This window comes from Pseudomonas sp. FP2300 (assembly GCF_030687595.1).
GTDB classification, from domain to species: Bacteria; Pseudomonadota; Gammaproteobacteria; order Pseudomonadales; family Pseudomonadaceae; genus Aquipseudomonas; species Aquipseudomonas bijieensis.
The window spans coordinates 3389271-3850643 of sequence record NZ_CP117440.1 but is presented as its reverse complement, the minus strand read 5'-3'; the positions used below and the strand labels follow the sequence as shown (position 1 = coordinate 3850643).

Sequence of the window (461373 nt, the reverse complement as noted above, 5' to 3'; positions counted from 1 at the left end):
CTGGCGTGCAGCTCCTTGACGCCCACCAGTTCGAATTCGAACTCGGGGGTGGCGTCGGCGTTGGTACTGCCGTAGAGAATGCCATCGGCAAAGCGCAGCTGACCGGTGGCGTTGCTGGGGTCGAAGGCGTTGCTGCCAATGAACGTGAAGGCATCGACCGTGGCGGTCAACGGGTTGGCGTCCAGACCGGTGAGGTCCAGTTTGTCGAACTCCGCACTCTTGAAACCGTTGATCACATCGCGCGAAGCGCCGACGCCCATGTCCGCCAGCGCACCAAAGGCGTAGGTGTCGGCGCCCGTGCCACCGGTGAGATTGTCGGTGCCTGCGCCGCCGATCAACCGGTCATCGCCCGAGCCACCTACCAACGTATCGTTGCCCGCACCGCCGTCCAGGACATTCGCCGTGCTGTTTCCCGAGAGCGTGTCGGCGTAGGCGCTTCCTTTCAGGCTCTCGATGAATTTCAAGGTGTCGAGCCCGGACCCCACGGTGTTCTGTTGCGCAGATGTCGAGAGGTTCACGGTCACACCGGAGAGGGCGCGCTCAAAACTCGCCGTATCAATGCCATCGCGGCCATCCAGGACATTGTTGCCGGCGCCGGCGAACAGCGTATTGTCCAGCGCGTTACCCGTGCCATTGGCGGCACCGGTGCTATCGACATACAGGTTTTCGACGTTGCTGCCCAAGGTATAGGCCGCCAGGCTGCTGTGCACGCCGTCGACCCCGCCGGTCACCGTATTGCTGTTGGTTTCGATCACGCTGTCATCGGCATTGTCGACAAAGTAAGTGTCGTTGCCATCGCCACCGCTCATGCTGTCGGCCCCTGCGGCGCCGTCGAGCACGTTGTTGGCGGCATTGCCGGTGATGAAATTGCGTCGTTCATTGCCAGTGCCGTCGATGTCCGATACACCGGTGAGTACCAGGTTCTCGAGGTTGGCCCCCAGCGTCCAACTGACCGAGGCCTGCACGGTATCGATCTGCGCGGTCGAGGTGTTGGTTTCCACCACGCTGTCGAAAGCATTGTCGACCACGTAGATGTCGTTGCCATCCCCCCCGGTCAGGGTGTCGGCGCCGAGATCGCCATCCAGGGTGTCGTTGCCCGAACTGCCCACCAGGGTGTCGTCCTGGTCGGTGCCAGAGATCATCCCTCCTTGGTTCTGGGCGTTGTCGAAGATGTCCTGCACGCTGTTGTTGTCGTTGGGGTTGCCCTGGAAGCCCAGGTCATCGGCAATGTAATCCGCCAGGCGCTGGCCGACGATTTCCGCCGATTCTTCGTGCAGGTGCCAGACGTCATCGGGATACACCAATGGATCGACTTCGTAGCGCAAGGGCAGGTCGGTGTAGTCCACCGCCAGCTTGACGTCGGCACGTTCGGCGGCCATGGCTTCCTGGGCGGCGCGGACATAGCCGACGCCCTCGACAATGGCGGCGATCTTCTCTTCCGAATAACCCCGGGCCCGGGCCGCGTCCTCTGAGTAATGACCGGTTTCCATCAGGTACACGCTGAAATTGCCGAACTGGGCATGCAGGTAATCGAACACTTTCAGGGTCGCGGCCTTGTACGCCGCAGCGGCCGCGACCTTGTCCGTGGCGCGGGCGATTTCCTGGGCGGCTTCCTCGCCCTGGCCCCAGATAATGCCCATGGTGACGTTATCGATCGACTGCAGTTCAGTGCGCTGGTCGCGCAGCAACGTCACCGCCCGCAACAGTGCGGGTCCAGGTTGGTTGGTGTCGGTCAACCACCAGCACAGCTTGAGTTCCTCGGCGCTGAGGGTGGACAGGCCGTTGACCGTGCTACCACCGACCGCGATGTCGATACCGTTGCCATCGGCATCGGTGAACTGGCTGCGCACGTCGTAGGTGGTGTAGCGGTCCAGGTCTTTGACCAGCATCGAGGTGCCGGATTGGTCGTCGTCCTCGGTCATGCGCAGCAGACGCGCGTTGGATTGACCGAGGGTTGGCAGGTAGAGAATGTCCTGCTGGGCACGCTCGCCGAAGACGAAGTCGTTGGCGGTGAGGGTGTTGAGGTAGTTGCCGTTGAGGGCGATCTCGAAGCGATTGCCATCGGCGTCGGCTTCGGCGGACTTGACGTAGGTCTTGTCGCCGGCCGAATTCAGGGTCATGTACAACGTGTGGTTGCTGCCATCGCCGAGGCCGAGAAAGCCCAGCCCCGAAACGTCGATTTTGTCGACGCCGACGGTGAAGTCATAAATCGTGTCGGTGGCCGTGACACCGCCGGTGTCGTAGTCGCGGTAGCTGTCGGACAGGTTGCTGTAGCGAAACGTGTCGGCGCCATCGCCACCGTACAACGAGTCCCGTCCGGCGCCGCCGTCGACGACGTCCGCGCCGGTGCCGGCCTTGATCGTGTCGTTGCCGCCGAGGCCGAGGATCAGGTCCGCGCCTGTCGTGCCGTTGAGGGTTTCGGCGTTGTTGGTGCCGGTAATGGTGTTGGCGGGCGCATCGGCCACCACCAGGGTGAAGTTGTCGCTGACCGAGGCGCCTGAGGGATCGGTGGCCTTGACCAGTACGTCGTAGTTGCCCGCCGCGGTGCTGGTTGGCGTGCCGCTGAAGGTCAGGCTGGTGGCATTGAAACTCAGCCAGGCGGGCAGGGCGTTGCCGTTGGCGAGGGTTGCGGTGTAGGTCAGTACATCCTGGTTGGCGTCGGTGAAGCTGTTGCTCGCCACGGTGTATTTGAATGGCGTGCTCTCACTGGCGTTCTGGTCCAGGAGCGGGGTCGTCACGACCGGCGCCGAGTTGGTGGGGTTGGTCTGGTCGGCGAAGACGAAATGATTGGCCGTCAGGCTGCTGACGAAGTTACCCGCCATCGAGATCTCGAACCGGTTGCCGTTGGCGTCGACCGTGAGGTCCTTGAGGTAGGTGCGGTTGGTCGACGAACTGTAAGTGACCTGCAGGGTGCCGTTGAGCCCGTTGCCCAGGCCGGTGTAGCCGAGGGCCGACACATCGATCTTGTCGGCGGCCACATCGAAGTCGAGGATCTGGTCACTGGCGCTGGTGGAACTGGTGCGGTAGCTGTCGAGTTTCGAGGTGTAGCGGAACACATCAGCCCCGGTGCCACCGGTGAGTTTGTCGACTCCGGTGCCGCCGACCAGGATGTCGTTGCCGGCGCCGCCATTGAGGGTGTCGTTGCCCGCGCCCCCGAACAATTGTTCGTTGGCTGCGGTGCCGGTCAGCGTGTCGTTGTTCGGCGTGCCATTGATCACGATGGCGGTGGGGGCGTCTTGCACGGCGAGGGTAAAGCTGTCGCTGACGGTGGCGTTGCTGCCGTCGGTCGCGGTGACCTGGATGGCGTAGGTGCCCGATGCGGTGTCGGGTGGCGTGCCGCTGAAGGTGCGCGTGGCGGCATCGAAGGTCAGCCAACTGGGCAAGGCGCTGCCATTGGCGAGCTTGGCGGTGTAGCTCAGGCTGTCGTTATCCGGATCGGTGAAACTGGTGGCCGGCACCACGTAGCTGAACGGGGTGTTTTCGCTGGCGTTCTGATCCACCAGCGGCGTGGCCAGCACGGGCGCCTGGTTGGTCGGCGACGTGGTGGCGAAGACGAAGTTAGCGCTGGTCAGGGTGTTGAGGTAATTGCCATCCAGCGCCACTTCGAAGCGGTTGCCATTGGCATCGGCCTCCAGGGACTTGATGTAGGTCTTGGTGCCGGCGCTGTTGAGCACCAGGTACACGGTGTTGTTCTTGCCGTCTCCCAGGCCGGTGAAGCCCATGGCCGACAGGTCGATCTTGTCGGCGCTGACGTTGAAATCGGTGATCAGGTCGCCCAGGTTGGCGCCGCCGGTGTTGTAGTTGCGGTAGCTGTCCAGGCGATTGGAAAACACAAAGGTGTCCGCCCCGGCGCCCCCGGTGAGGGTGTCCATCCCGGCTCCGCCGTCGAGCTTGTCGTCGCCGGCGCCGCCACTGAGGCTGTCGTTGCCCGCCAGGCCGAGCAGGGTGTCGGCCGCGTCGCTACCCAACAGCGAGTCGGCGCCGCTGGTGCCGGTGATCACGCGATTGAAGATGAAGTTACTGGCGGTCAGGGTACTGGCCAGGTTGCCCGTCAGAATCAGTTCGAAGCGGTTGCCACTGGCGTCGGCGTCGAAATCCTTGATGTAGGTGCGGTTGTTGCTGGCGCTGTAGCTGACCTGCAAGGTGCCACCGCGGCCATTGCCCAGGCCGGTGAAACCGAGGCCGGCGAGGTCGATCTTGTCCTGGGTGACGTCGAAGTCGGTGATGGTGTCATCGAAGCTGGTGGTGGCGTTGCGGTAACTGTCCGATTGCGCGACGAACCGGAAGGTATCGGCCCCGGTGCCGCCAGTGAGCTTGTCGATGCCGGCGCCACCGACGAGGATATCGCCGCCGGCCGCGCCATTGATGGTGTCGTTGCCGGCACCGCCGTAGAAAATTTCGCTGGCGGCGCTGCCGAGCAGGGTGTCGTTGCCCGCGGTACCTTGCACGGTGGTCATGGGCACGGTGGCGCTGACGTAGCTGCCGTCGCCATAGACCAGGGTGGCGCCCTTGCTCGTGTGGCTGATGGTGTTGGCGATGATGGCGTTGCGGTCGGTACCGTCTTCGTTGCGCTCGGCAACGCCGTAGGTCGATAGGTCACTGCCGCTGATGATGTTGCCCTGGATGAGGTTGTCGCTGCCGTTGAAGTACTTGCCGGACACGCCCAGGGTGTCGTCGTAGGACTGGATGATGATTTCCGGTACGGCACCGCCCAGGGAATTGTTGTTGAGGGTGTTGTCGATGATCTCGACGTGGTTGCTGCCGTAGATTCGAATTCCGGCGCTGCTGTTGTCATGGATGTCGACGCCGCTGACGGTCACCTCGCTGGAGAGCTTGACCAGCACCCCTTCGGCACCGTTGCCATACACCTCGCCGCCAGTGATGGTGATGTTGCTGGGCGAGGGGATGTCCTCGCTGCCGCGCTGGATCACGATGCCATTGCCGCCATTGTCGTAGGCAACGTTGTTGGTCATGGTGAAATCGTGGGTGCTGGTGACGACGTTGAAACCGTGGCGGTCGTTGTTGTAGGCGACGTTGTTTTCGAAGGTGCTGTCGCTGAGGAAGTCGGCGACGAAGCCGTCCAGGCCGTTGCCGTGGGACACGCTGTTCTTGATGACCATGTTGACGGTTTGCTCGTGGGGGTCGAAACCGTACCCGGAGCAATCCTTGATCTCGACGCTGTCGAGGGTGACGTTGGAGTCGTAGCCTTCTTCGCCGGGAATGTAGCCGTTGAACCAGCCGTCGACCTTGCCGGTGGTGCTGTCGCGGTTGCCGTCGATGGTGAGGTTGCTGACGCCGAAGTCGTGGGTTTCCTCGCCGTAGGCTGAACGGATGATCCCGGTGATCTTGGTGTCGGAGCCATCGACCAGCTTGACCGTGGTTTCGCCCATGCCGTCGCCGTACAGGTAGACATTGCTCTTGAGCATCAGGCAGCCATCGGAAGGTTCCTCTCCCCCCGAAACGATGTAGGTGCCGGCCGGCATGTACACCTGGCCTCCGCCCGCAGCGGCCGCCGCATCAATCGCACTCTGAATGGCTGCCGTGTCGTCGGTGATGCCATCTCCTTTGGCGCCAAAATTTTGTACGTTGAAAATCATGAGCTTATCTCCGTATCAGGCTTAAACCTCGGTAGACGCCAATATTCCATCGACGACCTCGGTGTTATGACCCAGCGGAGCGCAAAAGTTGTGACCGAATATCGGGGAAAGTGTCAAAAAGCCGGACTAACTGATCAGCGGTTGTTTGGAGGGGGCGCACGAGTAACGTTCCGTTGACGCTTTTGGGCGGTGAATCCTGTGAGAGCGAGCCTGCTCGCGATAGCGGCTGTTCTGTGGCGCTGATGTTGGCTGATACACCGCTATCGCGAGCAGGCTCGCTCCCACAGACGGTTTCCTTGATTGGCATCAACCCCACTTCGGGGGCCGGGCGATAACCTTGAATAAACCATCGCCCCGATGAAGAGGGCGACCGAGGAAGCTCATGAGTTATCCGCTGTTTCTGACCTTGCACCTGTTTGCCGCGCTGGTTTTCATCGGCACGGTTTTCTTCGAAGTCCTGTTCCTCGAGAGCATTCGCAAGCAACTGCCGGCCAAGGTCATGGTGTTGCTGGAGCAAGGCATCAGCCTGCGTGCCCGGCAATTGATGCCGTGGGTGCTGCTGGTGCTGTTCGGTGCAGGCATTGGCATGGTCTGGCTGCGGTATTGGCCGCTGCTGTCGTCACCGATGCAGTCATCCTTCGGTTTGCTGCTGGGGCTGAAAATCCTGTTGGCGGGCAGTGTGCTGGGGCATTTCCTCTGGGCCATGTGGCTGTTCAGGAGCGGGCGCATGAACGCCCGCTACGTGCACATCATCCATGCCAGTGTGTTCCTGCATATGGTCGCGATCGTGCTGCTGGCAAAAGCCATGTTCTACGTCACCTGGTAAGCGCTGGCGTGGTTCCAGGGCGCTTGATACAGGTCAAGGTGGCCCGGTGGGTTACCCCGCAAACTGCTTGCGTACAGCCACTCGGAGATTGTCATGTTCGACCCGTTCCATACCCTCGGTGAGCGACCCTCGGGACGTGCCCCTGTGGTGGCTGATTTCGATTGTCCGATCGGTACGCATAGATTCCACGCAGGCATCGGTTCACTCGACCTGCTTCGAGGGTTACGCAGCAGTCGCCAGAAACGACGGCCCTTGTCCCTGGCGGTGCACCTGCCTTCGCGCTTGCGGCTGGCGTCGTGTTCGCCCCTTGCCAGCGATTGCCGGTGTGGCGAGATCGAGGGTTATCTGCAACGCCTGAGCTATGAAATGGGCTTGGTCGGTTGCCACCTGGGCGCAGGGCGGCGCGTCGAACAGTTTTGCCTGACCGGTGGTACGCCGGTGATCGCCCATTTGCAGAAGCTGATGAGTGACCTGCGCAAGCGTTTCGATTTCAGTGAATACGATGGCGGCGATCACAGCATCGAGGTGGACCTGCACCACACGGACTGGTCGACCATGGGCCTGATCCGTGACCAGGGTTTCACCCACGTCAGCATTGGCGTGCCCGACATCGGCCTGGACAGCGATCTGTTGGTCGATTGCTACCAGAACCCGGCACCGATCCATTCGTTGATCGATGCGGCGCGCACGTTTGGTTTTCGCTCCATCAACATCGACTTGGGTTACGGTCACGCCTGGCAGACGCCCAACAGCTTCGCCCTGAAACTGGCGACCCTGATCGAACTGGAGCCGGACCGGCTGCACGTCTTCGACTATGCCCACGCGCCTTATCGTTATCGCTCGAAGAACGCCGGAGTGGCCGGTGCTTTTTGCAGTCCTGCCGACAAAGACGCCATGCGCCGCATCTGTTGCGAACAACTGATTGGTGCCGGTTATCACTACATTGGCCTGGGCCAGTTCGTCAGGGCCGACGATGACCTGGCGGTGGCCCAGGAACATGGACGCCTGCATCGCAATTGCCAGGGTTTCACCCGTCATGGTTGCTGTGATCACGTGGGCTTCGGCTTGGCCGCTATTACTCAGATCGAGCACCTGTACGTGCAGAACACCGACGACCTTCTTCACTATTGTCAGCAGTTGGATGCCGGGCAATTGCCGGTCTGTCGTGGCTGGCGCTGTGAAGCGCAGGATCAGGTCAAGGCGAGCGTGACCGAGCAACTGTCCTGTGACCTGGAGCTGGATATCCTGGCCATCGAGGCGCGTTTCGGCCTGGTGTTTCGCGAGCATTTCGCCTCCGTCTGGCCGCAGCTGGAAGCGTTGCATGACCAGGGATTGATCGAACTGTCGAGCCGGTTTATCGGCATCCTGCCCGCCGGGCGCTTGAACGTGGATGCGATCTGCAATCTGTTCGACTCAGGACCGGTTGACGCAAGCCCACACTCTTTTGAAAAGTTGAACCCATCATGAATGCTGCATCCGGTTTCAATCGTGCCCTGGTAGAGAAATACGACCGCCCGGGGCCGCGCTACACCTCCTATCCGACGGCCCCGCAGTTCCACCAGGCCTTTGCCATGGATGAGTACCGCCAGGCTGCCCAGCGCAGTAACCAGGCGCCATTACCCAAGCCGTTGTCGGTGTACATCCATATCCCGTTCTGCCAGAGCCTCTGCTACTACTGTGCGTGCAACAAAATCATCACGCGCAAGACTCATCGCGCCGCCGAATACCTGACCTACCTCAAGCGTGAAATCGCCCTGCAGGCGGCTTTGTTCGACCGCTCGCGCAAACTGACCCAGCTGCATCTGGGCGGGGGTACGCCGACTTACCTGACCCATGAGCAACTGGCCGACCTGATGGACTGCCTGCGCCAGTCGTTCGACATGGACGACAGTGACGCCCATGAGTTTTCCATCGAGGTCGATCCCCGGACCATCGATGCGCAACAGATCCAGGGCCTGCGCCAGTTGGGGTTCAACCGCCTGAGCTTCGGCGTCCAGGATTTCGATGCCCAGGTGCAAATCGCCGTCAATCGGGTGCAAAGCGAAGCCCAGGTCGTCGAGTTGGTGGAGGCGGCGCGCCTGGCGCGCTTCAAGTCGGTCAGTGTCGATCTGATCTATGGCCTGCCATTGCAGACCATCGCCAGTTTCGATGTCACCTTGAGCAAGATCATCGCCCTGCGTCCGGACCGGATCGCGGCCTACAGCTACGCCCACCTGCCGCAACGGGTGCGGGCGCAACGAATGATCCGGCCCGAAGACATGCCGCCGCCAGAGCGCAAGTTGGAGTTGTTGGAGCTGACCATCAATCGCCTGACCGAAGCTGGCTATGTCTACATTGGCATGGACCACTTCGCCTTGCCGGATGACGAATTGGTACGCGCCCGGGCCCAGGGCAGCCTGCAACGCAATTTCCAGGGTTATTCCACCCACGCCGACTGCGACCTGATTGGCCTGGGGGTGTCCTCGATCGGCAAGGTGGGAGACAGCTACAGCCAGAACGTCAAGGAGCTCTCCCAGTATTACGCCCGCCTGGATCAAGGCATGCTACCGGTGCAGCGCGGCTATCGGCTGAGCGACGATGATCGGCTGCGGCGCGAGGTCATCAGCGAACTGATGTGTCACGGGCGCATCGATTTCGGCGCCATCGAGAGCGCCCACGGCATTCGGTTCACCGAGTACTTCGGCGACACCCTGGACCGGCTCCAGGAGCTGGTGCGCGATAGCCTGCTGGACCTTCGCGACGACGAGTTGGTGTTGCTGCCCCAAGGGCAGTTGATGATGCGCAACGTGGCCATGGCCTTCGACGCATACCTGGGGGCGGACCAGACGGTTCAGTATTCGCGCACGGTCTGAGGTGGGCGCGGCGGGCTGATATACCTGTGGCGAGGGGATTTATCCCCGTCGGGCTGCGAAGCAGCCCCAAGAATGCTGATTGCATGAACCTGACACACTGCGACGTCAGGTCTCGGGACTGTTGCGCATCCCAGCGGGGCGGTGCGACGTTTCGCTAAATCCCCTCGCCACAAGTGACTCATTTCCTCTATCGAGAACGATTTCGTTTCGGTTCCCCGGGCTGCAGAGCCCTTTTCAGGAATGGCGCTGTCCGGCTTTCTCGACAGGCCGCGACTTTCCCTGGAGCCCCGCAGGCCACGACGCTCCCACCTTGGGATCCCGCGCCCGGGCCGATATCGATGACCCAGTCGCTCTGCGCCACGACGCGCATGTCGTGTTCCACGACCACCACCGTGTGGCCTTCATCCACCAGGCGATTCAACTGCACCAGCAAGCGATCCACGTCCTGGGGATGCAGCCCGTTGGTTGGCTCATCCAACACATACAAGGTCGCGCCCCGGGCCTTGCGCTGCAGTTCTGTCGCCAGCTTGATCCGCTGGGCCTCGCCGCCGGACAGTTCCGTGGCTGGTTGGCCCAGGCGCAGGTAGCCCAGCCCGATATCCTGCAACACTTGCAATGAGCGCCTGGCCGCTGCTTGCTCGGCAAATACTTCGAGTGCCTGATTTACAGTCAGCTGTAGTACCTGGGAAATGTCCAGGCCCTGCCAGCTCACCGCCAGGGTCTGCGGGTTGTAACGCGCGCCATGGCAGGTGGGGCAGGGGGCGTACACGCTGGGCATGAACAGCAATTCGACACTGACGAAGCCTTCACCTTCGCAGGTTTCGCAACGGCCCTTGGCGACGTTGAAGGAAAACCGTCCGGCATCGAATCCCAACTCCCGCGCCTGTTCTGTCGCTGCGAACAGTTTGCGCACGTGGTCGAACAAGCCGGTGTAGGTGGCGAGGTTGGAGCGCGGTGTGCGGCCGATGGGTTTCTGGTCCACCTGAACCAGCCGCTTGACCGTATCGAGCCCGGCGACAACGCGCCCGGTGCTGGTTTGTACCGGTTCGTCTTCCAGGCTTTGCTCATCGGCTTCGACGTTGGGGCCGGGCTGGCCCAGATGGGTGCCGACCAGGTCCAGCAGGGCCTGGCTGACGAGGCTGGATTTGCCCGAGCCAGAAATACCGGTCACGGCAGTGAAGCAGCCCAAGGGAAAGGCCGCGCTCAGGTTGTCGAGGTTGTTGCGGGTGATGCCTTCCAGGCGCAACCAATCCCTGGGTGTCCGTGGGCTACGCGCCGCCGCCTGCTCTTCGTCAAAGAGGTAGGCGCGGGTTCGTGATTCAGGCACTTGTCCAAGACCCGCCGGCGGACCGCTGTAGAGCACTTTCCCGCCTTGTTCGCCAGCGTCCGGGCCGACGTCGATGAGCCAGTCGGCGCGGCGCATGGTATCGAGGTCGTGCTCGACCACAAACACGGAGTTGCCAGCGGCCTTGAGGCGTTGCAGGGCGCCAAACAGCGCTTCGCTGTCGGCCGGGTGCAGGCCGGCGGAGGGTTCGTCCAGCACGTAGATCACGCCGAACAACTGGGAATTGAGCTGGGTTGCCAGGCGCAGGCGTTGCAGTTCGCCGGAGGACAACGTCGGTGTGCTGCGCTCCAGGGCCAGGTAACCCAGGCCCAGGTCGATCAGGGTGACGATGCGTTCCAGCAGCTCGGCGGCGATGCGTTGGGCGGCCAGGCGCTTCTCCAGGGAAAGGTTGGGGGTATGACGGGCGTCCGGCCCGCCCGCGTGCGGGTTGTCGCCTCTGGCAGCGCGTTGCTCACGGGCCTCTCGGGTTTGCCGGTGGCTGAGGACGTTCCCCGTTTCTTCGGCCTGTTCAAGGTAGTCGGGCGCCAAGACACCCTTGAGCACCTCGGCCAATTCCAGCAATGGCAGGTGCGAAAGTTCGGCGATGTCCAGGCCGGCAAAGGTCACGGTCAGTGCCTGGCGTTTGAGGCGCTTGCCCTCGCACACGGGGCAGGGGCTGGCGCGCATGTATTGCGCCACGCGTTTGCGCATCTGGGCGCTTTGCGAGTGCATGAACGTGTGCAGCAGATAGCGTCGGGCGCCGCTGAACGTGCCCTGGTAACTGGGTTCGAGCTTGCGCTTGAGGGCGGCGCGGGTCTGGGCCGGAGTGAGTCCGGCGTATACGGGAACGGTAGGGGTTTCTTCGGTGAAGAGAATCCAGTCCCTTTGTTTTTTCGGCAGGTCGCGCCAGGGTATGTCGACGTCATAACCGAGGGTCACCAGGATGTCCCGCAGGTTCTGGCCCTGCCAGGCCATGGGCCAGGCGGCCACGGCGCGCTCACGGATGGTCAGCGACGGGTCCGGCACCATGGACGCTTCAGTCACTTCATAGACTCGACCCAGGCCGTGGCATTCCTGGCAGGCACCCTGGGGCGTGTTGGGTGAAAAGTCCTCGGCGTAGAGCATCGGTTGGTTGGCAGGATAGCTGCCGGCGCGGGAGTAGAGCATGCGGATCAGGCTCGACAGGGTGGTGACGCTGCCCACCGATGAGCGCGCGCTGGGTGTGCCGCGCTGTTGCTGCAAGGCGACTGCCGGGGGCAGGCCCTCGATGCTGTCCACGTCCGGCACGCCCACCTGGTCGATCAGGCGCCGCGCGTAGGGCGCAACGGACTCGAAATAGCGACGCTGGGCTTCGGCATAGAGCGTGGAAAAGGCCAGCGACGATTTGCCAGAGCCCGACACGCCGGTGAACACCACCAAGGCATCGCGGGGGATGTCCACGTCGACATTCTTGAGGTTGTGTTCGCGGGCGCCACGTACCCGGACGAAGCCGGTGGTTTCAGGCAATGAAGCGATGGGGGCGGGGCCGGAGCGTGAGGGCATGGGGCGTTCCTTGTGGGCGTCTGCTTGGGGCGTCTTGGCGTTCAGGTGAAATGGCGTCACAGGGGAGAATGGAACCTGAGTCACAGCGTTGACAATTATGCGACCGGGTTCGTCCGTTCTCGTGCGATAAAAATTTACTCCGGACAAAAGAGATGAGAAAAGCTTTGCAGTTTTCCCATGGATACGGACCTCCCCATGCCTCGATCAAAACTGCTCACGACTCTGTTTGTCGCACTGCTGGCCGGCGCCGCGCTGTGGTACATGTGGATGATTGCCAGCGCCAAGCTGGAGTGGGGTGGCGACAGCCCGGACCAGCAGCAAGTGGGCGCGGTGAAGGATACTCGGTTGCGTGCAATGACCCAGTATTGCACGGGGGTAACGGTGACTGCGCAGGGAACCTGGCTGGTGGCGCGCCTGGAGAGCGACGCGCAAGCGCTCGAGCCGGCCGCTGATGTCGTGAACCTGGATGTGGTGGTCTATGGCAAGGCGGATGAGAACAAGGAATCGGAAGAGTCCGGGGCCTTTGCCGGTTTGTTCTCTCGCGGCGACAAGGAAACCTCTTTCATTTCCCGCCTGGATGCCCACGGGCAATTTCAACTGGTAGCGCATGTCAGCGGTGCCGCCTGCCTGGTGGCCAGTCCGGATGGGGGCAGCGTGTTTCTGCTCACGGGCCTTGATCGGCCTGAAACTGCGAACACCGATGAGATCCGCCAGACCGTGGTCCTTCGCAGCGATGACCAAGGCCGGCGCTGGACCTGGTTGACCAAAGGCTGGTTCCCCGAGGCCGATCAGTTGGCGTGGAACCTGGCCCCCTATTTCCATGGGTCGAATGAAGTCTGGGTCTTGGGGCGGCCGAGCGCACCGGACGAGGGGAGCATGCAAGGGACGCCAGGCGCGATCTCCACGGGTGTCTTTTACTCTGCCGATCGCGGTGCGAACAGCACCCCGATAATGGCCCCCGAGTCGCTGCTGGTATCGACCGAATACCTGCACAACAAACGTCCCGACGTCACTGAGTGGCAGACAAACGCAGGCGAACATGGGGAAACCCAGACCAATGTCCTGCAGTTGGACGCCCAGCACGCGTTTATCTGGGTGTCTCAACGCTTCTGGGGCAGCCATCCAGATGGCGTCAGCGACAACATTGCGTTCAACGTCACCACGCGAGCCCGGTTGCACGCCAAGGCAGGGCAGTGGCAGGTGGTGGACGTGCAGCGTGATGACAACCTGTTTGTGGGCAAGCTGATACAGAACGATGCCGGGCGGGTGATCGGGCTGATTGACCAGGGGGACCACGGGCAGGACGTCGTCGCCGAACTGGACACCACCGCGCTGACCTGGACACCCTTGAGCGACCTGCCCAGTGTGTTTGCGCCATTGGCATCGGACAGTAGATTGCGCGGTGGCAATTTTTGGGTGGGCCGTGACACCTTGTTGATCAACACCAGCAGCGAACACCACCCACCGCGCTGGCTCTACTGGTGGTCGGACGCGAACATCTCCGCCGACGGAGTGTTCTATTCCAGGGATTGGGGCCGCTCCTGGCAACGCCTCGACATCGATGGCTACCTGGGCATTCTGGGCTTTCAACCCGCGCAGGACCGCGTGATCTGGGCCAAAGGCAACTGGTACGACAGTAATGACGGGCGCATCTACTCCTATGGGTTGCGCTGAGGTTGGACCGAGCGCTGTTATTTGAATTGACATCAACTTGTGGCGAGGGGATTTATTCCCGCAGGGTTGCGAAGCAGCCCCTATGAGGCTGATCAGATTCAATCTGGCACACTGTGGGGAAGGACTTTGGGGCTGCTTCGCAGCCCAGCGGGGATAAATCCCCTCGCCACAGGTTATTTGTGAGTAGGGGTTAAGTTTTTCCCAAGTTGATTTCAATCAAGGGCCGATAAGGGGGGCGGACCCTACGATGATCGCCAAGATCCTGTCTTTAAGACCTGGCGTCCATGACCCCTCTTTTCGTGATGCAGCACCCATCCCGTTTCTGGCTCCGCGCACTGTTCACCCTCCTGTTTTTATTCGCGGGCCTGGCCCAGGCCAAGGACTACGGCGATATCCAGCAACAGCGCATCCACCATGTCCTGAAGCAGACCGACTCGATCTCCGAGCCCGAAGGGCGGTTCAAGGTGCGCAAGCTGTCCGCTGCCGGCAAGGTCCTGGGTTATGTGTTCCAAAGCCTGGACGTGGTGGACATTCCCGCCTATTCAGGCAAGCCAATCAATGTCCAGGTGATCCTCGATCCGGCCGGTGTGATTCTCGATGCCTATGTGCTCGAACACCATGAGCCGATTCTGCTGATTGGCATCGCCGAAGAAAAACTCCATGCATTCAGCGCGCGCTACAGCGGCATCAAGGTCAACCAGCGGGTGGTGGTGGGGCATTCCAGCGACCCGAATGCCGTGACGGTGGATGCCATTGCGGGGGCCACCGTCACGGCGATGGTGGTCAACGAGGTCATCATGCGTGCCGCCCATGATGTCGCGGTGTCCCTGGGCCTGGTCAAGGGCGATGCCGGGTTGGCCGTGGCGCCAGCCCGTGTGCGCGAGGATATCTACGAGCCTGCCGACTGGAAGACCCTGACCGGCAACGGCGCTGTACGGCGCCTGCACCTGACTCGCGGTCAAGTGGACGCCACCTTCAAAGGCACCGAGGCCGAACAGGTCGAAGTCGCCAGCGCCGAACAGGCTGACGATACCTTTATCGACCTTTACGTTACGCACCTGAACCCGCCCACCATCGGCCGCAATCTGTTGGGCGAGACGCAATACCGCGCGCTGATGAGCGAGCTCAAGCCGGGTGAACAAGCCATTGCCGTGATGGGCAGCGGGCGCTATTCCTTCAAGGGCTCGGGTTATGTGCGCGGCGGCATTTTCGACCGGGTGCTGTTGCGCCAGTTCGGCGATGTCATCAGCTTTCGCGACATGGACTTCCAGCGCCTGGATGACGTGGCCGTCGAGGACATGCCTGAGTTCGATGAAATGGCGATTTTCATCGTCCGCGCGTCCCACCGCTTCGATCCCGGCTCGCCCTGGAGCCTGGAGCTGCTGATACGCCGCCAGACCGGGCCGGTCAGTGGCATCTTCAGCAGCTTCGAGCTGGCCTACCAACTGCCCGAGCCGTACCTGGAGCGGCCATTGCCGACCGCTGAGCAACTGGCGGCCGCCGAAGAAGCCAGCCGGCCGATGTGGCTGACGCTCTGGTATCAGAAAGGTGTCGAAATCACTGTCCTTGGCATCGCCCTGCTGGTGCTGACGGCGGTCCTGTTTTTCCAGGATTCACTGGCCCGGCGGCCAACACTGTTGCATTGGGTGCGTCGCGGTTACCTGGTCTTCACCGTGGTGTTCCTTGGCGGCTACGTCTTGGCGCAACTGTCGGTGGTCAACGTGCTGACGTTCGTCCATGCCTTGTTCGAGGGCTTTCGCTGGGAGCTGTTCCTCACCGATCCGCTGATCTTCATTCTCTGGGTGTTCACCGCCGGCAGCATTCTGCTCTGGGGACGCGGAGTGTTCTGCGGCTGGCTGTGTCCGTTCGGCGCGTTGCAGGAGCTGATCAACGAGTTGGCGCGCAAGCTCAAGGTGCCGCAATACGAGTTGCCATTCGCCGTTCATGAGCGGCTGTGGGCGATCAAGTACATCATTTTGCTGGTGCTGTTTGGCGTTTCGCTGGAGTCCATGGCCACCGCCGAACGGCTGGCCGAAGTCGAGCCCTTCAAGACCGCCATCACCCTCAGGTTCGACCGCCAGTGGTGGTTCGTGGCTTACGCAGTGGGCCTGCTGGTGATCAACCTGTTTACCCGCAAGGTCTATTGCCGTTACGTCTGCCCACTGGGCGCAGCCCTGGCGATGCCGACCCGGCTACGGCTGTTCGACTGGCTCAAGCGTCGCAAGGAATGTGGCAATCCCTGCCAACTGTGCGCCAAGGAATGCGAGATCCAGGCGATTCATCCCGATGGCCGGATCAACGCCAACGAATGCCATTACTGCCTCGACTGCCAGATGACCTGGCACAACGAAAACAAATGCCCGCCGCTGATCAACAAGCGCAAGAAGCGCGGCAAGGCGACCGTGACCGATCCGCAACTGATTCCCGTGGTGCAGGTGAACCCGGCGCCTTGAGGCACCCCAATGGCCTGTCCCTTGACCGTTTCATTCTTCATGGAGCACACAGCATGAGCGATAAAAAAAACCAAACCCCTGGCGCGGCGGAAGAGCCCAGGGGGTTCAGTCGGCGCAGTTTTCTCGGCACCGGTGCGGTAACGGGTGCGGTACTGGCCGGCGCAACGGCGCTGGGGGCCGGGACGTTCACCCGTGAGTCCTGGGCTGCGGCGGCCAAGGAGGCCAAATCCAAGATCCACGTCGGGCCTGGGGAGCTGGACGAATACTACGGTTTCTGGAGCGGCGGCCACCAGGGCGAGGTGCGGGTGCTGGGTGTGCCATCGATGCGTGAGCTGATGCGCATCCCGGTGTTCAACGTCGACTCGGCCACCGGTTGGGGCCTGACCAACGAAAGCAAGCGCATCCTGGGCGACAGCGCCAAATACCAGAACGGCGATTGCCACCACCCGCACATCTCCATGACCGACGGCAAGTACGACGGCAAGTACCTGTTCATCAACGACAAGGCCAACTCCCGCGTCGCGCGCATCCGCCTGGACATCATGAAGTGCGACAAGATGCTCACGATCCCCAATGTGCAAGCCATCCATGGCCTGCGCCTGCAAAAGGTACCGTACACCAAGTACGTGTTCGCCAATGGCGAGTTCGTGATCCCGCACCCCAACGACGGCCATACCTTCGACCTGCAGGACAAGAACAGCTTCACGATGTTCAACGCCATCGACGCCGAGAAGATGGAGATGGCCTTCCAGGTGATCGTCGACGGCAACCTGGACAACACCGATGCCGACTACACCGGCAAATATGCCGCGAGCACCTGCTACAACTCCGAGAAGGCCTACGACCTGGGCGGCATGATGCGCAACGAGCGCGACTGGGTGGTGGTGTACAACATCCCGCGCATCGAGGCGGCGATCAAGGCCGGCAAGTTCATTACCCTGGACGGCTCCAAGGTCCCGGTGGTCGATGGTCGTAAAGTCGATGGCAAGGACTCCGAATTCACCCGCTACATCCCAGTGCCGAAGAACCCCCACGGTTGCAACACTTCGCCCGACGGCAAATATTTCATCGCCAACGGCAAGCTGTCGCCAACCGTCTCGATGATCGCCATCGATCGCCTCGACGATCTGTTCGCCGACCACCTCAAGGACCCTCGTGACGTCATCGTCGCCGAGCCGGAATTGGGCCTGGGGCCGTTGCACACCACGTTCGACGGACGCGGCAACGCCTACACCACCTTGTTTATCGACAGCCAGGTGGTGAAATGGAACATGGAGGAGGCCGTTCGCGCCTACAAGGGCGAGAAGGTCAATTACATCAAGCAGAAACTCGATGTGCAGTACCAACCGGGCCACAACCATGCCTCCTTGACCGAGTCCAGCGATGCAGACGGCAAGTGGCTGGTGGTGCTCTGCAAGTTTTCCAAGGATCGCTTCCTGCCCACCGGTCCGCTGCACCCGGAGAACGATCAACTGATCGATATTTCCGGTGAGGAAATGAAATTGGTGCACGACGGCCCGACTTTCGCCGAGCCCCATGACTGCATCCTCGCCCGGCGCGACCAGATCAAGACCCAGAAAATCTGGAACCGCAACGATCCATTCTTCGCTGACACGGTGGCCCGGGCGAAGAAGGACGGTATCAACCTGGAAACCGACAACAAAGTCATCCGCGACGGTAACAAGGTGCGGGTGTACATGACCTCGATGGCGCCGGCTTATGGCCTGACAGAGTTCACCGTCAAGCAGGGCAATGAGGTGACGGTGACCATCACCAACATCGACCAGATCGAGGACGTCACCCACGGCTTTGTCATGACCAACCATGGCGCGAGCATGGAGATCAGCCCGCAACAGACCTCGTCCATCACCTTCACCGCCGACAAGGCCGGCTTGCATTGGTACTACTGCAGCTGGTTCTGCCACGCCCTGCACATGGAAATGGTCGGGCGCATGTTGGTTGAAAGGGCCTGAGTCGGCTCGCCAAGGAGACAGATGCAATGACCGGGAACAAGCCGCAACCTGCGGGCCGAGCTCGCCAACCGGTCATTGCGCTGGTGCTTTGCCTGTTATCGGGCGGCGCGTTCGGAGCGCCGCAGCCGATCACCGATTTGCCTTTGCAGGCCGAGGGTGACCAACAATGGCGCCTGCCTGCGGGCCAGTACCGGGGCTCGTTCAGCATTGACCAGCCCATGACCCTCACGTGTGCGTCGGATGCGGTATTCCAAGGCCAGGGTGAGGGGAATGGGTTGATCATTCGCGCCCCGAACGTGCGAATCCAGGGATGTACGTTCCTGGACTGGGGCCACGACCTGACGGCCATGAATGCGGCTGTTTTCATCCAACCGGTCGCCCAAGGGACCGTGGTTCGTGGAAACCGGATGCAGGGCCAGGGCTTTGGTATCTGGGTCGATGGCACGCGGGACGTCAGCCTGATCGACAACCGTATCCAGGGCGACCCCAACCTGCGTTCCCAGGACCGTGGCAACGGCATCCATTTGTATGCGGTGCACGGTGCCCGGGTCATCGGTAACCAGGTGCGCGAAACCCGTGACGGCATCTACATCGACACCTCCAGCGGCAACCTGCTCCAGGGCAATACCCTGGAGGACTTGCGCTACGGCGTGCATTACATGTTTGCCAACGATAATCGCCTGCTGGACAACGTCACCCGGCGTACCCGCACTGGCTATGCGTTGATGCAAAGCCGCCAGCTGACGGTCATCGGCAATCGCTCCGAACAGGATCAGAACTACGGGATCCTGATGAACTACATCACTTATTCGACCCTGCGCGACAACTTCGTCACCGATGTGCGCGACGGGTCTACCGGCGACACCATGATCACTGGCGCCGAGGGCAAGGCCCTGTTCATTTACAACTCGTTGTTCAACCGCATCGAAGGCAATCATTTCGAGCGCAGCGCCGTGGGCATCCACCTCACGGCCGGCTCGGAGGACAACCGCATCGCCGGCAATGCCTTCGTCCACAACCAGCGCCAGGTCAAGTACGTTGCCACGCGGTTGCAGGAGTGGTCGGCGGATGGGCGCGGCAATTACTGGAGCGATTACCTGGGCTGGGATCGCAATAGCGACGGCCTGGGTGACGTGGCCTATGAACCCAACGACAACGTCGACCGCCTGCTGTGGCTGTATCCCCAGGTGCGGTTGTTGATGAACAGTCCGGGAATCGAACTGCTGCGCTGGGTGCAGCGAGCCTTCCCGGTGATGAAATCTCCCGGGGTGATGGACAGTCATCCGCTGATGGAAACGCCTGTCCAGCCCCCGCAACGCAACAGTGCTGAGGAGGACGCGTCTTGAACGTCGTCGAGATCGAAGGTGTCAGTCAGCGCTATGGCGATGTCACGGTGCTGCGCGGGCTGGACTTGAACCTGGCCCAGGGCGAGGTGCTCGGCCTGTTCGGGCACAACGGTGCGGGCAAGACCACGACCATGAAGTTGATCCTCGGTTTGCTGCGGGCCAGCGAGGGCGAGGTGCGTGTCTTCGGGCGCGCGCCCAGCGACCCGAGCGTGCGGCAGATGCTCGGTTATCTGCCCGAGAACGTCATGTTCTATCCGCAGTTGAGTGGGCTGGAAACCTTGCATCATTTTGCCCGGCTCAAAGGCGCCGCACCGGAGCAGGTGGCGCGTTTGCTCGAAGAAGTCGGCCTGGCGGACGCGGCCCGGCGGCGGGTGAGAACCTATTCCAAGGGCATGCGCCAACGCCTCGGCCTGGCCCAGGCACTGCTTGGCCAGCCGCGCCTGTTGCTGCTGGACGAGCCGACCGTGGGGCTGGACCCCATCGCCACCCAGGATCTCTATCAATTGCTCGACCGCCTGCGCTGGCAGGGCACCAGCATCATTCTGTGTTCTCACGTCTTGCCAGGCGTGGAAGCACACATCAATCGCGCCGCGATCCTCACCCGAGGACGCCTGTTGGCCCTGGGCAGCCTGGCCCGGTTGCGCGAGGACGCGGGGCTGCCGACGCTGATCCGCGCCTCGGGCCTGTCCCGGGCCGACTGGCTTCGCCAGCATTGGCGCAGCGAAGGGCATGCCACCCAAGGTTGGGGCGCCGAAGGGGTGCAGGTGTCGGCGCCGGATGGCAGCAAACTTAAATTGCTGCGCCAACTACTGGCCCAGGATGACCCGACGGACGTCGAGATCAAGCCGCCGTCCCTGGAGGATTTGTACCGGCATTACATGGTCCGTGCCGCAGCCGAGGAGGCCAGCCTATGAATCCGGTCTGGAACATGGCCCGCAAGGAATTCAGCGATGGCTTGCGCAATCGCTGGTTGTTGGCGATCAGCCTGTTGTTCGCGGTGCTGGCGATCGGCATCGCCTGGCTCGGTGCGGCGGCGTCCGGTCAACTGGGGTTTACCTCGGTGCCCGCCACGGTGGCCAGCCTGTCCAGCCTGGCGACCTTCCTGATGCCTTTGATTGCCTTGCTGCTGGCCTATGACGCGATTGTCGGCGAGGACGAGAGCGGCACCTTGCTGCTGTTGCTGACCTACCCGTTGGGGCGCGGCCAACTGTTGCTGGGCAAGTTTGTCGGTCACGGCCTGATCCTGGCCCTGGCCACCTTTATCGGATTCGGCTGCGCGATGCTCGCCATCGCCCTGTTGGTGGACGATGTCCAACTGAGCCTGCTGCTCTGGGCCTTCGGTCGATTCATGGTGTCCAGCACACTGCTGGGCTGGGTTTTCCTCGGGTTGGCCTACGTGCTGAGCAGCTTGTCGGCAGAAAAATCCACCGCGGCCGGATTGGCCCTGGGGGTCTGGTTTTTCTTCGTGCTGGTGTTCGACCTGGCCTTGCTGGCGTTGCTGGTGCTGAGCGAGGGGCGGTTCAGCCCGGAGCTGTTGCCATGGCTGCTGCTGTTCAACCCTACCGACGTGTATCGGCTGATCAACCTGTCCGGGTTCGATGCCGCGTCCAGTGGCGCCGCGGTGCTGACCCTGGGCAGCGACTTGCCGGTGTCGGGGCCTTTGCTCTGGCTGTGCCTGGGCCTGTGGATGGCGGTTCCGTTGTGGCTGGCCTATCGGTTGTTCAATCGCCGGTGCCCGTGAATTTCTAAACTTGATCAAGGGAGCATGCAACGATGAACAGGGTGTACTTCAAGACGGGCCGCCTCATGGCCGGATTATTGATGTGCCTGGCGCTGGCGGCTTGCGGCAAGGCCGAGCCACCGGCGACCAGTGAGGCGACGCTGGCGTTTCATCCCAGCGATGAGTGCCATGTGTGCGGCATGGTCATCACCGACTTTCCCGGCCCCAAGGGCGCGGCAGTCGGGACCGATGGCGTGAAGAAATTCTGCTCGCCGGCAGAGATGCTGGGCTGGTGGTTGCAACCGGAAAACCATCGGGCCGACGTCAAGCTGTATGTCCACGACATGGGCCGCAGCCATTGGAATACGCCGGGTGACGCTCACCTGATCGACGCCCGGACTGCCTACTTCGTCATCGGTAGCGGGCTCAAAGGCGCCATGGGCGTCGTACTGGCCTCGTTCTCCGACCCCCAGGCGGCACAGAAACTCGCTAGCGATACCGGCGGTCAGGTGTTGCGCCTGGAAGACATCGACCAGAAACTGTTGGGGCAGGCCACGGCCATGTCGCCGATGAGCCACTGATATTGTCTGCACACCGAACGGCTCTTGTGGCAAGGACGCTTGTGGGAGCAAAGCTTGCTCGCGATAGAGGCGCCTCGATTCTGCCAGACCGCATCGCCTCTATCGCGGGCAAGCCTTGCTCCCACATAGCGGGAGTAATCTCATCCCATGGAAGCGTCCACCCGCTACCCAAGTAGCATTCGTCGACCCGGCGCGGCTTCGTACACTCAGGGCTCCTATCACGCACCCGCCGGAGGCGAAGATGCAGCAGGCCCAGAGCGAAGGTGTGGTGAGCGCCATGTCCCAGGCCACGGACGTCCAGCAGGTGGCCCAGGAGTTGGCGCGGCAGTTGTTGCACCCGTACCTGGGTTTCGTGCTGTTTTTCTGTTCCGCCGAATACGACTTGCCGGCCCTCGGTCAGGCGCTGTCCCAGAGTTTCGGCGGGATTCGCCTGGTGGGCTGTACCAGCGCCGGTGAAATCACCTCCCAGGGTTACGGGCGCAATTGCGTGACGGCGGTGGGGTTCGATCATCGGCACTTTTCCATTGCCGCCGAGCTGATCGGCGAAATGGAGCACTTCAGCCTGATCGACGCCCAGCAAATGGTCGAGCGCCTGGCGAGCGGCTGCCGCAGCAACGCCTTGGCGCCGATCAAGGGCCACAGTTTCGCCTTGACCCTGCTCGATGGCCTGTCCAGTCGCGAGGAAATGGTACTGGCGGCGTTGAGCGCCGCGCTGGGCGACATCCCACATTTCGGTGGTTCGGCCGGTGATGACAACTACCTGACCCACACCCATGTGTACTTCGAAGGCCAGTTCCACAGCGGCGCGGCCGTGGTGTTGCTGATCAACACCTGGCTGGAGTTCGAAGTCTTCACCACCCATCACATCCTGCCCCGGCAAGAGAAGTTGGTGGTGACTGGCGCCGACAGTACCTCACGACGGGTCTATGAGCTCAACGCCGAACCCGCTGCCGAAGAATACGCCCGGCATATCGGCGTGCCAGTGAGCGCACTCGACTACCGGGTCTTCGCCGCCCATCCACTGGCGGTGCGCATCAACGACCAGTACTACGTACGGGCGATCCAGCAGGTGCACCCGGACCTGAGCCTGAGTTTCTACTGCGCGGTGGAGAACGGCATCGTCCTCACTGCGATGACCCCCGGCCCGTTGCTGCACAACCTGCAAAGCCTGTTCGACGGCTTGCAGGCGCGCCTCGGCGACTTGCTGCTGACCATCGGCTGCGATTGCTTCCTCCGGCGCCTGGAGCTGGAAGATCGCGGCGGCCTGGAGCAGATCGGCCAATTCCTGCGCGAACAACGGGTGATGGGGTTCAACACCTATGGAGAACAGTTCAATGGCATGCATATCAACCAGACGTTCACCGGAGTTGCCATTGCCCGACATCACGTCCCCGGACATCGCTGAGCTGCAGGCCCAACTCGCCAGCCTGCAGCACGAAAACCGCAAGCTGCGGCGCATCAACGAGGCGCTGATCGAGCGGGTGGAGTCCGGCGTAACCCGAGGCAACGACCCCTATGCGGCGTTCCAGCACTCGGTGGTGCTGGCCGAACAGGTGCGCGAGCGCACCGATGCCCTGAACCAGGCCATGGCCGAGCTCAAGGCGGGCAATCACTTGTTGGGCGAGGCGCGGCTGCGGGCGGAAACGGCTCATCGGCACTTGATCGATGCGATCGAAAGCATTTCCGATGCCTTTGTGCTGTTCGACGAGCAGCAACGCATTGTCCTGTTCAACAGCCGCTTCAAGGCCTTCTGGGCCAACAGCCGGGTGCGCATCATCGCTGGCATGCGTCTGTCCGAGGTCAAGCGCCTGATGACCGCCAACGGGCTGTTCAGCGAAGAACCCCGCGGCCAGGCCGATGAGCATGTGCTGTATCGCTTGCAAAATGGGCGATGGCTGCAAGTCAGCGAGCGGCCGACCCAGGAAGGTGGACGGGTGATCCTGTTCACCGACATCACCGACGTCAAGCTCAGTGAAACCGTGCGCCGCGAGCAGGCCATCGCGCAGAAGTCCCACTTGTTGCAGCGGGCGGTGGACAACCTGTCCCAAGGCGTGGCGATGGTCAACGCCCAAGGTGTGCTGGAGCTGTGGAACCGGCGCTTCCTCGAACTCAGCGGCCTGGCCCCGGTGGCGGCTCATCGGCCGTTCAACGAAGTGATCGCCGACAGCGAACTGCAATTGTTGACCCCGGCCAGCCGCGACAGTAACGGCCGGCTGATCCACGAATGTGAGCAGCGCCTGTCCGATGGCCGGGTCCTGGAGATCCGCACACATCCACTGCCTACCGGTGGCTACGTCAACACCTTTACCGACATCACCGAGCGCTACCAGCACGCCGAGGCCCTGAGCGAAAGCGAGCGCTGGATTCGCCTGATCACCGACCATGTGCCGGCGCTGATCGCCTACCTCAATGCCGACCTGGTCTACGAATTCACCAACAAGGTCTACGAGCAGTGGTATTGCTGGCCCCGTGGCGTGATGCTTGGCCAGAGCCTGCGCGAAGCCCACAGCGAACAGCATTACCAGCGCCTGGAGGCCTACGTGGCCCGGGCCTTGGCGGGCGAGAGCGTGACGTTCGAATTCGCCGAGACCAACATCAACAACCAGGAGCGCTACATGCTGCGCTCCTATGTACCGAATCGCTTGGCCAACGGCGAAGTGGTGGGGATCTTCGTGCTGATCCGCGATATCACCGAACGCCGCCGCACCGCCGAAGCGCTGCACCAGGCCTATCAGAACCTGGAACAGCGGGTCCAGGAGCGCACCGCCGAACTGACCACCCTCAACGACCAGTTGTTGCGCGAGATCGACGAGCGCAGCCGTGTGGAATTGCGCCTGCGCGAGGCCAAGCGCGAGGCCGAGCAGGCCAACCTGTCGAAGACCAAGTTCCTCGCCGCGGTCAGCCATGACCTGCTGCAACCGCTCAACGCCGCCCGGTTGTTCACCAGTGCGCTGCTGGAGCGCCGCGAGCCGGTGGCCAACACGCAGCTGGTGCGCAACGTCAGCAATTCGCTGCAGGACGTGGAGAATCTGTTGGGCACCCTGGTGGACATATCCAAGCTGGACGCCGGGGTGATCAAGGCCGATGTCGCACCGTTCGGCCTCAGCGAGTTGCTCGATAACCTCGCCGCCGAGTATGTCCAGGTCGCCCGTAGCGAAGGGCTGGCGCTGCACTATGTCGGCTGTTCAGTGTTGGTGCGCAGCGACATGCAATTGCTCGCGCGGATCCTGCGCAATTTGCTGACCAATGCCATTCGCTATACCCCCAGCGGCCGTGTCGTGCTGGGCTGCCGGCGGCATCGCCAGAGTGTTTCGATCCAGGTCTGGGACAGCGGCATCGGTATTGCCGAAGACCGTCTGGAGGAAATATTCCAGGAGTTCAAGCGCGGCGACGTACAGCGGCCGAATCAGGACCGTGGGTTGGGCCTGGGCCTGGCGATCGTCGAGAAGATCGCCGGGATCCTCGGGCACCGGATCCAGGTGCGCTCCTGGCCGGGCAAGGGCTCGATGTTCGCCGTCGAAGTACCTTTGAGCGCCACTGCGCCCAAGCCGTTGCCATGCCTGGACATGAGCGAGCCGATGCTCGAGCGACTGCGCGGAGCGCGGGTCTGGGTGCTGGATAACGATGCGGCGATCTGCGCCGGTATGCGCACCTTGCTGGAAGGTTGGGGGTGTCGGGTGGTGACCGCGCTGTCAGAGCAAGACCTGGCGCGGCAGGTGGACAACTACCATGCCGAGGTCGACCTGCTGATCGCCGATTATCATCTGGACCACGATCAGAACGGCGTTGACGCCGTGGCCCGGATCAACGCCCGCCGGGGTTCACCGATCCCGGCGATGATGATCACCGCCAACTACAGCAACGAGCTCAAGCAGCAGATCCGCGAGCGCGGGCACACCTTGATGCACAAGCCGGTGCGGCCGATGAAGCTGAAGATTGCGATGAGTCATCTGTTGGGCCAGATCCAGAGCCATTGAGCCGAACACTGTTGTGGCGAGGGAGCTTGCTCCCGCTGGGCTGCGAAGCAGCCCCCAGGGTCTGTCTGGCATATCGAGTTGTCAGGGTTTAGGGCCGCTTCGCGCCCCAGCGGGAGCAAGCTCCCTCGCCACAGGGTTGTGCGCCTCAACGCCGCAGATAAGCCCCGAAATCAATATCCCCGGCACTGAGGATCGCCTGCACCCGGTTGTGCACATTGAGCTTGCGCAGGATCGCCGAGACGTGGGCCTTGACCGTGGTTTCGGCGATGTCCAGGGTGTAGGCGATCTGTTTGTTCGACTCGCCCTTGGTCATGCGTTCGAGTACCAGCAGTTGCTTGCGGGTCAGGGCCTGGAGCAGTTCCGGCGGGAACGCCGGGGTTTCGTTCAGGCGCCGGCCCATCGGGCTTTTTTGCGTGCGAATGATGTCGGGCGGCAGGTACACGTTGCCGTTGAGGATCTGCTCGATGGCGTCGGTCATCTGCGAGCGTGGCGAGGATTTGGTGATGAAGCCCACCGCGCCATAGGTGATGGCCTGCAGCACCACCTGCTTGTCCTGCTCGGCGGAGACGATCACCACGGGAATGGTAGGTGCCTCGTTGCGCAGGTTGATCAGGCCATTGAGCCCGTGCATGCCGGGCATGTTCAGGTCCAGCAGGATCAGGTCCAGGTCGTCGTGCTCGGCAGTCAATGCCAGGGCACTGTCCAGGTCGGCGGTCTCCATGACCTCGCTGCCAGGAAAACCGTCGCTGATGACGTTGTGGATGGCTTCGCGAAACAGTGGGTGATCGTCGGCTATCAGGATTTTATACATGGCCATTCACCTCGTTATTGTCGTGTGGGGCAGGGCAGTTGCACGCACTTTTGCATGATCATGGAAAGGGTTCGGGCCGGGCCGCTTGCAAGGGCAGGTTGGCCGCCTCCCAGGCATCGAGGCCATCGCGGTACCAATACACATGGTTATAGCCCATGGCCGCGGCGCGTTTTACCGCGTTCCAGCTCAGCCAGCAATCGGCGCGGCAATAAAAGACCAGCGGTAGATCCAGCCGCCCGCCGGTGGCCGTGCGCAGGTGATGGCTGAAGTAGGCCTGCCAGGTGGGGTCGAGATCGCCGTCACCGGTATTGGCCAGCCACAGGCTGCCGGGGAGGTTGGCATGGGGTTCGCTGTCGATGAAACGTCCCTGGACCCAGGGGCGGCGATAGACGTCGATCAGGATCGGGGGTGAGGCTTGGCCAAGCAGGTGTTGCAGGGCCTGGGTGTCAAGGGTCTGGGCGCCGTCGACGGTGGCGGGCGTCGGGCTGCGGTATTGGGCGATGCGATAGCCCTGTGCTGAAAACAGCGCGGTATCGGCCTGCGCGACATTCAGCGCCAGGCCCAGCAGGAGGATCGCCAGCAAACGGGGCATAGGATTTATCCTTTTTGTTATGCGCCCATTACATGCCAGGGTCGAGGTCTTGTGAATGCGACCATAGACAGGAAAACCGGTACTAAAGTAGTAATTTGAGTGTTAAAGACCCGCGCGACATGGAGAACATGCACCGAACCCTGTGGGAGCAAAGCTTGCTCGCGATAACGGTGTGCCAGTCAACATCAATTCTGGATGAACCGCCGCCATCGCGAGCAAGCTTTGCTCCCACAGACTGTGCAACGAGGCGTTAGCTGCCGGCCTTGCGCAACGCCGCATGCTGCGGATTGAACGTCCACACCGCCAGCAGCGCGAACACCAGGGTCAGCCCCAGGCACACCACCATCGCCAGCAGGTTGAACTGCTCATACAGGGCAAAACGCACCAATTCCACGCCATGGGTGAACGGGCTGACTGCGCAGAGCCAGTACAGCCACGGGCTGGCTTCCTGCATTTTCCACAGCGGGTACAGCGCCGAAGACAGGAAGAACAGCGGGAAAATCACGAAATTCATCACCCCGGCAAAATTCTCCAGTTGCCGGATGGCATTGGACAGCAGCAAGCCCAGGGCGCTGAGCATCAGCGCCACCAGCAGCAAGGCCGGCAGGGCCAGCAGCAGGCCCATGGTCGGTGGCTGGATGCCGTACAACCAGGCGATGGCGAGGAAGGCATAGACCTGCAAGAGCGAGATCAACGAGGTCGCCAGTAACTTGCCTGCCAACAGGAAAGCCCGGGGCAGGGGGCTGGTGAGCAGGACGCGCATGCTGCCCATTTCCCGGTCATAGACCATCGACAGTGAACCCTGCATGCCGTTGAACAACAGGATCATGCAGGCCAGCCCCGGCACGATGTACACCTCGTAGGGGATGTAGGTGTCGTAGGGCGCGATGATGGCGATGCCCAGGGCCGCGCGAAAGCCGGCGGCGAACACCAGCAGCCACAGCAGTGGCCGCACCAGGGCGCTGAGCAGCCGTGTGCGTTGCAGCACGAAGCGCAGCCATTCGCGCGTCACGATGCCGCTGAAACAATACCAGTACGCGCTCATGGGTGGACTCCCTTGGCGGTCAAGAGTGTGAAGGCTGAGCCGAGGCTGCCGCCGTGTTCCAGGCTCACGGCATCGGCGCGGCCACTGGCGACCAGGCGGCCTTGATGCACGATCAACAGGTCGTCGCTGGGCTGCACTTCGTCCAGCAGGTGAGTGGTCCAGAGCACGCTGATGCCTTGCTCGCTGCACAGTTGCCGGATGTGCAGGCCCAGGGCGAGGCGGCTGGCCGGATCGAGGCCGACGCTGGGTTCGTCGAGCAGCAACAGGCGCGGTTCATGGAGCAGGGCGCGGGCGATTTCCACCCGGCGTCGATGGCCGCCGTTGAGGTCGCGCACCCGCTCGTGGCGCCGCTCGGTCAGGTGCTGGCGGGTCAGTTCGGCGTCGATGCGGACGGCGCCCTGGCGTCGCGAAAAGCCGTGCAGCGCCAGGTGATAGCGCAGGTTCTGTTCAATGCTCAGGTCCAGGTCCAGGGTGCTCTGTTGGAACACTACGCCCAGCTGGCGCAAGGCCGGTCGTGGTGACTTTTGCAAGGAGTGGCCGCCAACGCGGATGTCGCCGTGCTGTAAGTCATACAGCCGGGTGAGCAGGGCGATCAGCGTTGACTTGCCGGCCCCGTTGGGTCCCAGCAGCGCGGCGAAACGTCCGGCGGGCAGACTGAAACTCATCTGTTTGAGGGCTTCGCGTGCGCCATAGGCAAAGCTCAGGTCGCTGACTTCCAGGGCGTTCATGGCGTAACCACCACGCCCCAAGGGTAGCGCCCGACTTTCACCGACTTGAGGACCTTGCGGCTCTCCACATCGATGACCGAGACGTCACCGCTGACGCCGTTTGTCGCCAGCAGTTGCTTCTGGTCCGGGGTAAACGCCAGTTGCCAGACTCGGCGGCCCACCAGCAGGTAATCCAGCACTTCGAAGGTCTTGGCGTCGATCACCGCCACATGGTTGGCCGGGCCCAGCGCGACGAACGCCAGTTTGCCGTCGGCACTGAGCTTGATGCCCACCGGCTGGACCTTGTCCGGGTGCACGCCTTTGATCTGGAACGTCAGGGTCTTGAGGATTTTACGCGTAGCCACATCGAGCACGGTCAACGTGCCGCCGATCTCCGCCGAGGCCCAGAGCTGCGTACCGTCGCGATTGAATTCGACGAAGCGCGGCCGCTGGTCCACCAGGGTGTTGTCGGCCAGGGTCTGGGTGCTGGTGTCGATCCAGTGCAGCATGTTGGTGGTTTCACTGGTGTTGACCGCCCACTTGCCGTCAGGGCTCACGGCCATGCCTTCGGGCTCGACACCCACGCCGATCTGGCCCAGCACTTCGGAGGTCTGGGTGTCGATCACCGTCACCAGCGCATCGTCTTCGTTGGACACATACAGCCAACGGTCGTTGGGGTGCAGGGCGAATTGCTCCGGATCTTTGCCGGAGGGCAGTTCCTTGATGATTTTGCGGGTGGCGACGTCCATCACCTGGACCCGGTCCGAATCACTGGCGCAGATGTACAGTAGGCGATTGTCGTGGGACAGCAACAGGCCTCGGGGGCGCTGGCCCACCGGTAGGGTGTCGATGACTTGCAGGCTTTGCATGTCGATCAGGCTCAGGCTGTTGTCTTTCTCGTTGGAGACCCAGGCGATGCTGGCGGCGGCGGGGCCAGCGGCCAGCAGGGCAGCGCCCAGGGCGAGGGCTTGGCAGAGCCGGGCCGGGTAAATCAGGGAGCGACGCATGGCGGTTTCCTTATTGTTGTTATCGATCAGGGGTAACGGCAGCTCACCTCGGGCTGGTCATAGCCCAGGCTGTCCATTTCATTGGTAGGGTGGAGGAAACCGTCCTGGGGCGAGGTGCTGACCAATGCCCGGGGCTGGACCAGGGGAATCGGTTGGCGCAGTTGGCCGTTCCACGGCCGGTAGCTGAGCTTGCGGCCCTTGAAACCGTCCAGGGGCAACTGGTCGCTGAGGGCCAGTTGGCGGATGGCGAACGGGTCGTCCTGACGCAACTTGCTCACCGCGCTGGCGATGCTGCGCACGGCGATCCAGGCGGCGAAGTCGCGGTCGTTCATCCAGCGTCCGGCCAGGGCTTCGAAGCGTTTTTGCAACTGCGCCGCGCCGTAGGTTTCCACGGTCTTGTGCCAACCGGTGGGCGTCAGCCCTTGGGTGCCGGCCACCGGGCGTGGGTACCAGGTCTGGTAGGGCAAGTATTCGCCGAAGTCGCCGCGCTCGTCGGCCACCAGCACCACGTCGTACTCGGCGGTCTGGGTGAACAGCGGCATGTCGGCCTGGGCGCTGCGACGCTGGTCGTTGTCGAACTGCCAGGCCTTCTCGGCGACGATCTTCATGCCGAAGCGTTTCATCGCCCGGCGTAATGCGGCGGCATAGGCCTGGTCCTCGGGCGTCTGGCCCACGATCAGCAAGGCCCGCTGCCATTTACGCACGACGCTGAATTGCACCAGGGCATCGGCGAGCATGGCGCGGTCGGGCAGGCTGTGCAGCACGTTGCCCAGGCAGTCGGTGGTACGCAGGCTGTCGTCGGGGCTGCCGGCGTTGAACAGCAGGCTGTCGGGCAGGGCGGCGCTGAGCTGGCGCAGGCTGGCGACCGGTGCGTTGACCACGAACAGCCGCAGGCCCTGGTCGTGTTGGGCGCGGGCGGCCTGGAGCAGCGCTTCGGGAGTGTCGACGCTGGCGCTTTCCAGGCGGTAGTCGTGATTGAGAAAACGTCCGGTGCTGTTGCTGTCGATGATCGCCAGTTCAGCACCGCGCAAGCCGGCATCGGCCGGTTCGGCAATGACGTTGGACAGTAGCGGGCCGGGGTCGGGGCGATAGCCCAGGTAGCCGATGCGCACTTGCAGCGGTGTGGCATCGCCAGCGTGAGCGGTTGCCGCTGCCAGCAGAGAAACCAAGGCGTAACTGACGAGCCGGCGCATGACATCCTCCATTGCGGGTAGCGCCAGCATAGGAAGCCAGGGGGGCGGGGGAAATATGTAGAAAGTACCGCCGGTGCAGTACCAAGGTAGTAACTCGCCTTGGCGGCCGGGGTTTTAGCATGCAAGGCATCGTCATTGACCAGGAGGGACGACCATGCGGATTCTCAAAGCGCTGCTGCTGCCGTTTCTGCTGATCCTGAGCCTGGTCGGCGTTGACCGGCTGGCCGGTAAAAAAATCGGGTGCAATGGACATAAAAGCTGCGGCCACCCCGTAACCCCGGTGGGAGCGAGCCTGCTCGCGATAGCGGCCTCACATCCAACATTATTGTCGACTGACCCACCGCTTTCGCGAGCAGGCTCGCTCCCACAAGGGATTTGTGTCCGGCGCGGATGTGAGTTCATCCCGGCAATGGGCCGCTAACCATGTCAGCCTTCTGGCGCATCAACCTCTGGGTGTCAGCCTTTTTCGCCCTGGTCACCCTGGCCTGTGCCGTCCTGTTGTTGCACCAAGCCACGACCGATGTGAGACGAGAACTGCAATCGGCCGAGTCGGTGGTGCATTACCTGCGCGAAACCGCCGAGCGCGACCCGGCCAGTCTCCAGATGCGCTTGACCGGTAGCCTGCGTCATGTGCGGGTCCACTGGTTGGCCCTTGGGGAGCTGTTTCCGGCGGATGAGAAAGGGATAAAGGCCTGGTTCGGGCGTCGACTCCTGGAGGACGGGCCCGTCGCCCAGGTGGTGGATTTGCCTGATGGTCGGCGGGCCTGGATTGCCGTCGATCCTCGGGATGAAATCGACGAGATTCTCGATTCATTGGTGCAACTACTGGGCGTTTGCGCCCTGGCGCTGTTGCTCAGCCTGCTGGTGATCCGCTGGGCGGTGCGCCGGGGCATGCGTTTGCTCGATGAGTTGCTGCAGGCGCTGCGTCAGGTGTCTGCCGGAAACCTGCAGGTACGCCTGGGCACTGAGGGGCTCCCGGAAGCGCAGCAACTGGCGAGGTACTTCAACCGCATGACCGCCGCCCTGGCCGAGGCCCAGGCTGACAACGCCCGGCTCACCCAGGCCTTGCTGGCGGTGCAGGAACAGGAGCGTACCCGGCTGGCCCAGACCCTGCACGATGACCTGGGCCAATACGTGGCCGGCATTCGCGCTCATGCCTGCCTGCTGCGCCTGGTGACAAACCAGCCGCAAGCGCTGGAGCAGACCGTCAGCCAGCTCGAAGACCATTGCGAGCATTTGCAGCATGGCTTCCGGGCGCTGGTGCATGACTTGTACCCGGTGGTGTTGCAGCACTTGTCGTTGAGCGATGCCATAGGGGTGTTGGCGGGGCAATGGCAAAAGACCCAGGGCATTGCCTGTCGGGTGTCGATCGATGAGGCGTTGCCGCCGTTGTCCGGTGCCGACAAGACCCATCTGTATCGCTTGTTGCAGGAAGCCCTGACCAACGTCGCCCGCCATGCGGGCGCCAGCGAGGTGCGCATTCGCCTGCAACACCGTGCCGGACGCTTGCGCCTGCTGGTGCGTGACAATGGCCGTGGGGCCACGCAACCGGCACGAGCAGGCGTTGGCTTGCACTCGATGTCCGAGCGGGCCCGCAGCCTGGGGGGCGAGTTGCGCATCATCAGCCAGCCTGGCGCCGGTTGGGCGCTGGCCTTGAATATTGCCTTGGAGGCGTGATGAACATTTTGTTGGTGGATGACCACGCGGTGGTGCGGCAGGGCTATGCCAGCCTTCTGCGGGTGTTGATGCCGGACCTGCTGGTCCGCGAAGCGGCCACCGGAGAGGAGGCCTTGAGCCTGGTGCAGGAGCAGGTGCCGCACCTGGTGATCATGGACTTCGGCCTGCCCGGTATCAGCGGCCTGGAAACCACGCGGCGATTACGCCAGCGCCTGCCGCAACTGCGCGTGCTGTTCTTCAGCATGCACGATGAATTGCCGTTGGTACGCCAGGCGCTGGACGCCGGTGCTATGGGCTACCTGACCAAGAATTCGGCGCCCCAGGTGCTGGTGGAAGCGGTACGCCGGGTGCTGGCCGGCCATGCCTACATCGAACAGTCCCTGGCCACGCAACTGGCCTGCGCCAGCTCCAGGCACGATGTCGACCCACGCCTGCAATGCATGACCCAACGGGAGTTGGAGATCTTCGTCATGCTCGCCAAGGGCACCCCCGCACGCACCATCGCCGAACAGCTGTGCATCAGCGCCAAGACCGTGTCGAACCACCTGACGCTGCTCAAGAGCAAGTTGCAGGTCAGCTCCCATGCCGAGCTGGTGCACCTGGGGATTGATATGGGGGTGGTGCGGGTGGCGGGGTGAAAACCCTCATTCCCAGGCGATGACGATCCACTGTGGCGAGGGAGCTTGCTCCCGCTGGGGTGCGAAGCGCCCCCAAAAAACGGCACCTCGGTGCATCAGGTCCATTGAGTTGACCTTATTGAGGGCTGCTTCGCAGCCCAGCGGGAGCAAGCTCCCTCGCCACAGGGTTTATGTGCTCCAGAGCCTTCACTGATCCCAGGAAGTCGGGCACCCCGTACAACCCTGCATGTTCGCATCCTGAAAATTCCCGTAATGCTGACGAGAGCCACTGAGGTTGGCCTGTTCCAGGTTGCTTTCGCCGAGTTTGGCTTCTTGCAGGTTGGCGTCACGCAGATCGGCGCCCTTGAGGTCGGCCTTGCTCAGCCAGGCCATTTCCAGGTCAGCGGCTTGCAGGTTGGCCTCGTGCAGTCGCGCGCCGGACAAGCGAGCGAACTGAAGATAGGCTGCGGTCAGGTCGGCACGCTGGAACTGCGCACCCTGGGCGAACAAGCCCCAACCCTGGATCGCCTTGAGCGTCGCGCCAGTGAAATCCGCCAGGCGCAGGTTGCTTTGTTGCAGGCTGGCACGGGTCAGGTTGGCGCCCTGTAGCTGGGCTTTTTCAAGGTTGGCCAGGTCCAGTCGCGCATGGCGCAGGTCGGCGTTGCGCAGGTCGGCACCGCTGAGGTTCATTTTGCGCAGGTCCTGGTTCGCCAGTTTTGCGCCACGCAGGTTGGCGCCGGGGCATTGACTGGCTTCGGCGATGAGGCAGCCGTTGATGGTCAGAGGTGTTTCGGTGTCGTCAGCGTTGGCATGGGTAATGATCAGCAGGAGCACAACAGGCAAATATTTCATGGCTGGAACTCGGTAACTGTGGGAGCGAGCCTGCTCGCGATCGCGGTGGTTCAGCCTGCATTGATATTGACTGACACTCCGCGATCGCGAGCAGGCTCGTTCCCACAGGGGATTGTGGTGTGGCTCCGCCCCGTGATGCAGTCGGAGCCCAGGTTGGAGCAGTTATTTCTGCGCCGTCGCCTTATCCCAACTCGGAATTTTGAACACCCAGAACGACCCGCCCTGGGCAACCGGCTTGGTCAGTTCGGCCATGTCGCCGCCCCACAACGGCACGGCGCCGCCGTAGCCGACGGTCACGCCGATGTACTGCTCGCCGTCCTGCTCCCAGGTGATGGGCGGGGAGACGATGCCGCTGCCGGTCTGGAATTTCCACAGCTCCTGGCCGGTCTTGGCGTCGAAGGCCTTGAAGAAACCATCGCCGGTACCGGTGAACACCAGGTTGCCCTTGGTCGCCAGCACGCCGGCCCACAACGGCAGTGCTTCCTTGTGCTCCCAGACCACTTTGCCGGTGGTGGGGTTCATCGCCCGCAGGCTGCCGACGTGATCGTCGTACATGCGCTTGATGCGAAAGCCCATGCCCAGGTAGGCCGAACCCTTCTTGTAGTTCACTTCCTCGGTCCAGTATTCCTCTTTCCATTGGTTGCCAGGGACGTAGAACAGCCCGGTGTCCTGGCTGTAGGCCATGGGGTTCCAGTTCTTGCCGCCGAGGAAGGGCGGCGAGACTTCCACCGGTTTGCCCTTGGTTTCGCCGGGCAATGGCTTGGCCGGACGTTGGCCGGGATTTTCCACTGGGCGACCGGTCTTCAAGTCGATGTGGCTGGCCCAGGTGATGTTGTCGACGAAGGGGAAGGCGTTCTGCAGCTTGCCGTTGTTGCGGTCCACCACGTAGAAGAAACCGTTGCGGTCCGCGTGGGCGGTGGCCTTGACCACCTTGCCGTCCTTGTCCTTGTAGTCGAACAGCACCAACTCGTTGTTGCCGGAGAAGTCCCAGGCGTCGTTGGGCGTGTGTTGGTAGAACCACTTCACCTCGCCGGTGCTCGGGTCGACACCGACCTGGCCGGAGGTGTAGAGGCTGTCGTAATCGTGAGGGTTGCCATCCTTGGCCGTGCGCGCCCAGGTGTTCCACGGGCCGGGGTTGCCCGCGCCGACGATGATGGTGTTGGTCTCGGCGTCGAAACTGGCGCTCTGCCAAGGTGCGCCGCCGCCGTGGCTCCAGGCTTCGACCTTGCCGGTTTCAGTGGTCTTGTCGTCGGGCCAGGACGGCGCCTTGACGTCGCCGGTCGGCGTACTGTCCTTGCCGTTGAGGCGGCCCATGTGGCCTTCGACGAAGGGGCGCATCCAGACTTCTTCGCCGGTGTCCGGGTCGCGGGCAAACAGTTGCCCGACCACACCGAACTCGTCGCCGGAACTGCCGTGGATCAGCAGCACCTTGCCACTGGTCTTGTCCTTGATCAGCACCGGGGCGCCGGTCATGGTGTAGCCGCCGGCGTGGTCGCCGAACTTCTTGTTCCACACCACCTTGCCGGTGTTCTTGTCCAGGGCGACCACCCGCGCATCCAGGGTGCCGAAGTAGATCTTGTCGCCATAGATGGCCGCGCCGCGGTTGACCACGTCGCAGCACGGGCGAATGTTGTCCGGCAGCCGGTGGTTGTAGGTCCACAGGCGCTTGCCGGTCTTGGCGTCGAGGGCGAACACCCGCGAATACGAGCCGGTGACGTACACCACGCCGTCGCTGACGATGGCCTGGGACTCCTGGCCGCGCTGCTTCTCGTCGCCAAACGAGTAGGACCAGGCCGGGGTCAGTTTGAACACGTTCTTGTCGTTGACCTGGGCCAGCGGGCTCCAGCGCTGGGCGTTGGTGCCCATGCCGTATTGCAGCACGTCCTTGGTGGTCAGGTGATCGTTGGCGATGTCTTCCCAGGTGACGGCAGCGCTGGCCACGGGGCTCAGCGACAGACTACCGGCCAGCAGCAAGGCAACGGTCAAGGAAGAGAGGGCGGGTAGCGTTTTTATTCTCATGGTGGCAGTTCCCAGTGAAAGGTTTTGGCCTGACTAGGGTGAGTCGCGCCATGGCCTGGCCGATACGGAAAAAGTCCCGCCTTCGCCGGGAAGACTTCCCGAACCGCCTGTCTTTGCGACCTGCGTCGGATGGCTTGCTACCAAGGAACTAGAACGCGGCCACCAAAGCAGCATTCGGCTGGGGCAGAGGGGTTCCTAAGATGACGGCACGGCTTCTTCACAGAGGTCTTGCGTGCAATCCAGAGGGCATAACAATGACAACTAAACGCAACGCCATCATCGCTACCGCACTGCTGATGGGGCTGATCGGCGCAGGCTCCGCATGGGCCCATGGCAACGTAGTGCCCCAGGCAGTGGAAACCAAGGGTCTGACCCCGATCAAGGACGCCAACTTGCCGTTGGACGCTGATGGGTGGGCTTCCCAGAACCCGTATCGCAACTCCCCCGAGCGTGACAAAGCCGTGGAAATCGGCGCCTCGGCCTACAACCAGAACTGCGCGGCTTGCCATGGCCTGGAGGCCAAGTCCGGCGGGATCGCCCCGGACCTGCGCATGCTTGACGCCGCCGAAGCCGGCGATGAGTGGTTTGTCGAGCGCGTCCGCCACGGCGCGGTGCGCGACGGCCGGGTCTACATGCCGAAAATGGCCGATTACCTGAGTCAGGAAGCTTTGTGGGCGGTGCGCACCTATCTCGACAGCGTGCACGTCGAGGAGTGATCGCCATGCGCCTGTTCGCGTGGGTAATGTGCAGCTTGCTCTTGTGTGGCCAAGCGGTGCAGGCGCAGGTGCGCAGTTACGACCAGATGATCGCCGCCGGGGAGTTGAAGGTGGCGGTCTACAAGGACTTCGCGCCCTACAGTTTCGAAGACCACGGCCAACCCAGGGGTGTGGACGTGGAGCTGGCCCAGGCCTTGGCCAAGGCGCTTGGCGTGCGCTTGCAATTGATCTGGGCACCGCCTGGCGAAAAGCTCGACGACGATCTGCGTGATTACATCTGGCGCAGCAGCCCGCTGCACGATCGGCAATTGGCCGACTTGATGATGCGTGTGCCCTACGATCACGACTACGTGCAAAGGCGCAACGACATCGGTGAGCTGGAAAATGCCCAGGTGGTGATGTTCGGGCCTTATCAGCAAGAGTGCTGGCAGGTGGCATATGACCGCCGCCGACTGGATTCGGTGGGCAGCGTCGCGGTGTTCCAGCAACACCCCATTGGCGTTGAAGTCGACAGCGTGCCGTCGTTCTACCTGACGTCAGTGTTCAACGGCATGCTCAGCGCCAAGACCCACCATTATCCCGGTGTCGGCCAGGCCTTCAAGGCCATGCAGGCCGGGGAGGTGGACGCCGTCATGGCCATGCGTGGGGAAATCGACTGGCAGGTGCACGAGGCGGCCGATCCGCAACTGGCGCTGGCGGAAAATGCCTACCCGAACATGGGCAAGCAACGCTGGGAAATCGGCATGGCGGTGCACGAAAGCAACCGTCAGTTGGCCTATGCGGTGGAAGAGGCGCTGGAAGGCTTGATCCGCGACGGCAGCGTCAAGACGGTCTATGCCCATTACGGCCTGCGTTACGACGTGCCCGAGATGTACCAATAGGAGCGCAGGGATGAAATGGCTCGTGTGGTGCCTGCTGTGGTGCAGTCTGCCGATGATCGCGTGGGCGGCTGTCGAGCCAGGCAAGGATCCGGTGCCGTCGGTGATGTGGGCCTTTTATCACAAGCAACTGTTGGGCGACGCGCCGTTCGTGTTCGACGACCGGGTGCGGCTGCTGGCACCACCCTTTGCCGAAGACGCTCGCCAGGTTCCACTGGAAATCGATGCCCGGGCCTTTACCGGCGACGTCGTACGAGTGTTGGCCTGGGCCGAGCTGAACCCGTTGCCGAAAATCGTCGACTTCCAACCCGGAGCGCGGGTGCTGCCCTGGCTGTCGATCCGCATTCGTATCGAACAAGCCACCCCGCTGCGCGCGGCGGTGCAGACCCGCGATGGCCTGTGGCACGTCGGTTCGACCCTGATCGATGCCGCCGGTGGTGGCTGCACCGCACCCAGCGTAGTGCGCACCCAACCGGGTTGGGAGGAGCATTTGGGCGAGGTGCTGGGGGCCCGCTATCCCCGGGGCGAGTCGAGCCGCCTGCGCCTGCAGGTGGCCCATCCGATGGATAACGGCCTGGTGAGCGGCATCCCGGAATTCTTCCTCAACCAGGCGCAACTGCTGGACGCCGACGGCCAGGTCCTGGCGCGCCTGGAGTTGTTCCCGGCAGTCAGCGAAAACCCCAACCTGGGTTTCGACATCCAAGGCCCCGGGCAGACCCGCCTGTTGCTGCACGATAACAGCGGCAATGCGTTCGAAGCGGCGATTCCCTGACTACAAGGAGCGCGCCATGCGCTGGTTGTTGCTGATCTTCCTGAGTCTGTGTCTACCGACGTGGGCCGGAACAGACTATTCGCTCAAGCCTCGGCAGATCGCCGAAGGCACCTGGCTGCTGGAAGGCAGCACCGAGAATTTTGCCAAGGCCAACGGCGGCAACATCGTCAACACCGCGTTCATTGTCACCGATGCCGGCGTGGTGGTGATCGACACCGGGCCGTCGAAGCGCTACGGCGAGGCGCTGCGCCAGGCCATTGCCGCGACCACCGATAAGCCAATCATCCAGGTCTTGCTGACTCATCATCACCCCGACCATGTACTGGGCAATCAGGCTTTCAGTGACGCGCCCATCGGGGCCCTGGCGGGCACCACGGACCTGCTGCGGCAACAGGGCGATGCGCTGGCGGAAAACATGTACCGGCTGGTGGGCGACTGGATGCGCGGCACCGAGGTGGTGTTGCCAACCCAGGTGCTGGAGCCCGGTGTGTTGAAGGCGGGTAACCATACCTTGCGACTGCTGCAACTGGCCGGGCACACCGGGGCCGACCTGGCGATCTTCGACGAAACCACTGGCGTGCTGTTCGCCGGCGACCTGGTGTTCTACGAACGCGCTTTGACCACTCCCAACAGTCCGGGACTCGAAGTCTGGCTCAGGGATCTGGACACCTTGCAGGCCTTGCCCTGGAAGCAGATCGTGCCCGGCCACGGCCCGGTCGCGACCGATGCCCGGCCTTTCTTGCAGATGCGCGACTACCTGGGCTGGCTCGACCAACTGATGCGCGACGGCGCGGCCCGGGGCGACGACATGGCCGAGATGATCCGCAGCCCCATTCCTGAGCGCTTTGCCGGGATCAGCCTGAGTCGTTATGAGTTGATTCGCAGCGTCAGTCATCTCTATCCACGTTACGAGCGGGCGGGGATGAAGCGGGTGGACACCCAACCCGAATGATTCAGGCTGTCCCGTGGCGAGGGAGCTTGCTCCCGCTGGGCTGCGCAGCAGCCCCTGTTATCAGTCACTCTGGCCATCAATATTGGCTGGGCTATTTTCAGGGCCGCTGCGCGCCCCAGCGGGAGCAAGCTCCCTCGCCACGGGGGGGGGGGCGCTGCTCCTCCACATGTACCAAGGAACTAGAAAACTCAACACAGCGGGCAATTGTTGGCAGCGGCCCCGAGCCCAAGAATCTGTGGCAGACCGGGAAAAATTCCCGGGTATAACAATAACCGCAGAGGTAGCCGTCATGAGTCATCCCGCACGTCGCCAACCCTTCGCCGTGAGCCTGCTGCTCAGTGCCATGCTGCTGTCCGGTTCGGCCCTTGCAGCCGTGACCGATCAGGAAATTCTCCAGGACCCGAAAAACCCGCAACAGGTCGTGACCAACGGCCTGGGTGTCCAGGGCCAGCGCTACAGCCCGCTCGATACCCTCAATGTCAATAACGTCAAGGACCTGCGCCCGGTCTGGGCGTTCTCCTTCGGCGGCGAAAAGCAGCGTGGCCAGCAAGCCCAGCCGATGATCAAGGACGGGGTGATGTACCTCACCGGTTCTTACTCGCGGGTATTCGCGGTGGACGCGCGCACCGGCAAGAAACTGTGGCAGTACGATGCGCGCCTGCCCGATGACATCCGCCCTTGCTGCGACGTGATCAACCGTGGCGTGGCGCTGTATGGCGACCTGGTGTTCTTCGGCACTCTCGACGCCAAGCTGGTGGCCCTGAACAAGGACACCGGCAAAGTGGTGTGGAGCAAGAAAGTGGCCGACCACAAGGAAGGCTACTCCATCAGCGCCGCGCCGTTGATCGTCAACGGCAAGCTGATCACGGGCGTGGCCGGTGGCGAGTTCGGCGTGGTAGGCCAGATCAGCGCCTATGATCCGAAAAATGGCGAACTGCTCTGGACCCGTCCAACCGTGGAAGGCCACATGGGCTATGTCTACAAGGACGGCAAGGCGGTCGAGAACGGTATTTCCGGCGGCGAGGCCGGCAAGACCTGGCCGGGCGATCTCTGGAAAACCGGCGGTGCCGCGCCTTGGCTGGGTGGCTACTACGACCCGGAAACCAACCTGCTGCTGTTCGGCACCGGCAACCCGGCACCGTGGAACTCCCACCTGCGTCCTGGCGACAATCTCTATTCTTCGTCGCGCCTGGCCCTGAACCCGGACGACGGCACCATCAAGTGGCACTTCCAAAGCACGCCTCATGACGGCTGGGACTATGACGGCGTCAACGAACTGATCTCGTTCAACTACAAGGACGGTGGCAAGGACATCAAGGCAGCGGCCACCGCCGACCGTAACGGCTTCTTCTACGTGCTCGACCGCACCAACGGCAAGTTCATCCGTGGCTTCCCGTTTGTCGACAAGATCACCTGGGCCACTGGCCTGGACAAGGACGGTCGGCCGATCTACAACGAGGCCAGCCGTCCGGGCGCGCCGGGCAGCGAAGCGAAGGGCAGCTCGGTATTCGTGGCACCGGCCTTCCTCGGCGCGAAAAACTGGATGCCGATGGCCTATAACCAGGACACCGGGTTGTTCTACGTGCCATCCAACGAGTGGGGCATGGACATCTGGAACGAAGGCATCGCCTACAAGAAAGGCGCGGCGTTCCTTGGCGCCGGTTTCACCATCAAGCCGCTGAACGAAGATTACATCGGCGTGCTGCGGGCCATCGACCCCAAGACCGGCAAGGAAGTCTGGCGCCACAAGAACTTCGCGCCGCTGTGGGGCGGGGTGCTGACCACCAAGGGCAACCTGGTGTTCACCGGTACGCCTGAAGGCTTCCTGCAAGCGTTCAACGCCAAGACCGGGGAAAAGGTCTGGGAATTCCAGACTGGTTCCGGCGTGCTCGGCTCGCCCATCACCTGGGAAATGGACGGCGAGCAATACGTCTCCGTGGTCTCTGGCTGGGGCGGCGCGGTGCCGTTGTGGGGCGGCGAAGTGGCCAAGCGCGTGAAGGACTTCAACCAGGGCGGCATGCTTTGGACCTTCAAGTTGCCAAAGGACTTGGTGGCCAAGCGCTGAGCTGAATCTGGGGCGGGTGCAGCCCTTGTGGCGACTGCTCTGTGGGAGCAAAGCTTGCTCGCGATGCAGTCGCCTCGGTTACCTGAGAGACCGCATCGCCTTCATCGCGGGCAAGCCTTGCTCCCACAGGGGCGATGCGTCGTTTCACCAAAAAACCTCGTCCCAATGCTTGAAACCTACGACCAAATAACGAGAGTCCCCCCTGCCAACGACGCATTCGTCCGGCTGGCGGGGCTCTCTACCATCGGCCTATCGCCTGTCCCGTGACAGGCATCGACCAGGCAGAGGCCCATCATGATCTACGCACAACCCGGAACCCCAGGCGCCGTCGTTTCCTTCAAACCGCGTTATGGCAATTTCATCGGCGGCGAATTCGTCGCGCCGGTCAATGGCGAGTACTTCACCAACACGTCCCCGGTCAACGGCGAAGTCATCGCCGAGTTCCCACGCTCCAGCGCCGCCGACATCGACAAGGCCCTGGATGCCGCCCACGCCGCAGCCGACGCCTGGGGCAAGACCTCGGTGCAGGACCGTTCCCTGGTGCTGCTGAAAATCGCCGACCGTATCGAGCAGCACCTGGAAGTCCTCGCCATCAGCGAGACCTGGGACAACGGCAAGGCCGTGCGCGAAACCCTCAATGCCGACGTACCGCTGTCGGCTGACCATTTCCGTTACTTCGCCGGCTGCATTCGCGCCCAAGAGGGCGGGGCCGCCGAGATCAACGAACTGACCACGGCCTATCATTTCCATGAGCCGCTGGGTGTGGTCGGGCAGATCATCCCGTGGAACTTTCCGCTGCTGATGGCCGCCTGGAAACTCGCCCCGGCCCTGGCCGCAGGTAACTGCATCGTGCTCAAGCCGGCGGAGCAGACGCCGCTGTCGATCACGGTCTTCATCGAACTGATCGCCGACCTGCTGCCTCCCGGTGTGTTGAACATCGTCCATGGTTTCGGCCGCGAAGCCGGCGAAGCCCTGGCCACCAGCAAGCGCATTGCCAAGATCGCCTTCACCGGTTCCACCCCGGTCGGCTCGCACATCATGAAATGCGCCGCCGAGAACATCATCCCGTCCACCGTGGAGCTGGGCGGCAAGTCGCCGAACATCTTCTTCGAAGACATCATGCAGGCCGAGCCAGCCTTCATCGAAAAAGCCGCCGAAGGCCTGGTGCTGGCGTTCTTCAACCAGGGCGAAGTCTGCACCTGCCCATCCCGCGCCCTGGTGCAGGAGTCGATCTATGCGCCGTTCATGGCCGAGGTGATGAAGAAAATCGCCAAGATCAAGCGCGGCAACCCACTGGATACCGAGACCATGGTCGGTGCCCAGGCTTCCCAGCAGCAATACGACAAGATCCTCTCCTACCTGGAAATCGCCCGGGAAGAGGGCGCCGAACTGCTGACCGGCGGTGCGGCCGAGCATCTGGAGGGCGACTTGTCGAGTGGCTATTACATCCAGCCGACCCTGCTCAAGGGGCATAACAAGATGCGTGTGTTCCAGGAGGAGATCTTCGGCCCGGTGGTGGGCGTGACCACCTTCAAGGACGAAGCCGAAGCCCTGGCCATCGCCAACGACACCGAGTTCGGCCTGGGCGCCGGCCTGTGGACCCGCGACATCAACCGTGCCTACCGCATGGGCCGGGCGATCAAGGCCGGTCGCGTCTGGACCAACTGCTACCACCTGTACCCGGCGCACGCCGCGTTCGGTGGCTACAAGAAGTCCGGCGTGGGCCGTGAGACGCACAAGATGATGCTCGACCACTACCAGCAGACCAAGAACCTGCTGGTGAGCTACGACATCAATCCGTTGGGGTTCTTCTGATTCCCCGAAAACGTAACTGACCGAACCTGGTGGCGAGGGAGCTTGCTCCCGCTGGGGCGCGAAGCGCCCCCTTCTTCAAGGCATTGCGTTTGAGTGCTTAATGATTACTTTGGGGCTGCTGCGCAGCCCAGCGGGAGCAAGCTCCCTCGCCACAGGTGTTCGTTTTTCCAGTAGTACCAACGCACCCCACCCACCGCTTCGAAAGTAGCATTCGAACGCCGGGTACAGCGTGCATTAATGACTTGCCGGAATCGCCCGGTACAAGAAGAGGAAAGACCCATGTGGACTAAACCCGCGTACACCGACCTGCGTATTGGCTTTGAAGTGACGATGTACTTCGCCAACCGATGAGTGCCGGCCCGGCCTGGAGCGTTCAGGCCGGGCTACCCATTGGTCTGATTGCATTCACAGCGGGATGCTTTAGGCTCAAGGTATTCCCAGACAATAACAACAGGCTTACCGATGAGCCACGTACCTGAAAAAATGAGCCTCAGCCCGCTGCGCAAGTTCGTTTCCCCTGAAATCATGTTCGGTGCCGGTTGTCGGCACAATGTCGGCAATTACGCCAAGACCTTCGGTGCACGCAAGGTGCTGATCGTCACCGATCCCGGGGTCATCGCCGCCGGTTGGGTGGCTGACGTCGAAGCCAGTCTCCAGGCCCAAGGCATCGATTACTGTGTCTACAGCGCGGTCTCGCCCAATCCGCGGGTCGAGGAAGTGATGCTCGGTGCCGACCTTTACCGGGAAAACCATTGCGATGTCATCGTCGCGGTGGGTGGTGGCAGCCCGATGGATTGCGGTAAAGGCATCGGCATCGTCGTTGCCCATGGCCGCAACATTCTTGAGTTCGAAGGCGTCGATACCCTGCATGTACCCAGTCCGCCGCTGATCCTTATTCCCACCACGGCGGGGACGTCGGCTGACGTGTCGCAGTTCGTGATCATTTCCAACCAGCAAGAACGAATGAAGTTTTCCATCGTCAGCAAGGCGGCGGTACCGGATGTATCGCTGATCGACCCGGAAACCACCCTGAGCATGGACCCGTTCCTGTCCGCCTGTACCGGCATCGACGCCTTGGTACATGCCATCGAGGCCTTCGTGTCCACCGGCCACGGCCCGCTGACCGACCCCCATGCGCTGGAAGCGATGCGCCTGATCAACGGCAACCTGGTGCAAATGATCGCCAACCCGGCGGACATCGCCCTGCGGGAAAAGATTATGTTGGGCAGCATGCAGGCCGGGTTGGCGTTCTCCAACGCGATTCTCGGTGCAGTTCACGCGATGTCCCATAGCCTGGGCGGTTTCCTCGATTTACCCCATGGCTTGTGCAACGCGGTCCTGGTGGAGCATGTAGTGGCGTTCAACTACAACTCGGCGCCGGACCGTTTCAAGGTGATTGCCGAGACGCTGGGCATCGATTGCCGAGGGCTCAACCACCGGCAGATCCGCACCCGGTTGGTGGAGCACCTGATTGCCCTCAAGCACACCATCGGCTTTCACGAGACCCTGGGCCTGCATGGCGTGAGCACCTCGGACATTCCGTTCCTGTCGCAACATGCGATGGATGACCCGTGCATCCTTACCAATCCTCGGGAGTCGAGCCAGCGGGATGTCGAGGTCGTCTATGGCGAAGCCCTCTGACGAGCAGCAAAAAGCCCTGGCCGGGCTGCTGGGGCTGGGCAACCATTCAACGCGCAAGAGTCACTACCCGGAACTGGCGGCGCGCCTCGATGAGCTGGAACAGGCCCGGCAACACCTGCAACAGCTCAATGATCAGCTGGAGCAGCGAGTGGCCGAGCGCACCGATGCGTTGCTGGAGGCCAACCACAACCTGCAGCAGCAGATCGCCCAGCGCGAGTTGATCGAACAGCAGTTGCGCGATGCCCGGGACGCCGCCCAGGCCGCCAATCGCAGCAAGGACAAATACCTGGCCGCCGCCAGTCATGATCTGTTGCAGCCACTCAACGCGGCCCGCCTGCTGATCGCCACGTTGCGCGAACGCCAGTTGCCTACCGCCGAGCATGTGCTGGTGGAACGGACCCATCAGGCGCTCGAAGGGGCCGAAGATCTGCTCACCGACCTGCTGGACATCTCCCGGCTGGATCAAGCCGCCGTCAAGCCCGACCTGGCGCCGTATCGGCTGGATGAGTTGCTGGGGCCACTGGTTTCAGAGTTTCAATCGGTGGCCGGCGCCGCCGGATTGGACCTGCGGGCGCGGTTTGGCGACGAAGCGGTGCTGACCGATTTGCGCTTGATCAGCCGTATCCTGCGCAACCTGCTGAGCAACGCCTGCCGCTATACCGATCAGGGCGGTATTCTCCTGGCGGCCCGGCGCCGGGGAGGGCAATTGAGCATTGAAGTCTGGGATACCGGGCGTGGCATCGCTGCCGATTGCCTGGAGTCGATTTTCCTTGAATTCAACCAGCTCGACGTCGGCCGGGCGGCGGACCGCAAAGGCGTGGGCCTGGGGCTGGCGATTGTCGAACGCATCGCCCACATCCTCGGCTATCGGGTCCAGGTACGCTCTCGGCCGGGACGTGGTTCGGTGTTCAGCATCGAGGTGCCGCTGTCCAGCGAAAAGCCCCTGCCCGTGTCGCTGCTCCCCGTACAGGCGGTTGCCGGCAACCCGCTGCCAGGGCGGCGTTTGTTGGTAATCGACAACGAATTGAGCATTTTGCAAAGCATGGCTGCGCTGTTGGGGCAGTGGGGCTGCGAAGTGTTGACCGCCACCGACGAAGCGGGCGCCCTCGACGTGCTACAAGAACGCGCGCCGGAGTTGATCCTGGCGGATTTCCACCTGGATCATGGGGTCGTGGGCTGTGAAGTGGTCAAGCACCTGCGCGAGCATTTCCAGCAGGCGATCCCCGCAGTGATCATCACCGCCGACCGCAGCGACCAATGCCGCCGCGCCCTGCGCAAACTGGGTGCGCCGCTGCTCAACAAACCGGTCAAGCCTGGCAAGTTGCGGGCGGTGTTGAGCCAGATGCTCGGGTAGCGGCCCTCTTAAAGAGCACCGAAATCGCAACTACCACAAATCCTTGTGGGAGCGAGCCTGCTCGCGATAGTAGTTTCATGTTATGTTATCCGCTTTCGTTTGGCAGGGATTCTCATTCCTCGCCTTGCACGGACCAACGACCTTCCATCCGAGTAATGCCATGAGCCTACCTTCAAGCATGACGAGCCCGTCCGGCGTCATCGCGCCTTTACTTGTAACCAGCGCCGCCAAGACCCATGTGCGCATGCTTGCCATCGATGCCCTGCGCGGTTTCGTCATGTTGCTGATGCTGGTGGATCACGTTCGCGAGACATTCCTGCTGCATCGTCAGGTCACCGACCCCATCGATGCGCTCAGCGTGACCCCGGACCTGTATTTCACCCGTCTGCTCAGTACGCTCTGTGCCCCGGTCTTCATTTTCCTCACCGGTTTGTCGGCCTGGCTCTACAGCCAGAAACATACCGCCGGCCAGACCTCGTTGTTCCTGCTCAAGCGTGGCTTGTTCCTGGTCTTCCTGGAATTGACCTTCGTGTGTTTCGCCTGGAACGCCGAGTTCCCGCCCAAGACCCTGTGGCTGCAAGTGATCTGGTGCATTGGCATCTGCATGATCGTCCTGGCCGCGTTGCTGCACCTCAAGCGCAGTTGGCTGATCGTCCTCGGCGTTGCCATCGTCGCCGGGCACAATCTGTTGGACGGTGTGGTGCTGGGGCCAGACTCTCCGTTTTTCGTGCCGTGGTCGATTCTTCATCAACGGGCGTTCATCGATATCACCGAGTTCACCCGGGCCCGCACCACGTATCCGGTGCTGCCGTGGATTGGCGTGATCCTGCTGGGCTGGGCCATCGGGCCGTGGTTTGGCAAGGACGTTGAACCCGCCGTGCGCCTGCGGCGGTTGTTCAAGACGGGCCTGGGCCTGCTGCTGGCCTTTGTGCTCATCCGTTACCTGAACGTATACGGCGATAAACCCTGGGTCCAGACCGGCGATGCGCTGCGCACCTTCATGAGCTTCATGAGCGCGACGAAGTATCCGCCGTCGCTGATGTTCCTGATGCCGACCCTGGGAATAGGGCTGATGTTGCTGGCTCTCTTTGAAAAAGCCCAGGAGCGGGGTGTTATTGCGCTGTTGGCGATCTATGGCGGCGCACCGATGTTCTTTTACCTGCTGCACCTTTACGTGCTCAAGGCCCTGTACCTGATCGCAGTTGCCATCTGGGGCACCAACCAGGGTACTTATTTCGGGTTCGATGATTTACCCATGGTGTGGTTGTGGAGTGTGTTACTGGGTGTCGTGCTGTTTTTTCCGACCCGTTGGTTCGCCGGGTTCAAGCAACGGCGGCGTGATATCGCGATCCTCAAGTATCTTTGACCCACAGGGGCTCTGGACGCGCGAACGGTGCCGATCAGGGCTATTAAAATGCCGTCATTTGGTCGGCGTTTTTGCCATGAATGTAAAAAGACGCTTCGGTCTGTTTATTTCCTTATGTAAACTGCCCCCCGCTGCGACAATCGGGCACGGCCACGCCAGGCCCGATCAACACCGTTCGCAGCGTCCCTCACCCCAGCTGAAGCCAAGACCTACAAGAAGTCAGCGCCGGAGAGACATAAACGAGAGGCCGACGTATCGCTCGGCCCTGTAGGTCCATCCTCCAGTCCGTCTCGATACCCATCCTGCTGGCGTTGCCGGTGGCCGATGAGGTCTATCCTTGACCAGGGCAGGTGGACGGAATGGCGTTCATCCTAGGGATACACACATGTTGAAGAAAACACACACGGCGCTACTGGGCCTGGCGATGGCGATGGGTCTTGCGACCACGCACGCCGCCGAGCCAAAAAAAGTGGATGTCTTGCTCATTGGTGGGGGCATCATGAGCTCGACACTCGGCGTCTGGCTCAATGAGCTGGAGCCGGGCTGGACCATGGAAATGGTCGAGCGCCTGGACGGTGTTGCCGAAGAGAGCTCCAACGGCTGGAACAATGCCGGTACCGGTCACTCCGCGCTGGCCGAGCTGAACTACACGCCGGAAGACAAGAACGGCAAGGTCGATATCTCCAAGGCCATCGAAATCAACGAAGCCTTCCAGATCTCCCGTCAGTTCTGGTCCTGGCAGGTCAAGAACGGTGTGTTGAAGAACCCGCGTTCGTTCATCAACTCCACGCCGCACATGAGCTTTTTGTGGGGCGACGAGAACATCGCGTTCCTGAAGAAACGCTACGAAGCCCTCCAGGCCAGCCCGTTGTTCGCGGGCATGCAGTACTCCGAAGATCGCGAGCAGATCAGCAAGTGGGTTCCGCTGATGATGCAAGGGCGTGACCCGAGCCAGAAAGTCGCGGCCACCTGGAGTCCACTGGGCACCGACGTGAACTTCGGCGAAATCACGCGTCAATTCGCAGCTTATCTGCAAACCAAGCCGAACTTCTCCCTCAAGCTGTCCAGCGAAGTGGAAGACATCACCCGCAACGAAGACGGCACCTGGCGCGTTTCCTACAAGAACCTGAAAGACGGTACCGAAACCGAGACCGACGCCAAGTTCGTGTTCATTGGCGCTGGCGGCGGTGCCTTGCATCTGCTGCAGAAGTCCGACATCCCGGAAGCGCGTGAATACGCAGGTTTCCCGGTGGGTGGTTCGTTCCTGGTCACCGAAAATCCGACCGTTGCCCAGTTGCACCTGGCCAAGGCGTACGGCAAGGCTTCGGTCGGCGCACCGCCGATGTCGGTTCCACACCTGGACACCCGAGTGCTGGACGGCAAGCGCGTAATCCTGTTTGGCCCGTTCGCAACGTTCTCCACCAAGTTCCTGAAGAACGGTTCGTACTTCGACCTGCTGACCAGCACCACCACCCACAACGTGTGGCCGATGACCAAGGTCGGTATCGAACAGTACCCACTGGTCGAGTACCTGGCCGGTCAACTGATGCTGTCGGATGAAGACCGTTTTGCCGCCTTGAAGGAATACTTCCCGGAAGCCAAGCAGGAAGACTGGCGCCTGTGGCAGGCTGGCCAGCGCGTGCAGATCATCAAGCGTGACGAAGAGAAGGGCGGCGTGCTGAAACTCGGTACCGAAGTGGTCGCTTCCCAGGACGGCAGCATCGCCGGCCTGCTGGGTGCTTCGCCAGGCGCCTCGACCGCTGCGCCGATCATGCTGACCGTGCTTGAGAAGGTCTTCAAGGACAAGGTCGCCAGCCCGGCCTGGCAGGAAAAACTGCGCCAGATCGTGCCGAGCTACGGCACCAAGCTCAACGATAGCCCTGAGCGTGTTGCCCAGGAATGGGCCTACACCAGCGAGGTCCTGCAACTGGATCCGCCGCCAGCGATCGGCAAGCCAGGGACCCCTGCGGCACCGGCCAAGCCGGCTGCTGCCCGCGAAGCCAATCCAGCGGCTGACATGGCGCTGTAAACCGGACACTGTCTGGTGAGGTACAAGAACGCCGCTCATTGAGCGGCGTTTTTTTTGCTCCCATCACAAGCCGCTCGGGCGTATACCGACACCCACTGTGCGGGCTTGCTCGCGAAGACGGCAGCCCATTCAACATCCCCTCCAACTGACCCACCGCCTTCGCGAACAAGCCTGCTCCCACAGAACGCCTGAGGCGAGCATCAGATCTGAAAACACCCGAGAATCCCTGTGGGAGCGAGCCTGCTCGCGAAGACGGTAGCCCATTCAACATCCCGCCAACTGACCCAACGCCATCGTGATCGCGAGCAGGCTCGCTCCCACCAAACCTCACGCTCCATACCCTTCCAAATGAAGCTTTCATGACAAAAGTTCGGTAGCACATCGCCATTCCCGTCATGCCTGTGTGACGTGTTCGAGGGGACCTTTCAGGTCGTTTGGAGCCGGGGCGCGAAGCCGGGAGTGAGGCGATGGGGACTATGGAACGTTATTCGAAAGTAGGCATGCAGGAGCTTGACCAGCGGCTGTCGAAGATCGTCGAGGCGGCGCGCAAGCAGCCGGTCTCGGTGTATCGCTACGGCGCGCCGTGGGTCTGGATCGTTTCCCAGGATGACTGGCAGGGCGCGCTCAAGGAAGTGTCCAGCTACATCCCGCAGGGCCATTCACTGGTGTTGCTGCGGCCGCAGATCGATGACCTGCTGGATGAGCATCGCGAGGTGCTGCAAGGCCTCAACGCCAGCGCCCAGATGCTGATCGCGCCGCAAACCGCCATGCACATCCTCCTGCTGCAACTGCTCTATTCAGTGCCCAGCGAGCAGCAACTCTACGAACAACTCAACTACAACCTGCTGTTCCGCTGGTTCGTCGGCCTGGACCTGAACCAGAAGGTCTGGAGCTTCAACGTCCTGAGCAAAGACCTCGCCACGCTGCTGGGCGACGCGCGGGCGGTGCGGCTCATCCAGAAAATCATTGGTGAAGTGTTCTGTGGCGCCTTGCTGCAAATGCCGGAGTTCTCCTTGAATTTCGCGCTGCTGCATACCTGGCTGGCCCGGCATGCCACGACATCGACCGCTAGCAATTGAGCCGTACTTTGAATTCAGGGGGTGGTGTGGAGCATTTCTTCAAATCGCGGCCGGCGCTGTGGGGCTGGCTGCTGTTGGCGGTCGGGGGGCCGTCGGCATTCGCCGCAGAAGGAGGGCAGGGGGCCGAAGCGGCGCCGGTTCGCCTGGTGGACGTGAACGAGTATTTCGTGCGTGGCAACACCGTGCTCGATGCCCGGGCCATCGAAGAAGCGGTGTATCCGTTCCTCGGCCCGCAAAGGGCCTTGAGCGACATCGAAGGCGCCCGGGAAGCGCTGCAAAAGGCCTATCAGGCGCGCGGTTATCAATCGGTGTTCGTCGAGTTGCCAGAGCAGAAGGTCGAAGACGGCATCGTCTACCTGCAAGTCAGCGAAACCAAGGTCGGTCGGGTGCGCGTGGTGGGGGCCAAGCACTATTCGCCCGTGGAAATCCGTGACGACGTGCCGGCGCTCAAGGAAGGCGAGGTACCGGATTTCGCCCAGGTCCAGGCGGAACTGGCGCAGTTGAACAAGACCCCGGGGCGCCAGGTCATGCCGCTGGTACGCGAAGGCCAGCGCCCCGGAACCATGGACGTCGATTTGCAGGTCGAAGACCAGAACCCCTGGCAAGCCAGCCTGGGGCTGAACAACGACTACAGCGCCGACACCGAAAAACTGCGTACGGTCGCGAGCCTGGGCTACAACAACCTCTGGCAATTGGGCCACAGCGTTTCGCTGACTTTCTTTACCGCCCCCCAGGACACCGAAAACGCCAAGGTCTGGTCGGGTTCCTACACCGCGCCGCTGAGCGAACGCTGGAGCGTGCAGTTCTCGGGTTACCAATCCGACAGCAACGTGGCGACCGTCGGCGGCAGCAACGTGTTGGGCAAAGGGCATTCCTACGGGGTGTCGGCGATCTACAGCCTGCCGTCCAGCGGAGCATGGGCCAACAGCTTTTCGGTCGGGGTGGACTTCAAGGATTTCGACGAGGAGCTCAACCTCGGCGGCGCCAGCGACAAGGCACCGCTCAAGTACGCGCCATTCACCTTTGCCTACAACGGCTTTCGCTACACCGAAAACAGCCAGTTGGGCCTCGGCCTGAGCCTGGTGGCGGGTACGCGTAGCCTGCTGGGCTATGGCAGTACCGACGAAGAGTTCGACTACAAGCGCTATCGCGCCAGCCCCAGCTTCGCTGTGCTCAAGGGCGACGGCAATTACACCTTCACCTTCGCCAACGATTGGCAAACCGCCTCCAAGGCCGCTTTCCAACTGGCCTCCGGGCCGCTGGTTTCCAACGAACAATTCTCCGCCGGCGGCGCCACCTCGGTACGCGGCTATCTGGCTGCCGAGCGCACCGGGGACGACGGCTACTTGCTGTCCCAGGAGCTGCGCACTCCGTCGCTGGCCAAGTTTCTCGGCAGCTATGTCCAGGAGTGGCGCTTCTATGCCTTCGCCGAAGGCGCGCAGTTGTACCTGCGCGACGAACTGCCCGATCAGGAAGCCGATTACAGCCTCGCCAGCGTCGGCCTCGGCACCCGCGCGAGCCTGAGCAAATGGCTGTCCGGCAGCCTCGACTGGGGCTATCCGCTGCTCGAAGGGCCGAACACCTCGAAACAGGAATCGCGCCTGCACTTCAACCTGCAAGCGACGTTTTGAACCCAGGAGTCATGTCCATGCAACGCTTACTGTTATCCCTGTTTATCTGCCTGGGGCTGGTGCTTCCGGCGACCGCCAACGCCTGGTGGCAGGACGACTGGCACTATCGCAAACAGATTTCGGTGGACACCACGCCCCAGGGCGCCGCCATCGCCCAGGCCCTGGGACGCACCGCGTTGCTGGTGCGCCTGCACACCGGCAACTTCACCTTCGACGGCGTCAAGGACGACGGCTCGGACCTGCGCTTCGTCAGTGCCGACGACAAGACCGTGCTCAACCACCAGATTGAAAGCTTCGATCCGCTGATGGGTATGGCGCTGATCTGGGTCGATGTGCCGAGCGTGGAGGGCGGTCAGCGTCAGGACCTGTGGATGTATTACGGCAACCAGAAGGCGCCGGCCACAGGCAGCGGCCAGTTGACCTTCGACCCGGATTACACCGCGCTGTACCACTTCGACGGCGCCACCGGCGTACCGCCCAAGGACACCACGGCCTACGGCAACAACGCCCAGGGCGCGACCGGCACCAGCATTGACGGCGTGATCGGGCGTGCCTTGCAGTTCAACGGCCAGCCGCTGCTGTTGCCCGCCAGCCCTTCGTTGCAACACAGTGCCGGCGCGGCATTCACCTTCAGCACCTGGCTGCGCCAGGACCAGGCCAGCGGCGAGCAGATCGTCCTGGCCCGTCGCGAAGCCGCCACCAGTCTGTTGGTGGGCGTAAACCAGGGTGTGCCGTTCGTGGCGATCAATGACCAGCGCGCGGTCTCGACCCAACCGCTGAATCCCGGCCAATGGCAGCACTTGGCGTTGACCGCCTCGGGCGACCGGGTCGTGCTGTATGTCAATGGACGTGAAGCCGCCAGCCTGGCGCTGGCGATGCCGGCGTTCAATGCGCCGATTGCCTTGGGTGCTGACGTTTCCGCCGGTGCTTTCGCGCCTTTCAGCGGGGCCATGGACGAAGCGCGGTTGTCCAAGGTCGCCCGCCCGGCGCCGTTGCTATTGGCCGACGCCAATGCCCAGGGCGCCGAATCGAAACTGGTGGCCTACGGGGTCGATGAAGAACAGTCCGGCTTCGGTTTCGGCAGCCTGGGTTTCCTGCTCAAGGCCGTGCCGCTGGACGCTTGGGTGATCATTGGGGTGCTGGTGCTGATGATGTTCCAGTCGTGGATCATCATGATCCGCAAGAACCGCATGGTCAGCCGTCTCAGCGCGGCCAACGAAGCGTTTCGCGAGCAGTTCGCCAGGATCGGCACGCGCCTGGAAATGTTCGCCGACGACCAGGACCTCGCCCAGCGCCTGCAACACTCGTCGCTGTGGCGCCTGTACCTGGTGGCCGTCAAGGAAATCCGCACCCGTCGTGAGCAGGGCGCTGATACCTCGTCGGTGTCCGCCGCCACCATCGAGGCGATCCGCTGCTCCATGGACGGCGTGCGCACCCGGGAAAACCAGCAACTGAGTTCGAAGCTCTCGACCCTGTCCAACGCCATTGCCGGCGGCCCCTACATTGGTCTGCTCGGCACGGTATTGGGGATCATGGTGGTGTTCCTCGGCACGGCGATGGCCGGTGACGTCAACATCAACGCCATCGCCCCGGGCATGGCCGCAGCCTTGCTCGCTACCGCCATGGGCCTGTTCGTCGCGATTCCTGCGCTGTTTGGCTACAACCGCCTGATCACCCGCAACAAGGAAGTCAGCGCCGACATGCGGGTTTTCGTCGACGAGTTCATCACGCGCCTGGCGGAAATGCACGGCGAAGGCCAGTCCGGTGAAGCGGCGCAGCGCCGCAACCATCACGCCCAATCGTCCGTACCGGCCTGAGGAAATCGCCATGGCTAGCGTAAACGCTTCACACGATGACGACGATGACGCGGCGGTCGACAGCATCAACATCACGCCACTGGTGGATGTGCTCATGGTGGTGCTGGTGATGTTCATCCTTACCGCCACGGCCCAGGTGTCGGGGATCCAGATCAACCTGCCCAAGGCCAGCGCCTCGGTGTCGTTGTCCGAGGCCAAGACCAAGGCGATTTCGGTGAATGACGGTGGCCAGGTGTTCCTCGATGCCTATCCGGTGACCTTGGCCGAGCTGGAAGAGCGCCTGCGCATCGAGAAGGCGCAGAGCCCGGACTTCCCGGTGATCGTGCGCGGCGACGCCACGGTGCAGTACCAGAAAGTCATCGAAGTGCTGGATCTGTTGCGGCGTCTGGAACTGTCCCAGGTCGGTCTCGTCACCGGCAAACCGAGCCAGGGCTGATCATGACCGCCAGACTTCCCATCGATCCGCCTCCCGTGAAGCCCTCGCCGTTGGGCCTGCTCAAGTGGGCCGCCGGCCTGCTGCTCGGCGCCGTGGCGGCCTGGCTGCTGTGGCAGTGGGCCAACGACATGAGTGGCGTGCGCCGCGAAGCACCGAAGGTGCCGACCATCATCCCGCTGCCGCCTCCGCCCCCACCACCGCCGGAGAAACCCAAGGAGCCGGAGCCCCAGGTCGAGGAAAAGGTGGTCGAGCCAGAGCCGACCCCGGAACCCGAAGAGGTCAAGCCCGAGGAAGAGGCGCCGCCATCGCCGGTCGATGATCTGGCGAACCCGATGCAAATGGACGGCGATGCCCAGTCCGGCAACGACGCCTTCAACATCGGCGCCGGCAAGGGCGGCGGCATGGCCGGGGCAGGGGGCGGACGCCTGGGCAATGGCACCTACAGCCAGTTTTTGGCGTTCACCTTCCAGCGCTTGCTGCGAGAAAACCCCGACCTGCGCAGCCTGGCGTTCTCGCTGCAGGCCGATGTCTGGCTCAGTGCCGCGGGCGAAATCACCCGGGTCGAGCTGGTCAAGTCCAGCGGCAACCCGCAAGTCGATGAACAGGTGATTTCCGCGCTGCGTGCGGCGCCCCATTTGAGTGAACGGCCACCGGCCTCCCTGACTTTGCCCGTGCGCCTGTCCTTGCAAGGGCGCCGACCGGGTTAATCGAATTTTTAGAAAGTTTGCCAACAGGAGTTGTGTGCAGATGATTTCCAATGTGAATCGATTGTCGTGGGCGATCGGCCTGGTGGTCCTGAGCCTGGCCGGGCACGCGGTCGCCGCCCCGGCGCCTTCGGAAAACGCCACGATCAATCTGATCCGCCTGCTGGTGCAGCAGGGCGTGTTGAAGCAGGACCAGGCCGATGGCTTGATCGCCCAGGCCGAACGCGAAGCCGTGCAGGCCCGCCAGGCGGCCACGGCGGTTGCCACAGCTCCGGCCGGTGCGCCAGGGGACGTGCGGGTGCAATACGTGCCGAACATTGTGCGTGAGCAGATCCGCGACCAGGTCAAGGCCGAAGTCATGGCCACTGCCAAGCAGGAAAACTGGGCCCAGCCCAACACCTTCCCGGATTGGGTTTCGCGTATCAGCTTCGATGGCGATATTCGCCTGCGGGATGAGTCGCGCTATTACTCGGGTACCAACAGCAACGAAATCGTCGACTTCGCCCGGCTCAATGATAAAGGCCCCTACGACGTCAACCCCAACAGCAGCTCCAGCCTGCCGCCGTTGCTCAACACCCGCGAAGACCGGGAAAACCTGTTCCGCCTGCGCGCACGCCTGGGCATGAAGGCCGTGATCGCTCCGCAATGGACCGCGGGCATTCGCATCGGCACCGGCTCGGACAACAACCCGGTGTCCACCACCCAGACCCTCGGTGGCGGTTTCGGCAAGAAAGACATCTGGCTCGACCAGGGCTACCTGACCTGGAAGCCATCGGACGAACTGACCCTGACCGGCGGGCGTTTCGCCAACCCGTTTTTCTCCACCGACCTGTTGTATTCCGGTGACCTGAACTTCGATGGCGTGGCGGCGAATTTCAACCACAAGCTCAATCAGGACTGGGGCGTCTTCGGCACCGTCGGCGCGTTCCCGGTGGAGTACACCAACGACACCAGCACCAGCAACGGCAGCGACAAGGAAGAGAGCGATAACAAGTGGTTGTACGGTGCGCAACTGGGGGCCAACTGGGCGATCAACGACAGCAACCGGATCAAGGGGGCCTTGGCCTATTACCGCTTCGACGACATCGAAGGCCAGCGCTCTTCGCCGTGCCAGCCTTGGGCCGGTGATCCAGGCTGCGACAGCGACGGATCGCGGGTGGCGTTCATGCAGAAGGGCAACACCGTGTTCCTGCTACGCGACATCACGCCCAACCCCCTCAATCCTTCCACCACGCCGCAGCCGCAATACGTCGGCCTGGCCTCGGAATTCAACCTGCTGGACCTGAACCTTGCCTGGGACACCGATCTGCCCGAAGACCTGAAGTTGCGCAGCCAGGCCCACTACGTCCACAACCTGGGCTATGACGAGGGCGAGATGCGCAAGCGCTCCGCCGGGCAGTTCGCCAACAACCTGGACAGTGATGGCGAGGTGGAAAGCGGCGCCAACGCCTGGATGCTCCAGTTCACTCTCGGCAACTCGCTGGAACTCAAGCGCGAGGGCGACTGGAACCTGTTCGCTGGCTACAAGTACATCCAACCGGACGCCTTGCCGGACGGTTTCAACGATTCGTCATTCCATCTGGGTGGCACCAACGCCAAGGGTTATTTCCTGGGCGGCAACTATGGCCTGGCGAGCAACGTCTTCGCCACCGGTCGCTGGTTGAGTTCCGAAGCGGTGTACGGCGCGCCGTACGACATCGATGTCTTGCAGCTTGAAATCAACACGCGCTTCTAAGCGCAGGGAGGCCTCATGAAAAGGCGAGCCAAATACCCATGCCCGGCCGCGTTGCTGGTGCTGGGCCTACTGCTCGGCGGCGTGGCCCATGGCGAAGGCCTGGAAGAACGGCTGCGGGCACAACTGCGCAGCACTACCGCGCAGTTGCAGGCCCTGCAAAGCGAGCAGGCCCAAGCCAGCGCCGCTCGTCAGGCTGCGGAGGGGCAGGCCAGGGACGCCCAGGCGCAGATCAAGCAATTGACCGCGCAACTGGCCAAGGCCCAGGCCGTGATCGACCAACTGGCCGGGCAGCAGCAAAACCTGCAAAGCCAGGCCCAGGCCCAGGTGGCTGCCAGCAACGAACAGGTCGGCAAATTCAAGAAAGCCTATGAAGAACTGCTGGCCCTGGCCCGTGGCAAAGAGACCGAGCGGGCTCGCCTGGAGGGGCAATTGAGCGAGCGTGACACACAAGTGCAGCAATGTTCGGTCAAGAATCAGCAAATGTACGAAGTCGCCAAGACGCTGCTGCATGCCTACGAAACCATTGATGTGACCGACATCATGAAGATCCGCCAGCCGTTCGCGGCCAAGGCCCGGGTGCGTTTCGAGGAGCTGGCCCAAGGCTTTGGCGATGATCTCTACAAGAACCGTTTCGATGCGCCCCAGGCCTCGATCACTCACTGAACAGAACAAGGAAGAATCGCGCATGACCTCAATGATTGAATACGTCGGTGCCAAATCCCTGACCGAGTTGTTGCAGGCCGCTGGCTATCGGGTCAACGAAACCGAGCAGAACGGCATCGTGCAACTGCTCAGCGCCAGCCAGGGCATCGGCTTTGCCGTGCGCTTGGGCAATCCTGCGCCGACAGCAGGCGAATACCTGGACTTCACCTTCAGCTGTGCCTTGCGGGTACAGGGCGAGTTGCCGGCTGGATTGGCAGAGCAATGGAACGCCTCGCGCCGCTTTGCCCGGTTGTCGTTGCAGGGCGGATTCCTGGTGATGGAAATGGACGTGGTGGTGGCGGCAGGTGTGAGTGCCGATCATTTGCGCAGCCATCTGGAGCTGTGGGATCGCCTGTTGCAGGAGTTCATTGTCTACCTGCGTGAGTACAGCCAGAACGCGGCGCGCCTGCAAACCCCGGCCGAGCCCACCGAGGCGCCCTTGGAAGAGGCCGTCGCATCGTGAAAAAGCCGACTTTCGTCATCAGCGCCGCAGCGCTGGGGCTGATCGCCGTGGCGCTTGTGCTGGGCCTGCGGCCGGGCAGCGATCCGGTCGCCGCCGTGCAGACCGCCAGTGTTGTCTCGGTCGACTCGCCGAGTTTGGCCCGATTGGGCAACCAGCAGGTCAGCCCCGATGAACTCAAGGCGTTGCTGGCCGCACTGGCCCCCGAGGTTCGTCAGCAAATGCGTGGCAATCGGGCCGCGCTGGAAGGCTGGATCCGTGCCCGCCTGGCGGAAAAAGCCGTGTTGGAGCAAGCCGATGCCCAGGGCTGGCGCCAGCGTCCGGAGGTGGAGCGCCAGACGCGAGCGGTGGCCGAGCAGATTGTGTTTCGCGACTACTTGCAGTCGGTCAGCCAGGTACCGGCCGGCTATCCCAGTGAAGAAGAGTTGAAGCAGGCTTACGACGCCGGGAAAGCCAACTGGACTGCGCCGGCGTTGTACCGCGTCAGCCAGATTTTCCTGGCCGCGACCGAGCCGCAAACGGTGGAAGCGGTGCGCCGGCAAGCGTTGGAACTGAGTAAAAAGGCCCAGGCCTCGCCCGCCGAGTTCGCCGCCCTGGCCAGCCGTTTTTCCCAGGATCGCACCAGTGCCGAGCGGGGCGGCGACAGTGGTTTCCAGCCATTGCAGCAACTCGTCCCGCCGGTGCGTGAGGCGGTGGCGCGCTTGAAGGTCGGTGCGGTGTCGGATCCGGTGCAGAGCACGGCGGGCTTTCATGTCATCAAACTCACCGAACAACAACCGCCCCGGGAAGCGACCCTGGACGAAGTCCGCGAACGCCTGACCCAGGCCCTGCGCGCCCAACGCCGGGAGCAGATCGCCAAGGCGTACCTGGACGGCATGCTCGACACGGCTACGTTGAGCATCGATGGCGCGCAGTTGAGCAAGGTGCTGGAGGAAGGGCTCTGACCTCGACAATCTTTGGATGTGAACACCTTTGTGAGGTGAACATCTTTTGTGGCGAGGGGATTTATCTGTGGGAGCAAAGCTTGCTCGCGATGCAAACGCCTCGGTTCCAGGGAGACCGCGTCATCTTCATCGCGGGCAAGCCTTGCTCCCACAGATAACCCCCTCGCCACAGGGAGCCGCGCTGTATCTGGAACGTCGCGCAGCTCCACCGTATTCGTACAACCGACAGGGAGTCACCCATGACCTTCATCGAGCCCGCAGGACGCCAGGCTGTCACCGCATACCGCACACCGTTGCATGCCCCCGACCCCTGGTTGGCAATGGCCAGTGGTATCGAGCCGCAGGTGGCGCAGTGTTTCCTGGTCAGTGCCCGTTGCGGCTGCTTCATGCAAGCGGCCCGCAGTCTCAACGTCAAGGCGACCTGGCTGCGCAAGCAGTTGGCGCAGTTGGAGACGCGCTTGCAGCGCTCGTTGTTCAGCTTCCAGGGTAGCGCCTTGACCCTCAGCCGCGAAGGCCGGCAGTTGCAGGCGCGCTTGATCGCCCTGGCTCACGAAAGCGCGCCGCCACTGAACGATCAGCCCTTGATTCGCCTGGCCGTGGCCGAGTCGATTCTGCATGACATCCTGGGGCGCGACTTGATTTCGTTGCTGCGGCGCAACGCCAGCGTGCGATTGCAGATCATCACCCTGGACAGTGAACTGGCGCTGCAAGCCGTCAGCGCCGATCTGGTGCTCTGGTTGAGCGATACCCATGGGGCGGCGCCAGGGCCGAGCTTCGCCACGCTGCCAGCGGATCGACTGGCGCGGCTGGACTATGTGCCACACATCGCCAAGCGCTACTCACGAGCGGCCACGCGCCCGGATTGCCTGGACGACCTGAGTGACTACATGCTGGTGCAATGGCAGGCGGACCGCCACGTGGACGGCTTCGCCCCGTGGAACGCCTTGATAGAACAACGCCGTGCCGGTGTGGTGCAGGTGCAATCCTACGAACTGATGCTGGAAATGATTCGCTGCAGCGCCTGCATCGGCCTGTTGCCACAGTACATGAGCCGCTTCGACCGAGGCCTGGTGGCGTTGCCGGAAATATTCGGCCTGTCGATGCAGCGGCACTTGTGGATGGCCGTCAATACTCAGACCGAAGGCTCGCCGGAGGTGCAGATGCTGCGTGAATTGATCCAGCACACGCTGGATGAGCGTCGGGATTGGTTCCAGGCATAACCGAAACTGAGTGTAGCCCCCTGTGGGAGCTTGCCTCGCAACCACCCCAGGGCTTTTGTTGGGGGCAGGTTTCCCCACAGCTTGACGCGGCTTATAGTGCTCGGCCTTGTCGCGCCTCCAGGAAGGAGCCCCCATGTCCGAGTCTTCGATCACCCTCGAACGCTTCACCGAAGCCCACATCGCCGGAGTCACCGCGCTCTACAACGACCCGGCGGTGACGCGCCAGGTGCTGCAGATGCGACTATGCCGTGCGTGACGGGCGCTGGGTGGACACCCTGGCCATGGCGCGGCTGCGTTGAGGGATTGGCTACTCGGGCAAACGGGCTTTTGCGTACGCCGGCCTCTTGAACCTGTCATCATCCAGCTCCGCAGCATGCCTTGATAGAGGAACAGCCCATGGACGATATACGGCAATTGGGCGAGATGCTTCGTCACTACGCAGACAGCGAAGCGCACAAAAAACAACAGCACCAGGCCCAGTCATTGGTGTGGTCAGAACAGATCAAGGCTTTGTACGAACAAATCGGGCAATGGTTGGCGCCAGTCCTGGCACCCGACCTGTTGACGTTGAATCGTGAGAGCTATGTGGCTCACGGGCCGAGCGTTCCGGTAGAGACGTCCGGTTTCAAGACTGAAAAACTGACCTTGACCATTACCGGTAAACCGGTGGAGTTCGTGCCGGATGTGATGGGCGTGGGTGGGCTGGTTTCCTTGTCGATCATGGGGCTGGCCTCGACCCGCCATGGGAGCATTTCCTTGGTTTGCCAGCCACCATCGGTGCAATGGCAATGGCGGCGGACCAATGGATTGAAAGACCCCGACACGTTCGCTTTCGACGCAGACTTTCTCGCACAACAATTACAAAGCCTGATACCGCGCGATCGAGGCTGACGGTGTGTGGCGAGGAACCTCATCGTCATCGACCTTCTTCCAGGGCAGGCAAAAAATGGCTCATTGGCTATACCTGTAGTTCCGGCCCCGCCTCGTGTGGCTTACAGGAGTGACAGCATGAAGTTTTCGTCGATGATCGGCACTGTTTGCATTGCCTCGCTCGCTTTGGCGGGTTGCTCTAGCAAAGTTACCCAGCCGGATGAGTATTCCGGGTTCCTGGGCGATTACAGCCGGCTCAAGGAAGAAAAGTCGCCGTCGGGGGCCGAGGTCATGCGTTGGGTCGATCCGAAGATTGATCCGGGCAAGTACACCCACCTCTATATCGAGCCGACGCAGCTTTATCCCAAGCCGCAGCCGACCGTGAAGATCCCCGCGGCCACGCTGTACGGCATCACCGCCTATTACGATCAGGCCCTGAAGCGCGAAGCGGGGAAATCCTTGCCCCTGGCGACCAGTCCAGGGCCGGGTGTATTGGTGATGCGGGCGGCCATCACGGCTGTCGGCAGCAAGACCGAAGGCTTGAAACCTTATGAGGTGATCCCGATTGCGCTGGTGGCGGCCGCTGTCAGCACTGCCAGTGGCATTCGCGACCAGGAAACCACCCTGGGTACCGAAGCGGTTTTTATCGACGGTGGCAACAACGCGGTGGTCGCCCAGGTGGTGCGCAAAGGGACGGGCAAACCGTTGTCCAACGAGTCCCAGGTCATGAAGCCCGAGGACGTCAAAGGGGTCATCGATGGCTGGGCGTCGGATTTGCATCAGTCGTTCCTGAAGCTCAAGGCTAAATAGCCACGGATGTCTGCAGTGGGCGCTGGTGACGTCATGTCTTTTTATGTCCGGGCATAGGTCGCAGCTCCATTTCATGGTTAACTCCGGCCTTCACCTTTTTCAAACCTGTCAGAAGGAATCCGTTCATGGCTACAGTCACCCTCAAAGGCAACCCAGTCCAAGTCAACGGCCAATTGCCACAAGCCGGTTCCAAGGCACCAGCCTTTTCCCTGGTGGCCGGCAATCTGTCCGACGTTTCCCTGGCGAGCTTTGCCGGCAAGCGCAAAGTGCTGAACATTTTCCCTAGCGTCGACACCCCGACCTGCGCCACCTCCGTGCGCAAGTTCAACGCCCAGGCCAATGAGCTGAACAACACCGTGGTGCTGTGCATCTCTGCCGACCTGCCGTTCGCCCAGGCACGTTTCTGCGGCGCCGAAGGCCTGGAAAACGTCCAGAACCTGTCGACGCTGCGCGGTGCCGAATTCATCCGCAACTACGGCGTGGAAATTGCCGATGGCCCGCTCAAAGGCCTGACCGCCCGTGCCGTGGTGGTGCTGGACGAAAATGACACCGTGCTGCACAGCGAACTGGTCAAGGAAATCGCTGAAGAGCCGAACTATGACGCGGCCCTGGCTGTTCTGAAATAAGCGGAATGAAATAAGGTCTTTATTACAATTGTTAACGGCCTGGCCCTGTCCAGGCCGTTTTCTTTTGTGCTTCAAGGTCTTAGCCGACGATTCATCAGGTAAGCCCAACGTAAATTGCCGGTAAAGGCGCTTTGCTAAACACCCGCCAGTGCTTATCGTTCAGCCTCCTGTAAAAGAAGTCCACGCGCCCAATGGTTGATCACTCCATGCAATCCTCTGTATCCCGCAATTCCCGTCGCTGGCTGTTCGGCCTGTTCATCGTATTGGTCGTCGCGGCGCTGGCCTGGAAGTTCTGGCCCGGTGGCCCGGCCCAGAAACCAGGAGCAGGGGAGAAGGCCGCGGCGGGGCACGTGGGGCGCTCCGGTGGCATGCGGCCAGGGTTCGGTGGCGCGACGGGGCCGATCCCGGTTCGGGTGGCGCCGGTGGTGAGCGGGGATTTCCCGCTGTACTTCAAGGCGCTGGGCACGGTCACGGCCCTCAATACCATCAACGTGCGCAGCCGCGTGGGTGGCGAACTGGTCAAGATCGCCTTTGAAGAGGGACAAATGGTCAAGGCCGGGGACTTGCTGGCCGAGATCGACCCACGTCCGTACCAGAACGCCTTGCTCCAGGCCGAAGGCACGCTGTTGCAGAACCAGGCCCAGTTGAAAAATGCCCAGGTAGACCTTGAGCGGTATCGCGGCCTGTACGCCGAAGACAGTATCGCCAAGCAGACCCTCGACACCGCCGCGGCGCTGGTGGGCCAGTACCAGGGCACGGTCAAGACCAACCAGGCGGCGGTCAACGACGCCAAGCTCAACCTGGAATTCACCAGGATCCGCGCGCCGATCACCGGCCGCGTGGGCCTGCGCCAACTGGACATCGGCAACCTGGTGGCAGCCAACGACACCACGGCCCTGGCGGTCATCACCCAGACCCAACCCATCAGCGTCGTGTTCACCTTGCCGGAGAACAATCTCGACACGGTGCTCGCCCGTTACCGCAGCGGGGCGAAACTGCCCGTCGAAGCCTGGGACCGCGGCGACGTGAAGCTCCAGGCCAGCGGCGTGCTGCAAAGCCTGGACAACCAGATCGATGTCACCACCGGTACCTTGAAGTTCAAGGCTCGCTACGAGAACCGCGACCAGTCGCTGTTCCCCAACCAATTCGTCAATGTGCGCCTGCTGGCCGATACCCTCAAAGGCGTGACCCTGGCGCCGACGGCGGCCATCCAGTTCGGTACCAATGGCACCTTCGTCTATGCCCTGGAGGGCGACAAGAAGGTCACCATCAAGAAATTGAAGATTGGCGCCAGCGACGGTGCGAACACCGTGGTCACCGAAGGCCTGGCCGCCGGCGACCGGGTGGTGCTCGAAGGCACCGATCGCTTGAAGGAAGGCAGTGAAGTGGAAGTGGTCAGTGACAGCCAGGAAGTGCCCACCACGCCGACCGAGCACCTGCAGGGCAAGTCCGCAGCGGCACCCACTGAGCCGGCCACGGCCGACAAGGCGAAAAAGGGCGGCGCATGAATCTCTCGCGGCTGTTCATCCTTCGCCCGGTCGCCACCACCCTGAGCATGCTGGCGATCATCCTGGCCGGCCTGATCGCCTATCGCCTGCTACCGGTGTCGGCATTGCCCCAGGTCGATTATCCGACCATCCGTGTGATGACCTTGTACCCGGGCGCCAGTCCCGATGTGATGACCAGCGCGGTCACCGCGCCCCTGGAACGGCAGTTCGGGCAGATGCCGGGCCTGACGCAAATGGCCTCCACCAGTTCCGGTGGCGCGTCGGTGATTACCCTGCGCTTCAACCTCGACATCAACATGGACGTCGCCGAGCAGCAGGTGCAGGCTGCGATCAACGCCGCCACCAACCTGCTGCCCAAGGACCTGCCGGCACCGCCGGTGTACAACAAGGTCAACCCGGCCGATACCCCGGTGCTGACCCTGGCGATCACCTCCAAGACCATGCTGCTGCCCAAGCTCAATGACTTGGTGGACACCCGCATGGCGCAGAAAATCGCCCAGATCAGTGGGGTCGGCATGGTCACCATCGCCGGTGGCCAGCGCCAGGCCGTGCGAATCAAGGTCAATCCCGAGGCCCTGGCGGCCAACGGCCTGAACCTGGCGGATGTGCGCACGCTGATCGGTGCTTCCAACGTCAACCAGCCCAAGGGCAACTTCGACGGCCCGACCCGGGTCTCGATGCTCGACGCCAACGACCAGTTGACCTCGCCCAAGGACTACGCCGAACTGATCCTGGCCTACGCCAACGGCGCGCCGTTGCGGCTCAAGGATGTGGCACAGATCGTCGACGGCGCCGAAAACGAACGACTCGCCGCCTGGGCCAATGAAAACCAGGCCGTGCTGCTGAACATCCAGCGCCAGCCGGGGGCCAATGTCATCGAGGTCGTGGACCGGATCAAGGCCCTGCTGCCGAGCATCACCGACAACCTGCCGGCCGGCCTGGATGTCACCGTGCTGACCGACCGCACCCAGACCATCCGCGCTTCGGTCACCGACGTGCAGCATGAGTTGCTGATCGCCATCGCCCTGGTGGTCATGGTGACGTTCCTGTTCCTGCGCCGGGTCAGTGCCACGATCATTCCGTCGGTGGCTGTGCCGCTGTCGCTGATCGGCACCTTTGGCGTGATGTACCTGGCCGGTTTTTCCATCAACAACCTGACCCTGATGGCCCTGACCATCGCCACCGGTTTCGTGGTGGACGATGCCATCGTGATGCTGGAGAACATCGCCCGCTTCATCGAAGAGGGCGACAGCCCGTTGCAGGCCGCGCTCAAGGGCGCGAAGCAGATCGGTTTCACGCTGATTTCCCTGACCCTGTCGCTGATCGCCGTGCTGATCCCGCTGTTGTTCATGGCCGATGTGGTGGGGCGCTTGTTCCGCGAGTTTGCCATCACGCTGGCGGTGGCGATCCTGATTTCCCTGGTGGTGTCCCTGACCCTGACGCCGATGATGTGCGCCCGCTTGCTCAAGCGCGAGCCCAAGGCAGAAGAGCAGGGCCGCTTCTATCGCGCCAGCGGTGCCTGGATCGACTGGCTGATTGCCGCCTACGGCCGCAAGTTGCAGTGGGTGCTCAAGCATCAGCCACTGACCCTGCTGGTGGCGGTGGCTAGCCTGGTGCTGACGGTGGTGCTGTACCTGGCCGTGCCCAAGGGCTTCTTTCCGGTGCAGGACACCGGGGTGATCCAGGGCACTTCCGAGGCACCGCAATCGATATCCTTTGCCGCCATGAGCGAGCGCCAGCAGCAACTGGCGAAAGTGATCCTCGCCGACCCGGCGGTGGAGAGCCTGTCGTCCTATATCGGTGTGGACGGCGACAATGCCACGCTCAACAGCGGCCGCCTGCTGATCAACCTCAAGCCCCACAGTGAACGGGACGACAGCGCCAGCGAGATCATTGCCCGCTTGCAACCGCAATTGGATCGCCTGGTGGGCATCCGCCTGTTCATGCAACCGGTCCAGGACCTGACCATCGAGGATCGGGTCAGTCGTACCCAGTACCAGTTCAGCCTGTCATCGCCGGACGCCGAATTGCTCAGCCTCTGGAGCGGTCGGCTGGTCGAGGCCCTGGCCCAGCAGCCGGAACTGACCGATGTGGCCAGCGACCTGCAGGACAAGGGCTTGCAGGTTTACCTGGTGATCGACCGCGACGCGGCTTCACGCCTGGGCGTCTCGGTGTCGAACATCACCGATGCGTTGTATGACGCCTTCGGCCAGCGGCAGATTTCCACCATCTACACCCAGGCCAGCCAGTACCGAGTGGTGCTGCAAGCCCAGGCCGGAGAGCGGATCGGACCGCAGGCGCTGGACCAGATTCACGTCAAGACCACCGATGGCGGGCAGGTGCGGTTGTCGAGCCTGGCCCGGGTCGAAGAACGCCAGGCGCAACTGGCGATTGCCCACATTGGCCAGTTTCCGGCAGTGATGATGTCGTTCAACCTCGCGCCGGGCGTGGCCCTGGGGCACGCGGTGGATTTGATCGAGAAGGTCCAGCACGACATCGGCATGCCGTTGGGCGTGCAGACCGAGTTCCAGGGCGCGGCCCAGGCGTTCCAGGCGTCGTTGTCGAGTACCCTGCTGCTGATCCTGGCGGCGGTGGTGACCATGTACATCGTCCTGGGCGTGCTGTACGAAAGCTACATCCACCCGATCACCATTCTTTCCACGCTGCCCTCGGCGGCCATTGGCGCCTTGCTGGCGTTGATCCTCAGTGGCAATGACCTGGGCATGATCGCGATCATCGGCATCATCCTGTTGATCGGCATCGTCAAGAAGAACGCGATCATGATGATCGACTTCGCCCTCGACGCCGAGCGTAACCAGGGCATGGACCCGCAGACGGCGATCTACCAGGCGGCGTTGCTGCGCTTCCGTCCGATCCTGATGACCACTCTGGCGGCCCTGTTCGGTGCGATACCGCTGATGTTCGCCACCGGTTCCGGTGCCGAACTGCGCCAGCCCCTGGGTTTGGTGATGGTGGGTGGGTTGTTGGTGAGCCAGGTGTTGACGTTGTTCACCACGCCGGTGATCTACCTGTATTTCGACCGTTTGGGGCGGCGGTTTGCCCGACCGGAAGGGAAAGAGGTGCGGGTATGACGGCGGCGCCTGGCATCCTGGGGCATGAGCGCTTTCTGTGGCGAGGGAGCTTGCTCCCGCTGGGCTGTGGGAGCAAAGCTTGCTGCCTCGATTCTGCAAGACCGCATCGCGTCCATCGCGGGCAAGCCTTGCTCCCACATAGCGGGAGCAAGCTCCCTCGCCACAAAAGCTTTTATCGCTTGTCGTCTGAAGCCGGGGGCGGCCGTTCATGAACCTCTCCGGCCCCTTCATCCGTCGCCCGGTGGCGACCATGCTCCTGAGCTTCGCCATCATGCTCCTCGGTGGCGTGTGTTTCGGCCTGCTGCCGGTTTCGCCCTTGCCGCAAATGGATTTCCCGGTGATCGTGGTCCAGGCCAACCTGCCAGGGGCCAGTCCCGAGGTGATGGCTTCGACGGTGGCAACGCCCCTGGAGCGTTCCTTCGGCGCCATCGCCGGGGTCAATACCATGAGCAGCCGTTCCAGCCAGGGCTCGACCCGGGTGATCCTGCAATTCGACCTGGACCGTGACATCAACGGTGCTGCCCGGGAGGTACAGGCAGCGATCAATGCTTCGCGCAACCTGTTGCCCAGTGGCATGCGCAGTATGCCGACCTATAAGAAGGTCAACCCGTCCCAGGCACCGATCATGGTGCTGTCGCTGACCTCGGATGTATTGGAAAAAGGCCAGCTCTATGACCTGGCGTCCACCATCCTCTCCCAGAGCCTGTCCCAGGTGTCAGGTGTCGGCGAGGTGCAGATTGGCGGCAGCTCGTTGCCGGCGGTGCGCATCGAGCTGGAGCCCCAGTTGCTCAATCAGTACGGCGTGGCCCTGGACGATGTGCGCACCGCCATCGCCGACAGCAACGTACGCCGGCCCAAGGGCTCGGTGGAGGACGACCGGCGCATGTGGCAGGTCCAGGCCAACGACCAATTGGAAAAGGCCAAGGACTACGAAACGCTGGTCATCCGCTACCAGGATGGCTCGGTGCTGCGGCTCAAGGACGTGGCGAAAGTCACCGACAGCGTCGAGGATCGCTACAACAGCGGTTTCTTCAACAACGATGCCGCCGTGCTGCTGGTGATCAACCGCCAGGCCGGGGCCAACATCATCGAGACGGTCAACGAGATCAAGGCACAATTGCCGGCCTTGCAGGCCGTGCTGCCGGCCAGCGTCAAGCTGAACCTGGCCATGGACCGCTCGCCAGTGATCAAGGCCACCCTGCATGAAGCGGAAATGACCCTGCTGATCGCCGTCGCCCTGGTGGTGCTGGTGGTGTTCCTGTTCCTCGGCAACTTCCGCGCCTCACTGATCCCGACCCTGGCCGTGCCGGTGTCGCTGGTGGGCACGTTTGCGGTGATGTACCTGTACGGTTTCTCTCTGAACAACCTGTCGTTGATGGCGTTGATCCTGGCGACCGGGCTGGTGGTGGACGATGCCATCGTGGTGCTGGAGAACATTTCCCGGCACATCGACGAAGGCGTGCCGCCGATGAAGGCCGCCTATCGGGGCGCCGAGGAAGTGGGCTTTACCCTGTTGTCGATGAACGTCTCGCTGGTGGCGGTGTTCCTGTCGATCCTGTTCATGGGCGGGATCATCGAGAGCCTGTTCCGCGAATTCTCCATCACCCTGGCGGCGTCCATCGTGGTCTCGCTGGTGGTCTCGCTGACCCTCACGCCGATGCTCTGCGCCCGCTGGCTCAAGCCGCACGTGCCAGGGCAGGAAAACCGCTTGCAACGCTGGAGCCAGCGCCTCAATGAGCGGATGGTCCGTGGTTACGCCACCAGCCTGGACTGGGTGCTGCGCCATCGACGCCTGACCCTGCTGAGCCTGCTGGTGACCATCGGCGTGAACGTCGCGTTGTACGTGGTGGTTCCGAAAACTTTCATGCCACAGCAGGACACTGGGCAACTGATCGGTTTCGTGCGGGGCGACGATGGGCTGTCGTTCAACGTGATGCAGCCGAAGATGGAAATTTTCCGTCGCGCCGTGCTCAAGGACGAGGCGGTGCAGAGCGTCGCCGGTTTCATCGGTGGCAACAACGGCACCAACAACGCCTTCATGCTGGTGCGCCTCAAGCCGATCAAGGAACGCAATATTTCTGCACAAAAGGTCATCGAGCGCCTTCGTAAGGAAATGCCCAAGGTCCCCGGCGCTCAACTGATGTTGATGGCCGACCAAGACCTGCAGTTCGGTGGCGGTCGCGAGCAGACCACTTCGCAGTACTCCTATATCCTGCAAAGCGCCGACCTGGCGTCGCTGCGCACCTGGTACCCCAAGGTCGTGGCGGCCTTCAGGGCCTTGCCGGAACTAACCGCCATCGATGCCCGCGATGGCGGCGGGGCGCAGCAGGTCACACTGGTGGTGGACCGCGACCAGGCCAAGCGCCTGGGCATCGATATGGACATGGTCACCACGGTGCTCAACAACGCCTACAGCCAGCGGCAGATTTCCACCATCTACGACAGCCTCAACCAGTACCAGGTGGTGATGGAGGTCAATCCCAAGTATGCCCAGGACCCGAGTACCCTCGAGCAGGTCCAGGTGATCACCGCCGATGGCGCCCGCGTGCCGCTGTCGACCATTGCCCACTACGAGAACAGCCTGGAGGACGATCGGGTCAGCCATGAAGGCCAGTTTGCGTCCGAGGGCATTTCCTTCGACATGGCCGAAGGTGTCACGGTGGAGCAGGGCACCGCGGCCATCGAGCGGGCAATCGCCAAGCTGGGGATGCCCGAGGACGTCATTGCGAAAATGGCCGGAACCGCCGATGCGTTCGCCGCCACCCAGAAGAGCCAGCCGTTCATGATCCTCGGGGCGTTGCTGGCGGTGTATCTGGTGCTGGGGGTGCTGTATGAAAGCTACATCCATCCGTTGACCATCCTGTCCACCTTGCCATCGGCCGGGGTCGGTGCATTGCTGTCGATCTATGCACTGGGCAGCGAGTTCAGCCTTATTTCGCTGTTGGGGCTGTTCCTGCTGATCGGCGTGGTGAAGAAAAACGCCATCCTGATGATCGATCTGGCGTTGCAACTGGAACGTGCCGGGCAGACGCCGCTGGAGTCGATCCGCAGCGCCTGCCTGCTGCGGTTGCGGCCGATCCTGATGACCACGCTGGCGGCGATCCTGGGTGCCTTGCCGCTGCTGCTCGGCGCCGCCGAAGGCTCGGAAATGCGCCAGCCGCTAGGCCTGACCATCATCGGTGGGTTGGTGTTCAGCCAGGTACTGACGCTTTACACCACGCCGGTGGTTTACCTTTATCTCGACAAGTTGCGCCATCGCTTCAATCGCTGGCGCGGCGTGCGCACTGATGCTGCCCTGGAAACTCCGCTATGACCGACCGTTCGCCTTTCAATCTTGCCGCGGCGCTGGCGACCGCCCGTGGCTCGCGGGTGCTGAGCCTGGCGCTGTGTGTGGCGATGCTCAGCGCCTGCGCCATCGGCCCGGATTACCAACGTCCCCAGGCCGCCGCCCCGGTGCAATACAAGGAGGCCCAAGGTTGGCGCCAGGCCAACCCCAGCGATGCGCTGGCCCGCGGCGCCTGGTGGGAGCTCTACGGCGATGCGCAACTCAATGGCCTGGTGGACAAGCTCAATGCGTCCAACCAGACCGTGGCCCAGGCCGACGCCCAGTACCGGCAGGCCCGGGCACTGGTGCGCAACGCCCGTGGCGCATTTTTCCCGACCGTGGACTTGACCGTTGGCAAGACGCGCTCCAGCCAGGGCACTGGTAGCAGCAGTTCGAGCCTGAGCAGTTCGTCCAGCGGCATTCGCGACACCTACAGCGCCCAGGCGGGCGTCAGTTGGGAGGCGGACGTGTGGGGCAAGTTGCGCCGGACCCTGGAAGCCGACGAGGCGAGCGCGCAAGCCAGTTTCGCCGACCTGGCGGCGATGCGCCTGAGCCAGCAATCGGAACTGGTGCAGAATTACTTGCAGTTGCGGGTGATCGATGAGCAGAAGCGCTTGTTGCAGACCACCGTCGACAACTATCAGCGCTCGCTGAAAATGACCGAAAACCAGTACCGCGCCGGGGTGTCCGGCAAGGACGCGGTGGCCCAGGCGCAAAACCAGCTCAAGACCACCCAGGGCGACCTGATCGACCTGATCTGGCAGCGGGCCCAGTTCGAGAACGCCATCGCTGTGCTGATCGGCTTGCCGCCGGCCGAGTTCAGCCTGGCCGAAACCCAGGACATTCCGTCACTCCCGCAGATTCCGGTGGCATTGCCATCGCAACTGCTCGAACGCCGGCCGGACATCGCCTCGGCAGAACGCTCGGTGATGGCCGCCAACGCCAACATCGGTGTAGCGAAGGCAGCGTACTACCCGGACCTGACCCTGAGTCTCAGCGGTGGCTACAGCAGCAGTACCTACGACAATTGGGTGAGCGTGCCGAACCGCTTCTGGTCGGTAGGGCCGCAACTGGCGATGACGCTGTTCGATGGCGGCCAGCGTTCGGCAGAGGTCGACCGTACCGTCGCGGCCTACGACCAGACCGTCGCCACCTATCGCCAGACCGTGCTCGACGGCTTGCGCGAGGTGGAAAACTACATGATCCAGCTCAAGGTGCTGGAAGACGAAGCCCGCGTGCGCCAGGAAGCCCTGGACGCCGCCCGGGAATCCCTGCGCCTGACCCAGAACCAGTACAAGGCCGGGTTGATCGCCTACCTCGATGTGGTGACCGTCCAGGCCACCGCGCTGAGCAACGAACGCAGCATGCTGAGCCTGCAACAAAGTCGGCTGATTGCCAGCGTGCAGTTGATTGCGGCGTTGGGTGGTGGGTGGGATGGGCAGTTGCAGGCGGATGAATAAGCCAGGGTGCAAGTCCCTGTGGCGAGGGGATTTATCCCCGCTGGGCTGCGCAGCAGCCCAAATACTACTGCCACTGCGGTGTGTCAGGCCGGATAAGGGGGGCGCTTCGCACCCCAGCGGGGATAAATCCCCTCGCCACAGGTGAAGCCTTCACAGATAAATCCCCTTATACAGGTGCGCCTTTGCTTGGTCGCCGGTCAGTCCCGCTTTTGGCCGATGCACTGCCTACGTCCTGTCGCCATGGCTTGTTATAGTTCAGGCCTCTTTCAGTCGGTAAAGGATAACTGCCATGTCGCAATACCAAGCGTTCAACGTCGAACTTGCAGACAACATCGCCCATGTGCAGATCAATCGCCCGGAAAAGATCAATTCGATGAATGCCGCGTTCTGGAGCGAGATCATCGAGATTTTCCAATGGATCGACGACACCGACGCCGTGCGGGTAGTGGTGCTCAGCGGTGCCGGCAAGCATTTCTCCTCAGGGATCGACCTGATGATGTTGGCAGGCGTGGCCAACGAGCTGGGCAAGGACGTAGGACGCAATGCACGGTTGCTGCGGCGCAAGATCCTGCAACTGCAAGCCTCGTTCAACGCCGTGGACAATTGCCGCAAGCCGGTGCTCGCGGCCATCCAGGGTTATTGCCTGGGCGGTGCCATCGACCTGATTGCCGCGTGTGACATGCGTTATGCCGCCGAGGACGCGCAGTTTTCCATCAAGGAGATCGATATCGGCATGGCCGCCGATGTTGGCACATTGCAACGCTTGCCCCGGATCATCGGGGACGGCATGCTGCGTGAACTCGCTTATACGGGGCGCACCTTCGGTGCCGACGAAGCACGCAGCATCGGCCTGGTCAATCGTGTCTACAGTGACACCGCCAGCCTGCTCGACGGCGTGATGGGCATCGCCCGGGAAATCGCCGCCAAGTCGCCGATTGCCGTGACGGGCACCAAGGAAATGATCAGCTACATGCGCGACCATAGCATCGGCGACGGCCTGGAATACGTCGCTACCTGGAACGCCGCCATGTTGCAATCGACCGACCTGCGCGTGGCCATGGCTGCCCATATGAGCAAACAGAAACCCGAATTTCTGGATTGACTGACCATGATTTCACGCTGGACCACCGCAGTACTCGATACCGATCTTCCTGGCGGCTGGGCCGTGGCCCGTAGCCCGGAAGGCTTTCTGTTCGATGACAACGGCGCGCTGTTTCCCCGCGAATGGCTCAAGCGCCAAGACCTGTCGATCCTCGCCGAGCATGGCATTGGTCACCTGGATGGCGAGCCGGTCTACCTGTTGGAGTTGCACAGCCCGCTGGACATCCCCGGCTGCAGCTGGAAAGGCCTGCGGGCCTTCATGCTCGAGGATGACCACACGCTGTACAAAGTGCTGGGCTACGCGGCGCAGATCGGCACCTGGGCCCGGGAGCATCGTTTCTGTGGCAGTTGCGGCAAGCGCATGGGGCAGATTCCGTTGGAGCGGGCGATGTATTGCGATGTGTGTGATCTGCGGCATTACCCGCGGATCTCACCGAGCATGATCGTGTTGATCACCCGCGGCGATGAAGTCCTGCTGGCCCGTTCGCCGCGTTTCGTCACCGGCGTCTACAGCACCCTGGCCGGGTTTGCCGAGCCGGGCGAGTCGGCTGAGGATTGTCTGATTCGCGAGGTGCGCGAGGAGGTCAGCATCGAGGTGAAGAACATCCAGTACATGGGCAGCCAGTGCTGGCCGTTCCCCCATTCGATGATGCTGGGCTTTCATGCCGAATATGCCAGTGGCGACATCGTGCCCCAGGAAGATGAAATCGAGGACGCCCAGTGGTTCAACGTCCACGACCTGCCACCGTTGCCCGCCTCTCGTTCCATCGCTCGTTACTTGATCGACGTCTACGTGGCGCGGCGTCTAGGCCATGCTGAACCAGTGCTGCCAGGCTAGGCGCACGGTCAAGCCCAGCACCACGGTGATGAACACCGGCCGGATGAACTTCGCGCCGCCGCTGATGGCGGTGCGAGCCCCGAAGAATGCGCCGACCATCACCGACAGGCCCATGCTCAGGCCGATGACCCAGTCCACCTGCCCCGAGAAGATGAACACCGACAGCGCCGCGATGTTGCTGACGAAGTTCATGCTGCGAGCCACGCCACTCGCCTTGACCAGGTCGATGGGGTAGAGCAGCAGGCTGCTGACCGTCCAGAACGCCCCCGTGCCCGGTCCAGCCACGCCGTCATAGAAACCCAGGCTGAAGCCCTGGGGCGATTGCCACGTTTTCTTGATTGGCGCGTCGCTGTCCAGTGGCGCCTTGGGCGTGCCACCGAACAAAAGGTACAGGCCGCAGGCGAAGACGATCACCGGCAGCATCTTGTTCAGCCATTCGGCAGGCAGGTAATGGGCGACGATGGCGCCGGTCAAGGCGCCCACCAACGTGCCGACGAGGGCGTGGGTCCACTGGCGGGGATGGAACAGCTTGCGCTTGTAGAAGGTGAAACTGGCCGTGGCCGAGCCGAAGGTCGAACTGAGCTTGTTGGTGCCCAGGACCAGATGTGGCGGCAGGCCAGCGGTCAACAGCGCCGGCGTGGTCAACAGGCCACCGCCACCGGCGATGGCATCGATGAAACCGGCAATGAACGCGACAATGGCGAGGATAGCGAGGGTAGTGAGGTCAACACTGAGTTCGAAAGGCATGGAATGACTTATTTGGCAGGTCGCAGAAGGGCTGCGGGGAAGGCCGGTATGTTACCCATTATGGTGCACGGCTGCGACTGCCCGATCATGCCTAGCCCTTGCACGCCATGCAAAATCCCCTCGCCACAGAGTTCGGTTACAGCCTTCAAACCACATCATCGACAATGATATGCCGCTCACCCCGCGAGCAGCGCTCGATCCGCGCCTGGACCCGGTACACCGTGCGCAGCATCTGCTCGGTGATGACGTCGTCACTTGGACCACTGCCTTGCAGGGTGCCTTGAGCGATGACCAGCACCTGATCAGCAAAGCGCAATGCCTGGTTCAGGTCGTGGATGGCGATGAATACGATGATTCCATGTTGACGGGCGAGGGCGCGCATGAAGGTCAGGACCTGGACCTGACGGTGCATGTCCAGGGCACTGGTGGGTTCATCCATCAGCAATACCTCGGGTTCGCGTACCAGCGTCTGGGCGATGGACACCAGTTGCTGCTGCCCGCCGCTCAATTCACTGAGGTTGCGAAACGACAGCTCGCTGATGCCGAGGGATTCGAGGATGCGGTCCACCGCCGCCAGCTCATCGGTTTGTACGGCCCAGCCCGGGGCCTGTTGCTTGCGGGCCAGCAGCACCGATTCATAGACCGTCAGCCGCGCACTGACGTTGAGGTTCTGCGGCATGTAGCAGATGCCCGCCGGGCCTTTGCGCGAACCTTCCAACCTCACCTGGCCGGGGCCGTCGATCAGGCCGGCGATGCGTTTGAACAGCGTCGATTTTCCGGCCGCGTTGGGGCCAACCACCGCCACCACTTCGCCTCCGGAGAAAACCGGGGTATTGATGGCCTCGAGGATCGGCCGACCACCATAACGGGCGCCGAGGTCTGTCAGTTCAATCGTCACCATGACTGCTTCTTCCCGCCAAGAATGAGAGAGATGAAAAACGGCACGCCGATCAGTGACGTGACCACGCCGATGGGGAAGATCGCGCCTGGTATCAGGGTTTTGCTCACCACTGAGCTGGCCGACAGGATCAAGGCACCGGTCAGCAATGAGGCGGGCAGGAAAAAGCGCTGGTCTTCACCGATCAGCATCCGCGCAATGTGCGGCCCCACCAGACCGATGAAGCCGATGGTGCCGACAAATGCCACGGGAAATGAGGCCAGCAGACTGACCATGATCAGGGTCTGCAAACGCAACTTGCGCACATTGATGCCGAAGCTCGCGGCTTTCTCATCCCCCAGGCGCAGGGCGGTCATGGCCCAGGCGCGACGGGCGAAAATCGGCAAGGTGACAAGGATCACCAGGCAGATCACCCCCAGTTTCGGCCAGGTCGCCTTGGTCAGGCTGCCCATGGTCCAGAACACCACCGCAGCGACGGCTTGCTCAGTGGCGAAGAACTGCACCAGCGCCAGCAGGGCATTGAAGGTGAATACCAGGGCGATGCCCAGCAGAACGATGGTTTCGCTGGTCATGCCGCGACGCAGACTCAACACATGAATCAGCAGTGCCGAGAGCATCGCCATGACAAAGGCGTTGAGCGGCACCATGTATTGAGCGATCACCGGCACCAGTGCCACGCCGAACGCCAGCCCCAGGGCCGCGCCAAAACTGGCCGCAGCAGAGATGCCCAGGGTGAACGGGCTGGCCAATGGGTTGTTGAGGATGGTCTGCATCTGTGCGCCGGCCAGGGACAACGCCGCGCCAACCGCTACCGCCATCAGCGCTACCGGCAGGCGAATGTCCCACATCACCACCCGAACCTGGGGCGCGGCGGACTCAGGTGCGAACAGCGCCCCCAGTACTTCGTCCAAGCCATAACTGGCCGGGCCGAGGGCCAGGTCCAGCAGCACGCTGAACAGCAGCAACGCCCCCAGGCCGACCAGAATCAGCCGTTTACGCCAGACCTGCGCGCGGTAGATCGTGCCAAGGGCGAGGTGATCGATAGGGCCGTTCATGGCTGGGCCTGCGCGGGCTTGAGGCTGACGAAATAGCCCGGTTCGTAGGGCACCGGCAGAAATCGCTGGTGGAACTCACGAAACGTGGCGTCGGGGTCCAGTTCGGCGAACAGATCCGGGTGGAACCACTTGGCCAGTTGCTGGATGGCGATGAACTGGTAAGGACTGTTGTAGAACTGATGCCAGATGGCGTGAAACCCCTGGGTTTGCTGGGCCTTGATTCCGGCGTAGGCGGGGCGCTGGGTGAACCATTGCAGTTTGCGCCGTGCCTCGACCAGATCGGCACCGGGCCCGACACCAACCCAATGTCCGCCAGGGGCGAAGGCTTGCCAGTTTGCGCTGGTGACCACCACCTGATCCGGGTCGGCGACGATCACCTGTTCGGGGTTCAACTGGCCAAAGGTGTTGGGGATGATGGTGCCGGCGATGTTGTGACCGCCGGCCAGCTCGACGAAACGGCCGAAATTTTCATTGCCAAAACTCAGGCAGCAGTCGTCGGTGTAGCCGCCGATGCGTTCGATGAAGACCTTGGGCCTGGGCGGTTGGCGGGCCTCGATCACATCGGTGACACGGCGGATCTGTTGCTGGCTAAAGGCAATGAACGCCTCGGCGCGGGCTTCTTCGCCGAACAACTGGCCGAACAGGCGCATGGTCGGCTCGGTGTTCTGCATCGGGTTGTTGCGAAAATCCACATACACCACCGGGATACCAAGGGCGTCAAGCTTTTCGATGTAGCGGGCGTCCTCGGTGGCATGCTGGGCTTCGATGTTGAGGATGATGACGTCCGGCTGTTGGCTGATCGCTTGCTCGATGTCGAAGGTGCCGTCTTCGAAACCGCCGAAGGTCGGGATTTTGGCAATGTCCGGATAACGCTGCAGGTAGGCGCCGTAGGTGTCCGGGTCGGACTGGATCAAATCCTTGCGCCAGCCAACGATGCGCTGGATCGGGTTGGCGGTGTCGAGGGCCGCCACCAGATACAGTTGACGGCCTTCACCGAGGATCACCCGGCGTACGGGAATGCGCACTTGGACCTGGCGGCCCAGCAGATCGGTGACAGTGGTTCTTGGCGTGGTGTCCGGTGTGGTGCCTGAACAGGCGAAACCGCTCAGTAGCAGGGTCATGGCGCCCAGCAGCACAGCGATGAGCGACGGGCGTTTTCGAGGTCTGGATAACATCGTTTTAACCTTTGATGGCCCGGGCCGACAGCGCGGTGTACGCGCTGCCGGGCCCGGAAAGCTCAGAAGTCGACCGTGGCCGAGAGCAGCAAGGTGCGCGGTGCCCCTTGGGAGAACGCACCGTAGGAGGCCACACCGGACCAGTACTCGCGGTCGAAGACGTTCTGCACCGTGGCACGGAAAGTCGTTGGCCGGCCCTCGAGCACGGTGCTGTAGCGAGCGCCCGCGTCGAAGCGCGTCCAAGGATCGAGTTCGCGGGTGTTGGCCTGGTCGACGTACTGGCTGCCGGTGTAGATCGCGCCGCCGGTGAGGGTCACGCCCTGGACCCATGGCGTATCCCATTCGGCCCAGAGGTTGGCCTGCACTTCGGGTACGCCGACCGGCTTGTTGCCGCGATTGGCGGCGGTGCCGCTTTTGGTCAGTTCGCCGTCCAGCAATGTGACGCCACCCAACAGGCGAGTGCCTTCGCGCAGTTCACCGAACATGTTCAGTTCGATGCCACGGTTGCGTTGTTCGCCTTGGACCGAATACACACTGTTTGCTGCGTTGTTAGTCAGCTCGCCGGCGGGCTTCTTGACCTGGAACAGTGCCAGGGTCGAGGTGAAGGTGCCGTAGTCGACCTTGACCCCAACTTCCTGCTGGCGGGAGATATAGGGCTTAAATATTTCACCGGGGTTGCTTGCATTCGCAGGCGCGGTATCACCCTTGCTCAGGCCTTCGATGTAGTTGTAGTAGAACGATACATGTTCCCAAGGCTTGACCACCGCACCGAACAACGGTGTGGTTTCGCTTTCGTCATAGGCGGTGGTGACCGTCCCGCGGGCATCGTAGTTGTTTGATTCGATGCTTTGCTTGCGCAGCCCAAGAGTCACTTGGACACGGTCATCGAGGATCGACAGGGTATCGGCCAGAGCTACGCCGGACAGCTCAGTGTCGGAGATCTTCGCCACGTCAGGCGAGGCAATGGAGGGTTTGTCGCGCTCCACCGGGTGGTAGATGTTCGACAATAACGGGGTTCCGGAATTGATCCCCCTGCGCAATTCATCGCGGTAGCGACTGACCTGCAGCGTGGTGCTGTGGCTGACCGGACCGGTCTCGAAGCGGGCCCGGGCCCCCGCGTCCACGGTGTAGCGCTCCACTTCGAACTTGTAGTAACCAGGCGTCGAGCGGGTATCCCCGGCGCTATTGAGAATCGTGGGGGTCTGGTCCGACAGCCGTGCTACATCGGACTTGCCGCCCCCGGCGTGGCCAAATACCGTCAGGCTGTCGCTCAGGTCATATTCACCACTGAGCAACGCCGATTTATCGCGGGTCTTCGACCAGCCCCATTCCTGGGTCACGTTGCTGCGTCCGTTGGCGGCCGACGGTACCTCGACACCGTTCGCGATCTGAAACGGTCGGGACGGCGCGTCCCACTGTTCTTCCTGGCTGATCAGGTCCAGGCTGGTCCTGAATCGGTCGCCCTGGTAATCCAGGGAGATCGAGCCGATACCCACATCCCGCGACTGTTTGTCGATCGCCGTGTCGCCGCCCTGGAGACTGCCATTGACCCGCACGCCAAAGCGCCGTTCCTCGCCGAAGCGACGGCTGATATCGACGTGTCCACCCACTTGCGAGTCCATGGCGTAATTGGCGGTCACGCGGGTCAAGTCTTCGTCCAGTGAACGTTTGGGGACGATATTGATGACACCGCCGACACCGCTGTTGGGCGACATACCGTAGAGCAGGGCGGCGGGGCCCTTGATCACCTCAATGCGTTCGGCGTACTCGGTGAACACCCGATAGTTGGGGGCCACGCCGTATACACCGTCGAACGCCAGTTCCCCAAGGTTGCCTTCGCCCACGGGAAAACCGCGAATGAAAAACGAATCGACGATGCCGCCGGTCTGGCCAGTGGAACGCACCGAGGAATCACGCTCCAGCACGTCGGCGACGGTCACGGCTTGTTGGTCTTTCATCAGGGCCGAGGTGTAGTTGCTCACACTGAACGGCGTGTCCATCAGGTCCTTGTTGCCCAACAAGCCTACACGACCGCCACGGGCGACCTGACCGCCACTGTAGGCGGCCGGCAAATCATCGGGGCGGGCTTCGGTGGCGCTGACGGTGGTTGGCGCCAAGGTCAGTCCGCCGTCGGTGCTGCGTTTTTGCAAGGTGTAGCTGCTATCGTCGCGAGCCACAAGATCCATACCGCTGCCGGCCAGCAGCCGGGCAAACGCTTCGCGCGCGGTGAACTGGCCGGACAGGCCCGGGCTGTCCAGGCCCTGGGTCAGGGACGGTTCGAACGACAGGGCGATGCCGGCCTGCACGGCGAACGTCGAGAGGGTTGGCCCCAGGGGGCCGGGTTGAATGTTGTAGGACTGGCTGGCGATGCTGTCCAGCGGCGCGCCCGGTGCGGCCCAACTGCCTGGGCTTAAGGTCGAAAGTGCAAGGCCGAGCATTGCACTGCGAATCGCCAGATTCAGCGTGCGATCCGAGCGCAGGGGGCGGGCAACGGGCATGGCTTGATGATCCTGTTCAGAGGGGTTTTGTTCTCTAGCCAGCCAGGATCGAAAAAAGTATCACCCTCGCACGATTATTTTTTTGGGGTTCACGCCGGCGTCAACATGACCCAGTAGTCGCCCAGGCGCGAAGTGACGCGGATGGGGTAAGTCCGGGCGAGCATGTTCAGGGTTCGTTGAGTGTCGCTGACGGGGAAGGCACCGGAAATCCGCAGGTCGGCAATGGCCGGGTCGCAACGCAGGACGCCGTTGCGATAGCGGGCCAGTTCGCCAATGAAATCGGCCAGGTGCATGTTGTCGGCCATCAGCATGCCTTGGGTCCAGGCCAGCACCGATTTATCGACAGGTTTCAACCCGTCAATGGCGAACGCTGTAAAACCACTGCTCTGACCGGCCTCGACGACTTTCTCACCAATGCCTTTGAGGTGGATACTGACTGCGCCCTCGAGCACGGCGAGGCGGGTGTGCCCGCGCTCTTCGCGCACACTGAAACGCGTGCCGAGCGCCTGCATCCGGCCCTCGTGGGTTTCCACCCTGAATGGCCGGGCGACAGGCGACGGGTCCGGCGCGGTCTGGATCAGTATTTCGCCGCGGCGCAACAGCAACAGGCGCTGGCGCTGATCGAAATACACATCGATGGCGGTGTCGGTGTTCAACGTCACGCGAGTACCATCGGTCAATGTCAGGTCGCGACGCTCGCCCACGGCCGCGCGATAGTCGGCGGTCCAGTTCTGCCAGTCGTTGAGCTTCCAACTGCCCCAGGCCAGTGGCGCCAGCGCGAGCAAGGTCGCCAGTTTGCCCATGGCGGCACGGCGCTCGGGGTTGCTGGGACGGTCCAGCGCCGGCATGGCCAGGGCCGGTGGCAAGCCTTGCAGTTTGCTCAACAACAATTCCGCCCGCGCCCAGGCCTGGCGGTGCGCCGGGCTGCTGTTGCGCCAGCGTTCCCATTCCAGGCGCTCGGTGTCGTTGACACTGCCTTCGCTCAGGCGCATCAGCCAGTCGGCTGCTTCATTGAGGATGGCGGGATCGACGGCATGACTATCGCGAGCAGGCATTCAGTCTACCCACATCAGGCAGTGCAGGAAGGCCTGCTTCATGTAGCGCTTGACCGTAATCAGCGAGACTCCCAACTGATGGGCTATGTCGTTGTATTTCAAGCCGCTGATTTGCGATAACAGAAATGCGCGTTTGACCGGCCCGGGGAGGGTGTCGAGCATGGCATCGATTTCATGCAGGGTTTCCAGCACCAGCAGGCGGCGTTCCGGCGAGGGCGCTTCGGGTTCGGGCAGCAGCGCCAGCGCTTGCAGATAGGCGCGCTCCAAGGCCTTGCGCTGAAACCAGTTGACCAGGATGCCACCGGCCACGCAACTGAGGTACGCCCGCGGCTCTTCGATGACCGCGACCTTCGAGGCGAGGATACGGATGAAGGTGTCATGCGCCAGGTCTGCGGCATCCAGCGCATTGCCCAGTTTGCGATAGAGTCGGGCGTACAACCAGCCATGGTGTCCGCTGTAGAGGTCTGCGACGGTGCGCAGATGACAATCGTTGGTCGCTGAACCCGGATCGCTCATGGCTGTTTATATTTTTGATAGTGAGAATTATTCCCAATATTAGTGGAGGCGCTCGTCGGCACGCAAGATCGATCTTGAGGCAATGAGCAATTGTGCTGGGGCAGGGTTGTGCGAATCGCTATTCGCTTGCCTGGTCCGGCACCCCGACCGGCCTGTAGCGCAGCAGCACCAAGGGCAACAGCACCACGCCGTAGGCAATGCTGACATAGAGGTAGGTGTATTGAAGGCCATAGACCTGGCTGAGCAAGGCCCCCAGGGAAATGCCGATGATGGACGCCGTTTGCGAAACGCCCTGGGCGAGTCCCAGCACCTGCCCCTGGCGGCTATTGTCGGTGCTTTTGGAGATGAGTGCGGTCAGCACCGGTGTAGTTGCGCCCAAGAGGACGCCCCAGGCGAAGTAGACAATGGCGAAGACCAACGGCTGACGTGTCAGGCCGGCCATGGCGGTCAGGGTCATGCAAGCGATCACGATGGCGGTGATGGCTCGCAGCGTCTGTGTCGGGTTGCGCTGCTCGAAGTAGCGTGACCAGGTGGTTGCGCACAGGATGAAGCCCAGGGCCAGCAGGCCATAGCAAAGCCCCACCAGGGCATTGCTGACGTCGAAGGTCGAACTCACATACAGCGAAAACGAAGTCTGCGGGAGCATTCGCGCCAGCAACAGAAGCCCCATGATGCCCAGCAGCGATACTGTCAACGGGTTGTATAGCCCGGGACGCGAGGGTGCGGACGGAACGCTGCCGGCTGCGGTTGTCTTCCCGACAGGCGCTACGTCAGGCAGCGTCAACGCCGCGACCACGGTGCACACTGCGCACAGGCCCGAGGCCACGATGTTGATCCAGAAAAACGTTGCATGGTCCAGGATCAGCCCGCCCGCCACCGCCCCCAGCAGCGAGCCGACATTGGTGGAAATCTGCAGGATGGCAAACAGCCTGGCCCGCCGCGATGGCGCCTCGATGCTCACGCCGTAGGCCTGGGCGGGGGCGATATAACCGGCGAACGCACCTTGCAGGAAGCGCAGGACCAGGATCACCCAGATATCGCCGCATAGCGCCAGGCCAAGCTGGGTCAGGGATAACCCGGCCAGTGCCCGGATCATCATCAGCTTATGGCCGTAGCGATCACCGATACGGCCCCAGAAAGCACTGGTCAGGATGATGCCCAGCATCGGGCCGACATACACCGCCGTGCTGGCGAAGCTGAACAGCGCGTCGTTGCTGGTCAGTTGTCGCAGGTGAACAGGCCAGAACGGCCCGCTCATCTCCATCGCACCCATGGAAACCAGCTGGATCGCAAACAACAGATAAATCAGCAAGCGAACGCTTGAACCCTGGGGGATACCGGCACGGGGCATGGACAGACTCGCAGAGGCGGAAGGCTGTGTCTTATCCGACAGTGCGTGGATCTGAGCAAGAAAAAAATGCAGCAGGTTCCTCCGGAAGCCGAACAATCGACGATTTTTTTTTGAAATCAAGGGGTTGTCAGTCTAGGCAAATGAGTACATAATTGCGCCCATCGAACGCACTGAGATGTAAAAAATCTCAATGTTTTCAAGGAGATAGCGCTTCAAAGAGGTTCTGTTTCCAGATCAGGTTTGTACGCGGTTGATGTGGCTGCATTGCATCAAACGTCTTGAGGCCGAATAGCAAAATGGTTATGCAGTGGATTGCAAATCCACCTACGCCGGTTCGATTCCGACTTCGGCCTCCACTTTTAAAAAGCTCTGTAGATCTATGATTTACGGAGCTTTTTTATTTTCGAAGCATTGAAAGATTTTGTGTTGAAAAGGGCGCGAGCTACCTTGCTTCACAGGGGAGGGATGTATATATTCCCCCCTCTTGCTGCACCAGCCAGGGCTTCGGCGATTGGATTTTGCCGACGCTCCCATGGCTAACCGCGCTACCGCCCGAATGGCGAAACTGGTAGACGCATGGGACTTAAAATCCCCCGCTCGTAAGGGCGTGCCGGTTCGATTCCGGCTTCGGGCACCATCTAAAATCAAGGGTTTGCGAGCGAAAGCTAATGCAAACCCTTGTTCGTTTCGGCTTCTGAAAACTACCGAAGAAACGGAGTCCTGCCTCCGGAGCCTCTGCACTCGGCGTTGCGATTAGCAGTGAGTACTCAGGCGGTTATCTGCTGTCCAAGCCCTGCCTAATACGCGAATCCCTTGACCATGATATTTATCATGTAGCCTCTTCTGTATCAGCACGGCTTGTACCGACTCGTCACAATCGCCGGCGAAACGCCTCGAGGATATCCCGCGTGCCCTTTTTCATTTGCAGTTGGGTGATGGCATCCAGCGGGTGCCAGAGGCAATCGCTGATTTCGTTCTGTGGCTTGGCCGCCGTCGAATCGCTGACTGACGCTTCGAATACGTGATGCTCGGTTTGCCCGTCACTGATTCGCATCAGGTAGAGCAGGTTCTCGACGTCCAGGCCAGTTTCTTCGGCCAATTCTCGAATGGCTGCCCCAGCGTGGGTCTCGCCGCGTTCGACGGTACCGCCCGGCAGCATCCAGCGGCTATTGGCTTTGCGAACCAGCAAGATATGGCGATTTTCCTCGCAAATGACGGTCGCTCGAATTTTCATGGCCGTGCTCAATCAGTGACTGTCATTAAAGTGAAATATAACTGCAATATTTGAGCCTGGCATCAATTGGCTTTGCTCAAACTGTCGATTTTTTCAATGTCTTATCCAGTACGACCGCGACGGCGCGAGAAAGACTGGACTCATTTGAGGCAGTCATCGACCCATCCCATCTGTCCGACCACCAGCACTAGGCTTTCGACCGGTTATCGCCTCAAATGAATCAGCTTCAAAAAAATGAATCCATGTTGGGTGCATTGGCCGGCCCCTCCCGGGGAAGGAAGCGAGATATGACCAGCGTTGAAGACTTCAAGATCAAATCCCATGAGCTCCTGGTGGAGCTCGATGCGGCAACGTCGGAAATGATGAAGCTCATATGTATCCATCAAATGAGTGGATCGACCTGGGATGAAGCGGTCCGCCGTCAACATGAAGCCTATGAGCAATGGGTCGCTTATTTGAATGAGCGGGGATAGGTCCTTTGGGTGCACCAAGGGTAAAAATTCTTTGAACGGCGTCTCAACGGCTGTGCCTAATCCTTAAACCGACAAGAGGATTAGGCCATGACCGAATTAGCCAGATATTTTTGGATCGCTGTCGCGGTGCTTTTGCTCCTTGTCGATTTATGGGCGATCGTCAGTGTCTTTAGAAGCGACAAGTCGGCTGGCACCAAGGCTGGCTGGGCCCTGTTGCTGATCATTCTGCCGGTTGTGGGCCTGGTTATCTGGGGCGTAGCTGGGCCGCGCGGGATCAAGGAAGGGCCGTCATCGCCGGAGCACAGCAAGGGCTAGAAACGGCTCTCCGAGTCAGCTTTTCACTGGTTTATCCAGTTACCGCCGGTGCTTTCGCAGTCTTCCTGGGCTTGCTGCAACTGTTCGATGCCGTAGTAGTACCAGGTCACCTTGGCATTATCGGGAAGATTGGCCGACCCACCGTGCTTGTCCTTGCTGGTTGAGCGGGGGTTGGCCAACGCTTCCTGGGTCAGCCTCGCCTGGCATGTCGCTACGTAACCCTCTGCACAACGCTCGACCTTACGCTTTTGGGTCGTGAGCGTTCCCTTGTTTTCATTGCTGCAGGACCAGTCGAGGGTTTCGGCGGGCATGCCTTTGTATTCGTAGCAGCTGTGGCTTTCGATCACTGGAACTGCCTGGCTCTGAGACCGAGTGATGACGTCGCAGCCTTGAGCCATCACGGCGACGGGGCTTGCACATGCAATCAATAGCAGAAATCTGGCAATCATGAAGTTTCTCCCTTTGTGGCTTTTGCACCGGTGCCTATCAATTTCGAGGTGCAAAAAAAGCCCGTGTTCCATCGGTTTTCCAACCGGTAGAACTCAAGGGGGGGCACATGTCGGGCGCGGTGCGTCAGCGGAACTTGGGCAGAGGGCGCTCAGCGGGCTTCAGCGACGTCAGTGCGCTTTGGATCGATGGGGCGTCTTTCTCGATGTCGTTGAGCCGGTCACGGATGCGCACCGCAGTGGGATGCCCGCCTTGGTGGTCGACCCAGTCGGCGATTTCCTTGCAGGCTGCCGTAAGCCTGGCCTGACGCGATTCCAGCAAGGTGAGCAGGGTGGTGATGGACTCTTTTTCGGACATGTCACACCTCCATTCAGGGTTGCATTGAGCGTTGATGAGGCAGCACAAAACCCGCCAGGGGCGGGTCATGCTATCGCTTAAAGCGTAGTTGAGTTATCTCGGTTCTGTCGAAGAATCCGGCGCCCGGCTGGACAACCGGTGCACCGGAAACAGGGTTATTTAAATCAGCCGGACTCCTTGACCCAGGACGGCGCGACGCTCGCTCGCCAACGCACGTCGGTAATACCGTATTTCTCAGCAAGGGGTTTTGAAACCCGCTTGACCTTTTCCCGTCCGAATTTCGGAATGCGCCCGACCCCCGCGTCGCAACTGGCCCAATGCCAAGCTTCGGAGTTATTCATCACTTCGGCGCGAATGATGAATGACTTCGGCTCGCCATGGAGCATGTAGTCGATGATGTAAAGCGATGGCCCGCCCATAAATCCTCCCTAATTAGTTCTATACGGATGGATACGGAGGCGTGCGGAAAATTCCATCGGATTATCCAGACGGTCAAAAATCACACCAGGTAGTCACGCAGCCAAGTCGCTGCTCGCTGTCCGGAACCAAACCCGGTTAACCTTCTCCAAGGTGAGCTTCACACCATGTGCCAGGGATTAACAGGCAAGACAGTGCGGTATCAGATAAAGGCAGAACATGAAAAACATCGCCAGGGCGCTGGTTATCGCAGTCCTCGCCATCGGTGTGTCGGGATGCATCGGCCCGCCCATCGAACTGACTCCACAAACCGAGCAAAGCCTGCTGGCACAACCCCCGATCCGTTTTTTGCTGACCTTCGATGATGGGCCCAGTGCCTCGTCTTTCTGGAACCCGAGCCTGGAGGTGCTGGATGCCCTCGCGCACAACCCGGTGCAGCCGGGGATCAAGGCGGTATTTTTTGTCCAGACCCGTGCACTAAGAGCTGGCAACAGCGACATCGGACGCTCGGTGATGCACCGTGAACAGCGCGAAGGTCATATCCTGGGCTTCCATACGGCGACTTACTGGCATACCAACCATCGCTTTCTGAGTCCTGACGAACTGGAGCAGTCACTGGTCAAGGGCGGGGGTGATATCGCCGCCATCACAGGGGCAGCACCCACCCTGGTGAGGCCGCCGTTCTGGAGCTACGACAGGCGCACCTTCGCCGCTTATCAGCAGCACGGCTTGCACGTATTGCTGACCGACCTGAGCGCCAACGATGGTAAGGTCTGGGGAATCACCGCCAGCCCACGACGGCGAATCAACCTGACGCGCCAGCTCTCTGAAGTGCGCGAACGCATCGCCGCCGGGCAGTTGCCCGCGGTTGACGGGGTGATTCCGGTGGTGGTCACCTTTCATGACCTCAACCGCTATACCGCCCGACATGCCCGGGAATACTTGCAAATCCTGCTCGACGCTGCCCGAGCCACGGGCGTGAGGACCGACGCCAAGCCCTTCTATGATGACCGTCAGGCGCTGGAGCGGGCGGCGATGGCGCGCACGGTCAAGAACACTAGCGAGCCGGTGCACTTGCCGGGTTTGTGGGATTGGTTGTGGGATTCGGATTCCCATTGAGAGGCTCAGGCCTGCGTCGCTGCGCAAGGTTGCGACGCTCGGTTGGCACCCTTGCGCAAACTGAGTGTAAGGTAGGTGGCGTAACCCTGGTTTATCTCGAAAGGAGGTGACAATGAGTACTGCGATGCTGACCAAAATGCATATCAACGGGTATGACGTGCTCAGCGTAAACAGCGGCCCATGGCGGGTCTGCACTCAGGCCGACCGATTGGGCTCCTTTGCTTCCCGTGAGGAAGCACTGGCCTACGCCGCCGCATTGCCGGCCAGGAAAAAACACGACCGCCAGGCTACGACCGCCAAATAGCGCCGTCAAAGGCGAGGGGAGTTGGCTGCGAACCGAGCCGTATGGTTCGTTGCGCAGCCGATTCCTCCATCTCTGTCAGGTGGGTGCCAGTTCCAGCGGAATCTCCAGGGTGAACAGCGCTCCCTGTCCAGGGCCGTCGCTATGCACATGGAGGTGGCCATTCATTTCAACCGCTGCCAAGGCGCAGCTGTGCAAGCCGAAGCCATGGCCGTCCTTGCGGGTGGTGAACCCGTGGTTGAAGATGCGGGTCAGGTTCTCGGGCGTAATGCCTTCGCCTCGATCCTTGACGCTGACGCACAGCGTTTTCTGATCGACGACCCGGATTCCCAAAATCATTTCCCGAGGATGATCGCTGACGTGTGACATCGCGAATTTGGCGTTACTGATGAGGTTGATCAGGATCAACAGCAACCTGTGCTTGTCACCCATGATCATCGGGACGTCCTGATAGTCCTTGATGACGGTGACGTGGTGCCGGCTCAGCGCGCCCGAGTTCATGCGTAACGCATCTTCGAACAGATCACTGATGCTCAGTGCCTCGATCAGCCTGGCAGCTCCGGCGTAGGTTTGCTGGGTGGTGACGATTTCCTTGATGTGGTCGATGCTTTTGGTCAGTTGCGCCAGTTCTTCGATAAGCAGTGTTTGCTCGGCGGCGATGGAGTCGACCAGCTCATTGAAGTAGCGGGGCAACAATTTGCCCTTTTCATCGCTGGTGATGAACTGGCCCAGGTCGTCGGCATGTTCATTCATCATTTTTACGGCTTTTCCAAGGCCCAGTGTCTTGCTGCTGCGCAACTTGCGGGTTACCAGGTCCGCGGAAATATTCACGCTGTTGAGCACATTCCCGACGTTGTGCAACACGTTAGTGGCGATCTCGGCCATGCCTGCCATCCGTGCGGCGTCCACCAGTTCACGTTCAGCCTCTTTCAGTTCGCGAGTGCGTTCTTGCACGCGCTCCTCGAGCCGTTCATTGGACGATTGCAGTTCGTGGTTGATCTGGTTGATGACGGCGTAGCTGCGAACCAGCCGCACCGCCAGGTAGATCATCAATAGCGCCATGAGGCTGGCGCACACACCCAGGTAGACATGGTATTGACGGTCCGCAGCAGCCGTCCTGCGCTGCGTCTCGTTCAACAGTTCGTTGATGCTATCCAGTTCCTGGGCCACCGGAATCACGCTGATGCGGTCAAGAAGGTCATTGACGATCGGTTGTTCCTCGATAATAGCTCTGACGTGCTGCGCCAGGGTGATGAAGGGAGGTTGATAGGTCGCGGGTAACTGGCTGATGTATCGTTCCAGTTCATTGAGCTGGTTCTGCACCTCCTTGGCTTTGTCCGAGGTGACATACAATGCGTACTCCAGCGTCGTCAGTGACAGCTCAAGCACATTGGAAGCCACCGTAAGGCGTTCCGCAGGGCTTTTGACTGTCATCTCCTTGAGCAATGTCTGAATGTCGTCTTCGATGACCGGCAGAGCGTCCAGGGCAGTGCGCAGCTTGGCGTTGTGTTGCTGGAATTGATCGACCAGTACTGTCTTGTTCTTGACCGCATCCACATAACCTTGGCGCCTGGACGCCCAAAGAGTCGCCAGGGGACCTGCGTTATTGAGCTGCTCCAACTGCTCCCATCGGCTGCCCGCCTCGGGCGGTGGCGCCAGCGACAGATTGTTGTTGACGCCGATTTTTTTCCTCAGGATCTTGACGCTCCAGTTAGCGTCGGCCTGCTTGAGTTGGCGGATGAAGTCACGGGATTCGAAGTAGGTCGATGAGTCGTACGTATAGGACTTGATCAGAAAGAATATCAGGGCTGAAAACGCAATCAGCGCGACGGCCAGCAAGGCAGGCCATTTGTACTTCTTGATAATGTAGGTCACGCGATTCTCCTGTTCAGGGCGCCTGTCGAGGGTGTCGGTGAATGCCCGGGCGGGCGGGAAATGTCAGAGCGTGAGGCGAAGAGAGCGTTGAACTGTCGTAGCGATGTTTGCGTGGGTTTGCTTTTGCCTTGGTACACGTTGAGCTCCCTGCTAACGGTGAACGTCGGGGGTCGTCAGTGACGTGAGTGTAGCGTTAACGAGACAGCTCGATGGCATTGGCCGTGAAGGCTGAGACGGTGGACGAGCGCGGCCAGGACTGGCCGCGCTCGTGAGGGTTTACTGGTTCTTGATGTCAATGAAGGGCAGGGCGCCGTTTGGCAGCACGGTGGTGGGCAATACACCATTCCAGCGCTCGGCCTTGGTGAGCTCTACCAGATTCTGGTTGCTGGCCAAGGCCTGGGCACGTGCCTTGATCGCTTCGGCTTCGGCCTTTCCGCGCAATTCGGTGGCCAGTGCGTCTGCCTTGGCCTGGGCAACTTGAGAATCGGCTTCTGCCTGGGCCTGGGTGACACGAATCTGGGCTTGAACCTGCTCGGTCGCCAGTTGCTGCTCGCGGGTCTTGACCTGCACTTCGGCGGCCATGCGCGCTTCAATGGCTTTTTCATAAGCGTCACTGAAGTCGATGTTTTCGACCTGGACGCTGTCGATGATCACCGGCCCGGTAATCGTCGCCTTGATTGCGGTCGAAATATCGTTGACCAGTTGGACGCGATTCTGCACGGCAGCCACGGCGTTGAACTTGCCAAAGACGTTTTCCACCTGGGTCGGCACCTGACGGCTGATCATCCGGTCGCGGATGCCTTCAAGATCCTTGAACTGGGTATAGACCTTCGCGACATCGGAAGGCGCGATGTGCCAGGACACGGATACCTTGAGCTGGGCGGACTGTTGGTCCTTGCTGTAGGCCTGGAGGTCTTCATAAGCCGTCACTTGGCTCTGGACGCTGATCAGGCGCACAGACTCGATAAACGGCGTCTTGAAGGACAGTCCCGGTTCAACTACCCCGACCAGCGCCCCGTTGCGCAGAAGAACGCCGCGCTCGGTTTCGTCGACCGTGTACCAACTGCCAAAGAAGACGCACAACAGGACGATGCCTACGATTGCCGCAACGAGAGAACCGATGGTTTTACTGGTCACTTTTCTTTCCTTGAGTGGAGGGGTGGTTTTTGCCATGACGGTATGTCAATCCTGAAAGACCGAAGCAGGTATTCTGAATGCCAGACACGAAAAAGCCCTGAATAATCAGGGCTTTAACGTTAGAAGATGGCGGAGGCGATGGGATTCGAACTCATGGACCTGTTACAGTCGACGGTTTTCAAGACCGTTGCCTTAAACCACTCGGCCACACCTCCGTATTGCGTTGCGGGCGCCATAATACCCGAATGAAACACACTGTCAAACTCTCTACGTAGCTTGTTACAGAGCGTCTGTTATGATCCTTGCCACTGAATGTTTCAAAACCGGAGGAGTGTCGCCATGCGCGAACAGGATTACGCAGTGAACAACAGCGTGCAGGCTGAGCAGCTAGAGGTTAGCCGCGTCCTGCGCAACACTTATGGCCTGCTGGCACTTACGCTCGCTTTCAGCGGTGTGATGGCCTACGTCGCACAACAGATGCGGGTGGGTTACCCGAACATCTTCGTCGTGCTGATCGGTTTCTACGGCCTTTTCTTCCTTACCAACAAACTCCGTGATTCGGCCTGGGGCCTGGTGTCGGCTTTCGCCCTGACCGGTTTCATGGGCTTCCTGCTCGGCCCGATCCTCAATCGCTACCTGCAAATGCAGGGCGGCGCCGAAGTGGTCAGCTCGGCCTTTGCAATGACCGCACTGGTATTTGGTGGCCTGTCGGCCTACGTGCTGATTTCCCGCAAGGACATGAGTTTCCTCGGCGGTTTCATCACCGCAGGTTTCTTCGTCTTGCTGGGTGCGGTGCTGGCCAGCTTCTTCTTCCAGATCAGCGGCTTGCAACTGGCGATCAGCGCCGGCTTCGTGTTGTTCTCGTCGGTCTGCATCCTGTACCAGACCAGCGCTATCATCCACGGCGGCGAGCGTAACTACATCATGGCCACTGTCAGCCTGTATGTATCGATCTACAACCTGTTCGTCAGCCTGCTGCAACTGTTCGGCCTGATGGGTCGCGATGACTGATTGCATCCGCAATGAGTGAAAAGCCCGCTTCGGCGGGCTTTTTTTCGTCCGCGTTTTGAGGTCGTGGCCAATAGCCTTTAAAAAGCCTTAAGCGTGATGGCACCTTTGAATAAATGATCTACACCTATGGCTAGGAACTGCATTGCCAGGGGCGGCATGAAGTGGATCGATCAGCGACTGCGCGAAATCTCGCCACACCCTCCGGATACCGTTCGCATTTGGCTATCAAGCCTTGTCTGGTCGTGCCCGATTCTTGGGCCCAAGGAGGTGGGCAACATCAGTGACCGTGGACCGTGAGCAGGTATGGGCATGGTGCCCAAGCCTGATAACAGAAGGAGACCCTGCGCATCGTTCAATTGTTCGATGGGACGGCGGGCGTTCTCCCTATAAGGAGATATCGATGAACCACCCCCAAGGAAAGATCGCTGCATTGCTGACCCTGACAGGCGCGCTGACCATGGCGGGCGCCCACGCGGGGACCTTCCCTGATTTCGGCTACGGGCCACCCAAGAGCGTCTACTCCGGTCCATTATTCCGGCTCAGCCAAGACTATCCCACCGTGGCCCCGGGCCCTTCCTCGATGCCGGCATTCTTCAAGCATCTGCCCACCACGTTCAGCAATGATTTTGAAACCTGGCGTTCCTATATGAACGAGGTCAAGGCTTATTGCCTGGAAGGCAATACGGGGATCGGCTGGGATGTGCAGAAAAACAAGGTTCGCCAGTGGTATCACATGCCATGGCAACACTATGGCCCCAATGGTCGCGAAGGTATCCGAGGGCTTACCAAGGAGGCACCGATCAAGCCATTGCAATTGGCGAGCACTCAAAAAGGCAGTGGCCAGACCTACGCAGTAGGTATCTATAACGATATAGGGGGCTACACCATTGGCCAGGTCTGGAAAGACCCGCAGAACCCTGACCCGAGCTACACCTCACAACCTAAGGGCTTTCCCAACGGTACAGTCGTCTGCAAGGCGTTGTTTGCCGATATAGACGTCACCACGGTGCCATTCCTGGCCAATCCATTGCTCTGGAATGCGTACACCACCAAGACGTTCACCTCGACAGAGCGCGCGGTGACCCAAGTCGCGCTGATTCAGATGGACATCGCCGTGCGGGACACCCGCGTGAGCGACACCGGCTGGCTGTTCGGGACGTTCCAATACAACGGTGCCGTGACCGGTAAAGCGAACTGGAACAATCTGGTGCCCGTGGGGATTATGTGGGGCAACGATCCCAAAGAGACCGGCAACGCGTTCACCAACCCGACCCCTACCGAAACCAAGATCAACCCGGCGCTCAAGCAGACAGCCATCAACGCGAACACCAAAGAGCTGCCACCCACCCATCTGGGTTGGAACGGGCGCCTCAACGGTCCCGTGGACAATCCCCAGGCCTCCTGCCTGAGTTGCCACATGACCGCTGAGTACCAGCAATTGGCGCTGATGAACCCGACCTTCCAAGCCAACCCGCCACCCGTGGGCGGTGAGGAGTGGATGAAGTGGTTCCAGAATATTCCAGCCGGCCAACCCTTTACCCCTGGCACCCGAAGCACCGACTACAGCCTGCAATTGTCCGGTTCCCTGGCCAACTTCTATGACTGGAAATGCAACCACAGCGGAGTGTATGCCGACGGCCAGAATGCTTGCGCCAAAATACAGCCCCTTAATCTGATGAAGGCGAGCAATGCGCCTGAGCAAGAGGTGCACAAAGTCCAACGCAGCCCTGAACTGGAAGACCTTCAGTAGCGTGGCCTCCGGCCTCGGACACGAACCGAGGCCGGATCCGACTCACGCCATTGGCGGCAAGCGCCGTTTGACGGGCGTTTTCTTGACGATGGCCGTATTGGTCTCGGCCAGGACATTGAGCCTGTCCAGCAGCGTGTCCAGCTGTTCCATCGAGCGCACATGCAGTCGGGCAATGAAACAGTCTTCGCCGGTCACCTTGTCGCATTCGGTGAATTCAGCGATGGCCTGGATCTGCCGTTCAACTTCCTGCAACTGCCCCGGCAGCGGGCGGATACGCACGATGGCCTGGAGTTGATAGCCGAAGCACTTGGGGTCTACCTCGACGGTGTAGCTCCTGAGCACGCCGCGTTCTTCGAGCCGGCGAAGGCGCTCGGCGACGCTGGGAGAGGACAGGCCACTCAGGTTCGCCAGAGCCTTGAGGGAGCGTCGGGAATCTTCCATCAGGGCGCTGATGAGGATCTGGTCGATGTCGTCAGTCATTTTTCAGTTCCATTAGGCGAATGCTCGAAGTTGCCTTGATAAAAAAGGTCGAAAGCCAGTTTAGCCTTTTTCAGACCATGGAGAACCCAACCACTGGCTCGGCATACTGTGCCTCACTTGCTGAAGGAGCCTGAAGATGGACAAGACCCTACGCCGCGGTTCGCTCGAAATGACTGCCGCCATGCTGATCTCCGGAACCATAGGCTGGTTCGTGCTGGTCTCGGGCCTGCCGGTACTGGATGTGGTGTTCTGGCGTTGCGTGTTTGGCACCGCCACTTTACTGCTGATTTGCGCCGGTTTCGGCTTCTTGCGTCCAGGTATCCTGACACGCACCACCTTTCTGCTGGCGGTGCTCAGCGGGGTGGCGATTGTCGGCAACTGGGTGCTGTTGTTCGCCTCTTACTCCCGAGCCTCGATTGCCATCGGTACGGCGGTGTACAACGTCCAGCCGTTCATGTTGGTCGGGCTGGCGGCTCTGTTCCTGGGAGAAAGGATCACCGCGCAAAAACTGTTCTGGCTGGCGGTATCGTTTCTCGGAATGCTGGCAATCGTCAGTTCCCACGGCGAACAAGGGCAGGGCGGCGGTGCCTATCTGCTGGGCATCGCGCTGGCGCTGGGCGCAGCGTTGCTGTACGCCATCGCAGCGTTGATCATCAAACGCCTGACCGGCACGCCGCCGCATCTGATTGCACTGATCCAGGTCAGCACCGGCGTATTGCTCCTGGCACCCTGGGCGAACTTCTCAGCGTTGCCACAGCACGCCGGGGCGTGGGCCAGCCTGTTGACCCTGGGCATGGTGCATACCGGTGTGATGTACGTGTTGTTGTACAGCGCGATTCAACGATTGCCGACGGCGATCACCGGCGCGCTGTCGTTCATCTATCCGATTGCGGCGATCTTCGTCGATTGGTTCGCCTTCGGTCATCGCCTTGAACTCCTGCAATGGTTGGGTGTGGCGGCGATCCTGTTGGCGGCCGCAGGCATGCAGCAGGGCTGGGGCATCAAGTTGCGCCGCGCAGCCCTGTCTTGAGGCACCGTTCGGCGTGGCTCAGAAGATGTAGTCGGTGGTCAGGAAGTTGGAATCGCGTTCGCGAATGATGTCGCTGATCAGCGCTTTGTTGCTGTCCTGGAACTTGGTGGCCACCAGCGTACGAATAGAGAAGGTGCGTAGCGCATCGTGAACGGACAAGGTGCCTTCGGCTGAGTTTTTCCGGCCATTGAACGGGAAGGTATCCGGGCCGCGCTGGCACTGGGCATTGATGTTGATACGTCCGACCTGATTGGCGAAGGTGTCCACCAGCTTGCCGACTTCCGCCGGATTGGTACCGAAAATGCTCAGTTGCTGGCCGAAGTCGGACTCCAGCACATAGTCGATCACGGTATTGAGGTCACGGTACGGCACGATGGGCACGACCGGGCCGAACTGCTCTTCGTGGTAGACCCGCATCGCCGTATTCACCGGGTAGAGCACTGCCGGGTAGAAGAACGAGCTGCGTGATTCGCTCCCGTGGGCATTCTTCACTTCTGCCCCCTTGGCGAGCGCATCGGCGACCAGCGAGTGCAAGTAATCGACCTTGCCCGCCTCGGGCAACGGCGTCAGCGCCACACCGTCCTCCCATGGCATGCCGGGTTTCAGAGTGGCGAGCCTGGCGTTGAACTTCTCGATGAACGCTGGCGCCACGTCCTCATGGACAAACAGGATTTTCAACGCCGTGCAGCGTTGGCCGTTGAAGGAGAGCGAGCCGGTCAAGGCTTCGCTGACGGCGTTGTCCAAGTCTACGTCCGGCAGCACCAGCCCGGGGTTCTTCGCATCCAGCCCCAGGGCGGCCCGCAAGCGGTGCGGACGCGGGTGGAGCTTCTTCAGGTCACTGGCAGCCTTGTTGGTGCCGATGAAGGCGAAGATGTCGATCTTGCCGCTGGCCATCAGTGCGCTGACGGTTTCCCGGCCACTGCCGTAGATCACGTTGATCACGCCCGCCGGGAAACTGTCGCGAAAGGCCTCCAGCAATGGACGGATCAGCAACACGCCGAGCTTGGCTGGCTTGAACACCACGGTGTTGCCCATGATCAAGGCGGGAATCAACGTGGTGAAGGTTTCGTTCAGCGGATAGTTGTACGGGCCCATGCACAAGGCCACGCCCAAGGGGACGCGGCGGATCTGCCCGAGGGTGTCCTGTTCCAGCTCGAAGCGGCTGGAGCGTCGGTCCAGCTCCTTGAGGGCGTTGATGGTGTCGACGATGTAGTCGCAGGTGCGGTCGAATTCCTTCTGGGAATCCTTGAGGTTCTTGCCGATTTCCCACATCAGCAGCTTGACTACGGCCTCGCGTTGCTCGCGCATGCGCGCCAGGAAGGTTTCCACATGACGGATGCGCTCGGCGACGCGCATCGTCGGCCACTGGCCCTGGCCGCGGTCGTAAGCCCGGACGGCGGCGTCCAGGGCGGTGAGGGCGGTCTCGGCATCCAACAGCGGTGTGCTGCCTAGAATCACTTGCTCGTCGCCCAGCTCACCCGCCAGGTAAACGGGGCTGCGCACGACGGCCAGTGGTCCCTGCCAGGTTTTCAGGATGCCGTCGACCAGGTATTCGCGCTGTTCGATCCGGCCTTCGAGGCGGTAGGCGTCCGGGATGTCGGCGGCACTGGGAAACAGGTTGGCGAGAAAAGGGGCGGTGGTCATGTCGTTACTCCATCAATGAAATGAGCCATGGGCGGACGGCTTGCAGGTATAAATCGCTTTTAGCGTTATACGCCTTAATGGAGGTGTTTTTTAAGTGGCGGCAGATTGCTCGCGCCTGGCGATGTCGTAGGAGCTACCTCGCGAAGCGAGGCTGCGATCTTTCCCCAGGCACTTGAGTTCCAAGCGAAAGATCGCAGCCTCGTTGCACTCAACAGCTCCTACAAAGCTTTTGCTCACCAGCGCATCCGCACGCCCATGCTGGTGATGATGCCATTGAGGTCGTTGTCGTCGACGTCACTGCTGTAATCGGCGCTGACATACAGGCTTACCGCCGGCGTGACCCGTGCCACCAGGCCCAGGCCGACTTCGACGGTGGAGGATTTCCGGCTGCTGCTGATCTTGTCGACCTTGTCCAGGGACAACGTATCGGCGCTCTGCACCGTGTGCCACAGGTTGGTGCGCACATAGGGCTCCATGCCCAGGCCATTGACCTGGTAGTTACCTTTGAGTCGTGCACCGACGCGGCCGCTCCAACTGCTCAGTTCATTGCCGGTACCGCTCTCGGTATTCGGCGTATCGAGGGTGATGCGCTGGTTGATCAACTGCGCCTGGGGTTCGACTACCCAGTGTGTCCCGATGCCAATCGGAAAGCCACCTTCGACCGACAGCGTCACCGCATTACCTTCGGCGGCCTGGCGCTGGCCTTGTTCGGTGCGACTGTAGCCATTGACCCGGCCGCCACTGGCGCTCAGGTCCACGTGCCAGCCCGCAGGCCCGGTCAGGCTCCAGTAGGCGCCAAGGCTCGAGCCTTTGAGGTTGACGGCATCCTTGCCTGGATCGGCCATGACAGGCGTCACCAGCAGGCCATTGCCGGTTGAAATAATCTGGTTTTGTCCACTGATCAGCCCCATGCGCTGGGTATGGCCGCTGTCGTTTCGTAATGTGAACAGGGCGGGGCTCTTGCTGGAGGCGGGGTCACTGCCGATCGCTGCGGTACTGAGGTCGTGGGACTGTGTTCGGCCATACCAGGGCTGCGTTGTCTCCTCGCCAGGCCAGGCCTGTACCTCCATGGAGGAAAGCAGCAACAACGAAGTAGAGAGGGTGTGGAAGGTGATGGTGATCTCTTGTGGACGGAGGGAGGTTTTCATGGTGGCCTGCCTTGCAATCGCATGCATTTCTCGCTTTTTGGCGTCTCTCCTACCCCGAATGAGGGGCGACCGAATGGATTGAGGCAAGCCTCTGGCGGCCCGCGTTTGCGGGTTCCAGAGGCCTGCCCCTGACTGTATTTCCGGGGGTAGTACCGTGTAGTCAAGAAGACTGATGGCACTGCGTCAAGAAAATGGACGATGAATGGCAGGCTGAAATCAGCCTCAATAAGAGGCTGATTTCAATTGCTTATTTCAGATCATATTTGGGCGTCAAATCACCGTCGGGGTTCCTGTCTACCAACTGATCCGTAAGCCGATTCTGCCGGCCACGGCGCGTTGCTGGTTGCTGTCGAAGTTTTGGCTGTAGTCCGCGCCGGCATACATGGCGACTGTGGGCGCCAGGCTCACGGTGACGCCAATCCCGAGGTCACCGGTGGACGCGCGCTGTTGGGTCTCGACCCGTTCGGTGTCGTCGAACGTCACCGAGTCGGTGCCGGAAAACGTGTGCCAGAGGTTGGCGCGCAGGTAGGGTTCCACGGGCATGCCGCTGACCTGGTAGCGGCCCTTGAGGCGAGCCCCGAGACGGCCGGTCCAGGCACCGTCGGAATCGAACTCGACCTTGGAGACCCCATCGTTTTGCGTGTCCAGGGACACTTTCTGGTGGATGATCTGGGCCTGGGGTTCGACGACCCAGTTGGCGCTCACCGCGAAGGGATAGCCGGCCTCCGCCGAAACAGTCAGGGCGTGCCCACGATTGTCGATTTTCAAGCCGCGTTCGGAGCGGTTGTCACCGTTCAGTCGCGTGCCCATCACCACTGCATCGACGTAGCCGCCGGTAGGGTCGGTGAGCGTCCAGTACAGTCCATAGCTGTCGCCGTCGAGTTCTATCTTGCCGGCGTGTCGATCTTCGAAACCCAGGTTGAAGCCTTTGACATCGCCGTTCAGCTCCGTGTGGCCGACGAAGAAACCAATGCGTTGGGTCTGGCCGCCGGACAGCAGGGAGCTGTACAGATCGTTGCCCACCTGGAACCCCTTGATCGACCCATCGAACCGCGGCGTCACCGTACCGGCCCAGGTTTGCTCCAGATCCTTGCCGTAGACCCGGCCCCAACCCGCGCCGAAGGCGCCAGTTTCCGTGAGCAGGCGCTGGTCGCCCTGGCGATCATGGAACGTGCCCAGGGCCATCAGGGTCAGTTGCGCCGCCGCTGGAGGCAATACTGACCAGGTCGGCACTTCCGGGCGATATAACGGGATAGGTGCCGCACCGGGCACCGCAGTTGGCAACGGCGGTAGCGTCGGGACCGGTGGCGCACCTGGTGCGGGAGGCGCCGTTGGGATGGGAGCGGCTACCGGCCCTTCAATCAAGCTGGAGCGCAGGTACCAGTTGTTTGGATTACCGGTCGCGCCGCCCTTGAACAGGCGGTAATCGAACGCACCGGCCGAGATGGACTGCCCCTGTGAAAAGGCATTGATGTCACTGACCGCGCCCCCCTGGGCCTGGACCACTTCGATACCGTCCTGGGTCGTCCGCGCGCCCGTGCCGCCCAGGTTCGTGACTATGATGGTGGTAGTGCCGGTGAGCGTCCCGCCATTGACCACCAATTTGTCACTGGCAGAGCCATCGGCGCCGACTGCCGTTTGCACATGCAACTGGCCATTGTTGCCGACGTAGTTGCCCTGGACGGTAAGCGTGTCGTTGGTGCGGGTGTTGCCCTGGGTAAGGTCTATCGTCCCGGCGTTGTTGAGCGTCGCCAGTTGACCGGCGGTAAAAGGGGCGATGACGCCCTGGGTCGCCGTCAGCGTGCTGCCGCTTTCGATGTTGAGCGTCCCGGTGCCGGTGGCGCTGTCACCCAAGGTCAGCGTGTCGTTAAGGTCCAGTTGCGAACCTTGGGTGAGGTTGACCGTTTCCCAATTGAGGTAACGGGCGCCGGTGCTGGAGGTGCTGCCTTCGAAGGTCAAGACGTCCTGGCCCAATCCGCCATTCACGCTAGGGGTGATGCTCAGCCCGGCTTCATCTAGCGTGCTCAGCCGTGCCGTGTCGTTGCCTTCGCCCATCAGGATGGCCGAGTGAATGAGGCCGCCGCTCCATTGGAATTGGTCATCGCCGGCACTGGCCCGGACTTCGCCGAGGATTTCGCCACCGCTGACGGTAATGCTGTCGTTGCCGCCGCTGACACTGACATTACCGCCGATCCGTCCTGCGGAGAGGATGATGGTGTCCTGGCCGAAACCGGTCACCAGGTTGCCGATGATGTTTCCGCCGGACATATTGAAAACATTGTCATCGAGTTTCATGTCGACCCGGCCAATGGTGCCGCCGGTCATCTCGGCGTGGTCGCCGTCTTCGAACGCATCGACGATGGTCCCACCCGTCATCAGGAAGGTATCGAGGCCGTCGCCTTGGGCCAGAGACAGGATCCTGCCACCATTCATGACGAAATCATCGGCCTCCGAACCTTGCTCGACATCACCGTCAATCACGCCGTTGGCGTTAATCACGATGCGGTCGACCCCGGTGCCGAAGGTAACGTCGCCGGAAATGACGCCGCTGCCGTTGGCGGGCAGGGTCAGGCTGTTGTTACCTGCAAGGTCCGTCAGCCCGGGGCTGGTGCCGCTGTCGCAGACATAGGTGTCATCGCCGGCGGTTGGTGCCAGCGTGCAGGCTGCCATGGCGGCCGGTGCGGGGAACAGGAAAGGGGCCGATACCCATAAAGCGTTGAGCAGCCGATTGAGTCGTTTGTTGTGCCGAATCATGTGCTATCCCTCTGCATCGGCATTTCGCAAATGCCGGTTCCAGCATTGGTTGCACAACAGATGGCACACAGGGCCTGGCAACGCTCGCTGTATGGGATGGCACCCTAGCAACGAATAAAGGGCGTCGCTACTGTCAGAACTTACAGGTCACTGCGCAGAAACAGCGGCCAGGATCAGCCTTACAAATGCACTTCCACCGAAAGTGGCAGGTGATCGCTCAGGTGCGTCCAGGGTTTGCTCCCAAGTATTTGCGGGGCGTGGCTGCTGGCGTTACGCAGGTATATGCGGTCCAGGCGCAGCAGCGGGAAACGGGCCGGGTAGGTCCTGGCCGGGCGACCGTGGTGGTGCTCGAAGGCTTCATGCAGGGAGCCATGGCGGGCGAGGGTGAGGTTACCCCGCAATTGCCAGTCGTTGAAGTCGCCGGCGATGATCACAGGGGCGTCCTCGGGCAGCGAATCGAGCAGTTGGCAGAGCAGTTTGAGCTGTAGTTGACGATGGCTTTCCAGGAGACTCAGGTGCACGCAGATCCCGTGGACGGCGGCGTGGCCGGGCACATCCAGCACGCAATGCAACAATCCGCGCCGCTCCGGACCGGTGATGGACACATCGAGATTGCGGAACTGGCGGATCGGGTACTTGGAGAGCAGAGCGTTGCCATGATGGCCATCGGGGTAGACCGCATTACGGCCGTAGGCGAAATCGTTCCACATGCTGTCGGCGAGGAATTCGTACTGGGACGTCTGGGGCCAGTTGTCGTAGCGTGACGCGTGTCGGTCGTGTTCGCCCAGCACCTCTTGCAGGAACACCAGGTCGGCGCCGGTACTGCGCACCGCTTCGCGTAGTTCGGGCAGGATGAAACGACGATTGAGGGCGGTGAAACCCTTATGGGTGTTGACCGTCAGGATCCGCAGCCGATGAACCGCCGCGGGCGCGTCCGATGGCATTGGTTCGACGGCGCGCCAATCGGGATCTTGAGACACGTTCACTCCTGAATCAGACGTACTTGTTCATGCGACTGACCCAAGGTGCCGGCAGTTCCGGATTTTTCATATCCTTGCCGATCGCTATCGCGAGCAAGCTCGCTCCCACAGGGGGCGCAGGCGTGCGCAGATGTTGCAGTACCCCGCAAATCCAATGTGAGAGCGAGCCTGCTCGCGATTGGCGGTGTGTCTGAACCACCGCCCTCCGCGAACAAACCCAGCTTTACAGGTGCGTATTCAGATGAACACAATCTCATAGGGCAAGCCCATCCGGTCAAGGATGACCCTGGGTAACAGTGGGGCGATGCCGCTCGCCGGTTCGCCGGCAAGTTGGCTGACGTAGGCGTACATGGCGTGACGCTTGCGGGCGGTGGTCCAGACGTCGAGGCGCAGTTTACGGGCCCGGTGCCAGGGGATTTTATTTTGCTCGCGCACTGGCCAGTGCCAGGCCCACACCGGCAGTTCGTTGAACGCCACACCGACTTTGTCGGCGGCCAGCGCCCCGGCGCGGCCGACGGTGTCGTGATCGCTGTCGCCATCCTGGCGCCAGGTGCTGAATACCACGTCACCGGGCCGCAGGTGGCGAGCTATGAAGCTAGCCAGTTCGGCCTCGTGTTCGGCCAGGGCCTTTTCCGGGAAGCCGCCGCGCACCCATTGCAGGCCGTTGGCCGCAATGCCAAGGCGATGCAGGGCGTCCACGCTTTCCTGGGGGTGAGGGCGGTGTGTACGCAGGCGTTCGTCGGTCCACAACGGTGAGCCGGGGTGGGCCAAGTCTCCGTCGGTGACCGAGATCAGCAACATGGGTTGGTTCAGGTTGCTCAGCAATTGCAGCAATCCGCCACAGGCCCCGACCTCATCGCCTGGATGGGGGGCGAGGATGACCGCACGGGCGCCGGCGGGAATGAGCGTCTGGGTACTGATGATTGGAATATCGGCCAGTTGCGCAGCACTGTTCCAGATTTGCGGGTGCTGTCGGCCAGGCAAGCGAGAGGCAGGTTTCATAAGCGACATCCTTGTATGTGTTCAATCTTTCAGCCATGCACCGGGCCTACTGTCCGGTGGTTCCGATGTGGGCATGACTGCGATTCACAGCGCTCCGAATCCTGGAGACTACCGCATATGAAGTATTGACCATCTCGGCCGATTCGTCTCGTGACATGTGCATCTGCACTGCATTTTTTTCTTCAAACTGGCAGGTGTGCATCGAAAACCGCTTCCTTGCGGTCCTCATGGCAGCTTACAGCGGGTGTTTCATTCCTCGTCTTCGCGTTGCAGTTCGAACAGCAGCAGCGAGCGCCCGGTGACGGAGTATTCAGAATCGAACTCGAAGCGCTCCTGTCCTCGAACGGCCGGTTGATTGGTGTCGACCATGCAGGTCCAGAAACTGCCCTCGGGGACTTCCGGCAAGCTGAAATTGACGATGTCATGATGCGCATTGACCACCAGCAGCAGCGTCGCATCGCCGCCCTTGCGTCGAATACCGGTCTCCTGGGCTCGCCCGTCCATCAGCATCCCCAGGCAGCGACCATGGCCGTCCTGCCATTGTTCAGTGGTCATTTCGCTGCCGTCCGGGGCCAGCCAGGTCACGTCCTTGACGCCGATGTCCTCGTTGTAGTTACCCACCAGGAATCGCCCGCGCCGCAGGATCGGGTAGGTCAGGCGCAATTTGATCAGGCGCTTGACGAACTTGAGCAGCGCCGCGCCATCCTCGCTCAGGTCCCAATTGACCCAGCCGATCTCACTGTCCTGGCAATAGGCATTGTTATTGCCGTGCTGGGTACGGGCAAATTCGTCGCCGGCAACGAGCATCGGGGTGCCTTGGGCCAGCAGGAGGGTGGCGAAGAAGTTGCGCATCTGCCGATGGCGTAGCGCGTTGATCTCCGGATCGTCCGTCGGGCCTTCGACGCCATGGTTCCAGGACAGGTTGTTATTGCTGCCGTCCTGGTTGTTCTCGTCGTTGGCTTCGTTGTGCTTGTCGTTGTACGACACCAGGTCATTCAAGGTGAAACCGTCGTGGGCTGTGACGAAGTTCACCGAGGCGTATGGACGCCGGCCACGCTGGTTGAACATCTCGCCCGAGGCTGTCATGCGGCTGGCGAAATCGGCGAGCTGGCCATCATCCCCCTTCCAGAAGGCACGCACCGTGTCGCGGAACTTGTCGTTCCACTCGACCCAGCCCGGCGGGAAGTGCCCCACCTGATAACCTCCAGGACCACAGTCCCAAGGCTCGGCGATCATTTTCACCTGGCGCAGTACCGGGTCCTGGCGGCAGGCAACGAGGAAGCTGTGGCGTTCGTCGAAGCCGTCATGGTAGCGGCCGAGAATGGTCGCCAGGTCGAAGCGGAAGCCATCGACGTGCATCTCCGTGGCCCAGTAGCGCAGGGAATCGGTGACCATTTGCAGAACGCAAGGATGGCTCAGGTCCAAGGTGTTGCCGGTGCCGGAGTCGTTGATGTAGTAGCGCTTGTCATCGGGCATCAGCCGGTAGTACGAGGCGTTATCGATGCCGCGCATGGACAGGGTGGGGCCCTGTTCGTTGCCTTCGGCGGTGTGGTTGTAGACCACATCGAGGATGACTTCCAGGTTGGCCTCGTGCAGGTGGGCGACCATCTCCTTGAACTCGGCGATCTTGCCGCTGGCCAGGTAACGTGGGTCCGGGGCAAAGAAGGCGATACTGTTATAGCCCCAATAATTGGTCATGCCTTTGTGCAGCAGGTGCTGGTCATTGACGAAGGCATGGATGGGCAGCAGTTCCACCGAGGAAACCCCCAACTTGCGGATATGCTCCAGCACATCGTCGACCATCAGCCCGGCGAATGTACCGCGCAGGTTTTCGGGTACCGCAGGGTGGCGCATGGTGAGGCCGCGCACATGGGTTTCATACAGGATGGTCTTGTCCCAGGGCACGCTGACGCGATGGTCGTGGCCCCAGGTGTGCGCCGGATCGATGACTTTGCACTTGGGGACGAACGGGGCGCTGTCACGCTCATCGAAACTGAGGTCGCCGTCGGGATGGCCAATGGTGTAGCCGAACAGGGCTTCGGACCACTTCAATTGACCGACCAGCTGCTTGGCGTACGGATCGATCAGCAGCTTGTTCGGGTTGAAGCGATGACCGTTCGCCGGGTCGTATGGACCATAGACCCTATAGCCGTAGATCAATCCCGGGTGGGCATCAGGCAGATAACCGTGGTAAATCTCGTCGGTGTATTCCGGCAGTTCGATGCGTTCGAGTTCGACTTCGCCGGCATCATCGAAAATGCACAGTTCGACCTTGGTGGCATTGGCTGAAAACAGCGCGAAATTGACCCCGAGGCCATCCCAGGTTGCACCCAGTGGAAAAGGCAGCCCCTCACGAATCCGCGAAGCCTCGATAACGGGCGGCGGCGTGGTTTTGTTTGGACGGGTCATAGTTGCTCCTGCAAAAGACAGACAGATATAGCGATGCGGTTCACTTGAGAGGGGTGGTTTCCCCTTCACCCGTGGCGAGGAGAGTTATCCCCGCTGTGTGGGACAAGTTGCTCTCTGTGGGAGCAAAGGTTGCGGCGATGAAGCGATGCGCTTGTTTCGCGAGCAAGCTTTGCTCCCACCTGGCAAGGAGACCGATGGGAGATGAATCAAACCGCTGGTGGTTTGCGCGCCGCCCGGGGCTTTTTATCCGCAGGCTTTTGCGCCTCGGTGGTCGCGACCGGTTTGGTCGCCGGCTTGGCCTTGGGTGTCGCGCTTTTTGGAGCGCTCTTGGCAGCGGTGCTCTTGGTCGCCACGGGGGGCTTGGCGCCATCCGCTTTGCTGGCCGCTGATTTGCTCGCCGCCTTGGGAGGCTTGCTGGGCGCCAGGGCTTCGGCTTCGGCGAGTTTGCGCGCCATCTCCCAGTGGCGTTTTTCCTGCCCGCTGGGCTTACCCTCGGACTCCCAGATCTGATAGGCGAATTCGCGGATGCGTTTATCGTCGGTACTCATCGCAGTGCTCCTGATTCAACTCAAGATTGGATAAAGACATTGACCGGGAAATCCCCCAGTGCGGTGCTGATCAGCAGCTCCCTTTGGGGTGTGACTGTTGCACTTGAAAAAAGTCCCTTCAGTTTTTCCTCCTCGGCGGCGAACGGTAACGACACGCGGGTATCGCCCCAATCCGACGCAGCCACCAGCGGCACGGCACTGTTTTCCAGCAAGTGCGCCGCATGGATAGGCGCGACAATGATCGCCCGTTGTTGCCCGTCCTCACGCATGAAGGCCAGTACCCGTTGGGCCTGTTCGCCGAGCACTTCCAGCGGCTGGTAGCGGCCCTGGCGCCATAGCGACGGATACTCGGCTCGCACTGCCAGTGTCCTGGCGATCAATGCCTGTTTGACTCGCCCGTCACGCCAATCGCGTATCAGCGCGGCTGGAGAGTTGTCGGCCCGTAGCGCCTCGCGGCGGGCCTGGAAGTCCACAGGCCGGCGGTTGTCCGGATCAACCAGGCTGAAGTCCCAGAACTCGTTGCCTTGGTACAGGTCCGGTACGCCGGGTACGGTCATGCGCAGCAAAGTTTGCGCCAGACTATTGAGGGCACCCGCCGGGGCGATGGCCTGGACCGCCTCGGCGATGGCGCTGCGCAACGGCAGCCCCTCATCACCCAGCAGCAACCGTTCGAGAAACATCTGCGTCGCTTGCTCATAAGCGTCGTTGACGGCCGCCCAGCTGCTTTGCAGCTTGGCTTCACGCAAGGCCTTGCGTTGCCATTGCCACAGGCGTTCGTTGTAGTCGGCCAGGGCCTTGTGGTCCTGCAGGTTGAGGTCCAGCGGCCAGCTTCCGAGCAGCGCCTGGTACAGAATCAGCTCATCACCGGCCGAAGGCGCCGACGGGTCGCTGTGCAGCGAAGGCGCAAGGATGCGCCATTGCTCCACGCAGGCGGCATACCAGTCGGCGCGCTCGCTGAGTACGGCCAGCCTGGCACGGGTGTCTTCGCCGCGCTTGTGGTCGTGGGTGGCGGTGGTGATCAGGTTGTCGGGAAAGTGTTCGAGTCGCTCAAGGCAGGCGTGGTGGAACACCTCGGCCGGGGCGCTGAAGCGCTCGGTGTCATAGCCCACGTCATTGCGCGACAACAGCACTGCCGAGCGATAGAGCGCGGTGTCTTCCACGGCTTTGGCGGCGGCTGGCGAGGTCAGTTGCTGGAAACGCACGCAGGCATGGCGCAGGCGTTTACGCTGGCTGCCGCGCGGACGTTGCCGCCAGGGCATCCCACCGAGCCATCCGGCCAGGCAATCGAGCACCGGCCAGTCAGCTTCGCTGAGGGTTTGCCGGGCGCCTTCCAGGGCCTGGTTGAAGAACACTTCGTCTTCGGCCGACCGCCCCAGGGGCGTGATGTAGGTGCGATACACCGGGAAATGCACGATCAGCTCTTGCAAGGCCCGGCGGATCGCGCCCAGGGTCAGGTCGCGGGTCATCACATCGTCCCGGGCCACTTGCAGCAGGGCCTGGGCGACGCTTTCGAAGTCGCCGGCCAGGGAACCATTGAGAATCTGTTGGCGGGCCAGGCGCGCTTCTTCAATGAAGTGCGCCGGTCGCTCACTGTGCCGGCTCCAGAATTCGGCAAGGGGCTCGGCACCGGCCGGGTCATGCTGGAGCAGCGAAACCTGGTTCATGAACTCGTAACCGGTGCTGCCGTCGATGTTCCAGTCCCGTCGCAAGGTTTCGCCATCGCCAAGGATTTTCTCGACGAAAATCGGCAGGTGCCGCGACGGCGAAAGCGAATCGACGCGTCTGCGCAATTTGCGGCAGTAACCGCGAGGGTCGGCAAGGCCATCGATGTGATCGATCCGCAGCCCGTCCACCAATCCTTCACCGATCAATTCGAAAATCTTGGCATGGGTCGCCTCGAATACCGCCGGACGCTCGACCCGCAGCCCGCCCAGTTCGTTGACATCGAAAAAACGCCGCCAATTGATATCGTCCGCGGCTGTGCGCCAACTGGCCAGGCGATAGCTTTGGCGCTCCAGCAATTGATGCAGGCGTTCGAAGCCCTGGGGCTGGGTAGAGTCGTAGCCGCCCAGGTTGTCCTCGATGGCGCTCAGGATGCCGTTATCTGTCGCCAGGCTTTGCAATTCTGCTTGCAGTGGGCGGGCGAGGGTGTGGGCATCGGTCTGGTAATTGAGCGTGGTGAAGCGCTCGGCCAGGGATTTGAGCGACTCGGCTTGCCCGGCGGGCAGGGTTTCGGCGGGTTTGAGCAGTTCGCCGTAGTACATCGGGCAAATGGGGAAGTGGTGTTCGTAGTGCTCGACATAGAAGCGGCCATGGGCGGCATCGAAGCGCAGTTTCAAGGTGCCTTCCTGCAACGCCACGCCGTAGTCGCTGCCCAGGAACGGCAGCAACAACTGGCCCTCCATCAGCGGGTCCGGGGAGTGCCACTGGATGTCGAAGAATTCACCGTAAGGGCTCAGGCGGCCCCATTCGAGCAAATCCAGCCACCAGGGATTGTCATTGCCGCCAACGGCCATGTGATTGGAAACGATGTCGAGGATCAAGCCCATCCGGTGCTCGCGCAAGGCTGCGACCAGGCGCTTGAGCGCTGCTTCGCCGCCAAGCTCGGGGTTGACCAGGGTCGGGTCGACGACATCGTAGCCGTGCATCGAGCCGGCCCGGGCCTTGAGCAGTGGCGAGGCATAGATATGGCTGATGCCCAGCGCGGCGAAGTACGGCACCTGGGGGATGGCATCGTCCAGGGTGAAGCCTTTATGAAACTGCAGGCGCAATGTTGCCCGCAGGGGTTGGATCAATGTCTGCTTCATCGGTCACGCTCGTTCGCCTGAAGTCTGGCACAGGCGAGTATTTCCAGACGCCGGGCGGCGTCCGGGTCATCCAGTAACGCCTGGCTTTGCTGGGTCAGGCGGCGGCGCCAATTGGGGTGGGTGTCGATGGTGCCCGGCAGGTTCGCCTGTTCCTCGATGCCCAGGGCGTCTTCGAGAGGCAGCAACACCAGCGGCGCGCGGGTGTGGCCGAGGAAGCGCACGCTGGCATCCAGTACCTGGTCGGTTTCGCGGTGTTCCTCGCGAAAGTTCTGCGGATCCTGGTTCAGTACCTGGCGCAGGCCTTCACGTTCGCGCTCGCGGTGTTTGCGCCAGTCCATTTCGGTGTGGGAATCGATCAGGTCCAGCCGGGCGTTCCAGTCGATGTCGTGACCGTGCCACCAGCCATTGAGCGTTGGCAAGTCATGGGTGCTGGTGGTTGCCAGGGCATTGTCCGGCCAATCGAGGATTGGCTTGAAGTGGGTGTTGTCCTGTTCGAACAACAGCACGCGCATGCCCAGGATCGAGCGGGCGCTGAGTTTTTCCCGCAGGCCATCTGGCACGGTGCCAAGGTCTTCGCCGAGCACAATGGCTTGGTGACGATGGGATTCGAGTGCCAGCAGGCGCAGCAGGTCGTCTACCGGGTAATACAGGTAGGCGCCATCGGAGGGTGGGGCGTCGTTAGGAATCACCCAGAGCCGTTGCAAGCCCATGACATGATCGATGCGCAAGCCGCCGGCGTGGGCGAAGTTGGCCCGCAACATTTCAATGAATGCGCGAAAGCCGTTACGCACCAGGCCTTCCGGGGAAAACGCGGAGATCCCCCAGCCTTGGCCGGAGCGGTTGAGAATGTCGGGCGGTGCGCCCACGGTCAGCGAAGCGAGCAGTTCGTCCTGTCGGCTCCAGGCCTGGCTGCCACCGCCATCGGCACCCACCGCCAGGTCGGCGATCAGGCCAATGCCCATGCCGCTGGATTTGGCTGCGCTCTGGGCACGTTCCAGGCAGCGAGCGATCAACCATTGGCAAAAGGCGTGGAAGCCGATTTCATCGGCATTTTCTTCGGCAAAATGGCCCAAGGCCGTACTGCGCGGATCACGCCATTCTTCCGGCCACTGCCGCCAGTCGAGGCTTTCGCCGCGGGCGGCGCGTTCGGCCTGCAAGGCCTCGAAGCGGCAATGGTTCTCCAGGGCTTCGCCGCTGGTGTGACGGAAACTGCTGAAGTCTTCATGCAGCGGATGCTCGCCCTGGCTGAAGCCGTCGTAAAGGGCCCGCAGGATTTTCTGCTTGGCTTGGGCGGCGACCGGCCAGTCGATCAGTGGCTGCTCTTCCAGGGTACGCAGTTGATTGGTCAGGCCGGTGGCGTCGATGGCGGTGCGCAGGGCGCGTTCGCCGAGGATGGTCCCCGGCGCCGCGTACAGGCTGTTGAGAAACAGTCGGCTCGACGGTGAGTAGGGGCTGTAGCGCCCGGTGTCGCTACTGAACATGGCATGCATCGGGCTGATGGCAATGGCCTCGGCCCCGCGCTCGCCGGCCACCCGTGCCAGTTCCTCCAGGGCTTGGGTATCACCGAAGCCGCCGTCACCGGGACGCCTGAGGGCATACAGTTGTGCGCTCAGGCCCCAGGCCCGTGGTGTCGGGTCGTCCACCGCATCGGCCACGCTGTAGCAACGGGCCGGTGCGACGGCGAGGGTGAAATGCTGGTCCTGGATGCTGACGTGCTGATAACCCACTGGGACCATCCCCGGCAGCTTGGCGTCGGCATCGAGGTTCAGGTTCAGTGTCGCGCCATCTTCGAGTTTGATTTCGCAGGGCGTCCCCGCCTCGAAGTAGCGGCTCAAGTCCAGGCTGGCCCCGACGTCGGCGGTGATCAGCGGTGGCAATTGATGGTTCTGTTGAGCTTCCTGCAACTGCAGCAGGCTGGCGTCGATTTCCTGGGCGCTGCCGGCTGGGTGGCCCAGGCCGGTAAGGACCGAGCGCAAGACGGCCGGCGAGACTTTCTGGGCCCGGCCATTGGCATCGATCCAATCCACCGCCAGGCCCGCTCTTGCGGCGAGGATTTCCAGTTGCGCATCGCTCATAGGCGCTCTCCAGTGATGTTGGGCAAGGTTGTCGCCTGCGTCAGACTGACCAGCGCGCTGTAGGGCGCAAGAACGCCCTGTTGCAACAGACCCTCGAGCGGCTGTGGATGTTCGAAAAGAATGCGTACCTCTTCCGGGGCGCTGTGTGCGACGGGCTGATCACTCAGGTTCAGGTCGATGCGCAACACACTGCCATCGCCCAGCCGCCAGCGTGCGCTGACGGCGCCACGGCCCAGCACATCGGCGCCCAGCGCCTGGGCACCGGGCAGGCGCGGGACGATTTCTTCACGGCGAATTTTCAGCAGTTGTCGATATAGCGCCTCGTTGGCCTGTTGCTCCGGGCCTTGCGATTCCAGGCTCGGGCGTGAAGCCTCGAAGGTGCTGGCCGCGTTGGGGTCGGGAATCTGTTCGCGTTTCTGCGGATCGGCAAAGGCACTGAAGGCCTTGAACTCGCTGCGTCGGCCTTCGCGTACGAGTTCTGCCAGCTCGCCGTGGTGGCTGGTAAAGAACAGGAACGGTTGTTCGGCCGCCACCTCGTCGCCCATGAACAGCAGCGGGATCATCGGTGACAACAGCAACAAGGCTGTCGCCGCTTGCAGTGCCTGGGGCACGGCGAGCTGATGCAGGCGTTCGCCCAGGGCTCGGTTGCCGATCTGGTCATGGTTCTGCAGGAACAGTACGAACGCGCTCGGCGGCAGGTGCCCACTGGGTTCGCCCCGGGATTCGCCATGGCGATTGATGTGGCCCTGGAAGACGAACCCCTGGCTGAGGCAACGTGCCAGTTGTTCCGTCGGCTGTTCGGCATAGTCGGCGTAGTAAGCGTCGGTTTCACCGGTCAGCAGCACGTGCAAGGCATTGTGCCCGTCGTCGTTCCACTGGGCGTCGTAGCCGTGTTCCAACAGGCTGGCCTGGTTGTGTTCGTTTTCCACGGTCAGCCAGACATGCCGGACCGGGTCTACCTGCTCGCGCACCCTGGCCGCCAGCTCCTGGAGAAAGTCCGGGTCTTCAATGGCGTGTACCGCGTCCAGGCGCAAGCCGTCGAAACGGTATTCCAGGAGCCACATGAGCGCGTTGTCGATGAAAAAGTCCCGTACCTCACGGCGCCGGAAATCAATCGCCGCGCCCCAGGGCGTGTGCTTGTCTTCGCGAAAGAAGCCCTTGGCGTAGCGGTGCAGGTAGTTGCCGTCGGGGCCGAAGTGGTTGTAGACCACATCGAGGATGACCGACAACCCATGGCCGTGGGCGCTGTCGATCAGATGCTTGAGCTGTTCGGGTGTGCCGTAGGAGGCCTGGGGTGCGTAGGGCAGGACGCCGTCGTAGCCCCAATTGCGATCCCCAGGAAACTGCGCCAGCGGCATCAGCTCGATAGCGGTGACGCCCAGCCCGGCCAGGCGTGCCAAATGCTGCTCGACTCCGTTGAAACCACCCAGGGCGCCGACGTGCAATTCGTAAATCACGGCTTCGTGCCAGGGGCGGCCGGACCATTGAGTGTGCCGCCATGAATAGGCATGCGGGTCGACCACCACGCTGTGGCGATCGATATCGCCGGCCTGGGCGCGAGAGGCTGGGTCCGGCACTTCCAGCTCGCCATCGATGTTGTAGCGGTAGCCGGTGCCAGCGGGGCAACGGGTCTGGATCATGAACCAGCCGTCGGCTTGGGGCAGTAGCGGTATTGAATCTCCAGTGTCGAGCTCGACACTGACAAAAAAGGCATCCGGGGCCCAAAGGGCGAAGCGGGTGTGCTCCTCATCCAGCATGACCGCCCCGTGGGTCCATGTCTCAGGCGTCCTTGACGTCATTGTTACCTCATTGTCTGGCCGATTTTCCCAGTGACTTAGCCACCAGCTGTTCGTAGAGTTCGGCGTAGGGTTCGACGGCCTTGCACCAGTTGAACGGCGCCGACATGGCCCGGCAGCGCATGGCGTTGAGCAGGTCGGGGAACTCGAAGACCTTGAAGGCCCGGCTCAGGGCCTGTTTGTAGCTTTCCACGGTGGACTCATCGAACAGGAAGCCGGTGATGCCATCTTCGATAGTGTCTGCCAGGCCTCCGGTATTGCGCGCAACCGGCAGTGAGCCGAAGCGTTGGGCGTACATCTGGCTCAAGCCGCAGGGCTCGTAGCGCGACGGCATCAGCAGGAAATCGCTGCCGGCGAACATCCGCCGCGCATCGGTTTCGTTGAAGCCGATGCGCACGCCGATGCGCCCGGGAAAGCGCAGCGCGAGTTCGCGCATGGCCTGTTCTTCTTCCGGTTCGCCGCGGCCAATGATGGCGATCTGGCCGCCGGACTCGACGATGAACTCGGCGACCGCTTCGGTCAGGTCCAGGCCTTTCTGGTAGACCAGGCGCGAAACCACCGCGAATAGCGGGCCAGTGGAGTCATCGAGGCCAAAGAGTTCACGCACGTGGCTTGCGTTGACTCTCTTGCCTTCCCAGTCGCCCATGGCGAACTGGCGGAACAGATGCGTGTCGGTGGCCGAGTCCCAGCTTTCATCGATGCCGTTGGGGATGCCGCTGAGCAAGCCTTGTTGGGTCTTGGCCGCGAGGAAACCGTCGAGCCCGCAACCGAACGCCGGGGTGGTGATTTCCTGGGCGTAGGTGGCGCTGACGGTGGTGATATGGCTGGAGTAGGCCATCCCGGCCTTGAGGAACGACAGCTTGCCGTAGAACTCCATGCCTTCCTGTTGCAGGGCGTGCTCGGGGATGCCCAGTTCCGGGCAGGACGCCAGGCTGACGACGCCCTGATAGGCCAGGTTGTGGATGGTAAACAGCGTAGGGGTGCGTTGCCCACGCCAGTGCATGTAGGCCGGTGCCAGCCCGGCTGGCCAGTCGTGGGCGTGGACCAGGTCCGGGCACCAGTGGATCTGCGCGAGGTTGGCGGCGATGTCGGCGGCGGCCAGGCCCAGGCGGGCGAAGCGAATGTGGTTGTCGGGCCAGTCGCGACCGTTGTTGGCGCCGTAGGGGGAGCCTTCGCGGGCAAACAGTTCCGGGCAGATCAGTACGTAGATCACCAGGCCGTCGGCCATGTCCATGCGCCCGATCTTGCAGGGCGGCAGTGCTGCGTGGCCGCCCAGTTCGCCGATGATGTGGATCGGATTGCCGCTGTTCATCACTTGCGGATAACCGGGGATCAGCACCCGGACATCATGCAGCCCGGCCATGGCCCGGGGCAATGCGGAGGAGACGTCGCCCAGGCCGCCGGTCTTTACCAGGTCGGCGATTTCCGAAGTGACGAACAATACTTTCTTGCGGTTGGGATTCTGTCGAACGACGGGGAGCAGTGCCTTGCCGCCGGTGGCCAGCACCGGTGCCGTTGGCGATTCGGCCGCCGGCGGTAATTGAGAACGGACTTGTTGTGGTTCCAAGGCAGCACTGATCATAAATATCTCCCATTTTCTCGATCTGTTTCCGGCAAGCGCCAGAGCTGTTGTTTCATTGGCCGAATCCTGCGGCCAGGCGCACAAGCGCTACGCAAGGAAAGCGAACGGCTACCCAATGCGGCGAAGCGAATCAGCTGTGAAGGAGCTGTTGCAATGACCAGTGCAAGGACTGCACCAGTCGCTGTTGCCCTACCTCTAACCTGACCTGTCGCCGTTGCGAAAAGTTTCGACTTTTTTTCGTCCGGATGACCGGTCGGTTTTCTCCCCGGTTAGGCAGTCTAGGTCAGAACTTAGAGCGGTGCGGCTCGGTTCGTCGCATTGTCCGACAATCACGGTTTTTGTCGGCAATCTCCTACACGACAAAGAGGGATACGCACCGACGAAGTGCAGTTTCCTGAAAACAAAAAGGTGTAAAGGGGCAGCCTTGTGTCATCGGCGTGCGCGATGGAATGGCGTGATGCACCATTGGGGGGCGGGCGGAATGGAGGCGTTTTGATGGCTATTGTCTGCGCTGGAAGCACACTATCCTGTGGAAGCGGGCTTGCTCGCGAATGCGGTGTATCAGCCAGCAAATGTGTGGCTGACAAACAGCATTCGCGAGCAAGCCCGCTCCTACAGAGAGGTATCCAGGATATTTGGGGCCGGGGCTTAGCCCGTCGGCGTCAGCAACCGAATCGGCGTGCCCGCCGCCCATGCCAGCAGGTCTTCGATCATCAGGGAATAGAACCGCTGGTAATTCTGTCGGCTGACGTAACCCACATGAGGCGTGGCCAGTACGTTTTCCAGGGTTCGGAAGGGATGGGCGGCTGGCAAGGGCTCCTGGGCGAAGACGTCCAGGGCGGCGCCAGCCAGGCGCTGGTGCTGGAGGGCGTCGATCAGGGCGGCTTCATCGACGATCGGCCCGCGTGAGGTGTTGACCAGCAGCGCCTCGGGCTTCATCCAGGCCAGTGCCTGGGCATCCACCAGGCCGCGGGTGCGTTCACCGAGCACCAGGTGGATCGAAAGAATGTCGGCCTGTTCGAACAAGGCCTGCTTGCTGACGTAGGTCACGCCGACTTCGGCGGCTCGCTCGGCGCTGAGGTTCTGGCTCCAGGCGATCACCCGCATGCCGAATACCTGGCCGAACTGCGCCACCCGCGTACCGATGCTGCCCAGGCCGAGGATCGCCAGCGTCTTGCCGTGCAGGTCGCCGCCCAAGCCTTGCTGCCAGAGGCCGGCGCGCAGGGCATTGGCTTCCTGTACCAGGTTGCGGGTCAGGGCCATGATCAGCGCCCATGTCAGTTCGGGCGTGGCGTGCTTGTAGCTGTCGGTCCCGCACACCTGGATGCCCAGTTCGGCGGCAGCCTTGAGGTCCAGGGCGGCATTGCGCATACCACCGGTGAGCAACAGCTTGAGATTGGGTAGGCGGCGCAGCAGGCCTTCGTCGAACAAGGTGCGCTCACGCATCACGCAGATCACTTCGAAGCGCTGCAGGCGCTCGGCGAGGGTGTCGCGGTCGGCGGGATAGTCGTGGACAAACGTCACCTGGCCGATGCGGTCCAGCACCGACCAATCCACCACGCCACGTGCCACATCTTGCCAATCGTCTATGACTGCTATTTGCACCGCCATGGAACACCTCGTCAGGGAATGGGTTTGTCCAACCAGCCCAGCAGGGCCTTGTGGAACCGGTCCGGCTCTTCCATCTGCGGGGCATGCCCCAGATTGGGGAACTCCACCAGAGTCGAACGGGGAATCAGCTCGGCCACCTGTTTGCCCAGCACCTCGTAGTGACCCAGCCTGGCCTTGACCGCCGGCGGCGCGATGTCACTGCCGATGGCGGTGGTGTCGGAGGTGCCGATCAGCAGCAGGGTGGGTACGGTCAGGTCTTTGAACTCGTAATAGACCGGCTGAGTGAAGATCATGTCGTAGATCAGCGCCGAGTTCCACGCCACTTGGCGATGCCCCGGGCCTTTGTTCAAGCCGGCGAGCATGTCAACCCAACGCTCGAACTCAGGCTTCCAGCGGCCTGCGTAATAGGTCGTGCGCTCGTAGTTGCGAATGCCCTCGGCGGTGACTTTCAGTTCCCGCGCGTACCATTGATCCACAGTGCGATAGGGGACGCCCAAGGCTTTCCAGTCTTCCAGGCCGATGGGGTTGACCATCGCCAGGCGTTCGACCTGGTCGGGAAACTGCAAGGCGTAACGGGTGGCGAGCATGCCGCCGGTGGAATGACCGAGGATGATGGCTTTCTGCACACCGAGGGCCTTGAGCAAGGCTTGGGTGTTGCTTGCCAATTGCTGGAAGCTGTACTGGTAATGCTCGGGTTTGCTCGATGTGCAGAAGCCGACCTGGTCCGCCGCGATGACCCGGTATCCGGCCTCGCTGAGGGTCTTGATCGAATCGCCCCAGGTGGCGGCGCAGAAATTCTTGCCGTGCATCAGCACCACGGTGCGGCCATTGACCTTGCCTTGGGCTGGCACGTCCATGTAACCCATCTGTAACGACTGGCCCTGGGACTGTAAGGCGAAATGCTTGAGGGTGTAGGGGTATTCGAAGCCCTCCAACTGCGCACCGTAGGCCGGGCCTTCAGGCGGGTTGGCGGCCTGGGCGAGCAGGGGCAGGGCGGCGGTGAGGAACAGGCTGGGCAACCAGCGCGCGGTGATGCGGGACATGGTCAATCTCCTTATGGCCGCCGCCGATCCTGGTGCGGCCCGATTATGGCGACATTAACCACAGGCAATCGAACGACGCGAACGTTCAGTCCATCCAGCCCAGTGTCGCCAGGGCGAGAACGCCATAGCGCAGGCCCTTGGCAAGGGTCACGAGCAGCAGGAAGCGCCGCCACGGTTCGCCCATCACCCCGGCCACCAGGGTCAATGGGTCGCCGATGATCGGCAGCCAGCTGAGCAGCAGTGACCAGCGACCGAAGCGTTGGTAATGCCCACGAGCCTTGTCCAGGTGGGCGGGACTGACCGGAAACCAGCGCCGGTCCTTGAAGTGCTCCAGGCGCGTGCCCAGCCACCAGTTCACCAGTGAACCCAGGACATTGCCGAACGTGGCAACCCCCAGCAACAGCCAGGCTTCATGGCGCTGGCTGAGCAGCAGGCCGACCAACAACGCCTCGGATTGCAGCGGCAACAGGGTTGCCGCGCCGAAGGCCGCCAGGAACAAGCCGAGATAGGCTTCGCCCATCAGTGGGCCGGATAGTCCGCCACCACGGTTTGGGTCCCGTCTTTTTTCAGGCCGATCACTTGATAAGCGTCGCTCATGCCGTCCATTTCCATGCCGGGCGAGCCCATGGGCATGCCCGGTGCGGCCACGCCGAGCAAGTCATCGCGCTTGCTCAATGCCAGCACCTGGTCGGCCGGGACGTGGCCTTCGACGAATTTGCCGTTGATCTCGGCGGTGTGGCAGGAACGCAGGTTCGGCGCCACGCCCAGGCGCTGTTTGACCAGGCTCATGTCGGCTTCGACATGGTCGTTGACCTTGAAGCCGTTTTCTTGCAGATGCGAAATCCACTTTTTGCAGCAACCGCAATTGGCATCGCGGTGTACATCAATGGTGACCGGTTCGGCGGCCTGGGCCAGGGTGGAGACGAACAGGGCGCTCAAGGCGAGCAAGTGCAGGGGATGGGCCATGGAGGTGGTCTCGTGTCAAACGGTTTGGAGGGAGGATACCAGAGTAGCGAGCGTGAGCTGACAGGGGGCTGAGGCGGGGATTACACAATTGTCAGGTTGAGAGGGAGACAATTCGCAGAGGAATGGAAACCACTGAACCCTGTGGGAGCGAGCCTGCTCGCGATGATGGCAGCACAGGCGCCATCACCGCAGTTGACCCACCGCGATCGCGAGCAGGCTCACTTCCACAGGTTTTGTGGCGGGAGCAGATTCAGCGCACCTTGAACCGCCCCATGATCGCATTCACCCGAGCATTGGCTTCCAGCAGTTGCCGGGTGTTGGCCTCGCTGGCCAGGCCGCCTGCCACCAGTTCTTCCACCATGTGACGGATCTGCACCATGCTGCGATTGATCTCCTCGGTCACCGCGCTCTGTTGCTCGGCGGCGGTGGCGATCTGGGTGCTCAGGCTGTTGATCTGGCTGACCGAGCCTGCCATTTCGTCCAGCCCGGAGTTGACTCGGGATGTGGCATCGGCGGCCGACTGGCAACTGGCCTGGGTGTTTTCCATGGCTGAGACCGACGAGCTCACGCCTTGCGTCAGGCGGGTCAGCATTTCGTTGATTTCCGAGGTGCTGGCCTGGGTGCGGGCGGCGAGGGCACGTACTTCGTCGGCCACCACGGCAAACCCACGGCCTTGCTCACCGGCCCGGGCAGCTTCAATGGCGGCGTTGAGGGCCAGCAGGTTGGTCTGCCCGGCAATGGCGCCGATGACGCCGAGAATTTCGGTGATGCGCTGCGCGTCCTGTTGCATGCTCTCGACCTTGCGAGTGGCGCTGGCCACTTCATCGATCAGCGCCACCACACTGTTGGACGCCTCACCGACCACTACGCGGGAGCGGTCGGCATGCTCGTTGGCGCGCTGGGTGAACGCTGCGGTCTCGGCCGCATTTTGCGCGACGCTTTCGGCCGTGGAGCTCATCTGGGTGATGGCGGTCACGGTCTGGTCGGTTTCCGAAGCGTGGCGCATCAGGATTTCACTGGTGTGGGCGGAGGTCCGTTGCAGATCGCCCAGGCTCGATGCCATGGCGCCAGTGGCCTGGGTGACCTCGCCGATCATGCTTTGCAGGTAAGCGATGAAGCGGTTGACCGAATGACCGATCGCCCCCAGTTCATCCTCGGCCCGGATAGTGATACGTCGAGTCAGGTCGGCATCGCCCGTGGACAAGGCGTCGATGTTGCCCTTGAGGACCTTCATGCGGTGAGTCAATTGACGGATCGCGTAAAGCTGCATCAACACCAGCAGGATCACCATCGGAATCTGCAGCAGGCTCAGTGTGCTCAGTACATCGTCGCGCTGGGCGGTGATCAGCCGGGTTGGCAATGCGGTCGCAAGGAACCATGGCGAACCCTCGATAGGGCGCATGAAAAACGTGCTGGCCTCGCCCTTGTTGTCGAACTCGACCCGTTGCAGCGGCTGGTCGCGCTTGGCCAGGCCAGCCTGGACCTGGGCGGCGAATGGCGAGGTTGCCGCCAGTTCACTGATGTTCTTCAGTACGATCGGTCCGCTGATGCGCGAACTGTTGCTGATGATCTTGCCGTCGCCTTCGACGATCAGCATCTCGGCGCTCAGGTCGGCTTCCTTGCGTGCCACCAGGTCATTGAAGAAACCCAGGGTCACGTCGATGGTGGAAACGCCATAAGGCACGCCGTTCTTCTGGATGGCCATGGCGCAGTTGGTGCGTGGTTCGGCGCTGGCGTCGTCTTTATAGGCCGCGGCCCAGGCGCATTTGCCCGGCGGGGTGGCCATGCCGCCCTTGTGCCAGGGTTGTTCGTAATAATTGGGCGCGGCGTCACTGTTCCAGAAGGTATTGACCGCCAGTTTGCCGGACGCGTCGCGGTGCCAGAAGGTGCTGAATTTATTGCGTCCCTCGGCCCGCTGGTTGGGCAACGGCCAGATCCCGCCGCCAAAGACTTTCAACTCGCCGTACTGATCCACCAGTCCCGGCAACACTTTGTCGATGGCATCGCTGTCCAGCAGCGGGATGGTCTGGGTGATGCTGCGTTGCTGCGCCTGCACCTTGTTCAGTTCGCCCTGGATCTGCTCGGCGACCTCGGCGATGCGGTTCAAGGCCACTTGCTCTTCGGTCTGGCGCAACTTGGGCGCGACCAGATAACTGATGCCCACCACGGTCAGGATGGATAACACCAGCATGAATACAATCAGGAACAGCGTGTAGCGAGCCTGAATAGTTCGGAATGAGGGCATGTGGGGAGTCCTTGCACGAAGGCGACTTTCTGCAGCAGGCGGATGGGCAGTCCTGTATGTATCGGCCTGCGGTGACGCAGCTTTAGGAGAGGGCAAGGTGGGATGAGAGGTTGGCGAGGAAGCGGCTTCCTCGCCAAGGGGCATTAGCGGGGCATGTCGAAGCCCGGGCCGCCACGGTGGTCAGGTCGATCCCCATGACCGCGGTCGTGGGGGAAAAACAGGCAGCCACTCAGGGTCAGGGTGGACAATAAGGCAAGCAACAGGCTGATACGACGAAACATACATAATTCCTCATGATAAACCGCCGCGGTTGCGCGAATACGCTCCTTCGGCTGTACCATGGGACCCCGTTGGCAGCCCGTCATCCCCGCAATTCGGTAGGGACTTGGCAAGCCTTCGGATACAGAACTGATACATTCAGGAAATTGGTAATGACTCATTCACAACGTTTGAAATACTCGATTCTGATCGTCCTCGTCGTCCTGGCAATCATGCTGGGGCTGTCCTGGATGCAAGGCAAGGGCATGATCAGCGAGCAGCTGTTTCAATACATCGCCATCGCCGTGGCGGTCATCGTGGTGGTGATCAACGGCGTGATGCGGCGCAAGGTCAAGTCCTGAGCGCCGGCTTCAATCCTCGGCCTGGAGCACGGCCATCGCACTGGGGTGCAGGCAGTAGCTTTTATCCGGGTTGAGGGTGACGACTCCCTCGCTGCACAGGCGTTTCAACACCTCGCGCACACTGAGAAAGGACAATGGAATGTCCAGCCCCAACAACTGGCTGTGCACGCCGCGCACGCCCAGGCTGCGATTTTCGTTGGCGGCCTTGAGCAGCGCGTCGATGACTTTGAGGCGAATCAGGCTGGTCCTGAGCCCGAAACTCTTGAGCAAGCGCCTGATGTGGTCGTTGCCGCCTCGATCTGCCGGCTTGTCGAATACACGGTGGGGGGCGCTCAGCGAGACGCCGCTCGGCCTTGGCTTGCCCTCCATGGGCTGTTGCGCGTTACGCATGCAAAAACTCCTTACAAGCCTGATCAGAAAAGGTCACGGATACTCTCCTGTAATAGGACGAACGAGGATTCGCAATCATGAGGACCATGATGTGAAAAAATTGCCCGTGCTTCGTCAAACCCCCGTATTCAAACGGCTGCCAGCCATTAATTTTTTTTCATCCGGTTCGTTTTGAAGGTAGGCACATTCCGGTTCAGCACGCGGCGTGTGATTTCCCAGGCGGGCCGAGTGTTTGTCTACTTCGCTCCGGTAGCCGTCCTGGTTTCTGAAGTTTTTATCAGGAGTGAGCGTGATAATGTCCGGGCAGTTATCGAGGATTGGCCTCGCAGGCGCTTTTCTGGGGATCGCCCTCGGGCTCATTCCCGTGGTCAATGCGCAGGATGATGGGCAGCAGGCCAGTGCCGAGATCCGTCGCACTCGTTTTGGCGTGCCGCATATCCGGGCTCAGGATGAGCGCGGACTGGGTTATGGCATCGGCTATGCCTACGCCCAGGACAACCTGTGCCTGCTGGCCAATGAGATCGTCACGGTCAACGCCCAGCGCTCGCGCTATTTCGGGCCGCAGCAAGTCACGGTCGAGCAGCGGGAGAACCGCGTCAGCGATGTGTTTTTCAGTTGGCTCAACACACCGCAAGCGGTATCCGGTTTCTGGCAGGCCCAGACGCCTCAAGTGCAGCAACTGGTCGAAGGCTACGTGGCGGGCTACAACCGTGCGTTGGTCGAGCGCAAGGCCAAGGGCCTGCCGGAACAATGCGCCGGCGAGTGGGTGCGGCCGATCACGGCGCTGGACCTGGTCAAGTTGACCCGTCGACTGTTGGTGGAAGGCGGCGTCGGCCAATTCGCCGAGGCCCTGGCCGGTGCACAACCGCCCCAGGCGACGGCACTCACGGGTGTTCCAGCCAGCGGTTTCGCTGCCGCCGCAACCCGCCAGCAGCGTTTTGCCCTGGAGCGTGGCAGCAATGCGCTGGCCATCGGCAGTGAGCGCTCGTTCAACGGCCGCGGGATGTTGCTGGCGAATCCGCATTTTCCATGGTTGGGCGGCATGCGTTTCTATCAGATGCACCTGACCATTCCCGGCAAGCTGGATGTCATGGGGGCGGCCCTGCCGGGCCTGCCGATGATCAACATCGGCTTCAGCCAGCATCTGGCCTGGACCCACACTGTCGACAGTTCAAAACACTTCACCCTGTACCGCCTGCAACTCGACCCGAAGGATCCGACTCGCTACCTGCTCGACGACAAGTCTGTGCCGATGAGCCAGCAGACGGTCGCGGTCGACATCAAGCGACCTGACGGCCAGGTGCAGACGATTTCCCGAGTGGTCTATGGCTCGCAGTTCGGCCCGATCGTGCAATGGCCCGGCCGGCTGGACTGGGACAACCGATTCGCCTACAGCCTGCGGGATGCCAACCTGGAAAACGATCGTGTGCTGGCCCAGTGGTACGCCATGAACAAGGCGGTCACGCTCAAGGATTTGCAGGACGCCGTCCATGAGATCCAGGGCATTCCCTGGGTCAATACCCTGGCGGTGGACGATCAGGGGCAAAGCCTCTACATGAATGTGTCGGTGGTGCCGAACGTCGACGCCGATAAACTGGCCCGGTGCAGCGATCCCAGGGCCGGGCTGCAACTGATCGTGCTGGATGGGGCTCGCAGCGAATGTGCCTGGGGGATCGATGCCAAGGCCGTGCAAAAAGGCATCTATGCCGCCGACAGGCTTCCGCAGTTGCTACGCCGCGATTATGTGCAGAACTCCAACGATTCGGCCTGGATGGTCAACCCGTCGCAGCCGCTGTCCGGTTATTCCCCATTGATCAGCCAGCAAGGCCAGCCGCTGGGACTGCGGGCGCGTTTTGCGCTGGAACGGATGGACGCGCTGGCCAAGGATGGTCCGGTGAAGGTAGAGGATTTGCAGCGCATGGTCATGGACGATCAGGTTTACCTGGCCGACCAGGTGATGCCGGATCTACTCGGCGTTTGTGCCGGTGACCTGGGGCAGGACGCTTCGGCCCTGGTCGAGGTTTGTGCCAGCCTCAAGGCCTGGGATCGTAAGGCCGGCCTGAAGAGCGGCCTGGGGTTCGTGCATTTCCAGCACATCATGGAAGAGGTGCGGGCTGCCCCGGGGTCGTGGCGCGTCGCGTTCGATCCCAAAGACCCACAACACACACCGCGAGGCCTGGCGATCGAGCGACCGCCTGTACTCAAGGCCGTGCGCGAAGCCATGCTGGCCTCGGTGGAAGCGGTGAAGGTCGCCGGGTTGTCGAAGGACAGCCAATGGCAAGATATCCAGGTGTCCAGCAGCGGCGGTCGACTAACGCCGATCCATGGCGGCCCCGGGGAGCTGGGCATCTATAACGCGATCCAGAGCGTACCGGGGGCGAGCGGTAAGCGGGAGGTGGTCAGCGGTACCAGCTATCTGCAAGTGGTGACGTTCGACGGTAAAGGTCCGCAGGCCCAGGGCTTGTTGGCCTTTTCCATTTCCAGCGATCCGGCATCGCCTTACTCGGCAGATCAGACCCAGGCGTTTTCGCAGAAGCAGTGGAGTGTGCTGCCGTTTACCGAACAGCAGATCAAGGCCGACCCGCACTATCAGGCGCTTATTATCGGTGAGCACGATGAGGCGGGCAGGGTGGTAACGCAGTAACTTTTGTTGGGCTGTGGACGAGGGGGAGCTCACATCCCCGATGGATGCCGGCTGACCTACCGTTATCGCGAGCCTGTGGGAGCAAAGCTTGCTCGCGATGACGTCGTCACAGACATCACCTCTATAAGGCTGTAAAACCGCTATCGCGAGCAAGCTTCGCCCCCACCGGGGGAGGTTTCAGTTATTGGTTGGCCGTTGCCCGATGGAATTGAGGACCGGGTTGCCGTCCTTGTTCTGGGTCAGGTAGACCGGCAGTACTTTGGGCAGCGAAGGCACCAGGTTCTGTACTTCACTGATGTTGTAGACCCCCCCGATACGCAGGCCGCCGGTGCTGTTGTCGGCCAGCATGACGGGACGGTCGAGGTAGCGGTTAATCAGCGGCAGTGCGTCGCTCAGGGCGAGGTTATCCAGCACCAGCTTGCCATTGCGCCACGCCAGTGAGCTGTCGTTGGGGGCTATCTCACGGACTTGTGGCTGGTGGTCGCCCGCCTTGTAGCTGGCCTGCATGCCCGGGGAAAGCGGCAGGCCGTCACGGCTGAACGCCTGGTTGCTGGTCACCCTTACCGAGCCCTCCAGCAGGGTGACCCGTACCTGGTCCTGGTACATCCAGACGTTGAAACGAGTGCCGGTCACGCGTACCTGGCCTTGGCCAGCCCGAACGACAAATGGATGCTGCTTGTCATGGCTGACGTCAAAAAACGCCTCGCCCTTTTCCAGCGTTACCCGACGCTCGTTTTTGTAGTTGGCAAATACCAGCTCACTGCCCAGATTGAGTTCTACCTCGCTGCCGTCGCCCAGAGTAACGTGACGTACGCTTGCGCCGGCTTCGAAGCGCTGATAGGAGTTGGCAACCCAGCCCAGGTTCCAGCCGGTGTAGGCGGCGATGGGCAGACCCACGACGAATACCGCAGCGGCGACCGCCAGGCGGCTCCAGCGCGACCGTGGGCGGGGCGCTGGAGCTGCCGGCGCCGACTCGACGCGCGGCAGATGATCGGCAACCGCCCAGATCTCCAGCATGGCTTGGTATTCGAAAGCATGCAGGGGATCGGCATCGTGCCACTGCTTGAACGCTTGCCGTTCGGCATCGGTGCAATCGACGGCATGCAAACGCATGCACCAATGGGCAGCGGCATCGGTGATGGCGTCGTATTCGGCTTCCGAGAGGGTATGTTCGGTCATTGACTCTTCCTGGTTTGCCGCATTCTAACCTTCGGCATGAGCTGCCGAGAACAGCCGTCATGGCATTTACGCATCAATGAGCCCGTTTTTTACTCAAACATTCGTCGTAGCCTAGCGTCGCATACATTGCGTGAAAAAAAGATCAACAACTCAAACGCTTCACGGCACGGTAATCTGCCGGGACGGGCTTGGGTCGAGTTGGCGTCCCATTTCACAAATCAAGAGCGTGATCGAGTCGGCGTTACGAAGTATGACGTCGATGCGCTTGTCCGGCAAAATCGGATCGAGAAAATCATCGCGAGCGTTATCCATGGTTCTGGCGCCGGTTATCCTGAGGATTTCCCGGGTGGTTTCCTTGTACCCAGGCAACAGTTCCATCTTCTTGTAGGTGTTATCCGTGCTGTCCCATTGCGTAAACAGTTTTGACTTGGGTGTGGTCAATGACAGCCCGTTGAGTTGCAGGTCCTTTTGCTTGTCGTATTGCGACTTTCCTGAATAAGTCGCTGTTGAAATCAAGTCCAGAAAGGGCAGCGAGGCATCCAGGTAGATGAAATCGAACGTATTGAACAACTGGTGGGAAACTTCGTGGATGAAGGTCGCCCCCTGGGCATGGGCATCGACATTAAAGGACGACGGTACGACGGCCTTGTACCAATCCAGGCCCATGTCGAAGAAAAACTGCGTGATGTAGATTCTTCCGACGGCTGCGGGCTCAAGTACGAAGGCGGTCGCTCTATCTTCCAGGTGCTTGAGGTGGCCGACCACGATGCGCTCGGCATTTTTCAACTCCCAGGACGGATCGGCCAATGCCCGGCATATGGGCGAGATCGCCGCCTCTATTTTGCTGATAAGACGGGCGTCGATGCTGTCGACCCCAAAAAACAATCTGAGGAAACTATCCAGCCGAGAGCCCGTAAGCGGTCGTCGCTTGAATTGCTCAAAGTTGTGAAGGGCATTGAATGAATAGAACCTCGCGGTCTCCAGTGCCTGGACAATCATATTGGCGCGGTACGGATACTTCCTGCGTATCTCAGACATTCCCCGCGCTTCAATATTCAGTGAGCCCTTGGCCTTGAAGTCGCTGTAGGTGACGGCCATTTTCGACCCTGCTTTGCCGAAGCGTATGGTCTGGCGTTGTGGGTCGAGTTCCCATGTCCGGCCGTCAGACGATTTTTTCAGCAACGGCCCCTCTCCGTGCTCATGCACGATTCGCCAGGTTTGGTTGGCTCTCGCCACCTGGAAGACTTTGCCGGCGAGGGGGACATAACGCCTGCCATTTTCCAGTGCCTTGTAGGTTTTCTCGATCGGGTCTATTTGCAAGTTCGCCAGGCTGATACCCATGGCCTCAAAAACGTTCAGGTCGGTCCGAATCTGGGCGGTGGAAGCGATGTTCTTCCAGTCACCCGCCAGTGTCGCGCCTTGCGAGACCGGTTCTATGGGATCGAGAAGACCAAATGTATCCTCACGATTCAGCATGCCCAGCGACACCATTTCTGCGGCGCCGGCGATAAAATCGTGCAAGCCTGTTTTCCAGTCATGCTGCTGCAAGGCTTCGGCTGAGGTCTTGAAGTCCTGATAGCTTTCCCAGAGGGTTTCGATAAAAGTCAGTTTGCCCGCCAATTGCCCGCCCACCAGCTTGACGCCGGAGGTGAACAGGTGCAGGACTGTTCTCCAATCAAGCTGACGGTTTTCAATTGTCTGTGTGGTCAGCATGTCCAATAACAATGCCGTATTGTCGTTGAACAATGTGTCGAGCAGATTGGTCTGGATAGGATTGGAGGCCAGGGTCATTTCCGATCGCTGCCCGAGCGTGGCGGCGAGCAGGTTTCTGAAAATGGCCTGTTGGTTCTCGGGAAGCCGGCGAATCAGCAGGTCCTGAAGCGATCCTGAGGTATTGAGTGCGGCTATAACGCTTTTTTCGTCCTTGAACTCGCTGAAGCAATGACCCTCATGGTAAGGCGAGTACAGGACCTGGGGGCCTGCTGCATCGAGGCTCGATCCGATCAAGTAAAGCCCCAGCGCCTTGACCGGTACCGCGCCGCCGGTCTTGATCAATTCCAGGGGGCGAATAACCGCGCTGGCACCCTCAACCGCTTTGCGGGCGATGGCATCAGGCATGTCCATCACCTGACGGATCAGGTCGAAAGCCAGGGGGGAAAGGTGTTGTTGTAGATGACGAGCGTGAGCGTGTTGCAGCAACTGCCAGGGTAATTGTTGGCGGAAGGCTGTTTTTCTTTGCTGGACATCCGCGGTGGTGCCGGACAGTTTTTGCGCTACATGTTTTTTATAGTCGGTAGAGATATTCAATGAGGACAACATTTGCCGGACAGCGGTTTCGTTCAGGCCGTCCGGCAGCTTCTGCGTGGACGTCGAAGACACTTTGAAGCCTTTGCGGGTCACTTCGATGTGCTGCAAGGCAAAGTCGGTCAGCGAACTGGCCGGCCCGACAATGGCAAGGTTCGGCGTGATCTGGATGGTATCGGGGTCAAGGTTCTTTGCAGCGAAGCGTGCGTCCAACAGCATTTTGAGTTTATTACGTGCATAGGTTCGCAGCGGCTCGATACCGTCCAGGTAGTCCTTGCCGTCGGCCACGCTGTTTTTATATTGCTCAAGCAATTCAATGTGCAGGCGTTGGTCTTCAAGCACCGCTGCGCCGAGCCAGGCGGGAAGTTTCTGTTGCCGTCTGTTGGCCTGGGCGATGTGTGTGGCGCGCTTGAGGTTGGTGGGCGCGCCTTTGTTCAACATTGCCTGAAGGCTTTTTAGTAATGCATTGCCGGTCAGTTGCCAGCTTCCGGCTTTCAACGTGCTCAGATACCCTTGCTCGGCCTCGAAGTGTTTGATGAACGAACTCATTCGATTCACCAGCACGTTATCTTCGATCAGTTCGTACGCCTGGAGCTGATAACGCCCATGTGGCTTGCGTTGGTCGGGCGTGAGGTTGGTGAGCAAACCAAAGCGCTTTCGGGAGTCGAGCAGGTGCCGATTCAGTTGCTGGGTGGCCACTTCGACGGACGAAAAGGCCTGCAAGCCATCGGCGGGTGTCCAGAGGATTGCCATGCCCGAATAGGGTGTATCGAGTCCTCCGCGTTCAGTTAATAGAAAGCAGTTGGCGAGGGGCATATAAGCCGTTCGATCTCCTACGCTGCAGACCAGCGTCAACGAATAGACATCCGGTCGAAACCCCCTGACCCCGATACGTTGTGAGCGGTCCGGATATTCTGAATCGTAGGCAAAGACTGTTCTGATCAAGTCATTCGCAATCGCCGGCAGGCTCGCGTTGAGTTCCCTGAGTTCGGCTTCGGCGCGTATGCCTAAGGAAAAAACATTGATCAGTTCAGGCAGTAACTGCCTGAGCCCGTTGGGCAGCGAAACGCCATGGGATGCTGGCAACCGAATAAAGAGGCCATTGAAAGCCTTTTCAACATCGGTATAGCTCTTGACCTTTCTTTCCAGTTGATCGGCCATGAAGTTGGACGGGCGCAGACTTCCATGAAAGGCGGGATGAGTCCCCCAATGTCCGGCGGTTGGCTGGCTCAGCAGGCTTTTGTTGATGAAGCTGCGTATATCCAAGGCTTTGTCGATGAGCGGGTGAATGTCGACATCGCCCTGGCGAGACATTTCCAGCGCGTAATGAAGATTATCCTTCTGCTTTTTGATGATTGCGTTCGCCAGGGATTCGGACACGGGCAAGTCCAGTGGTTCGCCCGAGACCTGTGGCTCGTCAAAACGCAGGAAGCGGTTGCGCTCTTCCAGGCCCAGGAGGCTATAGAGTGCTTCCTTTTTTGCGGTGGTTGAGGGGTTACCGAACAACGCTTCCTTGAACCCCAGGTAGTTGTCTATCTTCTGAAAACCATGAATGGGGGTATAGAGGTAGTTTCCTTTGGCGCTGATCATCAGAGAGCCTGCAAGCTCTACATAGTGCGGCTCGTATTCCCAGAGGCGAATCGTTTCGATGAACAACAGCGCCTCGTCCCGGCGGGAAGGCCGGAACAGTCGCAGCAACTCGCGACTTTGTTCATCAGTCAGTTGCCTTTTTTCCCGTTCGACCAGGATCGCAGCCCAGAGCCCATCGTGGATGACTTGGGAAAGCAGTTTGCGCCGAGACATATAGACGCGCGCTGTTGTGTTTTCCCAGAAGGCATCGAGGCAGCCCTGAAGTGTCGGAATCAGTTTCCTGGCCGTGTCCTTTATGATGTTTTCCCATTGCAGCGGGGTGTAGGACGATGGGAGTGTGCCCGGGTGGGTCAGATCGATGTCATGCCCGGGCGGCCAGCCTTGGTTATGGAAGTAGCCCAGGATGGCGTCGCTCAGTGGAATGCTTTCGGTCACCTGGATTGCCTTTGGACCTGCCAGGTGCCCGCCCTTGCTGAATGCCACGCGGATCTGTCGATGATCCAGGTCCGGCAGTGCCTCGTTCAATATCTGGTCAAGCATCGATCGTAACGAGGGCAGTCTGATCAGCTCGTTCACCATGGCCAGGGCATTGAGGTTCTGGGCGTCCTCGATGGATTTGAGCTGAGCCTGGAACACATCTTCTTCGATGAGTTGCCGGGTCTGTCTGATGTCGGTCGTGCTGATCAATTCGCTGCGCTGGGAAATCGACAGGAGGCGAAACAGGTCGTCGCGTTGCACAGCGTCCTGGCGTATCCGATCGATCTTTTGTTCGAGGGATGCCAGGTTGTCGAGTTTTTCGATTCCACCACTGGGTGTGTAGAGGAACGCCGGTTGGGTGCTCGATGCGCTGCGGTCTGTCGAGGTGCTGAGGGCAAGGCAGCCGGCCAGTGCGATGGGCGGTTTGTTCTCGGCTTGCAACAGAATCGTTTCGGCGAACATCGGTGGCGTCTGCGCCGTGCGCCGGATGTGGTTGGGCAGGGCGATATGGTGTAACCAGTCGAGGTCTGCCTGGGTCAGCCCGTGGGTGGCGGTCAATTGGTCCAGGCGATGGGCGTTCAATACCTCGGGAAATAAAAGTGGTGTGGTTTCAGTGAGCATCGTTGCTTCTCGATCAAGGCGCCTCAAGGCGGCGCGAACGTGGAGGAAGCCGCCAGACTAGGCAACGATGAATGGGCAAAGGTGGTACATAGTTACCGCACGCTGGGTTTGAGGCCTGTCAGGCTGGAATATCGATGCAAGCGGACCTACCGCTATCGCGAGCAGGCTCGCCCCCACTGGAGAGCTGTGGCGGCTTTTGCGAGCAGGCTTTGCTCGCACCGCGAAGCGGTGTTTAATCACTCGGCGAGTCCTTTACGCTGTTGCTACCTCCAACAATCATTCTGGAGCTTCAGATGTCTGCGCCATCCGATCATGCCGCTTCTTGCACCTTGTCCTACGATGCTCTGGTGAACCTGCTGGAGAAGATTTTCCTGCGTCATGGCACGTCGACCGACGTTGCGCGGTGCCTGGCTGAAAACTGTGCCGGGGCCGAGCGCGACGGAGCCCATAGCCATGGGGTGTTTCGCATTCCCGGTTATGTCTCGACGCTCAACAGCGGTTGGGTCAACGGTCAGGCTGTGCCGACGGTCGAAGATGTCGCATCAGGGTTTGTCGCAGTGGACGCCGGTAACGGGTTTGCCCAGCCAGCCCTGGCCGCCGCGCGTCCATTGCTGGTGGCGAAGGCTCGCAGCGCCGGTATCGCTGTCCTGGCCATTCGCAACTCCCATCACTTCGCCGCGCTCTGGCCGGATGTCGAGCCGTTTGCCTATGAAGGCCTGGTGGCGTTGAGTGTGGTCAACAGCATGACGTGCGTGGTGCCCCATGGCGCCGACCGTCCATTGTTCGGCACCAATCCCATTGCCTTCGCCGCACCGCGGGCCGACGGCGAGCCGATTGTCTTCGACCTCGCCACCAGCGCCATCGCCCACGGCGACGTACAGATTGCCGCACGCAAGGGCGAGTTGTTGCCGCCGGGCATGGGAGTGGACAGCCTCGGCCAGCCGACCCGCGACCCCAAGGCGATTCTCGAAGGTGGTGCGCTCCTGCCATTTGGCGGGCACAAGGGCTCGGCGTTGTCGATGATGGTCGAGTTGCTGGCCGCCGCCCTGACTGGCGGTAATTTTTCCTTCGAATTCGACTGGCACAACCATCCGGGCGCCAAGACGCCGTGGACCGGCCAGTTGTTGATCGTGATCGACCCGAGCAAGACCGCCGGGCAGGATTTCGCCGAGCGCAGCCAGGAATTGGTCAGGCAGATGCATGGCGTCGGGTTGCGCCGGTTGCCGGGGGATCGTCGCCATCGCGAGCGCAGCAAATCCAATGAACATGGGATTACCTTGGACGAGCAGGCCTTGGCGCAGTTGCGCGAGTTGGCGGGGAGTTGAGCAACCTGGGAGCGACCCCATCGACCGGGGCCGGTGCCTTGCCGTGACACGCTGCGCCAAGCCTTTTACTATGACGGCTTCTTTTCTCTGGAATCGCCTGGATGAGTAAGCCCGGCCAAACGGTGCTGGTTGCGCTGCGCAAGATGATCGCCTCGGGCGAGCTGGCCGCTGGTGAGCGCTTGATGGAAGTCCCCACGGCTGAGCTGTTCGGTGTTTCGCGCATGCCGGTGCGCATGGCGTTCCGCACCCTGGAGCAGGAAGGGTTGCTGGTGCGCTTCGGCGGACGAGGTTTCCAGGTACGTTCGGTCAGCGCCGAGCAGATCGCCGGGGCCGTGGAGGTGCGTGGCGTGCTGGAGGGCCTGGCGGCACGGCAGACGGCCGAGCACGGTTTGTCTGAAGAGGCCCGCGCGATACTCGAGCAATGCCTGCTGCAGGGCGATGAACTGTTCGCCAAGGGCTATGTGACCGAGGACGACCTGGAGGTCTATCACGACCTCAACATGCGCTTTCACCAGGTGATCGTCGAAGGCAGCCACAACCCGGCGATTGCCGATGCCCTGGCCCGCAACGATCATCTGCCATTCGCTTCAGTCACGGCCCTGGCGGTGGATCGCCAGAACATGGCCGGCGAGTTTCGCCGCTTCAACTATGCCCATATGCAACACCATTCGGTGTTCGACGCCCTGATCAACCGCCAGAGCGGCCGTGCCGAGGCCATCATGCGCGAGCATGCCAATGCGACCCTGCGCTACGCCGAAGTGTTCGGCTCGACGCTGGCTGACGAGCGGATGAAGGTGATTCTGCGTTCGGAGTGAACAGCCCCAATTGTGGATGACTGCTGGATTTGTGACCCACCACAGACCCCCTGTGGGAGCGAGCCTGCTCGCGAAAGCGGTGGGTCAGTCACCCTCGATGCTGCAGAACCGACGCCATCGCGAGCAGGCTCGCTCCCACAATGCCGGTGTTAGAGGTCCAGTACCAAGACTGGTGTCCTGGACCTGGAACAACACGGTGTGAACTGGTCGTTGCCGGCCTGTTCCGCCTCGGTCAGAAACATGTCCCGATGTTCCGGTACACCTTCCAGCACACGCGTCAGGCAGGTGCCGCATACACCTTGCTCGCAGGAAATCGGAATCTCGATGCCATGGCTCTCCAGTACCTGCACCACACTGCGGTCCGCCGGCACCTCGAACACTTGGCCGCTGCGGGCCAGCTTGACCGAAAAGCTGCCATCGGCGCGGGTATCGGTGGGGGCGGCGGCGAAGTATTCGCGGTGCAGGCAGGCTTCTTGCCAGCCCTGGCTCTTGGCTGTGTCGAGGATGTGCTGCATGAAACCACCGGGCCCGCACACGTAGAGGTGCAGGTCATCGCCGGGCGCGGCCAGGACCCTGGCGGCGTCCAGCTGGGTTTGCGGTTCTTCATCGAAATGCAGGAATACCCGGTCGGCGTAAGGGGATTGTCGCAGGCGCTCGACAAAGGCCGCGCGGTCCCGGGCGCGGGCGCAGTAATGCAGCTCGAACGTCGCACCGCTCTGGGCCAGGTGCTCGGCCATGCACAGGATCGGCGTAATACCGATGCCACCAGCGAACAACAAGCTGCGCCGGGCTTGCGGGGCGAGGGCGAACAGGTTGCGCGGTTCGCTGATGTGCAAGCGCATGCCTGGCTGGATCAGCTCATGCAGGCTGCGCGAACCACCGCGGGACGCCGGATCCTTGAGCACGCCGATGAGGTAGCGATGCCGTTCCTCGGGATGATTGCACAGCGAGTACTGGCGAATCAGCCCGCCGGGCAAATGCACGTCGATATGGGCGCCGGCGGTGAAGGCCGGCAACGGCTCGCCATCGACACGCGTCAGCTCGTAGCTGCAGATGTCGAGGGCTTCGTTGTGTCGCGCCGCGACCTGGACTTCGATCATGGCCGCTGCTCCGCCACTTGCGGTTGATGGCTGCTGGCGATCAAACCGGCCTGTGCTTCCCGTTCCCGTGCGATCCAGCGCTCCAGCACTCGACGGGACTGCACACCACCGGCATCGATGTTGAGCTTGAGCAAATTGCGTTGCGGATGATCCAGCAGGTTGCGCTGTTGGCGCTCGAGCATTTCCAGGTCTTCGCTGAAAATCTTGCCTTGGCCTTCGCGAATGGACGCGGTAAGGGCTTCATCCTGCGGTTGGAAATGTCGCGCCATGCCCCAGAAATACCAGATCGAGGTCTCGGTTTCCGGCGTGATGAAATCCACCACGATGCTCGATGCCTTGAATTGCGGCGCGGCGTGATAACCGCCGTTGCCGGCATGGGCGACACCCACTTCGATCAGTACATGGCTGGGCGGGGTGAAGCGGCAGATCTGCCAGCGGTCCACCGGCACATCGTCGGCCAGGTTGTTGCCGCGCAAGGCCATGCGCCAGAACGGCGGGGCCATGATGTTTTCCATGTGCCGGGCGGTAACCACTTCGTCACCTTCGACCGTGGTCACCGGCGGCGCCTCGTCGATTTCCTTCTGGCCGATGCTTGAGGCATGGACGTAGGTTTCGTGGGTCAGGTCCATCAGGTTGTCGATCATCAGGCGATAGTCGCACTGGATGTGGAACAGGCCTCCGCCATAGGCCCATTCATCGCTTTCGGCCCATTCCAGATGATGGATCAGCGCCGGGTCGGCCAACGCCTGGTCACCGGGCCAGACCCAGATGAATCCATGACGCTCCTGGACCGCAAAAGTCTTGTTGCAAGGGAACCCTCGTACCCGCTGCCCCGGCATCTCGACGGTCTTGCCGTCGCAGCCCATCACCAGACCGTGATAGCCGCACACCAGGTTGCCGTTGTCGACGTAACCCAGGGAGAGCGGGGCGCCGCGATGGGGGCAGAAATCTTCCACGGCCGCGACCTTGCCCTCCTGCCCGCGGTAAAAAACCATCTTCTCACCACAGATCTGGCGACCCAGGGGTTTGTCGGCGATTTCATCGGGGGTGCAGGCAACGTACCAGGCATTTTTGGGGTACATGACGGATCTCCAGGCGGATGTTGTTCTTATCTGTGGATCCATTAACTCTCTTAACTAATTTGCTTGTCAATTGTTTTGCTGGATTTGTGGATGATTGGTTATTTAGTGGATCCATTGATGCTGAATCGACGATTGCATCAAAACCGATAGGCCGCCGGCACCTGCGCTTCGATAAACCGCTGCATGTGCTCCAGAAAACTGGCTTGCAGCCTGGAAACCGGCCCCTGGATGGGCAGGAGCATGCTGAAGTCCATTTCTATCGCCGGTTCGAAGGCCCGGAAGACGATGCCCTGGCCCCGGTACTCGACGGCACTGATGGCATCCACCAGCGCCACGCCCAGACCTTGTTCGACGAACGCGCACATGGGCAACGAGAGCTGGGTTTCCAGGCGCAGCTCACGGTCTACGCCATGGGCGGCGAAGATGGCGTCGATGTGTTGGCGTGAGGCAATCGCCTGCGGGTAGGAAATGAACGGTTCGCCCTGCAGATCCTCTGGACGGATGGTTGCCTGGTCCTGCAAGCGATGGCCGGCCGGTAGGGCACAGAGCATGCGCGTTGCCAGCAATTTTTCGGCGCGGGGGCTCGGGTAAGTGTTGGGCAGCACGATCAGGCCCAGGTCGCAGCGCTGGCCCACCACCAGGTCCACCACTTCCCGGGACGAATGCACCACCAGCGATATCTGTACTTGATCGTGTTCAGCCATGAACGCGGCAATCGCCCGGGGCACGAATGACAAGCCCATGGCCGGTGCGCAGGCAATGTGCAGTGAGCCGCGCTTGAGCGTGCGGATGTCCTGGGCGGTCCGCGCGATGCGTTCCACGCCTAACAACGAGCGCTGCACTTCCTGATACAGGGTCATGGCCTCGGCGGTGGGTTGCAGCCGCCCCTTGACCCGGTCGAACAGGCTGAAACCGATGTCCTCTTCCAGGCTGGCGATCAGCCGGGTCGCCGCGGGTTGCGAGATGTGCAGCATTTCGGCGGCGCGGGTCACGGTCTGGCCCAGGATCACGGCGCGAAAAGCTTCCAGTTGACGGAGGTTCATAGTGCGCTTCCAGTCCATAACAAAAAGACATGAGATTGCCAAAATAAAGCATTTTTCAAGAGATTGTCATCGCCCTAGGATCGTCCACAACCGCTTTAACCAGCCACAGGGCCGGCACTTTACTAAGTGTAAGGCACCGAAAGCAGCGATAAGAGAGCCATGCAAAAAACTGATGTCATTGTCGTGGGGGGTGGCCTGGTGGGGATGTCCATCGCCTATGGGCTGGCCTTGCTCGGGCGCCGGGTGAGTGTGCTCGATGAAGGCGACGATGCCATTCGCGCGGCCCGAGGCAACTTTGGTCTGCTTTGGGTCCAGGGCAAGGGCTACCGCATGAGCCCATATGCGCAGTGGACGCGGGAATCGGTGGCGCTCTGGCCTCGGTTCGCCAAGGCGTTGCAAGCCGATACCGGCATCGACGTCCATTTGCGCCAACAGGGTGGGTTCCAGTTGTGCCTGAGCGATGGAGAAATGGCCGAGGAAAGCCGTCGGCTGGGTTGGCTGCGTGACGCCTTTGCCGGCGACTACCCCTTTGAATTGCTGGACGCTGCGCAACTACGCACCCGCTTGCCCGGTATCGGGCCAGACGTGGTGGGCGGCTGCTTTTCGCCCATGGACGGCCACGTCAACCCGCTCAAGCTGCTGCGCTCGCTCTACGCCGCCTGCCAGGCGCGCGGGGTCAAACTCATTAACGGCCATCACGTCGATGCTATCGACGCGGGTGCCACGGGCTTCGAACTGCGGGCTGGAGACCAGCGCTGGTCTGCTCGCCAGGTGGTGCTGGCCGCCGGCCTCGGCAATCGGGCGTTGGGGGCCAGGGTGGGGCTGGACGTGCCGGTGCAGCCAAACCGGGGGCAGATCCTGGTCACCGAGCGGCTTGAACCATTTCTACAGTACCCCACCACCTATGTCCGCCAGACCGATGAGGGCACGCTGCAACTGGGCGATTCCCACGAGTCAGCGGGCTTCGATGACGGCACCGGCAGCCAGGTCATGGCCGCTATTGCCCGGCGCGCGGTGCAGTGTTTTCCACGGTTGGGCCAGGTGCGCCTGGTGCGGGCCTGGGGGGCGCTGCGGGTGATGAGTGCCGATGGCTTTCCGATCTACGAAACGCCCCAGGGCTGCCCGGGGTTGTCGATTGTCAGCTGCCACAGCGGCGTGACGCTGGCCGCTGCCCATGCCTTGCGCCTGGCGCCGTGGATCGCCGGCGAATTCGATGACCCGGCGGTGAAGCCATTCGGGCTGCAACGTTTCAACCCGCAAGCAGAGGTGCGCCATGTCGGCTGACAGCCTGTTCCGGCCGCTGATCTTGGGAGATCACAGCGTGCAAATCGAATTCGAAGGCACGCCGCTCACGGTGCCCGCCGAGGTATCCCTGGCTGCGGCCCTGTTGGCCTGCGGCATTCGCCACACCCGCGAGAGCGCCATCAACGGTCGTGCCGGTGCGCCTTATTGCATGATGGGGGTGTGCTTCGAATGCCTGGTGGAGGTGGACGGACAAGCCAATACCCAGGCGTGCCTGGTGCCGGTACGTTGCGGCATGCGCGTGCGTCGCCAACGCGGAGCCGCTTGCCTGGCACCGTGGGAGGAGGGCGGCGATGAATAACGCAGTCATCGACCTGATCATCATCGGTGCTGGCCCGGCGGGAATGAGCGCTGCGCTCGAAGCCAGGGCTCATGGCCTGTCAGTGGTCGTGCTGGATGAACAGGCCAGCCCGGGCGGGCAGATTTATCGCCAGGTGCTCCAGGCTGACGTACGCAGCCGCGCCGTGTTGGGTGACGACTATGTTGCCGGGGCGAAATTGGCCGCCGACTTTTTGCAATGCGGTGCCCGCTATCTGCCTGGCGCGGCCATCTGGCAGGTGACGCCGCAGCGTCAGGTGCACTACTTGGTCGAGGGGCGCGCTGAAGTCTTGCAGGGGCGCCACCTGTTGATCGCCACCGGGGCCTTCGAGCGGCCGATGCCGATTCCCGGCTGGACCCTGCCGGGCGTCATGACCGCCGGAGCCGGGCAGATCTTGCTCAAAAGCGCGGCCATGGTGCCGGCCACGCCAGTGGTGCTGGCCGGCTGTGGTCCATTGCTCTACCTGCTGGCGGTGCAATACCTGCGCGCCGGGATCGCCCTTGAGGTCCTGGTGGACACCAGCCAGCGAAGCAATCTGCTACGGGCCTGGCGGGCAATTCCCGGTGCGCTGCGCGGTTGGCGCGACCTGCTCAAAGGGTTGAGGCTGCTGGCGGAGCTCAAGCGTGCCGGCGTCCGGCATTTTCGCAGCGCTTGCAACCTGCGGGTTGAAGGCACGGACCGGGCCTGCGCCTTGAGCTTCGACAGCCAAGGCCGCTCACAGCGCATTCACGCCGATTTGATCCTGCTGCATCAGGGGGTGGTGCCGAACACCCAGATCAGTTGGTCGTTGCGTCTGGAACATGACTGGAATGAACAACAATTGTGCTGGATTGTGCGCCGCAATCAATGGGGTGAAAGCAGCGTGCCGGGCATCTTCATCGCCGGTGACGGTGGCACCATCGGCGGGGCCCGGGTGGCGCAACTGGAGGGGCGCCTGGCTGCGTTGGCAATCGCTGGCCAGTCCGCGCAAGCGTCTTCCCTGCAACGGGCGTTAGGCCGCGCCCGCGCCATACGGCCGCTACTCGACATCCTGTATCGCCCCGGCATGCAAAATCGCATTCCCGCCGACGACGTCACGGTGTGCCGCTGCGAAGAAGTCAGTGCTGGCGACATCCGCCGTCATGTCGACCTGGGTTGCCTGGGCCCCAACCAGACCAAGGCCTTCGGTCGTTGCGGCATGGGCCCGTGCCAGGGGCGCCAGTGCGGTCTGAGCGTCACTGAAATCATCGCCGAACACCGCCAAGTATCACCCGCCGAGGTGGGCTATTACCGCATCCGTTCACCCCTCAAACCTATCACGCTCGCCCAATTGGCCGGCGAGCGTCTCTCCGTCGAGGAACCCACATGAGTATTCAACGCATCGAAAGCAACCCACGCCTGAGCCGCAGCGTCGTGCACAACGGCGTGGCCTGGCTCAGCGGCGTCGTCGCCACCGACTGCAGCCAGAACATCCAGGGCCAGACCCGTCAGGTGCTGCAACGGGTCGATGAACTGCTCGCCGCGTCGGGCAGCGACAAGCACAGGCTGCTCAGCGTGCAGATCTGGATGAAAGACATGGGGCGGGATTTCGCCGCCATGAACGCGCAGTGGAGCGAGTGGGTCGATGCCACGCAGACGCCAGCGCGAGCCACGGCCCAAGTGGCCTTCGATGACCCGCAGATTTTGCTGGAGCTGATTGTCACGGCGGCGGTCTGAGGCCGTCGGCCGGATCACCGTTGTGCTGTCACCGGGCAGGCGACCGCCAGAGTCATCGCCCGGGCTTGTTCACATTGCTGCTGCCATAACGGATGACTTCTATGGAGCGTCCGGAATCAATAACATCGCATCTGGAGCAACTGAATGAACGTTAAACGCATCGCCCTGAAACTGGGTCTCGTCTCGCTGCTGGCTTTCGGCGCGAACCTGCAAGCCGCCGAGTCATCGCTGCGCATCGGCATCGAGGCAGCTTACCCACCCTTCGCCTCGAAAACCCCGGACAACACCATCGTCGGCTTCGACTACGACATCGGCCAGGCGTTATGCGCCGAAATGAAGGTCCGTTGCATCTGGCAGGAACAGGAGTTCGACGGCTTGATTCCGGCGCTCAAGGTGAAAAAGGTCGACGCGGTGATTTCCTCCATGTCCATCACCCCCGAGCGGTTGAAGTCGGTGGACTTCAGCGACCGTTACTACCGGATCCCGGCGCGCCTGGTGTTTCGCAAGGGCAGCGGTATCAACGATATCCCGGCCCAGCTCAAAGGCAAGCGGATCGGGGTGCAGCGGGCGACCAACTTCGATCGTTATGTCACTGATCACTTTGCCCCGGCGGGCGCCGAGGTAGTGCGCTATGGTTCGCAGAACGAAATATTCCTCGACCTGTTGGGTGGGCGCCTGGACGCGACCATGGCCAGTTCGGTGGTGATCGACGAGAGCCTGCTCAAGCGTCCGGAGGGCAAGGACTTCGAATTTGTCGGGCCCAATTTCACCGAGGAACAATACTTCGGCACGGGCATCGGCATTGCGGTACGCAAGAACGATGCGTTGGCGAGCCGTTTCAATCAGGCGCTGGCGACCATTCGCGCCAACGGCACGTACGACAGGATTCGCCAGAAGTACTTTGATTTCGATATCTACGGCGAGTAAATCTCGGGGTGTTTTCGGCCCGCAGACATTGGCTTGCGGGCTGTCTTACCGGCTTGTTGCGGCACAACACGGAGTGATCCATGAAAACCAAAGCGGTACTCACTGAACAGGACGTTGAGCAATTGCTGGTGACGGCCAAGAAACTGGCGCACCAGCGTCAATGGGCGGTGTCGATCTGCGTGGTGGACGACGGTGGTCATCCCCTCGGGCTGTCGCGCCTGGACGATGCCTCGCCGTTATCGGCCTATATCGCCACCGAAAAAGCGCGCACCGCCGCCATGGGCCGGCGCGACAGCAAGGTCTTCGAAGACATGATCAACGGTGGCCGCTACGCTTTCCTCAGCGCCCCGCACCTGCAAGGCATGCTCGAAGGCGGCGTGACCATCCGCCACGACGGCCAGTGCATCGGCGCTATCGGTGTGTCCGGCGTCAAGGCCGAGCAGGATGCCGAACTGGCTCGTTTGGCGGTGGAGGCGGTGATTACTCCGGATGCCTGAGGCTTCGGTCGAGTCGCGAAGGCGGCCTGACAGCCGGCCTGGTTCTTGGTGGGACCGCGTTTCTCCTGTGGGAGCGAGCCTGCTCGCGATGGCGGTGGGTCAGTCAACAAATGTATTTACAGCCCCCGAACGCTTTCTCGAGCAAGCCCGTCTCCACCAAGGTTTGCACAAATCTTCCAGACACGCGCCTCATCAGCAGTTAATCTGCCAAGAGCACATTCACTGAACGGGACAGGGCATGACCGCGCGCAACTGGATCGATCTCAAGCAGGACGCCACGTCCGGCATCGAGACCGTGCGCGCGCATTTCGAGGGGCATGCCTACGATCCCCATTGGCATGACGCCTATCTGGTGGGCGTGACCGAACAGGGCGTGCAGCAGTTTCATTGCCGTCGCCAGCAGCACAACAGCACGCCGGGCAAAGTGTTCCTGCTTGAGCCCGGCGAGCTCCACGACGGCAATGCCCCTCACGCTCAAGGGTTTACCTACCGCACGTTGTACCTGGAGCCCCACTGGCTGGAGCGCGAGTTGCGCTCCTTGTTCGATGTGGCGCCGGACAATGCCCAGTTGGGGTTTGCTGCCACCCTGACTGACGATGCGCGGCTGGCGAATGCCACGGCCTTGGCCTTCCAGAGCTTGCATGAGCAGGAGATTCGCATCGTGCGCCAGACGGCCCTCGATACCCTGTTGGCCAACCTGACCCAACACCTGCAATGGCGCGCACGGATCAACCCCGACCCGCGCCTGCCATTGGTGGCGCAACAGGCCCGGGATTATCTGCATAGTCATCTGAGCGAAGACATCGGCCTGGATGACCTTGCGCGGGTCACCGGCGTGGATCGTTTCCGCCTGACCCGGGCGTTCAAGGCGGCTTTCGGCCTGGCGCCCCATGCCTATCTGATCCAGTTGCGCCTGGCCCGCGCCCGACGCCTGCTGGCCTGTGGCGAGAGCGCCGTGGCGGTGGCGGCCATGCTCGGTTTTGCCGACCAGAGCCACTTGGGCCGCTGGTTCCAGCGCGCCTACCGTTTGAGCCCGGCGGACTACCGCAAGCGCTGCTCAATTGTTCCAGACTGACCACGGTTTCGTGGGGATGATCAAGGCATCGATCATTCACCGAGAAGTCGCTTCATGGACCAGTTACTGCCGTTTGCCTTGTTCGCCTTTGTCGCCTCCATCACCCCGGGCCCGACCAATATCCTGGTACTGAGCCACAGCTCGCGCTTCGGCCTGGCAACCACCGTGCCGATCATCCTCGGTGCCTGCGCCGCGGCGGCTTTGCTGGTGTTGCTGGTGGGCACGGGATTGGGCGATTTACTGGCGCGCCACGCTACGGTGCAGACCGCGCTTTCATGGGCGGGCATTGCCTGGTTGAGCTGGATGGCCTGGCAGATTTTCAGCGCACCGGCCCAGGCCATCGACCCGGATCGGCCGGTCGAAGGCCCGCGTCTGGGCCTGGCAGGGGCCGCCGGATTGCAGTTGGTGAACCCCAAGACCTGGATGATGGCGTTGGCCGTGGTCAGCGTTTTTGCCGGCACCGAGGCCGACCGTACCGTGCGGGTACTCTGGCTGTCCCTGGCGTTTTTCGCCATTTCGATTCCATGCATGACCGTCTGGGCTTATCTGGGGCTTGGTGCGGCCCGGTTCTGTCGTTCCGCCGTAGCGATGGGGCGGTTCAACCGGGTCATGGCGGTGATGCTGCTGGTGTCGGCGTGGTTGACGTTGGTGATGTAGCTGCGACGTACCTTTATCACCCCGGGTACCGCAATCCCTTGCAACGGTTGGACGGTATCAAAACACAGTTGATTTGGAGAGCATCGGCCACGCCAGAACTCAAGGTGCGTTAGCGCTCGAACGAACAAACGACCCCAAGGAAGGAGGTCCAGCATGTCCACTCAAGATACCCACATCGATTTTATCCAGGCCAGGTTGCCCGTCTGGTTGAAGCGGGCCACACGGGCCCAGCAGAGACGTTTCAAAGTGCTCAGCCGGCAATTGCAGCGCGACAGTGATGCGCTCAATGCACTGCTCACCGACCTGCCGGGGCCCTATGCGTTCACCCTCGATCGGCTCAAGACCCAGCCGCAAGTACAGGATTGGAACCAGGTGATTGGCACCGTCACTGTGGCGGATGCGGTACGCCGGGCCAAGGTCAGGCGAAGTTCCTTCATCACCGACCCCTCGCTGTCGGTGATCGAGGCGGCCATGCGCAATTACCCTCCCGCCGACGCGGTTGTCGGCAGCGATTTCGATAACAAGGGCGAACTTTTCATCCAGGGCCAGCGAGGGGAGTTCTCTCTAGGGGACGCCTCGTCGGACACCGCGACACTGGCCACGACCCCGGCCAGTTTCGCCAGCCTCTGTCGCCGCATGGATGTGGGCGGAGCCTATCGACAGTTGCTCGAACACAAGATGCCTCGTATTGCCAATGAGGTGCCCGCGATTGCAAAGGCCTACATGGCGTACGCACGCAGCCAGCTCGCCTATGACGCCTACGAAGCCAGGCTGGATGGGCGCCTGGATGAAACCGGTGAACGCTTGCTGGCCCACGTGGGCGTTCATCTTGAAGAGCGGCCCGTCGCTTCCCTTGCCTGCGAGGTCAAGGTGCTGGAGTTGCTCTCGGCGCCCTTGTTCGGTGTGCGGGTGTACTGGGGGCTGAAGGGCGACGTCCATGGCGTTCGCCCGATCGTCTTGCACATGCCCCATGACACCGTGGCGCCGCTCAAGCAGTTCCCAAGCCTGCAGGCGCTGTCGGCGGAGCTCACCGAACGGGTGCGCAAACGCCGCTATCGCCAGGGCCTGATGCATTACCTCCCGTTGCGTCTGCAGACCAGCCTGGGCACGGCGCTGCACGATCAAGTGGAATGGACGGTGACGGACAACCTCAATCTCTTCCAGGAAATTTATGCGCGCATCACCGGTTGGCGCGAGGGTGAGCGGGGCGAGGATGGCAGCCACCGGCGCATCCGGATACCCACGCCCAAGGTGGCCTGGGGCCTGAAGGACCTGCGTGAGGACCATTGGCACGCCTGCTATCACGAGTGGCGCGGCCACGCCCTGGCCAACGCCTCGGCGCTGATGGTCCCGACGCGGGACCAGGACTGGCGCGCGCTGCTGGCTCGCATCGACTATTGGGAGAGTCTTATCGAGCGTTCGCTGATGGTCGCCGCGACCTTCTTCCCGTTTTGCGCGCCTATCGGCATGACCGCCGCGGCGGTCGGTGGCGTGCGCCTGGTGTACGAAATCTTCGAAGGCATCCAGGCATTCAATGAAGGCCACGCGCAAGAAGGGATCGAGCATATCTTCAACGTGCTGTTCGGGGTCGCTCAAGGCGCTTACCTGGGATTCGTCGGTGGGGCCATTGAACCCATGCCGGTGAGTGACGGCACTACGCGCCTGTGGAATGGCGACATCAGTGCCTTCGAAGCGCAACGCTTGCCCCCCGTGGAGGCCGAGCAGGACGCCTGGGGTGTCTGGCGCACGACAGACGAGGCGTGGGTGCGTATCGAGGACCGCTATTTCGAAGTGCAGGGCACCAAGGACGCTTTGAACCTGCGCCTGCCGGCCGGGCACCGAGGTGTGAGGCCGCCGCTGGAGTGGAGCCGTGCCCGCGGCTGGCAGTGGGCCCATCGCAATCCGTTGCAGCGAGATAGCCTGGCGTTGTTGCGTGCCTTTGCCGAGACGCCCGCCGAGCTGAACGACAACGCGCTCCTGGCCTTGCAACGGCAGGTTGGCATCAGCGAGGCGCACCTGCGCTACCTGCAAGTCGAGGGCCAACCGATGCCGGCGATATTGGCCGATGCCTTGGATGAGGCGCGGAACTGGCAAGGGCTGCGGCAGGCCATTGGACGCCTGCGCCGGGGCGAAGCGCCGGGGGGCACGCATTTTCGCATCGCTCAGACCCTCGTCGATCTACCGGGATGGCCCGAAGGCTTGACGTTGCGCTACCACGATGGCGTGAGGCTCTACCCGGTGGGTGACATCGCCGACACGCGCTTCTTGTTGTTGAGCAAAACGGACCTGGAGCACGACGCCTGGGCGGCCCGCATCCTGGGAAACTTGAGCATGGACGAGCAGAGTGTGCTGCTCGGGCAACGCAGTTTCGGCCTGCTCCCGTTGGAGCGCAGTCGCTTGTTGGCCGGACGCTGGGCCGGGTACCTGGAGCGCAATGCCACGCGGGTGAGCGCGGCCATGGCTCGTCACATCGGGCGCGATCCCTTGGCCGTTGCGGTGACCCGGACTTTTCCGAGTCTGACCGAATCCATCGCCAACGAGCTGGTCCACGAGATTTCAGGTCATGATCGGTTGCGTTTGCTCGAAGGCAAGGTGAGCGAGAACCTGGGCAAACAGTGTGCCGAAGCCTTGCGCGAGCTGCGCCTGACTCGTGCCCTGCGTGCCCTGGAGCGCGGCGAAAGCACCGTGGATCGTGACCGCATCGTCATCGGCCTGCTGGGCAATGCGTCCCGGTTGCAAGGCCGCGTGCATCTGCGTCTTTGGCTGCGCGAGCTGCACGACCCGATAACGCTGGGGAAGGATGGCCCCTTGAAAACCATTCGCCAGGAAGGCGAAAAATATCGCCCCTTTGACGAAACCGGCGAAGAACTGGCAGGGGCCATGAGCCTGGAGGACGCGCTGCTGAGGGCATTGTCGGACGACGCGCGCCAGGCGCTGGGCCTGAATATCTGGGAGGCGGATAAGCTTCGGACCCAATTACTTGCACAGGCCCTGGATGATCGGCAAGGCCTGCGCCCCTATCTGTCGATGAGGCGCCAGGGCAGCGTCGGATCTCGGCCGCAATGGTTGAACGGGCACTTGGTGTATCCCCTCAGCGGTCGTGGCAGGCTACCGCTGCAAGTCTGGCGCGGCAGCCTGGAGCAGCGTCTCGAGCGGCTCTATCCCAGCCATGGAGGGCAAAGTCTCGCACAGCTACGGGCGAGCCTGACCGAACAGGCCGAGCGCCAAGGCATCAGCCTGGGCGAGTTGGTCGGCCAGTTGGAAAACGAATGGACCACGTTGGACGATGGACTGCGCCAGTGGGTGGACCATGAAGGTTTCCACCATCCCAACGAACAGCAGCACGACCGTGAGACCCTGGTTGGGCAACGCCATGCCATCGCCAGGGAACTGCGCCGTGCCTGGCAGCGTACACCTGATCCGGGACAGGAGGGCAGCGAACTGGCACTGCGCCTGAGGTCTTTCGACGTGGGCCGGTTGCCCCCCATCAGCGCGCGTTTCGAGCATATCCGCTCGTTGGTGCTGAGCCATATGGCCCTTAGCGAGGACCCGTCGGACTTCCTGAGGCTGTTCCCCAACATCGACACGTTGCACCTGACGGGCAATCAGCTCACCACGATCCCGGTGGCGGCAGGCGAGTTACGTTTTCTAGTGGAACTGTCAATGGACAGCAATCCGCTCCATCTGAACGAGAATGTCTTCACGCCGTTGACCGGAGTTGAACCCGCTAGCCGTATATGGACCCTGGGTCTGTCAGGGATCAGTAGCGGCCCGGAGACGGGAACCAGTGCGCAGGTGATCGCTGCCATTGACAGCCTGGCCGCGCTGCCGGAACTGCGGGAAGTGGTATGGGCCGATAACCTGCATTTCACGCCCGAGCAGTTGCAGGCGCTGACCCGGTTGCCGGATTTGCGAGCGCTGGAGCTGTCGCGCTGTGGCCTGCGCCTGGATGAGGAGGGCAGTGCGTTTCTGCGTACCGCGACGCGTTTGGAAGACCTGCGCCTGAGCGAAAACAGCTGCAGGGACCTGCCCGACTTGCCGGAGCTTACGAACCTGTCCGAGCTGGAACTGGCCAGGACCGGACTCGATCGGGTGCCCGCATTGGCATTGGCGGTGCTCTCCAGGCATTCGTCCGATGGATTCGTCCTCGATCTTCGAGGCAACCGCATCACCAATATCCAGGATGACTTGCTTCCCTTGCTCAACAGCTTGCCAGATCGGGACTCACCGGACATATGGCTTGATGACAATCCATTATCCAGTGTTCAGATCCAGGCCCTTCGCGCCATATTTCCCGAGTCTTTCCAGTACACCGTCGATGACTGGCTCTATATTTCACCGAACCTGCAGAGAGCGCTGGAAGTCGCCCGCGACGATCCCGGGATGCGGAATTTCATCGACTGGTTCTCCGCCGGCATCCGCAACACCGATGCCCAGACGCCTGTCGGGTTGTCTTTCGGTGATCGCCGGCGGGCGGCCGCCGTCTTGCAACACTACATCGGCTACCAGAACACTCACGACCCACTCCCGATGCTGGTGGGCGATTTCGACCAGCAATTACGGCAACTGCGCACGCGCCTGCAAGCGCGCATCCTGGACCGGCACACGCCAGACCTTGCTGAGCTGGAGATGCACTTTTCGTTGTTCGAATCGGTGATGCGCGCTCGTCTCGCTCGACAAGGCGTGCCTTATGCCAGTTTCATGGCCGAGCATTACGCCTATTGGAACCATACCCTGACGGAGCGCTACCCCGACCTGGTGCAGCGCCAGGCGTACCTGACCCGGGAGGCGTTCATCGACTGGCTCAGCGATGCCCAGGACACCTTCAACAGCAATGACCAAACCCCGCGAGTGGGAGAAATGACCTGGCGACCGTATCTGGGGTTGATGTCCCGGGAGTGGTCCGAAGGACTGGCTTTCTGGGAAAGGCTGGATGACGACCTGGTGGACGCCTTCAGCGCACCGGTGAGTCCGTCCCGTTGGCCGCAAGTGATGCTGGACAATCTGGTGCAGCCGGACGCCCAGCTACCCAGCCCACTGGAATCCGTCACCCAAGGCGACCGGATCGTCTGGCGCCGCGTGGGGCTCGAGGCCGTGGCGGATGTGGATTGGGCAGCAGGCCGGCCGGTGATGCTCACCGAAGACCAACTGCGGCGGACCATGGCGATCTACCGCTCGGTCAAGAGCCGGGAGGTCGAGTCGCTGGTGCGCAGGATCACCACGAACCTGGTCAGCGCGTGGTGGGCACCGGGATCGCTATAAACCAGGCGCCGTGGCCTTGAAGATCAACGCCTTCAGGCCACACTCGGGGTCGATGTCCGGAAATTCCGGCGGATTGTCCAGGCGCGCTTCGAACACCAGCCCGGGCGCTTCGCGGATCACCCCATCGATAAGGAAATCCGGGCCGGTGGCCGGATCGTTGCTGCAAGCCAGGACCGTGCCGTCGGCGGCCAGCAGTTCCGGCAGGCGGCGCAGGACCCGCTGGTAGTCCTTGGTCAACAGGAAACTGCCTTTCTGGAAGGTTGGCGGGTCGATGATCACCAGGTCGTAGGGCCCGCTGTTGATCACCTTGCCCCAGGATTTGAACAGGTCGTGGCCGAGGAAACTCACCTGGCTCAAGTCATGGCCGTTCAAGCGATGGTTGTCGCGGCCACGACTCAAGGCCGCGCGGGACATGTCCAGGTTCACCACATGCCGGGCGCCGCCGGCGATGGCCGCCACCGAAAAGCCGCAGGTGTAGGCGAACAGGTTCAACACGCGCTTGCCCTTGGCGTTTACCCGCACCCAGTCGCGGCCGTAGCGCATGTCGAGGAACAGGCCGTTGTTCTGCTTTTTGCCCAGGTCGATCCGGTAGCGCAGGCCACCTTCAGTCAGGGTCCATTCATCGATGGGCTGGCCCACCAGCCATTGGGTGAGGCTTTGTGGCAGGTAGCGGTGCTGCATCGCTAGCGTATGGGCCTTGCTGTGCTGCCAGGCCGGCGACGTGGCGAGCGCCAGCAGCATTGCGTTCAAATCGTCCAGATGCGTGGGGTCCGGTTCCTTGAACAGCGACACCAGCACTATCCCTTGCAACCAGTCGACAGTGACCTGTTCCAGGCCCTGCCAGCAGCGCCCGCGGCCATGGAACAGGCGACGGGTTTCTTCGGGCACTGATTCCAGGGCTGTCAGCAAGTGGTCGTGAAGGGTTTGAAGGGCTACGCAATTCATTCAGGCAACGCCAGGGATTCGAAAGGCCGGCATTTTAACCTGTGGCGAGGGAGCTTGCTCCCGTTCAGTTGCGCAGCAACTGCCTGTTTCAACCTCCACTGGTAGCCAGAATACTCGCCACCTGTTGCGGCTGACAATTGAGATAGGCCGAACGCTTGAGCCAGCCCGGGTCCGGGTACCAGGAAAACATGAACTGGCCGCCCTTGAGCTTGTCGATCACCTGGCGTGCCACCTGCGGGCGCACGGCCGGGCAACCCTGGCTGCGTCCGATGCGTCCCTGGCGCGCGCTCCACAACGGGTTCACGTAGTCGGCGGCATGGATCACGATCGCCCGATCACGGGCCAGGTCATTGAAGCCCGGTTCCAGGCCGTCCATGCGCAGCGAATAGCCGTGGGTGCCCTGGTAGCTTTCCTGGGTGCGAAACAGGCCCAGGCTGGATTGGTAACTGCCCAGGCGATTGGAAAACTGCGTGGCGAAGTTTTCCCCGGATTTCTGCCCATGGGCCACCAGGTCACGCAAGACCAGCTTCTTCTGGCGCAGGTCGAAGATCCACAGGCGACGGGCCGTGGAGGGCTGCGAGTAGTCGATGACCGCCAGGTGGCGGGCCTGGCTGGCGCCATTGGCGACCGCGCACTGCATGGCGCTCAAGGCACTTTTGAGTGCCAGGGGATTGAGTTCCGGCGCTGCCTGGGCGAGGCTGTGATAAAGCGTTTGCGGCTTTGCCTTTTTTTCCGCCAGCGCCGGGCTGCAAATGACGCCCAGGCCCAGCATGACCAGGCAAAGTCGGCGCAAAAAGCCCTGTACAGGCGAAGCATTTCCAGCGTGGTGTTCGTTCGCGGCATCCCGTCCGGTTTCGTTTGTCTGCATGATGGCGGGTCGTACCTGTCGCAAAATTCACCGTCAACGAGACGGCCATGGATTGGAGTAAAGCAGTTGTTCAAAAAGTCCGCATGTTACCTGAGCCTTTTATTGCTCACTGCGCCATTGGTCGCGACAGCCGAAGACAGCGATCCGGCGCTCGTGCAGACCACACTGGCGCAACTGGCGGTCGCGTGCCCGGACGTCGCGGCGGGTGCCAGCTTTCCGACGGTGCTCGACTTGCAGGCGTTCTATCAGCAAAACGCAGGCCAGGAAGTCTGGTCGGACGACGAACGACGGGGGGCGTTGCAGGTCCAGTTGCAGCAACTGGCCGATGACGGCTTGGATCCGGCCCGCTATAACCTGCCGGTCGCGGGCACAGCCCAAGGTCCTCATTGCGCCGACATCGCCATCAGCCAGCGCTATCTGCAAGCCTTGCATGACCTGCGTTTCGGTTACCTGCCTCAAGACCGGCTGGAGCCGGTGTGGAAGGCCAACCCACCGCCACAGGATCACCCGGCCGTGGTGCTGGCGATCGCCGGGCTGGGCCGGCAGAATCTGGCCGATGCCTTTGAACAGGCACGGCCGAACCTGGACCTCTACCGCAACCTGCGCGGCCTCTATGCCCGACTGCGGCAACAACCTTTAGCCGAATGGCAAGCGGTGCCGGGCGGGCCGTTGCTGCAACCGGACAAACAGGACGCCCGCGTACCTGCCCTCGCTCAACGACTGTTCAACGAGGGTTACCTGAGTACGCCGCCGCAGGTGAGCGACGAGCACTACAGCCCCATACTGGTGGAGGCGATGAAGAGTTTCCAGGCCCAGCATTCGTTGCAGGCCGATGGCGTGGTGGGACCGTGGACCGTCACCGAGCTGAACATCAGCCCGGCCATGCGCCGCGAGCAGTTGCGCATCAACCTGGAGCGCATGCGCTGGCTGGCCCAGGACGTGGAAAACGACAGTGTCCTGGTCAACGTGGCCGCGGCGCAATTGACGGTCTACCAGGGCGGCGCGCCGGTCTGGCAAACCCGCACCCAGGTGGGTCGTGCGCAACGGCAGACGCCGTTGCTCAAATCCCACGTCACCCGCCTGACGCTCAACCCGACCTGGACCATTCCGCCGACCATCATGCGTGAAGACAAACTGCCCGAGATCCGCCGAGATCCGGAGTTTCTCAGCCGCCACAACCTGCGGATCCTCGATGGCGATGGCTTGCCGTTGCTGGCGGAGGACATCGACTGGGAGCACCCGGGCAACCTCATGTTGCGCCAGGACCCTGGTCCGAAGAACCCGTTGGGCAAAATGGCGATCCGTTTTCCCAATCCGTTCTCGGTGTACCTGCATGACACACCGAGCCAAGCGTTGTTCAGCAAGGGCCCGCGAGCTTTCAGTTCAGGCTGCGTGCGGATCGAGCAAGTGATGCACCTGCGCGACCTGCTGGTCAGCCCCGCCGAACGGGCACGCACCGACACGTTGCTGGCCAGCGAGGCGACCCATGAATTCAGGCTGGCCCGGCCCGTGCCGATCCTGCTGGGCTACTGGACGGCACAAGCGGACAGCCAGGGCCAGGCGGTGTACGTCCCGGATATCTACGGGCGTGACGCGACACTGTCTGCCGCCCGTGGTCGCGCGCTCTGAGCTCAGGCGCACGCCGTCGCGGGCGCGTGGGTGGTTTCGTCGAGCGTGGCGAACAAGCGCTGGCCGATAGCGTCGGCGGCCTGCAGATGCTGCTGCGGATCGGCGGTTTCCGAGTCGAACAGAAGCTGGGAACTCACCACCCGGGCGCCGCAATAACCGAAAATGCCATGGTCGATCTGCGTGGTCATGGCCTCACCGTAGCCGTGGCGCTGGAAGCTGTCGGCATCGGCACCACCGACGCCCACCAGATGGACCCGCAAGTGCTGCAGCTTCTGGATAAACGGCTTGTCCAGGCTGAAATCGAACGCCCAGCCGTTGGAAAACACCCGGTCGATCCAGCCCTTGAGCAATGCCGGCATGGACCACCAGTAAATCGGGTAGACCAATACCAGCGCGTCGGCACGGTCGATTCTGGCTTGTTCGGCCAGCACATCCGCGGGCGGCAAGGCCTTGCGGTGGTGGACGGCGTGGTCGGCAAAGCTGAAGCGCGGTTCGAAGCCTTCGGCGGCCAGGTCGGCGATCTCGAACGTATCGACGGGGTTGGCTCGGGTGATGCCTTCGGCGATTTTCCCGGCCAGGCTGCGGGTGAGGGAGCGCGGATCGTGGTGAGCCACAACGATGAGTGCATGCATGGCGAAACTCCTTCTGGTCACGAGGTCTGGAAGACCGGTATGCTTAAGTTACGCTTAGTAAGTTACGGTTGGTAAAGTTAGCATGTCAAGTACCGAAGAACATCCGCAGTCTTCACCTCGTCGCCGTTTGTCCCGGCATGACCGCCAGCGACAATTGCTCGATGTCGCCTGGCGACTGGTGCGGGAGGAGGGTAGCGATGCCCTGACATTGGCCCGGCTGGCGGACCAGGCGGGGGTGACCAAGCCCATTGTCTACGACCATTTCATTACCCGGTCCGGGTTGCTGGCGGCGCTTTACCAGGATTTCGACGCCCGTCAGACCGCATTGATGGATGCGGCCCTCGACGCGAGCGAGGCCACCCTGCAAAGCCGCGCGGCGGTAATCGCTTCTTCCTACGTCGAGTGCGTGCTGTTGCAAGGCCGAGAGATTCCCGGGGTGATCGCAGCACTGACCAGTTCGCCGGAACTGGAGCGTATCAAGCGCGAGTACGAGGGCATTTTCCTCGACAAGTGCCGCGCCGTGCTGGAGCCGTTCGCCGGCACGAAAGGCATCACCCAGGCCGGCTTGCGGGCGATGCTCGGGGCGGCGGAAGCACTGTCCAATGCCGCCGCGACTGGGGAAATCAGCGCTGCCGAGGCAAAAGAAGAACTGCTGGCCAGTATCGTGGCGATGGTGGCCAGGACCGCCGATAACCCTTCAAGTTGACCCACCGCTATCGCGAGCAGGCTTGCTCCCACAGAGGATCCCGGATGCATGCGGATCCTGAGGTCACCAAAATTAACGGTGGGAGCGGGCTTGCTCGCGATAGTGCAGCCCGGTCAACACCTCGGTTCAGGATTGGTCGGGGTGTTCGAACGACTGCACTTTTATGAAGCCGCAGGCAGGGTGATCGCACCATCGCAAGGCAGTGGGTGGTGCTTGGGAAAGGGGGGCGGGCGCCGGTCGGCTTGTGGTGTTAGAACTGGCGTCTTCGCGGGCAAGCCCGCTCCCACAGGGGGGACAGCGGTGAACGCGCTGCCATGAGTAGGGGCTGGGCGAAGTTTGGCACGCTCGCTGCAAGAGGCTATCCAGGCCCACCGCGAACCCAGTCGAGTGGGCAGCTCCGTCGGTCAACGAAGATCGAATGCCAGCAGGCCGGAGGAACAACGGTAGGTCAGGGCGCAGTCGCCGGACCGCTACCGCACAGAACAGGCAAAGACGCCTGGAACCGCAAGGTTTCAGGCGTCTTTTTTTTTGCTTTCAAAATCGTGATGGGCTTTTGTCGGGTGCTTTTTATGAACTCCAACGTTGCTTCTCTGAACAAGCTGCAAACGCTGATCGTGATCGGCAATGGCATGGTCGGCCATCACTGCGTCGAGCAACTGATCGAGCGCGGTGCCCTTAATCATTACCGCGTGCATGTGTTCAGCGAAGAGCCGATGCGGGCCTACGACCGCGTGCATCTGTCCGAGTATTTCTCGGGGCGCGACGCCGAGTCCCTGGCCCTTGGCGAGGCGTCGTTGTACCAGACGCCTGGCGTCACCCTGCACTTGGGCGTACCCGTACTGGAAATCGACCGTGACGCGCATCAGGTAGTGACCGCCCATGATCGCATTCACTACGACAAGCTGGTGCTCGCCACCGGTTCCTATCCGTTCGTGCCACCGATTGAAGGCGCCGAAGGCGATTCGTGCCTGGTCTATCGCACCCTGGAGGACTTGGACGCGATCCGTGCCGCCGCCAGCAATGCTCGCCGTGGCGTGGTGGTCGGTGGTGGCCTGCTGGGCCTGGAAGCGGCCAACGCCCTCAAGACCCTCGGCCTGGAAGCCCATGTGGTGGAATTCGCCCCACGGCTGATGCCGGTGCAGTTGGACACCCAGGGCGGTCTGGCCCTCAAGGCGCGCATTGAAAGCCTGGGCGTCGGCGTGCACCTTTCCAAGGGCACCCAGTCGATCACTGCCGGTGAGCAGTACCGTTATCGGATGAACTTCGGCGACGACGATTTCCTGGAAACCGACCTCATCGTGTTTTCCGCCGGCATCCGTGCCCAGGATGCCTTGGCCCGCCAGAGCGACTTGCAGATCGGCCCGCGCGGTGGCGTGGTCATCGACGATCATTGCCAAAGCAGCGACCCGCACATCTACGCCATCGGTGAATGCGCGGCCTGGAACGGCAGTATTTTCGGCCTCGTCGCCCCGGGCTACCAGATGGCCCGTAATGTCGCGGCCCGGCTGTGCGGCGAAAGCGCTGAAGCCTTCACTGGCGCCGACATGTCGACCAAGCTCAAGTTGCTTGGCGTGGATGTTGGCTCCATCGGCGATGCCCATGGCAACACGCCGGGTTCGCGCAGCTTCCAGTTCATTGACGAAACCAGCGCCAGCTACCGGCGCCTGGTGGTGGACGCCGCCGGCAAACGAGTGATCGGCGCAGTGTTGGTGGGCGACAACAGCTATTACGACACCTTGCTGCAATACATGCAGAACGGCATCGCCTTGCCCAAGGACGCCGCCAGCCTGATCCTGCCATCGTCCGAAGGCGCCCCGACCCTGGGCCCGGCGGCTTTGCCCGAAACCGCGACCATCTGCTCGTGCCACAACGTCACCAAGGGCTCGATCTGCTCGGCCATCGATGGTGGCTGTACCGATCTGGGCCAGCTCAAATGCGACACCAAGGCCGGTACCGGTTGTGGTGGTTGCGCGGCCTTGGTCAAGCAAGTGTTCGAGCATGAATTGACGGCCCGCGGTGTCAGCGTCGACAAGAGCCTGTGTGAACACTTCGCCTACACCCGCCAGGAGTTGTATGCCCTGGTGCGGGTGGAAGGCATCATCAGTTTCGAAGAGCTGCTGGCCAAGCACGGTCGCGGTCACACCGGTTGCGATCTGTGCAAACCGGCGGTGGGCTCGATCCTGGCGTCGTGCTGGAACCAGCCGATCATGGACCCGTCCCTGGTGCCGTTGCAGGACACCAACGACACGTTCATGGCAAACATGCAGAAAAACGGCACCTATTCGGTGGTACCGCGTATCGCCGGTGGGGAAATCACCGCCGACAAACTGATCGCCATCGGCGTGGTCGCCAAGAAATACGACCTCTACACCAAGATCACCGGCGGCCAGCGCATCGACCTGTTCGGTGCCCAGTTGCACCAGCTGCCGGATATCTGGGCCGAGCTGATCGAAGCCGGTTTCGAAACCGGCCATGCCTACGGCAAATCCACGCGAACGGTGAAATCCTGCGTGGGCAGCACCTGGTGCCGCTACGGCGTACAAGACAGCGTGCAAATGGCCCTGACCATCGAGGATCGCTACAAAGGCCTGCGCTCGCCGCACAAACTCAAGTTCGCGGTGTCCGGTTGCACCCGTGAGTGCGCCGAGGCCCAGAGCAAGGACGTCGGCGTGATCGCCACCGAGAAGGGCTGGAACCTCTACGTGGCCGGCAACGGCGGCATGCGCCCGCGTCACGCCGAGCTGTTCGCCACTGACCTGGATGACGCCACGCTGATCCGCTACATCGACCGTTTCCTGATGTTCTACATCCGCACCGCCGACAAGTTGCAACGCACCTCGGTCTGGCGCGAAAGCCTGGAAGGCGGCCTGGACTACCTCAAGGACGTGATCATCAACGACAGCCTGGGCCTGGGCGCCGAGCTCGAAGCGCAGATGCAATTGGTGGTCGATCGTTATGAATGCGAATGGGCCAATGCCCTCAAGGATCCGGACAAACTCAAGCGTTTCCGCACCTTCGTCAACGACGGGCGTGGTGATCCGGATGTTCATTTTGTCCGGGAGCGCGGCCAGCGCCGGCCAGTCCACGCCGGCGAACTTCACCTGATTCCCGTTACCGAGGAGGTGCTCTGATGAACCAGTCAAACGTTGTTCGTATTCCTGTCCGCGATGTCGCCCAGGAACCGTCGCAATGGCGTGCCCTGTGCAGCCGCGACGACCTGGTACCCAACTCTGGTGTGGTCGCCTGGCATGACGGCAGCCAAGTGGCATTGCTGTACCTGCCCGAGCATCAGGACAAGCCGCTGTACGCTGTCGACAACCGCGATCCCAAGTCGGGTGCGAATGTCATCGGGCGTGGTTTGTTGGGCAGCATCAAGGGTGACCTGGTGATTGCCTCGCCGATGTACAAGCAGCATTTCCGCCTGGAAGACGGCTCTTGCCTGGAGTACCCGGAGCAGCGCCTGCGGGTATGGCCGGTGCGGCTCAATGGCGATGTGGTGGAGATTGGCGAGGACTGATCCGAGCCATTGGATGAGTTGAAAACTGCAGTCAAATGTGGGGATGAACAATGAAAACCGCTGCTCAACTGGTGAGACTCAAGAGTGTGCAGAACCGACAGGTCCACAGCATCGCCCCCGAGCAGACGGTGCTCGAAGCGCTGCAAATCATGGCCGAGAAAAATGTCGGCGCGTTGCCGGTGATCGAGGACGGCCAGGTGGTGGGGGTATTCAGTGAGCGGGACTATGCGCGCAAGATGGTGCTCAAGGGGCGTTCATCGGTGGGTACGCCAGTGCGCACCATCATGAGCACTCCGGTGGTCACCGCCGACAGCCAGCAGAGCATCGACCGTTGCATGGAAGTCATGACCGACAGCCACTTGCGCCACCTGCCGGTGCTGGATAACGGGCAGTTGATCGGCCTGTTGTCCATCGGTGACCTGGTGAAAGAGGCGATTGTCGAGCAGGCGGACTTGATCCGACAGTTGGAACACTACATTCGCGGCCACTGAGCCTCAGCCCAACATCAGCAATTGCCGGATCAGATTCGGCGTGCTGCCGGTCCAGCGCTTGAACGAGCGACGAAAGTTCGCCGTATCGTTGAAGCGCAGGTACTGCGCCACTTCCTCGTTGCTGAAGCCCTTGACCTGATACAAATACAACGCCACATGGGTGTGTACCCGGTCCACCTGTTGCTGGAAACCGGTGTGATGCTTGTGCAGCTTGCGCTTGAGGGTTGCCGGGCTCATGGCGAAGGCCTGGGCGGTCTGTTCCAGGCTTGGCGTCTGCTGTACATGGACGTGCAGGTAGTCGTAGAGGCAATCCAGAAAGCTGGAAACAAAGCCCAGTTGATCGAGTTGGTCGCGGGCTTCGATCCGCGCCACCTGGCCGGCGGTGGCCGAAACGTTGGGCCAGGGCTGGGCGAGGCAGTGGCGGGGCAGGCGCATCAAGTCCAGGGGGCGGTCGAATTGGGTGTGCTCACCCAGGTGCACCCAGTATTGCTCGACGTAACGCGGCTCGCTGTGGCGAAAGCTGCACTGCCAGGGCAAGCGTTCGCCGCTGAGCCAGGCACTCATCGCCACCATCGAGGTCATGCTCGCCTCCAGCACGAAGCGCCATTGCTCATCGGCGCCACAACTGTCCAGCCAATGGACATAGGCATAGTGCTCGTCCACCAGCAGCCGTGGGGCGGCCAATGGACTGAGCAGCGCCTGCTGGTCGATCAGGGTCTGCAGGGCCTGATGCAGATTCTGCGCGTGGCGTAACGCGTGGCTCGCGGGCCCGTAATGTCCCGGCAACAGCCGCTGACCGAACAGGAAGCTGCTGTCGCTGGCATCCAGCAGGCGCCGGCTGTTGTCGATCAGGCCGAGGAATTGCTGCGGGCTGATGCGGCTTTGTCCGGCAAGGATATCGTCGTGGAACAGCCCGGTACCGCGCAGCAGGCGATGGCTGTCGATGTCCCGCGACAGTGCCAGGTCGATCAGCGCGGCAGGTTGATAGTGCCCCGGAATGAAGCGACTGTCGGTTTCGTACCAGCACGTCTTGAGTGTCATGGCACGGCCTCAGGCGCTTTTCGCCAACGTGGTGCGGGACTGTGCCAGCGCCAGGTTCAGGCGTTTGAGCAAGGCGTCGGCGGATTCGTCGAACGCCATCACCACCGCCGTGCTGGCGACCAGTTGCAAGCGTTCTCCGTGTTGCCGGGTCTTGTGGGCCAGGCTGCGCACCGATATTTCCAGCTCCAGGGCCAGGCGTCGGGCCTGGCTCTCGCCGGTATCAGGCAGCAGCACTACGAAACGATCGCCGGCCAGGCGGCACAGCAAGTCCTGGCGCCGCAGGTTCAATACCAGCAATTGGCTGACGGCCTGGAGCACCGCATCGCCTTCGCCGTGGCCGAAACGCTGGTTGATGGCGGTGAAGTTGTCCAGGTCCAGTGCCAGCAGCGACAGCGGTTGCTGACGGCGGCGTGTGTCTTCCAGGCTGGCGGACAGTTCGTGCTTGAGAAAGTCGGCGCCACCCAACGGCGTGAGTTTGTCGAACAAACGGTGCTCACGGAACAGACGCTCGCGCTTCTCCATCTGCCCATTGATCGCCAATTGTTCACGGTGCCAGTGATAAATACCGAGGGTCAGCAGGATCATGCCCACCGGCATGGGCCCGGATTCGAGCCAGTGATCCCAGGTGATGCTGTCGGGCAGGCGGATGAATTCATCGAGGCTGTCGATCCACCAGGAAAAGAAGATGCAGCCCAGGCCCAGGACCAGGTAATTGGTGACCCGCCCGGCCGGCCGGCTTTTGAGCACCAGCCCCAGCCAGACCAGCGCCAGCAGCGCCGAGCCACCTTCACCGAGGATGTCCAGCCAGACCCATTCGGCGATGGGTTTGAGTTCGCCGCTGGCCAAATGCAGGATCAACCCGAGGTTGGCCGCCAGCAGGAGCAGGGCGAGTTTGAGGCGGTGCGGGCGGAGCACGGAGAACATGGCCGGAGTCCTTTGCCAGAAGCGGAATGCGGCCCAGCACAGCAGATGAATGTGACAGCGCGGTGACGGTGGCTGAATGGATGGGGGAGGTCGAATCAGCTCATCGGTTGTCTGAACTTTTCATTCATAACATCGCCACCTATCTCATTGTGGCGAGCGGATTTTGTGGGAGCAAAGCTTGCTCGCGACGAAGACGACGCGGTTTTTCAGGGAATCGAGGCGCCTGCATCGCGAGCAAGCTTTGCTCCCACAGCGGTGCGACGTTTCGCCAAATTCCTTCGCCCTTCAGATTCTCTGAGTCTGTAAAACAGGTCATTTCAGCTCATTCCGACTCGCCAGCCCGCCTAAATCAGCCTATTCCAGCCTCCACGGCCAAGCCCTGTCACAGAACCGTCATTCCCCACCCCTAGCGTGCCCTCCCAGTTGCCGGGCCATTGCCTGGCGGAAGTTCGGATTCCTGGGGGAGGACCACCATGCACCACCGCACCAGCACTGCCGGGTTCGTCGGTTTCACGTTCACCGCATTGGCGATGGCCATTGCCAGTGAGCGTTTGAGCGCCGCCGAGCAGGCGGCCACGGAACACGTCGAAGTGGTTGGCCAGGCCGCCAGCATCGACCAGGCCCTCAAGGAGCAGCGCAGCGCCGACAGCATCAAGAGCGTCGTGCATGCCGACGGTGTGGCGCAATTGCCGGATGAAAACGTCGCCGAAGCCGTGCAGCGCCTGCCCGGGGTCAGCGTCGAGCGCGACCAGGGCGAAGGTCGGTTTGTCAGCGTGCGCGGCCTGGGGCCGGACCTCAACAGCGTGACCATCAACGGCACGCTGGTGCCGGCCCCGGAAAGCGAGCGGCGGGCCGTTGCCCTGGATGTACTGCCTTCGGAGCTGGTGCAATCCTTGTCGGTGATCAAGACCCTGACACCGGACATGGACGCCTATTCCCTGGGCGGTACGGTGGACGTCAAAAGTCTCTCGGCCTTCGACCACAAGGGTCTGTTCTATACCGGCAGCAGCGAAGCCAGCTATGACAAGAACACCGGCCAGACCAGCCCGAAATTCTCCGGAGCCATCAGCGATCGCTTCAGCCTCGGCGACGGCATCGATAACTTCGGCGTGGCCGCAGCGCTGAGCTGGCAGAAGCGTGACTTCGGCTCGGACAACGTCGAAACCGGCGGTGCCTGGGATTTCGAGCAAGGCTCACGCCTCGAAGAGTTCGAACAGCGCGACTACGACATTCGTCGCGAGCGGGCCGGTGGCGGGCTGAACTTCGACTACAAGCCCGATGACTCCAGCAGCTATTACCTGCGCACGTTGTACAGCCGCTACAAGGACAGCGAAATCCGCAACTCCACCAGCATCGCCTTTGAAGACCCGCAGGCTGCCGGTGAACTGGGTGATGCCGAGGGCCAGCGCAAACTCAAGCAACGTGAAGAAACCCAGGAGATCCAATCCTACGTACTCGGCGGTGAGCGCCTGTTCGGTCTCTGGACCTTGAGTGGCCAGGGCGGCTACAGCCAATCGAGCGAAGACAGCCCCGGCCACATTGCCGGCGCCACCTTCGAAGGCATCGATGGTTTCAACGGCGGTTTCTACGACAACGACAAGCCCCGGCCGATTATCGGCTCAGGGTTCTACGATCCGGCCAACTTCAGCCTCGACAAGGTGGACTGGGAACAGCAGAAGACCACCGACACCGAGAAAAACCTGCGTCTGGACCTGGCCCGGGACTACGACTTGCGCGGCTATGCGTCCCAAGTCAAATTCGGCGGCAAAGTCAGTCGACGGAACAAGGACAACGACCTGGACGCCTGGGTCTACGAGGATTTCGACGACCTCGGCTTCACCGACGAGCAGTTGAACCTGGGGCAGTTCCAGAAAGGCAATGTGGACTACCGCCTCGGTCGCTTCGGCCCGGGCATCAGCGCCGATGCCATCAAGCAGTTGATCGGCGGCCTCAATCGCGATGACTTTTTCGACGAGCAGGAGTCGCGCGTCAACGACTTCAAGATGAGCGAGGACATCAACGCCGCGTACCTGATGAATACCGTCGACATCGATGACTGGCGTTTCATCGCCGGCATGCGCTACGAAGGCACCGAGTTCGAGGCCAAGGGCACCGGCGCCACCGACGGCGTATTCACCGATACCGAGACCCGTCGCAAGTATCACCACTGGTTGCCGGGCCTGCATGCACGCTACCAATTGGACAAGAACACCCAGGTGCGTGCGGCGTGGACCAAATCCGTGGTGCGTCCGACCTTCGGGCAATTGGCGCCGGGTTTTGTCATCGACGATGATGAGGCGACTTTCGGCAACCCGGACCTCAAGCCGCTGGAATCGAGCAACCTGGACCTGGGCATCGAGCACTTCATGGGCCACGCCGGCACGGTCTCGGCCTTCGTGTTCTACAAGGACATCAAGAACTTCGTCTACAACACCGACCTGGCCGGCACGGGCGCCTGGACCGATTTCGCCGAAGCCCACAGCTACGCCAACGGCGACAGCGCCAAACTCTATGGCCTGGAGCTGGCCTACTCGCAAAAATTCGACTGGTTGCCGGCGCCTTGGAACGGCTTGCTGTTGGGGGCCAACACCACCTTCAGCCGTTCGGATGCCGAAATCGAAGGCTTCGACCAGGCCAGTGGTACCCAGCGCAAGCGCAGCATCGACCTGCCGAACCAGTCGGACACGGTCGGCAACCTGATGTTGGGTTGGGAAAACGACAGGCTGAGCCTGCGGCTGTCGGCCAACTACAAGTCAGCGTACCTGTTCGAGCTGGCGTCCATCAGCGACCGCGACCATGACCTGCACGTCGACGCCCAGACCTTCGTCGATTTCAGCGCGCGCTATTCGCTGACCAAGAACCTGCAAGTCAGCCTGGAAGCCCAGAACCTTACCGACGAGCCGTATTTCGTCTACACCGGCCATCGCTCCTACAACGGCCAGTACGAAGAGTACGGCCCGACCTACAAGCTGGGGCTGACCTTTACCCATTTCTGAATCGCGAGCCTGATCACTTGTGGCAATAGGATTTGGCTGTGGGAGCAAAGCTTGCTCGCGACGAAGACGACACGGGTCTCCCGGAAACCGAGGCGCCTGCATCGCGAGCAAGCTTTGCTCCCACAGATGAATTCCCTGGCAATAGAAGTGAGCAACAAGCCCGTTTGAGTCTGACTGAATGACAAGGATTTTCCCGTTGAAGACGATGTTTTTCTTACCCAAGCGCTACCTACTGGCGATGGCGATCAGCCTGGCATCCGCCGCCGCCCTGGCGGCCGCCCCAGCGCCCAGGCTAAAACTGCAATCCTGGTCTCAAGCCGAGCAACTGTCGATCAACGCTCTGGCATTCCTGCCCGGCCCTTCGACGACCGAGCGACTGGCCAGTGCCCGCGAGGGCTTGTTCTTGCTCGATGCCCAGGGTCGCGAACTGACGCGCCTGAAGGGCAGCTTCGAAGGTGTCGATAGCCGTGCCCAGGGCGCGAACGTGTTGGTCGCCAGCCTCGACAGCACGCGCCAGCAAGCCCTGATCGTTAGCCTCGATCCACAAAACCGTCAGTGGGATACGCCGTTGTACCTGCCCGTGCGGGATTTCCCGGTCAACGGCCTGTGCCTTTATCGCGACGGGGCGAGCAACCTGTTTGTGTTCCTGGTCGGCGAGGAGGGCAAGGGCGAGCAATGGCTGGTGGGCAATGGCGAGCGCCTGAGCGACAGCGCGCAACGGGTGCGCGGCTTGCCATTGCCGCCGGATGCCAAGACCTGCCAGGTGCAGGACAGCGCCAATCAATTGTTCGTCAACGAGGAACGGGTGGGTTGGTGGGCCTATCCGGCATCCTCTGAGGCCGAGACCGTGCGGGTGCCCGTGGCGATGCGCGCACCGTTCGGCGACCTCAGGCAAAGCGCCGGGGCCATGGCCGTGTTGCCGGGAGGCCTGTTGGGGCTGGACCCGGAAGCGGCGCAACTGCATGTGTATCAGCAGCAGGGAGAGGGTTGGAGCGCCAAAGCCAATCTGCCGTTGGCGGGCTTGAAGGAGCCGGAAAACCTCGCGGCGCGGTTGACGAAAAGTGGCATTGAAGTGCTGCTGCGCGACGATGACAACGGTCACCTGTACCAAGGCGAAATCAGCTGGAAACCCACGCCAGTGCCTTTGCCGCCGGTCCTGCCGAGTGTCGCCGCCATCGTCCAGAGCGAGCCAGTGGCCCGCCAGGGCGATGCAGCCGATGACCCGGCGATCTGGGTTCATCCGACGACGCCCGGGCTGAGCCGGGTGCTGGGCACCAACAAGAAGCAAGGCCTGCTGGCCTACGACCTGCGCGGCAAGTTGTTGCAGGAGCTGCCGGTCGGACGCCTGAATAACGTCGATGTGCGGGCGAACTTCAAGCTGGGCACGCAAACCGTCGACCTGGCCGTGGCCAGCAATCGTGATCGCAACAGCTTGAGCCTATTCAGCATCGACCGCACCAGTGGCGAGTTGCGCGAAGCGGGCGAGATTACGACGTCACTGAAGGAAATCTACGGCATCTGCCTGTTCCAACCAGCCGAAGGTGAGCTGTATGCCTTTGCCAACGGCAAGGACGGGCGCTTCGTGCAGTACCGCCTGAGCGCGCCGGATGGCGTGGTGAAAGGCCAGTTGGTGCGCCAGTTCAGCGTCGACAGCCAGCCTGAAGGTTGCGTGGCCGATGAGCAGCGCCAGCGCTTGTTTCTCGGTGAAGAGGACGTCGGCGTCTGGGCGGTGGATGCCCGGGCCGAGCAACCGGCCATATTGAGCAGTGTGATCAAGGTCGGCCCGTCGTTGCACGCCGACGTCGAGGGCATGGCCTTGTACCGGGCCAAGGGCCGCGACTACCTGGTGATCTCCAGCCAGGGCAACGACAGCTACCTGGTGCTCGATGCCCAGCCGCCTTATGCCGTGCGGGGCGCGTTCCGGGTCGGCCTGAACGCTGCCGCAGGCATCGACGGGGCATCGGAAACCGATGGCCTGGAGGTGACCTCGGTGAACCTCGGCGGGCCTTGGAGCCAGGGAATGCTGGTGGTCCAGGACGGCCGCAAGCGCATGCCCGAGCAGGCCCAGAACTTCAAGTTCGTGCCCTGGGCCGACGTGGCGAAAGCGCTACGCCTGCCTTGAGCGGCGTTGTCATCAACCGGTCACGAACATTTCATCGAATAACCGCCAGACAGGAGTTTCAACCATGCAAGCCACTTTGGAACACATGACGATCTGGGGCCTGATCAGCGACGCGAGTCTGCTGGTCAAGGCAGTCATGCTCACGTTGCTGCTGGCCTCGCTATTGAGCTGGTACCTGATCATCCAGCGCAGCGCCGTGTTGCAACGCAACGAGCGCCAGTTCAACGGTTTCATGCAGCGTTTTCGCAGCACCCAGGATCTGTTGCCCCTGTATAGGGAGCACGCACAAGTGCGCGAAGAAGACGGCGGCGTCACACCGATTTTCCAGGCGGGGCTGTTGGCTTTCACTCAGCTCAACCAGCCTTCGAGCACGCCCGAGGTGGTGCTCGAAGGCGTCGAGCGTTCGCTGCAGGTGGCGATCAGCGAACAGGAAGTGCAGTTGGAGAAAGGTTTGCAGTTTCTCGCCACCGTTGGTTCGGTCAGCCCTTACATCGGTTTGTTTGGCACCGTCTGGGGGATCATGAATGCCTTTCTTGGCCTGTCCCAGGTGCAGCAGGCCAGCCTTTCCACCGTGGCGCCGGGCATTGCCGAAGCCTTGATCGCCACGGCCATCGGCTTGTTCGCAGCGATTCCGGCGGTGATTGCCTATAACCGTTTTGCGGCCCGCGGCCAGACGTTGCTGACCCGTTACTACGCTTTCGGCAACGAGCTGCAGGCGCGTCTGCACCGCAAGCTGCACGGTGCCCCGGTGAACCTGGCCTCGGCCGCTTGAAAGGAGAGGGCAGATGCTCGTCAAGCCACAACGCAAGCACGGTCCCAAGGCCGAAATGAACGTGGTGCCGTACATCGACGTGATGTTGGTGCTGCTGGTGATTTTCATGGTCACCGCGCCGATGCTGACCCAGGGGGTGAAGATCGAACTGCCCAAGGTCGCCAGCGAGGCACTGACCAACGATAGCCGCCAGCAAATTCTCACCCTGTCGGTAAAGGCCGAGGGCGGTTACTACTGGAACCTGGGCGGTGAGCTGGACACACGCCACCAGACCGACAGCGCCGTGGACCTGGAGCAGATGCGTGCCAAGGTGGCGCAGGTCGTGGCCGAGCGCAGCGATACCCAGGTGTACATCCGCGCCGACGAGCATGCCGATTATGGCCGGGTCGTCGCGGCCATGGCTGCGTTGCAGCAGGGTGGCGTGAGCAATCTCGGGCTGGTGACCGAGGCGCCGCAATGACGACGATGATCATGCACAGTGCCTCCTTGAGTACGCCGACGCTGAACCGCCACGGTGTTTGGAAAAACAGCCTGGCGGCCGGGCTCGCCGTGGCCCTGCACGCCGGCGTGGCGCTGTTATTGGTGTTGGGCTGGAACGTGGGGAAGCCGACCGTCGAGACGCCCCGGGTGTTGCGCACGCAACTGGTGATGTTGCCGCCGGCTCCGGTGCCCGAAGCGCCGGCCCCGGCCCCTGTCATCCCTGTCGCCGCGCCATTGGTCGAATCCACACCGCCACCCATTGATGCGCCTCGTCCCGTTCCTGCCAAGCCGGTCGTGGACCCGCGAATCCAGGCGCAGAAACTGGAACAGGCGGCCTTGGCCCGTAAACGGGTCGAGGAGCAGAAGCGCGAGCAACAGGCCCAACAGCAGCGCGAGCGCCAGGAAAACGAACGACGCCGGCAAGACGCCGAACAGCAGGTCGCCGAGCAACAGCGTCAGGCCCGGCAGGCCCGGCAGGCACAAGAGCTTGCCCAGCAACGCCTTGCCGAGCAGGCACGCCAGGCCACCGCCGACAGCCGCAGTTATCAACCCCTGAGCAAGCAAGCCCCGGATTATCCGCAACGCGCCCTGGACAAGGGGCTGGAAGGCGATTGCACCGTGGAATACAGCGTGATGCCGGACGGGCGGATCGATAACCCCAAGGTCATCGAGGGTTGCCACCCCCTGTTCATCCGGCCATCCCTGGCCGCCGCCCAGACGTTTCGTTATCAACCGCGAATCATTGATGGCAGGGCGGTGACGGTGCCGGCGGTGCGCAATACCTTTCACTACCGGATCAAATGAAATGCATGCTTGGTAGAAAGTACCTGTGCGGCCGTTCGATCGTTCCCGACACCGCCAGAACCTCACTATGGCGCCATCAGGCCTTTACTTGCGGTAATGACTCGGCGCCACGCCCACTTCGCGGCGGAAGATCTGGGAGAAGTGGCTGGCGCTGCCATACCCGACCTCCAGGCCGATATCGATGACGCTGCGCTCGGTTTCCATCAGCAGTTGCCGGGCCCGGGCCATTCTCAGCTGGATGAAGTACTGCGAGGGCGAACGCCCGGTGGCGCGCTTGAACAGGCGGCTGAAGTGGTATTCGCTCAGGCCGATGGCCTGGGCCAGGTCACCGAGGCAGAAGGGTTCGGCCAGTCGCTGTTCCATCAGTTCGATAACCCGCTTGAGCTTGAAGGCGGGCAGGGCGTTACGTCCGGACATGTCGTCGGCATCGGCATCCAGGTAATGCCGTGCCAAGTGCACCGCTACGCATTGCGCCATGCCCTGGATCAGCAAGGCACTGGTTTCACCGCGCCGGGTCAACTCTGCCCGAATCGGTTCGAGCAAGGCTGAAAGTGCTTCATCCCGTCCGCCAGAGACTTCTCGCAACTGGACCCCACCGCTGCCGCCGGCTTCGGCAATGGCGCGCTCCAGCAATGCCAACCCCAGGTACACATGCATGACCACGAATGGTTCGTGGCTGGTGACTTGCCAGCGCATCTCGTAAGGCACCGGGGATGTGGTCAGGAAGAAATCCGCGCTGCGCACGCTATTCGCTTCCCAGTCCTGGTTGGCGATGCGCTCCTCGACGATGGCTTCCCCGGACAACACCCAGACGAGCAACGGCTCGGCCACCGCCGGCACGACGATGTGTGCTTCGCTGCGCTCACGGACAAAGATCTCGACCAGGATGTCTTTGGCCGATACGCCATCGGACGTCGCCAGGCGCTCGCCGCGTATGTGTGCCTGCAGGCCGGTTGCCGATGTTCGTTCGGTGACTTCCATGCTTCGATGGCCTCGTGAGAGCCCCCGGGGTCAAGCCGGGTCGGCGGTAGGACGGTGTTGGCGCAACAGTTCGATGGATTGAGACGGAATCAACTCGCGCAACGCCTTATAGAGCGCCCGGGTTTCCAGCAGGTTCCAGATGCGCAGCATGGTTTCCAGTGCGTCCAGGGGTTTGCTGATGAAATCCCGCGCACCGAGGGCCAGGGCCCGCAGGCGGGTGTCACGGGTCGCGTCGGCGGTCAGCACCAGGATGGGCAGGTAGTCGTTGGCCGGAATGCGCCGGTTGAGTTGCTCCAGCACGGCAAAGCCGTCGAACGCCGGCATGTGCAGGTCGAGGATGACCAGGTCCGGCTCGAAGCTGTTGAACAGGTCGAGCGTACGCAAAGGTTCGGTGCTGCTCAGCACATTGTGCAGCCCTTCGCGGGCCAGCAGTTGTTCCATCAGGTCCAGGTTGGGGCGTTGATCGTCGACGATCAGAATGCGCAAGTCGCGATTCATGCGGGCTCCGGTAGATAGTGCTCAAGATGGCCCAGGAAGGCCTGGATATGAATAGGTTTGGTCAGGATCGCCGTGGCACCGGCCTCGTGAAGGGCGCGGTGGGTCAGGTCGCTGGCATCGGCGGTGATCATCAGCACGGGTATGGTCGCCGTGGTCGGGGATTGGCGCAGGCGTCGCAAGACTTCCAGGCCTTCGAGGTCCGGCAGGCTGACATCCAGCAGGATCAGTTGCGGAGTGTGCTGGCGGGCGAGGTCCAGGCCCATCTGGCCTTGCATGCTCGACAATAGTTGAATGCCGGGACGGCGCTGCATGAGGGTTTCGATCAGCGCAAGGCTCGACAGGTTGTCTTCGATGCACAGGACTTTGCCGTGATAGTCCACGGGTGCACGCGTCACCGCCAGCGCGGCAATGGGCGGCAGATGCGCGCCAACCACCTCGGTACCCGGCAGTTGCAGGGTGAAACAACAGCCGTGTCCGGGCTCGCTGTGGACCTGCAGGTTGCCCTGCATCATTTCCAGCAGGCTCTTGCTCAAGGACAACCCCAGGCCGGTGCCTTCGACCTGGGGATCGGCGCCCAGGCGTTCGAAGGGTTTGAACAGTTGGTCCAGCTGTTCCGGGGCAATGCCATGGCCGGTGTCGTTGACGGCAATGCTCACCTGATGGGCCTGGACGCTGACTTCGATGCGCACCTCGCCGCCGGGCCGGTTGTACTTGATGGCGTTGGACAGCAGGTTGAGCAACACCTGCACCAGGCGCTGACGGTCAGCGAGTACGCCGCAGCCATCCGCCAGCGGTGGCAGCTCGGCCAAATGGATCCCGGCGTCGGCGGCCATCGGTGAAACCAAGGTCAGGGCTTCGTGCAGCACCGTCGACAGGGCGATCGGTTCGATGTTCAGCGGCAGGCGACCGGCCTCGATCCGGGCAATGTCCAGCACCTCGTTGATCAACGCCAGCAAATGCTGGCCAGCCCGCAGTATATGGCTGACCTGGGGGCGTTGGCCGGCCGTGGAGTCCATGTCCAGCAATTGAGCGAAACCCAGGATAGCGTTCAATGGCGTGCGCAATTCGTGGCTCATGCGAGAAAGAAACTCGCTCTTGGCCCGGCTGGCGCTCTCGGCTTCTTCGCGGGCGGTGCGCAGGGCGATCTCGGCAGCGCGGCGGTCGGTGATGTCGCGGGTGATCTTGGAAAAGCCGCGCAGGGCGCCAGTGCCATCGTATTGGGCAGTGATGACCACGCTGGCCCAGAAGCGGCTGCCGTCCTTGCGGCAACGCCAGCCTTCTTCCATGTAATGACCGTCGCGGGTGGCTTCGCGCAGGGCCATGTCCGGGTGCGCCGGGCATTCCTCGGCCAAATAGAACAGGGAAAAGTGCCGACCGATGATCTCCTGCTCGGTGTAGCCCTTGATCCGTTCGGCGCCAGCGTTCCAGGTGGTGACATAGCCTTGGGCATCGAGTGCGAAGATCCCGTAGTCCTTCACGCCATCGATGATCAGCCGCAAGCGCTCCTCGTTGTCGCGCAGGGCCCGCTCGCGTTCGGCAAGCAATTGTCCGGCTTCTACGAGACGGGTACCGAGCTGGCCGATTTCGTCCTGCTCTGGCGGTTGCGGCAACAAGGGTTGGCCCAGGGCCAGGCGCTGGGCGTTGCCTTGGACCTGCTGGACCCGGGCGACAATGCCCTTGGACAGAAACAGCACCGCGACAATGGCCCCCAGCAGTCCACACACCGCCGCCAGCAACGTGGCGAACAACAGGCGCATGCGCGTGGCCGAGGCGGCGGCGCTGCGGTCGGCGAGCAGGGCATCTTCGCGAATGCGCATGGCGCTGATCTGCTCGCGCAGCACGTCCAGCACCTGCTTGTTTTCGATCAGGATCGCGGTGATGGCCTCGGGGTCGTCGCGCTTGCCGTTGCGCAAGGCGAGCAAGCCGTCGAGTTTGTCGGCGATCAGCGGGGTGATGGTCTGGAGGTGTTCACGCATCCTGGCATCGCGAATGTTGTGGTCCAGGCGCTGCAACGCGGCATGGATCAGCGGGGTGGCCTGTTCGTAGCTGGGCAGGAAATCTTCGCGCCGGGTCAGCAGGTAACCCCGCACGCTGGCCGCAGCCTCGGCCAGCAGGGTATGGACTGTCTGGATATCACCCTGGACCAGCAGCACCCGGCGCACATCCTCTTCGGCCCGGGCAGTCTGGCGTTCGGTGATGTAGATCAGCACCAGCGACAGCAGCAGGACCACCAGGGGCAAGGAAATCACCACCAGGGCCTTGCCTCGCAACGGCAAGTCGGCCCAGCGGCGGGCGGCGAGAAACCTCATGGCCATTGCCCGGCGGGTTGCGCCACCAGGCCCAGGGCAACGCCGCGCACGGCGGCCTGGGTGCGATCGGCGGCGCCCAGCTTGCCAATGACCCGCTCTACGTGGGCTTTGGCCGTGCCGGGCGCGATGCCCAGTTTTTCGCCGATTTCACGGTTGCTGAAACCGCCGGCCACCAGCCCCAATACCTGGCGCTCCCGGGCGGTCAGAGCCTGGACTTGAGTGGCGCCGTTCGCACCACGCTCGGCCATACGGCGCAATAGGCGTGCGCTGACCGAACTGTTCAGCGCCTCTTCGCCCTGGGCAACCCGTTTGAGGGCGTCGAGCACTTCATCGCGGCTGGCGTCCTTGAGGAGATAGCCGACCGCGCCTGCACCGATGGCGGCTTCGAGGTGGTCGGGACTGTCATCCATGGTGAAGATAATCACTTTGACCTCCGGCTGGCGCTGCTGCAGGATCCGCGCCGCGCCCAGGCCGTTGAGGACGGGCATGCGGATGTCGAGAATCGCGATGTCCGGTTTCAGCCGATCGCACAGGTCGAGGGCTTCCTGGCCGTCGCGGGCCTGGCCGACAACCTCGAATCCCGGGCTGCCGGCGAGCATGCTGATAAAACCGGTGCGAGTGACTTCGTGGTCGTCGGCCAGCAGCAGGCGCAAAGGTTGGTTCATGGGTGTCCTCCGTGAGCCGGTAGTGGCACGCTGGCCAGTAGTCGGGTGCCGTCGCCGGGCTGGCTGCAACAGCTCAGGTGGCCGTCCAGCAAATGGGCGCGCTCCTGCATGGCGGCCAGCCCCAAATGGCAGCTGCCGTTGGTCTCGATGGGTTGCTCGAGGGCAAAGCCGCGGCCATCGTCCTCCACGCGCAGGCAAGCGTGCCCGTCTTCCACCGCCAAGCCCAAACGCACGTGGCGGGCCTGGGCGTGCTTAAGAATGTTGTTGATGCCTTCCTGTGCAATGCGAAACAGGGCGATCTCGGTGTTGCCCGGCAGGCGTGCGGTGCTGTGCTCGGCCCAGGTCACCGTCAGGCCCGCGTCACGCAGGCGATCGGCCTCCTTGTCGACGGCTTTGTACAGGCCGAAATCATCCAATACGTGGGGGCGCAGGCCGCCGATCAACTGCCGGCCTTCGCCGACGCAGCCCTGGGCCAGCTCGAGGATGCTTTGCAACTCGCTCGCCAGGGCCGGCGGTAGCGACGGGCAGCGACCGGCGAAGCCCTGCAAGCGCTGGTGCAAACCGGCGAGGTTCTGCGCCAGGCCATCGTGCAGGTCGTACGCCACACGCTTGCGTTCGTCTTCCTGGGCGCTGAACAAGCGGTGGACCAGCTCGGACATGGTGCGCTCGCGGGCCTGGAGCGCTTCGAGCAAGCGGCTGTTCTCCAGGTGCGCCGCCAACAGCGTCGCGAGCAATTGCAGCGATTCGATGTCTTCGTTGTCCGGCGCGCCGAGAGCCAGGCTGTTGCCCAGCAGCAAAGCCCCGAACGCCACGCCGTCAGAGGCACGCAACGGCACCCGCAAGACCTGGGGCAGGGCGCTGCCGGGCAATTCGAGCCATTGTGGACCGGGCGTTTGCGGCTGGGCCAGGTTAGCGAGCAGCTCAAGTCGTTCCGCGCTGCCGTGGCTGGCGAGGGTGCGCAGCGGGTGGCCCGGCGCCCACTCCAACAACAGGCCATGATCCATGGCCATGAACGCGCACGCCCGTTGCAGCGCACGTTGACGCATGGCCGACAAGGGCAACTGCGTCAGTTCATGGCCGGCGCCCAGCAGCAGGCCCAGGCGTGCTGCACGGCTTTGCGACTGGCGATACTGGCTGCGAATGGCCAGGGCACTGCCGGGGTCATGGGGTAGGCTTTGCATGAGTAGCTCCAGCGTTGAAGAGGACCGGTCCGGTTCGCGGTGGCGTCATTAGAACGTGTCACCGGCACCGGGCCTATCTGCCGAACGGCATAGGCGATTGGCACCGGTTGGCCGATGGCGAAGGCCGGGAACGCCGGCAAAGTGGGCTCATTGAAACCCAAAGGAACGCTTTGATGAAAATGAAAACCTGCGCCATCGCTGCTTTATTCCTGCTGGCTTCGCCGCTGGTCCAGGCTCTCGAGGCTACGCCCTACGTGTATCGCACGGTGGCCGAGCAGCCCAAGAATGTGAATGACCGGGAGATCGCGGCCCTGTTCGATCGCTGGAACGCCGCGCTGCAAACCGGTAGCGCCAGCGCCGTGACCGGCCTCTACGCCCCGGATGCGATTTTGCAACCGACTGTTTCCAACAAGGTGCGCAACACGCCGGCGCAGATCCAGGATTACTTCGAGCATTTCCTGGCAGGCAAACCGGTCGGGCAAATCAACTACCGGGAAATCCGCCATCTGGGACCCGATGCGGCGATGGACAGTGGCGTCTATACCTTCACGCTCACCCAGGCCGACGGTTCCAAGCGCGAGGTCCAGGCGCGCTACACCTTCCTCTATGAGCGTCTCGACGGCCAGTGGAAGATCATCAACCATCACTCATCGGCCATGCCTGAGGTGCCGAAGACCCTGCACGCCAGTCACTGATAACGCTGCCTGCAAAAGACCTGTCTGTGGGAGCGAGCAAGCTCGCTCACACAGGGTAGGGTTTTTCCGAACGGTTATTAGACACACTTTGTATAAAGAGCTTGGATTAACGCGCGAACATTAATTAGAATCAGTCTCATTTAAGACTTTGCGCAGGCTTCTGGACATGTGTGATGCAGCTACGCCGACGGAGCATTCCCTCCATGCTTTATACCGTGACCACGGTAGTTGGCTGGAAGGCTGGTTGCGTCGGCGCATGGGCAATGCCTGGGATGCGGCGGACCTGCGCCAGGATACGTTCCTGAGGGTTCTTGCCAGTTCCCGGCCATTGGCTGACCTGCAAGAGCCCCGGGCATATCTGCTGACCGTTGGCAAACGCCTGCTGAGCAACTTCTACACCCGGCGAAACCTGGAACAGGCGTATCTCGACGCCCTGGCAGGCCTGCCTGAAGCCTGCGCACCGTCACCGGAACAACGTTGGCTGCTGCTGGAAACCCTGCAAGCCCTGGACGAATTGCTTGATGGCCTGGCGCCCTTGGTACGGCGGGCTTTTCTCTGGAGCCAGCTTGAAGGCCTGGGTTATCGCGAGATCGCCGAACGCCTGCAAGTGTCCGAGCGCACCGTAAAACGCTACATGGCCCAGGCCTATGAGCACTGCCTGCTGGTGGATTTCTGATGCGCTCGGCACCTTCGCTTGAAGCCCGTGAAGCGGCGCGGGCGGCCGCTCGCTGGTTGACCCTGATGGAGTCTGACGGGGCCGCGTTCGATTCGGCGGCCCTGCAACGCTGGCGCGACAGCAGCGCTCATCACGAGGCGGCCTGGCAGAAGGCCCTGCGATTGCGCCAGCGTTTCGCCGGGGTGCCCGCCTCCCTGGGCATGGCAACCCTGGACCGTCCGGCGCTGGCCCGACGCGAAGTGCTCAAGCGTGCATTGGGCGTCGCTGCATTGGTCCCAACCGCTTGGCTGCTGGGGCGAGAGCTGCCGCTGGAGACCTGGCGCGCTGACTTGCACACCGCCACGGGTGAGCAACGGCGCTGGTCGCTGGTCGATGGCAGTGTGCTGCAACTGAACACCGACAGCGCCGTTGACCTGGACCTCAAGGCGCGCCGCCTGGTGCTGGTACGTGGCGAGATGGCCCTCAAGCTCGCCGGGAGCACGCCGCTGTCCGTTCAGTCCCCCTATGGGCTCGTTACGATCAGTGGTGGCGAAGTCTGCGTGTACCTGGGCGAGCGCGATTGCCGGGTGTCGGTGATCAGCGGCTCGGCGCAACTGCACCCACTGCGCGGGCCATTGCTTGGACTGGAAGCGGGCCAGCAGGTCAACTTCCAGGCCTCGGGTGCGGGGCCAGTGAGAGCGTTCGACGTGGCACAGCTGGGTTGGCGTGACGGCGTATTGGTTGCCCAGGATCAGCCGCTGGGGCATTTCCTGCGAGAACTGGACCGCTACCGTCCCGGCGTGTTGCGTTGGGACGAAAGCCTCGAATCCCTGCGAGTCACGGGCAGTTTCCGCCTGGACAACACCGATCGAATCCTCGCGCTGCTTGCCGCCAGCCTGCCGCTGGATGTGCACATGCGCACGCGCTACTGGGTCACGTTGACGCTTCGCAAAAATATCGCCTGACGCCTGTCCCCTTTTTTTGTCTCGCTTGTCATTCAAGGCAACTGAACAAAAATGAGAGCGCTTTCCAATGTCCGCAGTTGCACCTTTGCGTTTTCGCCCGGCCCTTGCCGGCTGGCGTCCGCTGTTGAACCTGAGCCTCATGCTGAGCCTGAGCACCAGCCCGTTCTTTATCTCATCGAGCCTGGCCGACGAGGCTGCCCGGCGCAGCTATCAAGTGCCGGCCGGCAGCCTCGGCGCGGCGTTGACCCGGTTCGCCGGATTGGCCGGGGTCAACCTTTCGGTGGATCCGGCCTTGGTGAGTGGTCGGGACAGCGCCGGGCTTTCGGGTGAGTTTGGGGTAGAGGAGGGGTTTGCCCGACTGTTGCGGGGTTCGGGCCTGCAACTGCAAGCGGTGGGTGAGCAGGCCTATATCCTGACCCCGGTGCCGGAAGGCGGCAGCCTGCAACTGGCACCTACCTCGATTCTGGGCGCCACGGCTTCGGAGGACAGCCCGGCGTATGCCGGCGGTCAGGTTGCTCGTCGTGGTTCGCAAGGCTTGCTGGGCTCGCGGGACTTCATGGAAACGCCGTTCAGCATGACCACCTACACCAGCGCGGCGGTCAAGAACCAGCAAGCGCGTACCTTGGGTGACCTGATCGCCAGCGACCCCTCGGTCCGCGCTACCAACCCGGCGGGCGGGCGCTATGAGCAATTCACCATTCGCGGTTTCAGCCTGTTCAACAGTGACGTCGCGTACAACGGTCTCTACGGCGTCCTGCCGACATACACGATTGACATGGAGATAGCCGAGCGCGTCGATATCCTCAAGGGCCCGAGCCAGCTCATCAACGGCATTTCGCCACGGGGCAGCGTGGGCGGTGGGATCAACGTGGTGCCCAAGCGCGCGACCGATAAACCCATCACCTCGTTCACCGGCAACTATGCCTCCAACAACCAACTTGGCGGTGCCGTGGACGTCGGGCGGCGCTTTGGTGAAGACAACAAGTTCGGTATTCGTTTCAATGGCGTGAAGCAGGCGGGCGATACCGAATGGGACCACCAGAGCGTGGACCGCGAGATGGCGGTGCTGGGCCTGGATTTTCGCGGTGAGCGCCTGCGCCTCTCGACGGACATCGGTCACACCGAACGCGATACCGACGCACCCCAGGAGCGCGTGCAGGTCGGCGCCAACGCCCAGGTTCCCCACGCCAGCGATGTTCGCCGCAACTATGCGCAAGCCTGGAGCAAGGCACGGACCGTGGACACCTTCGGTACAGTGAACGCCGAGTACGATGTCAACGATTCGGTCATGCTGTACGGCGGTGTGGGGGCGCGCAAAAGCAATCATGATTTCCTCCGGCATGCCGTTTCGGTCACCAATGATGCGGGTGACTTCACCGTTTCTCCCCGGGACTTTACCCGGGATGAAAACGTCCAGACGGCCAATGCGGGCGTACGCAACTGGTTCCATACCGGTCCGGTGAGCCATGAGGTCAACCTGGCGGCGAGCTATTTCTACATGGATTTCACAAACGGCGGTGCGCGCTATGCCAACGGCCGCAGTAACCTGTATGACCCGGTTGAAACATCGACGCCAGGCAACCCAACGCGACAGGATCCCAAGGTCTACACCGAAAACCACTTCAGCGGCTTGGCGTTGTCCGACACCTTGGGCTTGTTCGATGATCGACTGCTGCTGACCCTTGGCGCCCGCTGGCAGCGAGTAGAGGTTGACGACTGGTCGGACGGTGTCAAAGGTCCCACTGCCTACGATGAGGAAAAGGTCTCGCCGTCGGGTGGCATCCTGTTCAAGGCCACCGATAGATTGTCCCTGTATGCCAACTACATGGAAGGCCTGAGCCAGGGCAAGATCGCGCCGTCGACGTCGGTGAACGAAGATGAGATCTTCCCGCCGTTCGTCAGTCGCCAGGTCGAAGTGGGCGCCAAGTATGACGCTGGAGCGCTCGCCGTCACCGCTGCCGTGTTCCGGATCAAGCAGCCTGCCTACGCCACCGACGCCACGACGCGTGTTTTCGGCCCGAATGGCAAGCGTGAAAACACTGGCGTGGAACTCAATGTGTTTGGTGAACCTGTCAAGGGCACCCGGTTGCTCGGCGGGGTCATGTACATCGACAGTAAGTTGACCAACACCACCGGTGGGACCTTCGATGGTAATCGGGCGCCTGCGACACCGGAGTACAACGTCAACCTGGGCGCCGAGTGGGATGTGCCGACCGTCCAGGGCCTGACCCTGACCACCCGCGGCATCTACTCCAGCTCACAATACCTGGACCAGTCCAACACCAAGCAAATCGATTCCTGGGAACGCTTCGACGTGGGCGCCCGCTACGGGTTCAAGGTCGATGAAAAGAACATCACCTTGCGGGCCAACATCGAAAACGTGGCAGACAAGCGCTATTGGAGTTCGGCCGGCGCGTCGGATGACAGTGAGCCTGGCTTGACGCTGTCGACGCCGCGCACCTACCTGCTGTCCGCGACGGTTGATTTCTAAGCTGATGGGGCGCTCCAGGGACGGAGCTGGCTGGGTTCAGATATCGCGAAACAGATCGTGGGCATCCAGCAGTCGCCAGGCAATCTCGGGACGTTTTTCCAGCCCTCGGCGGATGGCGGCGGGAATCGATTGGCGAATCTTGCGACACAGCCCTGGCTGGTCCTGGAATTCGATGGCGATACCGCGCATGGTCCGTACTTCGTTGTAGCCGGGCTCGACGCTCAGGCGGATCCCCAGGTTTTCGTACAAGCGTTGTTGCAGGCGCTGGAGTTCGTCGAGGCTCTGGATGTTCTCCAGGCGCTCAAGCAGGCGTTTTTCTTCCTGGCGATTCAGGCAAAGGATGCGCAGGTCGCTGCCCGGCGCTTGCAGCAACGCATCACGGCCGCAATCACAGACACCAGGCGGGCAGGGGGGACGGATCGGGATCGACGCGGTCATGGGCTCCACAAAATCTGCTGCACGATGAAACAGCCAGCTTATCGCCGGCCCAGGCAATGTGATGCCTGGCGGCAGGCGGGTCAAGCCTGTTGGAGGGGCCGCTTGTCTGGCGCTGCTGTGTACCCCACCGCTTTATTGTGGGTGCGAGCTTGCTCGCGATAGCGGTGCAACAGTCAGCCTCGATGTTGAATGTCAGTCCGTCATCGCGAGCAGGCTCGCTCCCACTGGGAATCCAAGTCGGACACAACAGGTGTGTTCGCTGAAATCCAAATGTGGGAGCGAGCCTGCTCGCGATAGCGATGGGTCAGTCGAGGCAATTACAACCCCAACTCGGACAGCCCCGGATGATCGTCCGGCCGGCGGCCCAGCGGCCAGTGGAACTTGCGCTCGCTTTCCTTGATCGGCATGTCGTTGATGCAGGCGTAGCGGTTGTACATCAGGCCTTGCTCGTCGAACTCCCAGTTCTCGTTGCCGTAGGAGCGGAACCAGTTGCCCGAGTCGTCGTGCCATTCGTAGGCATAGCGCACGGCGATGCGGTTATCGGTGAAGGCCCAGAGTTCCTTGATCAGCCGATAATCCAGCTCCTTGGCCCACTTGCGGGTCAGGAACGCCTTGGCTTCCTCGCGGCTATGGGCGAACTCGGCGCGGTTACGCCACTGGGTATCCAGCGTGTAGGCCAGGGATACTTTTTGTGGATCGCGAGAGTTCCAGCCGTCTTCGGCCAGGCGAACTTTCTCGATCGCCGATTCACGGGTAAACGGTGGCAAAGGCGGACGAACTTCAGAAGAAGCAGACATGGCAGATCTCCAGTGGGTCATTGACGAATAGCACGGTGGTTCAATGGATCAAACGTGGGGTATCTCAACAGGCAGCAACATTTTCAGCATGTCCTGGGCGTGGTCAGCCGCGCTATGGTCGCCCATGACCAGGGCCACGGTAATGGCACCGTCAATCAGAATCAGCAGCTGTCGGGCCAGTGCATCCGGGTTCTCGACCCCTTGTTCGACGCACAGCCGGGTCACGTAATCGAGCAATTTCTGTTTGTGCATCTTCGCCACCTGGCGGACCGGATCCAGCGGATCGCCGGTTTCGCCGCTGGTATTGATGAACGCGCAGCCGCGAAAACCTTCGCTGTCGAACCAGCCCTTGAGCACGGTGAACAGGTTGAGCAGCCGTGCAGCCGGGGTCGGTGCCTTGTCCACCTCGGAGCTGAACCAATGCATCCAGCGTTCGTCCCGTCGCTTGAGGGCGGCCACGATCAGGTCGTCCTTGTTGGCGAAGTAGCGATAGACACTTTTCCGGGAGACGCCGGCGGTTTTCACCAGAAGGTCCATGCCGGTGGCGGCGATGCCACTTTTATAGATCAACTTTTCGGCGACATCGAGAATGATGTCTCGTGTTTCATTTCCAGTAATTTCATTCATGGAACAAAAGTAGAATGATCGTTCTCCTTGGTCAAGTCTTTTTTTCTTGAGGACAGGAAGACCCAAACCCATCCATGGTGTAAGCTCATCCGTTCTTCGGAATCGACCTTTTGCGAGCCCTATGCCGTCGCTTTTCAAACGCTCCCTGCTGCCCAAGCTGCGCAGCTTTGCACTGACCGCCGACGCGGTGACCATCCTCGATGGCGCCGCCCAATTCCGCCGTTGCCTGCTGGAGAAAATCGCCCAGGCCACCCAACGCATCTACATCGTCGCCTTGTACCTGCAAGAGGACGAGGCCGGCCAGGAAGTCCTCGATGCCCTGCATGCCGCCAAAGCGGCGCGTCCGGAACTGGACGTGGTCGTGGTGGTGGACTGGCTGCGGGCCCAGCGTGGACTGATCGGTGCCAAGAAGCAGCCGGGCAACTCGGCGTGGTACCAGGAGCAGACCCGTACCCATGCCAGCGAAGTGCCGATCTACGGCGTGCCGGTGCAAACCCGCGAGCTGTTCGGCGTGCTGCACTTGAAAGGCTTCGTGATTGACGACTGTGTGCTCTACAGCGGCGCCAGCCTGAATAACGTCTACCTGCACAAGTTCGACAAATACCGCTACGACCGCTATCACCTGCTGCAGAACACGGCACTGGCCGACTCGATGCACCACCTGGTGCAGCACGGCCTGATCACCTCCAGGGCCGTGCATCGCCTGGACCTGCCGAACCTGCCCAGCACCCGCAGTTTGCGCAAGGACATCGGCGACCTGCGCAGTCGCCTCAAGTACGCGACGTATGACACCAGCGTTGGCAGTCTCGACAAGAGCGGCCTGTCGGTAAGCCCGTTGTTGGGGGTAGGCAAGAACAATCCACTGAGCCGGGTGATCGGTGAACTGATCGCCAGCAGCCGCCAGCAACTGACCATCTGCACCCCGTATTTCAACCTGCCCCTGGCGGTGACCCGGGAGCTCAACCGCGCCCTGGCCCGCGGGGTCAGGATCGACATCATCGTCGGCGACAAGACTGCCAACGACTTCTACATTCCGCCAAGCGAGCCGTTCAAGATCATCGCGGCGTTGCCCTACCTCTACGAAATCAGCCTGCGGCGCTTCGCCAAGCGGCATCAGCGCGCGATCGACAGCGGCCAGTTGAACCTGCACCTATGGCGTGACGGGGATAACACCTATCACCTCAAGGGCATGTGGATCGACGAGCGCTACACCTTGCTGACTGGCAATAACCTCAACCCACGGGCGTTTCGCCTGGACCTGGAAAACGCGCTGTTGCTGGACGACCCCAAGGGCGAGTTGCTTGCGCCGCGCCAGGCCGAGCTGGAGCGGATCTACCGCCACACCCAGCGGATCGGACGTTACCTGGACCTGGAAACCTTGCCGGATTACCCCGAGGCTGTGGCCAGGTTCTTGAAACGGGTCAGCCGGGTGCGGATAGAACGGCTGCTTTACCGGATCCTGTGAACGCTCGCGCCATGTCGAAAAAAGACACCATCTCCATCCAGTTGGTGCGTGAGGCGCTGTTGCAAAGCTGCGCTCCCGGAGCGGCCACCGATGAAGTCCTGAGCAAGGTCGGCATAGACCCTGCGTTGCTCGACGACGCGCAGGCACGGGTTCCGGCCCATGCTTATGCGCGGCTCTGGCGTTTGCTCGCCCGACGCCTGGATGATGAGTTTTTTGGCATGGATCCGCGCAAGCTCAAGTCTGGCAGCCTGGCGTTTCTCTGCCAGTGCGCCATGGCCCAGCCCTCGCTGGCGAGCGGCTTGACAGCGGGGCTGGGGTTTCTGTCGCTGATGCTCGAAAACCTGCCGGCCCAGTGGATGCGCCAGCAAAGCCTGGCGGAGATCGTGCTGCTGGAAGACGATCAGGAACCGCGCCGGGCTTTTACCTACTTCACCTACTGGATGATCGTCCATGGCGTGGCCTGTTGGCTGGCCGGGCGGCGCATTCCCATCCTCTCCGTCGAATTGCGCTGCTCGGCACCGGATTTCTGCGACGACTATCGGGTGATGTTCTCCCAGAACCTGCGCTTCGACCGGCCCCGAACCCGGATGATTTTCGCGGCCGAATGCCTCGACCTGCCGATCAGGCGCAACGCTGACGAGCTCAAGCGCTTCCTGGCCCAGGCGCCGGCCAACATCCTGGTCAAATACCGTAACCCGCAAAGCCTGGCCAGCCGGATCAGGCACGACCTGCGGCAGTTGCCTGCCGAACGGTGGCCGGAAACCGAGGCCCTGGCCCAGCAGTTGTGCGTGTCCGCGTCTACCCTGCGTCGACGCCTGGCGGAGGAGGGCCAGACTTACCAAGGCCTCAAGGACAGCGTGCGCAAGGACCTGGCGATCACCTGGCTGGCCGAACCCTCCATCAGTTTCGTCGAAATCGCCTCGCGCCTGGGGTTTGCCGATGCCAGCTCCTTCTACAAGGCGTTTCGCAAGTGGTCCGGGTCCAACCCGGGGCATTATCGCAGCCTGATTCTCAACGAGTCCGATTGATCCCGCTGAATCTGACACCAAGAGTCTTCCCTGTGGCAGCGAGCTTGCTCGCGATAGCCATTTAACAATCGACATGTGTGTTAACTGACCCATCGCCATCGCGAGCAGGCTCGCTCCCACAGAGGGTGCTTGGCAGGTTGGGCTGCTCATAAAACTGTCATTTTTTTTTGATAAAAGCCTGTGCAGGTGCCGGAAAACCGGGCCATCTATCAGGGTAATGTATGCAAGTGACCGTTTTGGGCCGCGTATGAGAGTACTGGTCACCGGCGTCGCAGGGTTCATCGGGTTTCATACCGCCAGGCGGTTGTGCCGCGAGGGCCATCAGGTCATCGGCATCGACAACCTCAACAGCTACTACAGTGTCGAGCTGAAGCAGGCACGGCTGGCGTTATTGGCCGAATACCGCAACTTCCGCTTCCTGCGGCTGGACGTGGCCGACAAACAGGCGCTGTTGGAGGTGTTTGCGCAAACCCCATTCGAGTACGTGGTTCACCTGGCGGCCCAGGCCGGCGTGCGCTATTCCATCGATAATCCCGACCTGTATGCCCAAAGCAACCTGGTGGGTTTCCTCAACGTGCTGGAGGCCTGCCGCGCCCATCGGCCGGCTCATCTGGTTTTCGCCTCGAGCAGCTCGGTGTATGGCTTGAACGACCGTCTGCCGTATGCCACGACCGACCCGGTCGATCAGCCGGTGTCTTTCTATGCGGCTACCAAGCGTGCCAATGAGCTGATGGCCCACGCCTACTCGCATCTCTACGGTATTCCCACCACCGGCCTGCGTTTCTTTACCGTGTATGGACCTTGGGGGCGGCCCGACATGGCGCCGTTCAAATTCACCGACGCCATCCTCAACGGCCGCGCCATTGACCTCTACAACGAGGGCGCGATGTCGCGGGACTTCACCTATATCGACGACATCGTCGAAGCGCTGGTGCGGCTGTTAGCGCTTCCGCCTGCCAATGAGACCGGCGTGTGCAACAAGGTCTACAACATCGGCTTCGGCGGGCCAGTGAAGCTCTTGCAGTTTGTCGAGTGTCTGGAAGAGGCACTGGGGATCGCTGCGATAAAAAATTTCTTGCCATTGCAGCCGGGCGACGTGGTCGACACGTGGGCGGACACCCGCGAGCTGGAAGAACGCGTGGGGTTTCGCCCGCAGGTCGCGGTGCCCGTCGGTGTGCAGTCGTTTGTCGATTGGTACCGCGAGTATTACCGCGTTTAACCCCTCACTCCTCAGCTTTTGACTGGAGCGTCATGCACCAAACTCCTTATGTGTCGGTCCTTATCCCGGCAAAGAACGAAGCAGGCAACCTCATTCCACTGTTGGAAGAAGTCCGTGTGGCGCTGGTCGGCGAGACTTTTGAAGTCATCGTGGTCGACGACGGCAGCACTGATGCCACCGCCGTTGAACTGCGGATGCTGCAAGGCAGCGGCTATCACCAATTGCGGGTGCTCAGCCATGCCCGTTCCCTCGGGCAGAGCACCTCGATCTACCATGCCGCTGAAGTGGCCCGTGGGCACTGGTTGGCGACCCTCGATGGCGATGGTCAGAACGACCCGGCCGACCTGCCGAAAATGCTCGACCTGGTGCGTGGTTCGGAGGGCACGCCTACGGGCGTCAAGTTGGTGGCCGGGCATCGGGTCAACCGTCGGGACACGGCGAGCAAGCGTTGGGCCTCGCGATTTGCCAACAAACTGCGCGCCAGCCTGCTCAAGGACCAGACGCCCGATACCGGCTGCGGCATCAAATTGATCGAACGCGAGGCGTTCCTGCACTTGCCGTATTTCGACCACATGCACCGTTTTATTCCGGCGCTGATCCGTCGCCATAACGGTCGGATGCTGGTTCACCCGGTGAATCATCGTGAACGCGGGGCCGGGGTGTCCAACTACGGCAACCTGGACCGGGCACTGGTGGGCATTGTCGATCTGTTCGGGGTGTGGTGGCTGATAAAACGCACCCGCCTGGATATCAACGCACAAGAGACCGAGGTTTGACATGGGCAGAGAAACGTTGTGGCTGGCCGTTGGCTTCGGAGGGCAATTGGCATTCACCGGGCGTTTTGCCCTGCAATGGCTGTACAGCGAATACAAGAAGCGCAGCATGATTCCCGTTGGTTTCTGGTACCTGAGCATCATCGGTAGCGCGCTGTTGCTGGCCTATGCCATCTACCGTGAAGATCCGGTGTTCATTGTCGGTCAGTCCTTCGGCTTTATCGTTTACCTGCGCAATTTGCAGTTGATCGCCAAGCATCATCAGCAGGAAAACCGCGAACTGGCCGAGAAGGGCTGAGACGGTGCGGATACGGTTATCCTCCTCGCGGCTGGAGCTTCTGGCGTTCGTAGTGTTGGCCTTGATCATGGTGGGAGCCGGCCTGGGCTGGCGCCAACCGATGAACGTCGATGAAGAGCGTTTCCTCGGCGTGGCCCTGGAGATGCTGCAGAACGGTTCATGGTTCATTCCCCATCGCGCCGGTGAAATCTACGCCGACAAACCGCCGCTGTTCATGTGGATGGTGGCGTTGTTCGTGCAACTGACCCACTTGCCCAAAGTCGCCCTGTACTTGCCCGCGTTGCTGGCAGGCGCCGTCACCACTGCGTGTCTGTATGACCTGGGCCGGCGCTTGTGGGGGCGACGCGTGGGGGTGATCGCTGCGCTGTTGTTTCTCGCCACCTACCAGACTTACAGCATCCTGCGCACCGGGCAGATCGACGGTTTCCTTGCGCTCTGGACCATCCTGGGGGTCTATGGCCTGTGCCGGCATTTACTGCTCGGCCCGGCCTGGCGCTGGTACTACGTTGCCTGTGCGGCGATGGGGTTCGGGATCATCAGCAAAGGCGTGGGGTTTCTGCCGGTGTTGATGCTGATTCCCTATGCTTATGCGCTGCGCCGGGGTTGGAAAGGCGTGGTGTCCATGCCTGGCAAGGCAGGCGCCTGGTGGTTGGGGCTGGCCGTGGCGCTGGCAGCCATCGCGCTATGGCTTGGGCCTTTGCTGCTGATCGTGTGGCAGGGCAGCCCCGACAGCCTGGCGTACGCCCAGGAAATCCTGCTGAAGCAGACGGCTGGGCGCTATGCCAATGCCTGGGAACACCGCGAACCCTTCTGGTATTTCTTCGTCCAGGTGATTCCGAAGTACTGGTTGCCGATATTCTTCATGCTCCCTTGGCTGGTGCCGGCCTGGCGCAAGCAGTTGCTCAAGCACGACGGTCGCGTGTTGGTGCTGCTGGGTTGGGTGGTCCTGGTGCTGTTGTTCTTCAGCCTGAGCAGCGGCAAGCGCAAGCTGTATATCTTTCCCGCGTTGCCGGCCTTGATCCTGCTGGTGGCGCCGCTGGTGCCGTGGATGCTACGCCGCTGGTTTGGCTCAAGGCCGAGGGGCAGGGTGGTATTCGCCACATTGACGGCAGTGTGGCTGTGCGCCTGGTTTGTGCGCGGTTTCATCGAGCCCCACAGGGAAGGTATCAACCCCCACGAAAGCCTGATGCGTGATGTCGCGGGGCTGACTTCGAATGCCGAATTGGTGCTCGTGGGGTGGCGTGAGGGGCATTGGCTGTTCGCCCAGCAACCCATCGTGCATTTTGGTTTCCATGACAGCCGGTCTCTGGAACGATCCGTCACCTGGCTACGCAGCCACCCGCAGGCCTTCGCCTTGGTGCCCGCGCGGGACCTGGCCCGCTGCTATGACCCGCAAAAAGCGCGCAGGGTTGGCGGTACTTCAAGGGCCGAGTGGTTCCTGGTGGGGGCTGATGCGGATAACCAGCGCTGCCAGTCCCCGGCGCCAGAGAAGGTTTATTCATTTGCCTGGAAGCAGCCCTTGTAGCGGCTGAACCACCGTCATCGCGAGCAGGCTTGGACGGTCACAAAATCCAGGCTCACCACTAATCACCTGTGGGAGCGAGCCTGCTCGCGAAGACGTCCTGACAGCCGATCACGATGTAGCTGAACCACCGCTATCGCGAGCAGGCTCGCTCCCACATGAATGGTTGGGGGCTCGCCAAATCGGGGCCCACCTCAAATTCCCTGTGGGAGCGAGCTTGCTCGCGATGACGACCTTACGGGCAACACATCCCTCGAACCATGGCCAAACCAGTCAAGCAACTTGATGGCTTTGACCATTGCCCCCAACGCCCTCCGGCGCGAGTATTTCCCTGCTGTCTACGGTTCCCCCAACCAATAAAAAATACAGAGGGATTCTGCTCATGCGCGATTATTCGTCCGCCACGTCGCAGTTCGATTACCTGAACACCGTCAACGCCGCGCTGCACGGCTCGCTCGAGGCACTCAATGCCTGTGTCGAGTGTTGTGACCGGCACGCGTTGCCAGGGCGCATTGCCCTGTTCTGGGAGGGCCGCGACGGCAGCGACGCGACTTGGACTTACCGCGACTTGCAGGACCGCGCCGCGCGGTTCGCCAATTTCCTCCTGGCCCAAGGTGTGGGCAAGGGCGACAAAGTGGCCGGCCTGCTGCCACGCACCGCTGAACTCTTGATCGTGGTGCTCGCCACCTGGCGCATCGGGGCGGTGTATCAACCGCTGTTCACCGCGTTCGGGCCCAAGGCCATCGAGCACCGCCTCGGCAGCTCGGGCGCGCGGGTGGTCGTCACCGATGCGGTCAACCGTCCCAAGCTCAACGAAGTCGCTGGTTGCCCCACCGTGGTCACGGTCGGCGGCGAAAAAGGCCAGGGCATCGTGCGAGGCGACTACAGTTTCTGGGCCGAAGTGGCAAACCATTCCGACCAGTGCGAACCCGTGATGCTCACTGGTGAAGACCCGTTCCTGCTGATGTTCACCTCCGGCACCACGGGGCCCGCCAAGGCGCTGTCGGTACCGCTCAAGGCCATTGTCGCGTTCCAGAGCTACACCCGAGACGCGGTGGACCTGCGCCCTGAAGACGCTTTTTGGAACGTCGCCGACCCAGGCTGGGCCTACGGCATTTATTTTGGCGTGACCGGGCCGCTGGCGATAGGGCACCCCATCACGTTCTACGATGGCCCGTTCACCCTGGAAAGCACCTGCCGAGTCATCAACAAATACGGCATCACCAACCTGACCGGCTCGCCCACGGCCTATCGCCTGCTGATTGCCGGTGGCGAGCAGTTCGCCCGGTCGATCAAGGGCAAGCTGCGCATCGTCAGCAGCGCCGGCGAGCCGTTGAACCCGGAGGTGATCCGTTGGTTCGCCGACAACCTGAACGTGGTGATCCACGACCATTACGGCCAGACCGAACTGGGCATGGTGCTGTGCAACCACCACGGCCTGGAACACCCGGTGCACCTGGGCGCGGCCGGTTTCGCCTCGCCTGGCCACCGGATCGTGGTGCTGGATGAAAACAATCACGAACTGGGCATCGGCCAGCCCGGAATTCTTGCCGTCGATCGCAGCCAGTCGCCGATGTGCTGGTTCGCCGGCTACGAAGGCGGGCCGACCAAGGCCTTCGTCGGTGACTATTACCTGAGTGGCGACACCGTGGAACTGAACCCGGACGGCAGCATCAGCTTCGTCGGCCGCAGCGACGACGTGATCACCACCTCCGGCTACCGGGTCGGCCCGTTCGACGTGGAGAGCGCGCTGATCGAACACCCGGCGGTGGTGGAAGCGGCCGTGATCGGCAAACCTGATCCGGAACGCACTGAGTTGGTGAAGGCTTTCGTGGTGCTCAGTGCCCAATACCGCGCCGCGCCAGAACTGGCCGAAGAATTGCGCCAGCATGTGCGCAAACGCCTGGCGGCCCATGCCTATCCCCGTGAAATCGAATTTGTCAGCGATTTGCCGAAAACCCCAAGCGGCAAATTGCAGCGCTTTATCTTGCGCAACCAGGAGATCGCCAAAGCTCAAGAGGCTGCGGCGCAGAACGTTTCAGCTTGAACCCAAGGAAACCATGATGCAGATCGACAACAAGATTTTCCTCGTCAGCGGCGGTGCTTCCGGCCTCGGCGCGGCCACTGGTGAGATGCTGGTCAGGGCCGGCGCCAAAGTGATGCTGGTGGACCTGAACGCCGAAGCCGTGGCTGCCCAGGCGCAGAAACTGGGCTGCCAGAGCGTGGTGGCCGACATCAGTAACGAAGCCGCGGCTGAAGCGGCGGTCAAGGCTACGGTGGATGCGTTCGGCGGCCTCAATGGCCTGGTGAACTGCGCCGGCATCGTGCGCGGCGAGAAGATCCTCGGCAAGAACGGCCCCCACGCGCTGGCGAGCTTCAGCCAGGTGATCAACGTCAACCTGATCGGCAGCTTCAACCTGCTGCGCCTGGCAGCTGCCGCGATCAGCGAAACCGAGGCCGATACCGACGGCGAGCGCGGCGTGATCATCAACACCGCTTCGGTGGCAGCCTTCGACGGCCAGATCGGCCAGGCAGCCTATTCGGCGTCCAAGGGCGCCATTGCCAGCCTGACCCTGCCGGCCGCCCGGGAACTGGCGCGCTTCGGTATCCGGGTGATGACCATCGCGCCGGGCATTTTCGAAACCCCGATGATGGCCGGCATGACCCCGGAAGTACGCGATTCCCTGGCCGCCGGCGTGCCATTTCCACCGCGCCTGGGCAAACCCGCCGAGTACGCGGCGCTGGTCAGGCATATCATTGAGAACAGCATGCTCAACGGCGAGGTGATCCGTCTCGACGGTGCTTTGCGTATGGCTGCCAAATAATCAGGAGGATTCATGATGTCCAACGATCCTATTGTCATCGTCAGCGCCGTCCGCACCCCCATGGGCGGCTTTCAAGGTGAATTGAAAAGCCTCACGGCCCCGCAACTGGGGGCTGCCGCGATCAAGGCGGCGGTAGAACGGGCCGGCATCGCGCCGGGCGCCGTTGAAGAAGTGCTGTTCGGTTGCGTGCTCGCCGCCGGCCAGGGCCAGGCACCGGCGCGTCAGGCTGCGCTGGGCGCCGGGCTCGACAAGTCGACCCGCTGCACCACGCTCAACAAAATGTGCGGTTCGGGCATGGAGGCGACGATCCTTGCCCATGACATGCTCATCGCCGGCAGTGCCGAGGTGGTGGTGGCTGGCGGGATGGAAAGCATGTCCAACGCGCCGTACCTGCTCGATCGTGCCCGCGGCGGTTACCGCATGGGCCATGGCCGGGTGCTTGACCATATGTTCCTCGACGGCCTGGAAGACGCCTACGACAAAGGTCGGCTGATGGGCACCTTCGCCGAAGATTGCGCCGAGGCCAATGGCTTCAGTCGCGAGGCCCAGGATGCCTTCGCTATCGCCTCAACTACCCGCGCCCAGCAGGCGATCAAGGACGGCAGCTTCGACGCCGAGATCGTGCCGTTGCAGGTCATGGTCGGCAAGGAACAAGTGACCGTGCGCCACGACGAGCAGCCGCCCAAGGCGCGGATCGACAAGATCGCTTCACTCAAACCGGCATTCCGCGAGGGCGGCACGGTGACGGCGGCCAACGCCAGTTCGATTTCCGATGGCGCCGCTGCCCTGGTGCTGATGCGCCAGAGCCAGGCGGTCCAGCGTGGCCTCAAGCCTCTGGCGGTTATTCACGGTCATGCGGCGTTTGCCGATACACCGAGTCTGTTCCCCACCGCGCCGATCGGTGCCGTGAAGAAACTGATGCAAAAGACCGGCTGGTCGCTGGATCAAGTCGATCTGTTCGAAGTCAACGAAGCCTTTGCCGTGGTGGGCCTGGTGACCATGAGCAAGTTGGAAATTGCCCATGACAAGGTCAACGTCCATGGCGGCGCCTGTGCGCTGGGCCACCCGATTGGCGCTTCTGGCGCGCGGATCCTGGTAACCCTGTTGTCAGCCCTGCGCCAGAAAGGCCTGAAGCGCGGCGTTGCGGCGATCTGCATCGGCGGCGGCGAAGCCACGGCCATGGCTGTCGAATGCCTGTACTAAGGAATCACCATGCTCCCGACTGAAGAACAGACGCAAATCCGTGACATGGCCCGGCAATTCGCCCAGGAGCGCTTGAAACCGTTCGCCGCTGAATGGGACCGCGAGCACCGCTTTCCCCGGGAAGCCATCGGTGACATGGCCGAACTGGGCTTTTTCGGCATGCTGGTGCCGGAGCAGTGGGGCGGTTGTGACACCGGTTACCTGGCCTATGCCATGACCCTGGAGGAAATCGCCGCCGGCGACGGCGCGTGCTCGACCATCATGAGCGTGCATAACTCGGTGGGCTGCGTGCCGATCCTCAAGTTCGGCAGCAATGAGCAGAAGGCGAAATTCCTCACGCCCCTGGCCAGTGGCGCGATGCTCGGCGCCTTTGCCCTGACCGAGCCCCAGGCCGGTTCGGACGCCAGCAGCCTCAAGACTCGGGCGCGGCTGGAGGGCGATCATTACGTGCTCAATGGCTGCAAGCAGTTCATCACGTCGGGGCAGAACGCCGGGCTGGTGATTGTGTTCGCGGTGACCGATCCGAGTGCCGGCAAGCGTGGTATCAGTGCGTTCATCGTCCCGACCGATTCGCCGGGCTACAGCGTGGCGCGGGTCGAAGACAAACTCGGCCAGCACGCGTCCGACACTTGCCAGATCCTCTTTGAGGATGTGAAGGTGCCACTGGCTAATCGCCTGGGGGAGGAGGGTGAGGGCTACAAGATCGCCCTGGCGAACCTCGAAGGCGGCCGAGTGGGCATCGCCGCGCAAGCGGTGGGCATGGCCCGCGCTGCGTTCGAGGCGGCCCGTGACTACGCCCGGGAGCGCGCCAGCTTTGGCAAGCCGATCATCGAGCACCAGGCCGTGGCGTTCCGTCTGGCCGACATGGCGACCCAGATCGCCGTGGCCCGGCAAATGGTGCATTACGCCGCCGCGCTGCGGGACAACGGCCAGCCGGCGTTGGTGGAAGCGTCCATGGCCAAGCTGTTCGCCTCGGAAATGGCTGAAAAGGTCTGTTCCATGGCCTTGCAGACCCTGGGCGGTTACGGTTACCTCAACGACTTCCCGCTGGAGCGCATCTATCGCGACGTGCGGGTCTGCCAGATCTACGAAGGCACCAGCGACATTCAGCGCATGGTCATTTCGCGCAATCTTTGAACAGGAGTCCTGCATGAGCTACGAAACGATTTTATTGGAGATCAAGGACCGCGTTGGCCTGATCACCCTCAACCGTCCCCAGGCCTTGAACGCCTTGAATGCGCAGATCGTCAGCGAGCTGAACCAGGCGCTGGACAGCCTGGAAGCCGATCCGAAGATTGGCTGCATCGTGCTGACCGGCTCGAAAAAAGCCTTTGCCGCCGGTGCTGACATCAAGGAAATGGCCGAGCTGACCTACCCGCAGATCTACCTGGACGACCTGTTCAGCGACAGCGATCGTGTGGCTAACCGGCGCAAGCCGATCATCGCGGCGGTGAACGGTTTCGCCTTGGGCGGTGGCTGCGAGCTGGCGTTGATGTGTGATTTCATCCTGGCCGGCGACAATGCCAAGTTCGGCCAGCCGGAGGTCAACCTCGGCGTGCTGCCGGGCATGGGCGGCACTCAGCGCCTGACCCGGGCGGTGGGCAAGGCCAAGGCCATGGAAATGTGCCTGACCGGGCGCTTCATCGACGCGGTGGAAGCCGAGCGCTGCGGCATCGTCGCACGCATCGTGCCGGCTGATGAACTGCTGGATGAGGCCCTTAAAACGGCGGCGTTGATCGCCTCCAAGTCGGTGCCCATCAGCATGATGGTCAAGGAAAGCGTCAACCGCGCCTTTGAAGTCAGCTTGTCCGAAGGTGTGCGCTTCGAGCGCCGGGTATTCCACGCGGCGTTTGCGACACAGGATCAGAAGGAAGGCATGGCGGCATTCGTGGCCAAGCGGGCGGCGGAGTTTCAGGATAAGTAATGCGGCGTCATTACTGCCGCCATCGCGAGCAGGCTCGCTCCCACATTGGATCTGCTGTGAACACAAAATTTATGTTCGCCTAAGACTCAGTGTGGGAGCGAGCTTGCTCGCGAAGGCGGTGGCACATTCAACATTGATGCAAGCTGACCCAGCGCTTTCGCGAGCAAGCCCGCTCCCACATGGGATCTGGAGTGCATTCAGCATCTGCATACACCACCAAACCTGTGGGAGCGAGCCTGCTCGCGATGCTTTTTCAGCCATCACACCAGGTAGTTCTTCAACTCCCGGGCAATGACCATCCGTTGTATTTCGCTCGACCCTTCATAGATCTGGGTAATCCGCGCATCGCGGTAGTAGCGCTCCACCGGATAATCCTCGAGATATCCATAACCACCATGAATCTGTATCGCCGAGGAGCAGACTTTCTCAGCCATTTCCGAGGCGAACAGCTTGGCTTGGGAGGCCTCGGACAGGCACGGTTTGCCGGCGCTGCGCAGGCGGGCGGCGTGGAGGATGAGCAGACGGGTGGCGTTGATGCGGGTGTGCATGTCGGCCAGCAGGTTGGCGATGCTCTGGTGCTCGATGATCGGCTTGTCGAACTGCACCCGATCACGCGCGTAAGCCAGCGCCGCTTCAAATGCGGCACGGGCGATGCCCAAGGCTTGCGCCGCGATGCCGATGCGGCCGCCTTCCAGGTTGGACAGGGCAATCGCCAGGCCTTTGCCGCGCGCGCCCAGCAGGTTGGCCTCGGGGATGGCGCAGTTGTTCAAGGTCACGGCGCAGGTATCCGAAGCACGGATGCCCATTTTGTGTTCGGTGCGATCGACGATGAAACCCGCTGTATCGGTGGGCACCAGGAACGCTGAAATGCCTTTCTTGCCCAGCTCCGGGTCCGTCACGGCGAACACGATTGCCAGCTTCGCCCGCTTGCCATTGCTGACGAACTGCTTGGCGCCGTTGATCACCCACTGGCCATCGCGCAATTCGGCCCGGGTGCGCAGGTTGTGGGCTTCGGAGCCGGCCTGGGGCTCGGTCAGGCAGAAGCAGCCGATGGCCTGGCCACTGGCGAGCTCGGCCAGCCAGGTCTGCTTTTGTTCATCGGTGCCGAAATTCAGGACCGGCCCGCAACCTACCGAGTTGTGGATGCTCATCAGCGCCCCGGTGGCACCGTCGCCCGCGGAGATTTCTTCCACCGCCAGGGCATAGGCCACGTAATCGACATAGGTGCCGCCCCATTCTTCCGGCACCACCATCCCCAACAGGCCCAGCTCGCCCATCTTCGCCACCAGGCCGTCGTCAATCCAGCCGGCCTTTTCCCACGCCTGGGCATGGGGGGCGATTTCACCACGGGCGAAGTCCCGGGCCATGTCGCGGATCATCACTTGTTCTTCGGTCAGTTCGAGGTCGTGCATGGCTCAGTTCCCGTGGTCGTCGAAGCCGTCGAAGAAACTCGCCACGTGGTTGGCGTCCAGCGCCTCCAGGGTCGGCGGGTTCCAGCGCGGGTTCTTGTCTTTGTCGATCAGCAAGGCGCGCACGCCTTCGATCAGGTCACCGCGTTCGAACCATTGCCGGTCCAGATGCAGTTCCAGGGCAAAACAGTCTTCCAGGCTCAAATGCCGACCGCGCCGCAGCATCTCCAGGGTCACGGCCATGGCCAGGGGAGAACGGCTGTCCAAGAGGTCGGCGGTCTTCAGCGCCCATTCGTGGCTGTTGGCGACAGTGACCTGGCGCAACTGCTCGACCATGCTTGGCACATCGGGCAAGGCAAAGAAATGGTCAATGGCCGACCGCAAGTCAGCCAGGGGCGGCGCAGGCAGTTGTTGCTGGCCGAGCTTGGCCAGCAGGCTTTGCAGGTCCTTGAGCGGCGTGTCGTGCCACTCAAGCCGATCGAGACGTTCGTCGAGTTGCTTGAGCTTGCGACTGTCGAGGTACCAGTCGGCCAACCCGCAATACAATGCATCGGCGGCGCGGATCTGCACGCCGCTGACCCCCAGGTAGATCCCCAGCTCACCGGGAATGCGCGGCAGGAAATAGCTGCCGCCCACGTCCGGGAAATACCCGATGGCGACTTCCGGCATGCCCAGGCGACTGCGTTCGGTCACCACCCGCAGGTCGGCGCCTTGTACCAGGCCCATGCCGCCGCCCAGGACGAAGCCGTCCATCAAGGCGAGGATCGGTTTGCGGTAGTGGTGGATCGTCAGGTCGAGGGCGTATTCCTCGACGAAGAAATCTTCATGCAGGGTGTCGTCCTGCTTGTGGCTGTCGTACAGCGAGCGGATATCACCGCCGGCGCAGAAGGCCTTGTCACCGGTGCCACGCAATACCACGGCGCGGATCTGCGGGTCGAGTGCCCAGGTATCGAGTTGTTGCTGCAAGCTGCGCACCATGCCCAGGGTGAGGGCATTGAGGCCGGCGGGGCGATTCAGGGTCAAGTGGCCAATGTGATTGCGAACGTCGACCAGCACCTCATAGGCCGCGGTTTCGCTGGTTTGCGCGGCTTGTGATGAAACCTGAGCTGTCATCGCTAACTCCCTGCTTTTATTCTTCTTTATGAATTGTGTCGCGCGTATCCGTTCAGGATCGTACCAGTGCAAATTTGCATTGCACAACCGGGATACGTGCAGGTCCTGTCTGCATATTTATAGCAGCCACAGGCTCAACCGCGACCAGAGAGAACCTCCGTGATGCTGCGGCGCTTGGCATTTCGCTCGCTGGCGTGGATCAACTGCTCGAGATCTTCTGGCGTGACGTCAAAGAATGCTTCCATTTCCGCCAGGGCCAGTTTCAGGTCTTCGGCCGTGATGGCGTGCCGGTCGACGGGAGAGTGGTCAGCCGGTATGACGGCCACCGGTTCACTGGCGCGCTTTGGATAGCGCACCCGGGTCAGATTGTTGTAGGCCAGCGCAAAGGCGAGCAGTCCGGAGCCGGCCAGCATGGCCGCGCCTACGGCCTGCCAGTCCAGGGCGATGATGGACGGGGCGGCCAGCACCAACGTTGCCGCCAGGGCGCCTGCCGGTGGGTGCAGGCAGCGCAGCCAGCACATCAACACCAGCGCCATGCCAGCCGCCAGGCAGGCGCTGCCCAGCGTGCGGCCCAGTACATGGGCCACCAGCAGCGCGACGACCGACGCACACAGGTAGCCGCCGACAATCGACCAGGGCTGGGCGAGCGCGCCCGAGGACACCGCAAACAACAATACAGCCGAGGCGCCGAGGGGGCCGATCAGGTGTTGCGCCACCTCAAGACCGAATACCTGTCCACAAAGCCAGACACTGAACATCGTCCCCAACGCCATGCCGATGGCGGCGCGGCTCCATTCGGTGGGACGGGTATTGATAGCGGCGGGGAACCAGCGAGAAAGCATTAAACGAAAATCCAAAAAACGAACAAAAAAAGGGGCTTACGGGTGAGTCCCAGAAAGCCCTTTAAATGTTCCAACAGTTGGGGGAGGAACGCTGCACAGTGTGCCGTTCACAACCCTTGGTTACAAATTCATATTAATGCTGATTGAGTGCATTAATTTTGAGGTATCGCTCAGGGCTCAAGCACTTCTCGAGGGCCGGAACCATGTTTGCTGGGCAACGGGCAGGTTGCGCGACTGCCCGCGACCCATCGGGAAATAAGTAAAACCCTTGTCGGCCATGCGCTCCGGATCGAACAGGTTGCGACCGTCGAAAATCACCGGGGCCTTGAGCCGTTGCTGGATCAGGTTGAAATCCGGCGCCTTGAAGGGCTGCCATTCGGTGCAGATGACCAGCGCGTCGGCCCCCGGCAACACCGATTCCGGCGTGCCCATCAGCATGAGTCGGGGCTCGTCGGGGTAGAGCAACTGCGTCTGCTGCATGGCTTCCGGGTCGAATGCGCGGACGCTGGCACCTGCGGCCCAAAGCGATTCCAGCAGGGTGCGGCTCGGTGCATCGCGCATATCGTCGGTGTTGGGCTTGAACGCCAAGCCCCACAGCGCGAAGGTCTTGCCGCGCAGATCGCCCTGGTAAAACGCGTTGATCCGCTCGAACAGCTTGTGTTTCTGCCGTCCGTTGATGGCTTCCACCGCTTGCAACAGGTCGCTGGAGCAGTGGGCCTGCTCGGCGGTGTGGATCAGGGCACGCATGTCCTTGGGAAAGCATGAGCCGCCGTAGCCGCATCCCGGGTAAATGAAGTGATAGCCGATGCGCGAGTCGGCGCCGATGCCCAGGCGCACGGATTCGATGTCGGCCCCCAAGTGTTCGGCCAGTTCGGCGATCTGGTTGATGAAGCTGATCTTGGTCGCCAGCATGCCGTTGGCGGCGTATTTGGTTAGTTCGGCGCTGCGCAGGTCCATGAACAGGACCCGGTCGTGGTTGCGGTTGAACGGGGCGTACAGGTCGCGCATGGTTTCGCGCACTTCATCGCGCTCGCAGCCGATCACGATGCGATCCGGACGACGGCAATCGGCGACCGCCGAGCCTTCCTTGAGGAATTCGGGGTTGGAGACGATATCGAACTGCAGCAGGCGACTGGCCTTGAGCAGGCATTTGTCGATGTGCGCCCGCAGAACATCGCCAGTGCCCACCGGCACGGTGGACTTCTCCACCACAATGACTGGTAGCTCGCGGTAGCGGGCGATGGCCTCGCCGACGGCCAGGACCTGGGCCAGGTCAGCGCTGCCATCGTCGCGGGATGGTGTGCCCACGGCGATAAACAGCACTTGGCCGTGCTGCACGGCGAGTTGTTCGTCACAGGTGAAGTGCAAGCGTCCGGCCTCCAGGCCTTCACGCACCAGCGCGGCGAGACCGGGTTCGAAAATACTCACCTGGCCTTGGCTCAGGCTTTCCACCTTGCGCTCGTCGATGTCCATGCACACTACGTCATGGCCCACCTCGGCCAACACCGCGGCTTGCACCAAACCTACGTAGCCACTTCCGAATACACTGATTTTCATGGCGGATTCCCTGGGTCATTCCGAGCGGGCGACATGCACAACCAGCGTTCGCCGCAGTGCGCTTGGCTCAGAATAAGTCGGGGATATTGCAGTTCACTTACAGTCCGCTGATGTCTTGTGTCGGCAATCGGTACGCTGCTGGCAGTTGCGCGACGAACTCGCCGACCACTTCCCGGGTCAAGCTGACAATGTCTTCCACTCGTTCCATACCGGCGCCGGTCCGCCAACTGGCTACGATGTCCATGACCGATGGCAGCGGCACGCCGTCCACCAAGGTCAATGTGCCTTGGGTCAGTTCGCCGACAACCAACGCCGCGGGCATGGCACCGATGCCGAAGCCATCGCGAACCAGGCGGGTGATGGCCGATGCGGAGTTCACACAGTTGATGCGGGGCGAGACGATGTTGGCTGAATGCAGCAGGTTGAGAATGTCCTGGTGGGGCCGCGAGTTGCGCGAGAACGTCACGATGCGCTCCTGGGACAAGTCCTCCAGCGACGCATAGGATCGGTCATAGGGGGAACCAGTGCGAACCACCCAGTGCATCGGGTAGCGAGTCAGCAGTGTATTGCGCACGCTGTCCAGGCGCAGGATGTCGGTCTGGAAAATGATGTCCTGGTAGCCTTTCTCCAATTGTGAGCACAGGTTGCTCGCGGTGTCGGCCGACAGCTCGATTTCCAGGGCTGGGTAGTATTCCATCAGGCGTGTCACCAAGGGGCTGAGCCAGGTGTGGATCACCGTATCCATTGCCCCGATGCGGATCCGGCCGCGTACCTGGCGTGGATCCTTGATCACGGCTTTCATGCTTTGCATGGTGTCCATGATGCGCTCGGCGTATTCCAGCACGCGCTGGCCTTCGGAGGTCAGCGATACGCCTTTGGAATCGCGCACGAACAGGCGCACGCCCATTTCGTCCTCCAGGGCCGCGATCCGGCTGGAAATGGACGCCTGGGTGGTGAACAGCTTTTCGGCGGTGAGACGAAAGCTCTTCAGGCGGGCAACCCAGACGAAGGTTTCGAGAAACTTGATGTTCACTTGGGCGTTTCCTTGGCGCTGGCTTAGAAACCGTGGCGAGGGGGATCTAGGTTAGTTTCATGTTCTTCACTGCTGGGTATTGGCCAAGTACCGAACTACCTCCTTCATCTCGCCCAAATCCGGCGCGTTATCAATAATCGCCTCAGGCCTACACCATGGATAGTCCAACTTCGATACCCAGGCCATGATCATCGGCAGATCGGTCGCCGGCAGGGTCTTCATGTGTTCGATGGTGATGGTCAGTCGCTCGGCCAGTCTCGAGGCTGGATCGAACTGCCAGTCATACAGGCCACACCCGACACGCGCCTCGCCGCTGCTTTTGTCTGACATCGCCACCAGCCATTTGCACTCGAACGCCTCTGTGTTGGCGGGCGGAGGGGCGGCCAGGCAGAACGTGTAGACATTTTCGAAGGTCTGGCCAAAGCGACTGACCAACACGTCGCCAATGGCGGTACGGCCTTCGACGTGGGCGGGAAACGCGATGGAACCGGTGCGCACGACCATGTCCAGAATAGCCGCCGGTGTTAAGGCCTGGGCCAGCAGGTGAGGGCGGTTGCCGTCCTTGGCGTGGATGTACTGTTGAATCGATCGCTGAGCGGTGTTCATCGCGTGTCCTTTCAGGTTGAAAAACAGCCTTTGTTCGAGGCTTACAAATCACTGTTCCATAAGTCCGTCACCAGCATGCAACCCGGAGCGTGGGTGATGCACAGCGGTGGACGCGAGGCCTGGACCACGGATTGGGGCGTTACGCCACAGGCCCAGAATACCGGGATTTCGTCCGCTTCCACCGGTACGGCGTCGCCATAATCCGGCGTGTCCAGGGACCGGATGCCGATCAATGAAGGATCACCGATGTGCACCGGGGCGCCGTGAACGCTGGGCATGCGCCCGGTAATCTGGATCGCTTGGATGGCCGCGGCCGCTTTCATCGGCCGCATGCTTACCACCATCTTGCCAGACAGGCGAGCGGTGGGACGGGTGTCGATGTTGGTCTGGAACATCGCGACATTGCGCCCCAGCTCGATGTGCCGCAAACGGATGCCAGCCTCCAGCAAGGGCTGTTCAAAGGAGAATGAGCAACCGAGGGCGAAGGCCACCAGGTCGTCCTGCCACAGGTGTGCGATGTCCAGCGGCGTTTCGCTCAACTCGCCGTGGCGGTAGACCCGGTATTGAGGCACCTCATGGCGGATATCGATGGCGGCGCCCAGGTTACGGAAGAACGGATCCCCTGGCTCGGTCACGTCCAGCACTGGGCAGGCCTGGCGGTTGAGGGTGCAGTAGCGCAGGAATTCATTGGCCCAGTCGCTGGGCAGGATCACGATATTGGCTTGCACGCGCCCTTGGCCCAGGCCGCTGGTATGGCCCTGGTATTGGCCGGCGGCGATGCTCTGGCGCAGGGCGACGGGCGTGCATTGCTGCAGTTGTTCGAAAGGCAGGGCGGGTTGATTCATCACGGGGTCTCCAAGCGTTCGTCCGTTACTTTGAGAACAGCATGGCGATGACGTCCAACAAGGAATATTGGTACCCCGTGACAACTAAAAGTTATTCCAGAGGCGCTTGGCTGTTCAGGCCCGGGGCCGCCACCATGCGTTGCGGCCCGACATCAGCGGCGTATTGGCTGACCACCTGGCGACTCATCTGGACGATGTTCTCGATCAGCTCCAGGCCGACGCCAGCGCGCCAGGAGGCGACGACGTCGAGTTGGGGCAGGGCGGTGCCGGGCTCGAGCTGGATCAATTCGCCGCTGGCCAGCGGCTTGGCCACCAGCGCTGCTGGCAAGGCGCCGATGCCGAATCCGTCGCGAATCAGCCGGGTCATGGCCGACACCGAATTGACGCAACTGACCCGCGGTGCCGTGACCCCATGGGCGTACAACAGGTTGAGCACATCCTGGTGCGGACGCGAATGCTTGACGAAGGTGATGATGCGCTCGCCCGCCATCTCCACCAGCGAAGCGTAGGGGCGGGCATAGATGGACTGGCTGGCGGCGATCCAGTGCATGGGATAGTGACCCAGTTCCAGGTTGCGCACGCTTTCGTGGCGGACCAGATCGGTCTGGAACACGATGTCCAGGTAGCCTTTCTGCAATTGCTCACAGAGGTTGCGCGCCGCATCGGCGGTGATTTCGATTTCCACGGCGGGAAAGGCTTGCATCAGCATCGACATCAACGGGCTGAGCCAGGTATGAATCACCGTATCCATCACGCCGATGCGCACCAGGCCTTGCTGCGGGCTGTTGGTGTCCAGTGACTGCTTCAACGCCCGCTGGACTTCGAGCATCTGTTCGGCGTAGTCGAGCACCTTGAGGCCTTCGGGTGTCAGCGAGACCCCGCGCGAATCCCGCACGAACAGGCGCAAGCCCAATTCTTCTTCCAATGAAGCGATCCGGCTGGAGATCGCTGCCTGGGTGCTGAACATCTTCTCGGCGGTGAGGCTGAAGCTCTGCAGTCGGGCGACCCAGACGAAGGTTTCGAGGAATTTGAGGTTCATGAAGGCTCTCTGGGTGCGTGTGGTTCTTATGATTGCAATTGTTACTCCAGATCAGGCCATTGGACGCATCAAATTTTCTTATGCCCGATCGGGTGTTTTTCCCGTTTGACGCTGCGTGGATTTGCCACAAAGAATCCGCCCCACGACGCAGCCACTGCGTCCGCATCCCCAACGACAACGCCTTCACAAAAGAATAACGAGGCGTGTCCGTCATCTTCGCTTGCTGCCGCAGGAACCTTCCATGGAAAAGACCATGACTGACGGCGTAACCACCGGGACAGGGCGCACGGGCCCATTCAGTTGGTACGGCCCCCTGTCGAAAAATGAAAAACGTACATTCTGGAGCTGCAAGATCGGCTATGCCTTGGACGGCATGGATACGCAGATGCTGAGTTTCGTTATCCCGACCCTGATCGCGACCTGGGGAATCTCCAAGGGCGACGCCGGCATGATCGGCACCTGCACCTTGTTGGCCTCGGCGGCAGGCGGGTGGATCGCCGGAATCCTGTCCGACCGTATCGGCCGGGTACGGACCCTGCAACTGACGGTCCTGTGGTTCGCGTTCTTCACCTTTTTGTGTGGGCTGGCGCAGAACTACGAACAATTGCTGGTGGCCCGGACCTTGATGGGCTTTGGCTTCGGCGGGGAATGGACCGCGGGGGCGGTGTTGATCGGCGAGGTTATCCGCGCCAAGGACCGTGGCAAAGCAGTGGGCATGGTGCAGGCCGGGTGGGCGCTGGGCTGGGGGCTGACGGCGCTGCTGTATGCCGGGCTGTTCACTTTCCTGCCACCGGAACAGGCCTGGCGGGCGTTGTTCATGATCGGCCTGGTACCGGCGCTGTTTGTGCTGGTAATCCGTCGACTGGTCAAGGAGTCGGACACCTTCGAACATGCTGTGCGGGAGCGCCAGGCCAAGCCAGAGCTGGGTTCGCGGTGGGCATTTTTCGAGATATTTGCCCCACGGATGCTCAGCACTACCTTGCGTGCCTCGCTGTTGACCACCGGTGCGCTGGGCGGCTACTACGCAATCACCACATGGTTACCGACATACCTGAAAACCGAGCGCGGCCTGAGTGTGCTCGGTACCGGCGGTTACCTTGCGATGGTCATCGTCGGTTCCTACGTCGGCTATGTGACCAGTGCGTTGTTGACCGATGCCATCGGCCGCAAAAAGAACTTCATTCTGTTCGCCGTCGGGTCCATGGCAATCGTCCTGGCCTACACCCAACTGCCTATCGATAACGCCTGGATGCTCTGGCTGGGCTTCCCCCTGGGTTTCTTCGCTTCGGGCATCTTCGCCGGCATGGGCGCGTTCCTGACTGAGCTGTTTCCCACCCGTATGCGTGGGTCGGGTCAGGGGTTCTGCTACAACGCCGGGCGCTCCATCGCGGCGCTGTTCCCGTTGTTCATCGGCACGCTGAGTAACACCTTGCCCATCGGCACCGGGATCGGTGTGTTCGCCGCCGGCGCCTATGGCGTAGTGATCCTGGCGGCGTTGAGCCTGCCGGAAACCCGCGGCAGACAGCTCGAATCCTGACTGCCCGTGGCGTCCGCGCAAAGAGCGGACGCCGTACCAACCTTTAAAACAACAACCATCGGACGCGAAGGCAGCGCCCCCGAGAGGGTTCGCTCGCGTCCATAAAAAGGAGCATGCCATGCGGCATTTCACATCCACCTGGTTTCATACCCCCGCCGGTACGTTGCTCGGCCTGAGCCTGATCGGCATGCCGAACGCCCAGGCCGACTTCATCGCCGACAGCAAAGGCAGCCTGGAGGCCCGCAACTTTTACTTCAATCGCGACTTCCGCCAGGAGGGGGCACGGGACAAGGCTGAAGAATGGGCCCAGGGCTTTTTGCTGCGGATGGAGTCGGGTTACACCGCCGGAACCGTGGGTTTCGGCCTCGATGCCTTGGGCATGGCCGGCTTCAAACTCGATTCCGGGGGCGGCACGGCGGGCACCAATCTGTTACCGGCGGATTTGTCGGGCGGTTCGCAAGACCGTTATGGCGAACTCGGTCTGACTGCCAAGGTGCGCCTATCCAATAGCACCTTGAAGCTGGGGACGTTGCAGATCAAGGACCCGGCGGTGAGCTCCAACGACACGCGCCTGCTGCCGGGAACGTTCAAGGGCGGGTTGTTGAGCGTGCAGGAAATCGATCGCTTGAAGCTGAGCGCCGGGCAACTCACGCAGATCAACTTTGTCGACTCCACCGACTACCAGGACATGACCGCCAATCGCATCGGTGGAAGCAGCGACAAGTTCCAGTTCGCCGGGGCGGACTATCAGTTCCTGCCGAACCTCACGGCGCAATACCGCTATAGCCAGTTGGAAGACATCTACCAGCAAAACTACCTCGGGTTCGTCCACACCCTGGACCTGGGCGCAGGCCAGTCGTTCAAGAGCGACGTGCGCTATTCGCGCAGCACCGAAGACGGCAACTTTCGCGATCTCGACAACCAGGCCTTCGGCGCCTTGTTCACCTACAGCCTGGCGGGCCATGCGTTGGGCCTGGGTTATCAACGCATGAGCGGCGACGATCCGTTCCCCTACATCGGACGCAGCGATCCGTACTTGGTCAACTTCGTGCAGATCGGCGACTTCGCCAACATCGACGAGCGTTCCTGGCAGGCGCGTTATGACTACAACTTTGCCGCCATTGGCGTGCCCGGGTTGACGTTCATGACCCGCTACATCACTGGCGACAATGTCCAGCGCACCGCACCAGGCGAAGGTAAGGAGTGGGAGCGCAACACGGATATCGCCTATGTGGTGCAGGACGGCACGCTCAAGGGGCTGGGCTTGAAATGGCGCAATGCGACGGTCCGTTCGAATTTTGGCAACGATCTGGATGAGAACCGGTTGATCGTCAGCTATACGATGGCGCTGTGGTAAGAATCATCGCTCTGCCGACCGGTATTGTTCGGCCACCAAAAGCAACGACTGCGGCACCGGACTTTGTGGGTGCTGCGGTTCCTGCAGCACCACCAGTCGGAAACCGGCCATGTCCAGGGCATTGAGCCAACTGGACAAGGTGCGGAAGTACCACGGCATGGGCCGCCATTGGCCCTTGAACCCGTCGAAGGTTTCTTCTCGCCAGCCGTCCTGGTAATTGCCTGCCGCCACAGTCCACGGGTGCAGTGTCTGGATCACTAGCGCTCCGCCCGGGTTGAGCAGGGCGTTCATCGCCGCGAGCAATGGGATGATGTCCTGGTGCAACAGGGCGAAGTTGGCGCAGATCAGGTCGTAGCCGCTGCCGACGTCCACCTTGGCCTCCACCAGCGCTTCATAGCTTGCCAGGTGCACCAGGGAGGAGCCCGCTGCCCGGGCCGCATCGATCAACGTCGCGTCGCCATCCACACCGACCGCCTCGATGCCCCGTTCAGTCAGCGCCCGCAACAGCCAGCCTTCGCCGCAACCCAGATCAAGCACACGCTCGGGCTGGCGGCTCAGTACCGCCAGCAGCATGGCCTGGTCCGTGACCGTCAGGCGGCTTTCGATGGCCCCCGTGCGGATGGCTTCGATCCAGGCCTGGGCATTGTGGTGCCAGCTTTGGAGGAGGGTGGTTTCGGAGGACATGGGTCCAGCTCCGCAGTGGATTGGATAAGCATAGGACAATCGCTGGCGCAAGGACGCCGCGGGTCAAAGCGGACGGTCGAGAAACAACAGGCGTGCCGCCAGCGCTGCCATGACCCCGGCAAAACCATACATACCCAGGCGCCTTGAAATCCCGCTGTTTGCCAGTTTCGCCCTGAGCTGTGCGGCGCAAACACCCAGCAGCGTATGGAAGACGAATGCAATCAGTGCCAGCAACGCTCCGAGGAAGATCAGTTGCAGGCTTACGCCGCCGGCCTTGACGTTGACGAACTGGGGCAGAAACACCATGAAGAACAGCAGCGCCTTGGGATTCAAGAGGCTGTTGAGGGCGCCTCGGCAGAAGATTTTCCACAGCGAAGCAACCTGGAGCTGGCTATCCTGAGTTGCAGCCGGCGCTCTCAGTGCTTGCCAGGCAAGCCACAGCAGATAAGCGGCTCCGGCCAGGCGCAGCACGTCGAACGCCGGTGCCCAGCTCATCACCAGCGCGCCGATGCCAGCGCTGACCATCATGGTCATCAGCACGTCCGCCAAGGAAATACCGAGGGCGGCCGCGACGCCAGCACGCCAGCCGTGGGCCAACGCATGGCTGGTGACAAAGGCCATGTTGGGCCCCGGAACGATCAGCAAAAGCACGACAGCAACCACGAACAGGTAGAGATTGGCGGTATCCGGCATGGGAATCACTCCGTGGGATGAGCCTCGACAGTAAGCGAACGGCGAGCAGGGCGTCAGTTACAGTCCGGGCCTAACTGATAGCAACAGTCGTCTCTCTCGCGATGAATCACGGGAGTCGCTAAACTGCGGCCCCGAATTTCAGCAAGGAAGTGGGTGGATGCGTTCGCTCGTCAGCAGTGTGCTTCTTTCCATGACTGTGGCGGCTCCGGTCATGGCCGAGCCAAGGGCGTTCGCGGTGAATGACCGCAGTGGCCAATATCTGGTCGAAGTGCTGTTCCCGGAGCCGCCGGAAGACCCGCATCAACTGGCCCAAGCGTTCATCACCGTGCGCGACAACAACACCCACGAAGCCCTGCAGCAATTGCAGACGCCCGCCGGCAATGTGCCCGTGGACCGCAACGGCAAGGTCGATAACTGGCTACTTGGCCCTCAGAGCCTGTTGTACTTCGACGATTTCAACTTCGATGGCCGCCAGGACTTGGCGATCCGCAATGGCAACGATCCCGACGCGAGCTACAAACCGACGTTCGACGTCTATCTGCAAGACCCGCGGAAAACCCAATGGATCCTCAATCCGGCCTTGACGGCCCTGGCCAGGGAGGACAGCAAAGGCATGTTCTCTGTCAGCCCGTTGGACGGCGTCCTGCTGTCACAAACCGACCGTGACTGCTGCTGGACCCGCGCCACTCAATGGAAAATGCGCGGCGACGAGCTGGTCCTGCTTCGTTCGGACACCGAGGAGCAAATCCAGCCGACCGAGCCAGGCGAAAACACCAGCATGCCCAGCGGCTACACGCTGCGCACCACGGGTGAATTGAAAGAGGGCCAATGGCTTGAGCAATCGCGCCTGGAAGGCCCCGAGAAGGAGGACCCCGTGATCCTCGCCGGTACCCTCGACACAAAGACCCCGGTAGAACTCTGGTACCAGGTGCAAGGTGCCGTGATCGTTGGTGAGGTGCGCTATACCCAGGCGGGCACCGGCGAACCGATCAAGCTGCTGGGCATTCGGGAAGACGCGGATGACGACCTTATCAGCCTCCATGAATATGCCGGCGATGGTCGTCAAACGGGTACCTGGCGGATCTCCCGGGAAAAAGTCGAACCGTACTCTTTCACCGGTATCTGGGTCAGCGGCGCCAAGGGCGACGACCACCAAGGGGCTGTCCTGCTGCACGATGAAGAACGCGAGTTGGATAACGACAAGATCGACGATGTCGACGCGGCCCAGCGTAGCGGCCATTACCAGATGCAGGACGCACTGGGGCACGACGCCGATCTGGACCTGAAGATTCTCCCTGAGCGGGATGCCAATGGAAGAGAAGTCGCCGAATTCACCATGACCACAAAGGACAGCGTGACCGAGCATCACATCGTGCCGATGGACAGCAGCAACCTGATCATCGTGCGCGAGCCGCAAGCCTCCGGGAAGAACGGTCCATATCACATTCAATTGGTGAAAGGCTTTGCGGTCATTGCCTACAACGCGGTTCCGGATTCACAGGACGGGCTGGCCGGGGTGTATTTGAAGCAGCGTTGAGCACGGAGCAGCAATCCGCAAGCCGTAGAAGAGCTTGCAGTCCATCGGACATGTAAACGATCTCGGGTCCGCTATCACGACGTCTAAAGTTGCGCCTCTGTCGGCTTTACGACGCTGCGGATCAGTGAAGCGAATGTTTCAATGACCTCGTCTTCGCCATGCCGCCCTCGTACCAACGCGCAGGACAGGGCTTCCCCCGCGCCAACCAGGCCAATGCAGCATCGTTCGAGTTCGTCCGCTGGCCACGTCGTATGAGGTTCGAGCACAGATATGAACATCTGCACACAGTTATCCAAGAGCTCCTGGAACACCGCCGCCTTCTCTTCGCTGCCTGCCAGGGCTGCGCCCACAGCATGGAATTCGTCGGTGTTATCGGCCGCGCAATGAATGTAGGCGCTGGACAGGACCAAGGCTGTCTCTTCCAGGCTCCGCGCAGTCTTGGACATGGCGTCACGGAAAGCGCTGACCCGCTCGGTATCGATCCATTTGTAGAGCTCGATCAACAGACCCGAACGGGTGCCGAAATGATCGTAGACAACCGGTTTGGACACGCCGGCGCGAACGGCCAGATGCCCCAAGGTCAGCCGATCCGCGTCTTCCTCGCGCACGATCAGTAGCGCGGTATCCAGCAACTGTCGCCGCCGTTCGGCTTTCGCAAGCCGGCGGGGAGGGGAACCGACAGGGCTGTGCTCAATGTCTTTCTGCACGGTTTTTTGCTCCTGACCGCTAAAAAACCTACCAATGGTAGGTTGAAGTGCGTGATGTTGTGTTAGGTTACCTACTGAAAGTAGGTTTAAACCAGAGACAAGGAGAACACACCATGTCACTTGATCCTATCTTATTAATGGGCGGTTCCGGCGCCATTGGCCACCACACTGCCCGGGCGCTTCGCGCCGCCTACCCCGAGGTACCACTGCTGATCGGTGGTCGCGACCTTGCCAAGGCTCAGCGCGCCGCGGATCACATTGGCGGGGCGCAGGGCGTGGCGATTGACTCTAACGCAGACGATCTAGGCCTCGGCGATCGCCCGGTCAGCGCCGTCGTGGTCTTTTATATGGACCACGCCCTTGCCGGATTGCGTTTTGCGCAAAAACGCGGCGTGCCGCACCTCAGCATTTCCTCCGGCGTTTTCGAGATCGCGCCGGAAATTGCGATGTACATGCATACGCCTGACGCCTCGCCCATTGTCCTCGGTTACGAATGGATGGCAGGGGCGACGACCGTGGCGACGCTGAGCGTTGCCCGGGCATTTGGCCGGGTCCAGGACATCCGTATCAACGCGCTGGTCGATGAGCAGGACACCGGCGGCCCAACCGTCGCCACTGACTTTGAACACCTGAACAAAATGCTGCCTGCCGCACTGACACGACGCGACGGTGTGTTCGTTTGGCGCGAAGGAGAGGATTCCAAGGCACGATTCCATGCGGTGGATGGTACGGAAATCGAGGCTTCCGGCTTTTCGTCCATTGATGTCGTCGGCCTGGCGGCTGCGACGGGTGCAGCAAATGTCCAATTCAACTTGGCCACCGCAGTGAGTTCAACCCGGCGCCAGGGCAGGCCGATGTCCACCGAGATCATCATCGAACTCGTTGGCGAGGACCTCCAGGGCGAACCCCTGCATACGCGTCATGCAGTCATCCACCCGGCAGGCGCTGCGCCATTGACCGGCCTCAGCGTCGCAATGACTCTTGAACGACTCCTCGGGTTGGACGGCCAGCCACCGACTCCGCCAGGGCTTTATTTCCCTTATCAACTGTTGGACGCCAGCGCGTATCTGGAACGTTTGAAGGAGGAGGGCGGTGAGTTACGCACGCTGCCGGAGTAATGAGCGACGCAATTGCGTGTGCTGAGCGTTTCCTCCCTTTAGTCAGTGCTAGCCGGCTACCGGCTAGCAGACCTGACGCTGAGAGCGTGCCCACCGGGCTATAGCTTTCCGGCCCAAACCTCAGGTTTGCGTGCCGTCCAAGGCAACGCACGTTCTAGCTAACCGGCCAGACGCAGCAGCATGTCCTCTCGCCCAACGCCCGCTGAGAACTGCATGCCTATAGGCAGACCACTTTCTGGATCAAACGCCAATGGCATGGACATAGACGGGGATCCAGTCACATTCGCTAACGCGGTGAAGGGGGAGTGGGTGAATACCCGATCCATCCAGCCCCTGCCATCCAGATGCGTCTGACCCTCGTTATAGCTGCCGATGGCAGGGGGCAGTGCTGGCAGCGTCGGGCTCAACAGGACATCATATTTGCAGAAGAAGTGCCCCATGCTGCGGGACACAAGATTTCTCGAATGCATGGCCTCAAGCAAATCGATGGCGGTGAGTTGGCTCCCCATCCGATGCAGCGAAAGCGTGGCCGGTTCAAGCGTACTGGCATCAATGGAGCGGCCTGTACCCGCAGCGATGGCATTGATCCAGGCAGCGGTATTGGCTGACCAGAATCGCGCGTTCATTTCAACGAAGCCGTCCCAGCTCAGCCCGATGTCCAAACAGACTTCTTCCACGCTATGACCCATGCCTTGGAGCTGGAGCGCCACATGACGGGTCGCTTCTGCGATTGGCGCGACAGAGCGAGTCGCGTTCAGTGGATGCAGGAGAAGGCCAACCCGTAGTGAACCAGGCTCGCGAGTCGTTTCCGACAGATAGGCATGTTGCGGCTTAGCGATCTCAAAGGGATCCCCAACAGCCGCCCCTTCGATTGCGTCCAGTAACGCGGCACTGTCGCGCACCGTTCGACTGACCACACCGTGCACGGCAAGCCCGGCCCACACCTCGTCAACTCCAGGCCCCATTGAAACTCTGCCTCGGCTGGACTTGAGCCCGAACAGTCCGGTAGAGGCTGAAGGCACGCGGATAGAGCCACCGCCATCGGTGGCGTGCGCCGCGGGTACCAGGCCGGCAGCTACCGCAGCAGCCGAACCACCGCTTGATCCACCGGCGCTGCGGCTGAGATCCCAGGGGTTACGCGTCGGCCCCGAAAATACCGATTCAGTGGTGGTACTGGCAGCCAACTCCGGGGTGGTGGTCCTGCCAAGGGTAACCAGACCTGCCTGGCGCAAAACGGATCATCAGGTTGGAGTCCGCGTCAGCGATGCATCCGGCTGCCAAGCGACTGCCCAGTTCGTTCAGATGCCCCTTGGCAGTAAGGCCCAAGTCCTTGACCAGAAAGGGCACCCCCATGAACGGCCCGGTAGCTGCCTGAGGTTCATTCTCCCAAATCTCAACCACCGCATTGATCTTTGGATTGAGCTGCTCGATGGCGGACAGTGCCGCAGCACTGACCTCGGCTTGGGTGACTTGACCGCTGACGATCAGCTCAGCAAGACCCAGCGCATCGTATTCGGCGTATTCAGCGGTTCTCATCGCGTTCTCCGAGCCATCTACCTGGCAGCGGCCGAGGAGCTGTTTTTCAATGAAGGCATCAGTCGGGTAACGGTGGACGCCATCGCGGCAAAGGCCAAGTCGACCAAAATGACCGTCTACCGGCATTTCGATTCGAAAGACGCACTGGTGCTGGAGTGGTTACGGTTGCTCGTCGAGAAATACTCCGAGGTCTTCGAAGCGCTTTCGGCACAGTACGCCGGCGATCCCAAGGCGCAGATTCTCGGGTTTGCCAAGTTCATCGCCCAGGATCTTTCGGTGGCGTCTTATCGAGGCTGTCCGTTTACCAATTCACTGGCGGAGATACCCGAGCCAGGAAATCCTGCCCGTCGCCTCATCGAAGCACATAAAAAGCGTCAGTTCCTCCGGCTGGTGGATCTCTGTGTCGAGGCTGACTTGCCCGAGCCGGAACAAGCGGCGATGGAGCTCTCGTACCTGATGGAGGGGGCTCAGGTCGTTTCGCAGAACAAGAGCATCGAGGGCGTGGGTGAAAACCTGATGAAGATGGTTCGGAAAAAAATCAGCGGCTAGGTCAAGGGCAATTGGTTGCGCTGTTTCGTGTTCGGGCATCTTCGGCCGATCCCTCAACAGACGGTTTCTGCAACGTGCTCTCGTCTGATCACCACAGGACGTCTACTGAAAGATAGTCATTGTGTTGCTTCGAAATCGAATGTTACTCTAGTAACAAGAATTTAAATAATGACAATATAATAACACCTGGCGCTCGGGGGCTTTGAAATCCATGGAAAAAAACAGCTTCCTGCAACGGCTGGAGCAAGAGTTCTCCAACCTGACCCCGACGGGCAAGCGGATCGCCAGCTATTTGTTGGGTAATCCTGAACAGCTTCCGTTCGAGTCGGCTGATAGCATCGCGCAGCAGACCTCCACCACTGGGATTTCCGTAGGGCGCTTTTTTCGATCCCTTGGTTACCAGAACATCGATGAAGTCAAACAAAGCCTGCGCGTTGAAACGCCAGCGTCGTGGCTTATCACCGATCGCATCGGCGCCTTTCGTGCCGAAAGCAATCAGCAGGATGCGCTGGATCGCTCCCTGAGTCGCGAGATCGAGGCCATCCGGTATGTCTACGGTTTAGCGCGCAGCGATGCTTTCGCCAATATCGTGCAACGCATCCATGAAGCCGATGCTGTGTTCATTCTCGGCATTCAGTCCACTCGAGGGATTCTCACAGCGTTCCATAGCCACCTTGAGTACATCCGGCCCAAGGTCTACTACGTCGATGGTCTATCCGGCATTTACGCAGAAACCCTGAATTCCGGCTTCGCCAACCCCTACGCGATCATTGCGGATTTTCGTGCTTATTCCAGCGTAACTCAGACCTTCTGCGACACGGCCATAGACAACAACCTCCCATTGGCGCTGATCACCGACCTGCAATGCCCCTGGGCTCGAGATTATCCACTTGACCTTCTACAGCTGAAAACCGACGTCGGGCAGTTCTGGGATTCTCCTGCGCCATTGGCCTGCCTGTTAAATCTCATCGTCTCGGCCGTCGCTGAAAAATACGGCGATCGGCTCGATGAGCGCTTGGCCAGGAACCGTCAATTGCAAAAAGCTTTCGGTCAGTTCGAAGGCTGATCCTCATCGTCCCACCGAACCCAACTGGAGTATTGGCGTGAACAACAGCCCCCTTGTAGAGATCGATGCCCAGCGCCATCAGGTGCAAATCGATTTGATCTACGCCGGTGCAGACAACCTGGCAGGAAGAGTGATTTATCCAGATGCGCGTTGCCTGTTACATCACCAGGCTGCCGACTGTCTGTACAAGGCCAGTCAGTTTGCGCGTCAGGCCGGATTTACCCTTCGCATCTATGACGCCTATCGGCCGCCTTATGCTCAGTACCTACTGTGGGACGCGTTGCCCAACAATGACTATGTACGTGACCCGCATTTGGGCTCCCACCACAGCCGTGGCGTGGCGGTGGACCTGACCCTGGTCGGTGCTGATGGCGAGCCGTTGAATATGGGGACCGAATTCGACGCAATGGAAGAAAAATCCCACCAGTTCTATCCCGACTTGCCAGTAGACGTGCAACGCAATCGACTGCTGTTGGTGGGGATCATGCTCGCCGCCGGCTTCCAGACGATTGCCACCGAGTGGTGGCATTACGAACTTCCGAATGCCGATGACTACCCATTACTGGAGGTCGTTTAAATCACGGATTGATGGCCCTGCAACGCCGTGCAGCCCACGTTCAGTGCGGCTGATAACAAAACAACAAGACAGCGTTACTTACGTTTCACCTGCAACTGCCCGGTTATAGCTTTTATAAAAAACCTGACGTACTTCCCTCTATCGAATGATCAAGGAAACCGGCATGAACCCAATGAACACCGTGACCAGCAAAACCTTTCCCAGCGCTGGCAAGCTATTGCTGAGTGTTTTGTGCAGCGCACTGAGCCTCGGTGCCTGGCAGGCCGCGACAGCGGCTATACCACAAGACACCCTGGTCATCGGCAAACCCGCTGATCCCCAGACCCTCGACCCGGCCGTGACCTTCGATAACAACGACTGGACCATCACCTACCCGTCGTATCAGCGCCTGGTCGGCTACAAGGTCGAAGGCGACAAAAGCAGCACCGAAGTTCAGGGTGACCTGGCCGAGAGCTGGACCGTTTCTGCGGATAATCTGGTCTGGGAATTCAAGATCAAACCCGGCAACAAATTTGATGACGGCGCCCCGGTAGATGCCGCCGCGGTGAAGTTTTCCTTTGATCGCTTGATGACCCTCAAGCAGGGACCTTCCGGTGCATTTCCAGAGGACATGGTGGTCGCGGTTGTCGACCCGCAGACCATTCGGTTCACCCTGAAGACGCCTTTCGCGCCGTTCCTGTTTACCCTGGCCCACAATGGTGCTTCGATCATCAACCCCGCCGTGGTCAATAAAAGCGCGGACGTCAATGCCTGGCTGTCGAGCCATACCGCAGGCTCCGGTCCCTTCCGCTTGAGCAACTGGCAAAAAGGCCAGTCGTTGACCATGGAGCCGAACACCTACTTCGCCGGTCCCAAACCTGCGCTGAAAACCGTGGTCATCAAGATCATCGGTGAACCCTCCGTGCGTCGCTTGCAACTGGAACGGGGTGACCTGGACATCATCGAAGACATGCCCGAAGACCAGCTCGGCGTTCTTGCCAGCAAGCCCGGCGTGGCGGTGAGGGAGTTCCCGTCGCTACGGGTCACCTATCTCTACCTGAACAACAAGAAGGGCCCACTGACCAGCGTCGATGCTCGTCGTGCGATCACCGAAGCGGTGGACTACAACGGCATCGTCAAAGGCATTCTCAGGGACAAGGCCAAGCTCCTGAACGGGCCAATCCCGGACGGCATGTGGGCGTATGACAGCTCGTTGCCGCCGATGAAACAGGACATGGCAGCCGCCAAGGACAGCCTCGCCAAAACACCGCAGAAAATCACCAACCTCAGCTACATGTATTCGGACAAGGATCCTAACTGGGAACCGATCGGCCTGACCCTGCAAGCTGCATTGGCGCCGCTGGGCATCAACCTCAAGCTGGAAAAGCTTGCCAATGCCACGCTGCGTGAGCGCGTCGGCCAGGCGGACTACGACATCGCGGTCGGTGCCTGGAGCCCGGACTTTGCCGACCCGTACATGTTCATGAACTTCTGGTTCGACTCCAAGATGCAGGGCCTGCAAGGCAACCGCTCGTTCTATAGCAACCCGCAAGTCGACAAGCTGATCCGAGAAGCGGCCGCTGTTAGCGACACCGCGAAGCGCGTCGAGCTGTACCAGACCGCGCAGAAAATGGTGCTCAGGGACAGCGTCTACGCCTACCTCTATCAGAAGAGCTACACCTTGCCGATGCGTGATTCGGTCAAGGGTTACGTGTTCAACCCCATGCTCGAACAGGTGTTCAACCTGGGCAGTATGAGCAAGTAAACCGGCTCCCTCGCGCCGGCCATTCGTGGCTGGCGCGGCTTCTGATTTTCGTCGTGGGTGTTACTGAGGTGCCAAAATGGCCTTCCTGACTTTGTTGCGCAAGCGTCTGCTCGGCCTGTTGCTGGTCGTGTTCGGCGTTTCGCTGATTACTTTTGCAATTTCGCACCTGATCCCCGGTGATCCTGCTCGATTGATCGCTGGCGACCGTGCCAGTGATGCGTTGGTGGCCGGCATACGTCATCAATTGGGATTGGATCTGCCGCTGTATCAACAATACGGTCGTTACCTGATGGACCTGGTGCAGGGTGACCTGGGAACCTCGATACGCACCAGCCGTCCCGTTTTGGAAGACTTGCAGACGTTCTTCCCGGCGACACTGGAGCTGGCGCTGGTAGCGCTGGTGCTCGCGATCCTGGCCGGCGTGCCGCTTGGCGTGCTATCGGCGGTTTACCACAATCGGGCGATAGACCAGATCGCCCGTACCCTGGCGGTCACCGGTATTTCAACGCCGGCCTTTTGGCTCGGTCTGGGTGCAATCGTTCTGTTCTACGGGCATCTGGGTTGGTTGCCCGGAGGCGGGCGGCTGTCCGAAGGGCTTGCTCCGCCGCAGACAATCAGCGGTTTTTATCTGCTCGACTCGCTGCTCGCCGGTGAGGGCACGCTGTTTCTCGATGCCGTGGAGCATCTGATTCTACCGGCGACGACCCTGGGTTTCGTGACCTTGGGCGTCGTCGCACGGCAGATTCGTTCAGCCATGCTTGATCAACTCGGCGAAGACTATATCCGCACCGCCCGCGCCTACGGCTTGTCCCGATGGACTGTGATCCTGCGCCATGCACTGCCTAACGCGCTCATCCCTTCGGTGACGGTACTCGGACTGACCCTTGGGGATTTGTTGTATGGCGCAGTACTGACCGAAACGGTATTTGCCTGGCCCGGCATGGGGGCCTATGTCGTCAAGTCGATCCAGTCGCTGGACTTCCCGGCGGTGATGGGCTTCGCCATTCTGGTTTCGTTCATCTATGTGCTGCTGAACATGGCCATCGATATTGTGTACCGCGTGATCGACCCACGCATCGGCGAGGTAAGTTGAAATGTCCGCTACCCTGATGGCCACGCGCCGCCCGCGCTGGAACGAAAAACTCGCCTATCTGACCTACCGCATCCGCCGCAGCCCGCTGACCATGGCGGGTCTGGCGATCACTTTTATCGTCTTGCTGTGCATGATCTTCGCCCCTTGGCTCGCCAGTCACGACCCCAACGCGCTGAACTTGGCCGAACGCCTGGTACCGCCATCCAGCACCCATTGGTTCGGCACCGACGAAGTCGGCCGCGACCTGTTCAGCCGCGTGTTGTTCGGTAGCCAGCAGTCGGTGGGTGTCGGTCTATTCGTGGCTTTTGCATCCTGCTTTATCGGCGGGTTGCTGGGGTGCTTTTCCGGGGTCGTCGGTGGTCGTTTCGACGCATTGATCATGCGCCTGATGGACATCATGCTGTCGGTGCCATCGCTGGTGTTGATCATGGCCTTGGCGGCTGCGTTGGGCGCGAGCCTGTTCAACGCGATGCTGGCGATTACGCTTGTACGAATTCCTTCCTATGTCCGGCTAGCCCGCGGCCAAGCCTTGAGTATCCGCGAGATGGGCTATGTCAAGGCCGCCCAAACCTTCGGGGCAGGGCGCTGGCACGTCGTGCACTGGCACGTGGCACGCAACGCAATGCCGCCATTGCTGGTGCAACTGAGCCTGGATATCGGCAGCGCGATCCTCATGGCCTCGGCCCTGGGCTTTATCGGCCTGGGGGCGCAGCAGCCTACGGCCGAGTGGGGCGCGATGGTCGCCACCGGGCGCAACTACATCCTCGATAACTGGTGGTACTCGACCTTTCCGGGCTTGGCGATTCTGATCACGGCCACCGGGTTCAACTTGCTGGGCGATGGCGTACGCGATCTGCTCGACCCACGGCAACAGGGGAAATGACCATGCATGCATCGAGTCCAGTATTGTCCATCGACAATCTGAGCCTGGAGTTTCCGGCTTACAAAAACAACGTCAAAGCCCTGAACGGCGTGTCGCTACACGTCAATCCCGGCGAAATCGTCGGTATCGTCGGCGAGTCCGGGTCGGGCAAGTCGGTCACGGCCATGCTCAGCATGCGATTGTTGCCCGAGCGCAGCTATCGCATCACCGCCGGCAGCCTGAGCATGCTCGGTCGCGACATGCTGGCAGCGCCTGAAAAAGAGTTACTGACGATTCGTGGACGCGATGCCGCGATGATTTTCCAAGAGCCGATGACAGCCTTGAACCCGACGCGGCGTATCGGTAGGCAAATGCTCGATGTGATCATTCATCACCAGAAGATCAGCGCCGCCCAAGCCCGTCTCAAGGCGATCGCACTGTTGCGCGACATGCACATAGCCAGTCCGGAACAGGTATTGGACAGCTATCCTTTCGAACTGTCTGGCGGCATGCGTCAGCGGGTGATGATCGCGCTGGCGTTCTCCTGCGAACCTCAATTGCTGATCGCCGACGAGCCGACAACGGCCCTCGACGTGACCGTGCAACGCCAGGTGCTGTTGCTGTTACGAGAAAAAGCCAGGCAGCGGGGCACGGCCATCTTGCTCATCACCCATGACATGGCATTGGTTTCGCAGTTCTGCGACCGGGTGTACGTCATGTACACCGGGGCTGTGGTCGAGGAAGGGCGCACGGCTGACGTCATGGGGAATCCGCAGCACCCCTATACGCAAGGGTTGCTCAGTGGTCTGCCGGAAATGGTCGAGCCGGGCCAGCCGCTACTGACCATTCCCGGTCAGGTGCCGAACCTGGCTTCTTTGCCCTTAGGTTGCACTTTTCAGGAGCGGTGTACGTACGCTATGCCGGTGTGTGCCAAACGTCCGAATCTCAACACTATCAACGGTAATGACCAACGTAAAAGCGCGTGCTGGTTACCGGTCAAGGAGCTTTCGTGATGAACAGTGCAGTCTTTCAACCCATCACCCCAATGGCACCCACGATTCTTCAACTGAACGATGTTCACGTGCGTTTCCCCGTAAGTAATGACTGGTTGGGGCGGCCGCGCGGGTATGCCCACGCCCTGAACGGTATCGATCTTCAGGTGCGGGCAGGGGAGACCCTGGGTATTGTCGGCGAGTCAGGTTGCGGTAAGAGCACTTTGGCTCAATTGCTGATGGGCCTGGTGCCGCCCAGCAGCGGTGGACTGAACTGGGCCAATCGCAGCGGCGAGGGCAGTAGCAACGTTCAGATTGTTTTCCAGGATCCACAGTCTTCGCTTGATCCGCGCCTGCCTATCTGGAGAATAATCACTGAGCCGTTATACGCCCGAAGCCATGTCAGCCATGCGCAGATGCGCGATGTGGCCGCCAGGGTCTCGGCCCAAGTCGGCATCCGCCCGGAGTACCTGGACCGTTTCCCGCACCAGTTTTCCGGGGGGCAGCGTCAGCGCATCGCCATCGCCCGAGCCCTTTCGTCAGACCCGGATATTATTGTCCTGGACGAGCCCACATCGGCGCTGGATATCTCGGTTCAGGCGCAGATTCTCAACCTGTTGGCAGAGCTGCAAAGTGCCCGCAATCTGACGTACATCCTGATTTCTCACAACGTATCAGTGGTGCGTCATATGGCTAATCGGGTAGCGGTCATGTACTTGGGGCAAATCGTTGAACTGGGCAGCGCTGCCCAAGTGCTTGATGATCCACGTCATCCCTATACTCGCTTATTGCTCGAAGCGGTACCACGACTGGGCGTGCCACTCCATGACGAGCAAGTTGCGGCACCTACCGAATTACCGGGGAATCGTCGACTACCCAATGGCTGCTTCTTCCGCGAACGCTGCAATCTATGCACGGTTGGCTGCGAGAAGCCGCAGGCCTTGTTGGGCGATGAGCAGCAGTATGTGCGATGTCATTTACAGGATTGAGTCACTGGTTTTGCCAATCCTCCCACCTTAGAAACGGAAAGAGCCGAAAGACACAATAAGCGTTGGGGCAGGCAAGGCGAAAATGAACAAGGCCGCAAATGCGGCCTCATTCTGTGCTTATTCCTTACGCAACAGCACCCTGGTCACCCGACGCTCTTCGACCTCCATCACGGTCATGCTCCATCCTTGCCAACTGAGCGTGTCTCCAATAATCGGCAAGCGATCCAACAGGCTCATCACTAACCCAGCAAGCGTCTGGTAATCTTGCGTCGCTTTCGCCTGGAAACCGATGTGCTCACAGATCTGACTGAGGGGCAGGGCGCCGCTGACGAGAAAGCCTCCATCCTGGGCGACAATATTCGGGCCTTCAATTTCACTGGCATCCGGCAGTTCACCTGCAATGGATTCCAGGATGTCAGTCATTGTGAGAAGGCCGACGAAGTCACCGAACTCGTTCACCACGAACGCGATGTGGGTCGACTCTTTACGCATTTGCTCCAGTGCGTTGAGGATCGTGAAACTGTCGAGCAGGTTGATGGCTTTGCGCGCCATGACTTCCAGATTGGGCTGATTGCCCGCCAGTATTTCCTTGAGCAGTTCTTTCTTATGGACAAAGCCTAGCGGCTCATCCACGCGTCCTTCCCGGATCAACGGCAAGCGTGAGTAGGAAGAGTGCATCAGTGCCGTACGGATTTCCTGCGCTTCATTGGCCAAGTCGAGGTGGTCAATTTGCGCACGAGGTGTCATCACGCTGCGTATCGGGCGCTCGGCCAATTGCAGTACGCCACTGATCATGACCCGTTCGCGTCGATGGAAAACCTGCTCCGGTTCGTCACCTTCCAGCATGTCGGCGATTTCCTCACCGACTTCATCGGCCCCCAGCTTTTGGCCGCCCAACAGGCGCAACACCGCATGGGCGGTGCGCTCGCGCATCGGCCGAAGACCTTGCAGGCTTTTCTTGCGGCGCGAGCGCGCCAGCTGGTTGAACAATTCAATCAGGATCGAGAAACCAATCGCGGCGTACAAGTAGCCTTTCGGAATGTGGAAACCCAGGCCTTCAGCCGTGAGGCTGAAGCCGATCATCATCAAAAAGCCCAGGCACAGCATGATGACAGTAGGGTGGCCGTTGACGAATTTTGTCAGCGGTTTGCTCGCGATCATCATCAAGCCGATAGAGAACATCACCGCGATCATCATGACCGACAGGTGCTCCACCATACCCACGGCCGTGATCACCGCATCCAGGGAAAAGACCGCGTCCAGTACCACAATCTGCGCAACGATAGGCCAGAACATCGCATAGGCCGCGTTGCCGGACCGTTGTGCCACGTGGCCTTCGAGTCGCTCATGCAACTCCATGGTTGCCTTGAACAACAGGAATACACCACCGAACAGCATGATCAAATCCCGGCCCGAGAACGTCTTGCCGAAGACCTCGAACAACGGGTTGGTCAACGTCACCATCCAGGAGATGCTGGCAAGGAGGCCAAGGCGCATCAACAACGCCAGGGACAAGCCGATGATGCGGGCGCGGTCGCGCTGCTCGGGCGGAAGTTTGTCAGCCAGGATGGCGATGAATACAAGGTTATCGATGCCGAGCACCAGCTCCAGCACGATCAAGGTCAGCAGGCCGAGCCAGGCCGTGGGGTCAACGATCCATTCCATGGGTTATTCGCTCCCTCGGGCGATCAATGCGAGGGAAGAAGGTGCTGGAGCGCTGGAGGGAATTCTGTTCTTTGGAAAGCTACTGGGAGGTTCCTGGGGCGTGTTCATACAGACCTGGAAATAATTGGGAAAGAAATCCTACAACGGTTTCCAGCATTTCATACGAGACGATTTATTACAGGATCTGACAGGACGGTGATCTGCGCTTGGCGGTTTGTACTCGACGCGACGTTTCTAACAGCTAACAGCTAGCCAAATCGTGTGACCACCACAAGCCGGATCTTCCGTAGTTTGCTCAACGACGTTGAAACCATGGGTTGTGAGCAATTCGAAGTATTCATTGTGGTCCAGGCTGGCGTGATAAAGCGTTTCTCCTTCGAAAGTGCCTAATGCAATGCCATGGGCCGGCCCGCTGGTAAACATCAGTGCAGCGCCTGGCTGGGCATGGGCCTGGAAAATCGGGAACATCCGACGCTGATCCTCAGGCGTCAGGTGAAAGAAACTGTCCCACGCCAGAATGCCAGCGAAACGCTGATCAAGCGCCAACTGGCGCATATCGGCAACATGCCAATCGTGCTGCGGGAAACGTTGCTGACATAGGCTGATCATCGCCTTGGACGAATCAATGCCACATACGGCATGTCCCGCGTCGATCAAGTAACCAGCCATGGGTTCGGCGCAACCACAGCCAATGTCGAGGACATGAGCATCGACAACAGGCATGGCCTGACGAAAACGATCCAGCCATGATTGCTCGACGAGGCACCGCGGGCGAACGCGATCCCATGTTTGAGCGTGACGCTCGTAGAGGTCGATGATCTGATGGGCTGCCTCATGCATGGGAGAAGATCCTGGGGAATGTGGTCGAGGGATGTGACTGAGCTTTCAAATGTACCTGGGAGATGGCCTGTGTGGAATATCTATTGGTGCGTGTAATGTATATTATGTTAAACGGCGTGTTTATGATTTTAAGGCGGATGCATTCGTACTGATTCTACTAACCCACTTCTGACGTCCACTCTCTCATCGGGCCATGTCCTTCATGTTCAAGGCGAATCCTTCTTTGGTGTCCCTCCTGATTGTTAGCCCCCCCTGCACAGACCATTCAATTCTCCTGTCTTTATGATCGGAGCGCGCGACTTGTAAGCTTCGTCTCAATCCCTATGCCCCCAACAGCATTGCGGCCATCCGTTAACCATGATCGACAGTAACCGAGCCAAGTGCGGCCTGCTGCCTGTCATAGCGGATCTTTGCGGTCGCAAACAGGAGTTAACGATGAAGCTACAGGTCAATGGACAGGAACTAGAAGTGGACGCACCAACCGACATGCCGCTGTTGTGGGTACTGCGTGATCTCATGCACATGACCGGCACCAAGTTCGGCTGCGGGATGGCCCTATGTGGCGCCTGCACCGTGCATATCGATGGTTCGCCACAGCGTAGTTGTGTCATGCCGGTCGGTGCCGTGACTGGCAAAAAGATCACCACGATCGAAGGTCTATCAGCAGATGTCAGCCATCCGGTACAGCGTGCCTGGGCCGAACTTGATGTAGTCCAGTGCGGTTACTGCCAGTCTGGCCAAATCATGAGCGCCGCAGCGTTGTTAGCGAGCAACCCCACCCCCACCGATGCCGATATCGATCAGGCCATGGCCGGGAATATATGCCGTTGCGGTACTTACCAGCGTATTCGTAACGCGATTCATCGCGCTGCCGAGTTAAGCAAGAGCTGACGTTTCGCCCTCTCTTCCATCGGCCCTATTCCAGCTAAGGAGTTCTCTGATGAACCCCGTTCTTGTCCCCTCTCGTCGCGGTTTTCTCAAGTCTGGTGCGGTGCTCGGCAGTGGGCTGATCGTCGGCTTCTCGGTTCCCGGCGCCAAACGCCTGATGGCTCAGACCACAGACTCCGAATTCGCGCCCAATGCCTTTCTGCGAATCGCGCCGGACGACAGCGTTACCATCCTGCTGGCTCACTCTGAAATGGGCCAGGGAGTCTGGACCACCCTGACGATGCTCATTGCCGAAGAGCTGGATGCCGATTGGAGTCGACTCAAGGTCGAACATGCGCCAGCGGCTGCGGCGTACGCCAGCCCTCAACGAGGGCTTCAAGCCACCGTCGGTTCATCCAGCATTCGCGAAGAGTTCGAACGCTACCGTCGGGCCGGTGCAATGGCCCGCACCCTGCTGATCCAGGCCGCGGCCATTCGCCTTGGGCAAGCACCCAGTGCATTGCGTGCCGAAAATGGTGTGGTCATCATCGGCAATACCCGTTTGCGCTATGGTGAGCTGGCCGAACAGGCCGCCCTCCTTCCGGCTCCGGACCCTGCCACCCTCACCTTGAAAGAACCTGGTGCCTGGACGCTGATCGGCAAAGGTGCCTTGCGTCTGGACTCGCCAGAGAAAATCAGCGGTCGTGCGCAGTACGGTATCGACATTCAACTCGACGGTTTGCTGTGTGCGGTGGTAGCTCGTGCGCCGATGCTAGGCGGCACTGTGCGTGCCTTCGATGCGACTCAGGCCCGGGCGCTCCCCGGAGTGCGCAACGTGGTTCAGATCCCCAGCGGTATCGCGGTGATCGCTGATCACTACTGGGCGGCCAAGAGAGGTTGCGATGTGCTGCAGGTGGAATGGGAAGCTGCGAGCGGTGCCGTCATCTTCGACAGCGATCGGCAACGCGAGGATCTCGTCAGGCTGACTCATACCCCCGGACTGGTCGCGACACAGAACGGTGACGTCGAGACAGCCCAAAAGGCTGCGCATAAAGTGGTCGAGATGCAGTATTGCGTGCCCTACCTCGCGCACGCGGCCATGGAGCCGCTGAACTGCACGGTGAGGCTCAGTGCCGACGGTTGCGACATCTGGGTTGGTAGCCAGATGCAAACCTTCAATCAACGAACCGCCGCAAAAATCACCGGCCTGGCCCCGGAACAGATACGCATCCACACCACCTTCCTGGGCGGTGGTTTCGGCAGACGCGCCGTGCAGGACTTCGTAGCGGAGGCAGTACAGGTCGCCAAGGCCGCAGGAGTGCCGGTGAAAACCCTCTGGAGTCGCGAAAATGATATGCAGGGCGGCTATTACCGCTCAGCCTTCGCGCAACGTCTCAAGGTAGGCCTGGGTCGTGGCGGCCAACCGTTGTCTTGGTCGCAGACCAGTGCCGGCCAGTCGATATTCCCCGATGCCGAGGGCATTCACCCGACATCAATCGAAGGGATGAGCGACTCGCCCTACATCAAGCACACCCCTGCCTATCGAGTCGAAGCGCACTCGCCCCGCTCCAACGTTCCCGTGTGGTACTGGCGCTCGGTTGGACACAGCCATAATGCGTTTGTCATGGAAAGCGCGGTTGATGAACTGGCGCACGCAGCCGGTCAAGACCCATTGGCCTATCGACGCTTGCTGCTCAGGACTGAACCCCGTCACCTGGGGGTGTTGAACCTCGCCGCTGAACGCTTTGGTTGGGGGCGTAAAGCAGCGGCTGGTCGGGGCCAGGGTATTGCCGTGCACCAGTCCTTCGGAAGTTTCTGCGCTCAGGCGGTGGAGATATCCATTGAGCGTGACGAGATCCGTGTCCACCGTGTGGTCTGTGCGATCGACTGCGGAATCCCGGTCAACCCGGACAACATCAAGGCGCAGATGGAAGGCGCTATCGTCTTCGGACTGAGCGCGGCGCTGTTCGGGCAGATAAGTATCAAGGAGGGACGCGTCCAGCAGTCCAACTTCCACGATTATCGGGTATTGCGCATGAATGAGATGCCGCAGATCGAGGTGCATGTCCTCCCCAGCACCGAGGGGCCCGGCGGAGTGGGCGAACCGGCGACGCCGCCAGTGGCACCGGCGGTGGCCAACGCGCTGTTCGCCCTGACGGGCCAGCGCTTGCGAGAGTTGCCGTTACGCCTCTCAAGCCATGCATAAGGCAGAATCTGGAAAGCAGGCCCTGCTCTTCTCAGGTCAAGGGCCCGAAGCGCTGGGCATACAACCCGCTCACCCACTCGACAAAGACCTTCAACCTGGGGGAAAGCTGGCGATGATAAGGATACAGCACCGAGACCGGCAGTCCGGCGCTGGGCCAGTCCCCCAGGACCTCCACCAACTGCCCCGTTGCCAGGTATTGCTCCACGCGAAACCGTGGAACCTGGATCAGGCCACAACCGCTGAGCGCGCAACTCCTGTAGCACTCAGCATCATTCACCGATATCCAGCCACCCAGTTCCTGATCGACGACCTGGCCGTCGATGAGAAAACTGAAGGGATAACGAATGTCGTGATTACTGGCAAAAAACCCCACCGCCTGGTGCTCGCCTAGCTGCTCGGGGGATGTCGGTGTGCCGTGCTCCGCCAGATAGCCGGGACTTGCACAAACGACCTCCGGCATCAACGCCAGGCGCTTGGCTACCAGTGACGAATCGCGCGGGTTACCTGCACGCACTACACAATCGACGCCTTCGCTCACCAAGTCCACCAGCCGATCACCACTACTGATCGCCAGGTTGATTTCGGGATAGCGCTGATGGAAGTCCTGGATGTTCGGCAAGATGATCTGGGTCGCATGCGAGCCGTGCAGATCCAGGCGCAACGTGCCACGTGGATTTGCCAGTACCGTGCTGAGCGAAGACTCGGCATCTTCCAGATCCCCAAGAATACGCTTGCAACGCTCATAGAATGTCTGGCCATCCAGCGTTGGCCGAACCTGCCGCGTCGTACGCTCGAGCAGGCGTGCACCGAGCTGTCGTTCCAGCTCCTTGATAGCCAGGGTAGCAGTGGCTCGTGGGATGTTCAGGGCATTGGCGGCACGGGTGAAGCTGCCCTGCTCGATGATACGGATGAAGAGTTGCAAGGCGTCGAATTTGTCCACCGTGTAGCGCCCTATTGTTGGTGAGAGGTAAATAGTCTTGCCAGTTATTCCGCATTTATCCATCCCCTGGAAGCAATCAGAATTACTTTTGTGGTGAGGATGGTGCCTCGCTAAATGCCCAGGTCATTCGTGCCGGCGGTGGTTTCGCCTGAGGCGCGCCATGGCGGCGCACATGTCATTTCGAATCCGTCTTGTGAGAGGCAGCGATGAAGGCCAATCAGTATCAAATCAGCATCCAGCCCTTGGATGAGCAGAGCGAGGGCGCTCCCCCTGCCCTGCAGTTCGAATTCGTCAACCATGACGACCTGTTGCATATCGTCGAGTTGCTCCAGGCTGGCCTGAGCTATGCACCTGCCTCGACCGCCGCGCTGGCGATCGGGGTGAAACTGTTCAGCGCGGTGATGCTGGCAAACCGTTACGATCCACTGTTCGCGGATATCGACCCGGCCATGCGCGCGTTCATTCGCAAGCTCAAGCAGCGAGTGTCAGCGGTTAGTCTGACGTCTGGAGCGACGCAGCCATGAAGCGTTTTCTAGCGGAACAAGGCAGGCATCTACGCAGGCTGGGCGGAACCACACTTTCCACCATCACAGCCTTTTTGTTCCTGGCCAGCCCGGTCTCTTCGGCGATCGAACCCTACAGGGGTATCGCTTACGACGAACGCGTGGATCCGTCGCTGCACAAACGCAAATCCACCGGCGTCAGTACGCAAGCGATCGCCGAGGCCACCACCCACCTGCTGGATGGCTTGAGCGCGCCACAGAGACAGCAGGCGAGTTTCGCGGTGGACAGTGAACAATGGCGGGTATGGAGCAACTTCCACCGCTCCAGTGGGCGCCTTGGCCTACGCCTGGGGGATCTGTCTGTGACCAGCCGCGCCGATGTCTTTGAGCTGCTGCGCCAGTCGCTCAGCGCCAAGGGACTGAAACTCAGCGAGGACATCATCAAGTTGAACCATGTGCTGGGCGTCATCACCGGCGACACCCGCAGTTTCAACGAGGACGAGTACTACTTGGCGCTGTTCGGCCGCCCTTCGGATAACGAACCCTGGGGGTTTCAGTTCGAAGGACACCATCTGGTCATCAACTACTTCATTCTCGGCGATCAAGTGGTGATGAGTCCGACTTTCTGGGGTTCAGAGCCCATGTACAGTCCGCCTGACGCGGCACTACCGCCACGTTATCAGGGGTTGTCCGTGCTGCAGGTTGAACGTAGTGGCGCCAAGGACTTTCTCGCCTCTCTGAACCCGGAGCAGGCTAAGAAGGCCCGCCTGCACGGTTGGCAGTCGTTCATCTCGGGAGCCGGCAACGACAATGCCAAGGTTCCACAAGAAGGCATACGCGGCAATGAGTTGCAGGGCAGCCAGCGTCAGGCGCTGGCCGCCTTGATCGAAAACTTTGTCGGCAATCTGCGTGAAGGCCACGCGGACATTGCCATGGATGAGGTCCGGGCACATCTCGACGACACATGGTTTGTCGCCCGGGAGCGTGATGATGGTCGAATCTACTATCGGATTTTCAGCCCTGTGATCCTCATCGAGTTCGACGAGATCCACGGCACATTCACCGATCATCAGCATGTACATGCGGTAGTGCGCACACCCAATGGCAACGACTACGGCCAGAGCCTGTTGCGCCAGCACCTGGAGCAGCATCCGCACTGAAAGAGGTCACTCTCTACGGACAGTCGATGCCCGTTGCCTAGTCGTTTGTCGCGAAATATCACTCGCAGCTCAACGGGCACAGATTGATAAGAAATAGTTGAAAACCCGCCGGGCCGGGGACTTTCGCAGGTGTGCGAAATACTCAAGAATCTGCGCATACCCTGCCTGCACGGTTTATGGCACATGGAGTTTCCGATGGAGTCGTCCCCCCACATCATTGTTGTCGACGACCATCGCGATATCCGCGATCTGGTCGGCAAGTACCTCGGGCAACATGGTTATCGGATCAGCATGGCTGAAAGTTCGGCGCGCTGCGAAGGTTGATGGAACGCAGTGCACCGGACCTGATTATTCTCGACGTCATGATGCCTGGAGAAGACGGGCTGACAGTCTGCCGCCAACTGCGTAGCAGCACCGACATCCCGATCATCTTCCTCACCGCGATGACCGAAGAGCTGGACCGCATCATCGGCTTGGAACTGGGAGCGGACGATTACCTCTCCAAGCCCTTCAATCCCAGAGAGTTGCTGGCACGAATCAAAGCCGTGCTGCGCAGGGTCAACAGCCTGCCTCCGCAGCGCGGTATTTCCAAGTCGAAGGTGCTGCGCTTCGATCATTGGGTGCTCAATGTCGGCCGCCGGGAGTTGCTGGGAACCGATGGTGTCGCCATTCCTTTAAGCACCGCAGAGTTTCGGCTGCTGAACGTGTTTCTCGATCACTCGGGCATCGTGCTCAGTCGCGACCAGTTGCTGGATCTGACAGTTGGCCGTACCTCGGACTACTTTGACCGAAGCATCGATAACCAGGTCAGCCGTTTGCGCAAGAAAATCGAAGTCGATCCGCGCAACCCGGCCTTGATCAAAACACACTGGGGCGGAGGCTACAGCTTCACGGCCCAGATCGAGCGGGCATGATGGGTATCTGGCAACGCAGCCTCGCCGCGCGTTTCATCCTGTTGTTATTGCTGGCCCTGGCGCTGTCCCAAGGCGCGGGTTTCCTGATCTCCTGGGATGAGCGTGGGCAGGCACTGCGTAGCGCTGCCAAAAGCGAATTTTTCAGCCGCACCGCCTCACTGACACTCCTGCTGGAGAGCACACCGTCGGCGTTGCACAGCGATATCCTGAATGTCAGCGGGACCAACTACAGCCGGTTCTGGATCTCGACCGAAGCCCCCAGGGACGCCTCGTCCTGGTGGCAGGACGCGCGTGCACAACTGCTCAAGCCATTACCCAACCGCACGGCGGCGCCGGGGGATGCCGAGGAACGGGAAGTATCAACAAAACTGACCGCAGTGCCTTCGCAGGCGATCGAATCAGGTTTGGTCTGGAGCCAACTGCCCTCCACCTCCTGGCCGCTCTCCCGTCCTGCCCTGTACCTGCCCCTGGAGGCCGCGAACGGATCAGGACTGGCCGTACGGCTCGCCGACGACGTCTGGCTGAATGCGGTGTATGCCAAATCGATACCCAATTCACCGCTGACCCTGCAATCGTTGTTGTCATTGGCGATCACCGCACTTGCACTCTCCCTGATAGCGATTGTGGTCGCGCGGGGCATTACCCGTCCGATGCGACACCTGGCGGCGGCAGCCGAGTTGTTGGGACGTGGCGAATCAGTTCCGCATCTGCCGGAGTCGGGCCCCGATGACATCCGGCAAACAGTAGAAGCCTTTAACCGCATGCAGGCACGTATCCAACGCTTCGTTGACGACCGGACCCGGATGCTCGCGGCCATCGGTCACGATTTGCGCACACCGATCACATCACTGCGCTTGCGCGCGGAGTTCGTCACCGACCCTGAGGTCCAGGAGAAAATGCTCGCGACCATCGAGGAGATCCGCAGCATGACCGAGGCTGCCATCGCCTATGCACGTGAAGAAGCGACGGTTGAAGCGACCCGTGCGGTAGATGTTTCGGCGCTGGTTGAAAGCCTGTGTGACGATCTTGCGGAGCTGGGTATGCAGGTCAGCTATATGGGCGGTCCGAAGATCATCTACCGCTGCCGACCCGACGCCCTGCGCAGAGCGCTGCGTAACCTCATCGAAAATGCCGTCAGGTATGGCGAACAGGCTCGGGTCAGTATCCACCACGCCATGGAAGGTATCGACATCATCATCGAGGATGACGGACCGGGCATCCCGAACCATGCCCGGGAACAAGTGTTCGCCCCGTTCTTCCGGCTGGAGGACTCCCGCAGTCGCGATACGGGAGGCATTGGCCTGGGCCTGTCCATCGCCCGGGCCATAGTGCGTCACCATGGAGGTGACATCAGCTTGAACAATCTGGATGCGGGCATGCGTGCCCTGATTAATCTTCCACTGACCCGCTAACCCCCTTCTTCTTTGCTCCAAGCACGGAGCAATGCCTCAGCGCTTGCGCAAAATGTCACCCAGGCCTCCTTCCCGACATTTTGCGACAAAGCGCCCTCCTCTCGACAAAGTCTGCATACAAGCGCTGGGCAAGCTCTGAATCAGGACCCGCCACCTGGCTGTCTAGCTTGTCGGTCACGGTTATAGCGCCCTACGCCACCCTTTTCGGGGCTTTCTGGAGCAGGTGTGTCTGCCCATCAGCGATTGTTTATCCGAGATGAATAGCCATGGCAGTTTATGCGGATTTATCCACTGGCAAACAGCGCCCCACAATACCGGGTCGGTGCGCGCTTCGTTGTAACAGCGGTTCGACGCACTTGCACCGGCCCCATTGAACAATGCCAGGACAACCTCAGATGAAATCGACCTCTCATTCCTCAGATGCGCAATTGCAACCGAAACTGCTGATCCCGGCCCTGGGCACTTTTTATCAATGGGGCGAACCCCTCGCCTACGCGTTGCTGAGGTTATGCCTGGGCATCGTCATGCTGACCCATGGCCTGCCCAAGCTGTTGGGAACCTCACACGGCTCCATGGCCGACCCCATGGCGGGTTCGATCCGCTTGATCGAAAGCATCTTGCATCTCCCTGCGCCCGAACTCTTCGGCCTGTTCGTCGCCTGGCTTGAAGGACTCGGCGGATTGTTACTGGCGCTGGGGCTGGCAACCCGGGTACTCGCGGTGGCCATGGCCCTGCAGATGGCGGCAATCGCCTACATCCTTGGTCCGACCTGGCCCTGGATCGATCGCGGCATCGAGTACCCGGTCCTGATGGCGTTTCTCTTCATCTACATCGCCTTCAGGGGGGCCGGCCGCCACTCGCTGGACCGCCTGCTCGGGCGCGAACTCTAAATCCTTCAGGGAAGTCGCCGTCATGTCGCAATCCAAGATATCCAGAACCTTTTTCAGTGTATCTCTGACACTCGGCAGCCTGTTGACCCTGGGTGGCTGGACTTACTGGTTGTGGCCGGGCCAGTCCGCGGCAGCCGTGACCACGACCCCGCCCTCCGTACCGGTCAGTGCGTTCGAGGTACAACATCAAGACGTCCCGGTGTTGATTCACGCGATCGGCAACGTACGTTCCCTGCACAGCGTGGAAATCCGCTCGCAGGTCGACGGCTTATTGCTCGAGTTGCCTGTCAAAGAGGGGCAACGGGTCAAGCGTGGCGATCTTCTGGCTCGGATTGATGATCGCGCCATAGTCGCCGCCCTGGAGCAAGCCAAGGCCCAGCTGGCCGTGGCCCAGGCCCAGCTGGCTTCGGCAAACGTTGATCTCAAGCGCTATCGGGCCCTAGCCACGACCCAAGCGGTTTCCGCACAGACCCTTGACCAGCAGCAGGCACTGGTCGCCCAACTGCATGCAACGGTGCAGAGTCAGCAGGCGACTGTCTCCGCCAACCAGGTGCAACTGTCCTACACACGGATTCTGTCCCCTACCGATGGTCGGGTCGGTATCCGTAACTTCCATGAAGGCAGCTACGTCCGGGCGAGTGACGCGCTGGCATTGTTCTCCGTGGTGCAACTGGACCCGATCAGTATCGAGGCCGCCCTTCCCCAGGCGCTCCTGCCACAGTTGCAAGCACTGGTTGCTGGCTCGGGACAAGCACCGGTGATCCTGCGCGCTTACTCGGGCGACGGTGGTGCGCTGCTGGGCGAGGGTCGCCTGGGCCTGATCGACAACCGGGTTTCCGACGCCACCGGGACGGTACGGATCAAAGGCAATTTCGCCAACGCACAAGGACGTCTGTGGCCGGACCAATCGGTGGTGGTCAACCTGCAGGCAGCGACCTTGCGCGAAGCACTGGTGGTGCCCCAGCGTGCCTTGCGCCAAGGCGCGCAATCCACCTTTGTCTGGCGCGTCCGGGACGGCAAGGCATCCCCACAACCGGTACGGGTCACCTATGCAGACGCGGAGATCGCAGTGGTCGAGGGCATCGTAGCGGGTGACCGGATCGTCGACGACGGCTACTCGCGGCTGCGCCCCGGAACCGAGGTGCACATACTCGAGCCTGACGATGCGGTTCACTCCACTGTCGCCAGCGGAGGAGTCTTGTGATGGCCCGCCGCAATGTCTACGCCTGGTGCATGGACCATCCCATCGGCACCATCCTGTTGAGCTTCGCCTTGGTGTTGCTTGGGGTGATTGCCTATCCGCGTCTGTCCATTGCGCCACTGCCGGAAGCTGATTTTCCGACGATCCAGATCACCGCGACACTGCCTGGCGCCAGTGCCGAGACCATGGCCTCTTCAGTGGCGACACCGCTGGAAGTTGAACTGAGCTCGATCCCCGGTATTACCGAGATGACCTCGGCTAGCTCGTTGAGCATGTTGACCCTGACGCTGCAGTTCACGCTGGATAAAAACATCGACGCCGCCGCCCAGGAAGTCCAGGCGGCGATCAATACGGCGTCGGCGCGTTTGCCCAGCGACATGCCGAGCCTGCCGGTATGGCGCAAGGTCAATCCAGCTGACAGCCCGATCCTGATTCTCAGCGCCTATTCGGCCAACCTGCCGCTGATCGAGGTCAGCGACCTGGCCGATACCGTGCTCTCGCGTCAGCTCAGTCAACTCGAAGGGGTGGGCCTGATCAACGTAGTGGGTGAACGTCGTCCGGCGATCCGTATCCAGGCCCGTCCGGAAGTCCTCGCCGCGGCCGGGGTAACACTGGCGGACATCCGCTCGGCAGTGCAGACGGCCAGCGTCAACCTGCCCAAGGGCGCTCTGTTCGGTGGGCACCGGGTTTCCAATCTGGAGGTCAATGATCAACTGTTCGAGCCCCGGGAATATGACGATGTCATCGTCACTTATCGCAATGGTTCGGCTGTGCGGGTACGCGACCTGGCCCGGGTTACCCTCGGGTCGGAGGACGACTACACGCAAAGCTGGCCCAATGGCGAATCCGGCGTGGCCCTGGTAATCCGGCGTCAGCCGGGGGCCAATATCGTTGCCACCGCGGATCGCATCCTGCAAGCCCTTCCCCGCCTCAAGGCGTCCTTGCCGGCGGACATGACGGTCGAAGTGCTGAACGACCGCACTCGCACCATTCGCTCCTCCTTGCATGAAGTGGAGTTGACGCTGGGCATCGCGATCGTCCTGGTCATAGGGGTGATGGCGCTGTTCCTGCGGCAGTGGTCGGCCACGTTAATCGTCACCATCGTGCTTGGTGTCTCGCTGGTGTCGACGTGCGCGGTGATGTACCTGGCCGGGTTCAGCCTGAACAATTTGACGCTGGTGGCCATCGTGATTGCAGTCGGTTTCATCGTCGACGACGCCATCGTGGTGATCGAAAACATCCACCGTCACCTGGAACTGGGCGAGAACAAGCGTACCGCGGCGCTCAAGGGCATCAGCGAAATCGGCTTCACCGTGGTGTCCATCAGCGTGTCGCTGATTGCCGCCTTTATCCCCCTGCTCTTCATGGGCGGCGTGATCGGACGGTTGTTCCGCGAATTCGCCTTGACCGCCACTGCTGCCATCGTGATTTCAGTCCTGGTCTGCCTGACCCTGGCCCCTACCCTGGCCTCTCTGTTCATGAAAGCCCCCAACCATCACGGCGAGTCCGACAAAGGTTTCTTCGGCAGCTTGCTCACAGTCTACGATCGCGCCTTGAGTTGGGCGCTTGGGCACCAGCGCATCATGCTCGGCGTGTTTTTTGCCAGTGTGATGCTCAGCGTGGCCAGCTTCATCATGATCCCCAAAGGCTTCTTTCCTCTGCAGGACACGGCCTTCATCCAGGGCTTCACCCAGGCATCTGCCGATATCTCCTACGATGAGATGGTTGAAAAGCACAAGCAACTGGAAGCGATCTTCAGCAAGGATCCGGCGGTCATCAGCTATAACCACGCCGTCGGTGGCAGCACTACGGACTCGATCGGCAATGGCCGGGTCTGGTTGGTATTGAACGATCCCGGGGAGCGTGACGCGACGGTCAGCCAGGTCATTGATCGGTTACGTCCACAACTGGCACAGGTTCCCGGGATCCAGGTGTTCCTGCGCGCCGTGCAAGACATCAACCTCAGTGCTGGCCAGCCCCGGGCCCAGTATCAATACGTGTTGCGCGCGCAGAGCAGTGCCGAACTGGCGACCTGGGCCACCACACTGGCCGATCGCCTGCGGGCCAACCCACTGTTTCGCGATGTCTCCCATGACCTGCAACTGGATGCCAACATCACCCGCATCACCCTGGATCGTGACGAGGCTGCACGTTATGGCTTCACCGCCCAGGACCTGGACAACGCGCTTTACGATGCCTTCGGGCAACGACAGATCAGCGAATACCAGACCGAGGTCAATCAGTACCAGGTGGTGCTCGAACTGAGTACGGCACAGCGTGGCAATGCCGAAAGCCTTAGCTACTTCCACCTGCGTTCACCGCAGACCGGCCAGATGGTCCCGCTCCTGACATTTGCCCGGATCGAGCCGCCGTCAAGTGGCCCGGTGGTGATCAACCATAACGGCATGCTGCCAGCGGCCAACCTGTCCTTCAATCTCGCTCCCGGTGTTGCTCTGGGGCAGGCGGTGAGCGCACTGCAGGACATAGAGCGGGACATCGGCATGCCAATCTCGGTGAGCGGTACCTTCCAGGGATCGGCCCAGGCGTTCCAGTCGTCCCTGGCCAGCCAACCGTTTCTGATTCTGGCCGCGCTGGTGGCGGTCTACATCATCCTTGGCGTTCTCTATGAAAGCCTGGTGCATCCGCTGACTATTCTTTCGACCCTGCCGTCGGCAGGTATTGGCGCCATCGTGCTGCTGTGGGCCTGGCAGTTGGACTTTTCGATCATGGCCCTGATTGGCCTGATCCTGTTGATCGGCATCGTCAAGAAAAACGGCATTCTGCTGATTGATTTCGCCATCCACGCCCAGCGTGAACGCAACCTGTCCGCCCGAGATGCCATCCATCAAGCATGCCTGGCGCGTTTCCGGCCGATTCTCATGACAACTCTGGCAGCCCTGCTCGGTGCCGTGCCCCTGATGATGGCCTTCGGTACCGGCGCCGAGCTGCGTGAGCCGCTCGGGGTTGCAATCGTCGGTGGCCTGATGCTCAGCCAGGTGTTGACGCTGCTCACCACACCGGTGGTGTTCCTGACACTCGACAATCTGTTCCACCGACGCAAAGGTCAGCCGGTTGCCGGCCTGGAGCACAGCGCATGATAAACCGAACCTCGCTCATGACCTTGGCCCTGCTGTCCGCGCTGGCAGGGTGCAGCAGCCCCATGCAGGAGGGTTCCCCAACCGCAGGTGACCAGATGCATGGCCAAGACCTCGCGCCCTCTCTTGCCACTCAGTTGCCGCGCTGGTGGGAAGGCTTCAACGATCCTGCACTCAATAGCCTCATGGAGTCGGCGTTGCGCAACAACCTGGATCTGGCCAGCGCCGTGGAACGAGTTCGGGAGGTCCGGGCTCAGCGGCGCTTGGCTGCGGCCCAACGGTATCCCGATATTGGCTTGGCGGCGAACTACGATCGCTCACGCACAGCACTGAACGGCACCAATGAGGACTACTTCTACGGCATGGACCTGAGCTGGGAAGTGGATCTGTTTGGTCGTCTCAAGGCTCTGCGTAATGAAGCCGATGCGCAGTTGAAGGCCTCGCAACAGGACTATCTGAGCCTGCGTATCAGCCTGATGGCCGAGGTGGCCAACAATTACTTGCAATACCGTCTGGCGCGGCGAGTGGAACAGATTGCCAGCGAGGCCAGCACCGCACAGAAACAAACCGCGGATGTCACCCGGGCTCGCTTGGAACAGGGCACCAGCAACCGTCTGGATCTGGAGCGCATCGAGTCCCAAGTGGCTGTCACCCTGGCCGAGGTACCGGTCGCTCGGCAACAGGCGGAGACCGCTCGTTACAACCTCGCTTATCTGCTGGCCAGTGAGCAGCCTGTGGTCGATCGGCTGCTGGCTGGTGAGGATCCGGCGGCAGTACCGCCATCCCCCTCCGCCCTTTCGTTGTCCTCGGTACCTGTGGAGGTACTGCGCGAACGGCCGGACGTGCGTGCGGCCGAGCAACGCTTGCAGGCGGCCGGTGAGTTTCTGGCAGCGGAAAAGGCAGCGCGTTACCCGCAACTGACATTGGGGCTGCTGTCCGGTTTCGAGCAAGGCGCCGGCGCTTCGACCTGGGCGCTGAGTACTCAACTGTTTCAGCCGTTGTTCGACTTCGGCCGCATCAGCTCACGCATCGAAGCCGGCGATGCTCGACACGAACAGGCCAGGCTCGCCTACAAGTCGAGCCTGCTGCAGGCCTTGCGAGAGGTGCACACCGCGTTCCAGGCTTACAACCAGGGTGTCGAGCGACAGGGCAATCTCGACCAGGCGACGGCTGCTGCCGTGCGCGCTGTCGACCTCGCCAAGCAGCAATATGCCGCCGGTACGGTTTCCATGCTGGAAGTGCTGGATGCCGAACGCAGCCTGTTCGACGTGCAGCGCAGCCAGGTACAGGCCAGGGCGGACGTGGCGCTGCGCTGGGTCGAGATCAACCGCACCTTAGGTATCGCCCCACCGGGGCCGGCCATTGCAACGCTATAGAGATTTCAGCAGCACCGCCACTCCACTCAGAGCTGCCGGGGGATTGGCCAGGAAATGAATGTATTCGACAGAGCGCTGGAACCGCCCTGTCTCACGAGAAGCATGGAAGATGCTTCGAAGCTACTTTACACGCTCCCAGACGATGTGAACCTTCATCCCATCCGGGCGCCGAAAATCTTCCACCATCCGGTCGCCGTCAACCTTCAGTTGCAAGTCATCCTGGGTACGCACAGCGCCCACCCAGTTTGGAAACGTAGATCCTTCGACGGTGTTGCCCGTGAACTCGCCGTTCTGGTTAACGGTATATCGTCCAAAGAAACCGATGCTACCGAGCATGGCTGCGCGGTTTTCCTCATCGGTGCCTTCGCCACGCACGTTGGAGCGAAACGGCGGCACGCGTGGATCCGTGAGCACTTCAACAAACGTCAACTCCGGGGTGAAAACGAGCCAGCCATGAGGATTGGGTCCATAAGCATCCGAGCTACTGCCCTGGTGCTCAACCGTTGCGCTGATCATGCGCCAAGTGCCGATCAACGAGTTTTGTTCGCCCGCGAAGGCTGTGGGGAAAACCGAAAAGGCAATGACCGCACCTACTGCCAGTACGCTGTTTTTTAGAGTCATCTGTATCACCTCTCACTGTAAGGATGCGATGGAGAATAAAAAATCTTCATGCCCTGGCCGAGATAATTGCCAGGCGTAGTTCCCGCGAAGCGGCATAATCGGCCTGCCGTCCCAATTGCCAGCCCAAGTAACCCCACAGCAACGCGCAACACGCGCCAATCATCGCGGCCAGGCCGGCGCCCTGCCCCAGCATGTCAAGCAGGCTCTTGGCCCAGCCACTCATGGCGTCACCGGCGCGATAAACCACGGTGTCGATGAAGTTCTTCGCCTTGTATTTACTCTCGGCGTCCAAGGGCGCGAAGAGCATTTCCCTGCCCGGCCGGACGAACGCGTACTCGCCGATTCGTCGTACGATCATCAACGTCGTAAGCAGCGCAAACCCGGGCGCCAACGCCAGGCCCAGGAAGCCGATGGACATGAGCAGCGGCACGATGGCCAGCAACGCGCGTACCCCCAGCTTCGGTGCGATACGTCCGGTGATGAACAGCTGGGACAGCAACGCGCCCGCCTGCACGATGATGTCGATGGTGCCAAAGATGCGAACTTGCGATTCGCGATCCGGATAGTGCTCGGCCACCAGGCGCGCCTGCTCGAAATACAGAAAGGTGCTGACGGTCGCCAACAGCACCACGAACCCGGCGATCCCCAGCAGGTAAGGTGATCTGAGCACGGTCGTCAAGCCGCTGAACGGGTTGCCGCGCAGTGGCTGCCGAGGGCTTTGCGTCGGCGCGGCACCCGGTCGGCCTGCCCCACCCTCCTCGCGCCATCTCATCAACGCCCGCTTCAAGACCAGCGTGGCCCCGAGCAACAAGGCCGCCAGCAGCATCAACCCAGAGGCGCCGAGGGTATCGATGAGCAGCGCGCTCAGGGCCGGCCCCAGCAAACCGCCGATGCTGGCGCCGGCAGCGATGAAGGCAAATAAACGCTTGGCCTGCTCGCTGTCGAATACATCCGCCATCAAGCTCCAGGCCACGGACACGACGAACAGGTTATAAACCGAGATCCAGACGTAAAAGACCCGGGCCAGCCAGACACTGTCCGGCTGGAACTGGAAGAACTCGACGAACATCAGCAGATTGATGCCGAAGAAGCCGTACACCCAATCGATGAGGCGCAAGCGCGGTACCCGGGAACTGAGCCAGGCAAACATCGGAACCGCCGCCAGCATGACCAGGAAGGTCGCGGTAAACAGCCATTGCAGATTCTCCACGCCCGCCGCGATGCCCATCGATTCGCGGATCGGGCGCAGCATGAAGTAACCGGTAAAGAGGCAAAGGAACAGCAGGAATCCGTACAACGCAGGACGCAGCTCACCGTCGCGGGCATTAAGGGCGAGGCTCAGCCGGTGCAGATAGGAAGGCGTACTCATGGGAGCTCCAGGAAGGCGGCAACAGGCCAGAGGGTGGGCACGGGACACCCGCGCCCAAGGTCGCATCAGGGGTAGGTGACGCCGGTCAGCCGTTCGGAGACGGCCCAAAGCCGATCGGAATCCGCCTCCCTGGTTGCTGCGGCAGGCGTTTTGGCAAAACCCAGCGGGCCGCGTTTTTCCTGGTCTCCGGTCGGGCCGTAATAGGCGCCGCCGACGGCCTGCTTAGCGGTGGCGGCATACAGCGTGGGCAACGCCCCTTGTGCCGCTGAGTGGTAGGCGTCGCGGTCCTGGGCCCAGCGCTGGCCGAATTCACTGTTGAGGCCGGGGCCGCGTTCGACCAACTCGGTTACGGCAACGCCGGGGTGCGCGGCGATGCTACGAATGCCCCAATTTTCGGCATCGCTGCGCCGCTGCAACGCGAACGCCCAATGCAGGATGGCCAGTTTCGATTGCGCGTATGTCGCGTACGGGTCGTACTTCTGGTTGGCCTGGAGGTCATCGAAGTTTATCGCGCCACGGGTCGCTGCAATGCTTGAAAGGCTCACCACGCGTGCGTCCTGGCTTTGACGCAGGAGCGGCACCAGCAGGCCGGTCAGCGCGAAGTGCCCCAGGTAATTGGTTGCTAACTGAAGTTCGAAACCATCGGCTGATGTACCTCGTTCGGACGGCGCCATGATGGCGGCATTGTTGATCAACACGTCGAGGCGCGGCAGCCTCTGATTAAGACGCTGGGCCAGGTCGCGCACGGATGAAAGGTTGGCCAGGTCCACGGCCTCGAACTGCACCTTGGCATCGGGCACCGCCTGTTGAATGCGTGCAATGGCCTGTGCACCGCGCTCTGGATTGCGAGCAGCGATAATCACCTGCGCGCCGACACGGGCAAGTGCCAGCGCATCCTCATAACCCATGCCGCTGGTGCCGCCGGTGACCAAGACGATTCGGCCCTCCTGAGACGGCATGTCGTTGGTCGACCAGTCGGGTTTCGGTGCGGCACGAGCCGATGCTTCGATACTTACGGCACTGAGCAGCGCGACACCGGCGACAAGTGCCCGGACCAGTCTCATCAACGGGTTTATGGTGTTCAGAAGGCCGATTGCGGGGGTTGCTGTGTTCCACATGGTTGAATCCTCTATTTGAAACAATGAACCGACACGACCGGCGATCACTGGATGGAACACGCCTCAGCCAGTTGCAGAAAGCTGACTTGGCGGGTTTGCCCTTGCGTATCCACATAGGTCATTTTTGCCCGCACAACCTCACACACTTGCGAGCTCGGTGCCTCGATGCGAATGGCGTGGGCGATGTCCAGCGGCATGCCATACTCGTAAGCCGGTGGTTCCGTGTTTTCTTTGGCGAACAGAGGTGAACCGCTCAACGTGATGACGGCCAGCAGACTGGCGATCGACAGGTTTTGGATATTCATGATGGACTCCATGACTGCCTTTACCGGGATGGTCTTAGCACTCTAGGAGGGGGACACTGACGTCAAGGTGACTGCTGACTGACAGGAAGATGTCAAACGCCGATGTTGGGGAAACACCGGCGTTCGCTAAGACGCAACTAGCGCGCCGCTTGGCTCGTCAGGGAAAATCCGAAGGTATTGAGCCCATCCTTGCTGTGGGCAAACACTCGTCCACCGTGCATGGACGCCACGGCCCGCACAATGGAAAGCCCCAGGCCATGGTGCGCGTCGCTCCGGGCCCTGGCGGCGTCGGCGCGATAGAAGCGTTCGAACAAATGCTCCAGGTGCACGTTGTCGATAGGCTCGCCTGCATTGGAAACGCTCACCTGGGCCTGCATGCCATGGCTTTCCAGGCGGACGATGATGAGGCTCTCCGGCACCGCGTATCGCGCCGCGTTTTGTATCAGATTGGCGAGGGAGCGGTGAAACAGGCGTCGGTCGATGCATACGCGCATGTCGCCTTTGATCACCACGTTCAGCTGTTTGTCATGCAAGACAGGCTCAAGGTATTCCACCGTCTTCGACGCCTCTTCATAAAGCGAGACATCACTGAGCTCGGTCGCCCGCTGCCCACTTTCGGCACCCGCCAGGAACAGCATGTCATTGACGATGGTGCCCATCCGCTCCAGCTCTTCGAGGTTGGACTGCAACAGATCCTGAAGCTCATTCACGTCCCGCCCGTGGGCCAACGCAACCTGGGTCTGCCCGATCAGGTTGGTCAACGGCGTTCGCAGCTCGTGGGCCACATTGGCATTGAACCCTTCGAGCTGGCACCAGGCCGTTTCCTGGCGAGCCAAGGCGCCGTTGAACGACACCGCCAACTCCTGCAATTCGCTTGGCAGCGCCTCGGTGTCCAGTCGCTGCTTCGAATCCCCCGGCGGCAGGCTGTTGGCCTGACGGCTCAGGCGCCTGACCGGCCCCAGGCCAAAACGCGCGATCCAGTAACCGAGCAATGCCACCAGCACAACGCCCAGCGCCGAAATCAGGATCAGCATCTTGGTGAATTGGTCCAAGGTCTTCATGAACGGCGTTGAATCGAGCCCCACGATAAAGCGCAACTCCGGCCGGCTCCCCATGGCGGCGATGGTCTTGACCAGCAGCACCATGGGACGATGCCGGTCAGGTAACTCGACCGTGGAGAATCCATCCGGGCGCTTCGACCAATCCTGGCCGTCCGGCATGGCCCCGCCATAACTGTAGGCCGGGTCGTCAACCAGCACCCAATAACGCACCCGCTCGTCCGCGGGAGTCAGGCCATCCAGCTTCTCACGCAAGCCGACCCAGAACGCCGGCGAATCGTATTTTGCGAGCACGGGGTCGAGTACGGAATGACGCAGGATCAGCTCGTTCTGCATCTGATCTTCGAGCGATTGCTTCAAGGAACAGCGCAACAGCGTCGCACTCACCGCGGTGATCAGCATGACCGAAAGCGCAAACATCAGGCCGAGCCGCCTGGATATCGATCCTTTCATCATGGCGTACCGTTTTGCCTGCCATCGGCTTCGCGGCTTTCCAGTACATAGCCCATGCCACGGACCGTATGCAGCAGCTTGCGAGGATAAGGCGCATCCACTTTAGCGCGCACACGCTTGATCGCAACCTCGACCACGTTGGCATCACTGTCGAAATTCATGTCCCAGACCTGCTCGGCGATCATCAATTTGGGAAGAATCTCGCCCTGGTGCCGCGCCAGCAGGCTCAACAGACAGAACTCCTTGGCCGTGAGGTCCAGCCGCACCCCGGCCCGAGTGACCTTGCGCGCTTGCAGGTCGACCTCGAGGTCATCGATGCGCAAGTGCGTCGGGTCGGCCGTGTCGTCGGCGAAACGCCGGATCAATGCCTGGATGCGCGCAACCAGTTCGGCAAATGAAAAGGGTTTGGCCAGGTAATCATCGGCGCCCTCTCGCAGCCCACGGACGCGATCATCCACCGTGCCCCTGGCCGACAACATGATGACCGGGGTTTTCTTGTACAGGCGCAAGCCCTGCAGCACGCCGTAGCCGTCCTTGCCCGGCAACATGACATCCAGGATAACGACGTCATAATCCATTTCCAGCGCGTAGTGCAGGCCATCGATGCCATTAGTCGCGACATCAACGATGTAGCCGAGCTCGCTCAAGCCACGGTGCACATAAGAGGACGTCTTTTCCTCGTCCTCGACGATGAGCAAACGCATCGGGTAACTCCTCCGTAGAAGCGGCGCGGGTCGAGACGGACTTTTATCCATCTCTCAAGCATTCTGGACAGGCTGTGTGCACCATTTTCCAGACTACAGAACAAAGGTGTCCTGAACCTGACCGCTTCCTGACATTCTTGTCAGAATAGACCGACGTCTGGCCCCGTCGCTGGAAAAACCATCGTCCGGAAAGCGCCTCAAATCAACCCTAGCGTCAGGGCTTTGAGCGTCGCAGCCGCACGGGTGGTGCATTGAAGTTTACGGAACACGTTTTCCACATGGGTACGAACCGTGCTCGGACTGATGCCCAGTTGACGCGCCACTTCCTTGTTGCTTCCGCCTGCACTGATGCGCCGTAGAATTTCGGTTTCACGCTCGGAAAGCAGGCCACCGCCAGGCTTGCAGGCGGTCATCGTGGTATCCCCGCGCGCCGCCGCGATGACCGCCTGACAGGCGCGTCGGTCAAAGCGTCCCTGGTCCGCTTCGTCCAGCAACAGGCGGGTGGCATCGTCATGACTGAGGGCCGGTCGCCACGGTCGGTCGCTCAGCAACGCTTGCCAAGCCAGGGCCGCGGCAAGCAAGAGGTGTTCGCTTTGCAGCGCGTCGCCGCTGAGACTGCGAAAGTAACCACTGCCATCCAGTCGTTCGTATGCGTGAGCCGCTATCTGACCCGACACGGCCAGCGCCGGTATCTGGCCGCAGGTCCGCGACGTCCAGTAAGGCACCAACCGCACTTGCTCAAGATCGCCCTCCAATAACGCTCCGGGAATGTTCCAGACTCGATTGGGCACTGCTGCGCGGCCAATACCATGGATGAGCGCCGCTTGGCCGAGATGGTCAACGGCTGATGCCGACAGGCCGGAAAGCCTGGCGGCCTCGCGCACCAGTTCCGAGGCGCAGCGCGAATATCCCGACAGCCACGGGAGCTTGAGATCGATCACATCGCCGACCAGGGTCAGCGGCACCTGTGCCGTGGTTTCCCGCGGATCGACAGACTGTGGTGTCCGCAGCTGATCCAACCAGTCCTCAGCGTGCTTCAACATTTCGCTGGCGAGCGCTGCTGGATAACGTCGGTCGCTCTTGCTGCTGATCCACTGTAAAGCCACCTCCAGACCGTGGCTGCGGGACAGAATTTCCAGATCCCCTGCCAGCAACACCTGATAAACCACCTCCGGTACCTGCGGATGACGCAGGCCGAACGGCCTTCCCTCCCCGTCGTATTGCTCGAACACATGACGCAGCCCGTGTTCGACTTCGGTTCTCAAGCCCAATGTATGAGCGATATCACCGGACACCTCGCAATGAATCTGTGCCAGCGGCGTGGACCTGCGCATCGCTCGCTGGCCCGCCGCACTGAGGGTATTCGTCAGCATCGCGTTGCGCCCCTCGACGTCATCGCCCAGCAGTTGGGTGAAACCCTGCGCATTGGCGGTACACCCTGACCAGCGCAGCAAGGCCACCTGGCGTCCGATCTCGGTGTGCTCGCCAGCACCATTGCACGCCTGCGCGAGCATCAGCACCAATCGGGCGGTGCGGCGTGACTGATCGAACGGTTGGCCCATGCTCAGGTCGCCGACCATGGACAACGCCAGAATGGCGTCTTCCAATTCGATACAGTCACCTGCCGACATGTCGTTTCCTCCGGACATTCGATTGAACATTATTGATGGCCTCGGATAAATGACCGATACCTCAGCCGCCGAGTATCGCTGAAACTGCGCTCACCCCATACAGGAGATCGCATCATGTTCAAACCCAAGGCCCTTGCCCTCACACTCGCCATGACCTGTTCCTTGTTCGGCGGCGCAGTACATGCCGCGACGCAGCAACCTTCTGTCGTCATCGTCCATGGCGCTTTCGCCGACGGGTCCGACTGGGGCAAGGTCGTCCCGCTGCTGCAGGCGGAAGGCATCAAGGTCACCGTGGTACAAAATCCGCTGACCTCGCTGGCTGACGATGTCGCCGCCACGCAGCGTGTACTGAACAACCAGGAGAACGACGTCGTATTGGTCGGCCATTCCTGGGGCGGCACCGTCATCAGCGAGGCTGGCACCGACAAGAAAGTACGCAGCCTGGTGTACGTCGCCGCGTTCGCCCCGGATGCCGGTCAAGCCAGTAAAGACCTGGGCAAGGACTACCCTGCCCCGCCCGGTGTGAAAGACATCGCCGCCGACAAAAACGGTTTCCTGTACATGACCGCCGAGGGCATGGCCACCGGGTTTGCCCAGGACCTTTCCGCACAGCAAACCGCGGTAATGGCGGCGACGCAGGGGCCGATCCGCGCCTCGGCCTTCGATGACAAAACCAGCGTCGCCGCCTGGAAAGGCAAGCCAACCTGGTACGTCGTGGCCAAGGAAGACCGGATGATCCAGCCTGATCTGCAGCGGGCTTTCGCCAAGAAGATCGGTGCCAAGGTCAGCGAAGTCGACGCCAGCCACGTGCCGCAACAATCGCGCCCGGCCGATGTTGCAAAAGTCATCATCCAGGCTGTTCAGAAGAGCCAGTAATCCCTGGCCCCTTCTGCGCTGAGGTCGAGGGAAGTGCGCTGCACCTGGAATGTTTGCCGCCGCGAGTCATAGCGCGAGCGGTAGCCGAACAGCCAGCCGCAACGTACCTCCCTGCCCTGGCGAAACTCCATGAATCTGGCGAACGAAACACTCCGCCCAAGGAGCCCTGCTCATGAGTTCCGAGCTGAAAAAACATCATTTCGACTTTATCGTCTGTGGAGCGGGCACCGCCGGCTCCGTCGTGGCCGGACGGCTGGCCGAAAATCCCGAGGTCGAGGTATTGCTCATCGAGGCTGGGGGCGGCGATGAACACCCCCATGTGCTGGAGCCGGGAAACTGGCCCCTGAACCTTGGCAGCGAGCGCGATTGGAACTTCGTAGGTGCCGCGAACCCTCATCTCAACGACAGGAAAATCCCGCTGAATATGGGCCGCGGATTGGGCGGTGGGTCCAGCGTCAATGTCATGTTGTGGGCCCGCGGTCACAAAAACGATTGGGAAGATTTTGCCGCGCAAAGTGGCGATCCTGCGTGGAACTACGCCTCGGCCCTGAAGATTTATCAACGCGTGGAAGACTATCAGGGGGCCTGCGATCCAGTCCGTCGCGGCAAAGGCGGACCGGTTCATGTCGCGCCTGTGCGAGACGCTCAGCCGATTGCGAACGCCATGCTCAGCGCGGCTGCCGGAATGGGTATACCGGTTTTTGACAACCCGAACGGCGTCATGATGGAAGGCCGCGGAGGTGCTGCCTTGAACGATCTCATCGTCAAGGATGGCCGGCGTAACTCCATCTACCGCGCATACGTCGCGCCACGCCGTGGCCAGCCCAATCTCACGGTCTTGACGGATACGCTTGTCAGTCGCGTGCTATTCAGGGACCAACGCGCCATCGGCGTGCAAACCATAAGCAATGGCCAGACCGAGTGCTTTTACGCCAATCACGAAGTCATTCTTTCGCTGGGAGCGATCAACACGCCGAAGGTTCTGATGCAATCAGGCGTGGGGCCGGAGGAAGAATTGCAGCGCCATGGCATTGCGCTCGTCCAGCAGCTCCCCGGTGTTGGCGCCAATCATCAGGATCACGTGTCCTTTGCCGTTATTTTCGAATACGCGACGCCACAAGCGGTGGGTTACGGCGGTTCGGAGGCGACGCTCTACTGGAGCAGCGACAGCACTTTGCGTCTCCCGGACATGTTCCACTGCCAGGTTGAATTTCCAGTACCCAGTGCAGAGACCGCCTCACTCGGCGTGCCTGTACACGGCTGGACAATGTTCGCCGGCCTTGCCCATCCGGAAAGTCGCGGACGGGTCAAGCTCAGCGGCCCGAATGTGACCGATGCCCCCATCATTGAACCCAACACGCTGTCGCATCCGGCCGATCTGCGCAACGCGCTGGAAAACATTCGATTTGTCCAGGAACTGGGCGCGCAGGCCCCCTTCAAGGGCTTGGTAAAAGGTGAAAGCCTGCCTGGAAAACTAAATACCCAATCGCTCGAACACTACGCGCGCAACGCGGCCGTGACTTACTGGCACCAATGCGGTACGGCAAAAATGGGCCAGGACGCGATGTCCGTGGTCGATGGTCAACTGCGGGTCTACGGAGTCCAGGGCCTGCGCATTGCCGACGCTTCCATCATGCCGCATGTCACCAGCGGCAATACGATGGCCCCGTGCGTCGTGATCGGTGAGCGGGCCGTGGAGGCTATACGGGCCACTTACGACATATAGCATTGATGGCGGCACCATTGCGACGGCTTCATAGAAAGTGTGGGGCGGCTTTGGCTATCCGCCTCGACCTTCAGACAGCCAATGCGGGCGCATGCGGAACCAATTCGCAGGCACATGGATGCCGGGGGCTTTTTCAAGGGGTTCCGGCAATGATCCGGGACGATGTGCTTGTTAATCCGCATCATCTCTTATGCATATTTGGAATTAAATAAATAGCTAAAGAAACTAAATAAACGACCTTAGCTCACCTATCTTAAAATCTTGAAACCCCTCAGGTTCCTGTTGAATAAAGAGGATTGCGAGGCCGATATGGAGATCACCTTCGTGGTGGATAGGCAGCAGTTGTTGGACTCGACTTCCCCTGGCCCTTCCTGTGGCGACAACCCTGGATCCGACGCCGCCTTCCTTAAGGCTGACTGACGCCCGAATACGAGCCACAGGAAGCCGTTCATGGCAATCACGCAAAACAATCGCTTGGTGCAGGTCGACAGTCCTCTCGGCGAAGATGTGCTGTTGCTGCAAGGCATGGAAGGTAGCGAAGAGTTGGGGCGGTTGTTCCACTACGAGTTGGACCTGACTTCCGAAGACCGAGCAATCACGTTCGACCAGTTGCTGGGCAAGCCGATGGGCCTGACCCTGGAGCTGTACGACGGCGGCAAACGCTACTTTCACGGCATTGTCTGCAGTTGCCGGCAATTGACCGGCCACGGCCAGTTCGCCGGTTACCGGATCAGCTTGCGTCCCTGGTTCTGGCTGCTCACGCGCACCTCGGATTGTCGGATTTTCCAGAACAAGACGGTGCCGGACATCATCAAGCAGGTGTTTCGCGACCTCGGTTTCTCCGATTTCGAAGACGGCCTCAGCGGCAGTTACCGCGAGTGGGAATATTGCGTGCAGTACCGCGAAACCAGCTTCGACTTCGTCAGTCGGCTGATGGAGCAGGAAGGCATCTATTACTACTTTCGCCATGAGAAATCGCGGCATGTCCTGGTATTGGCCGATGCCTATGGCGCTCACACCACTGCGGCGGACTATGAATCAGTGCCCTTTTATCCGCCCGATCGACAAATGCGCGAGCGTGATCATTTCTACGACTGGCAACTGGCCCGGGAAGTACAACCCGGTTCGCTGGCGCTGAACGACTACGACTTCCTACGCCCTCGCGCCAGCCTTGAGGTGCGCTCCAGTGTGCCGCGCAACCACAGCAACGGCGACCATCCGCTCTATGACTATCCCGGTGAGTACGTACAGAGCAACGATGGCGAGCACTACGCGCGCACCCGCATCGAGGCTATTCACAGCCAGTTCGAGCGTGTGCAGTTGCGCGGTCGCGCTCGCGGGCTGGGTTGCGGCCATATGTTCACGCTGACGGGCTATGACCGCGCGGACCAGAACCGCGAATACCTCGTGGTGGTCGCCCGTTATCAGATCCGTCAGGAAGCCTATGAAAGCGGACAGTCGGATATCGCCGAACAGTTCGTCAGCGAACTGGACTGCATGGATGCCAACCAGGCCTTCCGCCCTCTCCCCCTCACGCCCATGCCCATTGTCCGCGGGCCGCAGACTGCCGTGGTGGTCGGCCCCAGTGGCGAGGAGATCTGGACCGACCAGTATGGCCGGGTCAAGGTGCATTTCCATTGGGATCGCCATGACCAATCCAACGAAAACAGCTCCTGCTGGATTCGCGTGTCCCAGGCCTGGGCCGGGAAGAATTGGGGCTCGGTGCAGCTCCCGCGGATCGGTCAGGAAGTCATCGTCAGCTTCCTGGAGGGCGATCCGGATCGTCCGATCATCACCGGCCGCGTCTACAACGCCGAACAGACCGTGCCCTATGCGCTGCCGGCCAACGCCACCCAGAGCGGGGTGAAAAGCCGTTCGAGCAAGGGCGGCTCACCGGCCAACTTCAATGAAATCCGCATGGAGGACAAGAAAGGCGCCGAGCAACTGTTTATCCACGCCGAGAAGAACCAGGACATCGAGGTCGAGAACGACGAGACCCACTGGGTCGGTCATGACCGCAGCAAGACCATCGACAACGACGAAACCGTGCACGTCAAACACGACCGCACCGAAACCGTCGATAACAACGAAACCATCACCATCGGTGTGGACCGCAAGGAAAAGGTCGGCAACAACGAAACCATCTCCATTGGCGTGAACCGCACCGAGGATGTTGGCAGCAACGAGAAAATCACTATTGGTGCCAATCGCACCGAGAGCGTGGGCAGTAACGAGACCATCACCATCGGTGCCGACCGCACGGAAAAAGTCGGTGCGAACGAAAAAATCAGCATCGCCAGCAACCGCACCGAGGACGTGGGTGGCAACGAGACCATCGGCATCAGCGGCAACCGCAACGAAACGGTCCAGGGCAACGAAGGGATCGAGATCAACGGCAACCAGAGTACCCAGATCGGCCAGAACGAGTCCCGCGATGTCGCTCAGAACCGCAGCACGAGCATCAAGCAGAACGACAGCCTGGATGTGGGCAAGCACTTCTCCCTCAACGCTGGTGACTCCATCAGCCTGACCACGGGCGCGGCCAGCATCACCATGAAGAAGGACGGCACCATTGTGATCAGCGGCAAGAACATCACCATCGACGGATCCGGCGCCATCAACATCAAGGCCAACAAAAACGTGGTCGTCAAAGGCCAGAAAATCCTGCAGAACTAGCCACGGAGTGGGCGCCATGACCGTTGAATATCATTTCCCCGTTTCCTCTACCGCCACGCCCGCGCGCGTGGATGGCGTCGTGATTGGGGTGCTGCTGGATGTGCCCGGGGCAGATGCCCCGGTGGTGGCCTTCCCTGGCTGCCCCGGCGAAACGGGCCTCGCCGCGCGCACCACCACCCCGCTCGCCCGTGAAGACATCGGCGCCCAGGTCGCACTGATGTTCGAGGCCGGCGATTTGACCCGGCCGCTGGTGATCGGTCGCATCCAGCGCCTGCCGCAAACCGCCACGCCAGCCGTCGCCCACCTGGACGGCGAGCGCTTGGAGTTCACGGCAGAGCGGGAAATCGTCCTGCGCTGCGGTAAGGCGAGCATTACCCTCACGCGTGAGGGCAAGGTGCTGATCCGTGGGACCTATCTTTCGAACCGGTCATCCGGCGTGAACCGCATCAAGGGCGGTTCGGTGCAGATCAACTAGACAGGTAGTCGACTCATGGAGCTGCTCAACGCCAGCAAACTGTTTGCGGCCTACACCCAGGGCCTGGAGCCCGATGGTCGCGAATCCCTGGTGATCGTGGCCAAAGGCACGTTTGATTTACCGCTGGACGGCCGTGCGGCAACCCTCGCCGACACCCAGCAACCGCTGCTGATGGCCGACACCTTCCTCGGCGAGCCGGGCCTCAGCGCCCCGCTGCAGGAAATGGACTTCGCCCCGGTCAAGCCATTCTGCGATGTGCTGGTACGCGGCAAGGCCTATGCCCCAGGCGGGCGGCCCGTGACGCAGCTGGCCGCGGGCATTCGCGTCGGGCAGATGAGCAAAGCCTTTTCCGTCCTCGGCCCCCGACAATGGCAACCGGGGCTATTGGGGGTATCTCCCGGTTTACCGCAACCCTTTACCCAGCAGGACATCTCCTATGCCCAGGCCTACGGAGGCTCCCATCCCATGGCCAAGAATCCGGATATGCGTCATTGCTACCCGGACAATCCAAGCGGTTGCGGTTGGTTTCCAGGCAGCATCGACAGTGCTGAAGTCGCTTACAAGCCAATGCCGAATACGGAAGAACTGGGCAAGCCGATCGACAGCCCCTCCGGCGATTTTCGCCCCATGGCCCTCGGCCCCATCGGTCGTAGCTGGCCACAACGCGCCCGTTTCGCCGGTACCTACGACGAGGCCTGGCTGGCCGACTGCTTTCCGTTTCTCCCGCAAGATTTCGACCGTCGCTACTTCCAGGCAGCCCCTGACGATCAGCAGATTCCTTACCTGCGTGGCGGCGAGGACGTGCTACTGCTCAACCTCACGCCCCAAGAGCGCGCGGGCTTTCGCATCCCTGAAATGGAGGTGCCGGTGACGTTCTTCTTGAAAAAAGGTGGCCATGAGACTGTGCAGGCGGTAATCGACACCCTGCTGATCGACACAGACGCGCGCCAGGTGCAACTGACCTGGCGTGTTTCCCGTCCCCTGCGGCGCAACCTGTTCGAGATCGCCCAGGTGCTGGTTGGCACAATGTCCACGGGTTGGTGGCGCGCCCGTGAACTGGGCAAGGATTACTACCCGTCGCTCTCCTCCCTGGTAAAAGCCAGGCGCGCCCCCGAGGAGATGGACGGATGACCGCACTTTGCATCATCGGCTCCGGCATGGTCAGCGCTGTCGGCCTCAGTGCACCCGCGAGCTGCGCGGCGATCCGCTGCGCCATCGACAATTTCCAGGAAACCCGTTTCATCGACCAGGGTGGCGAATGGCTGATGGCCGCCAGCGTACCTCTGGAGCAGCCCTGGCGCGGCCGCACCAAGTTGCTCAAGATGGCCGCTCGCGCCATCGCCGAGGCGTTACAGAGCACCCCTGGGGTTGACCCGGAAAAGACCCCGCTACTGCTGGGATTGGCCGAAGCCGAGCGCCCCGGCCGCCTCGCCGGCCTCGACAAGGGGTTGCTGCAGGCTATCGAAACCGAACTGGGCCTGCGTTTTCATCCGGACTCTTACATCATCGCCCGTGGTCGGGTCAGCGCCGCCGTGGCCCTGCTGAATGCGCGCACGCTGATCTACCAGAGCGGCCATCGCCACGTACTGATTGCCGGCGTCGACTCTTTTCTGAACGCATCGACGTTGGCCGCCTTCGAAGAACGCGAGCGCCTGCTCACCAGCCAGAACTCCAACGGCTTTATCCCCGGCGAAGGCGCCGCCGCCGTGGTGCTGGCGGCCCCCGTCGCCCGTGAAGAGCCGCAACTGGCCTGCATGGGGCTGGGGTTCGGCGTGGAGAAGGCCACCGTGGAGGCCGAAGACATTCCCCTGCGCGCCGATGGTCTGACTCAAGCCGTGCGCGCAGCCCTGAGCGAAGCCGGCTGTGGGTTGGAGCAGATGGATTATCGGCTCACCGACATCTCCGGTGAGCAGTACTACTTCAAGGAAGCCTCCTTGGCCCTCAGCCGAACCCTGCGCGTGCGCAAGGAGTTCTTCCATCTCTGGCACCCGGCCGACTGCATTGGCGAAGTCGGCGCGGCCATCGGCCCGGCCATGCTCGCCGTGGCCCTGGCTGCCAGTCGCAAGGGCTATGGCGAAGGACCGAATATCTTCTGCCACCTCGGCAACGACGCTGGCGAACGCGCCGCCGTGATGCTCAGTTACCAGACTGTGAGGGCTGCGTAATGGCGAATGAGGTGTATGCCAACAATATGGAAATTTCCTGCAAGGCGGCGGATGGCAAATCGATCGCCTGCTTCCCGGATGTCTGCTTCACCCCGCCCCAGGCCCCGCCCACCCCGCTGGGGGTGCCGATTCCCTACCCCAATACCGGCATGGCCAAGGATACGACCAAGGGCACGCGAACGGTTAAGATCAGTGGCAAGGAAGCCATGCTCAAGGATAAGAGCTATTTCAAGACCAGTTATGGGGACGAGGCTGGCAATGCCCCGAAAAAGGGGATCATCACCGGCAAGATCAAAGGGAAGGTCTATTTCACGGCCTGGTCGATGAATGTGAAATTTGAAGCTGAAAACGTCGTACGAAATATGGACCTGACCACCCATAACCACGGTTCAACGTCCAACACACTGGCATGGCCTTATTTGGATGCGGTAGCAATGGCCGACCCCAACAACCCTTGTGTCAAGTCAGGCACCGTGGAAAAAGTAAAGGCGGCCTGCCCGCCGCCAGCCAAGTCATTGTCTCGCGGCGCAATACCCGGCCCCGCCGACAATACAAGCCCCGCGTGCTGTGAAGCACGCAAATGCATGCTGGTACCAAATTCGCCCAAAACCCGCTGTTCAAAATGTGGGGGAAAGACCCCGCACCACCCGGTACCGGTAGCAGATTTATCGACACCCCGGCCCATCAATCCGAAAACCGGGAAGCTGAAAGTCCGTGGTGATCCTTTCGTCCCGACATACGATCACAACAAGGCCCCCTGCATATGTGTAGAGGGCGCTGACCACAACTCTCGTCAAGGCCCGACGGAAAAACTCATGCAGCATGGACGTATCGGTAGGGGGTACGTGGTCAAACGAGATGCGATGTTGGACGGTCGTGATGATTTCACCTACGCGCAAATAAGTGACCTCTCGGCCCAAGCGGTCGCCGATGAGACGGGCTGCGATAAAAACTGCCTGAAGGCTCAGATCGACAAAGGTCACGCAGACCTGGGCGTTGGCCCGGAATCAAGTATGCGCAGGGGGGAAGTTCGCGCACCCGCCCTTGAAAAGAAGCCGAAGAACCCGGCCCCCTTGATATAGAGATGCCATCATGAACAATGAAGACTCCCTGTTTTTCACCTGTGGCCTAATTGTTAAGCCGGGCACAATCGTTATTCCTGCGCAGTACAACTCCCTGCCGGACGAACAGATGTCCAGGGTCGCCTTCTGCTTCGATGGAAATTGGGTCTACAACGACGTAGACAACGATGTCATCGGGGCGGTCTGCTTCAGACGCAGTGACAACAGCCTCTGGATGCTTGGACGAAATGGCAACCTTCGTTATGTGAGGTCTGGCTCGGCGGACTTCACTCTGGACAACATTCGAGGAAAGTTCGAAAACCATCGCATCGAAACAGGTCGGCTTGGCGAGCTGCTTTGCATAAGAGAAGTCGAGAACCAGTTGTACATCTGCGGCCAGTCATCCCAGGTTTATCGTCACTCAAACGGTGCATGGACGAACATGAGCCCTCCCGGAACGAAAATAGGCTCTCCAACCTTGGAAAGCCTGGATGGCCTGTCGCACGACAATATCTATGCGGTGGGTGAAAAGGGCCTCATCCTGTACTACGACGGATCGTACTGGAGCACCCTGGACTCCCCAACCAATCGCCCGCTGTCATGCGTAAGGTGCAAGAGTGAAGAGGAGGTTTATGCATGCGGGAATGATGGTCTGTTGCTGCTAGGCAACCGCGATCGATGGCAGGTCATCGACACAGAGAGAACCATGAATTTCTGGGACATGGCGCTGTACAACGGGGATCTGTACCTTTCCCATGTGCACGGCATCGTTCGATATGATGGGCAGGACTTCTTCGACATCGATACGGGCCTTATACCCCCTCCCGGCGCCCATAAACTTGATGCCCGTGATGGACTGCTGTACTCCTTTGGTGTTGACGACATACTCAAGTTTGATGGCAATCAGTGGGAGCGGGTGATATGCCCGCACAACACATGAGTTTGCCCGCCACCTTGATCATTGCGATGCTTGGTTCATGAACAACTCGCTGTCCCGGGTGGTCGAGCAGCACGCCGAAGAAGCCAGCTTCCTCGTGGTCCTGCGCGACTATGCCCTGCGCGCACCGCACTACGACATCGAGCACCTCGACAAACTCGATAACCGCCTTGACGCCCACCTTGATGGCTTGCGCATCGCAACCCCTGACGGCCTGCAAACTCTATTGGCCCAGCTCGGCCCGCACGCCATCGGCGAGATGTTCGCCAGTGTGGTGCTGGCTTTCGAGGCGGCCGATGCGAACGTGCTGTCGCGGCTCAGCGAACATTTGCGCACGGCCATGGAAACGGAGCGCGGTTATCTGATGGCCTTGGGCTGGCTCGACTGGGAGCGGATATCGCCCTGGATCGAGCGCATGCTCGCCGCCCCTGCCCCGCTGTTCCGCCGCCTCGGCCTCGCCGCCTGCGGCATGCATCGCCACGACCCAGGCCCCGCCCTGCTGGCCGGACTTTCCGATGCCGACCCCAGCGTGCTGGCACGTGCCGCGCGCACGGCTGGCGAACTGCGCCGGCGTGACCTGCTGCCGGTGATTCGTGCCCACCGCCAGCATGAAGACGCCGCCACGCGCTTCTGGGCCAACTGGGCCACCACCCAAATGGGCGATCAGCAGGCCTTGGAGCCTCTGCGCTCATTCGCCGAACAACCGGGCGAATTTCAATACCGCGCGCTCTGTGTGCTGCTGGCCTGGCAGGAACGCGAGCCCAGCATCGCCTGGATACGCCAGTGGGTACAGGATCCCCGGGATCGGCGCATCGGCATCGAGGCCCTTGGGCTGCTGGGCGATCCGGTCTGCGTGCCTTGGTTGATCCAACAGATGAGCGACCTGCCCTTTGCCCGGGTCGCCGGCGAAGCCTTCAGCCTGATCACTGGCGCTGACCTGGCGTTGCTTGATCTGGAACTGCAGGCCCTGCCGGATTTCGATGCGGGCCCGAACGACAACCCTGAAGATCCCAATGTCGCGATGGACCCCGATGAGAACCTGCCCTGGCCCGACCCGCAGGCAATCGAAAAATGGTGGCAAGCCAACGGCGGACAATTCCAGATGGGTACGCGTTATATGCTGGGTTTGGCCCATAGCGAACACAGTTTTCAGCAAGCCCTTGTCCACGGCCAGCAACGCCAGCGCATCGCCGCCGCCTGCGGCCTCGCCCGCTATCGGCCAAACGAAGTGCTGTTTCCCACTAGCGCGCCGGCCTGGCGGCAAAAGAGGTGGTTGGCAGCGGTCAACGCCGCATCGAACATCAGCGGCACGAAACCACCGAGCTAATCCTGTACCTGCGGGCATTTGTGATCCCGATCGGCTGCGATTCCCGGGTGTGTGGCCTGAGGCGCGGCAGGGTAACAACGATTTTTGGTGAAGCAGCACACAAAATGTAAGAGATGTACAAAATAATTATCCTACGTTTCGGTCGCTAAAACAGCGATCTTCCAGGGAATGCGCGCGTCTACTGGGCCTTTGAGCCCGTGGGCTTTGAGCCTTTAGCGCTGGCCGCATCGGACATCACATCTCTCTCCGTCTACCGATTTTCAACGGTTGACCGCCCAGTCATAGCGTCCTAGCCTAAGCGCGCGGCAAAAACCGGAGCAGTCATAGGACGTCGCATCAACGAACAGTCCTTTCTGACGCTCCTCTGGCAAGGGAATGTGCCGCGAGCGACTGCCGGCTCCAGTCTCATGGAACCAGCTTGCACCAGCCCTCACATTACATGGACGTGTCATGATCGAACCGCGATGCTTTTCGTTAAGCTCCACGCAGCAATCCGTCTGGCTCGACCAGTTGTTATCGCCCGATATCCCCTCCTACAACATCGGCGTCACGGTGCAGGTCCACGGTGCGGTGGACCTTACGGTATTTGCCGCTGCGGTGCGGGTGGTAATCGCTCAACACGATGCGTTGCGGCTGATCTTCAGCGAAAGCGACGGGCATGCGCAGCAGCGGGTAGCCACCGACCTGGAGGCGCCTTTCGCCTACCATGACTGGCGCGGCGAGCCCGAGGTACGCGCCAAGGCCCTGGCCACTATCACGCAACTGAATCGCACGCCGTTCGCACTTTATGAGCAACCGTTGTGGGGCATGGAATGGTTTCAGTTGTCCGACACCGAGGCCCTGTGGAACAGCCGGTATCACCACCTGATCTGCGATGGCACTTCGGTGGGCCTGGTCGGCCAGGCCGTTAGTGCGGCCTACAATCAGTTGCTGCGTGGTGAACAACCGGTGCTGGACCCCGAACTGGCCGAAGGCTACCGAACCTTTGCGGCCAGGGACCAGGATTACCTGCGCTCGTCGCGCTACGACAAGGCCCGTGAATACTGGCTGGAGCAGTTTGCGGCGCTGCCGGAACCGTTGTTCCAGACCGCCCGGTCGCCGAGCGTACAACGCCAGCCACAGCCCAATGCAACCGCTCATGCTGTCAGCGCCCAGGCAACCTGGCCATTGGGGACACGGCGCCTGGATGCTCTGAGCCAGCTGGCAAAAGCCCAGGGCGCTACGCTGAGCCATTGTCTGAGCGCCTTACTGGCCGCTTACTTCAGCCGGGTGACCGATCAACGGGAGCGCCTGGTCATCGGTCTGCCGGTGCATAACCGCGCCAATGCCTTGCAAAAACGTACCGTGGGCATGTTTTCTTCGGTGCTGCCATTGGCGGTCGCGGTCGATCCTCTCGCCAACTTTACCCAGACCGTGCAACAGGTCGCCAGCCAGACCCTGCGCAGCTATCGGCACCAACGCTATCCGCTGCAAGCCTTGCATCGCGAGCTACGCGCGCGGGCCGGACATCCCGGCCACCTGTTTGAGCTGATGCTGTCGGTCGAGCAGTACCCCGGCGATGTCAACCTGGGGTCGGCGCGTTGTTCGCTGCGCACCTGGCACAACGGCTACGAGCGTTATCCGCTGGCCATCTACCTGCGGGACTACGAGGCCCAAGCCGAACCGCTCCTGGAGTTCAACTACGACCCGCGGCTGTTCAACGCCGAGCAGATCGCCGCGCACCTGCGACGGCTCGAACACCTGACCGAGCAGGTGCTCGCCGACCCCACCCGGGTGCTGGCCGATTGGCCGTTGCTCGATGACACCGAACGGCATCAGGTCATTGAAAAATTCAACGCGACCGCCCGTGACTACCCCGTCAATGAGCCACTGCATATGTTGTTCGAGGCGCAGGTACAGCGTCGACCCGAGGCGACGGCGGTGTTGGATGGCGACCACTCGCTGAGCTATCGCCAGCTCGATCAGCGCGCTGAACGGTTGGCTCGCCACCTGGCGACAAGTGGCGTCGAAACCGGCAGCAAGGTCGCAGTGTGTATGGCTCGAGACACGTCGCTGATCGTGTCGATCCTGGCGATCTTGAAGCTCGGCGCGGCCTATGTGCCCATCGATCGAGACGCCCCGGCCGCCCATCAAGCCCGAGTGTTGATGGATTGCGGCACGGCTTGGCTGCTCAGCGCAGGTGACAGCCCAGCGCCGAAGGATGGCGTCCAGGTCATCGATGTCGAGGCCTTGAACGAAGATTCGACCGCTGGCCCAAGTCGTCTACTGACGAATAGCGCAGGCGACGTCGCCTACGTCATGTACACCTCTGGTTCTACTGGCGCGCCCAAGGGCGTGCAAGTACCCCACCGTGCGGTTACCCGGCTGGTACGCAACAACGGTTTCGCCGAGTTCAACGCCCAGGACCGGATTGCCCTGGCCGCCAACCCGGCGTTCGATGCCAGCACCCTGGAAATCTGGGGCGCATTGCTCAACGGCGGCTGCCTGGTGGTCTGCCCGCGCGACACCCTGCTCGACGCTGCGCGCTTCAATGAGCATCTGCTGCACCACGAAGTCAGCGTGCTGTGGCTCACCGCCGGGCTCTTTCATCAGTTCGCCGAACCCTTGGCCCCGGCGTTTCGCAACCTGCGCTACCTGATGGTCGGCGGCGATGTGCTCGACCCTCGGCGCAGCGCCCAGGTGCTGCGCCATTCGCCGCCCCAACACCTGCTCAACGGCTACGGGCCGACCGAAAGCACCACCTTCGCCACCACCCACCGCATCACCCTCGAAGACGCCCTGAACGGCGATATCCCCATCGGCAAACCCATCGGCAACACCCAGGTCTACGTGCTCAATGAACAGCGCCGTCCGCTGCCCATTGGCGTTGCTGGCGAGCTGTACATCGGCGGTGACGGGTTGGCCCTGGGTTACTTGAACCAGCCGCAACTGAGCGAACAACGCTTCGTGCCCAACCCGTTCCAGCCGGGCTCGCGTCTGTATCGCACCGGCGACCTGGCTCGCTGGCGCGCCGACGGTGTGCTGATGTTCCTGGGGCGTAACGACTTCCAGGTCAAGATCCGTGGCTTTCGCATCGAACTGGGCGAGATCGAAGTGCAGCTCAAGGCCTTGCCCGAGGTGAGCGAAGCCGTGGTCCTGGCCGATGCCCAGCAACGTCTGCTGGCCTATTTCACCTCCACCACAGCCCAGGAACCGAGCGAATTGCGCACGCGCCTGGCCGCCGTGCTGCCAGACTACATGCTGCCAGCAGCCTTCGTGCAAGTGGACAGTTTTGCCCTGACCGCCAACGGCAAGCTGGACCGTCGCGCCCTGCCCGAACCCGACGAAAATCATTTCGCCCAACAACGCTACGAAGCGCCGCAAGGGCCAGTGGAAACCCGCCTGGCCGAGCTTTGGGCCCAGGTCCTCGGCGTGCCGCGCGTGGGGCGCCAGGACAACTTCTTTGCCCTCGGTGGGCACTCGTTGATGGCGGTGCAATTGGTCGAACAATTACGCGTACAGGGCTGGAGCCTGGATGTCGGAACGTTGTTCAACGCCAGCAACTTGCTCAACCTGGCCCTGGCGCTGGAACACCCCGGCGAGCCCGTCGAGGCCGGCGAACCGGTAACAGCGTCCATCCCGCCGCACTGTGTCCGCATCACCCCAGAACATGTGCCGCTGGTGAACCTGCCCCAAGCGCAGATCGATCGCATCGTCGCCAGCGTCGACGGCGGCATCGCCAACGTGCAGGACATCTACCCCCTCGCGCCGTTGCAGGAAGGCCTGCTGTTCCAACACTTGCTGCAGCCCACGGACGATGCCTACCTGCTGCGAGCCACCCTCGCCTTCGACAGCCGCGAGCGCCTGCAGGGGTTCATCGCAGCGTTCGACCAAGTGATTGCCCGCCATGACATCCTGCGCAGCGGGGTGCTCTGGGAGGGCCTGGACGAGCCGGTGCAAGTGGTCTGGCGCACTGCCCGTCTGCCCGTGGTCCACCTCACCGATGGGGAAACCTTTGCCGAGCGTGCACTGGACATTCGTCGCGCGCCGTTGGCGCAGGCGTTCACGCGCTTCGACGCACCCCGGCAACAGTGGCAGTTGCAATTGGTCCACCACCACCTGGCCATCGACCATGCCACCCTGGGCCTGCTATTTGCCGAAGTCCGCGCCTTGATGCTCGATCCCGATCATCGGCTACCGCCTAGCGTGCCATTTCGCCCGTTCGTGGCCCAGGCCCGCGAGCCTCGGCGTCAAGCGAGTGCCGAGGCATATTTCCAGCGACTGCTTGGCGACGTTGACGAGCCGACCCTGCCCTATGGTCTGCACGATATCCAAGGCACGGGCCGTGACAATCGCGAGGCGCAGTGTCAGCTCGAACCGGCCTTGTCCCTGCGCTTGCGGCGCCTGGCCAAGACCCAAGGGGTGGGCGTCGCCAGCCTGTTCCACCTGGCCTGGGCGATGCTGGTCGGCAAGACCAGTGGCCGTGACGACGTCGTCTTCGGCACGGTGCTGTTCGGGCGTTTCACCGGGGGCCAGCAGGTCGATCGGGCCCTGGGCATGTTCATCAACACCCTGCCACTGCGCATCGACCTCGACACGCCGCTGCACACTGCGTTGCATCAGATCCATACACGGCTGATCGAATTACTCGCCCATGAACACGCGCCCCTGGCCCTGGCACAACGTTGCAGCGCCTTGCCGGCCCAGGCGCCGCTGTTCACGGCCCTGCTGAACTTCCGCCACAGCCAGGCCCAGCACTCGGCACGCCCGGAATTCAACCTGCCAGGCATCCAGGTGCTGGGCAGCGAGGAACGCAGCAACTACCCGTTCTGCCTGTCTGTCGATGACTTGGGCGACGGGTTTGCCCTGACCGCGCAAATCCAGCGTTCGGTCTGCGCCGAAGCGGTCCTGGCGCATATGGTCCAAGCCCTGTCGGTGGTTGCGCAGACCTTGGAAACGGCGCCGATGACCCTTGCCTGCACACTCGACAGCTTGCCCGCGAGGCAACGCGAACAGGTGCTGGAAGGGTTCAACGCGACCCATCAGCCGCACCCACGCGACACCCTGCTGCAACAACCTTTCGAACAGCAGGCCGCGTTGCGCCCCGACGCCGTGGTCGCGTATGTTGCAACCGCAACCGCCGGTATCACGACGCTCACCTATGGCCAGCTCAACCGCCAGGCCAACCAACTGGCCCATGCCTTGCTGGCCTCCGGACTGCGCCCCGATGATCGGGTGGCGATCTGTCTGGAGCGCGGCCCGCACCTGCTGGTCGCCTTGCTGGCCATCTTGAAGGCCGGCGGCGCCTACGTGCCCCTGGACCCTACTTACCCGCCGGCACGCCTGCTGCACATGCTCGAAGACAGCGCGCCGCGCATGGTCCTGAGCAGCCAGTCACTTCGAGGTCGGCTACCGACCACGCCGATGACCGAGCGCTGGGAGCTGGACGACCCGGCGTTGCAAGCGCAGTTGTCCGCCTTGCCGATGGAAAATCCCGACGTCAACGGCCTGCACGCGGCGCACCTGGCCTATGTGATCTACACATCCGGCTCGACCGGACTGCCCAAGGGCGTGATGATCGAACACCGAAACGCCTGCAACCTGCTGCACTGGGCCCTGCGCAGCTTCGAGACGGATGAACTGCAACGCAGCCTGTTCGCCACCTCGATCAATTTCGACCTGGCGGTGTTCGAATGCTTTGTCCCCTTGGCCGCCGGCGCGGCCCTGCAACTGGTCGACAATGCCTTGGCCCTGGTTTCGCAGCCCAGCGCCGTATCGCTGATCAACAGCGTACCTTCGGCGGTCGAGGAACTGCTCAGGATCGGCGCCATCCCCGGCGCGACCCGAGTCGTCAACCTGGCCGGCGAACCGCTCAAGGCGCGCCTGGTGGAACAACTGTTCGCCCAGAGCGCCACGCGTCGGGTTTGCAACCTCTACGGACCGACGGAAACCACCACCTACTCGACCTGGCTGTCGATGCGTCGCGAAGAAGGCTACGTAGCCGGCATCGGCCGACCGCTGGACAACACCCGCGTATACCTGCTCGATCGGCATCGCCAGCCGGTGCCACTGGGGGTGGCCGGGGAAATCTACATAGGCGGCGCGGGCGTGGCGCGCGGCTACCTGAACCGGCCGGAGCTGAGCGCCGAGCGGTTTCTACCCGACCCTTTTGTCACCGCGCCCGACGCGCGCATGTACCGCACGGGTGATCTGGGGCGCTGGCGTGCCGATGGTCACTTGGAATACCTGGGGCGTAACGATTTCCAGGTCAAGGTACGCGGCTTTCGCATCGAACTGGGTGAGATCGAAGCCCAATTGCTCGGCATGCCGGACCTGCGCGAAGCGGTGGTATTGGCCCAACCCGGCCCTTCCGGCGACTCGCGCCTGGTCGCCTACCTGGTGCCCCATGACCCCGCCAGCCCTGCCCCGGATCTGGCCGAAGTCCGCGCTCATCTGGAAAGCCGTTTGCCGGACTACATGCTGCCCAGCGCATGTGTCGTCCTGACTCACCTGCCACTGACACCCAACGGCAAACTCGATCGCCAAGCTTTGCCAGCGCCTGCCGCAGTGTCCGCTGGCCACGCCAAACAGGTGCCTCGCGGGGACACCGAACGGCGCCTGGCAGCGATCTGGACGCAGATACTCGGTGAACCGGACATCGGTCGCGAGGATGACTTCTTCAGCCTCGGCGGGCACTCGTTGTTGGCGGTACAACTGCTTGAACAACTGCGGCGCAACGGCTGGGACCTGGACATCCGCAGCATTTTCGAACGTCCGACCCTCGCCACCTTGGCCCAGCGCCTGGAGACACTCGGCACTGGCGCCGCGCCTGAAGCCAGTGTCACGCGCATTCCTACCCCTTGCTCACGGATCACCCCGCCGATGCTCGACCTGGTCGAGTTGCCCCAGGCCCAGATCGACCTGATCGCGGCCCGGGTCCCCGGCGGTGCCGCCAACATCCAGGATATCTATCCGCTGGGCCCTTTGCAGGAAGGCATGCTCTATCACCATCGCGCGCAAAGCGCCGGGGATCGCTACGTGTTGCGCAGCCTGTTGGCGTTTACCGACGAGGCATACCTGCAAGGCTTTTGCGCCGCATTGGAGCAGGTCATCGCCCGGCATGACGCCTTGCGTACCCTGGTGCTCTGGGAAGACTTGGACGAACCCCTGCAAGTGGTCTTGCGCCAGGTGGCCTTCGTGCCTCGTCGTCTGTTGTTCAGCGGTGACGACGTCGCCGGGCAATTGCAGGCCAGCGCCGATCCCCGCCATTACCGGCTCGACTTGTGCCAGGCACCGCTGATCGAGGCGCGGGTGGCGTTCGATGCCGTCCATGAGCGCTGGTTGCTGTTGCTGCTGCATCATCACGTAGTGGTGGATCACACCTCGCTGGAGCTGATGATCGAGGAGATCGCCTTGATCGAAGGCGCCCGCCAGGCGGACTTGCCGCCACCCACCAGCACCCGCGGCTTGGTGGCCCAGGCGCGACAGGCGCACGTCGTGGCGGCTGCGCGGACATTTTTCAGCGAACAGTTGGGCGACCTGGAGGAACCCACCCTGCCCTTTGCCATCGACCTGGAAACCGATCCGCGCTGGCAGGCCCTGGAACACCGGCAAGCGCTGCCAGCCGAACTGGCGCGGCGCTTGCGTCAACAGGCCAGCGCCCACGGGGTGAGCGCGGCCAGTGTCTGTCACTTGGCCTGGGCGTTGGTCTTGAGTCACCTCAGCGGGCGCGATGACGTGGTCTTCGGCACGGTCCTGTTCGGGCGCCTGCAGGCCGGAGCCCACGCGGACCGGACCGTGGGGCTGTTCATCAACACCTTGCCGTTGCGCGTGCGCCTGGATGACGGTGTGCAGGTAGTGCTGGCCCGGGTGCAGCATGCGTTGAACGGTTTGCTGAGCCACGAGCAGACCCCGCTGGCCTTGGCCCAGCGTTGCAGCGCCATGCCGGCGGGCACCGCGCTGTTCAGCGCGTTGTTCAATTACCGCTACAGCCATGCCGAGCAGGCGAACCTGCGCCAGGCCATGCCGGGAATGAGCTTGTTGCACAGCGAAGAGCGCACCCATTATCCGTTCAACCTGGCGGTGGACGACCTGGGCGAAGGTTTCCAACTGACCGCCCAGACCCACCCCGGACACGCCCCGGCCCGGCTCGTCGGGTTCATGCAACAAGCCTTGGTTGCGTTGGTGGAAGCGCTGGAGCAAGCCGGCGATACCTCCGTGCTGCAATTGTGCGTGCTGCCTGACGAAGAAAAGGCGCAATTGGACCGCCTCAACCCACCGCTCGCCGCGCAGGCCCCCGACGCGACCTTGCAACAACGCTTTGCCGAACAGGCCGCGCGCAGCCCGGACGCCCTGGCGGTCATCGACGAACACCAGGCCCTGAGCTTTCGTCAGCTCAACCAACAGGCCAATCGCCTGGCCCATCATCTGCTCGCGATGGGTATACAGCGCGGCCAGCGCATCGCGGTCTGCCTGGAACGCGAGGCCCATCTGGCGATCGCCCTGCTGGCCGTGTGGAAAGCCGGTTGCGCCTATGTACCGCTGGATCCGGACTACCCGGTGACACGCCTGGCTTACATGCTCAGCGACAGCGCCCCGGCCGCCCTGCTTACCCAGGAACACCTGCGCGACCGGCTACCGTCTTTCGACGGCGGACCGTTGCTCAGCCTCGATGCACAATCGCAAGGGCTCGCGGCCTGGCAACAGGCCTGCGCAGACAACCCCGATGGCGCCGCGCTGGGTCAGCAACCCAGCGACCTGGCCTACCTGATCTACACCTCCGGTTCCACCGGACAGCCCAAAGGCGTAATGGTCGAACACCGCTCGGTGCTCAACCTCTGGGCCGGGTTGCGCCAACGCCTGGACGATCTGCCGCCCGGCACACGCTGCTCACTCAACGCCTCGGTCGCCTTCGATGCCTCGGTGCAGCAGCTCTGCCAATGGCTGAGCGGCCACTGCCTGGTACTGGTCCCCAAACGTGTGCGCCTGGATGCCGGCGCCTTGCTCGGCTACCTGAGCGCCCAGCAGGTCACTGTATTCGATTGCACTCCAAGCCAGATGCAGGCCTTGCTCAAGCACCGACAAACGCTGGCATCGGCCGTACCGTTGCCGCGGCGCATCCTGCTCGGCGGCGAAGCAGTGCCCAGCGAGTTGTGGACGCAGTTGGCCAGCGAGCACGAGGTACGGGTGTTGAACGTCTACGGCCCCACCGAATGCACGGTCGACACCACCAGCGCCTGGCTCGATCACCATTCGCAGCCAAGCCTCGGCCAGCCGCTGCCCAATACCCAGGTGCAGGTGCTCGATGGCCATGGCCGACGCGCGCCGTTGGGGGTGGCAGGGGAAATTCATATTGGTGGCTATGGCGTGGCCCGTGGTTACTGGCAACGCGAGGACCTGACCCGCGAGCGCTTCATTGTCGACCCGTTTACCCGCCAGCCGGGCGCGCGGCTCTATCGCACCGGCGACCTCGGACGCTGGGAGCTGGACGGCAGCCTCAGCTACTTGGGGCGCACGGACTTTCAAGTGAAGATCCATGGGCACCGCATCGAGCTGGGTGAAATCGAAAGCCACCTACTGGCGCTGCCCGGCGTGCGCCAGGCCGTGGTGGTGGGGCGCGCCGACCGCCATGGCGTGACGCGCCTGGTCGCCTACCTTCAGGGCTCGGCCCTGCCAACCCCGAGCCAGGCACGCACCACCCTCGGTGAACGCTTGCCCGATTACATGCTGCCTAGCGCGTATGTGCGCCTGGACAGTCTGCCGCTGACCGCCAACGGCAAGCTCGACCGCAACGCCCTGCCTGAACCTGACGCCCAGGCCTACGTGCAAACGCACTATGAAGCCCCCCAAGGCGAGGTGGAGATCACCCTGGCGGCGCTCTGGTGCGAGCTGCTGAATGTCGAGCGGGTCGGTCGCCACGACAATTTCTTCGCCCTGGGCGGTCACTCGTTGATCGCCATGAGTCTGGTCGAACGCATGCGCCAACACCGCTTGCGGGTGGATATCAGCCAACTGTTCACCGCCCCGACCCTGGCAGGTCTGGCCGCGGCCACTACCCCTTTGAAGGAGATGCTCCTGTGACTGCGGCTCAACTGCTGGCTCTGCTCAAACAACGTGGCGTGACCCTGTCATTGCGTGGCGATCAATTATCGGTGGTGGCCGACGACCAGGTCCTGGCCGACCAGGAGCTGATCGCGCTGCTGCGCAGCCACAAACCGGCACTGATCGAAGCCTTGCGCCAACCTGTCGCACTACCGCCCCTCGAGAGCGGATTGCCCAAGGGCACCACGCACATTACCCCGGCGATGTTCGACCTCTGCCAGTTGGACGAAGCCCAGCTCGCCAGCATCGTCGCCGGCGTACCAGGCGGCGCCGCCAATATCCAGGACATCTACCCACTGGTGCCCTTGCAAGCGGGTATTCTGTTTCATCACCTGCTCCAACAGCGTGGCGACACCTATCTGCTCAACGTGCTGCTGGCCTTCGACGACGAGCCCTGTTTGCGGCGCTTCATGGACGCGCTCAACCAAGCCATCGCCCGCCATGACATCCTGCGCACCGCCTTGGCCTGGGAGGGCCTCGATGAACCGGTGCAGGTGGTCTGGCGCCAGGCGCCGCTGACGCTGGAGCTGATCAACCCCGCCCAGGCCGATGTCGAGGCTGCATTGCGCGCCCACACCGATCCACGGCAGCAGCGCCTGGACCTGCGCCAGGCGCCCTTGATGCGCGCGGTGGCCGCCGAGGACCCACGCGCCGGCCGCTGGCTGTTGCAACTGTTGCACCACCACGCGGTGATGGACCACACCTCGCTGGAACGGCTGGTTCGGGAGGTCGCGGCGATCCAGCAAGGTCGGCTGGCCGAACTGCAACCACCACAGCCGTTCCGCGATTTCGTGCTGCGCGCTCGCCTGGGGCTGAGCGAAGCGCAACATGCCGCGTTCTTCACCGAGCTGCTGGGCGATATCGATGAACCCACCGCACCGTGCGGGCTGCTCGACGTACGCGGCGATGGCAGCCAGGTCCAGACCCTGGAGGCACCGCTGGCGATCGATCTGAGTCGCCGGATCCGTCTGCTCGCACGCAACCTGGGCGTCAGTAGCGCCAGTCTGTTGCACCTGGCCTGGGCCCTGGTCCTGGGCAAGACCAGCGGCCGCGACGACGTGGTGTTCGGCACGGTGATGTTCGGTCGTTTGCTCGGCGCCGGCGAAGCCGCGACCGCCATGGGGCTGTTCATCAATACCCTGCCATTGCGGGTGCGCCTGGCGGTGCCGGTGGAACAGGCGCTGCGCGACACCCACGCGCTGCTCAGTCGGTTGATTGCCCACGAGCACGCGCCCCTCGGCCTGGCCCAGCGTTGCAGTGCCTTGCCCAGTGGCACGCCGCTGTTCTCGGCGTTGCTCAACTACCGGCATAGCGCTGCCACCGAGCACGCCCCAATGCTGGCCGGCATGCGCGTACTGGGGGGCGAGGAACGCACCAACTACCCATTCAACTTGTCGGTGGACGATCTGGGCGAAGGTTTTTCGCTGAGCCTGCAAATCGACGCCCAGGTTGGTGCCGAACCGGTGCTCGACTGGCTCAACACAGCGCTGCAGAACCTGCTGGAGGCCCTCGAACGGCATCCACAGACCCTGGCGTGCCAACTTTCGGTGTTGCCTGGTGCGCAACAGGAACGGCTGTTACGCACCTTCAACGCCACCACCCGCGCCCTTCCTGGCCCGGGCTTGCTGCACCTGGCACTGGAGCAACAGGCCGAGCGGCAACCACAAGCCATCGCCGCACGTTTCGAGGCCGCCGATGGCTCGAGTCCGCTGACCTATGGGCAGCTCAATGCCCAGGCCAACCGGTTGGCGCACTGTCTATTGCAGGCCGGGGTCGAGCCCGACAGCCGTGTCGCGATCTGTCTGGAACGCGGCCCGCACCTGCTGATCGCCCTGCTCGGGATTCTCAAGGCCGGCGCCGCCTATGTGCCGTTGGATCCGGCGTATCCTCGGGAACGTTTGCTGCACATGCTCGAAGACAGCGCGCCGCGGGCACTGTTGACACTTCGCGCCCTGCAATCCAGCGTTCCAGCGCCCAGCGGTTGCGAGCTGCTGTGCCTGGACGCCCCCCACACTCAGGCCAGCCTGGCCGAATTCCCCAGCGACAACCCCGACCCTGCTAGCCTGGGCCTGACCAGCGCGCACCTGGCCTACGTGATCTATACCTCGGGGTCCACGGGCACACCCAAGGGCGTGATGATCGAGCACCGCAACGCCTGCAACTTGCTGAACTGGGCGCTGCACGCATTCGACGCGGTCAGCCTGCGGGACAGCCTGTTTGCCACTTCGATCAACTTCGACCTGGCGGTGTTCGAGTATTTCGTCCCTCTGGCCGCTGGCGCGACCTTGCACGTGGCCCGCAATGCCCTGGCCTTGCTCGACTGCCCGGTGCCGGTGACGCTAATCAACAGCGTGCCTTCGGCGCTTGACGCGCTGGTCGGTGCCCAGGCGATCCCGGCCTCGACGCGTGTGGTCAACCTGGCCGGCGAGCCCCTCAAGCAGAGCCTGGTCGAGCAAGTGTTCGCCCACAGCGCGGTGCAGCGCCTGTGCAACCTGTACGGTCCTTCGGAAACCACCACGTATTCGACCTGGGTATCGATGAGCCGCGAGCAGGGTTTCGTGCCCGGTATCGGACGGCCGCTGGACAACACCCAGGTGTACATCCTCGATGCCCATCGGCAGTTGGTACCGCTGGGCGTGGTCGGGGAGCTCTATATCGGCGGCGCCGGGGTCGCCCGTGGCTACCTGAATCGGCCAGCACTGAGCGCAGAGCGCTTCCTGGAGGACCCGTTCGCCACCCAGCCCGGCGCAAGGATGTACCGCACCGGAGACCTGGGCCGCTGGACCGCCGAGGGTCAGCTCCTCTACCTGGGGCGCAACGACTTCCAGGTCAAGGTGCGTGGCTATCGCATCGAGCTGGGGGAAATCGAAGCGGCCCTGGGCCGGGTGTCGGGCGTGCAGCACGCCGTGGTGATCGCTCGGGAAGAGGTGGCCGGGGATCCACGCTTGGTGGCGTACTGGGTGGCCCAGCCAGGCGTGTCGGTGTCCGAGGTGCAACTGCGCGACGCCCTGGCCGCTGGCCTGCCGGAGTACATGCAGCCCAGCGCTTACGTAGCTTTGTCGGCCTTGCCGCTGACGCCCAATGGCAAGCTCGATCGCCGCGCCCTGCCCGTTCCCGAGCATGGCGCGGCCGGGCACTTTGAACCGCCCCAGGACCCACTGGAAATCCAGTTGGCGGCCATTTGGAGCCGCTTGTTGGGGTTGCCACGGGTCGGTCGGGACGAGCATTTCTTCCAAGCCGGCGGCCATTCGCTGCTGGCAGTGCAGTTGATTTCCCAACTGCGTCAGCAATTGCGGATCGAGCTACCGCTGGCCTGCGTGTTCGACCAGCCAACCCTGCAGCGTCAGGCCCGGGCTATCGAAGCCTTGGCCGCGTCCGGACAATACGGTGCGGCGCCCATCCCGGCCGTTGCGCGGCCCGCACGGCTGCCGCTGTCGTTTGCCCAGCAACGCTTGTGGTTTATCGCCCACCTGGATGCCCAGGCCAGCGCCGCCTACCACATGGCCGGTGGTCTGCATTTGCGCGGAGCGTTACACGAATCGGCATTGCGCGCGGCACTGTCACGCATCGTTGAGCGGCATGAAGCCTTGCGCACCCGTTTCGTGTCCGAAGGTGGTGAACCGGTCCAGGTCATCGACCCACCGCAGGCCTTCGTCATGCCCAACGAAGACCTGCGCGGCCAGCCACAGGCGATATTCCAGGCCCGCTGCGCCGCCGAAGCACAGGCGCCATTCGACCTGGCGCGCGGCCCGTTGATTCGCGCGCGCCTGTTGCGCCTGGCCGAACAGGAGCACGTCCTGCTGGTCACCTTGCACCACATCGTCGGTGATGCCTGGTCGCTGGGGGTACTCACCCGCGAACTGACCGAACTGTACCGGGCCTTTGTCCTGGACCAGGCCGACCCGCTGCCGCCGCTGGCCATCCAGTACGCCGACTACGCCCTGTGGCAACGCTCACCGCGCCAGGCGCAACGAATCGCCGAACAACTGGCTTACTGGCGCACCCAGCTCGAAGACGCCCCGCCACTGTTGAACCTGACCTTGGACCGGCCACGTCCGGCGCACCAGGATTTCACCGGTGCCAGCCTGGAAGTCAGCATCGACGCAGGTTTGGTCCAGTCCATCAAACAGCTGAGCGACCGGCACGGCAGCACCTTGTTCATGACCGTCCTGGCCGCCTGGTCGATCGTGCTGGCGCGGTTGTCCGGGCAGAATGACATGGTGATCGGCTCGGTGCTGGCGAACCGGACCCGTGCCGAAGTCGAGCCGCTAATCGGCTTTTTCGTCAACACCCAAGCGTTGCGTGTACGGCTCGACGAGGCCGGTCAGGTTGCGCAATTACTCGCCCAGGTGCGGCGCACCGCGCTGGACGCCCAGGCCCATCAGGAGGTCGCCTTCGAGCATCTGGTCGAGGCCTTGAATCCAAGCCGTTCGCTGGCCCACAGCCCGATCTTCCAGGTCATGTTCGCCTGGCAGAACGCTCCGCAACCGAGCCTGGCGCTGGGCGCCCTGGAATTGACGCCGCTGAGCACCGACGAAGACAGCGCCAAATTCGACCTGACCCTGAACCTGCACGAACGCGACGGCGTGATTGGCGGTCGGTTGACCTATGCTAAGGCGCTGTTCGAGGCCAGCACCGTGCAGCGGCATTGGCAGGCCCTGTGCGCCACGTTGCAGGCCATGGTCGACGATGACCAGCAACCCCTCGATGGGCTGTCGATTCTCGGCGCAGCCGAGCGCGAACACGTGCTGCATGCCTTCAATGCCAGCGCCCTCGATTACCCGTCAAGCGAGTCGCTACACACGTTATTCGAGGCCCAGGTACAGCGCCGCCCCGAGGCGACGGCGGTGCAGGATGGCGACCACTCGCTAAGCTATCGTCAGCTCGACCATTACGCCGAACAACTGGCGAACTGGCTGGCCGAACACGGCGTGCGACCGGGTGATCGGGTGGCCCTGCGCCTGGACCGTGGCCCGCGTCTGGTCGCGACAATCCTGGCGATTCTGAAAAACGGCGCAGCCTATGTGCCCATCGACACGGCCACCCCGCTGGAGCGGCAACGTACCCTACTGCACGATTGCGGCAGTGCCTGGTTGCTCACCGACGAACCGCCCTCGAGCGTGCTCGAGCCGACGGTCCGACACCTGGCCTTGGCAGCCTGGGAAAACACCCTGGCCCAGGGCTCTCTCGCCACGCCGCGCCAGCATCCCTCGGTGTCTGCCGAAGCGACCGCCTACATCATGTATACCTCCGGCTCCACTGGCGCGCCCAAGGGTGTGCAAGTCCCCCACCGTGCGGTTACCCGGCTGGTGCGCAACAACGGTTTCGCCGAGTTCAACGCCCAGGACCGGATTGCCCTGGCCGCCAACCCGGCGTTCGATGCCAGCACCCTGGAGATCTGGGGCGCATTGCTCAACGGCGGCTGCCTGGTGGTCTGCCCACGCGATACCCTGCTCGACGTTGCGCGTTTCAATGAGCATCTGCTGCACCACGAAGTCAGCGTGCTGTGGCTCACCGCCGGGCTCTTTCATCAGTTTGCCGAACCCTTGGCCCCGGCATTTCGCAACCTGCGCTACCTGATGGTCGGCGGCGATGTGCTCGACCCTCGGCGCATCGCCCAGGTGCTGCGCCACTCGCCGCCCCAACACCTGCTCAACGGCTACGGGCCGACCGAAAGCACTACTTTTGCCACCACCCACCGCATCACCCTTGAAGACGCTCTGAACGGCGATATTCCGATTGGCAAACCCATCGGCAACACCCAGGTCTACGTGCTCGACGAACAGCGCCGTCCGCTGCCCATCGGTGTCGCTGGCGAGCTGTACATCGGCGGCGACGGGTTGGCCCTGGGTTACTTGAACCAGACGCAACTGAGCGAACAACGCTTCGTGCCCAACCCGTTCCAGCCGGGCTCGCGCCTGTATCGCACCGGCGACTTGGCTCGCTGGCGCGCCGACGGTGTGCTGATGTTCCTGGGACGTAACGACTTCCAGGTCAAGATCCGTGGCTTTCGCATCGAACTGGGCGAGATCGAAGTGCAGCTCAAGGCCTTGCCCGAGGTGAGCGAAGCCGTGGTCCTGGCCGATGCCCAGCAACGTTTGCTGGCCTATTTCACCGCCACCACAGCCCAGGAACCGAGCGAATTGCGCACGCGCCTGGCCGCCGTGCTGCCGGACTACATGCTGCCAGCAGCCTTCGTGCAAGTGGACAGTTTTGCCCTGACCGCCAACGGCAAGCTGGACCGTCGCGCCCTGCCCGAACCCGACGAAAATCATTTCGCCCAACAACGCTACGAAGCGCCGCAAGGGCCAGTGGAAACCCGCCTGGCCGAGCTTTGGGCCCAGGTCCTCGGCGTGCCGCGCGTGGGGCGCCAGGACAACTTCTTTGCCCTCGGTGGACACTCGCTGCTGGCGGTGCAACTGGTCGAACACATGCGTGCCGAAGACTGGGCCATTGATGTTCGCACCCTGTTCGGTGCGCCCACCATCGCCGCACTGGCCACGGCGCTGGCGCACCGCGAAACGCCCCCCAGCCATGATCCCGAGGTACTGGGAGCGTCCCTGCCGTTGGGCTGCACCCACATCACGCCTGAGTTGTTGCCGTTGGTGGAATTGACCCAGGCGCAGATCGATCGCATCGTCGCCAGCGTCGAGGGCGGCGCGGCCAACGTGCAGGACATCTATCCCCTGGCGCCGCTGCAGGAAGGCCTGTTCTTTCACTATTTGTTGCAAGACGAAGGCGACACCTACCTGCTGCACACCACCCTGGCCTTTAGCGACGAAGCTCGACTGGACGCTTTTTGCCTGGCGCTGCAACAAGTCATCGCCCGCCACGACATTTTGCGCACCGCCCTGGCCTGGGAAGACCTGGAGCAACCCGTGCAGGTGGTCTGGCGGGAGGCGCCGCTGCCCATCGAGATCCTGCGCATTACCGAAGCCGATGCGCTCGCTCAACTACAGGCCCACACCAATCCCCGGCAACGGCGCCTGGACATCCGCCAGGCGCCGCTGCTACGGGTGGTGAAGGCGTTCGACGCCGGCCAGCAACGTTGGTTGCTGCAGGTCTTGCACCATCATTTGGTGCTGGACCACACCACCCTGGAACGCATGGTCGAGGAAATCGTGCTGATCCAGCAGGGCCGCGAGGCGCAGTTGCGCGCACCGGTACCGTTCCGGACCTTCGTCGGGCACGCCCGGCGCGGCCAGGACAGCGCCCGACAGCAGGCTTTTTTTCAAACCATGCTCGCCGACGTCAGCGAACCCACCGCCCCGTTTGGCCTGCTGGATGTGCAAAATACCGGTGAAATCGACGAGGCCCACGGGCCGCTGGACCCCACGCTGGCGCTCGCCCTGCGCCAGGCGGCGCGGCGCCATCAGGTGAGTGTCGCCAGTCTGTTTCACCTGGCCATGGCGCTGGTGTTGGGCAAGGCCACCGGACGCGCCGACGTGGTATTCGGCACTGTCTTGCTCGGTCGTTTGCAAGGCGTGCAAGGCGCCGATCAGGCATTGGGGGTTTTCATCAATACCTTACCGTTGCGCATCGGCTTCGCGCAGAGCTCGGTAAGCGACAGCCTGCAACGTACTCATCAGGCCTTGCTGGGGTTGCTCGAACATGAGCACGCACCGTTGACCATGGCCCAGCGCTGCAGCGGCGTGCCGGCCAGCACGCCGTTGTTTTCCGCGCTGTTGAATTTTCGCTACAGCCTGGAAGACACGCCACACCAAAGTGTCGAGGGCATGCAAGTGTTGAGCAGCGCTGAACGCACCAACTATCCCTTCACCGTTTCGGTGGACGACCTTGGCCAAGGCTTCGGCGTGACTGCGCAAATTGCCGGTTCGGTGGGGGCGCAACGGGTCTGGTCCTTCCTGCACCGTGCCCTCGCCAGCCTGGTCGAAGCCCTGGATCACAACGCGCAACAGTTCGCCCAAACCCTCGACGTCCTGCCGGCGGACGAGCATCAGCGCTTGGCCCGGTTCAACGCCACGCAGCGTACGCAGCCCGAACGTGCCTTGCTGCACCAGCGCTTCGAAGCACAGGCTCGCTTGACCCCGGAGGCTGAGGCGGTGCGTTGCAAGGGGCGCGTGCTCAGCTACGGACAGCTCGACCGCCAGGCCAATCGCCTGGCTCGGCAACTGCAAGCACTGGGTGTCGGGCCCGAGGCACGGGTCGGTGTTCACTTGCGCCGCTGTCCGGAATTGATCGTCGCGCTGCTGGCCGTGCTCAAGGCGGGCGGCGCGTACGTTCCGCTGGACCCGGCCTACCCGACTCAACGCCTGGCCTACATGCTCGACGACAGTGCCCCCGTGGCAGTGCTGACGATGGGCGACGCGCCGCTGGGCCTCACCCTCGCCGCTACCTGCCGGCAGCTCAATGTCGACGAGGCCTTGCACACCGGCGACACGACGCCGTTGGCTGTGGCGTTGGAGGCCAGCCACCTGGCCTACATGATCTACACCTCCGGCTCTACCGGGCAACCCAAGGGGGTGATGATCGAACACCGCAACGCGCGCAATTTCCTCGACTGGGCCCTGCGTAGCTTTAGCGCTGAAACCCTTGCCCACAGCCTGTTCAGCACTTCGATCAACTTCGACTTGTCGGTGTTCGAATGCTTCGCGCCGTTGTCCTGCGGCGGCACCCTCGAACTGGTCGACGACGCCTTTGCCCTGCTTGAGCACCGTCCCGCTCTGAGCCTGCTCAACAGTGTGCCGTCGGCCGTTGACGCCTTGCTGCGCGCCGATGCGCTGCCGGACTCGCTGGGCACCGTCAACCTCGCCGGCGAAGCGCTGCCGCGACACTTGGTCGAGCGGCTGTTCGCCCATGGCGCGGTGCACCAGGTCAACAACCTCTATGGCCCGACCGAGACCACGGTCTATTCGACCTGGGCCTCGATGGACCGCGCGCGCGGCTTTGTCCCGCACATTGGCCGGCCCATCGACAATACTCAGGTGCACGTGTTGGATGACGCGGGGCAACCATTGCCGGTGGGCGTGACTGGCGAGTTGTATATCGGCGGGGCCGGCGTGGGGCGTGGCTACCATCGGCGGCCCGAACTGACCCGCGAGCGCTTCCTGCCCGACCCGTTCAGTGCCGAGCCGACGGCGCGGCTATACCGCACTGGCGACTTGGGTTTCTGGGACGCCGACGGCCAGTTGCATTACCTGGGGCGCAACGATTTCCAGGTCAAGATTCGTGGTTTTCGCATCGAACTGGGGGAAATCGAAGCGGCTCTGCTCGCGCTTCCACACGTGGCCGCCGCAGCAGTGCTGGCGGTCCAGCGTAATGGTCGCGAGCCCGCGCTGGTGGCCTATGCCGTGGCGACGGCGGACGCAGGGCCGTTGACGCCAACGGCGCTGCGCGAGGCCCTGGCGAGCCGCTTGCCGGGGTACATGGTGCCAGCGCTGGTCGTGCCCCTGGACACGCTGCCCCTGACCCCCAACGGCAAACTCGACCGCGCCGCCTTGCCGGTGCCCGGCGAAGACGCCTGGACCGCCCAGGCCTATGAAGCGCCAAGCGGTGAACAGGAAACGCTCATGGCCGAGATCTGGCGCGACCTGCTGGGCGTCGTTCAGGTGGGGCGTCATGATCATTTCTTCGAACTCGGCGGACACTCGCTGCTGGCGGTGCAATGGGTCTCCCGGGTGCGCCAGCGCCTGGGGCTGGAATTGCCCCTGGCGACCTTGTATGCGCACCCGACCGTGGCCGCGCTGGCCAGCGTCATGGGCAATGCGACGCGCAGCGCCCTGGCGCCGATCACGGTGCTGCCGCAGAGCGTTGCGCGCCCCTTGTCGTTTGCCCAGCAACGTCTATGGTTCATCGCCCGCCTGGATGCGCAGGCGAGCGCCGCCTACCACATCAGCGGCGCCTTGCGCTTGGATGGCGAACTGGACGAAGCGGCGCTGCGCAACGCCTTGACGCGCATCGTCGAACGCCACGCCGTGCTGCGGACCCGTTTCGTCGAGCAGGACGCGGAAGTCCGCCAGGTCATCGACGCGCAGCCGCGCCTGGCGTTCGCCTGCCTGGCGCTGGACGCTAGCGACCCGGCCCGCCTGCAACAAGTCATGGCCAGCGAAGCTGCTCGGCCGTTCTCATTGAGCGAGGGCCCGTTGCTACGGGTGCTGCTGGTGCGGCAGAGCCCTTGCTGCCACCTGCTGCACGTGACCCTGCACCACATCATCGCCGACGGCTGGTCCATCGGGGTGCTGATCGACGAACTGTCGACCTTGTACAAAGCGTTCCGCCAGGGCGCGGCGGATCCGCTTCCGGCCTTGGCGATCCAATACGCCGACTATGCCGCCTGGCAACGCGATTGGCTGGCCGGCGAGCGTCGTACCGAGCAGTTGGCCTATTGGCTCGAACACCTGCGCGATGCGCCCGAGCGGGTCGACCTGCCCAGCGATCGTCCACGGCCGCCCCGCCAGGACTTCGCCGGTGCGCGGTTGACGGTCGCACTCGATGAGCCGACCAGCGCTGCGATCAAGGACTTGAGTCGCCGCCACGGCACGTCGCTGTACATGACCTTGCTGGCGGCCTGGGCGATTGTGGTCGGGCGCCTGGCCGGCCAGGAACGCGTGGTGATCGGCACCCCGGTCGCCAACCGCACACGCAGCGAAGTCGAGCCGTTGATTGGCTTTTTCGTCAACACCCAGGCGCTGTGCATCGACCTGGCCGGGCAACCGGACGTCAGCCAGTTGCTGGCCCAGGTGCGTGAGCACGCGCAGCAGGCCCAGGCGCACCAGGACGTGCCGTTCGAGCATGTGGTCGAAGCCCTCAACCCGCCCCGCTCGCTGGCACACAGCCCGGTATTCCAATTGATGTTCGCCTGGCAGAACGCCCCACGCAGCGCGCTGGACCTCGATGGCCTGAGCCTGACCAGTCTGGCCGCCGAGCAGGTCACTGCGCCTTTCGATCTGTCCCTGGAACTCTATGAGGCCGAGGGGCGCATCGTCGGCGGGCTCAACTACGCTACTGCGCTGTTCGATGCCGCCAGCGTGCATCGGCATTGGCGCTACCTGGTCAACGTGTTGCGCCAGCTGTGCGCCGACGACCGCCAACCGCTGGCCCGCCTGTCGTTGGTCGATGCCCAGGAGCGCGAGCACCTGCTGCACGGCCTCAACCCGGCGCCAACCGCCTACCCGCAGGCCGGCTGGGTGCACCAACCGTTCGAGCGCCAGGCGCTGTTGCAGCCCGACGCCATCGCGGTCGAACTGCATGGGCGCGGGCTGAGTTACGCTGAGCTCGATCGCCAGGCCAATCACCTGGCCTGGCAGATGATCGCGCTGGGCGCGGGGCCCGGCCAACGCGTGGCGATCCATCTGCCGCGCAGCCTGGAGATGGTGCTGGCCCTGGTCGCCACCCTCAAGACCGGGGCGGCCTACGTGCCGCTCGACCCGAGTCAGCCCCTCGCACGCCGGCAAGGCATCATCGAGGATTGCCAGCCGTGCCTGCTGCTGTGGGATGCGCAGCGCGTCGAAGCGTTGCAATGCAGCGACCGTTGCACGCCGCTGTCGGTGCGCTTGGCGGCAACGGCGATGCAGGCACCCTCCGCGCCATCGCTCGGGCAACCGAGCCCCGATGACCTGGCCTATGTCATATACACCTCCGGCTCCACCGGCCTGCCCAAGGGGGTCGCCATGGGCCATCTGGCGTTGAGCAACCTGCTGGCCTGGCAGGCCGAACAGCCGTTGCCCGGCCCGGCTCGTACCCTGCAATTCGCCGCGCTGGGATTCGATGTCGCGTTTCAGGAGGTTTTCTCCACCCTGGGCAGCGGCGGCACCCTGGTGTTGCTGGACGAAGCCCAGCGCCTGGACCTCGCGAGCCTGCCGCGCTGGCTCGGCCAGGCGCGTATCGAGCGTTTGTTCCTGCCCTATATCGCCCTGGCAGCGATGGCCGACAGCTGGGCCGACGCCCCGCTTGAACTGGCCATGCTGCGGGACGTGATTGTCGCGGGCGAGGCGCTGCGCATCACCGGCGCGTTACGCACATTGTTCAGGCACCATCCCCGAGCGCGCCTACACAACCATTATGGCCCGACCGAAACCCATGTGGTGTGTACCCACACCCTGCCCGACGATCCGGAGCAATGGCCTGACGTACCGGTGATCGGACGGCCGATTGCCAACACCCAGGTGTGCCTGCTCGATGCCCATGGCCAATGGGTGCCCCAAGGCGCTGTCGGCGAACTGCATGTCACCGGCGTGGCCCTGGCCCAAGGCTACTTGAACCGTCCCGAGCTGACCGCCGAGCGGTTTATCGAGGCCCCGTTCGACGCCACTCCCGGCGCGCGCCTGTACAAGACCGGCGACCTGGCCCGCTGGACCGCCGAAGGGACGCTGCAGTACCTGGGGCGCAATGACTTCCAAGTGAAGATTCGCGGTTATCGGGTCGAGCTGGCCGAGGTGGAAAGCCGCCTCGATCAATTGCCCGGGCTGCGCGAATCGGTGGTCATCGTGCTGCCGGCGGACCACGGCGACCCGCGCCTGGTCGCCTATTTCAGCGCCGAGCAGACCTTGTCGCCGCTGGACCTGCGCAGCCAACTGAGCGAGCGCCTGCCCGAGTACATGTTGCCCAGCGCCTTTGTACAACTGCATGCCCTGCCGCTGACCAGCAATGGCAAGGTCGATCGCCAACGTTTGCCGGCACCAGCCCCCGAGGCGTTTGCGCAAACCGAATATAGCCAGCCCGAGGGCGAGCTGGAAATGACCCTGGCGGCAATCTGGAGCCAATTGCTGGGTGTCGCATCCATCGGTCGCGAAGACGACTTCTTCGCCTTGGGCGGACACTCGCTGCTGGCATTGCGGTTGCTCGCTCAAGTGCGCCATCGACTGGGCCTGGAAGTGCCGCTCTCGGCGGTCTTCGCCCAACCGCGCCTGCATGCGTTGGCGGCAGTGCTGGCCGACGCCGGGCGCAGTCGCTTGGAACCGTTGCAGGAAACCGACCGCAGCCAGCCCCTGCCACTCTCGTTCGCCCAGCAAAACCTCTGGCTGATCCAGCAACTCAACCCGGACTCGACAGCAGCCTTCAACATGCCGGCGGGCTTGCGCCTGCGCGGCAAGCTCGACATCGAGGCGCTGCGCCGCAGCCTGGATCGCATCGTGGCGCGCCACGAAAGCCTGCGGACCCGGTTCGTGAGCCTTGCCGGCCAAGCGCGGCAGGTGATCGACCCACCACGGGCATTGGCCCTGGACGTACTGGACCTGAGCGCGCCCGGCGCGGCGGATTGGCAGGTGCTGTGCGCCGAGGAAGCCGGCCGACCGTTCGACTTGACCTGTCAGTGGCCGATCCGCGCACGCCTGTTGCGCCTGGATGTCGACGATCATGTCGTGCTGGTGACGGTGCATCACCTGGTCTCGGACGGCTGGTCCATGGGCGTACTCACCAACGAGTTCTCCCGTCTCTACCAAGCCTTCAGCCAGGATCAGGTCGATCCCTTGCCGCCCCTGGCGCGCCAGTACGGCGATTACACGCTGTGGCAACGCCAATGGCTGCAGGCGGACGAATTGCAACGCCAACGTGCCTATTGGCAGGCCCACCTGGACGGCGCGCCGACCTGCGTGACCCTGCCCACCGACCGCCCGCGTCCGACTCGACAGGACTACGCTGGGGCGAGCCTGCCGGTGCGTATCGATGCCGAACTGAGCCATGGGCTCAAGGCCCTTGGACGGCGCCATGGCACCACCTTGTACATGACCTTGCTGGCGGCCTGGGCCGTGGTGGTCAGTCGGCTGTCGGGCCAGGCCGAGGTGGTGATCGGCTCACCTGTCGCCAACCGCAACCGGGTCGAGCTGGAGCCGCTGATCGGCTTCTTCGTGAACTTCCAGGCCTTGCGCATCGACCTGGGCGACGCGCCTCGGGTGGGTGCGCTGCTGGCCCAGGTCAAGGGCCTGGCGCTGGCCGCCCAAGAGCATCAGGACCTGCCGTTCGAGCAAGTGATCGAAGCGCTCAACCCACCGCGTTCGCTGGCTCATAACGCGATTTTCCAACTGATGCTGGCTTGGCAGAACGTTCCGCAGGGCAACCTCGACCTCGGCAACGGACTGCAATTGCACAGCGTCGGCGCGCCGGTCAGCACGGCCAAGTTCGACCTGGCCCTGGATGTCCATGAAGCGGGCGATGTCATCGAGGGTGGCTTCAACTACGCCACCGCGCTGTTCGATGCCGACACCGTGGCCCGTCACTGGCAGGCGCTGTTGGCCGTGCTGCGGGCCATGGTCGACGACGATCGCCGGGCCGTGACCCGCATTGACCTGCTCAGCCCGGCCGAGCGCGAGCAGTTGCTGCATGGCTTCAATCCGGCGCTGGCGCTGGCGGCCCCGAGCTGCGAACGATTGCACCAACGTTTCGAGGCCCAGGTCGCACGTCGTGGGGACGCCATTGCGCTCCAATACGAGAACCTGACCCTCAGCTACCGGGCGCTCAACGAGCGGGCCAATCGCCTGGCCCATCGCCTGCGCGACCTGGAGGTCGGCCCGGACAGCCGCGTGGCGATCCACGCCGAGCGCGGCATCGAAATGCTCATCGGCATACTCGCGGTCCTCAAGGCCGGAGGCGCCTATGTCCCGCTGGACCCGGTCTACCCGGTGCAGCGCTTGAACTTCATGCTCGACGACAGTACGCCACGGGTCCTGCTGACCCTGGCTGCGTTGCCTGAGACGCTGCAGATCCCCGCATCGTGCGCAGTGGTATCCCTGGACCCGGACACCGGTGAATGGGGGCATTTGTCCAGCATTGACCTGGCAGCCGATCCGCGAGCCAGTGACACGGACCTGGCCTACATCATTTACACCTCGGGCTCGACCGGCGTGCCCAAGGGCGTAATGATCGAGCATCGCGCGGTGATGCGGCTGTTCAGCGCTACCGACGCCTGGTTCGGCTTCAACGACCGGGACGTCTGGACCTTGTTCCACTCTTTCGCCTTCGACTTCTCGGTGTGGGAAATCTGGGGTGCGCTGCTGCACGGTGGCCGGTTGGTGGTGGTGCCCTACTTGACCTCGCGCAGCCCGGAGGATTTCTACCACCTGCTGGTGGACGCCGGCGTCACCGTGCTCAACCAGACCCCTAGCGCCTTTTATACCTGGATGAAACAGACCCGCGCCGAACCCCATCGGTTGCGCTGTGTCATCTTCGGTGGCGAGGCCCTGGATGCCGCCGCGCTGCGGCCCTGGTTCGAACGGCCGGACAGCCAGGCTACCCGCCTGGTGAACATGTACGGCATCACCGAGACCACTGTGCATGTGACCTACCAGCCGATCGAAGCCACCGACTGCCATGCCCAGGCCGGGCTGGCACCGATTGGCCGGCCCATCCCGGACTTGCGGGTCTACCTGCTCGATGCCCACGGCGAACTGGTACCGCGAGGCGTGGTCGGCGAGCTGTATGTCGCCGGCCCAGGCCTGGCGCGCGGCTACCTGAATCAACCGGCGCTCGATGCCGAGCGCTTCCAGCCGGCGCGCTTTTTCGGCGGCCAAGGCGAGCGTCTCTACAAGACCGGCGATCTGGCACGCTGGACCGCCGACGGCACCTTGCACTACCTGGGCCGTAACGACCAGCAGGTCAAGGTGCGTGGCTTCCGCATCGAACTGGGCGAAATCGAAGCCCGGCTGAGTACCCTGGACGGCGTGCGCTCGGTGGTGGTGCTGGCGCGTCAGGACGATCCCGGCGATGCGCGCCTGGTCGCCTATCTGCTGGCCGAGCCGGACCGGCACCTGGAGCCTGGGCAATTGCGCTCAGCACTGACCGGACAATTGCCAGCGCACATGTTGCCCAGCGCCTATGTGCAGCTGGAGCAATGGCCCTTGACCGCCAACGGCAAACTTGACCGGCGCGCCCTGCCGGCTCCCGATCAGCAAGCCTTGCAACAGCGTCCTTATGCGGCGCCACGCGGCACCACGGAAACGCGACTGGCGCAACTGTGGTCGCGACTGCTGGGCATCGAGCAGATCGGTCGTGACGACAACTTCTTCGCCCTGGGCGGGCATTCGTTGCTGCTCGTGCAACTGCTCGACGGCTTGCGCGCGCAGGGAATGGATGTGGCCATCGGCGCCCTGTTCAGCGCTGAAAGCCTCGCCGCGCTGGCCCGCGAGGTCGTTACGCTGGACGTTGCCAGCGTCGCGGCCCAAGGCCTGCTGTGCATTCGCGCCGGTTCGCCGGGTCGCGCGCCGCTGTTTTTCATCCATGAAGGCACGGGCGAGGCGTTGCCGTATGTCCGGCTAGCGCAGCATCTGGACCCGGAATGGGGGATCTATGCCGTGCAGGCCGCCGCCGAACTGGACGACGGCGTCGACAACACGACCTTGGCCAGACGCTACATCGAGCTGCTGCGCACGGTCCAACCGCACGGTCCCTATCAGCTCGCCGGCTGGTCGGCGGGCGGCGTGCTGGCCTATGAAATGGCCCGCCAACTGCTAGGCGAGGATTGCCCGGTAGCGTTCCTCGGGCTGATCGACAGCAGCCAGCCGGGCGCCCTGCGCGCCGCACCGTTGGCGCTGAGCTTCGACGAAGCCGGCCTGCGCCAGCAACTGATCGGGTACTTTGCGCACCACCGGGTCGGCGACAGCGCCGATGACCCTGCCCAGGACACCTGGCATGCCGGGCTCGATCTGGACGCGGTGATCGCTGCGGCCCAGGCACGGGGTTGGCTGCCAGCCGGTTTCGACCGCCAGGAGCTGAGCCGCCGAGCCCGTCTCAACCTGAACCTGCGCAATGCCATGGTTCGCTATCGGCCGGCGCCGCTAGGCCTGCCCGTGCACCTGTTCCGCGCCACATCGGCAGGCCCTGCGGGAAGTGGCTCGCGAGATCTGGCAGCCGACTGGCGCGCGCTGCTGGGGGCCGAGCTGGTCGAGCAGCGTATCGAGGGCGATCACTGGTCGATCATGCGCGACCCCGAGCATTTGCAACGGCTGGCGCAGGCTTTGGAGCAGGCGCTGGCGCGAGCCGAGCAGCGCCCTGCCAGTCCGTCGGGCGCGCGCGTCAGCCTGGTCCTGCAAACCGGCGCGCCGAACGCGCCCTGCCTGTTCATGATCCCCGGCGCCGGCGCGAATGTCGCCAGCTTCGTGCCCCTGGTCCGGCAACTGGACCCGCGATTGACGGTGATCGGCCTGCAAGCCCGTGGTTCCGACGGCCAGCGCGAGCCCCATGCCTCGGTGCAGGCTGCAGCCAGCGCTTATGTACGGGAAATCCGCGCGCAGGTTCCGAACGGTCCCTACTACCTGCTCGGGCACTCATTTGGCGGCTGGCTGGCCTTTGAAGTCGCCCGCCAATTGCACGCTGAGGGTACTGGGGTGGCACCGGTGCTGGTGCTCGACAGTCGCGCGCCTGGCACGCGGTTGGCCAGTGATTCGCGTGGGGCCCTGGCGCACTATGTGGCGTTGCTGGAGATGGAGGTCGGGTGTGAGCTGGGCCTCGACGTCGACAGCCTGGCCAAGCTGGAACCGGACGAGCAATGCGCCCGATTGCTGACGCGCATGCAAGCCGTCGGTTTGATGCCCGCGCAAGCCCGTGCCGATGCGTTGCGTGGTCCTTTGCGGGTGTTTTACGCCAACCTGGCGAAAGACTATCGACCGGCATCGGTCTATCCGGGCCCTGTGGTAGTGTTCAAGGCCGGGCGAGGTCATGGCGAAACCGAGGATGGCTGGGAGGCATTCGCCGGGGACTGTCAGCGCCACGTGCTTGAAGGGTGTGATCACCTGTCGATTCTCAAAGCGCCTGCGGCACGGACTTTGGCCGAGTACCTAAAACACTATTGGCCCGCGCTGGAGGCGTTTCAAACCCATGGAAATTGAGCATTCGGTGCGGCCCTGGGTATGGGCGTGGGCGGGTCAGGTCGTCTCCACCTTGGGGTCGGCCCTTGCGGCTTTCAGCCTGGGCATCTGGTTGTTGCAGCAGCACGCCAGTGTGACGGACTACGCCCTGGTCATCGCGCTGTCTGCGTTGCCGGGACTGCTCCTGGCGCCCGTGGCGGGCTGGTTGGTGGACCGCTGCGAGGCGCGGGCGATCCTGCTCGGCGTCGAGGCCGGTAGCGGTTTCGCGGCGCTGATCCTCTGGTGGCTGTTCGAGCAAGGCGAGCTGGAACGGTGGCAGGTGTATGCCTTTGCCGCCGTCAATTCCAGTGGCCAGGTCATGCGCATGCTCACTTGCCAGGCAGCGATCCCGCGAATCTTGAGCAGTGCGCAAGCGATTGGCCGGGCCAACGGCCTGATGCAACTGATGGTCGGCTTGCCGCAACTGATCGCGCCCACCCTGGCGGCCCTGTTGCTGGGCAGCGTTGGAGTTCCTGGACTGTTGTTGCTGGATGTCGGTGCGGTGCTGTTTTCCGCTGGCGTGCTCGGTTGGCTCGCCTGGGTGGCGACGGCGGTGCGCGCCACCGGCCAAGGGCGTGTCGTGGCCGTGGGCGGATTGGCAGCCGTCTTGGCGGTGCTGCGCGGGCGTCCGGCGTTTTGCGCGTTGCTTGCCTACCTGGGCGTCGAGCATTTGATGCTCGGGCTGGCCTCGGTCCTGTTGGCGCCCATGGTTTTGGAGCGTTATTCGGTATTGGTGCTGGGCACACTGATGACCTGCGGCGGCCTGGGCATGCTGGGCGGCTCATTGTGGGTGGTTGCCCGTCCACCACAGCGATTGATCCGCACGGTATTGCTCGCGGACCTGATGCTCGGCGTCAGCATCCTGGGCATAGGTGTCAGTACCTCGCCGGTGGTTTTGTATGCGGCGGCATTCGTCGCCTTTGGCTGCTTTTCACTGAGCACCAGCAGCGACCAGAGCTTTTGGCAACGTAGCCTGCCCAACGCCATCCTCGGTCGGGTACTGTCAGCCCGGCAGATCGTCTGCCTGCTGGCCCTGCCGCTCGGGGCGCTGGGCGCGGGTGCGCTGGCCGACAGTTGGGCGATTCCATTGATGAGCCAAGGCAGCGAGCTGCAAGCCTGGCTGGCCCCCGTGCTCGGTATCGGCAAGGTCGGCGGCTTGAGCTTGCTCTTCGCCGTCGCCGGCCTGCTGTATGTGCTGCTGGCCGGCCTGGGATTGACCATCGCACCGTTTCGTCGGCTTGAGCCTGGGTGGGTTGCGTCCACCCAGGTCGTGGCCGAACCTGGCTGATCATTTGGAGAGCACCATGCCAAACGCGGTAATGCAGGATCATGTGGCAATCGTCAGTGGCGCTGGAAGTGAGATCGGCATTGGGATGGCAATCGCACGCCGGCTTGGTCTGGCCGGAGCCAGATTGATCATCACCGCCAGCAGCGCTCGGGTCTTCGATCGAGTCGAAGAACTGCGTACCGAAGGCTTCGAAGTCGAAGGGCGGGCCGTCGACCTGACCGATGAAAACCAGGTACGCGAGTTCAGCCTTTGGGCAGAGTCGCGCTGGGGGCGGATCGATATCCTGGTTAACAACGCGGGCATGGCCATGCAAGGTTCCCCAGAGGTGCTTTCGGAGCTGGCGATCATGGATTTGCAAGCCTGGAACCTTTCGCTGGCTCGAAATCTGACCACGGCTTTTCTTCTTACACGGGCTGTTCTGCCCGGTATGCAGGCGCGCCGTTACGGGCGCATCGTCAACATCAGTTCCACTACCGGCACGCGCTGCAGTAACCCCGGCGAGGCGGCCTACAGCGCTGCGAAGGCCGCGATGGTAGGGATGAGCATGGGCCTGGCTCTGGAAGTCGCCCGGCAAGGGATCACGGTCAACAGCGTGGCTCCCGGCTGGATCACTACAGGGTCGACCACGGCCGAGGAAGCCAAGGCGGCCGATTACACGCCGATGGGCCGGGCGGGACGTCCCGAAGAGGTGGCGGCACTGGTCGCTTTCCTTGCGTCTTCGGAAGCGAGCTACATCACGGGCGAGGTCATGGTGGTGGATGGCGGAAACTGCCTGGTGGAGAACAAGGCCCCTTGATCTGAACATGCGCCGCAACGGCCGCTCGCCCCTGGAGCCTGGCAAAACAATGGTGCCAGAAACTGACCCTGTCGATGGTTAGAGTGAAAGGGTTGGCCGCAGGAAACGATGCGCTGGAAACAGCGCCCCTGCCCCAGCCCTGTTTCCATCTCATCAACCATCCAGAGTAAGCGTCGGCTATGAAGCGTATCCAGTATCACAATTACGGCGGGCCGCAGGTGATGAAGCTCGAGGCATTCACGTTGGCTTCACCGGGCCAGGGCGAAGTCGCTGTGAAAATCAGATTCGCCGCCATCAATCCTATCGACTGGAAGTTGCGCAGCGGCCAGATGAAGATCGTCACGGGCAGATCCTTCCCCCGGGCCATGGGCATGGATTTCTCGGGCACCGTCACCGCCGTGGGCAGCAACGTGACGCGGTTTAAAGTGGGCGATGCCGTCTTTGGTCTCGCGCGCTTCAAGGAAAGTGGTGCACTGGCTCAAGCCGTAGTCACCAAGGAATCGCTGCTGGCCAGCAAACCCGATGGTGTTTCCTTCGAGCAAGCCGCCTACCTCGGGACACCGGGCATGACGGCCTGGAACGGCTTGCGGGACAAGGCCGGGCTGAGCGCGGGCCAGCGTGTCTTCATCAATGGTTGCAGTGGCGCGGTCGGTGAAGCCTGCGTGCAGATAGCGCGCATGGTGGGGGCCACGATCACTGGTGCTTGCAGTGAAGAGACGCTGGAGCGGGCGCGGCAACTGGGGGTCGATACGGTTTACGACTATCGCAGAACCGATCTGTCCAAGCTGCCTGAACGTTTCGATGTGGTGTATGACACGGCGGCCACCCTGTCCTTGCCGGTCGGCCTCGACCTGCTGCGCAAAGGCGGCGTGCTGCTTGACCTGAATCCGAGCCCCGGCAAGTTCATTCGCTCCTTTTTTGATAAACGCTTGAAACCCGTCATCTGCACACCGCGCCCCGACGTCCTCGACACGCTCGCCCACGCCGCCCAGAATGGCAGCTTCCGGCTTCCTGTAGCGGAAGTGGTGCCTCTTGACGATGCGATTGAGCTTATCGCGGCCATCGAGGGAGGCAGGAAGCTGCGTGGCAAGGCCCTTGTGGCCATGGACTGAAGCGTGTCAAGAAGCCATAGATTATTCGATCTCATGCAAGTGCTTCGGCGTCATCGCGGGACGGTTTCCGGTGTCACGCTGTCCCGTGAGCTGAATGTCTCATTGCGTACCATCCGCCGGGACGTCATCACGCTGCAGTCGATGGGGGCGGACATCGTTGGCGAACCCGGCGTTGGCTACATCCTGCGCCCGGGGTTTCTGTTGCCGCCCTTGAGTTTCACCGAGGAAGAAATCCAGGCGCTGATGGCCGGTGCGCAATGGGTCAGCCGCCAAACCGATGAAGGCCTGGCCCACGCCGTTCAGAACGCGCTGGCAAAAATCGACAGTGTCCTGCCGCCACACATGCGGCGAACCTTGGACCACGACACGATCTACGTCAGTCGCAATCAAGGCGCCCCGGCGGCGTTGGATCTGGCCCAGGTCCGGCTGGCGCTTCGCGAACAGCGGAAAATGCAGATCGTCTACAAGGACGAAAATGAGGAGCGGACGCAACGAATCCTCTGGCCGATCATGCTGGGGTTCGTCGAGTCGCAGCGGTATATCGCAGGCTGGTGCGAACTGCGCGGCGACTATGGTTTATTCCGAACGGACCGGATCGTCGAGGTGGTTGTCCTGGAAGAGCGCTACGCCCGTCCCAGGCAACAGCTGGTCAAGGAGTGGCGCTCCCGGGAAGCGCACCCGTGCAAACAGAAGGATTGCAGCTAGCAGCCGACTTGCTCTATGGCCAACCCATTTCCTCTGTGGGAGCGAGCTTGCTCGCGATGAGGGCCGCAAATCCAACATCCCTGTAACTGCACCACCGCTATCGCGAGCAAGCTCGCTCCCACAGAGGAGTTGGGATGGGCATGAATGTTGTGCTCGCTGAAGATCGAATGTGGGAGCGAGCCTGCTCGAGATAGCGGCGGTTCAGTCACTTGAACAACTCACTGCTCATGAAATCAATGAACACCCGCAGCTTCGGCGCCAGGTGTTTGCTTGAGGGCCAGAGCATGCGAAAGGTGCTCTGATGCCGATTGAAGTCGTCCAGGACGGTGACCAGCTCACCGCTGGCGATCGCCTCGCGCACAGTGAAATCTGGCACACAGGCGATGCCCAGCGCATCGTGCACCACGTGCAGCAACGCCTCGGTGGTGTTGCAGACCAGGGTCGCCGGCAGGTTGAGTTCCGGCTCCCCGTCCCCGTTTACTGGCCAGACTTGCATCCTGCCAGTACTGGGGAACTTGTAGAGCAGGCAGGCATGGCGCAGCAGGTCCGCCGGTGCGTGCGGTGTGCCGTGTTCGGCGAAGTACCGGGGCGAACCGACCACAACGAGCTTGAACGGGCCCAACGGACGGGACATCAGCCGGGAGTCGTTCGGCTCTCCGGTTCGAATGACCGCATCGAAACCCTCCTCGATGATGTCCACCAGCCGATCGGAAAAATCCAGGTCCAGTTCGATACTGGGGTAGCGGCGCATGAAGGCGATCAGCGTCGGCATGACCAAATCCGCAACAAGAGGCAAACTCACGCGCAGTTTGCCCCGTGGCGCTTTGCGGGTTTCCGACAACTCCAGTTCGGCCGCTTCGACTTCGCAGAGAATGCGCCGGCAACGCTCGAGGAACAGCGTCCCCTCCGCCGTCAGAGTGATACTTCGCGTGCTGCGATGAAACAGCCGCACACCCAGTCGCGCCTCGAGCCGGGCGACGCTTTTGCCCACCGCCGAAGACGAAATGCCCAGCGCCCTGCCCGCTTCTGAAAAGCTGCGGGTTTCAGCCGCGCGCACAAAAAAATCAATCCCGCTCAGTGATTCCACGCCTGGCCCCCATTACGGACATTTTTTCCGATGTGTTGTGCACTCTAGCATTCTTGTCTCGCCCAAGACGGGCACCTACCGTAGTCGACACTTATCAATCTGCAATTGACCGTGCCGTCCCGGCGGGTCAGGCGCGCTCCAAACAGGTGACCCATGACGATTGCCAATACCCACATCGACGCCGAGGCCGAGGTTGTTCAAGCCACGGCACCGCTCCCCATCGGATCACTGTTTGCCCTTGCCCTCGCGGCGTTCGTGACCATCCTCACCGAAGCCTTGCCCGCCGGGCTTCTTTCACAGATCAGCGAAGGGCTGGCGATCTCCGAGGCCCTGGCCGGCCAGTTGGTAACGGTCTACGCGATCGGCTCCTTGCTGGCGGCCATTCCATTGACCGCCGCGACCCAAGGTATGCGACGCAGAACACTCTTGTTGCTGGCCATCGCCGGCTTCGCCGTTGCCAATACCGTCACGACGCTTTCCACCCATTATGTTTTGACGATGGTCGCGCGCTTGCTCGGTGGCGTATCGGCCGGGCTGCTTTGGGCGTTGTTGGCCGGTTATGCCGCCCGCATGGTGTCCGAAGGCCAGAAAGGTCGTGCGATTGCGATCGCCATGGTGGGCGCGCCCTTGGCGTTATCCCTCGGCGTACCGGCCGGCACGCTGCTCGGCAACCTGGTCGGCTGGCGAATGAGCTTCGCCATCATGAGCCTGTTCGCCGTGGCCTTGATGGTCTGGGTACGACTCAAGGTGCCTGATTTTCCTGGGCAGGCCACCCATAAACGCCTCGCCTTGGGTCAGGTCTTCACGCTGCCGGGCGTTCGCTCAGTGTTGTTCGTGGTGCTGGCTTTTGTCCTGGCGCACAACATTCTCTTTACCTATATCGCTCCGTTTTTGGCGGCGGCGGGCTTGGGCGAGCGGACGGATCTGGTCCTGCTGGTCTTTGGCGTCGCGTCGTTGCTGGGGATCTGGGTCGTCGGCGTGCTGATCGATCGCCATCTACGGGCGTTGACGCTTGCAGGTACGGTGCTGTTCGCCCTCTCGGCAATGACGCTAGGGGCGATGAGCGACAGGCCAGCGGCGGTGTATATCGCCGTGGCCGCCTGGGGAATCGCTTTCGGAGGGGCTGGGACGCTGTTCCAGACGGCCATCGCCAAGACTGCCGGAGACGCAGCGGATCTCGCCCAGTCGATGTTGGTCACGGCCTGGAACCTGGCCATTGCCGGCGGCGGAATCGTCGGAGGCATTCTGCTCGATCACCTGGGGGTCGTTGCATTTGCGCCTGTCCTGGTGGTTCTCCTGCTTCTGACGTTGGCAGTCGTGTGGTCAGCCAAGCAGCGCGGATTCCCCCGCAGTCGTCAATGAGGTTCGTTGCTCATCTTCGCTCACGTCTCATGCTCGACAACCAACGCCGGATTAGCACTTGCCCGATATTTCGACAGGCTTACCCAGGCCAGTGGTATCGCACTCAGGCACGCCGCCGCGAACAACCAGTGGGCGGCGGCGAGCGCATCCCCGCTCTGTCGGTAGATCAGGGTAATCAGGGTCGGCGTGGAACTGCCGAAGACGGTCACCGACAAGGCGTACGCCAGCGAAACCCCCAGGGCCCTGACTTGCACCGGAAACAGCTCTGCCAATGCCGCCGCGGCCGGGCCCGTGTAGAGCACCATCAAGACCGCCAGCCCGCATTGGAAGCTGATCAGCGTCTGGAGGCTGGGGCTGCTGTTCAACCATACGAACCCTGGATATGCACAGAGCGCGACCCCCACGGCACCGATGAGCATGACGGTATAGCGCCCGATGCGGTCCGATAGCAGTGCGGTCAAGGGACACAGCAGCGTGATGAGACCGACCAGCACCAGCCCCAGATAGGCCTCGTTGCGTGGAACTGCAAGCACCATCGACGCATAGGTCGGCATGAAGTTGATCAATTGCGTCGCGACTGTCCAGAGGACGACGATCAACACCCCCATCACGAGGTTAGGCAGATAGGGGCGAAGGCTTGCCCCCTTCCCTGCCAGCGCTTGATTACCCTGGCTATCGAGAAAGCGGCGCAGCGGCTCGCTTTCCTCGAGGCTGCGGCGAATCTGCAAGCCCGCCACCACCACGAGCAGTCCGAAGACATAGGGCACGCGCCAACCCCATTCATCCAGCTGGGCTGGCGTCAATGCGCTCGACAACAGGCTCGCACTTAAGCCACAGAGTAAAAATGATCCGGCTTGTGCCACTTGTTGACTGGAAGCAAACAGACCACGGCGGTCGGCGGGTGCCGTTTCGACAAGATAGGCCAGCGCGCCACCAATCTCTCCTCCTGCCGCGACCCCCTGCAATATGCGTGCGACGACAATGCTCAACGGTGCCCACCAACCAATGGCCTGGTAGGTCGGGCACACCGCAATGATCAGGGTCCCGGCGCCCATCAGCATGATGGACAGGGTCAGCGCGGCCTTGCGCCCCCGGCGATCGGCATAACGTCCCATCAGCAGCGCCCCCAATGGCCGGGCAACGAAGCCGACGGCGAGCGCCAGGTAGGAAGCGAGCAACGACATCAAGGGGTCGGAAGCCGGAAAGAACGCTGCGGCGATCTGCATGGCAAAGATCGCGAACAGGGTGAAGTCGAACCATTCCAATGCGGCGCCCACACTCACCGCCAGCACCAGCTTTTTGCGTTCGCGCCCCTGGCTATCCAGGGCTGCGGCGCTCATTGCTCACCCCTGGCTGGAAGTGGAGGTAATGACTCACAACGCGCCAGGCGACGCAGGAATCGTTCACAAGCCTCAAGTTGAGCCAGGTCCACATACTCGTTCGCCTTGTGCGCTTGCTTGATACTGCCCGGGCCACAGACGATCGTGGGGATTCCCTCGGCCTGGAACAACCCAGCCTCGGTGCTGTACGCCACGCGCTGTCGGCCATGGGCCATCGAACTGGCCTGACGGATCCACTGCGCGAACGCCTGATTACCCCTCTCATCCAGCCCCGGGGTATGCAGCGTGTGGGAAAACTCGATGGACGCCCCCGCCGAGCGATCATTCATTTCGCCGTGCATGGCCTGGTTGGCGTCGTCCTTGATCTGTACCAACAGCTGCTCGGCATCGCATCCGGGCAGGTAGCGAATCTCGAAGTCGAAGCTGCATTGGCCAGGAATGACATTGCCAGCGACACCGCCGTTGACCCGACAGACCTGAACCGTGGTGTACGGGACATCAAACCCGCCGTCCAGCGGCCCTTTCGCCAGCCGCTTGGCCACTTGCTGAAGCTGCATCTGCACCCTCGCGGCATAGTCGATGGCATTGACCCCCTCGCTGGGCAGTGATGAATGCGCGACTTTGCCATGGACACAGCAATTGATTTCATGACGCCCTTTGTGGCCGATCACCAGCTCCATTGAAGTCGGCTCGCCGACAATGCAACCGGCGGGCTCCAGCTGTGCCTGCGAGATGAAGGGCGCCAGATGTTTCGCACCCATCGCGCCCACCTCCTCGTCATAGGACAAGGCCAGGTGAAAGCTTTGCCGTGCAGACGCCATCAGCTCGGGAGCCATCGCCAGTACGACAGCGATAAACCCTTTCATATCCGAACTGCCGCGACCGTACAGCCGTCCGTGGTCCAGGTGGGCGCTGAACGGGTCCTGCGCCCAGGCCTGGCCCGCGACGGGCACCACGTCGGTATGTCCGGACAGGATGATGCCCCCGGGGCGCGGCGGTCCGAGACTGGCAAACAGGTTCGCCTTGCGCCCGGTGACGTCCGGTAGAATCTGGGCCTGCACCCCGACGCCGTGCAGATACCCGCTCACCCATTCGATAAGGTCCAGATTGGAACGATCGCTGACCGAAGGGAAACCAATCAGGGTTCGTGCGATTTCCAACGTGCGTGCGAGCACGCTGCGGCCGTCATTCGAGCAAGCGTCTGCCGCCCCCTGTGCGAAGGCCAAGGAAAGAGTCATGGGATGCTCCAGTAAACCGAAGTCTATTTTTGAAGGGCGACAGGCATGGGGCCCGAGCGAACAACCTGCCTGTCTCGCGAAAACCAGACGTTGGACAACAACACCGCCACGCACACCACCGTAACCAGGACCGGCACCCAGGGGCTGTGCCAGGTGGAGAGCACGAACTCGGCCGCCAAGGCAATGACCGGCACGCACGGTGTGAGAATGGACACCCGCCCGCCCCCCAAATGCTGAATGGCAAACTGCAGGGTGAACACCGGAATCAGCACGCTGACGAATGCCAGCTTGATCAATTGGCCGAGCATGGCGGTATCAAGCGTGAGCAACTGGTGCAGGTTTTCCCGGCCGACCCATCCCGTGACAATCAAGAGCAGGAAGAACCTGACGCACAGAATATCCATGGCGCTGTACTTGCTGTCGCGGTTCAGTCGAGCCGAGCAGAACACGTAGATCCCGCCGGTGATCCCGGCGACAGAGGCCAGGGCAATGCCCTCATGCAAATTGACAAGACTGACCTGGGCCGTGACCCCCAGCGCGAGACGCATAAGAACAAGGGCCATCAGTGACAACAGGATCAGCAGCGCGCCCAGCCACCGGGAACGACTGACCGAGGACCGCGCCACCAGCATTTCACAGACCACCACCACCAGCGGCATCCAACCCTGATAGATGGCCGATTCCACCGACGCCTCGATGCGCTGCAGGGCCATGAACATCAGCCACCAACTGAACAGCGTCAGCACATTGAGCAGCAGCACGCCGCGCCACTCCTCGCGCAGCAGGCGAAACGGGTCATGACCACGCAAGGTATGCACCAGGAAAAATACCGCCCAGGCCATCAGGAAGGTAATGAATGTCAGCGCCGCCCCACTGATACGGGTGAACGCCACCATGACCCAGACGGCCGAGAGCGCCGTCGAGATGCAGTAGACCGCCATGCTGACGGCACCGAGTATTCCTGTCTTCATGCCTGCTCCTTGAGAAAAACCTGTTGCCTGCCGCCCACTGGATTGATCATGCGGTTCCCGGCTCCAGCACTTCCACCTGGGTTGGCACGTACTGCTGCAAGGCTTCGAAGTCGGCGCGCAGTACCTGTGGATCCGCGTTGTACAACGTCAGGATGCCCGCGGTATCGGCCAGGGATCGGGAGTCCACCACCATGCCCGGGGCGACCCGCCAATCGATGTCGTAGGCACTGGAAATGGGCGGTTCGTTGAGTTGGCTGATCCGGCCTTTGCGCAAGGGCAACAAGGCGGACACCACGTTGTTCTTCTCGTTGGGCTTGATGTCATCGAGCGCCGCGGCACCGGCCACGAGGTAGAGATTGGCGTCGATCAGGTTGATGTCGCTGTTTTTCTCGTGATACGGCACGCCGATGCCGCCAGGTACGCGTGCGGCAATTTCCAGGAACACCGGATAACCGCGTCTGCGGTCAACAAAAACCTCGTGGTGCGTCGAGCCGTTGCGAAAGTTCAGGGCCGCGATCACGTCCCGGTTGAAGGCTTCCAGGGTCGCCCTGAGCGCAGGGTCGGCCACGGGAATCACGCTCAAGGGCTTGCCCTGGACAAAGTCGAAGTTGGTGCAACCCAGTTCCAGGACGCCGCAGTAGCGGATTTGGCCGTCAACCACAAACGAATCGCACTGGAACATGTCGCCGTCGATGAACTCGTCCACCTCATAATCGAAATGATACGGTGACGCCAATACTTGCTCGCGGGCCTTGTTGAATTCGGCCTCGTTGCGAATGATCGACACCTCGAAACTGCCTGCCGCGTTCACCGGTTTCAGGACCAGGGGCAAGCCCAATCGCGTCGTCAGCTCGGCGTAGTAAGCCTGTGGCTCGGCCGATAGGCGTACGTGATCCAGTGGTACGAATTCGGGAATGCGTATCCCCTTCTGGCTGACGGCGTGCTTCATCAGCACCTTGTCGCGAAAATTCGCCACGATCGCCTGTGTATCGCCCTCTAATCCGAACTCCTCGCGTAACTGGGCCGCCAGCTCAACGTGGCATTCTTCCTGGCAGAAAATACGCAATGACGACGTGTTGCCCTGCACGGCGCGCAACTCATCGCTGATGACATCTCGACATTGGTCATGATCGAGCAACGGGCGAATGTTGCGCTGCAGGTCGGCATCGACGCGCACCACCTGCGAGACGTTGCGCTCAAGCACGGGCGGCAGGACATCGGCATGATAGGCGATCAGTACGGTGCGACAGTCTCGTCCCAGCGTCTGCAAGGCCTTCTCGGAGGCGAAGTTCAGGTAATGGGGCGTCAGGAAAACGATAGTCTTGATCATGGTAATGCCTCACTGGAAGTCGACGTTCATGCGGTAGAGAAGGCGCGCATCGGCCCCCCCTTCACTTTTGGGGATTGGCGGACCTTTATGCAGCGTTGAGAGGTTGTCCCAGATCACGATGTCGCCTGGGCGGTAGGCATGCCGATAGCGCGGCGCCTGCTGAACGAGGAAATCGACCAGACTGTCGAGAATGCGATGGGACAGTGCAGGCGTTACCCCTTCTATTTGCATGGCCGTGGCGGCTGGCGCATAAAGCGACGTCGCGCAGGAGAGCGGATGTTTGAGCACCAGGGGGTGAACCACGGTGTTTTCCAGCGCGCCTGCCTCCTGGGGATTGAGCTGTTGCACCGCCGCGGCGGCATTGCGCAGGGTGTCGCGATTGCCGAAACGGTGGTGAACCCGCAGGTTTTCCAGATCGAGACCCTTCAGGTGTTGCGGGCAACCCGGACTTTCCAGCCACTGGCGAACCTGGTGCAGGCCTGCGACACAATCGATGAATTGAGTCTCGCCGTGCTGGTCCGGCACCTGCACGGACAGCAGTGACGTGAACACCGTATTCGCCGATTTGTACGACATGTCGGTGTGCCAATACCCGCCTCCTTCATGCACGCCCAAGGCCTGGCCGTTGCGATGGAGATTGGTCACGGTCAGCACTTCTCGGTAATCCTCGAGGCAGTACTTGGCCAACACATGATGCACAGGCGAACCCAGCCTGCGCATCAACTGCACATAAGGGGCAACACTGACGTCCTGGTTGGCGATGACCAGCACCTTGGCCCGGGCGATGGCCTGCTTGAGCTCCGCTGTCGATTGCTCGAGCACATCGCCAAGGTCCATGCGCAGCGGCTGGAACATCCTCACGCCCATGACCGCAGCCCTTCTTGCAGCGATGGCGTGGTACTCATTTCCGCTGCTGCGGGCACCATCGTGTTGATCGACGCATAGCCTGAGGCTGCCCCCGCGAAATACAGGCCTGCGACAGGGCTTTTCCCATCCTGGTGGCAGGTGAATCCGGTCTGTGGGTTGAGCAGTTGCGGCCAGTCGGTGGCGGGCAGTTGTGCGGTGACGCCGATGGCCGAAACCAGGCATTGATCCTTCGCCGATATATCCAAGTGCAGCTCATACCCCTCGGATGCCTGGGCTTCGACCAGCCGGCCGGCCTCTCGAGCCTTGCGGCAGGAAGCCTGGAGCAGCGAATTGCCGTTGAGTGACGCCGGAAGATCCAGGACGACCTTGTCGCCTTCCTGGCGAATGCTGTTGTAGGCATGCAGCCAGATATTGGCCCGGCCCGTACTGTTGGCGCTGTTGAGCGGCCCTTGAAAGGAACTGGACGACGTCTTGGCTATCATCTCCAGCGTGCGCTGGCTCAGGGACCTGAGGGCAAACCGATCATCGGTCTCCTGGGGATACAGCCCCAGATAGGATTTGATCAGGATCGACACATTGCGGGCGAACGGGGCAAGCAGCAGTGCGATCTGGAACGCACTGTTACCGCTGCCGAAGATGACGACATCCTGCTGCAGGAACCGCTGAACCTGGCCCCGCGCAACCATTTGGTAGACGTCAAAGCAATTGAGCCAATGCGCATTGGGCATTTCGAAGGGCGGCGCCTTCGGGCGAATCCCGGTCGCGAGGATAATCTGCCGCGCACGCAAGGGATGCCCCTGGGAACCCGGGGCCAGGTTTACCTCGAACAGCCCCTGCGCCTTGCTTACGGTGACCACCCGTTGCTGGATCCTGGTCAATGGCAAGGCTTCGAAGTTGCTCCGGATATAGGCGGCGTATTCCTCGCCAGTGGGGCTGACGCACAACTTGCGCATGAACCGATGCAAGGGATAGGGGGCCCCTTCGATCTCCAGTTCATTGCAGTACGACTGCAATGGATGGTCCCCCATCATGCCCATGCATCCCCCGAATACATCGCTGATGACCGCGACTTTCAGGCCCAGATCGATCAACCGGATACACTCGCTCAGCCCTGCGGGACCGCCGCCTACGACAATGACGTCGAACACATGCTGCTCCATTTCAAAAATCCTCCAGGCGGGCACAAGCTTGATCAACAATGGGTTTGGCTACCGAGAAAGAAAATCTGACATAGGTGGGGCACTGCCCCAGATAGAAGGGCGTCGCGGGCAATGGCATGACCCCGCAACGAACGGCCAGGTGTTGACTGAATTCAACCGGGGACAATGAAGGCGCCCGCCGTGAATAGTCGGCCATGAGGTAATGGCCGCCCGCCGGTAACTGGATATCCAGCCCGGCGGCCATCAGCGCACCTGCCAGGCGATCGCGTTTGTGCTTGTAGTGCTCGCGCAGGCTTTCGAGTCGCCCGATGGTCAACTCATCGAGCAAAACCGCGACGGCTGCCTGTATGGGGGTGGGTTGGCAATAGCTCAGGTACAGGTGATGGGCATAGGCTCGCGCCATGAAGGTTGCCTGCGCGCACAACCAGCCGATCCGGACTCCGGTCATGGACAACAACTTCGAAGCGCTGCCTGCCACCATCATGGGAATCTGTTGATGGGGGTACTGCGTCGGTGCGTCGGTGTCGTACTGATAGTGACGGTAGGCTTCGTCGACAATCACCATGAAGTCATGGTTTTTTGCCAACGCCACCAGATGCTGCCAATCATCGGCGGACATGCACCATCCGGTCGGGTTATGGGGGGTGTTGAGCAGCAAGATGCGAACACCGGCACGCAATTGCTGCTCGAACATTGCCCAGTCAGGCCCCCCTGCCGCCAACGGCAGTGCAACAGACTCCAGCCCCAGCAGTGTGGCCATTCCGGGGTAATAGGGATAAAAGGGTTCAAAGAAGGCGACCTTGCTGCCGTATTGCGAAGACGCTGCGTAGAGGGCCAAGTACAAGGCCTCGGTACAGCCGCTGGTCACCAGCACTTCGCTGTCAGGTGCGTAGCCGGCACTGTGGGCCGCAATGCTTTCACGCAAGATCATTTCGCCGCGAGGGTCGGCGTACTGCCAGCCCGACCGGACCTGGTGGGCCAACGCCGCATTCATGGCATTGTCAAACAAGGGTTCAGGAAGTCCTTGCGACAGGTTCAACGCCCCTGAGGATGCCGCATATGCACTGGCATCCCTGAAGGGCGCCACTCGACCAATCAATGTCATATCGTCCATGACTTCCTGTCCCCTTGTACCGATCGGTCAGGCGTGAGTGGCTACTCGGTTGAGTCCTTGCCAGAATCGGGTCAACAAGTTCAATACATCGGCAGCACCCTCCAGGATATTGTTGCCGTTGTCAGTGTCCCGAGCGGCCTCCATGACCGCATCACTGATCCACTGCACATGATCGGTTTCCACCAGCATGTGCAGGTAGAAGTAGGTGAAGTCTTCGTGTTTCCAACCGCTGTAGAGACGGAAACCTTCGTACAGGTTGGCGATCATCGGAAAACCGAACTCTTCGATGACGTAGTGAGCACCAATGGCGTGCTCCGTCGAACCTTCGAGAAAGATCCGGCGCAGGCCATCGACCAGCTCGCTGGCTTCGGGAATGTATTCAACCTTCTTCCAGTCATCCAGCGTGATGCCGACACCGGCAAGTACACGCTCAAACATGATGAAGTGTGCTTCGCCTACCCCATCGCCCAGCTCAGACACCACCGTGCGCGCCAACTTCATCCGAATCACTTCGCTGTCAGTGCGGTGCGAAGTACCTGCCAGGATCTGGGGGAACGTACGAATGTAATAAAAGTACTGTTGGAACACTTTCTTCAACGTTGCCTTGGGCAGCGGGGCCTGGCGAAACGTTTTGTAGAATGCGTTGGTGTTGATCCCCGAAGCCGTGATCATTCCTTTAATCGAATGGATGATTTGCTCACCCGTCAGATAGCCTTGTTCCATTTGCTGAGCCGGCATAGATCCCCCCAAATACGATAAGGTAGCTTGGACGACGGCGACGGAATGTCGCTGCGCGTTTCAGATAGTAAACAAGCAATCCATGCAAACAAATTGATAGTTTTAATCGGTGGCGATAACAACAATAGATTTATTTTGAAACGAAAAAATCTAATAAATATTAACCTTTAAAATCAATATGTTACTTTAATATTAAAAATAATCTGCACAAAAATGGCGCATTATTTATTTTTCGCACTAAATAGATGCATCCAGCTCGCTAAGCTACAAATAACTCACCCCGCCTTGGAAGTCCTCTATAGTGAACAACCAACCCATTGACATCGCATTAACCATCAAAGCCGAGCGAACCGCGCGCCAATGGTCCATCGGCGAGCTCGCCCAGTTCTCTGGTGTATCGAAGGCAATGATCAGCAAGATTGAAAACGCGCAGGTCAGCCCTACCTCGACGATCCTGGGACGATTGTCGGGCGCTTTTGGTTTGCCCCTGTCCACCCTGCTGCATCGAGCCGAGGGGCGCTCGGGGCTGCTCTCAAAGGCTGCGGAGCAACCACGTTGGGTCGACCCGGAAACCGGCTACGCGCGCCAGCAAGTCTCCCCGCGGGAGGGTTGGCCACTGGAGCTCATCAGCGTGCAACTGCCCCCGGGCGTGCGCATCAGCTACCCCGCCACCGCCTACGCATTCCTTCATCAGCAGGTGTGGACCACGCAAGGCACGCTGACCTTTACCAAGGGCACCACCACTTACGTCCTGGAACAAGGCGACTGTCTGCAATTGGGGCTACCTGAAGAAGCCTGCACGTTCGAAAACGCCACGGCGCATGTTTGCGAGTACGTCATCGCCCTGATTCGCAAATAGCAACCGTCATGAGCAACCGGGCACCGCATACGCGTCCTGGATGACCGTCAGAGGCAGACATCAGAATCTGACATCAAATCGTCATCACTTCGTCGCCGAAATGCCACGGCGCCTGGGTACTGTCCTCGCCAATGAGATCGATCTCAAGCGAGTGATCATGACGGATTTGAAAGAAGTGGCACGTTTGGCAGGGGTTTCGCGAGCAACCGCCGCTCGCACCTTTGCCTCCCCTGAAGTGGTGCGTCCAGCCACCCGCGAGCAGGTGTTCGCCGCCGCGCGCCAACTGGGTTTTCGACCCAATCGCCTTGGCCGTCAACTGCGCTTGCAGGTGACCAAACTGATCGGCGTGGTAGTCCCCAACCTCCTCAACCCGGTGTTCGCCGAACAATTCCAGGCCATGGAGCGTGCTGCGCGTTTGCGCGGTTACAACCTGCTCCTGGCAACGACCGACTACAGCAGTGAACGCGAAAGCGTGGTGGTCGAGGAACTGTTGCGCCAGCGCGTCGATGGCCTGGTGCTCACGGTGACCGACGCCGAGAGCAACCGCGTGCTGCAAAGCCTGGACAACGAGGACACGCCCTTTGTGCTGGCCTATCACCAGCCGGGCAACCCGGACTACAGCGCCGTGTCGGTGGACAACCGCGCCGGCATGGCCCTCGCCACCCGTTATCTGCTGGAGGTCGGGCATTGGCGCATTGGCATGGTTGCCGGCCCTGCCCTGCAATCGGACCGCGCTCGCCAGCGCTACGCCGGTTATTGCGACGCCATGCGTGAGGCCGGTCTCGACAGCCTGCCGGTGATTGAAATGCCTGCCCATACCCAAGCCGATTTCGCCGCCATCGAGCCGCTGCTGCAAGGCCCACAGGGGCTCAGTGCGCTGGTTTGCTCCAACGATTTACTCGCCATCAGCCTGATTGCCGAGTTGCGCCGCAACGGCTGGCACGTGCCCCAGCAACTCTCGGTCATTGGCTTTGACGGCATCGCCCTCGGCACCCAGATGCACCCGACGCTGTGCAGCGTCGTTCAGCCCATCGAGGCGCTGGCCTGCACGGTGGTCGATCAACTGCTGGCGCAGATCGCCGGCGCCCCCCCGGTTTCCCATTGCCTGCCCTGCCATATCCGGCCGGGCGAAAGTACTCAACCTTACGAGGAGACACTTGATGATCCGCTTGCGTAAAACCCTGGCGACGTTGCTGCTGTGCGGCGTTGCCAGCCTGGCCCAGGCCGCCGAAACGGCGATTTGCTACAACTGCCCGCCGGAATGGGCCGACTGGGGCGCTCAGCTCAAGGCGATTGCCGACACCACCGGCGTGCAGGTCCCGCTGGATAACAAGAACTCCGGGCAGGCGTTGGCGCAACTGGTGGCCGAACAGGCCGCTCCGGTGGCGGATGTGGTGTATTACGGCGTGACGTTCGGTTTGCAGGCACAAAAAGCCGGAGTGGCAGGCACTTATAAACCCAAGGGCTGGGAGCAGATCCCGGCCGGCTTGAAGGACCCGCAGGGACACTGGTTTGCCATTCACTCCGGCACCCTGGGTTTCATGGTCAATGTCGATGCGCTGGGCGGCCTGCCCGTGCCGCAAAGCTGGAGCGACCTGCTCAAGCCTGAATACAAAGGCATGGTCGGCTACCTGGATCCGTCCAGCGCGTTCGTTGGCTACGTCTCTGCGGTCGCGATCAACCAGGCCATGGGCGGTAGCCTGGATAACTTCGCCCCGGCTATCGATTACTTTCAGAAACTGGCGAAGAACTCGCCCATCGTGCCCAAGCAAACGGCCTATGCACGCGTGCTGTCCGGCGAGCTGCCGATCCTGGTCGATTACGACTTCAACGCCTATCGCGCCCGTTACAAGGACAAGGCCAACGTTGCTTTTGTGATTCCCAAGGAAGGCAGCATCAGCGTGCCTTACGTGATGAGCATCGTCGACAACGCCCCCCATCGGGCCAACGCCGAGAAGGTCCTGGATTTCGTCCTGTCCGAGCAAGGCCAGGCACTTTGGGCCAAGGCCTACCTGCGGCCGGTACGGGCGATGAAGATGCCTGCCGAGATCGCTGCGCAGTTCCTGCCCGACAGCGATTACGCCCGGGCCGGGGTGGTCAACTACGAGCAAATGGCGGCGGCACAGGAAGCCTTTTCCGCACGCTATCTGCGTGAGGTCAAGTAAGTGACCGCCTCGGTAATAAAAGCCCGGGCAGTCCGCTCGGGCAGGGCCTCGCTGCTGCATTTACGGCTGACCGCGGCCTGGGCCCTGGCGCCTGCCGCGGCGGTGTTGTTCGCGTTCTGGCTGTTGCCGCTGGCGCACCTGATCGTGCTGGGCGGGCAAAGTCGCGAGGGTAGCGAAAGCGGTTACTGGCAAGTGCTGAGCAGCGCGCAATACCTGGGCAGCCTGGCGCAGACCTGCCTGCTTGCCCTCGCCACGACCCTCGCGGCGCTGCTGGTGGGTGGCATCAGCGGGGTTTTCCTCAGTCGCCAGCGCTTCTTCGGTCGTTCGCTGCTGGTTGCCTTGTTGACCTTCCCGCTGGCATTCCCCGGTGTGGTCGTCGGGTTCCTGGTGATTCTGCTGGCCGGCCGCCAGGGTTTGTTCGCCAGTCTCGGTCTTGAGCTGGCCGGTGAGCGCTGGATTTTTGCCTACTCGCTGATGGGGCTGTGCATCGGTTACCTGTACTTCTCGATCCCGCGAGTGATCCTCACGGTGATGGCTGCTTGCGAAAGCCTGGATCGCAGTCTGGAAGAAGCCGCTCAATCATTGGGCGCCGGTCATTGGCGGGTGGTCTGTGATGTCATCGTCCCCGGCCTGGCACCGGCGCTGGTCTCGTGCGGGGCGATCTGCTTTGCGACTTCCATGGGCGCGTTCGGTACGGCGTTCACCCTGGGTACCCGGCTCAATGTGACCCCGGTGGCGATCTACAACGTGTTCACCAACTACGCCAATTTCGCCGTGGCCGCCGCACTGTCGGTGGTGTTGGGGGCACTGACTTGGGCGGTGCTGCTACTGGCCAGGCGCCTGGCGCACAATGCGAGGACTGTCCTGTGAGGCGCTCAACGCTGTTTGTCGGGCAACTGCTGTTCACCTTGCTGGTCTGCGCCTTCATGTTGGTGCCCGTGCTGATGTCGCTGCTGGCCGGGCTGACCCGCAATTATTTCCAGGGTGTCTCCAGCGGCCTGACGTTCGATTGGCTGGTGCAGGTCTGGCAGGCCTATTCGCCGACGGTCTGGCTATCCCTGCAACTGGCGGTGGCCTGTGCGTTGTGCGTTTGCGTGGTCGGGGTACCGGCGGCCTACGCGCTGGTAAGGATGAACAACCGCTTCAGCCGCGCGTTCGAGGAGTTGCTGGTGCTGCCGGTGGCAATGCCAGGCCTGGCCAGCGCCTTGGCGTTGCTGCTCACCTATGGCCAGTTCGGCGGATTTCGCGGCAGTTGGTTGTTCATTCTTGTCGGCCACGTGCTGTTCACCCTGCCGTTTCTGGTTCGTCCGGTAATGGCGGTGATGCAACGCCAGCACCTGCCGGTCCTGGAAGAGGCCGCCGCGAGCCTGGGTGCCGGACCGCTACGACGGTTCTTCAGTGTGGTGGTGCCCAACTGCCGGGCGGGGATCCTCGCCGGAGTCTTGATGGTCGTCACGCTGTCGCTGGGCGAGTTCAACCTGACCTGGATGCTGCACACCCCAATGACCAAGACATTGCCGGTGGGCCTGGCTGACAGCTATGCCTCGGCGAGGCTGGAAGTCGCCAGCGCCTACACCCTCATATTCCTGTTGATGATCGTGCCGCTGCTGATTGCGCTGCAGGCCATCAGCGCCCGCCTTTCCCGTGGAGAAAAACGATGAGCGGAACCACCATTCGCCTGGCGGGTTGCCGCAAGGCGTTCGCGGACGGCACCGTGGCCGTGCATGACCTGGACCTGACCATCGACGCCGGAGAAACCCTGGCGATCCTCGGCCCGTCCGGTTGCGGTAAAACCACCACCTTGCGGCTGATTGCCGGGCTTGAGCGCCCGGATGTGGGGCAGGTTTTTTTTGGTGACACCGATGTCACCCGCCTGCCCATCGAACGTCGTGACGTGGGCATGGTGTTCCAGAACTATGCGTTGTTCCCCAACCTGGATGTGGCCGGGAACATCGTCTATGGCTTGAAGATTCGCGGCATGGCGCCCGCCGAACGCAACAAGCGTTGCGCGGAGTTGCTGGAACTGGTCGGTCTGCGGGATCACGGCAAGCGTGGCATTCATGAGTTGTCCGGCGGTCAACGCCAGCGGGTCGCCCTCGCCCGTGCCCTGGCGCCCAAGCCCCGGGTCCTGCTGCTCGATGAACCGTTGGCGGCACTGGACGCGCAATTGCGTGAGCGCCTGCGCAGCGAGTTGGATCAGTTGCTCCGCCATCTGGGCATTACCGCGGTGTTCGTCACCCACGATCAGGGCGAAGCCATGGCCCTGGGCAATCGGATCCTGGTCATGGAACACGGCCGCGTCGCGCAGTTGGCCAGTCCACGGGACATCTACCAACAACCGGCCAACACTTTCGTCGCCAGTTTTGTCGGCAACCTCAACGCTTTCCCGGTACTTGAGCACATGCCCCTGGGCTTGAAAGTCAGTGGCGGAGAGTTGCCGTGGCGCGGTGGCGGGCTGCCTGCCACCGTCTACTGCCGGCCCGAGCATTTGCGGGTGATGGACAGCGAGGGGCATCTGCGTGGGCGCTTGGTGGGCCAGTTTTTCCAGGGCGCCCAAAGCCGCTTGCTGGTGGACGTCGGCGCCGCCCAACCATTGCTGGTGGACAGCACCGACGGCGTCATCCACACCCCCGGTTCACTGATCGCCTTGGCCGTCGAGCCGCAGGTGCTGTTCACCCTGGCATCGTGATATTCGTGTTTTCAGAGGCCTTATTTTGAATCATCCGTTTCTCATTGCGCAGATCAGCGACCTGCATCTCAAGGCCGGGGAAAAACTGACCTATGGCGTCGTCGATACCCTCGCCGCGTTGCGTCGTGCCGTCAATCATTTGAATTGCCAGGTGCCGCGTCCCGACATTGTGGTGGTCAGTGGCGACCTGGTGGACTTCGGTCGCCCTGACGAATATGCCGTGCTGCACCCCGAACTGGCGCGCCTGCACATGCCTTGCTACCTGGTGCCCGGCAACCATGACAACCGCGAACACTTGCGGGCGACATTTGCTGATCACCATTACCTGCCAAGCTTGCCCGGCGCCCCCCTGGATTGGGTGGTCGAAGAGTATCCGCTGCGCCTGATCGGCCTGGACAGCACGATTCCCGGCGGCCATGGCGGTCAGTTGCTGGACAGCCAATTGCGCTGGCTCGATGAACAATTGGCCTGTCGTCCCGAGGTGCCAACGCTACTGGTCCTGCACCATCCGCCGTTTGTCAGCGGAATTGGTCACATGGACCGCGAACCGTTCATCAATGCCTCGGCGCTGGAACAGGTCATCGCCCGCCATCCGCAGGTGGAACGCTTGCTCTGCGGACATTTGCATCGGCCGATGCAACGGCGCTTCGGCGGTAGCCTGAGCTGCGTCTGCCCCGGCACATCGCATCAAATCGTCCTGGATCTACAACCAACCGCTCCTGCGCATTTCAATCTGGAACCACCGGGATACTTGCTGCATCACTGGCATGGCCAGGGTTTGGTGACCCATAACGGTGTGTTTGGCGAATATCCCGGACCGTATCCGTTTTATGACGCTCATGGATTGATCGACTGATAACCCAGGGACTTTCACTCATGACATTCTTTGGAGATTCATCCTCTATCCAACTCTATGCATTGAAGTTTTTCTAACGATTTACCTAACGCATCGGCCTTTCATGTGATTGGCCGAGAGCTTCCTGCTGCCTTTTCAACATGCCCGGAACAGCGATTCCGCGGTGGAGTGCGTCCTGATGAAAGCCCTATTGCAAGTACTGAGTGTTTTAACCGGTGGAGTGAGTCTTGCCCTGAGTCCATTGGCGTCGGCTGACTTTATCAACGACAGTAAAGCCAACTTGAACTTGCGCAACTTCTACTTCAACAACGATAACCGTGACGGAGCCGCCGCGCCTTCGAAGACCGAAGAGTGGGGCCAGGCCTTCATGCTCAATTATCAATCCGGTTTTACCGACGGCACCGTCGGCTTCGGCCTGGACGCCATGGGCCTGCTGGGTTTGAAGCTCGACAGTGGCGCGGGCCGACATGTCGGTGGCTCGATGTTCCCCAACGACGGTGACAAGGCGGCGGATCAATGGGCCCGCCTCGGTGCGACGGCGAAGATGCGCGTCTCCAAGACCGAACTGCGCTACGGCACCTTGCAACCGAAACTGCCGATCCTGGTTTCCAACGATGGCCGCCTGCTACCGCAAACCTTCGAGGGTGGCCAGGTCACCAGCAATGACATCGACAACCTGACCTTCACCGCCGGCCAACTGGAACACGCCACTGGCCGGGCTTCCAGCGACAGCGCCGGTCTGGCCGTGGCGGGCGGCAGCCAGGAAAGCAACAAATTCACCTTCGCCGGTGGCGATTACAAACTGACCAAGGATCTGACCGCCCAGTATTACTACGCCAATCTCGAAGACTATTACCAGCAGCACTTCGCCGGTTTGCTGCATGTGTTGCCGCTGGGTGAATACGGCTCACTGAAGACCGACTTGCGTTACTTCAAGACCACCTCCGATGGCAAGAACAGCAGCGCGGCTGGTCGCGCCAGTGGTTACAAACTTGGCGGCTATACCAAGGACGGTAGCGGTGAAATCGACAACGATACCTGGAGCGCGGCGTTCATCTACTCATTGGGCGGCCACGCCATTACTGCCGGTTATCAAAGCGTTTCCGAAGACAGCAACTTTACGCAACTGAACCAAGGCGGCCTGGTGGGCAAAGGTGAAGGCGGCGCCAGTCTGTATCTCTACACCGACCGCACCATCCAGACATTCATCCAGGCCGGCGAACGCACGGCATTTGCCCAGTATGCCTATGACTTCGCAGCGCTTGGCGTTCCGGGTTTGAAGGCCTCGGTGATGTACCTCAAGGGCGACAATATCCAGACCACCAGCGGCAATGACGCCAGTGAATGGGAACGTGACATCTCCCTGGATTATGTGATTCAGAGCGGCGCATTGAAGAACGTCGGTTTCGGCTGGCGCAACGGTATGTCGCGAAGCGATATTGCCCGCGACCAGGATCAGAATCGGCTGATTGTGAGCTATAGCATTCCATTGATGTAACCGTGCAGAAGGAAGGAGCCGGCAGTACGCTCACTGCGGCTCCTTTCCTTCTACCCTTGCTGCGCTGAAACAACCGCGCGCACCTTCATGGGGCGTGGCGATTCGCATGATCAGGCAATAATCAGCCCGGATCGTGCAATCGGTCCCCAACATTGCTTTCTATAGTTAACCAGAGCCAAACCATCTGGAGCTGGTACCCCTATGAGCGCCCTCAATATCAACGGCCGTGAATACACGGTTGACGTAGACCCAAGCACCCCGATTCTTTGGACCCTGCGCGACACGCTGGGCATGACCGGCACCAAGTTCGGCTGCGGCGCGGCGCTGTGTGGTGCCTGCACCGTTCATCTGGATGGCCAGGCCATTCGCTCCTGCGTAACGCCCATCGCCGCCGCTCAAGGCAAGAAAATCACCACCATCGAAGCGGCAACCAATGGCAGCGACCCGGTCGGCACTGCCGTGCATGAGGCCTGGGTCAAGCACGACGTGGCGCAGTGCGGTTACTGCCAGAGCGGGCAGATCATGAGCGCGACGGCGTTCCTCAAGGCCCAGCCCAAGGGCAAGCAACCCACGGTCGCCGAGATCGACTCGGCCATGGCCGGCAACATCTGCCGCTGTGGCACCTACGCCCGTATCCGCGCCGCGGTGGCGGATGCCGCCAAAGCCCTTGCCTGATCGGAGTCCACCATGCTGAACGAAATTTTCCCCAATGAGCTGCCTCGCGCCCTGCAGCACAGCCTGGAGCGCGGTCAGGCCGATGGCCCCGCCACCCTTCCCCGTCGCAGCTTCCTCAAGATTGTCGGCATTGGCGGCCTGGCCCTCGGCGCTTTTCCTCACCTGGCCCTGGCCCAGGAGGCCAACGGCTCAGCCGCAACGCCGCTGAAACCGACTCAGCAGCCCTCCGCATTCGTGCAGATCGCCCCTGACGGCGTGGTGACGGTGACCCTCAACCGCCTGGAGTTCGGCCAGGGCGTACAGACCAGCCTGCCGATGATCCTCGCCGAAGAACTCGATGCCGACTGGAGCCTGGTGCGCAGTCGCAACGGCAACAGCGACGCCGCCTACCTGGATCCGAATCTAGGTATTCACCTCACTGGCGGTTCCAGTTCGATCAAGAACAGCTATACCCAATACCGCGAACTGGGCGCCCGTGCTCGCGGCATGTTGCTCGCAGCGGCAGCCGCGCGTTGGAACGTGGACGTGGCAAGCCTGAGCACCCAAGCCGGCACGGTGTTCGGCCCGGGGGGCCGTAAAGCGAGCTACGGCGAACTGGCCGAAGCCGCGATGGCAATGCCGGTGCCGGAAAAGGTCACGCTCAAGGATCCCAAGGACTTCCGAATCATCGGCCAGGCCACCACGCGCATCGATGCCAAGGCCAAGAGCAGCGGCCAGCAGGATTTCGGCATCGATATGCATCTGCCGGGGCAACTCACCGCGGTGGTGGCGCGTCCGCCAGTGTTCGGCGCCAGGATTGCCTCTTTGGACGACAGCGCGGCGCGGGCAACCAAAGGGGTAAAAGCCGTGTTTCGGGTGCCGCTGGACCGAGGCGCCGAAGGCGTTGCGGTGGTGGCGGACGGTTATTGGCAAGCGAAGCTGGCGCGCGATGCGCTGAAGCTGGAATGGGACCTGGCCAACGTCGAGAAAGTGGACAGTGAAAAACAACTGATCCAATACCGCGAGCTGGCCACTCAACCCGGGCCACGACAGTTCGACGCTGACATGACACCGCTTGCCAGCGCGCCGCATCAGTTGCAGGCCGAGTTTGTGTTCCCTTACCTCGCCCACGCGCCCATGGAACCGTTGAACTGCACCGTGCAACTTGCCCAGGGCCGTGCCCAGTTGTGGGTCGGCACGCAGTTTCCCGGCGGTGATGGCGCGGCGGCTGCACGGGTCCTGAATCTGCAACCCGAACAAGTCCAGGTCAATGTGCAGACGGCGGGCGGCGGTTTCGGCCGGCGTGGCGTGCCCACCAACGATTTCGTCGTGCTGGCTTGCGAGGTGGCCAAGGCCGCGCACGCCGCCGGGCTTGATGTACCGATCCGCACGCTCTGGAGCCGTGAGGACGATATCAAGGGCGGCTACTATCGCCCCATGCACCTGCACCGTGCGCACATCGGTTTTGACGACAGCGGCAAGGTGCTGGCCTGGGACCATGCCCTGGTCGGGCAGTCCATCGTCAGTGGCACTCCGTTCGAAGGAATGATCAAGAACGGCATCGATGCGACTGCAACAGAGGGCATGCGTAATCCTTATCCGCTGCCGATGCGCCTGACAGTCCATCACCCCAAACTCAACGTCCCCGTATTGTGGTGGCGCAGCGTGGGCTCCACTCATACGGCTTTTGTGATGGAAACGCTGATCGACGAGATCGCCCGCACCACCAAGCAGGATCCGGTTGCTTACCGGATGAAGCTGTTTGGCGACGAGAACCCGCGTCATCGCGCTGCGCTGCAACTGGCCGTGGACAAGAGCGAATACGGTAAACGTCAGCTAGCGGCGGGCCGCGCCTGGGGCGTGGCGGTCCACGAGTCGTTCAGTTCGGTGGTGGCCTACGTCGTCGAGGCCTCGGTAAAGGACGGACGTCCGGTGCTGCACAACGTGACTGCCGGCGTGCACTGCAATCTGGTCGTCAACCCACGCAGCATCGAGGCCCAGGTACAAGGCGCGGCGCTGATGGGACTGTCGATGTGCCTGCCTGGTGGCGCCGTCACCCTGAAGGATGGTGTGGTGCAGCAAAGCAATTTCGCTGACTTCAGCGTGCCGCGCATCACCGACATGCCGGAGTTTGCCGTTCACATCGTGCCTAGCGCCGAACCGCCTACGGGAATGGGCGAACCCGGCCTGCCGGCGCTGGCTCCTGCTTTTGCCAACGCCGTGGCGAGCCTGACAGGTAAACCGTTGCGTGAGTTGCCGTTCAAGTTAGCATGACAGGCGTGTGAGGCTGTCTGGTCGCAATGCCAGACAAGCCTCACGATCACAGACGAATCCGTTTGATATCCCGCTGCGGTGGTGCCCCAAACAGGCGGCTGTACTCACGACTGAACTGCGAGGCACTTTCATAGCCAACCAGCCCTCCTGCACTGCTCGCGTCGACGTTCTGGCTCAACATCAACTGCCGAGCGGCTTGTAGCCGCAATTGCTTCTGGTATTGCAACGGACTCATTCCGGTCACGGAGCGAAAATGCTGGCGAAACGTAGAAGGACTCATGTGGGCTTGTGCCGCCAGATCGTCCATGCGCAACGCCTGGCGAAAATTCAGTTTCAGCCAGGCGACCGTCTTGGCGATGTGCTGGCTGGGTGAACCGGCAGCGATCACATGCAGCAACTGCGGCGCGTGGGCACCGCTCAACAGGCGAGCGACAATCTCTTCCTTGATCAGCGGAGCCACCGTATCGAGCAGTAACGGTTCCTCCAGCAGGTCTATCAAGCGTCGCAGGGCGTGCAGCACCCCGGCATCCAGCGCCTGTACGGTAATCGGTCGAAACGCGTCGTCTCTCATGCGTTGTGACAACTGCATGCGCTCGGCTACCTGCATCACCATCGTGCTGTCGAATCGCAGCATCATGCCCAGGAATGGCTTGGCAACGCTGGCTTGGGAGACATGGGAAATGACCGGCAGATCCACACAGGTCACCATGGACTGGCCGGGCGCGTAGGTTAGTATCTCGTCCCCGATCATGGCTTGCTTGCGACCTTGCAAGGTCACGCCGATCCCCAGGCCGTAGATGCAATGCATCGGCGCGGTGATTGCTTTGCGCCGATGCAGGCTCAAGCCGGCAATGGCGGTGATCTGGTCGCCATCGCTTGGCACAAGCTGGCTGACCGAACCGGCCAGGCGACTGATGTCGCTGACAACCTGGTCGCTTTTGAAATCGCTGTGCACACTTCACTCCTTGAGAACATCGGGCTCACGACTTGTGGTGATGGCGAACACTGTTCGGCATCACCACAAGTCGTTGATCAATATGGACGCAAGTATGCTGGGTTGGCGATTCTAATCGCTTGCCTGATTGGCGTAATTTCTTGCACGATTCAACGAGCCATAACCGACACCAACCACACCAGGCCAGTTATGACAAGATGTTTCAATGAGCCAGGGATGCACAAAGTGATGGCTTGGATCGAAAACTAAAGACCCTGGAAGATGTAGCCGGTTGAACGTTGATCATCCAACGCGACACCTGCTTGCAGCAGTCGTTGGGCCAGGGCCGGCGTTTCGACCCGCACTTTCCAATCCAGGCCTTTCGGTGCCACGGGGGCGCGGTCGTAACGAATGATCGCTTCAGCCAACTGCTCTCGATCAGGCAAGTACACCGCCAATGCGTTGCCCTTCCAGGCAGCGACGTTCATGCCCATCGCTTCACACAGCGCAATCTTGGCCTGGGCATCGTCCCTGTCCGCCTGGCGGGAGCGTTCGATCTGATCAGCCAGGATCGGATCGACGACGCGGTCGGTAAACAGAACCTCGCCCGCCTCCCAGACCTCAGGAGGACAGACCTTGTCGGCTGGACGCAAGGCAATGAGCGGATTGATTTCCATCGGGTAGATTCGACAGACCAACGGCCGCTCTTCATAGATACCGCAACGCCCATCGTCACCAAGGTTGCGGCACTGCGTCAGCGCATTGCCCGCCAGTACCGCAACGACTCGAATCTGGGCATCGCCACTGGTGACAGCCACGGCCCGTTGAGCGCTGTGGGCGAATTGTCGAGGCTCTGAAGACCAAGTCGTCTCATCGAATGCCTCCAGTACGACCGCCACCTCATGTCCGCGTTGTAACCACTGTCTTGCTTCGTCCAATGTCAGTGGAATCAGCCGCCCCTTGCAGCAGATCCCGCAGCCGTTGCAGGCAAAGCGGATCGTGTCGTTTTCCATATCAAGCACTCATACACATGTTTTCGAACGCCTACAGAAGCCCCCGCCACTCGGATACACGCGTGGCAGGGCCTCAGGGCCGCGAGAGTATGTGGAGCGAAACGCCAATCCGTTTGCCGGATCCGCCGGCATAGTTGCCTGATCCAAGGTGATTCCAGGTCTCAGACAAATCGAAACCCTGCGATTTGGGCCGATGAACATCAGGAGTCGTTATTACCGTAGGATGCAGCTCCCTGGGCTAGCGCAGATGATCAGCATCAATCACAGCCTGGGCGAACGCCTGCGGCGCCTCTTGCGGCAGGTTGTGACCGATGCCGCCCTCGATCAAACGATGCTCGTATTTGCCGGTGAATCGCTTGGCATAGGCCTCGGCCGGTGGGTGCGGCGCACCGTTGGCGTCACCCTCCAGAGTGATGGTTGGTACGTTGATGGACGGAAAGGTCGCCAGTTTCTTCTCCAGCGTGTCGTATTTGGCCTCGCCCTTGACCAGGCCCAGGCGCCAGCGATAGTTGAAGATGGAGACGGCGACATGATCGGGGTTCTGCAAAGCGGCGGCGCTGCGGTCATAAGTCGCGTCATCGAAGTTCCACTTTGGTGACGCCAGTTTCCAGATCAGCTTGGCGAAGTCGTGGGTGTTCTTTTCATAGCCCAAGCGGCCACGTTCTGTCGCAAAGTAGAACTGGTACCACCACTGCAACTCGGCGGCCGGCGGCAGCGGCGCCTTGCCGGCTTCCTGGCTGCCGATCAGGTAGCCACTGACCGCCACCAGGGCTTTCACCCGTTCCGGCCACAGGGCCGCGACGATGTCGGCGGTACGGGCACCCCAGTCGTAGCCGCCGAGCACGGCCTGCTTGATGTTCAGTGCGTCCATGAAGTCGATAAGATCGCTCGCCAGCGCAGAAGGTTGGCCGTTGCGCACGGTCTTGGCCGACAGGAAGCGTGTGTCGCCGTAGCCGCGGGCATAGGGGATCAGCACGCGATAGCCCTTCTCGGCCAAAGCCGGAGCGACATCGGCGTAGCTGTGAATGTCATAGGGCCAACCGTGCAGCAGGATGACCACCGGCCCATCGGCAGGACCGACCTCGGCATAGGAAACGTCCAGCAGGCCAGCCTTGACGTGTTTCAACGGGCCGAAAGATGTGTGGCTGCCCGGCGTGATGGTGCCGATGGTGCTGGCCGGTACGTCGGCAGCGCTGGCCTGTGACGAGGCAAGTCCCAAGGTACCCAATTGCATCATGGCGAGTACCAGGATGGAGGGCGCGAGCAGGCGGCGGCGTGGTGCAGAAGTGTGGTGCGTCAGAGTCGTGTCCATGGCGGATTTCCTTGCGAACGGCGGGTGAGCCCGTGAGACCGCTTATGCTGTCTCGATGGGTCCATTTGACGCCGGCGAGGTATCCCGGATGTGTCATCGATGCGCTTAAAAGAAACAGTCCGTATCTGTGCGTGCGGTGGATACACAGAGATACATTGACTGATGGGTATCACGTGCCCACAAGGGCTTAACCCACGAGTATCTGCGACGTAGTCATCGCCAAAATCGGAAAACTCACATCCGTAGCATCCTTGCCAACTGATATCATTACGCCTTCACTCATGTAGCCGATATCTAACAAGGATTTTCATGTCCACCGATAAAAACCAGTTTGACGACTGGCTGAAGAAAAATCTCGTTCGTGACCTCGTATTCCGGGCGTTGGTCTGGTTGATCATTTCGGGAATCGCGACCTATTTTGCGATCCATACGCTAAATATTCAGCCGTTGGATTACCTGGACAGAATGGGTAACTCCCTGGGCCGGTTGGTGAACAGCGTGGGCAGTGCGTCGATCTTGCTCTGCGTGCCGGCACTTATGTTCAAGGATCTGGAGGCCAGCATAAAAAATCCCAAGCTTAAGGCCTTCATGGGGCGAGGCTTTGCAGGCGTAATCCGCCGACTGGCGGGCGATCTTTCATTGTGGACATTGGGCGCCGTAATAACCTTGTCGTCTTCCTTCCTCATGGTCGCCACGATAGTGGAGGTCAAGCGCTCCGATTACCTTCCGTTGGGGTTATTCTCGATAACTGCCCTCATGATGATTACCGGGGTGGGAGCTATCAACTTTTTCGTCAGGCGCAGTGCACCTACACCGTTGACGACAATCACGAACAATCCGATCTTGATTTCCCTCGTCTATGGGCTTGCCACAGCTCTGCTCGCTTTTATCGTGCTGAAGCAACTCCAATTCATATAGTCCCTCATAATCAGGGATGTCTTCGCGCGCTGAGCTCACACGCAGCGCGCACATTTAGAGGCATCAACGCAAAACATCTGAAATTTTTCATGACGCTTTTCCATCCCATACCTGGATTTATAAGCTTTTCAGACCGCCCCGCCCTTCCTGTGAAACGCCTCCCCCAACAGCGCCAACCGCTGCACCATTGGCGGCAGGCTTTGACTGCTTCGGGTCAGGATGCCAATGTTGTCGGCGTTGCGCTCAGCCACGGTCTGCACGCTTTGCAAGCGCTCATTGATACCCATCGACGCCTTGGATTGTTCCTGGGTGGTGCTGGCGATGAGGTCGTTGAAGTGGTTGATCACGGCAATGTCTTCCACCACGGCGTGCAGCAATTGCGAGGCCAATTGGCTGGCGGACACGCAGCGCTCCACCCCGTCGCGGCTGTCTTGCATGGCGACAGCGGCCTGGCGGCTGCCCTGCTGTAGCTTGGCAATGATCTGCTGGATCTCCGTGGTGGATGTCGAGGTCTTTTGGGACAGGGTCCGGACTTCGTCGGCCACCACCGCGAAACCACGGCCCTGCTCGCCGGCCCGAGCGGCCTCGATGGCGGCGTTGAGGGCCAGCAGGTTGGTTTGTTCGGCGATTCCATTGATTACATCGAGCACCTGGGCGATCTGCTGTGCCTGTTCAGCCAGGACTTGCACGGTGTCGTTGGTCAGGTTGATGCGACCGGCCAGCTCGACGATCTCTTCTCGGGTCTGATCAACCGTGCTGCGCCCGCGATTGACCTGCTCGTTGGCCTGGCCGGCGCGCTGCAAGGTCTGGTCGACATGGCCGGCAATGTTCTCCATGGCCTGGACCAGATGGCTGATCGCACTGCTCATCTGTGCCACTTCATCGAGCTGGTGGCGGGCGCCGGTTTCCAGGGTCTGGCCGACCTGGGACAGGTCCTGGCCCAGGTCCGAGAGGTTTCGGGTGTCGCGTACTACGCCGTCCACCAGTTGGGTAACCTGCTGGAGGAAATGATCGAAACGCTCGCTCGAAGAGACCTTGACGCCCTCGCTGTGCTGCCTGCCAGCGTCGTTGCTCAATTGCGCAGCCGCCACCAGAACCTTGTCGAGCACATCCTGGTTTTCCGTGGCGTCGGCCAGGCTCTGGTTCGCCAGGTAAATCAGGATCACACTTTCCACCACCACGTAGAACGCGTGGAGAAAGATCATCGACCAGCCAGCGTGGGTATCCATCACAAACACCGGATAACCCTGGTGTTGGAGCCAGTGAAAACCGAGGTGATGAACCGCAATGGTGGCAGCGGCAACGACAATCGGCAGCCAGTCACGGTAGAACGTCAACACGGCCAGCAGCACGAAGATCCCGAAGTGGAATTCGATCACGCCCCGGGTCTGGTTGATGTGCAATGCCGCCATGACCATCAACGCCACCGCGATGATGCAACGCATGGCCCGAGTGCCCGCCAGGACACGGTAAAGCGCGGTGCTCGCCACGCAGGTAGTCGCCCCGACCAGCAGCGCCTGGGTAAACGTCGAGTGCAGGTATGCCAGGCTCAGGGAATACAACAACGTGAGCCAAAGCAGCCCCAACATGATGCGATCGGCTTTACGGTGGTGATCGTTAAAGCGCACGGGCGATGTCATGGGGTCGTCCTTTTCAAAGACTCGGAGGGTCCGTTACCAATGCCGTTCACGTCTTGGCGGCGTTTCGAGATGGAACTTTAACTAATTACCATTAATTAGTGGCACTACGCCACCAAGCTTTTCTCATGGGTCTTTGCTTTATGATGTTCGCCATCCCATGACTGACTGATGGAACCCCCATGACTTTCGATTTCGACACGGTATTGGAGCGCCACGGCACCGGTAGCACCAAATGGAGCCGCTACCCGGCCGATGTGTTGCCAATGTGGGTCGCCGATATGGACTTCCCTGCCCCACCGGTGATCATCGACGCGCTCCACAAGCGCCTTGAACATCCGATGCTGGGCTACAGCGTGGCCCAGGACAATCTGCGTGCCGCCGTCGTGGCTGACCTGTGGAGCAAGTACGCGTGGCGCGTCGAGCCCCAGCAGATCGTGTTCCTGCCGGGTGTCGAACCGGGTTTCAACATGGCGCTGCATGCCTTGGTAGAACCCCAGCAGAATGTCGTGGTGCAGGTGCCCAACTATCCACCGCTGCGCAACGCCCCGGGTCACTGGCAGTTGAACAAAGTGGAATTGCCATTCAACCCGGTCAACGGTGAATTCCAGACGCCATTGGCCGCGTTGCGCGAAGCGTTGCAAGGCGGCGGCGCCCTGTTGCTGAGCAACCCTCACAACCCGCTGGGCAAGGTGTTTGACCGCGAAGAACTCAAGGCGGTGGCTGATATTTGTCTGGAGCAGGACGCCTGGATCATCTCCGATGAAATCCATGCCGAGCTGTGTTTCGACGGCCGCGTGCATATTCCCACCGCGTCCCTCAGTGCGGAAATTGCCGAGCGCACCATCACCCTGATGTCCGCCAGCAAGGCCTTCAACATCGCCGGGTTGAAGACCTCGTTCGCCATTATCCAGGACGCCAAGGTGCGCGAACGGGTCAACAGTGCCCGGGCCGGCATGGTCGACAGCGTCAATGCCCTGGGCCTCGAAGCGACCCGTGCGGCCTATAGCGAAGCCGGCCCATGGCTCGAAGCCTTGAAAACGTATCTGCAAGCCAACCGTGATTACCTGGTCGAGGCGGTGCACACTCGCCTGCCGGGCGTCACCATGACCGTGCCCCAGGGCACTTACCTGGCCTGGCTGGATTGCTCCGGGTTGGGGCTGGATGACCCGCATGGATTCTTCCTCAAAGAAGCCAAGGTCGGGCTGAGCGCCGGGCTGGATTTTGGCGATGATGCCGGTCAGTTCGTGCGCTTGAACTTCGGCTGTCCACGGGCGTTGCTGGAAGAAGGCATCGCGCGGATGGAGCGCAGCCTGAAAGCCAGGGGCTGATCCGCCCTGTGGCGAGGGGATTTATCCCCGCTGGGATGCGAAGCGGCCCTAAAAACAGATCACTCGTTGTATCAGATTAACTTCGTGTGCTGTTTATTGGGGCTGCTTCGCAGCCCAACGGGGATAAATCCCCTCGCCACACTCGCCACAATAGTCATCTGCCACGATCGCTTTATTCATGCATATCCGGCGCATGGACAAAGCACAGCTTGTTCCCTTCCGGATCGCGGCAATACGCCCCGAAATAGCCTTCGCAATACTGCGGCCTCGGGCCGGGTGGGCCTTCGTCGAAGCCGCCCATGGCAAGCGCCTGCTCCCACGCGGCGCGAACGGTTTGTGGGGAGTCGGCGGCGAAGCTCACTTGCATGCCATTGCCCCAGGTGGCGGGCAGCCCATTGAAAGGCAGCTGGACGAAAACCTGCGGCCAATGCTTGCCGGGCCGCCGCCAACCCTCCCCCGGTGGGCCCGAGTCGTTTTCGCCCTCGATGCGCTCCAGCCCAAGGCAGCCGAGGACCGCGTCGTAAAAAGCGACCATTTTCGGCAGATCGCGCGCACCGATCTGTATGTGGCTGAACATTGCCTTGCTCCTTATCGAAACCGTACCGACATTGGAGAATACAGCATCGTCCGATGTTCGCCGGTGTCCGCTACTCAACGACGAAACGCCCGTCATCACGCTCATCGACTGGCAAGAAAATCCGACCGAACTCTGCCCGAAACCCCATAGTCCACCCTCCATTGCAACCAGCCTGGAGAATGACAATGGTCGACTACCCTTTCCCGCCTTTCCCGAAACAAAGCCAGCCGGTGCCCGGCAGCCAGCGGAAAATGGAACCCTACCCGGACTGCGGCGAACAGAGCTACACCGGCTCCGCAAGACTGGCGAACAAAATCGCCCTGATCACTGGCGCCGACAGCGGCATCGGTCGCGCCGTGGCCATTGCCTTCGCCCGTGAAGGCGCGGATGTGGCGATTGCCTACCTGGACGAGCATGAAGACGCCAAGGAAACCGCGCGCTGGGTCGAGCAGGCCGGGCGTCAATGCCTATTGCTGCCGGGTGACCTGGCCAACAAAGACCAGTGCCGCAAAATCGTCGATGAAACCGTCGCCCGCTTCGGGCGCATCGACGTCCTGGTCAACAATGCCGCCTTTCAAATGACTCATGAAAGCCTCGAGGAAATATCCGACGAAGAATGGGTGCGCACCTTCGATATCAACATCACGGCGATGTTCAGGATCTGCCAGGCCGCCTTGCCACACATGAAGCCCGGCAGCTCGATCATCAACACCAGCTCGGTCAACTCCGACATGCCCAAGCCGACGCTGCTGGCCTATGCCACCACCAAGGGCGCCATTGCCAACTTCACCGGCGGCCTGGCGCAAATGCTCGGCCCCAAAGGCATTCGCGTGAACAGCGTGGCGCCAGGGCCGATCTGGACGCCATTGATCGTGGCGACCATGCCTGAGGAGGAGGTTCAGAATTTCGGTTCTCAAACGCCGCTTGGCCGCCCGGGCCAACCGGTTGAAGTGGCGCCGATCTATGTGCTGCTGGCCTCGGACGAAGCCAGCTACATTTCCGGAGCCCGCTATGGGATTACCGGGGGCAAGCCGATCCTCTGATCGAGGAAACCGAGGCAGATTTTGTGACGAGGGGATAAATCCCCTCGCCACAGTCAACTTCGGGGCTACTCCTTGGCAATCACCGAAATCTTCCCATTGCGCTCGATGATCGCAAACTTGATCTGCTCCAGCGTTTCGATGCCCTGGCTCGAACGTGCGGCCTCCATGATGTCCTCTTCCACTAATCGGGCATGGCGCATGCGGCCCTGCAGTATCCGACCGTTCTCGACAATGATGGTCGGACCGCCGTCGATCAATCGTGAAACCCGTTTGGAACGCTGCTTGAGCAACGACAATCCGACGTCGATGGCAATCAAGGTGACGATCACCATCAGCGCGTTGGTCAACGAAAAATCGTCTCCCAGCAGCGCCTGTTGGGTGGCCTCGCCGATGATCATCAACAATACGAAGTCGAAAGTGGTGAGGTCCGCCAGGGAGCGACGCCCGGCGATCTTGAACAACACCAGCAACGCCATATATATCGCGGCGGCCCGCAGTACCGAGTCCATAGGTCACCTAAGGGAAAATGAATTGATCGAAACCGAGCGAGGTGCCACCGGGCATGGACAGGCGGCCGTGATAAATCCCCAGACCCTGACCGAGCAATGAGAGATACAGGCTGGCCTGCCCTTGGGCATCCGCCTGGACCCAAAGCCGCATGCCTTGACCGGCACTTGCAGAGCGCATAGGCAGAGGTTGCAACGTTTGCACCTCAAAACCTTGCAGCCATGCGCCGCCCAATTCAACTTCCAGCACTGCGTTGGGTTGGCCCTTCATATGAATGATCATCGGATTGCTGGAGCCGTTGCGATGGAACATCTCGTACTCGACACCGAGACTGCCATCGCCGCTTCGTAGATCGCGCGAACTCAAGGGGCCGCGGGAGAACAAGCCAAGTAGCGTCATGATCACCAACGCCACCAGGACATACCAGCCCACCCGTTCGAAACGCCAAACCTTGAGTTGGTAATCCATATCCTCTCGCACTGGATACACGCGGCTGTGAAAGTCCTCTGGTTCAATGTGCCGGGGCATGGTGACTCCTTATTTATCTGCGTTCACCGGCCAAAGCCCGTTGGTGGAAGTGCCGCAGTTGAAGAAGCGCGTGTTCAGCAGCCCATAACTGCACCTGGCCGCGACTGCCAAAGAAGCGTTCCTGGCGACTGAACAGTGCGCGTTGGCCGTTCACATCGAACGCCCAGGCAAAGCACACCGTACCGGCGGGGATACCATCCATGTCGTCCGGCCCGAGAATGCCGGTGGTGGCCACCGCCGCATTGGCGTTAGCGTCGTGCAAGGCGCCGAGGACCATTTCTTCGGCCACTTCGCGGCTGGTGAGATTGAACATCTCGATGGTTCGCGGGCTGACCCCAAGCAGCCGTTGCTTGGCTTCCGGGGAGTACACCACGTAGCCGCTTTCGATCAGCGAACCGCAGCCCGGCACCTCGGCCAGTAACGTGACGATCTGGCCAGCGGTGCAGGATTCGGCTGTGGTCAGCCGCAGTTCATGTTCACGCAGGTACTCACAAATGAAGTGGGCAACGGTCATGGCAAGCAGTCCTTTCAGGGGGCTGATGGGTTGACCCTTGCCGCTGTTATTCATTCCCTTTATCGCGCCGCGGACCGCATACGGCAAATAAATGAAACCGTGCCCCGATCCTGAACCTCAAATCCATAGGAGCCTCATGCAGAGGCCGTCTTGATCAGGAGGTCGTCATGTCTGCACCTTTCGTCAAACTGTTCACCCATCCCGAGTTCGCCTGGGCGGACATCCGCGAACAAGAGCAGGCTCATCCGCGCCATTATCTGGGCCATCTGCTGTTGCTGGCCTTGATTCCTGCGGTGTGCCTGTTCATCGGTACCACCTGGACTGGCTGGAGCCTGGCCGAGAACGAAACCGTACGGCTCAGCAGCGCCAGCGCACTGCAATTATGCGTGCTGCTGTACCTGACCATCGTCGCTGGCGTGGCCCTCATGGGTTTGTTCATTCGCTGGATGTCACGCACTTTCGACGCGCGTCCAACGATCAACCAGTGCATTGGTTTTGCGGCCTATACCGCCACGCCTTACTTTCTGGCCGGAATCTTCGGGCTCTATCCCAGCCAGTGGCTGGCGGTCGCCGCATTGGGCCTGGCCTCGGCGTATTCGACGTTCTTGCTGTTTGTCGGGCTGCCCAAGTTCATGAGCCTCAAGAAGGAACAAGGCCTGCTGTACTCAGCCAGCGTCTGGGGCGTCGGATTGTTGGTGCTGGTGACCATCCTGGTGGAGATGATCCTGCTGTGGTTCAACGTGTTGCAGCCGGAATACCTGCGTTTTCCGGCGAGTTGAGCGCCGACTTTTGGCGAGGTTCACCTGTCACTGGGCCGACTTCTTGGGCTTTTTCATGCCAATCCGCCGACGCATGTCGGCGGTGATGCTTTGGCGGGTTTTCTTGAGGTCGGCCCAAGGCTCATGACCAACCTCCGCCAGACGCTCATGAACATTGTGCACATTCCACAGATTCGCCCCCTTGAGCTCGGCCACCTCCTCGCGAAAGATCGGCACAGACACCGGTAACCCTTCCCGGGTCCGCGCGGCGTAGGCGCAGATGGTGGTCGCGCCCAAACCATTGCGCAGGTAATCGATGAAGATCCGCCCTACCCGGTTTTTCGGTCCGGACACCGCCGAAAACCGGTCCGGCAACAACTTGGCCATGTGGCTGACAATCGCATGGCTGAAGTCCTTGACCTCGTCCCAACCCAATTTGCGCGTCAATGGCACCACCACATGAATGCCCTTGCCACCGCTGGTCTTGAGAAACGCCTTGAGCCCCAATTCATCGAGCACCGATAGCGTGAGCTGTGTCGCTTCGACCATGCTTTTCCAGGGCAGCGCCGGGTCCGGGTCAAGGTCGAGGACGAAGCGATCGGGCTTGTCCAGGTCAACGGAAGTCGCATTCCAGGTGTGCAGTTCGACCGTGCTCATCTGCACCGCGCCGATCAGCGCCTCGGCGTTGTTGATGATCATCACCGGCTGCCCGGTCAGCGCCTTGTCCAGGCTGGTGATGCCGGGAATCGCCAGGCGCTCGGCGTTTTTCTGGAAGAACAGCTCACCAGCGATACCTTCTGGCGCCCTGACCAAGGCCACCGGGCGATCCGCCAGTTCCGGCAGGATGAACTCGGCAACGCTGGCGTAGTATTCGGCCAGTTGCAACTTGGTGGTGCCACTGCTGGCATCAATGATTCGTTCCGGATGGGTGATGCGGACTTTGCCGTCCATGGCCGGTGTCTTGGCTTTTGCCTTGGACCCGCCCGTGCTTTTGCTCGGTGCCACGGCAGGCTCATCCTTGGCGCGGGTTTTCTTCGCTGCGGCGGTTTTTTTCACGGGTTTGGCAAGTTCCTGGGTGATGTCCCTGGCCGGCTTGTCGTTGCGCAAACCATGGAAGACCGCATGGCGCACCGAGCCTTCCTTGGTCATCTCGGCAAAGGCCACCTCGGCCAACAGCGTCGGTTCGAGCCAGTGCACGCCCTTGGCTTCGTAACCGGTGGGCGGGTTCACCACGGCGGCCTTTTTCGTCTCCAGCGGCAGCAATTGCTGGTAGATGCTTTTAAGGGTGGTTTCGTTGAACCCGGTGCCGACCTTGCCGGCGTAGCGCAACTGGCCGCTGTCGGCGTCATGCAGCCCCAGCAGCAAGGCTCCGAAGGCGCTGCGCGCGCCTTTGGGGTCGCTGAAGCCCACTACCACGAATTCCTGGCGATTCTTGCACTTGAGCTTGATCCAGTCGTTGCTGCGCCTGGACACATAGGCGCTGCCGACGCGCTTGCCGATCAGCCCTTCCATTTGCATCTGGCAGGCGCTGTTGAGCAGCGCCTCAGGGGTTTCCTCGAAGGCATCGGAAAACCGCAACAAGGGGCTTTTGTTGGGCTCCAGCACCGCGGCCAATGCGGCCCGGCGTTCTTGCACCGGTACTTTGCGCAAATCCATGCCGTTGAGGTAAGGCACGTCGAACAGGTAATAGGCGATCTTGCCGCTGCTGCCGACCTCGAAGGCGTTCTGCAAGGCCTGGAAGTCCGGAACGCCCTGGTCGTTGGCAACCACCATTTCACCGTCGAGCCAGGCCGATTCCAACCCCAACGCGGCCAAGGCTTCGGCCTGTTTTGGCAGTTTGTGAGTCCAATCATGACCATTGCGGGTGAGCAGCCTGACGTCTCCGCTTTCGATCCGCGCCATGACCCGGTAACCGTCGAACTTGATTTCGTAGAGCCATTCGCCGTCGGGCGCACTTTCCACCAGCGTCGCCAGTTCCGGCTTGAGGGTTTCCGGCAGCGGCCCGGCGACCGCGCCGCTGAGGGTGGTTTTCGAGGGGCGTTTCGGCGATTTCGGCTGAGCGGCCTTTTCCGGTTGTTTCACCGCTTTGGTTGCAGCGGCCTTGCCCCGGCGCTTGGGCACGAGGGTGCGATCGCTGAGCACACTGTCCGGCTCGGCCTGGACCACGTCATATTCACTTTCAGGGCGAGCCGCATGGTCCTGATGCTTGATCAGGAACCACTGTTCCTGTTTACCGGGCATGTGCGTGCGCACCAGGTTCCACAGGCCGCTGAGCTTTTCGCCTTGCAACTCGAACTTGAGCCGGCCTTTTTCATAGGCCTCATGGGGGTCGCCCTGGGGAATCCAGACGCCCCGGTCCCAGACGATGACGTCACCGGCGCCGTAATGGCCTTCGGGGATGCTGCCCTCAAACGTCGCGTAATCCAGCGGATGGTCTTCGACATGCACCGCCAGGCGCTTGGCTTTCGGGTCCAGGGAAGGTCCCTTGGGCACTGCCCAGCTCTTGAGCGCGCCGTCCAGCTCCAGGCGGAAGTCATAATGCAAGCGCGAGGCGTCGTGCTTTTGAATGCAGAACTGCAACGCGTGGGCGGTTTTCGCCGATTTTCGTGAACGCTTCGCCGCCGGCTCCGGGGTGGCGGCGAAATCACGCATGCGGTTGTAGTCATCCAGGGTCTTGCTGCTCATGGACCACCTGCCACCTGTTGCAGCGCTGGAGAGGCGGCCGGCATGCCGGCGGTTTCCGCGAGCAGTTGATCAACCACGCGGTTCAAGGCCTGTTCGACAGAATCGCCCAGCAGCAGCCCCTGTTCGAAGACGACGATTTGCCGGTCGGCGCTGGTGCCTTCCTGCACCATGCGCCGTGCCTGCTTGAACACCTCCTGGACGCCCAGCTCGGCCGCGGTCTCCCCGAAGGTCTGCTCCGCCAGGGTCAGCCATTCACCGATCAGCATCGGCTGTTCCTGCCCCTCGACGATAAATTCCGCGAGAATCCCGTGGCGTTTGGCCCGCCAGCGGTTTTGCTTGAGGATCCACTGGGACATCTGGCTGTAGCGAGCGCCGGGCCGAGGTTGTGCCACGGCGTGGGCTACCATCAGGCGAAACAACGAGACGAGGCAAAGGACGTCTTCGACCCGCGGACAAGCATCGCAAATACGCATCTCCAGCGTGGGGTAACGTGAGGACGGTCGTATCACCCACCAGCAATCGCTGGGCTGGTGAATGGAACCAGTGCGCATGAGCATGTCGACGTAGCCGGCGAATGCCGACTCGTCTTCGAAGTATTCCGGCACGCCCATGCGTGGCCATTCATCGCAGGCCACTTGCCGGTAGCTGCTAAATCCACTGTAGCCACCGTTCCAGAACGGCGATGAAGCGCTCAGGGCCAGGAACATCGGCAACCAGGGCAGGATCTCATTCATGACCCGCACCCGATCCTGCGTGGCCGGGACTTCCACATGGACATGCAAGCCCGACAGCACGCTGCGCCGCGCTACCCGCTGGTAATCATCGAACAGTTGCTGGAAATGCAGCTCGTCGGTGGGTTGCAGCACCTGGGCCGCCCTCGGGTGTGAACCGGCGCTGAGCAGGCCCAGGCCATACGGTGCCAGTCGCTGGTTCAGGCCCGTACGTACCTGGCTCAGGTAGTCGGCGGCCTCGGCCAGGCTGCGAAAGATGGGCGAGGCCATCTCGACCTGGCACTGGAACATTTCATGGGCAAAATGCTTGCCCAATTCGGCCTGGCACGCCGCAACCGCTTGCGCGGGTGGCTCGCCTGGCATGCAACGGGTTTGCAGATCGGTAATGAAATACTCCTCTTCAATGCCGAATTTCATGCGCCTGTTCATCGATAGTCCCTCCGATAACCCCGCCTATACCTGCTCCGATGCGGGTTACAACCAACGCCACCACGGCGATCCTTTCCACGTCCTGATAACCCGGCGTCAGCAATTCCTCACCGAACACGTCCGGGTCCAATTCCTTGTAGGTCCAGCCGAAGTCCGCTGAGTCACGCCACTGGCCCAGGGCCTCCAGGAACGGGTCGCGTCCATCTATCATCGCCACACCGGTGTAGAGCACCAGCGAGCCACCAGGCGTGAGCCGGGGCAAGGCCTGGTCGACGATGCGCAACGACAGCCCGGCACCCAGTACGCCGCCGCCATGGCGATAGGCGCGCTCGGATGGATCGGCCATGTACGGCGGGTTGGCGACGATCAGGTCGAAGTTGCCTGGCACGTCCTGCAGTACGTCGCTGCGGGCGACCTCGACATTGGCCACCTCGGCCAGCGCCGCATTCACGGCGCTCAGGCGCAGGGCTTGCGGATTGATGTCCACCGCCAGCACCTGAGCTTCACGCCGGGCGCGAGCGATCACGATCGCGCCAACGCCGGCGCCACAACCGATATCCACGGCACGATGCACCGCCGTGAAATTCTGTTGCAGATGAGTATGGATCAGTTGGGCGAAGCGGTAGCTGTCAGGGCCGAAAAACACCGCGTCGGTGGCCTGTGTCGGGAACTGCGAATGAGCGAACAGCAAACCATCCAGGCTCGACCAGCGCACCCGGCTACGCAGCAAGCCGTCACACTCCGCCAGCACCTGGGCGTCTTGCAATTGCCGCTGTTCATCGGCGCTGATCAGCCCCGGCGCAAACGGCCGTGACCAGCCGAACACGTCCCGCAAAGTCTTGGAACGCTCGTTGCCGGGACGCTGGTTGACCCGTTCGTGGGTCAACGGGGTCGGGGTGATAAAGCGGTAGCCGTCGGCTTGCAGGCGTCGGCCCAGTTGCAGCAGCGCAAGGTCCTGTTCGGACAAGCGTTCTTCTTCATTCATGCAGGGCTCCCTAGCGAAGAGCGGATTTGAGTTCAATGAACCGGCGAGTCGCCAACAGCCCTGCCGGATGGCTATGACACCGGGCGCAGAGCCAGGGCATCAGAATCTGCATCTGCTCATCGGGTGCCCGGCCTTGCAGGGACTGTTGCAGGCTTTGCACATCGGGATCATCGATCGATGTCGCCGGTTCGCAAGCCGCAACCGGCCCGCGCCGGGCGCCGGACCTGGTGCTCTCGTCCAGCCAGTCACCAGCAATCCAGTCATGCAGCAGCTGTTTCTCGTAGGGGCTGAACACCCCGAACATGGCCGCCCCTGCCCCGTCGATCAGCGTCCAGAAACGGCTGTTCTGCGGGTCTTCATGGCGCTTGATCCAGCCTTTGTTCTGCATGGCCGCCAGGAACCCCTCCAACTGGCCCGGCACCGAGAGCCACTGGTTGACGGTTTTGCCTTCGAACTTGCAGTAATCGGAATGCATGTGCTGGCCGAACGGGCGTTTGCGCTCGAGCATGTCCAGCATTTCGCGGTCCAGGTCGAACGAACCGATGATGTCCCGGCTGCCCTGCCCCAGGTCATTGAGGCGATAACCCAAAGTGACCCGGTGCCAGAAAGCGTCACGGTCGGCCTCCAATGGCAGCAGTTGCAGCAATGCTTGCACGGCCTTATGGGCGTGGCCGGTGCTGGCGTTGTCGATGGTGACGTGAAGGGTGAAATAGTACGGATCAATGTCCAGTTCGCTCAGCTCATAGGCGCTGATCAACAGATGCAGGGGCAATTGTTCATAGCCCAGGTTGTAGCCGATGACCTCTGGCAGGTATTCGTCGCCGGCATAACCCAGGGCCAATTGCACGGTGCCTTGCAGATAAAGGTCGTCGTCGATGTCCGGGGCGTCGGACAGGTCGTATTCGGCGAGCAACTTGCGATAGATCACCACATGGTTTTGCGAGGGGTGACCGTCCCCCAACTCTTCCAGGTAGGTGCACAGCAACCCTTCGAACCGATGGTCGTGCCAGTGTTTGAGCACGCCGTACAGCCAGGCGCCGTCGACCCGTTTGGTCGGGGCTACAGCCTGCAGAAAGTACAAGGCATGGGCCTTGCCACTGAAGAACTCCCGTGGACCGCCGCTTTTGCGTCGTTCCAGATAATCAGCGTATTGCCGGGCCACGCCGGCGCTGTGCTGCTCGACCCAGGCCTGCAGCGCCATGGGATCATCGGGCATTTCCTGGGGGAGCGCCGCAGCATTTGCGATGCATTCCTTCAGGAACGCCTGGGCGACGGCTTGCTTGTCAGCGTCATCGGGGCCCTGGAGCAGTCGCTCATAGCACCGGCGCACGTGCCCGTCGGGGCTGACAGGGTGCATGGTTGCCGGCTGGGATTGAAGGGGTGTCAGCGCAGTCATAAGGGCCTCTTGGGTTCTCGGCGGACGCTGAGTCAGAACGTCTCTTCTCTTGCAGAGCGCCAGGAGCGGCGAAAAATTCCGTTGGATTGAAAGGCAGGCGGATAAACGGAGCTGTGCAGTTTTGGTGGGAACCCTCGCTTCGCTCCGAGCCTCGAATGAGTGACAAGTGCGCCAATACCAGAAAGTAGACACTTTGTGGCGAGGGGATTTAGCGAAACGTCGCACCGCCCCGCTGGGTCGCGATATGGCCCCATGCAACTGGCTCCTCGGTGTTGCAGATTGATCGAGGGCTGCTACGCAGCCCAACGGGGATAAATCCCCTCGCCACACGGTTTGATGTTGGTCGCACATCTCTGCGTTGCGGCTGGCCGATCCGATACCCAAGGAGCAACGATGACGTTCACAGTATGGGTAGCGGTGCTTGGCGCCGTGTTGCTGACCCTGGCCCTGACCTCCTCCTACCTTCGCTGGATGCCGGTCACCACCTCGGCGATGTGCCTGGTGTTGGGCGTCGCCATCGGGCCGATGGGTTTGGGTGTGCTGAAGCTGGACATCAGCGACTCGTCGGTCTGGATGGAGCACCTCACGGAAGTCGCGGTGGTGTTTTCGCTGTTCGTCAGTGGCCTCAAGTTGCGCTTGCCCCTCAAGGACCGAACCTGGCGCGTAGCCTATGGGCTGGCCGGGCCGGTGATGATCCTGTGCATCGCTGGCCTGTGCCTGGCATTGCATTATCTGTTCGGTCTCGGTTGGGGCGTATCGATGCTGATCGGCGCGATGCTGGCGCCCACCGACCCGGTATTGGCGGCGTTGGTGCAGGTCAATGATGCAAGGGATGACGACCGGGTGCGTTTCGGGTTGTCGGGCGAAGCGGGGCTGAACGACGGCACGGCGTTTCCCTTTGTGATTCTCGGCCTGTTGATGCTGCACGAGGACGGCAGCGGTTTTCTCGGTGACTGGTTGTTGCGTAACGTTCTCTGGGCCGTGCCGGCCGGGCTGCTGGTCGGTTACTGGATGGGCCGCGGTATTGGCAAGCTGACCTTGTCGATGCGCATCAGGAATGCCGACAGTACGTTGTCACCCAATGATTACCTGGCCCTGGCACTGATTGCCCTCGCTTACGTCGTGGCCGAGTGGATCCAGGGCTACGGCTTTCTTTCCGTGTTCGCCGCCGGCCTGGGGCTGCGTCAGGCCGAGGTCAAATCCACCGATGAAGCGGCACCGCCGGCGGAACACCTGGTGCAACCGGTGGTGGGCCACGAGACCGTCGATCCCCAACAGGCCGTCCTCGGCGATACCGAGTCGCTGGACGATAGTCAATTGGCCGCAGGGGTCATGATGAGCGACATGCTGGCGTTCGGCAGCCTGGTGGAGCGCTCGATGGAAGTGTTCCTGGTGACCTTGCTGGGGGTTGTCATGGCAACCCATTGGGATAGCCGTGCGCTGCTCATCAGCGCCCTGCTGTTCATCGTGATTCGCCCGCTGAGTGTACTGATCGTGCCCTGGCGGCGATTGCTGGACACGCCGCAACGATTGCTGATCGGCTGGTTTGGCATTCGTGGGATCGGCAGCCTGTTTTATCTGTTCTTCGCCTTGAACCATGAGCTGCAACCAGAAGTGGAGCAACTGTGCATAAACCTTACCCTGTCGGTGGTGGCCTTGAGCATTCTGGTCCATGGCGTCACGACCCAGCCCACCCTGGCCTGGTACGAGCGTCATAAAAAATCGAGCTGAGGCGAGTGGGCCTCAACTACCTGGATCGGTCAGTTGAATAAAGACCGAATACACCCCCAGCAGCACCCAGAACGTGGCGAAGATCCACGGTGTGCGCACCGAGAACAGCAACGATTTACGGTAGCCTTTGTGCGTCGATTCCCGCTCGTTGAACAGTGGCGATTCGTCGTAGGCCATGCCCATCAAGGGTTCGGCGCGCAATAGCTCGCTCTGTTTGAAATGCCAGTGATCGATGATCTCGTAGGCCGCTCGAATACCCGGCCAGGCATTGAGTGAGCTCAAGAATCCCAACAACGCCAGCAATGGCGGCACGATCAACGTGAACAGCTTGCCCCATTCCGGGTTCAGGTTGGCCATGCACGAGGCAAAGGCGATCACCAGGAAGGATTGGGCGGCCAAGTAGGCATCGGTCCGATTGGCCAGGATGCTGGTTTCGTACTGGATCTCCCGGCGATAGAAATCCAGTCGCTCCTTGGGCGAGCCGAACAGTTTGGCGTTGTGTTCCGTCAGTTCTTCATCCGGAGTCTGGCTGGTGAGGATTCTGGGCATCGTGTGGCTGTATCTCAGTGTCGATTCGGACTCATTAGAAGAACCCGGTGCGCGGCAAGTTCAAGCCAATGGACCGCAGGTGTATCGAAGTCCGAGGAAACGCTCTCCCACCGTCAAGGTCTCTAGGGTGTCAGGACAAGAGGAGGGTTATGTGGATTATCTTGGATGGGTGCAATGGCCGGCGATGGTCGTCACGGTGCTGGCTGCCTGGTTGATCGGCTCACGCCAACCCCGACGCAGGGTGGCGGGATTCAGTTGTTTTATTGCGAGCAACATTCTATGGGTGGTCTGGGGGCTGCATACGGATGCGTATGCATTGATCGTGTTGCAGTTTTGCCTGTGTGCGATGAATTTGCGTGGGTTCAGGAAGAATACCGAATAGGCATGATCCCCTTTGTGGGCAGGCATACACCCCCTGTGGCGAGGGGATTTATCCCCGCTGGGCTGCGCAGCAGCCCCCTGGATCGCCTGATACACCGAGGCGTCGGTACGATGGGGGCCGCTTCGCGCCCCAGCGGGGATGAATCCCCTCGCCACAGGGGAGCCGCATTCAACCTGGGATCCGTATCTATTTCATCGTCTGCGCAATGATCTGCATCAGGTCAATTTGCTTGAATGGCTTGATCAACCGAGGCAAATGCGCGGCGAAACCTTCCAGGCGTTCGGCATAACCGGTGGCCAGGATGATGGGTAGGTTCGGTTGGCGATCGCGCAACAGTTTCGCCAACTGCGCACCGTCCATCTGCGGCATGGCCATGTCAGTGATCACCAGGTCGATATCCGGATTGCGCTCATGCAGTTCCAGTGCCTGGGCGCCCGATGACGCGCAAAGGACCCGATGCCCGAGGTCCTCGATCAGCAAGCGTGTGCTGGTGAGCACCAGGCTGTCATCGTCGACCACCAGCACCTTCAATTCGTCGACGGGTTGCGGCGTTTCCTGGACCGATACTTTGTCCGGTGCCGGGTTGTCAGCCACTGGTAGCCACAACTGCGCGGTAGTCCCGACACCTTTCTGGCTCCTGAGAATCAGGCGGCCTCCCAACTGTTCCGCCAGGCCATGCACCATGGATAACCCCAGGCCGGTTCCCTTGCCGACCCCTTTGGTGGTGAAGAACGGGTCCACGGCCGAGGCCAGCGTGGCCTCATCCATGCCCTCGCCCTCATCGGTCATCGTCAGGCAAATGTAGCGCCCCGGCGCCATTGGCTGGTCCGGGGCCGCATCAGAGCCTTGCCGCTCTTCGGCTGTAATCGTGATCTGGCCGCCATGGGGCATGGCGTCCCGGGCATTGGTCGCCAGGTTGAGAATCGCCAGCTCCAGTTGGTTGACATCGGCCAACACTGGCGACAGCGCCTCGGCGAAACGGGCCTGGACGTGGATCGACGGGCCCAGGGAGCTTTGCAGCAGGCCGCTGATGCCCTGCACCAAGGCCGACAGCTCGACCGATTCGTAGGTCAATTTCTGCCGGCGGGCAAATGCCAGCATCCGCTGGGTCAGGGAAACACCGCGCAGCGCGCCCTGGGTCGCGTTGTCCAGCAATTGAGCGAGTTTCGGATCGCCAGGCATGCGCTTGCGCACGATTTCCAGGTTGCCGAGGATGACCGTCAACAGGTTATTGAAATCATGGGCGATGCCGCCACTGAGCTGCCCGATGGCTTGCAGTTTCTGCGATTGGAACAGCGCCTCGCGGGCCTGCTCGAGGGCTTCCTGGGCCTTGGTGGCGTCGGTGATGTCGCGGGTGATCTTGGCGAATCCCAACAGTGTGCCGGTGTCGCTGCGAATCGCATCGATGACCACGTGGGCCATGAAGCGTGTGCCATCCTTGCGCATGCGCCAGCCCTTTTTCTCGAAACGCCCTTCGCTGGCGGCGATGCTCAGCGCGCGCTGTGGTTCACCGGCTTCACGATCCTCCGGGGTATAGAACATCGAGAAATGCTGGCCGATGGCTTCGATCGGCAGATACCCTTTGATCCGCTGCGCCCCCTGGTTCCAGTTGGTGACCTGGCCCTGCGGGTCGAGCATGTAGATGGCGTAATCGGTGACGCTTTGCACCAGCAGGCGGAACTGCTGCTCGCTTTGCTTGAGGGTTTCCTCGGCCATCTTGCGATCGGTCAGGTCGCGGGTGATCTTGGCGAAGCCGAGCAAGGTGCCGCTCTGGCTGTCGATGATCGGATCGATCACCACATGGGACCAGAACAACGTGCCGTCCTTGCGCACCCGCCAGCCCTCGCCTTCGAAGCGCCCCTCATGCACGGCCGTGTCCAGCGCCCGTTGCGGCAGGCCGGCGGCGCGGTCCTGGTCGGTGTAGAAACGGGAGAAGTGCTGGCCCAGGATTTCGGATTCCTCGTAACCCTTGAATCGCCTGGCGCCGGAGTTCCAGCTGGTGATGATGCCCGAGGGGTCGGTCATGTAGATGGCGTAGTCGACCACAGCGTCGATGAGCAGGCGAAAGCGCTGCTCTTCGTTCATGAGTGAGGTCTTGGAGTCTTTCTCAAGCATCTGGCCGAGGCGTCCATGTGGATTTTTTGCGGAGTATGGAGCAAGTCGGGCGCCAGGAAAAATCGTCAAACCTGGTTCCCACCGGGAGATTTGTGCACCTCTTGAGTAACTGACCACCAACGCGGCAACAAGTGCTGCACCCTCGCCTCGCCAAACCGATCATCTATCAGCAGCACCACCCCGCTATCCTGCTGGGTACGGATGACGCGGCCAGCCGCCTGTACGACTTTTTGCAGGCCGGGGTACAGATAGGTGTAGTCGTAGCCGTCGCCGAAGATCGCCGCCATGCGTTGTTTCATCTGCTCATTGACCGGGTTGAACTGCGCCAGCCCCAGGGTGGCGATGAAGGCGCCGATCAGGCGTGAGCCCGGCAAATCGATGCCCTCGCCGAACGCGCCGCCCAACACGGCAAAACCGATACCTTGGCTGTGCTCCATGAAACGCTCGATAAACGCTTGCCGAGGGGCTTCGCCCATGCCCCGCGATTGCGTCCAGAGTTCAATCTGTGGGTACCGTTCGGCAAACAGCCCGGCCACTTGCTGCAAGTAATCGAAGCTGCTGAAAAAGGCCAGGTAGTTGCCTGGCCGCTCGCGGAACTGGCGAGCCATCAACTCGACAATCGGCTCCAGGGACGCCTGGCGGTGAGCAAAACGGGTGGAGATGCGGCTGACAACCTGCACGTCCAGCTGTTCGGCCTTGAATGGTGATTCGACATCGATCCATACCGTGTCGCCCGGCGTCCCCAACAAGTCCGCATAGTAGTGTCGAGGGCTCAGGGTCGCGGAAAACAGCACCGTGCTACGGGCGGCCGTCAGCCTGGGGGCCAGGAATGCAGCCGGCACCACATTGCGCAGGCACAGAGTGGACAGGCTGCGCTGGCGACCGAGTTCGCGCTTGTGGATGTCGAACACAAAGTGCTCGTCGAAGGATTCCGCCACTCGGCCAAACTGCAAGGCATCGAAGTAAAACGCCTGTAAACCGCTGTCCAGGCCCTGGGGATGATCATTGAGGTAATCGCCGATGGCCGTGGTACAGCTAGCCAGGGCCTGGAGCAGTTTTTCCGGCAGCTTTTCATAGGCCTGATAGGCCGCCATCTGGGGCGTGTGCAAGGCGTTCCACTGGCGATTGACCCGCTCCAGGGATTTCTTCAGTGGTTCAGGGGCGGTTTTTCGCACGCTGGTTAGCGCGGCCTGGTCGAGGGTCGCGCTGTACATCTGTCGTCCGCGCTCCACCAGGTTGTGGGCTTCATCCACCAGGGTCGCGACGGTCCAGCCATTGGCCTGGGCCAGGCCGAAGAGCAAGGCATTGAAATCGAAGTAATAGTTGTAGTCGGCTACCACCACATCGGCCCAACGGGCCATTTCCTGGCTTAGGTAATACGGGCAGACCTCATGGGCCAGCGCAATTTCGCGCAACGCCGTCTGGTCGAGCAACGTGACCTGGCTCGCTGCCGCCCGGGCGCCCGGCAAGCGGTCGTAGAAACCGCGGGCCAGCGGGCAGGATTCGCCATGGCAGGCCTTGTCCGGGTGTTCGCAGGCCTTGTCCCGGGCGATCATTTCCAGCACCCGTAACGGCATTGACGGTGCGCTGTGGGTAAGCACTCGTGCCGCATCCAGGGCCAGCTTGCGCCCTGGGGTCTTCGCCGTTAGGAAGTACACCTTGTCCAGTCGCTGCGGCGCCAGGGCCTTGAGCAACGGAAACAAGGTGCCGATGGTCTTGCCAATGCCAGTGGGTGCCTGGGCCATCAGGCAGCGACCGGTGCTGACCGCCTTGAACACCGACTCGGCCAAGTGCCGTTGCCCGGGCCTGAAACCGGCATGCGGAAACACCAGCGACTGCGCGCCAAGGTTGCGTGCCTGTCGATGGGCCATTTCCTGTTCGGCCCAGGCCAGGAACAACGCGCATTGCGCTTCGAAAAAGGCTTGCAGCTCCGTCGCCTCGAAGGGTTGCGTGATGCAGGTTTCCTTTTCGCTGACGATGTCGAAGTACACCAGCGCCACGTCGATGTGCGACAACTGCAGCTTCTGGCACATCAGCCAGCCATAGATTTTCGCCTGTGCCCAATGCAGCTGGCGATGATTGGCGGGCTGCTTGGCCAGGTCGCCCCGGTAGGTCTTCACTTCTTCAAGGCACTGGCGATCCGGGTCATAGCCGTCGGCCCGGCCTTTGACTTTCAGTGCCTGGTAGTGACCTTCGAGGGCCACCTCAGACTGATAGCCTTCGCTGCGCCGCGAGGCCACGGTGCGATGGCCGGTGATACCTTCCAAGGCCGTGGGCGACGGTGTGAAGCGCAGGTCGAGGTCACCCACCTTGGCAGTGAACTCACAAAGCGCCCGCACGGCGATGCTGTAGCCTGGCAACAGATTCATGTGTGCCCATCGCGAGCAAGCTCGGTCCCACAAGGGACCGACTGCCCCAGATCACCTGTGGGAGCAAGCTCGCTCGCGATGGGGGACTCCACCCACTGCACATAACAAACAGCGACGGGCATCTGGTGCTCGTGACAGAACTCCAGCCAGCGCAGCTGGTTGTCTTGCAGGCGATCGCCGGGGCCTTTGACTTCGATCATGCGGTAGGTCTTGTCCTGCGGCCAGAACTGGATCAGGTCCGGCATGCCGGCGCGGTTGGCCTTGATGTCCAGCAGCAAACGGTGGAACCAGTGCTTGAGATGCTCCGCCGGCAGGCAATCGAGGGCCTGTTCCAGCAAGGACTCGGACAACGCGCCCCAGAACACGAAAGGTGACTGCACACCCCACTTTTGCGCGTAGCGACGGACGATGGTCTGTCGATAGCGGCCATCGTCCAACTCTGCCAGGCAAGTTGCGAACAGCTCGGCGCGACGGGCGTGGAAATCTTCGTTGAGCAGGTCGACCGGCCCGCGCTGGAACGGGTGGAAAAACGCTCCCGGCAGCGGCGCGAAGATCGCCGGCCAACACAACAGGCCGAACAGCGAATTGATCAGGCTGTTCTCGACGTAATGCACCGGCGCGGCTTCGTCGTGCAGATGGGCCTGGACGTGGTACTCCACCGATAAGGCCGGATCGACGCGAGGCAGGTGCAGCTCCAGGCGCTCTTCTTCCCGGACCATGCCCCGTGGCACCGGTGGCCCACCCAACTTGCGCCGCAGACGGGGCAGGATCCGCAGCAAGGCCTGGGTTTCGGCGGCACTTTGCGGTGCCTGCGCCGCCGCCTCGCCCAGTTCAAGAGCCAGGGTGTACTCACCCACGCGCTCCAGCACCCGGACCATCCGCAGCCGTGCGCCGGGGTAGGTGCAATCGCGATAGATGCCCAAGGCCAAGGCAAAATCGCCGATGCGTTCGCCATGCTGGCCGATCTGGAACAACAACTTGCCCCGGCGTCGCTCCAGCCATGGATTGTCCAGGGACAGTTGGTTGACCTGGGCGACAATTTCTTCCAGGGGGTCGCCGGCTTCGAAGCGCTGCTGGCAGTCGTGCAGGAACACGCAGGCATCGACGTCTTCGCGACTGCGCAAGCCCCGTGACTCGGCGCTGAACTCGACGGTTTCGTAGGTGAAAATGCCCAGGTCCGCCAGGACGAATTCCGACCAGTCCTGGTAAAGATTGCCGAAAAACATCAACCGCAGCCTGTCGCACAGATGCATGATCGTCAGGCTGTACAGCCGATCGTCAAGCTGCGGGCACCAGGCCCGGAACGGCTGGGGTTGACTGAGGTGTTCGTCCAGGGCCTGGAGCCATTCGGTCTTTTTCGCCTTGGGGTGTTCGATCAAGTGGCCCAGGCACAGGAGGATTTCCGGCTTGAGCAGCACCTCGAACAGCTCGACGAGCCCGATGGGAGCCTGTTCCTTGACCCAACCCAACGCCAGCAACGGCGCGACGGCTACGCCTATGTCGCCGATTTCCGGGTAATTCAGCTTGCTATGGCGAAACCGCAGTCCCTTGCGCATCACCATCCGCACCAGCAAGCCCTGGGAGCCACGCGGCAGCGCTACGAAGTGGTCGATGAAGCGTTGTTCTTCGGGGCTGAGCACATCGGCATACCGCTGGGTCAACCAAGCGAGTACCTGCTGGAAGTTGTTCAGGTAGTAAAACGGATCGTCGAGAGCACGGGCTGCCACGGAAAAGAAACGCCAAGAGTTTTGGGGTACTGGTTATGCATACAGATAACAGCTGTAAACCACTCAGGCAACCGCAAAAGATGAACGGTCTCCTATATTTAAGGTGAAATCCTTCAGCCAGCGATGAACTTTCCTACGGCAAGCGAGACCAATGGCGGTTGACTAACGTGATGGCGCGGTCGAATCAGCTGATCCGTGTCCTTTTGATTGAGAGGTTATGGTTATGAACATCAGGTTTCTGGGCCTGCCCCTGGTCGTCGTGGCATTTCTGGCTCTGTCTGGCTGCGCCTCGCCAACCGTGGTGACTTTGCAGAACGGTACTCAGTATTTGACCAAGGACACCCCCAATACCCGCACCGCTGATGGTTTCTACGAGTTCGAGGATATTTCCGGCAAGAAAGTCCGGGTCCGCGCCGATGATGTGGCTACCATTCGCAAGGAAGACTGAGTTCGACAGCTACACCGTCATCGCGAGCAGGCTCGCTCCCACATTTGTGCTCGGTGCTCACAGAATCCTGTACTCACCGTCCGTCCCTGTGGGAGCGAACCTGCTCGCAATAGCACTATCAAGCGAACACGATCCCGTCGCCGCCAACCTGACCGATACCAACGCCCACCAGCGTCACGGAACTGTCGCCGACCTTAAGCAGCGTGTCGCTGCCCACTTGTGACAGGTACTGGCTGTAGTCATGCCCCGCCCCGGCGCCTGGTACGCCGAGGAACACCAGCTTGTCCCCGGCCTCATAACCGCTGATCCGGTCCTGGCCGAATGCACCGTTGAAAAGGAAGGTGTCACTGCCGCCTCCCGCGTGCATCTGGTCATTGCCCGCACCGCCGACGAAGGTGTCGTTACCGGCGCCGCCCACCAACACATCGTCACCGTCCTGGCCGAACAGCCAGTCCCCCTTCGCTCCCGCCACCAAGGTGTCGTTGGCCGCGCTGCCCTTGACCGAAGACGCATAGGCGGTCAGGTTGGCGCCAGCCACCAGGCCATTGGCGGTGACGCTGTGGCTCACTTCATCCTTGAGCAGCCCCCAGAACAACCCGGACTCCTTACTGACCAACGTGCCAATGTCGCGGGTGATGCTGATCGCGCCATGGACATCGCGCACATACAGCGTCCCGGCCCCGTCATGGGCGAAACTGAAATCCTTCACCGACTGCTGCAGTTGCAAGGTATTGCTGCCCTGCCCGCCCAGTATCACGTTGTAGCCACCGCCATCGCGAAAGGTGTCATTGCCTGCTCGCCCCTCCAGGTAGTCACTGGCCTGGCCGCCCTGGATCAGGTCATTGCTGTCGCTGCCGATGATAAACGTGCTGCCGGTGTGGGTTTCCGCGTTGCGGTTGAGGTCCTGCACCCAGGTATTGGCCCGCGCGGGGTCTGACAGGTTGGCGACGATGACGGTGGAGTCTTTTTCAGTGAGGTCGTAGAACGCCGAAGTCATGATCCGACCCATGCCATCGCCGTAGCCGGTGGGCAGGTGGGAAATCCAGGTGGGGATGTTGAGGATGGAAAATGGCAGTACGTTCCAGGCCGCTGAAGCGTAGTGGTCGTTGAAGCTGACGATATTGTTGGTGGCCGATTCCTGCTGCCCGTCGTGCACGCCCACCGACGCGAGGTTGAAGGTCGAACCGTCCAGGGCGCGAAACACCGGGTCGTTCTCGTAACCGATGTTCAAGACCTTGTCGGTACTGCTCTGGGTCGGCGAGGCGTAGGCGATGTAGTTGGCACCGGAATAGAACCCTGACCATTTGCTGGTGCTCAAGTCCGCCAGGCTGTTGACCGCCAGTCCACCCAGGCTATGGCCGCTGACCAGCACGTCCTTGCCTGTCAGGCCGTGGGCCTGGGCAAACTTCGCGACGTCCCCGAGCAGGTTGCCAAAAGCTTCGCCGACGTAGTTTTTCGCATAGTCCTTGGGCCCCAGGGCGGCCATCAGGTCGTTGATCACATCGCCAATGGAGTCGCCAATCAGGTTCTCCCGAGGGCCGCTGGTGCCGCGAAACGACACGCCGATTTCCTGCAGGTGCCCCTCGGCGTCGTACTTGCCAAGGATCTCTACCTGCGCGGTGGTGTAGCCGGCCTTTTCACCGAAAAACGTCCCGCGGCCATCGACCTTACCGGCGTAACCCAGTTGCGTGGCGCTGATGGGCGTCCAGCCGGCCTTCTGCACCGCCTCCAGGGCGAGTTTCTCCGAGTCGGGATTCCACGGCACACCGGGAATCACCCCTTGGGAATCGGTGCCTCCCAGCAACGCGGTGACCAGGGTCGCCGGCAGGCCGGCACCGAAGCCGTTGTGCTGGTAACCGGCGGCAAAGCCGTTGTCGAGGTTGTGGTAGGAATACAGCATGATGGCCATTGCGTCGCTGACCAGTGCCTTGGATTCGGTGGTGCCGAGGTTCTTGTAGTCGTAGATACCCATGGTTGTCGCTCTCTTTTGTTGTTGGAATGCTGGGAACCGGGTGGTGTGGTCAGAACTGCCAATCCAGCGTCAGGCCCACGCCATGGGTTTTATCCCGGGAGCCGAGCACGCCGTTGTAATCCAGGTTGACCCGCACATCCTTGGCGACCGCGAGCCCCGCGCGGGCGCCGATCACGGCGGCGTTGCGGTCCATGGACACGCTTTGCACCGCAAAGGTGTTGCTGCTGCCGGCAAATGCCAGGTCCTGTTCGGAATGGGTACTGCTGAGGTTGTGCTGCCAGCCGAGGGAACCGGACAGTTGCAGTTGCTGTTGATCCGACAGCGTCAAGGTGTGGCTGGCCCGCACGCCCAGGGTCGAAAGCAGCGCATCGCGACGGTCGTCTCCACCGTGCAGGGCGGCGTTGTCGCCTTTCTCATGGAAGCTGTCGCTGTCCAGGTGTACATAGGCCAGGTTGGCGAACGGTTCCAGGGCCAGCGGTTGCAAGTCCAGGCGATACGCCGCTTCGGTGAAGAGCTGGGTGGTCCGGGCATCGCGCTTGGTTTTCTCCCGGCCACTGACGTCGCCCCATTGCAGGTCACGCTTGACGTCGATGCGATGCCAGCTGTGGGCGCCGCCGACGGTCAGGCGCAGCGCATCGATTTCATGCCCCAGGTAGGCCCCCAGGTGATAGCTGTCGGCCTTGGCCGAGGAATGGGTGCCATCGCCCATGCTCAGCGAACTGTCGCTGTAGCCGGTGACGAAGCCCAGTCGCGTCTGGTCGCTGATCAGGCCATCGACACCGGCCAGCAGCCCGCCGATGGAGCTGGTCGTACTGGCTTGGTCATGTCCACCGTCGCTCTTGCCCCAAGCGCCCAGCACCTTGAACCAGGCATTGCTGCTGGCATCGGTCGGCGTACCGGCATCGTACAGTGCGTCCTGGCGCAGGCGATCACCCACGGCGTCGCGCAATTGACGACTGTCGTTGATCAGCAGCGTGCCGATGGCCGGATGGATTTCCCCAGACAGTTGCTGGAATGCCTGTTGCGCCACGGCGGCGCTGGGTGACAGCAACAAGGCTTCATATAGCCCGTTGCCGGCACCCAATTGCTCGGCGGCGCTGGCCACGGCACGTTGGTTGGGCGTCAGGCCGAGGCTGGCAAATGACGCGTCATTACGCTCGACCGCCAGCTGAATGCCACTGGCGCTGTACGCCAGGTCGCCCCCCAGAAACGCGTAGTTGGGCAAGACTTCAGCGAAGCGCCCGTCAATGCCCCCGGCGGCCTGCAGGATATTGAACTGCCTGCCCAGCAGGCTTTTCACCTCGCCGGCCGTGAGCAGCGTCGGACTGTTTTCCAGGGACAACGACACCGTCGCCCCGTCAATGGACGCCTTGCCGTCGGCCACGATCAGGTCACTGGAGGTGGGCGAGACTTCCACCGCGTAGTTCGAACCGGGTTGGAAGGTCACATCGCCGGCCACTTGCAACGTGCCGATGGAGTTACCGGGCGCCACGCTGCCACCGCGATTGGCGGTCAGGCTGGCGATGCGCCCGTTGCCGCCGAGGATACCGCCGTCGTTGACCGTCACGGCCGACGCCAGCGAGCCATTGATTGCCAGTCGTCCTTGATTGACCACGGTCGGCCCGCTGTAAGTGTTTGCGCCGGTGAGCACCAGGGTGCCGATGCCCTCCTTGGTCAGCCCGCCGTGACCGGCGATGTCGTTGCGCCAAACGTCCAGGCCACATTGGATACCGCTGCACACCCGCTCCGTGGGTTTGCCGGCATCGATGATCGCACCGATGCCCGGCAGGTCCGCCACGAACTGACCGGAGCCGTAGGCGCCATCGATGCGAAACTCCTCGGGAATGTCCTGAGCGGTCACCAGCATCGATGGGCCGTCGATGGCCTTGCCCAGGTTGATCATGCCCCAGCCATACAACGAATCGACGCCCGGCGCGCCCATGTCGGTGGCGGTGGTGCGCAGCACGCTGGCGACCTGGGCGCCTGTCATGTACGGAAAGCGCTCCATCAACACCGCCACGCTGCCGGCGACGTGGGGCGCGGCCATGGAGGTGCCGCTCTTGTTGGCGTAGCCCACGGTCAGGTCGTCGGCACTGGTGCCGCCGATCACCGCGCTGTAGACCCGGGTGCCCGGCGCCGACACGCAGAAACTGGCGGTGTAGCCGCAGCGCGAGGAAAAGGTACTGATGGTGTACGGATCGGGGCTGGCGGTGTTCGGGTTGACCTGCAGCGCCGCCACGGTGAGCCAGTTCGGCGCGATGTCCGGGACGAAATACGCCAGGCCCGCGATGGCATCGGGGTTATTGAGGTTGTAGTCATTGCCGGCGGCGAAGATCGTGACGATACCGCTGCGGGCCGCGGCGATGGCGCCCTCATAGGCACCGCCAGGCTTGGTACCCAGCAACGGCTTGATCTGGTCGAATTGCAGTTGCGCGTCCTGCACGGTGAAATGCGGGAACGCCGGGTCGCGACCGCCCTGGTCGAAGCGGTCAGTGATGCCGATGCCCCAGCTGTTGTTGATGATGCGGGCGCCGCTGGCGATCAACGCATCCCAGCCTGCCTTGTACACCGCACCATCGTTACCGCGGATGATGCCATCCTCGGGGCCCGGGTCGCCGTTGTCGGCGCTGATGATCTGCGCATCGAACGCCACGCCGTGCATTGGGCTGCCATCGCGACTGCCGGCGGCGATCCCACCGACATGAGTGCCATGGGAACCCAGCTTGCCGTCGGAGCCAACGGTGGGCGAACCGTCGTAGCGGAATGGATCACCCGCCTTCACCGGGATATACGGATCGGTGTACTCGCGGATGCCACTGGTGACCAGGGTCACCACTTTGCCAGTGCCGGAGAACTCCGGATGAGCTGCGTAGACCGGCTGGTCGAAGATCCCCAGCTTGACGCCCTTGCCGGTGTACCCGGCGGCGTAGGCCTGCTGCGCGTTGATCGCCCCAAGCCCCCATTCGGCGTTGAATTCGCTGCTGCGCCAACTGTCCGGGTTACCCGCCCTGCCGTTCTCGACATAAGGCGCCGCCTGGGCCGTGCCCAAGGTCGCCAGTGCGCAGAGCATGGCATGGTTGAGGGTCTTGAGCAGAAACTCGCGCCCCATCTGCCTAGGCTGTTTTTTGTTATCGATTTTCATCACGAACCATCCTTAGTAGCGCTTTTCGAATTGCTGCAAACATCTACCGGTCAGTCATTGAGTATCTGTCCGGGATACAAACGCCTCATCCACCTTCGCCAGGTCCTGCGGGCCGAGGGTGCCGGCGTAGTAATGCAACTTGGTCCAGGCCATGAGGTAGTCGTAGCGGGCCTGGGCCAGGTCGCGGCGGGTGGTGTAGAGCTGTTGCTCGGCATTGAGCGCATCGAGGTTGACCCGCTCGCCACCAAGAATGCTTTGCCGGGTGGATATCACCAGTGCTTCGGCGGAACTCAGGGCCTTCTGATAGGCGCGCAGCTTGTTCACACCCGAGACGCAGGCGCTGAACTGACGGCGCAGTTCGATCAGCGTCTCACGGGTCTTGGCATCCAGCTCGTACTCGGCCTGTTCCATGTTGCGGCTGGCCTGGCGGGTCGACGCCGAGACCCCGCCGCCGGCGTACAGCGGCACGCTGACTTCCAGGCCGATGGTGTTGGTGTCGTAACGCTGGTTGTAGGTGTTGCCACTTTCCGACTCGTTCTGGCGCATTGTCGCGTAGGCACTGACCTTGGGCAGGTGGCCGGCGCGGTTGCGCTCGACCTCGAAACGCGCCACGTCCACCGCTTGGCGCTGGGACGCCAGGTTGGGGTTATTGCTCACCGCCAATTCATGCCAGGTATCGAAGCTGGCCGGCTGCAAGGCAAAGGTCTGGAACGTGTCGTGCAAAGGGGCCAGGTCGCCGATATCCAGGGCCGGGACGCCAATCAGCGAGCCCAGCTCGCGCAAGGCGGCGTCTTGCTCATCGCGCGCCTCGATCTCTTCTGCGATTGCCAGTTCGTAGCGCGCCTGCGCCTCGAGGATGTCGGTACGCGTGCCTTCGCCCTGGCGAAACAAATGCTCGTTCTGATGGAATTGCTGCTCGAAGGCTTTTTTCTTGGCCTGGGCAATGTCGATCTGGTCCTGGGCGAACAGTGCCTGGGTGTAATGGCTCAGCACCCGCACCAGCAGTTCCTGGCTCTTGCCCCGAAAACTTTCGTCGGCGAACAACGCTTGGGCCACGCCCTTTCGGTAGGCGGCGTACGCCTCGTAGTCCAGCAGGGGTTGTTGCAGTGTCAGGCTGGAGCCGTAGCTGCTGTAGTTGCGATCGTCATGCTGGCTGGCGCCACGGTCGTTGAGATAAGTGACCTTGGATTGGTTACGGCCCTTGTTGTAGCTGTAGCCCAAGTGCGGGAACAGCCCGGCGCGGCCAATGGCGCGGTTCTCCAGGCCTGCATCGCGCTCCTTGATCGCGCCCAGGTAGACCGGGTCATTGCGCAGGGCCTGCTCGTAGAACTCGAAGGGCCCCATGGCCCAGGCGTTGTTGCACGCACAAACGGCCAGCACGGCCACCCAATAGAAACGCTTCATACCGCCGGACATCCTTATTCTTCGGTCAACGCAGAGCCGGCTCGGTCGAGCAGCGGTTTGAACAGGTAGTTGAGCAACGAGCGCTCGCCCGTGCGCACGAACATCTCGGCCGGCATGCCGGGCTTGATCACCAGGCCGTTGAGCTTGTCCATCGCCACGTCGCTGACGCTGCTGCGCAGCACGTAATACGGCGCGCCGGTCTTCTCATCGAGCATCTGGTCGGCGGACACCAGGCTGACTTCCCCTGGCACCCTTGGCGTACGGTTCTGGTTGAAGGCGGTAAACAGAATGTCCACCGGCAAATGCGGGCCGACCTTGTCGATCAGGTGAACCGGCAGGTGCCCTTCCACCTCCAGCCGCGTGCCCTGGGGCACGATTTCCAGCAGGGTGTCGCCCTGGCGCACCACCGCGCCTTCGGTGTGCACCCCCAGGTTCACGGCAATGCCGTCGGCAGTGGCGAGGATTTCGCTGTGTTGCAACTCGAACCCGGCGGATTTGAGTTGCTGTTGCAGGGTTTCGCTCTTGAGCTGGGCGTCGGCCAACTGGCTGCGCACCTCTTTCTGGTATTCCTCGTTATGTTGCTGCAACTTCAGGCGCGACTCGACGATCCCCTGCTCCACACGCCCGCTTTCGCCGCTGTTCTGCGCCAGTTCCTGCTGTACTTGCGACAGTTGGCGTTGATAGTCCAGCAGCCGGTTGCGCGGGATGTAGCCGTTGTCCGCCAAGGGCTGCAGGTTGCCCAGTTGCAGGCGCAGGGATTCAGCCTGGGCGGTCAAGTCGCTGCGGGCCCGGCGCATGCCCGCCAACTGCGCCGTGGCCCCTTCGATATTGGCGCGCAACGCTGCCTGCTCCCGAGCGAAGGCTTCGCGGCGGCTGCTGAACAGTTGTCGCTGGCCTTCGAGCACCAGGGCCAGGCCTGGATCGGGATCGCGGCTCAACTCAGCCGGGAAACTCACCTGCAGCAGGTTGTCCCGCTCGCTTTGCCAGCGTGCCAGGCTGGCCCAGGTCATCCGGTACTGCGCCTGCAGCGATTGCACATCGGCGGCAGCCTGGGTCTGGTCCAGGCGAAACAGCGGCTGGCCCTGCTTCACCGCCTCGCCTTCACGCACCAGGATCCGGCTGACCACGCCGCTGCTCATCGATTGCACTGCCTTGCGCTTGCCTGAAACCACCACGGTGCCTTGCACGGGGATGCCCTGGTCCAGCGGAGCCAGGCTGGCCCATGTGAAAAAACTACCCGCGCCAATCAGCGCCAAGGCCCAACCCAGGCGGGTAAAAAAACCGGCGTCGCGCTCCGGGCGCACGAAGTCGTGAGACTGTTCCAGCTTCATGTCGCGATCCTTGCTCATACGCCACCGGGTTTACTGGCGGCCTGGTACTGACGGCTCATGCTCAGTCCGTTGGGGGCTGCCTGGGGTTTGTCCCGTTGGGATTCCGACTGCCCGGACAAAGCCCGCAATACTTCCTGGCTTGGCCCGAAGGCCTGGAGCCGGCCTTCGTTGAGCACCAGCAGCTTGTCAGCCTGGGCCAGTGCCGAGGAGCGATGGGTGACCAGCACGACGCTGGTGCCCTGGGCTTTCATCTGGGCGATGCCGCTGGCCAGCGCCGCTTCGCCGACCGTATCGAGGTTGGAGTTGGGCTCGTCGAGTACCACCAGGCTCGGCCGGTCATACATCGCCCGGGCCAGCGCAACCCGTTGTTTCTGCCCGCCCGACAAACCACCGCCGTCCTCCCCCAGCACCGTGTCGTAGCCCTGGGGCAGGCGCAGGATCAGTTCATGGACACCGGCCTGTAGCGCGGCGGCGACGATTTTTTGCGGGTCGGCTTGGCGAAACCGGGCGATGTTCTCGGCGATGCTGCCGCTGAACAGCTCGATGTCCTGGGGCAGATAGCCGATGTGCGGGCCGAGTTGGTCACGATTCCAGCGATGAATGTCGGCCCCGTCGAGGCGTACCGTACCCGCCAGGGTCGGCCACACACCCACCAGTACCCGGGCCAGGGTGGACTTGCCGGAACCGGACGCCCCCAGCACACCCAGCACTTCCCCCGCGGCCAGGCTGAAGCTGACCTGTTGCAGTGTCGCGTTGCGTTGTCCTGGCGGCCCGGCACTGACGTGTTCGAAACTCACCTGGCCCTTGGGCGATGGCAGCGTCATGCCATCGTCCTGGGGCGCAAACGCCTGCAACAGCGCGTCGAGACGACGGTAAGCCAGTTTGGCGCCGCTCCACTGCTTCCACACGGCGATCAACTGGTCGATGGGGCTCAGTACCCGCCCCATCAGGATCGACCCGGCAATCATCATCCCGGCGGTCATGTCACCCTTGATCACCAACAGTGCGCCCAAGCCCAGCACCAGTGATTGCAGGCACAGGCGCAGGGTCTTGCTCAAGGAACTGATCACTGCGCCAGTGTCGCTGGCCTGGTTCTGCAGGCCGAGAAACCGTGAATGCACGGCGAACCAGCGACCGCGCAGCGCCCCGAGCATGCCCATGGCCTGGATCGTCTCGGCGTTATGCAAGTGGCTGGCCGCCAGTTGGCTGGACTGTTGCGAGTAGACACTGGCTTGCCCCAGGGCTTTTTTGGTCATGGCTTCGTTCAAGCAGGCCAGGCCGATCAGCAGCAGCGTGCCAACGGAGGCGAACACGCCGAGCCAGACGTTGAACAGATAGATCACCAGCAGATAGATGGGAAACCACGGCGCGTCGAAGAAAGCGAACAGCGCCGGCCCGGTGAGGAATTGACGAATATGCGTGAGGTCGCCCAGGGATTGCCCGGCGTTGCCTTCACCTTGGCGCAGATTGCGCTCGAACGCGGCCTTGTACACCTGGAGATTGAGGCGTCTCTCCAACTGACTGCCAATGCGGATGACCACGAAGCTGCGGACCATTTCCAGCAGCCCGATGAACACGAAGAAGCCCACTACCATCAATGACAACATGGCCAGCGTGGTCTCGTTCTGCGATGACAACCCGCGATCATACACTTGGAGCATATAAATCGAAGGCGCAAGCATCAGGACGTTAATCAGCGCGGTAAAACAACCGACACTGATCAGAATGTTTTTATAATCACCCAGCGCTTTAAACAGCGGCACCGCGGCAGCGCTCCTTGCCCTATTCATGATCTTCCTTGCTGTTGGCTTCGCCAGCGAACCGGCCATTAGTTCAACTTACCAATCTTCAATTATTGTTCTGGCCCACAGCCAAACGCGTATCGAGACACGCGTGCATTTAAACAAACGTGCTTCGATCACGGATCAACTGTACTCACTCGTTAATGAGCGCTCTGGGACTTATTCCGTTCAAGCCTGAGTATCAAACCGGACTTCAACGTCATTTGATAATGATCGCCCTGGCGCAGCCCCAGGTGAGTCCTGGAGTCTTGCCTGCCAATCAGGGAAAGACCGTCGGGTTCGGTGAACCAACGCACCGGTTCATCCCCCAACCAGTGGCCCAGGCAATCGGTTTGCCCACCCAAGGTCTGGTCCAACTTGAGTTCGACGAGGCAACTGTTGGACGGTTTGTCCTGCATCGCCTGGGTTTGCGCATTGTCCTGCGGGCTCGACAAAACGGCCTGCCACTGACCGGCCAACTGCGAGGGTTCAACTAACAACAGGCTGCGCGCCATGGCGTTTTCTCCACAAAACATCATCAGCGTAGCGAATAACCCGGCGATTGCCTGGACGCTACTGGGCATGAATTTTCTACGCATAGCTTTCATCCTGGCCGGGATCCCGCAGGAGCATCCGCCCCCACGGGACATGGACATCAGGCCACGATATCCGAGGCCGCTGCCTGGCCCACGGTGCTGACCAGGAAATCCGCCACGCCTTGCCCGGAGAAATCCACCGACAGCAGGCTGTTGCCGCCCGATGTCGACAACACCGCATCGCCCGCCGCACCGGTGAACGCGCTCACAAAGTGCAGGCCTGCGCCCTTGGTGATACCGGTCAGGTCGATCTTGTCCAGGCCGCTGACGAAATCGAGGATCTGGTCCGTCGCCCCCGGCCGCGAATCGGAACTGGCGGCGAACACGAAGGTGTCCGAACCCGAACCGCCCCAGAGTTTGTCTGCACCACCGGCGCCCCAGAGGATATCGTTGCCAGCACCGCCCTTGAGCTCGTTGGCCACCGCGTTGCCGATCAGCAGATCGCTGCCCGAGCCGCCGATGGCGTTTTCGATGACTGCACCCTTGGCGATGGACACGTTGCCCACCATGCCGCCAACGTCGGAGAACGAGGCGTCATTGAGATTGATTTTCTGGTTCTGGGTGAAGCCGGAGAAATCCAGGGTGTCGCGGCCGCCGGCGTCCCATACCGAAAACACCACTTTGTCCGACGACGAAGACGCGCTGAGAAAATCGCGCCCGGTGTTGGAGTTGAAACCGTAGGTCGAATCGCCGGTACGGGTCGTGGTGTTGGCACCGTAGAGTTTCTGGATGGCCGCGATGTCATCCATCAGCGGACCGGAGGCATAGGCTTCGACGCCGCCCTTGCTGAAGTTCTGGCTGGTATTGCTTTCGCTCCAGTAGCTCATGACGCTGTAGCCACGGGTGTCCTGGCCATACGTGGCGTCATCGTAGGTCGGGCTGCCTTCGCCAGCGTTGTAGTCGCCTGGGTGGGCCAGGCCGAGGGTATGACCGATTTCGTGGGTCAGGGTCTGGCGGCCGTAGTTGTTCAAGTCCGGGGTTTTGTTCTGGGTGTAGCTGCTGTTGATCAGGTACCAGGAGGTCCCGTCATAGCCGGCACCAGTGCCCGGCAGATAAGCGAACGCCGCCGCGCCATCCTGGCCGCCGCTGTAGTTGCCGAAGGTCATGTGAGCGTCGCCACCGCTGGCTTTTTCGGTGAAGGTGACATTGGCCACGTCCGCCCAGGATTGCATGGCCAGGGCGGCCTGGCCTTTCTGCTGCGCGCTGAACTGGCTGAAGCCGCTGATCCCATGCTTGTTCATGGTGCTGGAAGAGGCGGAAGTCAGGAAGGTGTAGGTCAGCTCGATCTTGCCGCTGCCGTCCCGGTCCTGGTAAGCCGCGCCGTCTCGCAGCAATTGAGTGGCCGCCTCGTCGACGGAGTATGACGGTTTGCCGTTGACGGTCAGGTTACCACCGCGGTCGTATTGGTGGCTGAAACTATTGATCTGGTTGAACGCATTACTGGGTGCCGCCAACGATTGCGGCGCCCAGAGGAGTTGTTCGGCAGAATCAATAGCACTGCTTTTGACTTTCGACATAAACACACTTCCTTGTTTGCTAATGGAACAGTTTTAGTCAGACAGACGATCTCTGGCGAGATCGTCCTATCACTCGCCCAATGAGGACGTAAGAAACCTGACACAATTGGAAATCAAACGTCTAGTCATTTTTTTCGTTCAATTTCACGCCCTGCCCCTTAACGCCAATAAACAATAGGTTTCTCCCTGCTTAGTGCGCATGCTCAACTGTCTGAGTTGCGGATTGTCAGACAAAATTCTATTTAAATATTAAATAACGATAACTAGCCAATTGCGGACGGCGTCGCACTTTCGCCAACTAAGTGCCAGCGAAATGCTATTAATTAATATCTACTAAACCTTAACGGTTTTACGCGCGCATACTTCCCGCAGGCAGCCCCGAAGCCAGCGATGCACAGGATCGGCGTCCATCCGCGGATGCCAGAGCATGGCGATCGTGAATTCAGGCACCGGAAACGGCAGCACAAAACTGTGCAGGCCGACCCGCAGGCTCGCGGTGTAGCGTTCAGGCACGCTGGCAATCAGCTCGCTTGAGCGGGCCAACCCCAGCGCCGAGGAAAAACCTGGCACGGTGGTGACGATTTCCCGAGACAGGTTCAACACCGCCAAGGCCTGGTCGATGAGGCCATGATCCAGGCCGCGCATGGAGACGCCCACATGCCCGCCCGCCGCATAACCCGCAGCGCTCACCGCCGCCTGGCTCAACGGGTGCCCCGCACGCACAACACCAATCAAGCGGTCGCTGAACAACGCCTGGGTACGCAGCTCCGGACTGGTGTCCTTGTCCACGACGGCGGTCTCCAGGTCCACGGTACCTTCGCGAAGCGCCGTGCTGTCCCGATCGGTCTTTTCCACGAAACGCAGCCGCACGCCGGGGGCTTGCTCGCGGATGCGGCTGATCAGGTCGATGGCAAAGTTTTCCACGAACCCCTCACGGGTTCGCAACGTGAAGGTACGGTTCAAGCGTCCAAGATCCGGTGTCGTCACTGGCCGCAGCACGGCCTGGGCCTGCTGTACCAGGTCGCTTACCTGTTCGCGCAACGCCAACGCACGAGGTGTCGGCACCAGCCCTCGCCCGGCCCGCACCAACAGTGGGTCGCCGGTGGTTTCACGCAGCCTTGCCAGCGCCCGGCTCATGGCCGACGGGCTGAGCCGCAAGCGCCGGGCGGCCCGGGCCACGCTGCCTTCCGAGAGCAACACATCGAGGGTGACGAGCAAATTGAGGTCGGGCGAGGACATAGTTGGATCTCGCAGAGATGGCGTTTGGTGCAGCTATAACATGCAAATGCTGCGTCTTCCGCCATGTTATGCCCAGGCGTAACGTTCTGACAGCTCCGTTTCGAGCGCCACGGATACAGGTAACCCCATGAGACCCGTCAATACGCAACAAAACCGGCAGACAACCGCGCCCGCACACCGACACCTGTCACCTCGTTGGGCCCTGGCAAGCCTTGCGCTTTCGACGCTGCTCGCGTCCCTTGGCGCCAGCGTGGCCGCGGTGGCCCTGCCCACGCTGGCCCAGGCACTCGATGTCTCCTTCCAGCAAGTGCAATGGGTGGTGCTGGCCTATCTACTGGCGATCACCACGCTGATTGTCAGTGTCGGCCGCTTGGGGGACCTGATGGGCCGGCGCAAGCTGCTATTGGGCGGTATCGTCCTGTTCACCCTGGCCTCGGCGGTATGCGGCCTGGCGCCCTCGCTTTGGTGGCTGATTACAGGTCGGGCGCTGCAAGGCTTGGGAGCCGCGATCATGATGACGCTGACCCTGGCCCTGGTCGGTGAAACGGTCGCCCAGGAAAAAACCGGCAGCGCCATGGGGTTGCTGGCAACGCTGTCGGCGGTGGGCACGGCCCTTGGACCGTCCTTTGGCGGCATGTTGATCGGCGGGTTCGGCTGGCAGGCCTTGTTCCTGGTCAATCTCCCCCTCGGCCTGCTGACGCTGGGGCTGGCGTGGTACTCGCTGCCGGTGCGGCAAGTGCCACCGAAAACCGAAGGAAAACGCTTCGATGTAACCGGGACATTGCTGTTGGCGATAACGCTTGCCGCCTATGCCCTGGCCATGACCTCCGGGCGTGGGAGTTTTGGCGGGTTGAATGTCGCCCTGCTGCTGATCGCGCTCCTGGGCGGCGGGCTGTTCATTCGGGCCCAGTCCCGGGCGGTGTCGCCGCTGATTCCCTTGGTCGTCTTTCGCGACCGGTTGCTGGTCTCTGGCCTGGCGACCAGCGCCCTGGTCGCGACGGTCATGATGGCGACGCTGCTGGTCGGGCCATTTTACTTGTCCATCGCCCTCGAGCTGCCTGCGGCCCTTGTCGGGCTGGTGCTGGCGGCCGGGCCATCCGTCGCGGCGCTGGCGGGAGTCCCTGCCGGTCGCCTGGCGGATCGCTTCGGCGTAATACCCATGCGACTCGCCGGCCTGGCGACCATGGCCCTCGGCTGCCTGATGCTGTCACTGGTTCCCCCTGCCCTTGGTATTTTCGGTTACGTCATGGCCATCGTGGTGACGACCCTGGGCTACGCGTTCTTCCAGACGGCCAACAACACGGCAGTCATGGCCGATGTGGCGGCCCAGAGCCGAGGCGTCATCGCCGGGCTGCTGAACCTGTCGCGCAACCTGGGGTTCTTCACCGGAGCTTGCGTGCTTGGCGCCGTGTTTGCGACTGCGATAGCGACGAATGACATCTCCCGTGCCGGTGCGGAGGCAGTGACGAAGGGGCTGCACACGACCTTCGCCGTCGCCCTGGCGATGGTAGCCCTGGCCCTGGGCATCGCCTGGAAATGCCGCGTACCAGAGCCATTACCCGAGCCCCGGGACAACCCTGGCCAAGCGTGATGGCATTCTGAACATTGCCGCTTAAGTCGTGATCCAGATCAAAAAAAATGAACCAATCGCAAAACGGACTGAAAAAATCCACATGAGGTTCATTTTCAGGTGCTATTTTTAGTTCTCACTGGTAGAGCCATGATGGCTCTTCCTTCCTGACCTGAGCAAAAGGAAGCGCTCGATTGAAGAAGGCGGGCAACACATGAATAAAGGTTCTTTCAGCAAGGTTACGTTCCCCAACGCTTGCCAGTTGATGCGCTGGCACTTCCATCCCATGGGCTTCGAAGCGAGCATGGATGCGCCTGGCAGTATGGTTGCCCGGCTGTTTGACCGTGCCAGCGGCGAGACCATGATCGCCATTGCGGGCATTCCCTGCGCGACCGTGATGAATGCGCCGGATGTGGAACGAATAATCGAGGCGGTAGAGGCCGAGCTGGAAGCCTTTGTGCCACCGGTGGGGTTGCGGCGGTTTGCTTCCTGACAGGGAAATACTGGTAGCTTGAGCATACGTGAAGGCGGCGCCTCCCATTTTTAATGGAAGGTGCCGTTTTTTTTGGATGGATTGGTACATATCTGTTACCGAAGAAACGGATATACACACCATACCCATACCTGGAAACAGCCCCCTTATCCTTTACGACGATGGTCAGCAAAAAAGGCCTTGTCCGCAGCAACACGATCCGAAGCCTTGGGCCCATTGGCCGCCTGGCCATCCTGCCCATCGACATACCAGTAGCAATGCTGCACCGCACGAGTGATCCCCACATACGCCAAACGCAGGATCTCGTCCTTTTGCGCCGTGTCGTAAGGTTCGGCATCTCCATCCTGGCCCAGCCCAGCCATTCGATAGACCTGGTTCTTGTAGGGAGAACTGCTCAAGTGCTGACAGTCACCCAACAGGAACACCGCATCGGCCTGCAGCCCCTTGGCACTGTGGTAAGTCATTTGCCGGATCCGTCGTGCATCGTACGGCAAGCTAGAATCCACATTAACTATTGGTTGAATATACTTTCCTATCAATAATTTATCGCTACTTTTTCGATACAGCATCAAGATCGAATCGCCCTTGCGATAGTGCTCTTCCAGCCGCAGCGCCAGCCCTTCGTCGTCTCGATCCAGCACGTTGACCGGACTCAGCGAGCGAGCCCTGCCGCTGGCCTTGGCTTTTTTGCCAGGAATAGCCGCGGCGGCGCGCACGATGTGTTCAGCCGCATCGATGATGTGCTGGTGGCTGCGATAGTTGTCGGTGAGCATGACCCGGGTCGTCGTCGGCGACGGGAATTGCTTGTTGAACGCCATGAAATAGCTCGGTGAACTGCCGCGCCAGCCGTAGATCGATTGCCAATCGTCCCCGACACACAACAAGGAAGAACGCTGGGCGCCACGCCCCACGTGCATCGCTGGACCACGACGGCGGATTTCCCGAAGACTGGCTCGAAGCCAGGAGACGATCTGCGGTGACACGTCCTGGAACTCGTCGATCATCAGGTGCGAAAGCGGCCTGAGCAACGCATCTCCCAGCAACTTGAAATTTTCCGGCGAGTGCTCGCTGAACAGCGCGAACATACGGTTATAGGTCATGACCGGCGGGGATTGATCGAGCAGATGATCTTCGAACGCCCGCCAGTAGCGACTCAACGCCTCGAAGAAATACCGATCGGGGTCGTCCTGGGCGAAGGACATCCGGCCCACGGCATCCGGGACGTCCAGGCCAAGGTTCTCGATAAAGCCTGCCGCCGCGACAAAACAGTCCAGCAATGGCGCTGAACCCAACTCGCCCTTGACCTTGTAATCGAATCCCGGCCCTGCGCTGGCATCGCCGGCCATCGAAGCCAATACACGCTTTGAAGCCTCATAACTTTCAAGCCATATCAGTGGCTTACGGCAGAAAGCTTGAAACAGGGTTCGCTTTACCGCCCATTCTGCACGGATGCTCAACTTGGCGCCTGGACGACTGAGGCGTGCGTCTTCCCGCGGATCGAACCCCAGTATCACCCAGGCATCCAGGGAGGGTGCGTAGCCATGGCAGTGGAACGTCGACCCATTGATCTCAAACGTTTGTCGCTTCGGCTCGATACCCTTGATCGGCCAGGCACCGGCGCGAAACCACAGGTCTTCGATGGCGTCACACAATTCTTCGTCGCGCTGGGCTGCCAGCTCGGTCACCGCGACCCGTTTCTGCACATCCGGATGATCACGCTCCAGCTCCTTGAGTTGCAGGGCGTGGCGGGACAACGGCTGGATCAGCTCACGAAAACGCGCGTCCCGTTGATAAAGGTTGTAGTAACAGGCGTTGAGCTGCTGGCGTTGGGCGTCGTTGATGCGTAAATCGAACGGATTGCCCTGGGCATCATCGTCACCCGCTTCGGCACGATGACTCAGGGTCTCGAAGGCCTGGAGCCGTTCGAACCCGGGCAGACTGCGGACCATAGGCAAGATACGTGAATGGAACGTACGCACCAGATCACGGGCTTCCTTGAGGCTGACGGTTCGTCCCCACAGGCCAAACACTTCGATCAGTTTCTGGATGAAATCCTTGCGCGATTCCCGGGTAAACGTCACCACGGTCATCGAGTCCAGTTCAAAACCCAGGTAATGAGACAACAGCACAATGCGCAGCACCAGGGTCGTGGACTTGCCCGCACCGGCCCCGGCGACCACCGAGGTCGATGGCGTGTCGCTGAAAATCATCTTCCATTGCGCGGCACTTGGTTGCGCGTGCGCCGGCAGCAATCGGGCGACATCCGACTTGATTCGCTTCTTCAGCCCGGCGGTTAGCGGCAGGTGCCAGTCATCGAACAGCAAGTCATCGACCTGCGGTGCCGGATGCTCCGTGCTGCGCGAATCACGGATCAACAGGACCTGACGCCCCTCCTCAAGCCCTTCGGCCCGGCCCTCCTTGTAGCCATAGTCAAAACCGGCGGTATGACCGCTGCGAAAGCCGTCGGCCTGGCCATGCAACCAGGATGCTCGATGCTGGGCGCGCAGGCGCGTCAGCCCATGGCCGAAGAACCGGGCGGCCAGGCGCTTGAACAGCGGCATCTGGGCCAGGGATAAAAGCTCGGGGGGAAGATCGGGAGTGTGTTGCGCCACGCTGGGAACTCCGGTGTTCATGAACCATGACGGCTATGGTGTCTGTATTTGCCGCCAGGTGCCACCCAAAAGCTTTTAAGTCATGGGTTTAGGTGATGAAGTGAAAGTGAGCTCGCGATTTTATATCTAAATAAACGATGGTTTTGACGCGCTTTTTAAGCTTTTTATCGATGATTTCCTTGGCGAAAATAGCCCCATCAACCATCGTTTTCGCACTCAGCGGAAAAGGACACGAACATGCTCGAACTCAGGCCCTTCGCCACCTTGGGCGCCGCCAATCACGGCTGGCTGGATGCCCACCACCATTTTTCGTTCGCCGAGTACTACGACCCACAGCGCATGCACTGGGGCAACTTGCGGGTCTGGAACGATGATGTCATCGCCCCCGGCAGCGGTTTTCCTCGACACCCGCACCGGGACATGGAAATCATCACCTATGTGCGTGAAGGCGCGATCACCCACCAGGACAATCTGGGCAACCAGGGCCGTACAGAGGCTGGTGATGTGCAGGTCATGAGCGCAGGCACCGGGATTGCCCACAGCGAGTACAACCTGGAATCGACGGCCACGCGTATTTTCCAGATATGGATCATTCCTAATGAGGAAGGCCTGGCACCGTCCTGGGGCGCCAAGCCATTTCCCAAGGATTCGCGTGAAGGCTTCGTGACCTTGGCCAGTGGCAAGGCCGGCGATGACCAAAGCCTGCGCATTCGCGCCGACGCGCGCCTGGTGGCGGCCAATCTCAAGGCGGGTGAAAGTGTCGAATATCGACTGGACGCCGCACGTCGGGCCTATCTGGTGCCGGCCACTGGATTGATAGAAATCAATGGGTTGCGCGCAAAATCTCGAGACGGTGTTGCGATTGAAGACGAGCAGGTGTTGCAGGTGACCGCCATCGAAGACAGCGAAATCGTTCTCGTAGACCTCGCCTAACCTGCGCGGCCGCTCTTGTGGTTAGGGAGCTAGCTCCCTAGCCACAAGCCCACATCACTTGCTGGCTATAGCCCCATCCACCAACGTTTGCGCCTCATCCACCAATTGCTTGAGGTGCGCATCGCCAATGAAGCTTTCGGCGTAGATCTTGTAGATATCCTCGGTCCCGGATGGGCGCGCCGCGAACCAGCCGTTTTCGGTCATGACTTTCAAACCGCCAATGGCCTGGTCATTGCCCGGCGCATGACTGAGGATATTCTGGATCTTCTCCCCGGCCAGTTCGGTGGAAGCCACCTGATCGGGCGATAGCTTGCTCAACAGCGCCTTCTGCTGCGGGCTGGCCTTGGCATCGACGCGTACCGAGAACGGTTCGCCCAGCTCATCGGTCAGGGCGCGGTAGGCCTGGCTCGGGTCGCGACCGGTGCGCGCGGTCATTTCAGCGGCCAGCAACGCCGGGATCAAGCCATCCTTGTCGGTACTCCAGACGCCGCCATCCTTGCGCAGGAACGAAGCCCCGGCGCTTTCTTCGCCGCCGAAGCCCAGGGAGCCATCGAATAGCCCGTCGGCAAACCACTTGAAGCCCACCGGCACTTCGTAGAGACGACGACCCAGGCGCTTGGCCACACGATCGATCAGGCCGCTGCTGACCACCGTCTTGCCCACGGCGGCATCGGCGCGCCATTGCGGGCGATTCTGGAACAGGTAGTCGATGGACACCGCCAGGTAATTGTTCGGCGCCAACAGGCCGCCGGACGGCGTCACGATGCCATGGCGGTCATGGTCCGGATCGCAGGCGAAGGCCACGTCGAAGCGCTCCTTCAGGCCAATCAACCCTTGCATCGCATGGCTGGAGGACGGGTCCATACGGATCTGTCCGTCCCAGTCGACGGTCATGAAGCGGAAAGTGGAATCCACGTGGGTGTTCACCACTTCCAGGTCCAGGCGGTAGTGCTCGGCAATGGCCGGCCAATAGCGCACGCCTGCGCCACCCAACGGATCGACGCCCAGGTGCAGCCCGGCGGAGCGAATGGCATCGAAATCAATGACATTGATCAGGTCCGCCACGTACGTGTTGACGTAGTCGTGACGGTGGGTGGTGTCGGCCTTCAGGGCTTGCTCGTAACTGACGCGCTTGACGCCGGCGAGCTGGTTGGCCAGCAGTTCATTGGCCTTGGCTTCGATCCATTTGGTGATGTGGGTGTCGGCCGGGCCGCCGTTGGTAGGGTTGTACTTGTAGCCGCCACTTTGCGGCGGGTTGTGGGACGGCGTGATGACGATACCGTCCGCCAGGCCCGAGGTGCGGCCACGGTTGTAGCAGAGAATGGCGTGGGAAACCGCCGGTGTCGGGGTGTATTCATCACCTTCGGCGATCATGACGGTCACACCGTTGGCCGCGAACACTTCCAGCGCGCTGGCACCGGCCGGGGTCGACAGCGCGTGGGTGTCGATACCGACGAACAATGGCCCGTTAATGCCCTGGGCCTCGCGGTACAGGCAGATCGCTTGGCTGATTGCCAACACGTGCCACTCGTTGAAGCCCAAGACAGCAGGACCAGCCACGGTGACGCGGAGGTGCCAGCTGCCACATTGCTGGGCCGCAAGCGGCAATTCGATGACGTGGACCTCCGCCGCCTGCAGCAGGCGCAACACTGTCCAATCGCAGGGTGATTCGATCAGCACCACGGCGCCCCTGAGGGCCAGCACTGCGATCAGGATCTCCAGGGCGCCCCGCAGGTCGGCGCCAATATAGACGTCATCGGCATTCCAGCAACGGGCCGGTGAGGAGGTATAGCGGGCAGCCAGCGCGTTGCGAAGCTCCAGCTCGCCCCAGGGTTGCGAAGGCGCCTGCGGGGAGCGTGGGTACTGGCGCAGCAATTCGCGCTCGAGCAACAACAACGGGCTGTCCAATGGCTGCATCGACGCCGGTTCATCCGCACTGAGCACCTGCATACCTGGCCGTCGGGCGTTGACGTACAGGGTCTCGAGTAAATCGTCACCGCCGTCCAGGGTCGTCATGCTGGGCGCGGGTAGTGCGTAGTAACCGGACTTGGCGATCGAATAGACCCGCCCTTCCTTCTCCAGCAGCGAATACGCGTACTGGATGGTCGATATCGACACGTTCAGACGTTCGGAAAGTTGCCGCAGCGACGGCAGACGAACCCGCGCATCCACCTCCAGCTCGTTGATCAGCGTGGTCAGGTATCGATAAACCGCCTGGTAGGCGAAGTCCGTCTCCCGGCAGCCTTTCATCGGCTCAGGCCGGGAGCGCAGGTCGTGGCCAGTCCTGTCGTAACGCAGGGGGCAACGACTTGGAACGAGGTAGATGAGTCAGTCAAACCTCGTTCCTCAATGCCTTGCCGAGCGTTCGTGCCGCTCATCGACGGCCGGTTCGGCTTCTGCAGTGTCTACGTCGTCAATGGCCTGCTGAAGATCGTCGCTCGGGGTAATTTCCGGTTGTTCCGGCAGGGAGGCACTCGCCCGGTACAGTTTGCCAAGGATGTCGATGGGCAGGCCGCTGACATCGACCATCCACTGCGCTATCTGATCGGCGACGGTCGCGCCCTGCATGGCCTTGTGCAGGTCCGGCATCGCTACCAGCATGCCGGGATGGCAGCAACGCAGAAAGTGCTCAAGGCCAGTGCCCTGTCCCACGAAGGGAGCGAACAGCATGCACACCAATTGCGTTTCGCTGAGCCCCAGGATCTTTTGCGCCTCGAGAGCGGCGTAGGCACGACGCTCGGGAATCGACGACGGAGAGCCGAACAGCGCCCGAGCCTGTTCGCAGGCGTGCTCCGGCAGTTGCTTGCGATGCATGATCATGATCGCCCGTTGCACGTAGTCCCCGTAGCCCGTTTCATAGCTGCGGCCTTGCAGATAGCAGGCCTGCAGGCCATGCAAATGAGCCGATAGCAGCGGGCTGAGATACTCGTTTTCAGGCGCTGATGGGACAAGACCTTCGGTCTGCACCCGCAGGAACTCGTTGAAGAGCGGCCAGTTGGTCCCCTCCGAACGATCGACGATCAGGTCGTCGATGCCGACGTGGCCCACTCGCCGGCAGGCCTCGAAATGGCCCTCGGGCCGCCACGCATCGAGGCGATCCGGACCATAGAAATGCCGGTAGACATCACCGCCCAGGGTGTCGAGATGGGCAAAGAGGTTGTCGAAACCGCAAGGGTGGTCGGTCAGCAGGCCGATCTTGCGGGTGGCGCGGCGCAGGCCCGATATGAATTGTTTTTGCTGGCGCGGCGTATCGCTGCTGACCAACGAATCCACGCCAGACTCCCAGCGGGCCATGTGCCGGTAGAACTCGGCCATCGCCAGGTAGCCGTCATCGCCAATCTCCAGGGGGCTGTCGGCCGTACGAAGGTGTCCCAGGACCAGCAGGTCCATGCGATTGGCTTCGTGCCCCGCCACCGACAAGGGCTGCCGGTGATTGAACGGCAACACCTCGCGGTTATCCGCCATCAGCAATTCGACCCGGGGGTCATCATAGACAAACAGCGCGCTGTAGCAGCGGTGGATGTTTTCCAGCGTCGCCTGGGTGGTCTCGCTCAGGCGTGGCGTGGCAACGCGCAAGGCGAAGGTCACTGGATGCCGCCCGGCGATGCTCAGCTGTGCGGCTCGCAAGGCGGTCAGCACATAAAAACTCTCCCTGCTCCCGTTCTGGACCGTCAACACACGATAATCGCCAATCCGGTCGATGCCTCCGGCGGCGACAATTAAACGCTGGATCAAAAGCTGCAACGCGGTACGTTCTGCCCGGGAATAAAAACCCGACAGTCGTTGCAATATCTGTTGATACACGTGAGTCATTGCCTGCTCATGAATTGCACTCATAGCCATTTACCTGGAAATTCAACTATCGGCGTCGCACCCGCACCAACGTGACTGCGCGACGTGTTGGTCTAGATGGGTTGTTCTAGTACTCAAAGAGTATTAGCAATACGCTCAAGCATCGCTTGTCGTAATTATTTGACACATATGCCGGGAGTCGGCCTTCGCCCTTTCTGGTCTCCGCCGGGAGCCTTTAAAAACGGGGCTCTTGCCGGCTGACCGGGGCGTCCTAGGAGAATTCCGACAACGTCCCACAGATAATGAGCACGAGAAATAAAGAACTTGCCGAACTTTAATTGATGCTCTACCCCACCCTGTTTCCTCCAGGGTCGATAGATAGCCTCGCACCAATTAATGCCCGTTGCCTTTTGAATGCGCCCTGAAGGTTGAGGACCTTCGAAAAAGTTATACCGCACCACGACTTCTTCCTTGATATGGAAATCAGCGTTCAATTATCAAGACTTAAACACTGATTAGAAGATACAGATTGAGGGCAAAAACCAGTTCAGATGTTGGCCGACAAACCGTCTCAGTCTTTGAGCGAACCGGGGCAGGCAATTCAGGGCGCGAAATGGCGAGCTACGAACGCAGCCCCGCCAGGCAGGAACTGCCGTAAGAAAGGATGGGGATCAGGACGGCAGCGCAAGAGCCGAGGTGATGACTCTTGCGCAAGACAGGGGGTTCAGGCCGGGTCGACGACCTGAAGGGCAACGCGCTCACGGCAAGGGCACTCGCCCATGTAACGGTGAGCCTCGACGAACTCGGAGAACGGGAAGACCCGAGTCTTGAGTGGCAACAGCACGCGATCGGCGGTCAATTGATTGATATCCCGCAGTGCTCGTTGCAAAGCCACATGGTCCTGGAGGATGCCCAGTTCCGGCTTGCCGGTGAAATTGCCGATGCAGTGTACAAAGAACTGAATGTTCTTCTGGAACGCCGCGCAGGCTGGGAACGGTGTCTGGTTGCCGCCCTGCAAGCCATACAGCACCAGGCTGCCACGAGGCGCCAATACATCGCCGAGCAGCGACATCTGCGGCCCGCCGAGGCCGTCGAAGACTACATCGACGCCGCGGTTGTCAGTGAGCTTGTTGATTTGCATCAGCAAGTCCTGTTCTTCGGTAACGATGACCTTCTCGGCGCCCAGCGACACCAGGTACTCCCGTTCGTCAGCCGTCTTGGTGGCCGCGATCACCCGCACACCCAGGGCCTTGCCCAGCTGTACGAAGGAAGGACCGGCGCAATGACTGGCATCGGTCACCAGGGCGAATTGCCCCGGCTTGACCCGCGCCAGGTCCATGTAGGCGAAGTACGCAATCAGCAGCGGCGTGTAATGCACGGCAGCTTCGATGGGGCTGAGCACGTCGGGATAACGGGTCAGGGCGGTGCGTGGCAGCACGATGACTTCACCGTACACCGGATAATCGTTCGGGCTCTCGGCAGGGAAGCTGGCGACCTTGTCGCCCACGGCCAGATCATCGACACCATCGCCGACAGCCGTGACTACCCCGGCCATCTCATGGCCCAGGCCGGAAGGCAGGCGCGCCTGGGAAGATGCCAGGTTCTGGCGCCACAAGGTGTCGTACCAACTGATGCCGATCGCTTCGACGCGGACCTGCACTTCTCCTGGCGCAGGAAGAGCCGCCGCATGCTCTTCGCATTTGAGCACCTCGGCACCACCAAACTTGTGAAAACGGATCGTGCGGGACATCGCAAACCTCGTCAAAGTAACCTCTAATGCCATGAACTCTATCCGGGCTTTGTACCCAAGACCATCAGTGGCTATTAATAGTCGACATGCCTGTCATTGATTCCGCAGTAAGAAAAACCAACCAATCCTGTAGGACTTAACCTAAGAAAACGCAATTAGCCGGTGCAGAGTACCAGCCTTTCCCCGTAAGATTCATGCCGGCCATTGTTCCCATATGGCCGCTCACGTCAAGCTTGCCGAATCTGCCAGGACCCCAGATGAATCGTAATGACCTGCGGCGTGTCGATCTGAACCTGTTGATCGTGTTCGAAACATTGATGCATGAACGCAGCGTGACCCGCGCGGCCGAGAAGCTGTTCTTGGGCCAACCGGCCATCAGCGCCGCGCTGTCGCGCCTGCGCAGCCTGTTCGATGACCCGTTGTTCGTGCGCACCGGCCGCAGCATGGAGCCTTCGGCCCGGGCAGTCGAGATCTTCGCCCTGCTCTCCCCAGCCCTGGATTCGATTTCCACGGCAGTCAGCCGCGCGGCGGAATTCGACCCGGCCACCAGCACCTCGGTATTTCGCATTGGCCTGTCGGACGATGCCGAATTCGCCCTGCTGCCCATGCTGCTCAAGCGCCTGCGGGCTGAAGCGCCCGGCATTGTGCTGGTGGTGCGCCGGGTCAACTACATTTTGATGCCAAGCTTGCTGGCCTCCGGTGAAATTTCCATCGGCGTCAGCTACACCGACGACCTGCCGGCCAACGCCAAGCGCAAGGTCTTGCGTCGCAGCTTGCCCAAAGTATTGCGGGCCGACACCGCGCCGGGCCGACTGACCCTGGACGAATTCTGCGCTCGCCCCCACGCCCTGGTCTCCTTCGCAGGGGACTTGAGCGGCTTCATCGACGAAGAACTGGCGAAACTCGACCGCAAGCGCCATGTGGTGTTGGCCGTACCGCAGTTCAACGGCCTGAGCACCCTGCTGTCGGGCACCGACATCGTCGCCACCGTACCCGACTACACCGCCGACGCGCTGACCGCCGCCGGCGGCGTCCGCGCCGAAGACCCGCCCATACCGGTGCGCAGCTTCGAACTGCACATGGCCTGGCGCGGATCCCAGGACAACGACCCGGGGGAACGCTGGTTGCGTTCGCGGATTCAGATGTTTTTTGGGGATCCGGAGAGTCTCTAGGTTTCACCGGACAGGCTGTTATCTGATCATTTCAGCCTTTCCACCAACCATGGAGCTCCATTCACTTCCGGTGGATTGCTAAATTGGGGGCACATCTGAGGGCATGCTTTGGATGGTTTGAAAAGGATGCCCCCAGCCTGAGGTCCGGCAGTCCCAATCTCGAAAAAAGTCACTCTGGTGGTGGGATTGACGGGCCATACTCGGCTGATGACTTTGCCGTGCCAGCGTCTCACTAAGTGAGACTCCCAAGTGCAGAGCCTTATTACAATGCAGCGCGCAAGGCGGCAACTGCGTCATGGAAACTCTCCACTGCCGCAACCCCACTTGCACGCAGGCTGGCGTGCACTAGCCCTTCACCGACGTATAGTTCGGCAGGCACCTGGGCCTGCCTTTACATGGCCACGTATGCCCGGCCTTGATCACAGAGCGGATCCCACTGCGCCACGCCAACAAATGCCGGAGTTAGTCCAGTGGCCACCTCCTGCTCCAATGCCAAAGCCTGGGGGTCGCGCTGACTGGGCTCGTCTGGCACATATCCAGCAAGCGACGCCATCAGCCCTTGCGTGGTGAGCATCGGGGCGCAGGCATGTTCGCGCATGAAGGCGAACTGCTGGTGTGCACTGAGCACCGGAGACACCAATACCTGCAAGTACGGCTGGGCTAAGCCTCGCTCACGCAGAGCAACACATAACCCTGCCGCCAAGGTTCCACCGGCGCTGTCTCCTGCCACTGTCAGGCGCTCAGAAGAAAGACCGGCCAACCGTCCTTCGCGCAAGTGCAGCCACACCATTAACGCATCCTCCAATGGCGCGGGAAACGGATGCTCCGGCGCCAAGTCTCGCTTCATCACCCTGTCACTCTCACAAGGTGGGAGCGATCCTTCTGTACTGGCTTAAGCTACTGCTGGTGCGCGTCTGGACTGTCGATTGAATGAAGGGCACATTATCCATGCTCCGACTGATAATCGGCATTCAGCGTTTGCTATGAGGTTCACCATGTCATTTGATCTTCATCACCTGCTACTCGTATTCACTGCCTACATCGTTGGAGCGGCCAGCCCAGGCCCGAGCAATATGCGAATCATGGGCGTCGCGATGCACCAAGGACGCAAGCCCGCATTGCTGTTGGCCGCTGGTGTAATCAGCGGTTCTTTTTTCTGGGGCTCGATGGCGGCTACGGGGGTATCGGCCATCCTGGCGCAATTTGCACAGGTGCTTTTCGCACTGAAAATCGTCGGAGGGATCTACCTTATTTATCTCGCTATCAAGGCCGGACGCTCGGCTTTTGCATCTGACGCGCGAATCGAACAAATGTTGGCGGCCGCACCAACGGTTTCGGGCTTGAGCCTCTACCGGCGCGGGTTACTCATGCATCTCACAAACCCCAAGGCGCTGCTGGGCTGGGTCGCGACCATGACCCTTGGCCTTGGGCCCGAAGCCACGCCGACAACAGTCGCGGTGATCCTGGCCGGCTGTGCCGTACTGAGCATCACAATCTTCTGCGGTTACGCGATTGTCTTCTCCACTGCGCCTATGATTCGCGGCTACCGAAGGGCTCGGCGCTGGATTGAAGGCACCCTCGCACTCGTGTTCGGTGCGGCAGGAATAAAGCTGCTGCTTTCACGCAGTTGAAACCGCAAAAGACTGCAGGATAGCACTCCTTCATCGCGCCAAAAGTCGGTATGTTGACTTTTATAGTCAATAAAAATGGATCCGACATGATACTCAAAATGTTCCAGGTAGATGCGTTTTCTGAAACCGTATTCGGCGGGAATCCAGCAGCCGTATTGCTCCTTGAAGACTGGCTACCTGATGAACTGATGCAGTCGATAGCCAACGAAAACAATCTGGCAGAGACTGCATTTGTTAAACCTTCCGGAAACCACTGGGCACTACGCTGGTTTACTCCAACGGTTGAAGTGAATTTCTGTGGGCACGCGACACTGGCCACCGCTCATATATTGATTACCGAATTTGGTGTGCCGGGGCCGTTACGCTTCTCGACACGGGTGGGTGATCTGAACGTGCAGGCATTGGGCAACGAGTACCTGCTGGACCTCCCATGCATTGAGCCGGAACATTCGACTGAACTGCCCCCTTGCATCGTGCCCCTGTTTCTCGACAACGCCGTCAACCATTTCAAGAACTTTGAGAACAGCAGTCCCAAGTCTATCGGCTCCTCCGTCGTATATTCGACACCGTCTGTAGATGATCAAATACGAAAATGATCCACTAACTGCTTGAGTTGGCTCGCTTGGCGCTCCAAGTCATCGCACGCCTGCAAGGTCGACCGCAGGTTGTCGGCCCCTTGATGATTCAGCGAGTTGATTTCAGCAATGTCGATATTCAGTGATTCAATGACAGATGTCTGCTCTTCAGTCGCAGCCGCCACCGAATGGTTGATGCCATCAATCTCACTGATCCGCCATGCAACACTGCCCAGCCGCTCTCCCGCCTGATTGGCAATTATCACACCTTCATTGCTATGGCGCTCGCTCTCGCCCATGGTGAGCACCGCATCATCGGCTCCTCGCTGCAATGCTTCAATCATCGTATGAATCTCTTTAGCGGAAGTCTGCGTACGATAGGCAAGGCTGCGCACTTCATCCGCAACAACGGCGAACCCGCGACCCGCCTCACCTGCCCTTGCCGCTTCGATAGCGGCATTAAGAGCGAGCAGGTTGGCCTGTTCGGAGATCCCCTGGATGACTTCCAATATCCGACCGATATCGACCGTCTTCTCATTCAAGCTTTTAATGTTGCCGCACGACGTACGAATTTTTCCTGACAAACTGCTCATCGCTTCAATAGTTTCTGCAACCACCTGCATGCCGCTCTCGGTTAGCCGCCGCGCTTCAGACGCTTGATCTGACGCACCTCCTGCATTGCGTGCGATCTCCTGCGAAGCAGCGCCCAACTCATGGATCGCAGCGGCGATGCTATGGGTGCGCTGACTCTGTTCACCAGAGAAGGACATTGACGACCTGGAGGCCCCCATCACCCGCTCAGCAACTGCATTAACCTGCGCGGTCGCAAACGACACATCGCACATGGAGCGATGAACTTTTTCCACGAAAAGGTTGAAATCGCCTGCTAGGTTTCCAAACTCATCACGAGACTGAACCTCGATCCGTCGGGTAAGATCCCCCTCCCCCTGAGCGATATCACGCATTGCATAGCCCATCACTTTAATTGGCCGCATCAGCACGCTAATCAATATGGCCAGCAGTAAGAGCGTGACAACAACCGCTATCAACGCGGCCAGTAAAGCAGAGACTCGAAAATCCGTCAGCGCTGCGTATGCTCTATTTTTGTCGATCGATAGAGCGACGTACCAGTTCACCGAGGGCAGCCCCTGGATCGGCGAGAACATCAAAATCCGAGGTTTTCCTTCTTCCTCTGTCTCACTGGGATGAGAGTTGAGTGACGGAGTGTTTTGCGGGTAAATATCGCCCAGTTGCTTCATCATCAGGTCTTTGTTCGGATGAACCAACACCTTGCCGTCAGCGCTGACGAGAAACGCGTAACCGATTCCACCCAGATCGAGTGAGCTGATGATTTTTGCCAATGTGTCCAGTGTCAGGTCCCCACCGACCACCCCAAGCGCTTGACCGTCGTGACTGATCGGCGTTGCAATGGTCATCATCAGTTGCCCTGTCGTCACATCCAGGTAAGGCTCGGTCAGCGTTGTCCCTCCGGCAGCCATTGCATCCGTATACCAAGGCCGGGTGCGAGGATCGTAATCAGCAGGTAGATCGTCCTTTGGCCGGATGACGAAACTACCGTCACGACTGCCTAGATAAGTGAAGGTAAACGTCGCCAGCAACGACCTCTGCTCCAGCAACCGCGTGATGTTTTGCGGTGCGGGATCATTGGCAACCGTCTGGGCAACATGATCAACCAAAAGTATCCGCCCGGAGAGCCAGGACTGAACGCTTGCGGCGGTGATCTTGCTCACTTCCTCAAGGTGGTATTCAAGGTTCGTGCGAATGGTTTTGCGCTGAATCGAGTCGTTGTAAAGCGTAAAAAGTGAAAACGCTGCGACAACAACGAATGATGCCGCAAGCAATACCTTATGACTGAACTTCAGGTTCGCAATCATCATGGCTTATCCCTAGGCGTGGAGTGTTGTAGTTGTTATTCGACACCAAGGTGCATCGATGAGGACTTGATGACAGCCAACAGCTGATAGGCCGCAAGTTTCTCGATATGCAGCTCAGTGCTCTCCAACCAGCAATCAGTGACTGACCGGAAATGTTCCATATCCCGGCAGTGGATTCGGAGGCAGTAATCAAACACACCACTCACCAGGTGACACTCAATGACTTGCGGGCAAGCACTGACAAGGGCCCTCGCTCAAGTGCACCAGTGAGGCGAGTTTTTATGGGGGATGCGCCCGTTGCAGCGCGGTGCATCGACGATGGCCTCGTCGATGCATCCCAAACACTCAGAGGCCCCGTGGCTCTCTGTTCCGTTGGTCATAGCCAGGGCATTTCACTTCAGCCCGTTAGAGAGGAACTGCTGCAAGCGCTCGCTTCGTGGGTTATCCAGAATCTCAGGCCCGCCCTGCTCTTCAACCAGTCCTTGATGAAGAAACAGCAGTTGGTTCGACACCTTGCGTGCAAACCCCATTTCATGGGTCACCATGATCATGGTGCGCCCCTCTTCAGCAAGGCCCTGGATGACTTTGAGCACCTCGCCCACCACCTCAGGGTCGAGCGCCGAGGTGGGTTCGTCGAACAGCATTACCTCGGGCTCCATGGCGAGGGCGCGGGCGATCGCTACCCGCTGCTGTTGACCACCGGAAAGAAACGCAGGGAACTGATCGGCAACACGGGCAGGCAAGCCGACTTTATCCAAGTACCGCCGCGCACGGTCTTCTGCGTCTTTTTTGCTGACGCCTAGCACCCGGCGCGGGGCAATGGTGATGTTTTCCAGCACGGTCATATGCCCCCACAGGTTGAAATGCTGGAAGACCATGGCCAAGCGGGTACGCAGTCGTTGCAGCTCGCGGTCATCCGCCACACGTAATCCTGAATGATTTTTAACCATGCAGATCGGTTTGCCATCCAGACTCATGGCGCCGTCATTGGGTGTTTCGAGAAAATTGATACAGCGCAGGAACGTGCTCTTTCCCGAGCCACTGGCGCCGATCAGGCTGATGACATCGCCCGTTTTGGCCTGCAGGGAAACACCCTTGAGTACTTCATGGGTACCGTAACTTTTGTGTAGCCCGTCAACCGTCAATTTGTACATGTTCGCAATCATCCTCTTAGCGGGTTGGGAGCGGCCCTGTCAGATACAGGGCTCAGTGAGTCGGCCCTAAAAAAGCCAGCCAATGACGTTCAGCAATTCGGAACACGCCAACCAATGCAAAGGTGACCGCCAGGTAAATCAGTGCCGCAATCCCAAACGATTGAAAGGTTAAAAAGGTGGCTGAGTTCGCGTCACGGGCAACTTTGAGAATGTCCGGTACCGTGGCGGTGAATGCCACCGTGGTCGAGTGCAACATCAAGATCACTTCGTTGCTGTAATACGGCAGCGAGCGACGCAAGGCTGACGGCATGATCACGAATGCGTAGAGCTTCCATCCCGAGAGGCCATAGGCTTTTGCCGCCTCGACCTCGCCATGGGCGATGTTGCGAATGGCTCCAGCAAATATCTCGGTGGTGTATGCGCACGTGTTCAGAGCGAAGGCAAGAATGGTGCAGTTCATTGCATCGCGAAAGAATGCATCCAACACAGGCTGAGCACGTATTGCCGCCAAGCTATAGACCCCGGTGTAGCAGATCAGTAGTTGGATGTAGAGCGGTGTACCCCTGAACAGGTAGGTATAGAACTGCACCGGCCAGCGTACGTAAAATCTGGGTGACACGCGTGCGATAGACAATGGATCAACTTGCGGGTCAGTTCAACAAAGCGCGTTTTGAAGGCTTCGTAGAGTGAAGCCTCGATGAGGATCCGTTGAGTACCGATGCAGTTTTGTCCAGCCGCCCAGAAAGCCCCCGACACGCATGAATCAACGGTTTCATCCAAATCACAATCAGCCATCACGATGACCGGAGCATTGCCGCCAAGGTCCATCGCCAGCTTCTTGAGGCCAGCTGTGCGAGCGATCTGCTCACCGGTGACAAAGCCGCCCGTGAACGACACCATGCGCACAGCACGGTGAGCAACCAAGGCCTTGCCCAATGCGGCGCCCCCTGTGGCGACAGTGACGACAACCGGAGGCAGGCCCGCATCGATCAAGCACTCCACCAGCTTGATCGCGGATAACGGTGTGAGCTCAGACGGTTTGAGAACGACCGCATTTCCCCCTGCAATGGCAGGTCCCAATTTATGCGCGACCAGATTAAGCGGGTCGTTGTAAGGGGTGATGGCGACGATGACACCCAACGGTTCACGGGTGAACCAGCCCTGACGGGATTCAGACCCGACATAAGCATCAAAAGGGATGACTTCACCGGCATTACGCTTGGCTTCTTCGGCAGACAACTTCAAGGTGTTGACGCAGCGCAACACCTCCTTTCGCGCCTGCTTCAGCGTTTTCCCCGACTCCGCGACGATCAGTTTGGCAAAGGAGTCCTTGTCACGCTCGACTGAGCTTGCGGCTTTTTCCAAGATACGCGCGCGTTCATGTCGTGGCAGATCCTTGGCAATCAAAGCTCCCGAAATAGCCGTGTCGACTATCGTGGTGGCTGAGGATGCAGGGATGTCTGCCACTTCACCCACCTTGCTGCCGTCAAACGGGCTGAGCACCTTAATGGCCTTATAATCAGCAGCGAGCGAGAGACTCAAGCTATTCATGATTATTTACCTGATGTGGTTTTGTGGTTGTGGATGCTCACGATATCGGCGAGCAATGCAAAGGCGGTTTCAAAACGACCTGCTCCTGCCCCCACCACGGTGACGGGACCGAGAATGGCGGTGTTGAAGGTGATTGCATTGGTGGCTCCGCTCACGGCTGAGAGCGCGTCACTCGATGGCAATAACTGTGGGCTCACCGAGGCCGAAATCGCGCCATCGCTCCGTTTCTCTGCACTGCCAATCAGCTTCCAACGGGCATTTGCTTTCGTCGCCTCGGCAATATCCGTGGCCGTGATTTCAGAAATCCCTTTGCACAGGACGTCGCTTGGCTTGAGTTTCGCGCCCAGCAGTTCATTGGCGAGGATGACGACCTTCAAGCGCACATCGTGCCCTTCTACATCCGCGGTTGGGTCAGCTTCGGCATACCCCAACTCCTGGGCTTTTGCGACAGCACTGGAGAAGTCCAACCCCGTCTCCATGCTGGAAAGGACAAAGTTTGACGTGCCGTTGAGAATCCCCTTGAAGCCGATGATTTCCGAGCCCGCCAGTGACTCCTTGGCCAAACGGATAACCGGGGTCCCGCTCATGACGGAACCTTCGAATTCAAAGCGGGCGCCGGTGCTATCGGCCAGCGTCTTCAAGCTTTGTGCATGCAGTGCCACGGGGCCTTTGTTGGTGGTGACGACACTGACGCCCTCTTCCAGCGCCCAGCGGCAGAAGGTCGTAGCCGGTTCACCATCCACAGGATTGGTGAAGGTTGCCTCAGCCACAATATCGGCGCCAGAGAAGCGGATAACGGTTTCGTTCGCCGGCTCAGCACTGCCGCCGGGTAGCGTCCTGAAGCCTCCTTTAGCTGCAGGCACTGCTGCCAATTCACGAGCGTCCAGGCCGTGCTTGTTAATGATGGAGCCGAGGTAAAGATCACTGACACCGACGATCTTCAAGGTAAAACCTAACTCATCGGCCCAGCGCGAATTCTTATCGGCAATAAGCTGGGCCAGCGCACGGTTAACGCCACCAAAACCAAGCAACGCTATTTTGTATTCAGTCACGACAGGATTCTCATTGTTATGTTGTGGTGCTGAGATAGTAAGCCGACAACTTAACTTTACGAATATGGCAAACAGAACGTTGTTGCGAGCAAAATGCTCGCACAACGGTACAACTTGCTATTTTGTGCTCGACAGAACAAAAGACGTTACGGTATTCAGGACTCCCGGCAGCGCCGAGATCTCACTCCATACCCTGTGGATACGATCTGCATTCATCGCCTGAACCGTCAGTACAATATCGAGGTCGCCACTCATCACATTGCAGGAAATGACTTCAGGCATTGCAGCAACGGAGCGAACAACTTCTGAATCTCGCATACGATCCTGACGATACACGAAAATCAATGCATTAATGGGTCCTGCATCGGCTGAGGGCATACCTTTAATAATTGTGTAGCCTCGGACATGACCATCGCGCTCCAATCGCTCAATCCGCAGCCTGACTGCGTTCCTGGACAAATTAACTTTTAGAGCAATATCGTTATGAGCTAACCGTGCATTTCGAGTAAGCTCCTCCAGAATTTTTTCATCAACTTTATCTAGAACACGTTTCATCTCTGGCTCCGAACTTATAACGAGTGAGACTCCGTGTCTTTGGATAAGGCCCTGACCAGCGAGATCAGCGACCTGATGTCGTTAGGAATTGAAGTACAGTTTTGTTCGGCGACTGCAGGAGCACCGCCTGTATTTAGGTGGCCGCCAATCTCCGACTTATGGGTTGCAGTGCCAACCTTCGACGGATGTGTGGTTGCCAGGCAAATCATGGGGATCATCAAGCTGCGCCTGCTTACACGTGCAGCGCGCAAGCCGATAGCGGTATTAGGACTGACGAGATATCCACTCTGTGCAAAGACCTCATGAATACAACTGAATGCGTCCGCATCGTCCACAGCCAGTGAGTCAAATAATTTGCGTGCCTCCAACCATTCATCCTGCGCTAACTGAATAGTGCCCTCGCCTTCTAGCAGCTGCATGTTACGAGCTACTTTTTCTCCGCATCGATTTAAGATACTCCACTGTATGCGCTCAAAATTAGAGGCCAGTGAAACATTCATAGTGGGGATTTTGGTAGCGCGAATCTCATTTCGACTGTACAGATTTGATTGGAGAAAGTTATGCAGTCCGGCGTTAGCATTCGTGGCAACGATAAGCTGTCGAATGGGCAGCCCCATTTGCTTGGCAATATAACCAGCGTACAGGGCACCAAAATTTCCAGTCGGCACACTGAAAGCAACCTCTCTTTTAGGCGCGCCGAGCTGAAGAGCAGAATAGAAATAGAAGGACAGGTGCGCAAGCACGCGAACCCAATGCACTGAGTTGAACGAAATAACGTGCTGCTGCGCATCATTATTTTGCTTCAGGAACTGCTCGCACAAACGATGGCAATCGGAATAATCTCCGTCGATCGCAATATTCATAACATTATCTTTGTGCGTACTCAGTAAGCGTCGGCGATCCTCCGCCGTTAACCCCGTGGAAGGATGCAGCACCAACAACGTAACGCCCTTAATTCCCGAAAATGCCTTTATTGCAGCAGCACCCGTATCTCCGCCTGTACAACCTACAATCAGCGCCTTCTTCCCAGACTTCTGCAAATCGTGATTGATAAAGCGAGACATCAATTGAAGGCCAACATCTTGATAGACGCCTGACGGCCCATGAAATAACTCAAGTATCCACTCGTTACTTGCGGTCTGGTACAGCGGGGTCACTGCGCTGCTAGCAGCGCAGTGACCCCGCTGTACCAGACCGCAAGTAACGAGTGGATACTTGAGTTATTTCATGGGCCGTCAGGCGTCTATCAAGATGTTGGCCTTCAATTGATGTCTCGCTTTATCAATCACGATTTGCAGAAGTCTGGGAAGAAGGCGCTGATTGTAGGTTGTACAGGCGGAGATACGGGTGCTGCTGCAATAAAGGCATTTTCGGAATTAAGGGCGTTACGTTGTTGGTGCTGCATCCTTCCACGGGTTAACGGCGGAGGATCGCCGACGCTTACTGAGTACGCACAAAGATAATGTTATGAATATTGCGATCGACGGAGATTATTCCGATTGCCATCGTTTGTGCGAGCAGTTCCTGAAGCAAAATAATGATGCGCAGCAGCACGTTATTTCGTTCAACTCAGTGCATTGGGTTCGCGTGCTTGCGCACCTGTCCTTCTATTTCTATTCTGCTCTTCAGCTCGGCGCGCCTAAAAGAGAGGTTGCTTTCAGTGTGCCGACTGGAAATTTTGGTGCCCTGTACGCTGGTTATATTGCCAAGCAAATGGGGCTGCCCATTCGACAGCTTATCGTTGCCACGAATGCTAACGCCGGACTGCATAACTTTCTCCAATCAAATCTGTACAGTCGAAATGAGATTCGCGCTACCAAAATCCCCACTATGAATGTTTCACTGGCCTCTAATTTTGAGCGCATACAGTGGAGTATCTTAAATCGATGCGGAGAAAAAGTAGCTCGTAACATGCAGCTGCTAGAAGGCGAGGGCACTATTCAGTTAGCGCAGGATGAATGGTTGGAGGCACGCAAATTATTTGACTCACTGGCTGTGGACGATGCGGACGCATTCAGTTGTATTCATGAGGTCTTTGCACAGAGTGGATATCTCGTCAGTCCTAATACCGCTATCGGCTTGCGCGCTGCACGTGTAAGCAGGCGCAGCTTGATGATCCCCATGATTTGCCTGGCAACCACACATCCGTCGAAGGTTGGCACTGCAACCCATAAGTCGGAGATTGGCGGCCACCTAAATACAGGCGGTGCTCCTGCAGTCGCCGAACAAACTGTACTTCAATTCCTAACGACATCAGGTCGCTGATCTCGCTGGTCAGGGCCTTATCCAAAGACACGGAGTCTCACTCGTTATAAGTTCGGAGCCAGAGATGAAACGTGTTCTAGATAAAGTTGATGAAAAATTCTGGAGGAGCTTACTCGAAATGCACGGTTAGCTCATAACGATATTGCTCTAAAAGTTAATTTGTCCAGGAACGCAGTCAGGCTGCGGATTGAGCGATTGGAGCGCGATGGTCATGTCCGAGGCTACACAATTATTAAAGGTATGCCCTCAGCCGATGCAGGACCCATTAATGCATTGATTTTCGTGTATCGTCAGGATCGTATGCGAGATTCAGAAGTTGTTCGCTCCGTTGCTGCAATGCCTGAAGTCATTTCCTGCAATGTGATGAGTGGCGACCTCGATATTGTACTGACGGTTCAGGCGATGAATGCAGATCGTATCCACAGGGTATGGAGTGAGATCTCGGCGCTGCCGGGAGTCCTGAATACCGTAACGTCTTTTGTTCTGTCGAGCACAAAATAGCAAGTTGTACCGTTGTGCGAGCATTTTGCTCGCAACAACGTTCTGTTTGCCATATTCGTAAAGTTAAGTTGTCGGCTTACTATCTCAGCACCACAACATAACAATGAGAATCCTGTCGTGACTGAATACAAAATAGCGTTGCTTGGTTTTGGTGGCGTTAACCGTGCGCTGGCCCAGCTTATTGCCGATAAGAATTCGCGCTGGGCCGATGAGTTAGGTTTTACCTTGAAGATCGTCGGTGTCAGTGATCTTTACCTCGGCTCCATCATTAACAAGCACGGCCTGGACGCTCGTGAATTGGCAGCAGTGCCTGCAGCTAAAGGAGGCTTCAGGACGCTACCCGGCGGCAGTGCTGAGCCGGCGAACGAAACCGTTATCCGCTTCTCTGGCGCCGATATTGTGGCTGAGGCAACCTTCACCAATCCTGTGGATGGTGAACCGGCTACGACCTTCTGCCGCTGGGCGCTGGAAGAGGGCGTCAGTGTCGTCACCACCAACAAAGGCCCCGTGGCACTGCATGCACAAAGCTTGAAGACGCTGGCCGATAGCACCGGCGCCCGCTTTGAATTCGAAGGTTCCGTCATGAGCGGGACCCCGGTTATCCGTTTGGCCAAGGAGTCACTGGCGGGCTCGGAAATCATCGGCTTCAAGGGGATTCTCAACGGCACGTCAAACTTTGTCCTTTCCAGCATGGAGACGGGGTTGGACTTCTCCAGTGCTGTCGCAAAAGCCCAGGAGTTGGGGTATGCCGAAGCTGACCCAACCGCGGATGTAGAAGGGCACGATGTGCGCTTGAAGGTCGTCATCCTCGCCAATGAACTGCTGGGCGCGAAACTCAAGCCAAGCGACGTCCTGTGCAAAGGGATTTCTGAAATCACGGCCACGGATATTGCCGAGGCGACGAAAGCAAATGCCCGTTGGAAGCTGATTGGCAGTGCAGAGAAACGGAGCGATGGCGCGATTTCGGCCTCGGTGAGCCCACAGTTATTGCCATCGAGTGACGCGCTCTCAGCCGTGAGCGGAGCCACCAATGCAATCACCTTCAACACCGCCATTCTCGGTCCCGTCACCGTGGTGGGGGCAGGAGCAGGTCGTTTTGAAACCGCCTTTGCATTGCTCGCCGATATCGTGAGCATCCACAACCACAAAACCACATCAGGTAAATAATCATGAATAGCTTGAGTCTCTCGCTCGCTGCTGATTATAAGGCCATTAAGGTGCTCAGCCCGTTTGACGGCAGCAAGGTGGGTGAAGTGGCAGACATCCCTGCATCCTCAGCCACCACGATAGTCGACACGGCTATTTCGGGAGCTTTGATTGCCAAGGATCTGCCACGACATGAACGCGCGCGTATCTTGGAAAAGCCGCAAGCTCAGTCGAGCGTGACAAGGACTCCTTTGCCAAACTGATCGTCGCGGAGTCGGGGAAAACGCTGAAGCAGGCGCGAAAGGAGGTGTTGCGCTGCGTCAACACCTTGAAGTTGTCTGCCGAAGAAGCCAAGCGTAATGCCGGTGAAGTCATCCCTTTTGATGCTTATGTCGGGTCTGAATCCCGTCAGGGCTGGTTCACCCGTGAACCGTTGGGTGTCATCGTCGCCATCACCCCTTACAACGACCCGCTTAATCTGGTCGCGCATAAATTGGGACCTGCCATTGCAGGGGGAAATGCGGTCGTTCTCAAACCGTCTGAGCTCACACCGTTATCCGCGATCAAGCTGGTGGAGTGCTTGATCGATGCGGGCCTGCCTCCGGTTGTCGTCACTGTCGCCACAGGGGGCGCCGCATTGGGCAAGGCCTTGGTTGCTCACCGTGCTGTGCGCATGGTGTCGTTCACGGGCGGCTTTGTCACCGGTGAGCAGATCGCTCGCACAGCTGGCCTCAAGAAGCTGGCGATGGACCTTGGCGGCAATGCTCCGGTCATCGTGATGGCTGATTGTGATTTGGATGAAACCGTTGATTCATGCGTGTCGGGGCTTTCTGGGCGGCTGGACAAAACTGCATCGGTACTCAACGGATCCTCATCGAGGCTTCACTCTACGAAGCCTTCAAAACGCGCTTTGTTGAACTGACCCGCAAGTTGATCGTCGGCAACCCTGCTGATGAGCAGACGGACGTAGGGCCGATGATTACCGAGGCGTCAGCCAAGCGTACCGAGGAGGTGGTCAATGACGCCATTGCCAAAGGCGCCACCTTGTTGTTTGGCAACACACGTAACGGCTCGCTCTATTCACCTACCGTGCTGGAAGGCGTAGACCGCCATTGCAAGTTGTGGTGCGAAGAAGTGTTCAGCCCGGTGGTCATCCTCCAGAGCGTCGCGTCCCTGGATGAAGCATTGGCGCTGGCTAACGAGCCTGAATACAGCCTGCATGCCGGAATCTTCACCAGCAATCTGAAGGCTGCAATGACGGCGGCTAAACGACTGGAGGCGGGTGGGGTGATGATCAATGACTCTTCCGACTATCGCTTTGATGCCATGCCTTTCGGCGGTTTCAAGTACGGGAGCATGGGTCGTGAGGGCGTACGTTTCGCTTACGAAGATATGACGCAGCCCAAGGTCGTTTGCATTAACGGTGTGGGTGGAAGCTGAACAACTCGCTCAACTCAAGAATGAATTACACAACAATAAAGAGGAATCGACATGCGCCCCGATAAGCACAACCTTTCGACATTATCTGCAGCGACACTGGCTGTTCATGGCGGCAATGTCGCGGATGTCACCAGTGGCGCCGTCCGTACGCCATTGGTAATGGCGAACTCCTATCTCTTGCCGGAAGACCCCGCGACCATGGACTGGTCGAGTCCGGATGGGCTCGTGTACACACGCAATCAAGGCCACAACCAGGTTTGCCTTGAGAAGAAGCTCGCAGCCCTTGAGGGGTGTGAAGACTCGGTGGTATTTGCGACCGGTGTCGCTGCGTTGCATTCAGTATTTTTTTCATTCTTGAAAAGTGGTGATCACGTCATTGTCAGTGACATCACCTACCAGGCGGTCTGGCGGCTTTTTGCGGAGCTACTGCCTGAGCGTTACGGCATTGAAGCAACCTTTGTAGACGTCGGTGACCTGCAATCGGTACGTAACGCCATTCGTCCCAATACCAAACTGATCCACACTGAAACGATCGCCAACCCCACCACGAAAGTTGCAGACATTGCCGCATTGGCTGAGATTGCACACGCCCATGGCGCGCTGATCTCTGTGGATGCCACATTCACGCCCCCTCCATTTTTCCATGCAAGTCAACACGGCGTCGACTTCGTCATTCACTCATTGACCAAGTACATCAATGGTCATGGTGATGCCATGGGCGGGGTGGTGATCGGCTCCAACCAGTTGATCAACAAGATCAAGAATGATGCCTTGGTTGACCTCGGTGCGACGATTTCGCCGTTCAACGCGTGGATGATCATGCGCGGCTCGGTCACGTTGCCTCTGCGCTTGAAGCAATTGTTGAACACGGCCGAAAAGTTGGCTCGGTTTCTGGACAGCGATGATCGGATTGCCTACGTCTACTACCCCGGTTTGCCCTCCCACCCGCAGCATGAGTTGGCGCGCCGACAATTTGCGGGCAAGGGCTATGGTGCGGTGATGGCGTTTGCCGTAGAGGGTGACCCTGATACCCAGAATCGCTTTGTGTCGAATCTGCGCATCATCACGTCGGCCGTTTCATTAGGGCATGACGAATCGCTGATCGTTCACGTAGGTGCAGAGGGTCGAGGTGGCTTTGACAAGTACCCCGAAGAGTTCCGCCAGTACGGTCATTTGCGTTTTTCTGTAGGGCTGGAAGACCCAGAAGACTTGATCAAGGATATTGCGTTCGCGCTGGACGCAACATTCAAGTGATTTGAATACGGGCGCTATGTAACCAGGGTTTGGTCAACCGTCTTTACCCCCGTGCTCGCGGGGTCTTTTTAATAACGTCGGTGTAGTAGTTGCGCCTGGTGCGAACAGTGTTTGCGTTTTTTATGGTTTGGGAGTTGCTCATGGCTTGGGTGAGTTTGATCATTGCAGGTTTTATTTGAAGTGGTTTGGGCTTAGCCCAAACCACTTCAAATAAACCTGCAATGATCAAACTCACCCAAGCCATGAGCAACTCCCAAACCATAAAAAACGCAAACACTGTTCGCACCAGGCGCAACTACTACACCGACGTTATTAAAAAGACCCCCGCGAGCACGGGGGTAAAGACGGGTTGACCAAACCCTGGTTACATAGCGCCCGTATTCAAATCACTTGAATGTTGCGTCCAGCGCGAACGCAATATCCTTGATCAAGTCTTCTGGGTCTTCCAGCCCTACAGAAAAACGCAAATGACCGTACTGGCGGAACTCTTCGGGGTACTTGTCAAAGCCACCTCGACCCTCTGCACCTACGTGAACGATCAGCGATTCGTCATGCCCTAATGAAACGGCCGACGTGATGATGCGCAGATTCGACACAAAGCGATTCTGGGTATCAGGGTCACCCTCTACGGCAAACGCCATCACCGCACCATAGCCCTTGCCCGCAAATTGTCGGCGCGCCAACTCATGCTGCGGGTGGGAGGGCAAACCGGGGTAGTAGACGTAGGCAATCCGATCATCGCTGTCCAGAAACCGAGCCAACTTTTCGGCCGTGTTCAACAATTGCTTCAAGCGCAGAGGCAACGTGACCGAGCCGCGCATGATCATCCACGCGTTGAACGGCGAAATCGTCGCACCGAGGTCAACCAAGGCATCATTCTTGATCTTGTTGATCAACTGGTTGGAGCCGATCACCACCCCGCCCATGGCATCACCATGACCATTGATGTACTTGGTCAATGAGTGAATGACGAAGTCGACGCCGTGTTGACTTGCATGGAAAAATGGAGGGGGCGTGAATGTGGCATCCACAGAGATCAGCGCGCCATGGGCGTGTGCAATCTCAGCCAATGCGGCAATGTCTGCAACTTTCGTGGTGGGGTTGGCGATCGTTTCAGTGTGGATCAGTTTGGTATTGGGACGAATGGCGTTACGTACCGATTGCAGGTCACCGACGTCTACAAAGGTTGCTTCAATGCCGTAACGCTCAGGCAGTAGCTCCGCAAAAAGCCGCCAGACCGCCTGGTAGGTGATGTCACTGACAATGACGTGATCACCACTTTTCAAGAATGAAAAAAATACTGAATGCAACGCAGCGACACCGGTCGCAAATACCACCGAGTCTTCACACCCCTCAAGGGCTGCGAGCTTCTTCTCAAGGCAAACCTGGTTGTGGCCTTGATTGCGTGTGTACACGAGCCCATCCGGACCGACCAGTCCATGGTCGCGGGGTCTTCCGGCAAGAGATAGGAGTTCGCCATTACCAATGGCGTACGGACGGCGCCACTGGTGACATCCGCGACATTGCCGCCATGAACAGCCAGTGTCGCTGCAGATAATGTCGAAAGGTTGTGCTTATCGGGGCGCATGTCGATTCCTCTTTATTGTTGTGTAATTCATTCTTGAGTTGAGCGAGTTGTTCAGCTTCCACCCACACCGTTAATGCAAACGACCTTGGGCTGCGTCATATCTTCGTAAGCGAAACGTACGCCCTCACGACCCATGCTCCCGTACTTGAAACCGCCGAAAGGCATGGCATCAAAGCGATAGTCGGAAGAGTCATTGATCATCACCCCACCCGCCTCCAGTCGTTTAGCCGCCGTCATTGCAGCCTTCAGATTGCTGGTGAAGATTCCGGCATGCAGGCTGTATTCAGGCTCGTTAGCCAGCGCCAATGCTTCATCCAGGGACGCGACGCTCTGGAGGATGACCACCGGGCTGAACACTTCTTCGCACCACAACTTGCAATGGCGGTCTACGCCTTCCAGCACGGTAGGTGAATAGAGCGAGCCGTTACGTGTGTTGCCAAACAACAAGGTGGCGCCTTTGGCAATGGCGTCATTGACCACCTCCTCGGTACGCTTGGCTGACGCCTCGGTAATCATCGGCCCTACGTCCGTCTGCTCATCAGCAGGGTTGCCGACGATCAACTTGCGGGTCAGTTCAACAAAGCGCGTTTTGAAGGCTTCGTAGAGTGAAGCCTCGATGAGGATCCGTTGAGTACCGATGCAGTTTTGTCCAGCCGCCCAGAAAGCCCCCGACACGCATGAATCAACGGTTTCATCCAAATCACAATCAGCCATCACGATGACCGGAGCATTGCCGCCAAGGTCCATCGCCAGCTTCTTGAGGCCAGCTGTGCGAGCGATCTGCTCACCGGTGACAAAGCCGCCCGTGAACGACACCATGCGCACAGCACGGTGAGCAACCAAGGCCTTGCCCAATGCGGCGCCCCCTGTGGCGACAGTGACGACAACCGGAGGCAGGCCCGCATCGATCAAGCACTCCACCAGCTTGATCGCGGATAACGGTGTGAGCTCAGACGGTTTGAGAACGACCGCATTTCCCCCTGCAATGGCAGGTCCCAATTTATGCGCGACCAGATTAAGCGGGTCGTTGTAAGGGGTGATGGCGACGATGACACCCAACGGTTCACGGGTGAACCAGCCCTGACGGGATTCAGACCCGACATAAGCATCAAAAGGGATGACTTCACCGGCATTACGCTTGGCTTCTTCGGCAGACAACTTCAAGGTGTTGACGCAGCGCAACACCTCCTTTCGCGCCTGCTTCAGCGTTTTCCCCGACTCCGCGACGATCAGTTTGGCAAAGGAGTCCTTGTCACGCTCGACTGAGCTTGCGGCTTTTTCCAAGATACGCGCGCGTTCATGTCGTGGCAGATCCTTGGCAATCAAAGCTCCCGAAATAGCCGTGTCGACTATCGTGGTGGCTGAGGATGCAGGGATGTCTGCCACTTCACCCACCTTGCTGCCGTCAAACGGGCTGAGCACCTTAATGGCCTTATAATCAGCAGCGAGCGAGAGACTCAAGCTATTCATGATTATTTACCTGATGTGGTTTTGTGGTTGTGGATGCTCACGATATCGGCGAGCAATGCAAAGGCGGTTTCAAAACGACCTGCTCCTGCCCCCACCACGGTGACGGGACCGAGAATGGCGGTGTTGAAGGTGATTGCATTGGTGGCTCCGCTCACGGCTGAGAGCGCGTCACTCGATGGCAATAACTGTGGGCTCACCGAGGCCGAAATCGCGCCATCGCTCCGTTTCTCTGCACTGCCAATCAGCTTCCAACGGGCATTTGCTTTCGTCGCCTCGGCAATATCCGTGGCCGTGATTTCAGAAATCCCTTTGCACAGGACGTCGCTTGGCTTGAGTTTCGCGCCCAGCAGTTCATTGGCGAGGATGACGACCTTCAAGCGCACATCGTGCCCTTCTACATCCGCGGTTGGGTCAGCTTCGGCATACCCCAACTCCTGGGCTTTTGCGACAGCACTGGAGAAGTCCAACCCCGTCTCCATGCTGGAAAGGACAAAGTTTGACGTGCCGTTGAGAATCCCCTTGAAGCCGATGATTTCCGAGCCCGCCAGTGACTCCTTGGCCAAACGGATAACCGGGGTCCCGCTCATGACGGAACCTTCGAATTCAAAGCGGGCGCCGGTGCTATCGGCCAGCGTCTTCAAGCTTTGTGCATGCAGTGCCACGGGGCCTTTGTTGGTGGTGACGACACTGACGCCCTCTTCCAGCGCCCAGCGGCAGAAGGTCGTAGCCGGTTCACCATCCACAGGATTGGTGAAGGTTGCCTCAGCCACAATATCGGCGCCAGAGAAGCGGATAACGGTTTCGTTCGCCGGCTCAGCACTGCCGCCGGGTAGCGTCCTGAAGCCTCCTTTAGCTGCAGGCACTGCTGCCAATTCACGAGCGTCCAGGCCGTGCTTGTTAATGATGGAGCCGAGGTAAAGATCACTGACACCGACGATCTTCAAGGTAAAACCTAACTCATCGGCCCAGCGCGAATTCTTATCGGCAATAAGCTGGGCCAGCGCACGGTTAACGCCACCAAAACCAAGCAACGCTATTTTGTATTCAGTCACGACAGGATTCTCATTGTTATGTTGTGGTGCTGAGATAGTAAGCCGACAACTTAACTTTACGAATATGGCAAACAGAACGTTGTTGCGAGCAAAATGCTCGCACAACGGTACAACTTGCTATTTTGTGCTCGACAGAACAAAAGACGTTACGGTATTCAGGACTCCCGGCAGCGCCGAGATCTCACTCCATACCCTGTGGATACGATCTGCATTCATCGCCTGAACCGTCAGTACAATATCGAGGTCGCCACTCATCACATTGCAGGAAATGACTTCAGGCATTGCAGCAACGGAGCGAACAACTTCTGAATCTCGCATACGATCCTGACGATACACGAAAATCAATGCATTAATGGGTCCTGCATCGGCTGAGGGCATACCTTTAATAATTGTGTAGCCTCGGACATGACCATCGCGCTCCAATCGCTCAATCCGCAGCCTGACTGCGTTCCTGGACAAATTAACTTTTAGAGCAATATCGTTATGAGCTAACCGTGCATTTCGAGTAAGCTCCTCCAGAATTTTTTCATCAACTTTATCTAGAACACGTTTCATCTCTGGCTCCGAACTTATAACGAGTGAGACTCCGTGTCTTTGGATAAGGCCCTGACCAGCGAGATCAGCGACCTGATGTCGTTAGGAATTGAAGTACAGTTTTGTTCGGCGACTGCAGGAGCACCGCCTGTATTTAGGTGGCCGCCAATCTCCGACTTATGGGTTGCAGTGCCAACCTTCGACGGATGTGTGGTTGCCAGGCAAATCATGGGGATCATCAAGCTGCGCCTGCTTACACGTGCAGCGCGCAAGCCGATAGCGGTATTAGGACTGACGAGATATCCACTCTGTGCAAAGACCTCATGAATACAACTGAATGCGTCCGCATCGTCCACAGCCAGTGAGTCAAATAATTTGCGTGCCTCCAACCATTCATCCTGCGCTAACTGAATAGTGCCCTCGCCTTCTAGCAGCTGCATGTTACGAGCTACTTTTTCTCCGCATCGATTTAAGATACTCCACTGTATGCGCTCAAAATTAGAGGCCAGTGAAACATTCATAGTGGGGATTTTGGTAGCGCGAATCTCATTTCGACTGTACAGATTTGATTGGAGAAAGTTATGCAGTCCGGCGTTAGCATTCGTGGCAACGATAAGCTGTCGAATGGGCAGCCCCATTTGCTTGGCAATATAACCAGCGTACAGGGCACCAAAATTTCCAGTCGGCACACTGAAAGCAACCTCTCTTTTAGGCGCGCCGAGCTGAAGAGCAGAATAGAAATAGAAGGACAGGTGCGCAAGCACGCGAACCCAATGCACTGAGTTGAACGAAATAACGTGCTGCTGCGCATCATTATTTTGCTTCAGGAACTGCTCGCACAAACGATGGCAATCGGAATAATCTCCGTCGATCGCAATATTCATAACATTATCTTTGTGCGTACTCAGTAAGCGTCGGCGATCCTCCGCCGTTAACCCCGTGGAAGGATGCAGCACCAACAACGTAACGCCCTTAATTCCCGAAAATGCCTTTATTGCAGCAGCACCCGTATCTCCGCCTGTACAACCTACAATCAGCGCCTTCTTCCCAGACTTCTGCAAATCGTGATTGATAAAGCGAGACATCAATTGAAGGCCAACATCTTGATAGACGCCTGACGGCCCATGAAATAACTCAAGTATCCACTCGTTACTTGCGGTCTGGTACAGCGGGGTCACTGCGCTGCTTTTAAAACAATCAAAAGTCTCCTCAAGCATCCGAGACAGCAGATCCCGCTCAATCCACCCCCCCAGAAAGGGCTCGATTACGTAGCGAGCCAATTCATGGAAGGGCAACCATTCGAGCTTAGAGAGTTCCTCCTTTTTGAAGCGGGGAACCTTGTGCGGCACGTACAAGCCACCGTCAGGCGCGTACGCCCCCATCAGCACCTCGCTGAATTCGTACGTTCTACCAGGGGTCCGTGTGCTGACGTATTTCATGATCCAAGACACCCTCAAGCCATTTCCGAGTGGGCCACCTGCAAGCTGGGGCTTCGCCGGAATTCAATGCGGTAGCGTTAATCGCCTTTGATCCAGCTTCACGCCAACGACCATAAAAGTCAATATATCGACTATCATATCTCACCAACGGTATTCCGTTCTGTTACACGAAAAACCCTTTGTCCCAGCTCATGGGATGTGCCAAGGCCAAAAATGCTTAGAAAATGGGAGAACACCATGTGTGCCAAGAACCTGTTGCACTCGCTTTATCAGTACAAGGCATGGTCGGAGGATGTGTTATTCAGGTGCTTGAAAGCGCCCATTGCACAGTCCTTCCCTGTGGAAATGGAGAAAGCCTGTTATTGGCTCAGGCACATCAATATCGTGGACCAACTGTTCATCGCCAGACTGCAGGGAAAACCGGAGGAATTTGACGACGTCGTCACTGAGCAGCGGCAAGACATTCATCAGTTGAAAGAGTCTTTCACAAAGGCAAATCAATGGTTTGTCGACTACACAAAGTCAGCCACTGCAACGGAGCTGTCTGAACCAGTGATATTTATCTTCAAGGACGGCAAACCCGGCAACATGACCAAGGAGCAAATCCTTGCTCATGTGCTTTCTCATGGCTTGCAGCATCGAGGAAGTGTTGCGACGATCCTGCCTAGGGAAATCCTGGAGGGACACCAGGATCATTTCACGACGTTTTTGAAACTGTGAGCAGTGAGATTTCTGCCTCCTCAACCCTGATGAGGCAAAATGCTCCCCGCAATGCTCAGCTCAATTCAAGCGCATCTATCACTGCTGCGATGTGCTCGCGCCCTTCCCCTGCTATGGTTCTGAGGGGCAAAGGTAAACTCGGAGACTGAGTAAACCCGCGCAGCTCCGCCACTGTGGCTATCACACGAAAACTACCGCCAAATTGGCTGAATAAAGCCCAGAGCGGCTTTAAGGATTCGGATAGCCGCGTGGCTTCGAAGACGTCACCTGACAATGCTGCTCGCGTGATAGCGAGCGCTGTATTGGGGAACAAACCGCCCATGACCGAATACCAGGCATCGCAACCGGCATTCATTCCAACAGCAGCAAACGCATCGCCGCTTATTCCGATAGTCACATGACTCGGAATCAATTTCCGTAGGCGCTCCACACGCTCCCTGGCCAGGTGCGGCGCCTCGGGGATGCCAGGGATTTTGATTGAGCTGACATTGGGTAGCTCTGCAATACGCCCGTGCAACTCATCGGTAAATTCGAAATGGGTGGTTCCCGGATTGTCATAGACACATAGCGGGATTGAGACGTTGGCCGAAACCGTTTCGTACATCGAAAAAACATCGTCCTGAGTCAATTTTTGATATGACACGGGTGGCAGCAACAAGGCTTGGACACCCACGGCTTGCGCGTCCTCAGCCAACAGCAATACGTCGCGTGTACGCAGCGCGCCGATACTCACCATCACGGGCACTCTCTCCGCCGCCTCTACCGCCAACTGCGCAACTCGAGAACGTTCGGCTCGAGAAAGATACGCATAACTTCCGGTGGATCCGAGCGCCCCGATGGAATCTACTTTCGCCGTCACCAGTTGCTGCACTAGACGGGTAAAAGCGCTTTCGTCCACACCATGTTCGTTAATAGGTGTCAAAGGAAATGCACTAAGACCGGTAAACATCGTCATCACTCCTCGCAGTGGTCTGTCGACTATTTGGCCCCAGGACCAATCAGTGAGCTTTCGACCTGGACGCCGGGCATCATTTGCTGCAACCCTTCGATCAGCTTGTCCCCCGCTTCCGTCAAAGCTTCAAGCGGCATCGCTGGCAGACTCTCCAGAATGAACCACATGCTCTTCGCGTCAGCACCGAGACGAGTCCTGACACCTTGCCGCCAATTCCAACGACGACAGGTCACGCCTTGGTCATCGCGCCAGACAACCTCGCCGGCATCCGGATACTCGAAAGCAGGAGCACCCTCTTTCATGGTGTCAAAAGGCTCGGTGCCATCGGCGACTACCAGCCGTGGGAAGCCTGCATAGGCTCCAATGTTTTCCCCGCCAACCGGGATGGCGTACTCAATGCTAATTGCGTTGTAGAGATCGACGATGGGATCCAGGCTAGGCAAGCTGCCGTCACGTAAAACTCGTTTGCGCAGCGCCTCGGCTGAGCACGGCGTGCGCTGCGGCTTGGCCCCAAACTTTCGGAATGTCTCAGCCCATGCGGCCAAATGGGCGTCTCCCCAGCTTGGCCCACCCTCCTGCACAACCTTGCAAGCACGGTCCAGCGCAGCCTGAGCCACCTCAGGATGGGCCAGTGGCGCAGCTTCCAGCACAATGCTCAGGGCCCTGAACTCCGGGGCCAATTCTGCAACGGCTTGATCGATCAACGGCAGTACGGACAGCATCAAAAACCTCCAGGAATCCAAATGTCATTTCATGCTAGTCAGCGACGACCAATAAAGTCAATATAATGACCAATATCATCTACTATAACGCGTGAGCAGATTGACGGGCGGATTGGTAAAGGCCGAGAATCCCCACACATTTTTTCTCATGACCCTCATCAATGACCACGAATACCAGCCTGTCGACTACCCCTGGTGCTGATGCTCAAGCCGTCAGCCTGGCCGTCGCGCGCACGCTCAAACAGGCGCGCAAAGCACAGAAGATCACGTTGGATGAGCTTTCCCGCCGCTCAGGGGTGAGCAAAGGAATGGTCGTCGAAATAGAAAAATGTACGGCGAACCCCAGTATCGGCATCCTTTGCAAAATCGCAGCCGCGCTGGGCCTGTCCGTTGCAGACATCGTTAATGTGACCGAAGCCCCATCTGCCCATATCATTGATAGTCAAGACATCCCCACTCTCTGGACCGGGGATCTGGGAGGAACGGCGCGACTTCTGGCGGGAACTTCCGGCCCCAATATGATCGAGCTGTGGCGCTGGGAAATGCATCCAGGCGAATCTTTCGCTTCACCGGGGCACCCTCAGGGCACGCTTGAACTGTTTCATGTGGAGAAAGGCACGCTGAAATGCGTGGTAGGGGAAACAGAGCTAGTCATCCCTGCGGGGAGCTCGGCAGTGGCCAAAACCGATGTACCTCATTTCTATTCCAACGCCGGCAGATCCAAGTTGGTGTTCACCATGTCCGTGACGGAAATGCATCAGTAGATACCCGGTGGACTGGCAGCCAGCGGGCATTCTGTATGACGGGCGAACCAGCCAATTTCAAAAGGGCTGTGCCACCGAAAGCCATCAAGTCCCACGCGGGATCACTGCCAGGGCGCGCGCTCGCAATTGCTCGTGCATCACATGCGACTGGGGGCAAAAATGGGGGCACAACGCACTTTTTTGACCTGAAACTACCGTTATAGAGCCCAGTCAAAATGTTCTTCGGGGACCTGACAGTCTCTAGGTTTCGCCGAGCGGGCTGTTCACCTGATCATTCCAAGATTTGTATATTCAGGTGCCCATCAGAAAAATTATCGCTCTACGGCGACGCATTTGATCTCCACGAGAAGGCCGGGGCGAGCCAGTTCACCGACACCTATGCATGTCCATGCACAAGTGCCCCTGGGAAAGACTTCATCTTTCACGCGTCTAAAAATGGGCATATGGCGGTGCATATCGACGTGATAAGTTGTCATTTCGACGACATCTTCAAATTCGCAGCCACCGGCTTTCAAGACAAGCCGAAGATTGTCCCATGCTGCCAAAAACTGCTGCTCGGGGTCTTCGATAACTGATAATTCCGGCGTCCGGCCTACCTGACCAGCGCAATAAAGAGTTTTTCCTACCTTTACAGCTGGTGCATAACCAGCATGCTCGTAGAGCAATCTCATGCTATCTGGAACAATAATCTGACGATCAGTCATGGTTGTGGGGCCCAAAATATAAACGGATACGAAAGCTGACCCAGGCGCCAGAGCGGCGTCCACTCGGGTCACGCCTCATTAATCAATCAAATCCGGCAGGTATTAGGCGGACGCTTACGCGGAATCTGAACGGTTCAACGAGCCTCCTGCTTCCTTCGATGGGTAGGGTAATCAAAGGCCCACCGAAATCGCCGCAGCTGCATTCCCCGTAGAAATCCTAGCCTGTGGCGAAAGAGCTATCGAGAGCCGTCTGTTTCCCCCCTTCCTCTGAATCTGACTGGTCGAAAAGATGGCTCTCGGCTGAAGAGGGCTTGCGACGGCGCAAAATCCGAATATTGGGCGATCGTAGTGGCGCTCGAACAATCTCAATCGGTATCCAGGTGAGGGTTATCGCGGACAGAGCCACTGCAATTGCGAATGCATTCAGCCCCCCTCCGCAGATAACGTCAGAGGAGAGTTCGCTTTCTTCGCCACCAGAAGTACACACGGCCCGGTCATCAAAAGACTTCAAGTAGAGCGGCCTACCCTCCTCATTTAGGCAACTCTGTTGGATAACTCCACTGGTAGCCAAAACGCCTCGAACGGGGAAGTTGAAGCCCGTAGTATCCAGGCTACCGGCTCGCGTACCTGGCACTGTGCGACCTGGTTTGCTCGGAGCGCTCTGCGTACGCTTGCGCCATGCCAACATTTGAAGCATTGCCTCCATCTCCGGTCGGCGTGACACGTTCATGGTCGAGTCAGATAACACCTGTGCGCTTGTTGTATCCGGCTGCTGCACATGTGACCTGGACTGAGCCTGCAAGTGGGAGCGGAAATCGGCTCCATCGGTAGGAACTCGCATTTTGCTTTCTGAAGTAGGCAACACGGTTGGAGCTGGCGGTATCGCAGAAATACCGGTCATAAGAGCACCTCATACCAGAGCTGATGTCATCACTCACTCCGATGCTCCTGGCGTTGCTATGCACTACCAGGACGGAACGGCGCTACCCGACCTGCCTGCCCCATGGGGGCAAGAGTGGCTAGTAGCGCGGGTGAGATGGGGAGTTAACGCGCATCCAAGAGAAAACTGATTCGGCCGTAAGCGTCAGGAGCAGTTTCTGCATCGAATGTCTATTGTTTAGGTTTTTTGCCTCATCAGATCCCACTGAACCAGTTGTATCCCTGGTCTTCCCAATACCCGCCCGGGTTGTCGTTGCTCACGAAAATCTCGACAACATGCTTGGGGTTTTTGAAGCCTAACTTGGTGGGTACTCGAACCCTGAGCGGGTAGCCGTATTCGGGCGGCAACGCGACGTCAGCGTAATCCAGCGCCAGCAGTGTTTGTGGGTGCAAGGCAGTTGGCATGTCCAGACTGGAGTAATAACGATCAGCACATTTGAAACCGACAAACTTCGCTGTGGTGTCGGCCCCGATGTGTTCCAGGAAGGTTTTGAGCGGTACTCCTCCCCATTGCCCGATGGCGCTCCAGCCTTCAACACAGATCAAACGGGTGATATCGCTACGTTGCGGCAGTTTGCGTAAGCTTTCGAGTGTCCAGGGGGCCTTGTCCCTGATCCGGCCGGAGACGGCGAGCGAGTAACTTGCCAAGTCCACCTCTGGGATGTCGTCCTGACCATAGAATGCGTTGAACGGAAATGGCGTGGTGATCTGCGCCCTTGTGAAGGTTGGCGCCAGTTTCCGTCCGCTGAACAGCCAGGCCTGGACCCGATCGTTCCAGCGCGACATGGCCCAAAGGACCTTGTCGACCTGATCGCCGTCCTGCAGGTTGCAACCGGTCAGCATCGACATCGCGCCCACGGTCAAGCCGGCACGAAGAAAATGGCGGCGCTGAATGTTCTCAAGTTCAAGCTGTTGCACAGGTTCAAGCCTGACGCGCTGAAGAGTTTTTTTTCTGGGTTCAGTCATGGCCATTTTTCCCGGTATCAAGAGACCGCACTCCACCCGTAATCATTGGCAGCAGGGTTTTCGGTACCAAAATCACCAAGGCCAGATGAATCACGACGAATGCAGCAATCATCGCCATCGCCCCGAAATGTACATAACGAGCAACGTCATAGCCGCCCAGCAGCGCGACCAACTCTTGCAGTTGAATGGGTTTCCAGATCGCCACGCCCGAGATCACGACGAGTGCGCCTGCCGCCAGCACCATCCAGTACATCAGGCGCTGCACCGCGTTATAGACGCCCTTTTCATGCACCAGCCGTAAGCGCAAAGCGTCCGTCAAATCATGCTTCAACGCGGCTAGCCCGATGGGCAGCAACTCACGTTTGAAATGCCGACTGGCGAACCCGTACAGCAGATAAATTGAGCCGTTGATCAGCAGCAGCCACATGAATGCGAAATGCCAGGCCAGCGCCCCGCCCAACCAACCGCCCACGGTCACCGCTGCCGGAAACCTGAAGCCGAACAGCGGCGAGGCGTTGTAAATGGCCCAACCGCTCATGAACATGCAGACCATGCAAACGGCGTTGAGCCAGTGGGTAAGGCGAACCGGCCAGGGATGAAGCTTTTTCTGTCTCACGTGTTTCCCCTTGGAAGCCATCCATGTAGCGGAGCGTTGCCAGACGACAGCGCCCCTGCCTTTTCAGGTAATTACATCGGTGGTTGGAAGCCATCCTTGCCAACCGCGATGCCGCGCGCGGTGGTTCCATCTGCGGCCGGGAACACGACAATTTTCGTACCTTTGACCAGTTCATCGGCTTTGCCTGGCTCGACGTAGGCGATTGGCACATCATCCGGTACGACGATTTGTTTCTCGCCGCCCTTGTAGTTGACGGTCAATGTGCGGCCGTCAGCTTTGGACAGTTTCCCCACGGTACCGTTGGTCATGGTGCCTGTGCTGCCATCCGCATTCTGCCAGCCGTAATGACCTTCGCCGCTGCCCTTGAGGCTGGCGTCGAATACCGTGACCTCCAGCGCCTTCAATGTTCCGTTTGCCTGCGGGATGGCCGCCGAGCCAATGAAGCTGTCGGATTTGATCGAGTCGATATTGGCCTTCGATACCCGGTTGATACCGGTCTTGTCTGTCAGTCCGATCGTCTGCTGGGCGCCGGAGCGGACAGTGAATGTCAGCGTGTTGTTGCTGACGCTCTCCACCGTACCGCGCAACGGTTTGATGACCGGCATGTCGGCCGCGGTGGCAATGACGGCAGCACTGAGCATCAACAAACCGAATGTGGTAGACAGGGCGTGTTTGAGTTGCATGGCGACGATTCCTCATGGGTTGATGTGCCGCCATCCTCGACCGCAGACCGGGACGTCACGATGACCGCCGAATGACATTTTTGTCATTCGCCAACCCTGCCCTTGAATGACAGAAATGTAACCGACTGCGCCGGCTCATCTCGTTACACTGCACAGCCGAGATACCGATGTCGCGGGCTGAATCCCGTCATGAAGAGACCCGAGCGCGCCTCACGATGCATATCCTGCTGATCGAAGATGACACCAAAACAGGTGAGTACCTCAAAAAGGGGCTCGGCGAGTCCGGTTACAACGTCGACTGGACCCAGCATGGTGCCGACGGCCTGCACATGGCCTTGCATACGCGCTACGACCTGATCGTGCTGGACGTCATGTTGCCCGGGATTGACGGGTTTCAGATCATTGAGCTCTTGCGCGCCAGACAAGACGTCCCCGTGCTGTTCCTCACCGCTCGCGACCAGTTGCATGACCGCATTCGCGGTCTGGAACTGGGCGCCGATGATTACCTGGTCAAACCTTTTTCGTTTACCGAACTGCTGTTACGCATCCGCACCATTTTGCGTCGCGGTGTAGTGCGCGAAGCCGACCATTTCCACCTCGCCGACCTGGAGCTGGACCTGGTGCGGCGCCGCGTTACACGCCAACAGCAGGTGATTGTGCTGACCAACAAGGAATTCGCCCTGCTGCATCTGTTTCTGCGTCGGGCAGGCGATGTGCTGTCCAGGACACAGATCGCTTCGGAAGTCTGGGACATGAATTTCGACAGCGATACCAACGTGGTGGACGTAGCGGTCAAGCGTCTGCGCAACAAAGTCGACCAGCCGTATTCGATCAAACTGATCCATACCATTCGTGGTATCGGCTATGTCTGCGAGGTGAGGCCATGCGGTCCCGACGCCAACCCTCTCTGACCCTGCGATCGACCGTGGCGTTTTCCATGGTAGCGATGCTGGCCGTGGCCGGTGCGGGTGCTTATCTGTATCAGACGATGAAAGCCTCGGTATTGGTATACAGCGATCATGCGGTCATGGGCCGTCTGGAGCACTTTCGCAAGCTGCTGCATTACGAGCTCGCCATCGAAAAGCTGCGCGACAGCCCGCAGATTTTCAAGAACATGCTCGACAGCGAAGACGACATCTTCATCATTGAAGAGCCGGGGCAGCCACCGGTAATCCAGGTCAACCCACTCAACGTCACGCTGCCTGAACTGCCGGTGATCGGCCAGGATACAAAGCTGAGCGTCAGTGACCTGCGCAGCGGCGTGACTGACTCGGGGACAATGCTGCGCGCCGCGACCGTCGTCACGACGTCGGGTGGACGTGAAGTCCGACTGACCGCCGCGCACCTCATGGGCAAGGAAATGGCTATGCTCGCGGCGTATCGCGAGCGTATCTACCTGGCCGTTGCCCTGGCCTTTCTGGCAACCGCGTTGCTGGGTTACCTGGTACTGCGTCGAGGGCTGCGCCCGTTGCGCAAAATGGCCGCCCATGCGGCAGCCATAACGCCCGAGCGTCTGCACAGCCGCATGGACAGCGCCGATACGCCGGTTGAACTGCAACAGCTGAGTGACGCCTATAACGCGATGCTCGATCGCCTTGCCCAGGGTTATCAGCGGTTGACGCAGTTTTCCGCCGACCTTGCCCATGAAATCCGCACGCCGGTGGGATCGCTGATGGGGCATTGCCAGGTCGCCCTTCGCCAACGCCGCAGCGAGGATGACTATCAGGCACTGATCGCTTCGAACCTTGAAGAGCTCGAACGGATCTCGCGCATCGTCGAAAGCATTCTGTTCCTTGCGCGCGCCGATGAAGCGCAAGCAGTGGTGGAGCGCCAAAAGCTATCGCTGCATGACGAATCACAGCGCATTGCCGAATATTTTGAAGGCTTGGCCGAAGAGCGGCAAATGAGCTTCCAGATAACAGGCGATGGCAACGTGCTCGCCGACCCCTTGCTGCTGCGCAGAGCCTTGAGCAACCTGGTGGCAAACGCAATTCGCTACGCCTACGAAGGCACCGAGATTCTGATGCGGGTAATGGAAACCCACGGCGGTGCCCGGATTGAGGTGGAGAACCAAGGGCCTGTGTTGAGTGACGAAACCTTGGGCAAACTCTTCGACCGCTTTTACCGTGGCGATGCGTCTCGCCACCAAAACTCCGACTCTTACGGCCTTGGCCTCGCCATCGTCGTGGCAATCATGCAACTGCATGGGGGGCACGTGCGTGTCGAACAGCCGAAACCCGGAACTATCCGTTTTTCGCTGTCATTCCCTGCAGCTTGAACGACATCAGCGGGCAGCGTTTGTCGTTCGCGCCTTCACTGAACATCATGCAAGCACGTTATCCCTTTGAAAGCGTGCTCCGGCTCTGATGTTGCTCCACTGCGTACTTTTCATCACCCGATATGGGTACCCAATCTTTCAACGGTGTCAGGAAATGCAGTTCAAAACGACGTGACAAGAACGCCCATTTTCCGTCCCGACGTTCAAACCTGTCGTGGTACAACCCGCTGACTTGCACCGGGCCTTTTTCAATGTCATGGAACAGGCAATCCGCAGCTACCGTACCTACCGCGCTGTCACCCTCGATTTGGATCAGCGGATTGGCCATCCAGTGGTGCATATGTGGCATCTGGCGCCAGCTGTTTTGCGCCATAACCAGGATTTCGTCACGGTTTCCGGCCTGGCCGAAACCCGGTAGATCCAGTGTCGATTCTTCGTGCCAGATTGCGCTCAGGAGCGACGCGTCGACGCGGTCGAAGGCATTGGCGTAGGCGCTGATCAGCGACTCGATGGCGGCGCGACTTTCCAGGGCGTCCAATCGGGTGGTCAGTTCTTCAATGTTCATGATGAGGTTTCCTGCTGAGGCTTCGCAAAAGCGCTGAAAGCAACCCTCTGAGAGGGCTGCGCTACGGTTGAGCGAGTGTTCAGATCTGCGACAGGCCGCCGTCGACCATCAGTTCCACACCGTTGACATATTTCGCATCGGCGGATGCAAGGAACAGTGCCGACGAGGCGATTTCTTCAGGTTGGGCCATATACCCCAGCGGAGTGATCTGCTCGACATGCTGGCGCAGCGCGGCAATGTCGCTTTCGCTCATCTTCAAGCCGTTATCCATCAGAGGGGTGCGGGTGAAGCCAGGGCTCAGGACATTCGCTCGAATCTTGCGACCTTTCAGTTCGTTGGCCCAAGTTCTTGCGAAAGACCGCACCGCAGCCTTGGATGCGTTGTAGAGGCTCAGTCCTTCCATCCCATTGCTGGAGCAGATAGAAGCCGTCAGCACGATCGAAGCGCCATTTTTCAACAAAGGCATCAACGTCTGCACAGTAAAAAAGACGCCCTTCACGTTAATGTCGAACATGTTGAAGTAAGCCGCCTCGGTGGTCTCGCCCAGCGGATTTTTTTCGCAAATACCCGCGTTGGCAAACACTGAGTCCAACTGATCGTTGCGGGCCTCGATCGTCGCCTTGAGCTTATCCAGATCAGCCTGGCGCGCGACATCGGAAGTGACCGCGATCGCTCTATCGCCCAGCTTGGCCACCGCCGCTTCCAGCGTGGCTGCAGAACGCCCAGTGATGTAAACACGTCTGGCCCCCTCGGCAATCAAGCCCTGCGCAATCGCAAACCCGATCCCGGTGGATGCGCCGGTGACGACCGCAACCTGATTAGCGAATTTACCTGACATATCTGACTCCTCAGTCTCGGTTGTGTGGATCGACTGAAACCACAGTGCGGCCATTTTGAGAGGAGTCAGGAGCTGAGCGGCACTGCCATAAATGAACATTGGCCGTTCAATTATGTGAGGCGTAAGCGAAGGTTTGATCGTTTAGATTGGAGCCAGCTGATTCAGAGCATGACCCGCAATCGAGAATATTCTGGAACCGAATGGTTTCAGACAGGAGACCTTATGCCTCAGAAAAAAGTCGCCCCACCAGAACCGCGGCGCTGGCTGATGTTCGCCATCTTATTGGTCGGTGCGTTTTTACCGCCTCTGGATTTTTTCATCGTGAACGTGGCGCTGCCCTCGATTCAGCAATCGCTGGGCACGGCCTCATCCGCCGAACAGTTGATCATCTCCTCGTATGCGACGCTTTATGCCGTGACACTGATTACCGGCGGACGGCTTGGTGACATCTACGGTCGCATGAGAATGTTTTTCCTTGGCCTGGTTGGTTTCGCAGTTGCCTCACTGATCTGCGGCGTCGCCGAGTCACCTTGGGTGTTGATCGCCGGACGTTCGCTGCAAGGCGTGACGGCAGCCGTCATGGCGCCCCAGGCACTCGCTTCGGCGCAGGCTATATTTCCCGAGTCCGAAAAGCCCTTGGCGCTGAGTCTCTATGGCGCGGTCTTTGGACTGGCGTCGGTAGTCGGCCAGGCACTTGGCGGGATATTGATATCGCTCAACCTGATGGGCTTGGGGTGGCGGGCGATATTTCTGGTTAATTTGCCGATTGCGTTGCTGGTCATCCTGATCGCAATTCCCGTGGTCAGGGAAACCCGCGCACAACATACAAGCAAGCTGGATCTGGGCGGAACGGTACTGTCCATGGTGACGCTTGGGGCTCTGATCGTTCCATTGATCGAAGGGCGTGAGGCGGGCTGGCCTTTGTGGGCCTGGCTGTCGCTTGCGGCGGTGCCGCTGCTGGCCTGGCTGTTCTGGCACTACGAAGCCCGTTTGCACCAAGCGCAAGGCGCACCGTTGCTCAATCCCGCCGTACTGCGCACGCCTGGGCTGGGCCGGGCACTGCTCGTCGCCCTGACCTTTTACGCGATCGGCGTGTTTTTCTTGCTGTTTTCCATTTATTTACAGGGAGCGCTGCATACGAGCCCACTCAATGCAGGCCTCGTCTTCCTTCCTTTCGGCGCGGGATTTTTGCTGGGACCACTCTCCACCCCTCAATTCAGGCGTTTTCTGGGGGCATACGTCAATCCGGTCGGGATGGGACTTGAAGTGTTGGGATTCGTGCTCCTGGCCTGGCTCGTGGCGCACACACCGATGGCCGTCACGCCCCCTGCGCTGCCCCTCGCCGTCATCCTTTTTCTGATCGGTTTCGGACAAGGACTGGCCCTCCCGACATTGATGCGCATGATCACAGGACGCGTGGCGCCCGCGTATTCCGGCATGATTGCGGGCATTGCCAGTTCCACCCTGCAAATCAGCACGTCACTGAGCGTGGCGATAATAGGCGGCATTTTCTACACCCTTCTGGGCACGGATACAGACGCGGCGGCCATCACCCACGCCTTCACCGTTTCCATATTCTGCATCGCGGCATGCCTGGCCTTGGGCGCGGGATTCAGCCTTACCCTGGCGCGCCAACCTGCTGCGCAATTGCAAACGGCAGCCATGCGCCCGGCAGAGTGAGTCAACTGCCTTCCTGCGAGCCGATCATGCTCGAGGCAAGGTCGGCAAGGGCGCGAAGGCTGTCCATCCGCCGCATGTCCTGGTGATAACCCATCCATATGTCGCGACCCGGTGGCGGTTCATGCGGATCAATCAGCCGCAGCGCCGTTAAGTGGTCGCCCAGGACGCGGGGCAATACGGCGACACCCTGCCCTTGCGCGCACATTTGCGCCTGGACTGTGCGGCTGCTACTGGTGAACACAGTACGGGCCAGAGGGTAACGCTGCTGCAGCCACTGGACATCGGGATAATGAGATTGGGCAACACTCATGGTAATCAAACCAACCCCGTCGCCCTGTGGTGCGGGGTCAGGAGATCCGACGGCTGCGTATAACCCATAGCTCAGGGTAGTCAGCTTGCGGTGAACGATATCGGGTTCGGTGAAAGGCACGATCCGAAACGCGATGTCGGCGTCGCGACGAGCAAGGTCAAACAATCGATGCCCCGCGATGACCTCGGGCACGATCAGCGGATAACGTCGCCCCAGTTCGTTCAGGACCGGGGCCAGCACGTAACAGGCGAACCAGTCAGCGGAAGAAATGCGCAACACACCCTCTGGCTGTGCGCTGTCCCCCGCAAGGCGCCTTTCGATTGCCAACGCACTTTGCTCCATTTCCTGCGCCAGGCTGAGCAGCTTTTCTCCGCTGTCGGTCAGTACAAGACCTTGGGTGGTACGAAGAAAAATGGGCTGGCCACTGGACTGTTCAAGCACCTGCAAGCGCCGCCCCACGGTCGGATGGCTAACACCCAACTGCTTGGCGGCAGCGCCCAACGACCCGCTGCGGGCAATCGCGAGAAAGACCCGCACATCACTCCAGTCCATGCTTTACCCCGTACAAAAATGAACAGTGAGAGTGCAGCAATGGCACTGCCGTAGCAATCCCGGGCCCGACATACTTCTCCGCATACACCTTCGTCGAAACACCAACCGGGGACTGCAAATGAAGATTGGCTTTATCGGTGTGGGAAGCATGGCCAGAGCGATCATTCCGTTGCTCATCCGGGCCGGCCATCACGTATCGGCGTGGAACCGTAGTCACGCTGCGGCTATGGATCTGGAAGGAGTAAGCGTTCTCGAATCCCCGTCCTCGGCATTTCAGCAGGAGGTCGTCATCAACATGCTTGCCGATGATGCCGCCGTCAGGGAGGTGTTGCTATCCAGCGCAGCTCTGGAAAAAGCAGACAGGGCTTGCGTTCATATCGTGATGTCGACCTTGTCGCCTTCGCTCATGGTGGAGTTGCAGGGCGTGCATGATGCAATCGGCATTGAATTGATCGCGGCGCCAGTTTTCGGCGTGCCTGCCGTGGCGGCAAATGGCGAGTTGAATATCCTGGCGGCCGGATCGCAGGGAGCGATCTCGACGGTCCAACCGCTGTTTGACCTGCTCGGGAAAAAGACCTGGTACCTGGGCGATCAACCTGAACAGGCGTGTATCGCGAAGATCGCCGGCAACATGATGATCACTCAAGCCATCCAGTCGCTGGGCGAAGCAACCGAACTCGTTCAACGCCATGGTCTGAGCCCCTCGATTTTCGTCGCCCTCATGACCCAGACACTGTTCGCCTGCTCTACTTATCAGCGCTATGGGCAGAACATCGTGAACGAACGTTTTGAACCGGGTTTCAAACTGTCTCTTGGCCTCAAGGATATAAATCTGGCTATTGATGCGGCACGTCTCAAGAGCCTGGAATTGCCTGCAGCCGATGCCGCGCGATCGAAAATGACGTCGGCAGTAACCCGGGGATACGGGCTCAAGGACTGGTCGGTTTTCGCTACGCAGACAGTTATCCGATCAACCGATCACGCCCAGCAACCCTGGCGAACCGCACCGATAAAACGCTCGCGCCGTGGCAACTTCTGGGTGACCGGAGCCCGCGTTACCCATAACGGTAAAAGCTACCAAAAGGGGCCGATGTACGTAGCCTGGGAATCCCCTGAGCACATCACTCAGCCCTATCCCGTGGTGCTGGTGCACGGTGGCACGCTGCAAGGCACTGAATGGCTGGATACACCCGATGGTCGTCCGGGCTGGGCCCAGCGGTTCGTCGAAGCAGGCTTCGTAGTCTTTCGCGTCGACAGGCCCGGCCACGGGCGATCGCCGTATCACCCCGACATCATGGGGCCGGTGGGGCCAGCGTTCTCCTATGAGCGCGCCCGCGAAGTCTACTTTCCAGAGGGAGGTGGAGAAACGCAATGGCCGTTTGAGCCAGATGACGAAGCGGCGTTTGACGCCTTCATAGCAGCTTACGGCCCCATGCCGGCTGACCTTGCGGCCTCGCAGACCCTGGACGCGGATCGACTGGCCGAACTGCTCGACAGAATCGGCAAGGCCATCATCGTTACACATTCCGCTTCCGGGCCCAGTGGCTGGTTGGTCGCCGATCGTCGACCCGACCTGGTCGCAGGTATTGTGGCGGTGGAACCTATGGGGCCGGTATTTGGCCACACGCCGGGAATAGGCTGCCTCGACTGGGGCCTGACCGCCGCCCCTCTGACCTTTGATCCACCTCGCAAAACGCCGGAGCAAGTCCGCACAGCAGAACCATCAACCCTGAAAATCCCCGGATTGCAGGGTGTTCCGGTAGCGCTGTTGACAGGTGAGACATCAGCGTTTGCTTCTTACGCATCCAGCATCGTCCCTTTCCTGCGAAATGCGGGTGCCAACATTCAACACCTGGATCTACCGGCACTGGGCATCCACGGCAACGGCCACGGATTGATCTATGAACGCAATTCAGATTCGGCTTTCAAGGTAGTCGCGCAGTGGCTGGAAAAATCGTTGAGCATGCCCGATCCCGCGTAGAGCGCCTGGTCAGGCTCTCCGTCCCCCCCAACTAGACGCCCGGGAATCGCTGATAAATCGCAGACAGCTCGATAAGAGAAGCGACTGAATAAGCCCCTTCCTTCGACCGACTCCTGCAAGGCAATTAGACAACCAAGACGAGCAAAACCGCATGAAATGGCCAACGATCGATCAAATTCGCAGTTTCACTGTTTTACCCTCTGGCTACACATGGGATTACCTGAAACGCAAGGAGATCGATGTAGCAATAATTTTTTTCCAGACGTGGTTTCCCTCCATTACGGTGGGGTTAGGGAGCCTTTTTCTGAACCAGCAATTTTATGAAGACAACGTGGTGCTCGAAGACGATTTGGAGCGGGGAATATTCGCTATCGTGGTTCGCCAGAACCATGAGATCGTCGCTATAGCAACGTGGGAAAAAATTGACGGCGCCGATGTCATCTTCGGGCGAGTGGGCGCGGTAGCCAAATATCATAGACAAACCAAACTGGCCGTCGCTGCCCAAGACCTCGGAGAAAAAATGGGAAGGTTCATGGGAGCGGGCTTGATCTATGGCATGGCGACAACCAGCGCTCCGTATATGCAGCAAGCTTTGGAGCATGCAGGTTACAAAGCCGTAGGAATAATGCCTGGCTTCGACCAAGAGGAAACAGAGCCCGGAATCGTGCGTAGGGTATACGAGGTCATCTACGCAAAACGACTCGCACCCCACTCAAACTTTCTGATTCCTTCAGTGCAAAACCTCACACCTACCGTCGCTCGGCTTTATGCAGAAATATTTCCCGAAACAATAATGATTGACTGAGTTATCGACCTGAAAAAACCGGCCTAGAGCCAAGTCAAAATGCCCTCTTCGGGGATCCAGATAGCCTGTAACGGCTCTCGCCCGTATTTAAAACTCTTTACTAACAGAAGGTTATAGGGATTTTCAGTCCGCCGCCGCATTCTTTTCACTCTCGCCGCAGGAGAGTGTGGGGAGCAATGCCGAATGCCTTGCGAAAGGCGTGGCTGAAATGAGAGAAGTCGGAGAAACCGAAATCCAGCGCCGCCTGAGAAATACTGCGGACTTGACCACGCTCAATCGCGTCGCGGCTCGCGAGCAATCGCGCCTTCCAAATTTCCGCGACCGGCGATTTCTGATGACGAGCGAAAGCACGCGTAACAGTGCGCGTGGAGACATGGTGAGCTTGAGCAATGCGTTCGAGCGACAGGTCCGCCTCGGTCAAATATTGGCGGATGTAATTCATGATCCGACCATACAGGTCCAACTCGTCATGAGTCTGCTTTAAATCCTGGAGTTCCAGGCTGACCACCAGAAGGTCGAGCAACGTGCTGGAGTAACGACTGGATACTCCTGTGCTCTGGAAGCCTAATGGCATACTCGCAGCCTGGCGTAGCATCTCGCGTAACGGAATCACCCCTGGACGACGATCATCCAGAACCACAGCGGTGCAATCTGCTATGCCGGGCAACCGCTGGCTGAGCAGTTGTCGCGGAATGCGGACAAGGTGATTGTCCGTACCACCGAAGCTGAATCTGAACGGCTGGGATGCGTCATAAAGAAACAGATCGTCCGCCGTCAGCTTCGTCCGTCGGTCAGCTTGCTCCAGTTCGCCATAACCGCTCCTGGTAAAGCCCAACCACAAATCGTCGTTAGGATCACTGCGTAAGTGCTGGGCGGACCGCTCCCAATAGTGCAAGGGTGCGGACAACGTGCAGATGTCCAATACGCCCATGCTATGTACCTCCAGCGCCCCGTCAAAATCGCTCTGCGCCAGCAGTTTGCTGTCTGCGTCCAGGCAGTGGTGACAAACCACTTCCTTCCAGTAATCGAACCGCAGGGGTGCCGTAACGGCAAGGGTTGAATACTGACATGGCTGACTCATTGCATTCACCTCGCGGCGGCGGTTCAACAAAAAAGCGTGGTAACGTTTTTTGCGAGCCAAGCAATTAGCAGGCCATCTCCATAGCCTGATTCCCGCTGCCAGACACCGTGGAAGATAGCCACCTGCGAACTCGGCTGGAGTTACATAGGTAGATCCCTCCAACACTCCCCATGCCACCTCTCGGGGCGCTCGTCCCCTTATTTCACAAGCCCCGCACCATTGCTGCGCGCTGATATGCCGGCCTTTTCTACCTGTCCTTCTTAACCAAACGGTTGTCCATTCGAGCCAAGCACGTTTCATCTCCCCTGGATAATTTTTACTCCACGCCGTGTCCCTACAAGCACGAATGATGAGGTGTCTCATGCATCCACGAGAACAGCAGCGACTGTCCGATTCATCCTGGTTTTTACAGCGATGGGACATGGCACCCGAAGAGTTTGCCACTTACCTGCTACAGCTCGGGACCTTGGTGCTGCAACGCCGATGGAGTGGTACCCACCGCAAAACACCAACATCCACTGGGATGTAGAACAGAAAACCGTCCGTTTGAGACGGAAATAAAGGAGCCCCCATGGAATCTGCAATCGATAAACATCTCAAATGTCCCCGGACTTTGTCCCGTCGTGTTCACGACGATTACAAGCCACCCTTCCCGATGTTTGTTGGGCGAGCTGACGAAAACGTGAAGCAAGTTGTGATGGCCTACCTCGGGGTGCAATTTCGCGACGAACAACGCGCCGCCGCCCTGCAGGCCATGCGCTACATTGACGCCAGCTTTGCCCTCGCCGATGGCCCTGGGAATCACGACCTGACCTACCACCTCGACAATCAGGGTTATGGAAACTTCATCGCCGTGGGCTACTGGCGTGATCCCGCCGCCTATCACCGTTGGTTACTTTCAGCGCCTGTAGCCGACTGGTGGGGTGACGAGGCACGCCTGAGCGAGGGACTGGGGTATTTCCGCGAGGTCATCGCACCGCGCGCCGATCAGTTCGAGACGTTGTATGCATTCAAGGAAGATTTGCCAGGTGTCGGTGCGGTCATGGACGGCATTAGTGGCGAGGTCGAAGAGCACGGCTACTGGGGTTCGGCACGCGACCGATTTGCCATCTCACAGACCGATTGGATGCAACCGACCGGCGAACTACAAGTGATTTCCGGGGACCCGGCCAAGGGCGGCAAGGTCGTGATACGCGGCCACGACAACCTGACGCTGATCCGTTCTGGACAGGACTGGGTCGAAGCCGGCGAGGAAGAGCGCGCGCTGTACTTCACCGAAATGCTCCCCCCTCTACAAGACGGCATGAACTTCCTGCGTGACGAGGGCCAGGCGTTGGGCTGCTACAGCAATCGCTTCGTACGCAATGTCGACCTGGATGGCAATCTGCTCGACATCGCCTATGACATCGGTCACTGGCGATCACTCGACAAACTGGAACGCTGGGCAGAATCCCATCCCACTCACTTGCGTATTTTCACCACGTTCTTTCGCGTGATCGGGGGCCTTTCGAAGCTGCGGCTGTATCACGAGGTCTCGGTAGCGGACGGTAGCCAGCAACTGTTCGAGTACATCAACTGCCATCCGCAGACCGGGATGATGCGCGACGCGCAAGTGTCGCCCACCTGATTCCATCGCTGACTCCACTTTTAGCCCTGCGCGTCGCCTGATTGGCGCCTGCGGGGCTCTTTTTGCCCGAAAAAAGGATCTTCGATCATGAAACAGTTCCGCTACCTGTCGCTTGCAGCCCTCCTCCCCTGCCTTTCCTCCCACGCTCTCGAGGTGGATCCTGGCGATTACGAGCCGCTCCCCGTTGGGGCGACCATTGGCGTGGTCTACTACCAGCACGCCACCACGGACAACGCCTACTCCCAGGGGCACAAGACCAGTTCCGATTTCAACCTGACTTCCGATATCGGCATTCTGCGTCTGCTGCACGTCTACCAATTGAGCGAGCGGCTGACCATCGAGCCGCAATTCCTGTTGCCCTTCGGTCATGTCTCAGGCGGTGGTGATGCTTCTGGTTTAGGCGACGCCAGCGGCATCGGCGACCTCATTCTTACAGCGCCGCTCAAGTACCGGCTCAACGATGCCAATGACACCCTCGGTGCGACTGCTTACTTGTACGTGCCTACTGGCGACTATGACAAAGACGACGCCCTCAACCTTGGCGAGAACCGTTGGAAGGTTGATCTCCAGGCCGCTTACGTCAAGCACTTCTCGGACAAGTGGGCCATCGACCTCGTAGGTGACGCCATCTGGTACGCAGACAACAACGACTTCGGCGCCAGCTCCGCCCGTCGGGAGCAGGACGTTTCCTACGGCGCTCAGTTGATGGGGCGCTACATGCCCGACGAGACAACTGCGCTGGCTATCGGCTTCGGCCACAGTTGGGGCGGGGAAAACCAGGTCGATGGAGTCAACCAGGACGACAGGATGGAAACCACCAACGTCCGCGTCACGGCCAGAAAGTTTTTCACCGCCAAGGACCAAATCCAAGTGCAACTGGGACGCGACCTTGCGGTGGAGAACGGCCCCAAGGAGGACTTTCGCATGAACCTGCGCTACGTGCGGGTTTTCTAGATCCGCCCGCCTCCACCAACCGTTGTCCTTATCAACCAAGCGTGTGCCCAACGACGAATTCGACTTGGATCCGTCGCAAGACTTCACATCCCGTAGCAACCGTGCCAACGCGACAGTTGGCTAATGAGATGACCCTCACTCGAAACGGAGAAACCAGGCAATGACCGACCAGCAACCCTCCATGGAAAAACAACCCTCCCTCTATACCCGTCTTGGTGGCTATGACGCTATCTATCAGTTCGCAGGCGCAGTGTTGAGAAAAACAATGGGACACCCCGCCATCGGGCACATCTGGGCCCATATGTCGGAATCAACGTTCCAAAAGGAGCACATCAATTTTGTCGATTTCCTTTCCGAGCACTGGGGTGGAAGCGCCAAATACAGGGGCAGAGACATGGTCACCGCGCATCGCGGAATGGGTCTGACCGAGGTGCATTGGCAAGCCGTGCTCGATTGTCTCGAGGCGTGCTACGACGACTACGGTCTGGCCCCGGATCTGCGCAAGGAGGTCAATGACTTCCTCATCAAGTTCAAACCGGCGGTGATCGGGAGCCCCTCCTATCGGGACGTCGTACTCGCGCACCCGGAAATGGACCCAGCCAAAGGCATGAAGAGCGTTGGGGTTTTCTGGCCGAAACCCGGGAAGTCCTCGCAGAAACAGACCACGCCTGAATCCGAAAACTGACACGCTCGTCAAAACCTGAGCCACACCAATGGGGGCGCATCCATGGGGTGTCCCCCATGCTGCCGAGGCTCGCTCTGGCAGCCGACGGTTACCGCGGTGTGGCTAAAAAAACACGGGCACCCGCGTCCCGCTCAACCAAGCGAATGTCCTCCTCAACCAAGCACCGCTCAATTTGCGGAGATAGCTTGATACCAGCCCCGGCCGCGACTTCGTCAATAGTGCACGCCGCGCCCGGGCATCCCGAGATGACGTTTGAACAAACATTGCCACCCTACGGGTTGGCACAGGAAACAGGACACCCCATGGCCATCATCCGCCCGACTCTCGAACAAGTGCAGGATCTCGCCAGCCGCCTGCACATACAGCTGACACCCGAGCAAGCCAGCGAATACCTGGCACTTATGCAACCCAGTTTTGATGCCTATGATCTCGTCGATGAGTTGCCAGACTTCATCCCTCCAGTGCGCTATGAGCGCAGCTCTGGTTATCGCCCTTCAAGCACGGATAATCCGCTAAACGCCTGGTACTACAGAACGGAGGTGATGGGTGCCAGTTCGGGCAAACTTGCTGGCAAGACGGTAGCGCTCAAAGACAATATCTCTCTGGCCGGTGTCCCCATGATGAACGGTGCCGCACCACTGGAGGGTTTCGTACCGTCGTTCGATGCCACCGTGGTGACGCGTTTGCTCGACGCTGGAGCAACCATCCTCGGCAAAGCCACTTGTGAACACTACTGCCTCTCCGGTGGTAGCCACACCTCGGACCCGGCTCCTGTGCACAACCCTTATCGCCATGGTTTCACCACCGGCGGCTCCTCTTCTGGCAGCGCGGCGCTTGTGGCGTCGGGCGAGGTCGACCTGGCCGTCGGTGGAGACCAGGGCGGCTCCATCCGCATTCCGGCAGCATGGTGCGGCATTTACGGAATGAAGCCCACCTTCGGTCTGGTGCCCTATACCGGCGTCATGGCGATCGAGTCCACTTTCGACCATGTCGGCCCCATGACGAGCAACGTGCGCGATAACGCTCTCATGCTGGAAGTGATGGCCGGAGCCGACGGGCTCGACCCTCGCCAGAGCGCCCCCAAGGTCGATGCCTATTGCGATTATTTGGAGCGAGGCGTGATCGGACTCAGGATCGGGGTTCTCCAGGAAGGCTTCCAACTCGCAAACCAAGATCCACGTATCGCAGAAAAGGTGCGCAGCGCTATCGCCCGACTCGAGGCGTTGGGCGCGCGGGTCGAGGAGGTCTCGGTTCCCGAACACACCCTGGCGGGATCGTTGTGGAGCCCAATCGGCTGTGAAGGCCTGACCATGCAAATGATGCATGGCAACGGAGCGGGTTTTAACTGGAAGGGGCTTTACGACGTGGGCCTGCTGGACAAACAGGCCGGTTGGCGCGATCAGGCGAACGCATTGTCCCCGTCACTCAAGCTCTGCATGTTCGTGGGCCAGTTCGGTCTGGAGCGCTACAACGGTCGCTACTACGCCAAGGCCCAGAACATTGCGCGCTTTGCCCGAGCTGCCTATGACAAGGCGTTGAACACCTATGACCTGCTCGTCATGCCAACCGTACCAATCACCGCTCAGCCGCTGCCGGAACCGGGGTCTTCAATCACCGAGACCGTCACTCGTGCGTTGGAGATGTTAGGCAACACGGCCGCTCAGGACGTTACCGGGCACCCCGCCATGTCGATCCCTTGTGGCCTGGTGGACGGACTGCCCGTAGGGCTGATGTTTGTCGCAAGACATTATGCCGAAAGCACCCTCTACCAAGCCGCAGCTGCATTCGAGGCCTCTGTCGATTGGCGGACGTTGTAAACCTGCGCATCGCATTGGCGAACAAACACCGGCAAGTAGCACTGAAAGTAAGTACCAACTTCAGAGGAGCCAATACATGAGCCATACGCACGAACATCATCACCATCACGACCACACCGAGCCACCCGAGACCATCGCCTTGCGTGTCAAGGCGCTCGAATCCCTGTTAATAGAAAAAGGCCTGATCGACCCAACCGCCATGGATGCTCTGGTGGACACTTACCAACACAAGGTCGGCCCGCGCAACGGCGCTCAGGTGATCGCCAAGGCCTGGTCCGATCCCGAATACAAACATCGGCTGCTGGACGATGCCACGGCGGCCATTGCCGAACTGGGTTTTTCCGGCGTGCAGGGCGAAGACATGGTGGTGGTGGAGAACACCGCGACCGTGCACAACGTGACGGTCTGCACGCTGTGCTCCTGCTACCCATGGCCGACCCTGGGCCTGCCCCCAGCCTGGTACAAATCCGCGCCCTATCGCTCACGGATAGTCATCGATCCGCGCAGTGTGCTGGCCGAATTCGGTTTGCTTATTCCCAATGACAAGGAAGTTCGCGTCTGGGACAGCAGTGCTGAGCTGCGCTACCTGGTACTGCCGGAACGTCCGGCTGGCACTGACGGCTGGAGCGAGGAACGACTGGTCGAGCTGGTGACGCGGGACGCCATGATCGGCACCGGCCTGCCCAAGACGCCGGGCGACGAAGCCTGACCCCGAGAAGGAGAAAACCATGAACGGTGTACACGACTTAGGCGGTATGCACGGTTTCGGCCCGGTGCTCACCGAAGAAAATGAACCGATCTTCCATCACGACTGGGAGCGCAGGATCTTTCCGCTGTTCGCCTCGCTCTTCGTCGGCGGACACTTCAATGTCGACGAGTTCCGGCATTCCATTGAACGCATGGAGCCGTCTGAATACTTGCAGTCGAGTTACTACGAGCACTGGCTGCACGCCTTCGAGACCCTGCTGCTGGAAAAAGGCGTGATCAGCGCTGCCGAACTGCAGGGCACGGCCAAACCGACCTCACCGGCACAGCCCCCTACGGTGCTCACACCGGACATCGTCGAGGCGGTGATCCTCGGTGGCGCCTCATCCAGGGCAAAGGAACATGTCAGCGGCCGCTTCCGGGTCGGTGACCGGGTGCGGACGAAGAATCTCAATCCAACCACCCACACTCGACTGCCGCGTTACGCGCGCGGCAAGGTCGGGACAATCGAGATTGCACACGGAGCGTTTGCTACCCCAGACACGATGGCCCACGGTCTAGGCGAACAACCCCAACAGGTCTATGCCGTTCGCTTCAGTGCTACAGAATTGTGGGGAGTGGCGCGACCGGACAGTGTTTGCATTGATCTGTGGGACAACTATCTGGAGGCCGTATGAGCGCAAGCATGCCTTTCATCCCGCCAATAGCCGGTCTGTCTCTCGACGATGAAGGCCCAGTGTTCGACAAACCTTGGCAGGCCCAGGCCTTTTCCCTGCTGCTGCACCTGCACCAAAGCGGTCTGTTTCCCTGGAAGGACTGGGTGCAGGTATTCAGCGACGAGATCAAGGCTGCCCCGGCGCAACCCGGAGAAAGCGTCAACGACACTTACTACCGGCAATGGATTACAGCGATGGAAAGAATGGTCACCACACTCGGTTTAGCGGGTATGGAAGACATCACCCAGCGCACCGAGGAATGGCAGCGAGCTTACTTGAATACCCCCCATGGACAACCGGTGGCACTGCTCAATGCGAGTTGCCCACCGGCCCATGGAAACGGGCACGAACACCTGCCACGGCACGAGCCCGTAGCGATCAGCCGTGCCACTCGCTGAGGCCTGGATCGTCTTATTTTTAACTTTCGAGGTCGCGAAGCGGCCAAGGGGCAATCGTCATGCATATCGAACCTAACCTGGTGGAAGCTGGAAAAATCTGGCTGAGCTATGTCACTGCCGCAGGTGTCGGCGCCTACACCCTCAAACTCGCTGCGCAAGCCATCGGTGAGCGTGGTGTCTTCTCGCTGCTAGCTCGCACTGTCACTGCCACGGCCTTGGTGTTCAGCTTCTTCGAGCTACTACCGCACTATCCAGTCGGTGTTTCCGAGGTGCATCTCATCCTGGGGTCAACCCTGTTCCTGCTGCTTGGCGCCGCCCCCGCGGCGGCGGGTCTCGCCCTGGGACTGCTGATTCAGAGCCTGTTCTTCGCGCCATTCGACCTGCCGCAATACGGCATGAACGTCACCACCCTTCTGGTACCGCTGTTCGCAGTCGCTACCCTGGCGAAACGCATCATCGCGCCAAACACGCCGTACGTGGAGCTGAGCTATAGACAAGCTCTGGGGCTGTCGACGGCCTTCCAGGCGGGCATTGTCGCCTGGGTTGCCTTCTGGGCCTTCTACGGGCAAGGCTTCACAGCGGAAAACGCAATGTCAATTCTGACCTTCGGCAGTGCCTACATGACCGTCGTCACCCTCGAGCCGCTGTTGGACCTGGCCGTGCTGGCCGGTGCCAAGGCAACCCATCGCCTGCGTGGCAGCATGCTGGTCGAGCGCCGACTGTACCAGGCCGCCTGAGTCAGCGTACGCCAGTCCAAGTTCAGATCGTCCCCGGGCATTCGAAGGCCGTAATGCTCGGGGCATCAAGAGCAAGAACCGCCCAGAAACCTCGTGAGCAAAGGCAGAGGTATTGATGTTTTTCAGAAATAGCACTCGCAAGGAGCTGAAGCTGCTCGGCGACAGGCTGGAACAACCCGATGGCGAGGGGGTATCCATAGCGGCGAAAGATTCGTTACTGCGGCGGGTACTGGATGGCATAGAACGCCTGCTCGCCGATCGCACGGCGCTCCGACGGCCAGAGCCGGTGAGGCCGAAAGGGCTTCGCAGTAGTCGCCGACGAGGTCCGCAAGCTGGCCACCCGTACCAGCCAGGCGCCCCAACAGGCGGCCGACATGATCGAGAAGTACTGAGTTCGAGCTACTCGGTGCGAATGGGGGGGAAATGGGGCATAACTCGATTTTTTTGAGCTGAAACCACCGTCCTAGAGCCCAGTCAAAATGTTTTTCGGGGATCCTGAGAGTCTCTGAATCATACCAGAGCAACCTGTCATGTGGACGGCTGCGGTTCACTGCCCGTCCTGCCCCAGAACTCTTCGGCAGACTGACTGAGGACTGCTTTTGGGCGAGTCAGATGAATTTCCAAAGGTATATCCCAGCTTTCGTCGAGCGCTCTGACTAAGCGCCCATCCAGGATTTCTTGCTCGGTGAGGCTCTTGGGTAACCACGCCACGCCTTTGCTTTCCAGGGCCATGGACATGAGTACCGCTGCAAGGTGGCTGCTGAAAAGTGGTTTGAGGTGGAGGTAGTCTTCCTTGCCACGCAGTCTGTGAGCAACGATACGCCCCAGTCCAGACTCATGGGTGTAAGCGAGGTATGGCAATGCCGCAGGCGAGGTGCCGAAGTTAGCGCAAGCACTCGCAAGAGGAACGAGAACGTCCTCACCCACCTTTTTGCTGATGAACTGATCGGGAGCCAGTAGAGGCGGAACGTCGGGATGACGGTGGCAGAGCAGAAACTGGACGTGGCCATGTATCAGCATCTGCTCACAAACAGCCATGCTATCCGAGTGCAGTTTCACGGCCTCAATCGGGGCACCGTTTTCCGAGCTTCGAAGCCACTTGGGGAAAAAAGTAAACGACAGCGAGTGAGTTGCAGCGAATTGCAGCGACCTGGCTGCCATTCCAGCGACCTCCTGAGCCTCGTTGCGCATCCGGTACAAATGTCGGGCAGCTTCCTGGGCGCTGGGCAAAATTTTCCTTCCTGCCTCGGTAAGGATGGCTCCTTGTGGGGTGCGAACAAACAGTTCAACCCCCATCCAATTCTCCAATGAACGCACTCTGCGACTGAAAGCCGGCTGAGTAACATGCCGCGCTTCTGCGGCACGAACAAAGCTGCCGTATTCCGCTAGCGCTGAAAGATCTTCGAGCCAAACGAGTTCCAAGGGCCATGCCTCCCGTGCATAGGGTGCGGCATTAATAGCATTGGGCGGGTGACATCGCAAAGCATAACGTGGGGTCACAAACAACAAGAGGACCCCGTCATGCGCATCGTAGATATTCGTGAAAAAACTGTGTCTATCGCCTCGCCGATCGCCAATGCCTACATCGATTTTTCGAAAATGACCTGCTCAGTTGTCGCGGTCATCACAGATGTGATTCGCGACGGCAAACCCGTCATCGGCTATGGCTTCAACTCCAACGGTCGCTACGGCCAAGGCGCACTGATGCGTGATCGCTTCCTGGCGCGCATCACCGAAGCTGATCCGGATACGCTGGTCGACCATGAAAACAACAACCTGGATCCGTTCGCCATCTGGAAAACCCTGATGACCAACGAAAAGCCAGGCGGCCACGGCGAGCGCTCGGTCGCCGTTGGCACCATCGACATGGCTGTATGGGATGCCGTCGCCAAGATTGAAGGCAAACCGCTGTATCGCCTGCTGGCTGACCGCTACCGTAACGGCGTCGCGGATGACAAGGTCTGGGTCTATGCAGCAGGTGGCTACTATTACCCTGGCAAAGATCAGACCAAGCTCAAAGCAGAAATGCAGAGCTATCTGGATCGTGGCTACGATGTCGTCAAGATGAAAATTGGTGCGGTACCACTGGATGAAGATATTCGTCGCATCGAAGCGGTGCTTGAGGTGGTTGGCGACGGTCGTCGATTGGCGGTCGATGCCAACGGGCGTTTCGATCTACAGACCGGTATTGCTTACGCTGAAGCAATCAAGAAGTACAACCTCTTCTGGTACGAAGAGGTCGGCGATCCGCTGGATTATGCACTCCAGGCTGAGCTTGCCAATCACTATGAGCTGCCCATGGCCACTGGGGAAAACCTGTTCTCCCACCAGGATGCTCGTAACCTCCTGCGCCACGGCGGTATGCGACCTGACCGCGATTACCTCCAGTTCGACTGTGCTCTGTCCTACGGTCTCGTGGAGTACATGCGCACCCTGACGGTGATGGAAGAAATGGGCTGGTCTTCCCGCCGCGTGGTTCCTCATGGTGGTCACCAGATGTCCCTGAACATCGCAGCCGGACTGCACTTGGGCGGCAACGAATCTTACCCTGACGTGTTCCAGCCCTTCGGCGGTTTCGCTGACGGCATCCGGGTCGAAAACAGCTATGTCGGGCTGCCGGATATTCCAGGTGTCGGCTTCGAAGCCAAGTCCGCTCTGTACGCAGTCATGCGTGAGCTGGGCGAAGGCTGATCACCCTCGATCTGCGGTTTCTTTGAAAGAGGCCGCAGACTTAGGCGTCCCCCAGTGACGCCAAGCCACATGCCCATCACAAAAATAAAATGAGGTGCTTACGTGGAAACTTCCAAGTCCCGCTGGTACAGCCAGCTGTATGTCCAAGTGCTGATCGGCATCGTGATCGGTGCAGCAATCGGTTACTTCGTACCTGATATCGGAGCCAAGCTCCAGCCCTTCGCCGATGGCTTCATCAAACTGATCAAAATGCTATTGGCACCGATTATTTTCGGCACCGTGGTCGTGGGCATCGCAAAGATGGGCAGTATCAAAGAGGTCGGTCGGATTGGCGTAAAAGCGCTGATCTACTTTGAGATCCTATCCACCATCGCCTTGGTCGTTGGTCTCATCGTCGTCAACATCGTCAAGCCCGGCGTCGGCATGAACATTAACGCCAGCGCGCTTGATGGAAGTGCTGTCAGCAAGTACAGCCAGGCTGCCAGTGAACAGGGTGGCATCATTGATTTCTTCCTCAACATCATCCCCCCGACGTTCCTTGGCGCATTTTCCAATGGCGTCATGCTCCAAGTCATCCTGCTTTCGATATTGATGGGTATTGCTCTGGTTCAAATGGGCGAAACCAGCAAACCGTTGATCAACACCATAGATCTGTTCCTGCAAGGGCTGTTCAAGATCGTTGCCATGGTCATGCGCTTGGCGCCCATTGGGGCTGGTGCAGGTATGGCGTTCACGATCGGCAAGTACGGGATTGGTACCTTGCTGTCACTCGGTCAGTTGCTGGTCGCGCTCTACATCACAACCCTGGTTTTCATCGTGGTTGTGCTCGGTTCGGTTGCCAGATGGTCGGGTATGCCGTTGATGCAATTTCTCCGCTATTTCAAGGATGAAATTCTCATCACGCTTGGCACCTGTTCAACAGAAGCCGTGCTGCCACGAATGATGGTGAAACTTGAAAAGCTTGGCTGCAAAAAATCGGTGGTGGGCATGGTGCTGCCTACGGGTTACACCTTCAATGCAGATGGCACCTGCATCTATCTCACCATGGCCGCTATCTTCATCGCCCAGGCGACCAATACCCCCCTGAGTTTCATGGATCAGATGATTCTGTTAGGCGTATTCCTGCTGACATCCAAAGGCTCGGCCGGTGTGGCGGGTGCGGGGTTTGTGACGTTGGCTGCAACGCTGACAACCATCCACTCCATTCCACTGGTGGGACTCGTTTTGCTCTTGGGCATTGACCGGTTCCTGAACGAAGCGCGGGCCGTGACCAATCTGATCGGCAATGGCATCGGCACCATCGCCATTGCCAAGTGGGATAATTCGTTCGATGTCGAGGCCTGCGAGCGTGAAATTGCTGCCATGAAAAATGAAAAGGCGGCACGGAAGGCATTGCTGGCGCAAAAATAATCTGTAAGCGATCCGGTCATTGCGCGTCAAAAGCGGCTATGACCGGTAGTGCCTTCCAGGTCTCGTTCAACACATGAGGCCTAATGTCCGCAATCAACGCGACCTACGAGGCGCTGGGCGGACAAAGTGGCATGGAGGAAGGCGCGTTACTCTTTTTCAGACTTTCGGGGCTGCCAGCACACAGACCATCCATCACCAAGTTCATCAGTCTTGCGAGACGCGAGCGCCATTCGCTCTGGGCATCCATTTGCCATATTCCAGCGATGGCTAGAAAGAAGTCATCGTTGGTTATCCCGCTGCGAATCGTTCCGGCCTTTTCATTTGCCCTCAAAAGCAACTCGGCTGCCGCCTGGACGGGAGCGTATCCGCACTTTCCCGGGAACTCATAAATGGACGCAGCTTGTTGTATGGCAGTCGCGAGCCCTGCTTTCGTCATCGCATATTCAGCAAGGCAGTCCATCCATTCACGGAGGGCTTCTTTAGGTGGTTTGGTCGCGAGGAACTGTTCCGCCAACGCTGCCACCTGCTGCATCTCGAATTGATAAACCTCGAATACCAGCTTCTCTCGGGTGGCGAAATGGCGATAGAACGTGCCCTGCCCCACACCAGCCTTCTTGGCGATCGTGCTCAAGGGAACCGCAGGATCGCGAGTCAGCTCAACCACCGCGACCTCCAGTATCCGTTCGCGGTTTTTCTTGGCGTCAGAACGCATCACCAGCTCGTCAGTCATGAGCAAAGTTTTCCTTCAATGCATTGCTAAGCGGACAGCTGTCCGGTATTTTCTAAAAGTGGACACTTGTCCGATTAACCGTTTTCCCTTGGAGTTTACTATGAACGGCACTGGCAACACGATTCTGGTTACTGGCGGCACCTCGGGCATCGGCCTCGGTCTGGCGCTCAGGCTTCATCAGGCGGGCAATAAAGTCATCATCGCTGGACGTCGCAAGGCTCTGCTCGACAAGATCGCGTCGGAGCATCCAGGTATTGAATCAGTATTGCTGGACATCTGCGATCCGCACTCCATCCAGCGCAGCAGCGAAGCGCTTGCGATCAGCCATCCAAATCTCAACGTTCTCATAAACAATGCCGGGATTATGCAGTGGGAGAATCTGACTGAGCCGCAAGGCCTGCGCACAGCCGAAGATATCGTGACAACGAACTTACTTGGCACGATTCGCATGGTGTATGCATTTACTCCCCAACTGCTCAAACAACCCAGCGCAACCATTATGAACGTCAGCTCGGCCCTGGCATTCGTTCCACTGCCTGCCACACCGACCTACAGCGCCACCAAGGCAGCGGTTCATTCGTTCACTCAAAGTCTTCGAGTACAGTTGGAGGACTCCTCCGTCGAAGTTATCGAGCTTGCGCCGCCGGGTGTGCGCACCACTTTGCTCGGGCAGGAAAATGACGAGCACGCGATGCCTCTGGAGGAGTTTTTGGATGAAATCTTTGAACTGCTAAAGATCTCTCCGACCCCATCAGAACTCGTTGTTGAGCGCGCCAAACCATTAAGGTTTGCTGAAGCGACGGGTTCACATGACGAAGTGTTGAAAATGCTTGCGGCGTACAAACCTCCGGCAGAGTGACATTGACCTTGTGGGTATTGCCTTATGCGGTCATTCGGCTAACCAGATGAGATCGCTCCAGGCAACCACATGCACACGGATCGTGCATTGTTTACCAACAGCATGACCTCTCATTCTTGAAAAGTCGTATTTACCAGAGTCAGACGACAGGCGTGCGCATCCCAGGTTGCAGGCTTCACGGTGCGCTAATTCATTCGCATACCCAGCCAGACAGTCACTTAAATATTGGTTGTAGGTAAGGAGGTTCTTAAAGTGAAAATCGGAATTATCGGTGCCGGCAATATTGGGGCTACCCTAGCCCGCAAGCTCGCTGCGTGCGGCCATGAAGTTAAGCTGGCAAACTCGAAAGGCCCTCAGAGCATCCAGAGCCTTGCCAATGAAATCGGCGTGCACGCGGTGACCAGGGAAGATGTTGTTTCCGAGGTAGACGTGATCATCCTCTCGATCCCCTTCGCGAAATACCCAGATCTCAAACAGACGCTGAGTAGTGTCCCCAAGAAAATCGTCGTAATTGACACATCCAATTATTATCCCGGGCGCGATGGGGCAATCAAGGAAGTTGATGACGGCAAGCCCGAGAGCATTTGGGTAAGCGAGCAGATCGGCCACCCGGTCATCAAGGCTTGGAACGCGGTCCTCGCAGCGACCCTTGCCGACAATAGGCAGGCAGACGGGGCTGCAGCACGCATCGCCTTACCGGTAGCCGGGGATGACACTCAGGCTGAGTCAATCGCACGGCATCTCGTTGAGGATACGGGCTTTATCGCACTTGCCGCCGGTAGCCTTGAAGATTCGTGGCGTCAGCAACCAGGTACACCCGCCTACTGCACCGAGCTGACATTGCCGGAGCTGAAATTGGCGCTGCAAGCGGCAGACAAGGCGCGAGCGCCTCAAAACCGCGACGCATTGATCGCCAAGTTTATGACTCCCGACAGTCAGTTCACACACGAGCAAATTGTTGCCACCAACCGCGCTATGACAGCCTGACTATCGTGTTCGATTGCTGAAAATCATGGCGGTCGCCCTTCGTACGACCACCCCCTTTAAAACACGAAGCTATGCCCCAACTCCCCTTCCATCCAACCCAAGAATCGCCTGACCCTGGGGAAACTGGAATGAGCCTTCGGGAACACCAGGTGGTGGGCGGCCACCGGAGAACTCAAGGCTTCGGGGGCGACCTCAACCAGCGAACCATTGGCGAGGTATTTTTGTGCCAGCAGTGTGCTTTCGAGGGCGAATCCCAAGCCGTGGCTCGCCGCTTCCAGGCTCATGTAGGATCGGTCAAAACTCAAGGCGTAGGGTTTTTCAGGGCGTGCCAGGCCATGCTGGGCGAACCACTCAGGCCATCTGAGCAAGGTCGCTTCGGAAAGGATCAGGTCTTCAGCCAGGAGATCGGTTGCGTTTTTTACCGCGCAGCGCCCGATCAGCTTGGGCGAGGCCAGCACGGCGAAGCTCTCGTTGCGCACGGTGCGCACTTCATAGCTGGGCCAATTCGGCCGGCCGTGGCGAATATCGACATCGATCTTGTCCTGGCTGAAATGCAGCGATTCGTAGGAACAAGACAAGTTAATCTGGATGTCCGGGTTGCTCAGGCGAAATGACTCCAACCTTGGCATCAGCCAGAGCAAGCCAAAGCTGGGAGAGGAATGCAGCCGCAGGCAATCCAGACTGACGTCACTCGCTGCCCGCTCGGTGGCGACCTCGAGGCTCTGCAACAAACCGGAAATGTCCTTCAAGTACTGCTCACCGACCGGTGTCAGCGTCACCCCACGGGCTGCCCGCACGAATAACTGTCGGCCAATCATGACCTCCAGTTTGGCCAGTTGGTGGCTGATCGCTGACGGCGTGAGGTCCAGCACTTCGGCGGCTCTTGCCAGGTTGCCAAAACGGGCGGTCTGCTCGAAGGCTTGAATTGCTCTCAGCGGTGGCAGGTTGGATGAAGGGGTATCGTCCTGGCGCATCGGTATTCAGCCTATTGTTTTTGGTCTCGAACGGGTAAGTGCCATTCAAGCATTTGCGATCCGCGTTGACGAGTGCTGAATTTTATTCATCTAGCAGTGACGTTTGCGTTATTGCTCGACATGTCGAGGGAGCCCACTCTGAGTCATCGATCGCTGAATCGAACCATAAAAACAATCAGAGGTACCCCTCATGCTTCTTCAAGACAAGGTCGCGATTATCACTGGCGCCGCATCCGAACGTGGTATCGGCCGCGCAACGGCTGTCACCTTCGCCAAACACGGTGCTCGCGTCGTGATCCTGGATCTCGACGAGGCCGCCGCCCGTGATGCCGCGGCCACCCTCGGCGAAGGCCATCTGGGCCTGGCTGCCAACGTCGCCGACGAAACGCAAGTCAAAGCCGCCGTCGCCAAGGTTATCGAGCGCTACGGCCGTATCGACGTACTCGTCAACAATGCCGGCATCACGCAGCCGATCAAGACCCTGGACATACGCCCGAGCGACTACGACAAGGTCCTGGATGTCAGCCTACGCGGCACGCTGTTGATGTCCCAGGCGGTCATTCCGCTGATGCGCACTCAGGCTTCGGGCAGCATCGTCTGCATGTCATCCGTATCGGCCCAGCGTGGCGGCGGCATTTTTGGCGGCCCACACTACAGCGCAGCGAAAGCCGGCGTGCTCGGGCTGGGCAAGGCCATGGCGCGCGAATTCGGCGCAGACAACATTCGCGTCAACTCCATCACGCCAGGCTTGATCCATACCGACATCACCGGCGGGCTGATGCAGGATGAGCGCCGCCACGCGATCATCGAAAGCATCCCGCTGGGTCGTCTGGGCGCCGCGCAGGATGTCGCCAATGCGGCTCTGTTTCTCGCCAGCGACTTGTCCTCTTACCTAACCGGCATCACGCTCGATGTAAACGGCGGCATGTTGATCCACTGACGACAGGTGTAACCACCGCCGCCCATTAAGTTCTGGATCGAAGATACGTCGGGCTCAAGCCCGGCGTTCTATAAAAACAAGAGATCAGACCATCATGATGACCACCATGACGCTCGACGCTGTGTCCACAGTGCGCTCAAGCGCGTATCGCAAAACCGCCTGGCGACTGATGCCTTTCCTGATGCTGTGCTACCTGTGCGCTTACCTGGACCGGGTAAATGTCGGGTTTGCAAAGCTTCAGATGATGAGTGACCTGTCCCTGAGCGAGACCGTATACGGGCTCGGCGCCGGTATGTTCTTTCTTGGTTATTTCCTCTGCGAAGTGCCAAGCAACCTCATTCTCCACAGGGTCGGTGCCCGTCGCTGGATCGCGCGCATCATGATCTCGTGGGGCATCATCTCCGCCCTCTTCTCCTTCGTGGAAACGGCCTGGCAGTTCTATACGCTGCGCTTTCTGCTCGGTATCGCCGAAGCGGGTCTCGCCCCGGGCTTGCTGCTCTACCTCACTTACTGGTTCCCCTCTTACCGCCGGGCAAAAATGACCGTGTTGTGGTTCATTGCCATCCCCCTTTCAGGAATGATCGGCGGGCCGCTCTCAGGCTACATCATGACCAAGTTCGCAGGCTTTCACGGTTGGGCGGGCTGGCAGTGGATGTTCGTGATCGAGGCCATTCCGACCGTCATCGTTGGCCTGATGGTGCTGGCTTACCTCAAGGATGGCGTCCACCAGGCGACCTGGCTCACCGATGAAGAAAAAGCCCTGGTCAGCAAAGAACTGGCCGAGGACAACAGCCGCAAAGTCACCCATGCATCGGTCGGGGCGTTCCTGCGGGACCGTCGCCTGTGGATTCTCGCTTGCATCTACTTTTGCGTGGTCATGGGCCAGTACGCGATCACCTTTTGGCTGCCGACGCTGATCCGTAACGCAGGCGTTGCCGATCCGATGCACATCGGATTGCTCACCAGCCTCCCTTATTTGTGCGCCATCGTCGCGATGGTGCTCATGGGCCGCAGCGGCGACAAGCACCAGGAGCGCCGCTGGCATCTGGTTGGGCCAATGATTGCCGGCGCTTTGGGCCTCACGTTGGCTGCGGTGTTCGGCGGCAACCTGATGCTGTCGGTGTTGTTCTTGTGCCTTGCAGCAGCAGGCGTGCTGTCGGCGTCTTCACTGTTTTGGATGCTGCCTACCACATTGCTCGGTGGCGTCTCCGCCGCAGCGGGGATCGCCGGGATCAACAGCTTCGCCAATCTTGCGGGGTTCTGCTCGCCGTACCTGATTGGATGGATCACCACCACAACCGGTTCGAGCGCCATCGGCATGTACCTGATTACCGGTGTGCTGTGCATCGGTGCCTGCTTGGTGCTGCGTATTCCCGCCGCTTCGGTCAATCGTTGAGTTAACGGAGAATTTCCATGACTGCCACTTTATCCCGCGCCTCCACCACCACCCTGGTGCAACGGGCCCATAACATTCGCCGCCATGCCTTGCGCATGGGGCAAGTCCAGGGCCAGGGCTATGTCGGCCAGGCGCTGGGCGCCGCAGACTTGCTGGCTGTGTCGTACTTTCACGCCTTGAACTACAAGCCCGAACATCCCGAGTGGGAACAGCGCGATCGTTTTTACCTCTCCATCGGCCACTACGCGATCGCGCTGTATGCCGCTCTGATCGAGGCTGAAATCATTCCACTGGATGAGCTTGAAACCTACGGTTCGGATGACAGCCGCCTGCCCATGTCTGGCATGGCCGCCTACACCCCCGGCATGGAGATCACCGGTGGCTCGCTGGGCCAGGGGCTGGGCATCGCCGTAGGCGCCTGCCTGGGTTTGAAGCGCAAGCAATCCGCCTCTTTCGTTTACAACCTGTTATCGGATGGCGAACTGAATGAGGGCTCCACCTGGGAAGCGGTCATGTCAGCCTCCCATTGGAAACTCGACAACCTGATCGCCATCGTCGACGTGAACAATCAGCAAGCCGACGGGCACTCCAGCGAGGTGCTGGCATTCGAACCTATCGTTGATCGATGGCAAGCCTTTGGCTGGTTCACCCAGCGGGTAGACGGTAATGACCTGGACGCCCTGGTCAAGGCGTTCGACGCCGCCCGCAGCCATCCCACCGCGCAACCGCGCGTCATCATCTGCGATACCAAGATGGGCAAAGGGGTGCCGTTCCTGGAAACCCGCGAAAAAACTCACTTCATTCGCGTGGACGAGCATGAATGGGATGTGGCCCTGAACAACCTCGAAGAAGGCAAAACAGCATGAACAACTCACATAACACTAACGCTCAGGTGCCCGCGGTCGCGAAGAAAAAACTGACGACCTCGGCGATGATTGCCTCGATTGCTGCTGAAGGTCAGGCCACCCAATCAGCGCCCTTCGGTCACGCCTTGGCCGCACTCGCGGACCAGCGCCAGGATATCGTGGGTTTATCGGCTGACTTGTCCAAATACACCGACCTGCACATTTTTGCGAAGGCGCACCCCGAGCGTTTCTACCAGATGGGTATGGCTGAGCAGTTATTGATGAGTGCGGCAGCGGGCATGGCGCGGGAGGGATTCGTGCCCTTCGCCACCACTTACGCGGTATTTGCTTCGCGCCGGGCCTATGACTTCATCTGCATGGCGATTGCCGAGGAAAATCTCAACGTCAAAATCGTTTGTGGTTTGCCAGGACTGACCACCGGATATGGCCCCAGCCATCAGGCGACTGACGACTTGGCGATCTTCCGCGCCATGCCGAACCTGATGATCGTCGACCCCTGCGACGCCCTGGAAATCGAACAGGCGGTTCCTGCCATTGCCGCCCATCAAGGGCCCGTCTACATGCGGTTACTGCGGGGCAACGTACCGCTGGTGCTCGACGAATACGGTTATAAGTTCGAGATCGGCAAAGCCAAGACTCTGCGCACGGGCAACGAGGTTTTAATCATTTCCACTGGTTTGATGACAATGCGTGCTTTGGAAGCGGCCAAGGAACTTCAGGCTGACGGCGTGGATGTCGCAGTGCTTCACGTCCCCACTATCAAGCCTTTGGACGAGCAGACCATTCTGGCCGAGGCGAGAAAGCCGGGACGACTGGTCGTGACGGCGGAAAACCACTCCATCATCGGTGGATTGGGCGAAGCCGTGGCGACCGTGCTGTTGCGCAATGGCGTCACGCCGACGTTCCGGCAAATCGCGCTGCCGGACGCCTTTCTCGATGCTGGAGCGCTTCCGACATTGCACGATCGCTATGGGATTTCCACCCAGGCTGTGTGCGCGCAGATCAAGGGTTGGTTATAGGGTTTAAAACCTGCGGGGGCTGAATAAGCCCCTGGCAAGGAGGAAGTACCCCTTGAACACGGATCACCTGCTTGACCCCGATTATGGTTTTTTCCTTGAAGAGCCTTCCAGTCAATGGACCCTCGCCGCTCTCCCCGGTATCCGAGACCGAGTAAGCGCCAACTCGAAAACTCCCGAGATGTCGCGCGGCGAACAGCGCTGGACAGGCGCTACCCCTGGCGCCGATAGCGTGCGCATGTGTATTTACCGGCCTGCCCCGGCCTTCGAGGACCAGCTGCTCCCGGCTATCCTGTACTTGCATGGTGGAGGTTTCGTCCTGGGAAGCCCGGAGATGGTCGACGACTACCTGGCCGATCTCGCTGGCCAGTTGAGAACGGTGATCGTCGCGGTCGATTATCGACTGGCCCCGGAGCATCCGTTTCCTGTTCCGCTGGAAGACTGTTACACGGCGCTGGGCTGGCTTTTGCAGCAAAGCCATACGCTGGGCCTTGATCGACAAAAAATCGTCATCATGGGCCACAGTGCCGGAGGCGGCCTGGCCGCAGCGCTGGCCCTACTGGTTCGGGAGCGACACCAATACTCCGTCGCAGGCCTGGTCATGATTTACCCGATGCTCGATCACAGGACCGGCTCGGCGGCAGCCCCCTCGGCCAATCCCACAACCGGCGCATTGAGTTGGAGGCCGCAAGCCAACCAGTTTTGCTGGCAATGCCTGCAAGGGCCCTACGCCCCTGGGGACGAAAAAGCCTTCCTGTTTTCCCCCGCGCTCGCGGTTGATTTGCAGGGTTTACCCCGCAGCTTTACTGGTGTTGGGGGCTTGGATCTGTTTCTGGAGGAAAGTGTGGACTTCGCGCTGAAACTTTCGCGCTCAGGCGTGCCCAGCGAGCTTCACGTCTACCCGGGCGTCCCGCATATGTTCGATCAGTATCCGGGGCGGATGACAGATCAGTGCAGGAACGACGTCGCGATTGCGCTCGGGCGAATGTGGGCAGCATGAGCACGGGGCCTGCCCGACGTTCTCCAAAGCTCAGTCCCTGAGCCATTTGCGGCTTTCAGAGCTTGTGGCTGCCCAGTACCAGGTACCGCTGTGGCGATGCCTTGCGCAGCCGCGCCGCCAGAAACACACCTGCCAGCAGCGCTGCGGGAATGATCGCGCAGAGACCATAGGACAAGGCCTTGCTAGCGCCCGTCAGCACATCGAAATGCACCACCGCGATAACCAGGACCGCCAATAACGCAAGGCAGGAGAAACCGGGGAAAATCCGCCCACGCCAGATCCCCAGCTTGAGCTCGGGATGGCGCTGAGCGAAGACCCATACCGCCGCGGAAGTGAGCGCCATCAGCAAGATCACGCAAAGCGTCGCCAGGTTGGACAGCCAGGCGAACAATTGCAGGATCGGATCGGCGTCCATCGCCGCGAAAATCAGCACGACCACGGCGGAGATCAAGCTCTGCAACGCCGAGCCCATGTGCGGGCTCTGGTGCACACGATGAGTGGTTCCCAGCCGGCTGGGCAGCAGACCGTCACGGCCGATGGCATAGAAGTAACGGGCCGCGGCATTGTGGAACGCCAGCAGCCCGGCGTAGATGCTGACCATGAACAGCACGCGGATGACCTGGGTCAGCTGCGGGCCGACAAAGTGGTCGGACATGCCATAGATAAAGGTCGTCGGATCCTGCAACGCCTGGAGCGTGGCGACGATTTTGTCCGCCCCTACGCCGATCACCATCGACCAGACCGATAGCGCGTAGAAACCACCAATCAGCAACACCGAACAGTAGGTGGCAATCGGGATCGTGCGTTGCGGGTTCTTGGCTTCTTCGCCGTAGATGGTGGTGGCCTCGAAGCCGATGAACGCGGCGAAGCAGAACAGCAAGCCGATTGACGGGGTGCCGCTGAGTACGTGGCTGCGATCAAATGCGTCGAGATTGATGCCACTGTCACCGCCCGTCCTGAGAATGGCGAAGTCCAGGAGCAGGATCGCCAGGTATTCGGCGATCACGATGACCGACAACACCCGGGCCGACAGGTCGATCTTGCGATAGCCAAGGATCGCAATGCTGGCCATCGCCATCAGCGAATACGTCCACCAGGGCAACACCAGGCCGAACACACTCTCCATCGTGCCGCTGACCACGCCACCGAACATGCCATACAGGCCCACCTGAAGGATGTTGTAGGCGAACATCGCCAACACCCCCGCAGCCCCGCCAGCGAAACAACCCAGGCCGCGAGCAGTGAATGCATAGAAACCACCGGCGTTGGTGACATGCCGGGACATGGTGGTGTAGCCCACCGAGAAGGCCAGCAACACCAGCAGGGCCAGGATCAGCAATGCCGGTGTACCGGCGCCGTTGCCCAGCATGATGCCTATGGGGAAGCCGCCAGCGATGACACTCAAGGGACTCGCCGCCGAAACCACGAAGAAGATGATGAAGCCGACACCCAGGGCCCCACGCTTGAGCTCCGTGGAGTTGTTGACCGGGAGAGATACACTCATGTTTTCTTGACCTTATTGTATGAGGCAGTCGCTGTGGGATCGATGCAGTCAACCGCTCACCGCCACCGAATAGCGTTGTTGTTCTTGTTACACGCTGGATTCGATCCTATGCCTCTCCCTGAACGCTCCACTATCCCAAATCGGTAACCAGAGTTCGCTCGTCAAAAAAACCGAAGGGCTGTCATCCGTCCCCCGCTATCACCTCATTGCAAAGCGATGCGTGCCGTCAGTTCCGCCGCTGCGCCGGTCACCAGGTCGCACAGGTAGCCCGGTTGAAAAGCACGGAACCGCTCACTGCGTCCAACCAGGGTCATGCTGCCAAGGACGCGCTGCTTTTCGTCGAAAATCGGCGCGGCGACGCCACTGCGTCCCGGGTGCAGCTCGCTTTCGCTGATACAGTAACCCTGCTTGCGAATGGCGAGCAGGCTCTTGCTGAACGGCTTCCACGCCAAGCCCTGCTGCTGCGGTTCGGTTGGCTTCGCGTGAACGTCATAGATGCGGCGGATCTGGCGCGGCAGCAGATACGCCAATACGACCCGGGAAGTCGCGCTGTGGAGCAGATCGATCGGTCGCCCCCTGTCGCCACCGACCGGACCGGCATCGGAACCCCGCTGGATCAGCACGTTGACCACTGAATCACCATGCCATTCGCTGACCAGCGCATCCAGGCCGGTATCGTCGACCAATTTATCGACCAGGTCCCGGCTGCACGCCAGCAACGGATCGTACTTCGTCATCTGATGCTCCAGCGTGACGATTCGCGGGCCGAGTGCGTAGCCGCGCGGTAATCGCTTCAGGAAGCCCGCATCGCCGAGCTCGCGCAGATAACGATAGGCGGTCGCGGGTGTAAAGCCGAGCTCCTGGCAAATGGTCTCCACGTCAATGACCGGCTGATCAGGGCGAAACAGGTCGAACACCATGAGCAGGCGGCGAAGGCTATTCATCTTTGCTACATCCTTGTGCAGTCGACACCATGCTCGGTAGATGCTCAGGCGCGCGCGCAATCGGCGATGGCCGCGCGGGTGGTATGAGAGGGCAATTCTGCGAACAGTTCCTGGTACTCCGCCGCAAAATGGCTGAGGTGATAGAAGCCCCATTGGGCCGCGGCATCGCCAATCGAGAGGTGCGCGGCCTGGGTGGACATCAAGGTCCGACGAACACCGTTGAGCCGCACGGAGCGCAAGTAATTGATGGGTGTCGTCTCGGCAACCGAACGGAAGCTGTTCTGCACGGTACGTCGACTCACCTGGAGCCGCTGGCACAACTCGTCCACGCTGGGCACGTTGTTCAATTCCGCGGTCGCCAGGCGATGGCATTTCTCGACAATGAAGCTGCGTGTGGAACTTGGAAGACGCTGCTGCTTGTCGCAGGCCGGGTCGGTCATCAGTTGCAGCAACTCGCCGAGCATGGCCTGTTCCAGTTCCAGTTCCCGATCTTGCGTATTGCCAAGATCTTCGTTCGAGAGCGCCTGGGAGAATACAGCCAGCATTCGACGTCGTGCGTCTGCATAGCGTTGCGTGGAGACCCTGATCACCGGCTGACGCAGCAACTGGCTGATTTCCTTGGCCGACGCCGTTTGCGCCAATGCCTGCTCGAACAGTTCACGTTCGAAGGTAATGGCCAGCAGTTCCATGCCCATCGGCATGTGAAACATGAACTCCTCGCCACCGTGAAGAAAGAACAGGCTGCTGTCGTCCACTTCCCGCCCCTGCATCCGAATCGAACCCGGAACGGTGATGGGCACGGCAAAGCACATCTTGCCCCGGGGCGCCACGCCATGCTGCACCACGCGTTGGTTGATCTGCTCACGGAATATGTGGCAACGCGCCGTCGTCAACTGTATGAGCGAACTCTCGATCGAGCCAGCGGTTAACTGGCTGTAGTCCTGATTCCACTCCTGGACGGTAGCGGCGTGGACATGGATGTCACGAAAGTGGCTGATGTTCTGAATTTTCATGATGACGAAAGCCTCGGCCAATATTCTTCTTTTTAGGTTGCCTTCTTGTGCGATATTCTCACATTAAGAGAATTATGCAAATTTCTTTACGCAAGGAGCCGCTCATCGAAATCAGCGTTCGAGGCGACCCTCCCAATGTGCCGATTCGGGCTACCGGCCAGGCGGAAGCGACGGGGATGATCGAGACACTGAAACCGACATCCTGAGAGACCGTCATGAGTGAAACCAAGCTTGAATCCCTCCACTTCGCGGATGCCCCGCGGATCATTTCCACCATTCCCGGTCCCAAGACCACCGAGGCCCTGGCGTTGTCGGCGCGTACCGAGTCGATGGCCCGCGGCGGCGGACGCATGCCCGTAGCCATGGACCGGGCGTTCGGTGCGACCTTCAAGGACGCTGATGGCAACACCTATATCGATTTGTCCGCAGGCGTGGGCGTCAGCAGCGTAGGTCGCTGCCACCCGAAAGTGGTGCAGGCCATCCGCGAACAGTCCGAAGTGCTGATGCACGCCCTGGAAGTCAACAGCACCCGCCGCACCGAGTTGGCCGCCAAGCTCTCCGAGATCGCGCCCGACGGCTTGCGCGGCGATTGCATTACGTTCTTCACGCAAAGCGGTAGCGATGCGCTGGAAGCCGCGATCAAGTTCGCCAAACGCGTCACCGGACGGCACCAGATCATCGCCTTCCATGGCGGCTACCACGGCGTGTGGAACGCCTCCGGTGCGCTGACCACCGGTACGGCCTACCGCAAGGGCTACGGTGCCCAGATGGGCGGCGTCATTCACGCCCCCTACCCTTATGCCTACCGCTTCCCCTTCGACACCACGCACAAAAGCGCCGAACAGATCGCTGGCGACTACGTGGATTACCTGCTGAATACCCCTTACACCGCCGCCGATGACGTGGCCGCCGTGATCGTGGAGCCGGTACAGGGTGAAGGCGGCTACGTGCCTCCCTCGCCAGAGTTCCTGCAACTGCTGCGCAAGGCCTGCGACCTCAGCGGCGCGCTGTTGATCGTCGATGAAGTGCAATCCGGCGCGGGGCGTACCGGCAAGATGTGGGCGGTCGAACATTCCGGCGTGAAACCCGACATGCTCACCTTCGGCAAGGGCATTGGCAGCGACCTGCCGATGGCGGGCCTGATCATGCGTTCGGACCTGGCAGCCGCGATCCCCGACGGATCGATGCCCAATACCTTCGCCGCCAACTCGCTGTCCGCGGCAGTGGCGCTGACCAACATCAGCATCCTGCAGGACCCGGAGCTGGATCTGCTCAATCGCGCGCACACGCTGGGCCTGGAGGCTCAGGAACGTATCCGTGGCTTCAAGAGCCCCTTCGTCGGCGAGGTTCGCGGTCGTGGCCTGATGATCGGTATCGAGCTGGTCGAAGACCCGGTCACCAAGGCACCGCTGGAGGGCGCCAAGATCGGTCAACTCATGGGTTACCTGCTGAACCACGGCGTGCTGATGATTCCCTGCGGTCGCTACAGCAACGTGATGCGCGTCATGCCCTCGCTGACGATCACACGCTCGCTGTTTTTCAAGGCGCTGGACATCTTTGGCGACGCCCTGGCCTCCCTCGAAGCATGAGGCGTGCCCCACCGATCACTCACATTACGCAGGGCCCCTGACATGACTCAGCACCTGAATCACTTCATCCAAGGAGCGTCCTTAGAAGCCTCCGACGGTGGACGCATGACCCTCATCAACCCTGTGACAGAGCAGGTGTACGGTAGCTCCGCATGCGGCACGAGCGCGGATGTGGACCGCGCCGTGGAGGCAGCGCGCAGCCAACTCGAGGGTGGCGCCTGGAGCCAGCTCGATGGCGCCCAGCGCGGTCGACTGCTGTCGAAGCTGGCTGACCTGGTGGAACGCGACACCGACTTGCTGGCCGATCTGGACGCCAACGCCATCGGTCGCTCCCCGGTCGAGCCGCGCCGGATGGACCTGCCCAACGCGGTCGCCAACCTGCGCGCCGCTGCTGGCTGGGCCAACCAGTTGGAGGGGCGCACCATTCCCACCGGCGGCTATTTCGGCAGCAAGACCCTCTCGTACACGGTGCGCGAGCCGGTGGGCGTGGTCGGTGCCATCGTGCCCTGGAATTCGCCGCTGATGATCACGGTCTGGAAGCTCGCCGCTTTGCTGGCCGCCGGCTGCACCGTGGTCATCAAACCTTCGGAAGAGACACCGCAATCGGCCCTGCACCTGGCCGCGCTGGCTCAGGAAGCGGGCTTCCCTGACGGTGTGATCAACGTGGTTACCGGCTACGGTGCACAGGTGGGTCGCGCCTTGTGCGAACACCCGCATGTGGCCAAGATCAGTTTCACCGGCAGCCCCGAGGCCGGACGCGAGATCCAGCGCACCGCCGGCGTGCTGTTCAAGCGTGTGGCACTGGAGCTGGGCGGCAAGAGCCCACAGATTGTCTTTGATGACGCGTCCTTCGACGACGCGTTGCGCGGCTGCGCGCTCGGCTTGTTCGTCAACCAGGGCCAGGTCTGTGCCGCCGGCTCGCGTATCCTGGTACAACGCAGCATCGCCGATCGCTTCGCCGCAGCGCTTGCCGATGCTGCTCGAGCAGTCAAGGTAGGCGATCCTCGACAGCCCGACGTGCAGATGGGGCCAGTGGCCAAGAAAGCACAGTTCGAACGGGTCAACCGTTACATCCAGCTGGGCATCGAACAAGGCGCCTCCCTGCTGGCCGGCGGCGTATCGAACCCCGAGCGGGGCTGGTTTGTGCAGCCGACCATCTTCGCCAACGCCCGCAATGACATGGCGATCGCCCGAGACGAGATCTTCGGCCCCGTTGGCACGGTGATCACGTTCGACAGCGAAGATGAGGCGATCGCAATGGCCAACGATTCCACCTACGGCCTGGCGGCCACGATCTGGACCAGCGACCTGGTGCGAGCGCACCGCGTTGCCGCGGCGGTAAAGGCCGGTGCCGTGGGCATCAACTGCTGGAGCCCGCTGGACGCCAACCTGCCCTGGGGCGGCGTCAAGTCCAGTGGCATTGGCCGTGAAGGCGGGTTCAGCGGCGCGTTGGCCTATACCGAAGAAAAGGTCATCACCGTGTTGCTGCCTAACTGAGAACAAAAAACCGCACTGACCGGACCACCCTCCAAGCCCTGTGTCGTAGAGGGTGGCCGTTCAAATGTGCATTCCGATGCCTTGATGATCGATGGAGAGACTGCGATGAATCCGGTAAATCAAACAACAATTGATCGGTATCCGACGTCCCTGCGTATGTTGCACTGGGTGCGCGCCGTGCTCATCGCCGGCCTCCTCTGGGCTGGCTGGCACATGACCGGGATGAATGATGAAGTAGCAAGCAAATACGAGCTCTATTACCCGTGGCACAAATCCTTTGGGGTGTTGATGCTGTTGGTGGTCCTGGTCCAGATCACCCTGCGCTGGCGCACCCCCAAGCTTCCACAACCGCTGGAAACACTGGCTGGACATGAGCGGTTTTTGTCACAGCTGGTGCAGCGTGCCATGTACGTCCTGATCGTGATCGTGCCGTTGATGGGTTACTCGATGTCGAGCACCTACACGATGAGCGACGGGGTATTCTTTTTTGGCGTGAACCTGCCGGAGCTGCTACCGAAAAATGACGACTGGTTCGTCGTCTTCCAGTGGCTGCACAAAGTGCTCGCCTATACCCTGCTCGGCCTGATCGTGCTGCATGTCGCCGGCGCCCTCAAGCACCGCTTCTTCGACCCGGACCCTCGCAACGACGTCCTGCGCCGCATGCTGTGACCGTCCCGTCTTAATCACCTTTCCCGCCGGAAAGCGCCACCGCTGGTGGCGCCTACGCATCAAACTCCCTGCAACAGATGCCGCCAGCGGCGACTCAGATCAGAACGTCACCCACACGATGAACTGCAAGTAAGTGTTGGTTGATGCGCTCCCGCTCTGCAAACCACCGTCCTCGAGCCACTTCTTTGGCTTGTAGAAACCCACCAGCGGCGACAACGTGATGTTGTCCGTCACCATCCAGTCCAGGTACAGGTCGACCTCACGGGCACTGAAGTCTTGGGTATCCCGGTCGGAGAGTTGGTGATAGTGGAAGTACATCGCGTTGAGTGTCAGTTTGTCGGTCGGCTGCACCGAGAACAGCACATCGTTGATTTGCATGTTCGAGGTCACTGAACCGGCGTAGTTCGCGGCGACTTCACCCTGGTACCGCTTGCGGAAACCGCCTTGGAACAGGAAGTCCCAGCCTTCGGAATAGCGCGAATAGCGGTAACTCACTGCCGGTTGCCATTTGACGTCGGCAAAGGTGTAGCCCGCGTCGAAGAACATCGCCCGCTGCGACCCCGAACGTTTTTCCTGGCGCGCCACCTCGAATGCAAAATCAGCGTTCTCGATGCCGGCATTGCCCTGGCCGCGGATACTGTAGATATCCATACCCTTGCGCTCACTCCGATCGGCGAAGGTGTATCGCTCGTTGACATCCAGCCCGTGTACATAGGTCGAGCCGATCGAGCCGATGGGCGTCGTGTAGTCGATGGTGGCGGCCGCCACTTCGGTCTCCGACTGTCCTGGATTGTCCGACTTCAACCACATCAGGCTGCCGTGAAGCCCATCCGTACCGCCCAGTTTCAGGACGGCCGTATTGCCAAAGGCCAATCGCGGCCCCAGGTAAAAGGCGCCGCCGCGATTGAACCGACCGTCCGCCACACCTGGGATGGGGCTGAAGGCCTTGCCGGGAGCGAACCCGTCGTCGGTGATCAGGAAACCGTCCACCGTCACGAGCTGCCGGCCAAAGGAGAAATCAACGCCGTCCGTACCCAGGGCGGGAATCAGGTCGCCTGACTTCCAGCCCAGATAGGCGTCTTCTACCGCCGTTCTTCTTTCATTCCCGGCAGTGATCGCCCCCGCGTCCCCGTCGCCCCATGAGCCAGTGCTGATCAGGCTGAACCCGCCGTAGATCGAGCCGGGACCGATCTTGTCCGTCGTGCCGTTTAGACCGTACTTTGCGAAGCCTTCCTGCCATCGCATCCTGCCGGGTTCCTCCTGCGGGTTGGCGAGGTAGTTCTTTTCACTGCCGAACCAACCAAATCCAGCCCAGAGGTCGGCATTGAGGACGGTAGCACCATCGTCTTCGTTGTAGAGCTCGTAGGCCTGTGCCTGCGGCCCCAATGTACAGAGTGCAACCAGAGAAATTAATGGAGCGTAGTGGGGGGTGCGCATGACGTCTCTCCTGTTTTTATATTTATGAGGCGAGTCATGAGTGTTCCGATTCGGGCCGCCCATGCGGTAGCCCAAATCAGCATGTGCACAGGGCGGTGCCCCTATTCCCTTGGTCCCATCGCTGCCCACTGAAAAACCTGTCCTGGGATTTGAATGGTTGCCGTTTTGGGCTACGGCCTGCGCAGGTGTCCCCCCTATGCTGGGGCCATAAGAACGCATAAGAACGAGGCATCCGTCATGACCCCATCCCCGCTGTTACGTCAGGGGCTTTGCCTGCTGACCATCGTCGCTTGCAGTGCCCTACCGTCCCTGGCCACCGCTCACCACTCATTCGCGCTTTTCGACCAGACCAAGATGGTCACGGTCCAGGGCGTGGTCGAGCGCTTTGCCTGGACCAATCCGCACATCACGATTTACCTCGATACGCCCGGCCCGCCCCCCCAGCGCTTCAAGATCGAGACGGGCAGTGTCAACGCGCTGCAGCGCGCAGGCTGGAACGCTGATTCGATCAAGGCTGGCGAAAGCGCCGAGGTGTCCTTCAGACCGCTGAAAAACGGTGATCCGGGAGGACTGCTCGTGGAGATCAAGATCGGTGACGTCGTGCTCACGGGCGGCGGTTAGGCGAAGTCCCTCCTCCGCTTCATGACTACCGAACTCAACCGAACCAGACAGGCCAGCAGCGTGGAGACGTTTCAATGAAACCGACACGAACCTTGAGCGCAGCAACGATCTTCCTCGGCGTCGTCCTCGTGACCGTCGCCGGGATGTGCAACGCGGCAGCGCCGAAGACCCAGCACGACAAACGCCCGGACATCAGCGGCACCTGGGAAAGAACCCCGGACGATTGGTTCGGTGAAAACCCGGACGAGCCGGTGCACCCGGGCGGACCGATGGACCTGAAGGAACCCTATGCCAGCCAATACGCCGAGCTGAAGAAAAAACAGGCCGCCGCGAACGAAGCCGGGACGCCGCTGGCCACGACGAGTTCCAAGTGCCTGCCCGAGGGCATGCCGACGTTGATGGCGGCGCTCTTCCCGATCCAGATCATTCACGACGACAAGCAAGTGGTCGTCCTTGGCGAATATCTCCAGCAGGTACGCCGGATTCTCTTGAACGAGGCAATGCCGCCCAAAGAGAAGCTCGACCCCAAGTACCAGGGCCATTCGCGAGGCCACTGGGAAGGCGACACGCTCGTCGTGGAGACACAACGTGTGCGAACGGACGTGACGTTCTATGACGTTCCCCATGGTGCAGACATGAAGATCACCGAACGCATCAGGCTGCGGGGACCGGACCACTTGGAGGACCAAGTCGTGATTGAAGATCCACAGGTGCTCAACACCCCGTATCGCTTCACGTTCGACTACAAGCGCTCCGACTACGCCATTCAAGAATATGTCTGCGAGAACAACCAGATCGTGATCGACAGCGAGGGCAAGGCGTCCCTCAGCCGTGAGTGAAGCCCACCGCGAGGTCGATGTTGGGGCTGCTGCGCAGCCCAGCGGGAGCAAGCTCCCTCGCCACAAAAGGCGGTGTTTGCCAGAGGTTGGCGGGCAACGTAATGGGGTCTGATTACCCCACACCACCACCCAGCCAGACACAAAACCGTGGCGAGGGAGCTTGCTCCCGTTGGGGTGCGAAGCGCCCCCCACCAGGCTGACTTTGCGCCCTTGGAGATGACCGGATGGAACGATCAATAACGATCAGCCTCCTGCGGCCGACGCTGCCAGGCGTCCTGCTGTCGCTGATGCTGACCTCGAACACCTTCGCCGAAGTGCCCCGCATGCCCACGGTCGTTGCCGTGCCGCCCTCCAGTGTGCCACCGCTGTCGTCGGCGAAACGACCGGGCACCGAACACAGCGACCTCGACATGTACGACTACGTCGAAGAGGAGTTTTACCTGCAAGGCGTCGCCCCGGCCATCACCGCCGCGGGCAAAACCCTCTTCGAGGCGCCCTATACCACGCGCATTCTGGTGCGCAAGCCGGCAGACCCTGCGCACTTCAACGGCACGGTGGTGATCGAGCCGTTCAGCTGGTTTGGCGAGCGCGCCGCAGGGTGGATCCTGACCCGTGATTACTTGCTACGGCGTGGCTACGCGTACGTCGGCTACACGCTGAACATGAACAAGCCGGCCGTCGACCCCAAGTTCATCTCGGACACCCCGGCCGCCGAGGCCGAGCAGGTCGCCCAATACGGACGGATCGTGAACTTCGAATTCATGCGCCGCTTCGACTACGCACGCTATGCGCCGTTGGGCACCTATTACGATCCGGAGCGCTTCACTCGCGGTGCAGGTCCCGATCCGTTCGTTCCACAGTCCCAAGGCATTGCCGCACAACTGGCGCTGCTGCTCAAGACCAATGCGGCGCAAGGCCCGTTGGCAGGCCTCAATGTGCAACGCGTCTATGTCAATAGCTGGGCCGTGACCGCGCAAGTCTGGATGGACTACCTCGACCAGGGCCGCCACCAGCAATGGCGCATGCCTGACGCAAGGCCACTGATCGATGCCTACATGACAGGCCGCATGGCCTATGGCGAGGTGGGCGGCGATGTCATCCGACTGCCGCGGCAGATGCCCGACGGCGTGCCGTTCGTGACCGTCTACAGCCAATCGGAACTGATGCATGACGTGATCGAAGGCATCGACCTGCCGCCGGATACCGACAGCCCGCAGCTTCGCTACTACGAAGTGACCGGCATACCGCATCTGCGGCTGGCCGACCTCGGCACGGAGCATACCGAACTGTTAGCTGCCGACATCGGCAAGGGTGACGACCCACGGTGCCGGACGTTGTACGACGAACCGGCGGAACTGGTCGTTTCGGCGCTGCTCGATGGCATGGACCAATGGGTGCGCGCGGGCAAAGCCATGCCGAAGGCGCCGCGAGTCCTGCGCGAAGGCAAAACCGTCGCACGCGACCCCGCCACAGGCAACCTGCAAGGGGGCGTGCGCCCGCCGTGGATCCAGGTGCCCAGCGCGACCTACCTCACGGACCAGGAGACCGGTTGCGGCCTGATCTACGACACCAAGGTGCCCTATTCCAAGGAAGCGCTTGGCCAACGTTACGGCAGTTTCAGCCACTACGAACAGGCATTCGAAGACGCCAAGGGCCTCTCGATCAAGCAGGGCTATCTCCTCCCGGAGGATGCAAAGGGCCTGCGTCCGATCGCAAAACCCCAAGACTTCTAACCCCACGCGGAAGCAAAGCAAATGTCACCAGAACTCATCATCGCCTGGATCTACGCGACACCGTTGAGCACCGCCATCAGGGACCTGTCCTGGGTCGTGCCCACCATCCAGAGCGTTCATATCGTCGCCATCGCAGTGATCTTCGGTGCCGCCGTGATCTCCGACCTGCGGCTGGCCGGCGTGCTCGCCACGGACGAACCCTTGCGCGGCGTCATTCGCCGTTACTACCCGTGGATGCGCGCCGCACTCATCGTCCTGCTCCTCACCGGGTTGGTCATGATCATCGGCGAGCCTGACCGCGTACTGGTCAACACGACGTTCTGGCTGAAGATGTTCATGGTCGTTGCCGTGTTCACCCTGGCCTGGTCAATCCGACGTCCATTGCTGCGCCCCGCCGCTCAGGCACAAGGCGACAACGAGAAGCCGCCCATCAAGGCACTGGCCTGGCTGTCGATCGCCCTATGGTGCGGCGTGATCTTCTGCGGCCGCTGGATCGCCTACTGATCCCAGCGTTTTCAACGAACGTTTTCTCAGGTATTTGCCATGGACATTCAATCGATACTGCAAGCCCTCGAGGGCACCCCGATCGCAGCCTATATCAGAGAGTCGGGCTCCATTTTTCCAAACCTGGAGTCGCTGCATGTGATCGGCATCGCCCTCGTGTTCGGGACCATCGCCGTCGTCGACTTGCGCCTGCTCGGCGTCGCCTCCCATCGTCGAAGCGCGCTACGGCTGATTCGGGAACTGCTGCCATTTACCTGGGTTGCCTTCGCAGCCTGCGTGATCACCGGCTTGCTCATGTTCGCCTCCAATGCCACCACCTATGCGCAAAACAGCGTTTTCTGGTGGAAGATGGGGCTGTTGGCGCTGGCCGGCCTCAACATGGGGATATTCCACCTGGGCGCCTATCGCCGGATCGCCGAGTGGGACACCATCCTGCCGCCTCCCAGCCAGGCCCGTATCGCCGGATTCAGCTCGCTGGCACTGTGGGTGGGCGTGATATGCCTTGGCCGCTGGATCGGGTTTGTCTGATGGCTCACCTGTCGCGAACCAGCCTCGGCGATGACGCAGACGACGCGGTCCATGTCGTGCGTCCGGCTTCCAGCCGCTGGGAATCGCTGGCCCTGCTGTTTGCAGCCCTGGCAATCATCGCCAGCGTGACAGGTTATGTGCTGCTGCGCCCACAGCACGCCGGCCCACCGACACCCTTGAGCTGGCAGGTGCGCTCCTTCGATGGCCTCGGTTCAGTCGACCAGGCCATCCACAGCGCCCTGCTGCCCGCCGGTGAAGAAATCATCTGGAACAATAACGACACCGGCGGTTGGATCACCCTGGAGCAAGCCCAGAAGATCTTGTTGCCGCCGTTCTACCGAGACGCCTTCTGGAAGACCAATGGCGAGGTGCACTGGCAGTTGATTTTGCCGGGCACCCACCTGCCTCATGCCGGTTCCGTCGATGATCACGACGACGCCGACGCCCCGACGCCCCCCAGCGACGTCTCGAAAGCCACCCTGGGCCAGGGCGCCACGGTCTACTACGGCTCCGCCGGCCGCGCGCCCGGCCAGAGCGCCTACCTGCTCGTCATTGGGCACGCCCATGCCGGCGTCATGTGGGCCAACCAGGCCACGATCTGGATCCACCGCGACCCGAACGCACCTTACCCAGGCATCGTCAAGCCCGAATCGCTGGTCGGCCAAGGTTGGCGCCAGGTCATTCCTTACGACGGTGCCAGCGAAGTCGAACGTGTAAAAGGAAACCAGCCATGACCGTTTCTACCAGACACCGCGCACTGTGGCGCAGTTGCCTTGCGCTGCTGGTGCTGATACCTGCCCTTGCATTCGCCGACCCGACTGCCCCCTTGGACAAGAAGCTCAAGATCGGTGTCACCCTGCACCCCTACTACAGCTTCGTGGCGAACATCGTCGGCGATCGGGCCGAGGTCGTTGCGCTCATTCCGGCGCAAGCGAACCCGCATAACTATCAGCCGCAACCCGACGACATCACCCGTGCGATGACCCTCGATGTCTTGGTCGTCAACGGCATCGGCCACGATGAATGGGCCTTCCAGATCATCAAGGCCGCCGGTCGCGGGGCAACGCTGCCGATCATCCAGGCCAATGCCTCGGTCGCCCTCATTCCCATCGGCGGCGACCAGGACGGTGCCAAGGTGGTCAATCCGCATACCTTCGTTTCCACCACGGCAGCGATACAACAGGTCTTCGAGATCACTCGCAAGCTGGGGGAGCTGGACCCATCCAACGCTGCTGCGTATCGACAGAACGCCCTGGCCTATGCCGCACGCATTCGCGCGCTACGGGCCGGTTTCATGACCCGCTTCGCCGCGCTGGATCTGTCTTCCTTCCGTTGCGCGACCACGCATGCCGGCTACGACTACATGATGCAGGAGTTCGGCCTGTTCGTGAGCGCCGTGATCGAGCCCCGTCACGGCGTCGCGCCGACTGCGCGGCAACTGGCCAACACCATCGACGCAATCAAGAAGGCCAATGTGAAGGTGTTGTTCGCCGAGAAAAACTTCTCCCTCGATCTCGCCAAGCCTATCGAGGCCGCCACCGGCGTGAAGGTCTTCTCGCTGTCTCACATCACCGGCGATACCTACAGCGCGGACGAATTCGAGGTGGCGATGCGCGAAAACCTCGAGACCTTGGCCGAAGCCGTCGAGTTCACGCAGCGATGAAGGAGAAACAAGCGATGTGCGGTCCCGCCATAGTGTTCGACAACGTCTCCCTGCGGCTGGGAGGCACGCAAGTGCTTGAGGACGTCAGTTTTCGGGTGGAAGCCGGGGCGCTGCACTGCCTGGTCGGGCCGAACGGTGGCGGCAAGACTTCACTGGTGCGTGCGCTGCTGGGCCAGATGCCGCATTCGGGAGCGGTCCGCTTCGAGGGCCAGCTCACGACCCCGGTGGGCTATGTCCCGCAATTGCCAGACTTCGACCGCAACGTGCCGATGACGGTCAACGATCTCATGGCCCTTCTCGGTCAACGCCGGCCGGCCTTCCTGGGCGCCAACCGATCCGCCAAGTCGGCCAATGCCGAGGCCCTGTCTCGTACCGGCATGGCAGGAATGGGCACCAAACCCTTTGGCAGCCTGTCCGGTGGCCAACGTCAGCGAGTATTACTGGCCCAGGCGATCAGCCCGGCGCCCTGGCTGCTGATCCTCGACGAACCGACTGCCGGCATCGACGAATCGGGGGTGCGGCTGGTGGAGGCGCTGGTGGCCGAATTGCACGGCCGTGGCGTCACCATCCTGTGGATCAACCATGACCTGGAACAAGTCAGGCGCATCGCCCAATCGGTGACGGTTATCAACCGCAGGGTGCTGTTCCATGGCGCCCCCGACCAAGTCGCTTACTCGCAGGAGGGGGCCCAATGAGCGCCCTGTACGACTTCATTCGCAACTACCTGCAGGCGCTCGCCGCCAGTGGCATCCTGCCGCAGCCGTTCGAGTATGAGTTCGTGATCAATGCCCTGCTCTGCGCAGTGCTCATCGGCCCCCTGCTGGGCGTGCTGGGCACGATGGTAATGATCAAGCGCATGGCGTTTTTCAGTCAGTCCGTCGGCAATGCCGCGATGACCGGCGTCGCGATTGGCGTGCTGATCGGTGAATCCTATACATCCCCATACTTCTCGATGTTCGGCTTCTGCTTGCTGTTCGCGCTGACGCTGAAGTACACGCAGCATCGCACCACGTTGGCCAATGACACGCTGATCGGTGTGTTCCTGTCCATCTCGCTGGCGGTCGGTGCCTCGCTGTTGCTGTTCGTGTCGGCAAAGATCAACACCCACGTGATGGAAAGCGTGCTGTTCGGCTCCATCCTGGCGGTGGACCACACCGACATGAACGTGCTGCTTGGCGTAACGGTGCTGTGTGCCTTGCTCGGACTGCCGCTGTACAACGGCATGTTGTTGGCCAGCCTCAATCCGAGCCTGGCCCATGCTCGCGGTGTGCGGGTGCGAAGCGTCGAGTACCTGTTTGTGGTGCTGGTCACCCTGGTGACGGTCGCTTGCCTGAAAATCATCGGCGCCGTGCTCGTCGAAGCCCTTCTGCTCATACCGGCGGCGGCAGCACGCAACATCAGTCGTTCGCTCCCGGGGCTGGTGGTGCGCGCCATCCTGATTGCGACCTTTTCCTGCGTGGTGGGAATCCTGGCGCCGATGCAATTCCACATCCCCGTACCTACGGGCGGGGCAATCGTGATAGTCGCCGCCCTGGTGTTCGTCGTCACCACCGTCATGCGCGCTACCGCGTCACGGTTCAGGGGGGCCAGCGTATGAACTTCTACAGATCCTGGCTGACGATTCTGACCCTGTTGCTGGGCCTGCCGTTTTCGGTCTTTGCCGATAACGCAAGGCAGCAGGTGCTTGTCGCGCTGCCTGCCGTGTATGCGCTCACCTCGGCACTCAGCGACGGCACGGCCCTTGAGGTCGTTCGTGTACCGGCAGGCGCGGCAGTGCCCATGGAAAGCCAGGCCAACGCACTGTCACGCCTGGACGCCGCAGTATTCCAACAGGCCGAAGCCGTGGTCACCCTCAGCAGTCTCTGGCGCGCCGACCCGCTGTATGCGACGGCCCGCCGCCACAATCTGCGGATCATCGAGATCGATGCCTCGCGCTCATGGGACACGGTCAAACCCAGCGTGGCGGTGACCCGCGTACCGTCGAACGATGTTCCCTGGGCCGCGGCGAGCGATGTTGATGAAGGCCAGTCCCCGTACGCCTGGCTCGGCCCCGTCAACGCCATGCGCATGTCGGCGCTGGTCGCCGCCGACCTGGAGCGCCTGGCCCCCGCCGATGCGCCGCGAATAAAGCGCAACCTCGCCGCACTTGAAGACCGCTTGCGCCGGCTCAAGGCCGACTACGGTGCCCGGCTGACAGCAGTGTCGGATCTGCGCGTGCTGTCGCTGGCCAATGAGTTCACCTACCTGTTCGGCGAATTCGGCGTCTTTGTCGACGGCTGGTTCGTCCGACAGGACATTGACTGGAGCGACGCTGACTACGCCGCGCTGACCCACTACCTGCGCGAGCGCGATATTCGCGTGGTGGTCCACAAGTGGGCACCGGACGCCAAGATCATCAAAGCCATCGAGGACGGGGGCGCGCGGTTGTTGGTACTCGATACGGGCAACCCGGGAATACTCGCCGACACGGCCAACGGATACGAGGCACTCCTGGGCTCGAACCTGGAAGCCTTGCTGGCGGCCTTCGTCGCGACTGGCAACGACAACACGAGAGGCGACGGCCAGTCGCCTGCCCAATGATCGATCTTGACGGCGAGGCGTTATGAAACCCACAGGTTCAGCAACACGGATAACGATGGCAGGCGCCCTGGTGTTCTGCCAGGTGACCTTCGCTCATGGCCCCGTCTTCGATTGTTACATCGAGGGGGATAACCAGGTGAAGTGCGAGGCGGGCTTCACCGATGGCAGCTCGGCCGCCGGCCGAAAAATCCATGTCCAGGACCCGAGCAACAAAGTGTTGCTCGAAGGCGAAGTCGGCAAGGACAACGCCTACACGTTCCAGCCCCCCGCCGGAAATTACTCCGTGGTGTTCCTCGGTGGCGCCGGCCATGAGCTCACGATTCAGTCTTCCGACATTTCAAGGTGAAAGCGACCATGACGTTCAAACGAAAATTGCTCCAAGCCCTTGCCGCTACGACATTCACTGGCTTGGCCGGCGCTGCACACGCCCATTTCCAGATGCTTTACGTGGAAGAAACGGCACTGCAGCGTGCGGAAAACCTCGAGTTCGCGCTGGTGTTCACCCACCCCTTCTCCGGCGGCCCCACCATGGCCATGGGTACACCTCGCGCCTTCAGCCACAGCAGCTCCCACGGCGAGGAAAAAATCGACCTGAGCAAATACTTGCGTCCCGTCGAGTGGCAGAGTCGCGACAACCGGACCACGGCCTATCGTGCCTCGATTCCACGGGAGTTGGTGCGTTCACTGGGTGACCATATCTTCGTACTCGAACCCGAGCCATATCTGGAAACCGAGGAAGATGTCTACATCCAACAGTTCACCAAGTTGATCGTGAACGTGGGTGGAGTCCCCGGAAACTGGTCAGAGCCACAAGGGTTGCCGGTGGAGATCCAGCCACTGAACAAGCCTTATGCCAACTGGACCGGCGGCGTGTTCCGCGCCGTGGTGCTCGCCGATGGCAAGCCTGTTCCGTTCGCCGAAATCGAAATCGAATACGTCAACCACTCCATCAATCTCGAAAAAAACGCCTTCGGCCAGCAAAACTATGTGACGGCACCTCAAGCTTCATTCAAAGCCCTGAGCACCTACGCGGACGCCCAAGGTATCGTGACCATCGGCCTGCCCCGGGCAGGGTGGTGGGGCATTGCGGCGCTCGACATCGGTGCGACGAAAACCCACAAGGGCAAACCGCTGTCGCAAGATGCCGTGCTGTGGGTGCAGGCCAGGGACATGAAGTGACAATGCGCGGCAAATCCCGAGGCTCACCCTCAAATGTTCACCGGTGAGCCCTGGTCCGGCCTTCGGCACCTGCGATGACCAGGAAGGCCAGCGCCAGGGCAACTTCGACCAGCACCGCCGGCAGGATGCCCGACTCGACATTGCCCACGGCCCACTCGACCAGCCCCAACAGTGCAAGCAGCGAGCACGTGGTGACAAATCCCGCCACTACGGCGGTTCGCCCTGGCGACGGCGGCGCATTGCGTACCAACAGCAGCGCAACCCCAATGCCCGCGTAGAGCGGTGCAGCACGCCGGCCTACCAAGCCCGTGGTAGCGCCATCGAAGACCACGCCCCAATTGCCCAGCAACGTGGCCGGCGCTAACAACCAGATGATCGCCAACGTAAAAAACAACAGCGCCGAAAAACTCGCCAGGTAGCGGAAAGCGCGGGAAGCATTGTTCATGCGTTCACGTCCACGACAGTACGCCCGCGCACCTTTCCTTCCAGCACCCGACCCGCAACGGTCGGAACCTCTGCCAAGCCAACCATCTGGGTGGTGCGGGCCAGCCTGCTCAAATCAAGGTCCTGAGCGAGCCGCGACCATGCTTGCAGACGTACTTCCTGCGGGGCATTGACCGAGTCGATACCGGCCAGGGTCACGTTGCGCAGGATGAAAGGCAACACCGAGCCAGGCAGGTCCGCGCCCTGGGCCAGGCCGAAGGCAGCGACAACGCCGCGATATTGGGTGTGTGCCAACGCGTTGGCCAGGGTATGGCTACCCACCGAATCAATGACACCAGCCCAGCGTTCCTTGGCGATCGGTGCGCCCGGCTGCGACAAAGTATTGCGGTCGATGACCTGCGTCGCACCAAGGTCGCGCAGGTAGTCGCCCTCCTCTTGCCGTCCGGTCGAGGCGATCACTCGATAGCCCAGGCCCGACAACAGTGCGATGGCCACCGAGCCGGCGCCGCCGCTGGCGCCGGTGACCAGGATATCGCCACGATCAGGGGTCAGCCCGCCATGCTCCAATGCCAGGACGCTGAGCATCGCCGTGTAGCCTGCGGTGCCGATAGCCATGGCTGCCTGGGTCGAGAATACTTCCGGGATTTTTACCAGCCAGTCACCGTTGACCCGCGCCTTCTGCGCAAAGCCACCGTGGTGGGTCTGGCTCAGCCCCCAACCGTTGACCAGCACACGGTCGCCGACCTTGAACCCCGGATGGCTGGACGTCTCGACGATACCGGCGAAGTCGATGCCCGGAATCAGCGGAAACTGGCGAATGACGGGAGAACGTCCGCTGAGGGCCATGGCGTCCTTGTAGTTAACGGTCGAAAACTCGATCGCGACGGTGACGTCACCGGGCATCAGGTCCTCGTCCTTGAAGTCGACCAGATGGGTCGAGATCGTTTCGCCGGTTTTGGTCGTGAGCAGCGCCTTGAATGTCATTGCTTTTGTCCTGTTCGTTCAAACGGATCGTCATCGCTGCCCTGTAGATGCAACAGACACAGCAAAGGGTATGGCCAGGCCGGGTCAGTGTGCCTGAGAAGGCCGTTTGGTTTCGAGTTGCAACGCCCTGCGGATGCCCGTGTCCAGCAAGCGCGCCGGGGCAAAACTGCGCATGAACTGCAGCTGGCCGGCCGCTTTGCCAGCGGTATAACGCAACTTCGGGCGCTCGGCGCGCGCGGCCTGGAGTACCACTTCAGCCACCACGTCGGGGCTGTCGGCGGTGGCCATGGCCTGTTGCACCACTTTCGTCACGTTCATTCGAATGTCTTCATACACGTCAAGTTTAGCGTCGGCCTGGAGGTTGTTGCTCTCGAATTGAGTCTTGGTATAGCCGGGCTCGACGACCGTAACCCTGATGCCGTGTGTGCGCAATTCGTGATCCAGCGCTTGCGAATAACCTTCCACCGCATGTTTGCTGGCTGAATAGAGGGCCGCGTAGGGAACAGGCACGACGCCGAGGATGGAACCGATATTGATGATGCGACCCGCACCTTGGCGTCGCATGTGTGGCACAACCGCGCGAGTCATGCGTACGATACCGAGGAAGTTGGTGTCGAAAAGGGCCTTGGCCTGCTCGACAGAACTCTCCTCCGCAGCGGCGGGCGCGATGCCGAAACCGGCATTGTTGACCAGCAGATCGATCCGCCCCTCCAACGTCAGCAACTCCTGGATGACAGCTTCGACGCTGGCATCGTCGGTGACATCAAGCACCAACAGTGGCCCCCCCTTTTGCCCCGCCCGCCCGCCGCGTCGACTCGTGCCATAGACGCTGTAGCCTGCCGCGACGAGCTTATGGGCGATGGCCTCTCCGATGCCGGATGAAGCGCCGGTCACTAACGCGACGGGTTTGTTGATCATCATGAGTTTCCTTCCGGTTATCGAGGTTATCCGGTCAGAGATCGCAACTGTGGGCTGGCATGGCTCCGACGTCAGTGCGTGTCATAGACTGGCAGCCTTATGATGATGAGCATAATCGTAGCGGTCAATATTTTTGATGCTGATTGACATCAAAGAAAATGCCGGTAGCAGCCTTGCTCCCGGCACTTGAATAGATCAGTACACATGAAATCAATGATTAATCAGGCGGTCGACGACCTCGTGGCGAGCAAGCTTGCTCGCGCTTGAACGCAAAGGGGTCCGGCCCTGGACTGTTTCCCACAGGGCCGAACCGCTCTATCAAGCGATCAGATCGTTGGCAGTGAGGGTATTGACACCCACCAGCTGGATTTCAAAATCCGCTCCCAGGTCGCCGTTGACGTTGCCATACAGCACCTGATCGACGAAACGCAGCTGTCCCGCTGCCGTGAACTCATTCGAATCGATGAAGCTGAACGTGTCGACAAACGTGGTCAGAAGATTGGCGTCGATTTTCGACAGGTCCAGCTTGTCGCCCTGCAGGCTGCTGAAGTCGGAAATGGTATCACGGGCAGAACCTATGCCCAGGTCGCTCAGCGTGTTGAAAACAAAGCGGTCGCTTCCATCTCCGCCGGTGAGGCTATCGGTGCCCTGGCCGCCACTCAGAATGTCATTGCCCGCCCCACCATCCAGTACGTTACGCCCGGCATTGCCGATCAGCACGTTGTTCAGACCGTTGCCGATACCTATGAAGGCAGTGCCGGTCAGTGTGAGATTCTCCAGGTTGGCACCCAGGATCCAGCCTACCGAGGAGCGCACGGTATCGATTTCACCAGCCAGGGTGCTGGTTTCGCTGATGACATCACTGAGGTTGTCGACGACGTAGGTATCGTTGCCGGTACCGCCGACAAGCGTATCGATACCGCTGCTGCCGTCCAACGTGTCGTTGCCTGCCCCACCACTCAGCACGTTGTTGCCGGCGTTACCGATCAGTACGTTGTTCAGGGCGTTGCCGCTGCCGTTGAGGTTGGCGCTGCCAATCAGTGTGAGGTTCTCCAGATTGGCACCCAGGCTCCAATTCAGGGAGGAGCACACGGTATCGATTTCGCCGACCAGGGTACTGGTTTCGCTGAGAATATCCTTGAGGTTATCGACCACGTAGGTGTCGTTGCCAATACCGCCAATCAAGGTATCGGCACCCGCACCACCATCAAGAACATCGTTGCCTGCCCCGCCCTGAAGGTTGTTCACGGAGGCGTTGCCCACCAGGCTGTTGTTCAGATCGTTGCCAACCACCGTGAACGCCCCGGTGCCGCTCAGGACGACGTTCTCGACGTTGCGCAGATTGCTCAGGCCCAGGTTGACAACGCTGCTCGACGAACTGGCGGCATAGGTGACGATCAGGCCATCACTGCCCTGATTGACAGTTTCTTGTACCAGGACCAATTCATCAGCCCGGTCGAGCGCATAGGTGTCGTTCCCCGCGCCACCGATCAGTGTGTCCCGCCCGGCCCCACCGTTGAGTACGTTGTTGCCAGCGTTGCCGGTCAGCACGTTGTTCAGGGCATTGCCGGTGCCATTGAGATGAGCGGAGCCGGTCAGGATGAGGTTTTCCAGGTTGACGCCCAGGGCCCAGCTCACCGAGGAGCGCACGGTGTCGATTTCGCTGGCCAGGGCGGTGGTTTCGGTGACGACATCCTTGAGGTTATCGACCATATAAGTGTCGTTGCCGGTACCGCCAATCAAGGTATCGATACCGCTGCTGCCGTCCAACGTGTCGTTGCCTGCCCCGCCACTTAGCACATTGTTGCCGGCGTTGCCGATCAGCACGTTACCCAAGGCGTTGCCGGTACCGTTGAGCAGGGCGGAACCGGTCAGGATGAGGTTTTCCAGATTCGCGCCCAAAGTCCAGGCCACCGAGGAGCGCACAGTATCGATTTCACCAGCCAGGGTGCTGGTTTCGCTGACGATATCCTTGAGGTTGTCGACGACGTAGGTATCGTTGCCGGTACCGCCAACAAGCGTATCGATACCGCTGCTGCCGTCCAACGTGTCGTTGCCTGCCCCACCACTCAGCACGTTGTTGCCGGCGTTACCGATCAGTACGTTGTTCAGGGCGTTGCCGCTGCCGTTGAGGTTGGCGCTGCCAATCAGTGTGAGGTTCTCCAGATTGGCACCCAGGCTCCAATTCAGGGAGGAGCGCACGGTATCGATTTCGCCGACCAGGGTACTGGTTTCGCTGAGAATATCCTTGAGGTTGTCGACTACGTAGGTGTCGTTGCCAATACCGCCAATCAAGGTATCGGCACCCGCACCACCATCAAGAACATCGTTGCCTGCCCCGCCCTGAAGGTTGTTCACGGAGGCGTTGCCCACCAGGCTGTTGTTCAGATCGTTGCCAACCACCGTGAACGCCCCGGTGCCGCTCAGGACGACGTTCTCGACGTTGCGCAGATTGCTCAGGCCCAGGTTGACAACGCTGCTCGACGAACTGGCGACATAGGTGACAATCAGGCCATCACTGCCCTGATTGACAGTTTCTTGTACCAGAACCAATTCATCAGCCCGGTCGAGCACATAGGTGTCGTTCCCCGCGCCACCGATCAGTGTGTCCCGTCCGGCCCCACCGTTGAGTACGTTGTTGCCAGCGTTGCCGGTCAGCACGTTGTTCAGGGCATTGCCGGTGCCATTGAGATGAGCGGAGCCGGTCAGGATGAGGTTTTCCAGGTTGACGCCCAGGGCCCAGCTCACCGAAGAGCGCACGGTATCGATTTCGCTGGCCAGGGTACTTGTTTCGGTGACGACATCCTTGAGATTGTCGACCACGTAAGTGTCATTGCCTGCACCGCCAATCAAGGTATCGATACCGCTGCCGCCGTCCAGGGTATTGGCACCGGAGTTGCCGTTGATGCGGTTGTTCAACGTGTTGCCCGTGCCGTTGATATTGGTACTTGCGCTCAGCGTCAGGGTCTCGATGTTGGCACCCAGGGTGTAATTGACGGACGAGATGACAGTGTCGATTTCGCTCGCCAAGGTGCTGCTTTCCTGCACCCTGTCACCGATATTATCGACAACGTAAGTATCGTTGCCCGCTCCACCGATCATCGTATCCTTCCCGGCACGACCGTTCAGGAGGTTGGCCAATGCATTGCCGATCAATGTGTCGTCATTGGCCGAGCCGACCGCGTTTTCAATTTTGGCCCCGTAGGCGATCGCCAATCCTTCATTGAAGGCCGTCTGGGTATCGAGTTTCAGGAACGCTTGGCCGATCTTGCTGAACTGGCCTTCATTCAGGTTGATGCGCACCGCTGCCAGCTGATTGCTTGCGTCGATCGTGTCATTGCCGCCTGCGTCCCAGATCGTCTCGAAAACCGATTGGCCGACGGCCCAGCTGTAAGTGGTATTACCCGTCTGCCACTGGGTGTTTGCCCCATAGAGACTCTGTATGGCGGCAATATCCAGCAACATGGGCGTAGTCGGCTCATAGGAATACGCGGTGTTGTAGCTCATAATTGTGTAACGAACGTCGTCGAACTGAGCGGAAAGCACGGTGGAGTTCGACGAGCTTGGCGAGAACGGATGCTTGAGGCCCAGGGCGTGACCGATCTCATGCATGAACACCAGGTAGTCATAGGTGCCCTTGGCGGGAGCCGGGTTATTCGTGACAGGCCCCAGCCAGACATCACCGGCGCTGGGGGTATTACCAGGAAAATAGCCCCAGGCAGCGGTGTCATCGTCCATGTACAGGTAACCGCCGAATCGCAAGTCACCGACGTTGCTGGCCGTCTCGCTCACTTGTTGGAATTTGATGTTGGCAACCGAACTCCATGTACTTAGCGCACTGACAATGCCGTTCTTCTGCGCCGACGAGAGGACGTAGCCGTACTCATATTCATTTTCGCTGCTGTAGGCGCTGGCGAAATACGAACTCATGGTCATGAAGCTGTACGTCAGAGACGTGGTGAACGCTCCGGTGCTCGTATTTCCAGCCCAATAAGTGCCGTAAAGCAAGCTGTTGACCTGTGCGTTACCAGTCAGCTTTGCGTACGAAATGGATGAGTAACCTAATGGACTGGGCATCTATATTTCCTGAGGGCTAGCTGCGGACCTTCCTGGATGCGGCCGCTACATAAGGGTATTTTGCACGAGAAACAGGAGTTTTGATATCACTTAGCCACTGCTTTTTAATTCAATATTCGACAACGATGGCGCAACCAACCACTCATTGGCCCGGCGAATATCCCCATCTCCCAGTCTTCCGCTCCAGCGATGCAGCACCAGCAAACTGGTCACGAACTTGTATTGGGACTGATAGAAATCACGCCGTGCACGAAACTCTTCCTTGATGCTGTCCAACACATCGACAGCATTCTTGACCCCATAGCCGAACGCTTTTTCCGTGGCCGCCCGTGACTTTTCAGCCGACTCCAGCGCGCGCCGTGTTGCCTTGATCCGGCTGAGTTCGGCCGTCATGCCGAGATAAGCGGTACGGGTTTCCTTGACGACCTGGCGACGCAAGGCTTCCAGCTCTTGCTGGGCGGCCTCCCTGTCACTTTCGGAACTCGATACCCGTGCCCGGGTGGAGCCCCCACTGTAGAGCGGCATCTGCAAGTCGAGAGAAGCAACGAGGTTGTCCGAGCGAGGCGTCACTGCGCCTTCATAGCCGATATCACTGCGTTGCGCCGTCAAGTTCAGGCCCAACCGAGGAAGATGACCCGCCTTGTTTTCGTCTATTGCCGCCTCGGCGGCTCGGACGCTGTGCTCCCGGGCATGCAGTGCCGGGTTGCTGTCGAGCGCAGTCTGCACCCAGTAGTCTTGCGCTTGCGCCGGCAGGCTGAAGGCAGGATTGTCGCCGATGCGCTTGAACCGCTCGCTGACATCACGCCCCACCAGTTCGGAAATGGCTTCACGACTGACCAGGACTTTATTGCTGGCTTCGATCTCGTCGGCCCTGAGCGCATCCACTCGCGCTTCAAGATCCAGTGCGTCGGTCACCATCGCCATCTGCCGCGCGTACAAGGCCTTGACCCGCTTGAGGTTGCGCTCGGTCGCCTCCAGCTCGCTGCGCACCAGCGACAACTCGTCCTCTGCCGCAAGAACGGCGAAGTAGCGCTCGGACAGATCAATGCTGGCCTGCACCTGGGTATCGGCTGACTCGTAGCCACTTTGCCGGGTCAACTCAATGTACTTCTGGTAACTGCGCCAGACCTGCGGATCGTAGATCACCTGATTGAGCACCACGGCCATGCGCTTGCCGTTGTACTGGATACGGTTCAAGTCGTCATCGCGCCGGCTGCGGTTGACGCTGCCGCTGGCGTTGAGCTGCGGCAATAATTGACCAAAGGCCGCACGCTCCTTGCCCTCGCCGCTTCGGACCAGGGCTTGCGCCCGCAGCACACGCGGATCAGCCCCCTGCGCTTCCTGATGCAACTGCCACAGGTCAACATAAGTATCGTCAGCGAGCGCTCCCAGTGGCATGAGGGCCAGGCACAGGGTGATCAGGAACTTCATCTCAGTCCTCGATCAGCGAGCGGGCGAACACATTGCTGGCCGGTTGCATCAAGTATTGCAACAGCGTCCGCGCCCCCGTATTGACCAGCACCTCGACCGGCATGCCCGGCACCAGGGTCAGGTTGCCCAGCGTCTGACGCCCCTTGTCCGTCAGGGCCACGCGCGCCAGGTAATAAGCGGTGCCGGTGTCCTTGTTGATCAAGCGGTCGGCGGAAATCTGCACCAGTCGCCCCTCGATGACGGGCGTGGTGCTGCTCTTGAACGCGCTGAAGCGAATGTCCGCCAGCTTGCCCAATGCGATGCGGTCGATGTCCATCGGCGACACCTGCGCCTCGACGATCAGTTCCTCGTTGGCCGGGACGATGTCCAGCAGCGCTGTGCCGGGGCTGACCACGGCGCCGAGGGTGTGGACTGTCATGCCCATGACCATGCCTGACTCGGGCGCGAGAATATCGGTACGCTGATCACGGTCCTGCAGGGTCGCCAACCGCTCGCGCAGTTCATACACCTTGGTCCGCGCATCGCCCAACAGGCCGGCGACTTCACTGGCGAAGGCCTTTTTCAACTGCAGGATCTTCAACCTCGCTTCATCGATATTCACCCGCGCCTGCGCGATCCCGGACTGGCTTTCGGCTACTTCGGTTTGCAGCCTGGAGAGGCTGCGCTCTTGCTCGCGTAGCCGTTGTTTGTCCACGTAGCCTTCGGCAAGCAACGCCCGCAAATCGACTATTTCTTCTTGATAGGAGGCCGCCAGCATCTGCTTGCTGGCGATGATCGCCTTGAGTCCGCGGATCTGCTCCTCGATTTGTCCGATGGTCTTCTCTTGCAGGCCGATTTCGCCTAGCAACGAGGTTCGTCGGGTTTGGAAAATCCGCGCTTCACTGTCGCGAGCCTCTTGTACTCGCGGGTCAGTGGGATCCAAGGCAGGCACCGCCACAGGTTCGGGCTGCCCGTCGCGCTCAGCCTCCAACCGCGCCTGCAATTGGAGCGCGGCGATCAACTGGCTGCGTGTCGTTTCCACTTCCGAACGCGCCTGGGTGTTGTCGAGCACCAGCAACACATCGCCGGCTTTTACCAGGTCACCGTCATGCACGCGCAGTTCGCGCACGATGCCGCCTTCAAGGTGCTGCACCGTCTTGCGGTAGCTTTTGACCGTGACCACGCCCGGTGCGAGTGCCGAGCTGTCGAGCGGGGCCAACGCAGCCCATCCACCGAAAAGGCCAAAGGTGACCAGCAACATGAGGTAGCCGATGCGTCGAACCGGCTTGTCATCGACGGGCAACGTGTTGGATGAGTGCTGACTGTTTTGCATGAAATGGCTCATCCGCTTCCTACGATTGAATCCCAGCAGCCTGGCGGGCCGCGGGCGTCGCTTCCCGCAGTCGCGCCAGGACCTTGTCACGCGGCCCGAACAGGCTCAGTTCGCCATGATTGAGAACCAACAATTTATCCACCTGCGCCAACACCCCGGCTCGATGGGTGATGACAAACACCGTGGCCCTGCTCTGCCTGAGCTTTTGCAGCGCCTCGGCAAGCATTTTTTCGCCGGCATCATCCAGGTTGGAGTTCGGTTCATCGAGCACTACCAGGCGCGGCTCACCATACAAGGCGCGCGCCAGGCCGATACGTTGCCGCTGGCCGCCGGACAACCCACCGCCATTGGCGCCGATCAGGGTGTCGTAGCCATCAGGCAGTTGCAGCACCAGTTCATGCACACCGGCCATTCGCGCGGCGGCGACCACGGCAGATGCGTTCAGCGGGCCGAAGCGGGAGATGTTCTGGCTGATGGTGCCCTCGAACAGCTCGATGTCCTGCGGCAGATAACCGATGTACTGGCCAAGTTCCTCCCGACGCCACTGGCTGATATCCGCACCATCCAGGCGCACGGTGCCGGCCAGGCTTGGCCAGACACCCAGCAACGCCCTGGCAAGGGTCGACTTCCCGGCACCGCTGGGACCAATGATGCCCACTGCTTCGCCCGCAGCCACCTGAAAGTCCACACCACGAATAATCGGTTTGCGAGCATCCGGCGATCCTGCCGAGAGTCCCTCGACGCGAATCGCCCCTTCAGGCGCCGGCAACGACATGCGCTCGGGCTCGGCGGCAATCTTGAATAGCAACTCGTGCAACCGGGCATATTGCGCGCGGGCACCCAGAAAACCTTTCCATACGCCGATCAACTGATCGATGGGCGCCAACGCACGCCCCAGCAAGATCGAGCCAGCAATCATCAGCCCGGAAGAAATCTCGTGATTGATCGTCAAATAGGCGCCCAGGCCCAGTACCAACGACTGAACGATCTGTCGGAATGTCCTGGACACCGATGTCATGGTCGCGGCGCGGTCACTGGCCACGCTTTGCAGCGCGAGAATCCTGTGGGTTCGCCCGCTCCAGTGCTGGCGCAGGCTGGCAAGCATGCCCATGGACTCCACCACTTCGGCATTGCGCAAGCTCTTGTTGGTGAAGGCGGTAGCCGTCATCTGCTCACGGTTGGCAGCCTGCAGCGGCCCATGGGTGAGCTTTTCATTGGCGAAGGCCAGCCCCCCCAGCAACGCGGCACTCACGAGCCCCATCCAGCCGTACCAGGGATGAAACATGAACATGACGGCCAGGTAGATAGGGATCCACGGCGCATCGAAAAACGCAAACAGGCCGTTGCCAGTCAGGAACTGGCGCAACCCGTTCAGATCGTTCAACGGCTGGGCCGTGGCATTCATGCCACTGGTATTGAGCGCCTGCTTGAAGCTGGCGTCGAACAGCCGTTGGCTCAGCAACGTGTCCAGGCGAGTGCTGATCCGCACCATAATCCGCGAACGGACCCACTCCAAACCACCCATCGTTATCATCAACAGCAACATGATCAGCGTCAGCATCAACAGCGTCGACAGGCTGGCGCTTCCTACCGCGCGGTCATACACCTGCAGCATGTAGAACGAAGGAACCAGCATCAGCAAGTTGACGAAAAAACTGAAAAAACCAACGGAAAGAAAACTACCTTTGCAGACGGCAAGGGCGCCTTCCAGTTCGGTTCTGGCGTGGGCTGGCATGGTTCATTACCTGAGGTCCGATTCTGCTCAAACCTGAAAAATCACAAGGGCACAGGCGCGCGAACGCCTCGAATATCTTTGGCAGGACACCCCGGGAGTGCCCGCACAATCGGATCTACCGCGATGTATCGGCACGTTTGGGCAGTTCTTAAGAAAAAAATGGCGCCACTGGCGAATGTGGGAGCAGGCTCGCTCCCACAGGATGAATGCAGGTATGCCGACCTAGGCGAGGTACCCTGAAATCCCCCTCGTAAAAACTACATCGCGGAACGAAAGATCAATACTCAAGCCTCAGGCACCCAACGGCGCAACAGCAGGCTGGCATTGACCCCGCCGAATCCGAAGCCATTGGAGAGCGCGTGGGTGATCGGCATCTTCCTGGCCTGTAGACCTACCAGATCAAGCCCGGTAGCGGCCTCGTCGGGATGAATCAGGTTCAGGGTGGGCGGGACGATCTGGTCACGAAGCGCCAGCACCGTAAAAATGGCTTCAATACCGCCAGCCGCCCCCAGCAGATGTCCGGTGGCCGACTTGGTGGAGGTGATCGCCACATCGCAATCGCGCCCGAACACTGAGCGGATCGCGGCCAGCTCACCATTGTCGCCAACCTGGGTGGACGTCGCATGGGCGTTGATATGTTGCACATCCAAGGGGCTGACAGCGGCCTGGCGCAGCGCCTGCTCCATCGCGCGCCGGGCACCGTTGCCGTCTTCCGGGCCTGCCGTCAGGTGATAGGCGTCGGCACTGGTGCCATAACCCACCAGTTCCGCCAGGGGCTTGGCGCCACGTGCGAGGGCGTGATCCAGTGATTCGATCACCAGCAACCCGGCCCCCTCGGCCATGACAAAACCGTCGCGATCACGATCGAAGGGCCGCGAGGCCTCTTGCGGACGCTCGGCAAAACCCGTGGACAGCGCGCGAGCGGCGGCAAAACAACCGAGGGTCACGCGGTCTATCGCCGCTTCCGTCCCGCCGCATATGGCGATATCCGCTTCATCGCTCCTGATCAGCCTCGCCGCGTCGCCAATGGCCTGCACCCCCGCCGCACAGGCTGTCACCGGTGCCCCCAGAGGGCCTTTGAAACCATGCCGGATGGAAACGTGCCCCGCCGCCATGTTGGCGAGGAAGGCAGGTGCGGTGAACGGGGACAATTTGCGCGGGCCGCGGGCATCGGTGGTGCGTACGGCACCGGCAATCGCGCCAAAGCCACCCACGCCCGAGGCGATGATGGTTGCCGTCCGCTCCTGGTCGGCGGCATTGGCCGGTTGCCAGCCTGCCTGTTGCAACGCCTCTTCGGCAGCCACCAGCGCGAACTCGATGAAGCGATCCATCTTCTTGCGATCCTTGGCCGGGATAATGCGCTCCGGGTCGTAACCGGCGATGACGTCCTCTTCCAACGACGGCACCTGGCCGCCCACGGCCACCCCTGTCCCCTCGGTGATATCGCCGGGCAGGATACGAATGCCGGAGCGCCCCGCCAGCAACCGCTGCCAGACTTCTTCTACGCCACAACCCAGTGGGCCGACAATGCCCACGCCGGTGACGACGATGCGTTTTTGACCTTGGGAAGTCTTCATTGGAACCTCTTCATGTCTCAGTCAATGTCCACAAAATAACGAACACGCCGGCTTACGCCTGCGGTGCCGTTTGCGTGTGTGCTGAATGGTCAGGACGGATCTTGAACCAGATGGAATACATCGCCGGTAGAAACACCAGCGTCATGATGGTGCCGACGAACGTGCCGCCGATCAGCGTGTAGGCCAGCGTGCCCCAGAACACCGAATGCGTCAGGGGAATGAAAGCCAGGATGGCCGCCAGCGCCGTCAGCAAGACCGGCCGGGCCCGTTGCACCGTGGCCTCGATGACCGCGTGAAACGGATCCAGCCCTTCCTGGGCGTTGTGATGGATCTGCCCGATCAGGATCAGCGTGTTGCGCATCAGGATGCCCGAGAGTGCGATCAGGCCGACCAGGGCGTTGATCCCGAATGGCTGCTGGAAGATCAGCAGGGTCGGCACTACGCCAATCAGGCCCAGCGGGGCGGTGAGGAACACCATGATCATGGCCGAGATCGAACGCACCTGCACGATGATGATCAACAGCGTCAGGGCCACCATGATCGGCACCAGAGGCACGATCGCCTTACCGGCCTTGCCCGATTCCTCGATGGCGCCGGCCTGCTCGATCCGGTAGCCGCTCGGCAGGGTGTCGATGACCGGCTGCAGCGCCTTCAGGATTGCATTCGAGACGTCCGGTGGCTGCAAACCTTCGGCAATGTCGCCGCGTACGGTGATGGTCGGGGTGCGATCACGACGACGAAGAATCGGATCCTCCATGCGCACATCGACCTCACCCACCTGGGACAGCGGAATGCGCTGGCCCGCCGCGCCGACCAGGGTAAACCCTTCTATCCTGGCCGGATCGAGGCGAATATCACCGGCAGCACGGCCGACCACCTGCACCGAACGGATGTCCTCGCGAACCGCCGTGATCGGTACTCCTGCAAGCAGGAACTGCAATTGCTGCGCGACAGCATTCGACGTCAGCCCTACCGCCTGCAAACGATCCTGGTCCAGGGTGAAATGCAACGTCGGCGTCAGCGGCCCCCAGTCGGTATTGACGGTCCGCATCAGCGGGCTCGCCTGCATGACATCCCGGACCTGGCCGGCGATCTCACGCAATTTCGACGGATCAGGTCCCATCACCCGGTAGGCTACGGGAAATGGCGAATACGGACCGAACACCAGTTGAGTCACCCGGATACGCGCCTCTGGGGAAAGCCCCTCGGCCGCCGCCTCGCGTAGACGGAACTTGAGGGTCTCGCGCGCCTCCTGACTGTCGGTCAACACCACGATCTTGGCGAACGAAGGATCGGGTAGCTCCGGTGCCATCGCCAGGTAGAAGCGTGGCGCGCCCTGGCCGATGTAGGCCGTGACGATTTTTGCCTCATCCTGCTTCTGCAACCAGGCCTCGACCTTGGCGGTGGTGGCACTGGTCTGCTCGATGGAGGTTCCATAGGGCATTTGCACTTCGATCAGCACCTCCGGGCGGTCGGAGGTCGGGAAGAACTGTTTCTTGACCAGGCTCATACCGAGAATCGCCACGACGAACGTCACGATCACGCTGCCGGCCACCCACCATTTGCGGGCGATGATGCGGGTCAGGACCCGGCGAAAACGATTGTAGTGACGGGTGTTGTAGATGGCCGCGTGGCCGCCTTCGACCTGTTTGATATCCGGCAACAGCTTCACCCCCAGGTAAGGGGTGAACGCCACGGCCACCACCCAGGAAGCGATCAGGGCAATGCCGACGATCCAGAACATGTTGCTGGTGTACTCACCGGCGGTCGACTGGGCGAAGCCGTTAGGCATGAATCCGATAGCCGTCACCAGCGTACCGGACAGCATCGGTGCGGCTGTATGGCTCCAGGCATACGCGGAGGCCTTGATCCGGTCGTAGCCCTCCTCCATTTTTACCACCATCATTTCAATCGCGATGATAGCGTCGTCCACCAACAACCCGAGCGCCAGGATCAGCGAGCCGAGAGTGATGCGGTCAAAGTTCTTTCCCGTGGCCGCCATGACCACGAACACCACGGCCAGCGTCAACGGCACGGCCGCCGCGACCACGACTCCGACACGCCACCCCATGCTGAGAAAGCAGACGATCATCACCACCAGCAGCGCGACAAAGAACTTGACCATGAATTCGCCGACGGCCGAGTCGATGTTCACGGACTGGTCGGTGACCTTGGTGAGCGTCATGCCCAAGGGCATGGCGTCATTGATCCTGGCCGTCTCCGCGTCCAGGGCCTTGCCCAGGTCCAGGCCGTTCCAGCCTTCGCGCATCACGACGCCCAACAACAGCGCTTCTTCGCCGTTATTGCGCACCAGGAAAGTGGCCGGATCTTCATATCCGCGCTCGACGGTCGCGACGTCCGAGAGCTTGAGCGTGCGTCCTTGGATCGCAAGGGGGGTGTCACGGATTTTCGCCAGTTTATCGAAGGCGCCGTCCACCCGGAGGAACACCTGTGGCCCGTTGGTTTCGATGGAGCCGGCGGGCGTGAGCACGTTCTGGCTGTTCAGCGCGGCGAAGATGTCCTGGGGCGAGACGCCCAAGGTGGCCAGCCGGTCATGGGAGAAGGAAACAAAGATGCGCTCGGCCTGCTCACCGATGATGTTGACCTTTTTCACTCCCGCCACATGCAACAGGCGCTGGCGCAGCGCTTCGGCATCGCGCACCAACAGCCGCTGTGGCTCGCCTTTGGCTTTCAGGGCGAACAGTGCGAACGTCACATCGGAAAACTCATCATTGACCATTGGCCCGATAACGCCCGCCGGCAATTTGAGCGCTTCGTCCTGGAGCTTTTTGCGCGCCTGATAGAACTCCTCCTGCACTTGCGAAGGTGGCGTGCGATCGACCAGTGACACCATGGTGAAGGCCAGGCCGGGACGGGTGTAGGTTTCCGTGCGGTCGTACCACTTCAATTCCTGCAGGCGCTTTTCAAGCGGCTCGGCGACCTGGTCCTGCATTTCCTGGGCAGTCGCACCCGGCCATGCGGTGATGACGGTCAACTGCTTGACCGTAAACGGCGGATCCTCGGCACGCCCCAACTGGAAGAACGCCAAGGTTCCCGCGACGGCAATCAGAAAGATCAGGAACACGGTAATAGAGCGCTCGCGAACGGCGAGTGCGGACAGGTTGAGGCTCATGGACGGCCCCCGGCAACCTTCACGTCACCCGGTTGAGCCAGTCGCACTTCCTCACCCTCATGCAGCAGATGGGCACCGAGTCCGACAATACGCTCGCCAACATTGAGCTGGCCGGCGACGCGCGCGGCGTCATCGCTCAAACCCAGGACTTGCACAGGTCGCCAGGTGACTTTCGCCGGTTCGCCGTTTATGACCCACACGCCAGTGCCTTTGCCCGAGTCGAAAACCGCAGCGATCGGCACTTGCAGCGCCTGCCGTTGCGCGCTGTCTTCGAAAATGCGCAGCGTGACCGTCGACCCCAGCGGCGCATTGGCCAGCGGCCCCTCCAGCACGTACCGCGCCTCGAAGGTACGCGTCACGCGGTCAGCCGAATCCGAGAGCAGTCTCAGCCTCGCGGTGACCGCTCCCGTGGTAACGCCATAAAGGGTCGCTTGTGCGGTGGCGCCTGCGGCAGGACGCAAGGTCTCGGGCAATTGCACAACGGCTTCGCGCTGCCCTGCCCGCGCCAGTCGGACCACGGTTTGTCCGGGGCTGACGACTTGCCCGGGCTCGGCAAGCGTTTCCATCACAACGCCATCGGCATCCGCGAGCAGCACGGCATAACCAGAGGCGTTATGGGCGACGTCCGCCTGGGCTTGCGCGGCGCTCAGTTGTGCCTTGGCGGTATCGGCAGCAGCCTTTATCTGGTCGTAGCCCGATGCGGAAATAGCACCCGCGGCGACCAGATCGCGGTAGCGCGCCTCGTCGTCGGCGGTCTGCTTGGCCCGGGCTCGCGCGGCAGCGACCGCCTCTTGCTGGGCGCGCGCCTGCAACCCTAGGTCGATGGGGTCCAGGCGCATCAACGGCTGTCCTCGCTTGACGGCTTGCCCGCTATCGACCAGGCGCTCAAGCACCTTGCCCGAGACCCGAAAGCCCAGGTCACTCTGGACCCTGGCCGCAACGATACCGGTAAAAGATCGCGAGAGATCGGACGAACCCTGGACTTCAGAGACCCGCACCAAGGGGGCAAGCGTACGCGGATCTTTAGCGGTGGATGGGTCGCCACACGCCGTCAGGACGAGAGGCAACAAGCAGACGGCAAAGGTGACAGGTCGAAGCCGGAGCATAGGTTCCCTTACTTGAGCAATGAGGACAGGAGTCACATTCTCAATCTCGTGACCAATACTGTCAATGGTCACATATCGCTAACGGCTTAGCCGCTTAAAAACCTCCCTGACGTTCTTTGCCAGCCAAAAACTATGCGGCTGAGCCGCAATTGACAGGAAGTGACCATAATATAATATGGTCACAAATCACCCTTCTCCAGGTATCCCATGTCGCCTCTCTTCCCCCTTACCCTTTTGGTGAGCGCCAGCTTGATGGCAGGCTGCGCGGTCGGTCCGGACTACCATCGTCCGGACGCTGCGCTTTCGCACCGTTTCCTGGGTCAGTCGTCTGTCGAACAGAGGCCCAGCGCAACGCGAACCAACCTTGTAGCCTGGTGGGAAGGCTTTGGTGATCCGGTATTGACCGAGTTCATCGCCAAGGCACTTGAACAGAACCTGGACCTGGCTCAGGCGGCGGCGCGAGTCGCGCAAGCACGGGCGGGCCTGGGGGCAGCCAATGCCGCGTTGTTGCCCTCGGCAACCATCAACGGTCAAGCCGCGCGCGCCTATCAGTCAGTGCAAACCCCACTCGGCCAGGTGTTGAACTCGACGCCTGGGTATGATCGGTATGGAAGTTCCTACGAAGTCAACCTCAACGCCAACTGGGAGGTGGACCTCTTTGGCGGTCTGCGCCGCGGGCGCGAGGCGGCACTGGCCGAGTACCAGGCTAGCGAGGCAGGCGCCGCCGCCACACGACTGGCTGTCGCCGCACAGACCGCTGATATCTACATCACTCTTCGCGGGCTGCAGACCCGGCTGGACATCGCCAACCGACAAGTCAAAACCCAACAAGACCTGTTGGAAAAAGTCCGATTGCTTTACAGCAAGGGCCTCGCCGCCAGCTATCAGGTGCACCAGACCGAGGGGGCGCTGGCGCAAGTCCAGGCAACAGTGCCAGTGCTGCAAACCGGTCTGGATGCCGCGATGAACGCATTGGATGTCATGCTCGGCACACCGCCAGGCACCCATCGCCAGCAACTGGCAACTGTCGGGAACATCCCTGCGGCACCACAGATAACCGCCATGGGCACGCCGGCCGATCTGCTGCGCCGCCGGCCAGACCTCATCGTGGCAGAGCGCCGCCTCGCAGCCTCCAACGCGCGCATCGGCGAAGCCATCGCCGAGTACTATCCAAAATTCTCTCTCAGCGCCTTGCTTGGCAGCGCCACGGCGGTTTCCGCCGGCAACTTGTTCAGTGGCGACGCCAGTCAGGCAGCCGGCGTATTGGGATTGCGTTGGAGGCTGTTCGACTTTGGCCGCATCAACGCTCAGATCGATCAAACCAAGGGGCAGGAAGCCGAAGCACTCGCCGCTTACCGCCAGTCCGCGCTGCGCGCCACCGAGGACGTCGAGAACGCGTTTTCCGCGCTGGTCAATCGAGAAGCCCAGGCCACCACCCTCACCCAGGGCGAAGCTTCGTTGACCCAAGCTCGGCAATCGTCGTTCATTGCCTATCAGAAAGGTACGGCCAGCCTGATCGATGTCTTGAATGCCGACGAGACACTGCTGCAAGCGTCCGACTCCCGAGCGCAAGCACGAACCGAATCAGCACGGGCGGCGGTCGCGGCATTCCGGGCGCTCGGAGGTGGCTGGCAGCCACCTGACGCCCTGCCGGTGGCTGCCAGATGACTGACGCCCCTTTTCTTTCAACTCAACAACCCGAGATCAGCGAGATGAAACCGAACGATAACTCCTGGGTGCTCATCACAGGTGCTTCAAGCGGATTTGGCGAGGAGTTTGCCCGGCAATACGCCGCCCAAGGGAAATCTCTCGTCCTGGTAGCACGCAGGCTGGAAAAGCTCGAATCGCTATCAGCGCAATTGCGCGAACGTTTTGGCGTTGATGTCATTGTCGAGCAAGTAGACCTTTCCTCGATCCCGGCAGTCATCGAACTGCACCAGCGGCTGCGCGAGCGCGAAGTCGTGATTGATGTGCTCATTAACAATGCGGGGCATGGCTTGCAGGGACCCTTCCTGGATCAGCCCCTGGACCAGGCCCTGGCCATGATTGATTTGGATATCGCCAGTCTGACAGCCCTTACACGACTCTTCGCGGTAGACATGCGGACCCGCAAACGTGGACACATCCTGATGGTCGCAAGCCTGTTGTCCTTTCAGGGTGTGAAGAGTTTCGCTGTTTATTCTGCAGCGAAGGCCTATGTACTTCGTTTCTCGGATGCGCTTCATCGTGAACTCAAAAACGACGGCATCGTCGTGACCGCACTTTGCCCTGGGATGTCGGACACCGGGTTTGCAGAAAGCGCCAGGCAAACGCTCACGCCAGCCTTGAAAATGGTCATGATGCAGCCCCAGCCCGTTGTGGCAGCGGGAATCCGTGCATTGCAAGCCGGACGCATGAGTGTCGTACCAGGCTTTGGCAACAAGGCTGTTACCGTCCTGACCTGGGCCACACCTCGCCGGTTTCACCAGGGTCTTATGGCACGCATCATGGGTGTCTGAGCAGGTCATGAAGCGGCCTTGCACACGCTACGCAATCACAATCATCAATGCCTTCGTCGTAGCCGACTTCACTCACACCCAAGGCCGGGTAGCATGCGCCCCGGCCTTTAGAGCAGCACTCAATCAGAAGCGATAGCTGACTGAAGTGCCAAACCCACTCGCACTGTTTTTGTACTTGGAGCTGTAGGCGCCGCGGGTCGCCGACGCATCGTTGACCGATACGCTCTCCTCCCAGAGATAGGAATAAGCGACGTCGATCGTGACATCTTCCACTGGCGTCCAGCCGGCCCCGAAGCTGAGCACCTTCCGGTCGCCGGTAGGAATACGTGGTCCGCGGTTGGTATTGTTGGCAGGCGATTGGTCAACCGAAAAGCCTGCACGCAGCACCCACTGATTATTCAACCGATACGCCGTACCGATAGCGTGGGCCCACGTGTCATGCCAATTCTGCTCTTCACTGATGGTACCCAACTGGCCGCTCAACAACGGCGGCAACCCCGAGTTTTCGATGGTCAGCTCCTTGAAGCGACTCCAACGCGTCCAGGTGCTGCCCAGGTAAAGCGTCCAGTCCGTGTTGAGCTGGTGAGTCACCGAGAAATCCACCGCCTCCGGGGTATCCACATCCAGCGAAGCGTCATAGCTGCGCCCACTAACCCCTACCAGGCTGAAGATGCCGTCGCTGACTTTGGTCTTGGCATCCAGGTGATAACTGACCTTGGAATGGTACGTCAGCCCCAAGCGGGTTCGATCTGTAGCCTGCACCAGGACGCCAGCGTTGAAACCCAGGGCAATGTCGTCGCCTGTGCTTTTGAGCTTTGCGTCATTGCGGCCAGGGCTGAGTGGATTGGGCACCATGCCTGATATCTCACCGCTGATACGGTTAATCGTGGGGCCGAACCCGATCGACACGATGTCGTTGAAGGCATAGCTGATCGTAGGCTGAAACGTGAGTGTCTTGACCTCGCTCTTATTTGCGTAATAACGCCCGGCAAAATCGCTGCCGTAATCGGTAATCAAACCGAACGGCACATAAAAACCAACGCCGAACGCCCAGTGCTCATCAACGGGTTTGACGTAATAACCCATCGGCACCGTGGTCGTTGGCACCATGTCATCGCCGTCTTGACCGCCGAAGGTGCTGCGGGTCTGGCTTATGTCGGATTTCGCGAACAGCGTCGCCGCTCCCAGGCTGAACTGCTCCTTCTTCAAGCGAGACATCCCCGCCGGATTACCGAAGACCGTGCTCGCATCTTCGGCGGAAGAAGAACGACCGGCAAATCCCGAGCCCATCCCACTGATGCTTTGTTCATTGAGCGCGAAGCCGCTGGCGAATACATGGGAAGTTGCGAACACAAAGCAGAGACCCACCGGGGTCTTGAGCAATATTTTTTTCATTATTAGAACTCTGGAAACGTAGCGCGGGTAATGGGAGCAGTGGTTTTGTATTACGTGAAGATCGCCACGGTCTGGCGTGCCCAAAGCACACGCCGGCCGCTTTCGTCCCAGATTTCCATGTCTTGGAGCGAATAGCCTTCCAGCGCTTGCTGGCTAAAGGAATTGATCAGGAACCACTCACTGGCGACGGCCGGCTGCGGCAGGTCAATCATCCAGGACGCAGAACTGATGGCAGCGGGTTCGGTGAAGCAGGTCATGGCCGCTGGCGGCAAGCTGTCAGCCAATGCAATCAAGGCGACCGCCGGATCTACGCCCCGAGCATCCAGGTGGCGTACCCACATCAGTAATTCCGGATTATCAGCGCCGGATACCGGCAGAGAACCGCCCGCAGGGCGCATCTCAAAGTTATAGGCGCAGGCCGGCGCGATCTTTCTGTCCAGCTTCAATGGCGCGTACCGGGACGGCCCCTCTACAAGCGGACGGCCCCAGGCATCATGGGCAATACAACTCGCCCGCGGCTGTGCGAATAGTAGGGTCGTGCGCAACGCCAGGTCGTCGCCCGACAAGCAGTCGACCGATACGGAGGTGACGGATCGTCCTTGACGCAACACGCTAACATCGAATGTCTGGGCCTGCGTGACCGGGCCTATGAACGACACCTGGGCGGACTTGAATGGAGGAAAACCTGTCGGACGCTCAAGCAAAACCGCTTGCAGAGACAGCGCAGCGGACAGCCCGCCAAAGATCGTACGGCCCTGCTGCCAGTTGGGTGGAGACACAAATGGCGCATCCGGATCGAATTGCTGCAGCAATTGGGCGAAGCTCGTCATGTCGACGTTCTCAGGACTAAGAGCAATACGCCATATCTTATTCATGTGACCATTTGTGTCAATAGTCACAATCAAGATAAACAATTACCTTTGTCAGCCCATCATGACCGAGCACTGAAATCGATTGGAATGCGTTGCTTGGAATCGTCAGCCCAAGGTCACGGCATGAGGCTACGCAAGATGAGATTGGCGGTGAGCGTGGGAGCCTCTTCGATGACGTCAAGGCTGTACTGCAGCAGCAAAGGGTTGACGAAAGGCCGCAGCGCCAAGTGGATCGCGTCTACTGTCTCGTCCAGTGGCGTCTTGCGTTCAAACTCACCGAGTTCTCGCCCCTCGCGTACGACTTGCAATACGAAGCCTTTGATCCGGGCGTCGTAACCCCGTGAACTGGGCCAGTGCTCCGAGGCAGAGAACGCAGCAATGTCGTAGAGCTTGCGATCATTGAAGAACAGGTTCACGCCCGTGGTAACCAGGGTTTTGACCAGGCGTCGAAAACGCTCCGTCGACGAGAGTCCTTCTTCGTTGATGGCCTGCTCCACAGCTGCAACGATTTCGGCCAGGCAGCGAGTACAAATAGCTTCGCCAATCGCCTGCTTGGAGTCGAAAAACTTATAGATGTATGCCTTGGAAAACCCGATGGCCTTGGCCAAGTCAGAGACTGTGGTCTTGCCGTAGCCGTATTGACTGAAATGCTCATTGGCCGCCGCGACGATCTGGTCTCGGATGTCGTGATCGGCCGGGCCTCGGGTGCTGGGCGAAGGTAGGGATGACTGGTTCATGGGGGCAGCTTACGCATCCTGAAGTCGGTTGACAACTTGTGACCAGGTCGTGATTTCGTCACATTTTGCCCATTCCCCAGAAATTGCCCCCCTGCGCCTGCTATTTGGCGAAAAGCTGGCTCATATCCTTGAACGCCTTGAACTCCAGCGCATTACCGCAAGGATCGAACAGAAACATCGTGGCCTGCTCCCCCACCTGCCCCTTGAAACGTATGTAGGGCTCGATCACGAACTCGGTGCCAAAGGATTTCAGCCGCTCGGCCAACGCCTCCCACTCCTGCCATCCCAAAATGATGCCGAAGTGAGGGACCGGCACGTCATGCCCATCTACCGGGTTGCTGTGGACGCTCTCTTGAGAAGCGGTCTTTGGCTGTTCATGAATCACCAACTGGTGGCCATAGAAGTTGAAGTCGACCCAATGGGCACTGGAGCGGCCCTCTTGTAGCCCAAACACTTCGCCATAAAAGGCCCGAGCGCCTGGAAGGTCGTAGACAGGGATTGCGAGGTGGAAGGGAGAAAGGCTCATCATGGCACCTGTTGCTTTTATAAGGACCGGACCATCGTAAGGCCGGGCTAAAAACAAGAAAAACAATATATTTCTCTCAATAACACAATTAATATTTGTGAATGATAAAAGAACTCAAGACCCTTATTGCCGTAGCGCGGGAAGGTACTTTCGCTGCCGCAGGCAATAAAATCGGCCTCACACAGGCCGCGGTCAGCGCGCAGATCCAGCGCCTGGAGGCCGAACTCGGCTTCGAGATCTTCGACCGCAAGGGCCGCTCGGCCCACCTTAATCGGATGGGCCATCAAGTACTCCTGCAAGCGCAAGAGTTGCTGCGTCTCTACGACAATCTCGGCACAAGCACTGCCGGGCTTGCACCTAGCGTCCTGGTGAACATCGGCGCTATCGCGTCGGTGCAGCGCTCCTACCTGCCAGACGCGCTCGCCAGGTTTCACCAGCAATGCCCGCAATGCCGCACGCGCGTGCTGCCTGGCGTATCGATGGAGTTGCTCAACCTGGTGGATGCCGGGGAAATCGACATGGCCGCCATCATCCGCCCGCCTTTCTCGCTGCAAAGCGATCTGCGCTGGAGGCCCCTGGCACTGGAGCCCTATCGACTGATCGTACCAAGCGCACTACCCGGGGAGGACTGGGCCGAACTGCTTGGCGGTCAACCCTTCATTCGCTATGACCGTGCATCGTTCGGTGGCCGGCAGGTGGACCGCTTCCTGCGCAAAATGCACTTCACCTTGCATGAAGTCTGCGAGCTGGATGAATTGGAGGCGATTATCAAGCTGGTTGGAAACGGCGTTGGCGTGGCCCTGGTGCCGCAAACCGCGACTCACCATAAATGGCCGCAGGGTGTACGCGCCCTCGACCTCGCAGAGCACACCTTCCACCGTGAGATCGGCCTCGTCCACTGGGCTCGACAAAGTCTCAACGAACCCGCAGGAAGACTGGTGCAACTGATCGCGGAGCAAGCCCAGGCCAACCCGGTATGAATCACCTGCATCGACCCAGACAAAAACCAATGCACAGGGCTCAAGGTTTTTGTCGAGCGGATGATCTATACCTTCAAGTACACGCAGCCAGGCCAAGACAACATACTGGCGTGTCCTGATAAAACGACCGCGGCGCCCCGCTTCAAGTGCGCTGCGTCACATAAGACGTCGGCCTGCAAGACGCTGTTTGCGCGCCAAGCATCCTTTGAATGGCGTACCCCCCTTCCAATGCCTGAAGTACCGATCATGAGCCTGAGCAAACTCGCTTTGAATGCCCCCACCAGAACACTATCCAGGCTTTGTCTATTACTGCCGCTGTTGGTTGCACACAACGCGCGCGGTGAACCCCTGGAGATAGAACTGCACATCCTCGACGCGCCGCCGCTGACGTTCGTCAATGACCCCAGGGGGCACGGAATCGTTGGTGATGTCGCCGTCGCGGCCATGACCAAGGCCGGGTACACCGTAAAAATCCATGTGCTGCCCTGGGCCAGGGCTCAGAAACACGTCAGCGAAGAACACGACCACTTGATCACACCCCTCTCGCGCATACCCACTCGTGAGGATCGTTTTACCTGGATCGCCTCGATCATGCCCATGGAACGAGCTTTTTTCAGCCTTGAGCGGCGGGTGAACAGCTTCGCCCAAGCGAAAGAAACCTACCGCAAGATCGGCGTCGGCCTGGGCAGTGCGCAGGAAGATATCCTGCGCACCGAAGGTTTCAGCGATGAGCAGATCTATCCGCTGGCCATTGGCGACAACCCCGCCCAGCTGCTCTTGATGGGGCGCATCGATGCCTGGTTCAACGGCGTGCCCGAGAGTCGATACATCTGGCCGAAGGTGTCTAAACGCAAACTGCTCATGAGTCGGGTCGGCAGCAGCGCCGATCTTTACCTGGCCTGCTCGAAACAATGCGCGCCCAAAATGGTCGAGGATTTACGCGAAGCGGTTGAAGCGCTTCGGGCGGATGGGACGCTCAAGCAAATCCATGACCTCTATTTGCCGCAATAGGCCGCGACCCATCAATACATTTGATAGCAAAGAACCCAAGCTCGCCCTGAAACGGTGCAGTGTGTTCGAGGTTTGCGTGAGTCATTGCGGCAAGGGAGCTTGCTCCCGATTGGGCGCCAGGAGCTCATAAACAGGGGCTGCCAGGCAGCCCGGCGGGAACAAGCGCCCTCGCCACGGTTCCTCGGCTTCCAAATAGTGGCACACATCGCCGGACTAGAGGCCTTGTCGATGGCTTATATCATTCTGAATGATAGTTACCTTTGCTTCATTCGATTCGTTCCTCTGCCTTGCTCCACGCATCATCCGCCCATTCTCAATACATTGGCGGATGCTATCCATGGAACATTCACTTTCAAAACTGCGTTTTCCTCTCGCGCTGCTGGCGGTACTGGTGATGAGCGCCTGCGGCAAGACTCCCGACACGGCAGCTTCCATGCCGCCAGCCAAAGTCAGTGTGGCCAAGGTACTGGAACAACCAGTCAACGAATGGGATGAATTCACCGGACGCCTTGAAGCTCCGGAAACCGTCGAAATCCGTCCGCGGGTATCCGGACAGATCGACGAAGTGGCCTTCACCGAGGGCGCGCTGGTCAAGAAAGGCGACCTGCTGTTCCAGATCGACCCGCGCCCCTTCCAGGCTGAAGTACGTCGTCTCGAAGCCCAACTGGCCCAAGCCCGTGCCACCGCCACCCGCAGCGAGAACGAAGCCCAGCGTGGCGAACGCCTGCGTCTGAGCAATGCCATTTCCGCCGAGCTGGCAGACTCGCGCACCAGCGCCGCCCAGGAAGCCCGCGCTGCCGCTGCGGCGATCCAGGCACAACTGGACCTGGCCAAGCTGAACCTGAGCTTCACCCGTGTCACCTCGCCCATCACTGGTCGCGTCAGCCGGGCAGAAATCACCGCAGGCAACCTGGTGACCGCCGACGTCACCGCGCTGACCAGCGTGGTCTCCACCGACAAGGTCTACGCCTACTTCGACGCCGACGAACGTGTCTTCCTCAAGTACACCCAACTCGCCCGCCAAGGCCAGCGCGGCCAGGCCACGCCGGTCTACATGGGCCTGTCCGACGAGGACGGCAATCCACACCTGGGCCAGATGAATTTCGTCGACAACCAGGTCAACCCGCAGACCGGTACGATCCGTGGCCGGGCCGTGTTCGACAACAAGGACGGCACCTACACCCCTGGCCTGTATGCCCGACTGAAGCTGGTGGGCAGCGGCACTTATTCCGCCGTGCTGATCAACGACGAAGCCGTGGGCACCGACCTGGGCAAGAAATTCGTGCTGGTGATGGACGCCGAGAACAAGCCGGCCTACCGCGCCGTCGAGCTGGGGCCGAAGATCGAAGGCCTGCGCATCGTGCGTAACGGCCTGAGCAAGGACGACACCATCATCGTCAAGGGCCTGCAGCGGGCTCGTCCAGGTTCGCCGGTCACACCTGAAACCGTGCCGATGGCCAGCGACGAAACCATTGCCGCCCTCGCACAACAACGTAAAGCGCTAGAAGCCAGCAACCTGCCCCAAGTCGCGCCATCCAAGGACGCGTCAGGGGCGGCAGGCAAACTGGCCGCTGCGACCCCACGCGGTTAAGGGACTGAATCCAAGATGAAATTTTCCCAGTTCTTCATTTCGCGGCCGATCTTCGCAGCGGTACTTTCGCTGCTGATCCTGATCGCCGGCGCCATCTCGCTGTTCCAATTGCCGATCAGCGAATACCCGGAAGTCGTGCCGCCGACCGTGGTCGTGCGCGCAAACTTCCCAGGTGCCAACCCCAAGGTCATCGGCGAGACCGTAGCCGCTCCTTTGGAACAAGCCATCACCGGCGTCGAGAACATGTTGTACATGTCCTCGCAGTCCACCGCCGATGGCAAGATCACCCTGACCATCACCTTCGCCCTGGGCACCGACCTAGACAACGCCCAGGTGCAGGTGCAGAACCGCGTCACCCGGACCGAGCCCAAGCTGCCGGAAGAAGTGACCCGGATCGGCATCACGGTGGACAAGGCGTCGCCCGACCTGACCATGGTCGTGCACTTGACCTCGCCGGACAAACGCTACGACATGCTCTACCTGTCCAACTACGCCCTGCTCAACATCAAGGATGAGCTGGCGCGCCTGGGCGGCGTGGGTGATGTGCAGCTGTTCGGCATGGGTGACTACTCCCTGCGGGTCTGGCTGGATCCGAACAAGACCGCTTCGCGCAACCTGACCGCCACCGACGTGGTCACCGCGATCCGCGAACAGAACCGCCAGGTGGCTGCCGGCGCCCTGGGTGCGCCGCCAGCGCCCAATGCCCAGGCTTTCCAGCTGTCGATCAATACCCAAGGGCGCCTTGTGAATGAGGAGGAGTTCGAGAACATCATCATTCGTTCCGGCGCCAACGGTGAGATCACTCGCCTGAAAGACATCGCCCGGGTCGAACTGGGCTCCAGCCAATACGCTCTGCGTTCGCTGCTGGACAACCAGCCGGCGGTGGCGATCCCGATCTTCCAGCGTCCAGGCTCCAACGCCATCCAGATCTCCAACGATGTTCGCGAGAAAATGGAAGAGTTGAAGAAGGGCTTCCCGGCCGGGATGGACTACAGCATTGTCTATGACCCGACGATCTTCGTCCGCGGCTCCATCGAGGCAGTGGTGCACACCCTGTTCGAAGCGCTGATCCTCGTGGTGCTGGTGGTGATCCTGTTCCTGCAGACCTGGCGTGCATCGATCATCCCGCTGGTGGCTGTACCGGTGTCGCTGATCGGTACGTTCGCGGTGATGCACCTGTTCGGCTTCTCGCTGAACGCCCTCTCATTGTTCGGCCTGGTACTGGCGATCGGTATCGTGGTGGACGACGCCATCGTGGTGGTGGAGAACGTCGAGCGAAACATCGAACTGGGGCTCACCCCAGTGGAAGCGACCAAGCGCGCCATGGGCGAAGTGACTGGTCCGATCATCGCCACCGCCCTGGTGCTGTGCGCGGTGTTCGTTCCGGCGGCGTTCATCAGTGGCTTGACCGGACAGTTTTATAAGCAGTTC

General features: G+C 60.8%; 359 protein-coding genes, 3 tRNA genes and 10 pseudogenes (2 of these 372 running past the window's edge). 205 read left to right on the top strand and 167 right to left on the bottom strand.

Features of this window, described 5'->3' with window-relative positions:
* Positions 1 to 5597, bottom strand: partial view of a putative Ig domain-containing protein gene (locus tag PSH86_RS16980; RefSeq protein ID WP_305483776.1) — the 5' portion only. The gene continues 16 nt to the left of window position 1, outside the view; the window shows 5597 of its 5613 coding nt (coding positions 1–5597); its start codon is at positions 5595 to 5597; its stop codon lies beyond the left edge, outside the window.
* Positions 5598 to 5979: 382 nt separating this feature from the next.
* Between PSH86_RS16980 and PSH86_RS16975 the strand changes: the two genes are divergently transcribed.
* The 3 genes from PSH86_RS16975 to hemN all read left to right on the top strand — a co-directional run bounded on the left by PSH86_RS16975 (position 5980) and on the right by hemN (position 9275).
* Positions 5980 to 6423, top strand: coding sequence for a CopD family copper resistance protein (locus PSH86_RS16975; protein ID WP_109754268.1), 444 nt, complete (start codon positions 5980 to 5982; stop codon positions 6421 to 6423).
* Positions 6424 to 6516: 93 nt separating this feature from the next.
* Complete coding sequence (locus PSH86_RS16970) at positions 6517 to 7890, top strand: coproporphyrinogen III oxidase (RefSeq protein WP_305483775.1); 1374 nt, start codon at positions 6517 to 6519, stop codon at positions 7888 to 7890.
* Positions 7887 to 9275: an oxygen-independent coproporphyrinogen III oxidase gene (gene hemN / locus PSH86_RS16965; RefSeq protein WP_305483774.1), complete on the top strand. Its 1389-nt coding sequence runs from the start codon at positions 7887 to 7889 to the stop codon at positions 9273 to 9275. Before PSH86_RS16970 ends, hemN begins: the two co-directional genes overlap by 4 nt.
* 187 nt (positions 9276 to 9462) lie before the next feature.
* On the opposite strand, the gene PSH86_RS16960 is transcribed toward hemN, so the two are convergent.
* Positions 9463 to 12141 (bottom strand): excinuclease ABC subunit UvrA, encoded by a 2679-nt coding sequence (locus PSH86_RS16960; RefSeq protein ID WP_305483773.1) that lies wholly within the window; start codon positions 12139 to 12141, stop codon positions 9463 to 9465.
* 195 nt (positions 12142 to 12336) lie between these two features.
* Here PSH86_RS16960 and PSH86_RS16955 point away from each other — a divergent pair, with 195 nt between their 5' ends.
* The 9 genes from PSH86_RS16955 to nahK all read left to right on the top strand — a co-directional run bounded on the left by PSH86_RS16955 (position 12337) and on the right by nahK (position 25865).
* Complete coding sequence (locus PSH86_RS16955; RefSeq protein WP_305483772.1) at positions 12337 to 13815, top strand: hypothetical protein; 1479 nt, start codon at positions 12337 to 12339, stop codon at positions 13813 to 13815.
* A 284-nt stretch (positions 13816 to 14099) separates the two neighbouring features.
* The gene (gene nosR / locus PSH86_RS16950) at positions 14100 to 16268 is read left to right on the top strand and encodes a transcriptional regulator NosR (protein ID WP_305483771.1); all 2169 of its coding nucleotides are present in this window, start codon (positions 14100 to 14102) and stop codon (positions 16266 to 16268) included.
* A gap of 53 nt (positions 16269 to 16321) precedes the next feature.
* Positions 16322 to 18241 (top strand): TAT-dependent nitrous-oxide reductase, encoded by a 1920-nt coding sequence (gene nosZ, locus PSH86_RS16945; RefSeq protein WP_305483770.1) that lies wholly within the window; start codon positions 16322 to 16324, stop codon positions 18239 to 18241.
* Positions 18242 to 18267: 26 nt separating this feature from the next.
* Positions 18268 to 19587 (top strand): nitrous oxide reductase family maturation protein NosD, encoded by a 1320-nt coding sequence (locus PSH86_RS16940; protein ID WP_305483769.1) that lies wholly within the window; start codon positions 18268 to 18270, stop codon positions 19585 to 19587.
* On the top strand, positions 19584 to 20501 hold the full coding sequence (locus tag PSH86_RS16935) for an ABC transporter ATP-binding protein (protein ID WP_116832551.1): 918 nt from the start codon (positions 19584 to 19586) through the stop codon (positions 20499 to 20501). The genes PSH86_RS16940 and PSH86_RS16935 overlap by 4 nt, the downstream gene beginning before the upstream one ends.
* Positions 20498 to 21328, top strand: a complete 831-nt coding sequence (locus PSH86_RS16930) for an ABC transporter permease (RefSeq protein WP_109754259.1) — start codon at positions 20498 to 20500, stop codon at positions 21326 to 21328. Before PSH86_RS16935 ends, PSH86_RS16930 begins: the two co-directional genes overlap by 4 nt.
* Before the next feature lie 32 nt (positions 21329 to 21360).
* Entirely contained in the window at positions 21361 to 21888 is a 528-nt protein-coding gene (locus PSH86_RS16925; protein WP_305483768.1) for a nitrous oxide reductase accessory protein NosL, read from the top strand.
* A gap of 241 nt (positions 21889 to 22129) precedes the next feature.
* Positions 22130 to 23293 (top strand): nitric oxide-sensing protein NosP, encoded by a 1164-nt coding sequence (nosP, locus tag PSH86_RS16920; protein WP_305483767.1) that lies wholly within the window; start codon positions 22130 to 22132, stop codon positions 23291 to 23293.
* The gene (nahK, locus tag PSH86_RS16915) at positions 23223 to 25865 is read left to right on the top strand and encodes a hybrid sensor histidine kinase/response regulator NahK/ErcS' (RefSeq protein WP_305483766.1); all 2643 of its coding nucleotides are present in this window, start codon (positions 23223 to 23225) and stop codon (positions 25863 to 25865) included. Before nosP ends, nahK begins: the two co-directional genes overlap by 71 nt.
* Before the next feature lie 145 nt (positions 25866 to 26010).
* Here nahK and PSH86_RS16910 read toward each other — a convergent pair whose 3' ends face one another.
* The 6 genes from PSH86_RS16910 to PSH86_RS16885 all read right to left on the bottom strand — a co-directional run bounded on the left by PSH86_RS16910 (position 26011) and on the right by PSH86_RS16885 (position 31220).
* Positions 26011 to 26676 carry a response regulator transcription factor gene (locus PSH86_RS16910; protein ID WP_053122521.1) on the bottom strand — a complete coding sequence of 222 codons (666 nt, stop codon included), beginning with the start codon at positions 26674 to 26676 and terminating at the stop codon, positions 26011 to 26013.
* A 58-nt stretch (positions 26677 to 26734) separates the two neighbouring features.
* A complete protein-coding gene (locus PSH86_RS16905) occupies positions 26735 to 27268 on the bottom strand; it encodes a PQQ-dependent catabolism-associated CXXCW motif protein (protein ID WP_305483765.1) in 534 nt (177 codons plus the stop codon).
* Between the two features lie 250 nt (positions 27269 to 27518).
* Positions 27519 to 28313, bottom strand: a complete 795-nt coding sequence (locus tag PSH86_RS16900) for an ABC transporter permease (protein WP_305483764.1) — start codon at positions 28311 to 28313, stop codon at positions 27519 to 27521.
* Entirely contained in the window at positions 28310 to 29041 is a 732-nt protein-coding gene (locus PSH86_RS16895) for an ABC transporter ATP-binding protein (RefSeq protein ID WP_109754253.1), read from the bottom strand. Before PSH86_RS16895 ends, PSH86_RS16900 begins: the two co-directional genes overlap by 4 nt.
* The gene (locus tag PSH86_RS16890; protein ID WP_116832546.1) at positions 29038 to 30027 is read right to left on the bottom strand and encodes a YVTN family beta-propeller repeat protein; all 990 of its coding nucleotides are present in this window, start codon (positions 30025 to 30027) and stop codon (positions 29038 to 29040) included. Before PSH86_RS16890 ends, PSH86_RS16895 begins: the two co-directional genes overlap by 4 nt.
* Before the next feature lie 26 nt (positions 30028 to 30053).
* A complete protein-coding gene (locus tag PSH86_RS16885; protein WP_163858452.1) occupies positions 30054 to 31220 on the bottom strand; it encodes an ABC transporter substrate-binding protein in 1167 nt (388 codons plus the stop codon).
* Positions 31221 to 31374: 154 nt separating this feature from the next.
* Here PSH86_RS16885 and PSH86_RS16880 point away from each other — a divergent pair, with 154 nt between their 5' ends.
* Genes PSH86_RS16880 through PSH86_RS16870 form a run of 3 tightly spaced genes read left to right on the top strand, consistent with a single transcriptional unit; the run spans position 31375 to position 33535 of the window.
* The gene (locus PSH86_RS16880) at positions 31375 to 31641 is read left to right on the top strand and encodes a hypothetical protein (protein ID WP_109754250.1); all 267 of its coding nucleotides are present in this window, start codon (positions 31375 to 31377) and stop codon (positions 31639 to 31641) included.
* A 2-nt stretch (positions 31642 to 31643) separates the two neighbouring features.
* Positions 31644 to 32897, top strand: coding sequence for a histidine kinase (locus PSH86_RS16875; protein ID WP_305483763.1), 1254 nt, complete (start codon positions 31644 to 31646; stop codon positions 32895 to 32897).
* Positions 32897 to 33535 (top strand): response regulator transcription factor, encoded by a 639-nt coding sequence (locus tag PSH86_RS16870; RefSeq protein ID WP_109754248.1) that lies wholly within the window; start codon positions 32897 to 32899, stop codon positions 33533 to 33535. Before PSH86_RS16875 ends, PSH86_RS16870 begins: the two co-directional genes overlap by 1 nt.
* 186 nt (positions 33536 to 33721) lie before the next feature.
* Here the strand turns inward: PSH86_RS16870 and PSH86_RS16865 are convergent, their stop codons facing one another.
* Both PSH86_RS16865 and exaA read right to left on the bottom strand, forming a co-directional pair.
* Complete coding sequence (locus tag PSH86_RS16865) at positions 33722 to 34366, bottom strand: pentapeptide repeat-containing protein (protein ID WP_232200904.1); 645 nt, start codon at positions 34364 to 34366, stop codon at positions 33722 to 33724.
* A gap of 162 nt (positions 34367 to 34528) precedes the next feature.
* Positions 34529 to 36385 carry a quinoprotein ethanol dehydrogenase gene (exaA, locus tag PSH86_RS16860; RefSeq protein ID WP_232200903.1) on the bottom strand — a complete coding sequence of 619 codons (1857 nt, stop codon included), beginning with the start codon at positions 36383 to 36385 and terminating at the stop codon, positions 34529 to 34531.
* A 254-nt stretch (positions 36386 to 36639) separates the two neighbouring features.
* On the opposite strand from exaA, the gene pedF reads away from it, so the two are divergent.
* The 31 genes and pseudogenes from pedF to nudC all read left to right on the top strand — a co-directional run bounded on the left by pedF (position 36640) and on the right by nudC (position 74331).
* Positions 36640 to 37101, top strand: a complete 462-nt coding sequence (gene pedF / locus PSH86_RS16855; protein WP_109754245.1) for a cytochrome c-550 PedF — start codon at positions 36640 to 36642, stop codon at positions 37099 to 37101.
* A gap of 5 nt (positions 37102 to 37106) precedes the next feature.
* Positions 37107 to 37982, top strand: a complete 876-nt coding sequence (locus tag PSH86_RS16850) for an ABC transporter substrate-binding protein (protein WP_134924505.1) — start codon at positions 37107 to 37109, stop codon at positions 37980 to 37982.
* Between the two features lie 10 nt (positions 37983 to 37992).
* Positions 37993 to 38751 (top strand): quinoprotein dehydrogenase-associated SoxYZ-like carrier, encoded by a 759-nt coding sequence (locus PSH86_RS16845; protein ID WP_116832540.1) that lies wholly within the window; start codon positions 37993 to 37995, stop codon positions 38749 to 38751.
* Positions 38752 to 38767: 16 nt separating this feature from the next.
* On the top strand, positions 38768 to 39703 hold the full coding sequence (locus tag PSH86_RS16840) for a quinoprotein relay system zinc metallohydrolase 1 (protein WP_305483762.1): 936 nt from the start codon (positions 38768 to 38770) through the stop codon (positions 39701 to 39703).
* 289 nt (positions 39704 to 39992) lie between these two features.
* Positions 39993 to 41768, top strand: coding sequence for a PQQ-dependent methanol/ethanol family dehydrogenase (locus PSH86_RS16835; protein WP_109754241.1), 1776 nt, complete (start codon positions 39993 to 39995; stop codon positions 41766 to 41768).
* A gap of 294 nt (positions 41769 to 42062) precedes the next feature.
* Positions 42063 to 43583 (top strand): aldehyde dehydrogenase family protein, encoded by a 1521-nt coding sequence (locus tag PSH86_RS16830; RefSeq protein ID WP_116832538.1) that lies wholly within the window; start codon positions 42063 to 42065, stop codon positions 43581 to 43583.
* 279 nt (positions 43584 to 43862) lie between these two features.
* Complete coding sequence (gene pqqA / locus PSH86_RS16825) at positions 43863 to 43934, top strand: pyrroloquinoline quinone precursor peptide PqqA (RefSeq protein WP_003243383.1); 72 nt, start codon at positions 43863 to 43865, stop codon at positions 43932 to 43934.
* A 132-nt stretch (positions 43935 to 44066) separates the two neighbouring features.
* Positions 44067 to 45224, top strand: coding sequence for an alcohol dehydrogenase-like regulatory protein ErcA (gene ercA / locus PSH86_RS16820; protein WP_109754282.1), 1158 nt, complete (start codon positions 44067 to 44069; stop codon positions 45222 to 45224).
* On the top strand, positions 45208 to 46578 hold the full coding sequence (locus tag PSH86_RS16815) for a hybrid sensor histidine kinase/response regulator (protein ID WP_109754239.1): 1371 nt from the start codon (positions 45208 to 45210) through the stop codon (positions 46576 to 46578). Before ercA ends, PSH86_RS16815 begins: the two co-directional genes overlap by 17 nt.
* Before the next feature lie 160 nt (positions 46579 to 46738).
* Positions 46739 to 47944: a DUF1624 domain-containing protein gene (locus tag PSH86_RS16810; RefSeq protein WP_305483761.1), complete on the top strand. Its 1206-nt coding sequence runs from the start codon at positions 46739 to 46741 to the stop codon at positions 47942 to 47944.
* 385 nt (positions 47945 to 48329) lie between these two features.
* Positions 48330 to 49973, top strand: a complete 1644-nt coding sequence (gene mqo, locus PSH86_RS16805; RefSeq protein ID WP_109754237.1) for a malate dehydrogenase (quinone) — start codon at positions 48330 to 48332, stop codon at positions 49971 to 49973.
* Positions 49974 to 50449: 476 nt separating this feature from the next.
* Positions 50450 to 51052, top strand: coding sequence for a transposase (locus PSH86_RS30610; RefSeq protein ID WP_116832535.1), 603 nt, complete (start codon positions 50450 to 50452; stop codon positions 51050 to 51052).
* Positions 51053 to 51120: 68 nt separating this feature from the next.
* Positions 51121 to 52683, top strand: a complete 1563-nt coding sequence (locus PSH86_RS16795; protein WP_370873815.1) for a ShlB/FhaC/HecB family hemolysin secretion/activation protein — start codon at positions 51121 to 51123, stop codon at positions 52681 to 52683.
* Between the two features lie 17 nt (positions 52684 to 52700).
* Positions 52701 to 54500 carry a DUF2341 domain-containing protein gene (locus PSH86_RS16790; protein WP_116832533.1) on the top strand — a complete coding sequence of 600 codons (1800 nt, stop codon included), beginning with the start codon at positions 52701 to 52703 and terminating at the stop codon, positions 54498 to 54500.
* Positions 54501 to 54510: 10 nt separating this feature from the next.
* Complete coding sequence (locus tag PSH86_RS16785; RefSeq protein WP_003201710.1) at positions 54511 to 54936, top strand: biopolymer transporter ExbD; 426 nt, start codon at positions 54511 to 54513, stop codon at positions 54934 to 54936.
* A 2-nt stretch (positions 54937 to 54938) separates the two neighbouring features.
* Positions 54939 to 55643, top strand: a complete 705-nt coding sequence (locus PSH86_RS16780; protein ID WP_249015086.1) for an energy transducer TonB — start codon at positions 54939 to 54941, stop codon at positions 55641 to 55643.
* A 40-nt stretch (positions 55644 to 55683) separates the two neighbouring features.
* Entirely contained in the window at positions 55684 to 57375 is a 1692-nt protein-coding gene (locus tag PSH86_RS16775) for a putative porin (RefSeq protein WP_249015085.1), read from the top strand.
* A gap of 15 nt (positions 57376 to 57390) precedes the next feature.
* A complete protein-coding gene (locus tag PSH86_RS16770) occupies positions 57391 to 58038 on the top strand; it encodes a DNA repair protein (RefSeq protein WP_116832530.1) in 648 nt (215 codons plus the stop codon).
* A 22-nt stretch (positions 58039 to 58060) separates the two neighbouring features.
* On the top strand, positions 58061 to 58540 hold the full coding sequence (locus PSH86_RS16765) for a YbjN domain-containing protein (protein WP_109754230.1): 480 nt from the start codon (positions 58061 to 58063) through the stop codon (positions 58538 to 58540).
* Positions 58537 to 59481 (top strand): peptidylprolyl isomerase, encoded by a 945-nt coding sequence (locus tag PSH86_RS16760; protein ID WP_305483760.1) that lies wholly within the window; start codon positions 58537 to 58539, stop codon positions 59479 to 59481. The genes PSH86_RS16765 and PSH86_RS16760 overlap by 4 nt, the downstream gene beginning before the upstream one ends.
* A 239-nt stretch (positions 59482 to 59720) precedes the next feature.
* Complete coding sequence (locus tag PSH86_RS16755) at positions 59721 to 60701, top strand: LysR family transcriptional regulator (RefSeq protein ID WP_305483759.1); 981 nt, start codon at positions 59721 to 59723, stop codon at positions 60699 to 60701.
* A gap of 133 nt (positions 60702 to 60834) precedes the next feature.
* Positions 60835 to 60939 (top strand): annotated as a pseudogene (locus PSH86_RS16750) (GNAT family N-acetyltransferase); the annotation flags it as partial.
* 158 nt (positions 60940 to 61097) lie between these two features.
* Entirely contained in the window at positions 61098 to 61592 is a 495-nt protein-coding gene (locus tag PSH86_RS16745; protein ID WP_109754226.1) for a hypothetical protein, read from the top strand.
* Positions 61593 to 61709: 117 nt separating this feature from the next.
* On the top strand, positions 61710 to 62381 hold the full coding sequence (locus tag PSH86_RS16740) for a DUF3313 domain-containing protein (protein WP_109754225.1): 672 nt from the start codon (positions 61710 to 61712) through the stop codon (positions 62379 to 62381).
* Between the two features lie 125 nt (positions 62382 to 62506).
* Positions 62507 to 63007, top strand: coding sequence for a thiol peroxidase (tpx, locus tag PSH86_RS16735; RefSeq protein WP_109754224.1), 501 nt, complete (start codon positions 62507 to 62509; stop codon positions 63005 to 63007).
* A gap of 191 nt (positions 63008 to 63198) precedes the next feature.
* Entirely contained in the window at positions 63199 to 64515 is a 1317-nt protein-coding gene (locus PSH86_RS16730) for an MdtA/MuxA family multidrug efflux RND transporter periplasmic adaptor subunit (RefSeq protein ID WP_163858479.1), read from the top strand.
* A complete protein-coding gene (locus tag PSH86_RS16725; RefSeq protein WP_305483758.1) occupies positions 64512 to 67607 on the top strand; it encodes an MdtB/MuxB family multidrug efflux RND transporter permease subunit in 3096 nt (1031 codons plus the stop codon). The genes PSH86_RS16730 and PSH86_RS16725 overlap by 4 nt, the downstream gene beginning before the upstream one ends.
* Before the next feature lie 208 nt (positions 67608 to 67815).
* Positions 67816 to 70920 (top strand): efflux RND transporter permease subunit, encoded by a 3105-nt coding sequence (locus PSH86_RS16720; RefSeq protein ID WP_305483757.1) that lies wholly within the window; start codon positions 67816 to 67818, stop codon positions 70918 to 70920.
* A complete protein-coding gene (locus PSH86_RS16715) occupies positions 70917 to 72392 on the top strand; it encodes an efflux transporter outer membrane subunit (protein ID WP_109754219.1) in 1476 nt (491 codons plus the stop codon). Before PSH86_RS16720 ends, PSH86_RS16715 begins: the two co-directional genes overlap by 4 nt.
* 289 nt (positions 72393 to 72681) lie before the next feature.
* Positions 72682 to 73494: a crotonase/enoyl-CoA hydratase family protein gene (locus tag PSH86_RS16710; RefSeq protein ID WP_109754218.1), complete on the top strand. Its 813-nt coding sequence runs from the start codon at positions 72682 to 72684 to the stop codon at positions 73492 to 73494.
* Between the two features lie 6 nt (positions 73495 to 73500).
* Positions 73501 to 74331 (top strand): NAD(+) diphosphatase, encoded by an 831-nt coding sequence (nudC, locus tag PSH86_RS16705; protein ID WP_249015081.1) that lies wholly within the window; start codon positions 73501 to 73503, stop codon positions 74329 to 74331.
* On the opposite strand, the gene PSH86_RS16700 is transcribed toward nudC, so the two are convergent.
* The 8 genes from PSH86_RS16700 to PSH86_RS16665 all read right to left on the bottom strand — a co-directional run bounded on the left by PSH86_RS16700 (position 74299) and on the right by PSH86_RS16665 (position 83626).
* Positions 74299 to 75078, bottom strand: coding sequence for a TSUP family transporter (locus PSH86_RS16700; protein ID WP_109754216.1), 780 nt, complete (start codon positions 75076 to 75078; stop codon positions 74299 to 74301). The two genes, nudC and PSH86_RS16700, sit on opposite strands and share 33 nt — an antisense overlap.
* 145 nt (positions 75079 to 75223) lie before the next feature.
* The gene (locus PSH86_RS16695; RefSeq protein WP_305483756.1) at positions 75224 to 75979 is read right to left on the bottom strand and encodes an ABC transporter ATP-binding protein; all 756 of its coding nucleotides are present in this window, start codon (positions 75977 to 75979) and stop codon (positions 75224 to 75226) included.
* On the bottom strand, positions 75973 to 77031 hold the full coding sequence (locus PSH86_RS16690; protein ID WP_176687758.1) for an iron ABC transporter permease: 1059 nt from the start codon (positions 77029 to 77031) through the stop codon (positions 75973 to 75975). The genes PSH86_RS16695 and PSH86_RS16690 overlap by 7 nt, the downstream gene beginning before the upstream one ends.
* Positions 77028 to 78206 (bottom strand): ABC transporter substrate-binding protein, encoded by a 1179-nt coding sequence (locus PSH86_RS16685; protein WP_109754213.1) that lies wholly within the window; start codon positions 78204 to 78206, stop codon positions 77028 to 77030. Before PSH86_RS16685 ends, PSH86_RS16690 begins: the two co-directional genes overlap by 4 nt.
* 62 nt (positions 78207 to 78268) lie before the next feature.
* On the bottom strand, positions 78269 to 80704 hold the full coding sequence (locus tag PSH86_RS16680) for a TonB-dependent receptor (RefSeq protein ID WP_305483755.1): 2436 nt from the start codon (positions 80702 to 80704) through the stop codon (positions 78269 to 78271).
* Positions 80705 to 80793: 89 nt separating this feature from the next.
* Positions 80794 to 81759, bottom strand: a complete 966-nt coding sequence (locus tag PSH86_RS16675) for a FecR domain-containing protein (protein WP_305483754.1) — start codon at positions 81757 to 81759, stop codon at positions 80794 to 80796.
* On the bottom strand, positions 81760 to 82275 hold the full coding sequence (locus PSH86_RS16670) for a sigma-70 family RNA polymerase sigma factor (protein ID WP_109754210.1): 516 nt from the start codon (positions 82273 to 82275) through the stop codon (positions 81760 to 81762).
* Positions 82276 to 82393: 118 nt separating this feature from the next.
* Complete coding sequence (locus PSH86_RS16665; protein WP_212800912.1) at positions 82394 to 83626, bottom strand: MFS transporter; 1233 nt, start codon at positions 83624 to 83626, stop codon at positions 82394 to 82396.
* Positions 83627 to 83908: 282 nt separating this feature from the next.
* On the opposite strand from PSH86_RS16665, the gene PSH86_RS16660 reads away from it, so the two are divergent.
* Both PSH86_RS16660 and PSH86_RS16655 read left to right on the top strand, forming a co-directional pair.
* A tRNA-Cys gene (locus PSH86_RS16660) sits at positions 83909 to 83982 on the top strand.
* A 194-nt stretch (positions 83983 to 84176) separates the two neighbouring features.
* Positions 84177 to 84263: transfer RNA gene (locus tag PSH86_RS16655), tRNA-Leu, on the top strand.
* Between the two features lie 234 nt (positions 84264 to 84497).
* Here the strand turns inward: PSH86_RS16655 and PSH86_RS16650 are convergent.
* Positions 84498 to 84860, bottom strand: a complete 363-nt coding sequence (locus PSH86_RS16650) for an NUDIX hydrolase (protein ID WP_212800911.1) — start codon at positions 84858 to 84860, stop codon at positions 84498 to 84500.
* 287 nt (positions 84861 to 85147) lie between these two features.
* Here PSH86_RS16650 and PSH86_RS16645 point away from each other — a divergent pair, with 287 nt between their 5' ends.
* Both PSH86_RS16645 and PSH86_RS16640 read left to right on the top strand, forming a co-directional pair.
* Entirely contained in the window at positions 85148 to 85333 is a 186-nt protein-coding gene (locus PSH86_RS16645; RefSeq protein WP_109754207.1) for a hypothetical protein, read from the top strand.
* 87 nt (positions 85334 to 85420) lie between these two features.
* Positions 85421 to 85648 (top strand): PLD nuclease N-terminal domain-containing protein, encoded by a 228-nt coding sequence (locus PSH86_RS16640; RefSeq protein WP_305483753.1) that lies wholly within the window; start codon positions 85421 to 85423, stop codon positions 85646 to 85648.
* 23 nt (positions 85649 to 85671) lie between these two features.
* Here the strand turns inward: PSH86_RS16640 and PSH86_RS16635 are convergent, their stop codons facing one another.
* The 3 genes from PSH86_RS16635 to PSH86_RS16625 all read right to left on the bottom strand — a co-directional run bounded on the left by PSH86_RS16635 (position 85672) and on the right by PSH86_RS16625 (position 86871).
* Positions 85672 to 86097: a hypothetical protein gene (locus PSH86_RS16635; protein ID WP_232200882.1), complete on the bottom strand. Its 426-nt coding sequence runs from the start codon at positions 86095 to 86097 to the stop codon at positions 85672 to 85674.
* Positions 86098 to 86221: 124 nt separating this feature from the next.
* Positions 86222 to 86452 (bottom strand): hypothetical protein, encoded by a 231-nt coding sequence (locus PSH86_RS16630; RefSeq protein WP_109754204.1) that lies wholly within the window; start codon positions 86450 to 86452, stop codon positions 86222 to 86224.
* A 164-nt stretch (positions 86453 to 86616) separates the two neighbouring features.
* Complete coding sequence (locus PSH86_RS16625; protein ID WP_053125507.1) at positions 86617 to 86871, bottom strand: DUF6555 family protein; 255 nt, start codon at positions 86869 to 86871, stop codon at positions 86617 to 86619.
* Positions 86872 to 87088: 217 nt separating this feature from the next.
* On the opposite strand from PSH86_RS16625, the gene PSH86_RS16620 reads away from it, so the two are divergent.
* Positions 87089 to 87988, top strand: coding sequence for a polysaccharide deacetylase family protein (locus PSH86_RS16620; protein WP_163858503.1), 900 nt, complete (start codon positions 87089 to 87091; stop codon positions 87986 to 87988).
* Positions 87989 to 88100: 112 nt separating this feature from the next.
* The gene (locus PSH86_RS16615; protein WP_116832515.1) at positions 88101 to 88292 is read left to right on the top strand and encodes a DUF2188 domain-containing protein; all 192 of its coding nucleotides are present in this window, start codon (positions 88101 to 88103) and stop codon (positions 88290 to 88292) included.
* Between the two features lie 75 nt (positions 88293 to 88367).
* Here PSH86_RS16615 and PSH86_RS16610 read toward each other — a convergent pair whose 3' ends face one another.
* The 3 genes from PSH86_RS16610 to PSH86_RS16600 all read right to left on the bottom strand — a co-directional run bounded on the left by PSH86_RS16610 (position 88368) and on the right by PSH86_RS16600 (position 91516).
* A complete protein-coding gene (locus tag PSH86_RS16610; protein ID WP_109754201.1) occupies positions 88368 to 90164 on the bottom strand; it encodes a DAHL domain-containing protein in 1797 nt (598 codons plus the stop codon).
* Between the two features lie 276 nt (positions 90165 to 90440).
* Complete coding sequence (locus PSH86_RS16605; RefSeq protein ID WP_109754200.1) at positions 90441 to 91301, bottom strand: prohibitin family protein; 861 nt, start codon at positions 91299 to 91301, stop codon at positions 90441 to 90443.
* Positions 91302 to 91428: 127 nt separating this feature from the next.
* Positions 91429 to 91516, bottom strand: a tRNA-Ser gene (locus PSH86_RS16600).
* A gap of 124 nt (positions 91517 to 91640) precedes the next feature.
* Between PSH86_RS16600 and PSH86_RS16595 the strand changes: the two genes are divergently transcribed.
* Both PSH86_RS16595 and PSH86_RS16590 read left to right on the top strand, forming a co-directional pair.
* Entirely contained in the window at positions 91641 to 92312 is a 672-nt protein-coding gene (locus PSH86_RS16595; RefSeq protein ID WP_014338124.1) for a Bax inhibitor-1/YccA family protein, read from the top strand.
* 400 nt (positions 92313 to 92712) lie between these two features.
* Positions 92713 to 94062, top strand: a complete 1350-nt coding sequence (locus PSH86_RS16590; protein ID WP_109754199.1) for a hypothetical protein — start codon at positions 92713 to 92715, stop codon at positions 94060 to 94062.
* 42 nt (positions 94063 to 94104) lie between these two features.
* On the opposite strand, the gene PSH86_RS16585 is transcribed toward PSH86_RS16590, so the two are convergent.
* Positions 94105 to 94542 (bottom strand): Lrp/AsnC family transcriptional regulator, encoded by a 438-nt coding sequence (locus PSH86_RS16585; protein WP_109754198.1) that lies wholly within the window; start codon positions 94540 to 94542, stop codon positions 94105 to 94107.
* 136 nt (positions 94543 to 94678) lie between these two features.
* Between PSH86_RS16585 and PSH86_RS16580 the strand changes: the two genes are divergently transcribed.
* The gene (locus tag PSH86_RS16580; protein WP_305483752.1) at positions 94679 to 95572 is read left to right on the top strand and encodes a DMT family transporter; all 894 of its coding nucleotides are present in this window, start codon (positions 94679 to 94681) and stop codon (positions 95570 to 95572) included.
* An 18-nt stretch (positions 95573 to 95590) separates the two neighbouring features.
* Here the strand turns inward: PSH86_RS16580 and PSH86_RS16575 are convergent, their stop codons facing one another.
* From PSH86_RS16575 to PSH86_RS16495, 17 genes are all read right to left on the bottom strand, one after another.
* Positions 95591 to 97216: an NADP-dependent glyceraldehyde-3-phosphate dehydrogenase gene (locus tag PSH86_RS16575; RefSeq protein ID WP_305483751.1), complete on the bottom strand. Its 1626-nt coding sequence runs from the start codon at positions 97214 to 97216 to the stop codon at positions 95591 to 95593.
* 233 nt (positions 97217 to 97449) lie between these two features.
* Positions 97450 to 98364, bottom strand: a complete 915-nt coding sequence (locus tag PSH86_RS16570; protein WP_116832512.1) for an autotransporter outer membrane beta-barrel domain-containing protein — start codon at positions 98362 to 98364, stop codon at positions 97450 to 97452.
* Between the two features lie 294 nt (positions 98365 to 98658).
* On the bottom strand, positions 98659 to 101118 hold the full coding sequence (locus PSH86_RS16565) for an autotransporter outer membrane beta-barrel domain-containing protein (RefSeq protein ID WP_305483750.1): 2460 nt from the start codon (positions 101116 to 101118) through the stop codon (positions 98659 to 98661).
* A 179-nt stretch (positions 101119 to 101297) separates the two neighbouring features.
* Entirely contained in the window at positions 101298 to 102062 is a 765-nt protein-coding gene (locus tag PSH86_RS16560; RefSeq protein WP_269154783.1) for an endonuclease/exonuclease/phosphatase family protein, read from the bottom strand.
* A gap of 273 nt (positions 102063 to 102335) precedes the next feature.
* Positions 102336 to 103100, bottom strand: coding sequence for a PIG-L deacetylase family protein (locus tag PSH86_RS16555; protein WP_109754192.1), 765 nt, complete (start codon positions 103098 to 103100; stop codon positions 102336 to 102338).
* A gap of 249 nt (positions 103101 to 103349) precedes the next feature.
* The gene (glgX, locus tag PSH86_RS16550; protein WP_109754191.1) at positions 103350 to 105509 is read right to left on the bottom strand and encodes a glycogen debranching protein GlgX; all 2160 of its coding nucleotides are present in this window, start codon (positions 105507 to 105509) and stop codon (positions 103350 to 103352) included.
* A 206-nt stretch (positions 105510 to 105715) separates the two neighbouring features.
* The gene (locus PSH86_RS16545; RefSeq protein ID WP_249015075.1) at positions 105716 to 106057 is read right to left on the bottom strand and encodes a DUF2934 domain-containing protein; all 342 of its coding nucleotides are present in this window, start codon (positions 106055 to 106057) and stop codon (positions 105716 to 105718) included.
* Between the two features lie 20 nt (positions 106058 to 106077).
* Entirely contained in the window at positions 106078 to 108864 is a 2787-nt protein-coding gene (locus PSH86_RS16540; protein WP_305483749.1) for a malto-oligosyltrehalose synthase, read from the bottom strand.
* Positions 108861 to 110939: a 4-alpha-glucanotransferase gene (gene malQ / locus PSH86_RS16535; protein WP_176687768.1), complete on the bottom strand. Its 2079-nt coding sequence runs from the start codon at positions 110937 to 110939 to the stop codon at positions 108861 to 108863. The genes PSH86_RS16540 and malQ overlap by 4 nt, the downstream gene beginning before the upstream one ends.
* Entirely contained in the window at positions 110936 to 112738 is a 1803-nt protein-coding gene (gene treZ, locus PSH86_RS16530) for a malto-oligosyltrehalose trehalohydrolase (protein ID WP_109754187.1), read from the bottom strand. Before treZ ends, malQ begins: the two co-directional genes overlap by 4 nt.
* Positions 112739 to 112745: 7 nt before the next feature.
* Entirely contained in the window at positions 112746 to 114317 is a 1572-nt protein-coding gene (glgA, locus tag PSH86_RS16525; RefSeq protein ID WP_109754186.1) for a glycogen synthase GlgA, read from the bottom strand.
* A gap of 648 nt (positions 114318 to 114965) precedes the next feature.
* Positions 114966 to 115928: a D-2-hydroxyacid dehydrogenase family protein gene (locus PSH86_RS16520; protein ID WP_116832505.1), complete on the bottom strand. Its 963-nt coding sequence runs from the start codon at positions 115926 to 115928 to the stop codon at positions 114966 to 114968.
* An 11-nt stretch (positions 115929 to 115939) separates the two neighbouring features.
* Positions 115940 to 116971 carry an alpha/beta fold hydrolase gene (locus tag PSH86_RS16515; protein ID WP_163858514.1) on the bottom strand — a complete coding sequence of 344 codons (1032 nt, stop codon included), beginning with the start codon at positions 116969 to 116971 and terminating at the stop codon, positions 115940 to 115942.
* A gap of 85 nt (positions 116972 to 117056) precedes the next feature.
* Complete coding sequence (locus PSH86_RS16510; protein ID WP_305483748.1) at positions 117057 to 117491, bottom strand: YqaA family protein; 435 nt, start codon at positions 117489 to 117491, stop codon at positions 117057 to 117059.
* Positions 117491 to 117937 (bottom strand): DUF411 domain-containing protein, encoded by a 447-nt coding sequence (locus PSH86_RS16505; protein WP_109754182.1) that lies wholly within the window; start codon positions 117935 to 117937, stop codon positions 117491 to 117493. The genes PSH86_RS16510 and PSH86_RS16505 overlap by 1 nt, the downstream gene beginning before the upstream one ends.
* Positions 117938 to 118187: 250 nt before the next feature.
* Positions 118188 to 120182 (bottom strand): methyl-accepting chemotaxis protein, encoded by a 1995-nt coding sequence (locus tag PSH86_RS16500; protein ID WP_109754181.1) that lies wholly within the window; start codon positions 120180 to 120182, stop codon positions 118188 to 118190.
* A gap of 143 nt (positions 120183 to 120325) precedes the next feature.
* Positions 120326 to 120463, bottom strand: a complete 138-nt coding sequence (locus tag PSH86_RS16495; RefSeq protein ID WP_014338251.1) for a hypothetical protein — start codon at positions 120461 to 120463, stop codon at positions 120326 to 120328.
* 150 nt (positions 120464 to 120613) lie between these two features.
* Here PSH86_RS16495 and PSH86_RS16490 point away from each other — a divergent pair, with 150 nt between their 5' ends.
* Positions 120614 to 120802 carry a hypothetical protein gene (locus tag PSH86_RS16490; RefSeq protein WP_003202135.1) on the top strand — a complete coding sequence of 63 codons (189 nt, stop codon included), beginning with the start codon at positions 120614 to 120616 and terminating at the stop codon, positions 120800 to 120802.
* Between the two features lie 9 nt (positions 120803 to 120811).
* Here PSH86_RS16490 and PSH86_RS16485 read toward each other — a convergent pair whose 3' ends face one another.
* Positions 120812 to 121192 (bottom strand): fe2+ zn2+ uptake regulation protein, encoded by a 381-nt coding sequence (locus PSH86_RS16485; protein WP_109754180.1) that lies wholly within the window; start codon positions 121190 to 121192, stop codon positions 120812 to 120814.
* A 295-nt stretch (positions 121193 to 121487) separates the two neighbouring features.
* Between PSH86_RS16485 and PSH86_RS16480 the strand changes: the two genes are divergently transcribed.
* Complete coding sequence (locus tag PSH86_RS16480; protein WP_305483747.1) at positions 121488 to 123836, top strand: acylase; 2349 nt, start codon at positions 121488 to 121490, stop codon at positions 123834 to 123836.
* A gap of 177 nt (positions 123837 to 124013) precedes the next feature.
* Here the strand turns inward: PSH86_RS16480 and PSH86_RS16475 are convergent, their stop codons facing one another.
* Both PSH86_RS16475 and PSH86_RS16470 read right to left on the bottom strand, forming a co-directional pair.
* A complete protein-coding gene (locus tag PSH86_RS16475; RefSeq protein WP_305483746.1) occupies positions 124014 to 125015 on the bottom strand; it encodes a FecR family protein in 1002 nt (333 codons plus the stop codon).
* 159 nt (positions 125016 to 125174) lie between these two features.
* Positions 125175 to 130007, bottom strand: coding sequence for a dermonecrotic toxin domain-containing protein (locus PSH86_RS16470; RefSeq protein ID WP_305483745.1), 4833 nt, complete (start codon positions 130005 to 130007; stop codon positions 125175 to 125177).
* A 293-nt stretch (positions 130008 to 130300) separates the two neighbouring features.
* Between PSH86_RS16470 and PSH86_RS16465 the strand changes: the two genes are divergently transcribed.
* Positions 130301 to 131332 (top strand): Ldh family oxidoreductase, encoded by a 1032-nt coding sequence (locus PSH86_RS16465; protein ID WP_163858521.1) that lies wholly within the window; start codon positions 130301 to 130303, stop codon positions 131330 to 131332.
* A 101-nt stretch (positions 131333 to 131433) separates the two neighbouring features.
* Entirely contained in the window at positions 131434 to 132147 is a 714-nt protein-coding gene (locus PSH86_RS16460; RefSeq protein ID WP_109754175.1) for a GntR family transcriptional regulator, read from the top strand.
* Between the two features lie 149 nt (positions 132148 to 132296).
* Here the strand turns inward: PSH86_RS16460 and PSH86_RS16455 are convergent, their stop codons facing one another.
* The 3 genes from PSH86_RS16455 to PSH86_RS16445 all read right to left on the bottom strand — a co-directional run bounded on the left by PSH86_RS16455 (position 132297) and on the right by PSH86_RS16445 (position 135372).
* Positions 132297 to 133247, bottom strand: a complete 951-nt coding sequence (locus PSH86_RS16455; protein WP_109754174.1) for a PDR/VanB family oxidoreductase — start codon at positions 133245 to 133247, stop codon at positions 132297 to 132299.
* Positions 133244 to 134329, bottom strand: coding sequence for an aromatic ring-hydroxylating dioxygenase subunit alpha (locus tag PSH86_RS16450; protein ID WP_249015069.1), 1086 nt, complete (start codon positions 134327 to 134329; stop codon positions 133244 to 133246). The genes PSH86_RS16455 and PSH86_RS16450 overlap by 4 nt, the downstream gene beginning before the upstream one ends.
* A 137-nt stretch (positions 134330 to 134466) precedes the next feature.
* A complete protein-coding gene (locus tag PSH86_RS16445) occupies positions 134467 to 135372 on the bottom strand; it encodes a LysR substrate-binding domain-containing protein (protein ID WP_163858529.1) in 906 nt (301 codons plus the stop codon).
* Positions 135373 to 135531: 159 nt separating this feature from the next.
* Here PSH86_RS16445 and PSH86_RS16440 point away from each other — a divergent pair, with 159 nt between their 5' ends.
* The 9 genes from PSH86_RS16440 (at position 135532) to PSH86_RS16400 (ending at position 147106) form a co-directional block, all read left to right on the top strand.
* On the top strand, positions 135532 to 136656 hold the full coding sequence (locus PSH86_RS16440) for an FAD-binding oxidoreductase (protein WP_109754171.1): 1125 nt from the start codon (positions 135532 to 135534) through the stop codon (positions 136654 to 136656).
* Positions 136646 to 136975 carry a (2Fe-2S)-binding protein gene (locus tag PSH86_RS16435; protein WP_116832492.1) on the top strand — a complete coding sequence of 110 codons (330 nt, stop codon included), beginning with the start codon at positions 136646 to 136648 and terminating at the stop codon, positions 136973 to 136975. Before PSH86_RS16440 ends, PSH86_RS16435 begins: the two co-directional genes overlap by 11 nt.
* Entirely contained in the window at positions 136968 to 138341 is a 1374-nt protein-coding gene (locus PSH86_RS16430; RefSeq protein ID WP_305483744.1) for an NAD(P)/FAD-dependent oxidoreductase, read from the top strand. The genes PSH86_RS16435 and PSH86_RS16430 overlap by 8 nt, the downstream gene beginning before the upstream one ends.
* Positions 138338 to 138688, top strand: a complete 351-nt coding sequence (locus PSH86_RS16425) for a RidA family protein (RefSeq protein ID WP_109754168.1) — start codon at positions 138338 to 138340, stop codon at positions 138686 to 138688. Before PSH86_RS16430 ends, PSH86_RS16425 begins: the two co-directional genes overlap by 4 nt.
* 144 nt (positions 138689 to 138832) lie before the next feature.
* The gene (locus PSH86_RS16420; protein WP_109754167.1) at positions 138833 to 139615 is read left to right on the top strand and encodes an ABC transporter substrate-binding protein; all 783 of its coding nucleotides are present in this window, start codon (positions 138833 to 138835) and stop codon (positions 139613 to 139615) included.
* Between the two features lie 80 nt (positions 139616 to 139695).
* Positions 139696 to 140112 (top strand): heme-binding protein, encoded by a 417-nt coding sequence (locus PSH86_RS16415; RefSeq protein ID WP_109754166.1) that lies wholly within the window; start codon positions 139696 to 139698, stop codon positions 140110 to 140112.
* A gap of 238 nt (positions 140113 to 140350) precedes the next feature.
* Positions 140351 to 141187, top strand: a complete 837-nt coding sequence (locus PSH86_RS16410; protein WP_109754165.1) for an AraC family transcriptional regulator — start codon at positions 140351 to 140353, stop codon at positions 141185 to 141187.
* Between the two features lie 54 nt (positions 141188 to 141241).
* Positions 141242 to 141844 carry a LysE family translocator gene (locus tag PSH86_RS16405; protein WP_163858537.1) on the top strand — a complete coding sequence of 201 codons (603 nt, stop codon included), beginning with the start codon at positions 141242 to 141244 and terminating at the stop codon, positions 141842 to 141844.
* Between the two features lie 153 nt (positions 141845 to 141997).
* Positions 141998 to 147106 (top strand): dermonecrotic toxin domain-containing protein, encoded by a 5109-nt coding sequence (locus PSH86_RS16400; RefSeq protein ID WP_305483743.1) that lies wholly within the window; start codon positions 141998 to 142000, stop codon positions 147104 to 147106.
* On the opposite strand, the gene PSH86_RS16395 is transcribed toward PSH86_RS16400, so the two are convergent.
* On the bottom strand, positions 147101 to 148051 hold the full coding sequence (locus PSH86_RS16395) for a class I SAM-dependent methyltransferase (protein ID WP_109754162.1): 951 nt from the start codon (positions 148049 to 148051) through the stop codon (positions 147101 to 147103). The genes PSH86_RS16400 and PSH86_RS16395 overlap by 6 nt on opposite strands.
* 88 nt (positions 148052 to 148139) lie before the next feature.
* On the bottom strand, positions 148140 to 148823 hold the full coding sequence (locus tag PSH86_RS16390) for a murein L,D-transpeptidase catalytic domain family protein (RefSeq protein WP_116834227.1): 684 nt from the start codon (positions 148821 to 148823) through the stop codon (positions 148140 to 148142).
* A 162-nt stretch (positions 148824 to 148985) separates the two neighbouring features.
* Here PSH86_RS16390 and PSH86_RS16385 point away from each other — a divergent pair, with 162 nt between their 5' ends.
* Positions 148986 to 150548 carry a murein L,D-transpeptidase gene (locus PSH86_RS16385; RefSeq protein WP_109754161.1) on the top strand — a complete coding sequence of 521 codons (1563 nt, stop codon included), beginning with the start codon at positions 148986 to 148988 and terminating at the stop codon, positions 150546 to 150548.
* A gap of 2 nt (positions 150549 to 150550) precedes the next feature.
* On the opposite strand, the gene PSH86_RS16380 is transcribed toward PSH86_RS16385, so the two are convergent.
* Positions 150551 to 151180, bottom strand: coding sequence for an NAD(P)H-dependent oxidoreductase (locus tag PSH86_RS16380; RefSeq protein ID WP_305483742.1), 630 nt, complete (start codon positions 151178 to 151180; stop codon positions 150551 to 150553).
* Between the two features lie 82 nt (positions 151181 to 151262).
* On the opposite strand from PSH86_RS16380, the gene PSH86_RS16375 reads away from it, so the two are divergent.
* The 4 genes from PSH86_RS16375 to PSH86_RS16360 all read left to right on the top strand — a co-directional run bounded on the left by PSH86_RS16375 (position 151263) and on the right by PSH86_RS16360 (position 155894).
* Positions 151263 to 151886: a TetR/AcrR family transcriptional regulator gene (locus PSH86_RS16375; RefSeq protein WP_109754159.1), complete on the top strand. Its 624-nt coding sequence runs from the start codon at positions 151263 to 151265 to the stop codon at positions 151884 to 151886.
* 569 nt (positions 151887 to 152455) lie between these two features.
* Complete coding sequence (gene nirB, locus PSH86_RS16370) at positions 152456 to 155017, top strand: nitrite reductase large subunit NirB (RefSeq protein ID WP_212800892.1); 2562 nt, start codon at positions 152456 to 152458, stop codon at positions 155015 to 155017.
* Positions 155017 to 155403: a nitrite reductase small subunit NirD gene (gene nirD, locus PSH86_RS16365; protein ID WP_109754157.1), complete on the top strand. Its 387-nt coding sequence runs from the start codon at positions 155017 to 155019 to the stop codon at positions 155401 to 155403. Before nirB ends, nirD begins: the two co-directional genes overlap by 1 nt.
* A 50-nt stretch (positions 155404 to 155453) precedes the next feature.
* A complete protein-coding gene (locus PSH86_RS16360; protein ID WP_109754156.1) occupies positions 155454 to 155894 on the top strand; it encodes a CBS domain-containing protein in 441 nt (146 codons plus the stop codon).
* 3 nt (positions 155895 to 155897) lie between these two features.
* Here PSH86_RS16360 and PSH86_RS16355 read toward each other — a convergent pair whose 3' ends face one another.
* Both PSH86_RS16355 and PSH86_RS16350 read right to left on the bottom strand, forming a co-directional pair.
* Complete coding sequence (locus tag PSH86_RS16355) at positions 155898 to 156935, bottom strand: AraC family transcriptional regulator (RefSeq protein WP_163858544.1); 1038 nt, start codon at positions 156933 to 156935, stop codon at positions 155898 to 155900.
* Between the two features lie 9 nt (positions 156936 to 156944).
* Complete coding sequence (locus PSH86_RS16350) at positions 156945 to 157859, bottom strand: GGDEF domain-containing protein (protein ID WP_116832483.1); 915 nt, start codon at positions 157857 to 157859, stop codon at positions 156945 to 156947.
* A 473-nt stretch (positions 157860 to 158332) separates the two neighbouring features.
* On the opposite strand from PSH86_RS16350, the gene PSH86_RS16345 reads away from it, so the two are divergent.
* The 5 genes from PSH86_RS16345 to PSH86_RS16325 all read left to right on the top strand — a co-directional run bounded on the left by PSH86_RS16345 (position 158333) and on the right by PSH86_RS16325 (position 165033).
* On the top strand, positions 158333 to 160855 hold the full coding sequence (locus tag PSH86_RS16345) for a TonB-dependent receptor (RefSeq protein WP_305483741.1): 2523 nt from the start codon (positions 158333 to 158335) through the stop codon (positions 160853 to 160855).
* Positions 160856 to 161060: 205 nt separating this feature from the next.
* Complete coding sequence (locus tag PSH86_RS16340) at positions 161061 to 162977, top strand: phytase (RefSeq protein ID WP_370873814.1); 1917 nt, start codon at positions 161061 to 161063, stop codon at positions 162975 to 162977.
* A 64-nt stretch (positions 162978 to 163041) separates the two neighbouring features.
* Positions 163042 to 163749: a protein TolQ gene (gene tolQ / locus PSH86_RS16335; RefSeq protein ID WP_109754151.1), complete on the top strand. Its 708-nt coding sequence runs from the start codon at positions 163042 to 163044 to the stop codon at positions 163747 to 163749.
* Between the two features lie 13 nt (positions 163750 to 163762).
* Entirely contained in the window at positions 163763 to 164209 is a 447-nt protein-coding gene (tolR, locus tag PSH86_RS16330) for a protein TolR (protein ID WP_176687785.1), read from the top strand.
* Positions 164206 to 165033, top strand: coding sequence for an energy transducer TonB (locus PSH86_RS16325; RefSeq protein ID WP_305483739.1), 828 nt, complete (start codon positions 164206 to 164208; stop codon positions 165031 to 165033). Before tolR ends, PSH86_RS16325 begins: the two co-directional genes overlap by 4 nt.
* 84 nt (positions 165034 to 165117) lie before the next feature.
* Here the strand turns inward: PSH86_RS16325 and PSH86_RS16320 are convergent, their stop codons facing one another.
* Genes PSH86_RS16320 through PSH86_RS16300 form a run of 5 tightly spaced genes read right to left on the bottom strand, consistent with a single transcriptional unit; the run spans position 165118 to position 170667 of the window.
* Positions 165118 to 166014, bottom strand: a complete 897-nt coding sequence (locus PSH86_RS16320; protein ID WP_176687787.1) for a helix-turn-helix domain-containing protein — start codon at positions 166012 to 166014, stop codon at positions 165118 to 165120.
* Between the two features lie 30 nt (positions 166015 to 166044).
* Positions 166045 to 166512 (bottom strand): response regulator, encoded by a 468-nt coding sequence (locus PSH86_RS16315; protein ID WP_109754147.1) that lies wholly within the window; start codon positions 166510 to 166512, stop codon positions 166045 to 166047.
* The gene (locus PSH86_RS16310) at positions 166509 to 168821 is read right to left on the bottom strand and encodes an ATP-binding protein (protein WP_204334251.1); all 2313 of its coding nucleotides are present in this window, start codon (positions 168819 to 168821) and stop codon (positions 166509 to 166511) included. The genes PSH86_RS16315 and PSH86_RS16310 overlap by 4 nt, the downstream gene beginning before the upstream one ends.
* On the bottom strand, positions 168818 to 169486 hold the full coding sequence (locus PSH86_RS16305; RefSeq protein WP_109754146.1) for a response regulator transcription factor: 669 nt from the start codon (positions 169484 to 169486) through the stop codon (positions 168818 to 168820). Before PSH86_RS16305 ends, PSH86_RS16310 begins: the two co-directional genes overlap by 4 nt.
* A complete protein-coding gene (locus PSH86_RS16300) occupies positions 169483 to 170667 on the bottom strand; it encodes a sensor histidine kinase (RefSeq protein ID WP_305483738.1) in 1185 nt (394 codons plus the stop codon). The genes PSH86_RS16305 and PSH86_RS16300 overlap by 4 nt, the downstream gene beginning before the upstream one ends.
* A 173-nt stretch (positions 170668 to 170840) precedes the next feature.
* On the opposite strand from PSH86_RS16300, the gene PSH86_RS16295 reads away from it, so the two are divergent.
* The 4 genes from PSH86_RS16295 to PSH86_RS16280 all read left to right on the top strand — a co-directional run bounded on the left by PSH86_RS16295 (position 170841) and on the right by PSH86_RS16280 (position 175473).
* Positions 170841 to 171362: an SgcJ/EcaC family oxidoreductase gene (locus PSH86_RS16295; RefSeq protein WP_109754144.1), complete on the top strand. Its 522-nt coding sequence runs from the start codon at positions 170841 to 170843 to the stop codon at positions 171360 to 171362.
* Between the two features lie 166 nt (positions 171363 to 171528).
* Positions 171529 to 172038 (top strand): sigma-70 family RNA polymerase sigma factor, encoded by a 510-nt coding sequence (locus PSH86_RS16290; protein WP_249015056.1) that lies wholly within the window; start codon positions 171529 to 171531, stop codon positions 172036 to 172038.
* On the top strand, positions 172038 to 172982 hold the full coding sequence (locus PSH86_RS16285; RefSeq protein WP_305483737.1) for a FecR domain-containing protein: 945 nt from the start codon (positions 172038 to 172040) through the stop codon (positions 172980 to 172982). The genes PSH86_RS16290 and PSH86_RS16285 overlap by 1 nt, the downstream gene beginning before the upstream one ends.
* Before the next feature lie 67 nt (positions 172983 to 173049).
* The gene (locus tag PSH86_RS16280; protein ID WP_305483736.1) at positions 173050 to 175473 is read left to right on the top strand and encodes a TonB-dependent receptor; all 2424 of its coding nucleotides are present in this window, start codon (positions 173050 to 173052) and stop codon (positions 175471 to 175473) included.
* 36 nt (positions 175474 to 175509) lie between these two features.
* On the opposite strand, the gene PSH86_RS16275 is transcribed toward PSH86_RS16280, so the two are convergent.
* From PSH86_RS16275 to PSH86_RS16265, 3 genes are all read right to left on the bottom strand, one after another.
* Positions 175510 to 175911, bottom strand: a complete 402-nt coding sequence (locus tag PSH86_RS16275; RefSeq protein WP_003202036.1) for a hypothetical protein — start codon at positions 175909 to 175911, stop codon at positions 175510 to 175512.
* Between the two features lie 317 nt (positions 175912 to 176228).
* Positions 176229 to 176708 carry a nuclear transport factor 2 family protein gene (locus PSH86_RS16270; RefSeq protein ID WP_212800885.1) on the bottom strand — a complete coding sequence of 160 codons (480 nt, stop codon included), beginning with the start codon at positions 176706 to 176708 and terminating at the stop codon, positions 176229 to 176231.
* A gap of 48 nt (positions 176709 to 176756) precedes the next feature.
* The gene (locus PSH86_RS16265; RefSeq protein WP_109754139.1) at positions 176757 to 177335 is read right to left on the bottom strand and encodes a TetR/AcrR family transcriptional regulator; all 579 of its coding nucleotides are present in this window, start codon (positions 177333 to 177335) and stop codon (positions 176757 to 176759) included.
* Between the two features lie 121 nt (positions 177336 to 177456).
* On the opposite strand from PSH86_RS16265, the gene pssA reads away from it, so the two are divergent.
* From pssA to PSH86_RS16210, 11 genes are all read left to right on the top strand, one after another.
* Positions 177457 to 178800 (top strand): CDP-diacylglycerol--serine O-phosphatidyltransferase, encoded by a 1344-nt coding sequence (gene pssA / locus PSH86_RS16260; protein WP_109754138.1) that lies wholly within the window; start codon positions 177457 to 177459, stop codon positions 178798 to 178800.
* Positions 178801 to 178811: 11 nt separating this feature from the next.
* Positions 178812 to 179828 carry an AraC family transcriptional regulator gene (locus PSH86_RS16255; protein ID WP_305483735.1) on the top strand — a complete coding sequence of 339 codons (1017 nt, stop codon included), beginning with the start codon at positions 178812 to 178814 and terminating at the stop codon, positions 179826 to 179828.
* Positions 179829 to 180075: 247 nt separating this feature from the next.
* Positions 180076 to 181047: an NAD-dependent epimerase gene (locus PSH86_RS16250; protein ID WP_212800883.1), complete on the top strand. Its 972-nt coding sequence runs from the start codon at positions 180076 to 180078 to the stop codon at positions 181045 to 181047.
* Positions 181048 to 181079: 32 nt separating this feature from the next.
* Positions 181080 to 181823, top strand: coding sequence for a glycosyltransferase (locus tag PSH86_RS16245; protein ID WP_305483734.1), 744 nt, complete (start codon positions 181080 to 181082; stop codon positions 181821 to 181823).
* A gap of 1 nt (position 181824) precedes the next feature.
* Positions 181825 to 182118, top strand: coding sequence for a lipid-A-disaccharide synthase N-terminal domain-containing protein (locus tag PSH86_RS16240; RefSeq protein ID WP_109754136.1), 294 nt, complete (start codon positions 181825 to 181827; stop codon positions 182116 to 182118).
* 67 nt (positions 182119 to 182185) lie between these two features.
* Complete coding sequence (locus PSH86_RS16235; RefSeq protein ID WP_305490369.1) at positions 182186 to 183643, top strand: glycosyltransferase family 39 protein; 1458 nt, start codon at positions 182186 to 182188, stop codon at positions 183641 to 183643.
* Positions 183644 to 184022: 379 nt separating this feature from the next.
* Positions 184023 to 185687, top strand: coding sequence for an AMP-binding protein (locus PSH86_RS16230; RefSeq protein WP_109754134.1), 1665 nt, complete (start codon positions 184023 to 184025; stop codon positions 185685 to 185687).
* 16 nt (positions 185688 to 185703) lie between these two features.
* Positions 185704 to 186465 carry an SDR family NAD(P)-dependent oxidoreductase gene (locus PSH86_RS16225; protein WP_109754133.1) on the top strand — a complete coding sequence of 254 codons (762 nt, stop codon included), beginning with the start codon at positions 185704 to 185706 and terminating at the stop codon, positions 186463 to 186465.
* Positions 186466 to 186477: 12 nt separating this feature from the next.
* Positions 186478 to 187668, top strand: coding sequence for an acetyl-CoA C-acyltransferase (locus tag PSH86_RS16220; protein ID WP_162893830.1), 1191 nt, complete (start codon positions 186478 to 186480; stop codon positions 187666 to 187668).
* Positions 187669 to 187677: 9 nt separating this feature from the next.
* Positions 187678 to 188805 (top strand): acyl-CoA dehydrogenase, encoded by a 1128-nt coding sequence (locus PSH86_RS16215; protein ID WP_305483733.1) that lies wholly within the window; start codon positions 187678 to 187680, stop codon positions 188803 to 188805.
* 13 nt (positions 188806 to 188818) lie between these two features.
* Positions 188819 to 189592, top strand: coding sequence for an enoyl-CoA hydratase (locus tag PSH86_RS16210; protein ID WP_109754131.1), 774 nt, complete (start codon positions 188819 to 188821; stop codon positions 189590 to 189592).
* A gap of 260 nt (positions 189593 to 189852) precedes the next feature.
* On the opposite strand, the gene PSH86_RS16205 is transcribed toward PSH86_RS16210, so the two are convergent.
* The 8 genes from PSH86_RS16205 to PSH86_RS16170 form a co-directional block, all read right to left on the bottom strand.
* Positions 189853 to 191004 carry an acyl-CoA dehydrogenase family protein gene (locus tag PSH86_RS16205; protein ID WP_163858574.1) on the bottom strand — a complete coding sequence of 384 codons (1152 nt, stop codon included), beginning with the start codon at positions 191002 to 191004 and terminating at the stop codon, positions 189853 to 189855.
* A gap of 3 nt (positions 191005 to 191007) precedes the next feature.
* Positions 191008 to 192114, bottom strand: a complete 1107-nt coding sequence (locus tag PSH86_RS16200) for an enoyl-CoA hydratase/isomerase family protein (protein ID WP_109754129.1) — start codon at positions 192112 to 192114, stop codon at positions 191008 to 191010.
* A 134-nt stretch (positions 192115 to 192248) separates the two neighbouring features.
* Positions 192249 to 192956 carry an HPP family protein gene (locus tag PSH86_RS16195; protein ID WP_109754128.1) on the bottom strand — a complete coding sequence of 236 codons (708 nt, stop codon included), beginning with the start codon at positions 192954 to 192956 and terminating at the stop codon, positions 192249 to 192251.
* A gap of 177 nt (positions 192957 to 193133) precedes the next feature.
* Positions 193134 to 194513: a UDP-glucose/GDP-mannose dehydrogenase family protein gene (locus PSH86_RS16190; RefSeq protein ID WP_163858578.1), complete on the bottom strand. Its 1380-nt coding sequence runs from the start codon at positions 194511 to 194513 to the stop codon at positions 193134 to 193136.
* 97 nt (positions 194514 to 194610) lie between these two features.
* Positions 194611 to 195546 carry a LysR family transcriptional regulator gene (locus PSH86_RS16185; RefSeq protein ID WP_109754126.1) on the bottom strand — a complete coding sequence of 312 codons (936 nt, stop codon included), beginning with the start codon at positions 195544 to 195546 and terminating at the stop codon, positions 194611 to 194613.
* 66 nt (positions 195547 to 195612) lie between these two features.
* Entirely contained in the window at positions 195613 to 196152 is a 540-nt protein-coding gene (locus PSH86_RS16180; RefSeq protein WP_116832463.1) for a hypothetical protein, read from the bottom strand.
* 41 nt (positions 196153 to 196193) lie between these two features.
* Positions 196194 to 196997, bottom strand: a complete 804-nt coding sequence (locus PSH86_RS16175) for a putative hydro-lyase (RefSeq protein WP_305483732.1) — start codon at positions 196995 to 196997, stop codon at positions 196194 to 196196.
* Between the two features lie 91 nt (positions 196998 to 197088).
* On the bottom strand, positions 197089 to 198036 hold the full coding sequence (locus PSH86_RS16170; RefSeq protein WP_109754123.1) for a LysR family transcriptional regulator: 948 nt from the start codon (positions 198034 to 198036) through the stop codon (positions 197089 to 197091).
* Between the two features lie 253 nt (positions 198037 to 198289).
* Here PSH86_RS16170 and PSH86_RS16165 point away from each other — a divergent pair, with 253 nt between their 5' ends.
* Complete coding sequence (locus PSH86_RS16165) at positions 198290 to 199573, top strand: MFS transporter (protein WP_162893829.1); 1284 nt, start codon at positions 198290 to 198292, stop codon at positions 199571 to 199573.
* A gap of 118 nt (positions 199574 to 199691) precedes the next feature.
* Complete coding sequence (locus PSH86_RS16160) at positions 199692 to 200930, top strand: OprD family porin (RefSeq protein ID WP_116832461.1); 1239 nt, start codon at positions 199692 to 199694, stop codon at positions 200928 to 200930.
* Between the two features lie 3 nt (positions 200931 to 200933).
* Here PSH86_RS16160 and PSH86_RS16155 read toward each other — a convergent pair whose 3' ends face one another.
* Together PSH86_RS16155 and PSH86_RS16150 are read right to left on the bottom strand one after the other, a co-directional pair.
* Positions 200934 to 201614: a bifunctional 2-polyprenyl-6-hydroxyphenol methylase/3-demethylubiquinol 3-O-methyltransferase UbiG gene (locus PSH86_RS16155; protein WP_116832460.1), complete on the bottom strand. Its 681-nt coding sequence runs from the start codon at positions 201612 to 201614 to the stop codon at positions 200934 to 200936.
* 63 nt (positions 201615 to 201677) lie between these two features.
* Entirely contained in the window at positions 201678 to 202307 is a 630-nt protein-coding gene (locus PSH86_RS16150) for a LysE family translocator (RefSeq protein ID WP_305483731.1), read from the bottom strand.
* A 157-nt stretch (positions 202308 to 202464) separates the two neighbouring features.
* On the opposite strand from PSH86_RS16150, the gene PSH86_RS16145 reads away from it, so the two are divergent.
* Entirely contained in the window at positions 202465 to 203844 is a 1380-nt protein-coding gene (locus PSH86_RS16145) for a hypothetical protein (RefSeq protein WP_305483730.1), read from the top strand.
* 83 nt (positions 203845 to 203927) lie between these two features.
* On the opposite strand, the gene PSH86_RS16140 is transcribed toward PSH86_RS16145, so the two are convergent.
* Positions 203928 to 204551, bottom strand: coding sequence for a TetR/AcrR family transcriptional regulator (locus tag PSH86_RS16140; protein WP_178082488.1), 624 nt, complete (start codon positions 204549 to 204551; stop codon positions 203928 to 203930).
* Positions 204552 to 204664: 113 nt separating this feature from the next.
* Between PSH86_RS16140 and PSH86_RS16135 the strand changes: the two genes are divergently transcribed.
* Complete coding sequence (locus PSH86_RS16135; protein WP_305483729.1) at positions 204665 to 205669, top strand: NAD(P)-dependent oxidoreductase; 1005 nt, start codon at positions 204665 to 204667, stop codon at positions 205667 to 205669.
* 158 nt (positions 205670 to 205827) lie between these two features.
* On the opposite strand, the pseudogene PSH86_RS16130 reads toward PSH86_RS16135, so the two are convergent.
* Positions 205828 to 207205 (bottom strand): annotated as a pseudogene (locus PSH86_RS16130) (amidase).
* Positions 207206 to 207277: 72 nt separating this feature from the next.
* Here PSH86_RS16130 and PSH86_RS16125 point away from each other — a divergent pair.
* From PSH86_RS16125 to PSH86_RS16090, 8 genes are all read left to right on the top strand, one after another.
* Positions 207278 to 207754, top strand: coding sequence for a TetR/AcrR family transcriptional regulator (locus tag PSH86_RS16125; RefSeq protein WP_370873679.1), 477 nt, complete (start codon positions 207278 to 207280; stop codon positions 207752 to 207754).
* Positions 207755 to 207965: 211 nt separating this feature from the next.
* Positions 207966 to 208820 carry a MurR/RpiR family transcriptional regulator gene (locus PSH86_RS16120; RefSeq protein WP_232200846.1) on the top strand — a complete coding sequence of 285 codons (855 nt, stop codon included), beginning with the start codon at positions 207966 to 207968 and terminating at the stop codon, positions 208818 to 208820.
* Between the two features lie 37 nt (positions 208821 to 208857).
* Entirely contained in the window at positions 208858 to 209397 is a 540-nt protein-coding gene (gene ddpX / locus PSH86_RS16115; RefSeq protein ID WP_232200845.1) for a D-alanyl-D-alanine dipeptidase, read from the top strand.
* A 163-nt stretch (positions 209398 to 209560) separates the two neighbouring features.
* A complete protein-coding gene (locus tag PSH86_RS16110; RefSeq protein WP_305483728.1) occupies positions 209561 to 211141 on the top strand; it encodes an ABC transporter substrate-binding protein in 1581 nt (526 codons plus the stop codon).
* Positions 211142 to 211217: 76 nt separating this feature from the next.
* Entirely contained in the window at positions 211218 to 212234 is a 1017-nt protein-coding gene (locus PSH86_RS16105) for an ABC transporter permease (RefSeq protein WP_232200843.1), read from the top strand.
* Position 212235: 1 nt separating this feature from the next.
* A complete protein-coding gene (gene ddpC, locus PSH86_RS16100; RefSeq protein ID WP_232200842.1) occupies positions 212236 to 213117 on the top strand; it encodes a D,D-dipeptide ABC transporter permease in 882 nt (293 codons plus the stop codon).
* Between the two features lie 2 nt (positions 213118 to 213119).
* Entirely contained in the window at positions 213120 to 214109 is a 990-nt protein-coding gene (locus tag PSH86_RS16095; RefSeq protein ID WP_232200841.1) for an ABC transporter ATP-binding protein, read from the top strand.
* Entirely contained in the window at positions 214109 to 215077 is a 969-nt protein-coding gene (locus tag PSH86_RS16090; RefSeq protein ID WP_305490367.1) for an ABC transporter ATP-binding protein, read from the top strand. Before PSH86_RS16095 ends, PSH86_RS16090 begins: the two co-directional genes overlap by 1 nt.
* A gap of 117 nt (positions 215078 to 215194) precedes the next feature.
* Here the strand turns inward: PSH86_RS16090 and PSH86_RS16085 are convergent, their stop codons facing one another.
* Both PSH86_RS16085 and PSH86_RS16080 read right to left on the bottom strand, forming a co-directional pair.
* The gene (locus PSH86_RS16085; RefSeq protein WP_232200839.1) at positions 215195 to 216742 is read right to left on the bottom strand and encodes a TerC family protein; all 1548 of its coding nucleotides are present in this window, start codon (positions 216740 to 216742) and stop codon (positions 215195 to 215197) included.
* 234 nt (positions 216743 to 216976) lie between these two features.
* The gene (locus PSH86_RS16080) at positions 216977 to 217582 is read right to left on the bottom strand and encodes a class I SAM-dependent methyltransferase (protein ID WP_212800875.1); all 606 of its coding nucleotides are present in this window, start codon (positions 217580 to 217582) and stop codon (positions 216977 to 216979) included.
* A 435-nt stretch (positions 217583 to 218017) separates the two neighbouring features.
* Here PSH86_RS16080 and PSH86_RS16075 point away from each other — a divergent pair, with 435 nt between their 5' ends.
* Both PSH86_RS16075 and PSH86_RS16070 read left to right on the top strand, forming a co-directional pair.
* Positions 218018 to 218473: a (2Fe-2S)-binding protein gene (locus PSH86_RS16075; protein ID WP_116832454.1), complete on the top strand. Its 456-nt coding sequence runs from the start codon at positions 218018 to 218020 to the stop codon at positions 218471 to 218473.
* A gap of 49 nt (positions 218474 to 218522) precedes the next feature.
* Positions 218523 to 220655 (top strand): xanthine dehydrogenase family protein molybdopterin-binding subunit, encoded by a 2133-nt coding sequence (locus PSH86_RS16070; protein ID WP_305483727.1) that lies wholly within the window; start codon positions 218523 to 218525, stop codon positions 220653 to 220655.
* 31 nt (positions 220656 to 220686) lie between these two features.
* Here PSH86_RS16070 and PSH86_RS16065 read toward each other — a convergent pair whose 3' ends face one another.
* The gene (locus PSH86_RS16065; RefSeq protein WP_305483726.1) at positions 220687 to 221595 is read right to left on the bottom strand and encodes a LysR family transcriptional regulator; all 909 of its coding nucleotides are present in this window, start codon (positions 221593 to 221595) and stop codon (positions 220687 to 220689) included.
* 206 nt (positions 221596 to 221801) lie between these two features.
* Between PSH86_RS16065 and PSH86_RS16060 the strand changes: the two genes are divergently transcribed.
* From PSH86_RS16060 to PSH86_RS16025, 8 genes and pseudogenes are all read left to right on the top strand, one after another.
* A complete protein-coding gene (locus tag PSH86_RS16060; protein WP_305483725.1) occupies positions 221802 to 222119 on the top strand; it encodes a DUF3861 domain-containing protein in 318 nt (105 codons plus the stop codon).
* Positions 222116 to 223258, top strand: coding sequence for a DUF3500 domain-containing protein (locus PSH86_RS16055; protein ID WP_176687857.1), 1143 nt, complete (start codon positions 222116 to 222118; stop codon positions 223256 to 223258). The genes PSH86_RS16060 and PSH86_RS16055 overlap by 4 nt, the downstream gene beginning before the upstream one ends.
* Before the next feature lie 195 nt (positions 223259 to 223453).
* Positions 223454 to 224172: pseudogene (locus tag PSH86_RS16050) on the top strand (response regulator).
* Positions 224169 to 225584, top strand: coding sequence for an ATP-binding protein (locus PSH86_RS16045; RefSeq protein WP_163858661.1), 1416 nt, complete (start codon positions 224169 to 224171; stop codon positions 225582 to 225584). Before PSH86_RS16050 ends, PSH86_RS16045 begins: the two are co-directional and overlap by 4 nt.
* Positions 225585 to 225979: 395 nt before the next feature.
* Entirely contained in the window at positions 225980 to 226474 is a 495-nt protein-coding gene (locus PSH86_RS16040; RefSeq protein ID WP_163858663.1) for a DoxX family protein, read from the top strand.
* Positions 226475 to 226496: 22 nt separating this feature from the next.
* Entirely contained in the window at positions 226497 to 227678 is a 1182-nt protein-coding gene (locus PSH86_RS16035; RefSeq protein ID WP_305483724.1) for an efflux RND transporter periplasmic adaptor subunit, read from the top strand.
* Positions 227675 to 230773, top strand: coding sequence for an efflux RND transporter permease subunit (locus PSH86_RS16030; protein WP_370873678.1), 3099 nt, complete (start codon positions 227675 to 227677; stop codon positions 230771 to 230773). The genes PSH86_RS16035 and PSH86_RS16030 overlap by 4 nt, the downstream gene beginning before the upstream one ends.
* Positions 230770 to 232146, top strand: a complete 1377-nt coding sequence (locus tag PSH86_RS16025; protein WP_232200830.1) for an efflux transporter outer membrane subunit — start codon at positions 230770 to 230772, stop codon at positions 232144 to 232146. The genes PSH86_RS16030 and PSH86_RS16025 overlap by 4 nt, the downstream gene beginning before the upstream one ends.
* Positions 232147 to 232266: 120 nt before the next feature.
* On the opposite strand, the gene PSH86_RS16020 is transcribed toward PSH86_RS16025, so the two are convergent.
* The 7 genes from PSH86_RS16020 to PSH86_RS15990 form a co-directional block, all read right to left on the bottom strand.
* On the bottom strand, positions 232267 to 232767 hold the full coding sequence (locus tag PSH86_RS16020; RefSeq protein ID WP_109754113.1) for a lipocalin-like domain-containing protein: 501 nt from the start codon (positions 232765 to 232767) through the stop codon (positions 232267 to 232269).
* Between the two features lie 46 nt (positions 232768 to 232813).
* The gene (locus PSH86_RS16015) at positions 232814 to 234136 is read right to left on the bottom strand and encodes an NTP/NDP exchange transporter (protein WP_109754112.1); all 1323 of its coding nucleotides are present in this window, start codon (positions 234134 to 234136) and stop codon (positions 232814 to 232816) included.
* A gap of 65 nt (positions 234137 to 234201) precedes the next feature.
* Complete coding sequence (locus PSH86_RS16010; protein WP_305483723.1) at positions 234202 to 235254, bottom strand: oxidoreductase; 1053 nt, start codon at positions 235252 to 235254, stop codon at positions 234202 to 234204.
* Positions 235255 to 235298: 44 nt separating this feature from the next.
* On the bottom strand, positions 235299 to 235559 hold the full coding sequence (locus PSH86_RS16005) for a DUF2790 domain-containing protein (RefSeq protein ID WP_109754110.1): 261 nt from the start codon (positions 235557 to 235559) through the stop codon (positions 235299 to 235301).
* 137 nt (positions 235560 to 235696) lie between these two features.
* Complete coding sequence (locus tag PSH86_RS16000) at positions 235697 to 237037, bottom strand: heavy metal sensor histidine kinase (protein ID WP_305483722.1); 1341 nt, start codon at positions 237035 to 237037, stop codon at positions 235697 to 235699.
* Positions 237038 to 237069: 32 nt separating this feature from the next.
* Positions 237070 to 237774 (bottom strand): heavy metal response regulator transcription factor, encoded by a 705-nt coding sequence (locus PSH86_RS15995; protein ID WP_109754108.1) that lies wholly within the window; start codon positions 237772 to 237774, stop codon positions 237070 to 237072.
* A 197-nt stretch (positions 237775 to 237971) separates the two neighbouring features.
* Entirely contained in the window at positions 237972 to 239405 is a 1434-nt protein-coding gene (locus PSH86_RS15990; protein WP_305483721.1) for an HD domain-containing phosphohydrolase, read from the bottom strand.
* Positions 239406 to 239519: 114 nt separating this feature from the next.
* On the opposite strand from PSH86_RS15990, the gene PSH86_RS15985 reads away from it, so the two are divergent.
* From PSH86_RS15985 to PSH86_RS15915, 15 genes are all read left to right on the top strand, one after another.
* Positions 239520 to 240281 (top strand): alpha/beta hydrolase, encoded by a 762-nt coding sequence (locus PSH86_RS15985; protein WP_116832448.1) that lies wholly within the window; start codon positions 239520 to 239522, stop codon positions 240279 to 240281.
* Positions 240282 to 240453: 172 nt separating this feature from the next.
* Positions 240454 to 242007: a GMC family oxidoreductase gene (locus PSH86_RS15980; RefSeq protein WP_305483720.1), complete on the top strand. Its 1554-nt coding sequence runs from the start codon at positions 240454 to 240456 to the stop codon at positions 242005 to 242007.
* 450 nt (positions 242008 to 242457) lie between these two features.
* A complete protein-coding gene (locus PSH86_RS15975) occupies positions 242458 to 244683 on the top strand; it encodes a type VI secretion system Vgr family protein (protein WP_109754104.1) in 2226 nt (741 codons plus the stop codon).
* A gap of 16 nt (positions 244684 to 244699) precedes the next feature.
* A complete protein-coding gene (locus PSH86_RS15970) occupies positions 244700 to 245158 on the top strand; it encodes a DUF6484 domain-containing protein (protein ID WP_109754103.1) in 459 nt (152 codons plus the stop codon).
* A gap of 15 nt (positions 245159 to 245173) precedes the next feature.
* A complete protein-coding gene (locus tag PSH86_RS15965) occupies positions 245174 to 246289 on the top strand; it encodes a DUF2169 domain-containing protein (RefSeq protein WP_212800869.1) in 1116 nt (371 codons plus the stop codon).
* Entirely contained in the window at positions 246286 to 247323 is a 1038-nt protein-coding gene (locus PSH86_RS15960) for a hypothetical protein (RefSeq protein WP_305483719.1), read from the top strand. The genes PSH86_RS15965 and PSH86_RS15960 overlap by 4 nt, the downstream gene beginning before the upstream one ends.
* Complete coding sequence (locus tag PSH86_RS15955) at positions 247323 to 248405, top strand: PAAR-like domain-containing protein (protein ID WP_109754100.1); 1083 nt, start codon at positions 247323 to 247325, stop codon at positions 248403 to 248405. Before PSH86_RS15960 ends, PSH86_RS15955 begins: the two co-directional genes overlap by 1 nt.
* Before the next feature lie 10 nt (positions 248406 to 248415).
* Positions 248416 to 249324, top strand: a complete 909-nt coding sequence (locus PSH86_RS15950; protein WP_163858684.1) for a hypothetical protein — start codon at positions 248416 to 248418, stop codon at positions 249322 to 249324.
* A gap of 37 nt (positions 249325 to 249361) precedes the next feature.
* Entirely contained in the window at positions 249362 to 250648 is a 1287-nt protein-coding gene (locus tag PSH86_RS15945; RefSeq protein WP_305483718.1) for a TIGR02270 family protein, read from the top strand.
* A gap of 450 nt (positions 250649 to 251098) precedes the next feature.
* Positions 251099 to 260707, top strand: coding sequence for a non-ribosomal peptide synthetase (locus PSH86_RS15940; RefSeq protein WP_305483717.1), 9609 nt, complete (start codon positions 251099 to 251101; stop codon positions 260705 to 260707).
* On the top strand, positions 260704 to 278505 hold the full coding sequence (locus PSH86_RS15935; RefSeq protein ID WP_305483716.1) for a non-ribosomal peptide synthase/polyketide synthase: 17802 nt from the start codon (positions 260704 to 260706) through the stop codon (positions 278503 to 278505). Before PSH86_RS15940 ends, PSH86_RS15935 begins: the two co-directional genes overlap by 4 nt.
* On the top strand, positions 278495 to 279811 hold the full coding sequence (locus PSH86_RS15930) for an MFS transporter (protein WP_305483715.1): 1317 nt from the start codon (positions 278495 to 278497) through the stop codon (positions 279809 to 279811). Before PSH86_RS15935 ends, PSH86_RS15930 begins: the two co-directional genes overlap by 11 nt.
* A gap of 16 nt (positions 279812 to 279827) precedes the next feature.
* On the top strand, positions 279828 to 280607 hold the full coding sequence (locus tag PSH86_RS15925) for an SDR family NAD(P)-dependent oxidoreductase (protein WP_109754094.1): 780 nt from the start codon (positions 279828 to 279830) through the stop codon (positions 280605 to 280607).
* Positions 280608 to 280786: 179 nt separating this feature from the next.
* Positions 280787 to 281719 carry an NAD(P)-dependent alcohol dehydrogenase gene (locus PSH86_RS15920; RefSeq protein ID WP_305483714.1) on the top strand — a complete coding sequence of 311 codons (933 nt, stop codon included), beginning with the start codon at positions 280787 to 280789 and terminating at the stop codon, positions 281717 to 281719.
* 33 nt (positions 281720 to 281752) lie between these two features.
* Positions 281753 to 282424: a YafY family protein gene (locus PSH86_RS15915; RefSeq protein WP_305483713.1), complete on the top strand. Its 672-nt coding sequence runs from the start codon at positions 281753 to 281755 to the stop codon at positions 282422 to 282424.
* A gap of 205 nt (positions 282425 to 282629) precedes the next feature.
* Here PSH86_RS15915 and PSH86_RS15910 read toward each other — a convergent pair whose 3' ends face one another.
* Positions 282630 to 283511: a LysR family transcriptional regulator gene (locus PSH86_RS15910; protein WP_109754091.1), complete on the bottom strand. Its 882-nt coding sequence runs from the start codon at positions 283509 to 283511 to the stop codon at positions 282630 to 282632.
* Positions 283512 to 283664: 153 nt separating this feature from the next.
* Between PSH86_RS15910 and PSH86_RS15905 the strand changes: the two genes are divergently transcribed.
* The gene (locus PSH86_RS15905) at positions 283665 to 284873 is read left to right on the top strand and encodes an MFS transporter (RefSeq protein ID WP_305483712.1); all 1209 of its coding nucleotides are present in this window, start codon (positions 283665 to 283667) and stop codon (positions 284871 to 284873) included.
* A gap of 20 nt (positions 284874 to 284893) precedes the next feature.
* On the opposite strand, the gene PSH86_RS15900 is transcribed toward PSH86_RS15905, so the two are convergent.
* The 8 genes from PSH86_RS15900 to PSH86_RS15865 form a co-directional block, all read right to left on the bottom strand.
* Positions 284894 to 286213 carry an MFS transporter gene (locus tag PSH86_RS15900; RefSeq protein ID WP_305483711.1) on the bottom strand — a complete coding sequence of 440 codons (1320 nt, stop codon included), beginning with the start codon at positions 286211 to 286213 and terminating at the stop codon, positions 284894 to 284896.
* Positions 286210 to 287451, bottom strand: a complete 1242-nt coding sequence (gene argE / locus PSH86_RS15895; RefSeq protein WP_176687871.1) for an acetylornithine deacetylase — start codon at positions 287449 to 287451, stop codon at positions 286210 to 286212. Before argE ends, PSH86_RS15900 begins: the two co-directional genes overlap by 4 nt.
* Before the next feature lie 23 nt (positions 287452 to 287474).
* Positions 287475 to 288422 (bottom strand): EamA family transporter, encoded by a 948-nt coding sequence (locus PSH86_RS15890; protein WP_005733019.1) that lies wholly within the window; start codon positions 288420 to 288422, stop codon positions 287475 to 287477.
* Positions 288423 to 288468: 46 nt separating this feature from the next.
* Complete coding sequence (locus PSH86_RS15885) at positions 288469 to 289752, bottom strand: acetyl-CoA carboxylase biotin carboxylase subunit family protein (protein ID WP_305483710.1); 1284 nt, start codon at positions 289750 to 289752, stop codon at positions 288469 to 288471.
* 9 nt (positions 289753 to 289761) lie between these two features.
* Entirely contained in the window at positions 289762 to 290619 is an 858-nt protein-coding gene (locus PSH86_RS15880; RefSeq protein WP_116832436.1) for a TauD/TfdA family dioxygenase, read from the bottom strand.
* Positions 290610 to 291779, bottom strand: coding sequence for an NAD(P)/FAD-dependent oxidoreductase (locus PSH86_RS15875; RefSeq protein ID WP_109754086.1), 1170 nt, complete (start codon positions 291777 to 291779; stop codon positions 290610 to 290612). The genes PSH86_RS15880 and PSH86_RS15875 overlap by 10 nt, the downstream gene beginning before the upstream one ends.
* 1 nt (position 291780) lies before the next feature.
* On the bottom strand, positions 291781 to 292788 hold the full coding sequence (locus tag PSH86_RS15870) for a pyridoxal phosphate-dependent aminotransferase (protein ID WP_232200816.1): 1008 nt from the start codon (positions 292786 to 292788) through the stop codon (positions 291781 to 291783).
* A 132-nt stretch (positions 292789 to 292920) separates the two neighbouring features.
* Positions 292921 to 293631: an iron-containing redox enzyme family protein gene (locus tag PSH86_RS15865; protein WP_109754084.1), complete on the bottom strand. Its 711-nt coding sequence runs from the start codon at positions 293629 to 293631 to the stop codon at positions 292921 to 292923.
* A 301-nt stretch (positions 293632 to 293932) separates the two neighbouring features.
* Between PSH86_RS15865 and PSH86_RS15860 the strand changes: the two genes are divergently transcribed.
* The 10 genes from PSH86_RS15860 to PSH86_RS15815 all read left to right on the top strand — a co-directional run bounded on the left by PSH86_RS15860 (position 293933) and on the right by PSH86_RS15815 (position 304626).
* Positions 293933 to 294490, top strand: a complete 558-nt coding sequence (locus PSH86_RS15860) for a helix-turn-helix domain-containing protein (RefSeq protein ID WP_109754083.1) — start codon at positions 293933 to 293935, stop codon at positions 294488 to 294490.
* A 157-nt stretch (positions 294491 to 294647) separates the two neighbouring features.
* A complete protein-coding gene (locus PSH86_RS15855; protein ID WP_232200815.1) occupies positions 294648 to 295667 on the top strand; it encodes a LacI family DNA-binding transcriptional regulator in 1020 nt (339 codons plus the stop codon).
* Positions 295651 to 296655 carry an ABC transporter substrate-binding protein gene (locus PSH86_RS15850; RefSeq protein ID WP_305483709.1) on the top strand — a complete coding sequence of 335 codons (1005 nt, stop codon included), beginning with the start codon at positions 295651 to 295653 and terminating at the stop codon, positions 296653 to 296655. The genes PSH86_RS15855 and PSH86_RS15850 overlap by 17 nt, the downstream gene beginning before the upstream one ends.
* A gap of 15 nt (positions 296656 to 296670) precedes the next feature.
* Positions 296671 to 297525 carry an ABC transporter permease gene (locus tag PSH86_RS15845; protein WP_370873813.1) on the top strand — a complete coding sequence of 285 codons (855 nt, stop codon included), beginning with the start codon at positions 296671 to 296673 and terminating at the stop codon, positions 297523 to 297525.
* Positions 297522 to 298316 carry an ABC transporter permease gene (locus tag PSH86_RS15840; protein ID WP_116832430.1) on the top strand — a complete coding sequence of 265 codons (795 nt, stop codon included), beginning with the start codon at positions 297522 to 297524 and terminating at the stop codon, positions 298314 to 298316. Before PSH86_RS15845 ends, PSH86_RS15840 begins: the two co-directional genes overlap by 4 nt.
* On the top strand, positions 298313 to 299344 hold the full coding sequence (locus tag PSH86_RS15835; protein ID WP_305483708.1) for an ABC transporter ATP-binding protein: 1032 nt from the start codon (positions 298313 to 298315) through the stop codon (positions 299342 to 299344). Before PSH86_RS15840 ends, PSH86_RS15835 begins: the two co-directional genes overlap by 4 nt.
* Positions 299345 to 299369: 25 nt before the next feature.
* The gene (locus PSH86_RS15830; protein WP_305483707.1) at positions 299370 to 300200 is read left to right on the top strand and encodes a phosphodiesterase; all 831 of its coding nucleotides are present in this window, start codon (positions 299370 to 299372) and stop codon (positions 300198 to 300200) included.
* Positions 300201 to 300378: 178 nt separating this feature from the next.
* Positions 300379 to 301698: an OprD family porin gene (locus tag PSH86_RS15825; RefSeq protein ID WP_305483706.1), complete on the top strand. Its 1320-nt coding sequence runs from the start codon at positions 300379 to 300381 to the stop codon at positions 301696 to 301698.
* A gap of 201 nt (positions 301699 to 301899) precedes the next feature.
* A complete protein-coding gene (locus PSH86_RS15820; protein WP_109754076.1) occupies positions 301900 to 302373 on the top strand; it encodes a (2Fe-2S)-binding protein in 474 nt (157 codons plus the stop codon).
* A gap of 12 nt (positions 302374 to 302385) precedes the next feature.
* Positions 302386 to 304626 (top strand): xanthine dehydrogenase family protein molybdopterin-binding subunit, encoded by a 2241-nt coding sequence (locus PSH86_RS15815; RefSeq protein WP_305483705.1) that lies wholly within the window; start codon positions 302386 to 302388, stop codon positions 304624 to 304626.
* Between the two features lie 46 nt (positions 304627 to 304672).
* On the opposite strand, the gene PSH86_RS15810 is transcribed toward PSH86_RS15815, so the two are convergent.
* From PSH86_RS15810 to PSH86_RS15800, 3 genes are all read right to left on the bottom strand, one after another.
* Entirely contained in the window at positions 304673 to 305581 is a 909-nt protein-coding gene (locus PSH86_RS15810) for an AraC family transcriptional regulator (RefSeq protein WP_116832424.1), read from the bottom strand.
* A 245-nt stretch (positions 305582 to 305826) separates the two neighbouring features.
* Positions 305827 to 306573, bottom strand: a complete 747-nt coding sequence (locus tag PSH86_RS15805) for a YkgJ family cysteine cluster protein (protein WP_109754073.1) — start codon at positions 306571 to 306573, stop codon at positions 305827 to 305829.
* Positions 306574 to 306811: 238 nt separating this feature from the next.
* Positions 306812 to 307885 carry an alpha/beta fold hydrolase gene (locus PSH86_RS15800; protein ID WP_305483704.1) on the bottom strand — a complete coding sequence of 358 codons (1074 nt, stop codon included), beginning with the start codon at positions 307883 to 307885 and terminating at the stop codon, positions 306812 to 306814.
* Between the two features lie 309 nt (positions 307886 to 308194).
* Between PSH86_RS15800 and PSH86_RS15795 the strand changes: the two genes are divergently transcribed.
* Positions 308195 to 308803: a hypothetical protein gene (locus tag PSH86_RS15795; protein ID WP_305483703.1), complete on the top strand. Its 609-nt coding sequence runs from the start codon at positions 308195 to 308197 to the stop codon at positions 308801 to 308803.
* Positions 308804 to 308931: 128 nt separating this feature from the next.
* Here the strand turns inward: PSH86_RS15795 and PSH86_RS30605 are convergent, their stop codons facing one another.
* The gene (locus tag PSH86_RS30605; protein WP_370873812.1) at positions 308932 to 309639 is read right to left on the bottom strand and encodes a methyl-accepting chemotaxis protein; all 708 of its coding nucleotides are present in this window, start codon (positions 309637 to 309639) and stop codon (positions 308932 to 308934) included.
* Between the two features lie 983 nt (positions 309640 to 310622).
* On the opposite strand from PSH86_RS30605, the gene PSH86_RS15785 reads away from it, so the two are divergent.
* On the top strand, positions 310623 to 311771 hold the full coding sequence (locus tag PSH86_RS15785; protein WP_109754069.1) for a MalY/PatB family protein: 1149 nt from the start codon (positions 310623 to 310625) through the stop codon (positions 311769 to 311771).
* A 172-nt stretch (positions 311772 to 311943) separates the two neighbouring features.
* Here the strand turns inward: PSH86_RS15785 and PSH86_RS15780 are convergent, their stop codons facing one another.
* Positions 311944 to 312348, bottom strand: coding sequence for a VOC family protein (locus tag PSH86_RS15780; RefSeq protein ID WP_116832418.1), 405 nt, complete (start codon positions 312346 to 312348; stop codon positions 311944 to 311946).
* Between the two features lie 185 nt (positions 312349 to 312533).
* On the opposite strand from PSH86_RS15780, the gene PSH86_RS15775 reads away from it, so the two are divergent.
* The gene (locus PSH86_RS15775) at positions 312534 to 313391 is read left to right on the top strand and encodes an SDR family oxidoreductase (RefSeq protein ID WP_116832417.1); all 858 of its coding nucleotides are present in this window, start codon (positions 312534 to 312536) and stop codon (positions 313389 to 313391) included.
* A 65-nt stretch (positions 313392 to 313456) separates the two neighbouring features.
* Here PSH86_RS15775 and PSH86_RS15770 read toward each other — a convergent pair whose 3' ends face one another.
* Genes PSH86_RS15770 through PSH86_RS15760 form a run of 3 tightly spaced genes read right to left on the bottom strand, consistent with a single transcriptional unit; the run spans position 313457 to position 314940 of the window.
* Complete coding sequence (locus PSH86_RS15770) at positions 313457 to 313900, bottom strand: DUF421 domain-containing protein (protein WP_109754066.1); 444 nt, start codon at positions 313898 to 313900, stop codon at positions 313457 to 313459.
* 7 nt (positions 313901 to 313907) lie between these two features.
* Positions 313908 to 314426 (bottom strand): hypothetical protein, encoded by a 519-nt coding sequence (locus tag PSH86_RS15765; RefSeq protein WP_109754065.1) that lies wholly within the window; start codon positions 314424 to 314426, stop codon positions 313908 to 313910.
* Positions 314427 to 314439: 13 nt separating this feature from the next.
* The gene (locus PSH86_RS15760; RefSeq protein WP_116834224.1) at positions 314440 to 314940 is read right to left on the bottom strand and encodes a CinA family protein; all 501 of its coding nucleotides are present in this window, start codon (positions 314938 to 314940) and stop codon (positions 314440 to 314442) included.
* Positions 314941 to 315107: 167 nt separating this feature from the next.
* Between PSH86_RS15760 and PSH86_RS15755 the strand changes: the two genes are divergently transcribed.
* A complete protein-coding gene (locus PSH86_RS15755) occupies positions 315108 to 315719 on the top strand; it encodes a Yip1 family protein (protein ID WP_305483701.1) in 612 nt (203 codons plus the stop codon).
* Between the two features lie 27 nt (positions 315720 to 315746).
* Here the strand turns inward: PSH86_RS15755 and ligD are convergent, their stop codons facing one another.
* The 4 genes from ligD to PSH86_RS15735 are packed head-to-tail and all read right to left on the bottom strand — an operon-like array spanning position 315747 to position 321924.
* The gene (gene ligD / locus PSH86_RS15750; RefSeq protein WP_305483700.1) at positions 315747 to 318383 is read right to left on the bottom strand and encodes a DNA ligase D; all 2637 of its coding nucleotides are present in this window, start codon (positions 318381 to 318383) and stop codon (positions 315747 to 315749) included.
* Positions 318380 to 319543: a carboxylate-amine ligase gene (locus tag PSH86_RS15745; protein WP_109754062.1), complete on the bottom strand. Its 1164-nt coding sequence runs from the start codon at positions 319541 to 319543 to the stop codon at positions 318380 to 318382. The genes ligD and PSH86_RS15745 overlap by 4 nt, the downstream gene beginning before the upstream one ends.
* Positions 319515 to 320528 (bottom strand): class I SAM-dependent methyltransferase, encoded by a 1014-nt coding sequence (locus tag PSH86_RS15740; protein WP_305483699.1) that lies wholly within the window; start codon positions 320526 to 320528, stop codon positions 319515 to 319517. Before PSH86_RS15740 ends, PSH86_RS15745 begins: the two co-directional genes overlap by 29 nt.
* Positions 320529 to 320538: 10 nt before the next feature.
* The gene (locus PSH86_RS15735; RefSeq protein ID WP_305483698.1) at positions 320539 to 321924 is read right to left on the bottom strand and encodes an iron-containing redox enzyme family protein; all 1386 of its coding nucleotides are present in this window, start codon (positions 321922 to 321924) and stop codon (positions 320539 to 320541) included.
* A 393-nt stretch (positions 321925 to 322317) separates the two neighbouring features.
* Here PSH86_RS15735 and PSH86_RS15730 point away from each other — a divergent pair, with 393 nt between their 5' ends.
* Positions 322318 to 323655, top strand: coding sequence for a sodium:proton antiporter (locus tag PSH86_RS15730; protein WP_305483697.1), 1338 nt, complete (start codon positions 322318 to 322320; stop codon positions 323653 to 323655).
* 12 nt (positions 323656 to 323667) lie between these two features.
* Here PSH86_RS15730 and PSH86_RS15725 read toward each other — a convergent pair whose 3' ends face one another.
* The gene (locus PSH86_RS15725; protein WP_109754058.1) at positions 323668 to 324204 is read right to left on the bottom strand and encodes a hypothetical protein; all 537 of its coding nucleotides are present in this window, start codon (positions 324202 to 324204) and stop codon (positions 323668 to 323670) included.
* A gap of 151 nt (positions 324205 to 324355) precedes the next feature.
* Between PSH86_RS15725 and PSH86_RS15720 the strand changes: the two genes are divergently transcribed.
* Positions 324356 to 324586, top strand: a complete 231-nt coding sequence (locus tag PSH86_RS15720; RefSeq protein WP_109754057.1) for a hypothetical protein — start codon at positions 324356 to 324358, stop codon at positions 324584 to 324586.
* A gap of 186 nt (positions 324587 to 324772) precedes the next feature.
* Here PSH86_RS15720 and PSH86_RS15715 read toward each other — a convergent pair whose 3' ends face one another.
* From PSH86_RS15715 to PSH86_RS15705, 3 genes are all read right to left on the bottom strand, one after another.
* On the bottom strand, positions 324773 to 326701 hold the full coding sequence (locus tag PSH86_RS15715; protein WP_109754056.1) for a PAS domain-containing sensor histidine kinase: 1929 nt from the start codon (positions 326699 to 326701) through the stop codon (positions 324773 to 324775).
* Positions 326702 to 326766: 65 nt separating this feature from the next.
* Positions 326767 to 329070, bottom strand: coding sequence for an ATP-dependent DNA helicase (locus tag PSH86_RS15710; RefSeq protein WP_305483696.1), 2304 nt, complete (start codon positions 329068 to 329070; stop codon positions 326767 to 326769).
* Positions 329067 to 330797, bottom strand: a complete 1731-nt coding sequence (locus tag PSH86_RS15705; protein ID WP_305483695.1) for a VRR-NUC domain-containing protein — start codon at positions 330795 to 330797, stop codon at positions 329067 to 329069. Before PSH86_RS15705 ends, PSH86_RS15710 begins: the two co-directional genes overlap by 4 nt.
* 223 nt (positions 330798 to 331020) lie before the next feature.
* On the opposite strand from PSH86_RS15705, the gene PSH86_RS15700 reads away from it, so the two are divergent.
* Positions 331021 to 331245, top strand: coding sequence for a YgdI/YgdR family lipoprotein (locus tag PSH86_RS15700; protein ID WP_109754053.1), 225 nt, complete (start codon positions 331021 to 331023; stop codon positions 331243 to 331245).
* A gap of 118 nt (positions 331246 to 331363) precedes the next feature.
* On the opposite strand, the gene PSH86_RS15695 is transcribed toward PSH86_RS15700, so the two are convergent.
* The 8 genes from PSH86_RS15695 to PSH86_RS15660 all read right to left on the bottom strand — a co-directional run bounded on the left by PSH86_RS15695 (position 331364) and on the right by PSH86_RS15660 (position 344227).
* Positions 331364 to 333217: a polyurethanase gene (locus tag PSH86_RS15695; protein WP_232200801.1), complete on the bottom strand. Its 1854-nt coding sequence runs from the start codon at positions 333215 to 333217 to the stop codon at positions 331364 to 331366.
* A gap of 49 nt (positions 333218 to 333266) precedes the next feature.
* Complete coding sequence (locus PSH86_RS15690; protein WP_305490365.1) at positions 333267 to 336326, bottom strand: autotransporter serine protease; 3060 nt, start codon at positions 336324 to 336326, stop codon at positions 333267 to 333269.
* A gap of 87 nt (positions 336327 to 336413) precedes the next feature.
* Positions 336414 to 337763: a TolC family outer membrane protein gene (locus PSH86_RS15685; protein WP_305483694.1), complete on the bottom strand. Its 1350-nt coding sequence runs from the start codon at positions 337761 to 337763 to the stop codon at positions 336414 to 336416.
* A 14-nt stretch (positions 337764 to 337777) separates the two neighbouring features.
* Positions 337778 to 339112 (bottom strand): HlyD family type I secretion periplasmic adaptor subunit, encoded by a 1335-nt coding sequence (locus PSH86_RS15680; protein WP_305483693.1) that lies wholly within the window; start codon positions 339110 to 339112, stop codon positions 337778 to 337780.
* On the bottom strand, positions 339109 to 340884 hold the full coding sequence (locus PSH86_RS15675) for a type I secretion system permease/ATPase (protein ID WP_305483692.1): 1776 nt from the start codon (positions 340882 to 340884) through the stop codon (positions 339109 to 339111). Before PSH86_RS15675 ends, PSH86_RS15680 begins: the two co-directional genes overlap by 4 nt.
* 152 nt (positions 340885 to 341036) lie before the next feature.
* Positions 341037 to 341459 carry an AprI/Inh family metalloprotease inhibitor gene (locus tag PSH86_RS15670; RefSeq protein WP_109754271.1) on the bottom strand — a complete coding sequence of 141 codons (423 nt, stop codon included), beginning with the start codon at positions 341457 to 341459 and terminating at the stop codon, positions 341037 to 341039.
* A 71-nt stretch (positions 341460 to 341530) separates the two neighbouring features.
* Positions 341531 to 342988 carry a serralysin family metalloprotease gene (locus PSH86_RS15665; protein WP_305483691.1) on the bottom strand — a complete coding sequence of 486 codons (1458 nt, stop codon included), beginning with the start codon at positions 342986 to 342988 and terminating at the stop codon, positions 341531 to 341533.
* A 333-nt stretch (positions 342989 to 343321) separates the two neighbouring features.
* On the bottom strand, positions 343322 to 344227 hold the full coding sequence (locus tag PSH86_RS15660; protein WP_109754047.1) for a LysR family transcriptional regulator: 906 nt from the start codon (positions 344225 to 344227) through the stop codon (positions 343322 to 343324).
* Positions 344228 to 344354: 127 nt separating this feature from the next.
* On the opposite strand from PSH86_RS15660, the gene PSH86_RS15655 reads away from it, so the two are divergent.
* The gene (locus tag PSH86_RS15655; RefSeq protein WP_305483690.1) at positions 344355 to 345818 is read left to right on the top strand and encodes an MFS transporter; all 1464 of its coding nucleotides are present in this window, start codon (positions 344355 to 344357) and stop codon (positions 345816 to 345818) included.
* 193 nt (positions 345819 to 346011) lie between these two features.
* Positions 346012 to 346290, top strand: a complete 279-nt coding sequence (locus PSH86_RS15650; protein WP_003201764.1) for a DUF1652 domain-containing protein — start codon at positions 346012 to 346014, stop codon at positions 346288 to 346290.
* 146 nt (positions 346291 to 346436) lie between these two features.
* Here PSH86_RS15650 and PSH86_RS15645 read toward each other — a convergent pair whose 3' ends face one another.
* The gene (locus tag PSH86_RS15645) at positions 346437 to 348902 is read right to left on the bottom strand and encodes a UvrD-helicase domain-containing protein (protein WP_305483689.1); all 2466 of its coding nucleotides are present in this window, start codon (positions 348900 to 348902) and stop codon (positions 346437 to 346439) included.
* Between the two features lie 237 nt (positions 348903 to 349139).
* Between PSH86_RS15645 and PSH86_RS15640 the strand changes: the two genes are divergently transcribed.
* Entirely contained in the window at positions 349140 to 349835 is a 696-nt protein-coding gene (locus PSH86_RS15640) for a pirin family protein (protein WP_305483688.1), read from the top strand.
* Positions 349836 to 349889: 54 nt separating this feature from the next.
* Here the strand turns inward: PSH86_RS15640 and pgm are convergent.
* From pgm to PSH86_RS15620, 4 genes and pseudogenes are all read right to left on the bottom strand, one after another.
* Positions 349890 to 351377, bottom strand: a pseudogene (gene pgm / locus PSH86_RS15635) (phosphoglucomutase (alpha-D-glucose-1,6-bisphosphate-dependent)); the annotation flags it as partial.
* Between the two features lie 42 nt (positions 351378 to 351419).
* A pseudogene (locus PSH86_RS15630) lies at positions 351420 to 352085 on the bottom strand (GntR family transcriptional regulator); the annotation flags it as partial.
* Positions 352086 to 352181: 96 nt separating this feature from the next.
* Complete coding sequence (locus PSH86_RS15625) at positions 352182 to 353672, bottom strand: hypothetical protein (RefSeq protein WP_109754041.1); 1491 nt, start codon at positions 353670 to 353672, stop codon at positions 352182 to 352184.
* Between the two features lie 679 nt (positions 353673 to 354351).
* Complete coding sequence (locus PSH86_RS15620; RefSeq protein ID WP_305483687.1) at positions 354352 to 355377, bottom strand: zinc-dependent alcohol dehydrogenase family protein; 1026 nt, start codon at positions 355375 to 355377, stop codon at positions 354352 to 354354.
* Positions 355378 to 355634: 257 nt separating this feature from the next.
* Between PSH86_RS15620 and PSH86_RS15615 the strand changes: the two genes are divergently transcribed.
* Entirely contained in the window at positions 355635 to 356549 is a 915-nt protein-coding gene (locus PSH86_RS15615; protein ID WP_109754039.1) for a LysR family transcriptional regulator, read from the top strand.
* A 391-nt stretch (positions 356550 to 356940) separates the two neighbouring features.
* On the opposite strand, the gene PSH86_RS15610 is transcribed toward PSH86_RS15615, so the two are convergent.
* The gene (locus PSH86_RS15610) at positions 356941 to 357396 is read right to left on the bottom strand and encodes an alpha/beta hydrolase fold domain-containing protein (RefSeq protein WP_305483686.1); all 456 of its coding nucleotides are present in this window, start codon (positions 357394 to 357396) and stop codon (positions 356941 to 356943) included.
* Positions 357397 to 357544: 148 nt separating this feature from the next.
* Between PSH86_RS15610 and PSH86_RS15605 the strand changes: the two genes are divergently transcribed.
* Both PSH86_RS15605 and PSH86_RS15600 read left to right on the top strand, forming a co-directional pair.
* Positions 357545 to 358180, top strand: coding sequence for a LysE family translocator (locus PSH86_RS15605; RefSeq protein ID WP_305483685.1), 636 nt, complete (start codon positions 357545 to 357547; stop codon positions 358178 to 358180).
* Between the two features lie 86 nt (positions 358181 to 358266).
* Positions 358267 to 358776, top strand: coding sequence for a PhzF family phenazine biosynthesis protein (locus tag PSH86_RS15600; RefSeq protein ID WP_305483684.1), 510 nt, complete (start codon positions 358267 to 358269; stop codon positions 358774 to 358776).
* On the opposite strand, the gene PSH86_RS15595 is transcribed toward PSH86_RS15600, so the two are convergent.
* From PSH86_RS15595 to thrC (PSH86_RS15560), 8 genes and pseudogenes are all read right to left on the bottom strand, one after another.
* On the bottom strand, positions 358761 to 360650 hold the full coding sequence (locus PSH86_RS15595; protein WP_305490364.1) for a methyl-accepting chemotaxis protein: 1890 nt from the start codon (positions 360648 to 360650) through the stop codon (positions 358761 to 358763). The genes PSH86_RS15600 and PSH86_RS15595 overlap by 16 nt on opposite strands.
* Before the next feature lie 35 nt (positions 360651 to 360685).
* Positions 360686 to 360847, bottom strand: coding sequence for a hypothetical protein (locus PSH86_RS15590; RefSeq protein WP_305483683.1), 162 nt, complete (start codon positions 360845 to 360847; stop codon positions 360686 to 360688).
* A gap of 195 nt (positions 360848 to 361042) precedes the next feature.
* Positions 361043 to 361804, bottom strand: a complete 762-nt coding sequence (locus tag PSH86_RS15585) for an ABC transporter ATP-binding protein (RefSeq protein WP_305483682.1) — start codon at positions 361802 to 361804, stop codon at positions 361043 to 361045.
* 52 nt (positions 361805 to 361856) lie between these two features.
* Positions 361857 to 362441 (bottom strand): annotated as a pseudogene (gene hisM, locus PSH86_RS15580) (histidine ABC transporter permease HisM); the annotation flags it as partial.
* Positions 362441 to 363355, bottom strand: a pseudogene (locus PSH86_RS15575) (aldehyde dehydrogenase family protein); the annotation flags it as partial. The pseudogenes PSH86_RS15575 and hisM, both read right to left, overlap by 1 nt.
* Positions 363356 to 363357: 2 nt before the next feature.
* Positions 363358 to 364407: a homoserine dehydrogenase gene (locus tag PSH86_RS15570; protein WP_305483676.1), complete on the bottom strand. Its 1050-nt coding sequence runs from the start codon at positions 364405 to 364407 to the stop codon at positions 363358 to 363360.
* A 117-nt stretch (positions 364408 to 364524) separates the two neighbouring features.
* The gene (locus PSH86_RS15565) at positions 364525 to 364962 is read right to left on the bottom strand and encodes an Lrp/AsnC family transcriptional regulator (RefSeq protein WP_305483675.1); all 438 of its coding nucleotides are present in this window, start codon (positions 364960 to 364962) and stop codon (positions 364525 to 364527) included.
* Between the two features lie 14 nt (positions 364963 to 364976).
* Entirely contained in the window at positions 364977 to 366119 is a 1143-nt protein-coding gene (gene thrC, locus PSH86_RS15560) for a threonine synthase (RefSeq protein ID WP_305483681.1), read from the bottom strand.
* 310 nt (positions 366120 to 366429) lie between these two features.
* Here thrC (PSH86_RS15560) and PSH86_RS15555 point away from each other — a divergent pair, with 310 nt between their 5' ends.
* From PSH86_RS15555 to PSH86_RS15535, 5 genes and pseudogenes are all read left to right on the top strand, one after another.
* Positions 366430 to 367227 carry a hypothetical protein gene (locus tag PSH86_RS15555; RefSeq protein ID WP_305483680.1) on the top strand — a complete coding sequence of 266 codons (798 nt, stop codon included), beginning with the start codon at positions 366430 to 366432 and terminating at the stop codon, positions 367225 to 367227.
* 64 nt (positions 367228 to 367291) lie between these two features.
* Positions 367292 to 367728 (top strand): annotated as a pseudogene (locus PSH86_RS15550) (Lrp/AsnC family transcriptional regulator).
* A 117-nt stretch (positions 367729 to 367845) separates the two neighbouring features.
* Positions 367846 to 368895: a homoserine dehydrogenase gene (locus PSH86_RS15545; protein WP_305483676.1), complete on the top strand. Its 1050-nt coding sequence runs from the start codon at positions 367846 to 367848 to the stop codon at positions 368893 to 368895.
* 2 nt (positions 368896 to 368897) lie between these two features.
* Positions 368898 to 370314: pseudogene (locus PSH86_RS15540) on the top strand (aldehyde dehydrogenase family protein).
* 51 nt (positions 370315 to 370365) lie between these two features.
* On the top strand, positions 370366 to 371568 hold the full coding sequence (locus PSH86_RS15535) for a PLP-dependent aspartate aminotransferase family protein (protein WP_305483679.1): 1203 nt from the start codon (positions 370366 to 370368) through the stop codon (positions 371566 to 371568).
* Positions 371569 to 371954: 386 nt separating this feature from the next.
* Here the strand turns inward: PSH86_RS15535 and PSH86_RS15530 are convergent, their stop codons facing one another.
* The 5 genes from PSH86_RS15530 to thrC (PSH86_RS15510) all read right to left on the bottom strand — a co-directional run bounded on the left by PSH86_RS15530 (position 371955) and on the right by thrC (PSH86_RS15510) (position 377651).
* A complete protein-coding gene (locus PSH86_RS15530) occupies positions 371955 to 372983 on the bottom strand; it encodes a PLP-dependent aspartate aminotransferase family protein (protein WP_305483678.1) in 1029 nt (342 codons plus the stop codon).
* Between the two features lie 224 nt (positions 372984 to 373207).
* A complete protein-coding gene (locus PSH86_RS15525) occupies positions 373208 to 374626 on the bottom strand; it encodes an aldehyde dehydrogenase family protein (RefSeq protein WP_305483677.1) in 1419 nt (472 codons plus the stop codon).
* A gap of 2 nt (positions 374627 to 374628) precedes the next feature.
* Positions 374629 to 375678 (bottom strand): homoserine dehydrogenase, encoded by a 1050-nt coding sequence (locus PSH86_RS15520; RefSeq protein ID WP_305483676.1) that lies wholly within the window; start codon positions 375676 to 375678, stop codon positions 374629 to 374631.
* 117 nt (positions 375679 to 375795) lie between these two features.
* Positions 375796 to 376233 carry an Lrp/AsnC family transcriptional regulator gene (locus tag PSH86_RS15515; RefSeq protein ID WP_305483675.1) on the bottom strand — a complete coding sequence of 146 codons (438 nt, stop codon included), beginning with the start codon at positions 376231 to 376233 and terminating at the stop codon, positions 375796 to 375798.
* A 14-nt stretch (positions 376234 to 376247) separates the two neighbouring features.
* Positions 376248 to 377651, bottom strand: coding sequence for a threonine synthase (gene thrC, locus PSH86_RS15510; RefSeq protein WP_305483674.1), 1404 nt, complete (start codon positions 377649 to 377651; stop codon positions 376248 to 376250).
* Positions 377652 to 377888: 237 nt separating this feature from the next.
* Here thrC (PSH86_RS15510) and PSH86_RS15505 point away from each other — a divergent pair, with 237 nt between their 5' ends.
* Positions 377889 to 378371 (top strand): DinB family protein, encoded by a 483-nt coding sequence (locus tag PSH86_RS15505; RefSeq protein ID WP_305483673.1) that lies wholly within the window; start codon positions 377889 to 377891, stop codon positions 378369 to 378371.
* Positions 378372 to 378426: 55 nt separating this feature from the next.
* Here PSH86_RS15505 and PSH86_RS15500 read toward each other — a convergent pair whose 3' ends face one another.
* A complete protein-coding gene (locus PSH86_RS15500) occupies positions 378427 to 379320 on the bottom strand; it encodes a dihydrodipicolinate synthase family protein (RefSeq protein WP_305483672.1) in 894 nt (297 codons plus the stop codon).
* Positions 379321 to 379349: 29 nt separating this feature from the next.
* Positions 379350 to 380045 carry a B3/4 domain-containing protein gene (locus tag PSH86_RS15495; RefSeq protein WP_305483671.1) on the bottom strand — a complete coding sequence of 232 codons (696 nt, stop codon included), beginning with the start codon at positions 380043 to 380045 and terminating at the stop codon, positions 379350 to 379352.
* 161 nt (positions 380046 to 380206) lie between these two features.
* On the opposite strand from PSH86_RS15495, the gene PSH86_RS15490 reads away from it, so the two are divergent.
* Complete coding sequence (locus PSH86_RS15490) at positions 380207 to 380809, top strand: helix-turn-helix domain-containing protein (protein ID WP_305483670.1); 603 nt, start codon at positions 380207 to 380209, stop codon at positions 380807 to 380809.
* A gap of 311 nt (positions 380810 to 381120) precedes the next feature.
* Here the strand turns inward: PSH86_RS15490 and PSH86_RS15485 are convergent, their stop codons facing one another.
* The 4 genes from PSH86_RS15485 to PSH86_RS15470 all read right to left on the bottom strand — a co-directional run bounded on the left by PSH86_RS15485 (position 381121) and on the right by PSH86_RS15470 (position 384717).
* A complete protein-coding gene (locus PSH86_RS15485) occupies positions 381121 to 381513 on the bottom strand; it encodes a RidA family protein (RefSeq protein WP_116834222.1) in 393 nt (130 codons plus the stop codon).
* Between the two features lie 1134 nt (positions 381514 to 382647).
* Positions 382648 to 383418 (bottom strand): molybdopterin-dependent oxidoreductase, encoded by a 771-nt coding sequence (locus PSH86_RS15480; protein WP_109755475.1) that lies wholly within the window; start codon positions 383416 to 383418, stop codon positions 382648 to 382650.
* Positions 383411 to 384055, bottom strand: coding sequence for a cytochrome b/b6 domain-containing protein (locus PSH86_RS15475; RefSeq protein WP_370873677.1), 645 nt, complete (start codon positions 384053 to 384055; stop codon positions 383411 to 383413). Before PSH86_RS15475 ends, PSH86_RS15480 begins: the two co-directional genes overlap by 8 nt.
* A gap of 50 nt (positions 384056 to 384105) precedes the next feature.
* A complete protein-coding gene (locus tag PSH86_RS15470) occupies positions 384106 to 384717 on the bottom strand; it encodes a hypothetical protein (protein WP_109755454.1) in 612 nt (203 codons plus the stop codon).
* Positions 384718 to 384932: 215 nt separating this feature from the next.
* Here PSH86_RS15470 and PSH86_RS15465 point away from each other — a divergent pair, with 215 nt between their 5' ends.
* Both PSH86_RS15465 and PSH86_RS15460 read left to right on the top strand, forming a co-directional pair.
* Positions 384933 to 385628, top strand: coding sequence for a heavy metal response regulator transcription factor (locus tag PSH86_RS15465; protein ID WP_109755453.1), 696 nt, complete (start codon positions 384933 to 384935; stop codon positions 385626 to 385628).
* The gene (locus PSH86_RS15460) at positions 385601 to 386995 is read left to right on the top strand and encodes a heavy metal sensor histidine kinase (protein WP_109755452.1); all 1395 of its coding nucleotides are present in this window, start codon (positions 385601 to 385603) and stop codon (positions 386993 to 386995) included. Before PSH86_RS15465 ends, PSH86_RS15460 begins: the two co-directional genes overlap by 28 nt.
* Positions 386996 to 387053: 58 nt before the next feature.
* Here the strand turns inward: PSH86_RS15460 and PSH86_RS15455 are convergent, their stop codons facing one another.
* Positions 387054 to 387560: a nuclear transport factor 2 family protein gene (locus PSH86_RS15455; protein ID WP_305483668.1), complete on the bottom strand. Its 507-nt coding sequence runs from the start codon at positions 387558 to 387560 to the stop codon at positions 387054 to 387056.
* A gap of 79 nt (positions 387561 to 387639) precedes the next feature.
* Entirely contained in the window at positions 387640 to 388398 is a 759-nt protein-coding gene (locus PSH86_RS15450; RefSeq protein WP_109755474.1) for an SDR family oxidoreductase, read from the bottom strand.
* Positions 388399 to 388620: 222 nt separating this feature from the next.
* On the opposite strand from PSH86_RS15450, the gene PSH86_RS15445 reads away from it, so the two are divergent.
* Positions 388621 to 390078, top strand: a complete 1458-nt coding sequence (locus PSH86_RS15445; protein WP_305483667.1) for an MFS transporter — start codon at positions 388621 to 388623, stop codon at positions 390076 to 390078.
* Position 390079: 1 nt separating this feature from the next.
* Here the strand turns inward: PSH86_RS15445 and PSH86_RS15440 are convergent, their stop codons facing one another.
* Complete coding sequence (locus PSH86_RS15440; protein ID WP_305483666.1) at positions 390080 to 390940, bottom strand: LysR family transcriptional regulator; 861 nt, start codon at positions 390938 to 390940, stop codon at positions 390080 to 390082.
* Positions 390941 to 391058: 118 nt separating this feature from the next.
* Between PSH86_RS15440 and PSH86_RS15435 the strand changes: the two genes are divergently transcribed.
* Both PSH86_RS15435 and PSH86_RS15430 read left to right on the top strand, forming a co-directional pair.
* Complete coding sequence (locus PSH86_RS15435; protein ID WP_305483665.1) at positions 391059 to 392921, top strand: NAD(P)-binding domain-containing protein; 1863 nt, start codon at positions 391059 to 391061, stop codon at positions 392919 to 392921.
* Between the two features lie 151 nt (positions 392922 to 393072).
* Complete coding sequence (locus PSH86_RS15430; protein ID WP_025569559.1) at positions 393073 to 393726, top strand: hypothetical protein; 654 nt, start codon at positions 393073 to 393075, stop codon at positions 393724 to 393726.
* Between the two features lie 145 nt (positions 393727 to 393871).
* Here the strand turns inward: PSH86_RS15430 and PSH86_RS15425 are convergent, their stop codons facing one another.
* On the bottom strand, positions 393872 to 394807 hold the full coding sequence (locus PSH86_RS15425; RefSeq protein ID WP_305483664.1) for a helix-turn-helix domain-containing protein: 936 nt from the start codon (positions 394805 to 394807) through the stop codon (positions 393872 to 393874).
* 571 nt (positions 394808 to 395378) lie between these two features.
* Here PSH86_RS15425 and PSH86_RS15420 point away from each other — a divergent pair.
* From PSH86_RS15420 to PSH86_RS30600, 9 genes and pseudogenes are all read left to right on the top strand, one after another.
* On the top strand, positions 395379 to 396434 hold the full coding sequence (locus tag PSH86_RS15420; protein ID WP_025569555.1) for a phenylacetaldoxime dehydratase family protein: 1056 nt from the start codon (positions 395379 to 395381) through the stop codon (positions 396432 to 396434).
* Between the two features lie 87 nt (positions 396435 to 396521).
* Entirely contained in the window at positions 396522 to 397388 is an 867-nt protein-coding gene (locus tag PSH86_RS15415; RefSeq protein ID WP_025569553.1) for a transporter, read from the top strand.
* Positions 397389 to 397548: 160 nt separating this feature from the next.
* Positions 397549 to 398073 (top strand): group 1 truncated hemoglobin, encoded by a 525-nt coding sequence (locus tag PSH86_RS15410; RefSeq protein WP_025569551.1) that lies wholly within the window; start codon positions 397549 to 397551, stop codon positions 398071 to 398073.
* A 302-nt stretch (positions 398074 to 398375) separates the two neighbouring features.
* Complete coding sequence (locus PSH86_RS15405) at positions 398376 to 399890, top strand: amidase (RefSeq protein ID WP_305483663.1); 1515 nt, start codon at positions 398376 to 398378, stop codon at positions 399888 to 399890.
* A gap of 76 nt (positions 399891 to 399966) precedes the next feature.
* On the top strand, positions 399967 to 400599 hold the full coding sequence (gene nthA, locus PSH86_RS15400) for a nitrile hydratase subunit alpha (protein ID WP_305483662.1): 633 nt from the start codon (positions 399967 to 399969) through the stop codon (positions 400597 to 400599).
* 19 nt (positions 400600 to 400618) lie between these two features.
* On the top strand, positions 400619 to 401272 hold the full coding sequence (gene nthB, locus PSH86_RS15395; RefSeq protein WP_025569547.1) for a nitrile hydratase subunit beta: 654 nt from the start codon (positions 400619 to 400621) through the stop codon (positions 401270 to 401272).
* Positions 401269 to 401709 (top strand): nitrile hydratase accessory protein, encoded by a 441-nt coding sequence (locus tag PSH86_RS15390; RefSeq protein WP_025569545.1) that lies wholly within the window; start codon positions 401269 to 401271, stop codon positions 401707 to 401709. Before nthB ends, PSH86_RS15390 begins: the two co-directional genes overlap by 4 nt.
* Before the next feature lie 59 nt (positions 401710 to 401768).
* The gene (locus PSH86_RS15385) at positions 401769 to 402446 is read left to right on the top strand and encodes an energy-coupling factor ABC transporter permease (RefSeq protein ID WP_025569543.1); all 678 of its coding nucleotides are present in this window, start codon (positions 401769 to 401771) and stop codon (positions 402444 to 402446) included.
* 276 nt (positions 402447 to 402722) lie between these two features.
* Positions 402723 to 402838, top strand: a pseudogene (locus PSH86_RS30600) (methyl-accepting chemotaxis protein); the annotation flags it as partial.
* A 136-nt stretch (positions 402839 to 402974) separates the two neighbouring features.
* Here PSH86_RS30600 and PSH86_RS15380 read toward each other — a convergent pair.
* Positions 402975 to 403868: a LysR family transcriptional regulator gene (locus PSH86_RS15380; protein WP_109755441.1), complete on the bottom strand. Its 894-nt coding sequence runs from the start codon at positions 403866 to 403868 to the stop codon at positions 402975 to 402977.
* A 99-nt stretch (positions 403869 to 403967) separates the two neighbouring features.
* Between PSH86_RS15380 and PSH86_RS15375 the strand changes: the two genes are divergently transcribed.
* Complete coding sequence (locus PSH86_RS15375; RefSeq protein WP_305483661.1) at positions 403968 to 405137, top strand: mandelate racemase/muconate lactonizing enzyme family protein; 1170 nt, start codon at positions 403968 to 403970, stop codon at positions 405135 to 405137.
* 102 nt (positions 405138 to 405239) lie between these two features.
* Positions 405240 to 406547 (top strand): C4-dicarboxylate transporter DctA, encoded by a 1308-nt coding sequence (dctA, locus tag PSH86_RS15370; RefSeq protein WP_109755439.1) that lies wholly within the window; start codon positions 405240 to 405242, stop codon positions 406545 to 406547.
* 103 nt (positions 406548 to 406650) lie between these two features.
* Here the strand turns inward: dctA and PSH86_RS15365 are convergent, their stop codons facing one another.
* Positions 406651 to 407277: a TetR/AcrR family transcriptional regulator gene (locus tag PSH86_RS15365; protein ID WP_162893826.1), complete on the bottom strand. Its 627-nt coding sequence runs from the start codon at positions 407275 to 407277 to the stop codon at positions 406651 to 406653.
* 100 nt (positions 407278 to 407377) lie between these two features.
* Here PSH86_RS15365 and PSH86_RS15360 point away from each other — a divergent pair, with 100 nt between their 5' ends.
* Entirely contained in the window at positions 407378 to 408136 is a 759-nt protein-coding gene (locus PSH86_RS15360; protein WP_116832393.1) for an SDR family oxidoreductase, read from the top strand.
* Positions 408137 to 408388: 252 nt separating this feature from the next.
* The gene (locus PSH86_RS15355; protein ID WP_305483659.1) at positions 408389 to 409123 is read left to right on the top strand and encodes an NADPH-dependent F420 reductase; all 735 of its coding nucleotides are present in this window, start codon (positions 408389 to 408391) and stop codon (positions 409121 to 409123) included.
* Between the two features lie 56 nt (positions 409124 to 409179).
* Here the strand turns inward: PSH86_RS15355 and PSH86_RS15350 are convergent, their stop codons facing one another.
* Positions 409180 to 410097: a LysR substrate-binding domain-containing protein gene (locus tag PSH86_RS15350; protein WP_305483658.1), complete on the bottom strand. Its 918-nt coding sequence runs from the start codon at positions 410095 to 410097 to the stop codon at positions 409180 to 409182.
* 190 nt (positions 410098 to 410287) lie between these two features.
* Here PSH86_RS15350 and PSH86_RS15345 point away from each other — a divergent pair, with 190 nt between their 5' ends.
* The 5 genes from PSH86_RS15345 to PSH86_RS15325 all read left to right on the top strand — a co-directional run bounded on the left by PSH86_RS15345 (position 410288) and on the right by PSH86_RS15325 (position 415315).
* On the top strand, positions 410288 to 411037 hold the full coding sequence (locus tag PSH86_RS15345; protein ID WP_305483656.1) for an SDR family NAD(P)-dependent oxidoreductase: 750 nt from the start codon (positions 410288 to 410290) through the stop codon (positions 411035 to 411037).
* Between the two features lie 94 nt (positions 411038 to 411131).
* Positions 411132 to 412433 (top strand): MFS transporter, encoded by a 1302-nt coding sequence (locus tag PSH86_RS15340; RefSeq protein ID WP_305483655.1) that lies wholly within the window; start codon positions 411132 to 411134, stop codon positions 412431 to 412433.
* Positions 412434 to 412450: 17 nt separating this feature from the next.
* On the top strand, positions 412451 to 413299 hold the full coding sequence (locus PSH86_RS15335; RefSeq protein WP_109755434.1) for a transketolase: 849 nt from the start codon (positions 412451 to 412453) through the stop codon (positions 413297 to 413299).
* Entirely contained in the window at positions 413296 to 414318 is a 1023-nt protein-coding gene (locus PSH86_RS15330) for a transketolase family protein (RefSeq protein ID WP_305483654.1), read from the top strand. The genes PSH86_RS15335 and PSH86_RS15330 overlap by 4 nt, the downstream gene beginning before the upstream one ends.
* A gap of 52 nt (positions 414319 to 414370) precedes the next feature.
* Positions 414371 to 415315: an alpha/beta hydrolase gene (locus PSH86_RS15325; protein ID WP_109755432.1), complete on the top strand. Its 945-nt coding sequence runs from the start codon at positions 414371 to 414373 to the stop codon at positions 415313 to 415315.
* A gap of 55 nt (positions 415316 to 415370) precedes the next feature.
* Here the strand turns inward: PSH86_RS15325 and PSH86_RS15320 are convergent, their stop codons facing one another.
* The 3 genes from PSH86_RS15320 to PSH86_RS15310 all read right to left on the bottom strand — a co-directional run bounded on the left by PSH86_RS15320 (position 415371) and on the right by PSH86_RS15310 (position 418776).
* The gene (locus tag PSH86_RS15320) at positions 415371 to 416819 is read right to left on the bottom strand and encodes an APC family permease (RefSeq protein ID WP_305483653.1); all 1449 of its coding nucleotides are present in this window, start codon (positions 416817 to 416819) and stop codon (positions 415371 to 415373) included.
* A 203-nt stretch (positions 416820 to 417022) separates the two neighbouring features.
* On the bottom strand, positions 417023 to 417763 hold the full coding sequence (locus tag PSH86_RS15315; protein WP_109755430.1) for an IclR family transcriptional regulator: 741 nt from the start codon (positions 417761 to 417763) through the stop codon (positions 417023 to 417025).
* A gap of 44 nt (positions 417764 to 417807) precedes the next feature.
* Positions 417808 to 418776, bottom strand: coding sequence for a helix-turn-helix domain-containing protein (locus PSH86_RS15310; RefSeq protein ID WP_109755470.1), 969 nt, complete (start codon positions 418774 to 418776; stop codon positions 417808 to 417810).
* A gap of 215 nt (positions 418777 to 418991) precedes the next feature.
* Here PSH86_RS15310 and PSH86_RS15305 point away from each other — a divergent pair, with 215 nt between their 5' ends.
* From PSH86_RS15305 to PSH86_RS15295, 3 genes are all read left to right on the top strand, one after another.
* Positions 418992 to 420365, top strand: coding sequence for an aspartate aminotransferase family protein (locus PSH86_RS15305; protein ID WP_109755429.1), 1374 nt, complete (start codon positions 418992 to 418994; stop codon positions 420363 to 420365).
* 42 nt (positions 420366 to 420407) lie between these two features.
* A complete protein-coding gene (locus PSH86_RS15300; RefSeq protein WP_116832388.1) occupies positions 420408 to 421862 on the top strand; it encodes an aldehyde dehydrogenase family protein in 1455 nt (484 codons plus the stop codon).
* 105 nt (positions 421863 to 421967) lie between these two features.
* Positions 421968 to 422531 carry a cytochrome b gene (locus PSH86_RS15295; protein WP_109755427.1) on the top strand — a complete coding sequence of 188 codons (564 nt, stop codon included), beginning with the start codon at positions 421968 to 421970 and terminating at the stop codon, positions 422529 to 422531.
* 99 nt (positions 422532 to 422630) lie between these two features.
* Here PSH86_RS15295 and PSH86_RS15290 read toward each other — a convergent pair whose 3' ends face one another.
* Complete coding sequence (locus tag PSH86_RS15290; RefSeq protein ID WP_116832387.1) at positions 422631 to 423968, bottom strand: alginate export family protein; 1338 nt, start codon at positions 423966 to 423968, stop codon at positions 422631 to 422633.
* Between the two features lie 237 nt (positions 423969 to 424205).
* On the opposite strand from PSH86_RS15290, the gene PSH86_RS15285 reads away from it, so the two are divergent.
* The 12 genes from PSH86_RS15285 (at position 424206) to PSH86_RS15230 (ending at position 433615) form a co-directional block, all read left to right on the top strand.
* Positions 424206 to 424589, top strand: coding sequence for a DUF6152 family protein (locus PSH86_RS15285; RefSeq protein ID WP_109755425.1), 384 nt, complete (start codon positions 424206 to 424208; stop codon positions 424587 to 424589).
* Positions 424590 to 424663: 74 nt separating this feature from the next.
* Positions 424664 to 425428: a hypothetical protein gene (locus PSH86_RS15280; RefSeq protein ID WP_116832386.1), complete on the top strand. Its 765-nt coding sequence runs from the start codon at positions 424664 to 424666 to the stop codon at positions 425426 to 425428.
* Between the two features lie 224 nt (positions 425429 to 425652).
* Complete coding sequence (locus PSH86_RS15275; RefSeq protein ID WP_163858792.1) at positions 425653 to 427161, top strand: alpha/beta hydrolase domain-containing protein; 1509 nt, start codon at positions 425653 to 425655, stop codon at positions 427159 to 427161.
* A gap of 21 nt (positions 427162 to 427182) precedes the next feature.
* Positions 427183 to 427665 carry a DUF6644 family protein gene (locus PSH86_RS15270; RefSeq protein WP_163858795.1) on the top strand — a complete coding sequence of 161 codons (483 nt, stop codon included), beginning with the start codon at positions 427183 to 427185 and terminating at the stop codon, positions 427663 to 427665.
* 39 nt (positions 427666 to 427704) lie between these two features.
* A complete protein-coding gene (locus tag PSH86_RS15265; protein ID WP_116832383.1) occupies positions 427705 to 428193 on the top strand; it encodes a DUF6644 family protein in 489 nt (162 codons plus the stop codon).
* Positions 428193 to 428927: a hypothetical protein gene (locus tag PSH86_RS15260; protein WP_305483651.1), complete on the top strand. Its 735-nt coding sequence runs from the start codon at positions 428193 to 428195 to the stop codon at positions 428925 to 428927. The genes PSH86_RS15265 and PSH86_RS15260 overlap by 1 nt, the downstream gene beginning before the upstream one ends.
* Positions 428924 to 429856: a metal ABC transporter solute-binding protein, Zn/Mn family gene (locus tag PSH86_RS15255; protein ID WP_116832381.1), complete on the top strand. Its 933-nt coding sequence runs from the start codon at positions 428924 to 428926 to the stop codon at positions 429854 to 429856. Before PSH86_RS15260 ends, PSH86_RS15255 begins: the two co-directional genes overlap by 4 nt.
* Positions 429857 to 429870: 14 nt before the next feature.
* Positions 429871 to 430551 carry a metal ABC transporter ATP-binding protein gene (locus PSH86_RS15250; RefSeq protein ID WP_232200779.1) on the top strand — a complete coding sequence of 227 codons (681 nt, stop codon included), beginning with the start codon at positions 429871 to 429873 and terminating at the stop codon, positions 430549 to 430551.
* Entirely contained in the window at positions 430548 to 431453 is a 906-nt protein-coding gene (locus PSH86_RS15245; protein WP_305483650.1) for a metal ABC transporter permease, read from the top strand. The genes PSH86_RS15250 and PSH86_RS15245 overlap by 4 nt, the downstream gene beginning before the upstream one ends.
* Positions 431450 to 432436, top strand: coding sequence for a metal ABC transporter solute-binding protein, Zn/Mn family (locus tag PSH86_RS15240; protein WP_305483649.1), 987 nt, complete (start codon positions 431450 to 431452; stop codon positions 432434 to 432436). The genes PSH86_RS15245 and PSH86_RS15240 overlap by 4 nt, the downstream gene beginning before the upstream one ends.
* Before the next feature lie 55 nt (positions 432437 to 432491).
* Positions 432492 to 432782: a hypothetical protein gene (locus tag PSH86_RS15235; protein WP_232200777.1), complete on the top strand. Its 291-nt coding sequence runs from the start codon at positions 432492 to 432494 to the stop codon at positions 432780 to 432782.
* 8 nt (positions 432783 to 432790) lie between these two features.
* Positions 432791 to 433615, top strand: a complete 825-nt coding sequence (locus PSH86_RS15230; protein ID WP_305483648.1) for a DUF4198 domain-containing protein — start codon at positions 432791 to 432793, stop codon at positions 433613 to 433615.
* Between the two features lie 37 nt (positions 433616 to 433652).
* Here the strand turns inward: PSH86_RS15230 and PSH86_RS15225 are convergent, their stop codons facing one another.
* The 10 genes from PSH86_RS15225 to PSH86_RS15180 all read right to left on the bottom strand — a co-directional run bounded on the left by PSH86_RS15225 (position 433653) and on the right by PSH86_RS15180 (position 450332).
* Positions 433653 to 434060, bottom strand: a complete 408-nt coding sequence (locus PSH86_RS15225; protein WP_109755414.1) for a hypothetical protein — start codon at positions 434058 to 434060, stop codon at positions 433653 to 433655.
* Positions 434057 to 435043: an MDR family oxidoreductase gene (locus PSH86_RS15220; RefSeq protein ID WP_109755413.1), complete on the bottom strand. Its 987-nt coding sequence runs from the start codon at positions 435041 to 435043 to the stop codon at positions 434057 to 434059. Before PSH86_RS15220 ends, PSH86_RS15225 begins: the two co-directional genes overlap by 4 nt.
* A gap of 84 nt (positions 435044 to 435127) precedes the next feature.
* Positions 435128 to 435961, bottom strand: coding sequence for an oxidoreductase (locus PSH86_RS15215; protein WP_109755412.1), 834 nt, complete (start codon positions 435959 to 435961; stop codon positions 435128 to 435130).
* A gap of 318 nt (positions 435962 to 436279) precedes the next feature.
* On the bottom strand, positions 436280 to 440038 hold the full coding sequence (locus tag PSH86_RS15210) for a M10 family metallopeptidase (RefSeq protein WP_305483647.1): 3759 nt from the start codon (positions 440036 to 440038) through the stop codon (positions 436280 to 436282).
* Positions 440039 to 440128: 90 nt separating this feature from the next.
* Positions 440129 to 441469, bottom strand: coding sequence for a TolC family protein (locus PSH86_RS15205; protein ID WP_305490341.1), 1341 nt, complete (start codon positions 441467 to 441469; stop codon positions 440129 to 440131).
* Between the two features lies 1 nt (position 441470).
* Positions 441471 to 442781: an HlyD family type I secretion periplasmic adaptor subunit gene (locus tag PSH86_RS15200; RefSeq protein WP_232201567.1), complete on the bottom strand. Its 1311-nt coding sequence runs from the start codon at positions 442779 to 442781 to the stop codon at positions 441471 to 441473.
* Between the two features lie 19 nt (positions 442782 to 442800).
* Positions 442801 to 444516, bottom strand: a complete 1716-nt coding sequence (locus PSH86_RS15195) for a type I secretion system permease/ATPase (protein ID WP_176687915.1) — start codon at positions 444514 to 444516, stop codon at positions 442801 to 442803.
* 284 nt (positions 444517 to 444800) lie between these two features.
* Positions 444801 to 446093 carry a beta-ketoacyl-ACP synthase II gene (gene fabF / locus PSH86_RS15190; RefSeq protein WP_305490340.1) on the bottom strand — a complete coding sequence of 431 codons (1293 nt, stop codon included), beginning with the start codon at positions 446091 to 446093 and terminating at the stop codon, positions 444801 to 444803.
* Between the two features lie 52 nt (positions 446094 to 446145).
* A complete protein-coding gene (locus PSH86_RS15185; RefSeq protein WP_305490339.1) occupies positions 446146 to 449226 on the bottom strand; it encodes an efflux RND transporter permease subunit in 3081 nt (1026 codons plus the stop codon).
* The gene (locus tag PSH86_RS15180) at positions 449223 to 450332 is read right to left on the bottom strand and encodes an efflux RND transporter periplasmic adaptor subunit (RefSeq protein WP_212802434.1); all 1110 of its coding nucleotides are present in this window, start codon (positions 450330 to 450332) and stop codon (positions 449223 to 449225) included. Before PSH86_RS15180 ends, PSH86_RS15185 begins: the two co-directional genes overlap by 4 nt.
* A 207-nt stretch (positions 450333 to 450539) precedes the next feature.
* Here PSH86_RS15180 and PSH86_RS15175 point away from each other — a divergent pair, with 207 nt between their 5' ends.
* Together PSH86_RS15175 and PSH86_RS15170 are read left to right on the top strand one after the other, a co-directional pair.
* Complete coding sequence (locus PSH86_RS15175) at positions 450540 to 452000, top strand: efflux transporter outer membrane subunit (RefSeq protein ID WP_305490338.1); 1461 nt, start codon at positions 450540 to 450542, stop codon at positions 451998 to 452000.
* 44 nt (positions 452001 to 452044) lie between these two features.
* Positions 452045 to 452830: an SDR family oxidoreductase gene (locus tag PSH86_RS15170; protein ID WP_305490363.1), complete on the top strand. Its 786-nt coding sequence runs from the start codon at positions 452045 to 452047 to the stop codon at positions 452828 to 452830.
* A gap of 123 nt (positions 452831 to 452953) precedes the next feature.
* Here PSH86_RS15170 and PSH86_RS15165 read toward each other — a convergent pair whose 3' ends face one another.
* From PSH86_RS15165 to PSH86_RS15150, 4 genes are all read right to left on the bottom strand, one after another.
* Positions 452954 to 454225 carry an OmpP1/FadL family transporter gene (locus tag PSH86_RS15165; protein ID WP_305490337.1) on the bottom strand — a complete coding sequence of 424 codons (1272 nt, stop codon included), beginning with the start codon at positions 454223 to 454225 and terminating at the stop codon, positions 452954 to 452956.
* Between the two features lie 50 nt (positions 454226 to 454275).
* Positions 454276 to 455100 carry a thioesterase family protein gene (locus tag PSH86_RS15160; RefSeq protein ID WP_232201563.1) on the bottom strand — a complete coding sequence of 275 codons (825 nt, stop codon included), beginning with the start codon at positions 455098 to 455100 and terminating at the stop codon, positions 454276 to 454278.
* A 113-nt stretch (positions 455101 to 455213) separates the two neighbouring features.
* Entirely contained in the window at positions 455214 to 455834 is a 621-nt protein-coding gene (locus PSH86_RS15155; protein ID WP_109755402.1) for a TetR/AcrR family transcriptional regulator, read from the bottom strand.
* Between the two features lie 100 nt (positions 455835 to 455934).
* The gene (locus PSH86_RS15150) at positions 455935 to 456360 is read right to left on the bottom strand and encodes a VOC family protein (RefSeq protein WP_018601473.1); all 426 of its coding nucleotides are present in this window, start codon (positions 456358 to 456360) and stop codon (positions 455935 to 455937) included.
* A 101-nt stretch (positions 456361 to 456461) separates the two neighbouring features.
* On the opposite strand from PSH86_RS15150, the gene PSH86_RS15145 reads away from it, so the two are divergent.
* From PSH86_RS15145 to PSH86_RS15130, 4 genes are all read left to right on the top strand, one after another.
* Positions 456462 to 457340 carry a LysR substrate-binding domain-containing protein gene (locus tag PSH86_RS15145; RefSeq protein ID WP_305490336.1) on the top strand — a complete coding sequence of 293 codons (879 nt, stop codon included), beginning with the start codon at positions 456462 to 456464 and terminating at the stop codon, positions 457338 to 457340.
* Between the two features lie 246 nt (positions 457341 to 457586).
* Positions 457587 to 458351: an ABC transporter substrate-binding protein gene (locus PSH86_RS15140; RefSeq protein WP_305490362.1), complete on the top strand. Its 765-nt coding sequence runs from the start codon at positions 457587 to 457589 to the stop codon at positions 458349 to 458351.
* A 337-nt stretch (positions 458352 to 458688) separates the two neighbouring features.
* A complete protein-coding gene (mexE, locus tag PSH86_RS15135; protein ID WP_305490335.1) occupies positions 458689 to 459942 on the top strand; it encodes a multidrug efflux RND transporter periplasmic adaptor subunit MexE in 1254 nt (417 codons plus the stop codon).
* A gap of 15 nt (positions 459943 to 459957) precedes the next feature.
* Positions 459958 to 461373, top strand: partial view of an efflux RND transporter permease subunit gene (locus tag PSH86_RS15130; protein WP_003202298.1) — the start only. Its footprint extends 1764 nt past the window's final position; only the first 1416 of its 3180 coding nucleotides appear in the window; the start codon lies at positions 459958 to 459960; its stop codon lies off the right edge, out of view.

Excerpts from the sequence above, each read along its gene's own strand:
- PSH86_RS16975 (WP_109754268.1), top strand. The coding sequence starts at position 5,980 with ATGAGTTATCCGCTGTTTCTGACCTTGCACCTGTTTGCCGCGCTGGTT.
- PSH86_RS16970 (WP_305483775.1), top strand. The coding sequence starts at position 6,517 with ATGTTCGACCCGTTCCATACCCTCGGTGAGCGACCCTCGGGACGTGCC.
- hemN (WP_305483774.1), top strand. The coding sequence starts at position 7,887 with ATGAATGCTGCATCCGGTTTCAATCGTGCCCTGGTAGAGAAATACGAC.
- PSH86_RS16960 (WP_305483773.1), bottom strand. The coding sequence starts at position 12,141 with ATGCCCTCACGCTCCGGCCCCGCCCCCATCGCTTCATTGCCTGAAACC.
- PSH86_RS16955 (WP_305483772.1), top strand. The coding sequence starts at position 12,337 with ATGCCTCGATCAAAACTGCTCACGACTCTGTTTGTCGCACTGCTGGCC.
- nosR (WP_305483771.1), top strand. The coding sequence starts at position 14,100 with ATGACCCCTCTTTTCGTGATGCAGCACCCATCCCGTTTCTGGCTCCGC.
- nosZ (WP_305483770.1), top strand. The coding sequence starts at position 16,322 with ATGAGCGATAAAAAAAACCAAACCCCTGGCGCGGCGGAAGAGCCCAGG.
- PSH86_RS16940 (WP_305483769.1), top strand. The coding sequence starts at position 18,268 with ATGACCGGGAACAAGCCGCAACCTGCGGGCCGAGCTCGCCAACCGGTC.
- PSH86_RS16930 (WP_109754259.1), top strand. The coding sequence starts at position 20,498 with ATGAATCCGGTCTGGAACATGGCCCGCAAGGAATTCAGCGATGGCTTG.
- PSH86_RS16925 (WP_305483768.1), top strand. The coding sequence starts at position 21,361 with ATGAACAGGGTGTACTTCAAGACGGGCCGCCTCATGGCCGGATTATTG.
- nosP (WP_305483767.1), top strand. The coding sequence starts at position 22,130 with ATGCAGCAGGCCCAGAGCGAAGGTGTGGTGAGCGCCATGTCCCAGGCC.
- nahK (WP_305483766.1), top strand. The coding sequence starts at position 23,223 with ATGGCATGCATATCAACCAGACGTTCACCGGAGTTGCCATTGCCCGAC.
- PSH86_RS16910 (WP_053122521.1), bottom strand. The coding sequence starts at position 26,676 with ATGTATAAAATCCTGATAGCCGACGATCACCCACTGTTTCGCGAAGCC.
- PSH86_RS16905 (WP_305483765.1), bottom strand. The coding sequence starts at position 27,268 with ATGCCCCGTTTGCTGGCGATCCTCCTGCTGGGCCTGGCGCTGAATGTC.
- PSH86_RS16900 (WP_305483764.1), bottom strand. The coding sequence starts at position 28,313 with ATGAGCGCGTACTGGTATTGTTTCAGCGGCATCGTGACGCGCGAATGG.
- PSH86_RS16895 (WP_109754253.1), bottom strand. The coding sequence starts at position 29,041 with ATGAACGCCCTGGAAGTCAGCGACCTGAGCTTTGCCTATGGCGCACGC.
- PSH86_RS16890 (WP_116832546.1), bottom strand. The coding sequence starts at position 30,027 with ATGCGTCGCTCCCTGATTTACCCGGCCCGGCTCTGCCAAGCCCTCGCC.
- PSH86_RS16885 (WP_163858452.1), bottom strand. The coding sequence starts at position 31,220 with ATGCGCCGGCTCGTCAGTTACGCCTTGGTTTCTCTGCTGGCAGCGGCA.
- PSH86_RS16880 (WP_109754250.1), top strand. The coding sequence starts at position 31,375 with ATGCGGATTCTCAAAGCGCTGCTGCTGCCGTTTCTGCTGATCCTGAGC.
- PSH86_RS16875 (WP_305483763.1), top strand. The coding sequence starts at position 31,644 with ATGTCAGCCTTCTGGCGCATCAACCTCTGGGTGTCAGCCTTTTTCGCC.
- PSH86_RS16870 (WP_109754248.1), top strand. The coding sequence starts at position 32,897 with ATGAACATTTTGTTGGTGGATGACCACGCGGTGGTGCGGCAGGGCTAT.
- PSH86_RS16865 (WP_232200904.1), bottom strand. The coding sequence starts at position 34,366 with ATGAAATATTTGCCTGTTGTGCTCCTGCTGATCATTACCCATGCCAAC.
- exaA (WP_232200903.1), bottom strand. The coding sequence starts at position 36,385 with ATGAGAATAAAAACGCTACCCGCCCTCTCTTCCTTGACCGTTGCCTTG.
- pedF (WP_109754245.1), top strand. The coding sequence starts at position 36,640 with ATGACAACTAAACGCAACGCCATCATCGCTACCGCACTGCTGATGGGG.
- PSH86_RS16850 (WP_134924505.1), top strand. The coding sequence starts at position 37,107 with ATGCGCCTGTTCGCGTGGGTAATGTGCAGCTTGCTCTTGTGTGGCCAA.
- PSH86_RS16845 (WP_116832540.1), top strand. The coding sequence starts at position 37,993 with ATGAAATGGCTCGTGTGGTGCCTGCTGTGGTGCAGTCTGCCGATGATC.
- PSH86_RS16840 (WP_305483762.1), top strand. The coding sequence starts at position 38,768 with ATGCGCTGGTTGTTGCTGATCTTCCTGAGTCTGTGTCTACCGACGTGG.
- PSH86_RS16835 (WP_109754241.1), top strand. The coding sequence starts at position 39,993 with ATGAGTCATCCCGCACGTCGCCAACCCTTCGCCGTGAGCCTGCTGCTC.
- PSH86_RS16830 (WP_116832538.1), top strand. The coding sequence starts at position 42,063 with ATGATCTACGCACAACCCGGAACCCCAGGCGCCGTCGTTTCCTTCAAA.
- ercA (WP_109754282.1), top strand. The coding sequence starts at position 44,067 with ATGAGCCTCAGCCCGCTGCGCAAGTTCGTTTCCCCTGAAATCATGTTC.
- PSH86_RS16815 (WP_109754239.1), top strand. The coding sequence starts at position 45,208 with ATGGCGAAGCCCTCTGACGAGCAGCAAAAAGCCCTGGCCGGGCTGCTG.
- PSH86_RS16810 (WP_305483761.1), top strand. The coding sequence starts at position 46,739 with ATGAGCCTACCTTCAAGCATGACGAGCCCGTCCGGCGTCATCGCGCCT.
- mqo (WP_109754237.1), top strand. The coding sequence starts at position 48,330 with ATGTTGAAGAAAACACACACGGCGCTACTGGGCCTGGCGATGGCGATG.
- PSH86_RS30610 (WP_116832535.1), top strand. The coding sequence starts at position 50,450 with ATGGAACGTTATTCGAAAGTAGGCATGCAGGAGCTTGACCAGCGGCTG.
- PSH86_RS16790 (WP_116832533.1), top strand. The coding sequence starts at position 52,701 with ATGCAACGCTTACTGTTATCCCTGTTTATCTGCCTGGGGCTGGTGCTT.
- PSH86_RS16785 (WP_003201710.1), top strand. The coding sequence starts at position 54,511 with ATGGCTAGCGTAAACGCTTCACACGATGACGACGATGACGCGGCGGTC.
- PSH86_RS16780 (WP_249015086.1), top strand. The coding sequence starts at position 54,939 with ATGACCGCCAGACTTCCCATCGATCCGCCTCCCGTGAAGCCCTCGCCG.
- PSH86_RS16775 (WP_249015085.1), top strand. The coding sequence starts at position 55,684 with ATGATTTCCAATGTGAATCGATTGTCGTGGGCGATCGGCCTGGTGGTC.
- PSH86_RS16770 (WP_116832530.1), top strand. The coding sequence starts at position 57,391 with ATGAAAAGGCGAGCCAAATACCCATGCCCGGCCGCGTTGCTGGTGCTG.
- PSH86_RS16765 (WP_109754230.1), top strand. The coding sequence starts at position 58,061 with ATGACCTCAATGATTGAATACGTCGGTGCCAAATCCCTGACCGAGTTG.
- PSH86_RS16755 (WP_305483759.1), top strand. The coding sequence starts at position 59,721 with ATGACCTTCATCGAGCCCGCAGGACGCCAGGCTGTCACCGCATACCGC.
- PSH86_RS16745 (WP_109754226.1), top strand. The coding sequence starts at position 61,098 with ATGGACGATATACGGCAATTGGGCGAGATGCTTCGTCACTACGCAGAC.
- PSH86_RS16740 (WP_109754225.1), top strand. The coding sequence starts at position 61,710 with ATGAAGTTTTCGTCGATGATCGGCACTGTTTGCATTGCCTCGCTCGCT.
- tpx (WP_109754224.1), top strand. The coding sequence starts at position 62,507 with ATGGCTACAGTCACCCTCAAAGGCAACCCAGTCCAAGTCAACGGCCAA.
- PSH86_RS16730 (WP_163858479.1), top strand. The coding sequence starts at position 63,199 with ATGGTTGATCACTCCATGCAATCCTCTGTATCCCGCAATTCCCGTCGC.
- PSH86_RS16725 (WP_305483758.1), top strand. The coding sequence starts at position 64,512 with ATGAATCTCTCGCGGCTGTTCATCCTTCGCCCGGTCGCCACCACCCTG.
- PSH86_RS16720 (WP_305483757.1), top strand. The coding sequence starts at position 67,816 with ATGAACCTCTCCGGCCCCTTCATCCGTCGCCCGGTGGCGACCATGCTC.
- PSH86_RS16715 (WP_109754219.1), top strand. The coding sequence starts at position 70,917 with ATGACCGACCGTTCGCCTTTCAATCTTGCCGCGGCGCTGGCGACCGCC.
- PSH86_RS16710 (WP_109754218.1), top strand. The coding sequence starts at position 72,682 with ATGTCGCAATACCAAGCGTTCAACGTCGAACTTGCAGACAACATCGCC.
- nudC (WP_249015081.1), top strand. The coding sequence starts at position 73,501 with ATGATTTCACGCTGGACCACCGCAGTACTCGATACCGATCTTCCTGGC.
- PSH86_RS16700 (WP_109754216.1), bottom strand. The coding sequence starts at position 75,078 with ATGCCTTTCGAACTCAGTGTTGACCTCACTACCCTCGCTATCCTCGCC.
- PSH86_RS16695 (WP_305483756.1), bottom strand. The coding sequence starts at position 75,979 with ATGGTGACGATTGAACTGACAGACCTCGGCGCCCGTTATGGTGGTCGG.
- PSH86_RS16690 (WP_176687758.1), bottom strand. The coding sequence starts at position 77,031 with ATGAACGGCCCTATCGATCACCTCGCCCTTGGCACGATCTACCGCGCG.
- PSH86_RS16685 (WP_109754213.1), bottom strand. The coding sequence starts at position 78,206 with ATGTTATCCAGACCTCGAAAACGCCCGTCGCTCATCGCTGTGCTGCTG.
- PSH86_RS16680 (WP_305483755.1), bottom strand. The coding sequence starts at position 80,704 with ATGCCCGTTGCCCGCCCCCTGCGCTCGGATCGCACGCTGAATCTGGCG.
- PSH86_RS16675 (WP_305483754.1), bottom strand. The coding sequence starts at position 81,759 with ATGCCTGCTCGCGATAGTCATGCCGTCGATCCCGCCATCCTCAATGAA.
- PSH86_RS16670 (WP_109754210.1), bottom strand. The coding sequence starts at position 82,275 with ATGAGCGATCCGGGTTCAGCGACCAACGATTGTCATCTGCGCACCGTC.
- PSH86_RS16665 (WP_212800912.1), bottom strand. The coding sequence starts at position 83,626 with ATGCCCCGTGCCGGTATCCCCCAGGGTTCAAGCGTTCGCTTGCTGATT.
- PSH86_RS16650 (WP_212800911.1), bottom strand. The coding sequence starts at position 84,860 with ATGAAAATTCGAGCGACCGTCATTTGCGAGGAAAATCGCCATATCTTG.
- PSH86_RS16645 (WP_109754207.1), top strand. The coding sequence starts at position 85,148 with ATGACCAGCGTTGAAGACTTCAAGATCAAATCCCATGAGCTCCTGGTG.
- PSH86_RS16640 (WP_305483753.1), top strand. The coding sequence starts at position 85,421 with ATGACCGAATTAGCCAGATATTTTTGGATCGCTGTCGCGGTGCTTTTG.
- PSH86_RS16635 (WP_232200882.1), bottom strand. The coding sequence starts at position 86,097 with ATGATTGCCAGATTTCTGCTATTGATTGCATGTGCAAGCCCCGTCGCC.
- PSH86_RS16630 (WP_109754204.1), bottom strand. The coding sequence starts at position 86,452 with ATGTCCGAAAAAGAGTCCATCACCACCCTGCTCACCTTGCTGGAATCG.
- PSH86_RS16625 (WP_053125507.1), bottom strand. The coding sequence starts at position 86,871 with ATGGGCGGGCCATCGCTTTACATCATCGACTACATGCTCCATGGCGAG.
- PSH86_RS16620 (WP_163858503.1), top strand. The coding sequence starts at position 87,089 with ATGAAAAACATCGCCAGGGCGCTGGTTATCGCAGTCCTCGCCATCGGT.
- PSH86_RS16615 (WP_116832515.1), top strand. The coding sequence starts at position 88,101 with ATGAGTACTGCGATGCTGACCAAAATGCATATCAACGGGTATGACGTG.
- PSH86_RS16595 (WP_014338124.1), top strand. The coding sequence starts at position 91,641 with ATGCGCGAACAGGATTACGCAGTGAACAACAGCGTGCAGGCTGAGCAG.
- PSH86_RS16590 (WP_109754199.1), top strand. The coding sequence starts at position 92,713 with ATGAACCACCCCCAAGGAAAGATCGCTGCATTGCTGACCCTGACAGGC.
- PSH86_RS16585 (WP_109754198.1), bottom strand. The coding sequence starts at position 94,542 with ATGACTGACGACATCGACCAGATCCTCATCAGCGCCCTGATGGAAGAT.
- PSH86_RS16580 (WP_305483752.1), top strand. The coding sequence starts at position 94,679 with ATGGACAAGACCCTACGCCGCGGTTCGCTCGAAATGACTGCCGCCATG.
- PSH86_RS16575 (WP_305483751.1), bottom strand. The coding sequence starts at position 97,216 with ATGACCACCGCCCCTTTTCTCGCCAACCTGTTTCCCAGTGCCGCCGAC.
- PSH86_RS16570 (WP_116832512.1), bottom strand. The coding sequence starts at position 98,364 with ATGAAAACCTCCCTCCGTCCACAAGAGATCACCATCACCTTCCACACC.
- PSH86_RS16565 (WP_305483750.1), bottom strand. The coding sequence starts at position 101,118 with ATGATTCGGCACAACAAACGACTCAATCGGCTGCTCAACGCTTTATGG.
- PSH86_RS16560 (WP_269154783.1), bottom strand. The coding sequence starts at position 102,062 with ATGCCATCGGACGCGCCCGCGGCGGTTCATCGGCTGCGGATCCTGACG.
- PSH86_RS16555 (WP_109754192.1), bottom strand. The coding sequence starts at position 103,100 with ATGAAACCTGCCTCTCGCTTGCCTGGCCGACAGCACCCGCAAATCTGG.
- glgX (WP_109754191.1), bottom strand. The coding sequence starts at position 105,509 with ATGACCCGTCCAAACAAAACCACGCCGCCGCCCGTTATCGAGGCTTCG.
- PSH86_RS16545 (WP_249015075.1), bottom strand. The coding sequence starts at position 106,057 with ATGAGTACCGACGATAAACGCATCCGCGAATTCGCCTATCAGATCTGG.
- PSH86_RS16540 (WP_305483749.1), bottom strand. The coding sequence starts at position 108,864 with ATGAAGCAGACATTGATCCAACCCCTGCGGGCAACATTGCGCCTGCAG.
- malQ (WP_176687768.1), bottom strand. The coding sequence starts at position 110,939 with ATGAGCGATGCGCAACTGGAAATCCTCGCCGCAAGAGCGGGCCTGGCG.
- treZ (WP_109754187.1), bottom strand. The coding sequence starts at position 112,738 with ATGACGTCAAGGACGCCTGAGACATGGACCCACGGGGCGGTCATGCTG.
- glgA (WP_109754186.1), bottom strand. The coding sequence starts at position 114,317 with ATGATCAGTGCTGCCTTGGAACCACAACAAGTCCGTTCTCAATTACCG.
- PSH86_RS16520 (WP_116832505.1), bottom strand. The coding sequence starts at position 115,928 with ATGGCGGTGCAAATAGCAGTCATAGACGATTGGCAAGATGTGGCACGT.
- PSH86_RS16515 (WP_163858514.1), bottom strand. The coding sequence starts at position 116,971 with ATGTCCCGCATCACCGCGCGCTGGTTGCCCAGCCTGTTCCTCACCGCC.
- PSH86_RS16510 (WP_305483748.1), bottom strand. The coding sequence starts at position 117,491 with ATGGGCGAAGCCTATCTCGGCTTGTTCCTGGCGGCCTTCGGCGCGGCA.
- PSH86_RS16505 (WP_109754182.1), bottom strand. The coding sequence starts at position 117,937 with ATGGCCCATCCCCTGCACTTGCTCGCCTTGAGCGCCCTGTTCGTCTCC.
- PSH86_RS16500 (WP_109754181.1), bottom strand. The coding sequence starts at position 120,182 with ATGCCCTCATTCCGAACTATTCAGGCTCGCTACACGCTGTTCCTGATT.
- PSH86_RS16495 (WP_014338251.1), bottom strand. The coding sequence starts at position 120,463 with ATGTTTCGTCGTATCAGCCTGTTGCTTGCCTTATTGTCCACCCTGACC.
- PSH86_RS16490 (WP_003202135.1), top strand. The coding sequence starts at position 120,614 with ATGACTCATTCACAACGTTTGAAATACTCGATTCTGATCGTCCTCGTC.
- PSH86_RS16485 (WP_109754180.1), bottom strand. The coding sequence starts at position 121,192 with ATGCGTAACGCGCAACAGCCCATGGAGGGCAAGCCAAGGCCGAGCGGC.
- PSH86_RS16480 (WP_305483747.1), top strand. The coding sequence starts at position 121,488 with ATGTCCGGGCAGTTATCGAGGATTGGCCTCGCAGGCGCTTTTCTGGGG.
- PSH86_RS16475 (WP_305483746.1), bottom strand. The coding sequence starts at position 125,015 with ATGACCGAACATACCCTCTCGGAAGCCGAATACGACGCCATCACCGAT.
- PSH86_RS16470 (WP_305483745.1), bottom strand. The coding sequence starts at position 130,007 with ATGCTCACTGAAACCACACCACTTTTATTTCCCGAGGTATTGAACGCC.
- PSH86_RS16465 (WP_163858521.1), top strand. The coding sequence starts at position 130,301 with ATGTCTGCGCCATCCGATCATGCCGCTTCTTGCACCTTGTCCTACGAT.
- PSH86_RS16460 (WP_109754175.1), top strand. The coding sequence starts at position 131,434 with ATGAGTAAGCCCGGCCAAACGGTGCTGGTTGCGCTGCGCAAGATGATC.
- PSH86_RS16455 (WP_109754174.1), bottom strand. The coding sequence starts at position 133,247 with ATGATCGAAGTCCAGGTCGCGGCGCGACACAACGAAGCCCTCGACATC.
- PSH86_RS16450 (WP_249015069.1), bottom strand. The coding sequence starts at position 134,329 with ATGTACCCCAAAAATGCCTGGTACGTTGCCTGCACCCCCGATGAAATC.
- PSH86_RS16445 (WP_163858529.1), bottom strand. The coding sequence starts at position 135,372 with ATGAACCTCCGTCAACTGGAAGCTTTTCGCGCCGTGATCCTGGGCCAG.
- PSH86_RS16440 (WP_109754171.1), top strand. The coding sequence starts at position 135,532 with ATGCAAAAAACTGATGTCATTGTCGTGGGGGGTGGCCTGGTGGGGATG.
- PSH86_RS16435 (WP_116832492.1), top strand. The coding sequence starts at position 136,646 with ATGTCGGCTGACAGCCTGTTCCGGCCGCTGATCTTGGGAGATCACAGC.
- PSH86_RS16430 (WP_305483744.1), top strand. The coding sequence starts at position 136,968 with ATGAATAACGCAGTCATCGACCTGATCATCATCGGTGCTGGCCCGGCG.
- PSH86_RS16425 (WP_109754168.1), top strand. The coding sequence starts at position 138,338 with ATGAGTATTCAACGCATCGAAAGCAACCCACGCCTGAGCCGCAGCGTC.
- PSH86_RS16420 (WP_109754167.1), top strand. The coding sequence starts at position 138,833 with ATGAACGTTAAACGCATCGCCCTGAAACTGGGTCTCGTCTCGCTGCTG.
- PSH86_RS16415 (WP_109754166.1), top strand. The coding sequence starts at position 139,696 with ATGAAAACCAAAGCGGTACTCACTGAACAGGACGTTGAGCAATTGCTG.
- PSH86_RS16410 (WP_109754165.1), top strand. The coding sequence starts at position 140,351 with ATGACCGCGCGCAACTGGATCGATCTCAAGCAGGACGCCACGTCCGGC.
- PSH86_RS16405 (WP_163858537.1), top strand. The coding sequence starts at position 141,242 with ATGGACCAGTTACTGCCGTTTGCCTTGTTCGCCTTTGTCGCCTCCATC.
- PSH86_RS16400 (WP_305483743.1), top strand. The coding sequence starts at position 141,998 with ATGTCCACTCAAGATACCCACATCGATTTTATCCAGGCCAGGTTGCCC.
- PSH86_RS16395 (WP_109754162.1), bottom strand. The coding sequence starts at position 148,051 with ATGAATTGCGTAGCCCTTCAAACCCTTCACGACCACTTGCTGACAGCC.
- PSH86_RS16390 (WP_116834227.1), bottom strand. The coding sequence starts at position 148,823 with ATGCTGGGCCTGGGCGTCATTTGCAGCCCGGCGCTGGCGGAAAAAAAG.
- PSH86_RS16380 (WP_305483742.1), bottom strand. The coding sequence starts at position 151,180 with ATGCATGCACTCATCGTTGTGGCTCACCACGATCCGCGCTCCCTCACC.
- PSH86_RS16375 (WP_109754159.1), top strand. The coding sequence starts at position 151,263 with ATGTCAAGTACCGAAGAACATCCGCAGTCTTCACCTCGTCGCCGTTTG.
- nirB (WP_212800892.1), top strand. The coding sequence starts at position 152,456 with ATGAACTCCAACGTTGCTTCTCTGAACAAGCTGCAAACGCTGATCGTG.
- nirD (WP_109754157.1), top strand. The coding sequence starts at position 155,017 with ATGAACCAGTCAAACGTTGTTCGTATTCCTGTCCGCGATGTCGCCCAG.
- PSH86_RS16360 (WP_109754156.1), top strand. The coding sequence starts at position 155,454 with ATGAAAACCGCTGCTCAACTGGTGAGACTCAAGAGTGTGCAGAACCGA.
- PSH86_RS16355 (WP_163858544.1), bottom strand. The coding sequence starts at position 156,935 with ATGACACTCAAGACGTGCTGGTACGAAACCGACAGTCGCTTCATTCCG.
- PSH86_RS16350 (WP_116832483.1), bottom strand. The coding sequence starts at position 157,859 with ATGTTCTCCGTGCTCCGCCCGCACCGCCTCAAACTCGCCCTGCTCCTG.
- PSH86_RS16345 (WP_305483741.1), top strand. The coding sequence starts at position 158,333 with ATGCACCACCGCACCAGCACTGCCGGGTTCGTCGGTTTCACGTTCACC.
- PSH86_RS16340 (WP_370873814.1), top strand. The coding sequence starts at position 161,061 with ATGTTTTTCTTACCCAAGCGCTACCTACTGGCGATGGCGATCAGCCTG.
- tolQ (WP_109754151.1), top strand. The coding sequence starts at position 163,042 with ATGCAAGCCACTTTGGAACACATGACGATCTGGGGCCTGATCAGCGAC.
- tolR (WP_176687785.1), top strand. The coding sequence starts at position 163,763 with ATGCTCGTCAAGCCACAACGCAAGCACGGTCCCAAGGCCGAAATGAAC.
- PSH86_RS16325 (WP_305483739.1), top strand. The coding sequence starts at position 164,206 with ATGACGACGATGATCATGCACAGTGCCTCCTTGAGTACGCCGACGCTG.
- PSH86_RS16320 (WP_176687787.1), bottom strand. The coding sequence starts at position 166,014 with ATGGAAGTCACCGAACGAACATCGGCAACCGGCCTGCAGGCACACATA.
- PSH86_RS16315 (WP_109754147.1), bottom strand. The coding sequence starts at position 166,512 with ATGAATCGCGACTTGCGCATTCTGATCGTCGACGATCAACGCCCCAAC.
- PSH86_RS16310 (WP_204334251.1), bottom strand. The coding sequence starts at position 168,821 with ATGAGGTTTCTCGCCGCCCGCCGCTGGGCCGACTTGCCGTTGCGAGGC.
- PSH86_RS16305 (WP_109754146.1), bottom strand. The coding sequence starts at position 169,486 with ATGAACCAACCTTTGCGCCTGCTGCTGGCCGACGACCACGAAGTCACT.
- PSH86_RS16300 (WP_305483738.1), bottom strand. The coding sequence starts at position 170,667 with ATGCAAAGCCTACCCCATGACCCCGGCAGTGCCCTGGCCATTCGCAGC.
- PSH86_RS16295 (WP_109754144.1), top strand. The coding sequence starts at position 170,841 with ATGAAAATGAAAACCTGCGCCATCGCTGCTTTATTCCTGCTGGCTTCG.
- PSH86_RS16290 (WP_249015056.1), top strand. The coding sequence starts at position 171,529 with ATGTGTGATGCAGCTACGCCGACGGAGCATTCCCTCCATGCTTTATAC.
- PSH86_RS16285 (WP_305483737.1), top strand. The coding sequence starts at position 172,038 with ATGCGCTCGGCACCTTCGCTTGAAGCCCGTGAAGCGGCGCGGGCGGCC.
- PSH86_RS16280 (WP_305483736.1), top strand. The coding sequence starts at position 173,050 with ATGTCCGCAGTTGCACCTTTGCGTTTTCGCCCGGCCCTTGCCGGCTGG.
- PSH86_RS16275 (WP_003202036.1), bottom strand. The coding sequence starts at position 175,911 with ATGACCGCGTCGATCCCGATCCGTCCCCCCTGCCCGCCTGGTGTCTGT.
- PSH86_RS16270 (WP_212800885.1), bottom strand. The coding sequence starts at position 176,708 with ATGTCTGCTTCTTCTGAAGTTCGTCCGCCTTTGCCACCGTTTACCCGT.
- PSH86_RS16265 (WP_109754139.1), bottom strand. The coding sequence starts at position 177,335 with ATGAATGAAATTACTGGAAATGAAACACGAGACATCATTCTCGATGTC.
- pssA (WP_109754138.1), top strand. The coding sequence starts at position 177,457 with ATGCCGTCGCTTTTCAAACGCTCCCTGCTGCCCAAGCTGCGCAGCTTT.
- PSH86_RS16255 (WP_305483735.1), top strand. The coding sequence starts at position 178,812 with ATGTCGAAAAAAGACACCATCTCCATCCAGTTGGTGCGTGAGGCGCTG.
- PSH86_RS16250 (WP_212800883.1), top strand. The coding sequence starts at position 180,076 with ATGAGAGTACTGGTCACCGGCGTCGCAGGGTTCATCGGGTTTCATACC.
- PSH86_RS16245 (WP_305483734.1), top strand. The coding sequence starts at position 181,080 with ATGCACCAAACTCCTTATGTGTCGGTCCTTATCCCGGCAAAGAACGAA.
- PSH86_RS16240 (WP_109754136.1), top strand. The coding sequence starts at position 181,825 with ATGGGCAGAGAAACGTTGTGGCTGGCCGTTGGCTTCGGAGGGCAATTG.
- PSH86_RS16235 (WP_305490369.1), top strand. The coding sequence starts at position 182,186 with ATGGTGGGAGCCGGCCTGGGCTGGCGCCAACCGATGAACGTCGATGAA.
- PSH86_RS16230 (WP_109754134.1), top strand. The coding sequence starts at position 184,023 with ATGCGCGATTATTCGTCCGCCACGTCGCAGTTCGATTACCTGAACACC.
- PSH86_RS16225 (WP_109754133.1), top strand. The coding sequence starts at position 185,704 with ATGCAGATCGACAACAAGATTTTCCTCGTCAGCGGCGGTGCTTCCGGC.
- PSH86_RS16220 (WP_162893830.1), top strand. The coding sequence starts at position 186,478 with ATGATGTCCAACGATCCTATTGTCATCGTCAGCGCCGTCCGCACCCCC.
- PSH86_RS16215 (WP_305483733.1), top strand. The coding sequence starts at position 187,678 with ATGCTCCCGACTGAAGAACAGACGCAAATCCGTGACATGGCCCGGCAA.
- PSH86_RS16210 (WP_109754131.1), top strand. The coding sequence starts at position 188,819 with ATGAGCTACGAAACGATTTTATTGGAGATCAAGGACCGCGTTGGCCTG.
- PSH86_RS16205 (WP_163858574.1), bottom strand. The coding sequence starts at position 191,004 with ATGCACGACCTCGAACTGACCGAAGAACAAGTGATGATCCGCGACATG.
- PSH86_RS16200 (WP_109754129.1), bottom strand. The coding sequence starts at position 192,114 with ATGACAGCTCAGGTTTCATCACAAGCCGCGCAAACCAGCGAAACCGCG.
- PSH86_RS16195 (WP_109754128.1), bottom strand. The coding sequence starts at position 192,956 with ATGCTTTCTCGCTGGTTCCCCGCCGCTATCAATACCCGTCCCACCGAA.
- PSH86_RS16190 (WP_163858578.1), bottom strand. The coding sequence starts at position 194,513 with ATGAAAATCAGTGTATTCGGAAGTGGCTACGTAGGTTTGGTGCAAGCC.
- PSH86_RS16180 (WP_116832463.1), bottom strand. The coding sequence starts at position 196,152 with ATGAACACCGCTCAGCGATCGATTCAACAGTACATCCACGCCAAGGAC.
- PSH86_RS16175 (WP_305483732.1), bottom strand. The coding sequence starts at position 196,997 with ATGAATCAACCCGCCCTGCCTTTCGAACAACTGCAGCAATGCACGCCC.
- PSH86_RS16170 (WP_109754123.1), bottom strand. The coding sequence starts at position 198,036 with ATGAACCTCAAATTCCTCGAAACCTTCGTCTGGGTCGCCCGACTGCAG.
- PSH86_RS16165 (WP_162893829.1), top strand. The coding sequence starts at position 198,290 with ATGACTGACGGCGTAACCACCGGGACAGGGCGCACGGGCCCATTCAGT.
- PSH86_RS16160 (WP_116832461.1), top strand. The coding sequence starts at position 199,692 with ATGCGGCATTTCACATCCACCTGGTTTCATACCCCCGCCGGTACGTTG.
- PSH86_RS16155 (WP_116832460.1), bottom strand. The coding sequence starts at position 201,614 with ATGTCCTCCGAAACCACCCTCCTCCAAAGCTGGCACCACAATGCCCAG.
- PSH86_RS16150 (WP_305483731.1), bottom strand. The coding sequence starts at position 202,307 with ATGCCGGATACCGCCAATCTCTACCTGTTCGTGGTTGCTGTCGTGCTT.
- PSH86_RS16145 (WP_305483730.1), top strand. The coding sequence starts at position 202,465 with ATGCGTTCGCTCGTCAGCAGTGTGCTTCTTTCCATGACTGTGGCGGCT.
- PSH86_RS16135 (WP_305483729.1), top strand. The coding sequence starts at position 204,665 with ATGTCACTTGATCCTATCTTATTAATGGGCGGTTCCGGCGCCATTGGC.
- PSH86_RS16120 (WP_232200846.1), top strand. The coding sequence starts at position 207,966 with ATGGAAAAAAACAGCTTCCTGCAACGGCTGGAGCAAGAGTTCTCCAAC.
- PSH86_RS16110 (WP_305483728.1), top strand. The coding sequence starts at position 209,561 with ATGAACCCAATGAACACCGTGACCAGCAAAACCTTTCCCAGCGCTGGC.
- PSH86_RS16105 (WP_232200843.1), top strand. The coding sequence starts at position 211,218 with ATGGCCTTCCTGACTTTGTTGCGCAAGCGTCTGCTCGGCCTGTTGCTG.
- ddpC (WP_232200842.1), top strand. The coding sequence starts at position 212,236 with ATGTCCGCTACCCTGATGGCCACGCGCCGCCCGCGCTGGAACGAAAAA.
- PSH86_RS16095 (WP_232200841.1), top strand. The coding sequence starts at position 213,120 with ATGCATGCATCGAGTCCAGTATTGTCCATCGACAATCTGAGCCTGGAG.
- PSH86_RS16090 (WP_305490367.1), top strand. The coding sequence starts at position 214,109 with ATGAACAGTGCAGTCTTTCAACCCATCACCCCAATGGCACCCACGATT.
- PSH86_RS16085 (WP_232200839.1), bottom strand. The coding sequence starts at position 216,742 with ATGGAATGGATCGTTGACCCCACGGCCTGGCTCGGCCTGCTGACCTTG.
- PSH86_RS16080 (WP_212800875.1), bottom strand. The coding sequence starts at position 217,582 with ATGCATGAGGCAGCCCATCAGATCATCGACCTCTACGAGCGTCACGCT.
- PSH86_RS16075 (WP_116832454.1), top strand. The coding sequence starts at position 218,018 with ATGAAGCTACAGGTCAATGGACAGGAACTAGAAGTGGACGCACCAACC.
- PSH86_RS16070 (WP_305483727.1), top strand. The coding sequence starts at position 218,523 with ATGAACCCCGTTCTTGTCCCCTCTCGTCGCGGTTTTCTCAAGTCTGGT.
- PSH86_RS16060 (WP_305483725.1), top strand. The coding sequence starts at position 221,802 with ATGAAGGCCAATCAGTATCAAATCAGCATCCAGCCCTTGGATGAGCAG.
- PSH86_RS16055 (WP_176687857.1), top strand. The coding sequence starts at position 222,116 with ATGAAGCGTTTTCTAGCGGAACAAGGCAGGCATCTACGCAGGCTGGGC.
- PSH86_RS16045 (WP_163858661.1), top strand. The coding sequence starts at position 224,169 with ATGATGGGTATCTGGCAACGCAGCCTCGCCGCGCGTTTCATCCTGTTG.
- PSH86_RS16040 (WP_163858663.1), top strand. The coding sequence starts at position 225,980 with ATGAAATCGACCTCTCATTCCTCAGATGCGCAATTGCAACCGAAACTG.
- PSH86_RS16035 (WP_305483724.1), top strand. The coding sequence starts at position 226,497 with ATGTCGCAATCCAAGATATCCAGAACCTTTTTCAGTGTATCTCTGACA.
- PSH86_RS16025 (WP_232200830.1), top strand. The coding sequence starts at position 230,770 with ATGATAAACCGAACCTCGCTCATGACCTTGGCCCTGCTGTCCGCGCTG.
- PSH86_RS16020 (WP_109754113.1), bottom strand. The coding sequence starts at position 232,767 with ATGACTCTAAAAAACAGCGTACTGGCAGTAGGTGCGGTCATTGCCTTT.
- PSH86_RS16015 (WP_109754112.1), bottom strand. The coding sequence starts at position 234,136 with ATGAGTACGCCTTCCTATCTGCACCGGCTGAGCCTCGCCCTTAATGCC.
- PSH86_RS16010 (WP_305483723.1), bottom strand. The coding sequence starts at position 235,254 with ATGTGGAACACAGCAACCCCCGCAATCGGCCTTCTGAACACCATAAAC.
- PSH86_RS16005 (WP_109754110.1), bottom strand. The coding sequence starts at position 235,559 with ATGAATATCCAAAACCTGTCGATCGCCAGTCTGCTGGCCGTCATCACG.
- PSH86_RS16000 (WP_305483722.1), bottom strand. The coding sequence starts at position 237,037 with ATGTTTGCGCTTTCGGTCATGCTGATCACCGCGGTGAGTGCGACGCTG.
- PSH86_RS15995 (WP_109754108.1), bottom strand. The coding sequence starts at position 237,774 with ATGCGTTTGCTCATCGTCGAGGACGAGGAAAAGACGTCCTCTTATGTG.
- PSH86_RS15990 (WP_305483721.1), bottom strand. The coding sequence starts at position 239,405 with ATGTCGGCAGGTGACTGTATCGAATTGGAAGACGCCATTCTGGCGTTG.
- PSH86_RS15985 (WP_116832448.1), top strand. The coding sequence starts at position 239,520 with ATGTTCAAACCCAAGGCCCTTGCCCTCACACTCGCCATGACCTGTTCC.
- PSH86_RS15980 (WP_305483720.1), top strand. The coding sequence starts at position 240,454 with ATGAGTTCCGAGCTGAAAAAACATCATTTCGACTTTATCGTCTGTGGA.
- PSH86_RS15975 (WP_109754104.1), top strand. The coding sequence starts at position 242,458 with ATGGCAATCACGCAAAACAATCGCTTGGTGCAGGTCGACAGTCCTCTC.
- PSH86_RS15970 (WP_109754103.1), top strand. The coding sequence starts at position 244,700 with ATGACCGTTGAATATCATTTCCCCGTTTCCTCTACCGCCACGCCCGCG.
- PSH86_RS15965 (WP_212800869.1), top strand. The coding sequence starts at position 245,174 with ATGGAGCTGCTCAACGCCAGCAAACTGTTTGCGGCCTACACCCAGGGC.
- PSH86_RS15960 (WP_305483719.1), top strand. The coding sequence starts at position 246,286 with ATGACCGCACTTTGCATCATCGGCTCCGGCATGGTCAGCGCTGTCGGC.
- PSH86_RS15955 (WP_109754100.1), top strand. The coding sequence starts at position 247,323 with ATGGCGAATGAGGTGTATGCCAACAATATGGAAATTTCCTGCAAGGCG.
- PSH86_RS15950 (WP_163858684.1), top strand. The coding sequence starts at position 248,416 with ATGAACAATGAAGACTCCCTGTTTTTCACCTGTGGCCTAATTGTTAAG.
- PSH86_RS15945 (WP_305483718.1), top strand. The coding sequence starts at position 249,362 with ATGAACAACTCGCTGTCCCGGGTGGTCGAGCAGCACGCCGAAGAAGCC.
- PSH86_RS15940 (WP_305483717.1), top strand. The coding sequence starts at position 251,099 with ATGATCGAACCGCGATGCTTTTCGTTAAGCTCCACGCAGCAATCCGTC.
- PSH86_RS15930 (WP_305483715.1), top strand. The coding sequence starts at position 278,495 with ATGGAAATTGAGCATTCGGTGCGGCCCTGGGTATGGGCGTGGGCGGGT.
- PSH86_RS15925 (WP_109754094.1), top strand. The coding sequence starts at position 279,828 with ATGCCAAACGCGGTAATGCAGGATCATGTGGCAATCGTCAGTGGCGCT.
- PSH86_RS15920 (WP_305483714.1), top strand. The coding sequence starts at position 280,787 with ATGAAGCGTATCCAGTATCACAATTACGGCGGGCCGCAGGTGATGAAG.
- PSH86_RS15915 (WP_305483713.1), top strand. The coding sequence starts at position 281,753 with ATGCAAGTGCTTCGGCGTCATCGCGGGACGGTTTCCGGTGTCACGCTG.
- PSH86_RS15905 (WP_305483712.1), top strand. The coding sequence starts at position 283,665 with ATGACGATTGCCAATACCCACATCGACGCCGAGGCCGAGGTTGTTCAA.
- PSH86_RS15900 (WP_305483711.1), bottom strand. The coding sequence starts at position 286,213 with ATGAGCGCCGCAGCCCTGGATAGCCAGGGGCGCGAACGCAAAAAGCTG.
- argE (WP_176687871.1), bottom strand. The coding sequence starts at position 287,451 with ATGACTCTTTCCTTGGCCTTCGCACAGGGGGCGGCAGACGCTTGCTCG.
- PSH86_RS15890 (WP_005733019.1), bottom strand. The coding sequence starts at position 288,422 with ATGAAGACAGGAATACTCGGTGCCGTCAGCATGGCGGTCTACTGCATC.
- PSH86_RS15885 (WP_305483710.1), bottom strand. The coding sequence starts at position 289,752 with ATGATCAAGACTATCGTTTTCCTGACGCCCCATTACCTGAACTTCGCC.
- PSH86_RS15880 (WP_116832436.1), bottom strand. The coding sequence starts at position 290,619 with ATGGGCGTGAGGATGTTCCAGCCGCTGCGCATGGACCTTGGCGATGTG.
- PSH86_RS15875 (WP_109754086.1), bottom strand. The coding sequence starts at position 291,779 with ATGGAGCAGCATGTGTTCGACGTCATTGTCGTAGGCGGCGGTCCCGCA.
- PSH86_RS15865 (WP_109754084.1), bottom strand. The coding sequence starts at position 293,631 with ATGCCGGCTCAGCAAATGGAACAAGGCTATCTGACGGGTGAGCAAATC.
- PSH86_RS15855 (WP_232200815.1), top strand. The coding sequence starts at position 294,648 with ATGACGGATTTGAAAGAAGTGGCACGTTTGGCAGGGGTTTCGCGAGCA.
- PSH86_RS15850 (WP_305483709.1), top strand. The coding sequence starts at position 295,651 with ATGATCCGCTTGCGTAAAACCCTGGCGACGTTGCTGCTGTGCGGCGTT.
- PSH86_RS15835 (WP_305483708.1), top strand. The coding sequence starts at position 298,313 with ATGAGCGGAACCACCATTCGCCTGGCGGGTTGCCGCAAGGCGTTCGCG.
- PSH86_RS15825 (WP_305483706.1), top strand. The coding sequence starts at position 300,379 with ATGAAAGCCCTATTGCAAGTACTGAGTGTTTTAACCGGTGGAGTGAGT.
- PSH86_RS15820 (WP_109754076.1), top strand. The coding sequence starts at position 301,900 with ATGAGCGCCCTCAATATCAACGGCCGTGAATACACGGTTGACGTAGAC.
- PSH86_RS15815 (WP_305483705.1), top strand. The coding sequence starts at position 302,386 with ATGCTGAACGAAATTTTCCCCAATGAGCTGCCTCGCGCCCTGCAGCAC.
- PSH86_RS15805 (WP_109754073.1), bottom strand. The coding sequence starts at position 306,573 with ATGGAAAACGACACGATCCGCTTTGCCTGCAACGGCTGCGGGATCTGC.
- PSH86_RS15800 (WP_305483704.1), bottom strand. The coding sequence starts at position 307,885 with ATGGACACGACTCTGACGCACCACACTTCTGCACCACGCCGCCGCCTG.
- PSH86_RS15795 (WP_305483703.1), top strand. The coding sequence starts at position 308,195 with ATGTCCACCGATAAAAACCAGTTTGACGACTGGCTGAAGAAAAATCTC.
- PSH86_RS30605 (WP_370873812.1), bottom strand. The coding sequence starts at position 309,639 with ATGGAGAACATTGCCGGCCATGTCGACCAGACCTTGCAGCGCGCCGGC.
- PSH86_RS15785 (WP_109754069.1), top strand. The coding sequence starts at position 310,623 with ATGACTTTCGATTTCGACACGGTATTGGAGCGCCACGGCACCGGTAGC.
- PSH86_RS15780 (WP_116832418.1), bottom strand. The coding sequence starts at position 312,348 with ATGTTCAGCCACATACAGATCGGTGCGCGCGATCTGCCGAAAATGGTC.
- PSH86_RS15775 (WP_116832417.1), top strand. The coding sequence starts at position 312,534 with ATGGTCGACTACCCTTTCCCGCCTTTCCCGAAACAAAGCCAGCCGGTG.
- PSH86_RS15770 (WP_109754066.1), bottom strand. The coding sequence starts at position 313,900 with ATGGACTCGGTACTGCGGGCCGCCGCGATATATATGGCGTTGCTGGTG.
- PSH86_RS15765 (WP_109754065.1), bottom strand. The coding sequence starts at position 314,426 with ATGCCCCGGCACATTGAACCAGAGGACTTTCACAGCCGCGTGTATCCA.
- PSH86_RS15760 (WP_116834224.1), bottom strand. The coding sequence starts at position 314,940 with ATGACCGTTGCCCACTTCATTTGTGAGTACCTGCGTGAACATGAACTG.
- PSH86_RS15755 (WP_305483701.1), top strand. The coding sequence starts at position 315,108 with ATGTCTGCACCTTTCGTCAAACTGTTCACCCATCCCGAGTTCGCCTGG.
- ligD (WP_305483700.1), bottom strand. The coding sequence starts at position 318,383 with ATGAGCAGCAAGACCCTGGATGACTACAACCGCATGCGTGATTTCGCC.
- PSH86_RS15745 (WP_109754062.1), bottom strand. The coding sequence starts at position 319,543 with ATGAACAGGCGCATGAAATTCGGCATTGAAGAGGAGTATTTCATTACC.
- PSH86_RS15740 (WP_305483699.1), bottom strand. The coding sequence starts at position 320,528 with ATGAATGAAGAAGAACGCTTGTCCGAACAGGACCTTGCGCTGCTGCAA.
- PSH86_RS15735 (WP_305483698.1), bottom strand. The coding sequence starts at position 321,924 with ATGACTGCGCTGACACCCCTTCAATCCCAGCCGGCAACCATGCACCCT.
- PSH86_RS15730 (WP_305483697.1), top strand. The coding sequence starts at position 322,318 with ATGACGTTCACAGTATGGGTAGCGGTGCTTGGCGCCGTGTTGCTGACC.
- PSH86_RS15725 (WP_109754058.1), bottom strand. The coding sequence starts at position 324,204 with ATGCCCAGAATCCTCACCAGCCAGACTCCGGATGAAGAACTGACGGAA.
- PSH86_RS15715 (WP_109754056.1), bottom strand. The coding sequence starts at position 326,701 with ATGCTTGAGAAAGACTCCAAGACCTCACTCATGAACGAAGAGCAGCGC.
- PSH86_RS15710 (WP_305483696.1), bottom strand. The coding sequence starts at position 329,070 with ATGAATCTGTTGCCAGGCTACAGCATCGCCGTGCGGGCGCTTTGTGAG.
- PSH86_RS15700 (WP_109754053.1), top strand. The coding sequence starts at position 331,021 with ATGAACATCAGGTTTCTGGGCCTGCCCCTGGTCGTCGTGGCATTTCTG.
- PSH86_RS15695 (WP_232200801.1), bottom strand. The coding sequence starts at position 333,217 with ATGGGTATCTACGACTACAAGAACCTCGGCACCACCGAATCCAAGGCA.
- PSH86_RS15690 (WP_305490365.1), bottom strand. The coding sequence starts at position 336,326 with ATGGGGCGCGAGTTTCTGCTCAAGACCCTCAACCATGCCATGCTCTGC.
- PSH86_RS15685 (WP_305483694.1), bottom strand. The coding sequence starts at position 337,763 with ATGAAGCGTTTCTATTGGGTGGCCGTGCTGGCCGTTTGTGCGTGCAAC.
- PSH86_RS15680 (WP_305483693.1), bottom strand. The coding sequence starts at position 339,112 with ATGAGCAAGGATCGCGACATGAAGCTGGAACAGTCTCACGACTTCGTG.
- PSH86_RS15675 (WP_305483692.1), bottom strand. The coding sequence starts at position 340,884 with ATGAATAGGGCAAGGAGCGCTGCCGCGGTGCCGCTGTTTAAAGCGCTG.
- PSH86_RS15670 (WP_109754271.1), bottom strand. The coding sequence starts at position 341,459 with ATGCCCAGTAGCGTCCAGGCAATCGCCGGGTTATTCGCTACGCTGATG.
- PSH86_RS15665 (WP_305483691.1), bottom strand. The coding sequence starts at position 342,988 with ATGTCGAAAGTCAAAAGCAGTGCTATTGATTCTGCCGAACAACTCCTC.
- PSH86_RS15660 (WP_109754047.1), bottom strand. The coding sequence starts at position 344,227 with ATGTCCTCGCCCGACCTCAATTTGCTCGTCACCCTCGATGTGTTGCTC.
- PSH86_RS15655 (WP_305483690.1), top strand. The coding sequence starts at position 344,355 with ATGAGACCCGTCAATACGCAACAAAACCGGCAGACAACCGCGCCCGCA.
- PSH86_RS15650 (WP_003201764.1), top strand. The coding sequence starts at position 346,012 with ATGAATAAAGGTTCTTTCAGCAAGGTTACGTTCCCCAACGCTTGCCAG.
- PSH86_RS15640 (WP_305483688.1), top strand. The coding sequence starts at position 349,140 with ATGCTCGAACTCAGGCCCTTCGCCACCTTGGGCGCCGCCAATCACGGC.
- PSH86_RS15625 (WP_109754041.1), bottom strand. The coding sequence starts at position 353,672 with ATGAGTGCAATTCATGAGCAGGCAATGACTCACGTGTATCAACAGATA.
- PSH86_RS15620 (WP_305483687.1), bottom strand. The coding sequence starts at position 355,377 with ATGTCCCGCACGATCCGTTTTCACAAGTTTGGTGGTGCCGAGGTGCTC.
- PSH86_RS15615 (WP_109754039.1), top strand. The coding sequence starts at position 355,635 with ATGAATCGTAATGACCTGCGGCGTGTCGATCTGAACCTGTTGATCGTG.
- PSH86_RS15610 (WP_305483686.1), bottom strand. The coding sequence starts at position 357,396 with ATGAAGCGAGACTTGGCGCCGGAGCATCCGTTTCCCGCGCCATTGGAG.
- PSH86_RS15605 (WP_305483685.1), top strand. The coding sequence starts at position 357,545 with ATGTCATTTGATCTTCATCACCTGCTACTCGTATTCACTGCCTACATC.
- PSH86_RS15600 (WP_305483684.1), top strand. The coding sequence starts at position 358,267 with ATGATACTCAAAATGTTCCAGGTAGATGCGTTTTCTGAAACCGTATTC.
- PSH86_RS15595 (WP_305490364.1), bottom strand. The coding sequence starts at position 360,650 with ATGATTGCGAACCTGAAGTTCAGTCATAAGGTATTGCTTGCGGCATCA.
- PSH86_RS15585 (WP_305483682.1), bottom strand. The coding sequence starts at position 361,804 with ATGTACAAATTGACGGTTGACGGGCTACACAAAAGTTACGGTACCCAT.
- PSH86_RS15565 (WP_305483675.1), bottom strand. The coding sequence starts at position 364,962 with ATGAAACGTGTTCTAGATAAAGTTGATGAAAAAATTCTGGAGGAGCTT.
- PSH86_RS15555 (WP_305483680.1), top strand. The coding sequence starts at position 366,430 with ATGAATATTGCGATCGACGGAGATTATTCCGATTGCCATCGTTTGTGC.
- PSH86_RS15535 (WP_305483679.1), top strand. The coding sequence starts at position 370,366 with ATGCGCCCCGATAAGCACAACCTTTCGACATTATCTGCAGCGACACTG.
- PSH86_RS15525 (WP_305483677.1), bottom strand. The coding sequence starts at position 374,626 with ATGAATAGCTTGAGTCTCTCGCTCGCTGCTGATTATAAGGCCATTAAG.
- PSH86_RS15515 (WP_305483675.1), bottom strand. The coding sequence starts at position 376,233 with ATGAAACGTGTTCTAGATAAAGTTGATGAAAAAATTCTGGAGGAGCTT.
- thrC (WP_305483674.1), bottom strand. The coding sequence starts at position 377,651 with ATGAAATACGTCAGCACACGGACCCCTGGTAGAACGTACGAATTCAGC.
- PSH86_RS15505 (WP_305483673.1), top strand. The coding sequence starts at position 377,889 with ATGTGTGCCAAGAACCTGTTGCACTCGCTTTATCAGTACAAGGCATGG.
- PSH86_RS15500 (WP_305483672.1), bottom strand. The coding sequence starts at position 379,320 with ATGTTTACCGGTCTTAGTGCATTTCCTTTGACACCTATTAACGAACAT.
- PSH86_RS15495 (WP_305483671.1), bottom strand. The coding sequence starts at position 380,045 with ATGCTGTCCGTACTGCCGTTGATCGATCAAGCCGTTGCAGAATTGGCC.
- PSH86_RS15490 (WP_305483670.1), top strand. The coding sequence starts at position 380,207 with ATGACCACGAATACCAGCCTGTCGACTACCCCTGGTGCTGATGCTCAA.
- PSH86_RS15485 (WP_116834222.1), bottom strand. The coding sequence starts at position 381,513 with ATGACTGATCGTCAGATTATTGTTCCAGATAGCATGAGATTGCTCTAC.
- PSH86_RS15480 (WP_109755475.1), bottom strand. The coding sequence starts at position 383,418 with ATGACTGAACCCAGAAAAAAAACTCTTCAGCGCGTCAGGCTTGAACCT.
- PSH86_RS15475 (WP_370873677.1), bottom strand. The coding sequence starts at position 384,055 with ATGGCTTCCAAGGGGAAACACGTGAGACAGAAAAAGCTTCATCCCTGG.
- PSH86_RS15470 (WP_109755454.1), bottom strand. The coding sequence starts at position 384,717 with ATGCAACTCAAACACGCCCTGTCTACCACATTCGGTTTGTTGATGCTC.
- PSH86_RS15465 (WP_109755453.1), top strand. The coding sequence starts at position 384,933 with ATGCATATCCTGCTGATCGAAGATGACACCAAAACAGGTGAGTACCTC.
- PSH86_RS15460 (WP_109755452.1), top strand. The coding sequence starts at position 385,601 with ATGCGGTCCCGACGCCAACCCTCTCTGACCCTGCGATCGACCGTGGCG.
- PSH86_RS15455 (WP_305483668.1), bottom strand. The coding sequence starts at position 387,560 with ATGAACATTGAAGAACTGACCACCCGATTGGACGCCCTGGAAAGTCGC.
- PSH86_RS15450 (WP_109755474.1), bottom strand. The coding sequence starts at position 388,398 with ATGTCAGGTAAATTCGCTAATCAGGTTGCGGTCGTCACCGGCGCATCC.
- PSH86_RS15445 (WP_305483667.1), top strand. The coding sequence starts at position 388,621 with ATGCCTCAGAAAAAAGTCGCCCCACCAGAACCGCGGCGCTGGCTGATG.
- PSH86_RS15440 (WP_305483666.1), bottom strand. The coding sequence starts at position 390,940 with ATGGACTGGAGTGATGTGCGGGTCTTTCTCGCGATTGCCCGCAGCGGG.
- PSH86_RS15435 (WP_305483665.1), top strand. The coding sequence starts at position 391,059 with ATGAAGATTGGCTTTATCGGTGTGGGAAGCATGGCCAGAGCGATCATT.
- PSH86_RS15430 (WP_025569559.1), top strand. The coding sequence starts at position 393,073 with ATGAAATGGCCAACGATCGATCAAATTCGCAGTTTCACTGTTTTACCC.
- PSH86_RS15425 (WP_305483664.1), bottom strand. The coding sequence starts at position 394,807 with ATGAGTCAGCCATGTCAGTATTCAACCCTTGCCGTTACGGCACCCCTG.
- PSH86_RS15420 (WP_025569555.1), top strand. The coding sequence starts at position 395,379 with ATGGAATCTGCAATCGATAAACATCTCAAATGTCCCCGGACTTTGTCC.
- PSH86_RS15415 (WP_025569553.1), top strand. The coding sequence starts at position 396,522 with ATGAAACAGTTCCGCTACCTGTCGCTTGCAGCCCTCCTCCCCTGCCTT.
- PSH86_RS15410 (WP_025569551.1), top strand. The coding sequence starts at position 397,549 with ATGACCGACCAGCAACCCTCCATGGAAAAACAACCCTCCCTCTATACC.
- PSH86_RS15405 (WP_305483663.1), top strand. The coding sequence starts at position 398,376 with ATGGCCATCATCCGCCCGACTCTCGAACAAGTGCAGGATCTCGCCAGC.
- nthA (WP_305483662.1), top strand. The coding sequence starts at position 399,967 with ATGAGCCATACGCACGAACATCATCACCATCACGACCACACCGAGCCA.
- nthB (WP_025569547.1), top strand. The coding sequence starts at position 400,619 with ATGAACGGTGTACACGACTTAGGCGGTATGCACGGTTTCGGCCCGGTG.
- PSH86_RS15390 (WP_025569545.1), top strand. The coding sequence starts at position 401,269 with ATGAGCGCAAGCATGCCTTTCATCCCGCCAATAGCCGGTCTGTCTCTC.
- PSH86_RS15385 (WP_025569543.1), top strand. The coding sequence starts at position 401,769 with ATGCATATCGAACCTAACCTGGTGGAAGCTGGAAAAATCTGGCTGAGC.
- PSH86_RS15375 (WP_305483661.1), top strand. The coding sequence starts at position 403,968 with ATGCGCATCGTAGATATTCGTGAAAAAACTGTGTCTATCGCCTCGCCG.
- PSH86_RS15365 (WP_162893826.1), bottom strand. The coding sequence starts at position 407,277 with ATGACTGACGAGCTGGTGATGCGTTCTGACGCCAAGAAAAACCGCGAA.
- PSH86_RS15360 (WP_116832393.1), top strand. The coding sequence starts at position 407,378 with ATGAACGGCACTGGCAACACGATTCTGGTTACTGGCGGCACCTCGGGC.
- PSH86_RS15350 (WP_305483658.1), bottom strand. The coding sequence starts at position 410,097 with ATGCGCCAGGACGATACCCCTTCATCCAACCTGCCACCGCTGAGAGCA.
- PSH86_RS15345 (WP_305483656.1), top strand. The coding sequence starts at position 410,288 with ATGCTTCTTCAAGACAAGGTCGCGATTATCACTGGCGCCGCATCCGAA.
- PSH86_RS15340 (WP_305483655.1), top strand. The coding sequence starts at position 411,132 with ATGATGACCACCATGACGCTCGACGCTGTGTCCACAGTGCGCTCAAGC.
- PSH86_RS15335 (WP_109755434.1), top strand. The coding sequence starts at position 412,451 with ATGACTGCCACTTTATCCCGCGCCTCCACCACCACCCTGGTGCAACGG.
- PSH86_RS15330 (WP_305483654.1), top strand. The coding sequence starts at position 413,296 with ATGAACAACTCACATAACACTAACGCTCAGGTGCCCGCGGTCGCGAAG.
- PSH86_RS15320 (WP_305483653.1), bottom strand. The coding sequence starts at position 416,819 with ATGAGTGTATCTCTCCCGGTCAACAACTCCACGGAGCTCAAGCGTGGG.
- PSH86_RS15315 (WP_109755430.1), bottom strand. The coding sequence starts at position 417,763 with ATGAATAGCCTTCGCCGCCTGCTCATGGTGTTCGACCTGTTTCGCCCT.
- PSH86_RS15310 (WP_109755470.1), bottom strand. The coding sequence starts at position 418,776 with ATGAAAATTCAGAACATCAGCCACTTTCGTGACATCCATGTCCACGCC.
- PSH86_RS15305 (WP_109755429.1), top strand. The coding sequence starts at position 418,992 with ATGAGTGAAACCAAGCTTGAATCCCTCCACTTCGCGGATGCCCCGCGG.
- PSH86_RS15300 (WP_116832388.1), top strand. The coding sequence starts at position 420,408 with ATGACTCAGCACCTGAATCACTTCATCCAAGGAGCGTCCTTAGAAGCC.
- PSH86_RS15295 (WP_109755427.1), top strand. The coding sequence starts at position 421,968 with ATGAATCCGGTAAATCAAACAACAATTGATCGGTATCCGACGTCCCTG.
- PSH86_RS15290 (WP_116832387.1), bottom strand. The coding sequence starts at position 423,968 with ATGCGCACCCCCCACTACGCTCCATTAATTTCTCTGGTTGCACTCTGT.
- PSH86_RS15285 (WP_109755425.1), top strand. The coding sequence starts at position 424,206 with ATGACCCCATCCCCGCTGTTACGTCAGGGGCTTTGCCTGCTGACCATC.
- PSH86_RS15280 (WP_116832386.1), top strand. The coding sequence starts at position 424,664 with ATGAAACCGACACGAACCTTGAGCGCAGCAACGATCTTCCTCGGCGTC.
- PSH86_RS15275 (WP_163858792.1), top strand. The coding sequence starts at position 425,653 with ATGGAACGATCAATAACGATCAGCCTCCTGCGGCCGACGCTGCCAGGC.
- PSH86_RS15270 (WP_163858795.1), top strand. The coding sequence starts at position 427,183 with ATGTCACCAGAACTCATCATCGCCTGGATCTACGCGACACCGTTGAGC.
- PSH86_RS15265 (WP_116832383.1), top strand. The coding sequence starts at position 427,705 with ATGGACATTCAATCGATACTGCAAGCCCTCGAGGGCACCCCGATCGCA.
- PSH86_RS15260 (WP_305483651.1), top strand. The coding sequence starts at position 428,193 with ATGGCTCACCTGTCGCGAACCAGCCTCGGCGATGACGCAGACGACGCG.
- PSH86_RS15255 (WP_116832381.1), top strand. The coding sequence starts at position 428,924 with ATGACCGTTTCTACCAGACACCGCGCACTGTGGCGCAGTTGCCTTGCG.
- PSH86_RS15250 (WP_232200779.1), top strand. The coding sequence starts at position 429,871 with ATGTGCGGTCCCGCCATAGTGTTCGACAACGTCTCCCTGCGGCTGGGA.
- PSH86_RS15245 (WP_305483650.1), top strand. The coding sequence starts at position 430,548 with ATGAGCGCCCTGTACGACTTCATTCGCAACTACCTGCAGGCGCTCGCC.
- PSH86_RS15240 (WP_305483649.1), top strand. The coding sequence starts at position 431,450 with ATGAACTTCTACAGATCCTGGCTGACGATTCTGACCCTGTTGCTGGGC.
- PSH86_RS15235 (WP_232200777.1), top strand. The coding sequence starts at position 432,492 with ATGGCAGGCGCCCTGGTGTTCTGCCAGGTGACCTTCGCTCATGGCCCC.
- PSH86_RS15230 (WP_305483648.1), top strand. The coding sequence starts at position 432,791 with ATGACGTTCAAACGAAAATTGCTCCAAGCCCTTGCCGCTACGACATTC.
- PSH86_RS15225 (WP_109755414.1), bottom strand. The coding sequence starts at position 434,060 with ATGAACAATGCTTCCCGCGCTTTCCGCTACCTGGCGAGTTTTTCGGCG.
- PSH86_RS15220 (WP_109755413.1), bottom strand. The coding sequence starts at position 435,043 with ATGACATTCAAGGCGCTGCTCACGACCAAAACCGGCGAAACGATCTCG.
- PSH86_RS15215 (WP_109755412.1), bottom strand. The coding sequence starts at position 435,961 with ATGATCAACAAACCCGTCGCGTTAGTGACCGGCGCTTCATCCGGCATC.
- PSH86_RS15210 (WP_305483647.1), bottom strand. The coding sequence starts at position 440,038 with ATGCCCAGTCCATTAGGTTACTCATCCATTTCGTACGCAAAGCTGACT.
- PSH86_RS15205 (WP_305490341.1), bottom strand. The coding sequence starts at position 441,469 with ATGAAGTTCCTGATCACCCTGTGCCTGGCCCTCATGCCACTGGGAGCG.
- PSH86_RS15200 (WP_232201567.1), bottom strand. The coding sequence starts at position 442,781 with ATGCAAAACAGTCAGCACTCATCCAACACGTTGCCCGTCGATGACAAG.
- PSH86_RS15195 (WP_176687915.1), bottom strand. The coding sequence starts at position 444,516 with ATGCCAGCCCACGCCAGAACCGAACTGGAAGGCGCCCTTGCCGTCTGC.
- fabF (WP_305490340.1), bottom strand. The coding sequence starts at position 446,093 with ATGAAGACTTCCCAAGGTCAAAAACGCATCGTCGTCACCGGCGTGGGC.
- PSH86_RS15185 (WP_305490339.1), bottom strand. The coding sequence starts at position 449,226 with ATGAGCCTCAACCTGTCCGCACTCGCCGTTCGCGAGCGCTCTATTACC.
- PSH86_RS15180 (WP_212802434.1), bottom strand. The coding sequence starts at position 450,332 with ATGCTCCGGCTTCGACCTGTCACCTTTGCCGTCTGCTTGTTGCCTCTC.
- PSH86_RS15175 (WP_305490338.1), top strand. The coding sequence starts at position 450,540 with ATGTCGCCTCTCTTCCCCCTTACCCTTTTGGTGAGCGCCAGCTTGATG.
- PSH86_RS15170 (WP_305490363.1), top strand. The coding sequence starts at position 452,045 with ATGAAACCGAACGATAACTCCTGGGTGCTCATCACAGGTGCTTCAAGC.
- PSH86_RS15165 (WP_305490337.1), bottom strand. The coding sequence starts at position 454,225 with ATGAAAAAAATATTGCTCAAGACCCCGGTGGGTCTCTGCTTTGTGTTC.
- PSH86_RS15160 (WP_232201563.1), bottom strand. The coding sequence starts at position 455,100 with ATGAATAAGATATGGCGTATTGCTCTTAGTCCTGAGAACGTCGACATG.
- PSH86_RS15155 (WP_109755402.1), bottom strand. The coding sequence starts at position 455,834 with ATGAACCAGTCATCCCTACCTTCGCCCAGCACCCGAGGCCCGGCCGAT.
- PSH86_RS15150 (WP_018601473.1), bottom strand. The coding sequence starts at position 456,360 with ATGAGCCTTTCTCCCTTCCACCTCGCAATCCCTGTCTACGACCTTCCA.
- PSH86_RS15145 (WP_305490336.1), top strand. The coding sequence starts at position 456,462 with ATGATAAAAGAACTCAAGACCCTTATTGCCGTAGCGCGGGAAGGTACT.
- PSH86_RS15140 (WP_305490362.1), top strand. The coding sequence starts at position 457,587 with ATGAGCCTGAGCAAACTCGCTTTGAATGCCCCCACCAGAACACTATCC.
- mexE (WP_305490335.1), top strand. The coding sequence starts at position 458,689 with ATGGAACATTCACTTTCAAAACTGCGTTTTCCTCTCGCGCTGCTGGCG.